414 protein-coding genes, 7 tRNA genes, 1 rRNA gene, 1 other RNA gene and 3 pseudogenes (2 of these 426 cut by a window edge) are annotated in these 461,373 nt (G+C 66.4%); 209 read left to right on the forward strand and 217 right to left on the reverse strand.

Annotated features, from left to right (window positions below; translation table 11 throughout):
* The 3 genes in view from HJG53_RS02775 to HJG53_RS02785 are tightly spaced (each overlapping or abutting the next) and all read left to right on the forward strand, a layout consistent with a single transcriptional unit that may run on beyond the window.
* Positions 1-683 carry the 3' portion of a phosphotransferase family protein gene (locus tag HJG53_RS02775; RefSeq protein WP_368039486.1) on the forward strand. It extends 577 nt beyond the left edge of the window, so the window shows 683 of its 1,260 coding nt (coding positions 578-1,260); the start codon falls outside the window, past its left edge; its stop codon occupies positions 681-683.
* Positions 683-1,372, forward strand: a complete 690-nt coding sequence (locus HJG53_RS02780) for a dienelactone hydrolase family protein (protein WP_217352568.1) — start codon at positions 683-685, stop codon at positions 1,370-1,372. Before HJG53_RS02775 ends, HJG53_RS02780 begins: the two co-directional genes overlap by 1 nt.
* Positions 1,372-2,640, forward strand: coding sequence for an acyl-CoA dehydrogenase family protein (locus tag HJG53_RS02785; RefSeq protein ID WP_171127642.1), 1,269 nt, complete (start codon positions 1,372-1,374; stop codon positions 2,638-2,640). Before HJG53_RS02780 ends, HJG53_RS02785 begins: the two co-directional genes overlap by 1 nt.
* Before the next feature lie 44 nt (positions 2,641-2,684).
* Here the strand turns inward: HJG53_RS02785 and HJG53_RS02790 are convergent, their stop codons facing one another.
* Entirely contained in the window at positions 2,685-2,927 is a 243-nt protein-coding gene (locus tag HJG53_RS02790) for a hypothetical protein (RefSeq protein ID WP_171127643.1), read from the reverse strand.
* Between the two features lie 129 nt (positions 2,928-3,056).
* Complete coding sequence (locus tag HJG53_RS02795) at positions 3,057-3,236, reverse strand: hypothetical protein (RefSeq protein ID WP_171127644.1); 180 nt, start codon at positions 3,234-3,236, stop codon at positions 3,057-3,059.
* A 154-nt stretch (positions 3,237-3,390) separates the two neighbouring features.
* On the opposite strand from HJG53_RS02795, the gene HJG53_RS02800 reads away from it, so the two are divergent.
* Entirely contained in the window at positions 3,391-4,269 is an 879-nt protein-coding gene (locus tag HJG53_RS02800) for a phosphatase PAP2 family protein (RefSeq protein WP_217352569.1), read from the forward strand.
* Here the strand turns inward: HJG53_RS02800 and HJG53_RS02805 are convergent.
* The 4 genes from HJG53_RS02805 to HJG53_RS02820 form a co-directional block, all read right to left on the reverse strand.
* Positions 4,237-4,698 carry a YaiI/YqxD family protein gene (locus tag HJG53_RS02805; protein WP_171127646.1) on the reverse strand — a complete coding sequence of 154 codons (462 nt, stop codon included), beginning with the start codon at positions 4,696-4,698 and terminating at the stop codon, positions 4,237-4,239. The genes HJG53_RS02800 and HJG53_RS02805 overlap by 33 nt on opposite strands.
* Complete coding sequence (locus HJG53_RS02810) at positions 4,695-6,380, reverse strand: DEAD/DEAH box helicase (RefSeq protein ID WP_171127647.1); 1,686 nt, start codon at positions 6,378-6,380, stop codon at positions 4,695-4,697. The genes HJG53_RS02805 and HJG53_RS02810 overlap by 4 nt, the downstream gene beginning before the upstream one ends.
* Positions 6,381-6,435: 55 nt before the next feature.
* Complete coding sequence (locus HJG53_RS02815; RefSeq protein ID WP_254447478.1) at positions 6,436-7,857, reverse strand: nitronate monooxygenase family protein; 1,422 nt, start codon at positions 7,855-7,857, stop codon at positions 6,436-6,438.
* 223 nt (positions 7,858-8,080) lie between these two features.
* Positions 8,081-8,947 (reverse strand): alpha/beta fold hydrolase, encoded by an 867-nt coding sequence (locus tag HJG53_RS02820; protein ID WP_171127648.1) that lies wholly within the window; start codon positions 8,945-8,947, stop codon positions 8,081-8,083.
* A 148-nt stretch (positions 8,948-9,095) separates the two neighbouring features.
* Here HJG53_RS02820 and HJG53_RS02825 point away from each other — a divergent pair, with 148 nt between their 5' ends.
* From HJG53_RS02825 to HJG53_RS02855, 7 genes are all read left to right on the forward strand, one after another.
* Positions 9,096-10,442: a protein adenylyltransferase SelO family protein gene (locus HJG53_RS02825; RefSeq protein WP_368039487.1), complete on the forward strand. Its 1,347-nt coding sequence runs from the start codon at positions 9,096-9,098 to the stop codon at positions 10,440-10,442.
* Positions 10,443-10,482: 40 nt separating this feature from the next.
* Positions 10,483-11,877: a succinylglutamate-semialdehyde dehydrogenase gene (astD, locus tag HJG53_RS02830; protein WP_171127649.1), complete on the forward strand. Its 1,395-nt coding sequence runs from the start codon at positions 10,483-10,485 to the stop codon at positions 11,875-11,877.
* A 148-nt stretch (positions 11,878-12,025) separates the two neighbouring features.
* On the forward strand, positions 12,026-12,787 hold the full coding sequence (cobA, locus tag HJG53_RS02835) for a uroporphyrinogen-III C-methyltransferase (protein ID WP_171127650.1): 762 nt from the start codon (positions 12,026-12,028) through the stop codon (positions 12,785-12,787).
* The gene (locus tag HJG53_RS02840; RefSeq protein WP_171127651.1) at positions 12,784-13,080 is read left to right on the forward strand and encodes a DUF2849 domain-containing protein; all 297 of its coding nucleotides are present in this window, start codon (positions 12,784-12,786) and stop codon (positions 13,078-13,080) included. The genes cobA and HJG53_RS02840 overlap by 4 nt, the downstream gene beginning before the upstream one ends.
* 1 nt (position 13,081) lies before the next feature.
* On the forward strand, positions 13,082-14,710 hold the full coding sequence (locus HJG53_RS02845; protein ID WP_171127652.1) for a nitrite/sulfite reductase: 1,629 nt from the start codon (positions 13,082-13,084) through the stop codon (positions 14,708-14,710).
* Positions 14,703-15,125, forward strand: a complete 423-nt coding sequence (locus HJG53_RS02850) for a DUF934 domain-containing protein (RefSeq protein ID WP_171127653.1) — start codon at positions 14,703-14,705, stop codon at positions 15,123-15,125. The genes HJG53_RS02845 and HJG53_RS02850 overlap by 8 nt, the downstream gene beginning before the upstream one ends.
* A complete protein-coding gene (locus HJG53_RS02855; RefSeq protein ID WP_171127654.1) occupies positions 15,118-15,867 on the forward strand; it encodes a phosphoadenylyl-sulfate reductase in 750 nt (249 codons plus the stop codon). The genes HJG53_RS02850 and HJG53_RS02855 overlap by 8 nt, the downstream gene beginning before the upstream one ends.
* Positions 15,868-15,922: 55 nt before the next feature.
* On the opposite strand, the gene HJG53_RS18510 is transcribed toward HJG53_RS02855, so the two are convergent.
* From HJG53_RS18510 to HJG53_RS02875, 4 genes are all read right to left on the reverse strand, one after another.
* Positions 15,923-16,819, reverse strand: coding sequence for a PEPxxWA-CTERM sorting domain-containing protein (locus HJG53_RS18510; RefSeq protein ID WP_254447479.1), 897 nt, complete (start codon positions 16,817-16,819; stop codon positions 15,923-15,925).
* A gap of 120 nt (positions 16,820-16,939) precedes the next feature.
* Positions 16,940-18,001, reverse strand: coding sequence for an MBL fold metallo-hydrolase (locus HJG53_RS02865; RefSeq protein WP_171127655.1), 1,062 nt, complete (start codon positions 17,999-18,001; stop codon positions 16,940-16,942).
* Between the two features lie 99 nt (positions 18,002-18,100).
* Positions 18,101-18,769 (reverse strand): DUF1013 domain-containing protein, encoded by a 669-nt coding sequence (locus HJG53_RS02870; protein WP_171128146.1) that lies wholly within the window; start codon positions 18,767-18,769, stop codon positions 18,101-18,103.
* Positions 18,770-18,934: 165 nt separating this feature from the next.
* Positions 18,935-19,516, reverse strand: coding sequence for a PadR family transcriptional regulator (locus tag HJG53_RS02875; RefSeq protein WP_171127656.1), 582 nt, complete (start codon positions 19,514-19,516; stop codon positions 18,935-18,937).
* A gap of 171 nt (positions 19,517-19,687) precedes the next feature.
* Between HJG53_RS02875 and HJG53_RS02880 the strand changes: the two genes are divergently transcribed.
* From HJG53_RS02880 to HJG53_RS02905, 6 genes are all read left to right on the forward strand, one after another.
* Positions 19,688-20,986, forward strand: a complete 1,299-nt coding sequence (locus HJG53_RS02880) for a replication-associated recombination protein A (protein WP_171127657.1) — start codon at positions 19,688-19,690, stop codon at positions 20,984-20,986.
* A gap of 67 nt (positions 20,987-21,053) precedes the next feature.
* The gene (locus HJG53_RS02885; RefSeq protein ID WP_254447480.1) at positions 21,054-22,391 is read left to right on the forward strand and encodes a serine hydrolase; all 1,338 of its coding nucleotides are present in this window, start codon (positions 21,054-21,056) and stop codon (positions 22,389-22,391) included.
* A complete protein-coding gene (locus tag HJG53_RS02890) occupies positions 22,384-23,250 on the forward strand; it encodes a hypothetical protein (RefSeq protein ID WP_171127658.1) in 867 nt (288 codons plus the stop codon). The genes HJG53_RS02885 and HJG53_RS02890 overlap by 8 nt, the downstream gene beginning before the upstream one ends.
* Positions 23,251-23,269: 19 nt before the next feature.
* Positions 23,270-23,345, forward strand: a tRNA-Thr gene (locus tag HJG53_RS02895).
* Between the two features lie 128 nt (positions 23,346-23,473).
* Positions 23,474-29,191 carry a HAMP domain-containing protein gene (locus HJG53_RS02900; protein WP_254447481.1) on the forward strand — a complete coding sequence of 1,906 codons (5,718 nt, stop codon included), beginning with the start codon at positions 23,474-23,476 and terminating at the stop codon, positions 29,189-29,191.
* A 25-nt stretch (positions 29,192-29,216) separates the two neighbouring features.
* Positions 29,217-31,262 carry a response regulator gene (locus HJG53_RS02905; protein WP_171128150.1) on the forward strand — a complete coding sequence of 682 codons (2,046 nt, stop codon included), beginning with the start codon at positions 29,217-29,219 and terminating at the stop codon, positions 31,260-31,262.
* Positions 31,263-31,269: 7 nt separating this feature from the next.
* Here HJG53_RS02905 and HJG53_RS02910 read toward each other — a convergent pair whose 3' ends face one another.
* The 9 genes from HJG53_RS02910 to HJG53_RS02950 all read right to left on the reverse strand — a co-directional run bounded on the left by HJG53_RS02910 (position 31,270) and on the right by HJG53_RS02950 (position 41,695).
* Entirely contained in the window at positions 31,270-34,590 is a 3,321-nt protein-coding gene (locus HJG53_RS02910) for a PAS domain-containing protein (protein WP_217352570.1), read from the reverse strand.
* A gap of 196 nt (positions 34,591-34,786) precedes the next feature.
* Complete coding sequence (locus HJG53_RS02915; RefSeq protein WP_171127661.1) at positions 34,787-35,194, reverse strand: hypothetical protein; 408 nt, start codon at positions 35,192-35,194, stop codon at positions 34,787-34,789.
* A 66-nt stretch (positions 35,195-35,260) separates the two neighbouring features.
* Positions 35,261-36,172, reverse strand: coding sequence for an Hsp33 family molecular chaperone HslO (locus HJG53_RS02920; protein WP_171127662.1), 912 nt, complete (start codon positions 36,170-36,172; stop codon positions 35,261-35,263).
* Positions 36,156-37,109: an ornithine carbamoyltransferase gene (argF, locus tag HJG53_RS02925; RefSeq protein WP_171127663.1), complete on the reverse strand. Its 954-nt coding sequence runs from the start codon at positions 37,107-37,109 to the stop codon at positions 36,156-36,158. Before argF ends, HJG53_RS02920 begins: the two co-directional genes overlap by 17 nt.
* A gap of 140 nt (positions 37,110-37,249) precedes the next feature.
* Positions 37,250-38,440, reverse strand: coding sequence for an aspartate aminotransferase family protein (locus HJG53_RS02930; RefSeq protein WP_171127664.1), 1,191 nt, complete (start codon positions 38,438-38,440; stop codon positions 37,250-37,252).
* A 95-nt stretch (positions 38,441-38,535) separates the two neighbouring features.
* Entirely contained in the window at positions 38,536-39,522 is a 987-nt protein-coding gene (locus tag HJG53_RS19040; RefSeq protein WP_171127665.1) for an AraC family transcriptional regulator, read from the reverse strand.
* 140 nt (positions 39,523-39,662) lie between these two features.
* Positions 39,663-40,091 (reverse strand): hypothetical protein, encoded by a 429-nt coding sequence (locus tag HJG53_RS02940; RefSeq protein WP_171127666.1) that lies wholly within the window; start codon positions 40,089-40,091, stop codon positions 39,663-39,665.
* An 81-nt stretch (positions 40,092-40,172) separates the two neighbouring features.
* Complete coding sequence (locus HJG53_RS02945) at positions 40,173-40,871, reverse strand: dienelactone hydrolase family protein (RefSeq protein ID WP_171127667.1); 699 nt, start codon at positions 40,869-40,871, stop codon at positions 40,173-40,175.
* On the reverse strand, positions 40,868-41,695 hold the full coding sequence (locus HJG53_RS02950) for an ABC transporter permease (RefSeq protein WP_171127668.1): 828 nt from the start codon (positions 41,693-41,695) through the stop codon (positions 40,868-40,870). Before HJG53_RS02950 ends, HJG53_RS02945 begins: the two co-directional genes overlap by 4 nt.
* Before the next feature lie 59 nt (positions 41,696-41,754).
* Between HJG53_RS02950 and HJG53_RS02955 the strand changes: the two genes are divergently transcribed.
* Positions 41,755-42,411: a GcrA family cell cycle regulator gene (locus HJG53_RS02955; RefSeq protein WP_171127669.1), complete on the forward strand. Its 657-nt coding sequence runs from the start codon at positions 41,755-41,757 to the stop codon at positions 42,409-42,411.
* A 68-nt stretch (positions 42,412-42,479) separates the two neighbouring features.
* Positions 42,480-44,009 carry a M20/M25/M40 family metallo-hydrolase gene (locus HJG53_RS02960; protein WP_171127670.1) on the forward strand — a complete coding sequence of 510 codons (1,530 nt, stop codon included), beginning with the start codon at positions 42,480-42,482 and terminating at the stop codon, positions 44,007-44,009.
* Here the strand turns inward: HJG53_RS02960 and HJG53_RS02965 are convergent.
* Positions 44,006-45,823: an alpha/beta fold hydrolase gene (locus tag HJG53_RS02965; protein WP_171127671.1), complete on the reverse strand. Its 1,818-nt coding sequence runs from the start codon at positions 45,821-45,823 to the stop codon at positions 44,006-44,008. The genes HJG53_RS02960 and HJG53_RS02965 overlap by 4 nt on opposite strands.
* A 299-nt stretch (positions 45,824-46,122) precedes the next feature.
* Between HJG53_RS02965 and HJG53_RS02970 the strand changes: the two genes are divergently transcribed.
* From HJG53_RS02970 to HJG53_RS02980, 3 genes are all read left to right on the forward strand, one after another.
* Positions 46,123-47,028 carry a diiron oxygenase gene (locus tag HJG53_RS02970; protein ID WP_171127672.1) on the forward strand — a complete coding sequence of 302 codons (906 nt, stop codon included), beginning with the start codon at positions 46,123-46,125 and terminating at the stop codon, positions 47,026-47,028.
* A 20-nt stretch (positions 47,029-47,048) separates the two neighbouring features.
* Positions 47,049-47,612, forward strand: a complete 564-nt coding sequence (locus HJG53_RS02975; protein ID WP_171127673.1) for an OsmC family protein — start codon at positions 47,049-47,051, stop codon at positions 47,610-47,612.
* 86 nt (positions 47,613-47,698) lie between these two features.
* Positions 47,699-48,172 (forward strand): SRPBCC domain-containing protein, encoded by a 474-nt coding sequence (locus HJG53_RS02980; RefSeq protein ID WP_171127674.1) that lies wholly within the window; start codon positions 47,699-47,701, stop codon positions 48,170-48,172.
* Here HJG53_RS02980 and HJG53_RS02985 read toward each other — a convergent pair whose 3' ends face one another.
* The gene (locus tag HJG53_RS02985; protein WP_171127675.1) at positions 48,173-50,206 is read right to left on the reverse strand and encodes an amidohydrolase family protein; all 2,034 of its coding nucleotides are present in this window, start codon (positions 50,204-50,206) and stop codon (positions 48,173-48,175) included.
* A gap of 157 nt (positions 50,207-50,363) precedes the next feature.
* Here HJG53_RS02985 and HJG53_RS02990 point away from each other — a divergent pair, with 157 nt between their 5' ends.
* Together HJG53_RS02990 and parE are read left to right on the forward strand one after the other, a co-directional pair.
* Positions 50,364-53,441, forward strand: coding sequence for a TonB-dependent siderophore receptor (locus tag HJG53_RS02990; RefSeq protein ID WP_171127676.1), 3,078 nt, complete (start codon positions 50,364-50,366; stop codon positions 53,439-53,441).
* Positions 53,442-53,642: 201 nt separating this feature from the next.
* Positions 53,643-55,619, forward strand: coding sequence for a DNA topoisomerase IV subunit B (gene parE, locus HJG53_RS02995; protein WP_171127677.1), 1,977 nt, complete (start codon positions 53,643-53,645; stop codon positions 55,617-55,619).
* A 118-nt stretch (positions 55,620-55,737) separates the two neighbouring features.
* Here the strand turns inward: parE and HJG53_RS03000 are convergent, their stop codons facing one another.
* From HJG53_RS03000 to HJG53_RS03010, 3 genes are read right to left on the reverse strand one after another with little or no spacing between them, the layout of a single operon-like run.
* Entirely contained in the window at positions 55,738-56,013 is a 276-nt protein-coding gene (locus tag HJG53_RS03000) for a hypothetical protein (protein WP_171127678.1), read from the reverse strand.
* A complete protein-coding gene (locus tag HJG53_RS03005; protein WP_171127679.1) occupies positions 56,010-57,209 on the reverse strand; it encodes a molybdopterin-dependent oxidoreductase in 1,200 nt (399 codons plus the stop codon). The genes HJG53_RS03000 and HJG53_RS03005 overlap by 4 nt, the downstream gene beginning before the upstream one ends.
* 9 nt (positions 57,210-57,218) lie before the next feature.
* A complete protein-coding gene (locus HJG53_RS03010; RefSeq protein ID WP_171127680.1) occupies positions 57,219-58,073 on the reverse strand; it encodes an aldose 1-epimerase in 855 nt (284 codons plus the stop codon).
* A 146-nt stretch (positions 58,074-58,219) separates the two neighbouring features.
* Here HJG53_RS03010 and HJG53_RS03015 point away from each other — a divergent pair, with 146 nt between their 5' ends.
* Entirely contained in the window at positions 58,220-58,456 is a 237-nt protein-coding gene (locus HJG53_RS03015) for a hypothetical protein (RefSeq protein WP_217352571.1), read from the forward strand.
* A gap of 45 nt (positions 58,457-58,501) precedes the next feature.
* On the opposite strand, the gene dgoD is transcribed toward HJG53_RS03015, so the two are convergent.
* From dgoD to HJG53_RS03030, 3 genes are read right to left on the reverse strand one after another with little or no spacing between them, the layout of a single operon-like run.
* Entirely contained in the window at positions 58,502-59,644 is a 1,143-nt protein-coding gene (gene dgoD, locus HJG53_RS03020) for a galactonate dehydratase (RefSeq protein WP_171127682.1), read from the reverse strand.
* Between the two features lie 2 nt (positions 59,645-59,646).
* Entirely contained in the window at positions 59,647-60,942 is a 1,296-nt protein-coding gene (locus HJG53_RS03025) for a family 1 glycosylhydrolase (RefSeq protein ID WP_171127683.1), read from the reverse strand.
* Between the two features lie 33 nt (positions 60,943-60,975).
* Complete coding sequence (locus HJG53_RS03030) at positions 60,976-61,854, reverse strand: SMP-30/gluconolactonase/LRE family protein (RefSeq protein ID WP_217352572.1); 879 nt, start codon at positions 61,852-61,854, stop codon at positions 60,976-60,978.
* 34 nt (positions 61,855-61,888) lie between these two features.
* Here HJG53_RS03030 and HJG53_RS03035 point away from each other — a divergent pair, with 34 nt between their 5' ends.
* The 6 genes from HJG53_RS03035 to HJG53_RS03060 are packed head-to-tail and all read left to right on the forward strand — an operon-like array spanning position 61,889 to position 66,975.
* Positions 61,889-62,776, forward strand: a complete 888-nt coding sequence (locus tag HJG53_RS03035; RefSeq protein ID WP_171127685.1) for a 2-dehydro-3-deoxygalactonokinase — start codon at positions 61,889-61,891, stop codon at positions 62,774-62,776.
* Positions 62,773-63,399, forward strand: a complete 627-nt coding sequence (locus tag HJG53_RS03040) for a 2-dehydro-3-deoxy-6-phosphogalactonate aldolase (RefSeq protein ID WP_171127686.1) — start codon at positions 62,773-62,775, stop codon at positions 63,397-63,399. Before HJG53_RS03035 ends, HJG53_RS03040 begins: the two co-directional genes overlap by 4 nt.
* A complete protein-coding gene (locus tag HJG53_RS03045) occupies positions 63,396-64,343 on the forward strand; it encodes a Gfo/Idh/MocA family protein (protein ID WP_171127687.1) in 948 nt (315 codons plus the stop codon). The genes HJG53_RS03040 and HJG53_RS03045 overlap by 4 nt, the downstream gene beginning before the upstream one ends.
* 57 nt (positions 64,344-64,400) lie before the next feature.
* Entirely contained in the window at positions 64,401-65,084 is a 684-nt protein-coding gene (locus tag HJG53_RS03050) for a DUF969 domain-containing protein (RefSeq protein ID WP_171127688.1), read from the forward strand.
* Complete coding sequence (locus HJG53_RS03055; RefSeq protein ID WP_171127689.1) at positions 65,081-65,992, forward strand: DUF979 domain-containing protein; 912 nt, start codon at positions 65,081-65,083, stop codon at positions 65,990-65,992. The genes HJG53_RS03050 and HJG53_RS03055 overlap by 4 nt, the downstream gene beginning before the upstream one ends.
* Entirely contained in the window at positions 65,989-66,975 is a 987-nt protein-coding gene (locus HJG53_RS03060) for a DUF2891 domain-containing protein (RefSeq protein WP_171127690.1), read from the forward strand. Before HJG53_RS03055 ends, HJG53_RS03060 begins: the two co-directional genes overlap by 4 nt.
* Here HJG53_RS03060 and HJG53_RS03065 read toward each other — a convergent pair.
* Positions 66,972-68,765, reverse strand: a complete 1,794-nt coding sequence (locus HJG53_RS03065) for a sensor domain-containing diguanylate cyclase (RefSeq protein WP_217352573.1) — start codon at positions 68,763-68,765, stop codon at positions 66,972-66,974. The two genes, HJG53_RS03060 and HJG53_RS03065, sit on opposite strands and share 4 nt — an antisense overlap.
* Positions 68,766-68,892: 127 nt before the next feature.
* Between HJG53_RS03065 and HJG53_RS03070 the strand changes: the two genes are divergently transcribed.
* The 10 genes from HJG53_RS03070 to metH all read left to right on the forward strand — a co-directional run bounded on the left by HJG53_RS03070 (position 68,893) and on the right by metH (position 92,401).
* Entirely contained in the window at positions 68,893-71,985 is a 3,093-nt protein-coding gene (locus HJG53_RS03070) for a CHAT domain-containing protein (protein ID WP_368039489.1), read from the forward strand.
* Between the two features lie 7 nt (positions 71,986-71,992).
* On the forward strand, positions 71,993-74,005 hold the full coding sequence (locus HJG53_RS03075) for an adenylate/guanylate cyclase domain-containing protein (protein ID WP_171127692.1): 2,013 nt from the start codon (positions 71,993-71,995) through the stop codon (positions 74,003-74,005).
* A complete protein-coding gene (locus HJG53_RS03080; RefSeq protein WP_171127693.1) occupies positions 73,992-74,723 on the forward strand; it encodes a hypothetical protein in 732 nt (243 codons plus the stop codon). The genes HJG53_RS03075 and HJG53_RS03080 overlap by 14 nt, the downstream gene beginning before the upstream one ends.
* Positions 74,724-74,820: 97 nt before the next feature.
* The gene (locus tag HJG53_RS03085; protein ID WP_254447482.1) at positions 74,821-76,653 is read left to right on the forward strand and encodes a ShlB/FhaC/HecB family hemolysin secretion/activation protein; all 1,833 of its coding nucleotides are present in this window, start codon (positions 74,821-74,823) and stop codon (positions 76,651-76,653) included.
* Between the two features lie 2 nt (positions 76,654-76,655).
* Complete coding sequence (locus HJG53_RS03090) at positions 76,656-85,325, forward strand: hypothetical protein (RefSeq protein ID WP_171127694.1); 8,670 nt, start codon at positions 76,656-76,658, stop codon at positions 85,323-85,325.
* A gap of 52 nt (positions 85,326-85,377) precedes the next feature.
* Complete coding sequence (cysS, locus tag HJG53_RS03095; RefSeq protein WP_171127695.1) at positions 85,378-86,805, forward strand: cysteine--tRNA ligase; 1,428 nt, start codon at positions 85,378-85,380, stop codon at positions 86,803-86,805.
* A 49-nt stretch (positions 86,806-86,854) separates the two neighbouring features.
* Complete coding sequence (locus HJG53_RS03100; protein ID WP_171127696.1) at positions 86,855-87,793, forward strand: metalloregulator ArsR/SmtB family transcription factor; 939 nt, start codon at positions 86,855-86,857, stop codon at positions 87,791-87,793.
* Complete coding sequence (metF, locus tag HJG53_RS03105; protein WP_171127697.1) at positions 87,790-88,731, forward strand: methylenetetrahydrofolate reductase; 942 nt, start codon at positions 87,790-87,792, stop codon at positions 88,729-88,731. Before HJG53_RS03100 ends, metF begins: the two co-directional genes overlap by 4 nt.
* Positions 88,728-89,783: a homocysteine S-methyltransferase family protein gene (locus HJG53_RS03110; RefSeq protein ID WP_171127698.1), complete on the forward strand. Its 1,056-nt coding sequence runs from the start codon at positions 88,728-88,730 to the stop codon at positions 89,781-89,783. Before metF ends, HJG53_RS03110 begins: the two co-directional genes overlap by 4 nt.
* A gap of 8 nt (positions 89,784-89,791) precedes the next feature.
* Complete coding sequence (gene metH, locus HJG53_RS03115; protein WP_171127699.1) at positions 89,792-92,401, forward strand: methionine synthase; 2,610 nt, start codon at positions 89,792-89,794, stop codon at positions 92,399-92,401.
* Between the two features lie 47 nt (positions 92,402-92,448).
* Here metH and HJG53_RS18305 read toward each other — a convergent pair whose 3' ends face one another.
* Entirely contained in the window at positions 92,449-93,183 is a 735-nt protein-coding gene (locus tag HJG53_RS18305) for a PEPxxWA-CTERM sorting domain-containing protein (RefSeq protein WP_217352574.1), read from the reverse strand.
* 189 nt (positions 93,184-93,372) lie between these two features.
* Here HJG53_RS18305 and HJG53_RS03125 point away from each other — a divergent pair, with 189 nt between their 5' ends.
* From HJG53_RS03125 to HJG53_RS03135, 3 genes are read left to right on the forward strand one after another with little or no spacing between them, the layout of a single operon-like run.
* Complete coding sequence (locus HJG53_RS03125) at positions 93,373-94,437, forward strand: UDP-glucose--hexose-1-phosphate uridylyltransferase (protein ID WP_171127700.1); 1,065 nt, start codon at positions 93,373-93,375, stop codon at positions 94,435-94,437.
* Positions 94,430-95,575, forward strand: a complete 1,146-nt coding sequence (gene galK / locus HJG53_RS03130) for a galactokinase (protein WP_171127701.1) — start codon at positions 94,430-94,432, stop codon at positions 95,573-95,575. The genes HJG53_RS03125 and galK overlap by 8 nt, the downstream gene beginning before the upstream one ends.
* A 59-nt stretch (positions 95,576-95,634) precedes the next feature.
* Positions 95,635-96,039, forward strand: coding sequence for a hypothetical protein (locus tag HJG53_RS03135; protein ID WP_171127702.1), 405 nt, complete (start codon positions 95,635-95,637; stop codon positions 96,037-96,039).
* Between the two features lie 30 nt (positions 96,040-96,069).
* Here the strand turns inward: HJG53_RS03135 and glmS are convergent, their stop codons facing one another.
* The 4 genes from glmS to glmU are packed head-to-tail and all read right to left on the reverse strand — an operon-like array spanning position 96,070 to position 99,913.
* Positions 96,070-97,893 (reverse strand): glutamine--fructose-6-phosphate transaminase (isomerizing), encoded by a 1,824-nt coding sequence (glmS, locus tag HJG53_RS03140; protein WP_171127703.1) that lies wholly within the window; start codon positions 97,891-97,893, stop codon positions 96,070-96,072.
* A 16-nt stretch (positions 97,894-97,909) separates the two neighbouring features.
* Positions 97,910-98,275 carry a type II toxin-antitoxin system VapC family toxin gene (locus tag HJG53_RS03145; protein WP_171127704.1) on the reverse strand — a complete coding sequence of 122 codons (366 nt, stop codon included), beginning with the start codon at positions 98,273-98,275 and terminating at the stop codon, positions 97,910-97,912.
* Positions 98,276-98,278: 3 nt separating this feature from the next.
* Positions 98,279-98,524, reverse strand: coding sequence for a ribbon-helix-helix protein, CopG family (locus HJG53_RS03150; protein WP_171127705.1), 246 nt, complete (start codon positions 98,522-98,524; stop codon positions 98,279-98,281).
* A 30-nt stretch (positions 98,525-98,554) separates the two neighbouring features.
* Positions 98,555-99,913 (reverse strand): bifunctional UDP-N-acetylglucosamine diphosphorylase/glucosamine-1-phosphate N-acetyltransferase GlmU, encoded by a 1,359-nt coding sequence (glmU, locus tag HJG53_RS18515; protein ID WP_368039490.1) that lies wholly within the window; start codon positions 99,911-99,913, stop codon positions 98,555-98,557.
* A 45-nt stretch (positions 99,914-99,958) separates the two neighbouring features.
* Here glmU and HJG53_RS18520 point away from each other — a divergent pair, with 45 nt between their 5' ends.
* From HJG53_RS18520 to phoB, 4 genes are read left to right on the forward strand one after another with little or no spacing between them, the layout of a single operon-like run.
* Complete coding sequence (locus HJG53_RS18520; protein ID WP_254447483.1) at positions 99,959-100,639, forward strand: HAD-IA family hydrolase; 681 nt, start codon at positions 99,959-99,961, stop codon at positions 100,637-100,639.
* 1 nt (position 100,640) lies between these two features.
* Positions 100,641-101,882, forward strand: coding sequence for an ATP-binding protein (locus HJG53_RS03160; protein WP_171128158.1), 1,242 nt, complete (start codon positions 100,641-100,643; stop codon positions 101,880-101,882).
* 9 nt (positions 101,883-101,891) lie between these two features.
* Positions 101,892-102,581, forward strand: coding sequence for a phosphate signaling complex protein PhoU (gene phoU, locus HJG53_RS03165; RefSeq protein ID WP_171127707.1), 690 nt, complete (start codon positions 101,892-101,894; stop codon positions 102,579-102,581).
* A 2-nt stretch (positions 102,582-102,583) separates the two neighbouring features.
* Complete coding sequence (phoB, locus tag HJG53_RS03170; protein WP_171127708.1) at positions 102,584-103,282, forward strand: phosphate regulon transcriptional regulator PhoB; 699 nt, start codon at positions 102,584-102,586, stop codon at positions 103,280-103,282.
* Here phoB and queC read toward each other — a convergent pair.
* The 7 genes from queC to HJG53_RS03205 all read right to left on the reverse strand — a co-directional run bounded on the left by queC (position 103,252) and on the right by HJG53_RS03205 (position 110,084).
* Positions 103,252-103,962 (reverse strand): 7-cyano-7-deazaguanine synthase QueC, encoded by a 711-nt coding sequence (queC, locus tag HJG53_RS03175; RefSeq protein WP_171127709.1) that lies wholly within the window; start codon positions 103,960-103,962, stop codon positions 103,252-103,254. The two genes, phoB and queC, sit on opposite strands and share 31 nt — an antisense overlap.
* A gap of 9 nt (positions 103,963-103,971) precedes the next feature.
* A complete protein-coding gene (locus HJG53_RS18965) occupies positions 103,972-104,556 on the reverse strand; it encodes a phosphatase PAP2 family protein (protein ID WP_171127710.1) in 585 nt (194 codons plus the stop codon).
* Positions 104,553-105,806: an amidohydrolase family protein gene (locus tag HJG53_RS03185; RefSeq protein WP_171127711.1), complete on the reverse strand. Its 1,254-nt coding sequence runs from the start codon at positions 105,804-105,806 to the stop codon at positions 104,553-104,555. Before HJG53_RS03185 ends, HJG53_RS18965 begins: the two co-directional genes overlap by 4 nt.
* A 120-nt stretch (positions 105,807-105,926) precedes the next feature.
* Positions 105,927-106,529: a DUF4142 domain-containing protein gene (locus HJG53_RS03190; RefSeq protein WP_171127712.1), complete on the reverse strand. Its 603-nt coding sequence runs from the start codon at positions 106,527-106,529 to the stop codon at positions 105,927-105,929.
* Between the two features lie 62 nt (positions 106,530-106,591).
* On the reverse strand, positions 106,592-106,999 hold the full coding sequence (locus HJG53_RS03195) for a cupin domain-containing protein (RefSeq protein ID WP_171127713.1): 408 nt from the start codon (positions 106,997-106,999) through the stop codon (positions 106,592-106,594).
* A gap of 70 nt (positions 107,000-107,069) precedes the next feature.
* A complete protein-coding gene (lpdA, locus tag HJG53_RS03200; RefSeq protein WP_171127714.1) occupies positions 107,070-108,467 on the reverse strand; it encodes a dihydrolipoyl dehydrogenase in 1,398 nt (465 codons plus the stop codon).
* Between the two features lie 288 nt (positions 108,468-108,755).
* Entirely contained in the window at positions 108,756-110,084 is a 1,329-nt protein-coding gene (locus tag HJG53_RS03205) for a pyruvate dehydrogenase complex dihydrolipoamide acetyltransferase (RefSeq protein ID WP_171127715.1), read from the reverse strand.
* 120 nt (positions 110,085-110,204) lie between these two features.
* Here HJG53_RS03205 and HJG53_RS03210 point away from each other — a divergent pair, with 120 nt between their 5' ends.
* Positions 110,205-110,660 (forward strand): universal stress protein, encoded by a 456-nt coding sequence (locus HJG53_RS03210; RefSeq protein WP_171127716.1) that lies wholly within the window; start codon positions 110,205-110,207, stop codon positions 110,658-110,660.
* Between the two features lie 85 nt (positions 110,661-110,745).
* Here the strand turns inward: HJG53_RS03210 and HJG53_RS03215 are convergent, their stop codons facing one another.
* From HJG53_RS03215 to HJG53_RS03235, 5 genes are all read right to left on the reverse strand, one after another.
* A complete protein-coding gene (locus HJG53_RS03215) occupies positions 110,746-111,231 on the reverse strand; it encodes a GAF domain-containing protein (protein WP_171127717.1) in 486 nt (161 codons plus the stop codon).
* A 77-nt stretch (positions 111,232-111,308) separates the two neighbouring features.
* The gene (gene arfB / locus HJG53_RS03220) at positions 111,309-111,722 is read right to left on the reverse strand and encodes an alternative ribosome rescue aminoacyl-tRNA hydrolase ArfB (RefSeq protein ID WP_171127207.1); all 414 of its coding nucleotides are present in this window, start codon (positions 111,720-111,722) and stop codon (positions 111,309-111,311) included.
* Positions 111,709-112,359 carry an RNA pseudouridine synthase gene (locus HJG53_RS03225; protein ID WP_171127718.1) on the reverse strand — a complete coding sequence of 217 codons (651 nt, stop codon included), beginning with the start codon at positions 112,357-112,359 and terminating at the stop codon, positions 111,709-111,711. Before HJG53_RS03225 ends, arfB begins: the two co-directional genes overlap by 14 nt.
* A gap of 88 nt (positions 112,360-112,447) precedes the next feature.
* Positions 112,448-113,050, reverse strand: a complete 603-nt coding sequence (gene wrbA / locus HJG53_RS03230; RefSeq protein ID WP_171127719.1) for an NAD(P)H:quinone oxidoreductase — start codon at positions 113,048-113,050, stop codon at positions 112,448-112,450.
* Positions 113,051-113,061: 11 nt separating this feature from the next.
* Positions 113,062-113,766: a pirin family protein gene (locus tag HJG53_RS03235; protein ID WP_171127720.1), complete on the reverse strand. Its 705-nt coding sequence runs from the start codon at positions 113,764-113,766 to the stop codon at positions 113,062-113,064.
* 88 nt (positions 113,767-113,854) lie between these two features.
* On the opposite strand from HJG53_RS03235, the gene HJG53_RS03240 reads away from it, so the two are divergent.
* Both HJG53_RS03240 and HJG53_RS03245 read left to right on the forward strand, forming a co-directional pair.
* Complete coding sequence (locus tag HJG53_RS03240; RefSeq protein ID WP_171127721.1) at positions 113,855-114,745, forward strand: LysR family transcriptional regulator; 891 nt, start codon at positions 113,855-113,857, stop codon at positions 114,743-114,745.
* 4 nt (positions 114,746-114,749) lie between these two features.
* Positions 114,750-115,403 (forward strand): NUDIX domain-containing protein, encoded by a 654-nt coding sequence (locus tag HJG53_RS03245; RefSeq protein ID WP_171127722.1) that lies wholly within the window; start codon positions 114,750-114,752, stop codon positions 115,401-115,403.
* Here the strand turns inward: HJG53_RS03245 and putA are convergent, their stop codons facing one another.
* On the reverse strand, positions 115,404-118,424 hold the full coding sequence (putA, locus tag HJG53_RS03250) for a bifunctional proline dehydrogenase/L-glutamate gamma-semialdehyde dehydrogenase PutA (protein ID WP_171127723.1): 3,021 nt from the start codon (positions 118,422-118,424) through the stop codon (positions 115,404-115,406).
* An 83-nt stretch (positions 118,425-118,507) separates the two neighbouring features.
* On the opposite strand from putA, the gene HJG53_RS03255 reads away from it, so the two are divergent.
* The 8 genes from HJG53_RS03255 (at position 118,508) to HJG53_RS03290 (ending at position 125,755) form a co-directional block, all read left to right on the forward strand.
* A complete protein-coding gene (locus HJG53_RS03255) occupies positions 118,508-118,966 on the forward strand; it encodes a MaoC family dehydratase (protein ID WP_171127724.1) in 459 nt (152 codons plus the stop codon).
* Between the two features lie 174 nt (positions 118,967-119,140).
* Positions 119,141-119,587, forward strand: coding sequence for a DUF4126 domain-containing protein (locus HJG53_RS03260; RefSeq protein WP_171127725.1), 447 nt, complete (start codon positions 119,141-119,143; stop codon positions 119,585-119,587).
* Positions 119,588-119,664: 77 nt separating this feature from the next.
* Positions 119,665-120,843 (forward strand): acetyl-CoA C-acyltransferase, encoded by a 1,179-nt coding sequence (locus HJG53_RS03265; protein ID WP_171127726.1) that lies wholly within the window; start codon positions 119,665-119,667, stop codon positions 120,841-120,843.
* A 77-nt stretch (positions 120,844-120,920) separates the two neighbouring features.
* Positions 120,921-121,532: a PEPxxWA-CTERM sorting domain-containing protein gene (locus HJG53_RS03270; protein WP_171127727.1), complete on the forward strand. Its 612-nt coding sequence runs from the start codon at positions 120,921-120,923 to the stop codon at positions 121,530-121,532.
* Between the two features lie 58 nt (positions 121,533-121,590).
* Positions 121,591-122,121, forward strand: a complete 531-nt coding sequence (locus HJG53_RS03275) for an ECF-type sigma factor (RefSeq protein ID WP_171127728.1) — start codon at positions 121,591-121,593, stop codon at positions 122,119-122,121.
* The gene (locus HJG53_RS03280; protein ID WP_171127729.1) at positions 122,099-124,444 is read left to right on the forward strand and encodes a serine/threonine-protein kinase; all 2,346 of its coding nucleotides are present in this window, start codon (positions 122,099-122,101) and stop codon (positions 124,442-124,444) included. The genes HJG53_RS03275 and HJG53_RS03280 overlap by 23 nt, the downstream gene beginning before the upstream one ends.
* Before the next feature lie 84 nt (positions 124,445-124,528).
* A complete protein-coding gene (locus tag HJG53_RS03285) occupies positions 124,529-125,212 on the forward strand; it encodes a PEPxxWA-CTERM sorting domain-containing protein (RefSeq protein WP_171127730.1) in 684 nt (227 codons plus the stop codon).
* Between the two features lie 60 nt (positions 125,213-125,272).
* The gene (locus HJG53_RS03290) at positions 125,273-125,755 is read left to right on the forward strand and encodes a pyridoxamine 5'-phosphate oxidase family protein (RefSeq protein ID WP_171127731.1); all 483 of its coding nucleotides are present in this window, start codon (positions 125,273-125,275) and stop codon (positions 125,753-125,755) included.
* Position 125,756: 1 nt separating this feature from the next.
* Here the strand turns inward: HJG53_RS03290 and HJG53_RS03295 are convergent, their stop codons facing one another.
* Positions 125,757-126,614, reverse strand: a complete 858-nt coding sequence (locus HJG53_RS03295; RefSeq protein WP_171127732.1) for a fatty acid desaturase — start codon at positions 126,612-126,614, stop codon at positions 125,757-125,759.
* Between the two features lie 139 nt (positions 126,615-126,753).
* Here HJG53_RS03295 and HJG53_RS03300 point away from each other — a divergent pair, with 139 nt between their 5' ends.
* Positions 126,754-127,566: an SDR family NAD(P)-dependent oxidoreductase gene (locus tag HJG53_RS03300; RefSeq protein ID WP_171127733.1), complete on the forward strand. Its 813-nt coding sequence runs from the start codon at positions 126,754-126,756 to the stop codon at positions 127,564-127,566.
* On the opposite strand, the gene HJG53_RS03305 is transcribed toward HJG53_RS03300, so the two are convergent.
* On the reverse strand, positions 127,476-128,393 hold the full coding sequence (locus HJG53_RS03305) for a DMT family transporter (RefSeq protein ID WP_171127734.1): 918 nt from the start codon (positions 128,391-128,393) through the stop codon (positions 127,476-127,478). The two genes, HJG53_RS03300 and HJG53_RS03305, sit on opposite strands and share 91 nt — an antisense overlap.
* The gene (locus tag HJG53_RS03310; protein WP_171127735.1) at positions 128,390-129,391 is read right to left on the reverse strand and encodes a low specificity L-threonine aldolase; all 1,002 of its coding nucleotides are present in this window, start codon (positions 129,389-129,391) and stop codon (positions 128,390-128,392) included. The genes HJG53_RS03305 and HJG53_RS03310 overlap by 4 nt, the downstream gene beginning before the upstream one ends.
* Positions 129,392-129,602: 211 nt before the next feature.
* Between HJG53_RS03310 and HJG53_RS03315 the strand changes: the two genes are divergently transcribed.
* Both HJG53_RS03315 and HJG53_RS03320 read left to right on the forward strand, forming a co-directional pair.
* Positions 129,603-130,211: a PEPxxWA-CTERM sorting domain-containing protein gene (locus tag HJG53_RS03315; RefSeq protein ID WP_254447484.1), complete on the forward strand. Its 609-nt coding sequence runs from the start codon at positions 129,603-129,605 to the stop codon at positions 130,209-130,211.
* 111 nt (positions 130,212-130,322) lie between these two features.
* Complete coding sequence (locus tag HJG53_RS03320) at positions 130,323-130,928, forward strand: PEPxxWA-CTERM sorting domain-containing protein (RefSeq protein ID WP_171127737.1); 606 nt, start codon at positions 130,323-130,325, stop codon at positions 130,926-130,928.
* 73 nt (positions 130,929-131,001) lie between these two features.
* Here HJG53_RS03320 and pstB read toward each other — a convergent pair whose 3' ends face one another.
* From pstB to HJG53_RS03355, 8 genes are all read right to left on the reverse strand, one after another.
* Entirely contained in the window at positions 131,002-131,814 is an 813-nt protein-coding gene (pstB, locus tag HJG53_RS03325) for a phosphate ABC transporter ATP-binding protein PstB (protein ID WP_171127738.1), read from the reverse strand.
* Positions 131,811-132,653 (reverse strand): phosphate ABC transporter permease PstA, encoded by an 843-nt coding sequence (gene pstA, locus HJG53_RS03330; RefSeq protein ID WP_171127739.1) that lies wholly within the window; start codon positions 132,651-132,653, stop codon positions 131,811-131,813. Before pstA ends, pstB begins: the two co-directional genes overlap by 4 nt.
* 1 nt (position 132,654) lies before the next feature.
* Positions 132,655-133,596 (reverse strand): phosphate ABC transporter permease subunit PstC, encoded by a 942-nt coding sequence (gene pstC, locus HJG53_RS03335; RefSeq protein ID WP_368039491.1) that lies wholly within the window; start codon positions 133,594-133,596, stop codon positions 132,655-132,657.
* A gap of 17 nt (positions 133,597-133,613) precedes the next feature.
* Positions 133,614-134,660: a phosphate ABC transporter substrate-binding protein PstS gene (gene pstS / locus HJG53_RS03340; protein WP_171127741.1), complete on the reverse strand. Its 1,047-nt coding sequence runs from the start codon at positions 134,658-134,660 to the stop codon at positions 133,614-133,616.
* A gap of 60 nt (positions 134,661-134,720) precedes the next feature.
* Complete coding sequence (locus tag HJG53_RS03345) at positions 134,721-135,224, reverse strand: PEPxxWA-CTERM sorting domain-containing protein (RefSeq protein ID WP_171127742.1); 504 nt, start codon at positions 135,222-135,224, stop codon at positions 134,721-134,723.
* A gap of 155 nt (positions 135,225-135,379) precedes the next feature.
* Positions 135,380-137,122, reverse strand: a complete 1,743-nt coding sequence (locus HJG53_RS03350; protein ID WP_368039492.1) for an ATP-binding protein — start codon at positions 137,120-137,122, stop codon at positions 135,380-135,382.
* Positions 137,119-137,643: a YfiR family protein gene (locus HJG53_RS18310; RefSeq protein ID WP_217352576.1), complete on the reverse strand. Its 525-nt coding sequence runs from the start codon at positions 137,641-137,643 to the stop codon at positions 137,119-137,121. Before HJG53_RS18310 ends, HJG53_RS03350 begins: the two co-directional genes overlap by 4 nt.
* Complete coding sequence (locus HJG53_RS03355) at positions 137,640-139,496, reverse strand: TonB-dependent siderophore receptor (protein WP_171127744.1); 1,857 nt, start codon at positions 139,494-139,496, stop codon at positions 137,640-137,642. The genes HJG53_RS18310 and HJG53_RS03355 overlap by 4 nt, the downstream gene beginning before the upstream one ends.
* A 212-nt stretch (positions 139,497-139,708) precedes the next feature.
* Here HJG53_RS03355 and HJG53_RS03360 point away from each other — a divergent pair, with 212 nt between their 5' ends.
* Entirely contained in the window at positions 139,709-140,959 is a 1,251-nt protein-coding gene (locus HJG53_RS03360) for an acetyl-CoA C-acetyltransferase (RefSeq protein WP_171127745.1), read from the forward strand.
* A 205-nt stretch (positions 140,960-141,164) separates the two neighbouring features.
* Positions 141,165-142,760, forward strand: coding sequence for an isocitrate lyase (locus HJG53_RS03365; protein WP_171127746.1), 1,596 nt, complete (start codon positions 141,165-141,167; stop codon positions 142,758-142,760).
* A 41-nt stretch (positions 142,761-142,801) separates the two neighbouring features.
* On the opposite strand, the gene HJG53_RS03370 is transcribed toward HJG53_RS03365, so the two are convergent.
* Together HJG53_RS03370 and HJG53_RS03375 are read right to left on the reverse strand one after the other, a co-directional pair.
* Positions 142,802-144,988 (reverse strand): right-handed parallel beta-helix repeat-containing protein, encoded by a 2,187-nt coding sequence (locus HJG53_RS03370; RefSeq protein WP_171127747.1) that lies wholly within the window; start codon positions 144,986-144,988, stop codon positions 142,802-142,804.
* Between the two features lie 314 nt (positions 144,989-145,302).
* Complete coding sequence (locus HJG53_RS03375; protein WP_171127748.1) at positions 145,303-146,592, reverse strand: right-handed parallel beta-helix repeat-containing protein; 1,290 nt, start codon at positions 146,590-146,592, stop codon at positions 145,303-145,305.
* Between the two features lie 158 nt (positions 146,593-146,750).
* Between HJG53_RS03375 and HJG53_RS03380 the strand changes: the two genes are divergently transcribed.
* Positions 146,751-147,989, forward strand: a complete 1,239-nt coding sequence (locus HJG53_RS03380) for a glycosyltransferase (RefSeq protein WP_171127749.1) — start codon at positions 146,751-146,753, stop codon at positions 147,987-147,989.
* On the opposite strand, the gene HJG53_RS03385 is transcribed toward HJG53_RS03380, so the two are convergent.
* From HJG53_RS03385 to HJG53_RS03400, 4 genes are read right to left on the reverse strand one after another with little or no spacing between them, the layout of a single operon-like run.
* Positions 147,962-149,575: an O-antigen ligase family protein gene (locus HJG53_RS03385; protein ID WP_171127750.1), complete on the reverse strand. Its 1,614-nt coding sequence runs from the start codon at positions 149,573-149,575 to the stop codon at positions 147,962-147,964. The genes HJG53_RS03380 and HJG53_RS03385 overlap by 28 nt on opposite strands.
* 1 nt (position 149,576) lies before the next feature.
* Positions 149,577-150,701 carry a right-handed parallel beta-helix repeat-containing protein gene (locus HJG53_RS03390; RefSeq protein WP_217352577.1) on the reverse strand — a complete coding sequence of 375 codons (1,125 nt, stop codon included), beginning with the start codon at positions 150,699-150,701 and terminating at the stop codon, positions 149,577-149,579.
* Between the two features lie 35 nt (positions 150,702-150,736).
* Positions 150,737-151,678, reverse strand: coding sequence for a glycosyltransferase family 2 protein (locus tag HJG53_RS03395; protein WP_171127752.1), 942 nt, complete (start codon positions 151,676-151,678; stop codon positions 150,737-150,739).
* A gap of 25 nt (positions 151,679-151,703) precedes the next feature.
* Positions 151,704-152,606, reverse strand: a complete 903-nt coding sequence (locus HJG53_RS03400) for a cyclopropane-fatty-acyl-phospholipid synthase family protein (RefSeq protein WP_171127753.1) — start codon at positions 152,604-152,606, stop codon at positions 151,704-151,706.
* A 254-nt stretch (positions 152,607-152,860) separates the two neighbouring features.
* Here HJG53_RS03400 and HJG53_RS03405 point away from each other — a divergent pair, with 254 nt between their 5' ends.
* Complete coding sequence (locus HJG53_RS03405; RefSeq protein WP_171127754.1) at positions 152,861-155,119, forward strand: S8 family peptidase; 2,259 nt, start codon at positions 152,861-152,863, stop codon at positions 155,117-155,119.
* Between the two features lie 163 nt (positions 155,120-155,282).
* The gene (locus HJG53_RS03410; protein WP_171127755.1) at positions 155,283-156,269 is read left to right on the forward strand and encodes a hypothetical protein; all 987 of its coding nucleotides are present in this window, start codon (positions 155,283-155,285) and stop codon (positions 156,267-156,269) included.
* A 51-nt stretch (positions 156,270-156,320) separates the two neighbouring features.
* On the opposite strand, the gene HJG53_RS03415 is transcribed toward HJG53_RS03410, so the two are convergent.
* Positions 156,321-156,683: a response regulator gene (locus tag HJG53_RS03415; RefSeq protein ID WP_171127756.1), complete on the reverse strand. Its 363-nt coding sequence runs from the start codon at positions 156,681-156,683 to the stop codon at positions 156,321-156,323.
* Positions 156,676-159,060, reverse strand: coding sequence for a PAS domain S-box protein (locus tag HJG53_RS19045; protein WP_171127757.1), 2,385 nt, complete (start codon positions 159,058-159,060; stop codon positions 156,676-156,678). The genes HJG53_RS03415 and HJG53_RS19045 overlap by 8 nt, the downstream gene beginning before the upstream one ends.
* Before the next feature lie 95 nt (positions 159,061-159,155).
* Between HJG53_RS19045 and panB the strand changes: the two genes are divergently transcribed.
* From panB to HJG53_RS03440, 4 genes are all read left to right on the forward strand, one after another.
* Positions 159,156-160,013 carry a 3-methyl-2-oxobutanoate hydroxymethyltransferase gene (panB, locus tag HJG53_RS03425; RefSeq protein WP_171127758.1) on the forward strand — a complete coding sequence of 286 codons (858 nt, stop codon included), beginning with the start codon at positions 159,156-159,158 and terminating at the stop codon, positions 160,011-160,013.
* A 63-nt stretch (positions 160,014-160,076) separates the two neighbouring features.
* Positions 160,077-160,778 carry a tetratricopeptide repeat protein gene (locus HJG53_RS03430; RefSeq protein ID WP_171127759.1) on the forward strand — a complete coding sequence of 234 codons (702 nt, stop codon included), beginning with the start codon at positions 160,077-160,079 and terminating at the stop codon, positions 160,776-160,778.
* A complete protein-coding gene (locus tag HJG53_RS03435; protein ID WP_171127760.1) occupies positions 160,775-162,124 on the forward strand; it encodes a PQQ-like beta-propeller repeat protein in 1,350 nt (449 codons plus the stop codon). Before HJG53_RS03430 ends, HJG53_RS03435 begins: the two co-directional genes overlap by 4 nt.
* Positions 162,124-162,516 carry a cupin domain-containing protein gene (locus HJG53_RS03440; RefSeq protein WP_171127761.1) on the forward strand — a complete coding sequence of 131 codons (393 nt, stop codon included), beginning with the start codon at positions 162,124-162,126 and terminating at the stop codon, positions 162,514-162,516. Before HJG53_RS03435 ends, HJG53_RS03440 begins: the two co-directional genes overlap by 1 nt.
* Before the next feature lie 58 nt (positions 162,517-162,574).
* Here HJG53_RS03440 and HJG53_RS03445 read toward each other — a convergent pair whose 3' ends face one another.
* Positions 162,575-162,859: a hypothetical protein gene (locus HJG53_RS03445; protein ID WP_171127762.1), complete on the reverse strand. Its 285-nt coding sequence runs from the start codon at positions 162,857-162,859 to the stop codon at positions 162,575-162,577.
* Between the two features lie 61 nt (positions 162,860-162,920).
* On the reverse strand, positions 162,921-164,537 hold the full coding sequence (locus HJG53_RS03450) for an alkaline phosphatase family protein (RefSeq protein WP_368039493.1): 1,617 nt from the start codon (positions 164,535-164,537) through the stop codon (positions 162,921-162,923).
* A 97-nt stretch (positions 164,538-164,634) separates the two neighbouring features.
* Here HJG53_RS03450 and HJG53_RS03455 point away from each other — a divergent pair, with 97 nt between their 5' ends.
* Positions 164,635-166,623, forward strand: coding sequence for a protein-disulfide reductase DsbD (locus HJG53_RS03455; protein ID WP_254447541.1), 1,989 nt, complete (start codon positions 164,635-164,637; stop codon positions 166,621-166,623).
* Here HJG53_RS03455 and HJG53_RS03460 read toward each other — a convergent pair.
* From HJG53_RS03460 to HJG53_RS03470, 3 genes are read right to left on the reverse strand one after another with little or no spacing between them, the layout of a single operon-like run.
* Positions 166,620-167,225, reverse strand: a complete 606-nt coding sequence (locus tag HJG53_RS03460; protein ID WP_171127765.1) for a hypothetical protein — start codon at positions 167,223-167,225, stop codon at positions 166,620-166,622. The genes HJG53_RS03455 and HJG53_RS03460 overlap by 4 nt on opposite strands.
* The gene (locus tag HJG53_RS03465; RefSeq protein ID WP_171127766.1) at positions 167,212-168,909 is read right to left on the reverse strand and encodes an amidohydrolase; all 1,698 of its coding nucleotides are present in this window, start codon (positions 168,907-168,909) and stop codon (positions 167,212-167,214) included. Before HJG53_RS03465 ends, HJG53_RS03460 begins: the two co-directional genes overlap by 14 nt.
* Positions 168,910-168,953: 44 nt before the next feature.
* Positions 168,954-169,487, reverse strand: coding sequence for a PilZ domain-containing protein (locus tag HJG53_RS03470; RefSeq protein WP_171127767.1), 534 nt, complete (start codon positions 169,485-169,487; stop codon positions 168,954-168,956).
* Between the two features lie 253 nt (positions 169,488-169,740).
* On the opposite strand from HJG53_RS03470, the gene HJG53_RS03475 reads away from it, so the two are divergent.
* Entirely contained in the window at positions 169,741-170,901 is a 1,161-nt protein-coding gene (locus tag HJG53_RS03475) for a PAS domain-containing protein (RefSeq protein WP_171127768.1), read from the forward strand.
* A gap of 6 nt (positions 170,902-170,907) precedes the next feature.
* Here HJG53_RS03475 and HJG53_RS03480 read toward each other — a convergent pair whose 3' ends face one another.
* From HJG53_RS03480 to hisI, 6 genes and pseudogenes are all read right to left on the reverse strand, one after another.
* Complete coding sequence (locus HJG53_RS03480; protein WP_171127769.1) at positions 170,908-171,942, reverse strand: DUF3667 domain-containing protein; 1,035 nt, start codon at positions 171,940-171,942, stop codon at positions 170,908-170,910.
* A 128-nt stretch (positions 171,943-172,070) separates the two neighbouring features.
* Positions 172,071-172,967, reverse strand: coding sequence for an MBL fold metallo-hydrolase (locus HJG53_RS03485; protein ID WP_368039494.1), 897 nt, complete (start codon positions 172,965-172,967; stop codon positions 172,071-172,073).
* Positions 172,968-173,093: 126 nt separating this feature from the next.
* The gene (locus HJG53_RS18535; RefSeq protein ID WP_254447485.1) at positions 173,094-173,750 is read right to left on the reverse strand and encodes a PEPxxWA-CTERM sorting domain-containing protein; all 657 of its coding nucleotides are present in this window, start codon (positions 173,748-173,750) and stop codon (positions 173,094-173,096) included.
* 85 nt (positions 173,751-173,835) lie between these two features.
* Positions 173,836-174,702, reverse strand: coding sequence for an NAD(P)-dependent oxidoreductase (locus HJG53_RS03495; protein ID WP_171127771.1), 867 nt, complete (start codon positions 174,700-174,702; stop codon positions 173,836-173,838).
* Positions 174,703-174,760: 58 nt separating this feature from the next.
* Positions 174,761-176,044, reverse strand: a pseudogene (locus HJG53_RS03500) (M28 family metallopeptidase).
* A gap of 27 nt (positions 176,045-176,071) precedes the next feature.
* The gene (gene hisI / locus HJG53_RS03505) at positions 176,072-176,437 is read right to left on the reverse strand and encodes a phosphoribosyl-AMP cyclohydrolase (RefSeq protein ID WP_171127772.1); all 366 of its coding nucleotides are present in this window, start codon (positions 176,435-176,437) and stop codon (positions 176,072-176,074) included.
* A gap of 152 nt (positions 176,438-176,589) precedes the next feature.
* Between hisI and HJG53_RS18540 the strand changes: the two genes are divergently transcribed.
* Positions 176,590-177,795, forward strand: coding sequence for an NF038122 family metalloprotease (locus HJG53_RS18540; protein ID WP_171127773.1), 1,206 nt, complete (start codon positions 176,590-176,592; stop codon positions 177,793-177,795).
* 132 nt (positions 177,796-177,927) lie between these two features.
* Positions 177,928-179,385, forward strand: coding sequence for an amidophosphoribosyltransferase (gene purF, locus HJG53_RS03515; protein ID WP_171127774.1), 1,458 nt, complete (start codon positions 177,928-177,930; stop codon positions 179,383-179,385).
* Here purF and HJG53_RS03520 read toward each other — a convergent pair.
* The gene (locus HJG53_RS03520; RefSeq protein ID WP_171127775.1) at positions 179,382-180,800 is read right to left on the reverse strand and encodes an AMP-binding protein; all 1,419 of its coding nucleotides are present in this window, start codon (positions 180,798-180,800) and stop codon (positions 179,382-179,384) included. The two genes, purF and HJG53_RS03520, sit on opposite strands and share 4 nt — an antisense overlap.
* An 85-nt stretch (positions 180,801-180,885) precedes the next feature.
* Here HJG53_RS03520 and HJG53_RS03525 point away from each other — a divergent pair, with 85 nt between their 5' ends.
* On the forward strand, positions 180,886-181,323 hold the full coding sequence (locus HJG53_RS03525) for a nuclear transport factor 2 family protein (protein ID WP_171127776.1): 438 nt from the start codon (positions 180,886-180,888) through the stop codon (positions 181,321-181,323).
* On the opposite strand, the gene HJG53_RS03530 is transcribed toward HJG53_RS03525, so the two are convergent.
* The 4 genes from HJG53_RS03530 to HJG53_RS03545 form a co-directional block, all read right to left on the reverse strand.
* Positions 181,320-182,843, reverse strand: a complete 1,524-nt coding sequence (locus HJG53_RS03530) for a murein L,D-transpeptidase (protein WP_254447486.1) — start codon at positions 182,841-182,843, stop codon at positions 181,320-181,322. The two genes, HJG53_RS03525 and HJG53_RS03530, sit on opposite strands and share 4 nt — an antisense overlap.
* A 63-nt stretch (positions 182,844-182,906) precedes the next feature.
* Positions 182,907-183,173, reverse strand: a complete 267-nt coding sequence (locus HJG53_RS03535) for a hypothetical protein (RefSeq protein ID WP_171127777.1) — start codon at positions 183,171-183,173, stop codon at positions 182,907-182,909.
* Between the two features lie 117 nt (positions 183,174-183,290).
* Positions 183,291-183,482 carry a hypothetical protein gene (locus tag HJG53_RS03540; protein WP_171127778.1) on the reverse strand — a complete coding sequence of 64 codons (192 nt, stop codon included), beginning with the start codon at positions 183,480-183,482 and terminating at the stop codon, positions 183,291-183,293.
* 13 nt (positions 183,483-183,495) lie between these two features.
* The gene (locus HJG53_RS03545) at positions 183,496-184,566 is read right to left on the reverse strand and encodes a YihY/virulence factor BrkB family protein (protein WP_254447487.1); all 1,071 of its coding nucleotides are present in this window, start codon (positions 184,564-184,566) and stop codon (positions 183,496-183,498) included.
* A 112-nt stretch (positions 184,567-184,678) separates the two neighbouring features.
* Here HJG53_RS03545 and HJG53_RS03550 point away from each other — a divergent pair, with 112 nt between their 5' ends.
* The gene (locus HJG53_RS03550; protein WP_171127780.1) at positions 184,679-186,151 is read left to right on the forward strand and encodes a phospholipase D-like domain-containing protein; all 1,473 of its coding nucleotides are present in this window, start codon (positions 184,679-184,681) and stop codon (positions 186,149-186,151) included.
* Here HJG53_RS03550 and arsC read toward each other — a convergent pair.
* From arsC to HJG53_RS03575, 5 genes are read right to left on the reverse strand one after another with little or no spacing between them, the layout of a single operon-like run.
* Positions 186,148-186,492 carry an arsenate reductase (glutaredoxin) gene (arsC, locus tag HJG53_RS03555; RefSeq protein ID WP_171127781.1) on the reverse strand — a complete coding sequence of 115 codons (345 nt, stop codon included), beginning with the start codon at positions 186,490-186,492 and terminating at the stop codon, positions 186,148-186,150. The two genes, HJG53_RS03550 and arsC, sit on opposite strands and share 4 nt — an antisense overlap.
* 1 nt (position 186,493) lies before the next feature.
* The gene (gene grxD / locus HJG53_RS03560; protein WP_171127782.1) at positions 186,494-186,826 is read right to left on the reverse strand and encodes a Grx4 family monothiol glutaredoxin; all 333 of its coding nucleotides are present in this window, start codon (positions 186,824-186,826) and stop codon (positions 186,494-186,496) included.
* 3 nt (positions 186,827-186,829) lie between these two features.
* Positions 186,830-187,069, reverse strand: a complete 240-nt coding sequence (locus tag HJG53_RS03565) for a BolA family protein (RefSeq protein ID WP_171127783.1) — start codon at positions 187,067-187,069, stop codon at positions 186,830-186,832.
* A gap of 1 nt (position 187,070) precedes the next feature.
* Positions 187,071-187,397: a DUF1476 domain-containing protein gene (locus HJG53_RS03570; protein ID WP_171127784.1), complete on the reverse strand. Its 327-nt coding sequence runs from the start codon at positions 187,395-187,397 to the stop codon at positions 187,071-187,073.
* A gap of 57 nt (positions 187,398-187,454) precedes the next feature.
* Positions 187,455-188,456: an NADPH:quinone oxidoreductase family protein gene (locus HJG53_RS03575; protein ID WP_171127785.1), complete on the reverse strand. Its 1,002-nt coding sequence runs from the start codon at positions 188,454-188,456 to the stop codon at positions 187,455-187,457.
* Positions 188,457-188,690: 234 nt separating this feature from the next.
* On the opposite strand from HJG53_RS03575, the gene HJG53_RS03580 reads away from it, so the two are divergent.
* Positions 188,691-188,975 (forward strand): hypothetical protein, encoded by a 285-nt coding sequence (locus HJG53_RS03580; RefSeq protein WP_217352578.1) that lies wholly within the window; start codon positions 188,691-188,693, stop codon positions 188,973-188,975.
* Between the two features lie 50 nt (positions 188,976-189,025).
* Positions 189,026-189,403 (forward strand): hypothetical protein, encoded by a 378-nt coding sequence (locus tag HJG53_RS03585; protein ID WP_171127787.1) that lies wholly within the window; start codon positions 189,026-189,028, stop codon positions 189,401-189,403.
* Here HJG53_RS03585 and leuD read toward each other — a convergent pair.
* From leuD to HJG53_RS03620, 7 genes are all read right to left on the reverse strand, one after another.
* Positions 189,400-189,978, reverse strand: a complete 579-nt coding sequence (gene leuD / locus HJG53_RS03590; RefSeq protein WP_171127788.1) for a 3-isopropylmalate dehydratase small subunit — start codon at positions 189,976-189,978, stop codon at positions 189,400-189,402. The two genes, HJG53_RS03585 and leuD, sit on opposite strands and share 4 nt — an antisense overlap.
* A gap of 124 nt (positions 189,979-190,102) precedes the next feature.
* The gene (locus HJG53_RS03595) at positions 190,103-190,912 is read right to left on the reverse strand and encodes an N-acyl homoserine lactonase family protein (RefSeq protein ID WP_217352579.1); all 810 of its coding nucleotides are present in this window, start codon (positions 190,910-190,912) and stop codon (positions 190,103-190,105) included.
* The gene (gene leuC, locus HJG53_RS03600; protein ID WP_171127789.1) at positions 190,909-192,351 is read right to left on the reverse strand and encodes a 3-isopropylmalate dehydratase large subunit; all 1,443 of its coding nucleotides are present in this window, start codon (positions 192,349-192,351) and stop codon (positions 190,909-190,911) included. Before leuC ends, HJG53_RS03595 begins: the two co-directional genes overlap by 4 nt.
* A 49-nt stretch (positions 192,352-192,400) precedes the next feature.
* The gene (locus HJG53_RS03605; RefSeq protein WP_171127790.1) at positions 192,401-193,699 is read right to left on the reverse strand and encodes a serine hydrolase domain-containing protein; all 1,299 of its coding nucleotides are present in this window, start codon (positions 193,697-193,699) and stop codon (positions 192,401-192,403) included.
* A gap of 232 nt (positions 193,700-193,931) precedes the next feature.
* Positions 193,932-194,567: a CoA transferase subunit B gene (locus tag HJG53_RS03610; protein ID WP_171127791.1), complete on the reverse strand. Its 636-nt coding sequence runs from the start codon at positions 194,565-194,567 to the stop codon at positions 193,932-193,934.
* A complete protein-coding gene (locus tag HJG53_RS03615; RefSeq protein ID WP_171127792.1) occupies positions 194,567-195,274 on the reverse strand; it encodes a CoA transferase subunit A in 708 nt (235 codons plus the stop codon). Before HJG53_RS03615 ends, HJG53_RS03610 begins: the two co-directional genes overlap by 1 nt.
* Positions 195,275-195,322: 48 nt before the next feature.
* The gene (locus tag HJG53_RS03620) at positions 195,323-195,982 is read right to left on the reverse strand and encodes an HAD family hydrolase (RefSeq protein ID WP_171127793.1); all 660 of its coding nucleotides are present in this window, start codon (positions 195,980-195,982) and stop codon (positions 195,323-195,325) included.
* Positions 195,983-196,022: 40 nt separating this feature from the next.
* On the opposite strand from HJG53_RS03620, the gene HJG53_RS03625 reads away from it, so the two are divergent.
* On the forward strand, positions 196,023-196,958 hold the full coding sequence (locus HJG53_RS03625) for a methyltransferase (protein WP_171127794.1): 936 nt from the start codon (positions 196,023-196,025) through the stop codon (positions 196,956-196,958).
* 90 nt (positions 196,959-197,048) lie between these two features.
* Here HJG53_RS03625 and HJG53_RS03630 read toward each other — a convergent pair whose 3' ends face one another.
* Both HJG53_RS03630 and HJG53_RS03635 read right to left on the reverse strand, forming a co-directional pair.
* Positions 197,049-199,742 carry a TonB-dependent receptor gene (locus tag HJG53_RS03630; protein WP_171127795.1) on the reverse strand — a complete coding sequence of 898 codons (2,694 nt, stop codon included), beginning with the start codon at positions 199,740-199,742 and terminating at the stop codon, positions 197,049-197,051.
* Between the two features lie 80 nt (positions 199,743-199,822).
* Positions 199,823-201,448, reverse strand: coding sequence for a hypothetical protein (locus tag HJG53_RS03635; protein WP_171127796.1), 1,626 nt, complete (start codon positions 201,446-201,448; stop codon positions 199,823-199,825).
* Positions 201,449-201,641: 193 nt separating this feature from the next.
* Between HJG53_RS03635 and HJG53_RS03640 the strand changes: the two genes are divergently transcribed.
* Positions 201,642-202,223, forward strand: a complete 582-nt coding sequence (locus HJG53_RS03640; RefSeq protein ID WP_217352580.1) for a DUF4142 domain-containing protein — start codon at positions 201,642-201,644, stop codon at positions 202,221-202,223.
* Here HJG53_RS03640 and mutM read toward each other — a convergent pair.
* Positions 202,220-203,032 (reverse strand): bifunctional DNA-formamidopyrimidine glycosylase/DNA-(apurinic or apyrimidinic site) lyase, encoded by an 813-nt coding sequence (gene mutM / locus HJG53_RS03645; RefSeq protein ID WP_171127798.1) that lies wholly within the window; start codon positions 203,030-203,032, stop codon positions 202,220-202,222. The two genes, HJG53_RS03640 and mutM, sit on opposite strands and share 4 nt — an antisense overlap.
* 176 nt (positions 203,033-203,208) lie before the next feature.
* On the opposite strand from mutM, the gene HJG53_RS03650 reads away from it, so the two are divergent.
* From HJG53_RS03650 to HJG53_RS03680, 7 genes are read left to right on the forward strand one after another with little or no spacing between them, the layout of a single operon-like run.
* On the forward strand, positions 203,209-203,940 hold the full coding sequence (locus HJG53_RS03650; protein WP_171127799.1) for a class I SAM-dependent methyltransferase: 732 nt from the start codon (positions 203,209-203,211) through the stop codon (positions 203,938-203,940).
* Positions 203,941-205,473 (forward strand): 2-polyprenylphenol 6-hydroxylase, encoded by a 1,533-nt coding sequence (ubiB, locus tag HJG53_RS03655; RefSeq protein WP_171127800.1) that lies wholly within the window; start codon positions 203,941-203,943, stop codon positions 205,471-205,473.
* A gap of 30 nt (positions 205,474-205,503) precedes the next feature.
* The gene (locus HJG53_RS03660; RefSeq protein ID WP_171127801.1) at positions 205,504-206,595 is read left to right on the forward strand and encodes a hypothetical protein; all 1,092 of its coding nucleotides are present in this window, start codon (positions 205,504-205,506) and stop codon (positions 206,593-206,595) included.
* Complete coding sequence (coaBC, locus tag HJG53_RS03665; RefSeq protein WP_171127802.1) at positions 206,592-207,827, forward strand: bifunctional phosphopantothenoylcysteine decarboxylase/phosphopantothenate--cysteine ligase CoaBC; 1,236 nt, start codon at positions 206,592-206,594, stop codon at positions 207,825-207,827. Before HJG53_RS03660 ends, coaBC begins: the two co-directional genes overlap by 4 nt.
* Positions 207,814-208,263, forward strand: coding sequence for a dUTP diphosphatase (gene dut / locus HJG53_RS03670; RefSeq protein ID WP_171127803.1), 450 nt, complete (start codon positions 207,814-207,816; stop codon positions 208,261-208,263). The genes coaBC and dut overlap by 14 nt, the downstream gene beginning before the upstream one ends.
* 30 nt (positions 208,264-208,293) lie before the next feature.
* On the forward strand, positions 208,294-208,767 hold the full coding sequence (locus HJG53_RS03675; protein ID WP_171127804.1) for a DUF29 domain-containing protein: 474 nt from the start codon (positions 208,294-208,296) through the stop codon (positions 208,765-208,767).
* Positions 208,764-209,528: a HesA/MoeB/ThiF family protein gene (locus HJG53_RS03680; RefSeq protein WP_171127805.1), complete on the forward strand. Its 765-nt coding sequence runs from the start codon at positions 208,764-208,766 to the stop codon at positions 209,526-209,528. The genes HJG53_RS03675 and HJG53_RS03680 overlap by 4 nt, the downstream gene beginning before the upstream one ends.
* On the opposite strand, the gene HJG53_RS03685 is transcribed toward HJG53_RS03680, so the two are convergent.
* On the reverse strand, positions 209,515-210,150 hold the full coding sequence (locus tag HJG53_RS03685; RefSeq protein ID WP_171127806.1) for a glutathione S-transferase family protein: 636 nt from the start codon (positions 210,148-210,150) through the stop codon (positions 209,515-209,517). The two genes, HJG53_RS03680 and HJG53_RS03685, sit on opposite strands and share 14 nt — an antisense overlap.
* A gap of 115 nt (positions 210,151-210,265) precedes the next feature.
* Between HJG53_RS03685 and HJG53_RS03690 the strand changes: the two genes are divergently transcribed.
* Complete coding sequence (locus HJG53_RS03690) at positions 210,266-211,036, forward strand: SDR family oxidoreductase (protein ID WP_171127807.1); 771 nt, start codon at positions 210,266-210,268, stop codon at positions 211,034-211,036.
* Positions 211,037-211,050: 14 nt separating this feature from the next.
* Here the strand turns inward: HJG53_RS03690 and HJG53_RS03695 are convergent, their stop codons facing one another.
* The 3 genes from HJG53_RS03695 to HJG53_RS03705 are packed head-to-tail and all read right to left on the reverse strand — an operon-like array spanning position 211,051 to position 213,126.
* Positions 211,051-211,449: a hypothetical protein gene (locus HJG53_RS03695; protein WP_171127808.1), complete on the reverse strand. Its 399-nt coding sequence runs from the start codon at positions 211,447-211,449 to the stop codon at positions 211,051-211,053.
* Positions 211,450-211,492: 43 nt separating this feature from the next.
* Positions 211,493-212,371 carry an NAD(P)H-hydrate dehydratase gene (locus HJG53_RS03700; RefSeq protein WP_171127809.1) on the reverse strand — a complete coding sequence of 293 codons (879 nt, stop codon included), beginning with the start codon at positions 212,369-212,371 and terminating at the stop codon, positions 211,493-211,495.
* Positions 212,368-213,126, reverse strand: a complete 759-nt coding sequence (locus HJG53_RS03705; protein ID WP_171127810.1) for a histidine phosphatase family protein — start codon at positions 213,124-213,126, stop codon at positions 212,368-212,370. The genes HJG53_RS03700 and HJG53_RS03705 overlap by 4 nt, the downstream gene beginning before the upstream one ends.
* A gap of 121 nt (positions 213,127-213,247) precedes the next feature.
* On the opposite strand from HJG53_RS03705, the gene HJG53_RS03710 reads away from it, so the two are divergent.
* Positions 213,248-213,649 (forward strand): response regulator, encoded by a 402-nt coding sequence (locus HJG53_RS03710; protein WP_171127811.1) that lies wholly within the window; start codon positions 213,248-213,250, stop codon positions 213,647-213,649.
* 6 nt (positions 213,650-213,655) lie between these two features.
* Here the strand turns inward: HJG53_RS03710 and HJG53_RS03715 are convergent.
* Together HJG53_RS03715 and topA are read right to left on the reverse strand one after the other, a co-directional pair.
* Positions 213,656-214,621, reverse strand: a pseudogene (locus HJG53_RS03715) (sensor histidine kinase); the annotation flags it as partial.
* A gap of 171 nt (positions 214,622-214,792) precedes the next feature.
* The gene (topA, locus tag HJG53_RS03720) at positions 214,793-217,327 is read right to left on the reverse strand and encodes a type I DNA topoisomerase (protein ID WP_171127812.1); all 2,535 of its coding nucleotides are present in this window, start codon (positions 217,325-217,327) and stop codon (positions 214,793-214,795) included.
* A 157-nt stretch (positions 217,328-217,484) separates the two neighbouring features.
* Here topA and HJG53_RS03725 point away from each other — a divergent pair, with 157 nt between their 5' ends.
* Complete coding sequence (locus tag HJG53_RS03725) at positions 217,485-217,946, forward strand: SgcJ/EcaC family oxidoreductase (RefSeq protein ID WP_171127813.1); 462 nt, start codon at positions 217,485-217,487, stop codon at positions 217,944-217,946.
* A gap of 10 nt (positions 217,947-217,956) precedes the next feature.
* Here HJG53_RS03725 and HJG53_RS03730 read toward each other — a convergent pair whose 3' ends face one another.
* Complete coding sequence (locus HJG53_RS03730; RefSeq protein WP_171127814.1) at positions 217,957-219,657, reverse strand: class I adenylate-forming enzyme family protein; 1,701 nt, start codon at positions 219,655-219,657, stop codon at positions 217,957-217,959.
* 62 nt (positions 219,658-219,719) lie between these two features.
* Between HJG53_RS03730 and lgt the strand changes: the two genes are divergently transcribed.
* The 10 genes from lgt to HJG53_RS03780 all read left to right on the forward strand — a co-directional run bounded on the left by lgt (position 219,720) and on the right by HJG53_RS03780 (position 229,446).
* On the forward strand, positions 219,720-220,580 hold the full coding sequence (gene lgt / locus HJG53_RS03735) for a prolipoprotein diacylglyceryl transferase (RefSeq protein ID WP_171127815.1): 861 nt from the start codon (positions 219,720-219,722) through the stop codon (positions 220,578-220,580).
* Between the two features lie 80 nt (positions 220,581-220,660).
* On the forward strand, positions 220,661-222,133 hold the full coding sequence (locus HJG53_RS18545) for an esterase-like activity of phytase family protein (protein ID WP_171127816.1): 1,473 nt from the start codon (positions 220,661-220,663) through the stop codon (positions 222,131-222,133).
* A 152-nt stretch (positions 222,134-222,285) separates the two neighbouring features.
* The gene (locus HJG53_RS03745) at positions 222,286-223,257 is read left to right on the forward strand and encodes a class I SAM-dependent methyltransferase (RefSeq protein ID WP_171128166.1); all 972 of its coding nucleotides are present in this window, start codon (positions 222,286-222,288) and stop codon (positions 223,255-223,257) included.
* Positions 223,254-223,778, forward strand: a complete 525-nt coding sequence (locus tag HJG53_RS03750) for a GNAT family N-acetyltransferase (protein ID WP_171127817.1) — start codon at positions 223,254-223,256, stop codon at positions 223,776-223,778. Before HJG53_RS03745 ends, HJG53_RS03750 begins: the two co-directional genes overlap by 4 nt.
* A gap of 8 nt (positions 223,779-223,786) precedes the next feature.
* Positions 223,787-224,536 (forward strand): peptidoglycan editing factor PgeF, encoded by a 750-nt coding sequence (pgeF, locus tag HJG53_RS03755; protein ID WP_368039495.1) that lies wholly within the window; start codon positions 223,787-223,789, stop codon positions 224,534-224,536.
* Positions 224,537-224,583: 47 nt separating this feature from the next.
* Positions 224,584-225,900 (forward strand): cystathionine gamma-synthase family protein, encoded by a 1,317-nt coding sequence (locus HJG53_RS03760; RefSeq protein WP_171127819.1) that lies wholly within the window; start codon positions 224,584-224,586, stop codon positions 225,898-225,900.
* Positions 225,901-225,945: 45 nt separating this feature from the next.
* A complete protein-coding gene (locus tag HJG53_RS03765; RefSeq protein WP_171127820.1) occupies positions 225,946-227,055 on the forward strand; it encodes an ABC transporter permease in 1,110 nt (369 codons plus the stop codon).
* Positions 227,052-227,849: an ABC transporter ATP-binding protein gene (locus HJG53_RS03770; protein WP_171127821.1), complete on the forward strand. Its 798-nt coding sequence runs from the start codon at positions 227,052-227,054 to the stop codon at positions 227,847-227,849. The genes HJG53_RS03765 and HJG53_RS03770 overlap by 4 nt, the downstream gene beginning before the upstream one ends.
* Positions 227,849-228,790 (forward strand): MlaD family protein, encoded by a 942-nt coding sequence (locus HJG53_RS03775; protein WP_171127822.1) that lies wholly within the window; start codon positions 227,849-227,851, stop codon positions 228,788-228,790. The genes HJG53_RS03770 and HJG53_RS03775 overlap by 1 nt, the downstream gene beginning before the upstream one ends.
* A 101-nt stretch (positions 228,791-228,891) precedes the next feature.
* Positions 228,892-229,446: an ABC-type transport auxiliary lipoprotein family protein gene (locus HJG53_RS03780; RefSeq protein ID WP_368039497.1), complete on the forward strand. Its 555-nt coding sequence runs from the start codon at positions 228,892-228,894 to the stop codon at positions 229,444-229,446.
* A gap of 69 nt (positions 229,447-229,515) precedes the next feature.
* Here HJG53_RS03780 and pepN read toward each other — a convergent pair whose 3' ends face one another.
* The 8 genes from pepN to hrcA all read right to left on the reverse strand — a co-directional run bounded on the left by pepN (position 229,516) and on the right by hrcA (position 238,595).
* The gene (pepN, locus tag HJG53_RS03785; protein WP_171127824.1) at positions 229,516-232,092 is read right to left on the reverse strand and encodes an aminopeptidase N; all 2,577 of its coding nucleotides are present in this window, start codon (positions 232,090-232,092) and stop codon (positions 229,516-229,518) included.
* Between the two features lie 42 nt (positions 232,093-232,134).
* Positions 232,135-232,209: transfer RNA gene (locus HJG53_RS03790), tRNA-Thr, on the reverse strand.
* Positions 232,210-232,467: 258 nt separating this feature from the next.
* Positions 232,468-234,249, reverse strand: coding sequence for an aminopeptidase P family protein (locus HJG53_RS03795; RefSeq protein ID WP_171127825.1), 1,782 nt, complete (start codon positions 234,247-234,249; stop codon positions 232,468-232,470).
* 174 nt (positions 234,250-234,423) lie between these two features.
* Positions 234,424-234,780: a hypothetical protein gene (locus tag HJG53_RS18250; protein WP_174842743.1), complete on the reverse strand. Its 357-nt coding sequence runs from the start codon at positions 234,778-234,780 to the stop codon at positions 234,424-234,426.
* Positions 234,781-234,876: 96 nt separating this feature from the next.
* Complete coding sequence (locus HJG53_RS03805; RefSeq protein WP_171127826.1) at positions 234,877-236,511, reverse strand: CTP synthase; 1,635 nt, start codon at positions 236,509-236,511, stop codon at positions 234,877-234,879.
* Positions 236,512-236,583: 72 nt separating this feature from the next.
* Positions 236,584-236,946 carry a preprotein translocase subunit SecG gene (gene secG, locus HJG53_RS03810; RefSeq protein WP_171127827.1) on the reverse strand — a complete coding sequence of 121 codons (363 nt, stop codon included), beginning with the start codon at positions 236,944-236,946 and terminating at the stop codon, positions 236,584-236,586.
* A gap of 60 nt (positions 236,947-237,006) precedes the next feature.
* Entirely contained in the window at positions 237,007-237,552 is a 546-nt protein-coding gene (grpE, locus tag HJG53_RS03815; RefSeq protein WP_171127828.1) for a nucleotide exchange factor GrpE, read from the reverse strand.
* A complete protein-coding gene (gene hrcA, locus HJG53_RS03820; protein WP_171127829.1) occupies positions 237,549-238,595 on the reverse strand; it encodes a heat-inducible transcriptional repressor HrcA in 1,047 nt (348 codons plus the stop codon). The genes grpE and hrcA overlap by 4 nt, the downstream gene beginning before the upstream one ends.
* A gap of 69 nt (positions 238,596-238,664) precedes the next feature.
* On the opposite strand from hrcA, the gene rph reads away from it, so the two are divergent.
* The 3 genes from rph (at position 238,665) to hemW (ending at position 241,233) form a co-directional block, all read left to right on the forward strand.
* Positions 238,665-239,369 (forward strand): ribonuclease PH, encoded by a 705-nt coding sequence (gene rph, locus HJG53_RS03825; RefSeq protein ID WP_171127830.1) that lies wholly within the window; start codon positions 238,665-238,667, stop codon positions 239,367-239,369.
* Positions 239,366-239,974 (forward strand): RdgB/HAM1 family non-canonical purine NTP pyrophosphatase, encoded by a 609-nt coding sequence (rdgB, locus tag HJG53_RS03830; protein WP_171127831.1) that lies wholly within the window; start codon positions 239,366-239,368, stop codon positions 239,972-239,974. Before rph ends, rdgB begins: the two co-directional genes overlap by 4 nt.
* A 119-nt stretch (positions 239,975-240,093) precedes the next feature.
* Positions 240,094-241,233, forward strand: coding sequence for a radical SAM family heme chaperone HemW (hemW, locus tag HJG53_RS03835; protein ID WP_171128168.1), 1,140 nt, complete (start codon positions 240,094-240,096; stop codon positions 241,231-241,233).
* On the opposite strand, the gene HJG53_RS03840 is transcribed toward hemW, so the two are convergent.
* Positions 241,226-241,693 (reverse strand): YbjN domain-containing protein, encoded by a 468-nt coding sequence (locus HJG53_RS03840; protein WP_171127832.1) that lies wholly within the window; start codon positions 241,691-241,693, stop codon positions 241,226-241,228. The two genes, hemW and HJG53_RS03840, sit on opposite strands and share 8 nt — an antisense overlap.
* 22 nt (positions 241,694-241,715) lie before the next feature.
* Entirely contained in the window at positions 241,716-242,909 is a 1,194-nt protein-coding gene (locus tag HJG53_RS03845) for a penicillin-binding protein activator (RefSeq protein ID WP_171127833.1), read from the reverse strand.
* Positions 242,910-242,923: 14 nt separating this feature from the next.
* Between HJG53_RS03845 and rsmI the strand changes: the two genes are divergently transcribed.
* The 4 genes from rsmI to HJG53_RS03865 all read left to right on the forward strand — a co-directional run bounded on the left by rsmI (position 242,924) and on the right by HJG53_RS03865 (position 245,809).
* Entirely contained in the window at positions 242,924-243,763 is an 840-nt protein-coding gene (gene rsmI, locus HJG53_RS03850; RefSeq protein WP_171127834.1) for a 16S rRNA (cytidine(1402)-2'-O)-methyltransferase, read from the forward strand.
* A 16-nt stretch (positions 243,764-243,779) separates the two neighbouring features.
* Entirely contained in the window at positions 243,780-244,136 is a 357-nt protein-coding gene (locus HJG53_RS03855; protein WP_368039498.1) for a YraN family protein, read from the forward strand.
* Positions 244,137-244,147: 11 nt separating this feature from the next.
* Complete coding sequence (gshB, locus tag HJG53_RS03860) at positions 244,148-245,104, forward strand: glutathione synthase (RefSeq protein WP_171127836.1); 957 nt, start codon at positions 244,148-244,150, stop codon at positions 245,102-245,104.
* Positions 245,105-245,209: 105 nt separating this feature from the next.
* Entirely contained in the window at positions 245,210-245,809 is a 600-nt protein-coding gene (locus tag HJG53_RS03865; protein ID WP_171127837.1) for a DedA family protein, read from the forward strand.
* Here the strand turns inward: HJG53_RS03865 and HJG53_RS03870 are convergent.
* Positions 245,806-246,663 (reverse strand): tyrosine recombinase XerC, encoded by an 858-nt coding sequence (locus HJG53_RS03870; RefSeq protein WP_171128170.1) that lies wholly within the window; start codon positions 246,661-246,663, stop codon positions 245,806-245,808. The genes HJG53_RS03865 and HJG53_RS03870 overlap by 4 nt on opposite strands.
* A gap of 128 nt (positions 246,664-246,791) precedes the next feature.
* Complete coding sequence (gene fsa, locus HJG53_RS03875) at positions 246,792-247,445, reverse strand: fructose-6-phosphate aldolase (protein ID WP_171127838.1); 654 nt, start codon at positions 247,443-247,445, stop codon at positions 246,792-246,794.
* 123 nt (positions 247,446-247,568) lie between these two features.
* Here fsa and HJG53_RS03880 point away from each other — a divergent pair, with 123 nt between their 5' ends.
* The 5 genes from HJG53_RS03880 to HJG53_RS03900 are packed head-to-tail and all read left to right on the forward strand — an operon-like array spanning position 247,569 to position 255,073.
* A complete protein-coding gene (locus HJG53_RS03880; protein WP_171127839.1) occupies positions 247,569-248,849 on the forward strand; it encodes an aspartyl/asparaginyl beta-hydroxylase domain-containing protein in 1,281 nt (426 codons plus the stop codon).
* Between the two features lie 44 nt (positions 248,850-248,893).
* Complete coding sequence (locus tag HJG53_RS03885; RefSeq protein ID WP_171127840.1) at positions 248,894-251,062, forward strand: primosomal protein N'; 2,169 nt, start codon at positions 248,894-248,896, stop codon at positions 251,060-251,062.
* A 49-nt stretch (positions 251,063-251,111) separates the two neighbouring features.
* Positions 251,112-251,978, forward strand: a complete 867-nt coding sequence (locus HJG53_RS03890; protein WP_171127841.1) for an alpha/beta fold hydrolase — start codon at positions 251,112-251,114, stop codon at positions 251,976-251,978.
* Positions 251,979-251,988: 10 nt separating this feature from the next.
* A complete protein-coding gene (locus tag HJG53_RS03895; protein ID WP_171127842.1) occupies positions 251,989-253,515 on the forward strand; it encodes a S1C family serine protease in 1,527 nt (508 codons plus the stop codon).
* 1 nt (position 253,516) lies between these two features.
* Complete coding sequence (locus HJG53_RS03900) at positions 253,517-255,073, forward strand: hypothetical protein (protein ID WP_171127843.1); 1,557 nt, start codon at positions 253,517-253,519, stop codon at positions 255,071-255,073.
* Between the two features lie 3 nt (positions 255,074-255,076).
* On the opposite strand, the gene ada is transcribed toward HJG53_RS03900, so the two are convergent.
* Together ada and HJG53_RS03910 are read right to left on the reverse strand one after the other, a co-directional pair.
* Complete coding sequence (ada, locus tag HJG53_RS03905) at positions 255,077-256,111, reverse strand: bifunctional DNA-binding transcriptional regulator/O6-methylguanine-DNA methyltransferase Ada (protein WP_171127844.1); 1,035 nt, start codon at positions 256,109-256,111, stop codon at positions 255,077-255,079.
* Positions 256,112-256,114: 3 nt separating this feature from the next.
* On the reverse strand, positions 256,115-256,549 hold the full coding sequence (locus tag HJG53_RS03910; protein ID WP_368039499.1) for a DUF1203 domain-containing protein: 435 nt from the start codon (positions 256,547-256,549) through the stop codon (positions 256,115-256,117).
* Positions 256,550-256,834: 285 nt separating this feature from the next.
* Here HJG53_RS03910 and HJG53_RS03915 point away from each other — a divergent pair, with 285 nt between their 5' ends.
* From HJG53_RS03915 to HJG53_RS03945, 7 genes are all read left to right on the forward strand, one after another.
* The gene (locus HJG53_RS03915) at positions 256,835-257,389 is read left to right on the forward strand and encodes a F0F1 ATP synthase subunit delta (RefSeq protein ID WP_171127845.1); all 555 of its coding nucleotides are present in this window, start codon (positions 256,835-256,837) and stop codon (positions 257,387-257,389) included.
* An 11-nt stretch (positions 257,390-257,400) separates the two neighbouring features.
* Positions 257,401-258,930, forward strand: a complete 1,530-nt coding sequence (gene atpA / locus HJG53_RS03920; protein WP_171127846.1) for a F0F1 ATP synthase subunit alpha — start codon at positions 257,401-257,403, stop codon at positions 258,928-258,930.
* 109 nt (positions 258,931-259,039) lie between these two features.
* The gene (locus HJG53_RS03925) at positions 259,040-259,924 is read left to right on the forward strand and encodes a F0F1 ATP synthase subunit gamma (RefSeq protein ID WP_171127847.1); all 885 of its coding nucleotides are present in this window, start codon (positions 259,040-259,042) and stop codon (positions 259,922-259,924) included.
* A gap of 98 nt (positions 259,925-260,022) precedes the next feature.
* Entirely contained in the window at positions 260,023-261,492 is a 1,470-nt protein-coding gene (gene atpD / locus HJG53_RS03930; RefSeq protein ID WP_171127848.1) for a F0F1 ATP synthase subunit beta, read from the forward strand.
* A 133-nt stretch (positions 261,493-261,625) separates the two neighbouring features.
* Positions 261,626-261,889, forward strand: coding sequence for an ATP synthase F1 subunit epsilon (locus HJG53_RS03935; RefSeq protein ID WP_171127849.1), 264 nt, complete (start codon positions 261,626-261,628; stop codon positions 261,887-261,889).
* Between the two features lie 130 nt (positions 261,890-262,019).
* A complete protein-coding gene (locus HJG53_RS18550; protein WP_171127850.1) occupies positions 262,020-263,003 on the forward strand; it encodes an SGNH/GDSL hydrolase family protein in 984 nt (327 codons plus the stop codon).
* A gap of 102 nt (positions 263,004-263,105) precedes the next feature.
* Positions 263,106-264,587 (forward strand): ATPase, T2SS/T4P/T4SS family, encoded by a 1,482-nt coding sequence (locus HJG53_RS03945; protein WP_171127851.1) that lies wholly within the window; start codon positions 263,106-263,108, stop codon positions 264,585-264,587.
* Positions 264,588-264,591: 4 nt separating this feature from the next.
* Here HJG53_RS03945 and HJG53_RS03950 read toward each other — a convergent pair whose 3' ends face one another.
* The 3 genes from HJG53_RS03950 to HJG53_RS03960 are packed head-to-tail and all read right to left on the reverse strand — an operon-like array spanning position 264,592 to position 265,935.
* Positions 264,592-265,194 (reverse strand): hypothetical protein, encoded by a 603-nt coding sequence (locus tag HJG53_RS03950; protein ID WP_171127852.1) that lies wholly within the window; start codon positions 265,192-265,194, stop codon positions 264,592-264,594.
* Positions 265,188-265,619 (reverse strand): hypothetical protein, encoded by a 432-nt coding sequence (locus HJG53_RS03955; RefSeq protein WP_217352582.1) that lies wholly within the window; start codon positions 265,617-265,619, stop codon positions 265,188-265,190. The genes HJG53_RS03950 and HJG53_RS03955 overlap by 7 nt, the downstream gene beginning before the upstream one ends.
* Before the next feature lie 55 nt (positions 265,620-265,674).
* Positions 265,675-265,935 (reverse strand): hypothetical protein, encoded by a 261-nt coding sequence (locus tag HJG53_RS03960; RefSeq protein ID WP_171127854.1) that lies wholly within the window; start codon positions 265,933-265,935, stop codon positions 265,675-265,677.
* 337 nt (positions 265,936-266,272) lie between these two features.
* On the opposite strand from HJG53_RS03960, the gene HJG53_RS03965 reads away from it, so the two are divergent.
* The 8 genes from HJG53_RS03965 to HJG53_RS04000 all read left to right on the forward strand — a co-directional run bounded on the left by HJG53_RS03965 (position 266,273) and on the right by HJG53_RS04000 (position 275,242).
* Entirely contained in the window at positions 266,273-267,919 is a 1,647-nt protein-coding gene (locus HJG53_RS03965) for an acetolactate synthase large subunit (RefSeq protein ID WP_171127855.1), read from the forward strand.
* A 53-nt stretch (positions 267,920-267,972) separates the two neighbouring features.
* Positions 267,973-268,386 carry an endonuclease domain-containing protein gene (locus HJG53_RS03970; protein ID WP_171127856.1) on the forward strand — a complete coding sequence of 138 codons (414 nt, stop codon included), beginning with the start codon at positions 267,973-267,975 and terminating at the stop codon, positions 268,384-268,386.
* The gene (locus tag HJG53_RS03975; protein ID WP_171127857.1) at positions 268,383-269,846 is read left to right on the forward strand and encodes an aldehyde dehydrogenase family protein; all 1,464 of its coding nucleotides are present in this window, start codon (positions 268,383-268,385) and stop codon (positions 269,844-269,846) included. Before HJG53_RS03970 ends, HJG53_RS03975 begins: the two co-directional genes overlap by 4 nt.
* A 77-nt stretch (positions 269,847-269,923) precedes the next feature.
* On the forward strand, positions 269,924-271,528 hold the full coding sequence (locus HJG53_RS03980) for a bifunctional diguanylate cyclase/phosphodiesterase (RefSeq protein ID WP_171127858.1): 1,605 nt from the start codon (positions 269,924-269,926) through the stop codon (positions 271,526-271,528).
* Positions 271,529-271,561: 33 nt separating this feature from the next.
* Positions 271,562-272,365 carry a diaminopimelate epimerase gene (dapF, locus tag HJG53_RS03985; RefSeq protein WP_171127859.1) on the forward strand — a complete coding sequence of 268 codons (804 nt, stop codon included), beginning with the start codon at positions 271,562-271,564 and terminating at the stop codon, positions 272,363-272,365.
* The gene (mtaB, locus tag HJG53_RS03990; protein WP_171128174.1) at positions 272,356-273,573 is read left to right on the forward strand and encodes a tRNA (N(6)-L-threonylcarbamoyladenosine(37)-C(2))-methylthiotransferase MtaB; all 1,218 of its coding nucleotides are present in this window, start codon (positions 272,356-272,358) and stop codon (positions 273,571-273,573) included. Before dapF ends, mtaB begins: the two co-directional genes overlap by 10 nt.
* Positions 273,570-274,496 carry a signal recognition particle-docking protein FtsY gene (gene ftsY / locus HJG53_RS03995; protein ID WP_171127860.1) on the forward strand — a complete coding sequence of 309 codons (927 nt, stop codon included), beginning with the start codon at positions 273,570-273,572 and terminating at the stop codon, positions 274,494-274,496. Before mtaB ends, ftsY begins: the two co-directional genes overlap by 4 nt.
* Positions 274,497-274,624: 128 nt before the next feature.
* Entirely contained in the window at positions 274,625-275,242 is a 618-nt protein-coding gene (locus tag HJG53_RS04000; RefSeq protein ID WP_171127861.1) for a septation protein A, read from the forward strand.
* A 68-nt stretch (positions 275,243-275,310) separates the two neighbouring features.
* Here HJG53_RS04000 and HJG53_RS04005 read toward each other — a convergent pair whose 3' ends face one another.
* From HJG53_RS04005 to pspF, 3 genes are all read right to left on the reverse strand, one after another.
* The gene (locus HJG53_RS04005) at positions 275,311-275,949 is read right to left on the reverse strand and encodes a superoxide dismutase (protein ID WP_171127862.1); all 639 of its coding nucleotides are present in this window, start codon (positions 275,947-275,949) and stop codon (positions 275,311-275,313) included.
* Positions 275,950-276,043: 94 nt separating this feature from the next.
* Positions 276,044-276,598 (reverse strand): tetratricopeptide repeat protein, encoded by a 555-nt coding sequence (locus HJG53_RS04010; RefSeq protein ID WP_171127863.1) that lies wholly within the window; start codon positions 276,596-276,598, stop codon positions 276,044-276,046.
* A gap of 32 nt (positions 276,599-276,630) precedes the next feature.
* On the reverse strand, positions 276,631-277,665 hold the full coding sequence (gene pspF, locus HJG53_RS04015) for a phage shock protein operon transcriptional activator (protein ID WP_171127864.1): 1,035 nt from the start codon (positions 277,663-277,665) through the stop codon (positions 276,631-276,633).
* Between the two features lie 179 nt (positions 277,666-277,844).
* Here pspF and HJG53_RS04020 point away from each other — a divergent pair, with 179 nt between their 5' ends.
* From HJG53_RS04020 to HJG53_RS04065, 10 genes are all read left to right on the forward strand, one after another.
* The gene (locus tag HJG53_RS04020) at positions 277,845-277,991 is read left to right on the forward strand and encodes a hypothetical protein (RefSeq protein ID WP_171127865.1); all 147 of its coding nucleotides are present in this window, start codon (positions 277,845-277,847) and stop codon (positions 277,989-277,991) included.
* 76 nt (positions 277,992-278,067) lie between these two features.
* Positions 278,068-278,736 carry a phage shock protein PspA gene (pspA, locus tag HJG53_RS04025; RefSeq protein WP_171127866.1) on the forward strand — a complete coding sequence of 223 codons (669 nt, stop codon included), beginning with the start codon at positions 278,068-278,070 and terminating at the stop codon, positions 278,734-278,736.
* Between the two features lie 4 nt (positions 278,737-278,740).
* Positions 278,741-279,019, forward strand: a complete 279-nt coding sequence (pspB, locus tag HJG53_RS04030) for an envelope stress response membrane protein PspB (protein WP_171127867.1) — start codon at positions 278,741-278,743, stop codon at positions 279,017-279,019.
* A gap of 1 nt (position 279,020) precedes the next feature.
* Complete coding sequence (gene pspC, locus HJG53_RS04035) at positions 279,021-279,401, forward strand: envelope stress response membrane protein PspC (protein WP_171127868.1); 381 nt, start codon at positions 279,021-279,023, stop codon at positions 279,399-279,401.
* A gap of 30 nt (positions 279,402-279,431) precedes the next feature.
* Positions 279,432-279,722 (forward strand): hypothetical protein, encoded by a 291-nt coding sequence (locus tag HJG53_RS04040; RefSeq protein ID WP_171127869.1) that lies wholly within the window; start codon positions 279,432-279,434, stop codon positions 279,720-279,722.
* An 11-nt stretch (positions 279,723-279,733) separates the two neighbouring features.
* Positions 279,734-280,051, forward strand: coding sequence for a hypothetical protein (locus tag HJG53_RS04045; protein ID WP_171127870.1), 318 nt, complete (start codon positions 279,734-279,736; stop codon positions 280,049-280,051).
* A gap of 74 nt (positions 280,052-280,125) precedes the next feature.
* A complete protein-coding gene (locus tag HJG53_RS04050; protein WP_171127871.1) occupies positions 280,126-280,383 on the forward strand; it encodes a hypothetical protein in 258 nt (85 codons plus the stop codon).
* A gap of 28 nt (positions 280,384-280,411) precedes the next feature.
* On the forward strand, positions 280,412-280,669 hold the full coding sequence (locus HJG53_RS04055) for a hypothetical protein (protein WP_171127872.1): 258 nt from the start codon (positions 280,412-280,414) through the stop codon (positions 280,667-280,669).
* 24 nt (positions 280,670-280,693) lie between these two features.
* A complete protein-coding gene (locus HJG53_RS04060) occupies positions 280,694-280,930 on the forward strand; it encodes a hypothetical protein (RefSeq protein WP_171127873.1) in 237 nt (78 codons plus the stop codon).
* Between the two features lie 118 nt (positions 280,931-281,048).
* The gene (locus tag HJG53_RS04065) at positions 281,049-281,456 is read left to right on the forward strand and encodes a SufE family protein (RefSeq protein ID WP_171127874.1); all 408 of its coding nucleotides are present in this window, start codon (positions 281,049-281,051) and stop codon (positions 281,454-281,456) included.
* An 88-nt stretch (positions 281,457-281,544) separates the two neighbouring features.
* On the opposite strand, the gene HJG53_RS04070 is transcribed toward HJG53_RS04065, so the two are convergent.
* Both HJG53_RS04070 and HJG53_RS04075 read right to left on the reverse strand, forming a co-directional pair.
* Positions 281,545-282,072: a J domain-containing protein gene (locus HJG53_RS04070; protein ID WP_171127875.1), complete on the reverse strand. Its 528-nt coding sequence runs from the start codon at positions 282,070-282,072 to the stop codon at positions 281,545-281,547.
* A gap of 16 nt (positions 282,073-282,088) precedes the next feature.
* Positions 282,089-282,907, reverse strand: coding sequence for an LD-carboxypeptidase (locus HJG53_RS04075; RefSeq protein WP_171127876.1), 819 nt, complete (start codon positions 282,905-282,907; stop codon positions 282,089-282,091).
* Positions 282,908-283,022: 115 nt separating this feature from the next.
* Here HJG53_RS04075 and HJG53_RS04080 point away from each other — a divergent pair, with 115 nt between their 5' ends.
* Genes HJG53_RS04080 through HJG53_RS04090 form a run of 3 tightly spaced genes read left to right on the forward strand, consistent with a single transcriptional unit; the run spans position 283,023 to position 286,962 of the window.
* Positions 283,023-284,420, forward strand: a complete 1,398-nt coding sequence (locus tag HJG53_RS04080; protein ID WP_171127877.1) for a Mur ligase family protein — start codon at positions 283,023-283,025, stop codon at positions 284,418-284,420.
* Between the two features lie 56 nt (positions 284,421-284,476).
* Positions 284,477-285,535 carry a DUF5694 domain-containing protein gene (locus HJG53_RS04085; RefSeq protein WP_171127878.1) on the forward strand — a complete coding sequence of 353 codons (1,059 nt, stop codon included), beginning with the start codon at positions 284,477-284,479 and terminating at the stop codon, positions 285,533-285,535.
* A gap of 44 nt (positions 285,536-285,579) precedes the next feature.
* Positions 285,580-286,962 carry an L-serine ammonia-lyase gene (locus HJG53_RS04090; protein WP_171127879.1) on the forward strand — a complete coding sequence of 461 codons (1,383 nt, stop codon included), beginning with the start codon at positions 285,580-285,582 and terminating at the stop codon, positions 286,960-286,962.
* Between the two features lie 61 nt (positions 286,963-287,023).
* Here HJG53_RS04090 and HJG53_RS04095 read toward each other — a convergent pair whose 3' ends face one another.
* Both HJG53_RS04095 and HJG53_RS04100 read right to left on the reverse strand, forming a co-directional pair.
* Positions 287,024-287,260, reverse strand: coding sequence for a hypothetical protein (locus tag HJG53_RS04095; RefSeq protein WP_171127880.1), 237 nt, complete (start codon positions 287,258-287,260; stop codon positions 287,024-287,026).
* A gap of 46 nt (positions 287,261-287,306) precedes the next feature.
* Complete coding sequence (locus HJG53_RS04100) at positions 287,307-287,759, reverse strand: DUF6456 domain-containing protein (RefSeq protein ID WP_171127881.1); 453 nt, start codon at positions 287,757-287,759, stop codon at positions 287,307-287,309.
* 89 nt (positions 287,760-287,848) lie between these two features.
* On the opposite strand from HJG53_RS04100, the gene HJG53_RS04105 reads away from it, so the two are divergent.
* The gene (locus HJG53_RS04105) at positions 287,849-288,412 is read left to right on the forward strand and encodes a helix-turn-helix domain-containing protein (protein ID WP_171127882.1); all 564 of its coding nucleotides are present in this window, start codon (positions 287,849-287,851) and stop codon (positions 288,410-288,412) included.
* 49 nt (positions 288,413-288,461) lie between these two features.
* Here HJG53_RS04105 and HJG53_RS04110 read toward each other — a convergent pair whose 3' ends face one another.
* The gene (locus HJG53_RS04110; protein ID WP_171127883.1) at positions 288,462-290,879 is read right to left on the reverse strand and encodes a zinc-dependent metalloprotease; all 2,418 of its coding nucleotides are present in this window, start codon (positions 290,877-290,879) and stop codon (positions 288,462-288,464) included.
* A 136-nt stretch (positions 290,880-291,015) separates the two neighbouring features.
* On the opposite strand from HJG53_RS04110, the gene HJG53_RS04115 reads away from it, so the two are divergent.
* Positions 291,016-292,767: a diguanylate cyclase gene (locus HJG53_RS04115; protein WP_171127884.1), complete on the forward strand. Its 1,752-nt coding sequence runs from the start codon at positions 291,016-291,018 to the stop codon at positions 292,765-292,767.
* Positions 292,768-292,844: 77 nt separating this feature from the next.
* On the forward strand, positions 292,845-294,278 hold the full coding sequence (locus HJG53_RS04120) for an ATP-binding protein (RefSeq protein WP_171128177.1): 1,434 nt from the start codon (positions 292,845-292,847) through the stop codon (positions 294,276-294,278).
* A 3-nt stretch (positions 294,279-294,281) separates the two neighbouring features.
* Here the strand turns inward: HJG53_RS04120 and HJG53_RS04125 are convergent, their stop codons facing one another.
* A complete protein-coding gene (locus tag HJG53_RS04125; protein ID WP_171127885.1) occupies positions 294,282-294,506 on the reverse strand; it encodes a hypothetical protein in 225 nt (74 codons plus the stop codon).
* Here HJG53_RS04125 and HJG53_RS04130 point away from each other — a divergent pair.
* Entirely contained in the window at positions 294,505-295,020 is a 516-nt protein-coding gene (locus HJG53_RS04130) for a cyclodeaminase/cyclohydrolase family protein (protein WP_171127886.1), read from the forward strand. The two genes, HJG53_RS04125 and HJG53_RS04130, sit on opposite strands and share 2 nt — an antisense overlap.
* On the opposite strand, the gene HJG53_RS04135 is transcribed toward HJG53_RS04130, so the two are convergent.
* Positions 295,017-295,259, reverse strand: a complete 243-nt coding sequence (locus tag HJG53_RS04135; RefSeq protein WP_171127887.1) for a hypothetical protein — start codon at positions 295,257-295,259, stop codon at positions 295,017-295,019. The two genes, HJG53_RS04130 and HJG53_RS04135, sit on opposite strands and share 4 nt — an antisense overlap.
* A gap of 155 nt (positions 295,260-295,414) precedes the next feature.
* On the opposite strand from HJG53_RS04135, the gene HJG53_RS04140 reads away from it, so the two are divergent.
* Positions 295,415-296,107: a PEPxxWA-CTERM sorting domain-containing protein gene (locus HJG53_RS04140; RefSeq protein ID WP_171127888.1), complete on the forward strand. Its 693-nt coding sequence runs from the start codon at positions 295,415-295,417 to the stop codon at positions 296,105-296,107.
* Positions 296,108-296,166: 59 nt separating this feature from the next.
* Here the strand turns inward: HJG53_RS04140 and HJG53_RS04145 are convergent, their stop codons facing one another.
* Positions 296,167-296,385, reverse strand: coding sequence for a hypothetical protein (locus HJG53_RS04145; RefSeq protein WP_171127208.1), 219 nt, complete (start codon positions 296,383-296,385; stop codon positions 296,167-296,169).
* A gap of 169 nt (positions 296,386-296,554) precedes the next feature.
* Here HJG53_RS04145 and HJG53_RS04150 point away from each other — a divergent pair, with 169 nt between their 5' ends.
* From HJG53_RS04150 to HJG53_RS04175, 5 genes and pseudogenes are all read left to right on the forward strand, one after another.
* On the forward strand, positions 296,555-298,078 hold the full coding sequence (locus HJG53_RS04150) for a peptide chain release factor 3 (RefSeq protein ID WP_171127889.1): 1,524 nt from the start codon (positions 296,555-296,557) through the stop codon (positions 298,076-298,078).
* Between the two features lie 38 nt (positions 298,079-298,116).
* Positions 298,117-299,193 carry a sensor histidine kinase gene (locus HJG53_RS04155; RefSeq protein ID WP_171127890.1) on the forward strand — a complete coding sequence of 359 codons (1,077 nt, stop codon included), beginning with the start codon at positions 298,117-298,119 and terminating at the stop codon, positions 299,191-299,193.
* Between the two features lie 243 nt (positions 299,194-299,436).
* Complete coding sequence (locus tag HJG53_RS04160) at positions 299,437-300,318, forward strand: helix-turn-helix domain-containing protein (protein WP_171127891.1); 882 nt, start codon at positions 299,437-299,439, stop codon at positions 300,316-300,318.
* Positions 300,319-300,397: 79 nt separating this feature from the next.
* Positions 300,398-301,392, forward strand: a pseudogene (locus HJG53_RS04170) (SDR family oxidoreductase).
* Between the two features lie 73 nt (positions 301,393-301,465).
* Positions 301,466-302,698 carry a glycosyltransferase gene (locus tag HJG53_RS04175; RefSeq protein WP_254447490.1) on the forward strand — a complete coding sequence of 411 codons (1,233 nt, stop codon included), beginning with the start codon at positions 301,466-301,468 and terminating at the stop codon, positions 302,696-302,698.
* Here the strand turns inward: HJG53_RS04175 and HJG53_RS04180 are convergent.
* Complete coding sequence (locus HJG53_RS04180; RefSeq protein WP_254447491.1) at positions 302,685-303,413, reverse strand: fatty acid desaturase; 729 nt, start codon at positions 303,411-303,413, stop codon at positions 302,685-302,687. The two genes, HJG53_RS04175 and HJG53_RS04180, sit on opposite strands and share 14 nt — an antisense overlap.
* Before the next feature lie 72 nt (positions 303,414-303,485).
* Here HJG53_RS04180 and HJG53_RS04185 point away from each other — a divergent pair, with 72 nt between their 5' ends.
* Positions 303,486-305,504 (forward strand): amidohydrolase family protein, encoded by a 2,019-nt coding sequence (locus tag HJG53_RS04185; RefSeq protein WP_171127894.1) that lies wholly within the window; start codon positions 303,486-303,488, stop codon positions 305,502-305,504.
* A 99-nt stretch (positions 305,505-305,603) separates the two neighbouring features.
* On the opposite strand, the gene HJG53_RS04190 is transcribed toward HJG53_RS04185, so the two are convergent.
* The 3 genes from HJG53_RS04190 to HJG53_RS04200 form a co-directional block, all read right to left on the reverse strand.
* Positions 305,604-306,374, reverse strand: coding sequence for an isocitrate lyase/phosphoenolpyruvate mutase family protein (locus HJG53_RS04190; RefSeq protein WP_171127895.1), 771 nt, complete (start codon positions 306,372-306,374; stop codon positions 305,604-305,606).
* Positions 306,375-306,476: 102 nt separating this feature from the next.
* Positions 306,477-307,277, reverse strand: coding sequence for a LytTR family DNA-binding domain-containing protein (locus HJG53_RS04195; RefSeq protein WP_171127896.1), 801 nt, complete (start codon positions 307,275-307,277; stop codon positions 306,477-306,479).
* On the reverse strand, positions 307,274-308,371 hold the full coding sequence (locus HJG53_RS04200; protein ID WP_171127897.1) for a sensor histidine kinase: 1,098 nt from the start codon (positions 308,369-308,371) through the stop codon (positions 307,274-307,276). The genes HJG53_RS04195 and HJG53_RS04200 overlap by 4 nt, the downstream gene beginning before the upstream one ends.
* 184 nt (positions 308,372-308,555) lie before the next feature.
* On the opposite strand from HJG53_RS04200, the gene HJG53_RS04205 reads away from it, so the two are divergent.
* The gene (locus HJG53_RS04205) at positions 308,556-309,134 is read left to right on the forward strand and encodes an HD domain-containing protein (protein ID WP_171127898.1); all 579 of its coding nucleotides are present in this window, start codon (positions 308,556-308,558) and stop codon (positions 309,132-309,134) included.
* A gap of 100 nt (positions 309,135-309,234) precedes the next feature.
* Here the strand turns inward: HJG53_RS04205 and HJG53_RS04210 are convergent, their stop codons facing one another.
* Positions 309,235-312,573, reverse strand: a complete 3,339-nt coding sequence (locus HJG53_RS04210; protein WP_171127899.1) for a TonB-dependent receptor — start codon at positions 312,571-312,573, stop codon at positions 309,235-309,237.
* 194 nt (positions 312,574-312,767) lie between these two features.
* Here HJG53_RS04210 and queG point away from each other — a divergent pair, with 194 nt between their 5' ends.
* A complete protein-coding gene (gene queG, locus HJG53_RS04215) occupies positions 312,768-313,919 on the forward strand; it encodes a tRNA epoxyqueuosine(34) reductase QueG (RefSeq protein ID WP_171127900.1) in 1,152 nt (383 codons plus the stop codon).
* Here the strand turns inward: queG and HJG53_RS04220 are convergent.
* Positions 313,883-314,356: a helix-turn-helix domain-containing protein gene (locus tag HJG53_RS04220; protein ID WP_171127901.1), complete on the reverse strand. Its 474-nt coding sequence runs from the start codon at positions 314,354-314,356 to the stop codon at positions 313,883-313,885. The genes queG and HJG53_RS04220 overlap by 37 nt on opposite strands.
* Positions 314,357-314,492: 136 nt before the next feature.
* Between HJG53_RS04220 and HJG53_RS04225 the strand changes: the two genes are divergently transcribed.
* A complete protein-coding gene (locus HJG53_RS04225; protein WP_171127902.1) occupies positions 314,493-314,828 on the forward strand; it encodes a hypothetical protein in 336 nt (111 codons plus the stop codon).
* 131 nt (positions 314,829-314,959) lie between these two features.
* Positions 314,960-317,050: a bifunctional (p)ppGpp synthetase/guanosine-3',5'-bis(diphosphate) 3'-pyrophosphohydrolase gene (locus HJG53_RS04230; RefSeq protein ID WP_171127903.1), complete on the forward strand. Its 2,091-nt coding sequence runs from the start codon at positions 314,960-314,962 to the stop codon at positions 317,048-317,050.
* 115 nt (positions 317,051-317,165) lie between these two features.
* Here the strand turns inward: HJG53_RS04230 and HJG53_RS04235 are convergent, their stop codons facing one another.
* Positions 317,166-317,792, reverse strand: a complete 627-nt coding sequence (locus tag HJG53_RS04235) for a TIGR02281 family clan AA aspartic protease (protein WP_368039500.1) — start codon at positions 317,790-317,792, stop codon at positions 317,166-317,168.
* Between the two features lie 29 nt (positions 317,793-317,821).
* Complete coding sequence (locus tag HJG53_RS04240) at positions 317,822-319,465, reverse strand: hypothetical protein (RefSeq protein ID WP_171127904.1); 1,644 nt, start codon at positions 319,463-319,465, stop codon at positions 317,822-317,824.
* Positions 319,466-319,545: 80 nt separating this feature from the next.
* Here HJG53_RS04240 and HJG53_RS04245 point away from each other — a divergent pair, with 80 nt between their 5' ends.
* Positions 319,546-321,180: an alkaline phosphatase gene (locus HJG53_RS04245; RefSeq protein ID WP_171127905.1), complete on the forward strand. Its 1,635-nt coding sequence runs from the start codon at positions 319,546-319,548 to the stop codon at positions 321,178-321,180.
* A 52-nt stretch (positions 321,181-321,232) separates the two neighbouring features.
* Positions 321,233-322,528, forward strand: a complete 1,296-nt coding sequence (locus HJG53_RS04250) for a hemolysin family protein (protein ID WP_171127906.1) — start codon at positions 321,233-321,235, stop codon at positions 322,526-322,528.
* A 94-nt stretch (positions 322,529-322,622) separates the two neighbouring features.
* On the opposite strand, the gene HJG53_RS04255 is transcribed toward HJG53_RS04250, so the two are convergent.
* The gene (locus tag HJG53_RS04255) at positions 322,623-323,174 is read right to left on the reverse strand and encodes a GGDEF domain-containing protein (RefSeq protein ID WP_171127907.1); all 552 of its coding nucleotides are present in this window, start codon (positions 323,172-323,174) and stop codon (positions 322,623-322,625) included.
* Positions 323,175-323,261: 87 nt separating this feature from the next.
* On the opposite strand from HJG53_RS04255, the gene purE reads away from it, so the two are divergent.
* Together purE and HJG53_RS04265 are read left to right on the forward strand one after the other, a co-directional pair.
* Entirely contained in the window at positions 323,262-323,750 is a 489-nt protein-coding gene (purE, locus tag HJG53_RS04260) for a 5-(carboxyamino)imidazole ribonucleotide mutase (protein ID WP_171127908.1), read from the forward strand.
* Complete coding sequence (locus tag HJG53_RS04265) at positions 323,747-324,811, forward strand: 5-(carboxyamino)imidazole ribonucleotide synthase (protein ID WP_171127909.1); 1,065 nt, start codon at positions 323,747-323,749, stop codon at positions 324,809-324,811. Before purE ends, HJG53_RS04265 begins: the two co-directional genes overlap by 4 nt.
* Before the next feature lie 26 nt (positions 324,812-324,837).
* On the opposite strand, the gene HJG53_RS04270 is transcribed toward HJG53_RS04265, so the two are convergent.
* Genes HJG53_RS04270 through HJG53_RS04280 form a run of 3 tightly spaced genes read right to left on the reverse strand, consistent with a single transcriptional unit; the run spans position 324,838 to position 328,258 of the window.
* Complete coding sequence (locus HJG53_RS04270; RefSeq protein ID WP_171127910.1) at positions 324,838-325,140, reverse strand: hypothetical protein; 303 nt, start codon at positions 325,138-325,140, stop codon at positions 324,838-324,840.
* Positions 325,140-327,998, reverse strand: a complete 2,859-nt coding sequence (locus HJG53_RS04275) for a pitrilysin family protein (RefSeq protein ID WP_171127911.1) — start codon at positions 327,996-327,998, stop codon at positions 325,140-325,142. The genes HJG53_RS04270 and HJG53_RS04275 overlap by 1 nt, the downstream gene beginning before the upstream one ends.
* A 53-nt stretch (positions 327,999-328,051) precedes the next feature.
* Positions 328,052-328,258, reverse strand: coding sequence for a hypothetical protein (locus HJG53_RS04280; RefSeq protein WP_171127912.1), 207 nt, complete (start codon positions 328,256-328,258; stop codon positions 328,052-328,054).
* A 154-nt stretch (positions 328,259-328,412) separates the two neighbouring features.
* Between HJG53_RS04280 and acnA the strand changes: the two genes are divergently transcribed.
* Genes acnA through HJG53_RS04295 form a run of 3 tightly spaced genes read left to right on the forward strand, consistent with a single transcriptional unit; the run spans position 328,413 to position 331,692 of the window.
* On the forward strand, positions 328,413-331,091 hold the full coding sequence (acnA, locus tag HJG53_RS04285; protein ID WP_171127913.1) for an aconitate hydratase AcnA: 2,679 nt from the start codon (positions 328,413-328,415) through the stop codon (positions 331,089-331,091).
* Positions 331,088-331,450, forward strand: a complete 363-nt coding sequence (locus HJG53_RS04290) for a GFA family protein (RefSeq protein WP_171127914.1) — start codon at positions 331,088-331,090, stop codon at positions 331,448-331,450. The genes acnA and HJG53_RS04290 overlap by 4 nt, the downstream gene beginning before the upstream one ends.
* Positions 331,447-331,692 (forward strand): hypothetical protein, encoded by a 246-nt coding sequence (locus HJG53_RS04295; protein WP_171127915.1) that lies wholly within the window; start codon positions 331,447-331,449, stop codon positions 331,690-331,692. Before HJG53_RS04290 ends, HJG53_RS04295 begins: the two co-directional genes overlap by 4 nt.
* Before the next feature lie 15 nt (positions 331,693-331,707).
* Here HJG53_RS04295 and HJG53_RS04300 read toward each other — a convergent pair whose 3' ends face one another.
* The 12 genes from HJG53_RS04300 to HJG53_RS04355 form a co-directional block, all read right to left on the reverse strand.
* Positions 331,708-332,931 (reverse strand): multidrug effflux MFS transporter, encoded by a 1,224-nt coding sequence (locus HJG53_RS04300; protein WP_171127916.1) that lies wholly within the window; start codon positions 332,929-332,931, stop codon positions 331,708-331,710.
* Positions 332,932-333,027: 96 nt separating this feature from the next.
* Positions 333,028-333,103 (reverse strand) — tRNA-Val (locus HJG53_RS04305).
* Positions 333,104-333,169: 66 nt separating this feature from the next.
* Entirely contained in the window at positions 333,170-334,030 is an 861-nt protein-coding gene (gene yghU, locus HJG53_RS04310) for a glutathione-dependent disulfide-bond oxidoreductase (protein ID WP_171127917.1), read from the reverse strand.
* A gap of 12 nt (positions 334,031-334,042) precedes the next feature.
* The gene (locus HJG53_RS04315; protein WP_171127918.1) at positions 334,043-335,461 is read right to left on the reverse strand and encodes an efflux transporter outer membrane subunit; all 1,419 of its coding nucleotides are present in this window, start codon (positions 335,459-335,461) and stop codon (positions 334,043-334,045) included.
* Between the two features lie 5 nt (positions 335,462-335,466).
* Positions 335,467-338,643 (reverse strand): efflux RND transporter permease subunit, encoded by a 3,177-nt coding sequence (locus tag HJG53_RS04320; RefSeq protein ID WP_171127919.1) that lies wholly within the window; start codon positions 338,641-338,643, stop codon positions 335,467-335,469.
* Positions 338,644-338,701: 58 nt separating this feature from the next.
* On the reverse strand, positions 338,702-339,943 hold the full coding sequence (locus HJG53_RS04325; RefSeq protein WP_254447551.1) for an efflux RND transporter periplasmic adaptor subunit: 1,242 nt from the start codon (positions 339,941-339,943) through the stop codon (positions 338,702-338,704).
* A 10-nt stretch (positions 339,944-339,953) separates the two neighbouring features.
* The gene (locus HJG53_RS04330; protein ID WP_254447492.1) at positions 339,954-340,337 is read right to left on the reverse strand and encodes a hypothetical protein; all 384 of its coding nucleotides are present in this window, start codon (positions 340,335-340,337) and stop codon (positions 339,954-339,956) included.
* Between the two features lie 267 nt (positions 340,338-340,604).
* Complete coding sequence (locus HJG53_RS04335) at positions 340,605-341,213, reverse strand: TetR/AcrR family transcriptional regulator (RefSeq protein WP_171127921.1); 609 nt, start codon at positions 341,211-341,213, stop codon at positions 340,605-340,607.
* A gap of 98 nt (positions 341,214-341,311) precedes the next feature.
* Complete coding sequence (phbB, locus tag HJG53_RS04340; RefSeq protein ID WP_171127922.1) at positions 341,312-342,034, reverse strand: acetoacetyl-CoA reductase; 723 nt, start codon at positions 342,032-342,034, stop codon at positions 341,312-341,314.
* Between the two features lie 35 nt (positions 342,035-342,069).
* Positions 342,070-343,077 (reverse strand): ferrochelatase, encoded by a 1,008-nt coding sequence (gene hemH, locus HJG53_RS04345; RefSeq protein WP_171128186.1) that lies wholly within the window; start codon positions 343,075-343,077, stop codon positions 342,070-342,072.
* A gap of 11 nt (positions 343,078-343,088) precedes the next feature.
* The gene (locus HJG53_RS04350) at positions 343,089-345,302 is read right to left on the reverse strand and encodes a xanthine dehydrogenase family protein molybdopterin-binding subunit (RefSeq protein WP_171127923.1); all 2,214 of its coding nucleotides are present in this window, start codon (positions 345,300-345,302) and stop codon (positions 343,089-343,091) included.
* A 13-nt stretch (positions 345,303-345,315) separates the two neighbouring features.
* Positions 345,316-346,254, reverse strand: coding sequence for a LysR substrate-binding domain-containing protein (locus HJG53_RS04355; RefSeq protein WP_171127924.1), 939 nt, complete (start codon positions 346,252-346,254; stop codon positions 345,316-345,318).
* 102 nt (positions 346,255-346,356) lie between these two features.
* Here HJG53_RS04355 and HJG53_RS04360 point away from each other — a divergent pair, with 102 nt between their 5' ends.
* The 4 genes from HJG53_RS04360 (at position 346,357) to purC (ending at position 348,618) form a co-directional block, all read left to right on the forward strand.
* Entirely contained in the window at positions 346,357-346,545 is a 189-nt protein-coding gene (locus HJG53_RS04360; RefSeq protein WP_171127925.1) for a hypothetical protein, read from the forward strand.
* 50 nt (positions 346,546-346,595) lie between these two features.
* A complete protein-coding gene (locus tag HJG53_RS04365) occupies positions 346,596-347,117 on the forward strand; it encodes a CAP domain-containing protein (RefSeq protein WP_171127926.1) in 522 nt (173 codons plus the stop codon).
* Positions 347,118-347,189: 72 nt separating this feature from the next.
* Entirely contained in the window at positions 347,190-347,720 is a 531-nt protein-coding gene (locus HJG53_RS04370; RefSeq protein ID WP_171127927.1) for a CAP family protein, read from the forward strand.
* 118 nt (positions 347,721-347,838) lie between these two features.
* Positions 347,839-348,618, forward strand: a complete 780-nt coding sequence (gene purC / locus HJG53_RS04375) for a phosphoribosylaminoimidazolesuccinocarboxamide synthase (protein WP_171127928.1) — start codon at positions 347,839-347,841, stop codon at positions 348,616-348,618.
* 60 nt (positions 348,619-348,678) lie between these two features.
* Here purC and HJG53_RS04380 read toward each other — a convergent pair whose 3' ends face one another.
* On the reverse strand, positions 348,679-349,716 hold the full coding sequence (locus HJG53_RS04380) for a PEPxxWA-CTERM sorting domain-containing protein (protein WP_171127929.1): 1,038 nt from the start codon (positions 349,714-349,716) through the stop codon (positions 348,679-348,681).
* 262 nt (positions 349,717-349,978) lie between these two features.
* Here HJG53_RS04380 and cphA point away from each other — a divergent pair, with 262 nt between their 5' ends.
* From cphA to purQ, 7 genes are all read left to right on the forward strand, one after another.
* Positions 349,979-352,765 carry a cyanophycin synthetase gene (cphA, locus tag HJG53_RS04385; protein ID WP_217352585.1) on the forward strand — a complete coding sequence of 929 codons (2,787 nt, stop codon included), beginning with the start codon at positions 349,979-349,981 and terminating at the stop codon, positions 352,763-352,765.
* Entirely contained in the window at positions 352,765-353,628 is an 864-nt protein-coding gene (locus HJG53_RS04390) for an isoaspartyl peptidase/L-asparaginase family protein (RefSeq protein WP_171127930.1), read from the forward strand. Before cphA ends, HJG53_RS04390 begins: the two co-directional genes overlap by 1 nt.
* Positions 353,625-354,431 carry a cyanophycinase gene (locus HJG53_RS04395; protein WP_368039501.1) on the forward strand — a complete coding sequence of 269 codons (807 nt, stop codon included), beginning with the start codon at positions 353,625-353,627 and terminating at the stop codon, positions 354,429-354,431. Before HJG53_RS04390 ends, HJG53_RS04395 begins: the two co-directional genes overlap by 4 nt.
* A 101-nt stretch (positions 354,432-354,532) precedes the next feature.
* Complete coding sequence (locus HJG53_RS04400) at positions 354,533-355,717, forward strand: transferrin-binding protein-like solute binding protein (RefSeq protein WP_171127932.1); 1,185 nt, start codon at positions 354,533-354,535, stop codon at positions 355,715-355,717.
* A complete protein-coding gene (locus HJG53_RS04405) occupies positions 355,717-357,051 on the forward strand; it encodes a surface lipoprotein assembly modifier (protein ID WP_171127933.1) in 1,335 nt (444 codons plus the stop codon). The genes HJG53_RS04400 and HJG53_RS04405 overlap by 1 nt, the downstream gene beginning before the upstream one ends.
* Positions 357,052-357,113: 62 nt before the next feature.
* Positions 357,114-357,344 (forward strand): phosphoribosylformylglycinamidine synthase subunit PurS, encoded by a 231-nt coding sequence (gene purS / locus HJG53_RS04410; RefSeq protein WP_171127934.1) that lies wholly within the window; start codon positions 357,114-357,116, stop codon positions 357,342-357,344.
* Entirely contained in the window at positions 357,341-358,009 is a 669-nt protein-coding gene (purQ, locus tag HJG53_RS04415) for a phosphoribosylformylglycinamidine synthase subunit PurQ (protein ID WP_171127935.1), read from the forward strand. The genes purS and purQ overlap by 4 nt, the downstream gene beginning before the upstream one ends.
* Here the strand turns inward: purQ and HJG53_RS04420 are convergent.
* A complete protein-coding gene (locus HJG53_RS04420; RefSeq protein WP_171127936.1) occupies positions 358,006-358,323 on the reverse strand; it encodes a hypothetical protein in 318 nt (105 codons plus the stop codon). The genes purQ and HJG53_RS04420 overlap by 4 nt on opposite strands.
* Positions 358,320-359,069: a queuosine precursor transporter gene (locus tag HJG53_RS04425; protein WP_171127937.1), complete on the reverse strand. Its 750-nt coding sequence runs from the start codon at positions 359,067-359,069 to the stop codon at positions 358,320-358,322. The genes HJG53_RS04420 and HJG53_RS04425 overlap by 4 nt, the downstream gene beginning before the upstream one ends.
* A 56-nt stretch (positions 359,070-359,125) precedes the next feature.
* Here HJG53_RS04425 and HJG53_RS04430 point away from each other — a divergent pair.
* A tRNA-Arg gene (locus HJG53_RS04430) sits at positions 359,126-359,202 on the forward strand.
* A 490-nt stretch (positions 359,203-359,692) separates the two neighbouring features.
* On the opposite strand, the gene HJG53_RS18255 is transcribed toward HJG53_RS04430, so the two are convergent.
* From HJG53_RS18255 to HJG53_RS04460, 7 genes are all read right to left on the reverse strand, one after another.
* Positions 359,693-359,950 carry a hypothetical protein gene (locus HJG53_RS18255; protein ID WP_174842744.1) on the reverse strand — a complete coding sequence of 86 codons (258 nt, stop codon included), beginning with the start codon at positions 359,948-359,950 and terminating at the stop codon, positions 359,693-359,695.
* Between the two features lie 80 nt (positions 359,951-360,030).
* Positions 360,031-360,300: a hypothetical protein gene (locus HJG53_RS18260; RefSeq protein WP_174842745.1), complete on the reverse strand. Its 270-nt coding sequence runs from the start codon at positions 360,298-360,300 to the stop codon at positions 360,031-360,033.
* Positions 360,301-360,664: 364 nt separating this feature from the next.
* Positions 360,665-360,988, reverse strand: coding sequence for a YbaB/EbfC family nucleoid-associated protein (locus HJG53_RS04440; RefSeq protein ID WP_171127938.1), 324 nt, complete (start codon positions 360,986-360,988; stop codon positions 360,665-360,667).
* On the reverse strand, positions 360,985-362,586 hold the full coding sequence (locus HJG53_RS04445) for a DNA polymerase III subunit gamma/tau (RefSeq protein WP_171127939.1): 1,602 nt from the start codon (positions 362,584-362,586) through the stop codon (positions 360,985-360,987). Before HJG53_RS04445 ends, HJG53_RS04440 begins: the two co-directional genes overlap by 4 nt.
* 141 nt (positions 362,587-362,727) lie before the next feature.
* Positions 362,728-362,825: signal recognition particle sRNA small type (gene ffs / locus HJG53_RS04450), an RNA gene on the reverse strand.
* Between the two features lie 44 nt (positions 362,826-362,869).
* A complete protein-coding gene (locus HJG53_RS04455) occupies positions 362,870-363,094 on the reverse strand; it encodes a hypothetical protein (RefSeq protein WP_171127940.1) in 225 nt (74 codons plus the stop codon).
* A gap of 32 nt (positions 363,095-363,126) precedes the next feature.
* Positions 363,127-363,780 carry a uracil-DNA glycosylase gene (locus HJG53_RS04460; protein WP_171127941.1) on the reverse strand — a complete coding sequence of 218 codons (654 nt, stop codon included), beginning with the start codon at positions 363,778-363,780 and terminating at the stop codon, positions 363,127-363,129.
* A 23-nt stretch (positions 363,781-363,803) separates the two neighbouring features.
* On the opposite strand from HJG53_RS04460, the gene folK reads away from it, so the two are divergent.
* The 8 genes from folK (at position 363,804) to HJG53_RS04500 (ending at position 379,508) form a co-directional block, all read left to right on the forward strand.
* Positions 363,804-364,292 carry a 2-amino-4-hydroxy-6-hydroxymethyldihydropteridine diphosphokinase gene (gene folK, locus HJG53_RS04465; RefSeq protein WP_171127942.1) on the forward strand — a complete coding sequence of 163 codons (489 nt, stop codon included), beginning with the start codon at positions 363,804-363,806 and terminating at the stop codon, positions 364,290-364,292.
* Between the two features lie 174 nt (positions 364,293-364,466).
* Positions 364,467-364,805 carry a preprotein translocase subunit YajC gene (gene yajC, locus HJG53_RS04470; RefSeq protein ID WP_171127943.1) on the forward strand — a complete coding sequence of 113 codons (339 nt, stop codon included), beginning with the start codon at positions 364,467-364,469 and terminating at the stop codon, positions 364,803-364,805.
* Between the two features lie 37 nt (positions 364,806-364,842).
* The gene (secD, locus tag HJG53_RS04475) at positions 364,843-366,435 is read left to right on the forward strand and encodes a protein translocase subunit SecD (RefSeq protein WP_171128190.1); all 1,593 of its coding nucleotides are present in this window, start codon (positions 364,843-364,845) and stop codon (positions 366,433-366,435) included.
* Positions 366,435-367,394: a protein translocase subunit SecF gene (secF, locus tag HJG53_RS04480; protein WP_171127944.1), complete on the forward strand. Its 960-nt coding sequence runs from the start codon at positions 366,435-366,437 to the stop codon at positions 367,392-367,394. Before secD ends, secF begins: the two co-directional genes overlap by 1 nt.
* A 2-nt stretch (positions 367,395-367,396) precedes the next feature.
* Positions 367,397-367,750 carry an Mth938-like domain-containing protein gene (locus tag HJG53_RS04485; protein ID WP_171127945.1) on the forward strand — a complete coding sequence of 118 codons (354 nt, stop codon included), beginning with the start codon at positions 367,397-367,399 and terminating at the stop codon, positions 367,748-367,750.
* Positions 367,751-367,960: 210 nt separating this feature from the next.
* The gene (locus tag HJG53_RS04490; RefSeq protein WP_217352587.1) at positions 367,961-369,625 is read left to right on the forward strand and encodes a ShlB/FhaC/HecB family hemolysin secretion/activation protein; all 1,665 of its coding nucleotides are present in this window, start codon (positions 367,961-367,963) and stop codon (positions 369,623-369,625) included.
* Positions 369,626-369,636: 11 nt separating this feature from the next.
* Positions 369,637-376,464, forward strand: a complete 6,828-nt coding sequence (locus tag HJG53_RS18970) for a hypothetical protein (protein ID WP_171127947.1) — start codon at positions 369,637-369,639, stop codon at positions 376,462-376,464.
* On the forward strand, positions 376,464-379,508 hold the full coding sequence (locus HJG53_RS04500) for a CHAT domain-containing tetratricopeptide repeat protein (RefSeq protein ID WP_171127948.1): 3,045 nt from the start codon (positions 376,464-376,466) through the stop codon (positions 379,506-379,508). The genes HJG53_RS18970 and HJG53_RS04500 overlap by 1 nt, the downstream gene beginning before the upstream one ends.
* Before the next feature lie 93 nt (positions 379,509-379,601).
* Here the strand turns inward: HJG53_RS04500 and HJG53_RS04505 are convergent, their stop codons facing one another.
* Positions 379,602-379,970: a WYL domain-containing protein gene (locus tag HJG53_RS04505; RefSeq protein ID WP_171127949.1), complete on the reverse strand. Its 369-nt coding sequence runs from the start codon at positions 379,968-379,970 to the stop codon at positions 379,602-379,604.
* A 132-nt stretch (positions 379,971-380,102) separates the two neighbouring features.
* Here HJG53_RS04505 and HJG53_RS04510 point away from each other — a divergent pair, with 132 nt between their 5' ends.
* Positions 380,103-381,245 carry a dipeptidase gene (locus HJG53_RS04510; protein WP_217352588.1) on the forward strand — a complete coding sequence of 381 codons (1,143 nt, stop codon included), beginning with the start codon at positions 380,103-380,105 and terminating at the stop codon, positions 381,243-381,245.
* A 497-nt stretch (positions 381,246-381,742) separates the two neighbouring features.
* Here HJG53_RS04510 and HJG53_RS04515 read toward each other — a convergent pair whose 3' ends face one another.
* The 6 genes from HJG53_RS04515 to argS all read right to left on the reverse strand — a co-directional run bounded on the left by HJG53_RS04515 (position 381,743) and on the right by argS (position 387,198).
* Positions 381,743-381,976, reverse strand: a complete 234-nt coding sequence (locus HJG53_RS04515; RefSeq protein WP_254447493.1) for a twin-arginine translocase TatA/TatE family subunit — start codon at positions 381,974-381,976, stop codon at positions 381,743-381,745.
* Positions 381,977-382,016: 40 nt separating this feature from the next.
* Positions 382,017-382,595 (reverse strand): SMC-Scp complex subunit ScpB, encoded by a 579-nt coding sequence (gene scpB / locus HJG53_RS04520; protein WP_171127951.1) that lies wholly within the window; start codon positions 382,593-382,595, stop codon positions 382,017-382,019.
* Positions 382,596-382,724: 129 nt separating this feature from the next.
* On the reverse strand, positions 382,725-383,456 hold the full coding sequence (locus tag HJG53_RS04525) for a ScpA family protein (RefSeq protein WP_368039502.1): 732 nt from the start codon (positions 383,454-383,456) through the stop codon (positions 382,725-382,727).
* A 129-nt stretch (positions 383,457-383,585) separates the two neighbouring features.
* A complete protein-coding gene (gene nagZ, locus HJG53_RS04530) occupies positions 383,586-384,590 on the reverse strand; it encodes a beta-N-acetylhexosaminidase (RefSeq protein WP_171127953.1) in 1,005 nt (334 codons plus the stop codon).
* Between the two features lie 150 nt (positions 384,591-384,740).
* A complete protein-coding gene (locus HJG53_RS19050) occupies positions 384,741-385,469 on the reverse strand; it encodes an SPOR domain-containing protein (protein ID WP_171127954.1) in 729 nt (242 codons plus the stop codon).
* A gap of 1 nt (position 385,470) precedes the next feature.
* Entirely contained in the window at positions 385,471-387,198 is a 1,728-nt protein-coding gene (gene argS / locus HJG53_RS04540; protein ID WP_171127955.1) for an arginine--tRNA ligase, read from the reverse strand.
* Between the two features lie 210 nt (positions 387,199-387,408).
* On the opposite strand from argS, the gene HJG53_RS04545 reads away from it, so the two are divergent.
* Positions 387,409-387,687 carry a hypothetical protein gene (locus HJG53_RS04545; protein ID WP_171127956.1) on the forward strand — a complete coding sequence of 93 codons (279 nt, stop codon included), beginning with the start codon at positions 387,409-387,411 and terminating at the stop codon, positions 387,685-387,687.
* A 29-nt stretch (positions 387,688-387,716) separates the two neighbouring features.
* Here HJG53_RS04545 and HJG53_RS04550 read toward each other — a convergent pair whose 3' ends face one another.
* The 20 genes from HJG53_RS04550 to HJG53_RS04645 form a co-directional block, all read right to left on the reverse strand.
* Entirely contained in the window at positions 387,717-388,883 is a 1,167-nt protein-coding gene (locus HJG53_RS04550; RefSeq protein ID WP_171127957.1) for a deoxyguanosinetriphosphate triphosphohydrolase, read from the reverse strand.
* Entirely contained in the window at positions 388,880-390,484 is a 1,605-nt protein-coding gene (locus HJG53_RS04555) for an SPOR domain-containing protein (protein ID WP_171127958.1), read from the reverse strand. Before HJG53_RS04555 ends, HJG53_RS04550 begins: the two co-directional genes overlap by 4 nt.
* A gap of 126 nt (positions 390,485-390,610) precedes the next feature.
* Complete coding sequence (gene ftsZ, locus HJG53_RS04560; protein WP_171127959.1) at positions 390,611-392,050, reverse strand: cell division protein FtsZ; 1,440 nt, start codon at positions 392,048-392,050, stop codon at positions 390,611-390,613.
* Positions 392,051-392,163: 113 nt separating this feature from the next.
* Complete coding sequence (gene ftsA / locus HJG53_RS04565; RefSeq protein ID WP_171127960.1) at positions 392,164-393,444, reverse strand: cell division protein FtsA; 1,281 nt, start codon at positions 393,442-393,444, stop codon at positions 392,164-392,166.
* Entirely contained in the window at positions 393,441-394,397 is a 957-nt protein-coding gene (locus tag HJG53_RS04570; protein WP_171127961.1) for a cell division protein FtsQ/DivIB, read from the reverse strand. Before HJG53_RS04570 ends, ftsA begins: the two co-directional genes overlap by 4 nt.
* Complete coding sequence (locus tag HJG53_RS04575; protein ID WP_171127962.1) at positions 394,397-395,320, reverse strand: D-alanine--D-alanine ligase; 924 nt, start codon at positions 395,318-395,320, stop codon at positions 394,397-394,399. The genes HJG53_RS04570 and HJG53_RS04575 overlap by 1 nt, the downstream gene beginning before the upstream one ends.
* Before the next feature lie 91 nt (positions 395,321-395,411).
* On the reverse strand, positions 395,412-396,284 hold the full coding sequence (gene murB / locus HJG53_RS04580; RefSeq protein ID WP_171128192.1) for a UDP-N-acetylmuramate dehydrogenase: 873 nt from the start codon (positions 396,282-396,284) through the stop codon (positions 395,412-395,414).
* A 95-nt stretch (positions 396,285-396,379) separates the two neighbouring features.
* The gene (gene murC / locus HJG53_RS04585) at positions 396,380-397,783 is read right to left on the reverse strand and encodes a UDP-N-acetylmuramate--L-alanine ligase (protein WP_171127963.1); all 1,404 of its coding nucleotides are present in this window, start codon (positions 397,781-397,783) and stop codon (positions 396,380-396,382) included.
* Positions 397,784-397,946: 163 nt separating this feature from the next.
* Positions 397,947-399,032: an undecaprenyldiphospho-muramoylpentapeptide beta-N-acetylglucosaminyltransferase gene (murG, locus tag HJG53_RS04590; RefSeq protein ID WP_254447495.1), complete on the reverse strand. Its 1,086-nt coding sequence runs from the start codon at positions 399,030-399,032 to the stop codon at positions 397,947-397,949.
* Positions 399,029-400,228: an FtsW/RodA/SpoVE family cell cycle protein gene (locus HJG53_RS04595; protein ID WP_171127965.1), complete on the reverse strand. Its 1,200-nt coding sequence runs from the start codon at positions 400,226-400,228 to the stop codon at positions 399,029-399,031. The genes murG and HJG53_RS04595 overlap by 4 nt, the downstream gene beginning before the upstream one ends.
* Positions 400,225-401,619, reverse strand: coding sequence for a UDP-N-acetylmuramoyl-L-alanine--D-glutamate ligase (gene murD / locus HJG53_RS04600; protein ID WP_368039503.1), 1,395 nt, complete (start codon positions 401,617-401,619; stop codon positions 400,225-400,227). The genes HJG53_RS04595 and murD overlap by 4 nt, the downstream gene beginning before the upstream one ends.
* Positions 401,616-402,686, reverse strand: coding sequence for a phospho-N-acetylmuramoyl-pentapeptide-transferase (mraY, locus tag HJG53_RS04605; RefSeq protein ID WP_171127966.1), 1,071 nt, complete (start codon positions 402,684-402,686; stop codon positions 401,616-401,618). The genes murD and mraY overlap by 4 nt, the downstream gene beginning before the upstream one ends.
* A 1-nt stretch (position 402,687) precedes the next feature.
* On the reverse strand, positions 402,688-404,076 hold the full coding sequence (gene murF, locus HJG53_RS04610; RefSeq protein WP_171127967.1) for a UDP-N-acetylmuramoyl-tripeptide--D-alanyl-D-alanine ligase: 1,389 nt from the start codon (positions 404,074-404,076) through the stop codon (positions 402,688-402,690).
* Positions 404,073-405,491: a UDP-N-acetylmuramoyl-L-alanyl-D-glutamate--2,6-diaminopimelate ligase gene (locus HJG53_RS04615; protein WP_171127968.1), complete on the reverse strand. Its 1,419-nt coding sequence runs from the start codon at positions 405,489-405,491 to the stop codon at positions 404,073-404,075. Before HJG53_RS04615 ends, murF begins: the two co-directional genes overlap by 4 nt.
* 3 nt (positions 405,492-405,494) lie before the next feature.
* A complete protein-coding gene (locus HJG53_RS04620; protein ID WP_171127969.1) occupies positions 405,495-407,183 on the reverse strand; it encodes a penicillin-binding protein 2 in 1,689 nt (562 codons plus the stop codon).
* Positions 407,180-407,806 carry a hypothetical protein gene (locus tag HJG53_RS04625; RefSeq protein ID WP_171127970.1) on the reverse strand — a complete coding sequence of 209 codons (627 nt, stop codon included), beginning with the start codon at positions 407,804-407,806 and terminating at the stop codon, positions 407,180-407,182. The genes HJG53_RS04620 and HJG53_RS04625 overlap by 4 nt, the downstream gene beginning before the upstream one ends.
* The gene (gene rsmH / locus HJG53_RS04630; RefSeq protein ID WP_171127971.1) at positions 407,803-408,726 is read right to left on the reverse strand and encodes a 16S rRNA (cytosine(1402)-N(4))-methyltransferase RsmH; all 924 of its coding nucleotides are present in this window, start codon (positions 408,724-408,726) and stop codon (positions 407,803-407,805) included. Before rsmH ends, HJG53_RS04625 begins: the two co-directional genes overlap by 4 nt.
* The gene (locus HJG53_RS04635; protein ID WP_171127972.1) at positions 408,723-409,193 is read right to left on the reverse strand and encodes a division/cell wall cluster transcriptional repressor MraZ; all 471 of its coding nucleotides are present in this window, start codon (positions 409,191-409,193) and stop codon (positions 408,723-408,725) included. The genes rsmH and HJG53_RS04635 overlap by 4 nt, the downstream gene beginning before the upstream one ends.
* Positions 409,194-409,482: 289 nt before the next feature.
* Positions 409,483-409,734, reverse strand: a complete 252-nt coding sequence (locus tag HJG53_RS04640) for a hypothetical protein (RefSeq protein ID WP_171127973.1) — start codon at positions 409,732-409,734, stop codon at positions 409,483-409,485.
* Positions 409,735-409,796: 62 nt separating this feature from the next.
* Positions 409,797-410,771, reverse strand: coding sequence for a cysteine synthase A (locus tag HJG53_RS04645; protein ID WP_171127974.1), 975 nt, complete (start codon positions 410,769-410,771; stop codon positions 409,797-409,799).
* 3 nt (positions 410,772-410,774) lie between these two features.
* Here HJG53_RS04645 and HJG53_RS04650 point away from each other — a divergent pair, with 3 nt between their 5' ends.
* Complete coding sequence (locus HJG53_RS04650; RefSeq protein WP_217352589.1) at positions 410,775-411,329, forward strand: DNA-deoxyinosine glycosylase; 555 nt, start codon at positions 410,775-410,777, stop codon at positions 411,327-411,329.
* 111 nt (positions 411,330-411,440) lie between these two features.
* Entirely contained in the window at positions 411,441-411,821 is a 381-nt protein-coding gene (locus HJG53_RS04655; protein WP_171127975.1) for a hypothetical protein, read from the forward strand.
* Positions 411,822-411,854: 33 nt separating this feature from the next.
* Here the strand turns inward: HJG53_RS04655 and HJG53_RS04660 are convergent, their stop codons facing one another.
* Positions 411,855-412,667, reverse strand: coding sequence for an acyl-homoserine-lactone synthase (locus HJG53_RS04660; protein WP_171127976.1), 813 nt, complete (start codon positions 412,665-412,667; stop codon positions 411,855-411,857).
* A gap of 37 nt (positions 412,668-412,704) precedes the next feature.
* The gene (locus HJG53_RS04665) at positions 412,705-413,355 is read right to left on the reverse strand and encodes a helix-turn-helix transcriptional regulator (RefSeq protein WP_171127977.1); all 651 of its coding nucleotides are present in this window, start codon (positions 413,353-413,355) and stop codon (positions 412,705-412,707) included.
* Positions 413,356-413,508: 153 nt separating this feature from the next.
* Between HJG53_RS04665 and HJG53_RS04670 the strand changes: the two genes are divergently transcribed.
* Positions 413,509-415,569 carry a bifunctional diguanylate cyclase/phosphodiesterase gene (locus HJG53_RS04670; RefSeq protein ID WP_171127979.1) on the forward strand — a complete coding sequence of 687 codons (2,061 nt, stop codon included), beginning with the start codon at positions 413,509-413,511 and terminating at the stop codon, positions 415,567-415,569.
* A gap of 41 nt (positions 415,570-415,610) precedes the next feature.
* The gene (purL, locus tag HJG53_RS04675) at positions 415,611-417,833 is read left to right on the forward strand and encodes a phosphoribosylformylglycinamidine synthase subunit PurL (protein WP_171127981.1); all 2,223 of its coding nucleotides are present in this window, start codon (positions 415,611-415,613) and stop codon (positions 417,831-417,833) included.
* A 57-nt stretch (positions 417,834-417,890) separates the two neighbouring features.
* Here the strand turns inward: purL and ctrA are convergent, their stop codons facing one another.
* Positions 417,891-418,598, reverse strand: a complete 708-nt coding sequence (gene ctrA, locus HJG53_RS04680; RefSeq protein WP_171127983.1) for a response regulator transcription factor CtrA — start codon at positions 418,596-418,598, stop codon at positions 417,891-417,893.
* A 220-nt stretch (positions 418,599-418,818) separates the two neighbouring features.
* Positions 418,819-418,894: transfer RNA gene (locus HJG53_RS04685), tRNA-Ala, on the reverse strand.
* Positions 418,895-419,089: 195 nt separating this feature from the next.
* Here HJG53_RS04685 and HJG53_RS04690 point away from each other — a divergent pair.
* A complete protein-coding gene (locus tag HJG53_RS04690) occupies positions 419,090-420,148 on the forward strand; it encodes a DUF2171 domain-containing protein (RefSeq protein ID WP_171127986.1) in 1,059 nt (352 codons plus the stop codon).
* A gap of 65 nt (positions 420,149-420,213) precedes the next feature.
* Here the strand turns inward: HJG53_RS04690 and HJG53_RS04695 are convergent, their stop codons facing one another.
* Positions 420,214-421,092 carry a neutral zinc metallopeptidase gene (locus HJG53_RS04695; RefSeq protein ID WP_171127987.1) on the reverse strand — a complete coding sequence of 293 codons (879 nt, stop codon included), beginning with the start codon at positions 421,090-421,092 and terminating at the stop codon, positions 420,214-420,216.
* 88 nt (positions 421,093-421,180) lie between these two features.
* Here HJG53_RS04695 and HJG53_RS04700 point away from each other — a divergent pair, with 88 nt between their 5' ends.
* Genes HJG53_RS04700 through HJG53_RS04715 form a run of 4 tightly spaced genes read left to right on the forward strand, consistent with a single transcriptional unit; the run spans position 421,181 to position 425,139 of the window.
* A complete protein-coding gene (locus HJG53_RS04700; protein WP_171128198.1) occupies positions 421,181-422,323 on the forward strand; it encodes a patatin-like phospholipase family protein in 1,143 nt (380 codons plus the stop codon).
* A gap of 8 nt (positions 422,324-422,331) precedes the next feature.
* Positions 422,332-423,117 carry a 3-hydroxybutyrate dehydrogenase gene (locus tag HJG53_RS04705; protein ID WP_171127989.1) on the forward strand — a complete coding sequence of 262 codons (786 nt, stop codon included), beginning with the start codon at positions 422,332-422,334 and terminating at the stop codon, positions 423,115-423,117.
* 58 nt (positions 423,118-423,175) lie between these two features.
* Positions 423,176-423,802 (forward strand): DUF4893 domain-containing protein, encoded by a 627-nt coding sequence (locus HJG53_RS04710; protein ID WP_171127991.1) that lies wholly within the window; start codon positions 423,176-423,178, stop codon positions 423,800-423,802.
* A gap of 26 nt (positions 423,803-423,828) precedes the next feature.
* Positions 423,829-425,139, forward strand: a complete 1,311-nt coding sequence (locus HJG53_RS04715; protein ID WP_171127992.1) for an amidohydrolase — start codon at positions 423,829-423,831, stop codon at positions 425,137-425,139.
* A gap of 51 nt (positions 425,140-425,190) precedes the next feature.
* On the opposite strand, the gene HJG53_RS04720 is transcribed toward HJG53_RS04715, so the two are convergent.
* Entirely contained in the window at positions 425,191-427,638 is a 2,448-nt protein-coding gene (locus HJG53_RS04720) for a TonB-dependent receptor (protein ID WP_171127993.1), read from the reverse strand.
* Positions 427,639-427,747: 109 nt separating this feature from the next.
* Between HJG53_RS04720 and HJG53_RS04725 the strand changes: the two genes are divergently transcribed.
* Complete coding sequence (locus tag HJG53_RS04725; RefSeq protein WP_171127994.1) at positions 427,748-428,653, forward strand: crotonase/enoyl-CoA hydratase family protein; 906 nt, start codon at positions 427,748-427,750, stop codon at positions 428,651-428,653.
* Between the two features lie 105 nt (positions 428,654-428,758).
* Positions 428,759-430,213 (forward strand): amino acid permease, encoded by a 1,455-nt coding sequence (locus HJG53_RS04730; RefSeq protein WP_171127996.1) that lies wholly within the window; start codon positions 428,759-428,761, stop codon positions 430,211-430,213.
* On the opposite strand, the gene HJG53_RS04735 is transcribed toward HJG53_RS04730, so the two are convergent.
* Positions 430,191-430,592: a DUF2147 domain-containing protein gene (locus HJG53_RS04735; RefSeq protein ID WP_171127998.1), complete on the reverse strand. Its 402-nt coding sequence runs from the start codon at positions 430,590-430,592 to the stop codon at positions 430,191-430,193. The genes HJG53_RS04730 and HJG53_RS04735 overlap by 23 nt on opposite strands.
* Positions 430,593-430,700: 108 nt before the next feature.
* Here HJG53_RS04735 and HJG53_RS04740 point away from each other — a divergent pair, with 108 nt between their 5' ends.
* The 4 genes from HJG53_RS04740 to maiA all read left to right on the forward strand — a co-directional run bounded on the left by HJG53_RS04740 (position 430,701) and on the right by maiA (position 434,513).
* Entirely contained in the window at positions 430,701-431,888 is a 1,188-nt protein-coding gene (locus tag HJG53_RS04740) for a parallel beta-helix domain-containing protein (protein ID WP_171128000.1), read from the forward strand.
* Positions 431,885-432,838 (forward strand): SO2930 family diheme c-type cytochrome, encoded by a 954-nt coding sequence (locus HJG53_RS04745; RefSeq protein ID WP_171128002.1) that lies wholly within the window; start codon positions 431,885-431,887, stop codon positions 432,836-432,838. Before HJG53_RS04740 ends, HJG53_RS04745 begins: the two co-directional genes overlap by 4 nt.
* Before the next feature lie 99 nt (positions 432,839-432,937).
* Positions 432,938-433,810: an S-methyl-5'-thioadenosine phosphorylase gene (locus HJG53_RS04750; RefSeq protein WP_171128004.1), complete on the forward strand. Its 873-nt coding sequence runs from the start codon at positions 432,938-432,940 to the stop codon at positions 433,808-433,810.
* 70 nt (positions 433,811-433,880) lie between these two features.
* Positions 433,881-434,513 carry a maleylacetoacetate isomerase gene (gene maiA / locus HJG53_RS04755; protein ID WP_171128005.1) on the forward strand — a complete coding sequence of 211 codons (633 nt, stop codon included), beginning with the start codon at positions 433,881-433,883 and terminating at the stop codon, positions 434,511-434,513.
* Between the two features lie 25 nt (positions 434,514-434,538).
* Here maiA and HJG53_RS04760 read toward each other — a convergent pair whose 3' ends face one another.
* From HJG53_RS04760 to HJG53_RS04780, 5 genes are all read right to left on the reverse strand, one after another.
* Positions 434,539-435,987 carry a flippase gene (locus HJG53_RS04760; RefSeq protein WP_171128007.1) on the reverse strand — a complete coding sequence of 483 codons (1,449 nt, stop codon included), beginning with the start codon at positions 435,985-435,987 and terminating at the stop codon, positions 434,539-434,541.
* Between the two features lie 155 nt (positions 435,988-436,142).
* The gene (locus tag HJG53_RS04765; protein ID WP_171128009.1) at positions 436,143-437,486 is read right to left on the reverse strand and encodes a UDP-glucose/GDP-mannose dehydrogenase family protein; all 1,344 of its coding nucleotides are present in this window, start codon (positions 437,484-437,486) and stop codon (positions 436,143-436,145) included.
* A 65-nt stretch (positions 437,487-437,551) separates the two neighbouring features.
* Complete coding sequence (locus HJG53_RS04770; RefSeq protein WP_171128011.1) at positions 437,552-439,471, reverse strand: S9 family peptidase; 1,920 nt, start codon at positions 439,469-439,471, stop codon at positions 437,552-437,554.
* A gap of 48 nt (positions 439,472-439,519) precedes the next feature.
* Positions 439,520-439,720, reverse strand: coding sequence for a hypothetical protein (locus HJG53_RS04775; protein ID WP_171128013.1), 201 nt, complete (start codon positions 439,718-439,720; stop codon positions 439,520-439,522).
* 128 nt (positions 439,721-439,848) lie between these two features.
* Positions 439,849-440,466, reverse strand: coding sequence for a DNA-3-methyladenine glycosylase 2 family protein (locus HJG53_RS04780; RefSeq protein WP_171128200.1), 618 nt, complete (start codon positions 440,464-440,466; stop codon positions 439,849-439,851).
* Between the two features lie 71 nt (positions 440,467-440,537).
* On the opposite strand from HJG53_RS04780, the gene HJG53_RS04785 reads away from it, so the two are divergent.
* Positions 440,538-440,855 carry a 2Fe-2S iron-sulfur cluster-binding protein gene (locus HJG53_RS04785; RefSeq protein WP_171128015.1) on the forward strand — a complete coding sequence of 106 codons (318 nt, stop codon included), beginning with the start codon at positions 440,538-440,540 and terminating at the stop codon, positions 440,853-440,855.
* Positions 440,856-440,881: 26 nt separating this feature from the next.
* On the opposite strand, the gene HJG53_RS04790 is transcribed toward HJG53_RS04785, so the two are convergent.
* Both HJG53_RS04790 and rlmB read right to left on the reverse strand, forming a co-directional pair.
* On the reverse strand, positions 440,882-441,526 hold the full coding sequence (locus HJG53_RS04790; RefSeq protein ID WP_171128017.1) for a hypothetical protein: 645 nt from the start codon (positions 441,524-441,526) through the stop codon (positions 440,882-440,884).
* Between the two features lie 11 nt (positions 441,527-441,537).
* Entirely contained in the window at positions 441,538-442,275 is a 738-nt protein-coding gene (rlmB, locus tag HJG53_RS04795) for a 23S rRNA (guanosine(2251)-2'-O)-methyltransferase RlmB (protein WP_171128019.1), read from the reverse strand.
* A 96-nt stretch (positions 442,276-442,371) separates the two neighbouring features.
* Between rlmB and HJG53_RS04800 the strand changes: the two genes are divergently transcribed.
* Positions 442,372-442,458, forward strand: a tRNA-Tyr gene (locus HJG53_RS04800).
* 19 nt (positions 442,459-442,477) lie between these two features.
* Here the strand turns inward: HJG53_RS04800 and HJG53_RS04805 are convergent.
* From HJG53_RS04805 to HJG53_RS04820, 4 genes are all read right to left on the reverse strand, one after another.
* Positions 442,478-442,621 carry a hypothetical protein gene (locus HJG53_RS04805; RefSeq protein ID WP_171128020.1) on the reverse strand — a complete coding sequence of 48 codons (144 nt, stop codon included), beginning with the start codon at positions 442,619-442,621 and terminating at the stop codon, positions 442,478-442,480.
* A gap of 350 nt (positions 442,622-442,971) precedes the next feature.
* Positions 442,972-443,739: a LytTR family DNA-binding domain-containing protein gene (locus tag HJG53_RS04810; protein ID WP_171128022.1), complete on the reverse strand. Its 768-nt coding sequence runs from the start codon at positions 443,737-443,739 to the stop codon at positions 442,972-442,974.
* A 63-nt stretch (positions 443,740-443,802) separates the two neighbouring features.
* Positions 443,803-444,942, reverse strand: coding sequence for a sensor histidine kinase (locus HJG53_RS04815; protein WP_171128024.1), 1,140 nt, complete (start codon positions 444,940-444,942; stop codon positions 443,803-443,805).
* 141 nt (positions 444,943-445,083) lie between these two features.
* Entirely contained in the window at positions 445,084-445,980 is an 897-nt protein-coding gene (locus HJG53_RS04820) for a haloalkane dehalogenase (RefSeq protein WP_171128026.1), read from the reverse strand.
* Positions 445,981-446,058: 78 nt separating this feature from the next.
* On the opposite strand from HJG53_RS04820, the gene HJG53_RS04825 reads away from it, so the two are divergent.
* Positions 446,059-446,132 (forward strand) — tRNA-Gly (locus HJG53_RS04825).
* 8 nt (positions 446,133-446,140) lie between these two features.
* Here HJG53_RS04825 and HJG53_RS04830 read toward each other — a convergent pair.
* Together HJG53_RS04830 and HJG53_RS04835 are read right to left on the reverse strand one after the other, a co-directional pair.
* Complete coding sequence (locus HJG53_RS04830; RefSeq protein ID WP_171128028.1) at positions 446,141-447,139, reverse strand: inorganic phosphate transporter; 999 nt, start codon at positions 447,137-447,139, stop codon at positions 446,141-446,143.
* Positions 447,139-448,260, reverse strand: a complete 1,122-nt coding sequence (locus HJG53_RS04835; RefSeq protein ID WP_171128202.1) for a DUF47 family protein — start codon at positions 448,258-448,260, stop codon at positions 447,139-447,141. The genes HJG53_RS04830 and HJG53_RS04835 overlap by 1 nt, the downstream gene beginning before the upstream one ends.
* 155 nt (positions 448,261-448,415) lie before the next feature.
* Between HJG53_RS04835 and HJG53_RS04840 the strand changes: the two genes are divergently transcribed.
* From HJG53_RS04840 to HJG53_RS04850, 3 genes are all read left to right on the forward strand, one after another.
* Positions 448,416-449,096 carry a hypothetical protein gene (locus tag HJG53_RS04840; RefSeq protein ID WP_171128030.1) on the forward strand — a complete coding sequence of 227 codons (681 nt, stop codon included), beginning with the start codon at positions 448,416-448,418 and terminating at the stop codon, positions 449,094-449,096.
* Between the two features lie 164 nt (positions 449,097-449,260).
* Complete coding sequence (locus tag HJG53_RS04845; protein WP_171128032.1) at positions 449,261-449,983, forward strand: response regulator; 723 nt, start codon at positions 449,261-449,263, stop codon at positions 449,981-449,983.
* Positions 449,980-451,320 carry a cell wall metabolism sensor histidine kinase WalK gene (locus tag HJG53_RS04850; protein ID WP_171128034.1) on the forward strand — a complete coding sequence of 447 codons (1,341 nt, stop codon included), beginning with the start codon at positions 449,980-449,982 and terminating at the stop codon, positions 451,318-451,320. The genes HJG53_RS04845 and HJG53_RS04850 overlap by 4 nt, the downstream gene beginning before the upstream one ends.
* Here HJG53_RS04850 and HJG53_RS04855 read toward each other — a convergent pair.
* From HJG53_RS04855 to HJG53_RS04870, 4 genes are all read right to left on the reverse strand, one after another.
* Positions 451,317-451,892, reverse strand: coding sequence for a response regulator transcription factor (locus HJG53_RS04855; RefSeq protein WP_171128037.1), 576 nt, complete (start codon positions 451,890-451,892; stop codon positions 451,317-451,319). The genes HJG53_RS04850 and HJG53_RS04855 overlap by 4 nt on opposite strands.
* Positions 451,880-453,214, reverse strand: a complete 1,335-nt coding sequence (locus HJG53_RS19055; RefSeq protein ID WP_171128039.1) for a HAMP domain-containing sensor histidine kinase — start codon at positions 453,212-453,214, stop codon at positions 451,880-451,882. Before HJG53_RS19055 ends, HJG53_RS04855 begins: the two co-directional genes overlap by 13 nt.
* Before the next feature lie 189 nt (positions 453,215-453,403).
* The gene (locus tag HJG53_RS04865; protein WP_171128040.1) at positions 453,404-454,189 is read right to left on the reverse strand and encodes a LytTR family DNA-binding domain-containing protein; all 786 of its coding nucleotides are present in this window, start codon (positions 454,187-454,189) and stop codon (positions 453,404-453,406) included.
* Complete coding sequence (locus tag HJG53_RS04870; protein WP_171128043.1) at positions 454,186-455,253, reverse strand: sensor histidine kinase; 1,068 nt, start codon at positions 455,251-455,253, stop codon at positions 454,186-454,188. The genes HJG53_RS04865 and HJG53_RS04870 overlap by 4 nt, the downstream gene beginning before the upstream one ends.
* A gap of 193 nt (positions 455,254-455,446) precedes the next feature.
* On the opposite strand from HJG53_RS04870, the gene HJG53_RS04875 reads away from it, so the two are divergent.
* From HJG53_RS04875 to HJG53_RS04885, 3 genes are all read left to right on the forward strand, one after another.
* Positions 455,447-456,877: a PLP-dependent aminotransferase family protein gene (locus HJG53_RS04875; RefSeq protein ID WP_217352592.1), complete on the forward strand. Its 1,431-nt coding sequence runs from the start codon at positions 455,447-455,449 to the stop codon at positions 456,875-456,877.
* On the forward strand, positions 456,877-457,728 hold the full coding sequence (locus HJG53_RS04880) for a MucR family transcriptional regulator (protein ID WP_171128047.1): 852 nt from the start codon (positions 456,877-456,879) through the stop codon (positions 457,726-457,728). The genes HJG53_RS04875 and HJG53_RS04880 overlap by 1 nt, the downstream gene beginning before the upstream one ends.
* 285 nt (positions 457,729-458,013) lie before the next feature.
* On the forward strand, positions 458,014-461,199 hold the full coding sequence (locus HJG53_RS04885) for a TonB-dependent receptor (protein WP_171128049.1): 3,186 nt from the start codon (positions 458,014-458,016) through the stop codon (positions 461,197-461,199).
* Between the two features lie 167 nt (positions 461,200-461,366).
* Here the strand turns inward: HJG53_RS04885 and rrf are convergent.
* Positions 461,367-461,373 (reverse strand): 5S ribosomal RNA (rrf, locus tag HJG53_RS04890) (it continues 108 nt past the right edge of the window).

The following is a 461,373-nucleotide window of genomic DNA, read 5'->3' on the forward strand; positions in this document are numbered from 1 at the left end:
CCCATGTCGGCGATCGACATCAGGACCTTGCCTATGGCTGCATCAACAGCTGGCGCTTCGGTCGCATCGATCAGCCCGCCTTCGGCATCGGCCAGTTGCCCGAGCTGTTCGCAGCATACGAACGGGAAAGTGGTGTCGCGGTCGATCCGGCGCGCTTCCGCTTCTGGCTCGTCTATTCGACGCTCTGGTGGGGCCTGACGTCCCTCGAAATGGCGGAGATCTGGCGCTCGGGCCGCGACCGCAGTCTGGAGCGCGCAGTAATCGGCCGCCGCGCATCTGAGACGGAAGTCGACCTGCTGATGCTGCTCGAGGAGGATGCACCCGAGGCGGAACGCAGTCCCGTCCATTTCCCGGATCCGGCGCCGGTCCGGCGCCAGGGCGAACCCTCCCCCACAGAATTGCTTGAAGCCTTGGCCGAATGGATCCATCGCGACGTGAAACCGCAGCTCGCCGGCCGCGATCGCTTCCAGGCCAATGTCGCGCTGAATGCCCTCGGCATGCTGACGCGCGAAGCCGCCCTGCCCTTCGATCGCGAACTCAGTGACGACCTGCTCGCCGGCCGCGCCAACCTCGCCACGCCCGGCCTGCTCGCCCGGCTGAAGCGCGAAACGCTTGCCAAGCTGGTCGCCGACCAACCCAAATACAGCGCGCTGAAGATTGCGCAGGAGCGATGGAGGGGATGATGGACTTGCAGCGCGTCCAATATGACTGCGATGGTCACCCGCTGACCGGCTGGCTGGCCGACGGGCCGCAGGACGGTCCCGGGGTGCTGATCCTCCATCAGGGCACAGGCGTCAGCCAGCACAGCAAGGACATGGCCACGCGCGCCGCAGGTCTCGGCTATGTCGCCTTCGCGCTCGACATGTACGGCAGCACGGCCGGCTCGGTCGAGGAGGCCGGCGCGTTGATGGGCGGGCTGATGGCGGATGCGTCATTGCTCCGCCGCCGGGCGCGTGCGGGGCTGGAGCAACTTGCCAGGCTATCCAGGGGGCCACACGCGGTGCTCGGCTTCTGCTTCGGCGGCATCGTGGCGCTGGAGATGCTGCGCGACGCGGCGCCGATCGCCTGCGCCATCGCCTTCCACCCCAGCTTCAAGAAACCGGCGGGGTCGACCGGGCTGCCCAAGGGCAAGGTGCTGATGATGATCGGCGATCAGGACCCGCTGATCCCCGACGAGGACCGCGCCGCCTTTCGCACGGAGATGGACGTGGCCGGCGCCGACTGGCAGCTCCACCAATTCGGTGGCGTCGGCCACAGCTTCACCGATCCCGCGGTTGAGCAACTCAATTATCCAGGGTTTCGCTACGACGCCAAAGCTGACGCGCGGTCCTGGTCCATGGCGGCAGCGATGCTGAAGGAGTGCTTCGCCTGATGCTGTTCGGCATCCCGCAGGAGATCACCGCCTACCTCGCCGAACTCGACGCGTTCATCGCGCGCGAGATCACGCCGCTCGAGCAGGCGGACGACAATATCCGCTTCTTCGATCACCGCCGCGAGCATGCGCGGACGGACTGGGATCGCGGTGGCCTGCCGCGACCTGAATGGGAGGCGCTGCTCGCCGTAATGCGGCAGCGTGCGGACGCTGCGGGTCACTACCGCTTCGCGATTCCGGCCGAATATGGCGGCAAGGACGGATCGAACCTGGCGATGGCAGTGATCCGTCATCACCTCGCCGCCAAGGGATTGGGCCTGCACAACGACCTACAGAATGAATCGAGCATCGTCGGCAATCTCGTCCAGGTGCTGATGCTGCGCGACTTCGGCACGCCCGAACAGCAGCGCGCCTTCATCCCCCCGATGCTCACGGGCGACATGCGCTGGTCATTCGGCCTGACCGAGGAGGCGCATGGCTCCGACGCGACGCATATGGATACGCGCGCGGTGCCGGAGGAGCGGGACGGCGTCGCCGGCTACCGCATAGACGGCGAGAAGGTGTGGATCACCGGCGTCCATGTCGCGACGCATGTGATGACCTTCGCGCGCACTTCGGGTGAGGACGGCAAGGCGCGGGGCATCACCTGCTTAATTGTGCCGACCGACGCACCTGGCTTCCAGGTCGGCGACTATCTCTGGACCTTCAACATGCCGACCGATCACCCGCGGCTGCGCTATGAGGGCGTTTGGGTCCCGGAAAGCGCCATCTTGGGCCAGCTGGATCAAGGCCTCGCGGTCGCCCAGCATTTCGTCCACGAAAACCGCATCCGCCAAGCGGCAAGCTCCGTCGGGGCGGCGCAATATTGCATCGACGAAGCGGTGAAATATGCGCGTGAACGCAAGCCGTTCGGCAAGCCGCTTGCCGTCAATCAGGCGATCCAGTTTCCGCTTGTCGAACTCGCCACCGAAGCCGAGATGCTGCGCCTGCTGATCTACAAGACGGCGGCCGAAATGGACACCATGTCCAAGCCCGAAGTGGCGATCCGCCTCTCCGACAAGGTCAGCATGTGCAATTATCGGGCGAACCGGTTGGTCTGCCAGGCCTCCGATTTCGCGATGCAAGTCCATGGCGGCATCGGCTATTCACGCCACAAGCCGTTCGAACATATCTACCGCCACCACCGCCGCTACCGCATCACCGAAGGCTCGGAAGAGATCCAGATGCGCAAGGTCGCGGGGCATCTGTTCGGCTTCGTGGACGGGTGACGACGGCGCTTCCTGTCGAACCTTCCCGGCGCAGGTATGTGCGCCTACTCTGGCTCCCGGTCATTGTTTTGAACGACCAAACGGCCGACTTCCAGCTCGTCGATGCGCAGCTTGCGAATGCGTGCCTCGCCCACCCTCAGGCGCCCGATTACCACCACGCCCGCGGCGAAAGCACCGATCGCCAGCGCTCCTAAGGCGGCTGCGGCGCCGGCAACGGCGCCAGTGGCCGCTGATCCGGTGGCCGACGCACCTGTCGCAGCCGCTCCGATGAGGACGCGCCGCTCCACCCGGCGACCACCTTTCCCGCGATCTGCCGAGGGAGGTGTCTCATCGTGATTCATGCGTGGCCGTCTCATCCCGGCAGCATGCGCGGCTTTAGCGTCGCTCGCAACCGAGCAAGGACGCCGGCGACATCCTCACCGCAGCTTGGCGATGCTGAGTCCGTCCTGCTTCGCGCGGTCCTTCACCGACTCCTCGCTGCGGGTGAGCGCCTTGGCGATCGCCTTCAGCGCCATGCCCTTCTTGGCGAGCGTGTGCAGTTTCTGCACTTCGTCCGGCCGCCAGGGCTGGCGATGACGTTCGAACTTCTCGGCCATGTTGCTCCTGACCTCATCGTTGGGGCGCAGCGACATCGAGCCGTTGGAGCAGGTGCCTTCCGCGAAGCCGTTGCCGGACTTAAGCGTTGCGGTAGCAATGAAAGCTGCCGACGTCACCAGAGCGGAACGCGTATCCTGGCTTCTGCTCGCACTGATGTTTGCGACCTTCCTGATGCTGCAGGTCACACGTCCCTTCGCCTTTGCAGCGCCGGGTTTGGCCGCAGCCGCGCTGATCCTCGGCGGACTGGCCATCGGCTTCCGCCGCGCGAAGCGGCTGGACCAGCCGCGCGCCCGCGCCGGAGCGGTCGCGCTCATCCAGATGACCCTGTTTACGCTGCTCGCGATCGCGCTGTCCTACGCCTTCACCGCTCGCGCCGGGCCGCTATGGGACGGCAGCCTGGCGCAGGCGGACCGGGCCATGGGTCTCGAGTGGCCGGTGCTCCGCGCGACGCTTGACCGCTGGCCACTCGCAGTCCCGCTGCTCGGTTTCAGCTATCACAGCCTGTCGCTGCAGATGGTAGTGCTGATCTGCGGGCTAAGCGCGGCGGGCGAGCTCAGCCGGCTGCGTCTGCTGGTGTGCGCCGCGATCCTGTCCGGCTTTGCGACCGTGTTCCTCTCCGCTGTCGTTCCGGCCAACGGCAACCTGTTCGATCCCGCGCAATATCGCTATCTCTGGCCCGCGGTGCCCTGGCAACAGGCGGAACTGCTGCACGGTCTGCGGAGCGGCGCCGTCCGCACGATCGACTTCATGAAGCCGGAAGGCATCGTCACCTTCCCTTCCTACCACGCCACACTGGGGCTGCTGTTCGCCCGGGGCTTTCGCTACGTGCCGGGGCTGCGGGTCGCCGGACCGGTGTGGGCCGGGCTGACGGTTCTCGCCACGCCGATCTTCGGCGGACACTATATGGTGGACGTGCTCGCAGGAGCGGTGCTGGCCGTTATAGCCGCCGCATGCGCCGTGCGGCTGGACACCGCGCCGACGCGGAGCTTGCTGCCCTCGTCAGCGCGCCGCGTTGCGCTTCAGCGCCACTAGCGCATCATCCAGTCGCGACAGAAAGCGCGACCGGTCGGCCTTGGCGAACGGCTTTGGTCCGCCCACCACGTCACCGCCGGCGCGCAGGTCGGCCATGATCGCCCGCATCGCGACGGCGGAGCCGATCGAAGCCGAGGTGAACGGCTCTCCGGTCGGCGAGATCACCCGTGCTCCGGCCTTCAGGCAGCGATCGGCGAGCAGGATATCGGCGGTGATCACGACCGTGTGGCCATCCGCCTCGGCCGCGATCCAGTCGTCGGCAGCGTCAAAGGCTTCGCTCACGATTTGACGAGTGACGAGCGGATGCTCCGGCACCCGCAGCCTGCTGTTGCTGACGATCGTCACCGGCACTTCGTGGCGGAAGGCGACGCGATACACCTCGTCCTTGACCGGGCAGGCATCGGCATCGACCAGGATGCGGACACTCACCGTGCTCGACCGGGCCTTCTGCCGCTGGCATTCGGCTTGCCATGGGGACGCGGCTTGTAGGTCTTGCGCGGCGCCTCTCGCACCGGCCCACCCTGCAGGGGTTCCAGGGCGATATTGCTTTCCGGATCGCCCTTGTCGGCACTGCGGTGCCAAGCCGAGGCAAAGCGCTGGGCGACACCCCCCGCGACTTCGAAATGCGTCTCATTCGGCTGAATGCGGATCGCCCCGACTTCGGCCTTGGTGATGTGCCCGCGGCGGCAGAGCAGGGGCAGGATCCAGCGCGGATCGGCATTGTGGCGGCGGCCGACATCGATGCGGAACCAGGCGCTGCCGTCGAAGCCGCCGCGCGGCTCGCGCGTCCGCTCCTGCGGCCCCGAGCTACCGACCAGCTCCTCCGGCTCGGGCAGCGCTGCGCGATGCGCGCGCACCAGGGCCGCGGCAATCTCTTCCGGGCTGCGCTGAGCGAGCAGCCGCGCCGCAATCGCCTGGTCCTCCTCGTCCACGTCGACGGGCTGCAGCAGCGTGTCGAGCAGCCGCTCGCGGTCCTGCGCCCTGATCTGCTCGGGCGTGGGCGGATCGATCCACTCGGCGCTGATGCGCGCGCCCCGAAGCATCATTTCGACCCGGCGACGGCGCTGGAAGGGCACGACCAGCACGGCGGTGCCCTTCTTGCCGGCGCGTCCCGTGCGGCCGGACCGGTGCTGCAGCGTCTCCGCGTCGCGCGGCAACTCGACATGGATTACGAGGCTGAGGCTCGGCAGGTCGATGCCGCGCGCCGCCACGTCGGTCGCGACGCAGACCCGCGCGCGGCGGTCACGGAGCGCCTGCAGCGCCGCGTTGCGCTCATTCTGGCTATGCTCACCGGACAGGGCCACCGCCCCGAAGCCGCGTTCGATCAGCGTGGCGTGCAGGTGCCGGACATTCTCGCGCGTGGCGCAGAATAGCATCGCCGTATCGGCCTCGTGCAGGCGCAGCAGGTTGATGACGGCATGTTCGATATCCGGTGGGGCGACGGCCAACGCCTGATAGGCGATGTCGCCATGCCCCCGTTCCTCGCCGACGGTAGAAATGCGCAGCGCATCGCGCTGGTAGCGCTTCGCCAGCGCGACAATCGGCTTGGGCATCGTCGCGGAGAAGAGCAGGGTCCGTCGTTCCTGCGGCGAGGCGTCGAGGATCTGCTCGAGGTCCTCGCGAAAGCCCATGTCGAGCATCTCATCGGCCTCATCGAGCACCGCCACCCGCAGCGCCGAGAGGTCGAGCGCACCGCGTTCGAGATGGTCCCGCAGCCGGCCAGGCGTGCCGACGACGATGTGCGCGCCGTGTGACAAAGCACGACGCTCCTTCGACGGGTCCATGCCACCGACGCAGGTGGCGATGCGCCCGCCCGCTTTGTCGTAGAGCCATACGAGCTCGCGGCTCACCTGCAGCGCCAGTTCACGCGTCGGCGCGATGACGAGCGCTAGCGGCGCGCCGGGGCGCGGCAGCGCGGCGCCGTCGAGCAGTTCGCCGGCCATTGCGAGGCCAAAGGCGACCGTCTTGCCGGACCCGGTCTGGGCGGAGACGATCAGGTCGCGGCCTTGCGCCTGCGGTTCGAGCACGGCCGCTTGCACCGCGGTGGGCGCCTCATAGCCGCGCGCGACGAGAGCCTCGGCGAGAGGCTGGGGGAGATCTGAAAAGGACATGATCGCCTTAAATGGTGTGGTGCGCCTGAATCCCAAGCGCCGTAAACTCCGGGGCTCAATCCCCGGTCAAAATCCGGTCGACCAGCTGCTTTACCGTCGGCACGAACCCATTCGAATAAAAGGGGTCCTTCTTGAAGTTGTAGGCATTGTGCCCCGCGAACATCAGGTTCTGGTCGACGGGTGCACCATGCGCGATGTCCTGCAGCGTCTTCTGGATGCAGAAGCTGCGCGGGTCAGCCAGGCGGCCAGTCGAGTTGGTCTCGTTGTCGGCCCAGGCCGAGAAGGCGCATTGGCTGAGGCAGCCCATGCAATCGGCCTGGTCCTTGCGGATCACCGCCTTCTCGGCCGGCGTGACGAAGATCAGCGTGTTGTCGGGGGTCTTGAGCGCCTCGGTAAAGCCCAGGCCGTACCATTCGCGCGCGCGCAGCAGGTCGCCGCGCGTCACCCAGAAGTTTTTGCCCTTAACTCCGACATCGAGCTGGTGGGTATGGTCACCCGCCATCTCGCCCGAAAAGGCGATCTGCCGCTCCGACCGCGCGACCAGCTCGCGCAGGAAGGGGTTGAGAACCGCCGACGAATAGAAACCCGTCGGCGAGAATTTGTGAAGTAGCACGTCGCCGGGTTCCAGCGTCATCAGCGCCTGCTTCCACCCGTCCGGGATCGGACTTTCGCGGGTCAGCAGCGGCCGGGTGCCGAACTGGAAGGCAATCGAGCCGAGTTCCGGATTGTCGATCCAGTGGTTCCAGTCCCGCAGATACCAGACGCCGCCGGCCATCACGATCGGCACCTCGTCCGAAATGCCGCCGCTGCGCATCGTTTCGCGCAATGCCTTGACGCGGGGATAGGGATCCTGCGGCTCGAGCGGATTCTCCGCGTTGGACAGGCCGTTATGCCCGCCGGCCAGCCACGGATCTTCGTAAACAACCGCCGCCAGCCATTCCGAGAATTTCGAATAGGCCCGCTTCCACAAGGCACTGAACGCGCGCGCCGAGCTGATGATCGGCAGATAATTAACACCGTAGGAGGCGGTGATCTCGGACAACTTGTAGGGCATGCCCGCCCCGCAGGTCACGCCAGCGACCAGGCCGCGCGTCCGCTCCAGCACGCCGTGCAGGATGCGCTGGGCTCCGCCCATCTCCCACAGCACGTTGATGTTGATCGCGCCCTTGCCGCCCGCCATTTCATAGGCGCGCTTCACCTGCTCGACGGCACCCGCGATCGCATATTCGATAAGCTCTTCGTGCCGCTCGCGCCGCGTGCGCGCCTGATAGACCTGGGGCACGATCTTGCCGGTCGGGTCATAGCTGTCGGCATTGACCGCGGAGACTGTGCCGATGCCGCCGGCGGCCGCCCAGGCGCCGGAGCTCTGGTGATTGGTGGCGGACACGCCCTTGCCGCCCTCGATCAGCGGCCAGACTTCGCGTCCGGCATAGAGGATCGGCTTCAGGCCCTTGAAACCCATGGTCGCAGCGTTCATCGGCGCGCCTATAGCAGCGGTTTCGGCGGTCGGGCAAAGAAACTTGGCTCCAATCCGCCTGCTCGCGCAACGCGCGGAAGGAGTGAACGCTCCTCTGAGAAATCGTCCCATTCCGAGACAAAGAGCGGAACTTCGGGCCTTATCACAAGTTAGTAGATCATCAGGCTAAAGCGATCTTCGCCCGCCGGGAGCCCCGAACCCCCTTGCTCCCGGCGGGTGCTTTTCAGCCGTTCGCCAGCACCTGCGCCAACAGTCGATCGACAGCCGCGGCCGCTTCTGGTTCGTCCAGGGTCGGCGCATGGCCGATGCGTGGCACAGTCACAGCTTCGGCTTGATTAAGGATCTGAGTCATGCGCTCCACTGTCGCGGGCGCCAGCACATCGGACAGTTCGCCGCGCACCACCAACGTCGGAACGTCGGCAATGGCGGCGATCGCTGGCCAGAGGTCAGCCGGCGGCTGATCGCCGGCGGTCTTCATCGGTTCGGCGATGCGCGTGTCATAGTCCAGCACAATCCGCCCGCCCGAAGACAGGCGATAGAGGCGCTTCGCCATGCGCAGCCAATCCTCGATTGCGTAATCGGGAAAAGCAGCTCGCTGCGTGTCGGCGAGCGCACGCGCTGCGTGGAGCCAGGTCGGCCAGCTCGCGCTGCGTCCCACATAAGCGCGAATACGGTCGATGCCCGCCGAGTTCAGCTCCGGCCCGACATCGTTCAACACCACGCCCCTGATCCGCTCCCGCTCGCCCTCCGCCATCAACAGCGTCACCAGGCCACCCAGCGATGTGCCGATCGCGACTAAGCCGGTCAGCTCCAGCTCCCGGATCAGCGCCTGCACGTCGAGTGCATAGATGAGCGGCGTGTAGGATGCCGGGTTCTTGCTATAGGCGCTCTCCCCACGCCCGCGAAACTCGATCGAAAGCACCCGCCAGTCGGGGGCAAGCCGTTCCGCCAGGCTCTCATAGTCGCGCGCGTTGCGCGTCAGTCCCGGCATGCACAGGATTACCGGCCGCCCGTCGGCACCGCCGGCATAGTCACGGTAGTGGAGGCGCAGTTCGTCATTCCACCAATAGCCGTCGGTGTAATGCGCCAAGGCCACGCTCCCTCAATCGGCCGCCATATTGCGGGCGTCAAAGGATCATGCAACCTCCGCCCCTCCCGTTCGCTTCGAGCGAAGTCGAGAAGCGGGGTCGAACGTCACGCATGTTTCTCGACTGCGCTCGAAACGAACGGAGTTGTTGGTGAGCCCTCCACCCATCCTCGAAGTCGCCGACTTTCTCGCCGATCCGGTCGTGGCCGCCGACTTCCCCAGGACCATCCTGCGCTTCCGCAATGATAGCGCGGCGAGCGAGATCGGGTTGCAGGACCTCTCCGACGAGGACTGGATTAGGCACTTCGGCCGCTTCAAACCCTTGCCCGACAACCTGCCGGAGCCGCTGGCACTCCGCTATCACGGCCACCAGTTCCGCGTGTACAATCCTGACATCGGCGATGGCCGCGGCTTTCTATTCGCGCAGCTAAAGGACCAGAGCGGCCGGTGGCTGGATCTCGGCACCAAGGGTTCGGGTCAAACTCCCTATAGCCGTTTCGGCGACGGGCGACTGACGCTCAAAGGGGGCGTGCGCGAGATTCTCGCGACCGAGATGCTGCAGGCGCTGGGCGTCAACACCTCACGCACCTTCTCGCTCATCGAGACCGGCGAAGAACTCCATCGCGGCGACGAGCCCTCCCCCACCCGCTCGGCGGTCATGGTCCGGATGAGCCACGGCCATATCCGCATCGGCTGCTTCCAGCGCCTCGCCTATCTGAAACTGGACGATGAGCTGAAGCGCCTGACGGACTATGCGCTGCGCACCTATTTCGGCTCGGCGAGCAGCGATCCGGTCGAGCTGGTGCGCCATGTGGTCGCGGGCACCGCGCGCCTCGCCGCCAGCTACATGGCGGCCGGCTTCGTTCATGGCGTGCTGAACTCCGACAATATCAACGTTACCGCCGAGAGCTTCGACTACGGCCCCTGGCGTTTCGCGCCGGTCTTCGACCCGAACTTCACCGCCGCCTATTTCGACCATGCCGGCCTTTATGCGTTCGGGCGGCAGGCGGAGGCGATCCAGTGGGACGTGGTGCAGCTTGCCGGCGCGCTCCGCACCCTCGCGGATGTCGACGCGCTGATCGCTGAACTGGACCGCTTTCCCGAACTCTACCGACAGGCACTGGTCGAACGCTTCCTCTGGCGCCTGGGCGTCCACCCGCGCGGGCTGGACGAAGACATCCGCCTTGTCGCCGCGATCGAGCAGGCGCTGATCGGCAGCCAGATCCCGATCGACCATTTCTTCTTCGACTGGGCCGGCGGCAACCTGCGGGGCGACGATACGCCGTACGCCCACGAGGCATTCAGCGACTTCCGCACTCGCATCGCCCACTATCGCCCGGCCCGCGCGCTCGATCATCCTTATTGGGCAGGCGACCCTTGTTCGATGCACATCGAGGAAGTGGAAGCCATCTGGTCGCCCATCGCGGAGCGGGACGATTGGTCCGCGCTCTACGCGAAGGTGGAGCGGATCAGGAACATGGGCGCGGCGCTCCAATAAGCTCCTCCCGGTTACAGGGAGGATTTGCTACCTGGCTCCCATGACTGACCTCATCTCCCACGAACCCGCGACTGGCTGCGAACTCTGGCGCGCGCCTATCGGCGACGTCGACGGGGAAGTCGCGGCCGCTCGCGCTGCCTTCCCCGCCTGGGCACGCACGCCGCTCGAAGAACGCGTCGCGATCCTTCGCCGCTTCGCCGATCTTGCCCGGGAGCGCCGCCCTGCCTTCGCTGACCTGATCGCACGGGAAACCGGCAAGCCGCTGTGGGAGGCGGGCACCGAAGTCGACACCGTCGTCAACAAGGTCGAGATTTCGATCCGTGCGCTGGAGGAACGCACCGGCACGCGCGAACTGGGCGCCGGCGCGGCGCTGCGCCACAAGCCGCACGGCGTGCTGGCGGTGCTCGGCCCCTACAATTTCCCCGCGCATCTGGCGAACGGCCACATGGTCCCGGCGCTGCTTGCCGGCAACGCTGTGGTGTTCAAGCCATCGGAAAAGACACCTGCCAGTGGTGAGATGTTGATCCGGCTCTACCATGAAGCCGGCGTGCCCGAAGGCGCCGCGCGGCTACTGATCGGCGGGCCTGACGAAGGCCGCGCATTGTCGTCGCACCCCGGCATCGACGGGCTGCTCTTCACCGGCTCGGCGCGCACCGGCCTCGCCCTCAACCGCCAATTCGCCGACACGCCAGAGAAGATCCTGGCGCTGGAAATGGGCGGCAACAACCCGCTGATCGTGTGGGACGCCGACGACCTCGACGCCGCCGCCACCATCATCGCCCAATCCGCCTATCTGAGCGCCGGCCAGCGCTGCACCGCGGCGCGGCGGCTGATCGTCCGCGATGGCGATCACATCGCCCTGATCAACAAGCTCAACAAGCTCACCGACCGGCTGATCGTCGGCGCACCCCACGACGAGCCGCAGCCCTTTCTCGGGCCAGTCATCGACAATGACGCCGCCGACGCCCTTACCGAAGCCTTTCTGTCGCTGGTTGAGCGCGGCGCGGAGGTGATCCGGCCCTTGGAACGGCTCGAACCCGATCTGCCGTTTGTCACGCCGGCCCTTATCGACGTGACCGAGGTGGGCGACCGGCCGGACGCAGAGCTGTTTGGCCCTGTCCTGCAACTGGTTCGCGTGTCCGATTTCGACGCTGCCATCGCCGAAGCCAATGCCACGCGCTACGGCCTCTCCGCGTCGCTGGTCGGCGGCGACCGGGCGCTGTTCGAGCGCTTCTGGACAAGCGCGCGCGCCGGCATCGTCAATTGGAACAAGCCGACCAATGGCGCTTCGTCGGCCGCGCCATTCGGTGGCGTCGGCCTGTCCGGCAACCACCGGCCGAGCGCCTATTACGCGGCCGACTATGTCGCCTATCCGGTCGTGAGCACAATGGCGGACAAGGTGGAGGGAACGATCACAACCGGGTTGCGCCCCTAAACTCCGTTCGCTTCGAGCGCAGTCGAGAAGCGCGCCAGACGTTGCACTCGTTTTTCGACTGCGCTCGAAACGAACGGGAAAGGTGGGCTAAAGGGCCTCAAAGCATCCCTGCTTTGTGACAACGCGGTCAGAGGCCCATCTGCCCCTCATGACCTTGGGACATGTCTATCTCGTTGGCGCCGGCCCCGGCGATCCGGAGCTGTTGACGCTGAAGGCTGCGCGGCTGCTGCGCGATGCCGACCTGATCGTCCATGACGGCCTGGTCGATCCGCGCATCCTCGACCTCAGCGATGCGCCGCGCATCTCGGTCGCGAAGCAGCGCAGCCGCCACACGCTCGCCCAGCACGCGATCAACCTGCTGCTCGTCGAAGAGGCGCTTGCCGGCAACAAGGTCGTGCGGCTGAAAGGCGGCGACCCGTTCATCTTCGGTCGCGGCGGGGAGGAAGCGGAAGCGTGCCGCGCCGCCGGCGTGCCGGTCGAAGTAGTGCCGGGCGTCAGCGCCGCGCTCGGCTGCGCGGCCGAGGCGATGCTCCCCCTCACCCATCGCGAAGTGTCGAGCGCGGTCAGCTTCGTCGCGGGCCAGTGCAAAGGATTGACCGACCAGGACTGGTCGGGGCTGGCGGGCAAGGGCCGCACGCTCGTCATCTATATGGGCGTGGCAACCGGCGCCGACATCGCGGAGAAGCTGATCGCCGACGGCGTCTCACCCGACATGCCGGTCGCGGTATTGCAGGACGGCACCCGTCCCGGCGCCCGCGCGCTCCGCTCTTTGCTGGCGGACGTCGGCGGGATGATCGAACGCGAGCGAGTGAAGAGCCCGGCGATCATCGTGGTCGGCGAAGTGGTGGACCGATCGGACGCGCATGACGTGCTGCGGCGCTTCGCCGCCCAGCCGGAGAAGCTCGCGTGAAGATCCTGACCGGCAACGATCTCGCCAGCGGCGCGGTAACCTGGTGGGCGGGCAGCTATTGGTCGCTGCATGTCGAAGATGCGATCGATGTCGGCGAGACCGGCGAAGCGATCCTCACCCGCGAGGAAGGCGCCCGGCGCGTCAACAATCCCTATATCATCGACGCGGTCGAGACGGCCGACGGCCCCCGCCCCGCCCACATCAAGGATCGTATCCGCGCGCTCGGACCGACGGTGCGCCCCGACCTGACCCTCAAACCCGCCGACCCGAATGCCGGCAGCTGGGTGATCTGACATGTACCGCTACGACCAATACGACCAGGCAATCGTCGATGCGCGCGTCGACGAGTTTCGGGATCAGGTCCGTCGCCGCATTGCCGGCGACATCACCGAGGACCAGTTCAAGCCGCTGCGATTGAAGAACGGCCTCTATCTCCAGCTCCACGCCTATATGCTGCGTGTCGCGATCCCCTATGGCACGCTCGACAGCCGGCAGATGCGGATGCTCGGCCATATCGCCCGCACCTATGACCGCGGCTATGGCCATTTCACCACTCGGCAGAACATCCAGTATAACTGGATCAAGCTCGAGCAGGCGCCTGATATTCTAGCCGATCTCGCCACCGTCGAGATGCACGCGATCCAGACGTCGGGCGAAAGCTTCCGCAACACTTCGTCCGACCAATATGCCGGCGCGACCGCCGACGAAGTCGCCGATCCGCGTCCCTGGGCCGAGCTGATCCGTCAGGCGACGACCTTCCACCCGGAGTTCAGCTACTTTCCGCGCAAGTTCAAGATCGCGGTCACGGCCTCAGACGAGGACCGCGCGGCGATCCGGCTGCACGATCTCGGCCTGAAGCTGGTGAAGAATGAGGCGGGGGAACTCGGCTTCGAAGTCTATATCGGCGGCGGCATGGGGCGCACGCCGTTCGTGGCGCCGCTGATCCGCCCATTCCTGCCCGCCGATCACCTGATGAGCTATATCGAGGCGGCGGTGCGGGTGTGGAACCGCTGGGCGCGCCGCGACAATATCCACAAGCAGCGCATCAAGATCCTGGTTCACGATCTCGGGCAGGAGGAATTCACGCGGCAGGTCGAGGCCGAGTGGCAGGAACTGGTGAAGCTCGGCATCGACGTCCCGCGCGTCGAGTTCGACCGGATCGCCAGCTATTTCGCGCCGCCGCCGTTCGAAACGGGCCTCAGCGAAGAAATCGACCGTTCGGACCCCGACTTCGCCGTCTGGTTGGATCAGAACGTCAAGCCGCACAAGGCGCCGGGCTATGCGATCGTCAACATTTCGCTGAAGCCCATCGGCGGCATTCCGGGTGACGCCTCGGCCGACCAGATCGAGTTGATGGCCGATCTGGGCGAACGCTATAGCTTCGACGAGCTGCGCGTCACGCATGCGCAGAACATCGTGCTGCCGCATGTTCGCAAGGCCGATCTCTATGCCGTTTGGCAGGCGCTCGACGCGGCGGGTCTCGCCAATGCCAATCTCGACCTGATCAGCGACATCATCGCGTGCCCTGGTCTCGACTATTGCAGCCTGGCCAATGCGCGCTCGATCCCGGTCGCGCAGAAGATCGCGCAGCGCTTCGCCGGACGCGAGCGCGATCTGGGGGAGCTGAAACTCAAGATCAGCGGCTGCATCAACGCCTGCGGCCATCACCATGCCGGGCATATCGGCATCCTCGGCGTCGACCGGAAAGGCACGGAGAACTACCAGCTGCTGCTCGGCGGATCGGGGGCCGAGGACGCGAGCCTGGGCAAGATCACCGGCCCCGGCTTCAACGAGGACGGCGTGGTCGACGCAATCGAGCGCGTCACCGACCGGTACGTGTCCCTGCGTGAACCCGGCGAACGCTTCCTCGACACCTATCGCCGCGTCGGCTTCGACCCGTTCAAGGAGGCCATTTATGGCTGAACTCCGTTTCCGCACCGACGACGCGTACGAAGAACCCGCCGTCACCCTCGACGCCTTTCTCACCCAGGAAGACGCCCATGCCGTGCGGGTCGAGGCGGGCGAGGATGTGCGCAAGCTGATCCCGCACTTCGATCGCCTCAGGCTGGTCGAGATCGCCTTTCCCCGCTTCCGCGACGGCCGCGGCTATTCGGCCGCGCGAATCCTGCGCGAGAATGGATATGCGGGCGAACTCCGCGCCGAAGGCGATGTGCTGGTCGACCAGATCCTGTTCATGCGTCGCTGCGGCTTCGACAGCTTCGCGCCGCATCAGCCCCTCGATCCCAAGCTGGTCGAAGAGGCGCTGAGCCGCTTCCCCTATTTCTATCAAACGGCGGCCGATCGCGCGGTGCCGGTGTGGAAGCTGCGCCATGGCTAATGCCGCACGCCGCCTCGATCTGATCGACACCGCGCCGGCTTTCGTGGAGGCGGACGCCGATGCGTTGAACGCGCGCTATGCGGGCGTCGGCACGACCGAGATGCTGCGCGAGTTGCTCACCACCCAGCTCAAGGGACGGGTCGCGGTGGTGTCGTCTTTTGGCGCGGAATCGGCGGTCCTGCTCCACCTGATCGCCGAGATCGACAAGGACATCCCGCTGATCTTTCTCAACACGCAGAAGATCTTCGGCGAGACCCTTGCCTATCGGGACGAGGTTTCGGAACGGCTGGGCTTTACCGATCTCCGCGTCTTCCGTCCCGACCCTTACGACCTCGCGGCGAAGGATAGTACGGGCCTACGCTGGTCCTATGATCCGGACGGCTGCTGCGATCTGCGCAAGGTGCGGCCGCTCCGCCGCGCGCTGGCGCCGTTCGACGCCTGGATTTCCGGCCGCAAAGGCTTTCAAGGCAAGACGCGCGGTGCCTTGCCGCGCTTCGAAATCGACGAGGGGCGATTGAAGGTGAACCCGCTCGCCGACTGGTCGAAGGACCGGCTCGACGCCTATTTCGAAGAGCACAGACTGCCTCGTCACCCGCTGGAGGCGCAGGGCTATCCGTCGATCGGCTGCTCCCCCTGCACGAGCAAGGTCAAGCCGGGCGAGGACCCGCGCGCCGGCCGCTGGCGCGGCTGGGACAAGACCGAGTGCGGCATCCACACCCCCGGTGACGACCCCGTGTTCTGATACGAAAAAGGGCCCCGGATCGCTCCGAGGCCCTTTCGTTTCAATCAAGCGATGTTCAGGCGAACACGACCTTGGTCGAGCGACGACGGGCCGCCGCGCCGACAAAGGCGAAACCGCCGATCATCATCGCCCAGGTGGCCGGTTCCGGCACCGCTTCGAAGTTGACGGTGAAGTTGTTGCCGTTGGGCGAACGCACGCCGACATTGTCGATGAAGCCGACGAAGCCGGCGCCGAAGCCCGAACCCGCACCGAAGCTCAGCCCGGTCACATAGGCGTTGGCCGAGAACAGCGACTGCCAGGTGCCGATGGTGCGGTTCTGCTGCGAGCCGTTGAGCAGCAGCACGCCGTTCGCGCCATTGTCGAGCGAATAGCCCGCACCGGCATTGGCAAGGAACTCGGCGCCGCCTTCACGGATGTTCATGTAGAACACCGAGCCGGCACCGGCGGTCTGCCAGCCGGCGGCCGGAGCCACGCCCGCGACGCCACCGTTGTAGACGCCTTCCCAGATCATCTCGGCACGAACATTGCCGTCGATGATGTGCGCGCGGACGGCGGGCGTGTTGTGCGCACCGGCGCCAGCGCTGGGCGCAGTCACCTGCCAGTCGAACGTCAGGCTGGTCAGATCGCTGAAGTTGAACAGCGACTGCGACAGGGCGGGAGCGCCGTAATAGGGATCGGTGGTGCGATAGATGTTGCCGATGACATAACGCGAGCGGTCGCCGTGGATTTCGAGCGAGCCGTTGCCGTTGCGCGGCGCCGCCTTAGACACGAAAGCCGAGCCGGTGCCGTTGCCGCGCTCCTGGAGATCGTCATAGGCGAGGATCGGGCCGGTCGGACCGGAAACCGGCAGCGTCTGCACGCCTTCCCGGATCACGAGGTCATAGTCGGCCGCCTGAACGGCGGACGCAGCAAAAACCGCCGCAGAAGCGGCGAGAACAGCACGAAAGGACATGTGGTAACCCCCTGAGAGTGGAACACGGTCAAAAATTTTTTTGTTTGATTCGCGACCTTTGGCGACTCTTAGGGCCGCTGAACGCATTTGCAAATTGGTTAATAGGTCGGAAACGTTTCGTTACGAAACACTGCTCCACCACCACACGCCATCGCGGTCTTCGACGCTCGCGCGGCCGCGCCGCTCCAGCCAACGCAGGTGAGCGAGCGTTTCTCCGGTTGCCATGCCGAGGATCCCGTCGTCGATCGCCCGGGCGAACATCATGCCGAAACAATCGACCGCCCGTCGCGGCGCTTCGCGCAGCCGCCCTTCCAGCCGCTCCAGCTGCTTCTCGTGACTCTCGATCAAGGCATCGAGCCGCGCATGAAGGCCGGTGAATGGAGCACCATGCGCCGGCAGCACCAGCAGGTCTGCCGGCAGCTCGGCCCGAAATCGCTGCAGACTGCCCAACCATTCGCCGAGCGGATCCCCCTCCGGTTCCAGCATCGTCAGCGATACATTGGAGCTGATGCGTGGCAGCACCTGATCGCCGGAGATCATCACGCGCTGCGTATCGTCGACTAGGCAGAGATGCTCCGGGCAATGGCCGCTGCCGATCACCGCCCGCCAGCGTCCGACCTGCTGGCCGCCCTGCACGCGCACATAGCCGTCCGGCAGCCTGTGCACTGCCTCGGCGAAATTGCCCCAGCCCCTGGCCGCGGCCGCCGCGACCTGTTCGTCCGACCAGCCTGCACCGCGCCACATCGCGATCACTTCCGTCGGCGGCTCGGCCCGGGCGTCGGCAACCAGCAGCCGCGCGGTCAGATATTCGGCGCGGGTCATCCACAGCCGCACCCTGAATTTGGTGGTTAGCCAGCCGGCCAGCCCGAGATGATCGGGATGCAGGTGGGTGACGATCACTCGCGTGACGCGGCGGCCGTCTAGCACCGACCGCCATGCATCCTTGCAGGCATCCAGGGGCAGGCCGGTATCGACGATCGCGACCCCACCATCTTCCTCGACCAGCCAGACGTTGATGTGCTTGAGCGGCCCCGGCACCGGCAGCCGCACCCAATGCACGCCAGCCGCGACTTCGATGGTCTCGCCGGCCTCGGGCGCGCGATCGCCGAACGGATAGTCGAGGCCCTTGTGGCGGGTTGGGGTCGTGTGATGGTCGGATCCTTCGAGACGGGCCTTCGCCAAGCTCAGTCCCTCCTCAGGATGAGCGGATCACGCTCAAACCGCTCATCCTGAGGAGCCGTTGAGCCCAGCCGAAATGGCGTCTCGAAGGACGCGATGGTATCACCCCCGCTTGAACGGGTCGGCAAAGGCCGGATGGTCCGGCGCCTGCAGCTCGCCCTCCGCGGCGGCATCCGCCTCGCGCGCGGCGCGTTCGCGCTGGGCGCGCAGTTCCTCGATCAGCGCCTCGCGGTCGCCTTCGAAGCGGGTGTCGGTCGGCGCCTCGAGGCCAGCGGCTTTGGCAGCCTTGGCGACCGCCGCGTCCAGCTCGCGCTGCGTGGTCAGGCCCAGGGTCACCGGGTCCTTGGGCTGGATGTTGGAGATGTTCCAGTGGCTACGGTCGCGGATCGCCGCGATAGTGGTGCGCGTGGTGCCGATCAGCTTGGAGATCGCGCCGTCCGACACTTCGGGATGGTTGCGGATGATCCAGGCGATGCCGTCCGGCTTGTCCTGGCGCTTGGAGACCGGCGTGTAGCGCGGGCCCTTCGTGCGGCGGATCTGCTCGGGACCCTTGGAGATCTGGAGGCGGTAGCTCGCGTCGCTCTGACCCTTTTCGATCTCCTCCATGGTCAGCTCGTGCGCGCGGACCGGGTCACGACCGGTCAGCTTGGTCGCTGCCGTATCGTCGGCGATCGCCTGCACTTCGAGCACGTGGAGCCCGCAGAAATCGGCGATCTGCTGGAACGAAAGCGAGGTGTTGTCGACCAGCCACGAAGCGGTCGCGTGCGGCATGAGCGGAAAGGCCTGGGCCAAGGGGAAACCTCCGGAAATAAATAGGGCCGCCCCTCACGGAGCGGCCGAGCCTTGGGCCGAGATGTAGTCCCTGCCGATTGCGGAGGCAAGGTCGTTGATCCACCCCGTGCAGGACGAGGATCACTCGCTATCGGTGAAAGAGCCTCACAACCTTTCGATCCTGCGCGCGGCTTCGTCGATCACTTCGGCGATCTCGTGCGCCAACGTGTCGGTGTCGCCGCGCGCCACCCGGTGCGCCAGCGCACTGAACAGATTCGCGGTGGCACGCCTGATCGGGGCACGATCGACGCGGTTGCGCTCTTCGCCCAGGGCGTCGAGCCGGGCGATCAGCTCGGCAACCTCTTCTTCCCTCTCGGCAAGGTGCGCGCGGCCCGCGTCGGTGGCGGCATATTGGCGGCGGGACCCTTCGGACACCGCTTCGATCTGCCCCATCTCGTCGAGCATCGTCAGTGTCGGATAGACGACACCGGCACTCGGCGCATAGGCGCCGCCGGTGCGCTCCTCGATGTCGCGGATGAGGTCATAGCCGTGGCGTGGCTGATCGGCGATCAGCTTCAGCAACACGAGCCGCAACTCGTCGCCGTCGAACATGCGCCGGCGCCGGCCACCCCGCCCGCGCCGGCCGAGTTCCTCGCCCATATCAAAGCTGAACTCGAACGGCCCGCGCTTCCAGCTGCTCATTTTAGGTCCACAGCCATGATTGCGTCCGCCATAATAGAAGAACATTTCGCTTGCTCCCAAACGACTCGAATGCGCTCAAGATATATCTTCATTGGCTCTGGTCAAGCTTCATCTTCATCGTCCACGACAGCGGTGAGCCCAGTGCTCTCTCCTGCCGCTTCGTCACCGCCGCGTCCGTGCTTTCGCCGGGATGACGAATGGGGCTAGGTGGCCATGATGGCTGACCTGTTCGCCCCCGACCCGGCCGAGTCCGCGCCGCTTGCCGACCGGCTCCGTCCGCAGCGGCTGGAGGACGTGATCGGCCAGGATCACCTGACCGGCCCGGAAGGCGCGATCGGCCGGATGGTCGCGGCCGGCCGGCTGTCGTCGATGATCCTGTGGGGTCCGCCGGGCACGGGCAAGACGACGATCGCGCGGCTGCTCGCCGATGCGGTGGGGCTGCGCTTCGAGGCGATCTCGGCCGTGTTCTCGGGCGTCGCCGACCTGCGCAAGGTGTTCGCCGCCGCGCGCGACCATGCTGCCGCCGGCCAGCGCACGCTGCTGTTCGTGGACGAGATCCACCGCTTCAACCGCGCCCAGCAGGACGGTTTCCTGCCCTATGTCGAGGATGGCACCGTCACTCTGGTCGGCGCGACGACGGAGAATCCCAGCTTCGAGCTCAATGCGGCGCTGCTGTCCCGCGCGCAGGTGCTGATCCTGCACCGGTTGGATGCCCGAGCGCTGAACATCCTGCTCGGCCGGGCGGAAGAGGCGGAGGGCCGCCCGCTGCCCGTCACGCCGGAAGCGCGCGAAGCACTCGTCGCCAGCGCGGACGGCGACGGCCGTTTTCTGCTCAACCAGGTCGAAACGCTGTTTTCGGTGCAGCTCGAAGCGCCACTCGACCCAGCGGGCCTGTCGGCGATGCTCCACCGGCGTGTGGCCGTGTACGACAAAGACCGCGACGGCCACTATAACCTGATCTCGGCGCTGCATAAGTCGATCCGCGGCTCCGATCCGCAGGCGGCGCTCTACTATCTCGCCCGAATGCTGACCGCGGGCGAGGAGCCGCTCTACCTGCTCCGCCGCCTCACCCGCGCCGCGGTCGAGGACATCGGCCTCGCCGATCCCAACGCGCTGACCCAATGCATCTCCGCCAAGGACACGTACGACTTCCTCGGCTCGCCCGAAGGCGAACTCGCCATCGCCCAGGCCTGCCTTTACCTCGCCACCGCGCCCAAATCGAACGCGGTCTATGCTGCGCAAAAGGCCGCCTGGAAGAGTGCCAGGGAGACCGGCTCACTGCAGCCCCCGATGAACATCCTCAACACGCCCACCAAGCTGATGAAGCAGCTCGGCTATGGCAACGGCTATACCTATGATCACGACACAGATGAGGGTTTCTCGGGCGACAATTATTGGCCCGAAGGCCTAGGGCCGCAGACGTTCTACAAGCCCACCGACCGCGGCTTCGAAAAGCGCGTGGCCGAGCGGCTGGCCTATTGGGAGGAACTGCGGCGTGCGAAGCGTGACGATTGAAACGGCTGTCGTGTGCTCCGGCGCAGGTCGGAGCCGTGCTCGCTGGGCTCCCGCCTTCGCCGGAGCATTGCTTTGTCTAGGCACCCCCACCCAGGCCGCCGAACCGACCACCTACCAGCGCGCTCTCGCCGCGGCCTACAAGGCTGCCTTTCTCTGCTCCGGCATGTTCAATGCCGGCCGCACTCAGGCGCAGATCGAGGCGCTGGAGCTGACCGGGATATATCCGGAATACCAGCCCCTGGTGGGTGAGCTAACTGCCGCGATCGAGCCGAGCACCCGCTCCGTCACCGTGGCGTTCGACGACAAGTTGCCGCCGCGGCGCGCCAGTTGGCGCAAGGGCCTGGGCTGTACCACCGACCCGATCGGCGCAGCGCCGGCGCCGATCGTGCCCGTTTATTCTGCAGACCCGGAAACAGCGCCGCTCGACCCTCGTCCCTGGCCGCAGGGCGATGCGGGCCTCTCCGGCAAGGTGGCTCCCAAGCTGAGCACGATGGCGGATCGGGCTTTCGCCGGCGGCTATGGCGAACAGGCGCGAACCACGGGCCTGGTCATCGTCCGCGACGGCCGAATCATCTCCGAACGCTATGCAGAAGGTTTTGGCCCGCTTGTCTCCAACCGCACCTGGTCGGTGGCGAAGAGCATCTCAGGGACGCTGATCGGCATCGCCGTTCGCCAGAAACTGCTCGACCCGACCCAGCCGGCGAACATCCCGGAATGGCGGCCCGCCTGGCGCGATCCGCGCTCTGCGATAACTTTCGACAATCTGCTGCGCATGGCGAGTGGGCTGCACAGCGACACTGCCGGCAACCGCACCGACGCGCTCTACACCGGTGCCACGAACGTCTCGCAAGAAGCGACGCACTGGCCGCTCGAGGCCGCTCCTGGTACCCGCTTCCGCTACGCCAACAACGACATCCTTCTCGCCATCCGTTCGCTCCGGGCCGCGCTCAAGAACGACGATCGCTACCTGGATTTCCCGCGCACCGAACTGTTCGACAAAATCGGTATGCGGCACACGGTGGCGGAGGCCGACTGGCAGGGAAACTTCATCCTCTCATCACAGGTCTGGTCCACCGCCCGCGACCTCGCCCGGCTCGGCCTGCTCTGGATGAACGATGGCGTTTGGCAGGGCGAGCGCATCCTGCCGGAAGGGTGGGTCAAGTACATGACCACTCCGTCCGGACCACAGCCCGCCGAAGGCCCCGGCTATGGCGCGACGCTCTGGCTGTTCGGGCCAAAGCAGGGACTGCCGGAAGGCAGCTACGCCGCCCAGGGCAATCGCGGGCAATATATCATGGTGATCCCGTCAAAACGTCTCGTCATCGTCCGCCGCGGCGAAGACCCGGCGGGCGGCGGCTTCGACATCGCCAAATTCTCGGCGGATGTGTTGAAGGCGCTTGAATAGGTTCACGCATTTTGCCGCGATCGACTGGTCCGGCGCGGCCGGGCCGCGGCAGAAGGGGATCGCCATCGCCGCCTGCAGGCTTGGCACCCCTGCGCCCGAGCTGGTGCGGCCGGGTCATGTCTGGTCACGGCTGGAAGTGCTGCACTGGTTGCTCGGCCTAGAGGGCGACTGGCTGATCGGGATGGACCTCTCCCCTTCCCTCGCCTTCGCTGATCATGGCGCGTTCTTCCCCGGCTGGAACCAGAGCCCGGCTGACGCGCCGGGCCTCTGGGCGCTGGTCGAGGCGATTGCCACGGACGAGCCCCATCTTGGCGCCAACAGCTTCGTCGATCACCCGGAAGCGAGCCGCCACTTTCGCCGACACGGCGGCCGCTGCGGCGACCTGTTCCCGGCCGGCGCCGGCCGCTTTCGCGTGGTCGAGGACGTCAGCCGCGATCAGGGGCTGTGCAACCCGTACAGCAACTTCAACCTCGTCGGCGCGGCGCAGGTCGGCAAGTCGAGTCTCACCGGCATGCGGCTCTTCCACCGCCTCGCCGGACGGCTGCCGATCTGGCCCTATGATCCGGTGCCGGTACAGGGCCCGGTGGTCGTCGAGATCTACACCAGCATTGCCGCGACCGCCGCGGGCCTACCGAAGAGCCGGACCAAGGTCCGCGATGCGGGGACGCTGGACCGTGTCCTGACAGCGTTCGACAGCGCACCGCACGCGCCGCTCACCCGCTATGACGATCATGCGACCGACGCGATCCTGGCAGCAGCCTGGCTCCGGACGGTCGCGCACGACGCGCAATATTGGCGACCGCAGCAGCTCACGGCCAAGCTGGCGCGAACCGAAGGCTGGACCTTCGGCGTGCGCTGACGCATTAGCGATGCGGCGCGCCGGGTTAGCTCAGCTGGTAGAGCAGCGGTTTTGTAAACCGAAGGTCGCGGGTTCGATCCCTGCACTCGGCACCATCCCTTTCCGGCACGGCCATTCACGAAAAATTTAGGCAGCGCGCGGCAAATTCTTTGCTATCACAATGCTCGGGCCGGGGGGCCTGTACAGTTTTAGATATTGGGCGGGGGGAAGCCAGGAGCCGTCCTTGAACATCCAGACCCCGCGCGAGTTCACCGATCGTCGCCAGCTTGTCAGCGCGCTTCGTGCCTTGAGGCGCGGAGACTTTTCCGTCCGCCTGCCCGAGGACGATCCGGATTTCGATCCGGAAGTCGCCGCCTTGTTCAACGAGGTCGTCTCCCTGAACCAGGAGATGACGCAGGAATTCTCGCGCCTGTCGATGGTGGTCGGCAAGGAAGGCAAGATCACCCAGCGCGGCCGGCTGAAGAATGCGACCGGCGACTGGGACTCCGCCATCCGCTCGGTCAACGAGCTGATCGACGACATGGTGCAGCCGACCGCCGAGGTCAGCCGCGTCATCGGTGCGGTGGCGAAGGGCGACCTGTCGCAGACTATGGCGGTCGAGATCGACGGCCGTCCGCTCCGCGGCGAGTTCCTGCGCATCGGCAAGGTCGTGAACACGATGGTGGAGCAGCTCGCCAGCTTCGCCTCCGAAGTGACGCGCGTGGCGCGCGAAGTGGGCACCGAAGGCAAGCTCGGCGGGCAGGCGCAGGTGCGCGGCGTCGCCGGGACCTGGAAGGACCTGACCGACAACGTCAACGCGATGGCGACCAACCTGACGGCCCAGGTCCGCAACATCGCCGAGGTGACGACCGCGGTGGCATCGGGCGACCTTTCCAAGAAGATCACCGTCGACGTGAAGGGCGAGATCCTCGAGCTGAAGAACACGATCAACGTGATGGTCGACCAGCTCAACTCCTTCGCATCCGAAGTGACGCGCGTCGCCCGCGAAGTCGGCACCGAAGGCAAGCTGGGCGGCCAGGCGCGGGTGGAAGGCGTCGGCGGTACCTGGAAGGATCTGACCGATAATGTGAACCTGATGGCCGACAACCTCACCGGCCAGGTCCGCAACATCGCCGAGGTGACGACGGCGGTGGCGTCCGGCGACTTGTCCAAGAAGATCACCGTCGACGTGAAGGGCGAGATCCTCGAGCTCAAGAACACCATCAACGTCATGGTGGACCAGCTGAACGCGTTCGCTTCGGAAGTGACGCGCGTGGCGCGCGAGGTCGGCACCGAGGGCAAGCTCGGCGGTCAGGCGCAGGTGCCGGGTGTCGGCGGCACGTGGAAGGACCTCACGGACAACGTCAACCTGATGGCGGACAACCTCACCGGCCAGGTCCGCAACATCGCTGAAGTCACCACGGCGGTGGCCTCGGGCGACTTGTCCAAGAAGATCACCGTCGACGTGAAGGGCGAGATCCTCGAACTCAAGAACACCATCAACGTCATGGTGGACCAGCTGAACGGTTTCGCCTCCGAAGTGACCCGCGTGGCGCGAGAGGTCGGTACCGAGGGCAAGCTCGGCGGCCAGGCGCAGGTGCCGGGTGTCGCGGGTACGTGGAAGGATCTGACCGACAACGTGAACCTGATGGCCGCGAACCTGACTGGCCAGGTCCGAAACATCGCCGAAGTGACGACCGCCGTGGCCCGCGGCGACCTGTCGAAGAAGATCACGGTTGAGGTGCGCGGCGAAATCCTCGCGCTGAAAGACACCATCAACGTCATGGTGGACCAGCTGAACGGCTTCGCATCCGAAGTGACGCGCGTGGCCCGCGAAGTGGGCTCGGAGGGCAAGCTCGGCGGTCAGGCGCAGGTGGAAGGCGTCGCGGGCACCTGGAAGGACTTGACCGACAACGTCAACCTGATGGCCGGCAATCTGACCGGCCAGGTGCGAAACATCGCCGAGGTGACGACCGCGGTGGCACGCGGCGACTTGTCGAAGAAGATCACCGTCGACGTGAAGGGCGAAATCCTCGAGCTGAAGAACACCATCAACGTCATGGTCGACCAGCTCAACTCCTTCGCGTCCGAAGTGACGCGCGTGGCGCGCGAAGTGGGTTCCGAGGGCAAGCTCGGCGGCCAGGCACAGGTGCCCGGTGTCGGCGGCACCTGGAAGGACCTGACCGACAATGTGAACGCGATGGCGTCGAACCTGACCGGCCAGGTCCGCAACATCGCCGAGGTGACGACCGCCGTGGCCTTGGGCGATCTGTCCAAGAAAATCACCGTCGACGTGAAGGGCGAGATCCTCGAGCTGAAGAACACCATCAATACGATGGTCGATCAGCTGAACGGCTTCGCCAGCGAAGTGACGCGCGTGGCCCGCGAAGTCGGCACCGAAGGCAAGCTGGGCGGACAGGCGCAGGTGCGCGGCGTCGCCGGCACATGGAAGGACTTGACCGACAACGTCAACCTGATGGCCGACAATCTGACCGGTCAGGTCCGCAACATCGCCGACGTGACCACCGCCGTGGCGCGCGGCGACTTGTCCAAAAAGATCACCGTCGACGTGAAGGGTGAAATTCTCGCGCTCAAGGACACCATCAACGTGATGGTGGATCAGTTGAACTCGTTCGCTTCGGAAGTGACCCGCGTGGCGCGTGAAGTCGGCACCGAGGGTAAGCTGGGCGGCCAGGCCAACGTGCCGGGCGTCGGCGGCACCTGGAAGGATCTGACCGACAACGTCAACCTGATGGCCAACAACCTGACCAATCAGGTGCGCGGCATCGCGGACGTCGTGACCGCCGTGGCGCAGGGTAACCTGAAGCGAAAACTGACGCTCGACGCGAAGGGCGAAATCGCCGCACTCGCTGAAACCATCAACTTCATGATCGAGACGCTGTCGACCTTCGGCGACCAGGTGACCAACATGGCCCGCGAGGTCGGCATCGAAGGACGCCTGGGCGGCCAGGCGCGCGTGCCGGGCGCCGCCGGTCTGTGGCGCGACCTGACCGACAACGTGAACCAGCTCGCCGCCAACCTGACCAACCAGGTGCGCTCGATCGCTGACGTGGCGACCGCCGTGACCAAGGGCGACTTGACCCGCTCCATCGCCGTCGAGGCGTCGGGCGAGATGGCCGCGCTCAAGGACACGATCAACGAGATGATCCGCAACTTAAAGGAGCAGACGCTCAAGAATGCGGAGCAGGATTGGCTCAAGACCAACCTCGCGCGGTTCAGCCGGATGCTGCAGGGCGAGCGCGATCTAACCACGGTTTCCAACCTGATCATGTCGGAGCTCGCACCGCTGGTGAACGCGCAATATGGCGTGTTCTACGTCACCGAGCGCGAGGAGAATGAGACCCGGCTGAAGCTCGCGGCCAGCTATGGGGCCGAGAACAAGGCGGCGCTGAAGGACGAGTTCGAGCTGCGAGAGGGGCTGGTCGGCCAGGCAGCCGCCGACCGCCGGCCCATCGTGCTGAAGGACGTGCCCGCCGACTTCATCCGCATCGGCTCGGGCCTCGGCCACGCCAAGCCGGCGAACGTCGCCGTGCTGCCGGCGCTGTTCGAGGATGACGTGAAGGCGGTGATCGAGCTTGCCTCGTTCGGCGAGTTCAACGAGACGCACCAGAGCTTTCTCGACCAGCTGATGGAATCGGTCGGCATCGTGCTCAACACGATCGCCGCGACCATGCGCACCGAGGGACTGCTCAAGCAGTCGCAGCTGCTGACCCAAGAGCTGCAGGCCCGCCAGACCGAGCTGACCACCAAGCAGGAAGAGTTGCACGCGACCAACGAGGAGCTGCAGGAAAAGGCGCAGCTGCTCGAGAACGAGAAGAAGCAGGTCGAAGCGAAGAATATCGAGATCGAGATGGCGCGCCGCGCCGTCGAAGAGAAGGCCGAGCAGCTCGCCCTCACCTCCAAATACAAATCCGAGTTCCTGGCGAACATGTCGCACGAACTGCGGACGCCGCTCAACTCGCTGCTCATCCTGTCGAAGCTGCTGGCGGACAATCCGCAGGGCAACCTCAACGAGAAGCAGACCGAGTTCGCGCGCACGATCCACTCGGCCGGCTCCGACTTGCTCAGCCTGATCAACGACATCCTCGACCTGTCGAAGATCGAGTCCGGCACCGTGTCGATCGAGGTGGGCGACATGCCAATGTCGACGCTCAAGCAGCACATGGACCGCACCTTCCGTCAGCTGGCGCAGGACAAGGGGCTGCGCTTCGACGTGGACTTCGACACGTCGCTGCCGCTCTCGATCCGCACCGACGAGAAGCGGCTGCAGCAGGTGGTGCTCAACCTGCTGTCCAACGCGTTCAAGTTCACCGCCCAGGGCGGCGTCACGCTGTCGGTGAAGACCGTGAAGCATGGCTGGAGCACCAATCATCCGGTGCTGCGCGGCGCTGATCGGGCGATCGCCATTGCGGTGACCGACACTGGCATCGGCATCCCCGAGGACAAGCAGAAGCTGATCTTCGAGGCGTTCCAGCAGGCCGACGGTACCACCAGCCGCAAATATGGCGGCACCGGCCTGGGCCTCTCGATCAGCCGCGAGATTGCACGGCTGCTCGGCGGCGAGCTGCAGGTCCGGTCCAGGCCCGGCGAAGGCTCGACCTTCACCCTGTTCATCCCGCTCGAAGCCGGCGCGGTCGCGAGCACCGGCGAAGGCACGCCGGCGCGCTATGAAAATAGCGGAGCGGCGGTGCCGACCGCGATCGGCGCGGCCGCCGAAGTGGTCGATGATCGCGAGAATCTCGGCCACGATCCGTTCGTGCTGATCGTCGAGGATGACGTAACCTTCGCGTCCATCCTGCTCGACCTGGCGCGGGAAGCCGGCTTGAAAGGCGTGGTTTCGACCGCGGGTGCGGGCACCCTCGCCCTCGCCCGCAAGCTCCAGCCTGACGCGATCACGCTCGATCTGGGCTTGAGCGACATCGACGGCTTCGTGCTGCTCGACCTGCTGCGCCACGATCCGCAGACGCGGCATTTGCCAATCCATGTCATTTCGGGCGCGTCGGACATCCAGGCTGTGTCGCGCATGGGTGCGTTCAGCATCACCGAGAAGCCGGCGGCCCGCGATGATCTGGTCGACGTCTTCCAGTCCATCCACCAGCACATCCAGCGCGCCGAGCGGCGGGTGCTGATCGTCGGCGGCAGCGCGTCCGACCGTAAGGCGATCGGCGCACTGATCGCCGATCCGCTGGTCGAAGTTGAGACCGCCTCCACCCTCGCGCGGGCGCAGGAGAAATTCGGACCGCAACTGCTCGACCTCGTCGTTGTCGCTGGTGGCGAGACCGCGGCGGCGGCCAAGGAGCTCGGGTCGGTGGTCCCGCTCGCCACGCCGGTGCTGGTGGTCAGCCGCGGGGAGGAAAGCGCGGCAGTGCGCGGAACGATCGCCAAGCTTGCCGACAAGGTCGACGTGCCGGTCGTGCACAGCCTCGAAGGCCTGCCTGCCGCCGTCGGCCCTGCCCTCCGGCGCGCGACGCGCGTCGTGAGACAGTCCGAGCCAGAGACGAGCCGCCAGGTACCGGAGCTTGGCGGCGCCAAGATCCTCATCGTCGATGACGATATCCGCAACATCTTCTCGTTGACGAGCGTGCTCGAAAGCTACGGCGTCGAGGTGCTCCACGCGGAGCGCGGGCGGGACGGGATCCGCATTCTGGAGGAGGTGCCGGGGATCGACATCGCGCTGATCGACATCATGATGCCCGAAATGGACGGTTACGAGACGATGCAGCAGATCCGGCAGCGCCCCGCGCTCGCCGACGTGCCGCTGGTCGCCGTCACGGCCAAGGCGATGAAGGGCGACCGTCAGAAATGCCTCGATGCCGGCGCATCCGACTATATCGCCAAGCCGGTCGACCTCGACCTGCTGCTCGCCCTGTTGCGGGTCTGGATCGATCGGTCGCGCAGCCGTGCTGGGCTGATCGTCGAATCATTCCCGGTCGCAGGCTGACGTGGAAGCGCAGAATACGATTGTGATGGACCTAGTGCCCGACCCCGTCGCGCGGCCGTTGCCCCTTGCTCCAAGCGAAGAGCGCGCCCGCGTGCTGGTCGTCGATGACGACCAGCGCAACCTGCTCGCGATTCGGACCGTACTCGAGGATCTGGCCGATATAGTCGAGGCGCGCTCGGGCGAGGAGGCGCTGCGGCACCTGCTGAAGGACGAGTTCGCGGTCATCCTGCTGGACGTCTATATGCCGGGCATGGACGGCTATGAGGTCGCCCAGATCGTTCGGCGGCGCGAGCAGTCGAAGCGCATCCCGATCGTGTTCCTGTCGGCCGTGAACAAGGAGACGGAACATCTGATCCGCGGCTATTCGATGGGCGCGGTCGATTATGTGTTCAAGCCGGTCGAGCCGGTTGTGCTCCGCTCCAAGGTCGCCGTGTTCGTCGACCTCTACCGCATGCGCCGCGAAATCCAGCGCAAGGCGCGCGAGCAGGAGGAACTGCTCGAAGCCAATCTCAAGACCACCGCCGAACTGATCCGCACCGAGCAGGAGCTTCGCGCCGCGGAACAGCGCCAGGCAGCAATCATCAACTCGCTGCCGATCGTTCTCTATCTGGAGCCCTTCGACCGCGAACCGCGCTGGCCGGCCTTCGTCAGCGGCGACCTGATGGCGATCACCGGCTACAGCTTTGACGACATCGCGGCGAGCCCGACCATCTGGCAGGACCGGCTGCATCCCGAAGATCGGGACCGGGTCCTCGCCGCGCTGACGGAGAGGAGCCGGACCGGCCGCCTGTCGATCGAATATCGCTGGCAGGCGGGCGACGGCAGCTATCGGCATTTCCTCGATCAGGCGGTGCTGCTGCCCGATTCGGACGGCGGCTCCGGCAAGTTCGCCGGCACCTTGCTGGACGTCACCGAGCGCAAGGCCATGGAGATTCAGCTGCTCCAGGCGCAGAAGATGGATGCGATCGGCAAGCTGACCGGCGGCATCGCGCATGACTTCAACAACCTGCTCGCCGCCGTTCTGGGCGGAATCGGCCTGATCGAGCGGCGGATCACGCTCGCCGACGAGCAGAAGAAGATCCTTGGCATGACCCGTCATGCGGCGGAGCAAGGTGCGGAGCTGGTCCGCCGCCTGCTTGCCTTTGCGCGCCGCCAGAAGCTGCAGCCGGCCTCGGTCCCGCTGCAGGAACTCTCGCACCGCTTGGACGATCTGCTCGCCCATACCCTTGGTGGCCTCGTCGAGATACGGTGGGAGGGAATGGACTGGGGCTGGCCGGTCTATGCCGACGATACTCAGCTCGAACTGGCGCTGATGAACCTCGTGATCAACGCCCGTGACGCGATGCCTGGCGGCGGCACGATCACCATCACCGCCGAGAACCGGACAGTTGGAGAAGGTGCATCGGCCGCGCTGCCGGTTGGCCAATATGTGACGCTGACCGTCGTAGATACCGGTGAAGGCATCGCGCCGGCCGTGCTCGAAAAGGTAATGGAGCCGTTCTTCACGACCAAGCCTGCCGGAAAGGGCACGGGCCTTGGCCTGTCGATGGTCTATGGCTTTGCCCGACAATCGGGGGGTGCCGTCGAGATCGAAAGCGAAGTGGGACGGGGCACGCGCGTCAGCCTGTGGCTGCCCCGCGCACCGGAGCAGGCGGCCGCCTTGGCCGGGACCGACATCGAGACCGTCGAACAGAGCACGCGATCGGCCCTCCGCATCCTGCTGGTCGACGATCATGAGGGCGTGCGCGCCATGACTGCCGCGATGCTCGAGGAACTTGGCCATCAGGTTACCTCGATCCGGGACGGCACGGCGGTCGTCAAACGGCTGGAAGACGGCGATGGGAGTTTCGACCTGCTGATCAGCGACTATGCCATGCCGACCATCTCCGGCTCCGAAGTGCTCGTACAGGCGAGGGAGCATGTACCGGACCTCCGAGCTTTGCTGATCACCGGCTATGCGGACCCGGACGAGATCGCCCACCGGCCCGACGACGTCGAAGTGCTCGCCAAGCCCTTCACCATCGACCAGCTCAACGCCGCAATCCGACGCTGCACGCTCGGCCAGAGCTGAGCCAGTCTTACAGACCCAGCGCCTGCAGTTCCTTGCGGAGCTGCTCGCCCCGGAACGGCTTCGCCAGCCGCGGCAGGTCCGGGGAAATGCTGTCCAGGTCGGCATAGCCCGACACGAGCAGGAACGGGGTCCCGGGCCAGCGCGTCCTAATCCGCGCCGCCAGCTCCGATCCCGTCATTCCCGGCATCAGCTGGTCCGACAGGATCGCATCGTACCTGTCGCCCCGATCGAGAAGGGAAAACGCCTCCTGTCCCGAGCTGGCCTCGTGCACGCGGTAGCCGAGATCGACGAGCAGCTCCCGCGTCGTAGCCCGCGCCGCCGCATCGTCATCGACCAGCAGGATCGTTCCGGCACCGTCGGCAAAGGCCTCGCTTGCCACTGGCGACGCGTCGGACTGCCGCGAGGCGCTGGAGACCGGCACGTAAATGTCCACACGCGTGCCGAGCCCCGGCCGGCTCTCGATGAGCATGGCGCCGCCGAGCTGCGACGCAAGGCCGTCGACCATCGACAGGCCGAGCCCAGTGCCCTTGCCAATGCCTTTGGTCGAGAAGAACGGCTCCACCGCCCGCGCCAGCGTATCGGCATCCATGCCGGTGCCGGTATCGGCGACCCCGATGCGGACGTAGCGGCCGGCCCGCAGCCTGCTTGGACGCGCCTCCTCCACTTGGGCTTCAGCCGCCGTGATCGACAGCGTGCCTCCCGCCGGCATCGCATCGCGTGCGTTCACCGCGAGATTGAGGATGGCGAGTTCGAGCTGGTTGGCGTCGCCCTGGGCGAGCGGCAGCTGCGGATCGACGCTGACTCGCAAGTCGATATGCGGTCCGGATGTGCTGCCGATCAGATCGGCCATGCCGTTGATCAGCGCAACCATGTCGACCGGACCGACTTTAAGCGGCTGGCGCCGGGCAAAGGCAAGCAGTCGTTGGACGAGGACCCTCGCCCGTTCCGCGGATTCTAGTCCGGCGGTGACGAGCTTTCGCTGTCGCTCGGTCAAGCCCTCGGCTCGCGACAGCAAATCGAGGCTGCCGACGATCGGCGTCAGCAGATTGTTGAAGTCATGCGCGACCCCGCCCGTGAGCTTCCCCAACGCCTCCAGCTTCTGGGACTCGCGCAGCGCATGCTGGGCAAGCTCCAGATCGCGCTTGCGCTCAACTTCGGCAGTGACGTCGCGCCCGATCACATAAGCTTCCCCTTCGGCAGGCGCTGCCGTCCAGGAAAAATCGCGCCACTCGCCTGCCGCGTTTCGCAGGCGGGCGCTGAAGTCTCCGACCGGCTGCGATGCCGCCGCTCGGATCGGTCCCGCGGCGGCGCGAAGGTCATCAGGATGGACGAAGGTTGCGAAGCTGGTGCCGACCAGCGCCGATGGCTTGTAGCCCAACAGCCGTTCGACGGCGGGGTTGATCGCGCGGATCTCGCCGCCTCTGCCGATCACGACGAACAAGTCGCGGCTGAGCCGCCACATCCGGTCACGCTCCGCGGTCTTTGCCGCCACTTCCTGTTCGAGCCGGTCGTTGAGCTGCTGCAGCTCATCCTGCGCACGACGCCGGCGCGTCACGTCGCGGACGGTTCCGGTCGTGCGAATCGCGCGACCTTCCGCGTTCATCTGGACGCGGCCGCGCGACGCGATCCACCGCACTTCGCCGTCCGGCCGCACGATCCGGTATTCGGTCGCGAAGTCACGGCCCGACTGGATCGACTCGGTCACCGCCCGGCCGACCCATTCGCGGTCGTCCGGATGGATGCTGTTGTAGCGCAGCTCCGGCGTGACCTCCTGGCCGGGCGCCACGCCCATGATCTCGGCGGTGCGATCGGACCAGGCGCCCCGGCCGATCGTCAGGTCCCAATCCCAGGTTCCCATCTCCGCCGCGTCCATGGCGATGTGCAGCCGTTCCTCGCGGTCACGGCGCAAGGCTTCGGAACGGACGCGCTCGACATGGGCCCAGGACCGCTCGGTCACTTCGCGGATCGCTGTCAGTTCATAGTCGCTCCAATAATGCGGCTCCCGATCGTGGATCGCCATCAAAGCCAGCAGCCGGCCGCCGCGCATCAGCGGCATGCAGATGGTCGCCGCAATCCCGATGTCCTGAAACGTCCTGGCCTCGTGCGGTGCGATCTCCTTGAGATTGTCGTTGATGATCAGCGGCCGCCCTGCTCGCAGCTCCTGCACGGCGAGCGTGCCGAAATCGGCCAACTGATAATGACCGACGATCGAGGGAGAGCCCGGCGCGTGCCAATTGCCGCGGATCGTAAAGCCATCCTGGTCCGCGTCCATATCGGCATAGGCGCAGTTCGACAGTCCGAGATGGGCGGCTGTCATCCGCGTGGTGATGGCCAGGATTTCGTCCGCGTCGGACGATGCCGCCGTTTCGCGCCCGAGTGCGTCCAGGAAGGCGAGCAGTCGTTCGCGCGTGCGTAGCTCGGCCTCGGCGCCAGCGCGTTCGACGGCGGACCAGGTGCGTTCCGCAACGTCGCGGATCAGGCCGATATCCTCGGCGTCCCAGCGGCGCGGATCCCGATGATGCAGGTACATGGCGGCAACGAAGCGTCCACCGCGGAGCAGCGACACCGTCGCCGCGGACTGCGTCTGCAGCGCCGCGAACGCGGCGCGCCCTTGCACATCCACGCGCGGATCGACGTTCGTGTCGTGCACTGCCAGCGCCTCGCCCCGGCGGAGGGCTCCGTAAATCTGCTCGCCAAAAGCCGCGAGATCATGGGTGCCGTTGAAATGCTCGACTGATCCGTCAGTCCAGTTGTCGGTTGTAGTGAAATGGCGTTCGTCGGGATCGAGGCGGCCATAGCCGACCCGGCTCACCTGCAGATAGTCGCCCAGTGCCGCTTGAGCGACACGGATGATCGCACTCGGACTCTCAAGGTCGCGGATCTGCTCTTCCAATGACAGCAGAAAGGCGAGGCGACGCCGCGCGCGGACGCCTTCGGTCGTTTCGGTGCAGACGCACAATGCGCCGCCGATCCGCCCGTGGTCGTCACGAACCGGACTATAGGCAAAGGTGAACCAGGCTGCCTCCGGCTCCGGCCGATGCAGGGTTACCGGCAAATTTTCGTAGAGACTTGGCTCGCCTTGGAGTGTCGCCGCGACGACCGGCTCGATCAGTTCGCGGATCTCGGGCCAGACCTCGAAGAACGGTCGGCCCATCGCGTCGGGATGGTGCGGCCCCAGGATCGGCACATAGGCGGCATTATAGAGCAGGACCCGAGTTTCGCCCCACAACACGAACATCGGAAAAGGGGAGGCGGCGATGACGTCGACGAGGTTGGCGAGTGCGCGTGGCCATGTATCCGCCGGCCCGAGGACGGCGCTGCCGATCATGTGACCGGACTCGCGGAGTGGTAGTTGCGCCCGGTCCATCCTCCCTGCCTTCAACGACTTAGCGGAGAATGCAAGCAGCGCCATAAAACAAATGGGCCGCCCCGAAGGGCGGCCCAGTCAAGCCTTGCGGCTCAAGGGAGGAAAGCGTGCCTACGTGACACCAGTTCTTCCTAGATCCCTTATGGTAAATGATGGCTTAACGCACCGCCTGTTGCGCACCGCAAGGCCCCAATCGGCGCGCTTCGAACGCCACTTGAAAAGGTGCCTGATTGGCCAGCCCTTGCGAGTCGATCCGCATCAGCTGCGGCGTTTCGACCTTGATCGTCGTACGGCCATAGCCCGCCCCCGTGCAGGTATAGTGCACGGTCGCGGTCTGGGCGTCGTTGGCAAGCACGAAGCGCGAGCAGGCGGCGCCTGGATGGCGCAGCTGGATCAGCTCATAGGGGTCCTGTACGCAGATACGCTGCGGCTGCGCGCCGCCGTCGAGCGCCCGCAGCTGCCACGCGCCATGTTCGATACGGTTGAAGGCAAGGATGCCGGCATGAGGGCTCGCCGCTGCCGTCAGCGCCGCTCCCCCCACCAGCACGGCACAGATCCACCGCATCCGAACCTCACCACCCATCAACCATCAGCGCCGCGCCGAATAGCCGAAATTGGTTACGACGGCGTTCTATTCAACCGTAGCCAGTTCCGAAAGCGCGATCGGATGACTAATCGAACAAAAGGCGCAATCGACGCGGATCAAACCATGCTCGTCCGCCATGTCGGCCTGCTCCGGTTGCGGAAGGCGCGACAGCACGCCGAGGATATGCTCGCGATTGCACCGGCAGCCACGGCTGAGAGACGCGCCACCCAGCACACGGACTTCCTTCTCGTCATGGAACAGCCGCCAGACCAACGTCTCCATCGGCAGGTCCGGGTCGGTCAGTTCATCGTCCTTGATGGTGCGGCCGAGCGCCTCGACATGCTGCCACTCGGGATGGTCGAGCCGCGTGTGCAGCCGGTCGCGCCCCTCCTCGCCCTCGGGCAGGTGCTGGAGCAGGATACCGCCGGCGATGCAGCGCCCATCGACGTCGTGGCGATGCGCGAGCTGCACCAGGCTGGGGATCTGCTCGGATTGGGAGAAATAGCTTTGCGCCGCTTCGGCGAGCGATGCGCCTTCCAGCGGCACGATGCCTTGGTACCGCTCGCCGCTCACCGCTTGGTCGAAGGTGATTGCCAGATAGCCCTTGCCGAACAGCGCGAACAGCGACGGATCGGACGGCACCATCGCGATCCGATCGGCATCGAACTGGACATAGCCGCGCACCTGGCCGTCCTTATAGTCACAGACGAGCAGGTCGATCGGCCCGCTTTCGGTCTGCGCCTGCAGCGTCATCTGCCCGCTCTCGTCCTTCAGCGTCGCGCCGAGCAAAGCGGTCAGCGCCAGCGCCTCCGCCAGCAGCTTTTCGACAACCGGCGGATAGGCATGGGCGGAAAGGATCTCGTCGAGCACCGGTCCCAGCCGCACCAGGCGGCCGCGCGCATGCTGCTCCAGGATCGCGAACCCGAGGGTCCGGTCCAGCTCAGTTCGTTCCGTCATTGTGGATCAGTCCAAAGCACCAAAGCAAAATCGCTTTTTGTGCATGTAGGCGGTTTTCCGCCTCTTCCCAGATGGCGGACTGATTTCCGTCCAGGATCTCGTCGGTCGCCTCCTCGCCGCGGTGCGCGGGCAGGCAGTGGAGAAAGGTCGCCGCTGGCTTGGCGTGCGTCATCAGCGCGGCGTTGACCTGATAGGGAGTCATCGCAGCGATCTTGTCGGCCGAATTCGGCTGCCCCATCGACACCCAGGTATCGGTGACGACGACGTCGGCATCGGCGGCCGCACGAACCGGATCACGCTCGATCGTCACTCGCGCATTGCTCCTGGCCAGCCGCGCATTGGCCTCGCGCACGAAACTGTCTTCGGGATCATAGCCTTCGGGGCAGCCGATCCCGACCGAGAATTGGAACATCCCTGCGGCTTCGACGATCGAGTGCAGCACATTGTTGCCGTCGCCCAGCCAGGCCCATTTAGAGCCGGGCAGCTGCACACCCTTTTCGATCGCGGTCAGCAGGTCGGCGGCGATCTGGCACGGGTGGGAGCGGTCGGTCAGCCCGTTGATCACCGGCACCGTCGCATGGCGCGCCAGCTCGTCTAGCTTGGCGGGATCGTCGGTGCGGATCATGATCGCATCGACATAGCGGCTGAGCACCCGCGCGGTGTCGGCGATCGTCTCGCCCCGGCCAAGCTGGGTCGTGCCGGAGTCCAAGATGATCGACGAGCCGCCGAGCTGCCGAATGGCCATGTCGAACGACACGCGGGTGCGGGTCGAGCTCTTCTCGAAGATCATCGCCAGCACGCGCCCGTCGAGCGGCCGGTCGGCGTCGACCTTGCCCTTGGGCCAGCCCGCCCGCGCCTGCTTGCGGTCGAGCGCCTCGGCCAGGATCGCGGCCATGCCCTCGGAACCGGCGGAGGAGAGATCGAGGAAGTGACGCATTCAGATCCTCCCCGGCACGGGGAGGGGGACCGCCGCGAAGCGGTGGTGGAGGGGGCCCGAGGACTGGAGCTGGCTACTGGGCCCCCTCCACCAGCCTGCGGCTGGTCCCCCTCCCCGTTCCGGGGAGGATTTATTCGTCATCAAGCCGCCTGCGCCGGCGCATAATCCCGTGCACCCGCGCTCAGCTTTTCGATGCACTCGGCGATGTGGCTCTCGTCGATGACGAGCGGCGGCAGGATGCGGACGACATTGTCCCCGGCGGCGACCGTCAGCAGACCATGCTGGTCACGGAGATGGGCGACAAAGGCGCGGCTGTCCGACTTGAGCTTGATGCCGAGCATCAGGCCGAGGCCGCGCACGCTGTCGAACAGGTGATCGTGATTGGGGATCATCTGTTCGAGCGCCTGGCGCAGGCGGTCGCCCATCTGCTGAACATGTTCCAGAAAGCCCGGCTCCAGCACCACGTCGAGCACAGCCTGGCCGGCGGCCATGGCGAGCGGATTGCCGCCATAGGTCGAGCCATGGGTGCCGATCACCATGCCACGCGCCGCCTTTTCGGTGGCAAGGCACGCGCCCATCGGGAAACCGCCGCCGATGCCCTTTGCCGAAGCGAGGATGTCGGGCTCGATCCCATAATGTTCATAAGCGTAGAGCGTGCCGGTGCGCGCAACGCCGCATTGCACTTCGTCCAACACCAGCATTAGATCGCGTTCGTCGCAAATGCGGCGCAGACCCTGCATAAAGGCCTGGCTTGCCGGACGGATGCCGCCCTCGCCTTGCACGGGCTCGACGAGGAAGCCGGCTGTAGAGTCATCGACCGCCGCTTTGGCCGCTTCCAGATTGTCGAACTCGACGACCTTGAAGCCCGGCAGCAGTGGCTCGAAGCCGGAGCGGAGCTTCTCCTGATCGGTCGCGCTGATCGTGCCGATGGTGCGGCCATGAAACGCATTCTTGAACGTGATCAGCGTCGTCTTGTGGGTGTCGCCGCCGGCGAAATGATAGCGGCGCGCAGTCTTGATCGCGCACTCGACGGCTTCCGCGCCCGAGTTGGTGAAAAACACCGTGTCGGCGAAACTGTTGTCGACCAGCCGCTGCGCGAGTGCCTCGCCTTGCGGGCTGCCGTAGAGGTTCGACACGTGCATCAGCGTCGCGGCCTGGTCGGCGATCGCCTTGGTCAGGTGCGGGTGACCGTGGCCGAGCAGGTTGACGGCGATGCCGCTGGCGAAATCGAGATAACGCTCGCCGCGCTCGCCGATCAGATACACGCCCTCGCCGCGCACCGGCCGTACCCCGCACCGGGGATAGACGGGCATCAGAGGGGTGATCGCCATTGTGCAGCTCCTGCAAGGTCAAAAGCAAAAAGGCGACCGTATCGGCCGCCTGACTGCGCCGGGTATAAGGGAGCGGCGGAGCCGAAACAACCCCGCTATGCCGCCAGCCGAACCACCCTTCCGTCGGCATTGGGGTCGGGCGGCTGCAAGGCGGGTTGAGTCAGGAAACCGATCTCCCCCCCTTCGCGGCGATAGGCGCCGGGCGTGATTCCGGTCACGCGCTTGAACGCCTTGGCAAAAGCGCTTTCATTCTCATAGCCGACCTTGATCGCGATCTCCGCGATCGAGCGCTCGCCTTTGCGGAGCAGCGCGCCGGCGCGGAACATGCGCCAGCGGGTCACATAATCGAGGGGGCTCAAGCCCACGCTATCGCGGAATCGCGCGGCGAAGGCCGAGCGTGACATGCCGGCCTCCCGCGCAAGGTCCTCGACCGTCCAGCCATGCTCGACCCTAGCGTGGATCGCCTTGAACGCGCGCGACAGGCGTGGATCGACCAGCGCGCCGATCCAGCCGGCGGCTTCGACGCCGCTGGAAGCGGCATGAGCCCGGATCGCCTGGATGAACAGGATATCGGCCAGACGGCTGACGACGATGCCGGTGCCAAGGCTCTGCCGCGCAGTCTCGACGGCGAGCAGTTGCAGGGTTGACTGCATCAACTCAGACCGCTCCTCGTCCATGCGGGTCAGGATCAGCTCCGGCATGAGGTCGATGAGCGGACGGGCGCCATGCCGGTCGAACAGGAACCAGCCCGTGACCACCGTCACCGGATCACCACCGCCGCCCAGCCGCACGACATGGTTGGAGTGCTCCCGCAGTGCCTTGTAGCAATATTCGGTCGGCGTCTGCAGCTCGTCCTGCAGTGAATATTGCGCACCGCCGACGATCATCCAGCAATCGCCTGAGGAAACCCGCACCGGCTCCCGCCCCTTGACGGTCAGCCAGCTCTGGCCGCGCACAACATAGCCAAAACGCGCCGCCGCACCCTGGACGAAGGTCACGCCCCACGGCGCCGTCCCCTCAATGCGGGCATAAAGGCTGTTGTGCACGCGCATCGAGCCGAACACGTCGTCGATAGGGTCCACTCCGCTCCTCCGTAGACGATGAGAATAGAGTGTCTTGTTTCTATCCTGCTATCGTCCAGCTGTCGACGGGATGTTTGGACAAATAGAAAGGGGCTCCGGATCGCTCCGGAGCCCCTGACACTTAGTGCTACAAGTGTCGCTTAGCGCCAGCGACGATCATCGTCCCGGCGCTCGAAGCGGACCCGGTCCTCCAGCATGCTGACGCGGCGCTGCAGGTCCTGCGCTTCCCAGCCGTTCAGCCCGTCAGTCGCATAATAGCGCTGGGCGACGCGCCAGAGCTGGCCCAGATCGTAGCGCAACCGGCTTGCCTCGCGCTGGTTTATCGTGCCGTTCTGCACGCCGCGGCTGATCTGAAAGTTGATGCGATCGAGCTGCCGGCCCAAGCGGCCGTTGCGTTCGAAGCGCTCGCCATAGCCGCGATCGCTACGACCATAGCGGTCGCCACGGTCGTAGCGATCGTCGTAACGGCCATTGTCGTAGCGGTCACGGCCATAATATTGCGCCGAAGCCGGAGCGGCCGCGACGAGCACGGACGAGGCAAGCGCAAGCGACACAATCAGCTTCTTCATGGCATTCACTCCCAACAATCGAGTGATGCACCTCTAGGCGATTCGCGCTGGAACAAGGCTGAACGCATTCGTTATCGTTGGTTAAGCCAGCACCTCGCTCAGAAAGCCTGCCATGCTGTCGTTCGCGCGGCGGTGGGCGTCTGCGTTGTAGAGGACGCGGCCCGGTACGGCGGCTTCCGGATTGGTGAAGCCGTGCACAGTATGGCCATAGGCGTGGAGCTGCCAGTCGGCGCCCGCATCCGTCAGTTCGCGCGTCAGCCCGAGCACGTCCTCAGGCGTCGCCAGCGGATCGTCCCAGCCGTGCAGCACCAGCACCTTCGCCTTGATCGGCGGCTGCTCCCCAAGATCGGGCCGCGAGAAGATGCCGTGCAGCGAGACGGCGCCCCGGATCGCGTCGATGCCGGTGCGGGCGAGGTCGAGCGCGCACAGCCCGCCGAAGCAATAGCCGATGATGGCGATCCGCGCTGCGTCGACGCCATCCAGCCCTTGCACGAAGGCGAAGCCGTCGAGGAGTTGACGGCGCAGCCGGGCGCGGTCGGCCAGCAGCGCGTTCATCTCCGCGAATGCAGCCTCGCCGAGGTCACGCTTGTCGCGGCCATAATGGTCGAGCACGACCGCCACATAGCCTTGGCTCGCGAGGCTGTCGGCCTTCGCCTCCTCGAACGCGGTCGGGCCGCGCACCGTCGGGGCGATCAGCACGGCCGGGTGCGGCCCCTGTCCCGTGGGCCGCGCGACATAGGCCTCGCAGGCGAGGGTGCCGGCCGCGTAGCCGATCTTCACGCCTTGATCTTCCAGCCCGAGCGCAACAACGCGTAGCAGGTCGCGCCCATCGCAATGTCGATCGCGAGCACCACGATCGCACCGATCAGCACCGGGGAGTCGGCATCGCCCAGGAACCCGTAGCGAAAGCCCGAGATGATGTAGAAGAACGGGTTCATATGGCTGATCGCGCGGAAGACCGGGGACAGCGCCTCGACCGAATAGAAGGTGCCGGACAGCAGCGACAGCGGCGCCACCACGAAGTTGGTGACCGCCGCTGCATGGTCGAATTTCTCCGCCCAGATCGAGGTCATCACGCCCATGAAGGCGAGGAAGAGCGCGCCGAGCACGCCGAACCAGGCGATCGCCCAGAAATGCCGCGGCACGACATGCACTCCGGGCCAGAGCAGCATTGCCAGCCACACGGCGCAGCCGACCAGAATGGCCCGCGTTACTGCCGCGCCCGTCAGTGCCGCCAGTAGCTCGCCATTCGACAAAGGCGGCATCAGATAGTCGACGATCGTGCCCTGGATCTTGCCGACGAGCAGCGAGAAGCTGGAGTTCGCGAACGCGTTCTGCAGCATGCCCATCACGATCAGGCCGGGCGCGATGAAGTCGGCGAATGGATGGCCGAGCACCGTTCGACCGCTGCGGCCCAGTGCGACCGTGAAAATAACCAGAAACAACATGGTCGTGATCGCCGGCGCCCAGATGGTCTGCAGCTGGACCTTGAAGAACCGCCGCACCTCCTTCACATAAAGGGCGCGCAACCCGGGCCAGTTGACATTGGTGATCGATGCCACGCCCGGCGCGAGGCGAACTCCGGATTGGGACTGGTCGGCCATTGGCGCTTCGCCTATCGGCTGGCGGCGGCGCCTGCAAGCGGACTGGACGAAGGATAGCAATGGCCTGGACTGACGAACGCATCGAACAGCTGAAATCGATGTGGGAAAAGGGAATGACCGCCAGCCAGATCGCGGATGAGCTGGGCGGCGTCAGCCGCAACGCCGTGATCGGCAAGGCGCATCGCCTGGGCCTGCAGGCGCGGCCGTCTCCCGTTCGCGACGCCAAGGAAGAAGGCGGATCGCCCATTCCCGCCGCACCCGTTCCTGCGCCGGAACCGCGTGCGGAAGCGCCGCGACCAGCGCCCGTCCGCGCGGCGCCGCCCGAGCGGCCCGCCGCGACCCCCGTAACCGCTGCAGCGGGCGATGCTCCGCCGCCTCAGCCCCAGATCCGCTCGATCGGTCCTGGCGGCTTCCTCCGCCAGGCACCCGGCGAGCAGTCCGCGCCGATTCCGCCCGCGCCGCCGCGCCGCCTCGTTCCGGCGAAGCCCAGCCCCGAGATCGCCGACAAGACATCGCTGCTCGATTTGAACGATCGCATCTGCAAATGGCCGCTCGGTCACCCCGGCGAGCCGGACTTTCATTTCTGCGGCGAGGCGGTGAACCCCGGCTTCCCCTATTGCGTGCAGCATTGCGGCCAGGCCTATCAGGCGCAGCTGCCGCGGCGTGACCGGCGGCCTCCGCCCCCGCTGCCCTTCGGCGGGCCGCGCGTTCGCTGAACTTCGGCGCTCTTCCCAATCCCCGTCCGCCTTGTCACAGTGGCGAAAAGGGATGGAGAAAGAGCGACATGACGGATGAAAATGGTGGCGTGAGCCGGCGCGCCCTGGTGCAGGGCGCGGCGATCGGATCGATGGCGCTGGCCGGCCGGCCTGCGCTTGCCGCCGCTGCGTCCGATCTCGCCGCGGTGCGCAAGGCAATCCGCGACGATCATGACGCGAGCCTTGCTCGTCTGCGCGAGTGGATCGCGCTGCCGACCATCGCCGCGGAAAGCCGCAACATCGAAGAGGGCTGCGCGCATATGATGCGGCTCGCGCGCGAAGCCGGCTTCCAGCAGGTCGAGCGCGTGCCGAGCGACGGCCTCCCCGGCGTCTTCGCGACGATGGACAATGGCGCGAGGAAGACGCTCGGCCTCTATTTCATGTACGACGTAAAGCAGTTCGACCCGGCCGAGTGGAGCTCGCCTCCGCTCGAAGGGCGGCTGGTCGACCGGCCGAAGCTCGGCAAGGTGCTGGTCGGCCGCGGCGCGGTCAACCAGAAGGGGCCGGAAGCGATGGTGCTGTCCGCCCTCGCCGGCTTCCGCAAGTCCGGGCGCAAGCTGCCCGTAAATCTCGTGCTGGTCTGCGAAGGTGAAGAGGAGATCGGCTCGCCGCACTTCACGCAGATCGTGCGCAGCCCGAAGGTGCTGGCGGCGCTCAAGAAATGCTCCGGCGTCGTGATCCCGTCCGCGTGGCAGGACCCGGTCGATGGCGGCGTCGACGTCAACCTCGGTGCCAAAGGCGTCATCGAGCTGGAACTGGTCTCGTCCGGCAAGGCCTGGGGCCGCGGGCCGGAAAAGGATCTGCATTCCAGCATGAAGGCGGTCGTCGACAGTCCGGCTTGGCGGTTGGTCGCGGCGCTCTCCACCCTCGTCTCGCCCGATGGCAACACCCCGGCGATCGACGGCTGGTTCGACAATGTCCGCCCGCTGACCCCGCGCGAAAAGGCGCTGATCGCCGACGCCGCCGCCAAGCGAAACCAGCAGAGCGAGATGGCGCAGATGGGCCTGAAGCATTTCGTCGGCGACCTGTCCTGGCGGGAGACGCTGGAGCGGCTCGCGGCGATGCCGACGGTCAACATCGAAGGGCTGGTGGCAGGCTATACCGGACCGGGCGGCAAGACGATCCTGCCGGCGCGTGCTACCGCCAAGATCGACATGCGCCTCGTCCCGAACCAGACGCGCGAGGAGTGCATCGCCAAGCTGAAGGCGCATCTGTTGAAGCGCGGCTATGGCGACATCGAAGTGAATGTCTCGGGCGGCTACGACCCGACCGAGACAGCCGAGGACTCGCCGCTGATCAAGGCGGAGCTCGCCACCTATCAACGCGCCGGCGTCACCACCTCCATTTCGCCCCGGCTGGCGGGATCATGGCCGGGCTATGTCTTCACCTCCGCGCCGGTCTCGCTGCCGGCAGGCCAATTCGGTTTCGGGCATGGCAATGGCGCGCACGCGCCCGACGAATATCTGCTGATCGAGAGCAGCAATCCGAAGGTCATGGGGTTCGACGATGCCGCCGGCGGCTTCGCCGACTTCCTCTACCAGGTGGCGGCGACAGCCTAGGCCGCTCGTACGTTCGGCAGGTCGGGGCTGGCCAGAAAGCGGCGCAAGCGCGGCTCGAAGGCAGTCCAGCCGGGCTCGTCCCCCAGCAGCACATGGTTCTCGCTGTCGATCGGCATCAGTTCCGCGCCACGGATGCCGGCAGCCACGTCTTCGGCGCAGGCAAAGGGGATGATGCGATCGCCGCGGCTATGCGCGACCAGGGTCGGCGCCTCGATCAACGCCAGGCGGTCGCGCAGATCGATGGCGCGGAACACGTCCTGCAGGGCCTCGTCCAAGCTCATGATCGCCCCCAGCCGATCGTTGCACCAGTCGATCATCTCGCCGCGTGCGCCCGGCCAATACAAGGCGCCGAGCATGCGGCCGAACACCGTGCGGTCGCCGTCGCGATAGATGCGCCCCATTTCCAGCAGCGACTCGCGCCGCCGGATCTCGTCCACACCGCCGCGAACCGCGAAGCCCGCAGCATAGCCGCCATAGATGACGAGCCGGCGCACGCGGTGCGGTTGCCTGGCCGCATAGGCGATCGCCACGAGCGCGGCGTGCGACACGCCGAGCAAATCGAAGCTCTCGTCGCCGCACGCATCCGCAACCGCCTCAAAATCTTCCAGCAAGGCGTCGAAAGTCCAGCGCGTCGGGTGGGGCTCCGACCCGCCGAGACCGCGCAGATCGGAGCGGATCAGCCTTCGGCCATCGGCGGCGGCATGCGTCCAGTGCGCCCATGCGGCCGATCCGCGATCCTTGGCGATATGGTGAAACCAGATTGCCGGCTGCAGCACGGGCGCGCCGGTTCCCAGCATCGCATAAGCGATGCGGGTACCGTCCGCCGAAAGGCAGTCGGCGAACCCCTCTTGCGGCGAGCTCCCTTGCTGCGCCGCCTTGGCCTGACGCCGGCGCCAGCTCGCCGGCGGCTCCCCGAACTCGCGGCGAAAGGCGCGAACAAACGCGGCTTCCGAGCTGAACCCGACCTCGAAAGCCACGACACCACTGGTTTGCCGGCCGTCGCGCAGCATGTTGGCGGCGATCTTCATCCGCCATTTGGCATGGTAGCGCGCCGGCGGGTCGCCCACGAGCGCGGTGAAGCGCTCCGCAAATGCCGAGCGGGACATGCCGACTTCCCGCGCCAGGCTGTTGACGTCGAGCGGCTCGGCGAAGCGCTCATGGATGAGGCGCAGCGCGCGGCCGATCGCGGGGTCACGCAGGCCCGCGATCCAGCTGCTGTCCTCGTCCGGAAGCTCCGCGACATAGCGCCGCACCGCTTCGGTGAAGAGCAGCTCGGTCATCCGCGCCACCGTCTCCGGCTCTCCAGCGAGAGCGCCGGAGGCCAGCTGCAACGAACTCGCCGTCCATTGCTGGCGCTCGCCCTCCTCTACATGCACTTTCATCAGCGGCGGCAGGTTCTGGATCAGTGCCGGCTCGGCGGCGGTGGAGCCGAGATAGCCGCAATACATCTTCAGCCGCGTGCCCTCGCCCTGCTGCCGCACGCGCACCCGCCCGCTCGCATCGTCGACTGTGACGTCCTCCATCGGCTGCGGCGTGAGGCCCGGCTCGCTGAACAGCAGATGCTTGTCGTTGCGCGGCAGCAGGACCAGGTCGCCGCCACGGGCAAGCACCGGTGCCTCCTCGCCAATCTGCACCCACACCTGGCCCTCGGCCACATAATGATAGGCGATCAGCTGCGCCGGCACGGGGAAGAAGCGCGCGCAGTCTTCAGGGCCGTAATGCGAATAAAGGCACCAGGGCGCGACCAGCTCGACGTCGAAAACGACGGCACCCGACAGGCGCATCGACGACAAAATGTCCTGAACCAGGTCCATGCGCACTCCCCCGAGCCGATGGCGGCGTTTGGATCAATTCTTCCGGCAGCCCGGTGATTCATATCACCCCGCGCCCGGTCTAGTCACGCCATCACAGAACAAGCCTCGGGCAGCCGGCCGCACGTGCGGCTGACAACGCTATCATAGGAGTCGATCACCGTGTCCCGTTCCTGGTTTACCGAGGCCGCCGGCCTCTTCCTCGCTGGTGCAGCGTGCTTCGTGATGAGCGCGACGACCCTTGCCTGGATCGCGACGGGCGCGACGCTGATCTGACCTCCGCTGCTTGAGGGAAATAGCAAATGTACAAGGACTTCAGTTACGAAGCCGTGCTCGGCTCGTCCGAACGCGCTGCCTGGCGGCTCGACGATGTGCTCGGGCCGGACCAGCCGCTCGACTTTTCCGCCAAGTTCATGCCCGAGGCGCTGGCCCGCACCGATGCGGCGCCGGGACTCTCGGCAGCAGAACGCAAGCTGCTCAACCAGATCAGCGGGCATCAATATCTGGTGCTGTTCGGGGTGATCGAGGAGTTCATCCTCCCGTTCGTCCTCGACCACGCCCGGCCGCATCTGAACCGGGACGATTTCCGGGTCCGCGCCTTGCTCAACTTCGCGACCGAAGAGGCCAAACATATCCAGCTGTTCCGCCGCTTCCACGCCGCGTTCGCAGCCGACTTCGGCACGGAATGCCCGATGATCGGCCCGGCCGAGGCGATCGGCGCCAAGATCCTGGCCCATGACCCGCTCGCGGTGGCGCTGGCCATCCTCCACATCGAATGGATGACGCAGCGCCATTATCTGGACAGCGTGCGCGACGACGGCGGCATCGACCCGCTGTTCAAGAGCCTGCTCCGCCACCATTGGATGGAGGAAGCGCAGCACGCCAGGCTCGACACCCTGATGGTCGAGGCGCTGGCCGAAAGCCGCAGCGAAGCGGGCGTCATGGCGGCGACGGAAGAATATCTGGAGATCGGCGCCTTTCTCGACGCAGGCCTCGCGCAGCAGGCGGAGTTCAACCTCGTCGCGCTCGAACGGGCCACCGGCCGCAGCATCGCCGACAAGGCCGAGCTGCTCTCACAACAGCATCAGGCGGCACGCTGGACCTATCTCGGTTCCGGCATGACGCACCCGAACTTCCTGGCCACGCTCAAGGGCATTTCGCCCAACGCGTGCGCCAAGGTTGAGGCGGTCGCACCCCTTTTCAGCTAATCGAATGGAGTAATCTCAACATGTTGGACACTGTTTCCGGGAAAACCGTCAACGATATCGACCTCGCCGCGCTCGGCGAGGTGGTCGAGGGCATTCAGGCGGACGCGAGCAAGGCCAAGGTCGGCTTCCACGTCACCACCCGCTGGCAGGGCCAGACCCGCAGCGAAACGACCGTCGAAGCCATCACGCTCGCCGGCGAACGCGTCGAGCGCGACTTCCGCATCACCGTGGACGAGCCGACCGAACTGCTCGGCACCAATGCGGCCGCCAATCCGCAGGAGCTGCTGATGACGGCGATCAACGCCTGCATGATGGTCGGCTATGTCGCCGGCGCGTCGATTCGGGGCATCGAGCTGGAGTCGGTCGAGATCGAAACCAAGGGTGAGCTGGACCTGCGCGGCTTCCTCGGCCTCGATGATCAGGTGCCGGCCGGCTATCGCGAGCTCGACTATGACGTGCGCATCAAGGGCAAGGGCACGCCGGAGCAGTTCGCCGAAATTCACCAGTCGGTGCTCGCGACCAGCCCGAATTACTTCAACATCAGCCGGCCGGTGAAGATGAACGGCAATCTGGTCCTCGGCTGACCGGTTCGTCGATCTCTCTCACCCCTTGATCGACGAGAGGGGCTCATCCGCTTGACGGCGGGTGAGCCCCTCAGCCCTTGGACCGAATGCCAAAACGCGTTCTCACCTCCATCTACCTGCCGCACGCGCCGGAACGGGTGTGGGACGTGCTCGCCGATTTCGCCCGCTATGCGGAATGGAACCCGCTGAACGTCGAGGCAGAAGGTGAGGCGCGGGCAGGCAGCCGCGTGCGGATGCGCTTCCTCAATCCGGCGCGGCACGGCGCGACGATTCGTCAAACGGTGACCGTCACCCGCGCCGAGCGCGGACGGGCGCTCGCCTGGCGCGGACACGTACCCCTGCTTTTCACCGGCGACCATCTGTTCGACCTGCGGCGCGAAGGGGCCGGCACCCGCCTGATCCACAGCGAGACGCTTTCCGGCCTGATCCCGTGGCGCTTCAGCGAGGACCAGATCGAACGCCTGTTCGTCCCCGCCTACGAGGCCTGCAACCGCGCCCTGGCCGAACGGCTCAACGCGCTGGAGAATGTCTTTCCGCTGCGGCTCGCCTCGGTGCGCTGATCACTTCGGCCGGCCGGCGAAGCCTGCGGCCTTGCGGAGCGCGTCGGCGTCCATGATGCGGCCGGCTTGCATGACGAGGCGGGTCTGGCGGAGGTCGCCGATCCGGGCTTCGGGGTCGCCTTCGACCAGCACCAGGTCGGCCGTCTTGCCGACCGCGATCGAGCCGACCGACTTGTCCACGCCGACCATGCGCGCCGGCACGATCGTGGCCGCCGCTAGCGCCTCGGCGGGCGTGAAGCCGGCCTCCCGATAGATTTCGAGTTCGTGGATGATCTCGAGGCCCGAGCCGTCGGTGCCGGCGATGACCGGCACGCCTGCCTTGTGCATGCGGCCGAGCAGCTCGACCATCTTTGCCCAGCTCTTGCGGTAATCGGCGCGGGTCAGCCCCTCCGGCACCTTGAAGCCGCCGCTCCTGAAGCCGCGCTCGGTCGCCGGCGGCAGCGTGCCGACGAAGGGCGCATAGGAGGGCGACAACTCGCCATTTTCGGGCACATAGAGGCTCTCGAACGCGATCATCGTGGGATCGGAGTAAATCTTCTTGTCGGCCAGCGTCTTGACCCAGGCCTTCATCTCGGGGCTGTCGAGATCGAGATCCTTGGCGTAGCGGCCCGGCCCTTCGAAACGCATGATGCCGTTCGACTGCTGGATCACGCTGTCGGGCATGCCCTGCATGACGATCCAGTTGATGTGCGTGATCTCGTCATAGCCGGCATTGACGGCATCGAGCGGCCGCAGACCCTGTGGAATATGGCCATGGACGTGAAGCCCCAGCCGGTGCGCCTCATCGATGGCGGGCTTCAGCCAGGCAGGATTGAGCGTGCCGTAGAATTTCACGCCGTTGAAGCCGTTAGTTTTGGCCTTGCGGACCCAGTCGATCGCCTCCGCCTCTGACGTCGCGACATTGGCGACCTGGGCGGTGTTGGGTCCTTTCCCGTCGATCAGCGAGGAAGGATAGACGGTCGGGCTGAGCAACTGCCCCGAAGCCGCCCGCCCGCGGCGATCGATCGTGAGCCTGTCATTGTTGCCCGGGTCGCGCACCGACGTGACGCCGAGCGAAAGCTCCTGCAGCAAGGCATAATCGTCGCCGACATGCATGTGCACGTCCCACAGGCCGGGAACGAGCGTCTTGCCGCGTCCATCGATGACGCGTGCGCCGGCCGGCGCCGTCGTCGAGGCCGCCGGGCCGACCGCCACGATCTTGCCCTTGTCGACAACCACCGTCTGGCCGTCCTTGAACGACAGGCCGTCGGCGTCGAAGAGCTTGACGTTGGTGAAGACGACCGGCGTCGTCGGCACCGTCACCAGCGACTTGGCGAGGGCAGGCATCCGCGCCGACATCGCCGCCGTTTGCGCCGCCTCCAGCTTCGGCATCTCGGCTTCATAGCCTTCCGGCAGCCAGCCGAGCACGAAAGTGACGCCGAAGAACCGGTTCTGCGCGTCCGTCCAGACCGGCAGCGGCGAGTTGCTGATCCCGCTCACCGCCCACAAAGTGACATCCTGCCGCTTGGCGCCCTCGCCGACGCTCACCGTGGTCAGCTTCTCGGCGGTCGCCGTTCCACCAGGCAGCAGCTTCATCGATTTGGTCGGGGTGGCCAGCAGCCGCTCGATAAACCAGGCGTTGGTCGCCATAGGCCCGCCGACCGAGGAGTAGAAGGCGGGTTCCGTGTAAGCGGTGGAGCCCTGATCGACCTGCGACTTCCAGCTGGCCCTGCCGCCCGTGACCTCGAAGGTCTCGCCGACATCGCCGCCAGGATTGACGCCGCGAATCTCCATCCGTGCCGGCATCTTGTCGCCGCCGACGCGGGCAGAGGCGTCGGTTTCGAACACCTGGCCGCGCAGCAACAGGCTTTCGCGGCCCATCAGCGTGCCGTCAGGGGCCGTCCAGATATAGGAGTCCCCGTGCTTGCCGCCGGTCGAGAGGATGACGAAGTGGCGGGCATCCGCCGGCGGCTTGGCGAGCTGCTCCTTCGGCACCTGAGCCAGCGCGCTGCCCGACAGCAGCATCAGAATCAGTCTGGCGTGCTTCAGCTTCATCTCACCCTCCCGCTCAGTTGTGAGGACTGTGTTGCTGATGCAGGGCACCGTCAAGCGCCAGTCTGCGGATTTTACGGTATCCAGACAAAGTTATTGATCTGATGGGAAAAACTGTGCAGCGGCGGTTGCTGGGTGGTTGGTAGAGTAAAGGCGTACCATGCGTTCCAGCCCCCGCGCTCGCCTGCTGGCGAGCTCAATCTTCATTGTTCCCGCCCTTTGGGCATCAGGCGCCGCCGCACAGACGGCCGCCGACACCAGCCCGACCAGAGTCAATCCGGCGACCTGCGCCAATGATGCATCCGCGCCCGGTTGCGCGGCGCAATCGGCCGACGGCGGCACCGCCACCGAAGAAGCCGCGATCGTCGTCACCGGATCGCGCATCGTCTCGCCGGTCGCGACCGCCGCGTCGCCGCTCCAGGTGGTCGATTCCCGCCAGATCGCCAGCACCGGCGCGGTCAACGTGCAGGACGTGCTGCTGCAGAACCCCGCCTTCGGCACGCCGTCCATCAGCCGCACCAACTCGTCCTTCGCCACGGCGAGCGCCGGCGTCGCGACCGTCGACCTGCGCAACCTGGGCGTCGACCGCACGCTGGTGCTGGTCAACGGCCGCCGCTTCGTTTCGGGCATTCCCGGCAGCAACGCCGTCGACCTGAACGTCATCCCGACCCAGTTCATCGAGCGGGTCGACGTGCTGACCGGTGGCGCCTCGGCGCTCTATGGTTCCGACGCCGTCGCCGGTGTCGTCAACTTCATCTACAAGCAGGATTTCGAAGGCATCCAGGCGGACGGCCAGACCGGCATCACGCAGCGCGGCGACGGCTTCGACTATCAGGCCAATCTGCTCGCGGGGAAGAACTTCGCCGATGGCCGCGGCAACATCATGGTGTTCGCCGGCTATTCCAAGCAGGGCACGATCTACAAGAAGCAGCACGGTACCGAAGCGGGTCCGTCCGATGTCGACCAGACCAGCCTGGGCGGCAGCATCACCGGCAAGGACGAAGACCTGTTCACGCCGGCCCGTCCGTTCCTGTCGGGCTACAGCCCGCGTGGTCGCTATTATGCCGGTGACACCACCTTCACCTATGACCCGGTGACGAACGCGCTGCGCCCGTGCAGCTCGACCAATGGCGGCATTGCACCGGACGATTGCGGCGCCTTTGCCGGCCAGCCGATCGGCCCGGACGGGTTCAACCGCTCCTCCTACCGGTACCTGGCCGTTCCGGTGGAGCGCTATGTCGGCGCGCTGCGCGGCAATTTCGAAGTCTCGGACGCGCTCAACCTGTTCGTCGAAGGCAATTATGCCCGCACCCAGGTGAGGACGGTCATCGAGCCCTTCCCGCTCGATTCCAGCTATATCGATCCGACCACCGGGGGACAGATCGCGATCGAGTCGGTCGTGAACGGCGTCACCTACCGCAATCCGTTCGTGCCCGACGCCATCTTCAACGCCGCGACCGACACGGACGGCGATGGCCTCCGCGACATCTTCTTCGACAAGCGCCTGTCCGATTTCGGCGGCCGCACCTCCTCGGCCAAGCGCGACACCTTCCGCATCGCGGGCGGCGTCAACGGCAAGTTCTGGGATGACTGGTCGTACGAAGTCTATGGCGTCTATGGCCAGACCAAGGAGCATCAGACCGGCTCCGGCCAGTTCAACAGCCTGAAGTTCCAGCAGGCGCTGAACGCGATCCGCGAGGTCAACGACATCGATGGTGACGGCGACCGGACCGAGATCATCTGCACCAATGCCGATGCGCGGGCGGCGGGCTGCGTACCGGCCAATATCTATGGTCCGGGCAGCCTCACGCCAGCGGTCGGCTATCTCGCCGCGCCATCAACCCTCGACACGAAGGTCACGCAGACCGTGGCCGGCGCGAACGTCTCGGGCGGCCTGTTCTCGCTGTTCGGCAACCGAGACAAGGTCAGCGTAGCGGTCGGCGGCGAGTATCGGAAGGAAACCTCGTCGAGCGTCTTCGACGAGCTCACCCAGCTCGGCCTCAACGGCGGCAATGCGCTGCCCTCGACCAAGGGCAAATTCGACCTGGTCGAAGGCTATGGCGAGGTGATCGCGCCGATCCTGCAGGATCGTCCCTTCTTCAATCGCCTGACGCTGCGCGGTGCGGTGCGCGTGTCCAAATACTCCACGGTGGGCACGACCTTCAGCTACAATTATGGTGGCGAATGGTCTCCGATCGAGGACGTCCGCTTCCGGGTGATGCAGGCGCGTTCGGTGCGTGCGCCGAATGTCGACGAGCTATTCTCGCCGCCGCAGCAGGACTTCCCGAGCGGTCTGCAGGATCCGTGCATCGGCGTCACCGCGACCGATACGGGCACGCTGGCGACCAACTGCCGCGCCGCGCCGGGCGTCGCCGCGAACATCGCCGCCAATGGCGCGTTCACGGTCACCCAGGCAGACGTGCAGGGCATCACCAGCTTCGGCGGCGGCAACCCGCAGCTGCAGGAGGAAAAGGGCGACAGCTTCACTGCAGGCGTGGTCATCAACCCGCGCTCGCTGGGCGGGGCGTTCCGCAACCTGGTCCTGACGGTCGATTACTTCGACATCAAGATCAAGGATGCAATCGTCGATACGCCGCTGCAGTTCATCCTGGACCAATGCTATAATGGCGGTAACCAGGCGCTCTGCCAGTTCATCACCCGTCGCCCCGCGCCTCAGGGTGCGAACAGCGCCGGCTCGATCGACCAGGTGAATAACGGCCCCTCGAACAGCGGCGGCGTCCGGACTTCGGGCATCGACACGACGATCAACTGGCGGTCCGACCTGTGGGGCGGCAGCTTCGGCGTGCGCGCGTCCTACACCCACCTGTTCAAGGGCTATTCGGTGCCGCTGCCCGGTTCCGACCGCGACTATTTCGCGGGCGAGATCGGTGCGGCCAAGGACCGGTTCACGACCAGCCTGTCCTTCGATCAGGAGAATGGCGTCGGCGCCACGCTGACCGGCACCTATATCGGCGCCTCCTATCTGGACGATCAGCTGACCGGTGCGAAGCCCGGAGCCAACAAGCTCTATCGGGTCGCGTCGGAGTTCTACCTGGACGGCCAGGTCCGCTTCAACGTGGGCGAGCGGTACCAATTCTATGTCGGCGCCAACAACCTGCTCGACAACAAGGCACCGTTCCTGGCCGACATCGGCGCTTCGGCCGGACAGGACACGGATGCCGGCACGTATGACGCGATCGGCCGCCGTTTCTACGCGGGCGCCCGGCTGCGCTTCTGACGCGCTCGAGCAAATCCAAGCTCGTCATTCCCGCGAAAGCGGGAGCCCAGAAGCGAAGTGAAGAAGACTGGGTCCCCGCTTCCGCGGGGATGACGAAGGAGGAAGAGGGAGGTGGCTCGCGCCGCCTCCCATTCTTCCATCCACAACTGATTTCCACCGTCGCTTTGAACACCGGCGCGGGCGCACTATAGCGTTCCCCTTATGTCCGACCTGTTCGCTTCCAACGCCGCGCTCGCCCAGGATTACGACGCTTCGTCGATCGAGGTGCTGGAGGGTCTGGAGCCAGTTCGGCGCCGCCCCGGCATGTATGTCGGCGGCACGGACGAACGGGCGATGCATCACCTGGCGGCCGAAGTGCTCGACAATGCGATGGACGAGGCCGTCGCCGGGCATGCGACCCGCATCGAGGTGACGCTGGAGCCAGGCAATCGCATCACCATCGCCGACAATGGCCGCGGCATGCCGGTCGATCCCCATCCCAAATATCCGGGCAAGTCGGCGCTCGAGGTCATCCTGTCGATGCTGCATTCGGGCGGCAAATTCTCCGGCAAGGCCTATGCGACCTCCGGTGGCCTGCACGGCGTCGGCGTCAGTGTCGTCAACGCCCTCTCGTCCGAAACCATCGTCGAAGTCGCCCGCAACAAGGAGCTGTTCCGCCAGCGCTTTGCAAAGGGCATCACGATGAGCCCGCTCGAAAAGCTCGGCGCCGTGCCGAACCGCCGTGGCACCACCGTCTCCTTCATCCCGGACGCCGAGATTTTCGGCGAGGAGATGAAGTTCAAGCCGAACCGGCTGTATCGCCTTGCCCGCTCCAAGGCCTATCTGTTCGCCGGCGTCGAAATCCGCTGGAAATGCGCACCGGAACTGATCGCTGACGACACGCCGCCCGAGGCGGTCTTCCAGTTCCCGGGCGGGCTGGCCGACCACCTGAAGGAACAAGTCGGCGAGCGGGAGTGCGCCACCAGCGACTTCTTCACCGGATCACAGGAGTTTCCGGACGGTCAGGGCCGCGTCGAATGGGCGATCGGGTGGCCGCTGTGGAGCGAGGGATCGTATAGCTGGTATTGCAACACCATCCCGACGCCCGACGGCGGCACGCATGAAGCCGGCCTCCGCGCGGCGATCACCAAAGGCATTCGCGCCTTCGGTGAACTGACGGGCAACAAGAAGGCGAAGGACATCACTGCCGAGGACGTGGTCACCGGCTCCGAGCTGATGCTGAGCGTCTTCATCCGCGACCCGCAGTTTCAGAGCCAGACCAAGGACCGGCTGACATCTCCCGAGGCGGCAAGGCTGGTCGAGAATGCCATGCGCGACCATTTCGACCATTTCCTCGCCGACCGGATGGAGCGCGGCCGCGCGCTGTTGCAGTTCGTGCTCGACCGGATGGACGACCGGCTGCGCCGGAAGGCCGAGCGCGAGGTCAAGCGCAAGACGGCGACCGGTGCCCGCAAGCTGCGCCTGCCGGGCAAGCTGACCGACTGCGCCGCTTCGGATTCAGCCGGCACCGAGCTGTTCATCGTCGAGGGCGACAGCGCTGGCGGCTCGGCCAAGCAGGCGCGCGACCGCAAGACGCAGGCGATCCTGCCGATCCGGGGCAAGATCCTGAACGTCGCCTCCGCGACCGCCGACAAGATCCGCGCCAACAACGAGATCGCCGACCTGATCCAGGCGCTGGGCTGCGGCACGCGCGACAAATGCGCGCCCGATGCGCTCCGCTACGAACGCATCGTTATCATGACCGACGCGGACGTGGACGGTGCCCATATCGCGACCTTGCTGATGACCTTCTTCTTCCAGGAGATGCCGGAGATCGTGCGGCGCGGACACCTCTATCTCGCCCAGCCGCCGCTCTATCGCCTGACGTCAGGCGGCAAGAGCCTCTACGCCCGCGACGATGCCCACCGCGCCGAACTCGAGGCCACCGAGTTCAAGGGCAAGAAGGTCGAGGTCGGCCGCTTCAAGGGACTGGGCGAGATGAACCCGGGGCAGCTGCGCGAGACCACCATGGACCCGAAGACGCGCAGCCTGATCCGCATCACCCTGCCCGACGACGCCGAGGACCGCTTGCTGGTGCGCGAACTGGTCGACCGGCTGATGGGGCGTAATCCTGAGCACCGCTTCCAGTTCATCCAGGAAAACGCCGCGCGACTCGATGAGGAAGTGATCGACGCCTGACTGATTGGCTAACCCCACAAGGTTTGGCCTGAGCTTGTCGAAGGCCTCCCTTTCTTTGCCGGACGTCCTTTGAAGAAGGGGGGCTTCGACAAGCTCAGCCCAAACCGGGTTGTGGGTTCTAGTCCCCCTGCACCCGCGCCAGTGCCGCCGGCAGCTGGGCCGCGTCGGCATCCTCGACCGGCGCCTTGTAGACGGTCCGCATCTTCTCGACCGTGTGCCCCCATTGTTCGGCACTCATCCTGGGCTGGAGCAGCACCATCGAGGCGCTGTGGCAGGACAGGCAGTTGGCGTTGAGCAGATCGGCGTCAGGACCGGCGAATTGCACATCATCGTCCGGGAGGGTGAACTCCGCCGGCGCCATCAGCAGGGCAAGCCAGAGGATCAGCGCCTTCATGCGGCCACCAGCTGCGTCGCCTCGACGACGTTACGGAGATAGCCCGAATGGTTCCAGTTCGGCGTCATCGGCTGAGCGACGCCGGCACTGTTCGTGCACCGAGTCAGGATCGTGATCGGGCCGGCGGCGGGGGACGGCAGCTGCAGATCGAACCGGCGGAAGCTGTAGCGACCTTCATCGGCGCCGAGGCGAGCGTCGCGCCAGCTTGCGCCGGCATCGGTCGACACCTCGACCTTGGCGACACCCTGATCCCCGCCCAAGGCGATGCCGCGCAGGTCCAAGGGCCGGCCGGCCGCAACTTTGGTGCCATCGGCATGGCTGGTGATCCAGGATCGCGGCGGCATGGCCGATATCGGCTTGGTCGCAAAGCCCTGCGCGCCGGGCGCCACATTGCCGTAAGGCGTGTCCGGCACGCGATAGGCCTTCGCCATCCAGTAATTGTCGTCCGTCTTGTCGAGCACTTCGATGTCGCTCAGCATTTTGACCCAATAGGTGGAGAACCAGCCGGGCACGATCAGCCGTAGCGGATAGCCGTTGAGCCAAGGCAAGGGCTCACCATTCTGGGCCCAGGCGATCATCACCTCGCCGTCCCGGGCGTGATCGACTGCCAGCGATTTCAGGTAATCGGGGGAGTCCGACACCAGCGGGCCATCGAGACCGCCGAACCGCACCGCCACGGCCCCCGACTGCACGCCGGCGAGATCAAGCACGTCCTTCAGCTTCACGCCCGTCCAGCGGGCGTTGCCCATCGCGCCATGCCGCCACTGCGCCCCGGCGATGCGCGGCTCGAACAGGCCGCGCGAATTGCCGGAGCATTGATTGACCGCCGCATATTCGATCCTGGGCAGCTTCATCAGTGCGTCGAGCGATAGCGACAGCGGCTTGGCGACAGCCCCGCGGACCGCCAGCCGGAAGCTCGCCGGGTCGATGCTCGTCGGAATGTCGGCCAGATGCCAACGGACGAAGAAGCGGTCATTGGGCGTAAACACGCCCTGATCGAACACCTCGAACGGCGTCTCGAGCAGCGGCGGGCGCACGCGCTGTACGATCATCTCGCCCTTGTGCGGAAAGGCGCTGCTGGTCGGCCGCTGTGACGGGCCCCCAGGAAGCGCCAGGTCCACCATGCGTTGCGCCCTGGCCGTCCCCGCGAGCGCGGCGGCGCCGAGGATCAGTTCGCGGCGGGCAAATCCGTGCATCCGCGCTGCTTAGGCGGGCATCAGGCTCAGGTCCATCCGCAGCCGCATCGTTTCGCCGGGCTCCAGTACGCGCAGGCCGAGTTCGGGCCAGCTCTGCTCCGGCTCGTTGAGTGCCGCATTGGCGTGGCTGACGGGCTCGGCGGCGAGCAGTCCTCCGCTCGGCGGCGAATAGATCTGGAAGAATTTTGCGTCCGGCGAGGCCATGCGGGTCACCCAACCGTTGCCCGCGGTCAGCAGCATTTCGCCACTCCAGCCGCCATAGCCATTGTCGAGACTTCGCCCGCACGCCGGCTCGCCAGTCAGCGCATAGCGGCCGCCCGGCTCGGCAATGCCCGTCGGCAGCACCTTGTCGTCGACTTCCCAGACCCGCTCCACCTTCGTGTCGATGCGCGTCTCGTCGTCGCAGGGGAAATAAGGGTGAAAACCGAGGCCGCAGGGCATCGGCTCGGCTGAGAGATTACGGCAGCTGATCTCCGCCTCCAGGCCCTTGTCGCTCAGGCGGAAGGTCTGGCGCGCCTCATATTCCCATGGCCATTCATCGGGCGCATGCGCGAAGAAAAGGCAGGCGCTCGCATCCCCCAGGCTCTCGATCAGCCAGGGCCCGAGCCAGCCATCGCCGTGCAGCGGGCTCGGATCGCCGACCATGTTGGGCGCGATCGAGACCCGCTTGCCGCGGAACAGGAAGGCACCGTCGCGGATGCGGTTGCAATAGGGCACGAGCGGGAAGCAGCCGCAGTCGAGCGGGCTCGCCGGTGCCTCGCTGCCGCGCAGGATCGGCCTGCCATCGTGCGTCAGCGACGCGATCGAGCCCCCCACCTCCGGGGCCAGGATGAGCTCGTGACCGGCGGCTGTGATCGAGATCATTGCTGACTCCGATGAAAATTATCCACAGAATCGCGCATGGAAAACAACGCATTCCACTTTTGCGGCGAGTCACGGTGCATTAAGCACATCCGGCGCATAAAGCGTGCTCGTTTGATTTTGTGCCCGGGGGGGCGCGTATGACTCGAATGGTTCGTGATTTCTTCGAGGTCGAAGACCGGGTGTCGCTCGACCGTATGATCGACATCCTCAGCACGGTGCGGGAGCGGCTGCCGGAAGGTGCCACCGACGCCAAGGTCCAGATGCGGGGCGACGATATCTTCGGCCGCCGCCTGAGCGTCTCCTATCTCCGCCCGCTGACCGCCGAAGAGGCAGCGCGCGACGCGCGCTATGCGGGCGAGAACCGGCTGAGCATCGCCGCCTGAGATTGCCGTTCTCCTGCGGATGCAGGAGCATGGTTGCAGACGCGCTCACCACTCCGCGAAGCTGCCGTCGCCGGTGCGCCAGATCGGGTTGCGCCAGCGGTGCCGGTCCTTGTCGGCCTCGCGCACGGCAGCTTCGTCGATCTCGACGCCCAGCCCGGCCGCCTGCGGGATTGGCAGGAAGCCGTCGACCGGCGTCAGCGCCTCCTTGTTGACGACGAAGTTCAACAGGTCGTGCCCGCCCGTATTGTAGTGAATGCCGAGCGACATCTCCTGGATCGCCACATTCGGTGCGGTCGCCGCCAGCTGCAGACATGCGGCGAGCGCCAGCGGGCCGAGGGGACAATGCGGCGCGACCGCCACGTCATAGGCCTCAGCCATCGCCGCGATCCGGCGACATTCCGACAGGCCGCCGGCATGGCTCAGATCCGGCTGGATGATGTCCACCGCGCCTGACTCGAAGAACGGCTTGAAGTCCCAACGCGAATAGAGCCGCTCGCCGAGTGCGATCGGGGTCGCGACCAGATGGGCGATCTGGCTCAGGCCCTCGTGATTTTCCGACAGCAAAGGCTCCTCGATGAACAGGAGTCCGAGCGGCTCCAGCGCCTTGGCGAGCTGCTTGGCCATCGGCCGGTGCACGCGGCCGTGGAAATCGAGGCCGACATCCATGCCTTCGGCCTGCGCGGCCTGGACGCGCGCGACCACCTCGTCGAACAGCTTGGGCGTGCCGAGCCAGTCGAGTTCGGGCGTCGCGTTCATCTTGACGGCCGTGAAACCCTGCGCCCGCCGCGCGCGTGCCGCCGCGCCGATCTCGTGCGGGCGGTCGCCGCCGATCCAGGCATAGGCGCGGACCTTGTCGCGCACGCGCCCACCAAGCAGTTCCCAGGCCGGCACGCCCAGCGCCCTGCCCTTCAGGTCCCAGAGCGCCTGGTCCAACCCCGACAGAGCCGACATCAACACCGGACCGCCGCGATAGAAGCCGCCGCGATAGGCGATCTGCCAGATATCCTCGATCCGCTGCGGGTTGGCACCGATGAAGCGATCTCGCAGGGCTTCGAAGGCGCCCTCCACCGCTTCGGCATGCCCTTCCAGGCTGCCCTCGCCCCAGCCGAACGCGCCGTCCGTCGCCTCCACCCGCACGAAAAGCCAGCGCGGCGGCACGACGAACGTCTCAATGCGGGCGATCTGCACCGTCAGCCGCCCTGCGGGCTCTGCTGCTGCGCGCTCGGGCGGAGGTTGACGACCCGCTGCGCTTCTTCAGCCTCGCGCTGATCCATGATGTCGTAGTGCGACGGCGGCACGATCGGCACCGACAGGCACACGCTCGACGCGGGCAGCACGTCCCGCCAATCCTGGATCAGCTGCTTATAGGCACGGCCCACCGCGCGGATGTTGCGGTCGAGGTCGTAGAGCCCGAGCGGGTTGACCGTGCCGCGCTTTTCCCGAAGCGCCACATCCCAATCGACCTGGTCGGTCAGCGAGTACCAGGTGAAGCCGACCGTCGGGATCCCGTCGTTGCGGAGCCGCAGCACGCTCGCCCACTCCTTCCACAACCAATGCACGGACTCGTCGCCATTCGGGCCTTCGATCAGGTTCGTCTCGGTGTGCATCACCGGCAAGCGGTAGCGGTCGTAATATTGGCGCGTGATCTCGGTATAGCCGAACACCTCACCGGAAGCGGTGGTGCTGCCGTCGGCGCGCACCCGATGCTCGTTGGTCCAGTAATAGTCATTACCCAGGATGCAGTGCTGTTTTAGCCGGTGGGTCAGGAACCAGTTATACTCGTCCCGGGTCATGCCGTTTTCGAGCAGATATTCGTACATGTCGCTATTGACCCGATTGCCGTAGTTCAGGTCGAGCGACAGGAAGCGGACGCGGTTCAGCACCTCGGCCGAGTGGATCGCCGCCGGGCTCTCGGCATGAAAATATTCCGAGCTTTCCGACTGGATGAAGATGGCATCGGCGCGGCGCTGCAGGATGCACTGCATGGCCAGCACATTCGCCTTCACGATGTGCTTGAGCGCGGTGACGAACGGCGTGTCGCCGGTCAGCTGCTCGTTCCACCAGCCATAGCGCGCGGAGAAGGTCGCGCAGATGAACATCTCGTTGACCGGCGTGTAAAGCTGCACCCAGGGAAAGCGCTCGGCGAAGGCCGCGGCATATTCGGCGAACAGATCGGGGAAGTCCGGGTTCTGGAAGTTGCCGATCCAGTCCGGCACGCCGAAATGGCAGAGATCGACGATCGGCGTGATGTCCTTCCGCCGCAGCTCGGCAAATGTCATGTCGGCAAATTCCCAGTCATATTTGCCGGGCGCCAGATAGGTCGTGTGGATTGGGGGGCCGTAGCGCAGATACTGGATGCCGATTTCGTCGAGCAGATCGAAATCGGTTTTCCAATGCTTGTAATGGCCGCACACCTCCATCTGGTCGACGCGCGTCTTGCCATTGTCGATCGTCGGGATGCTGTTCTCGATCCCGGTGGCGAACATGAAGTTGGCGATGGCTAAGGCCCTCCCCTGCGGTCAGCCGAACATGCGCTCGGGAATGCCCCGGGCGTTTACCTGGATCATAAAGAGCGCGCCGGCCAAAGGTTGCACGACGAGTGCCTTTTCGTTGAGCCCGACGCGGGCAGAGGTGACGAACAGGCGATCGAAAGCAGGCCCGCCGAACGCCACGCTGGTCGGCCGTTCGACCGGCAGCTGGACCGTGTCGAGCTGCTCTCCGTCGGGCGACAGGCGGCGGATGCACCAGCCGTCCCAGAAGGCGATCCACAGACAGCCTTCGGCATCAACCGTCATGCCGTCGGGATAGCCCTGCTCTTCGCGGAAATGCGCCAGCACGCGGCGGTTTGAGGCCTGCCCGTCTGCGTTCAGGTCGAAAGCGTAGAGCGTGCGGCGCGCGGAGTCGCTGTGGTACATGACGCGTCCGTCCGGGCTGAACGCCGGGCCGTTGGTCACGCGATAGCCCGAATCCACCGCGGTGCAGCCGAGATCCCCATCGAGACGGTAGAGCGTGCCGGTTGCTTCCAGCTCGCGATCGTCCATGGTCCCGGCCCAGAAGCGGCCCGCGCGATCAACCTTGCCGTCGTTGAAGCGATTGTCGGGCAGTTGCGCTTCGGGATCGACGATGAGCGCATAAACGTCCTGCTCGGGGTCGATCCACCTGATGCCCCGTTCCGTACCTCCGACGAACCCGCCGGCCCTTGCGGGTGCGAGGGAGCCGATGCGAAGCGGGGGCATCCAACGATCGACATGGCCGTCGCGCCAGCGAAAGATCGCCGGCCCCTTGATGTCCACCCACCAGAGCGCCTGATCGCGCTCCACCCAGACGGGCCCCTCGCCAAGCACCGCCTCGACAGGAGCGATCGGTTCGGGGGCGTTACGGTCGGACACGATGGCCACGAAACGAAGTCGCGGCCCGACCGTTCCCCCATGGATGGCGGGCAGAAAAGACTGGGCGCAAGGCTTCATCGCCGTCGATTGGGGCACGACCAACCGGCGTGCCTGGGCGGTTGCCGCCGACCAGCCGGTCCGCCCGTTGCTCGAAGACGGCATGGGCGTGCTCAAGGTTCCTCCTGGCGGATATACCGGCGAGATCGACCGGTTGCGCGCGCTCTGGCCCGGCAGGCCGCTGCTGCTTGCCGGCATGATCGGGTCCAATCGCGGCTGGGTCGAGGCGCCCTATGTGCCGGCGTCGGCCGGTCTCGATGCGCTCGTTGCCTCGCTCAGGCGACCCGCTGAAGACGTGGTGATCGTGCCTGGTGTCAGCTGGCTCGACGGCCGCGAGGCCGATGTCATGCGGGGCGAGGAGGTGCAGCTGCTCGGCGCCGTAGCGGCCGGGTTGGCACCAGCGGACGGCGTGATCTGCCATCCGGGCACCCACGCAAAGTGGGTGAGGATGCTAGGTGGGGCGATCGGACCATTTCGCAGCGTCATGACCGGCGAGCTGTTCAGCATGCTGAGCCGCCACGGCATTCTCCAGGACCGGCTCGCCGGCGAAGTGACAATCAACGACGATTTCCGCGCCGGAGCAGAGCACGGGTTGTCCCGCACCGACCTCACCGCCGAACTCTTCTCCGTTCGAGCACGCTTCCTGCTTCGCGTGCGGGAGGACAGCGCATCTTACGTCAGCGGCCTCTTGATCGGCAGCGACGTGCGGATCGGGCTCGAGCGATTCGAGAGCGAAGCGGTGACGCTGATCGGACGCAGCGACCTGACTGCGCTCTATGCCGAAGCCCTGCGGCTTGCCGGCCGCACCAGCAGCCAAGTGGATGGCGAGCCCGCCTTCCTCCTTGGCGCGCAGGCGATCGCGGAGAGACTATGACCGCCGTCCAGGACTTCACCCGCTATCTCGGCGAATGCCGACTGATCGCTATCATCCGAGGGATAAGGTCAGAGGAAGCGGAGGCGATCGGCGAGGCGATCCTATCCGCCGGCATCCGCATCGTGGAAGTGCCCCTGAACTCGCCCGACCCGCTCGCCAGCATCGAGCGGCTGGCGAAGCGGTTCGGCAGCGAAGCGCTGATCGGTGCCGGCACGGTGCTCGACCCAGCGGATGTGCGCCGGGTCGCCGATGCGGGCGGACGCATCATCGTCTCCCCCTCCACAGATACCCCGGTGATCAAGGCGACGGCAAAGGCGGGGCTCGTGTCGGCGCCCGGTTTCTTCACGCCCAGCGAGGCATTCACCGCGCTGGCGGCAGGCGCCCATGCACTGAAGCTTTTCCCCGCCGAGGGATCGTCACCTTCCGCGCTGAAGGCGATGACGGCGGTGCTGCCGCCCGAGGTTCCGCTAATCGTCGTCGGCGGGGTGAAACCGGACACAATGCGGCCGTGGCTCGACGCCGGCGCGCAGGGCTTCGGCCTAGGTGGCGGACTCTACAAGTCCGGCCAATCGCCGAAGGACACGGCGGCCAAGGCGCGCGCCTATGTGGAGGGGCTGAAATGATCCGACTCGGCATCATAGGCTTCGGCAAAATCGCCCGCGACGCGCATGTGCCGGCGCTGCAGGCGGTCGGCGGCTATGGCCTGAAGGCAGTGGTCACTCGCTCCGGCTGCGATCAGCAGGGTGCCCGCTGCTTCGACACGGCCGACGCGATGCTCCAGGCGATCGGCAAAGAGCTGGACGCGGTCACGATCAGCACGCCGCCGGGGCCGCGCTACGCGATCGCGCGACAATGCTTAGCGGCCGGCCTCGACTGCCTGCTGGAAAAGCCGCCGGCGACGACGCTGGGCGAGATCGAGAATTTGCGCGACGAGGCGGCGCGGCTCGGCCGAGTGCTGTTCACCACCTGGCATTCGCAGCACGCGGCTGCAGTCGATCAGGCGCGTGCCCTGCTCGTCGGCGAGCGCATCAAGCGGCTCGCGATCCGCTGGCACGAAGACGTGAACAAATATCATCCCGGCCAGGACTGGGTGTGGCAGGCGGAAGGCTTTGGCGTCTTCGATCCCGGGATCAACGCGCTGTCGATTGCGAGCCGGATCATGCCCGGCAAGCTGATCATTGACGATGCGACCCTGCGCATTCCCGCCAACCGCGAGCAGCCGATCAAGGTGCAACTGGCGCTCAGCAGCCCCGTCGCTGAGGCGCCGCTCTCCGCCGTCTTCGACTGGTGCCCGGCAGCAGAGGACGAGTGGACGATCACCGTCGAATCGGCCGAAGGTCGCATCCTTGAGCTGCGCCGCGGCGGCGCCGAACTCCTGGTCGATGGAGTGCCGCAGCCGGCGCAAGGGCCGGGTGAATATCCGTCCATCTACGCCGAGTTCGCACACCTGGTGGAGGAACGGCGGAGCCGGGTCGACATCGAGCCGCTACGTTTGGTCGCCGACGCTATGATGGTCGGCAAGCGAGAGACGGCACCGCCGTTCGAGTGGCGCAACGACGGCGGCTAGACGTTCTCGACCAAGTTCCGCACAAAGCTCTCGACGACCCTCCAGACGGCCACTCGCTTGACCCATTACCTGCCGCTCATCGGCATCCTGATCGTGATTGTCGGCTTTCTGCTGCGGCTGAACCCTCTCGCCGTCGTCGCCGCCGCGGCGCTGTCGACGGGGCTGGCAGCGGGCCGCAGCCTCGTCGACGTGATCTCCATCCTCGGCAAGGCGTTCAACGACAGCCGGTACGTGACAATCATCTGGATTGCGCTACCGGTGATCGGCCTGCTCGAACATTTCGGGCTGCGCCAACAGGCGAGACGCGTGATCGCCGGCTTCGGCAAGGCGACCACCGGCCGGCTGCTGCTCGCCTATCTGCTGTTCCGCCAACTGACTGCGGCTTTGGGGCTGAACTCGATCGCCGGTCACCCGCAGACCGTGCGTCCGCTGGTCGCGCCGATGGCTGAAGCGGCGGCCGAGCGCTCCGGACCGCTCGACGAACGCGAGCGGGAGCGGGTCAAGGCGATGGCGGCCGCCACCGACAATGTCGGCAATTTCTTCGGCGAGGATATCTTCATCGCGATCAGCTCGATCCTGCTGATCGTCGGCTTTCTCGACCAGAACGGCATCCGGATCGCGCCGCTGCAGCTGTCGGTTTGGGCGATCCCGACCGCCATCTTCGCCTTCCTGATCCATGGTGCCCGGCTGCTCTGGCTGGACCGCACCTTGGCCTCGCGCAAAGCGGATGCAGAGCCATGATCGGGCTGCCGGCGCTCTACACCTTCACCGGTCTGATCTTTGCCGCCTATGCCGTGCTGAGCGCGCGGCAGCGGCGGTTCGGCAACGCCGCCTTCTGGAGCCTGGTCGCGCTCAGCTTCCTCGCCGGCGACCGGCTCGGCGACCTGGGCAACGGGCTGCTGGTGCTGGCGCTGGTGGCGCTTGCGGCGCTGGGCGCCCTCCGCAAGCCCGAGGCACAGGACAGTGCCGGAGATGGCGCGCGTCTCGGCAACAGGCTGTTTCTGCCGGCGCTGATCATCCCCCTCACCGCACTGATCGGCACTTTCCTGCTCAAGGATTCCGGGCTGATCGATCCAAAGCAGATCACCTTGGTGTCGCTCGGCCTTGGCGTCGTGCTGGCGCTGATCGTGCTCTACCTCTGGCTGCGGCCGCCCCCGACGGCCGCGCTCGAAGAGGGGCGCCGGCTGATCGATGCAGTCGGCTGGGCGGCGGTGCTGCCGCAGATGCTGGCGAGCCTCGGCGCCGTCTTCGCCGTTGCAGGCGTCGGCGATCTCGTCGGCGGCGCTGCCGGCCAAGTCATCCCGAGCGGCAGTCTGTTCGCGGCAGTCGCCGCCTATGCGATTGGCATGGCATTGTTCACGATGATCATGGGCAATGCCTTTGCCGCCTTCCCGGTGATGACCGCCGCGATCGGGCTGCCGCTGCTGATCCGCGGCTTTGGCGGCGATCCCGCTATCGTCTGCGCCATCGGGATGCTGGCCGGCTTTTGCGGCACGCTGATGACGCCGATGGCGGCTAATTTCAACATCGTGCCCGCCGCCCTGCTGGAACTGCGCGACCGCAATGCGGTGGTGAAAGCGCAGGTCGGCACCGCGCTGCCACTGCTGGCGGTGAACATCGCCCTCATCTACTTGCTGGCCTTTCGATGACCCAGACCCTGTCGCCAGAGACTGCCGCGCACTTCGCCGAACTGGCGCTCGGCCATGTCCGCCGCGAATATCCGCACAAGCTGGACCATGTGATGGACGGGCCGGAGGACGTGCAATCCCCTGCCCGGCTTCACCCGATCTTCTACGGCAGTTTCGACTGGCACAGCTGCGTCCACGGCTATTGGCTGCTGTTGCGCGTGCGTCGGCTCTTTCCCGATCTCGAAGTGTCTCGCCGGGTCGAGGTGTTGGCGGACGAGATGCTGACCCGCGCCAAGGTCGCCGGGGAACTTGCCTATCTCGACCGCGCTTATTCCGGCGGTTTCGAGCGGCCTTACGGCTGGGCCTGGGCGATCGCACTGTGGGCGGAGGCCGCCCGCCACCCGGATCGGGGCTGGGCCGAGGCGCTGCAGCCGCTCGCCGCGGCCTTTGCCGAACGCTTCCTGCAGTTCCTGCCGCGCCTCACCTATCCGATTCGCGTCGGCACCCACTTCAACTCCGCCTTCGCGCTAACCCTCGCCCTGGAATGGCCCGACGAGAGTCTGCGTCTCCTGATCGAGGAAAAGGCTCGCGGCTGGTTCGGCCAGGACCGTGACTGTCAGGCATGGGAGCCGGGCGGCGACGAATTCCTGTCCTCGGCACTCTCAGAGGCGCTGCTCATGAAGCGCGTGTTAGGCGCGGACTTCGCACGCTGGTTCGCGACTTTCCTGCCAAGGCTCGCGGAGGGCGAGCCGCAGAGCCTGCTCCAACCGGTCTTCGTCTCGGATCGCAGCGACGGCAAGATCGCGCATCTCGATGGCTGCAACTTGAGCCGCGCCTGGAGCTGGCGCGAGATCGCGGATGCGCTGCCGGATGACAGAGCTGCGATCGCGCGCGCGACCGCCGATCGGCACCTGCAGGCAAGCCTGCCGCACGTGGCCGGCGACTATATGGGCGAACATTGGCTCGCCACTTTCGCGATGCTCGCGTTGGAAGCAGGGGGCTAGGCGGCCAGCCGCAGGCAGTTCCGCCCTTCGAACTTGGCGCGATACAGGGCCGCGTCGGCTTCGCGCAGCAACGATGCCGCATCGCTGCCCGCGTCGGCGGCCGCCACGCCGAGGCTGACGGTCACGCGCAGGCCCGGACGGTGCTCGGCCTCCTCGCACGCCCGCCGCAGCCGCTCGCCAACCGCGACCGCCTGTTCGAGCGACGCACGCGGCATCAGCACCGCGAACTCTTCGCCGCCCAGCCGCCCCACCAGGTCGCGGTCGCGGATGCAGCTCTCGGCAATTTCAGCGATCCGGCGCAGAACCTCGTCTCCCACCGCATGTCCATGCCGGTCGTTGACCTGCTTGAAATGGTCGATGTCGAACAGGGCGACCGCGAGTACGTCGCCGTCCGTCAGCTGATGATCGAGGACGGTCAAAAACGCGCGCCGCGACGCGACCCCCGTCAGTTCGTCGGTCGCGGCGAGCAGCAGGGCGGCTTCGGCATCCCGCTCGGCCCGCTGGCGGGCATCCTCGGCCAGCGCCGCGACCGCGAGCCGATCCGAAATGTCGACAATGATTCCGGCCGCGCCCGTCATGCGGCCATCGGTGTCGGTCAGGCGACGCGCCTGCACTTCGCCCCAGCGATGGTCGCCCGAATCGTGCAGAAAGCGGAATTGGTGGCGCAGCGTTTCGAACAGGCCGGAGGTGAGACCGCGCATGCGCTCGCGCAGTTCGTCACGATCCTCCTCCACCACCTGGTCCATCACCGGGTGCCCGATCGACTCTTCGACCGCATAGCCGGTCAGCTGCTCCCAAGCAGGATTGAGATAGGTCCAGCGCCCCTCCGCATCGGTGTGGAAGATGACGTCACTGACCGCATCGACGATCGACGCCAGCTGCGCCTCGTGCGCGGCCAGTGTCTCAGCGAAGCGGTCGCGCTGCGACAGCAGCGCGGCAACCGGGAGGGCAGTCAGAATGGCGACGGCAAGGAACAATTGCAGCAGGACCAGCCGTTCGCTGACGCTGCCAATCGCTTCCACTCCAAATCCGCCGACGACTGCGGCGGTGCCCATCACCGCCAGCAGCAGCACCGACGCCGCCGCGCCGATCGCCCGTAAGCGAAACGTTGCGATCAGCACGGGCGGCAGCATGACGAAGAACAGCGGCCAGCGCGTCTGGAAAAAGCCGATCGCCCCACAACCAGCGACGAGCGCAAGGACGGCCAGCGCTCCCTGCCAGTCGCGCCCCGTCAGACGCGGCGCCCGCCATTGCTTGGCACCGATAAGCAACAAGGGAGTGAAGATCGCCAGCCCCAGAAAGGAGGACGACAGCCAGCTGATCCAAAACTCGCGGAAATCGGCGGCATAGAAGAACGTCGAAATCGTCGAGGCGTAAACGGCCGAGCCCAGACAAGCGACTAAGAGCGCGGGCACGAAGCGGCTGAGATCACCGATTCGTTCGAGGTTGAGCGGGCGACGATCCGCCTGCAGCAGCCAAGCGATCAGAAGCGGCTCGATGCCGTTGCTCAGGCCAAAGGCGAAAGCGAGCGGCAGCGGGGCGCCGCCCAGGCTGTTGGCGAACGTGCCCGACAGGATCACGCCGACTACCGGCAAAGACCAGCGCCCGCGCGGGGTGAGGAGCAGATAGGCGAGCAACACCGCATTAGGCAGCCAGATTGCGGCCAGCCCATTCGACCAGCGCGCAAGCGTCAGCGAACCGCAGGCAATCACGAAATGGCCGAGCGCGACGAGCATCGGCGCGCCGAACGCCCTCACCGCCACGACGTTGATTGCCACGCTTTTCTGCATGGTCGGGCGCTACCTCCCCCTTGGTTTCCAGCGCGTTAACCAGCCGCATCAGCCCGGGCTGTGATCGCCCGCACTTCCCTTGCCGGCGCAAGGGGCTATGATGCGTGCGGGCGCTGAATCAATATTGGTGGCTGCGAACGCACGAGAGGCGGCGCTGGCTTCCACTTTGGGGGTGATTGGTGCTGTGCGCGCGTTGAACTTTCTTGCCGCTCTTCTTGCAATGTCCGGCAGCGTGCCGCTCGCGGCACAAACCCAGCCACCCAGCCTGCGCGACAGCTTTCCGCTCGGCGGCGAGAATGCCAGCCTGTGCCAGGTCGAGGCGAAGGGTCGCGATCCGGCGATTGCCTCGATCTTCGATCGCGCCTGGGCGATCGTCTGCCGCGACGCGGCCCGCGCCGTGGGCCGCATCTACAGCCTGCGCGGCGACCCGTCCGCCATTCGGGACCGATTGCATGCGATCCGCGCGACCGAGGCCGAATGCTCCGACGGGGTGATCGTGCAGCGCCGCGAGATCGGCGATGTCGAGACGGTGGAATGCCGGCTCGCCGGTGCTGATGTCGGTTATCAGATCCTGCGCTTCCGGCGGGGCCAGGTGACTTACGTCGCCGAGGGTTTGAGCGGCTATAAGGATGCGCTCGAGCTTGGACTGCGCACGATCGTCGAGGATCGGATCGTTCCGGGCAAGATCGAGGTTGCGACCACCAGCGTCAACGATCCCGTCGCTTTCGCGCGCGTCCAGGCCGGTACGCTGGACCCGGACCGTGCGCTGTCCGAAGGCTATCGCCGCAACAATGCCGGCGCTTATGCCGAGGCGGCCGAGTTTTTCGGCACCCTGCAGCAGCGCGCCGATGGCTCGCCGGACCGAACCGGCGAATATCTGATCAACGAGGCACTTCAGAAATCCAATTTAGGCCAGTTCGCCGAGGCCGACCGGCTGTTCGACGAAGCTGCGCGCATCCCGAGTACCGACCGGGTGCAAACGCGGCTGCGCCGAAACTTCCGCGCGCTGCACCTGATCAACCAGAAGCGGCTGGGCGAGGCGCTGGCCGAACTTGATCGGCCTGTCACCCCGCTGACCGAGCCGATGCGGGTGATCGGCGGAGCGGTCGAGATCGGCAACCAGGTCGCGGCCGAGATCAACGCCGGCACCATCGGCCGAGAGCAGCTTGGGACCACCGAGGCCGGGCAGCTGTCGCCTGAAGAGCGGGCCGTCATTCTGGACGCCCAAGCGCTGCAGCTGCGCGGAACCGTGTACCGCCTGCAGGGCCGCAACGCGGATGCTACACGAGTACTCGACGAAGCTGGCCGCCAAGCTTTGTCCGTGCGCAGCGGCCGCGTCGTTTCGATCGTCCGCCTGCGCGCCCAGATTTTGGCCGAGTCGGCGGCCGCCTATGAGGCGCAGGGCAATGCCGCGGCCGCGGAGGAGCGGTTCCGCCAGGCGATCCTGCTGCTCGAGCAGCGTTATCCCGACACCAATGTGGTCGCCGCCGCGCGCAGCCGCCTGGCATCCTTCCTGCTTCGCCAACAGCGCAGCGACGAAGCGCTCGCGCTTTACAAGGCGGTGGTCGACGATGTCGTTCGACGCGGCAACTCGGCGACCGGGCTTAGCAACCTGCTCGCGCCCTATTTCTCCGAACTTGCGCGTCGGGCACCGAGCAATCCCGCGCTGGTCGATCAATTCTTCCTCGCCACCCAGACGCTGGTGCGACCCGGTGTCGCGGATACGCAAAGCCAGCTTGCTCGGCAGCTGAGCCAGGGCGCGGGTGAGGCGGCGGCCTTGTTTCGCCAGGCTACCGTCCTGCAGCGCGAGGTTGAGCGAGCCCGCATCGGCCTCGCGACCCTGCGCGCCGCGGAGAAGCCGGATCAAGGAACTGTCGATAGATTGACCGCCGAACTCGACCGGCTAGAGCGCGAGCAGGCAGCGATGCAAGCCAAACTCTCTGAGTTCCCGCAGTATCGCGCGCTTGCAACCGACACACTGTCGCTTGCGGACCTGCGCGCGGTGCTCAAACCCGACGAGACCTACCTGAAGCTCGCAGTGGTCGGCCAGTCGGTTTACGGGGTGTTTGTGGCGCCGGCCACGGCAAGCGTGTACAAGCTGCCGATTACGGCCGACACGCTCGATCAGCGGGTGGACGCGTTGCGCGCGACCATCTCTCGCGTCGAAGACGGGCAGGTCTTCACCTACCCATTCGACCTGGAGCTCGCTCGCCAGCTCTATGTCGACCTGACGGGACCTGTCGCGACGCAGGTGGCACAGTCCAAGGCAGTCATCTTCGAGCCCGACGGTGCGATGCTGCGCCTGCCGCTCGCACTCCTGCCCGTCGATCAGGCGAGCGTCGAACGCTATCGCCAGCGCACCACCGCACGAGGCGCCGACCGGTTCGACTTCTCAGGCGTCCAGTGGCTCGGCCGCGACACGCGGATCAGCACGGCAGTGTCGGCGCGCGGCTTCCGCGATGCGCGGCGCGCGCCGCCGTCCGCGGCCCAGCGTCCCTATCTCGGCTTTGGCGAGAATGCGCCGGCCTTCACCCGCGTTGCGATGGCCAGTGCCGTCGATCCGAGCGACCCCTGCCAATGGCCGCTCAACGAATGGAACAAGCCGATTTCGGCACGCGAACTTCGTGCGGCCCAGGCGGTGCTCGGCGCCGGGTCAGACGTGATGACCGGCACTTCCTTCACCGATGAAGCGGTGATGGCGCGGAGCGACCTAGCCCAATATCGCATCCTGCACTTCGCGACCCACGGCTTCGTGACCGCGCCGCAGCCGCAATGCCCGGCGCGGCCGGCCCTGCTGACCAGCTTCGGGGACGCGCGCTCGGACGGGCTGCTCAGCTTCAAGGAGATTTACGATCTCCATATGGATGCCGATCTGGTCCTGCTCTCCGCCTGCGACACAGCCGGCCGCGCCACGGTCGCGGCAACGCGCGAGGCGGGCGTAACGACGGGCGGCGGCAGTGCGCTCGACGGCCTGGTCCGCGCCTTTATCGGTGCGGGCGCCCGTTCGGTTCTCGCCAGCCATTGGCCGGCGCCGGACGAGTATCAGGCCACTGAAAGGCTGATCTCCAGCCTGTTTCAGTCGGCGCCCGGCACGGCGATCGGCGAAGCGTTGCGGACCAGTCGGCTCAAGCTGATGGACGCGCCAGAGACGTCGCACCCCTTCTACTGGGCGGGCTTCGTGCTGGTCGGTGACGGCGCGCAGCCGATCGTGCGGATGTGACCTCGGCTTGACCGAGTTGGAAGAAGGGAGCCGGCCGCAGCTGCCGCTGCGCAAGCGCGCGGCGCGCGTGGTGGAGCAGGTCGGCACGCCGCGGCTGATCGTCTCGGCAATCGTGGTGCTGATCGGCATCTTCCTCGCCCGTTACAGCTGGCAGGTGCCGCTGATCTCCGATGCCGAGCGCGCGCTCTACGACATCCGGCTGATGCTGACGACGCCCCGCGCGGAGCAGGACCCGCGGGTGCTGCTCGTCACCTATACTGACGACACGCTGATCAACACGCAGGTGCGCTCCCCGCTCGACCGGAAGATCCTGGCCGATGCTCTGCGCAGCCTGGACCGCATGGGCGCGAAAGCAATCGCGATCGACGTGATCGTCGATCAGCCGACGCCCAATGACGAGTATCTGGTCGACGCATTCCGGTCGATGAAGACGCCCACCTATCTCGCCTTCACCACGGCGGCGACCAACAAGCGCTTCATCGACACGCGGCAGGAGGAGTTTCTCCGCGCCTTTCAGGCGAAAATCCGCACCACGTCCGTCAAGCCGACCAGCATCGAAATCGAGACAGACCCGGACGGGGTCGTCCGCAGCTGGCCGCACCAGCCGAAGGAGCTGCCGCCGCTGCTTGCCCGCGCGGTCACCGGCGCTCAAGATGGTTTCGACGATTATTTCCGCGGTGTCCGCTTTCGCCTGCCGGCGTTCGAGGACCGGCCCGTCTTTGCCAAGCTGCCGATTGACCTGTTCGCCACACCCGAGACCGCCGCGCTCATGGCCGAGCAGGTGCGCGGCCGCTATGTGCTGATCGGCGGCGACATTCTCGACCTAGACCAGTTCGAAACGCCGATGAAGCGGATCACCGGCCAGCGCACGATCGGGCTGGAAATCCACGCCCATATGCTGACCCAGTTGCTCGACAAGGTGCAGTTCGGCCGTATTCCCCGCGCGGGCATGTGGGTGGTCGCGCTGCTCGTCGTCGCTGCCGGAGCACTCACCGCCCTGTCCGATGCGAGAGCTTGGAAAGTCGGGCTGATGCTGGTTGGCCAAGCCGCGTTCTTCGTCGCCCTGCCCTTCTACCTGCAATGGCAGGGAACCGATACGCGCCACCTGCCCGCCTTCGGCTGGAGCATCGGCTGGCTACTCGCCTATGCCGCGATCGGCGCGGCGGTGCGCGCGGTCGGTTCGCAGCAGCGGCGCTTCGCCCAGTCAGCGCTCGGCAAATATCTGCCGCGCGACATTGCCAGCGAGATCATGCGCGATCCCGAGCGGCTGGCGCTGCACGGCGAGAAGCGTGAAATCTTCGTCGTCTTTACCGACCTCGAAGGCTTTACCAAGCTGAGCCACGCGATCCCGGCCGAGACGGTCGCCTTCCTGCTCAATCGCTATCTCGACATGCTGAGCGAAGTGGTGTTGCGCTACGGCGGCACGATCGACAAGTTCGTCGGCGATGCCGTGGTCGCCTTCTGGGGAGCCCCGATCTCGCGCGCCGACGATGGCGAACGCGCGGCTCGAGCAGCTTGGGCGATGTACGAAGCCGGCGAAGCCTTTCGCAAGGATGTGCCCGAAGGCGTGCCGGCGATCGGCCGCACGCGCGTTGGCCTGCACTGGGGCGAAGCGATCGTCGGCAATTTCGGCGGCGAAGGCCGCATTCAATATACTGCGCTCGGCGACAGCATGAACACCGCGGCGCGGCTCGAGTCGGCCAACAAGCCGCTCAACTCCACCGTGTTGGCGAGCAAGGCGGCGGTCGAGCGGTCTGGTCTCGACTGGTGGCGTCCGCTCGGCCGTATCACCCTGCGCGGCCGCTCGACGCCGGTCGAGATTTTCGAACCTGTGCCGGAGGCCACAGCGGAAGAGCGCGCGTATCTTCAGGAGGCGCTCAAACGCTTCGACGCAGGAGACCGCACCGTCGTCGAAGAACTGGAGACATTGGCGTCAACCAATGTTCGCGATGCGGCGCTCGCGAATTTGGTCTATCGTCTGCACCATATGGAATCGGGAGGAAGTTATGATCTTGGCTAGCAAATGGGCTCGCCTTCTGGCGGGCGGCACCCTGGCTGCGGCTTGTGCGGGGGCGGCGATCGCGGGTCCGGTCGTGGTTCGCTCGACGGGCCCGTCGGCCAAGGCCTATCCGGCCGGCCGGCAGCTGGCCGACAATGCCCAGGTGAATTTGAAGGCTGGCGATACTTTGATCCTGCTCGACGCGCGCGGCACCCGGACCCTCTCGGGCCCGGGCAACTTCCCGGCCATCGCGACCGGCACGCGCGCCGGCGTCGCCCAGACCGCGAGCCGCATCATCGCCAATCAGAGCACGGCGGAGCGCCGCGGCGGAGCGGTGCGCGGCGGGACGCCGACCGGCGACACCCGCAGCCCCAATTTGTGGCTTGTCGACCTGAGCAAGAGCGGCACGGTCTGCGTCGCCGACACGAACACCGTGCGGGTGTGGCGCGCGGCGACCACTGGCCCGGCGGAGGTCAAGGTCAGCGCGGCCGATGCTTCGGGTACGATCGCGATGGCACCCGGCGCGGCGATCGGCGACTGGCCCAAAGCGCTGCCAGTCGCGGACGGCAAGGAATACAGCGTGTCGGTAAACGGCAACACGCCGGCCAAGATCAGGTTCGTGACTGTGCCGGTGCCGGCAAGCCTTGAGGACACCGCTTCGACGCTGATCGCGAAGGGGTGCAAGACGCAACTGGACCTGCTGATCGCCACCACCGGAGGTGGCGGGAGCGCCGGCTGACCTCGAGCAACTGATTGAAGCTGCAAGCGATCGCTGATAGCGACAGCCTGCAGGTCGAGCGAACTTTCGGGCGTGGTTCGCGTAGGGAAACGGCCGAATGGCCGGCGAGCGTAAAAGGCGCCGCCGCCTGTGCCAGACGAAGATGGGGGAAGACGCGATGCGCGCCATGCGCACGGGCCTGTATGTTGCTTTTGCCGGCGCAGCGTCGCTGCTTCCATCGTTCGCCCAGGCGCAGACGGTGGGCGGCATCACGCGCGAGGAGGTCGAGCGTGCTCGCCCGGCCCAGCCGCCGCGCACCGGCGGGGCCGGCCTCACCGTGGACAGCGATTTCGAGCGGGCTCCCTGCCCCCTTGCCGCCCCGCAATATCAAGGCGTCACCTTCGAACTGCGCGAAGTCCAGATCGATGGCTTGCGTGGCATTGCGCCGGATCTGCTTCGTCCCGCCTACGCTGACCTGATCGGGAAGACGGTCTCGGTCGCCGGCATTTGCGACATTCGCGACCGTGCCGCGACAATCCTGCGGCGCGAAGGCTATCTCGCCGCCGTGCAGGTGCCGCCGCAGCGGATCGAGAACGGTATCGTCCGCCTCGACGCCCTCGTCGCCCGGCTGGCAGGCGTGCAGGTGCGCGGCCAGGCTGGTCGGTCCGAGCCGCTGATCGCCGCCTATCTGCGCAAGATCCAGCAGCAGGAGGTGTTCAACATCCGCGATGCCGAGCGCTACCTGCTGCTCGCCCGCGACATCCCGGGGTTCGACGTCCGCCTGGTGCTGCGTCCGGCGGGCAATCCGGGTGAAGTGATCGGCGAAGTCGCAGTGACGCGTGTGCCGATCGAAGCGGATGCGTTCGTGCAAAACCTTGGCTCACGCTCCGCCGGCCGCTGGGGCGGACTCGCGCGGGTGCAGCTGAACGGGCTGACGGGCCTAGGCGACCGCACCAGCCTGAGTTTCTTCAGCACCGCGGACTTCGAGGAACAGCAGGTCATCCAGGCCGGCCACAGCTTCAAGCTGGGCAGCGAAGGCCTGACCCTGAGCGGCGATTTCAGCTATGCCTGGACCCGTCCCGACGTGAACCTCGGTCCTGGCAACGAGCTAAGGGCACGCACGCTGTCCGCCTTTGCCGACATTTCCTACCCGTTCATACGCTCGCAGTCCGCGAACCTGTTCGGCAGCGTCGGCATTAACGTCATCAACCAGGATGTGGACTTCAAGCAAGGGACGGGCGCCAGCTTCGCCGCCTTCCAGCGGGACCGGCTACGCGTGCTGTTCGCGCGCGTCGATTATGATGCGATCGACCCGCGCTCGGTCGCGAGCACGTCCGGATTTTCGCTTGCCGAGCCGCGCTGGCGTACCGCCGGCAGCATCGAGTTGCGCCAAGGCGTCGATCTCAACGCCAGTGAACCGTGCAATGGTAGCCTGAACTGTCGCCTCAGCCGCCAGGCGGCGGACCCGACCGCCTTTGTCGCGCGCGCGGCGGCGCTGGTCGAATATCGGCCACGGCCTGGCCTCACCTTCAGCATCGCGCCGCGGGTGCAATATGCGCCCGATCCGGTCCTGTCCTACGAGCAATTCTCGGTCGGCAACTTCACGACCGGGCGCGGCTATGATCCGGGTGCGCTGTCCGGCGACAGTGGTCTCGGTTTCCAGAGCGAAGTGCGTTTCGGGTCGCTGCTGCCGCGCACGATCGACGGCTTCGCCTTTCAGCCCTTCGGTTTTGCCGATCTGGGCATCGTCTGGAACGACTTCCCGCAGATCGGGCAAGGCAGCCCCGAACGGCTCTGGTCGGTCGGCGGCGGCGTGCGTGCCGCCTGGGGGCAGCGCGCCCGGCTCGACGTGACGCTCGCGGCGCCGCTCAACCGCACGCCGATCCAGCCCGAACGCGATGTGCGCCTGCTGGTCACCCTGTCCACGCGACTCCTGCCCTGGAGACGTTGAGTATGCCTGCTTATCCCACCCCGCTTCGTCGCCGCGCCCGGCTTCTCGCCGGATGCGCCATCGCACTCGGCCTGTCCGTACAGGCGCAGGCACAGAACGCCTTCCAGGCGACCTTCGACGGCACCGGCTTTGGCAGCGCCAATGTGACGCGCGGACAGACGGTCGACGGCAAGCTGACCGACATCGTCACGATCAACTCCAAGCAGGCGGTGATCAACTGGACGGCGACTGGGTCGCCGATCCTCGACGGCTCGGTCAAGGTGCTCGACACCAACAACCAGCTGCTCTTCACCGCCGACGGCAACAGCGTCGGCAGCTACACCGTGCTGAACCGGATCGGCGTCAGCGCGCCGGGCACGCCGGCGATCCGCATCGACGGCATCGTCAAGAGCCAGCTCGACTTCGGCTATGGTGCGACCCAGCCGGGCGGCAGCATCCTGTTCTACAGCCCCGGCGGCATCATCGCCGGTGCGACCAGCCAGTTCGATGTCGGCAGCCTCGTGCTGTCCGCCGCCGATGTCGACTACGATTCCGGTTACGGCATCTTCCGCACCGATCCCAATGCCCAGACCGGCACGATCCAGTTCCGCGCCAATCCCGACAGCCGCGCCTTCGTTACCGTGGAGAATGGCGCGAGCCTGAAGGCGAACGACAACTATGTCGCGCTCGTCGCCCCGCGCGTTACCCAGGCGGGAACCGTCAGCGCAGCTGGCTCGATCGCCTATGTCGCAGCTGAGTCGGCCGACATCACCATCCCGGTCTCGGGCGGCCTGTTCGACATCAGCATCGGCACCGGTTCGGCGGTCGATGTGGGCGGCGAAACCACGCTGACCCACAGCGGCACGACCACCGGCCCGGTGGACAATGGCACCATCGCGGATCGCCGCATCTACATGGTCGCGGTGCCGAAGAACGACGCCGTCACCATGTTGGTCAGCGGCACGATCGGCTATACGCCGGCGGCAAGCGTCCAGCTCGCCGATGGCGGGATCGTCCTCGCCGCCGCGAACAACATCAACGGCGATGCCGTCTCCGGGCTGGCCACCGGCAGCAGCGTCCAGCTTGCCGGCGGCAGCCTCAGCTCCAACCTGAAGGGCTACGCCGACCGGATCGCGCTTTCCACGTCGGTCAGCAGTGTGACCTCGACGGGCAGTATCGAACTGCATTCCGACAATGGGGCGATCTCGCTCGCCGCCACCGGCGGCCGCAGCGTGACGGTGGCCGGCCTCACATCCTTGCTGCTGGATGACGGTCGCCAAGGCGCCACCATCAACGTCTCGGCGGACGCCGGGAGCACGATCGGCCTGGCGAACCTGGTCGTCTCGTCCCAGAATACGAGTTTCTCGGGTTCTACCGTCACGGGCGCCGATATCGGCCTGAACGCGGCGGGCGGCATCATCACCGCGTCGGACATCATCCTTTCGACGCAGGCACTGGGCTCGAGCGGCAACGCCGGGGTTGGTGGTGGAATCACCATCGCCGCGAGCGGCTCGGGCAAGATCCAGACGGGCAGCCTTACTGCCGTGACCATCGGGCAGGCCGCGGATTCGGGCTATGGGGCGGGAGCAGGCACCGGCGGGGCGATCACCACCTCCGCGACGGGCGGCGGTCTGATCGACGCCGGCAGCATTACCTTCCGGGCCAAGGGACTTGGCGGCAACGGCTCGCCCGGCGGCAACGCCACCGGCGGCACGATCGCGGTGAACGCCACCGGCGGCACGATCACATCCGGGGGCATGATCCTCGACGCATCGGCAGTCGGCGGCAACTCCTTCGGCAGCGGCAGGGCCGGGTCGGCGACCGGCGGCACGGTGACGGTCACCAGTGGTGCGGGCGGCCAGATCACTGGCGGCGGCACCTTGCTGGCGACCGGCACCGGCGGCAACGGCAGCTTCAGCGGCCGCGCGGGCGACGGAACGGGCGGTGCGGTGACGCTGCAATCGACGGGCGGGGCGATCGATCTTGCCGATGGCACCACCTTTCTCATCGCCCAAGGCATTGGCGGCAATAACCAGAGCTCCGGTACCCCCTCGACCGGGCGCGGCGGTACCGTGCAGGTCAGCATCGGCGGCGGCACGGGCTTGCTGAACTTCGGCGTCCTGAACCTGGTCGCGAATGGCGGCTTCGATGCCGTGAGGGACCGCTCGCCGGTTACTACGGAGGGCGGCACGGGCGTCGGCGGCACGGCGACCTTCGAGGTGAGCGGCGGGCTTGCCCAAGGCGACACCTTGTTCGTCACGGCAGACGGCCAGGGCGCCGGCCGGGAGAACGGCGGTACCGGCGGCAGCGGCTATCAGGGCCGCGCCGCGGTTTCGCTGACCGGCGGCGTGGCGGATTTTGGCCTCCTTCGCGTGCGCGCCGAAGCGCTGGGCGGCAACGGCAATAATCAGGATTCCGGTTATGGCGTAGCGGCGGGCTCGGGAGGCACCGCCGGCATCGGGACCTCTCCCTATCAAGGCACTCTGCCGGCCGGCGCCATCGTCACCGTCACGGGCGGCGCACTCCAGGCCGACAGCGTCCAGGTCAGTGCCGACAGTTCAGGTGGGATCGGTGGCGATGGCGACGATTTCGCATCGACGCCGCTGACGGGAACCGGTGGCGCGGCAACGGGGGGCGTGGCAAGCTTCGTCAGTTCCGGCGCCGCTTCGCTGAGCCTCGGCGGCCTGTACGTTCACGCCAACGCCAATGCACAGCCTCCTGCCGAAGAGGAACGGACGCGGGGCGGCCAGGGCGGATCGATCCGCACCTTCGGCGGCTTTGGCGCCGATGCTGTAGCAGGAGCAGGCGGAACCTCGATCGGCGGCAGTGCGACCATCAGCATCGGCGGCTCCGAAGGGCTGGACGTCGGCGCCATCTATGCCGAAGCGAACGGCTTTGGCGGGCTGGCCGGCGAGATCGTCGATGCGGACAATGAAGGCGTCATTGGCTTAGGCGCCGGCGGGCGTGGCGGCGATGGCAGCGGCGGCATTGCCGGCATCACGCTCAACACGGGCATAGGTCCGTCGAGCGTCGCCTTTGCGAGCGCCGATGGAACGGGCGCGGACGGCGGGACCGGCCCGGCCGGCGGCAGCGGCGGCAACGGCTTGGGCGGCAATGCCTCGGTCACCATCGTCACCGGCACGAGCAGCTTCGGCGGGCTCTATGTGTCCAGCAATGGAACGGGCGGCGCCGGCGCGGATGGCAAGGTCGGGACGGGTGGCGCCGGCGGCTTCGGCAAGGGCGCGAGCGCGGCGCTTACCATCGGCAACGGCGCGATCATCACTGCCCAGGGCTTAAGGCTCCAGGCCGATGGTGTGGGCCGGCGCGGCGGCGACGGTTCGGTGAGCGCGGTCGGCTTGGATGGCGGCGCGGGCGGCGCCGGCGAGGGCGGCACCGTTTCCTTGTCCCTCGCGAGCGGGTCGCTGACCTTGTTCGGTGGTGAAGGCATCTCCACCGCGTTCCTGTCGGCGAATGCCGATGGCGGCCAGGGCGGCCTAGGCGGCGATGCGCAGGAAGGCGGCGGCGGCGCCGGCGGCAACGGGGGAGACGCGACGGCGGGCACCATCTCGATCCTGTCGACCAATGGCTCGCTCGAGTTTCCTGCGTCCGAGATCAGCGCCGACGCCTCGGCAGGAACCGCAGGCTCTGGCGGCCTCGGTGCCGAAAACGGACTTAACGGCGTCGAAGGGACGGCGCTCGCCGGCACCATCTCGATCGACGCTCAGCACGATGGCAGCGGCACCGCACAGCTCGACTTCGGATTCTCATCGCTGAGTGCCGACGCATTCGCCAATGATGGCTTTGGCGGCCGCGCCGGACACGTGTTCGTCAACGCCGCGGGCGGCAGCAGCGATGGCGCGATCCGGTTTACTACGCTCGATGTTTCGGCGAATGGTGACGAAGGTGCCGTCGACGCACTGCCGGGGATACGCCTTTCTGGTTCTGGCCTGACCAGGTCCACGGGTCGCGTCAGCCTGGGCGCGGTGGGCGACGTCGTGCTCACCGGGCGCCTCGATGTCGGCGGATCGTTGGACATCGCCAGCAATGCCGATCTCAAGCTGCTGACGGGCGCTGATGTGGGCGTGCAGCAGAATATCTCGCTACAATCCGGCGACGACATCATCATCGGATCCGGCGCCCTGCTGCGGGGCACCTCGGGCGAGATCCCCGAAAGCGGCTATGGCGGGCCGCAGCTCGACATCTTCGCGGGCGGTGTGAGCCGTCGCGGCGGGATCATCGTGGAGGACATCTCGTCCTTCATCCTGGAAGGCAATATCGACGCATCCGACCGCACCGTCACCGTCCACGCCGATGCCGTCGTCGGCCGGATCGATACGCAGTTCAGCGCCGGCAACCTCTACGTGCTGCTCAACAACCTGCCGGAGGGGAACGAGTTCGTTCCGTCGGACGATCTCGGCCAATTGCGGCCGCTCCGTTCGCCCGCATGTCTGCAGGGCGACGTCTGTCTGGGCAACGTGGCCGTCTCCGGCGTGCTTGAGATCGGCAATGCCTTCTTCGGCATCCCGATCAACGTCCGGCTGAACGGCGGCGTCGACGCGGAGCGCGTGACCCTGCTCGGCCGCAATGTCCGTCTCGGCCAGGCCAACCAGACGAACTTCATCAAGGCGTCTGACAGCCTGACGATCGCATCACTGTCCAGCAGCCTTTTCCTCGACGGCGATCTGACAGTCACCGGCGGGACCGGCCAGAACTTCGTCGGCAGTGCGCTCAACATCAACGGAACCAACGCGACTCTGGGCGCCACCGGTCGGCTCGACATCTATGCGCTGAACAATGTCGGGCTGAAGTCGATCGACGCTGCTTCGGTGCGGACGGTCAATTTCGAAGGCACCGTTATCGAGTCAAACGGCATCAAGGTTGCCGGGCTGATCAGCATCGGCACCGCAACCGTCGACGGCGACCTGACGCTGGCCGCGGGCAAGGGCGTGACGCTTGCTCAGGCGAACTTGTCCGGCGGATCGCTGACGATGACCGCCGACATTGGCGCGGTGACGCTCGGCGGCGGTACGGTGGGATCCGCCGTGCTGCGCGGCGATACGGTGTCCGCGAGCCTGAACGCAACCGGTGCGGTCACGATCGAAGCACGGACCGGCGACGGCACGCTCGGGTCGATCAGCGCCGGGCAGTTGGACGCCAGCATTGCGGGCGACGCGGTCTTCACCAGCCTTCAGGCGGTCGGAGATATCACCATTGATGCCGGCGGCGCGCTCACCGGAGGCAGTGCAGCGGGCGGAAGCGTCTTCCTGACCGGTGCCAGCCTCAACGCCGACAGCCTTGTCGGTAGCTCCGGCAATGTCGAGGTGAACGTCGATGGCGACCTGGGCATCACCACGGCGAGCGCGGCAGGGTCGCTGTTCCTGACGGGCGGCGGCACAACGAGCTTCGGCACCCTGTCCGGCAGCACGATCGCCGTCTCGGGATCGCAGCTGGTGACCGGCGGCTCCGCAACCGGATCGTTCATCCAGCTCGTTTCGGACGGCGATGTCACGGTCAGCGGCACGCTCGATGCCGTTGCGCCGGAAAGCGGCTATGGCGGCGGCGCCATCGACATCTTTGCAAATGGCGATGTCGATCTCGGCGCAGGCGCGCAGCTGCTGGCCGATGAAGACATTACCGTCCGCGCCGGCGACGATGTGCGGATCGGCAACGGCGCGACCCTGCTTGCCGGGCGCAATGCACCCGGCGGGTCGGCGTCGCCCCTCTCCGGTCCGGGCCAGCTGCGCATAGAGGCCGGGGCGATCAACGTGTTCGCGAACGAGCCAGTGGGCGCCGGCAATGTTCATGCGATCGTGATCGGCGACGGCGCGACGCTGACCGGACGCACGGTAACGCTGACCGGCGAGGCGATTCAGGCGGCTACCGCCAGCGTCGTCACTGCGGCCAATTTGTTCGTGCGCATCAACGCCGCGTCGCCGCTTGCCGACGCCCCGCTCGACGATGGCGGCGCATTGCTGGCGGAGTGCGTGCGCGGCAATGTCTGCCTGGGGAGGCTTGCCGTAAGCGGGCAGCTACGCATCGGCGAAGACGATTACGTCGCGAACCGCGTGTCGCTCGCTGGGCAGATCACCGGCAACGACGTGCTGATCCGCAGCCGCGACACGCTGACCCTCGGCGACGACTTGGCTGCGGCCGCAATCGAGCTCGGCTCTCTGTCGGGCGACCTAGTCCTGAGCGACGGCGCAACGGTGCAGTCCACCGGTACGCTGCGCCTGGCGGCTGGCCGCGACATCGCCGGCGCGGGCGCGACGGTCAGCGGCTCGGCCGTCGACCTTGCCATCGGCCGCAACATGTCGCTCGGCGCGCTCAATGCAGCCACATTGCGCACCATCGATGCGGCAGGCGCGATCGTCGAGGCGAGTGGCCTGGTCGCGCCGGGCGCGATCACAATCGGCACGCTTGCCGTCAGCGCGAGCGGCGCTCCGTCGGGCGTGAAGCTCAGCGCCGGCACCGGTGCGGTCAGCATCGCCGATGTCCAGGTGTCGTCGGGCGTGACCGCCACCGGTACCGCCGTCAGCCTAGCCGGCAGCAACGGGCTGTTCGTCCAGCAGGCAGCCGCGACTGCCGGCGACGTCGCCCTGTCCACCGGCGCGGGGACGCTGCGCGTGAACGACGCGACGGCGACGGGAGCCATTACGGCGGACTCGGCGGCGGACCTGACCTTCGTGCGCATGAATGCTGGCGGAGCACTGACCCTTACCGCTGCCGGCGACATCGCCGGGGCGGGCCAGCTTCGCGGGAGCACGATCACCGTGCAGACTCCCGGCAAGCTCGACATGATCCTTGCGGGCACGTCCACATCCGGCGCGATCTCCATCGCGGCCGCCAAGGGCATTCATGCGCTCGGCTTCACGTCCGCGGGAACGATGACCCTCGCTGCCGCCGACGGGGCGATCGTCCTAAGCAGCCTGGCCGGCGGCACCGACATCGTTGCCACGGCCAAGTCGATCTTGCTGAACAACGACAGCGGGCTGGACGTGAAGCAGGCGATCGCCACTTCGGGCGACGTGACGCTCGGCGCCCTGGGCGGTGCGATCACTGCCGACGCCGTCTCGGCCACCGGCAATATCTTCCTCGCGGCGAGCACCGGAACCAGCTTCGGCAATCTGGCAGCCGGCAGTGCGGTCACGGTCGACAGCGGCGGCAATGTCGGCGGCGGCACGGCCAGCGGGGCCTCGCTTATCCTCGCGGCGGGCGGCACATTCGCGGCCGACACGCTGAAGGCCACAGGCGGGAACATCCAGGTGAGCGCGTCCAAAGGCCTCACGCTCGCGAGCCTGAACACCCCCGGCACGGCCACGCTCAAGGCGGGGACCGGCGCGCTTGCGGTTGCCGATGCGAATGCGGCGAGCTTCGCGGTCAGCGGGGGTTCGGTCGCTCTGGCATCGACCGGAAATCTGGTGGTCACGCAAGGCAGCGCCTCCGCCGGCGACCTGACGCTGGCGAGCGCCGGCGGCGATATCTCGCTCGCTCAGGCGAGTGCATCGGGTACGCTCAAGGCCTCATCAGCCGGCGCGATTACAGTTACAGGCGCGGCGGCGGGCAGCAAGATCGCCTTCGTGTCCAAGGATCTGACGATCGGCGAGACCGCCCAGCTCGGCAGCAAGACGCTGACCACCGACATCAGCCTGACCAGCACCGCCGATCGCCTGTTCCTCGGCGATGCGGCGGGCACTGGCTATCGCATCGACAGCGGCGAGCTGACCCGCATCGTCTCCGGCGGAGATATCTCCATTGCGTCGGCGCCACAGAATGTTGTCGGCGATGCTTTCGAGCTGCTCGATCCGGGCGGCACCAACATCGTGAGCGGCTCGCTGGTGTTCGACGGCTCGCAGCTGGGGCAGAACGGCACGCTGAAGATCAGCACCAGCCGCGCAATCGGCTTCACCGGCAACGTCCAGTACAAGAACTTCGTCAATACGCAGCAAGTGACCTACAGCGCCGGCTCTGACATCTCGCTGGCGGCGGAAACCGGCTTGGTGACGATCAAGAACAGCTCCGGCGGGCTCGCCGGCACGCTGGAGTTGAGCGCCCAGCAAGTCCACGCCATGTCGACCAAGGCGCGTTCCGAAATCCCTGGGCTGCAGCTGAACGAAGTGCGCCAGCGGCTCGGCACGAACGACCAGCTGGAAAATAACGGCGGCTACTTCCAGGCCAACAGGATCATCGTCAACATCGGCCGCCTCGCATTCATCCAGAACAGCGGCGCCAACGGCAATGATCCGAACCTGAAGCGCGGCATCAGCGCCAACGAGCTGATCTTCCGGTCCACCGGCACCCAGCCCGCCCAGCTGATCATCAACGGCCAGGAAGGCACCGTCACCGGCGAGGCGTTCGGTTCGGCCATCGCGCTGAACGGCACGTTCGATCCGCAATCCGCTTTCAATGGCTGCGTGAGCGGTGTCTCCTGCGCGCCCGTGATCGTGGATCCCGGTCCCAACCTGGAGCTGCCGGCGGAGATCCTGTTGTCATCCTCGCGCGACCAGGTGCAGGACGAAGAGGATGAGGACGAGAAGGAAGAGGCGCTGCAAGCGGCGCAGACCCGGCCCGATCCGGTGATCCAGATGGCGCCGGCCCCGACTTCGCGCTTCGACCCGCTGATCGACGAGCCGGTCACCGGCGCTGGCAACGAGGACCTGTGGGAGCCGACCACGCCGATCGGCCCGACGCCCTGAGTGGCCGGGGAGCGGTTGACGCTCCCCGGCCCGTGCCTCCAAGGGGGCGCGCATGAGCCTTCGCCTGTTCAACAGCCTGACGCGGCAGATCGAGCCGTTCGCGCCCGTCCATGAAGGCGAGGCGCGCGTCTACACCTGCGGGCCGACCGTCTATAACTATCAACATATCGGCAACATGCGGGCCTATGTGTTCGCCGACACGCTAGGCCGCGTGCTGAGCTTCAAGGGCTTTAGGCTCAGCCATGTCATCAACATCACGGATGTGGGCCACCTGACCTCCGACGCCGACGAAGGCGCGGACAAGATGGAGAAGGCTGCGGCCACCAGCGGCAAAACCGCCTGGGACATCGCCAAGTTCTACACCGACGCTTACTGGCGCGACATCGAGCGGCTCAACATCCGCCAGCCCATGCGCTGGTCGATCGCCACCGACTATGTTCCGGCGATGATCGCGTTCGCCGAATCGATCGCGGACGAGCACTGCTATCAGCTGGAAAGCGGCCTCTACTTCGACACCTCGACCGTGCCCGATTACGGCCGGCTGGCGCGTGCGGCGACCGACGCCGGGGAGAGCCGCATCGAGGCGGTCGAAGGCAAGCGGCACCCGACCGACTTCGCGATCTGGCGCACCACGCCGCCGGGCGAGACGCGGCAGATGGAGTGGGACTCGCCCTGGGGCCGCGGCGCGCCGGGCTGGCACCTGGAATGCTCGGTGATGTCCGAGGCGCTGCTGGGCTTTCCGTTCGACATTCACACCGGCGGCATCGATCACCGCGAGATCCACCACCCGAACGAAATCGCCCAGAACCAGGCGCGCTGCCATTCGGCCGACAGCGGCGCGCGCATCTGGATGCACAACAATTTCCTGATCGATCGCGGCGGCAAGATGTCGAAATCGGCCGGCGAGTTCCTGACGCTGCAGGCGTTGGTCGATCGCGGCTTTCATCCCCTCGCCTATCGGCTGATGTGCCTGCAGGCGCATTACCGCAGCGAATTGGAGTTCAGCTGGGAAAATCTGGCCGCCGCCTTCACGCGGCTGAAGCGGATCGTGATGGCGGCAGAGAGACTGCCAGCGGCCGAGGCTGCCGAACCGACAGACCGTCGCGTCACCGCCGAACTTGCGAGCTTCGACGAAGCCGTGAGCGACGACCTGAACACGGCCAAGGCGTTAACGCACTTCGAAACAGTCCTGACCATGAAGGGGCTGGACACGGGCCAAAGACGTCACGCACTCGCGACCATGGACCAGGTGCTCGGACTGCGCCTGCTCGAACTCGACCGGGTCACTCTGCGCATTGCTCCGGTGACCGCGACCATCAGCGCCGAGGAGATCGACGCGCGCCTGGCCGAACGCAAGCAAGCCCGCACGGCCAAGGATTTCGCCGCCTCCGACCGCATCCGCGACGAACTCGCCGCCATGGGTGTGGAGGTGATGGACGGCGACCCGCTCGGCTGGGAGTGGAAGCTTAAGGTCGATTAACAACGTTCTCACCTTGCAGGGATATAAAGATATCTTTATGTCCTGATTTGTGGATCGGCTGCTCGACATTTTCCGTGCGCTTGGTGACCCGACGCGGCTGCGCATCTTCGCGCTGCTGCGCCGGATGGAGCTGTCGGTCGGCGAGCTCGCCCAGGTGCTGGGGCAAAGCCAGCCGCGCGTGTCCCGCCATGTCCGCATCCTCGCCGATGCCGGGCTGACCACCCGGCGCCGCGAAGGCAGCTGGGTATTCCTCGCGCTTGCCGAGGACCCGCGCAACGAGCCGCTGCTCGCCGCAATCGAGCAGGTCTCCAGTGACTGGGGCGAGGAAGATGCGGCGCGGCTCGCCCAGGTCCGCGCGGAGCGCGCGCAAGCGGCCGAGCGCTATTTCGAGGCTCATGCCGACGATTGGGACGCGATCCGCTCGCTCTATGTGCCGGAGCAGCAGGTCGAGACGGCAATGGCCGAGTTGCTCGGCGGCGCTCCGGTCGGCCGGTTGGTCGACCTCGGCACCGGCACGGGTCGCATGCTGGAGGTTTTCGGTGGCGCCGCGACCCGCGCCCTGGGTGTCGACCGCAGCCCGGAAATGCTGCGTCTCGCTCGCGCCAAGCTGTCCGAGGCCGTGCCCGCAGCCGAACTGCGCCAGGGCGACCTGACCGCGCTGCCGCTCGCCGATGCTATCGCCGACACGGTGATCCTTCACCAGGTACTGCATTTCGTGCCGCAGCCCGGCGCCGCGCTGGCCGAGGCCGGACGGCTGGTCGCCGATGGCGGCCGCATGCTGATCGTCGATTTCGCGCCGCATGAGCGCGAGGAGCTGCGCACCCGCGACGCGCATCAACGCCTCGGCTTTTCAGACCAGCAGGTCGCCGGATGGCTGCAGGCCAGCGGCCTCGCACTGGCCGCGGTGAAAGAACTTGAAGGCGGCGAACTGACCGTCAAGCTTTGGCTCGCCGAACGGCCGAGCCTCGCCCGAAAGGAAGCAGCATGACCCTCTCCCTCGCCCAGATGGAGGAAGCCCGCCGCGCGCTCGACGCACCGCTGTTCGCAGACCTGTCGGGAGATGTCGGCGTCTCGTTCGAATTCTTCCCGCCCAAGTCGGAGAAGATGGAAGCGCAGCTCTGGGACGCGATCCAGACGCTGGCGCCGCTCGGGCCGCGCTTCGTTTCCGTCACCTATGGCGCCGGCGGGTCGACCCGCGAGCGCACGCACTCGACCGTTGCTCGCATCCAGCGCGAGACCAGCCTCAGCGCGGCGGCACACCTCACCTGTGTCGAGGCGACGCGCGAAGAAATCGACGCCGTCGCTGAGGAATATTGGGCGGCCGGCGTGCGCCACATCGTCGCCCTGCGGGGCGATCCGCCGGTCATGGGCGCCAAATTTGCCGCGCACCCTCAAGGCTATGCCAATGCGGCGGACCTGGTCGCGGGCCTGAAGCGGCTGCACCCATTCGAGATTTCCGTTGCTGCGTACCCCGAATTGCATCCGGATTCAGGCACGCAGGCGGTCGATCTCGACAATCTGAAGCGCAAGCTCGATGCCGGGGCGAGCCGGGCCATTACCCAGTTCTTCTTCTCGCCCGATTGCTTCTTCCGCTTCCGTGATGCGGCGGCAGCGGCGGGTATCGACGCGGAAATCGTGCCGGGCATCCTGCCGGTCTCCAACGTGGCCCAGACGCGCAAGTTCGCTGGGCTATGCGGAGCGGAAATCCCGGGCTGGATGGACCGGCTGTTCGAGGGGCTGGATGATCATCCGGGCGCGCGCCAGCTGGTCGCTGCCACCCTCGCCGCCGAAATGTGCCGCAAGCTTTATGCAGGCGGCGTCCGCAACTTCCACTTCTACACCCTCAACCGCGCCGAGCTGGCCTATGCCATCTGCCACCTGCTGGGCCTGCGGCCGGTCGCGACCATCCAGGAGCAAGCGGCATGATCCAGTCCGAAGCAGCGGCCCGCCTGCGCGCCGAAGCGGCCAAGCGCATCCTGCTGACCGATGGCGCCTTCGGCACCATGATCCAAGGCTATCGGCTGACCGAGGCGGACTATCGCGGCAGCCTCGACCTCGGCCATGACCAGAAGGGCAATAACGACCTGCTGGCGATCACCCAGCCGCATGTCGTCGCCGAGATCACCGAGGCCTATTTGGGCGCCGGGTCCGACATCGTTTCGACCAACACGTTCAACGCCAATGCGATCAGCCAGGCGGATTACGGCGCCGAGCATCTGGTGCGCGACATCAACCTCGCCTCGGCCCAGATCGCACGCAATGCAGCCCGTGCGGCAGAGGTAGCCGACGGCCGGCCGCGCTTCGTCGCCGGCGCGCTCGGCCCGACCAACAAGACGCTGTCGCTGTCGCCGGACGTGAACGATCCGGGCTTTCGCGCGATCGGCTTTGATGAGCTGAAGCATGTGTACCGCGAGCAGGTCGATGCGCTGCTCGATGGCGGCGTGGACTTTATCCTGATCGAGACGATCTTCGACACGCTGAACGCCAAGGCGGGGATCATGGCCGTGCTGGAGGCGGGGATCGCGCGGGGCCACGAGATACCGCTGATGATCAGCTTCACCGTCACCGACATGTCGGGCCGCAACCTGTCCGGCCATTCGATCGAGAGCTTCTGGGCCTCGGTGCGTCACGCGCGGCCGCTGACGATCGGGCTCAACTGCTCATTCGGTGCGCCGCAGCTGCGGCCAAGCGTCGCGTCCCTGTCGCCGCTCGCCGACACGCTGCTGATGGTCTATCCGAACGCCGGCCTGCCCAACGATCTCGGTCAATATGACGAGGCGCCGGAGACGACCGGCGGCTTTATCGGCGACTGGGCGCGCGAGGGGCTGATCAACATCGTCGGCGGCTGCTGCGGCACGACGCCGGCGCACATCAAGGCAATGGCGCATGCGGTGGCGGGCAAGTCGCCGCGCGCGATCCCGACCACCCAGCGCCAGACCTTCCTCGCGGGCCTCGACCCGATGCGCATCGCCGCCTGAAAGCAACCATGACCAGCGCTTACCAAGAGCCCGCCGCGGCTCCGCAATCCGCCGTGTTCGTCAACATCGGGGAACGCACCAACGTCACCGGATCGGCCGTGTTCAAGAAGCTGATCATGGCAGGCGACTATGCCAAGGCCGTCGAGGTCGCGCGCCAGCAGGTGGAGAACGGCGCGCAGATCATCGACGTCAACATGGACGAAGGCCTGCTCGATGCCGAGCATGCCATGACCACTTTCCTGAAACTGATCGCCGCCGAGCCCGACATCGCCCGCGTGCCGGTGATGGTCGACAGCTCCAAATGGGTGGTGATCGAGGCGGGCCTGAAATGCGTGTCCGGCAAGCCGATCGTCAACTCGATCAGCATGAAGGAAGGCGAGGACGCGTTCCTCGACCAGGCGCGCAAGGTCATGGCCTATGGCGCCGCGGTCGTCGTCATGGCGTTCGATGAGGTCGGCCAGGCCGACACCAAGGAGCGCAAGGTCGAGATTTGCGAGCGCGCCTATCAGCTGCTGACCGGCATCGGCTTCCCGCCCGAAGACATTATCTTCGATCCCAATATCTTCGCGGTCGCCACAGGGATCGAGGAGCATAACCGCTACGCCATCGATTTCATCGAGGCCTGTCGCGAGATCAAGGCGCGCTGCCCGCACGTCCATATCTCGGGCGGCCTGTCGAACCTGAGCTTCAGCTTTCGCGGCAACGAGCCCGTGCGCCGGGCGATGCACAGCGTCTTCCTCTACCACGCGATCCCCGCGGGCATGGACATGGGCATCGTCAATGCCGGCCAGCTCGACATCTATGACGCCATCGACCCGGAACTGCGCGACGCCTGCGAGGACGTGATCTTCGACCGCAGGGCCGATGCGACGGAGCGGCTGATTGCGCTCGCCGAGCGCTACCGCGGCACCGACGCCATTGCCGACAAGCAGGCTGAGGAATGGCGCGGCTGGCCGGTCGGCAAGCGGCTGGAGCACGCGCTGGTAAAGGGCATCGACGCGCACGTCGTCGAGGACACCGAGGAAGCCCGGCAGCAGTTTGCCCGCCCTATCCAGGTGATCGAGGGCCCGCTGATGGACGGCATGAACGTCGTCGGCGACCTGTTCGGATCGGGCAAGATGTTCCTGCCGCAGGTGGTCAAGTCCGCCCGCGTGATGAAGAAGGCGGTCGCCCACCTCCTCCCCTATATCGAGGCGGAGAAGGACGAGAATGCCCGCGGCAAGGGCAAGGTCGTGATGGCGACCGTAAAGGGCGACGTGCACGACATCGGCAAGAACATCGTCGGCGTCGTCCTGCAGTGCAACGGCTTCGAAGTGATCGACCTGGGGGTGATGGTGCCCTGGTCGAAAATACTCGAAGCGGCGAACGAGAATGACGCCGACATGATCGGCCTCAGCGGCCTCATCACGCCGTCACTCGATGAGATGGTGACGGTTGCCGAGGAAATGCAAAGGGCGGGGATGACCATGCCGCTGCTGATCGGCGGCGCGACCACGTCCAAGGTGCACACCGCGCTCCGCATCGACCCGGCCTATGACGGGCCGGTCATCCATGTGCTGGACGCCAGCCGCGCGGTCGGCGTCGCCTCGACGCTCGTCAGCGACACGCTGACGCCGGAGTTCGTCGAGAAGACTGCGGCGGACTACGAAGCGGTGCGCGTCGCGCGCGAAGGGAAGGGCCAGAACGAACTGCTGCCGATTGCCGAAGCGCGCGCGCGTGCTTTCGCTGCCGACTTCTCCCAGAAGCCCCCTGCCCCGCTGCAGCCCGGCCTTCATGCGATCGACGATTTCTCGGTCGAGCGTCTGCGCGCCTATATCGACTGGACACCCTTCTTCCGCGCTTGGGAACTGGCCGGCACCTATCCCGCGATCCTCGAAGACGAAGTCGTGGGCGAGAGCGCACAGAGCCTGTTCGCCGATGCGAATGCGATGCTCGACCGGATCATCGCCGAAGGCTGGCTGAGGCCGCGGGGCGTGGTGGGCCTATGGTCATGCAAGCGGGACGGTGATGACATTGTGCTCGACGCGGGCGCGCGCTTGCCCATGCTCCGCCAGCAGATGGCGAAGAGCACGGCGAAGGCGAATATGTGCCTCGCCGACTTCATCGACCCCGAAGGTGACTGGATCGGCGGCTTCACCGTCGCGATCCACGGCGCCGAGCCGCATCTGGAGCGCTTCAAGGCGGCGCATGATGACTACTCCGACATCCTGCTCAAGGCGCTGTCGGACCGTCTCGCCGAGGCCTTTGCCGAGGCGCTGCACCAGCATGTGCGCACCACGCTGTGGGGCTATGCCGCCGGCGAGCAACTGACCAACGAAGCGCTGATCAAGGAACAATATCGCGGCATTCGGCCCGCGCCCGGCTATCCCGCCTGCCCCGATCACAGCCTGAAGCCGATCCTGTTCGACCTGCTCGGCGGATCGCCCGCGGGCGCTTCGCTCACCGAGAGCTTCGCGATGCTGCCGACCTCGGCCGTGTCGGGCTTTTACTTCGGCCATCCCGACGCAGCCTATTTCGGGGTGGCACGGATCGGCCGCGACCAGCTCGAAGACTATGCCGCGCGCCGGGGCGTCGATGTCGCCCAGGCCGAACGCTGGCTCCGGCCGAACCTCGACTAGAGGGGCGCCGCCAGTTTCCCGGCGGCGCCCCTCCCCTTTGAACGAGATCAGGCGGTGGCGAGCACCCGCCGGCGCCGCGTTGCCGCGCCCGCCAGGCCAAATCCGGCAACCATCAGCGCCCAGCTGGCCGGTTCCGGAACGGCATTGATCGCGCCGAACCGGAACGTGTCGTAGCCGATGTTCGAATCCGGGTTGGCGTCGTTCTCGTCGAACTCCGTGATAACGATGCGAGCGATGTTCGCGCTGCCGGAGGTGAAGCCAAGGAAGAATGCGCCGCCGGCCCCACCGCCGACCGCATTCACGCTGCCACCGGCGATCGCGTTGTTGCTCCCATCGAACACCTGGAAGTTGGTGAAGGAACAGCAGTCGAGCGACTGGAACAGGATATCCATCCCGAATGCGCTGAGCGGCGCGGAGAAAACCAGGGTTAGACTGTCGCGCTGGCGGATGTCAGGTCCCTGTATCAGGTTCGTCCCGCCGGGAGACAGGACCTTTACGCCTGAAGTTGCCGGCAAGACGTTCGCCGGCCCGCCATAGCCCGGCGGCGAAAAGGTGTCGGCCGCGTTGACGACCTCAAGCGTGTTGCCGTCTGGATTGGAAAGGGTGACCCCGGCGATGGTCTGTCCGGCAATGTCGCCGCTGAGCGACTCGAAATCGATAGAGATTGCGGGGTTGCCGGCAGCGGCGTTGAACCCGGCAAGGTCGCCCTGATAAACCGTCACGACCGCCGAGGCAGGCGCGGCGGCGACGACCGCAAGAGCGGAAATCAATAGCGTCTTCATACGTTACTCCCCTGTGTTCGACACGGGAGCAAGCCGCGACCCAAAGCCTGCTCGGTTGTTGAAACGCGCAGCAGATGTCTTTTGGAGACCCGCCCATTTACCTTATTTCGCCGTGCGTCACAAATGCGGAGCTTCATGCCGGCACACTCGCTGGCGGCCCGCCTCCTTCGGCGCTAGGCGGAGCCGATCATGAGTGACGTCGAGTCGGCTGCAGCCTTTGATCCAACCGACCACCCGCATCGGCGCCGCAATCCCCTGAACGGCAGCGAGGTTCTCGTGTCGCCGCACCGGATGAAGCGGCCCTGGCAAGGACAGACCGACGAGGCCTGCGATGCACGCGGCCCCGCCCATGATGAGTCATGCTATCTCTGCCCTGGCAATGCGCGCGTCACCGGCGAAACGAACCCGGAGTATCGCGGGGTCCATGTCTTTGCGAACGACTTTGCGGCGCTGCTGCGCGATACGCCTGGACCGGACGCCGCCGATCCCCTGTTCGCGGCCGAACCGGCACGCGGCGAAGCGCGGGTGATCTGCTTTTCACCTGATCACGGCGCGAGCCTCCCGCTGCTGTCGCCGCAGCAGATCCGCGCCGTTGTGGATGCATGGGCGGAGCAGGCGACCGAACTGGGCAAGCGTTACGCCTGGGTGCAGCTGTTCGAGAATAAGGGCGCGATGATGGGCTGTTCCAACCCGCATCCCCATGGCCAGGTCTGGGCCACGAGCTGGCTTCCGGACGAGCCGGCGCGCGAGGATGAGCGCCAGCGCGCGTGGTTTGCGGCGCATGGCAGCACGATGCTCGCCGAGGCGGCCGAGCGCGAAGCAGCGGACGGTGCCCGCACGGTCGTGCAGAGCGACCGCTGGATCGCGGTGGTGCCTTATTGGGCAAGCTGGCCGTTCGAGACACTGTTGTTGCCGCGCTTCGAGGTGGCACGCATGGAAGACCTTTCCGCGCCCGACCGCGACGACCTGGCGCGCGTGCTGAAGCAACTCACCACCCGCTACGACAATCTGTTCCGCTGCTCCTTTCCTTATTCCATGGGCTGGCACGGCGCGCCCTATCTCGAGGCGGATACGCGCGGCTGGCAGTTGCACGCGCATTTCTATCCGCCGCTGCTCCGCTCGGCGACGGTGCGCAAATTCATGGTCGGGTTCGAAATGCTTGCCGAAGCGCAGCGTGACCTGACCCCCGAACAGGCGGCCGAACGGCTGCGCGCCGTCAGCCCCACACATTATCTGGAAGAGACGAATGGCTGAACAGGCGACGATCGAGCGGGTGAAGCGTGCCTTTGCGGAACGCTTTGGCGGGGAGCCGGACCTGATCGCCCAGGCGCCCGGCCGGGTAAACCTGATCGGCGAGCATACCGACTATAACGACGGCTTCGTGCTGCCGCTGGCGATCGATCGCGGCACCGTCGTCGCTGCGCGCCGCGCAGGCGCGGACGTGCGCGTCTATGCCGCGGACTTCGACCAGGAGGATCGCTTCACCTTCGCCGAACCGGTCGAGGGCAGCGACTGGCGCAATTATGTTCGCGGCATCATCGCCATGCTGGTGGAGGAGGAAATCGCGCCACAGGGCATGGAGCTGGTCATCGCGGGCGACGTGCCGCAGGGCGCCGGCCTATCCTCATCCGCCTCGCTCGAGGTCGCGGTGGGGCTGGCGGTGGCGAAGCTTGCCGGCGTCGAGATCGACATGACCAGGCTGGCCCAGCTCGCCCAACGCGCGGAGAATGAGTTCGCCGGCTGCGCCTGCGGGATCATGGACCAGTTGGTCTCGGCGCGGGCCGAGGCCGAGCAGGCGCTGCTGATCGACTGCCGGACGCTTGAATGTCGACCGGTGCCCATGCCGGACGATCTTGCGGTGCTGATCGTGCATTCGGGTGTGGAGCGCGGGCTGGTCGACAGCGCCTATAACGAGCGGCGGCAGCAATGCGAGGCGGCCGCCCGCCACTTCGGCCTGGCCGCGCTGCGCGATGCCGAAGCGGAGCATCTCGAAACGGCGGACGGACTGGACGCGCTGGCCCGCAGGCGCGCGCGACATGTGGTTACGGAGAATGCCCGGACGGTCCAGGCTGCGGAGGCGCTCTCGGGTGGGGATACGGCGAGGCTCAGCACGCTGATGGCTGACTCCCACCTGTCGATGCGTGACGATTTCGAGATCACCGTGCCGGCGATCGACGAGCTGGTGGCGCTGCTGCAGCGTGAAATCGGCGAGGAAGGCGGCGCGCGCATGACGGGGGGCGGCTTTGGCGGCTGCGTGATCGCGCTGCTGCCGCGCAGCCGGGTGGATCAGGTCGCGCAAGCCGTCCGCGACGGATATCGGCCGCCTAACGGCAAGCCCGTGCTGATCCATGTCTGCCGACCCGCTGCCGGCGCGGGGCTGCTGTCCGCCTGATTGCCAAGCGCCCGACGGAGGTGCATCCTCCTCCCAGGGGGAAATCGGGAGGGCTTATCATGGCAACGACTTATCAGGATCGCGCACCTGCCTGGTTTTGGTTGGCGGCGGGCATCGGCCTACTCTGGAATCTGATCGGAGCCACTTTCTATCTGGGGCATGTCGGCCTGCTTGGCGCGTCGTTTGCGCCCCCTCCAGGGCAGCCGGAGATGCCGATCTGGGCTACCGCGGCTTTTGCGATCGGCGTGTGGGGCAGCGTTCTCGCAGTAATCGGCCTACTGATGCGCAAGCGCTGGTCGCGTCCCTTGCTGTGGCTCGCGTTTGCCGCCGTGATCGTGAATTTCGGCTGGGTCTTTTTGTTGAGCGGATCAGGCGTCACCCCGCTGGGTGTGGCGGTCATCGTTATCGCGCTATTGCTGGCTTTGCTCGGTGACGTCGCCGCCAAGCGCGGCTGGCTGCGCTGAACGATCGGGGAGCGGCCCGGCCGCTCCTCCTCACTCCACCGTCACGCTCTTCGCAAGATTGCGGGGCTGGTCGACGTCGGTGCCCTTCACCACGGCAACATGGTAGGCGAGCAGCTGCACCGGGACGGCGTAGACGAGCGGTGCGATCAGCGGGTGCACCTTCGGCATCTCGATCGTCGCCAGCGCGCCTTCGCCTGCCTGCGCCAGGCCATCGGCGTCCGAAATCAGCACGACTTTGCCGCCGCGCGCCTGCACTTCCTGCATGTTCGACACCGTTTTGTCGAACAGCGGCCCTGACGGTGCGATCACGATCACCGGCACGCTTTCGTCGATCAGCGCGATCGGCCCGTGCTTCATTTCGCCGGCGGCATAGCCTTCGGCGTGGATATAGCTGATCTCCTTGAGCTTCAGCGCGCCTTCCATGGCCAAGGGGTAATCGGGTCCGCGACCGAGATAGAGCACGTCGCGTGCGCCGGCGATGGTGTGCGCCATCGCTTCGATCTCGCCGTCATGCGCTAGCGCGGCGTTCATCGCTGCCGGCACCTCGGACAGATGGCGCACCAGCTCGGCTTCGTCCGCGTCCGACAGCTTGCCCTTGGCGCGTGCCACATTCGCCGCCAGCGCAGCCATGACGGACAGCTGGCAGGTGAACGCCTTGGTCGAGGCGACGCCGATCTCCGGCCCCGCATGGGTCGGCAGCAGCAGGTCGACTTCGCGCGCCATCGACGATGTCGGCACGTTGATGATGCCGGCGGTGGTCACCCCTTGCGCCTTCATGTGGCGCAGCGCGGCGAGCGTGTCCGCCGTCTCGCCGGATTGCGAGATGACGAGGCCGAGCGTGTTGGCGCCCAGCACCGGCTCGCGGTAGCGAAACTCCGACGCGACATCGACCTCGACGGGCACGCGCGCCATCTGCTCGAGCCAATATTTGCCGATCTGTGCGACATAGGAGGAGGTGCCGCAGGCGACGATCACCGCGCGCTCGATACCGCCCAGGTCGAAGTCCATGTCGGGCAGCGCGACCCGCTCCTCGACCGAGCGGAGGTAGGAGTTGAGCGTTTGCGCGACGACCACCGGCTGCTCGAAAATCTCCTTCTGCATGAAATGCCGGTGATTGCCTTTGGAGATCATTGCGCCGGTGAGGCCCGACAGGGTGACGGGCCGCTCGACCGGCTGGTTGTCCTTGTCGAAGATCTGCACGCCCGCGCGCCGCACCACGGCCCAGTCGCCTTCATCGAGATAGGCGATGCGCTGCGTCAGCGGCGCCAGCGCCAAGGCGTCAGAGCCGAGATAGTTCTCTCCCTCGCCAAAGCCGACGACCAGCGGCGCGCCCAGCCGCGCGCCGATGATCAGGTCCGGCTCCGACTTGAACATAATGGCGAGCGCGAAGGCGCCGTGCAGGCGCGGCAGCACCGCCTTGACCGCCTCTTCCGGTCCCGCCCCGCGCTCGATTTCGCGAGCGACCAGATGGCCGACGACTTCGGTGTCGGTCTGGCTCCTGAACGTACGGCCTTCGGCAAGAAGCTCGTCGCGTAACGGCTTGAAGTTCTCGATGATGCCGTTGTGGACCAGCACCACGTCCCCCACGACATGCGGGTGCGCATTGTCCTCGGTCGGGGCGCCATGCGTCGCCCAGCGGGTATGGGCGATGCCGGATGCACCCGGCAGCGGCTCCTCGGCAAGCTTGCGGGCCAGGTTGTTGAGCTTGCCCTCTGCCCGCCGACGCTGGATTTCGCCACCGGTGACGGTCGCGACCCCCGCCGAGTCATAGCCGCGATATTCCAGCCGCCGCAGCCCGTCGACGAGCCGGTCGGCGACATCGCCCTCACCCAGGATACCGATAATGCCGCACATGGAAGTTGCTTTCTCTTCAGAGCAGATAAGGGACACGGATGCCCGGCAGATTGGCCGGGAAATCCTTGGTGTTGCGCGTGATCAGGATGGATCCGTTCACCTGCGCCGTCGCCAGAATATAGGCGTCCAGCAGTTTCATTTTGGAGCGGAAGCGAATGTCCGCGGCAGCAGTGGCAATGCGCTCGTCAAGTTCGACGATCTCGAAATGGGAGAGCGCCTGACGGACCGGCCCCCGCCGCTCCAGCGCTTCTCCCGCCATGACTTCCGTCCACACAATCCGGTTGATGCGATGCCCATTGTAACGCGACAGCTCAGCAACCGCCTCGGGACGCTGCTTCAGCCAGTCAATGACGATATTGGTGTCGAAAAAGGGAAGCGACACTGATCAGATGTCTTCGTAGGGGCGGCGATCTTCCCGCATCGCTCTTTGATATTCCACTCCATCGGGGATGTCGTCGCGGTCCTTCCACAGCCCCGCCCAACGCTCTATCCAGTCGTTGCCGCGGTCGTTCTGAACAAGATACAGCTTTACCGCCTCACGGATCGCCGCCGCGCGCGACTTCTTCGACTCGGATGCCAACGCATCGAGCTTTCGAAGATCATCGTCAGGAATGTCTGTCAGGATGCGCACGATATGCCGATATCATATCATGATATCGTGTCAAGACGACTTCTTGCGCGCCTGCATGGCCGAACGGAACTTTGCAGCCCAGCTGGCGCGGCTGTTTTGCTCCCCCCGGCCGAGCGCAAGCGCGTCCGCCTCGACGTCGCGGGTGATGACGGAGCCGGCTCCGACGATCGCTCCGTCGCCGATTTTCACCGGCGCCACCAGCGCCGAGTTGGACCCGATAAAGGCGCCGGCGCCGATCTCCGTCCTGTACTTGAAGAAGCCATCGTAATTGCAGGTGATCGTGCCGGCACCGATATTCGCGCCGGGGCCGATTTCCGCGTCGCCGATATAGGTGAGGTGATTGGCCTTGGCGCCCTCGCCCAGCCGGGCCTTCTTCACTTCGACGAAGTTGCCGACCTTGGACTTGCGGCCGAGCTCCGCTCCCGGCCGCAACCGCGCATAGGGGCCCACCTCGGCGCCCGCCGCGACATGCGCCCCTTCCAGGTGGCTGAAAGCGCGGATCACCACACCGTCCTCGATCGTCACGCCCGGGCCGAACCACACATTCGGCTCCACCGTCACGTCGCGCCCGAGCAGCGTGTCGTGCGAGAACCAGACCGTCTCCGGCGCGATCAGGGTCACTCCTTCGGCCATCGCCTGAGCGCGCCGCCGTTGCTGCCAGGCTAACTCCTGCTCAGCGAGCTCGCCCCGGCTGTTGATGCCGGCGACTTCCTCGGCCGACGTCTCGATGACGGCCGAGCTGCGGCCGTCCGCAGCCGCGAGCATGACAATATCGGGCAAATAATATTCGCCGGCCGCATTGTCGTTGGTCACCCGGGCGAGAAGCGGGAACAGGTCCTCGGCACGTACCGCCATCAGCCCGGAATTGCACAGGTCGATTGCGCGCTCTTCTTCCGTCGCGTCCTTATACTCGACCATCTTGGCGATGCGGCCGCTCTCATCGGCGATGATCCGGCCATAGGCCGCCGGGTCGGACGGCCGAAAGCCCAGCACCGCGACCGCCGGCCCATCCGCCCCGTGCAAGCGAGCAACTAGGCGCCGCATCGTGTCGCTGCTGACGAACGGCACGTCGCCATAAAGGATCAGCACGTCGCCGGAAAAGCCGCTCAGCGCCGCCTCGGCCTGCTGCACGGCGTGCCCCGTGCCGAGTTGCGGTTCCTGCACCGCCAGCGCTGTATCACGGCGGGCCAGCGCCTTTTCCAGCTGCTCCCGACCACTGCCGACAACGACCACCGTCCGCTGCGGCGCCAAGGCGTCCAGGCTTGCTAGCAGGTTCAGCAGCATCGCTCGGCCGGCGATCGGGTGCAGCACCTTATGCAGGTCGGATTTCATGCGCGTGCCCTTGCCCGCGGCAAGGACGATGGCGGCGAGTGGGCGCGGGTTCGTCACGGCGCGCGCTTGCCACGCCCGCCATGGCCGGGGCAAGGGCGGAACATGACGCGCGCTTTCGACATTGTCGGCTTCGATCTCGATGGAACCCTGCTCGATACGAGCGCGAGCTTGACCCGCGCCGTGAACTTCGCGCTCGCGCAGGCCGGCCGACCGCCGCTCCACATCGACGAAGTGCGGCCGATGATCGGCGGCGGCGCCAAGCGGATGCTCGAAAAGGGGCTGGAGGCGTCGGGTGGCTATGACCCGGCGGAAATGAAGCAGCTCTACCCGCAGCTGCTCGAGTTCTACGGCGAGAATATCTCGGAAGGGAGCGTGCCCTTCCCCGGCTTGCTCGATACCCTCGACCGGCTCGCAAGTCAGGGTGTGCGATTGGCCGTCGTCACCAACAAGTTCGAACGGTTCGCGGTCAAGCTGCTCGGCGAGCTGGGGCTGATAGGCCGCTTCGGGACGGTGATCGGCGGGGATACGATGGGGAAAGGCAATGCCAAGCCCAGCGCCGTGCCGATCCGCGAGATGATCGCGCGTTGCGGCGGCGGCTCGGCGGTGTTCTTGGGCGATTCCATCTACGACACGCTGGCGGCAAAAAATGCCGGCATCCCGAGCATCGCGGTCAGCTTCGGTTTCCTGCTTGGCCCGGTCGAGGAACTCGCCGCCAACGCGGTGATCGACCACTATGACCAGCTGCTTCCGACCTTGGAGCAACTGGTGAGCACCGTTGGCTGAGATGCGGCCGGCGCTGGCCTTGCTGTTACTGGCGCTCGGTGTCGGCGCCATGGCGGCGGCCGGTGCGGACCTGCCCGTGCTCGCGGTGGCGGGCTTGGGCGGCCTCGGTTTGATCGCGCTGCTTTGGCCGCGCAGCGAGGCGGAAATCACCGTCGCCGCGCCAGCTCCGGCGCCGCTGCCGGGACTTGGCGTCGACCTGCTCGATGGACTGGCCGATCCTGTGCTGATCGTGGCCGAGGGCCGCATCGCCGAAGCCAATGGCGCCGCGCGCAAGCTGCTCGGTCCGCACATCGTCGGCGAAGATGTCCGGGTCGCCTTTCGCCACCCTGCCGCTGCCGAGCGTCTCCTGACCCGCGAAGAGCCCGTGAACGCGCCGCCGGTCGAGCTGGTCGGATTGGGCGGGCGCGAAACGCGGTGGGAAATGAATCTGGCGCACCTCGATGGAGGCAAGACCCTCGTCCACCTAGTCGATCGCAGCGCCGGCCACGCCGCCGAGCGGATGCGAGTCGATTTCGTCGCCAATGCCAGCCACGAGCTGCGCACGCCCCTTGCCGCCATCATCGGCTTCGTCGAGACGCTAGACGATGAAAGCGCCGGCGGCGACCCCGCCACGCGCAAGCGCTTCCTGCGCGTGATCCATGACGAGGCGCGGCGCATGCAGCGCCTGGTCGAGGATCTTATGTCACTCTCGCGCATCGAAGCCGAGAAGTTCCGGGTGCCCGATGCCGCTGTCGACCTGGCGGACCTGGTCAAGGAAGTGCATGCGGTAATCCGCGACGGCGGCGACCCGCGCGGGCAGGACATCCTCATCGATCTGGACGAGAGCCTTCCCTTCGTCGCGGGAGACCGGGCGCAACTTTCGCAGCTGCTCCACAACCTGATCGGCAATGCGATGAAATATGGTCGTGCCGGTCGACCGATCACCGTGCGCCTAGAGCGCGGCCCCGGCTCGATGGTGCGGCTGTCGGTGGAAGACGAGGGCGACGGCATCGCGCTCGAGCATCTGCCGCGCCTGACCGAGCGCTTCTACCGGGTCGATCCCAGCCGCAGCCGCTCGCAAGGGGGGACCGGCCTCGGCTTGGCGATCGTCAAGCACATCGTCGAGCGGCATCGCGGACGCCTGGACATCCAGTCCGAACTGGGTCGCGGAACCAAGGTCAGCGCCCTGCTGCCGCCCGCACCGATCCCGCTGTCATCAAATGGCAATGCTGCTGTAACAAGAGGGGTCGCAGAGCAGCACTAAGGGGCCGCAGTGAACGAACATACTCTTCGTGCCTTCGACGACGACATCGTTGAGCTGCGCGGCCTCATTTCTGAAATGGGGGGGCGGGCCGAAGCCGCGATCGAGCAGGCGATGACCGCTCTGGTGCGCCACGACGTCACCGCCGCGGCGCAGATCGTCGCCGATGACCGCAAGATCGACGAGCTGGAGGCCGCAACGGAGCGGCTGGCAGTGCAGATCATGACGCTACGTGCGCCGATGGCGGACGACCTGCGCGAGACGGTCGCTGCCCTCAAGATCGCCGGCGTGATCGAGCGGATCGGCGACTATGCCAAGAACATCGCCAAGCGCGTGCCCCTGGTCAGCCGCACACACAAGATCGAGGCGCTGTCGGTGCTGCCTGCAATGGCGCAGGTAACCAGCGAAATGCTGCACGATGTGCTCGACGCCTTTGCCGCGCGCGACGCCGAGGTCGCCGTGCAGGTTTGCGAGCGGGACCGCGCGGTTGACGATTTCTACAACAGCATCTTCCGCACTCTGTTGACCTTCATGATGGAAAACCCCGCGACCATCGGCGAGGCCACGCACCTCCTGTTCATCGCCAAGAATTTGGAACGCATCGGCGACCATGCGACCAATGTCGCGGAGATGGTCTATTTCGCTGCCAAGGGAGAACATATGGGCGAGCGCGAACGCGGCCATCCGAGCATCCAGGCCTGACCATGGGACGCGCCAAAATGTTGCTGGTCGAGGACGACGCCGCGCTCGCCGAGCTGCTCGTCTGGCATTTTCAGCGTGAGAACTTCGAGGTCCGGCACACCGCCGACGGCGAGGAAGCGCTGCTGATCGCGCAGGAAAGCCCGCCCGACCTGGTCCTGCTCGACTGGATGATCCAGGGCCTGTCCGGGATCGAAGTCTGCCGCCGCCTGCGCCGCATGAGCGAGACCCAGAATGTGCCGATCATCATGCTCACTGCGCGCGGCGAGGAAGAGGATCGGGTCCGCGGGCTGGAGACCGGCGCCGACGATTATGTGACCAAGCCGTTCTCGCCGCGCGAATTGGTGGCGCGCGTCGGCGCGGTGCTGCGCCGCGTGCGGCCCGCGCTCGCCGGCGAGCAACTGACCTATGCCGATCTCGAGATGGATACGGTCGGCCACAAGGTGCGCCGGGGCGGCCAGCTGGTGCCGCTGGGGCCGACCGAGTTCCGCCTGCTCAAGCACTTCCTCGAGCATCCGGGCTGGGTCTTCTCCCGCGAACGACTGCTCGACAGCGTCTGGGGCCATGACGCCGATATCGAGCCGCGCACCGTCGACGTTCACATTCGGCGGCTGCGGCAGGCGATCAATGTTAGCGGCAAGCCCGACATCATCCGCACGGTGCGCAGCGCCGGCTACGCGCTCGACGCAGACGGCAAACTGTAAGCGTTCCACCCCTTCTCGCGCAGATCGCACGCCGGACAGTCGCCGCAGCCATAGCCCCAGGCGTGCAGCCGCGAACGATCGCCCCGATAGCAGCTATGGCTTTCGGTGCGGATCAGCTCGACCAAGGCCGCGCCGCCGAGCCGCTCCGCGAGCCGCCAGGTTGCCGCCTTGTCGCGCCACATCAGCGGGGTGTGAATGACCATATGGCGGTCGAGGCCAAGGCTCAGCGCAACCTGCAGCGCCTTCAGCGTGTCGTCCCGGCAGTCCGGATAGCCGGAATAGTCCGTCTCGCACATGCCCCCGATCAGATGGCGGATGCCGCGCCGATAGCCGAGCGCGGCCGCCAGGTTGAAGAAGAGCAGGTTGCGGCCGGGCACGAAAGTGGTCGGCAGTCCGTCGGCCCCAAAGGCGATCTCTGCTTCCCTCGTCAATGCGGTGTCGCTGATCTGCCCGAGCACGGACAGATCGAGCAGATGGTCGTCGCCGAGCTTCCCCGGCCATAGGTCGCGCATGCCTCCCAGCAGCGCCGCACGGCAATCGAGCTCGACCCGGTGCCGCTGGCCATAATCGAAGCCGATCGTCTCCACGCGTCCGAACCGGTCGAGCGCCCAGACGAGGCAGGTCGCACTGTCCTGCCCGCCGGAGAAGAGCACGAGCGCCGAGTCTTGCTGAAATGCCATATGATCCAATTAAGCGTTCCGGCGCCGCTCGGCAAAATACGAGCCGGCCAGTGCGAAAGCCGCCCCTTCCATCCAGCCGCCGAGCACGTCCGTCGGCCAGTGCACCCCCAGCACCACGCGCGACAGGCCGATCAGCACCGCAAGCGGTATGCCTATCCAGGCGACGTGCCGGTGCAGCACCAGTGCCAGCAACAGATAGAGGCACGCGTTCTGGGCCGAGTGGCCGCTCGGGTAGCTGAGGTCCATCACCTGATCGAGATGCGGGTAGAGATCGGGACGAACCCGGGAGAAGAGCAGCTTCAGCAGCGGATTCGTCGCCATCTGCGCCGCCACCGTTGCGATTACAATGATGGCGGCGCGACCACGCTGCTGCCTGCGCCAGAGGTACAGCGCCGCTACGATCGCGATCGCGCCAACGACCTGGCCTTTCCCGATCCGCGACAGGAACAGCCAGAAACCGCCGATCTCGCGCCCAGGCGCCGCCAGCCGCGACAGCGCCGGATCGAACACCGGATTGCCGCCGAGCTTGAGCGCGAAACCGAGCGCAAGCACCGCCGCCAACAGGAGCAGCGCGGCGGTAAGGCGGCGGCTCACTGGCCGCCCTTCACCACCTCGCCGCCCTTGATCACCGTCCCGACGCGTTCCAGCACCCGCACATCCTCGGTGGGGTCGCCCTCCACCGCGATGATGTCGCCATAGCGGCCGACCGCAATAGCGCCGACATCGGCGGTCTGGCCAAGCGCTTCGGCCGCGCTTTTGGTCGCCGACTGGATCGCCTGCATCGGCGTCATGCCCCATTCGACCGCCTTGGCGAACTGCCGGGCATTGTCGCCATGCGGATAGACGCCGGCGTCGGTGCCGAAGATCATCGGCACGCCGGCGCGGAAGGCCTTGCGGAACGTCTCTCGCTGCAGCCGGCCGATCAGCTTTTCCTTGTCGAGGCTTTCCTGCTCCGTGCCGTTCGCGGTGCCGGTCGCCAGGATATAATCGTCATTATAGATATCCATGGCGAACCAGGTCTTCTTCTGCGCGGCGAGCTTGATGCCCTCGTCATCGGCCAGGCTCGCATGTTCGATCGTGTCGATGCCCGCGCGTACCGCCTCGCGAATGCCTTCGGGCCCATGCGCATGGGCAGCGACCTTGATGCCGAGCATGTGCGCCTCGTCGGCGATCGCCTTCATCTCGTCATAGGTGAGCTGTTGCGCGCCGACAGCGTCGCCAAGCGAGAACACGCCGCCAGTCGCGCAGATCTTGATCACCCGTGCGCCATATTTGTGCAGCCACCGGACCTTCGCGCGCGCCTCGTCCGGCGAGTTGATGACCGATGCTTCCTTGCGATCATGGGAGGGCGGCAGTCCGTTCTCATCGCAATGGCCGCCGGTCGCGCCGATCGCATAGCCTGCCGGCACGATGCGAGGTCCCTGAATCCAGCCACCCTCGATCGCCTGCTTTAGGCCGACATCGTCAAAGTTCGCCGAGCCGACATTGCGGACGGTCGTGAAGCCGGCATCGAGCGTCTTCTTCGCGTTCGCCGTGCCGACGGCCTGCCAGAAACTGTCCGTATAGCGAAGCCCGCGATAGCCGCCGATCTCCGCCAGGCTGGTCAGATGGACGTGCATGTCGATGAGACCCGGGAGGATCGTCTTGCCGGCGAGCGCGATGACCTTGGCACCAGCAGGGGCGGCGCCGGTCGAGACACTGGTGATCCGCCCGTCGGTGATGGTGACGACCGGGTTCGCGACCATCTTACCGGCGAGCACGTCGACCATTCGGTCGGCGGTGACCACCACGGTCTCCGCCGACGCCGGAGCGGAGAGTGCAAGAGCGAGAACAAGAGAACGCATCCAAGGACCCCTAAATAGGTTCGGGCTGAGCCTGTCGAAGCCCTCCCTTCTTCCAGCCGCGTAGAAGAAAAAGAAGGGCTTCGACAAGCTCAGCCCGAACCGAATTTGGATGTCGCAGCGCTATTGCTTCGACAGCGCGCGCGCCTCGTCGAGATGCTTGGAGACGACCGTGCTGGTCTTCGATGCGAAGTCCTTGAGGACCGCGTTGTCGCCCGATTGCGCATAGCCCTGATGCAGCTTCAGCGCGGTTTCGTGCGCCGGGATCTGCTGCGTCAGGTAGAGCGTGTCGAAGGCCGCTCCCTTGGCCGACTTCAGCGCATCGATCTTCGACTGCATGTCGGGCGCGAGCGTCGGCGGCGACAGGGTGAGGTCTTCCTTCGCAGCGATCGCCTTCAGATCGGCGGTGGATTTCGTGTGGTCCTTGACCAGCATCGCCGCGAAGCTCTTCACCTCGGCGCGCTCGCCCTGGGACTGGGCGAGCTTCGAGCTTTCGATCTCGAACAGGTCGCTGGCGGCAGCGGCGGCGGCGAAATCGGTCGCAGCCTGCGGCGCCTGCGTCATCGTCGCGTCGCCGGCGTTCATCGCCGCGGCGTTGTTCGCATCGACTTCGCTCGTGGTAACGGCGTTGTCGCTGCTTGAACTTTCATTCGTGCTGGCCGACCCGCATGCCGCGAGCGCGAAGCTGATGGCGGCGACGGTTCCGAAATTGACGGTCTTGTGCATGGCACTCTCCTCCGAACGCGCCGAACGCGGGCGGAGGAGAGGTGTTCCGCACGTTGCGGGAGCTATTCCGTCGTCTTGCCGTCCCAATGATCATTGTCATGATCCGCCTCGGCCTGATCCTTGGTGCGGTGGACAATCTTGTCCTTGTGCTCGGGCGGACCATAAAGCGTGTAGAATTTCAGCGGCTCGTCGCCCGTGTTGACGACGTTGTGACGGGCGCCGGCGGGCACGATCACGCCGAAATCGTCTTCCACCGGATTGGCCTTGCCGTCGATCCGCACCTCTCCCTTGCCCTGTTCGAAGCGGAAGAACTGATCGCGATCCTCATGGACCTCCTCGCCAATCTCCTCACCGGGCTTCAGCGTCATCACGACGAGCTGCAGATGCTCGCCGGTGTAGAGCACGGTGCGGAACGTCTCATTGTCGAGCGTCGCCTTCTGGACATCGTCGACATAACCCTTCTTCGCCATCATGGCCTCCAATTTCGGTTCGGCTATGTAACAGTATTGGCGCGCGCGAGTTCCTCGAACAATTGCGATCTCAGATATGCAGCGGGCGTCCATAGGCGGCGAGGACGCTTTCGTGCATCATCTCGGAGAGCGTCGGGTGCGGGAACACCGTTTCCATCAGCTCGGCTTCCGTCGTCTCCAGCTGCCGCGCCACGACATAGCCCTGGATCAGCTCGGTCACTTCGGCTCCCACCATGTGCGCGCCGAGCAGCTCGCCGGTGTCGGCATCGAACACCGTCTTCACAAAGCCTTCCGCTTCACCCAGGGCGATCGCCTTGCCGTTGCCGATGAAGGGGAATTTCCCGACCTTGACCTTGCGGCCGAGCTCCTTGGCGCGCGCCTCGGTATAGCCGACCGACGCCACCTGCGGCCGCGAATAGGTGCAGCCCGGAATGTTCGACACGTCCATCGGGTGCGGCTTGCCACCGGCAATCGCCTCGACGGCGATCACGCCTTCATGGCTCGCCTTGTGCGCCAGCCAGGGCGCGCCGACCACGTCGCCGATCGCCCAGATGCCGGGCACATTGGTGCGGCCATAGGGGTCGACGGCGATATGGCCGTTCCTCGCCTTTTCGACCTTCAGTTCTTCGAGCCCGATATTCTCGGTGTTCGGCACGATGCCGATCGCGACGATGGCGTGCGAGAACTCCTCGGTCGTGACCTTGCCGTCCGCCGCCTTGATCTCGGCGGTGACTCCCTTGGGCGAGCTCTTCAGCGCCTGCACGCCCGTCGAGGTGCGGATGTCCATGCCCTGCTTCTTCAGCGCCTTGGTCATGAAGTCGCTGATCTCGGCATCCTCGACCGGCAGGATGCGGTCGAGCATCTCGACGATCGTCACCTTGGCGCCCATGTCCGAATAGAAGCTCGCGAATTCGATCCCGATCGCGCCCGACCCGATCACCAGCAATTTCTCCGGCATGGCGGGCGGCACCATTGCGTGGCGATAGGTCCAGATACGGTCGCCATCCGCCTTGGCAAAGGGCAGCTCCCGCGCCCGCGCGCCGGTCGCGACGATGATGTTCTTCGCTTCGAGCTGAACCTTGCCCTGCCCGCCTTCGACCTCCAGCTTGCCCGGCGCGGTGACGCGGCCATTGCCCTCCACCACCGTCACCTTGTTCTTCTTCATCAGCCCTTTGACGCCATTGTTGAGCTGCCCCGCGACCTTGCGCGACCGCTCCGTCACCTTGGCGAGATCGAACGAGGGCTTTTCGACGCTCAGGCCATAGGCGTCGGCATGGGTGATATAGTGGTAGATCTCCGACGAGCGCAGCAGCGCCTTGGTCGGGATGCACCCCCAATTGAGGCAGATGCCGCCGAGCCGCTCCCGCTCGACGATCGCGGTCTTGAGGCCAAGCTGCGCCGCCCGGATCGCCGCGACATAACCGCCAGGGCCGGAGCCAAGGATGACGAGGTCGTAAGTGTCAGTCATTATCGGGCTCCTGAAAGATTATCTCAGACCTACAGCGGCCCAAAAAGAATATGGAATGAAGTACAGCACTAAGAAGACCGAGACGGCCACTATTACAAAGCGCTTGATGAACTTGTCCGAGGCAAACATGGCCAAAAAAAGCACGCATGCGCCGAAAACCCAAAGTGACTTAGATACCAGAGGTTGGGTCGCATGGGGGAGGCTTCCGGTAACCCAAGCAAGGAGAAGGGAGACGATCGCGATTGCAAATGCATCAAGCCTCATGGCGTGATTTGTCGGCTTCTTAGCTCAAGCCACCATTCCCAACGGGCTTTCGACCAGCGCCTTGAATGCCTGCATCAGGCGCGCACCGTCGGCGCCGTCGATGGCGCGGTGATCGAAGCTGCCGGTGGCGCTCATCACTGTGGCGACACCGAGCGCGTCATCGACGATATAGGGCCGCTTCTCGCCCGCGCCGATCGCCATGATCATTCCCTGGGGCGGATTGATGACCGCTTCGAACTGCTTGATGCCGAACATGCCCATATTGGAAATCGACGCGGTGCCGCCCTGATATTCGTGCGGCTGCAACTTGCCCTCCTTCGCGCGGGAGGCGAGTTCGTGCATTTCGGTCGAGATGGCCGACATACCCTTCGTGTCCGCGCCGACGATGATCGGCGTGATCAGCCCGCCCGGGATCGACACCGCGACCGCGATGTCTGCGCGGCTGTATTTGATCAGCTGGTCGGGCGTGAAGGAGACATTGCACTCCGGCACTTGCTTGAGCGCAACCGCGAGAGCCTTGATCAGCAGGTCGTTGACCGACAGCTTCACTCCCCGCGCACTGAGCGCCGCGTTCAGCTCGCCCCGCAACTTCAGCAGTGCGTCGAGGCGGATGTCGACGGTCAGATAGATGTGCGGGATGGTCGATTTGGCCTCGGTCAGGCGGCGCGCGATGGTCTTGCGCATGTTCGACAGCTTGACCGCTTTGTGCGGGATGTCGGTGGTGAAGGCCGGTCCCGCTGCGGGCGCGGGGGCCGGGGCCGCTGTCTGCGCCGCCGGGGCAGGCACCGCGGCCGCCGGTTGCGCCGCGGGTGCAGCACCGGGTTGCGCCGCATCGATGTCGGCCTTGACGATTCGCCCGCCCGGACCGGAGCCCTGGATGGCGCTCAGATCCAGCCCCTTGGCCTCGGCCAGGCGCTTGGCGAGCGGCGATGCCTTCACCCGGTCGCCGGATGCTGGAGCCGGAGTCACCGGGCTCGCCTTCTCTTCGTCGCGCGTGGGCGTCACGCCATAGCCCTTGGCCGCCGGATCGGGTGTGGGTGCCGGAGCTGGTCCCGGAGCGGGCGCAGCCTCGGCCTTCGGTGCAGGAGCGGGAGCGGACGCAGCGTCCTCGCCTTCCCCTGAAATCAGGGCGATGACCGCGCCGACTTTCACTCCGTCCGTGCCTTCGGGCACCAGGATCTTGGCGATCGTGCCTTCGTCGACCGCTTCGAACTCCATCGTCGCCTTGTCGGTCTCGATCTCGGCCATGATGTCGCCGGAGCGGACCGTGTCCCCCTCCTTCACCAGCCATTTGGCGAGCGTGCCTTCCTCCATCGTCGGCGACAGGGCCGGCATCTTGAGCTCGATCGGCATGGGGGCTCCCTTGAGGCGTTCCGTAACGGCCCCTCCCTTCGGCCAAGGCAGGAAACCGGTCAAGATATTGCGCTCGGACCCCGCTTGCCGCACCACGTGGGCCTAGGAGAGGCCGGCCCAATGCGCACTTATCTGGCAGTGATCGACGAGACACCGGAAGCTGAGATCGCGCTGCGCTTCGCGGCCCGCCGCGCGGCCAAGACGGGTGGCACGGTGCTCGTGCTTGCGCTGATCGAGCCCGCCGAATTCGTCGCCTGGGGCGGCGTGCAGGCGACGATGGAAGAGGAGGCGCGGTTGCGTGCCGAGGGGCTGGTCGCAAGCGTCACCGGGACGCTTTTCGAGGAATCGGGCGTACGGCCGTCGATCCAGGTCCGTCAGGGCGAGCCGATCGAAGCGGTACGCGATGTGTTGTCGGAGAATGACGGCATCGCGGCGCTGGTGCTCGGTGCCGCCGCCAGCGGAGCGCCGGGGCCGCTCGTTTCCCACTTCGCCGGCTCTGACGCGGGCAAGCTCCCCTGCCCGGTCATGATCATTCCCGGCAGCCTGACACGCGAAGCAGTCGACCGTCTGTCCTAGTTGCCGTTTCGCTTGTCCCGAGCAAAGTCGAGGAGCGTGGCACAAGCGCCCTTCGACTGCGCTACGCTCCGCTCAGGACGAGCGATCAGGCTGCGATCCGCGGCGCCAGCAGTTTCACGAGCATTTCACAGCCGGCTGCGTCGCCCGCGTCGAAGCGGTTCGCCAAGGGCGAATCGAGATCGAGGACACCGATCAGTCGGCCCTGGCTGACGATCGGCACCACCAGCTCGGAAGCGGAGGCCGCATCGCACGCGATATGGCCGGGGAACGCATGCACATCGGCCACCAGCTGCGTCTCGCCAGTCGCCGCCGCTTTGCCGCACACGCCCTTGCCGATCGCGATGCGGATGCATGCGGTCTTTCCCTGAAAGGGACCCAGCACCAGCTCGTCGCCGATCAGCCGGTAAAAGCCCGCCCAATTCAGGTCGGGCAGATATTCGAACAGCAGGGCCGCGGCGTTGGCCATGTTGGCGATCGGGTCCGGCTCGTCCGCGGTGAGCGCGTCGAGAGCCGAGAGCAGGTCGCTGTAGAGCTCGGTCTTCGAGCTGGTGGAAACGTCGAAGGCGTACATCGCAAGGCAATGTACCCCTGCGGAAGCAGGGGTCCAAGCCCTTCCTTCTGGGCTCCTGCATTCGCAGGAGCACAAGCTTAGTCCAGCCTCACCTTGCCGCGCGCAGCCTTGACCGCACCTCGCCCCTTCTTCTCATCGACCCGCTTCGCCTTGGCGGCCTTGCTCGGCTTGGTCGCGCGGCGCTTGACCGGCCGGAGGTGCGCCTTGCCGACCAACTCGGCGAGCCGTTCGCGCGCTTCCTGCCGATTGGCTTCCTGCATGCGATGCGCGCGGGCGGTGACGACGATCTCGCCTTCCTTGGTCCAGCGGCTGCCCGCAAGCGCCTTCAGCCGGGCATAGACTTCCGGGTGCAGGCCGAGCGCGAACACGTCGAGCCGCAGCTGCACCGCGGTCGCCACCTTGTTGACGTTCTGCCCGCCGGGCCCGGTCGCGGCCAAGAACTTCTCCTCCAGCGCCTCCTCGGGCAGGGACGGCCATTCAACCTTGGCCAAGCTGCCAACTCCCGAACCTCGCCGGAAGCGGCGCTTCCACGTCGATCGCCGGCTTGTTGTGCCTGGGCATGACGATGCGGCTGGCGTGAAGAAGCATTGCCACCCTGCCGTCACCATAGGTCGGATCGCCGACGATCGGCAGGCCGAGCCCGCTCGCGGCGTGGACGCGCAGCTGGTGGGTGCGGCCCGTCTTCGGCTCGAAACGGACCAGCGCGCGCCCGTCACGGACCGCCAGTCTCGTCCAATGGGTGACCGCGGGCTTGCCTTTTTTCGCCGGGATGATGCGCCAGCCGCCCGCTGCGCTGCTGATCTTCGACAGGGCGAGTTCGATCACCCCCTCGTCTTCCGCCGGCACACCCTCCAGCACGGCCAGATAGGTCTTCTGCACCTCGTGATTGGCGAAGGCGGCGGAAAAGCGCCGATGCGCGCCGTGATTGCGCGCGAGCAGCAGGCACCCCGACGTGTCGCGGTCGAGGCGGTGGACGATCCCGGGCGGCCGCGCGAAGCCGAAGCGCAGATCGTCGACCATGTCGGCGAGCGCCGGCGTGCCGTCCTTCGGCCGGTCGACCGGAAGACCCGATGGCTTGTCGATGACGAGCGCTTCGGCGTCCGTGAAGAGAATTGGAAGGTCAGGCACCGAGACCCGGTAGAACAAAAATCCGTTCGCTTCGAGCGAAGTCGAGAAGCGTATCTCGACTTCGCTCGATACGAACGGAGCTATTCAATTACCCGAACAGCTTGGCAGCCGTCCGCGCCACCCGCGCACCCAGATAGTGCGCGCCGCCCAGGTCCGCTTCACTCGGCATCCGCTCCCCGGTGCCGCCTGCGACGGTCGTGGCGCCATAGGGCGCGCCGCCGACGACTTCCTCATGGCCCATCTGCTGCTGATAGCCATAATCGAGGCCGACGATCGTCATGCCGAAATGCAGCAGGTTGGTCAGGATCGAGAACAGGGTCGTCTCGTTGCCGCCATGCTGCGTCGCCGACGACGTGAAAGCGCCGCCCACCTTGTTGTGGAGCGCACCGGTCGCCCAGAGCTTGCCGGCGCCGTCCCAGAAGGCCGCCATCTGGCCGGCCATCCGGCCGAAGCGCGTCGGCGTGCCGACCACGATCGCGTCATAGGCGGTCAGTTCGTCGGGACTGCCGATCACCGGATGCGGGCTGTCCGTCTTGAAATGGTTGGCCCGGGCGATTTCCAGCGGCACCGTCTCGGGCACGCGCCGGATGTCGACCTCGGCGCCGGCTTCACGTGCGCCCTGGGCGACCGCCTCGGCCATGCGCTCGACATGGCCGTAGGTCGAATAATAGAGAACCAGAACCTTCGACATTTGCTTGCTCCTTATTCGCTGTCCACCATCACGATTTCGGCGTCTTCATGCGCGGTGATCCGCAACGCGCCGGTCCCGGTAAGCGCACCGCCGTCGCGGGCGTTGAGTTCAACGCCGTCGACTTCGACGCGGCCGGTCGCGGGGACCAGATAGGCGTGCCGACCTTCGGCTAGGTCATAGTCGAGGCTCTCGCCCGCCTTCAGCGTCGCGCCGAGCACACGCGCATCGGCGCGGATCGGCAGGGCGCCGGCCTCGATCTCCTCGCCAAAGCCGCTCGCCAGCGTGACGAAACGGCCGGAGCGGTCCCCCTTGGGAAACGGCTTGGCACCCCAGCTGGGCTGTCCACCCAGACGCTTGGGCTCGATCCAGATCTGGAAGATACGGGTCGTCTCCGGCTCCAGATTATATTCGGCATGGCGGACGCCGGTGCCGGCACTCATCACCTGGACGTCGCCCGCCGCGGTGCGGCCGGTGTTCCCCATCGAGTCCTGGTGCGTGATCGCGCCGGACCGGACATAGGTGATGATCTCCATGTCGCGGTGCGGATGCGGCGGAAAGCCGCTGTTCGCGGCGATCTCGTCGTCGTTCCACACGCGCAACGCGCCCCAGCCCATGCGTTTCGGATCATGATAGCTGGCGAAGGAAAAATGATGCCGCGCGTTCAGCCAACCGTGATCGGCGTGGCCCAGGCTTTCGAAAGGACGTTTTTCGACCATCTGAGGTCTCCTTGAGACTTGCTTGGGGCCTAGATAGCGCGCAGGATCGGCGCGAAAATAGAAACAGTGGAAACTCATCGTTTCAAATATGCGCCTGCCTGATTTCGAAGCCTGGGCGATCTTCGCCACTGTGGTCGAGCAGCGCTCTTTCAGCGGCGCGGCCCGTGCGCTGGGTCTGTCCAAGGCGACCGTGTCCAAGGCGATTACGCGGCTGGAAGCGCACCTGGGCGCGTCCCTGTTTCACCGCACGTCGCGTACACTGTCGCTGACGGAGACCGGGCGTGCGCTCGCCCCGCGCGCCCAGCGCATCCTGAACGAGGCGGTGTGCGCCGAGGAAGAAGCCAGCGACGCGGCCAGCGCGCCCAAGGGTCTCGTCAAGCTTGCCGCACCGATGACGTTCGGCCTCCAGCGGGTCGCGCCCGCCATCGCCGATTTCATGGCCGATCACCCCGACATCGTCATCGACCTGTGTCTCGACGACAAGCGCATCGACCTGGTCGAACAGGGCATCGACGTCGCGCTGCGGATCGCGCAGCTGCCCGACAGTTCGCTGCGGGCGCGCCGTCTCTGTCCCATTTCCATGCATGTGGTGGCGAGCAGCGCCTATCTGGAACGGCATGGCCGACCCGCTCACCCGGCCGAACTCGCCGAGCATCGGTGCATTCTCTATGCGAACAGCGAGACCTGGCGCTTCGTCGGCCGCGGCGGCGAGGAGGTGGTGGTCAAGCCGAGCGGTCCGCTCCGATCGAGCAGCGGCGAAGCCATGCTGCCGGCGCTGCGGGCGGGGCTTGGCATCTCGACCCTGCCGGACTTCATCGTCGATCCCGATCTCGAACAGGGCAGCCTTGAAGCCGTACTCGCCGACTGGCAGGCGCCGCCGATCGCCCTTCACTTGGTCACGCCGCCCAATCCGCTGCGTCCGGCGCGGGTGGAGGCATTGATCCGCTTCCTCGTCGCGCGTTTCTCGGTCAGAGGCTGATCGGATGACCGAGGCCATTCCCGCCGCCACCCTGATCCTGTTCCGCGAGCGGCCGGGAGCACCGCCGCAGTTGCTCATCACGGAGCGCGCGGCAGGGATGGCTTTTGCCGGTGGCGCCCTCGTCTTCCCCGGCGGCAGGATCGACCCGGAGGACCATGTTGCGGCTGCCGATCATCCTCATCTCGACAGCGAGGAAGCGGCCGCGCGGATCGCGGCGCTGCGTGAGACGATAGAGGAGACCGGCCGCGACTATAGCCTCGCCGTATCCGACCTGACGCCCTGGGCCCGCTGGCGCCCGAACTTCAAGGAAGCGCGCACCTTCGACACGCGCTTCTACATCGCGCGTGTCGCCAGCGACGCGCCGGACCCAATCTCAGATGGCGCCGAGAATGTCCGTGCCTTCTGGGCCGGTGCCGCCGAGGTGCTGGCGATGTGCGAACGCGGCGAGGGCCACATCATCTTTCCGACGCGGCGCAACCTGGAGCGTCTCGCCCTGTTCGACAGCTTCGACGCTGCGCTGGCGCACGCGCTCGCCCACGCTGTCGAGATGATTACGCCCTGGGTCGAGGAGCGCGAGGGCGGCATCCATCTCTGCATTCCGCAGCATCTCGGTTACCCGATTACGTCGGAGCCATTGGAGCGGGTGCGCCGCGGCTGATCAGAAGCCGATATCGTCCAGGCTCAGTAGGGTTGCGTTCCCGCCCGAACTCGTCGTGTCGGTGCTCGTCACCCGTTCGGCGCAGAAGCGCGGCAGGTAGTGGGGTCCGCCTGCCTTTGGCCCGGTGCCGCTGAAGCCTTCGCCACCAAAAGGCTGCGAACCGACGATCGCGCCGATCATCGACCGATTGACGTAGAGATTGCCAACCCGCGCCAGCGCTTCCACCGTCTCGGCGGACCGCGCGATGCGGCTGTGCAGGCCCATGGTGAGGCCGAAGCCCTTGGCGTTCACATGCTCGATCGTCCGCTCGAGCTCGCCCGCCTTCCAGGTGGCGACGTGCAGCAGCGGCCCGAACCATTCGCGGTCGAGATCGTCCATGCTGCGCAGGCGGACGGCGGTCGGGGGCACGAAATTGCCTTGCGCCGGCACGTCGATCGTCTTGATCCAGCTGTTCCGCATCCGCTCGCGATGCGCCATCAGATGTTCATAGGCGGTGCGGTCGATCACGGGGCCGACATCGGTGGCCGGATCGGCGGGGTCGCCGACGATCAGCGTGTTCATCGCGCCGGCCAGCATTTCCAGTGTGCTTTCCGCAATCTCCTCCTGCAACAGCAGCAGTCGCAGCGCGGAGCAGCGCTGGCCGGCCGAGCGGAAGGAGGAGGTCACCACATCGGCCACCACCTGCTCGGCAAGCGCAGTCGAATCGACGATCATCGCGTTGACGCCGCCGGTCTCCGCGATCAGCGGCACCAGCGGCCGCTTCTCGTCCTCCAGCAGCGCGCGGGCGATCTTGCGAGCGGTGTTGGTGGAGCCGGTGAAGGCGACGCCGGCGATGCGTGGATCGGCGACGATCGCCGCGCCGACTTCCGGCCCGCCGGGCGCCAGGATCAGCACGTCGCGAGGAACGCCCGCTTCATGCGCGAGCTCGACCGCGCGCGCGGCGATGCGCGGCGTCTGCGGGGCCGGCTTGGCAATCACCGCATTGCCGGCGACCAAAGCCGCGACCGTCTGTCCTAGGAAGATGGCGAGCGGGAAGTTCCACGGCGCGATCGTCGCCCACACGCCGCGGCCTTCATGGCGCAGTATGTTGCGCTCGCCCGTAGGTCCGGGAAGCTCGACCGGCAGCAGATGCTGGCGCGCCTGGGCGGCATAGTAGCGGCAAAAGTCCACTGCCTCCCGCACTTCCGCGAGCGCATCCGGAATGGTCTTGCGTGCCTCGTGAACGCAGATCGCCATAAGCTCGGTGCGGTGCGCTTCCAGCAGGTCGGCGAGCCGGTCGAGACAGGCGGCGCGCTCGTGCACCGGGCGGGACGACCATGCCGGGAAGGCGTTTGTCGCACGACCAACCATCTCGCTCGTCCCGAGCGAGGTCGAGGGGCGCGTCTCCGAACCTTGGTGCATACGCCCCTCGACTTCGCTCGGGACGAGCGGTGAGTTGGCGATTGAAGTAGCGACGGACCGAAGCACCTCCCGCTCCTGCAGGTCGACACCTTCGCTGTTCGGGCGCTCGGGCGCGAACAGGTCGCGGGGCAGCGGAATGCTCGGGTGGCGCACGCCGCCGACCTTGGCGATCTTTTCGACCGGATCGGCGAGCAGCTCGGCATCGGTCAGCCGCTCGTCGGCGAGCTGGTGAACGAAGCTGGAATTCGCCCCATTCTCAAGCAGGCGCCGGACCAGATAGGCGAGCAGGTCGCGATGCCCGCCGACTGGCGCATAGATGCGGCATTTATAGCCTTCTTCCCGTACCAGCCGCTCGTACAGCCCCTCGCCCATGCCGTGCAGGCGCTGGAACTCGAAGTCGCGGCTCTTCCCCGCCCATGCGACGATGGTCGCGACGGTCAGCGCATTGTGGCTGGCAAATGCGGGTGCGATGCCCTTGGCGGCGAGCATGTCGCGCGCGCAGGCGAGATAAGACACGTCGGTCGCCGCCTTCCGCGTGAACAGCGGATAGTCGGACAGCCCAGCTTCCTGGGTGCGCTTGATCTCCGAATCCCAATAGGCGCCCTTGACCAGCCGGACGTTCATGCGCCGGCCGGTCTCCTGCCCCAGCGCATCCGCCCAGCCGATCACCGCCCGACAACGCTTGCCATAGGCCTGGACCGCCATGCCATAACCATCCCAGCCCTTCAGCCGCGGTAGCCGGGCAACAGCGGAGATGATGTCGAGGCTCATCTCCAGCCGCTCGGACTCTTCCGCGTCCACCGTCAGCGCGATGCCCTTGTCGGCGGCGCGGACGCACAGCGCCTCCAGCATTTCGGTCAGCGCCGGCACACACCGATCCCATTGCGGCACTTCGTAGCGCGGGTGGAGCGCCGACAGCTTGACCGAGATCGAGTGCCCGGCGGCCGGGTCGGAGCCGACCGCGTCGATCGCACCCATATAGGCGTCGAAATAGCGCCGGCCGTCCGGGAAGGTCCGCGCCGCCTCGCCCAGCATGTCGAAGCTGGCGGTAAAGCCTCTATTTTCCGGCTTCTTCATGCGCCGCATCGCCTCGTCGATAGTGCGGCCCATCACGAAGACTTCGCCCATCATGCGCATCGCGGCGCCGACCGCCTGGCGAACGAACGGCTCGCCGGCGCGGCTGATCAGTCGCCGCAGCACGCCGCCCTGCCCGCCCTCGCTGACCAGCGCCTTGCCGACGATCAGTCCCCAGGTTGCCGTGTTCACGAGCCGCGACGAGGACTGTCCGGCATGCGCCTTCCAGTCTGCGTCGCCGAACTTGTCGGCGATCAGCTGGTCGGCCGTCTCAGGGTCCGGCACGCGCAGAAAGGCTTCGGCAAGCGACAACAGCGCGACGCCCTCGGACGAATTCAGCCGATATTGCTGCAGGAACTGATTGACCCAGCCGCTGGACTGCGCCGCGCGCAGATCGGCGAGCAGGCCGAGCGCCACCTGCACTGCCCCTTCCCGCTCGGCGGGCGTGAGGCGTGCGCGCTCCAGCAGCGGCTTCAGCACTTCGGGTTCGGGCGCGCGATGCAGCTGCTTCAGCTGCGATGCGAAGGAGGACGTTGCGGAATCCATGCGGTCTGGCCTTGCCCTTGCGGGGCTCTGAGTTTCGGAGGATGAGCGGCCTCTAACGTCCAAATGCGGGAGAGACAAAGTTCATGCCCACGGTCAGCGTCGAAGAGCTGAAGGCCAAGGTCGGCCACCCGATCGGCACGTCCGAATGGGTGACGGTCAGCCAGGAGATGATCGACAAATTCGCCGACGCAACCGGCGATCACCAGTTCATCCATGTCGATCCGGAGCGGGCGAAGCAGACGCCATTCGGCACCACCATCGCCCATGGGTTTCTGTCGCTGTCGCTGATGCCCCTGCTGACCTCCAAAGCCGATCTGCCGCGACTCGACGGCATCAAGATGGGCGTGAACTATGGCGGCAACAAAACTCGTTTCCTGGCGCCCGTCCGCTCGGGCAAGCGCGTGCGCGGCCATTTCAAGCTGCTCGAGCTCGAGGAAAAGCGGCCCGGCCAGTGGCAGCAGACGGTCGAGTATACGCTCGAAATCGAAGGCGAGGACAAGCCCGCCCTGATCGCCGAATGGGTCAGCCAGTTCTTCGTCTAAATCCTTGTCCCGCAACGGGACAATCGTGACAAATGTCGATTCTATCCAATCCCTGAGGACGCGCATGCGCTAAACGGGCGTCACGATTTCAACAGGGGGAAAGAGGGGGCGTTCGCGCTCCCTCTTTTTTGTTCGGGCCACGGCACGCAAGGCGATGTCGGCCGTTGTCGGGCGATGCTGAGATCCTTCTTCATCGGCCTGGTTGCCGGCCAGCGCGCGCTGACGCCGCTGGCGCTCGTCACCGGTGCGGCGCGTCGCGACCTGATCGAGGATGACTGGTGGGGCGGCCGACTCGCGCGCAACCCCTGGATCGCGGCCGGTTCGGTGGTGATGGCGGCGGCCGAAATGGCCGGCGACAAGATGAAGTCAGCGCCGGATCGCACCGTCATCGCGGGCCTGATCCCGCGTGCGGCGACAAGCGCCTTTGCCGGCGCGGCGCTGGCGCCAAGGGATCGGCGCACGGCGGGTGCGGCACTGGCGGCAGCGACTGCCCTCGCCTCATCGTTTCTTGGGCTGGCTCTGCGTAAGCCGGCGATGCGGCATTTCGGCCAAACTGGGACCGGCTTTGTCGAGGATGCGGCGGTGCTCGGCGCCGGCGCGCGCACGGTCGGGTTGATCTGACGCACCTTTCCGTAGCGTGCTTGGCGTCGGCCACGCTTCTGGCCTAGAGGCTCCTCCAAACTCAGGAGGCCAGACTCATGCGCGACGCCGTCATCGTTTCCACCGCCCGCACGCCGATCGGTCGTGCCTATCGTGGTGCCTTCAACAACCTGCCGAGTGCCACGCTTTCGGCGCATGCGATCCGCGCGGCCGTCGAGCGTTCAAAGGTCGATCCGGCCGAAGTGCAGGACGTGGTCTGGGGCGCGGCGCTGCAGCAGGGTCATCAGGCCGGCAATATCGCGCGCCAGTCGCTGCTCCGCGCCGGGCTGCCGGTCGGCGTTGCCGGCATGTCGCTCGATCGCCAATGCGCGTCCGGCCTGATGGCGATCGCGACGGCGGCCAAGGAAATCGTCGTCGACAATATGGACGTGGCGATCGGCGGTGGTGTTGAAAGCATCTCACTCGTCCAGACGCCGCAGATGCGCGTCGCGCCCGACCCCGAGCTGGTCGCGATGCACAAGGACATCTACATGCCGATGCTGCAGACCGCCGAGGTCGTGGCGAAGCGCTACAATGTCAGCCGCGACGTGCAGGACGAATATGCGCTCCAGTCGCAGCAGCGCACCGCGGCCGCCCAGGCAGCGGGCAAGTTCGACGACGAGATCATCCCCGTCACCGCCAGCATGGCCGTGGTGAACAAGGAGACCAAGGAAGTCTCCTACAAGGACGTTACGCTCACCAAGGACGAAGGCAACCGCCCGGAGACCACGCTCGAAGGTCTGAAGTCGCTGCAGCCGGTGCTCGGGCCGGACCTGAACATCACCGCGGGCAACGCCTCGCAGCTGTCCGACGGCGCCTCCGCATCCGTGCTGATGGAGGCCAAGCTTGCCGAACAGCGTGGGCTGCAGCCGCTCGGCCGCTATGTCGGCATGGCGGTGGCCGGAACCGAGCCCGACGAGATGGGCATCGGCCCTGTCTTCGCCATACCGAAGCTGCTCAGCCGCTTTGGCCTGAAGATGGACGATATCGGCCTGTGGGAACTGAACGAGGCGTTCGCCGTCCAGGTTCTCTATTGCCGCGACAAGCTCGGCATCCCCGATGAACTGCTGAACGTAAACGGCGGCGCGATCTCGATCGGCCACCCCTATGGCATGTCGGGCGCGCGCATGACCGGGCACGCGCTGATCGAAGGCAAGCGCCGCGGCGCCAAATATGTCGTCGTGACCATGTGCGTCGGCGGCGGCATGGGCGCGGCGGGCCTGTTCGAGGTGTTCTAGGTTTTCGACTGTCGTCTGGCCCCCTTTTCGGCGCTCCCCCGCATTGATGGGTGGAGTTGGTCCGAAAAGGGGGATTGATGATGACTTGGCGTTTCACCACCGCGGCTGCGGCCACCTTGATGGCGCCCACGCCGGCCATTTCTGCTTTTCCGAGTTACCCCACGCCTGGAACGGAAAACCCGCTCGTCTATGACCTGCGCGCCTCGGCGAATGGCGATCTGATCGCCTATTTCGCCGGCAGCACCGCCTCCTTCACCAACGTGCTCGGGCTCTTGGTCAACGGCGTCGACACCGGCATTACCGGGTTGAACAATCAAAGCACCGCGCCGGGCACCGCGCTCAACTTCGGACCGGTGTCGGCGGGCGACCGGCTGACCTTCTACATCGACGTGGCCGAGATCGGCGCGCGCTTCTATTCCGATCCAAGCCTCAACGAGGACGGCATCAACCACGTCTATTCGGCACCCTACGAAGGCGGCGATTTCGACATTCCAGCGGGGCTTTACGTTGCGTTCGAGGACCTGCCGGGAGGCGGGGACTTCAACTATGAGGACCTGCAGTTCGTGTTCAGCAATGCGTTCGTTGCTTCCGTGCCCGAGCCGGAGCAATGGGCGCTGCTGATTGCCGGCTTTGCATTAACCGGCGCGGCCGCGCGGCGTCGCGCGCGGGTGGCGGTGACCTTCGCCTGAGCGGCGCGGCGAAACCGCTGTTGCAAGTGCCGCCGGTTGGGGGAACACTGGCTCCATCATGGAGACCGGTGAACAGGGGGAACCGGCGGCGCTGCTTGCAGCCTGCTATGACGAGGCGCGGCGCATCGCGCGGGTGGTGATCGCGCGCGATGGCGCCGGCCGCGGACTGCAGGCGACCGAATTGCTCAACGAGGCCGCGCTGCGCCTCATCGGCGGCGACCTCAAGGTGAAGGATCAGGCGCATATGCTTGCGCTCACTGCCCGCACCATGCGCCGCGTGCTGATCGACGAAGCCCGCAAGAACGGCGCCGCCAAGCGCCAGGCACCGGCATTCGTCACGGCGTGGCCGGACGATCCTGCCGCGGCGCTGATCGATATCGGCGATCTCGATCGTGCCCTCGTCGCGCTGGAAGCTGTGTCGCCCGACCACGCCCGCATCATCGAGCTCCGCTTCATGCTCGGCCTGACGGTGGAGGAGGCGGCGGCCGCCAGCGGCATTCCCGAACGCACGATCAAGCGGCGCTGGCAGGCGGCGCGCGCCTGGCTACTCGATTTTCTGGACGGCAATGGCGAGCCTCACATCCACTGAGGTCGAGCGACGCGCCCTTGCGCTGTTCGAGCGGCTCGCTGACCGAACGGACGCCACGCGCCTGCGCGCGCGCCTGCTGCACAAAGAACCTGTCGAAGTGCAGCAACGAGTTGCCGCGCTGGAGGCGAGCGCCGCCAGGGCCGCAGGGGCGATTCCGACGCTGGTGCCGGGCAGCGGCGATTGCGACGGTGCTGCACTGCCGCCGCACAAGCTCGGAGCCTTTCGCCTCGCGGAACGGATCGGCCGCGGCGGCATGGGCGAAGTCTGGCTCGCCCACCGTGACGACGGCGTCTATGAGCAGAAAGTCGCGATCAAGCTGATCCAGCGGCGCATACTCGCCCGCGCGGGTGCTGCCTTCGACGACGAGCGGCGCTTCCTCGCTCGACTCGAACATCCCAACATCGCCCGATTGATCGACGGCGGGCAGACCGAGGACGGGCTCGGCTGGCTCGCCATGGAATATATCGATGGCCGCCCGATCGACGAGGCCTGTGCCGGACTGGCCGCTGCCGAGCGCGTCACCTTGTTCATCAAGGCCGCGGACGCCGTTCAATATGCGCATGGGAAGATGGTCGCGCATGCCGACCTGAAGCCCGCCAACATCCAGGTGGACGCGAATGGCCGGGTCAAACTGCTCGACTTCGGCATATCCGTGCTGATCGGAGCGGGTCCCCGGCATTTCGTCGGATCAAGCCCGTTTACCCGCGATTTCGCGAGCCCTCAGCGGCTCGCTGGCGGGGCGCCGGGTGTAGCCGACGACGTCTATGCGCTCGGCCGGACGCTACAACTGATCCTGGCCGGCGTCCCAGATGCGGAACTCCACGCCATTGCCGGCAAGGCGCTGCGCCACGACGAAACTGCCCGCTATCCCAGCGTCGGCGCGATGATCGCCGATCTTGACCGATGGCGCGCGCGCCTGCCGATCACTGCACTCGGCGACGCGTGGAACTATCGCGTTCGCAAGTTCGTGCACCGGCACCGTCGCGGCGTCGCAGCGACGGCGGCCGCGTTCGCGCTGCTCAGCGGCTCGACCGTGTTCGCCACCTCCAACTGGATGCGCGCCGAGCGCAATCGCGCGCGTGCCGAACAACGCTTCGGCCAGGTGCGCCACCTCTCCCATTATATGCTGTTCGACCTGTACGATCAGCTCGCCCGCGAGCCGGGCACGGTCGCCAAGCGCGCGGAGCTGGCGCAGACCGCGGCGACCTACCTGAACCAGCTCCAGCTGTCGGGCGATGCGCCGGCCGATCTGCGGCTCGACCTGGCGCGGAGTCATCGCCGGCTCGCCGCCATCCAGGGTCTGCCGGGCGTTTCAAATCTCGGCCGTCCGGACGAGGCTCGCGCCTCGCTTGCCCGCGCCGAGGCGGTGCTGCGGGCACTGCTCGCCGACCGCCCGCGCGATGCGGGAGCCTGGTCTGAACTCGGCTGGGTCATGAGCGACCGCTGGTCGCTGCATGGCGAAGGCGACGGGTCGGCGGAGCTCAACCGTCAGGCTCGGGCAGCGTTCGACCGGGCACTGGCGCTCGATCCATCCGCGTCGAGTGCTGCGCTCGGGCGGATCGTCACAGTCCGCAACGAAGGCTATGACCTGATCTGGACCGACGATCGGCCGGCGCAGGCCCTCCCGCTCCTCCGCTGTTCCTTGCAGCAGCTTCGCGCCCGATCCTGGGCAGAGCCGGAAGCGACTCTCGCTCGGCGCCTGGAGGTCCATCTGCTCAACCGGATTGGCGATGCGACCTATTATACCGGCAACGTGCCCGGATCGCTCGTGCCGTTTCAGAAGGCCGACGCATTGGTTGATGCTGGAATCGCTAGGGATGGTCGCCTGCCGCAATGGCTGATCCTGAAGGGTGAGAACGCGTTCAACATCAGCGGAACCCTCGAGGAACTGCCGGCGCGGATAGGCGAGGCATTGGCGCGCGCCGATGCCGGCGTCGCCGCGCTAAAGGAGGTCCTCTCCTACGGCCCCGACGCCGCGGCCGAGAAGAAGCTGCTCGTGCTCTATGGCCAGCAGGCCGCTCTCCTCGACGAACTGGGGCGAAGTGCGGACGCCCTTGCCCCCTCCAACCAGAGCGTGGCGTTGCGTCGGGCGCGGTTACGGGGCGCGCCTGGCGATCCGCAACGCATGCGCGATCTGGCGATCGGCTTAGCTCCGCACGCGGAACTGCTTGCCCGTGCCGGCAAAAGCGAACCCGCTTGTACGGCCGCAACGGAGGCGGTGGCCATCTGGCTCGACATCCGTAGCCGCGGCCGGCTGGGCGCACTCGACGCACGCAAGAACCTGTCCCACTCCGAGACGCTGAAAAAAAGTTACTGCGGCTGACGATAGGTTTGGCCCGGAATCGCGCAACGATCCGCATCCTGGAGTGAACGCAGACTTTCGACGTTCGCAACAGGGGGATCAATCATGCTTCGGACTGCCATCAAGACTGCCGCATTGGCGCTTGCTTCGGCCGCGCAAGCGCCGGCGGCCGTGATCGGGACGTTCACCTTCGACCAGCCGACTGGAACAGTGCTGTCGAACGTACCGATCGACATCAACGTGACCCTGACGCTCGACGCAAGCTCCGACGCGATCACGACCGACGGTGACGGCAATGTCACGTCCGGCCTGTCGGAAGCCGACATTATCGCGGCGGGAGCCGATCCGACGCAAGTCGCCCGCACGTTCCTGTCGGCGTCGTTCGAATGCAGCGGCACCTTCACGGCGGTGTGCAACCAGGGCCCGCCCTATGATTTCGACTTCGACCTGTCGCAGTTCTTCTTCGCGCAGAATTTCGACCTGCAGCCGGGCCAGTCCTTCTCGTTCCGCTTCGGCACGTTCACGCCGACCGGGGGCAACGCGCCGGCGGGCACCTACAGCTTCAATGCCAGCGCCTTGTTCGGCATCCAAGAGGATGACGGCGACGTCTTTTACAGCCACTTTGCCGATACCTGCGTCGGTCAGGACCCCGCCTGCGCATTCACCAGGACCGTGCAGGCAGCTGCGCCCGGCGTGCCCGAGCCGGCTAGCTGGGCGCTGATGCTCGCCGGCTTCGGCCTGGTCGGCTGCGGAATCCGCGGCCGCCAGCGGGCGATCGTGCTCGCCTGATCGCGGAACATCGTTGCGCCCTCGGCGGTTTGTCCGCGCGAACTGCCGAGGGAGTGACGCATGGCCACCGAAGCCGAAATCACGGAAAAATTCTGGAAGGCGCTCAAGTCCGACATGACCGTCATGCTGGGTGTTCAGGGCGTCGAGCATGACAAGACGCAGCCGATGACGGCGCAGACGCTGCCCGACACCAACTATATCTGGTTCTTCACCACCAAGGATAACGGCCTGGTCGCCCATATGCGGCAGAACGATCGTGCGATCATGACCTTCGCGTCCAAAGGGCACGACCTGTTCGCCACGGTGGACGGCCGGCTGGAACTGGACAATGACCGCAGCCGCATCGACCAGCTATGGAGCCCGTTCGCAGCAGCCTGGTATGAAGGCGGCAAGGACGACCCGAACCTGCAGCTGGTGCGCCTCGACCCCGTCTCAGCGCAAATCTGGCTGAACGAGAACAGCGCCTTTGCCGGCCTCAAGTCGCTGCTCGGCCGCGACCCGAAGAAGGACTATCAGGACAAGGTCGCCGAAGTGGCGCTTTGACCTACCGGATCCGGACGCCGCGCTCGTGCAGCACGGGTGCCAGCGCGCGGTACAGCGCGGCGTAGCGGTAAAAGGGCACGCGCGGCCACAGATGGTGCACCAGGTGCAGGCTGTGGCCGACGGAGGCCAATGACAACCAGCGAGCACGACGGAGGCTCGCCAAGGCGTAACGATCACCGGTAATGAAGGGGCGATGCGGCAGCCAACTAAGGAAGATGCCCATCAACAGGCGACCGATCGTCGCAGGAATGACGTAGAGCGCGAACGCGGCCGGGCCATAACCTGACAGAACGAGCGTCCACACGATGACGCACATGATGCCATGGACGATCTGGTGCTGCCGCCATTCGCGCGCGCTCATCACTTTCCACCCGTCGAGGTAACCCAGGTTCGGCGCATTCTGACCAAAAAGAAGCGTCCATACCGGTATCGGCACCAGGTTGGTCACGATCGAGAGGGCCGCCAGGGCGAACAGGCGCGGCAGCGACCCTTGCACGAATAGATCGGGGTCGTCCGGCGCATTGGTGTGCTGGTGGTGTGCCAAGTGCGTGCGCAGGAGCAACGGCCAGGTCATGCCCGTCATCAGCGCGCCCCACCAGCCGATCAGCCGATTCATGGGATCGAACCGGCGCGACCGGACGATGTTTCGGTGAATGGCCTCGTGCGCGGGCGTGTATCCCAGATAGCTGCAGATGCCGAGCGGGAGGGTCAGCCACCAAGGCGAAACGGCGCCTCCGATTCCGAGCGCCAGCAAGCCGACCTGTACGGTGAGGAGAACAAGGCTGAAGACGATCGTCGGCCATGCGATCTTCGGCGACAGCGCGCGCGCCGCTTCACTCTCGATGGCATGCGACAGCATTCGATCCCGGTCCCCGTTTGCGCCGGGTTAGTTGCCGCTGGTTAACGAAGTCTTGCGAAGCGCCGCTTCACTCGCTCCGAAAGGTCATTCTGCTAACACAGATTGCTCGATATCGGACCGAAGTGGCAAAGCGACCGGGATGAACCGGCTGGTGATCCTTGGTCCGGGCTATACCGCCTCCCGCATCGGCGATGCCGTGGAAGGCCGTGGCTGGCAGACGCTGCGTATCGGGCGTGCGGATTTCGACGCCGCAGACGCCGCTCTGCGCCAGGCAACCCTTATCCTGTCCAGCGTGCCACCAGACGGTGAGGGCGACCCGGTGCTGCGGCGCTACGCCCCTGCGCTCGCCGCCAGCCCGGCCTGGATCGGCTATCTGTCCTCGACGGGCGTCTATGGCGACGCGGGCGGTGCCTGGGTCGACGAGACGGCGCCGATCGGTACGGGTCGGCGGCGTGCCCGAGCCGCCGCTGACCGTGCATGGCTGGACCTCGGTGCGCGGGTCTTTCGCCTGCCGGGCATCTATGGACCCGGCCGCTCTTCGTTCGATCGGCTGCTGGACGGCAGCGCCTATCGCGTGGACGCCTCCGACCAGCTGTTCAGCCGCGTTCATGTCGACGACATCGTCAGCGGCGTGATCGCCGCGTTCGACGGCCCGCCCGGCGCTTATAATCTGGCGGACGATCTCCCCGCACGGCAGAGCGACGTGATGAGCTATGCGGCGGCCCTGCTCGGCATGGCCGCCCCTCCCCTGCTGCAGGTAGAGGACCTCCCCGCACCCGCACGCGCCTTTTACCGCGAGAATCGGCGGGTCGCGAACGGCAAGGCCAAACGACTGCTCGGCTGGCGTCCGGCCTTTGCCAGCTATCGCGAGGGGCTGCGTGACCTGAGCGCGAAGATGAGCCCTGCAAGCGTCAGCGCACCGCCCAGCAATGCCGTGGCGGACCAGCGATAGCCCTCGAACACCGTCGACAAGCCCATGGCGATGATCGGCACGAGCACGCTGGAATAGGCTGCCCGCGCCGCGCCGATCTCTCGGATGATCCGATAATAAAGCAGGAAGGCAAAGGCAGAGGCGGCCAGCCCCAGATACAGGATGCCGGCGACATAGCCTGCCCGAAGATCGAAGACCGGCGGACCCGTGGTGATCGCGGCCCAGGCTGCGTTGACCGTCGCGCCCACGGCCATGCTCCAGGCAAGCAGGGTCGGCATGGGCAGGCTGCGCACCCGCTCGAACGCCTGCGCCACGTTCGCAATCGAGGCGCTGAGAATGGCGAGCAGCGTCAGTCCGATGCCCGCGAACACCGCGCTATTGTCGCTGCCATCCGCCTTCAGCTCGTGCGCGAACAGCAGCCCGATGCCCAGCATCGCGATCACCGAACCGAACAGGAAGGGCCGCGACAGCTGTTGGCCCAGAAAAATTCGCGCGAGGAGCGCATTGGGAACCAGCAGCAGGGCAAAAATAACCGCGACGAGGCCGGAGGTGATGTAGGCCTCCGCGCGATAGACGAGATTGAAGTTGAGCACGAACTGCGGGAGCCCGATCAACAGCACCATGCCCCAGGCCGCGCGCGGCACCTTGAGCGACGTGCCGGTCACCAGCGAATATGCGAACATCGCCGCTGACGCGACGATGAAGCGGTAGGTGACGGACCAGCTGGCCGGCACAACGCCCAGCTGGTCGCGGATGACCAGCCAGGTCGATCCCCAGATCAGCGTCACGATGACGAACGGAATGAAGACGCGGGCGCGCACCTGCGGCGCGAGCGGCGGCTCGCTCACAGCGCCGCGATCGCCTCGGCAAGCGGGCGGATCGCGGCCTCGTCCTGGTCCCAGCTGACGACCAGCCGCGCCTCGCCGACGCCCCAGTCGTAAAAGTCGAACCCGAGACCACGCAGCTTCGCGGCCTCCTCGGCGGTCACCCGAAGGAAGACCTCATTTGCCTGGACCGGATAGACCAGCCGGTCACCGGCCGCCTCGGCCAGCAGCGCCGCACCGCGATTGGCGGCGCGTGCATTGTCGAGCCAGATATCGCCCTCGAGCATCGCCAGCAGTTGGGCGGCCAGGTAGCGGCCCTTCGAGAAGAGATGCCCTGCGCGCTTGCGCCGATAGAGGGTGTCCTCGGCGAGTTCGGGCTTGAAGAAGATCAGCGCTTCGGCCGAAAGCCCGCCATTCTTGACGAAGCCGAAGCTGAGCGCATCGACGCCCGCGCGCCAGGTCAACTCGGCCGGCCGACAGCCGAGATGGGCCACCGCATTGGCGAAACGCGCGCCATCCATGTGGAACCCGATCCCGCGACGCCGCGCCACTTCGCCCAGGGCCGCCACTTCGGCGGGGGTGTAGACCAGCCCATATTCGGTCGCGTTGGTGATCGAGAGTGCGCGGGGCTGCACCTGATGGACATCGTTGCGGATTCCCGCCGCCAGTTCTTCCACGGCAGCGGGGGTCAGCTTGGCGCCTGCACCGTCGGCGAGCAGCATCTTGGCGCCGTGCGTGAAAAACTCGGGCGCGCCGCATTCATCAACCTGGATATGCGCTTCGCGGTGACAGATCACGCCGCCGAACGGCGGGCATAATGCCGCGAGTGCGAGACTGTTGGCGGCCGTGCCCGTCGCGATCCACAGTGCCCGCACCTCGGTTTCGAACAGATCGGAAAAGGCGCCATCAAGCTGCTTGGAGAATGCGTCGCCATCATAGGCGGTGTCGACGCGATTGGCGGCAGCGAGCGCCTCGATCACCGCGGGGTGCGCGGCGGCGGCGTTGTCCGAGAAAAAACGCATGGCCGGGCATTGGCTGTCTTGGCTGCCAGGGTCAACGTGAACGGCACTGCGTCAAGCCATGCTGCACTGCGGCGAACTGCCCCAAAAAAAAGTTAACGCGAAATGAACCGGAATGGCCGGTCCGTGTTCTTGCGCCTGGAAGCGGGCCTCAGGTGCGAGGTCTGCCTCTCGGTTGAAGGGCGGGGGTCGCAACCGCACAGGGAGCCTGGTGATGAAAAAATGGGTATTGACCGCAGCAGCGGCAGCAACTTTGGCGGGGTCGGCCAATGCGGCCGTCATCACGCTGCAAGGCGTGAGCAACAACGGACCGAACGACAACACCTTCACTTACCAGGGCACGCTTGGGCCCGACGAAGGGCTTCGCGCCGGCGATCGGCTCGTAATCTACGACTTCGCCGGTTACATCGCCGGCTCGATCTTCTCGCCGTCGGCGACAGTCATCGGGACGACAGAGTTCACCTCTTCCGATCCGGTCACGCCGGGCTTCACCGACGACCCGACGCTCGTAAACCTGGTCTTCACCTATGTGGGCCCGGATTTCCGCAACCAGGGCGGTCCGTTCACACCGCTCGACTTCAACGGTCTGGGGGCACGTTCGGCCTTCGGCCAGGCGACCGCCGATGCGTTCTTCACGCTGACGACGAAGAACAACCCGGATGGCGTGCCGGGCGGCTCCAACAGCCCGGTCTTCACGCTCGGAAGCGTGTCGGTGCCGACGGCGGTTCCGGAGCCCACCACATGGGCGCTGATGCTCGGCGGCTTTGGCGTTGTCGGCATGGCAACCCGACGGCGGGCGCGCATCGCTCAGGTGACCGCCTGAACACTCCCGGCGCCCGAATGGGCGCCGGCTAACTCGGGACAGCAAAGTCGCCGCGACCAGCACGGAAATCCTTCCGTGCTGGGTATGCGGTGCAAGGGGAATATGGACATTATGAAGAAGCTCGCTTTCGCCGCCATCGCGGCTCTCGGCCTGGCTGGGACTGCGGACGCCGCGGTGCTGACGCTGCAAAGCATCACCACCAATGGCCCGAGCAACTTTACTTACAACTACCAGGCCACTCTCGGTCCGGACGAAGGCGTGCGGACGGGCGACCGGTTTGTGATCTTCGACTTCGGCGGCTACATCACTGGCTCCGCTTTTTCGGGCAGCCCGGACCTGGTCGCCAGCGTGCAGAACACCACTCCTGGTGTGCTGGTAACGCCGGGCTTCAACGACGATCCGAACATCACCAATCTGGTGTTCACCTATACCGGCCCGGACTTCCGCAACACGACCGGCCCGCTCGCACCGTTCAGCTTCCCGCTGATTGGCGCCAACTCAACGTTTGGACGTGTCGCGGTCGATGCCTTCTTCACGTTGACGACGAAGAACAATCCGGCGTCCGAGCGCAACCAGCCGATCTTCACGCTGGGGCAGGTTTCGGTGCCGGTTGGCGGCGTGCCGGAACCGGCCACCTGGGCGATGATGATCGGCGGCTTCAGCCTGGTCGGCGCATCGGCGCGGCGCCGGTCGCGCGTGATGCAAGTCACCGCCTGATCGAAGAATATAAAGGAAAAAGGGGATGCCGCGCCGCCGCTCGCAAGAGCGGCGGCGTTTGGCCGTTCAATGATCAGCCGAACCGGCCGGTTACGTAATTGCGCGTCCTAACCAAACGCGGCGTTGAGAAGAGCGACGCGGTCGGTGCGAATTCGAGCAGCCGACCCATGAACATGAAGCCGGTATAATCGGCGATGCGAGCCGCCTGCTGCAGATTATGGGTCACGATCACGATCGTGAAGTCCCTCTTCAGCTGCAGCAGCGTGTCTTCCAGCTTGGCGGTCGAGACCGGGTCCAGCGCCGACGCCGGCTCGTCGAGCAGCAGCACTTCGGGCTCGACGGCGATGCCCCGTGCCACGCACAGCCGCTGCTGCTGGCCGCCGGAAAGGCCCAGGCCTGAGCTCGAGAGCTTGTGTTCCACCTCTTCCCACAGCGCGGCGCGACGCAGCGACCGCTCGACGATCTCGTCCAGCTCAGCCTTTGATTTGCTGGAGTGCAGCCGCACTCCGAAGGCCACATTGTCGTAAATCGACATCGGAAACGGGGTCGGCTTTTGAAAGACCATGCCTACCCGCGCCCGCAACTCGGCAAGGTCCGTTCGCGGTCGCAGGATGTCCTTGCCGTCGAGCATGATTTCACCCTCGGCGCGCTGCCCCGGATAGAGATCGTACATCCGGTTCATGGCGCGTAGCAGCGTCGACTTGCCGCAACCCGATGGGCCGATCAGCGCCGTGATCCGATTTCGCGCCACGCCGAGATCGACGCCGTGAAGCGCCTGGTTCGCGCCATAGAAGAAGTCGAGCCCGCGCGCTTCGAGGACGAGAGAGTCGACCGGCGGCGCCTCGATATGCGGTGGCTGATCGAGTTCGGCGTCTACAAGCGTCATTTCGGGCGAGCCTCCCGGGCCAGGAAGCGCCCGATGATGTTGATGCCAAGCACGGCGACGGCGATCAGGAGCGCGCCGGTCCAGGCCAGCTGCCGCCAGTCGTCATAAGCGCTCAAGGCGAACTGAAAGATAGTCGTGGGCAACGCGGCCATGGGCTGTGACAGGTCGGTGTTGAGATATTGATTGCCGAGCGAGGTGAACAGCAACGGCGCCGTCTCCCCGCTGATGCGCGCGAAGCCGAGCAGGCCGCCGGTCATCAGCCCCGCGCGCGCACCGCGCCAGATGATCGAGCGGATCACTTTCGCCCGCGTCGCGCCCAAGGCCATGCCAGCTTCGCGCAGCGCGCCGGGCTGAAGCGTCAGAATATCCTCCGTCGTCCGCACGACAATCGGCGTGGCGAGGAAAGCAAGGGCGACAGCGCCCGCGTAAGCGGAAAAGCCGTGGAACGGGCGCACCAGTATCTCGTAGACGAACAGGCCGATCAGGATTGACGGGGCCGACAGCAGCACGTCGTTGAGGAACCGCACCGCGTGCGCGTAGCGGCTGCGCCCGCCATATTCGCTGAGCCAGGTACCTGCGAAAATGCCGACGACCAGCGCGATCGCCATGCCCAGTCCGCACATGATCAGGGAGCCGACCACGGCGTTGCGCAAGCCGCCCGGCGAGCCTGGCGCGGGCTGGTCCTCGGTGAAGATCGCTGGGCCAAGGCCTGCCGCGCCCTGGGTGATGAGCGACCAGAGGATCAGCAGCAAGGCGACGAGCGCCACCAATGTCGCGCCGACTGTCGCCGCCACGAAAAGGCCGTTCCAGAGACGGCGGCGCTGTGCCCGGCCGAACATGTCAGTGCCGCTGCCCGGACAGCAGCAGCCGCGCGGTCGCAAGCACAGCGAAAGTGATGAGGAACAGCACGAGCCCCAATGCGATCAGCGACGCTTCATGCAGTTCGCCGGTCGCTTCGGTGAATTCGTTGGCGATCGTGGAGGCAATGGTCGACCCGGACGAGAAAAGTGATTTGGGCAGGCCATGCGCGTTGCCGATGATGAAGGTGACGGCCATGGTTTCACCCAACGCGCGGCCCAGGCCGAGCATGATCACGCCGATCGCGCCGCGGCGGACATAAGGGACGATGACTCGGCTCACCACTTCGAAAGATGTCCCGCCCAAGCCGAAGCCCGCCTCGCGCACCTGTGGCGGCACCGAGAGGAACAGCTCGCGAAAAACCGCTGCCATATAGGGCAGGATCATGATCGCGAGGATGATCGACGCCGTGAAGATGTTGGCGCCGTTCGGGACGCCGGCGATCAATCCGCCGAACCAGCTGTTCGGCGCGACACCGGCCGCGAGCGGCGCCTGGACTTCGGCCGCGAACCAGGGTGCGAACACGAAGAGACCCCACATGCCATAGACGATCGACGGTATGCCGGCGAGGAGCTCGACTGCGACAGCGATCGGACTCGACAGCGACTTTGGGCAAAACTCGGTGAGGAAGATCGCCACGCCCATGGCCAGGGGCAACGCCATGGCAAGCGCCAGTACGGCAGTGACCAAGGTGCCGGCGATGGGCCCCGCGGCGCCGTAGATTTCCGTCACCGGGTTCCATTCGGCGCTGGTCAGAAAGCCAAGGCCGAAGGTGCGAAACGCGGGCCAGCCGCCGATCGCCAAGGAGACGACGACACCGGCGAGTGCGGCCATCAGCAGCGTCGCCGCCGCAAGACAGGCGGCGCGGAACAGGGACTCGTCCCACCGGCGCCGCCGACCGCCATTTTCTACAGTTGATGCCACGCGCAAGTCTCGTCGGCCTATTGCAGCGGGTAGAGCGGCTTGCCCTCGGCCTTGAGCGTAGCCGCCCATTGCTTGCGGATCATGTCCTTCACCGTGGCCGGCAGCGGCACATAGTCGAGCTGCGCGGCCGCCTGGTCGCCTTTCGCGAAGCCCCAGTCAAAGAAGCGCAGCACGCCGCGGCCGACCTGGGCATTGGTCTGCTCGCGATAGACGAGGATGAAACTGGCGCCCGTGATCGGCCAGCTGCCGCCGCCCGGCTGGTCGACGAGCACCAGATAATTGCCGGGCGCCTTTGCCCAATCGGCGCTCGCCGCCGCCGCGCCGAAGCTCTCCGCGCTGGGCACGACGAACTGCCCTGCCCGGTTCTGCAGCTGCGCGTAGGCGCCGTTGTTCTGCTTGGCATAGGCATATTCGACATAGCCGATCGATCCGGCAGTCTGCTTCACGAATGCGGCAACGCCATCATTGCCCTTGCCTGCCAGACCCGTCGGCCAGGAGACCGCATCGCTGGCGCCGACCCGCTGCTTCCAGGCCGGGCTGATGCCGCTCAGATAGGATGTGAACAGGAACGTCGTGCCGGACCCGTCCGAGCGATGAACGACGGTGATCGCCTGCGCCGGCAGCTTTGCGCCGGGATTGAGCGACGCAATGCGTGGATCGTTCCAGCTCTTCACATCGCCGAGAAAGATGGCAGCGAGCAACGGACCCGTGAGCTTCAGCTGACCCGGCGTGATCCCGTCGACGTTCAGGATGGGCACCACGCCGCCGATGACGGTCGGAAATTGATAGAGGCCGGCCCGGTCCAGCTGCTCGGCCGTCAGCGGCTTGTCGGTTGCGCCGAAATCGACCGTCCGCGCCTTGATCTGCTTGATGCCGCCGCCGGAGCCGATCGCCTGGTAATTGAGGCCGATCTTGGTCTCTCCGCGATAGCCTTCCGACCATTTGGCATAGAGCGAGGCCGGAAATGTCGCGCCCGCGCCCGAAATGTAACGGGCGCGGTCGCCGGACCCGCCGCAACCGCCAAGCACCGCCAGCACGGCAGCAAGGCACAAGGCCCTGAACATTCGCTCTTCCTCCAAAGATCGGCCGCCGGCAGCGCTCCCCGGCCTCACACGGAGCGGCGCTTATGACGGTGATGTGACTCCGTTGTGACATCGGCGACGCCGGCTGACGCGGGCGGCGGCACCGACAAGCGCAAAGCCGGCGATCATCTGCATCCAGGTGGCGGGCTCCGGCACGGCTCCGGCGCCGATGACCAGCCGGCCGGCGAACCCGACCGGGGCGCAGTTGGTCGCACCCGAGCCGGCACCGAAGTCGGCGCGCGTGCGCACCGGTTCCGGCAGTGAAACCGGCATGTCGAGCGAAGCGGGCTTCAGGCCCGCATCGTTGAGGATAATCGGTGCTGCGGCGCACATCGGCGGCGCGGTCGCCACACGCGGCCGGTTTGCGGCGGTCTCGTCGCGTGGCACCCGGATTCGCGGCTTGGCACGTGCCGTGCGCGGCGCCGTCGCCTTATGGATGGCGGAGCGCACCGGGGGGACTTGGATCGCGACGGCTCCCGCCACCACGGGACAGACGCAGGCTGCCACCAATTTGGCGGCGTTCGACGCCAGCACTTCCTTTAACATTGCGACCCACCCGCTCACGCTACACAGCGCGAACCGCTCGTCCTCTCTCCGTGATCGTTCGAGCGGTCCCCCAGGTCCGTCTATAGCTCATGTTACAGAATCACGCCAGACCGACACGGATGTGAAACAATGGTTAACCTGATCGAAAGAGTCGATCAGCCGCGATCCAGTACCGAGCGGAGCTTGTGGCCTAGCTGTTCCACCGTGAACGGCTTGGGGATGAAGAAGACGTCGCTGTCCACGATCCCGTTATGAACCACGGCGTTGCGCGTATAGCCGGTCGTGAACAGCACGGGGAGGTCCGGCCGTAGGAGGCGCGCCTGGTCAGCCAGTTCGCGGCCGTTGATGCCAGGCATGACGACGTCGGTGAAGAGCAGGCGAATGTCCGGACGCGCGCGGACCAGTTCCAACGCGTGCTCGCCATCGACAGCCTCGATCACCCGATAGCCGAGCTCCTCCAGCGCATCGAGCGACATGCGCCGCACCTGCTCTTCATCCTCGACGACCAGGATCAGCTCACCGGCCCTGGCGCGCGGCACTTCCATCGCCATCGGCTCGGCCCGGCCCGTGTCGGCCGGGCCGAGATGGCGGGGCAGGTAAATCTTGATCGACGTGCCCTGCCCCAGCTCCGAATAGATTTTCACATGGCCGCCTGACTGGCGGACGAAGCCGTACACCTGGGCGAGCCCGAGACCGGTGCCTTTGCCGACGCCTTTAGTAGTGAAGAACGGCTCGAAGGCGCGGTCGATCACCTCCTGCGGCATGCCGGGACCATTGTCGGTGATGACGACCGCAACATACTGCCCCGCCGCCACGCCGTCGTGCCGTGCCGCATAAGCGTCGTCCAGATGAGCGTTCATTGTTTCGATCGTCAGCCGGCCATGGCCGTCCATGGCATCGCGCGAGTTCACCGAGAGGTTGAGCACGGCATTTTCGAGCTGTCCCGGATCGGCATGGGTCCGCCACAGTCCGCCGGCCAGCACCGTCTCGATGCTGACCCCCTCGCCCAGCGTCCGGCGCAGCAACTCCGACATGCCGGACACCAGCTGATTGGCGTCGATCGCCTGCGGCTGCAGCGGGGACCGGCGGGCGAAGGCGAGCAGTCGCTTGGTAAGACTCGCGGCACGGTTGGCGCCTTCGAGCGCGTGGCCGATCGCCTGTCGGGCGCGGTCCGGATTGGTGGCGAAGCGACGCTCGGCAATGTCGAGGCTCCCTATGACGATCGCGAGCATGTTGTTGAAATCATGCGCGATGCCGCCGGTCAGCTGGCCGATCGACTCCATCTTCTGAACCTGCCGGAGCTCGCCCTCGACCTTTTCGCGCTGCGCCATCTGCTCGATCAATGCGCGGTTGCTGGCTTCCAACTCTCCATTCTTTCGCCGCAGCGCCGATTGGCTGAGCCCCAGGATCAGCACGATCGAGGCTGCCATGACCGAGAGCACCGTAATCAGTGTGTAGCGGCTCAGCCGGCGCGCGAAGGGCTCGATCTCGCTGAGGATCAGCACGCGCCCGATCCGGCGCCCACCGCTCACGATATCCGCGACGCCCAGTGCCAGCCCAGAGGGCGGCGAGCCCTCGACGAAGCGAGCGGGCGGCATGACGCCGGCGCGACCGAACCCAGTCAGCAAAGCGCCGCGTTCGTCATAGAGCGCGACGGCCCGCGCCTGCGGGTCGACCCCGAACGGGTTGACCGCCTCGCGTGCAGCTTCGAGGTCATGGAAATCGACCGCAGCCGTCGCGCTGCCGGCCAGAATGCGCGCGCGGATCTGGGCACGCTGCTCTTGCTGGAAGCGATAGTCTCGATCGGCTTGGGTGACCACAAGCACGCCGAGCAGCAGCAACAGCACGGCGAAGATGCCGGCTGCCGCTTGCGGCACACGCTGCCAGCGAGCGATCACCGACCCTGCCTCGGCCGTACCGATAGGGCGAGTCCCAGCAGCTTGGACGAAATGTTCAGTCCTCCGTCGGCCGCAGCCTGATCGTTGACGTGGAACCGGACTCGGTTGGCCGCGACCTGGAAGTGAATCATGCCCCGCGCCTTGCTCCACCGATCGTCCGTTATGGTCAAGACCGGCGAGGATGCGAGCGCTGCCAGCGCGGCGGGCACCGGCTGCCGGCCCGACCCGGCAAGATAAGCGATGTCACAGCCGCTGCCGCGCGCGATCGAGTCGAGCCGCCGAACCTGGATCGGTCGACCGTCCACCTGCTGTCCCGTCGCTGCCTGCTCCAAGGCTCCGCCGAGTACGTCCCGCCCAACCTGACAGATGGTGACCGGCCCCGAACGGATCGGCCAACCTACATACGCGGCGAACTTGACGAGATATGCCGCCTTGATCGCCGCTTCGCTCGCGGCCTGCGCGCATGCCGGGGCGGGCGCGAGCAGCGCCAGCGACAGGACAAAGGCACACCTAAGGCTCAAAGGCCGAACCGAACGCCCAATGCGACGATCCGGCGGACCAGCTGCCCGCGGTCCGGGTCAGCGCTCTCGTCACGCCGCGCGTGCAGGAGATTGGTGCCGGACAAAAAGAGCTCGGCACTGTCAAGGAAGCGCCAGCCCAGGCGCGCATCGGCATCGGTATAGGCGGGTACGCGAGGGTTCGGCCGACTGCCGTAGCGTCGCACCTGGAAGTCGAAGCCGAGCGTCGACGTGAAGTCGACGCGGCCGCCGAGCTGGGCGAAGTAATCGGGATCGTTGCCGAGGGAGATGAAATTCTCGAGGTCGGTCTCCCCCTTCCGCAAGCGGAAGCTGCCGTCGAGTACCGTCACGCCGGCGTTGAGGCGAACGGCATGCGCGACCTGCCACGCGCCCCAGGCCTCTACGCCCCAATTCTCTCCCTTGATGCCATTCGCAAGCTGCACGGGCAGGATCGTCACCGGGGTCACCTTGGTCGTGCGCAGCCGGTCGTAGAGATTGTAGAAGCCGGTCACCGAAATGGTGAGGTTCGAGGCGGGCTGTCCGCGATAGCCGAGTTCGAACGCCGTCAGCTCCTCGGCTCGGAATGTTCCTGCCCTGAGGATGATCGGATGGGTGAGGTCCCGATCGATGCGCGACGGCTCGCGGACCGCCCGCGAGGCGGCCGCCCAGAGCAGCAGATCCTGGCGCGGCTGCCAGGCGAGGCGAAGATTGGGGAGCAGCTCCAGCCCGGTGAACGTCGTTTTTTCCGCCTTCAGTCCAGCGGTCACCGCCAGCCCGCCGCCCATATCGACGCGATCCTGAGCAAAGCCGTTCAGAATCCACAGCGTCTTCGCTTCCGGATCGAGCACGAACGGATTGAGATTGTTGTTAAACCGATCGCGGACCATCCGCACGCCGCCGCCGAACACCAGCGCGTGGCGTCCCTCGCTCCGGTTGTGCTGGACCGCGATGTCGCTGGTCTCCAGGCGATCGTAGACCAGCGTAAACCGCCGGGCGAAGCGGCTGTAGTAGGCCTGCACCTGAGTCTGTGCCCCGCTCTCGGCCATATTGGTCCAGCGGGCGAGAATGTTCTGACCGTTGTCACCGTCACGCTTGCCGCTGTCGGCATTATGTTCGAACAAGTCGCCCTGGACGGTGAAGTGATTGGCGTCGCCGCCGAAGTCTGCGCGGAACCCCGTTTGCCACCCCTCGCTGCCATCGCGCAGGTTGCGGTTGCCGGACTTGGGGAACCCCCGTCGATTCCAGCCCTCCGCATAGATGCGGATGCCGCCATTGCTGCCGATCGGGGCGCCATAGCGGAGCAACGCGGTCTGTTCGAGCGAGGCGCCGGTCGCACGCGCGAGTAGCCCGTGCGTGTCACGGGCATCCTTGGTCATGATGTTGATTACGCCGTTGACGGCGTTGGTGCCGTAGAGCGTGCCGCCAGGTCCGCTGATCACCTCGATCCGGTCGATGTCCTCGAGCGGCGTGTCGAAGAGTTCGTAGAAGACGGTGGCCGCGAGCGTCGAGTAGATCGAGCGGCCGTCGATTTGCACCAGCGTTTTGTTCGCGGTCTCGGCGCCCTGAAAGCCACGCGCGGTTACCGCATATTGCCGCGCGTCGATCCGCTGCACGTCCAGTTGCGGCGCCATCCGCAGCACTTCCGGGAGCGAGCTGCCGCCCCAGCGCAGGATGTCCTCGTTGGTAATGACAAACAGCGACGCGGGCGTGCCGCTCAGCGGCTCCGCCCGGCGCGATGCCGACGTCACTTCGATTTGGGCCAGTTCCTCGATCGACAGGCTGCTCAGCTGATCCGCGCCCGGCGGCGCGACCGCAGCCGCAGCCAGCGCGACGCCGGCCAGAAGGCCATAAGCCAATGCGAACTCTCCCCTTTTCGCCGCTGTACTATGGTGCCGGTCGGCCGTCCCTCAAGCGCAAACACGCGGAGGATGCAAGCCGCGCCTCCCGACAATCCGTAACGTATCTGCAATGAACGCGTTCCGGTCAGGCTCCGCCGGGCCGCTGATCAACAGCCTTGCGCTGCCGACAGAGGACGGATTAGCGTTTCGAGAAATTCGAGGGACTTGCCATGGCCGACGCTTACATCATCGACGCCGTCCGCACGCCGCGTGGGATCGGCAAGCCGGGCAAGGGCGCGCTCTCCCACCTTCATCCGCAGCATCTCGGCGCGACCGTGCTGGGAGCGCTGAAGGAGCGGAACGGCCTCGACACGGCCACCGTCGAGGACATCATCTGGTCGACTTCGACCCAGGAAGGCAAGCAGGGCGGCGATATCGGCCGCATGTCCGCGCTGGCGGCGGGCTATGACTGCAAGGCCTCGGGCGTAACGCTCGATCGCTTTTGCGGGGGCGGCATCACCAGCCTCAATCTTGCCGCGGCGAGCATCATGTCCGGCATGGAAAATTGCGTGATCGCGGGCGGTACGGAGATGATGAGCTATCAGCAACAGCTCGCCGCCGAGCGTGCCGCCGCCAGCCAGCCGCCGCGCATGATCGGTGGCGGCAACCCGGCACTCGACAAGCTCCATCCGCAGTCGCACCAGGGCGTGTGCGGCGACGCGATCGCCGCGCGCGAAGGCATTGCGCGGGGCGATCTCGACGCTCTGGCGCTGGAAAGCCAGCGCCGCGCCGATCGCGCCATCAAGGAGCGGCGGTTCGACCGTTCGGTAGTGCCCGTGCTGAACGAAGACGGCACGGTCGCGCTGGACCGTGAGGAGTTCCCTCGCCCCGAGACGACGGCCGAAGGGCTCGCCTCGCTCAAGGCCGCCTTTCATGCCTTGGCCGATCATGACCTGGGCGGCGGCTTCACCTTCAAAAAGCAGATCCAGCGCGTCTATCCGGACCTGGACTGGGAGGGGGTGCACCATGCCGGCAACAGCTCCGGCGTGGTCGACGGTTCCGCCGCGATTCTACTCGCCTCCAAAGCCTATGCCGATGCGAACGGCCTTACGCCGCGTGCCCGCATCGTGGCTTTCGCCAATGTCGGCGATTGCCCCACGCTTATGTTGAACGCGCCCGTGCCAGCGGCCCGCAAGGTGCTGGCGAAGGCGGGGCTCAGCAAGGACGATATCGACGTCTGGGAGATCAACGAGGCATTCGCGGTCGTCGCCGAGAAGTTCATCCGCGACCTTGAGCTCGATCGCGCCAAGGTCAACATCAATGGCGGCGCAATGGCACTCGGTCATCCGATCGGCGCGACCGGATCGATGCTGATCGGCACCGCGCTCGACGAACTGGAGCGCTCGGGCGGTCGCTACGGCCTCGTTACCATGTGCGCTGCCGGAGGGATGGCGCCCGCGGTCATCATCGAACGAGTCTGACTTGCGGTCCCTTGCCAGAGTGTTCTCATGCGGCACCGGGAAGCACGTCGTGTAAATTATTTACATGACCACTGCATAGACCGGCGTGGACTGATCATCGACACTCGAAACCCGCACGGTGTGCTCTGCCACTTGCGGTGCTCCATCGGTACCTCCTTCGAAGATCACTTCGCCAGATCGAGCGACAAGGACAAGGGGACGTACCGTGACCTATCAAGAGCAGATTGCGAGCGCACAATCGCTGGTTTCAGCCCGCGGCAGCGCCTGGAGCGGTATCGGCGCCGAGAGCATCGCCCGCATGCGTCTGCAGAACCGCTTTCGGACGGGATTGGACATTGCGCGCTATACGGCTGCCATCATGCGTCGCGACATGGCCGCCTATGATGCCGACCCGGCGGCCTACACCCAGTCGCTCGGCTGCTGGCACGGCTTTATCGGCCAGCAGAAGCTGATCAGCATCAAGAAGCACTTCGGCACCACGAACCGTAAATATCTTTACCTGTCCGGCTGGATGGTTGCGGCGCTCCGTTCCGAGTTCGGCCCGCTGCCCGACCAGTCGATGCATGAGAAGACCAGCGTGCCGGCGCTGATCGAGGAACTCTATACCTTCCTGAAGCAGGCCGACGCCCGCGAACTAAGCCTCCTGTTCCGCGATCTCGACAAGGCGCGTGAATCCGGAAACGAGATCGAGGCGCAGCGGCTGATCGCCGCCATCGACGGCTTCCAGACGCATGTCGTGCCGATCATCGCCGATATCGATGCCGGCTTCGGCAATGCCGAGGCGACTTATCTGCTCGCCAAAAAGATGATCGAGGCGGGCGCCTGCGCCTTGCAGATCGAGAACCAAGTCTCGGATGAGAAGCAATGCGGCCACCAGGACGGCAAGGTGACCGTCCCTCATGAGGACTTCCTCGCCAAAATCCGCGCCTGCCGCTACGCGTTCCTCGAACTCGGCGTCGACGACGGCCTCATTGTCGCGCGCACCGATTCACTGGGCGCGGGCCTCACCAAGCAGATCGCGTTCAGCCGCGAAGCGGGCGACATCGGCGACCAGTATAACAGCTATCTCGACTGCGAAGAGGTGACCGATCTCGCCAGCCTGCGCGGCGACGTGGTCATCGAACGCGATGGGAAGCTGATGCGGCCGAAGCGCCTGCCTTCGAACCTGTTCCAGTTCCGCGAAGGTACCGGGGCGGACCGTTGTGTGCTCGACTGCATCACGTCGTTGCAGAACGGCGCCGACCTGCTCTGGATCGAGACCGAGAAGCCCCACATCGAGCAGATTGCCTCGATGGTCGACCGCATCCGCGAAGTCGTGCCCGACGCGAAGCTCGTCTACAACAACTCGCCGTCCTTCAACTGGACGCTGAACTTCCGCCAGCAGGCTTATGACCGGTGGGTTGAGGCGGGCCGGGACGTGTCGGCCTATGACCGCGCGCGGCTGATGAGCGCCGAATATGACGAGACCGAGCTGGCGCGGGAAGCGGACGAAAAGATCCGCACCTTCCAGAAGGATGCGTCGGCACGGGCGGGCATCTTCCACCACCTGATCACGCTGCCGACCTATCACACGGCGGCGCTCAGCACCGACAATCTGGCCAAGGAGTATTTCGGCGACGCAGGCATGCTCGGCTATGTCGCCGGCGTTCAGCGCAAGGAAATTCGCCAGGGCATCGCCTGCGTCAAGCACCAGAACATGTCCGGCAGCGATATCGGCGACGATCACAAGGAATACTTCGCCGGCGAGGCCGCGCTCAAGGCCGGCGGCGCCCACAACACGATGAACCAGTTCGCGGCGTAGGAGAGGAGACGATCAGCCTGGCGAAGCGCCAGGCTCGGTCGTCAACACAGCACGACGAATGAGTCGAAGGTCATCATGCCGCTCCTTGTGAGCCAGTGACTGTCGTCAACGAGCGGCAGAACTTCTGCGGAAGCCAGCACCTGATTGGCGGCAGTTCCCGAGATCGAGGACGCGAAGATAAAGTCCGCTGCCGTCAGGTTCAGCGCGGCGGCGGAGCCGGAGACATGGGCCACATATTCGTCGGTGGAGTCGAACTTCCCGTTGCGGTTGTCGTCGCGGATGATGCTGGTACCGAGCACGCCGTTGATCGTCTCAGGGTTCAGGATGTAGTCGGACAGCGCACCCACCAGCTGGATCCTGTCGTCCGCGCCGAAGTCCAGGATCAGCGCATGGTCGGCACGCCCCGCTGAGCCGGCGAGGTCGTCATCGTAGAAGAGGCCACGGGCATCGCCGAGCACGAACAGGTCCGCGCCGCCGCCACCATAGAGATAGTCGCGCGTGCCCTTGCCTGGATTGGACCCCGTCGCGGCAACGCCATGGATGATCTCGCTCGCCGCCGTGCCGCGGATCGTCTCCCAGGGCGCCGCCGTCCCGTACAGGGTCGGCGTCGTGGGCGGCGGTGCCGGGGAGGGCGTGGGCGTCGGGGCCGGCGCGGGACTGCTGCCGGCAAAGGTGAATGCCGCCGCCGTCAGGTTCAACGCAGCGCTCGAGCCGGAGACATGGGCGACATATTCGTCGGTGGAGTCGAACTTCCCGTTGCGATTGTCGTCGCGGATGATGCTGGTACCCAGCACACCGTTGATCGTCTCCGGATTGAGGATGTAGTCGGACAGCGCACCCACCAGCTGGATCTTGTCGTCCGCTCCGAAGTCCAGGATCAGCGCATGGTCGGCACGTCCCGCTGAGCCGGCGAGATCGTCGTCGTAGAAGAGCCCACGCGCGTCGCCGAGCACGAACACGTCCGCGGCGCCGCCTCCATAGAGATAGTCGCGGGTGCCCTTGCCGGGATTGGACCCCGTCGCAGCTACGCCATAGATGGTTTCGCTCGCAGCCGAGCCGCGGAGCGTCTCCCAGGGCGCAGCAGTCCCGTACAGGGTCTGAGGCGTCGATGCTGGGGACGGCGTCGGCGTGGGAGCGGGCGCCGGTGCGGGCGCAGGGGTCGGTGTCGGCGTCGGTGTGGCAAGTTGATAGCCGACACCCGGAATGATCAGGTCTGACGCCCTCAACGGAGAGTTCAGATTGGGCACCAGACTGCTCAGGGCGGGATTTGTCCAGAAATCCTGGTTGCCCGAATTTGCCAGCAGCCCGACTTTGCTTCCGACGATGATACGTTCCGCCAGATTGTTGGTGAGCGTCAGCCCGGTCGTGTCCTGGACCTGAATCCACATATATTCGACGTCGGACTGCTCCGAGAGCGTCGAGTTCCCGGAGATTTTCACGTTACTCCCGTCTTCGATGTAGATTCCATGGAAGGCGTCGTTGCCGTGAATGAGGTTGTTCTCGATCTGAACGTTCACATAGCCATAGCCATTGGCGGCGTTCATGAAGATGCCCTGCGGGCCGACGCCCGACCCGTTCAGCACGACATTGTTCTTGATGACGATGTCGCGCGATCCAAAGGGTTGCCCGACATTCCAGAACTGAATGGCGTCGGCATGATCGGAGCCGACCGGCCGAAAGTTGGTGAAGCTGTTGCCGTCAAGCTGAACGCCGCGCACGGCCGCGACGTCGATCCCGTCGGACCGCATTTCCCGGTAGTCGTTGCGCAGAACCGCGACCGAGGAGCTTTGCTGGAGCAAGGTCCCGCGGAACAGCTCCTCGAACCTGGAATCGTCGATGGAGAAGCCGTCGACCCGATTGACGTACAGTCCGATGCCGTCGTTCGACGGGTTGCCGTCGAGAGACCCGTGAATGAAGGAAGAGGAGAAGGATATCCGGGCGGAATCCTCCACGGTCACGATCTTGGTATATTCCGCCTCTCCAGCCTTCAGCCCGCGTCCGATGTCGACGGACGAAAAGGCGATCGAGGAGGAGCGCTCGACGAAGAGTGTGTCGAAATGCGCCGCGTTCGATGGGTCGGACTGGATCGTAACGACCGAGCTATAATTCCTGTCGGAGAGCCTGACCTCTCCATAATTTCCGCCAGCCAGCTGAATGGTGTCGCCGCCGCGCGCATTGTTTAGGGCGGCCTGCAACTGGGCGGCGTTTGAAACGTTAAACGTACTCACTGGTGTCCCCTCGCCCCGCGTCCGTCCGCTTTCACCGACCGGCAGCCGCCGATCGGTTCCTTGCAGTCGAAAGTGAGCAGACGCGTCGCATGACTTTCCGCCGGACAGCCCAGGACCACATTCCCCTCGAGAAGGAGCATGGCACGGGCCTCACGGCGAACCAGCGCCCCGCGCGCTGGCCGGCTCGGACTAGGCCAAGGGGTTTACAGGTTATACTAAGATAGACGTCGGATGCGGCCAGTCGGCACGATTTTGCGGCGGCGCGATCAGGCACCGCCGCCCTGCACGCTCAAAGCATCCGAAATCGTCCGGGCTCAGGGGTGCGCGATCCAGTGATCGGTCAGGCCGGCCCAATTCGGCGCCGGTTGATAGACGTCGTAGATGGGCTCGGGGAGCGGCGCGACACTCAGTTGTTGCGCGTACCGGCCACCCGTGTCGGCAAGGTCATCCAACGCGTTGGGGATCAGCGTGGACGCGTGCGATTGGGATGCGTTGCCGCCGAGCATGCCCGAGAGGAAGGACGACGCTGCCGACGACAGTGGCCCCTGCGTGGGTGCCTGGTAGCCGACACCCGGCGCGATCAGGTCCACCGGCGTGTGCGGGTTCACGAGGTTGGGCAGGAGATTGCGATAAGCACCGCTTTCGAGAGTGATATTCCCTTGCGAGACCAGGTTCGTCAGATTGGAGTTCAGGATCAGGCGATCAGTGACGTTGTTTACCACGGTCACGTTCGTGCTGGACTCGGCCAAGATCCAGAACAGCTTGTCGTCACCCGAGGCCGAGGTGATCGTGTTGTTCGCAATCCTGAGATTTTCGGCATTGTTGACCGAAATGCCGTGATAGTCGTCGTTGCTGAACATCAGGTTGTTTTCGATCGTGACGTCCCGGAATTTATACGTCTCGTTGTCGGACATGAAGATGCCCTGAGCGCCCTTGCCGGCGACGGTCTGGATGAAGACGTTGTCGCTGATTGTGATGTCGGACTGACCCTTGGTCTGTCCGGTGTTCCAGAACTGGATGGCATCGGCATGATCGGTGCCGTACCGATTGAAGTCGGTGAACGTGTTACCCCGGATCACGACATGGTCGTTGCCGGCAAAATTCGCGCCGTCGCTGCGAATGCCTTCGAACGAGCTGTTGTAGAGGCCGACGCCGTCCACGCGCTGAAACAGCGCACCCCGAAACAGTTCGGTGAACTTCGCATTGTGGACATAGACGTTCTTCGAGTCCGTCACATAGAAGCCGATCCCGTCATTGGTGGGGTCATTGTCCAGGGAGCCGTGGATCGAGACGTCCACGAACCGGATGTTGGCCGAGTTCTGGACCGTGTTGAGCTTCGTATACTCCGGCTCGGCCACCGACAGCCCGCGACCCAAATCAAGCCCCTTGAAGGTCAGATAGCTCGAGTTCGAGACAGTGATCCCATCAAAATGGACTTGGCCGGTCGCGCTCAGCGCCTTGACCGTCACGGGAGCGGTGAACTTCTTGTTATTCAGGTTCAACGAACCATAATCGCCCGCGGCGAGCAGGATGGTGTCTCCGCCCACTGCCCGACCGAGCGCCGACTGCAACTCGGTGGCATTGGTGACTTGGAACGTCGGCATTTTTGAACTTCCCTACTTCAGGCCTCGGCGAGGCGTCGCAGGGTCTTTAGGTTCGGGGCGGTGAGGCACCGGTTGCGCAAACTGGTTAACGCGGCGCCCACCCCTATTCCGTGGTGCGACGACCAGTTAGAGGCCGCTCAGGGAGCGCTGCCACCTCGATGATCGACGATAGTTTGAAGACCGATGCCCCCGATCGGCTCCGTCTGCTGATCGTCAGCGCGCTGGTCGATGGCACCGATGTCAGCGAGCCGTTTTTCGCCTTCAAATGGATCGAGGCGCTGGGACATCAACATCAGGTCACGCTGCTGACGTTGCAACGCCAAGGGCGGCAACCGACATGCGAGCAGCTGCCGCATGTCGAGGTGATCACCTGGCCGGAACCCAGGCTGCTCGGCAGGATGGAACGCGTGCGCGCGATCGCCAAGCCGGGGTGGACGATCCTCTCCCATCATAGCCGCAAGTGGATTCGGGAAGCACTCCGATCCGGCCGCACCTTCGACGTTGCGCATCAGCTCTATCCGGCGGCGATGCGGCACAGTTCGCCCCTGCGACACTTCACCATTCCCTATGCGATCGGGCCCGTCGCCGGCATGGTCACCACGCCGCCAGCCTTTGCGCCGGAAGTGCGATCCAACGCCTTCGACTATCTGCGCCAGCTCGATCGATGGCGGCTCCGCTACGATCCGATGCTGCGCCGCAGTTTCGAACATGCCGACGCGGTGATCGGCGCCGCTCCTTACGTCGCCGACGTCCTCTCCGGCTTGGCGATCAAGCGGTTCGCGGTAGAGCCCGAGGCGGCGGGGGGCGCCGCGCAATCTCGCCCACGGACCGAACGATCATCGGGCCTGCGTCTGCTCCATGTCGGGCGCGCGATCCGTACCAAGGGCTTGCGAGACGTGATCCGGGCAATGGGCCGATTGCGGGACCGGCCTGACATTACACTCACCAGTGCCGGCATCGGAGAGGATCTCGACCAATGCCGCGAGGAAGCCGAGAAGCTCGGCGTGGCCGATAGAGTACGCTTCTTGGGGAAGATCCCCAGGGCGGAGGTTGATGAACTCTACGCGTCTCATGACCTATTCGTGTTCCCCAGCTTCCGCGAGCCGGTGGGTAGCGTGTTCTTCGAAGCGATGAGTTGGGGGCTTCCGATCGTCACCGTGCGGCGCGGCGGGCCCGAGGCGATCTTCGGGAAAGGCGGCGCCATCCTCCTCGACGTCGAAACTCCGGATCAGCTCGCCGACGATCTTGCGCGCGCGATCCGACGCTTGGCCGACGACAGCGCGGCACTCGTCAATCTCACGCGCGAGTCGATCGATTGTTACGCGCGCCTTGGCAGCTGGTCGGACAAGGCGCGCCGGATCAGCGCGATCTACGGTGCGATTGCGCGAACGTCCTGAGTGCGCGCGCGGATTAGGCCGCGCTCCTTCGCAGCCAGATAGGCGATGGCGGCGCTCATACCGAGAAACATGTGAAGCAGCGGCAAATTGTCCGTTTGGCTCAGCACCCAGCGCACCTGAATGGCGACGACGATGGTGCAGGCGAGCGGCAGGGCGAGTGCCGACAGCCGGTCGTTCGAGAACCAATAAACCTGCAGCATCTTGTAGGCTGCGTAGAAGAACATGCCGAAGAAGAGCAGGCCACCGAGCACGCCATAGTCGAGCAGCACGGTGATCAGATAGCTGTCGACGGTCAGCTGCCCCCCCGGCGTGTAGAAGCCCAGCACGTCGCCGCTCCGGCCCGAGCCGTAGCCGAAGGGGTTGCGGAACAACTTCGGCCACATCAGCGCGAATTGCTCCTTGCGTCCCTGGTCGCTGAAGCCGCTCGAGCCGCCGCCGATCGTCCGGTTGCGGATCGCGGGAATGGTGAACATGCCCACCATGAAGACGATGGCGCCGGCAGTATACAGCAGCGACACGGCAGGAGAGATCAGGTCCGACTTGGTCCGGCTCCAACGGCGAAAGCCCCACACACAGCCATAGACGGCGTGAGCGACGATCCAGCCGAGGATGCCCAACCGCGACTGCGTCAGGTTGATGGCGAGCAACAAGAGCAGGTCGGCCGCGATCCATAGACCGATCGCCAACAGCCGGGTGCTGTTCATCAGGCGGTGAATGATGAACGGCGTCACCAGCGCGAGGAACTCGGCCATCGAAAGCGACACCGAGAAGATTGTGGTCACCCGATAGCGCCCGTCGCGCAGCTTGCCCGCGAGCGTGCGCAACACCGCCTCATCCTCCACCTTCAGGAAGGAAGGGATGTAGTTGGCCCATAGCACGCCCTGATTCCAATATTCGGCAACGCCGATCAGGCTCAGGATGATCGCCCCGGCTATCAGCAATCGCCCGAACCGCTCCGCTTGCCCCGGCAGCGACATCACCCAGGCGGCGACGAAGAACACGGCCGTGGTGCCGAAGAGATAATCGACGAGGATGTTCAAGGATTTGAACGGGATCGAGCTCGCCGCAAGCGTGAGGATCTGAATGAGCGTAAAGCCGATCATCATGTAGGTCAGCGGCTTGGCGGCAGACAGGCCACGCCGCATCTCCGCGACGAACGCACCCGACACCGACAGGCAGATGAGGAGGATCAGCCCCATCGGGAAGATCACCAGCCTGCGGAACGAAATCCAGGGCAGGCCAGGCAGCTGAAGGGCAAGGTAATTGGGCCACAGGATCAGGATGCCGACATAGAGGAAGAAGAGCCTTGCCAGCAGCTTGGTCGGAGCGCGCCCGGTATCTGGAAGGGCCCAGATGATCAGCAGCGCCAGGATGAGAAGGGGGCCTGCCAGGTAGATCGCGAGGAAGGGTGGCAGCAGGGTATAGAGAAACCCGTAGAAGAGGCCGCTGAAGATGCAGAACAGGAAGAAGACGCCCTTCTTCAGCACGATCTCGAGGCGGCTGCGATAGCGCCTATAATTGGGAAGCACGTCCGGCTTGTTCAGCCAGTATCCCGAGGACAGAGCCGCACGAATTCCCGAGTTCATGTCAGTTACCTGCTTGCCCAGCCGGCACCGCCGTCGGCTGATAGCCCCTGCGCGGCAGAACGAGCTCGCCTTCGATCGCTTTTGGACCGCGATTGATACCCTTTATCTTTCCGGTCATGCCGGGGTCGTCCGACAGGATGAGGTTGTTCCGGAACTCGCCCTGCTCGACGTCGACCCGGATCAGCCGCTCGGCGACATTATCCTCGACGACGGCGTTCTTGATAGCGCTCAGGCTGATCCAGAACACCATCTCGTCATTCTGCCGGGACAGCGTGGAGTTGCCGCGCACCTCGACATCCTCGGCATTGTCGATCGCAATGCCGTGCCACGCGCCGCTCGAGTAGAGCAGGTTGTTGATGACCTTCACGCGCAGATAGGGGCCCGTCCGCGCGCCGTTCATCAAAATGCCCTGGGGCCCCGTGCCTTCACCCTCGAGCAGGACGTTGTTGGAGATGACGATGTCGGTCGATTGCGGCCCGCTGAGCGTCCAAAACTGAATGGCATCGCCGTGATCGGTGCCGACCGGATGAAAGCCGCTAAACCGGTTCATGTCGACCACGACATTCTGCACGGATGCGAAGTTCGCGCCGTCACTGCGCATCTCGGCGAAGCTGTTCTGCTTCACCGCGATGTTCGATGACCGTTCGAACACGGCCGCCCGCATGACCTGCTGGATCCTGCTGTTCGTCAGGGCGATGTTCTTGCAGTCTCCGAAATAGATTCCCCAGCCGTCATTCTCGGCGTTGGAGTCGAGCGAGCCGTGAATGAAGACCCTGTCGAAGCGCAGGTCCTGGCTGTCCCGCACTTCAGCGTACTTGCTATATTCCTTCTCATTCGACCGAAGCGCGCCGCCGAACTCCAGCTCCGAGAAAGTCACGTTCGAGACTTCGTTGAGCTGCAGCCGCTCGACCAGGGCCGGCTTTTGCGGATCCTGGCTTGTGATCGTGACCGGCTGCGCGAAATGGCGGCGATAGAGCGACAGCGTGCCGTAATTTCCCGGAGCAAGCTGCAGCACCTCGCCGCCCCTCGCGCGCTCCAGAGCGGCCGCGAGACCAGCAGCGTCGCGCACCACCTTCGGCTCGCCGCCCCCGCTTGCGAGCTGGGCTGCCACCGCCAGGAGAGCCATTGCTGCGAGGATCGGCACAATCAGTCTCACTTAGCTCAGTAGCCGTTCAACCATTCGGATCGCTTGTTCCAGATCATAGCCCATTTCTCTTGCGAATTGCCTTCGCCATCGAAACGGCCGGACTTGAACCGGGACAGGTGCTTCCGCGACCAGGCCCAATAGGCGATCAGCGCGCGACCAAGCGCAAAGCGCAGCGGCGACCAATGTTTGCGCATCAGGGTCAATCGCGCACGCTGCACATTCATCAGCGCGTTCGTCCGTGAGGAGGTTGAGGCTCCGCCGAGATGCACGAGCGCCGCGTCCGGCGTAATGCCAGGCCGGGCGCCCAGCCGCTTCGCCCGCATGCACAGATCCGATTCCTCGGCATACATGAAAAAGCGGGAGTCGAAGCCGCCAAGCTGCTCCCATAGGGGCGTGTCGATCAGCAGGAAGCAGCCCGCGACGATGTCGACTTCCCGCTCCCGGTCCCGCTGCCAGCCCCCATAATCTTCCCAGCTGACCAGCGGGTTACTGGGAAAGAGGTGCTGGAGCCCCGAGGAGGTCGTAAACAGGCCCCAGAGCGAGATTTCCCGCCAGCAGGATGGCGGATTGAGCGATCCGTCCTTGTGCAGCGTGCGTCCCCCCCAGATGCCGCGAAACGGCTCGCGCTCGGCATAGTCCCAGACCGCATCGAAGGTTCGCTCGAAAACGATCGTATCGGGATTCAGCAGGAGCAGCCGCCGTCCCTTCGCAGAACGCGCGGCGAGGTTGTTGCCGCCGCCGAATCCCAGATTCTCTGCCGACGCCACCAAAGTCGCCTGCGGAAAAGCCGCGGCGATCGCTTCGGCGGAGCCGTCCTTCGACGCATTGTCCACCACGATTACCTCGTAAGGAACCGAGGGCGGATGGCGGTAGAGACTGTCGAGGCATTCGAGTGTGATCTGGCGCGTGTTGTAACTCACGACCAGAATCGACAGCTCGGGCTTGGCTAAGCTCACGTCGGGCACCTCGAAGAAATCGACATCACTTGCGCGCCAGCAGGTGGAACACCGTCACCGGCAGGTCGGTGTCGGGCAGCTGCCTGAACTTGGAGGCGATATTCAGGTCCGAGATGTCGACCCGCGCCACTACCGTGGAGTCCACCGAAAAGCCGGCGGCGGCGTACATCCCGGTCCACTCGCTCATCTGCAGGCGATTGATGTACTGCACGTCGTTGGCGAAAAACAGGTTCCAGGACTTGTCGCCATAACGCAGATAGTTCTTGTTGTTCACCGCCTTGTCGTAGATGCAAAGATGATCCGACGGGACGACCTGGTGCGAGCACACACCACCAGTCTTCAACATCCGGTAGTGCTGGGTTAGCATGTCGGGGACTGCGGATGCGGGCACATGCTCCAGCACGTCGCTGCTAAAGATCACGTCCAGCGTGCCGTCCGGAACCGATGAATAGGCTTCGTCGACGCCGATCACATAGTCGAAGCCAAGCAGGTCATAGACTTCCGGAAAGCTCTGGCATTGGATGACCCTGGAGAGGGTCTCGCGCGCCCGCTCCTTCTGCTGCTCCGTGCGCTTCGTCTCGTCCAACTTGGCGAGGAGCTCGGTTGCGAACCGGTGAAAGCCGCCGAACTGGCGATTGTCCCAGACGTCCATCAGCTTGGCTTCCACCTCGTAGAAGCTACGGACGAACAGGGCCTCCCAATGTGCCCAGCCAGTACCGATCTCCATGACCTTCATCCCGTCCCGGATGCCGCCAGCGGCCTCCAGCCGGCTGAGATTGTCATCGGCGCGGCTGAGATAATGGGACGGAAGACCCTGGGTCCGCGCGCGTCCGCCGACCCGATTGCCGATGGCTCTATAGAGGCGCTTGGTCGTACCGTTGATCGAAAACGCCCGCAGCGCTTGCGCGGCCATGATGTAACGAAGCATTGAAATCACCCGAGGTTCGTCGCGTCACCTACACTAGGCAAATGTTACGTCAAAGTCGTTAACCCTGACCGTAGCGCAGCGCCAAGCACCGCCCAAGCCTGGATGTTTTCTGGCCGCTTGCAACCCGTTCCGTCGTTTCATCGCATGATGTCCGCCATCGGTCGCTAAGTCGTTACGGACCTGTTTACCATTAGGGTTTCGGTTACTCGCTGGGGCGCTATGCGGACCCCGCTTTCACGAGCGGGGACATTTGCATGCCACGATTTTTCGCGGGCCGCGTCGAGCGGTTCGACGTCTCAATGCCGCACGTCTGGCGCGAAGCGACCGAAGAGGTCGTCGTCACGCCGACCTCTGCGCAGCGCGCCGTCTTCACCATTGATGCGGTCAGCAATGACACCGATTATCTCGCCGGCAAAACCTGGGGCCTGTACGGCGACAAGACGACGCCGGTGAATGTCTATGGCAGCCAGGCGGGCGAAGCCTGGGCGGCCGGTTACGTCGGCTCGATGAAGGTCGCGGTCGGCGTGATCGACAGCGGCGTCGATTACACCCATGCCGATCTTTATTCGAACATCTGGCTGAACCAGGGCGAGATCCCGTTCGCGATGCGCAGCTTGCTGGTGGACACCGACAAGGACGCCATCATCACCTTCCGCGATTTGAACTCGCCGCTGAACGGCGGCTTCGTGACCGACCTCAATGGAAACGGTCGGATCGACGGCGGCGACTTGCTGAAGGATACGCGCTGGGCGAACGGCATCGACGAAGCCGGCAATGGCTATGTCGACGATCTGATCGGCTGGGACTTCGCTAATGATGACAATGACCCGCTCGACGATCAGGGCCATGGCACGCATGTCGCCGGCACGATCGCGGCCCGTGGAGGCGACGGGATCGGCATAGCGGGCGTCGCCTGGAACACCCAGATCGTCGCGCTGAAGTTCATGGACGCGACGGGCAACGGCTATTCGGACGATGCCGCCCGCGCGATCGACTATTTCACCGCGGCCAAGAGCAGCAATTACGGCATCGACTTCGCTGCCACCAACAACAGCTGGGGCGGCGGTGGCTACACTCAACAGCTGCAGGACGCGATCACCCGCGCCGCCAAGGCAGACATCCTTTACGTGGCGGCAGCCGGCAACAGCGCGTCGAACAACGATGCTGCGGCCTATTACCCCGCCAACTACTCGACGAAAGCGAGCGCCGGCTATGACAACGTCATCTCGGTCGCTGCAATCGCCTCGAACGGCGCCCTTGCGAGCTTTTCCAGTTATGGCGCGGCAACCGTCGATCTCGGCGCGCCCGGCGCGGGAATCTATTCGACGCTGAAGGGCGGCGGCTGGGGCTATATGAGCGGCACGTCGATGGCGACGCCGCACGTGGCGGGCGCGATTGCGCTCTTCTCGGCTGCGCACCCGACCTACACGGCGGCGCAGATCCGGGCCGAGCTGCTCTCGTCGACCATCGCCACGCCGTCTTTGACGGGCAAGACGGTGACGGGCGGGCGGCTGGATGTCGCCGCGTTCGTCGACACGGGTGCTCCGGCGCCTGCACCGACGCCGACGCCGACGCCCTCCCCGACTCCGACGCCGCAGGTTCTGTACGGGACTGCGGCGCCCTGGGAGACGATCCGCGGCACGGCGGCCAACGAAATCATCCATGGCGTCGCCCAGACCGGGTCGAATCCCGGCAAGGGAACGCGCGACTATCTGTACGGCGGCGGCGGCGCGGACCTGTTCGTGCTCGGCGACGCCCGCGGTCTCTTCTACGACGACGACCTCGCCGGCTCAGCGGGACGTGCCGACCATGCGCTGATCCGGGACTTCGGTGCGGACGACAAGATCCAGCTCGTCGGTGCGCTCTCCGACTACATTCTCAACCCGGAGACGATCAACGGCGTACTCGGCACCAGCATCATCCGCGACGACAACCGTAACGGGAAATATGACTCGACCGACGAATATGTCGCCCATGTCTCCGGCTCGAGCGCTGCGTTGAACCTGACGGCGGCGGCATTCACCTTTGTCGGCAGCAGTCCCGCGCCGGCCCCGACGCCCACGCCGGCGCCCTCTCCAACGCTGTACGGGTCTGCAGCTGCCTGGGAGACGATCCGCGGTACCGCGTCCAACGAGGTCATCTCTGGTGTCGCCCAGAACGGCGCCGATCCCGGCAAGGCGACACGCGATTATCTTTATGGCGGCGGCGGCGCGGACGTGTTCGTGCTCGGCGATGCTCGTGGTCTCTTCTACGATGACGACCTCGCCGGCTCGGCGGGACGTGCCGACCACGCGCTCATCCTGGACTTCGGCGCGGGCGACAGGATCCAGCTGGTGGGTGCGCTCTCCGACTACATCCTGAACCCTGAGACGATCAACGGCGTGCTCGGTACCAGCATCATCCGTGACGACAACCGCAACGGGAAATTCGACTCCACCGACGAATATGTGGCTCATGTCTCGGGCTCCGCCGCCGCGCTGAACTTGACGCCTGACTTCTTCCTATTCGTCTGAAACTGGGGCAGGAAATGGACCGAAATCGCTCAGTCTTAACGACGTAATCACCTTTTCAATTCGCCCCGGCTGAGGCATTGGCGAACCCGATGAGCCTCCGATCGGAGTTGCGAATCGGCAGCTGGCGCAACGGGGGGCGCGGTCGTTGGACGAAGAGTATCTGGTGCGCCGACGATCGCTGTTTTCGCTCGATCGCGAGACATGGGATACGTTCGCGATTAGGTCCGGTGCGGCCTACACCGCCTCGTACCGATGGCTGGTCAGCCGCTGGCTGAAGGGGATCGGGCGCAAGCGGGTGCGCCTCTTGGAGATCTCGCTGCGGCGCCCGCAGGGCGACGAGAAGATCGCCCAGTGCGCCCTCGAGTCGGGGGCCGGTGAGCACAGCTTCGTCGACGGACTTCAAATCCTGCCCGAATATCAGCAACTCTGGCCGGAGATCATGGCTGCAGTGCTGGCGGACGTCGGGGCCGGCCGTTTCCGCTATGGCGGCACCTGGAACATCGAGCCCCCTCGACATGAAGAGGCGGCGAAGATCCGGGGCGTGACCGTCGGCGACGCTCGCGACTTCTTCATCCAGCTCGTCGAGCTCAGCCGCTGGCCGTCCTGGGACCGGTATTGGGCGAAGGTGAGCGACAGCGTCCGCTACGAGTCCAAATATGCGCCGGAGCGCGTGCCGGGATTGCGTCTCGTCAAATATGCAGGCATGAAGATGCTGGCGGCGCTGCCGAGCTTCGCATCGCTGCAGGGAAGCAGTTACAGCCGCAAGGGCATCAACTTCAGCCAGGGTCGCGAGTTGGCGCGCTACGCCTATTACGGCCTGATCTGCGCCGACATGAAGGAACTGATCCTGGCGCACGCCGATGCAGGGGTCCTCGCTGGCTTTTTTGGCGCTCAATTCGGGCGCGACTTGTTCTACATCCATGGCGGCCAGCGGGCCGGCAATGGCGGTGCCAACTGGTTCCTCCTAAAGGAGATGACCCGTCTCGCGTACGACCGCGACCCGAATAGCCGCTTCGTAATGGGCAATTTCGATCCCAAAGTCCACGACGAGAGCGCAGGCGGCGGCCTGCTGCGCGCGCGCAAGGCGCTCAGAACGAGCGATGTGCCGACCTCGATGTTTACCTTCACCTATGCACCGGCAGCGCGCTGACCCGGTTCACTTCGTTCCTCGCATTTCGGACGGTGCGCACGGTCGCGAGGCTTAGCGAGCGTTGAACAGCGCTCGCGCCAGCGCAACCCGGATGTCCTCGACGCCATAGGGCTTCGTTACGGTCGGCGCGTGCGCGAAGCGCGACGGATGCTCGCTGTCGCCATAGCCTGTCGCAAAGATGAAGGGGATGTTGCGCGCGGCCAGTGCATCGGCGACCGGATAGCTACGCTCTCCGGCGATGTTCACGTCGAGAATCGCCGCATCGCACTGATGCTGCCTGAGCATGTCGAGCGCCTCCGCGACCCGGAAGGCGGTGCCGCAGACGCGGCCGCCGATCGTCTCGACAATATCTTCGAGGGCGAAGCCGATCACGGGCTCGTCCTCGAGGATCAGCACCGCCCGGCCCTCAAGCATTCGCTTGGCCCTCGCCGAGCGGTGCCGAAAGCTCGAACCGCAGGCCGGACGGAGCGAAGACCAGCCGCGCCACGCCGCCCAGCTCGGCCGCTAGCCCCCGTTCGATCATCCGGCTGCCGAAGCCGCGGCTGACCGGCTCCTGCACCGGCGGCCCGCCCTGCTCGATCCAGCTGAGATGAAGCTGCGGCGGCTCCCCCGCGACACTCCAGCGGATGCGTACGTGTCCGACCTCGTTCGACAGGGCACCATATTTGACAGCGTTGGTGCACAGCTCGTGAATCGCCATGGCGACCGAGACGGCGGTCTGCGGCCTAAGGCTGACGGCCGGACCTTCCATCACGACGCGTGCTGCCCGGCTTCCAAGCGCCGCCTGCACTGAGGTCTCGACGATCCGATTCAGGTCGGTCTGTTCCCAGCTTTGCCGTGTGAGCAGGCTGTGCGCGGCTGCAAGCGCCGCCAGCCGCGCCTCGAACGCTGCACGGCACGCGTCGACGGGCCGCCCGTCGCGAAAGCTTTGCTGGGCCAGCGCCTGGACGATCGCGAGCGTATTCTTCACGCGATGGTTGAGTTCGCCGACGAGCAGCTTCTGATGCTGTTCAGCACGCTTGCGCTCGGTGATGTCGATGAAGGCGCCGACGGCGCCCTGCACACTGCCGTCGTGCCGCCGCAAGGGGACGGCGTTGCCAAGCAGAAAGATCGAACGGCCGTCGGCAAGCTCCACCCGTTCCTCGTGCATCCACGATTCCTCGCCGCGGGCGGCGCGCTGCACGGGAAGTTCGTGTGGCGCGAGCTCGCGATCCTCGGCATCGAACACGCGGAAGGTCGGCGCGAGTGTGCTGCTCTTCGATAGGTTGGTGCCGCGCTCCACCCGCATCATGCGATAGGCGGCGGCGTTTCCTTCGATCGTCTCGCAGCTCGGGTCGGTGGCAATCAGGATGGCGGCCGGCGCAGCGTCGAGCACCGCCGCGAAGCGGTCGCGGCTGGCGCGCAGCTCCGCCTCCACCCGCTTGAGCGGCGTGATGTCCTGGACGAGCGCATACATGCCCAGCACCGTGCCGTCGGCGCCGATATGGGGCAGGTGCAAGATCGTCGTGTCGCGCGGACCGTCCCGGTGCGGGAAAACCGACTCATAGTGCACGGTTTCCCCCGCCAGCGCCCGCTCTACCCAGGGCTGGCGTTCGCGGTACATGTCGGGCGGCATGACTTCGGAGAGAGGACGGTCGAGCAGTTCTTCGAGCGTGCGGCCGAACCATTCCTCATAGGTTCGGTTGAGAAAGCGGAAGCGCTGCTCTCGATCCACATATGAGATCAGAACCGGCAGCGCGTTGGTGATGTCGCGCAACCGCTCTTCGTTGGCGTCGCGCTCGCCGGCTGCCCGCTCGAGCGCTGTACCGACTGCGTCGACTTCTGGAATCCCGGTCGGCCGGAACGCCGCGCCACCACGCGCGGCGAACCGGTTCGCCGCCATCGAGAGGCTGGTGATTGCATTGGACAGCCGACTGCCGAGGAACAGCGCCAGGGCCAGAGCCAGCAGGACGAGCAGGCCGGCAACCGCCAGCCCGGAACGAAGCAGCGAGCCGCGATAGGTCACCAGCTGCTCGCGCGGCACGGCGACGACAAAGCTGTAGCCCGATGCCGAGCGGCTGAACGACGCAACCGTCGGAATGCCTTCCAGCGAAACGCTCTCCTTCACCCCCTCGCCGCTGCGGGCGAGCGCCTCGCGCAGGTCCGCCGTCGCCGGTCCGCCGACGAAACGCTCCGGCGCGGCGCTGCGCCACACGACGATGCCGCTGCTGTCGATGATCGTCGCGAACCTTGAGCGGGGGATGCGCTGCCGGTCGATGATCGCCTGCAGGAAGGACGGCTTGAAGATGACCGACAAATGGTACTTCGCGCGCCCGTTCCCCATCACGGGAACGTCCACGCACAGAATCTGCGGAGTGACGATACCGCGCGTCAGATCGCAGATATGCGTGCGGCCCCGATCGAGCGCACGAAATGCTTTGGTCGGTGGGTAGCCGGTGCGCAGCTGTCCACCGGCGGGCAAGCGCGTGTTGACGAACTGCCGTCCCCGGCGGTCGCCGACCACGATCCACGCGTCGGGTCCCGACAGCAACGCGCGCGCGCGCCGATCGAACGCGGCAAAATCTTCGCGCTGCAGTGCTTCGTCGCCCTCGAGCGCCTTCAGCATGGATTCAAACTGGCGCAACTGGCCTTCGACAACCTGCGACAGAGCCCGCGTGGTGTCGAGCAGCTGTAGCTCGGCCCGTTGTCGCGCGAGCAGGTTGATCTCCCGCACCACGTAACCGGCGGCCGCCAGGGTCAAGAGCAGCAGCAGCCCGGTTGCGAGCACAAAGCGTTGCCGTAACCAACCCACTGAGAAACCCCCTCAAGCCTGCTCCTAAACATGTTTTCGCGGGCGGCAATCGCCCCCGTTTTGATCCCGTGCTGCGAATGGCCTAGAGCGGTGGCATGTCCACGACCTACACTATCGACACGGCGACCAGTCGCGCCAACCCGACGCCGGCGCCGATGAAGCGACTGACGGTGCCGGCGGTGCGCGCACGCAAGGGCGGCGAGCCGCTCGTCATGCTCACCGCCTATACGGTGCGGATGGCTCAGCTGCTCGACCCGCATTGCGACATATTGCTGGTCGGCGACAGCCTGGGCCAGGTGATCTACGGCCTGCCCTCCACTCTGCCGGTCAGCCTGGACATGATGTGCGCGCACGGCGCGGCGGTGGTGCGCGGCAGCTACCATGCGCTGGTGGTGATCGATATGCCTTTCGGGAGCTATGAGGCCGCGCCCGAACTTGCCTTCGAGAGCGCCGCGCGCGTGATGAAGGAAACCGGCGCCGCCGGCGTGAAGATGGAAGGCGGCGAGGCGATGGCGGAAACGGTCGCCTTCCTATCCGCGCGGGGCATTCCGGTGATGGGGCATGTCGGCCTGACGCCCCAATCGGTCAACGCGCTCGGCGGCTATGGCGCGCGAGGCCGCACCAATGCCGAACATGTCCGCATCCTCGATGACGCCCGTGCGATCGCCGAAGCCGGCGCCTTTGCCATCGTCGCCGAAGGAGTGGTCGAGCCGCTCGCGCGGGAAATCTCCGCCGCCGTGTCCTGCCCGGTGATCGGCATCGGCGCATCGGCGGATTGCGACGGCCAGGTGCTGGTCGCGGAGGACATGCTCGGCCTGTTCGAGCGCACGCCGCGGTTCGTGAAGCGCTATGCCGACATGGCGACGGTCGTGAGCGAGGCGGCGGCGGCCTATGCGTCCGATGTGCGATCGCGCGCTTTCCCCGGGCCGGAGCAGGTCTACGCGCCCAAGTAGCCGCTTCCGTTCTGTTGAGGCCGCCGCTAAGGTCCGCCGCCATCACCCCCAGGAGATCGAAGTTTGGCACGTACGCCGCAGACCAATGAAGCGTTCCTGCGCGAAGTCGATGAGGAACTGCGGCGCGACCAACTGGCAAGGCTCTGGAAAAGCTGGGGCCGGCTGCTGATCGTCGTCATCGCGGTGGGCCTAGTCCTGTTCGGCGGCTGGCTGTGGTGGCGCGACCATCAGGCCAAGCAAGCCGGTGCGGAAGGCGAGCGACTGAACGCTGCGATCGAGCAGCTGTCGCGCAATCAGGTCGATCCCGCCCTGCCCGCGCTCAAGGGGCTCGCTGCTTCCGACCGCCCCGGCTATCGCGCCGCCGCCCAGCTCGCTTCGGCGTCGATCGCCGCGCAAAAAGGCGACATCCAGACGGCGGTCGACACCTATGCCGGCGTGGCCAAGGACGAGAAAGTCGGCCAGCCCTTTCGCGACCTGGCGCTGATCCGCCAGACCACGACGCAGTTCGACACGCTGCCGCCCGATCAGGTGATCCAGCGCATGCGTCCGCTCGCGCAAAAGGGGCAGCCTTGGTTCGGCAGTGCCGGCGAGTTGCTCGCGGTCGCTCAGCTCAAGGCCGGGCGCTCGGCCGAAGCGGGCGCGACCTTTGCCGCCCTCGCAGCCGATCCGGCGGTGCCCTCCTCCATTCGTTCACGCAGCGCTCAGATGGCCAGCGTACTCGGCCTCGACATGTCCGCCGCTCCTGCCCCGAGTCTTGCCCGATGATCCGTAATGTTCGCGCTTCCCTGCTCCTCGCGGCGCTGCTCGCCGCCTCCGGCTGTGGGGTGTTCAAGGCGTCCAAGCCCAAGACTCCGGTGCTCGGCCAGCGCGTGCCGATCCTGGTCAGCGAAACCGGCGCCGAAGTCGATCCCGCGCTCGCCGCAATTGACGTGCTGCTGCCGCCCGTCGTCGTCAACGATGCCTGGGCGCAGACCGGCGGAAATGCCGCCCATGCGATGGGCCATCTCGGGCTCGGCGCTTCCCCGACCCGGGCCTGGGAAGCGAAGATCGCCGGCTCGAGCACACGCGCACGGCTCGCTGCAGGCCCGGTGGTAGCCGGCGGCCGCGTCTATGCTGTGGACACGGATGCGCAGCTCCATGCCTTCGACGCAGCGACGGGACGGGAAGTCTGGGCGGCGTTCGTCGGCGATTCGGCGGATAACGATCGCGGCAGCGGCGCCAAGCGCAACGCCCGCTCGCTGTTCGGTGGCGGCGTCAGCGTCGAAGGCGACCGGCTGTTCGCGACCAACGGCTTGGGCGATGTGGTCGCTTTCAACGCCGCCGACGGCGCCGTCGTGTGGCGCAAGCGTCCGGGGGGGCCATTGCGGGGGGCGCCGACGCTGTCCAACGGCAATCTCTACGTGGTGAGCCAGGACAATCAGCTGTACGCGCTCCGTCAGAGCGACGGCAATGTGGAGTGGACCGAAGCCGGCACGCTGGAAGTCTCCGGCGTGTTTGGCGTCGCGGCCCCCGCGGCCGCCCAAGGCACGGTCGTCGCCGGCTTCTCGTCGGGCGAGCTGACGGCCTATCGCTATGAAAATGGCCGACCGGTCTGGCAGGACGCCTTGTCGCGGACGAGCATCTCGACCTCGGTCGGCACCATCTCCGACATCGATGCCGATCCGGTGGTGGATCAGGGCCGCGTGTTTGCGATCGGATCGGGCGGGCGCATGGTCGCGCTCGAACTCGTCACCGGCCAGCGCGTCTGGGAAATCAACGCCGGCGGCATCTCGACGCCTTGGATTGCCGGCGAGTGGCTGTTCGCCGTCACCGACGATGCGCGGCTGCTCGCGGTCGCGCGCTCCAACGGCCGCGTCCGCTGGGCGACGCAGCTCAAGCGCTGGCGCAATGCCAAGAGCAAGAAGGGGCCGGTCAGCTGGGTCGGTCCGGTGCTCGCCGGAAATCGCCTGATCACGGTCAGCAGCGAAGGCGACATCGTCTATGTCACGCCCGGCACCGGCGCGGTCGAAGCGACGGTCGATTATGGCCGCCCCGTCAGCCTCGCTCCCGCCGTCGCCAGCAACACGTTGTTCCTGCTCGACGACCAGGGGCGGCTGACCGCCTGGCGCTGATGCCGAGCCTTACCGAATCCTTCGTCCATCTCGGTCTCGGCGCCACCGCCGAATCCGAGCCGCCCTTCACGGGAATCGAATGGTATGAGGATTATGTCGCGCGCCACGCGTCTGACGGGGCGGAAGGACGGCTGGTTTCCCAATACAGTTTTTCGGAAAGCTGGGACTCATGGGAAATGCACCCGCACGGCGCCGAGCTGGTGATCTGCACTGCGGGCTCGATCACGCTGATCCAGGAACTTGAGGGCAGGCCCGCGCACGTCACGCTCAAACCCGGTGATTATGCGATCAATCCGCCGGGCGTGTGGCACACGGCCGACATTGCGCCCGGCGAGACCGCGACTGCGATCTTCATCACGCCCGGTCTCGGCACCGAACACCGGTCGCGCTGACACGAAAAAGGGCCGCCGCTCCGATGAGGAGCGACGGCCCTTTCCCTTGCCGAATGGCTTACTTGGTTTCGGCGTTCGCCGCGGCGGCGGTGTTGTCCGCCGCATTGTCGACCGCATTCGCGCCGTTCGCGGCGGCATTGCCGGTCGCGTCGGCCGCGTTGTCCATCGAGTTGCCGGCGGCGTCGAGGGCGTTATCGACGCTGTTCACGCCCGCTTCCGCGGTGTTCGAGACGTCGGTCGCAACGGCATTGGCCGCTTCACCGGTCTCGTTCTGCGCCTTTTCGGAGCAGGCGGCGAGGCCGAACGCGGCGACGGCAACGAGCGACAGAGCAATCTTCTTCATTCAGGTCTCTCCTGTTTAGGCCGCGGCTCTCTAGCGACGCGGCGATGACGGAGCAAGCGGCTCAACGGCAGTTCGACTCCTCCCCGGCGAGCAGGTCGAGGCACTTGCCGTCGATTTCTGCCGGGGGGACGGCGAGCCCGATCAGCGATGCCAGCGTCGGCAAGATGTCGACCGTCTCCACGCCAAGCGGCTGTTCGAACCCCTGCACGCCCTTCCACCAGAACAGCATCGGCACGCGCCGATCATAGTCCCAGAAGCTGCCATGGGTGGTCACATAGCCGCGGGTCGGGTCGGTGACCGGATTGACCCGCTCCTTGGTGACGATGATCAAGTCGCCCGATCGCCCTGGCAGATAGGAAGCGCGTGCGCGCTCCGCCAGCGACCAGATTTCGGGCGGGCGGGTCGGCTGCGGCATAGCCGCAATGTCAGCGCCGACCAGCACATCCTCGACCTGCGGCGACTGGCGGAGCAGCGCCACCGCGCGTTGCAGCACCTTGGCGCGGCGCTTCTTCGGCACCGTGCGCTCGACGAACACATCCGCTCCCTGCCCGAGCAGCACCGGACCCTTGACCTTCACCTCGCGCCCGATCTGTTCACCGACCGCCTTGACATCGAGCCGCCCGTCGAGCCGCTGCGCGTCTGGCGCGGCCTGGATGCGGCTGCGTTCCGGCAGGTCCAGCCCGCCATGATCCGCGGTCAAGGCGACGACATAATCGACGCCGCTGCGATCGAGCTTGTCGAACAGCGCACCGAGTTCCCGGTCCAGCGCGAGCAGCTGGATGCACATCTCCACGCCCTGCGGACCATAAGTGTGGCCGACATAGTCGGTGGCCGATTCGCCGATCGCGATGATATCCGTCGCCTGGGCGCGGCCGAGTTGCATCGAGTCGATCAGACCCCAGGCGAGTGCGAGGTTGGCGGCATCCGCCTCCGGAGAAGCGCGGAAGCGGGTCGCATCGCCGGCCTCGCGTGCGAAGTGGCCCGTTCCGACGGACTTGCCTCCACCGATAGGTATTGCCCGGTCGCGCGACTGGCACATGGCGGGGACCGGCATCGCCTCGCGTGGCTTGGCCAGCTGCGCGGCGAGGCTGGCGCGGAACGGCGCCACCGCAGGGTCCGCGGGCGGCTGCCCGGCCATGGTCACATAGTCGTTGCCGTTCCACCACCAGAGCTGATCGACCTTGTGACCGCCCATCATCACCGCGGCCCGGTCCTTGGTCGAGACGGAGACGACGCGCGTCGCGGGATCCGCAGCCTTCATCCGTTCGCCGAGTGTCGGCACCAGCAGATGCTTGGCCGAGACGGTGTAGTTGCGCGAGCTGGAGCCCGGCAGCGTCTCGTCCTCGGCGCAGTAGATGATCTTGTCTTCCCGCGCGGCGTTCTGGTCCAGCCAGTCATTGGCGACGATGCCGGTACGATAGGGCCGGCTGCCGGTCAGGATAGTCGAATGGCCGGGGCAGGTCTCGGTCGCGGCATGGCTCTGATAGCCCGATGGGAAGACCACGCCTTCGGAAAGGCGGCGAAATCCACCGGTGAAATGCTGGCGATACTCGGCGAACAGGTCGGCCGAGAATTGGTCGATGGACAGCACCACGATCAGCTTGGGACGCGGCGGCTGGGCGGGCGCGGCCGCAGCCAGCAGGCCAAGGCTCAGAAGGGCGGCAAGGCGGCGGATCACAGAAACTCCTTGGGGCAAAGCGCCTCGCCCGGATAGGAGAAGCGCGATGCAGGCGAAACAGAAATTGCTGGTGTTGCTCTGTGCGCTCGCGGCGTTGATGCTCCCCGCGCAGGCAGGGGCGCAGCCGGCGACGCAGCACATCCGCCCGCGGCTGGTCGCGGAGAGCATGACACCGGCGCCGGGCCAGACGGTTACGCTCGCGCTAGTGATGACGCCCGAGGCGGGCTGGCACGGCTATTGGCAGAATCCGGGCGACGCCGGGGTTCCGGCAAGCATCAAGTGGCAATTGCCGGCGGGGATTTCGGTCGGTGCGTTCCAGCACCCGGTGCCGACCACGCTGTTGATCGCCGGTCTGATGAACTATGTCTATGAGCGCGAATATGCGCTGTTGGCGCCGCTCACGGTACCGAGGGACGCGGCACCGGGGACCAGGCTCCGAATCTCGGGCGATGCCGAATGGCTGGCCTGCACCGACTCGATCTGCGTGCCGGAGCGTGGGCCGGTTGCGCTGGAACTGACCGTCCGCAGCGGCTCGGTCGAACCCGCCACTCGTACCCGCTTCGACACATGGCGCGCGGCGCTGCCTCGCCCGCTCGGCAGCCAGGCGCACTTCGAAATTGTCGGCGACAGGCTGCGGATCGCCATTCCCCTCCCCGCCTCCGTACCGGTCGTTCGGCCCTATTTCTTTCCCGCCACGCAGGGGGCCCTCGATTATGCCGCGCCCCAGTCGGTGAGCCGATCGGGCGATACGCTGATCGTCGAGACGGCCGCCAAAGCGAAGCTAGGCCGCCTGGAGGGCGTGTTGCGGCTGGACGAGAAGACGGGCTTGGCGCTGGCCGCGGTTCCGGGTGCGGTTCCGCCACCCGGTGAGCCGATCGGCGATGAGGCTCGTTCGTTCGACTGGACGACCGCGCTCACCGCCCTCGCCGGTGCCATCCTGGGCGGACTGCTGCTGAACGTGATGCCCTGCGTCTTCCCGATCCTGAGCCTCAAGGCTCTCGGGCTGGCGCGCGCCGGTATCGACGAGCGGGAGGCGCGACGGGAGGCATTGGCCTATACCGCAGGCGTGATCCTGACCTGTCTGGCGCTGGGGGTCGCGCTGCTGGCGCTGCGGGCGTCCGGCGCGGCGGTGGGCTGGGCATTCCAGCTGCAGGACCCGCGCGTGATCGGGCTGTTGCTGCTGCTGGTCGTCGGCGTTGCCTTGAACCTTGCCGGCGTGTTCGAGCTGCGCGGCACGGGAGCCGGCGGTGCGATGGCAGCGCGGGGCGGCGTGAGCGGTGCGTTCTGGACGGGAGCACTCGCGGCCTTCGTCGCGACGCCGTGCACCGGGCCGTTCATGGCGGCCGCCTTGGGCGCGGCGCTGGTCCTTCCTGCAGCCGCAGCTCTCACGGTGTTCGCAGGGCTGGGCCTCGGCCTCGCCCTGCCCTTCCTCGCCGTCGGTTTCGTCCCGGAACTCAGGCGCCGGCTGCCCAAGCCGGGCAGCTGGATGGAGACGCTGCGCCGGCTGCTGTCGGTGCCGATGTTCCTCACCGCACTGGGCCTTGCGTGGATCCTGGGGCGGCAGGCGGGCGTGAATGGGATGAGCGTCGGGCTCGGTGCGGCGCTGCTGCTCGCGCTTGCCTTGTGGTGGGCGGGCGTTCGGCAGGCGGGGGGCAAGGCGATTCTGCCAGCGCTGCCCGCCGCCGCCATCGCCGGCGCGCTGGTACTGACTCTCGCGCCCGTCGCGACCCCGGCCGAAGCCGGCGGCCTGCTCAAGGCGCAACCGTTCAGCGAAGCGGCGCTGCAGAAGGCGCGCACTGACGGCCGTCCGGTCTTCGCCTATTTCACCGCCGACTGGTGCCTGACCTGCAAGGCGAACGAAAAGACCGCGATCGAGCGGGACGAGACGGCCAAGGCCTTTGCCGCCCGCAATGTCGCGGTACTGGTCGGCGACTGGACCAACGGCGACCCTGCGATCGGTCGGTTCCTCGAGCAGCAAGGCCGGTCGGGCGTACCGCTCTACCTCTATTATCCGGCCGGCGCGCCGGAACCGCGGGCGCTCCCCCAGTTGCTGACGACCTCAATGCTGGTGGAGCTCGTCTCTTAGCTCTTCGGCATGGGGGTAGGCGCCGGCGTGGGGGCAGGCTCGTCGATCGTTTGCGGAATGACAAGCGGCGATGGCCCGGTCTCCGGCGTCGGCGAAGCTTCGAGAGGCTGCGCGCAAAAATCGACGACGCGCCGGATGGCGACGCCCCCCGTCAGGGTGAGCGGCGCCGCGCCCGCACCGGTCACGACGATCTCGCTTTGCCCATGCGCCATTGCCGTGATGACTGCGTCCGCAATGCCAATTCGTGCCTGCACGCGATCATTGTCGACGGTGCGGGTGCCGAGGCTGGTGGTCACGCCCGCGGCAGACAGGGTGATGGTGCCGCCCGATCCCGGTCGCTCCACGACGATCTGCTGCGCGCCGCGATCGCAGCGCAGCGCGAAGGCGGCGGGCTGGTCGGCGGAGCCGTAGAAGGCGGCGCCATTCACGACCCGCCAGGCCATCGGCGCGCCGACGCCCTGCAGCGCGGCCGAGCTGTTGTTGCCGATCTCGGTCACGCCGGTCACCTTCACGTCGCCGCTGCGCTCGCTGCGGTTGGTCACGGTGCCAGCGTCGCATGCCGGTAGCGCGAGCAGCAGCAGGATCGCGCTATTTCGCGACATAGACGCGCTCTCCCCCGACCCAGGTCTCCAGCACCTTGGTGGTGCGCAGCTGCGCAGGCGTGCTCTCCAGCGGATCGGCATCGACCAGCAGGAAGTCAGCGCGATAGCCCGGCTGGAGCATACCGATCCGGTCATCGGCGAAGCCGGCATAGGCCGCCCCGGTGGTAAAGCCGGCAAGCGCGACTTCACGGCTCACTCGCTCCTGCGGCTGCCAGCCGCCAAAAGGCTGGCCGCTCGGATCCTCGCGCGTGATTGCCGCCGCCATGCCAGAGAACGGATTCGGCGATTCGACCGGCACGTCCGATCCGAAGGCGAGCTTGCCGCCGGCACGAAGGATCGACTGCCAGGCATAGGCGCCGGCAAGGCGGTTCGGCCCCAGCCGCGCCTCGGCCATGCGCCAGTCCGATGTCTCATGAACCGGTTGCATCGACGCGATGATACCGTTGCGCCCCAGCCGCGGGATATCGGCCGGATCGACGATCTGCACATGCTCGATCCGCCACCTGCGATCATCCTTATAGGAAGGCGCGATCTCTTCGATGGCGGAAAGTGCCTGGGCATTGGCGCGGTCGCCGATCGCGTGAACGGCAACCTGGAACTTGTCCATCGCGGCCCGGACCATCAGGTTGCGAATCTTGGCATCGTCCATGAAGCCCAGGCCGGTTTCCTTGGGCGCGTCGGCATAAGGCTGCTTCAGCCAGGCGCCGCGCGAGCCGAGCGCGCCATCGGCGTAGAGCTTGATGCCGACCATCCGCAGCCGGTCATCGTACAGCCACGGCGTCGGCCCCGCCCCCGCCACCTGCAGCACCGGCTCGATCCCGGCGGCATAGGAAATGATGCGCACCTTGAGCACGCCAGCATCGCCCGCGCGGCGAAACACGTTCCAATCGTCGACCGAGGTGCCCATGTCGGCAATGGCGGTGATGCCATCCTGCAGCAGGATCGCCTGCGCCTTGGACAGGGCGATGTCGCGCTCGCGCGGCTGGACCGGGGGCACCACCCGTTGCACCAGCTCCGATGCCGCATCGACGAACACGCCGGCCGGCGCTCCGCTGGGCAGCTTCTCGATTCGCCCACCGGCGGGTGACGGCGTCTGCGGGGTCACCTTGGCGGCACGGATGGCGGCGGAGTTGGCCCAGCCGGCATGCCCGTCGACACGCTCCAGCCAGACCGGCCGATCCGCAACCACGGCGTCGATGTCGGCCGCCGTCGGAAAGCGGCCGAGCCCCCAGACTTCCTGGTTCCAGCCGGCGCCGATGATCCAGCTGCGGTCGGGATTGGCCTTGGCATAGGCGGCGATCATCGCCTGCGCTTCGGCAAGGGAGCGGGCCGCGGTCAGGTCCAGGGACATGGCTTTCAACCCCAGCGCCATGACATGGCCGTGCCCATCGATCATTCCGGGCAGCATGACGCGCCCCTTGCCGTCGTGACGGAAGTCGAGGCCGCGATCGGGCCGCTTGTCGCCGCGGCCAAGCAGCCTCTTCACCTTCCCGTCGCTGCCGATCAGCAGCCCGGTAAACCGTTCGACCTGGCCGGCCTTGTTCAGCGTCAGCCCGTTCACATTGTCGATCAGCGCATCCGCATGCGCCGGTGCGGCCGCGAGCAGCAGCAGCGATCCGATGGATGGAAGATAATGGCGTGCGAGGGGGAAACGTAAGGGGCGTGGCTTCGCGGCAGCAATCATCCCCGCAGCATAGCTGCAAGTCCGCCGAAGTGGACAGTGTTTTGCTAAGCGCCCGGCGCCGCCCTGATCCGATGCAGCGCGTGCGCGAGCGCGACCATGTCCGCCTGCAGCAAAGGGTCGATCCCTGGCACTTGGCCGATAGCCGCCGCCAGCCGGTCGGCACGCGAACACAGTTCCCCGATAGCCACTGTCGCGGCGCCAACATCTCCATCTGGAGCGCCGGTGGGAGCAGGCTGGGCGGCGCCCTTGCCGCTGATCACATCGGCCACGACGACGGGGTGCTCAAAGCGCAGGCCACAGCGTTTGGCCTCGCTCCAGACGATGCCGGCAGCGACGCGATGCGGGCCGCGAATCAGTAGCGCGCGCGTACCCATGGGGGGTGGTGATTCGATCGCGAGCAACGCACCGCCCTCCGACAGGTCCCGAACCTGGCACCGGCGCGAAAGGCCCGCCCATTGCAAATCGGCGCCGAGGAAAGTGTTCGCACGCGGCAATCGGGCAGGCAGAGCGTTACGCGCAAATGGTGCTCCGGACCCGGGTTCACCATTGTCGAACTGCCCATGATTGACGAACGTCATGCCCTCGCCTCACCAACTCGCTAATAAACAAAGATATTCTGCACTCGCTTGGTGCAGGTCGTCATGCTCTTCCGATGCGGGATAATGTCGCGAGTCTACTATCCGGTTAAAGAAAATATGCTGATATCGGCTCGTTTTCGGCCAATGAAGGTCTGGTCCGCCGCAACTGAAGCCATGCAAGCGTCACGGGCGATACAAGACGTTAACCAACTTGTGCCATGCCACCCCGGAAGACTTTGGGGGTCAAGGCACGATGGACGCCACCTATGGCAGCGACTTTCGCGACGCACATGACGAGTTACTAACGGCCGAAGACCTGGGTGCCGACAGTGGTGGCCGGGAACGGCGCATGCATGTCCGCGCCTATGATTATTGGATGTCGCTGCGCAGAGGGCGGCCCTGTCCCTCTATCCACGAACTGGAGCCGGATCGGATTGCCGACTTCGGCCCGAACAGCGTGTTGCTCGACTTTAGTCGCTCGGTCACCAACCCGAGCGTAACCTTTATTGGCCGTGCGCTGCGCGAGGAATGCGGCATCCTGTACGGCATCCGCAGCGTCGCCGACGTTCCCGAAGGGTCCTTGCTGTCGCGATTGACTCAAGAATGCGGACGGGTGCTCGAGCGCAAGACGCCGATCAGTTTCGAAAACGACGTGCTCAATCGCCAGGGTGAGCCGGTAAGTTTCCGCGGGGTGCTGATGCCGCTGTCGTCCGACGGTCAGGCGATCGACTTCGTCTACGGTGTGATCAACTGGAAGGCTGGAGCTTCGGCCGTCATTCAAGCACCGCCTGAAGCTGTCGTCGAGCAACAGCCGGAGCCGGCGCCGGCAGAGGGCGAGCTGATCGATTGGCTGGCGCGCGCACGGGCGCGTGTCGAGCGGGCGCTCAAGGCCGCCAACGACGCACGAAGCGCTCTTCATGCCGCGCTCGGCCTCGCTTATGCCTTTGCGCTGCTGGCTGAAACCCGGGCCGGAGAGTTCATCGATCTGCTCGCCAAGGCAGGGCTGAAGCATCAGCCGCGCACGCCAATGACGTCGGTGGTGAAGCTCGTCTTCGGCGCCAGCATCGAGCGGGCGCGCCTCAGCCAATATGCGGCGGTGCTCAGCCATGCGCGCCACCTCGACCTTGGGTGCGACGATCTGCCGGCGTGGCTGGACGGGGTCGAGGGCGGCATCAACGGTGTCGTCAAGGCCGAACGTGCCCGACGCGCGCCAGCGGTCAAACCTGATCCTGCCGCTCGCGCCCGCGCCCTGCTGCGCGACGCTTCGCCCGAAGCGTCGATCGACTATGACGGCTGCGAGGACGAGTTCGTCCTGCTCGTCGCACGACGTCTGGCCCAGGGCCGCTTCGGCATCCTCAGGGCATTGACGGAACAGGCCTTGGTGAACCGGGCACTGCGCGCGTCGGCGCGCTGACCGGGGCTAGCTGTTGGTCGCGGTCAGCAGCCCGTAGAAAATGCCGCCCGAAGTTGCCGCAATCCCGTAGAGGAGCGGCAGCCGCAGCAGCGCTCCGGCGCGGCCGAGCCGATAGGCATCGCGCATTTGCGCATACATGTGCCACAATGCGTAGAGCATCAGTACCAGGATCAGCACGCCCGAGACGAGGCCCAGCCCCGAGCCGACCGTGTAGACCGAGAAGAGCAGCGACATGAACGAGATCGAATAAGTCACGAAAGTCGCGTGATCGTAAAGGCCATAGTCGCGGCGCCAGGCAAAGAGCAGCCACACCAGCGGCGTGGAGATCAGGATCAGCGCCCAGCTGAACTTATAGGCATTGGCCTTCAGCCGATAGGCGACGAACTCCTTGTCGGTCTCGATCTTCTCCATGATCGAGCGGCCGCCCGCCGCCTCCTCAGGAGCCTTGCCGACATCCTTGGCAATGGCGCTCGCCGCCGCAAGCTCATGCCGGTCGTCACGGGCATTCTTCAGCCGATCCTGCAGCCTGGCGCGCCGATTGGGCGTCAGGTCCGCAGAGCGTAGCTCTGCTTCGATCTCGGATATCCGCGAGTCCAGCTTGGCGACCTGCTTCTGCATGGCGCGGGCGCTCTCTTGCGCACTGGCGGCGGTGTCCTTGTGGGCGCCAAAGATCGAATAGGTCGCGTACATCAGAAGGGCGCTGAACAGGAACAGCGCGAAGGGCGAGACGAACTTCGCCCGTTCGCCCGCGATGTAGCGTCGGGTGAGGATGCCGGGGCGAAAGGCGAGCTCGGGCAGGGTCCGCCAGATCTTGCCGTCGAAGTGCAGCACGCCGTGCATCAGCTCGTGCCACACCGCGCCGAAGCTGCGGTGGATGTGCGCGGATTGCCCGCAGGCGGCGCAATAAGGGCCAGTCAGCGCCTCCCCGCAGTTGAGGCAGGCGCCGTGATGCGCGTGCGACCCACGGCCATGCCCCGGCTCGACCGCCGCCGCCAGCATCGCGCCGGTGACGATATCCCCGGCATCACCAATCCCGTCCATGGCGCACAGCTAGCACCGGCTCGAAAGCTCGGCCAGTCGCCGCTAGCGTTGCAGCGGTAAGCCGCGCTTATTGCTCAACGTCCCCCGAAGAGCTCGGACTGGCTCATCGGGCCCGATCACGAAATCCTTCATTGCTTCGGCGTCGAACCACGTCGCATCGCTACCAGCTCTCGTTCGTCGTGGGAGCAGAAGATGGTGACGTTCGCGTGTGGATCATTCTTCAGATCGCGAAGCCGTTCCTGGTTTTCGAAACGACGCTTCCGGTCGGTATCCATCAGCGTTTGGTAGAAGCGCAGTCCGGGCGTACACCGCCGCCGGTCTGCATCCAGTTCGCGCCGATAGAAATAGGCGTCGCCAGCGTTTAGCACCCATCCGTCGCCGGTCTGAACGGCCACACCGGCATGACCCAATGTATGCCCCGGCAGTGGGACCATCAGGATCTCGGGCGGCAACCCATCAAGCGATCGCACGCTGTCGAACCCGAACCAAGGCTCCCCGCTTCCGCTATAGGTTCGCCAGTCCCGAACATCGTCCCACTGCACCGGCCGGTAGCGCCGCCTGGCGATGAACCCGCGTCGCTTCTTCTCGGCGGCGTTCCGTTCCGCCTCCATCACGTGCACACGGGCGTGCGGGAAGTCCTCGATCCCACCGGCATGATCGAAATCCAGGTGGGTGAGCACGATATGGCGCACGTCGCGAGCGGAATATCCCATGGCCTTGATCTGGCTGAGCGCTGTGTCCTGCATGCGGAAGCGGATGTTGAGCAGGAGGTGAAAGAAGCGGCTTAAACGCGGATGCGGATGCTGGACGTCCTCCGTCCCATATCCCGTGTCGATCAGCACCAACCCGTCATTGGTCTCCACGAGCTGCGCCGCGCACGGGATGAGACCGAACAGTCCCTTGCTGAAGCCATCAAAAAGGGCTCCCCCGAGCGGACAGTCAGTGCCGCACCTCAGATAGTGTATGCGCATGGGCGGCCAACCAGCCGTCCCATGCCAACGTTCCGGCCGGCGCCGGAAAACCATGTTAACCCCGATCAGTCAGGGTCCTACGCAGCGGCGCGCCCGTGAGCGGCCGATCAAGGACGATGGCATCCAAAGAGCGCGAACGCCGCCCGTCACAAAGAAGGGGCACTCCGGCGGGATGATAGGTCAGGCGGCAGCGAAGATCGGATTGGCCACGCGCCGGCTACGGCGCAGTGCCGCCCCTGCTACTCCAAAGCCACCGATCATCAGCGCCCAGGTCGCCGGTTCCGGGACCGGAGCAACGGCGGCGCTCGCCGACTCGCGGAACAGCGGGCGACCGTTCGCCCACATCTTAAGCGATTTGAGGTCGAAGCTGCCGGCATAGCCCATGCCTTGATAGAGGCTGTAGCCGAACTCGCCGATCTGGAAGTCATAGCCCTTTACGCGCAGATCGCCGGCACCGGGCGCATCGTCGGTGGTCAGGGCAAAGTCCTTGAGCGGGTCTTCGGGCGAACCGAAGGCGAGCGGCACGAGGCCGTCGAGAAAGTCGCCGCGCGACGTCCAGCGATGACCCGCCAGGTCAAAGCTGATCTGGTCGGTCATCATCGTGGCAAGAAGGCTGCCGGCCGCGAACGCCGCCGGGCCGCCACTTTCATCGGACTTGGCGAAGCTGAACCGCGCGGTGATCGTGTCGCCGATCTTGATGTCCGCCGGCACATTCGGGTCGGTGAATGCGGTCAGATAGCTGGATGTCACCGTGCCGCTGATTTCGCCGACATAGGTGACCGCGCCCGCGGATACGCTGGTTCCCAACAGCGCCAGCGCCAAAATCATCTTACGCATAAACAACCCCCAAAGACTGGTGAGTCGCTGATACGGACGAGCCGGCGCCGAAAGAAGGCTAATAGAGGGTTAACTCGGCAAAACGCTATTTGGGCAGGCGCCGGACGAGCGCGCTGGTGTCCTGCCGGCCCGCACCCATCGCCTGCACGTCGGCATAGAATTGGTCGATCAGGCTTGCGACCGGAAGGGTTGCGCCGTTTGTCCGCGCCTCGTCGATCGCCAGCCCCAGGTCCTTGCGCATCCAGTCGATGGCAAAGCCGAAATCGAACTCGCCGCGCGCCATGCTGTGCCATCGATTGAGCATCTGCCAGCTCGCCGCCGCGCCGCCGGAGATCGCCTCGAACACCTTGTCGGTGTCGAGATCGGCGTGCTGGGCAAAGCGCAGCGCTTCGCTCACCCCCTGCAGGGCGCCAGCGATGGCGATCTGATTGCACATCTTGGTGGTCTGGCCGGCGCCGGCCGGGCCGATATGGGTGATGCGGCCGGCATAGGCCTCCATCAACGGCCAGGCGACCTGCAGTGCCTTGTCCCGGCCGCCGCACATGATCGACAGCGTGCCGTTCTCGGCACCCACTTGGCCACCCGACACGGGCGCGTCCACGCAATGGATGTCGCGCTCCTTGCCTTCGACAGCGAGCTGGCGCGCGATCTTCGCGGACACCGTGGTGTGGTCGATGAACACGCTGCCCGGCCGCATCGAGCGGAACGCGCCTTCGCGGCCCAGCGTCACTTCCGCCAGATCGTCGTCATTGCCGACGCAGGTGATCACGGCATCCTGATCGCGCGCGGCCTCGACCGGGCTCTCCGCCACACGTCCACCATGGGCCGCCACCCAAGCCCGGGCCTTGGCCCCAGTGCGGTTGTAGATAGTCAGCTCGTGACCTTTGGCGGCGAGGTGGCGCGCCATCGGGCCGCCCATTACGCCGATACCGATGAATGCGATACGGGACATGCCAGCGTGCTTAGAGACCATGCCCGCGCCTGTCAGCCCCGCCACCGTTCGGCCGCGATCATTTGCGCGGTGCCGGCCCGGCGAAGGTCACCACGCTTTCCTGGCCACCTGACGACAGCGCGGACACACCGAAGAAATGGTGGTCGATGTTGACGTCCCTGAGCAGCAGCGAGCTCTGGTGGCCGGTAACGTCGCGGCTGTCGGTCCAGTCCGCCTTGTCGGCCCGCCGCCAGCGGATCCGGTAGCCGCTCGCCCCAGCCACCGGCGACCAGCCGACCGTGGTGTCGGCGCTGAGCGCCCCTGAAATGGTCACGCTGTCCGGCGCAGCGGGCGCGGTCGCCAATTCCCGGATCACGGCCATGTTCAACGCCGTGACGCGGGCGAGATAGGGAAAGTCGACGAACTGGATCGTGTCGCCGTAGAATTTCCCGTTCTCGGTCCTGAGCGTCTGATGCTGGTGATCGTAGTTCTCGGTCACCTCGCTAAAGCGCACCGCGGCGGAAATGCCTTCGTTCAGGAATGCAGTGTGGTCTCCGCCACGCTGATAACGGTCGGGCCGGCCTACGGCGATGACCTGTACTCCGCCCTCCTGTTCGGCAACCCGGCGGATCGCCCTGGCCAGCGCCCTGGACGGCGAGTCCTGCTCGCCACCATTGGCGCGTTGCGCCTTGACCGCATCCAGATCGGCGGCAGCCTGAATGCCTTCGCTGAACACCCGCACATTGCGGTCGTCGCGCGCGCCGCCCACGCCGGTCGTGTTGCCGACAATATCGTTGTTGAGCACGGCGGCGACCCGCTAGCCGCGCTGCTTCGCCGTCCGGGCGAGCAGCTGCCCGCCCCACAGACCCTGCTCCTCGCCCGACAAGGCAGCGTAGATGATTGTGGCCGGGAACCTCTCCTTTGACAGGATGCGTGCCGCTTCCATCACCAGCGCGACACCGGACGCATCGTCGTTCGCGCCGGGAGCATCGGAGGTGGCGTCCATCACGTCGGAGACGCGGCTATCGATATGCCCCTGAACAATGATCACCCGCTCCGGATCGGACGTGCCGCGCTGGATGGCGAGCACGTCCTCGACTCGCACGCCGTTAGGCGCGCGCGGCCCGGTGAACAGGTCGCCGACCGTTTCGACCTGCAAGCAGCCCCCGCATGCCTTGCCGAACTGCGCGAAGCGGCCGGCGGTCCAGCGTCGTGCGGCGCCGATGCCGCGCTTGGGATCGGTCGCCGAAGAGAGCGTATGCCGCGTGCCGAATCCAACCAGCTTCTCGATGGTCGCGCGCAGCTGTGCGGGGTCGGGCTGGGCAGCGGCGGCAGCGGCCAAGGCAATGAAATCGAACACGATCGAACTCCGTTTGAGCGAGGAGGCGGATCAGGCGTCTTTGATGAGGCTGAAGTCGCCCTTCAAGCGTCGATAAAAGCAGCTTTGCGCGCCCGTATGGCACGCCGGCCCCGCAGGCTCGACGCGCATCCAGAGCGCGTCCTGATCGCAGTCGATGCGCAGTTCGACGATCCGCAGGACATTTCCGGACGTCTCGCCCTTTTTCCAGAGCGAGCCGCGGCTGCGCGACCAGAAATGCGCCTCCCCGGTGGCGAGGCTCAAGCGCAGCGCCTCTTCGTTCAGATGCGCGACCATGAGCAGTTCGCCCGATGCGGCGTCGGTGACCACGCCGGTGATCAGGCCCTTGCCATCCCAGCGCGGTGCGAGGCGGTCACCCTGCTCCAGTTCGTCGCTCATGCCGCCTCATGCGCGTGCGACCCCTGATCTGTCCACAATTGAAACAGCTACCCCGATTCTTTCGTGTCGACAGGTGTTTAACCATAACATAGCTTTCAGCTTCTCAGCTGTTCGCGGGGTGTATCGAGCGGCTCGATTCGAAGGGGGTTTTCATGAAGAAACTGCTCGTCGCAGCCCTGTGCTGCGCGTCCTGGACCGCTGCCGCCAATGCCAGCGTGATCTGGGAAGACGATGTCGACTTCCAGGGTTCTCTGAGCGGTAGCGGCGCCATCGTTCAGGCTCCGCCGCTCGCTGCGAATGGCGGCCTGACGATCATTCTCAACAACACCGGCGGCGTGGAAGCCGGGACCCAGGCGCGCGCGGGCTTCGAAGCCGCGGCCGCAATCTGGTCCAGCATCCTGCGCGATCCCGTGACCATCCGTCTCGACGTCGGCTTCAGCCAGCTCGGCCCGAACATTCTCGGCCAGACCAACTCGACGACCAACAACATCACCTATGCAGGCCTGCGCACGCTGATGGCCGCCGACGCCAAGTCGGGCTACGACCTGCAGGCGGTGAACAGCCTGCCGCTCGGCGCCACCGTCTCGTTCCTGTCGAATGAGGCCGGTAATTGCGTTACCAACGTGCCGACCTGCCAGGCGATCAGCACCAACAGCCGCACGCTCGACAACGACAACACGGTCGACAACCTGCAGATTCAGATCAACACCGCGCAGGTGAAGGCCCTCGGCCTAAATCCCATCTATGCGGCGTCGAACGTAACGCAGCGCGATGGCCTGGTCGCATTCAGCAATCAGTTCAACTGGGACTTCGACCGTTCCGACGGCATCGATCCGGCGCTGATAGACTTTGTCGGCGTCGCCGCTCACGAAATCGGCCACGCGCTGGGTTTCCGCTCGGGCGTCGATCTGGCGGACGTGAACGCCAACCTGAACCGCGCCGGCCTGGACGCAATCGCCTGGGGAACGGTCCTCGACCTGTTCCGCTACCAGACGTTCAACGGCGCAGCGACCCGCGACTGGACGATTGGCGGCACGCCCTGCTTCTCACTTAATGGCGGCACGTGCATCGGCAACTTCTCGACGGGTTCGGTCAATGGCGACCTGCGCCAGGCCAGCCATTGGAAGGACGATGCGCTGACGGGCACGACGCTCGGCATCATGGATCCAACGCGGAGCGGCTTCAACGGCGCCATCACCTTCCTGAACCCGACCCAGCTCGACCTGATCGCGTTCGACGCGATCGGCTATGACGTGGCGGTGCCGGAGCCGGCGACCTGGGCCATGATGATCGCGGGCTTTGCCTTTGTCGGCGCTGCCGCGCGCCGCCGCCGCAACGTCGCGGTGTCGTTCGCCTAAGTTGTTCAGCTGAAAGACTGCGGCCCCGCCCGGCACCACGCCGGGCGGGGCCTTATTTTGTGACAGAGGGGAGACAAGTCGCCCTCTCCCTCCTATATGCCGGGCCAACTTGAGACGAGGGCACCGGTCTCGATGCTGACCACCAATCCGTTCGACGACGACAAGCTGCGTGAAGAATGCGGCGTCTTCGGTATCTACAATGCCGAGACCGCGTCCGCGGTCGTGGCGCTTGGCCTGCACGCGCTGCAGCATCGCGGCCAGGAAGCGGCTGGCATCACCAGCTGGGATGGCCACCACTTCCACACCCACCGGGCAATGGGTCACGTCGCCGGCAATTTCGATCGTGACGAGGTGATCCGCGGCCTGCCCGGACGAGTCGCCTGTGGCCATGTCCGCTATTCGACCACCGGCGAGACCGCGCTGCGCAACGTCCAGCCGCTGTTCGCCGAACTCAGCTCGGGAGGCTTCGCGGTCGCGCACAACGGCAATATCTCGAATGCCATGAAGCTGCGTCGCGAACTCGTTCGCCGCGGGTCGATCTTCCAGTCCACCTCCGATACCGAAGTCATCATTCACCTGGTGGCGACCTCCACCTACCGGACGTTGCTCGACAAGTTCATCGACGCGCTGAAGCATGTCGAAGGCGCCTATTCGCTGATTTGCCTGACGCCGGAAGGCATGCTCGCCTGCCGCGATCCGCTCGGTATCCGGCCGCTGGTCATGGGCAAGCTCGGTGATGCGACCATCTTCGCGTCCGAGACGGTCGCCCTCGACGTGATCGGCGCCGAATATATCCGCGATGTCGAGCCCGGCGAAATCGTCATCGTCACCGATGCCGGCGTGCGCTCGATCCAGCCCTTCGGTTCTATCAACCCCCGGCCGTGCATCTTCGAGCATGTCTATTTCTCGCGCCCCGATTCGATTGTGGACGGCACGTCCGTCTATGACGTGCGCAAGGCGATTGGCGCACAGCTCGCGATCGAGGCGCCGGTGGAGGCCGATCTCGTCATCCCGGTGCCGGACTCCGGCGTGCCAGCCGCGATCGGCTATGCGCAGCAATCGGGCATTCCGTTCGAGCTCGGCATCATCCGCAGCCACTATGTCGGCCGCACCTTCATTCAGCCGGGCGACCAGGTCCGCCATTTGGGCGTCAAGCTGAAGCACAACGCCAATCGCGCGCTGATCGGCGGCAAGCGCGTCGTGCTGATCGACGACTCGATCGTGCGCGGCACCACCAGCCTGAAGATCGTGCAGATGATGCGCGATGCGGGTGCCGCCGAAGTGCATATGCGCATCGCCAGTCCGCCGACGCGGCACAGCTGCTTCTACGGCGTCGACACGCCGGAGCGGACCAAGCTGCTAGCAGCCAAGCTCGATGTGCCCGGCATGTCGGATTACATCCATGCCGACAGCCTCGCCTTTGTGTCGATCAGCGGGCTCTACAAGGCGCTCGGCCATGACCGCCGCGCCGACGTTCGCCCGCAGCATTGCGACGCCTGCTTCACCGGCGACTATCCGACGACGCTGACCGATCAGGACGAACTCGCCCCTGCGGACCAGCTGAGCCTGCTCGCCGAGCGCATCGTCTAGGCGAAGACGCCGACCAGCTCCTGACGGAGCACGGCCTTTTCGACCTTGCCCATCGCGTTGCGGGGCAGCGCCTCGCGGATCAGCACACGCTTCGGACGCTTATAAGCCGCAAGACTGTCCCGAAGCGCCGCAACGATCGCCTCTTCGTTGGCAGTTGCACCCGCGCGCGGGACCACGACCGCCACCACGCCTTCGCCGAAATCGGGATGCGGGGCGCCGACCACGGCTACCTCCGCTACCCCCTCCAGTGCTTCGATCGTCGCCTCGACTTCGGCCGGATAGACGTTGAAGCCGCCTGAGATGATCAGATCTTTCGCGCGGCCGACGATCCACAGATAGCCCTCCTCATCGAACCGGCCGAGGTCGCCGGTCTGGAAGAAGTCGTCGGCGGTGAAGGACTCGCCCGTCTTTTGCGGATTGCGCCAATAGCCTCCGGTTACATTCGGCCCGCGCACCTCGATGCTTCCGACACCGCCGCCATCCGGCTCGGCGATGCGGATGTCCACGCCGGGCAAGGCAGGGCCGACGCTGCCCGCGCGACGATCGCCCTGATAGGGGTTTGACGAGAGCATGCCGGTCTCCGTCATGCCATAGCGTTCGAGGATGCGGTGCCCCGTCCGCTCTTCCCATTCGCGATGCGTCTCGGCCGACAAAGGTGCCGATCCGGAAACGAACAGCCGCATGTTCGCGGCGCGCTCGGCGGTCAGGTCCGACCGCGCGAGCAGGCGAGTATAGAAGGTCGGCACGCCCATCAGCACGCTGGAGCCGGGCAGCGCCGCAAGGATAGCGTCGGCATCGAAGCTGGGCAGCCACAGCATCGACGCGCCCGATCCGAGCACGCAGTGCGTGGCGACGAACAGTCCGTGCACATGGAAGATCGGCAGCGCGTGGATGAGGCGATCCGTCGCGGTGAACCGCCACTCGCCGATCAGCGTCTCCGCATTGGCGGCCAGGTTGCGCTGGCTGAGCATCGCGCCCTTGGACCGCCCGGTTGTACCGGAGGTGTAGAGGATCGCAGCAAGGCTGTCGGCACCCAACGCGGGATCATCGAACGCAGCCTGTGGCCCCGCCGCAAGCCGTGCCAGTTCGGCCTCGCCCACGAACAGGGCGGGCTCCGCATCGGCCACGAAATAGTCGATCTCGCTTCGAGTGTAGCCGGGATTGAGCGGCACATAGACGATGCCGCTGCGAATAGCGGCCAGATAGAGGATAAGGGCTTCCACGGACTTGCCGGTCTGGACCAGCATCCGGTCGCCTGATTTCAGCCCGCGTGCCGCCAGTGCGCCGGCCATCCCCGCCGACCGGGCAAGCAGTTCGCCATAGCTGGTGGTGGTCCCGTTCGGATCGACCAGCGCCGGAGCGCTCAGGTCCGCCGGAAAGCCTTGGGCGAGAGTGGCAAAGAGACTGCGCTGCATGGCGTGTCGCTTGCCTCGCCCGCAGATGGCGTCAAGTGCGATGACATATTGCGCAGGTGCCAGCCAGCCGCCAATGGGAGGCGCGATGAAGCGGCGGCTATTCCTCTTCGCCAGTCTCGCCTCGGCTTCGCCGGTCGCGGCACAGCAGCCGCGCGCGGAGGCCGAGCTGATCCGGCTGGAACAGGATTATGCCCGGGCTCTGGTCAACAAGGACCTGGCCTTCCTGCGCAGCTTCTACGCGCCGGACTGGCGCGGCGGGAATTGGCTCGGCTTCTTCACCAAATCGACCTTGCTGAAAAGGCTGCAAGGGAGCCGTTACGTGATCAAGTCGATGGTCGTTCGCGATCTCCGCGTGCGCGTCCTCGGCAACGTCGCGATCGTTCAGGGAGTGGACGAGGAAGTGACCGCCATGGGCGATCGCAACACCAGCGGCACCTGGGGCTTTACCGACATTTTCGCCCGGCGGGGCGGCCGCTGGGTCGCCATCGCCAGCCAGACCACGCGGATCGGCGGCGACCGCTAGCGGCTGGCGAATTCCCCCGGGTCCAGCTGGTCACGCGCATAGACGTCGTCCAGGAACCGCACCCCTTCAGGCGTGGCCTGGACCGTCAGATAAGTCAGGTACACCGGGACCGGCTGCGGCAGCGCGACATGCTGCTCCGGTGCGTCGCTCGCCGGGTTCAGCGGCTGGCCGAACAGCCACTGCCCAAGCCGCTGCGCATCCTCCAGCCGCACGCAGCCGGAGCTGAAGTAGCGCGCCGGTCGCTTCATCAGCTCGGGCTCGTTGGTGTCGTGCAAATAGATGCCGAGATCATTGGGGAACATGAACTTGACCCGCCCCATCGCATTGCCGGGTCCGGGCAGCTGGCGAACGCGGACGTGCTGGCGTCCATCGGCCACCGCGCGCCAATCGACCTGGTCTTGCTGCAGCAGCTGGGCGTTGGCATCCCAGCCGGAGAGCGCCTCGAAACCGAGCGTCTGCAACGAGGCGCCGTTCAGCACCCGGCTGACGACACGTTTATAGGCGAGGTCGTCCGGCACGTTCCAATAGGGGTTGAGGATCGCGAAGCGGAGCATGCCGGCCAGCATCGGCGTCTGCTGATCGGGCTTGCCGACCACCACCCGCATGCGGCCCGCCTCGGTACCCTCCTGGAAGTAGACCAGCTGCTGGGCGGCGATGTCGACGACGATGTGCCGCGTACCCGGTCCGGGTAGCAGTCGCGCGCGATCGAGATTGACGGCCAGCTTGCGGTCATACCAATCCGGCGGGCGGTTGAGCGCGGCGATCGTGCCGGCACCCGCCACACCGTCCGGCTTCAACCCGTGCGCGGCCTGAAAGGCGCGCAGTTCATCGGCGACTCGCTTGTCGAACTTGCCGCGGGGATCGAGGCCGAGCCGTTCGCGGAGCGCAGCGACCCGGTCTCCACCCATGCCGGGCTTGAGCGCGGCGCCCTCGGCCACATAGCTGCCCGGCAGGTTGGACCAATGCTCGCGGCGTTCCGCCATCGCACGGCGAAGGCTTGCATAGGCCGGGTCCATCCAGCCCATTTCCGCAAGATAGCGGTCGAAATCGGGCGCGACCGCGGCGGCGCGCACCACATCGGCCTCGCTCAGCTTCTTCGGGCGCAACTCCTCGTCGAGGAAGCGAATCTGGGCGTTAGGCGCGCGTCGGACATCCCGGACATAGCGCGCAAAGGCCTGCGACAGCCGCAGCTCTGTTCGTGCCAGCGCCTCGGCATCACCGCTGCGGCTGCGCTCGACCAACTCACGCAGCGCGCGCGCGTCGTAGTCGGAGGGCTCGAGACCATCGAGATCGGCGGTTTCGAGATAGGAGACCAGGGTGGCGGCGGCTGGCGTCAGCGCACCATTCTTGACCCAAAGCGGCCAAAAGCCGCGCGCGGCGTAAACCGCCTTCAGCTTGCCGTCCGCCTGATCCTTAACGGCGAGCGCCACCGCATCGGGCGCGGTCTGCGCGAACGCACCGGCGACCGGGGTCGAGATCAGCAAAGCGGCGAGAAACGCGCCGCTCATCGGGTTACGCAACTTTACTTTCCTTCCACTCGGCAGGTGCGGGCGCCATCGCGAAGAGACGGCGCCCGTCAACGATCAGATGCCGCGTTCACCCGAAGGCGCCGGCTGCATCATCGGCTGCGGCGCCGGGCAGGGCGGCGCCTGGAATGCGACATAGGTGCCGTCGGCCGTGTAATAGCCATCGACCACGCCATCGCCGTTGCGATCGGCAGCAACCGAGCCGACAATCACGCCCGGCCACGCCGGCGGGGCGGGCGCAACCGCCACATCGTCGCGCATGTCGGCGCAGGCGGCCAGGCCGATCGGCGCGGCCAGGATCAGGCAAATCCGTGAGACCCTCATCATTTCTCTCCCAGAACATGCAGGACGCGCCACAAGGGGGAGCAGCGGTCCGCATTCCCCGAACGCCACCGCGCCGGTCTCGTTCCAACCGGGGAACGACGTCCGAAGCCGGACAGGTCAGCTGGAGCGTTCGGCTGCTTCGTTCGCCCCCAGCTTCTCGGCGATCCGCTCGACCTCTTCGTCGGATGGGGGCTCGGGCAGCGCGTCCTCGCCGGGAGCGACGGCGTCGTCCGGAATGCCAGGGCCGGTGCCGGCGATCGTATCGTCCAACGGCCGGGCATTGGTGCCGGTGCCTTCTCGCTCGTCCATCATCGTTCCTTTCTCATTCGGCAGGCTGTGCGCTGCGGCGGCTGGGGATCAGTGCCAGAAGCAGGATCAGCAAGGCCTCGGAGACTTTGAGACCATAAGGCAAGGTTGAGGTCGTCTCCTCTCGCCGCGCAGCAGGCGCGGGCGTTCCAATCGGACTCTCGTCATGGGCGTGACCATCCTCGTCGGGCGCAACGCGATCGGCCATCTGGGCACCGCGCTGGCCGAGCGGGCGTTCGGCGCCACGAGTCGTGTCACGCGCAGTCTGATGCTCGAGTTCCGAGTTGAGTTCGGCGCCGAGCAGCAGCACGAGCGCCGACAGGTAGAGCCAGGTAAGCAGTACGACGACTGCACCGAGCGAGCCGTAGGTGGCGTTATAGTTGCCGAAGTTCGCCACATAGAGGCCGAAGCCCGCTGTCAGCACGCCCCAGCCGATCGCGGCAAAGGCGGAACCCGGCGTCAACCACCGCCACTTGGCGGCATCGCGATCGGGCGCATAGCGGTAGAGCGTCGCAACGGCAGCTGCGCCGATCGCCGCCAACATCAGCCAGGAAATCAGCTTGCCCAGGAGCAGCAGGCCCGCGGGCGCACCGGGGAAGAAGCGGCCGAGATACGAGAACACCGAAATGGCGATCATCGCCACGCCCAGGACCAGCACGGCCCCCAACACCATCGCCAGGTTGATCAGCGTCTGCTTGACGAAGCCGCGCGTCTCTTCCTCCTCATAGGCGATGTTGAGCGCGGTGACGATCGCGCCGGTTGCCTTGGTCGCGCCCCAGAATGCGAGCGCGAGTGCGAGGATGAGGCCGAGACCCTTTTTGCTCCCCGCGGTGTTGACGACGTTCATCAGCTGCTCGCCGATCAGCCTGGCCGCCTCGCCCGGCAGCAGCTGCGACAGTTCCTGAAAGTGGCGCATCACGGCGGCAGGGTCGGCGATCAGGCCATAGGTCAGCACGACTGCGCCGAGCAGCGGCACCATCGCGGTGAAGGCGTAGAAGGCGACGCCGGCGGCGATCAGCGACAGATTGTCCTGCCCCATCTCGCGCCAGCTGCGCTTCAGCACATCGAGCCAGCCTCTGGCGGGCATCTCCGTCGGGCTCGCGGCGTCCCTACCCCTTTGATCCGTCATGGCTTTCAGAACGAGCGGCGAGGCTTTCCGCTCCGATGCAACGGGACACAAAGCAGATCGTTACGCCTGCATGCCTGACCCGACGCCGGTCCTGGAGCCCGGCCGCAATTGCTGGCGCATCGAAACCGCCGACCGAGCAGCGCTCGTCGTCGATGCCGCCGACTATTATCGCCATGCCAAGCGCGCAATGCTGAAGGCCAGGCAGCAGATCATCCTGATCGGCTGGGACTTCGACACTCGTATCTTCCTGGATCGGGAGGAAGGTCCGGGCGAACCGACCGAAGGCGTGCCCAATGAACTCGGTCCGTTCATTCAGTGGCTGGCGGAGCACCGGCCGGAGCTCAACATCTACATACTGAAGTGGGATGTCGGCGCGCTGAAGCTGCTGGGCCGCGGCACGACTCTGCTCCGGCTGGCACGCTGGATGTGGCACGACCGGATCACCTTCAAACTCGACGGCGCCCACCCGACCGGGGCGAGCCACCACCAGAAGATCCTGGTGGTGGACGACCGCCTGGCCTTTTGCGGCGGCATCGACATGACGGCGGACCGCTGGGACACGCGGGCCCATGCGCCGGAGCAGCCCGGCCGGAGGCGGCCGACCACGCGGCGGCACTACGACCCGTGGCACGATGCGACCATGGCCGTCGACGGCGACGCGGCGCGGGCGCTGGGGGAACTCGCCCGCGAGCGGTGGCGTGTGGCGGGCGGTGAGTCGCTGCGCACGCCCAACGTAACGGAGGATGTCTGGCCGCCCGAACTGAAGCCGCACTTTCGTGACGTGGAACTCGGGATCGCCCGCACGCGCGGCGGCTTCCAGGACCGGCCCGAGGTGCGCGAAAACGAGCGGCTGTTCGTCGACCTGATCCGCTCGGCCAGGCGCTTCGTCTATGCGGAGAACCAGTATTTCGCCTCACGCGCGGTCGCCGAGGCGATCGCGGAGCGGCTGCAGGAGCCGGATGGGCCCGAGTTCGTGCTGGTCAATCCGATGTCGGCGGACGGCTGGCTTGAGGAAGCCGTAATGGGTCCTGCCCGCGCCGAACTAATGGGGGCGCTCGAAAAGGTAGATCGCGACCGTCGCTTCCGCATCTATACGCCGGTCAATGAAGCGGGCGACGACATCTATGTCCATGCCAAGATCATGATCGTCGACGACCGCGTGCTGCGCGTCGGCTCGTCGAACATGAACAACCGCTCGATGGGCCTGGACAGCGAATGCGACGTGGTGATCGACGTCGGGGTTCCGGGCAACGAGAATGTCGGCGAGACGATCGAGGCGATCCGCGCCGACCTGCTCGCCGAACATCTCGGCGCCGAGATCGGCGAAGTACGACGGCGGCTGACCGACACCGGCTCACTGATCGCGACGGTGGAGAGCCTCCGCGGCACCGGCCGCAGCTTGAAGACATTCGAGCCGCCGGAGTTCAGTCGAGCCTCCGAAAAGCTCGCTGAAAGCGAAAGCCTGGACCCTGAGCGGCCCGAAGACCTCTTCGAGCCACTGACCACCCGCAAGCTGCTGCGCCACCTGCCGCGACCGGCCTAGAGAAGCTCCCGCACCGTCTCCGCAGGACGGCAGAGCCGGGCGCCCTTCTCCGTCTCGACGATCGGCCGCTCGACAAGGATCGGGTGCTGGACCATCGCATCGAGGATCGCGTCGTCCGAAGCGCCGTCGAGCAGCCCCAGCTCGCCGGCCAGCGCGCCTTTGGTCCGCAGCGCCTGGCGCGGCGTCACGCCGATGCGCCCGAACAGCGACGCCAGCTGTTCGCGGGTCCAGCCGGTCTTGCGATAGTCGACGACCTGCGGCGCGTGTCCCGCATCCTGCAGCGCCGCGAGCACCTTGCGCGACGTGCCGCATTCCGGATTGTGGTAGATGGTAACGTCCACGTCAGCCGACCTTGGCGACACCCTTTTCAGCCATCAGTTCGCCAAGTTCGCCGCTCTCATACATCTCCATCATGATGTCGGAGCCGCCGACGAATTCGCCCTTCACATAAAGCTGGGGGATGGTCGGCCAGTCGCTGAACGCCTTGATGCCTTGGCGAATGCCCTGATCCTGCAGCACGTCGACGCTCTCGTAATCCACGCCGAGCCGGTCGAGGATCGCGATCGCACGGCTCGAAAAGCCGCATTGCGGGAAGAGCGGCGTACCCTTCATGAACAGCAGCACATCGTTGGTCGAGACCAGCTCCTGAATGCGGGCCTGAGATTCGTCGGTCATACTCTACTCTCCTGCCGGAACGGCGGTGGTCAGTTGCAAGGCGTGAAGCTCGCCGCCCATGCGGCCCTGCAGCGCGGCATAGACCTTCTGGTGCTGGCGCACCCGCGGCAGCCCCTTGAAGCTCGCCGAGACCACGCGCGCGGCGTAGTGATCGCCGTCGCCGGCAAGATCGGTGATCTCGACCTGCGCATCGGGGATCGCTTCGCGGATCATCGCCTCGATATGGTCGGCCGCCATCGGCATGTCAGGATTGCGCCTCGATCAGCTGCCGGCGCGCCTCGACCGTCTGGTCGGCCACGGCCTTGCGCACTGTCGCGTCGTCCATTTCCACACCCGCCCCGGTCAAGTCACCGAGCAGCTTGCGAATAACGTCTTCGTCATGCGCTTCCTCGAACTCGGCCTGGACGACCGCTTTCGAATAAGCGTCGGTTTCCTCAGGCGTCAGCTTCATCAGCCTGGCGGCCCATTGGCCGAGCAGCTTGTTGCGTCGCGCCACGACCCGGAACAGCATTTCTTCGTCGCGGGCGAACTTCGCCTCGAACGCGCGCTCGCGATCGTCGAACGTGGTCATCGTTACCCCTCTTGTTTCACATGTGAGATAGGTGCCCCGGACGGCGGGCGCAACGCGTCAGCCGATCTCGACCACCAGCTTGCCGATCGCGCCGCGCGACGCGAGCTTGGCGATCGCTTCGCCGCCGCGCTCCAGCGGATAGGTTTCGGTCACCCGCGGCGCGATCTTGCCCTCCTGCCAGAGTCGGAACAACGTCGCGACATGCTCCTGGTGGCGCTTGGGATCCCGCATCGTGAAGGCACCCCAGAAGACGCCGCACACGTCGCAGCTCTTGAGCAAAGTCAGGTTGAGCGGCAGCTTGGGAATACCCGCAGGGAAGCCCACGACGAGGTACCGTCCCTCCCAGGCGATCGAGCGCAGGGCGGGCTCGGCATAGTCGCCGCCGACCGGATCGTAGATGACGTGCGCGCCTTCAGGCCCGCACTTCGCCTTGAACTGGTCGGCGAGGGCCTTGGACGCATCCTTGTCGAACGGTGCGCGGCCATAGACGAGCGTGTCGTCCGCGCCCGCGTCGCGCGCGACCTGCGCCTTTTCCTCGGACGACACGGCCGCAATCACCCGGGCGCCGAACGCCTTGCCAAGTTCGACCGCCGAGAGGCCGACGCCACCGGCAGCCCCCAGCACCAGCAGCGTCTGGCCTTCCTTCAGGTGCCCGCGATCGAGCAAACCGTGGATGGTCGTCGCATAGGTCATAAGCAGGGCGGAGGCTTCCTTGAGCGGCAGCCCGTCCGGCACCTTGAACGCCCGGTTGGCGGCGACCGCCACCTTTTCGGCCAGTCCGCCTGAAGAAGCCGTCAGCGCCAGCAGCCGGTCGCCGACCTGCCATCCTTCGACACCCTCGCCGACCGCTTCGACCGTGCCCGACACTTCCGAACCCGGCGCAAAGGGCCGCGGCGGCTTGAACTGATATTTGTCCTCGATCACCAGCACGTCGGGATAATTGATCGCGCAATATTGAATGCGGACGAGCAATTCGCCCTTGCCGGGCTGCGGGTCGGCCACGTCGGCCAGCTCCAGCGTCTCGGGTCCATCGGCCGCGCGCGACAATAACGCCTTCATCGAGTTCTCCTCTCGTGATCCGTTGCCGCGCCTTGTGGCGGCGGTTCAGGATGCTGTCGAGGGCCGGCGGCCGTTGAACGCTCGGCTGCGCCAGAGCGGGAGCAGAAAACCGACGAGCAGCAGCGTGTTGGATGCAGCATTGAGCGGGAATCCGGTCGCGATCGAAAGCTCGCGACGCGGCTGTCGAAGCTGCTGGACTCGGGCAGCGGACCGGAGCGTCTCCCCTTCCCCGCCTTGCTGGCCCAGCTGCGCGCGGCGATGCGGGGCGACCAGCTGCGGCCTTATATGCGCCTGTGGCTGGAGATTTGCGCGCAGGCGGCGGGAGGCGAGGAGCTCTATCGGCAGATCGGGTCGGCCATTGCGGACGGCTTCATCGCCTGGGCGAAGCAGCGCCTCCTGGTCGACCAGGGATCCAATGCGTGCGCGCAGGCTGCGTTGCTCGTCGCCACCATCGATGGCTTGGCCTTGCTGGACACGGTCAGCCGAGGCGAGATCGCCGATCCGGCGATTTTCCGCTGATCCTTGCCGACGGAAGATCTTCGGCTAGGCTGGTCGCGAGGAGGGGGAGCATGAACATGTTGGCGAGAATAGGCGCACTGCTCGTGGCGCTGTTTGGGCTGGCGCTCGGCCTGTGGTTCTTCTTCGCGACGGACCATGCAGCGGCGGCCTTCTTCGTTACGCCCCAGGGAGCGGCGGGTCTGGCGACGCTGCGCGCCGACATGTCCGCCTTCTTTCTCGTCAGCGGCCTCTGCGCGCTCTATGCCGCGATAGCCGAGCGGGGCGAATGGCTGATCGTTTCGGCCGGGCTCTACGGCATCGCGCTGACCGGCCGTGCGGCGAACCTGATCGTCGCGGGCAGCTATGATGGTGCCGCCATCCCGATGATCGTCGAAGCCCTGCTGGTCGCGCTGAGCCTGTTCGGCTGGCGCCAGCTGCGCCGCTCCTAAAGCCAGGGCAGCTCCGCCGCGCGCTTCTCCTCATAAGCGGCGATGCGATCGTCCATCGCGAGTGTCAGCCCCACTTCGTCCAGTCCGTTCAGCAGGCAGTGCTTGCGGAACGGATCGATCTCGAAGCTGAAGCGGTCCTGAAAGCGCGTGGTGACAGTCTGGTGCTCCAAATCGATGCTGATCGGATCGGTCCTGGCGACTGTCATCAGCCGGTCGATGGCCGCACGCGGCAGCTCGACCGTCAGGATGCCGTTCTTGAAGGCATTGCCTGAGAAGATGTCCGAAAAGCTGGGCGCGATCACGGCCTGTATGCCGAGATCGGCGAGCGCCCAGGCGGCATGCTCCCGGCTCGATCCGCAGCCGAAATTCTCGCCAGCAATGAGGATCGCCGCCCCCGCATAGTCCGGATCGTCGAACACGTTGCCGGGCTCCGCGCGCACCGTCTCGAATGCACCTTGCCCGAGCCCCTGCCGGCTGATCGTCTTCAGCCATTTGGCAGGGATGATCACATCTGTATCGACATTCGCGCGCCCGAATGGGATCGCACGCCCTTCGACGGTCGCGACCGGTTTCAACGCTGCTCCGCCGTTGCCGTCTCCGGCTTGGCGCTGACCGAAAACGCGGCGATGCCGCTCAACAGGCTTCCCGCAATCAGCAGTGTAATCGCTCGCTTCATTGTCCCCGCTCCCGTCTGCTCTTCTACTTCAACGCTGCCGGAAAGGCGGGCAGCTCGCCCAGATCGCGTGCGTCGTGCTGGATCACCACGCGCGCCTTCAAATTGGCCGCAATCTCCTCAAACCTTTTGTGCGAGGCGAGCGTATCGGCGCGATTCCAATTGAACGTCGGCACGCCATTCGCCGCACGGTTCTCCCGAAAATGATATTCGTCGCCGCTTAACAGGACGTAGCCGCTGGCCAGCTTCACCAGCAGCGCTGAATGGCCCGGCGTGTGGCCGGGCATCGCCAACATGATGACGCTGCCGTCGCCGAACACATCCTTGTCTCCAGTGACGGGCGTGACCTTGCCCTGCCCGGTCAGCCAATGAGTCAGCTGGGCCGGTGCGCGATCGTCAGGCTTCATCGCCTTCAGCGCGTCGAGATCGCCCTTTCCGATCAGCAGCTCTGCGTCCGAGAAGTCTTTCGCGCCGCCGGTATGGTCGGCGTGATGATGGCTGATGCCGACATAAGTGATCTGAGCGGGCGTGAGGCCGAGCGCCTTCAGCCGATCCGGGATGCTCTGCTTGAGCGACATGCCCGCCGGGCCATTGGTCGCCCCGATCAGGTCGGGCGTGAGGCCGGTGTCCCACAGCAGCATGCCCTTGGGATGCCGAATGAGGAAACAGCCGGCGACCAGCTCGCGCCTCTCGCCCTGAAAACGGAAGGTGTCGGAGAAGCGTCCCAGATCGTTCTGCACGAGGCGCCCGCACTCGAACGCATGCAGCGACACGCCCTGCGCCACAGCAGGCGCCGCGCCCGCGAGGGCCAGCATCGCCAGGAACGGCTTCATCATTCCCCTGCTCCCATCAATTCCCGCACATCAGCCAACCGTCCCGTCACCGCCGCCGCGGCCGCCATTGCCGGCGACACCAGATGCGTCCGCGCGCCGGGACCCTGACGACCGACGAAGTTGCGGTTGGAGGTGGAGGCGCAGCGTTCGCCCGGCGGCACCTTGTCGGGGTTCATGCCGAGGCAGGCGGAGCAGCCCGGCTCGCGCCATTCGAAACCGGCTTCGACGAAGATGCGATCGAGCCCTTCCTGCTCGGCCTGACGCTTGACGAGTCCCGAGCCGGGCACGACCAGCGCCTGCTTTACATTCTCTGCGCGCCGACGGCCCCTCAGCACCGCGGCGGCCGCGCGCAAATCCTCGATCCGGCCATTGGTGCAGCTGCCGATGAAAATATTCTCGACCGCGACGTCTTGCAGCCGCTCGCCGGGTGTCAGGCCCATATAGGCGAGCGACTTGGCCGCAGCCTCGCGCTTCGCCGCCTCTTCAAAGCTGTCGGGAGAAGGCACGTTGCCGGTTATCGGCGCGACATCCTCCGGACTGGTGCCCCAGCTGACTGTCGGCGCAACCGCGGCGGCGTCGATGTCGACGATCCGGTCGAAGGCCGCGCCCTCGTCGCTGGGCAGGGTTCGCCACCAGGCGACCGCCCGCTCCCACGCTTCACCCGAAGGCGCCATCGGCCGGCCCTTCAGATAGGCGAAGGTCTTGTCGTCCGGCGCGATCAGTCCCGCCCGCGCGCCCGCCTCGATCGACATGTTGGACACGGTCAAGCGCCCCTCGATCGACATTTCGCGGATCGTGGAGCCCGAATATTCGACGACAAAGCCGTTGCCGCCGGCCGCGCCGATCCGGCCGATGATGTGCAGGATCAGGTCCTTGGGACTGACACCGAAGCCGAGCGCGCCATCGATGCGGATGTTCATCGACCGGGACTGTTTCAGCAGCAGCGTCTGGGTGGCGAGCGCATGCTCGACCTCTGACGTGCCGATGCCGAAGGCGAGCGCGCCGAGCGCGCCATGCGCTGCCGTGTGGCTGTCGCCGCACACCACGGTCGCGCCCGGCAGGGTGAAACCCTGCTCCGGTCCGACAACATGGACGATGCCCTGTTCCGGCGCGGTCGCGTCGATGTAGCGAATGCCGAACTCCGGCGCGTTCCGCTCGAGCGCGGCGAGTTGGGCCGCGCTTTCCGGATCGTCGATCGGCAGCCGCCGACCGCGGGCATCGACACGCGGCGTGGTCGGCAGGTTGTGATCGGGTACTGCCAGCGTCAGGTCGGGCCGGCGTACCTTGCGGCCGCCCAGGCGGAGCGCCTCGAAAGCCTGCGGGCTGGTCACTTCGTGCACCAGGTGACGATCGATATAGATGAGGCAGGTGCCGTCCGGCCGCCGCTCCACCAGGTGAGCGTCCCAGATCTTCTCGTACAAGGTGCGCGGCCGGTCGGTCATTGGCACGCTCTAGCAGATAATTGCGTGGAGGCGAGCAGAAGCCGCGCCTTTATTGCGCAGCGACGTCCTGAAGCGGCATACCGCCGCCCGCGCCCGGCGCGTCGATCTTCAACCAGTCGTTGCGCGGCTGGCCATAGAGCATCTCCAGCACTTCCAGCTGCACGCCGGACGGCCTGCCGCTCTGCGAGTTCCACAGCACCGCCACGCCCGATTTCGACTGCGGATCGAACAGGATGGTCGAGCGATAGCCCTTCACGGCGCCCTGGTGACCAACCAGCCAGCGCCCGGCATAGTTATAATCGCGCCAGCCGAGCGCATATTGCGACGGGCCCATCGCCCGCGCGAACATCGTTCCGCGCCGATCTGTATTCACCCGCGCCTGGTGGATGGTGTCCAGCACGGAGTCCGGCAGCACCTGCGGCGCCAGACCCATCTGCGCGCGCATCCAGATCGCCAGGTCCATGATCGACGAGTTGACGCCACCGGCGGCCGGCACACGATAGTAATTGTCGTTCACTTCGACGGTGGTACGGCCGACATGCGGACGCGCCCAGCTGCGCGAGGACATCAGCCCGGCGCGCGTCAGGCTCGCCGTCTGCATGCCGAGCGGCGCGAACAGGCGCCGGCGGACTTCGTTCTGATAGGTCTGGCCGGTCACCTTCTCGACGATCTCGCTGACCGTGTCGAAGGCGATGTTCTGATAGGAATGGCAGGTGCCCGGCGCGCAGGCCGGCGACAATGCGCCGAGCGAAGCGCGCAGCATCTTCGGGTCCTGGCCCGCCTCGAGCTTGCCGTCATTGGCGTTGTGCGACAGGCCGACGCGGTGCGACAGCAGGTCGGCCACGGTCGCCCGCGCCTCGCCGCCCATCGGCAGCCTGAGGCTGGTGTTGAACCGCGCGACCGGCTCGTTCAGCGACAATTTGCCCTCGGCATCGAGCAGCGCCGTCATGGTCGCAGCGACGCCTTTCGACAGCGAGGCCCAGCGGAAGACGGTGTTCGGCGTGACCGGCTCGGAGCCCGTGGCCGTGGTGGTGCCATAGCCCTGAACGAAGGTGATCTCGCCATTCTCGATGACCGCCACCGCCATGCCGACCATGTCCGGCTTGGAAGCGGCGAGGCGGAGCCGGGAGTCGAGCCGCTCGTAATCGACCTTATAGGGAGCGCGGAACTCGGCATTGATCAGGCCGGAGCGCGTGCTTTGATAGACGCCGGGCTGCGACGCCTGCGCGGGCGAGCGCGCCGCGATCAGGCTCGGCGCGATCGCCGCGAGCGCCATCATGCCGGCGACCCCACCGCCGATCGCTGCCGCCTTGGGCCGCTGACGAATGCCCTGTTTGATGTTCTTCACCACCTTCGCTGCGACCCTCTGACCCGATGCCCCTGTATTTAGGGTTAAAGAGTCAGAGTTTCAGCGCGAAGCCAAGCGCTTGCGCCCTGTTTTCACGACGAAACGAAAGAAACCCGCGGCTGACTCCGGGAACTCAGCTTTCGAAGAGGAGCATCGCTCGTCCCGAGCGCAGTCGAGGGGCGCGGGCAAAACACCGGAGACACGCCCCTCGACTGCGCTCGGGACGAGCGGGTCAGGAGACGTATTGGGCCGTCGTCTTCGCCTTGACCTCGTCTGCGGACACGCCCGGAGCAAGCTCAACAAGCTTGAACGGACTCTGGTGATCGGGGCGCTGGAACACGGCCAGGTCGGTCACGATCATGTCGACGACGTTCTTGCCGGTCAGCGGCAGCGTGCAGGCCGGGATGAACTTCGGCGAGCCGTCCTTCGCATTATGCTCCATGACGACGATGATCTTCTTGACGCCGGCGACCAGGTCCATGGCGCCGCCCATGCCCTTGATCATCTTGCCCGGGATCATCCAGTTGGCGATGTCGCCATCCTGGCTGACCTCCATCGCGCCGAGCACGGTCAGGTCGATATGCCCGCCGCGGATCATCGCAAAGCTCTGCTCCGAGCCGAAATAGCTCGAGGACGGTAGTTGCGAGATGGTCTGCTTGCCCGCGTTGATCAGATCGGGGTCGATCTCGTCCTCATAGGGGAACGGCCCGATGCCAAGCATGCCGTTCTCGCTCTGCAGCGTCACCTCGACACCGTCCGGCACATGATTGGCAACGAGCGTCGGGATGCCGATGCCCAAATTCACGTAGAACCCGTCCTGCAACTCGCGAGCCGCCCGCGCGGCCATTTCGTCACGCGTCCAAGCCATTATGCAGCCTCCCGCTGGCGGGTCATGCGGAACTCGATCTTCTTGTCATAGGGCGCGCCGAGGATCAGGCGCTTCACGAAGATGCTGGGGACGTGGATGCAGTCGGGATCGAGGCTGCCGACGGGCACGATCTCCTCCACCTCGGCGATCGTCACATGGCTCGCGGTCGCCATCGGCTGGTTGAAGTTGCGGGCGGTCTTGCGGAAGACCAGGTTGCCGGCTTCGTCCGCCTTCCAGCCCTTGATGATCGACAGGTCGGCGCGAATGCCGCGCTCGAGGATGTAGGTCTCGCCGTCGAACTCCTTATGCTCCTTGCCCTCGGCGACGAGCGTGCCGACACCGGTCTTGGTATAGAAGCCAGGAATGCCCGCGCCCCCTGCCCGGCAGCGCTCCGCGAGCGTGCCCTGGGGGCAGAATTCGACCTCCAATTCGCCCGCCAGATATTGCCGCTCGAACTCCTTGTTCTCGCCGACATAGGACGAGATCATCTTCCTGATCTGGCGCGACCGCAGCAGCTTGCCGAGACCCTCATTGTCGATGCCGGCGTTGTTGGAGACGACGGTCAGGTCCTTGACCCCGCTCGCCTGAATGGCGTCGATCAGCCGCTCCGGAATGCCGCACAGGCCGAAGCCGCCCGAGCAGATGGTCATGCCGTCGAACAACAGGCCTTCAAGTGCCGCCGCGGCGTCGGGATAGATCTTCTTCATGCAAGCGCCTCCGCTGCCGGGCGCTCTAGAGGCGAGAGGCGCTGCCGGTCAATCGAGCCACGCGTCCAGCCGGTGAGGCAAGGCCCAGGGACCGTCGAACAGCGCCGCCGCCCCGCTTTCGGCGAGCCATTCGGCCGCGAAGCCGCCGCAGCGCAAGGCGACGCTTGCCATGCCGGCCTTGCGGGCGCCTTCCATGTCGTACGGCGTGTCGCCGACCACCACTGCCTGCGCTGCCTCGATGCCGGGCAGCTTGCCCAGGGCCGCTTGGAATATGTCGGGATAGGGTTTGCTGTGCTGGGCGTCGTCTGCAGACGTGGCGGCATCGAGCAGGTCGCCGATGCCGAGCAGTTGTTTGTGATGCTCCAGCTCGTCTTCCGCGCCGGAGGTGGCAAGGGCGATCAGTGCACCGGACGCCTTCAGCCCTTCGAACAACCCGCGCACGCCGGGAAAGGGTTTCACGCGCGACAGATAGTCCCGCTTGAACACCGCTTTGCTCTCCTGCTCGAGCTCCTTGCCGTGCGTTTCGAGTATGTCGGGCGACAGCAGTGCGGGCAGCAGATTGTCCGCGCCTTTGCCGATCTGATCGCGGATGCGGTCATAGGGGAGTTCGATGCCGTAGCGGCGGAACGCGTCGTCCCAGGCCTGCGCGTGCAGGTCGTTGCTGTCGATCAGGGTTCCATCGATGTCGAAGAGCGCGGCCTTGAGCATGCTCCGGGGAACGCAGCTGTCGGCGGGCCGTTGCGCCCTGATGAGCAAAGATGCCGATAGCGCACTGCGTGACCTGCTGAAGCTGCTGAAATCACGCGGCTATCACTTCGTCACGCCGACACCCGCGAGCCATCAGCGCGTGGTCGCGCGCGCCGATATGCGGGAAGCACGTGACCTGCGCGGGCTGCTCGGCTGGAGCCTCCCTGCCCCGGCAGGCACGGATGATGCCGTGGAGGACCTGCTGCGCCAGGCCGGCATGCTCGATGAGCCGGATGGCCGCGTCAAAAGCCGGCTCCGCGTGTCGAGCCTGGGCGGACAGCTCTGGCTCCATTCGGCTTATCCGACGGAAGCGAAGGACGCCGTGTTCTTCGGCCCCGATACCTACCGGTTCGCGACCCTGATCGGGGACGAGCTGTCGCGCCGGCCGCTCGCGCGCGGGGCGCACATCGTCGATATGGGCGCCGGCGCGGGCGTCGGCGGCATCGTCGCCGGGTTGTGCAGCGACGCGCCGCAGGTGAGCCTGACCGACCTCAACCCAAAGGCGCTGCGGCTCGCGCGGGTCAACGCCGTGGGCGCAGGGGTGGCGGCGGAGACGATCGAGTCCGAAACACTCGATAAGGTCGCCGATCCGATCGACCTGGCCGTCATCAACCCGCCCTACATCATCGATGATGGCGACCGCGCCTATCGCGACGGCGGCGGCATGCATGGCGGCGAAGTGCCGTTCAACATGACAGCAATGGCCGCGCGGCGGTTGGCGCCCGGCGGCCGGCTGATCCTCTACACCGGCGCGGCGATCGTCGGCGGGCGCAACCCGCTGTGCGAGGCGATTGGCGCCCTCGCAGAGCAACTCGGCCTCGCGCACCGCTGCCGGGAGCTGGACCCCGACGTGTTCGGCGAAGAGCTGGAGAAACCTGCCTATGCCGAGGTCGAGCGGATCGCCTTGGTGGCGGTGACGCTGGAGCGACCCTCCTGATCGTCCTTCCCGCGAAAGCGGGAACCCAGAGTTCGTGAAAAGAAGAGCTGGGTCCCCGCTTTCGCGGGGATGACGATGTTAGATGGAGATCTAGAAGGTCATGCTCCAGCCGAGGCTGAGGACGCGGCCCTGATCGTAGCGGTTATAATAGACGATGTTCTGGCCGTTGGTCTGGAACTCGCGATATTTGGTGCCCGTCAAGTTGCGCGCCTCGATCTTCAGCTCGGATTCGATGCCCGCGATCGTCACGCCCTGTCGGGCGACGAAGTCGAGGCGAAGACCCGGCCGTTCGATGATGTCGGGCTGGCCGCTCGCGCCGCGATTGGTGACGCGGTCGCTGGCATAGGTGATCAGGAACGTCTGCTGCGACAGCCCGTCGCGGTCTTCCAGGCCGAACTCCACATTGACGATATGATCGGACTGGCCGGTCAGCGGCACGCCGTCGTTGAACAGCTCGCTCGCCAGCACGGTGCGGTTGAGCGAAGTCGGGAACAGCGCGGCGGTGTCGCCCGCGCCCACCCGGATCTTCGACTTGGTATAGGTATAGTTGCCGATCAGCACGATGCGCCGGCGCTGGAAAAAGGGGCTGCTCGATGCGTCGAGGTTGAAGTGCTTGGTCAGCTCGAACTCGCCGCCATAGAGAATTGCGCTCGGCGCATTGGCGAAGCTCGACACCACGCCATTTTCGTTGACGCTGGCGAAGGTCTCGATCGGGTTGTTGATCTTCTTGAAAAAGCCCGAGGCTGAGAGCCTCTGCTCGCGCGCGAAATACCATTCGGCGCGACCTTCATAATTGGTCAGCTGGCTGTCGATCAACAGCGGGTTGCCGCGGAACAGCCGGTTCGAGTCCGGATCGAAATAGGGCTGGAAGATCAGTTCGCGGAACTGTGGCCGCGCGATCGTCTTCGATCCGCTGAGGCGCACCTGCAGCTTGTCGTTGATCTGGTAGGTGAGCGTCGCCGCCGGCAGGAAATAGTCGCGGTCGAGATTGGTCGCCGCGAGCGAGGCGACCGGCGTGTTGTAGACCTGCACCGGGCTGACCGTCTGCTTCGCCTGTTCGTAGCGGACGCCGGCATTGATGTTGACCTCGGGCGTGACCTGCACATTGGCCTGCAGATAGCCGGCATGGTTGCGCAGCGTCGCGTCGAACACAGGGTTGGACTCGTCCTCGATCACCTTGATGCCGTAGAAATCGATCGGCCCGCGCGAGATCAGCAGATCCGGGCGCAACAGACCCGCTGCCTGGGGAACGCCGCCCGACGCGAAGATCAGGAAATCGCGGCGTTCGGTGCGGCGCTGCGTGTCCGAGAAATAATAGCCGCCGGTCAGGCGCAGCCAGTCGTTGAAGCGGTAGCCGACGTCGACGCCCGCCGACCACAGATCCTCGTTGAGGTTCGAAAAGGCGACTTCCGCATTGCCCGGATTGCCGTTGTTGAGATTGTTGACGAAGAACTGGCCATATGGATCGTTGGCGCGGTTGCTGCGGAAATATTCGAAGGTGGATTCGAACGGTGATTCCCGCTGCGAATTGGCGAAGCCGCCGCGCAGATCCACCGTCAGATTGTCGAGCGGCTTCAGTTCGCCGACCAGCTGCGTCGAAACCAGCTGCCGTTCGAACCAGGCGGTGTCCTGCGTCAGAAAGTCGGCGCCGGGAAAGGTGACTTCACGCTTGCCGAGGCCGAGCCGGGCCTGTTTCAGCGTGTCGCGGATATAGACGTTGGTCCAGCGGACCTTGTTCTCGCCCCATTCGACGCCATAGCCGACCAGCGCATTCACCATGATGCGGTTGTCGGTGATGGTCCGCAGAAAGTCGGTGTTCAGCGCCGACAGGTCGAACGTCGCGGGCGTCTGCTGCGTGGTCTGGCGGGTGCGCCACTTGTTCGAATAGGCGAAGTTGGCGATCACGCCGACGGTCGCATCGCCGACGTCGAAGCTGTGCCCGCCCGAGATCGAGGCCGACCAATTGACCGGAATCTCGTTGTTGCGAAACACCACGTCCTGGCGCGAGTTGACCAGCTGCTGGGCCAGCGTCGCGGTGTCGACGCCGCCCTGGGAAATGCGCTGGCCGCTCGCGATGTAGTTCCTGAGCGCCGGCGGGCGGTCGCGTTGGCCATTGTCGAACCCGGTCCAGTCGGTGTCGCTACCGAAATAAGTATAACCGAGCTGGCCGGTCGTGTAGGTGTCGTAGCCGACGCCCGCACCGACCGTGATGAAGCTTTCGGTCGGGATCGACTTAGTGGTGAGGTTGATGACGCCGCCGCCGAACTCGCCGGGGAAGTTCACCGAATAGCTTTTCTGGACCAGCGACGAGGCGACGACGCTGGTCGGAAAGATATCGAGTGGAACGACGCGCTTCAGCGGCTCGGGGCTGGGCAAGGGCGAGCCGTTCAGCAGCGCCAGCGAGTAGCGGTCACCGAGACCGCGGACGTAGACGAAGCCGTTTCCCACCACACTCAGGCCGGTCACGCGCCCGAGCGCACCGGCAATATCGCCGGCGCCTGTACGCGCGATGTCCGCGGTGCTGAGCACCGAGAGGACCTGAAGCGATTGCTGGGCCGGTTCGACATAGGCGCGGCCGCGCACGACGATGTCTTCCTCGCCGCCTGGAACCGAGACTTCGGGCGCCTCCTGCGCTTCCTCGGGCTGTGCCGCTTCGGGCACCGCCTGCGGCGTCTCGGACGGGCCGGCGGGCGCTGCCTGCCCGCCGCTCTGCGCGAAGGCGGGTGGCGCAACCAGCGCGGTCGTGATCAGCAAAAGGCTCGCATATGCCAGCGGCTTCGCCATGGAATTCAACCCCTCAAGATATTCGAAGAGGCGGGGCGCCGCCGTCCAGGCCGCGCCCCGCCCCACATCATGCTTCAGCTTCAGGTCGTCGGGATCGACGTGCAGAGGCCGTTGGTGTTGGCGAGGCCGAAATCGGCGATCGCGCTGTTGCACACCCAGCCCTTGAACCACTGGTCGTTCGTGTCCTTGAACGCTCCGATATAGGTCACGTTGTCGAAGAAGGCGGTGCCCTGCGCTTCCGGATCGGCGTTGAGGCTGGTCAGGTTGGTGCCGTTGAACGGCGTCACCGCCGTTTCGTTGGCGCCGTTCACGAACAGGTTAGTGAGCGTCGGCGTGAAGGCGTCGTTGTTGCCGTTCGAGCCCGTGCCGAAGATCGCCGCCACCTGCGCGTCCGTGACCGTGTTGCGGCCGTTATATTTGGTCGCACCGCACTGGAGCACCACCGAACGGAAGATGGGCGCCCCCTGTTCGTCGATCGCGGCATCCGCCGTCGTGGAGGCGGTCTGCGCACGACTGATCGCCAGGCAGGAGCCGGCGTTCGGCGCGACGATGACGCTGTTCAGGATGCGATAGTCGGTGCCGCCGCGCAGCAGGATCGCGGTGTTGTTCGACTGCGAAATGCGGTGGATTGCCGTCATGTTGGACACGATCGTATTCTGCCGCGGCAGGTTGCCGTCGAGCGTGTTGTCGCTGTCCGCTTCGATGATCGAGTCGCCGACATTCTGGCGCTGCACGACCAGCACATACTGAAAGTTCGCCTTCAGGCCGGTGTCGGTGTCGAGATTGTCGTCCTCGGCGCCGACCGACACGAAATACTTCATGTTGACGCGACCGCCGAAGAACTCGGCGCCGTCGTCCGAACTGTTGAACGACTGGATGCGGCTGAGCTGGGTGCCGCGGCCGACACCCTGGGTGGTCAGCGACTGCAGCTCCGCGTTGCCGGACAGGACGAAGCCCGAGAAGCGGATCTGCACGAAGCTCATCGTGCCGCTATTGTCGGTGTTGGTGGCGCCGCCATAGAGCGCCGGGTCCTGCGCGCCTTCGGTCTGGCGTTCGCAGGCAACGGTGCCGGGCGCGGCGTTCGGATTGGCGCAGTCGGTGATCTGCGCGCGACCCGACAGCACGACACCGCCCCACTGACCCGAGCTGCTTTCGGTGTTCAGGCCGGCGACATTGTCGCGGCTGGTGAAGATGATCGGCTGGGTGGCCGTGCCGACCGCGGAGATGCGGTGGCCGCGATTGACGTTCAGCCAGGACACGCCCGTGCCGCCGAACACGACCACGCCCGGATCGATGGTCAGCGTGACACGCGTCTCGTTGGCGCCCGGGGTCGGCCCGAGATCGGTGCCGACATCGACGCGGCCGCCCAGGCGATAGACCAGGCCGGCGATCTTCGGCAGCGTGATGGAGTTGTTGATCCGCGCCGGCAGCGTGCAGACGCGGAACGTGCCGACGCTGTTGTTGGTGATCGTACCCGAATCGGTCAGGCCCTGCGGGTCGGCGATGGTCGGGCAAGCCGAGGCTGGGGTGATCAGCGGCGGCGGGGTCGGCGTCGGCGTGGGGCTCGGAGTCGGGGTCGGCGACGGAGCCGGGTTGTTGATGATGATGTTGCCGCCGGTGCCCGGCGATGCGATTTCATCGGCGCCACAGGCCGCCAGCGGAATGGCGGCGCCGAGCATCAGAAACAGGCGAGTGCGCGACATCATGATCCCCTTTTGAATAAGACGAGCAGCAGGCGGCGTGGACCGCCCCGTCGGAGGACCGGCTAGGCGCTCAAAGCGTCGGTTTCGCGACGGCAGCGTTACGCCTCCGCGACGGATTGATGACGGTTCAGTGACTCGGTTGCCGAGCGATGCCGGTGCCGCTAGCGGCGCGCCGGTTCTTATCGATGAAGGCGAAATGATGATCAGGATTTGGGTGCCGGCGGCACTATCGCTCCTCGCGCTAGCGGGCTGCGGTGAACGGGGCGAACAGGCGGACGATGCCATTCAGGTTCAGGGACAGGCGTCGACTTCGGCGCCCGCGCGGCCGGCGCCGGAGGAAGTCAGCGGGCAGCCTTTCGTCGCGACGGTGCTTGGCGCGCTCGATTTCTCGATCGCCGGCGCAAACGCGGTGGCCGAGCGTGGCGAGCACGCCAACGCCAAGGCCCTGGCGCAGAAAGTTTCGAGCGAGTTCGCAGGGGCCCGAGCAGAACTAGCGCAGGTCGCCCAGGCCGGCGGGCTGAAGGCTGAGGGCGTGTCCGCGCCGACTCACGCATCCGATCTCGCCATCCTGTCGTCCACAGGCGGCGCGCCGCTCGACATCGCCTTCGCCAAGCAGCAGGTCGATGCGCTGACCCTGCTCGTCGGCACAGTGCGCGCCTACAAGAATGGCGGCGACAATCCGGCGTTGAAAGCCTGGGCAGAGAAATATCAGGGCGTCATTGGCGAGCGGCTGCTCGACATTCAGACGCTCAACGCAGAGCTGGAGGGCAATGGCTAGCGCTGGCAGGTGGCGCAGAAGAAGGTGGAGCGGCCGCTGTCGACGCGGCGCCTGACGGGGGCGCCGCAGCCGCACGCCTCCCCTTCCCGGCCATAGACGCGCCATTGCCGGGCGAAATAGCCGAGTTCGCCATCGGGCCGCGCATAGTCGCGCAAGGTGGAGCCGCCCGCCTCAATTGCTGCTTCGAGCACCGACTTGATCGCCGGCACCAGCAGTTCGAGCCGCTTGCGCGAGATGCGGCCGCCCGCGCGCGTCGGCGCGATACCCGCCATGTGCAGCGCCTCGCAGACATAGATGTTGCCGAGGCCCGCGACGATGCGTTGGTCGAGCAGCAGCGCCTTGATCGGCGCGCTGCGACCCTTCAGCGCAGCGTTGAGATAATCGGCATTGAGTTCAGGCCCGAGTGGCTCCGGTCCCATCTTCGCGAAGGCCGGATAGCTGTCGAGCGCGCTGGTCGCGAACAGGTCGACAAAGCCGAAGCGGCGCGGATCGTTGAGTGACAGCAGGCGGCCCTCGCCCGTCTCCAGCACCAGATGATCATGCGTGCCGATCTCCTCCGGGTCCAGCCGCCACCGGCCCGACATGCCGAGGTGAAAGATCATCGTGTCGCCGCGATCGGTGTCGATCAGGCCATATTTAGCGCGGCGGCCGAGACCAGTCACTCGCGCGCCGATCAGCCGCTGGCGCAGGTCTGGCGGAAAGGCGAAGCGCAGGTCCGCGCGGCGCGGCTCGACGGATGCCAGCAGTTGACCCTGCAGCACAGGCTGCAAACCGCGAACGGTGGTCTCGACCTCGGGAAGTTCGGGCATGTCTGACCTAATCCATTCGCTCATCCTGAGGAGCCGTTGAGCGAAGCCGAAGCGGCGTCTCGGAGGATCCTTCGAGACGGGTCTTCGCCAAGCTTAGCCCCTCCTCAGGATGAGCGGGAGAAAGTGGCGCTTAGCGGTGTTTGCTAGCACGACAACCCTTCGCTAGGGCTCCCGCGATGCCTGAAACAGTCTCGTTCGGTTACCAAGACGTCTCGCCGGAGGAAAAGACCCGGCGCGTCGGCGCGGTCTTCTCCAATGTCGCGCGCCGCTACGACATCATGAACGACGCCATGTCGGCGGGCATGCATCGGCTGTGGAAGGACCGGTTCGTGCGGCGGGTGAAACCGCGCGCGGGCGAGGACATTCTCGACATGGCGGGCGGCACCGGCGACATCGCTTTTCGTCTCGCCGCTGCCGGCGCGAACGTGACCGTCGCGGACATCAACCCGCAGATGCTCGAAGTGGGCATGGACCGGGCGCAGGCGCGCGGCCTCGACGGGCTGGTGTGGAGCGAGGCGAACGCGGAAAGGCTGCAATGGCCGGACCGCTTCTTCGATGCCTACACGATCGCCTTCGGCATCAGGAACGTGACCGACATCCCCGCGGCCTTGCGCGAGGCGCATCGCGTGCTGCGGCGGGGCGGCCGCTTGTTCTGCCTCGAATTCTCCACGACGGTCTGGCCCGGCTTTGCCGAAGTCTATGACTTCTACTCCCATCGCCTGGTGCCGAGGATCGGCAAGATCGTGGCGGACGATGAGGACAGTTATCGATATTTGGTCGAGTCGATCCGTCGCTTTCCCGACATGCCGACCTTCGAGCGGATGATCGGCGAGGCCGGCTTTGTCCGCACCAAGGTCGAGCCCATGCTCGGCGGCCTGGTCGCCATTCATTCGGGCTGGAAGATCTAGTTGGCCTCTACCGCCACTCACCTGTTCCGGCTGTTTCGATGGGCGCGGACGCTGGCGCGGCACGGCGCCCTGCGCGGCATCGAGCGAGACGCGATGACGCCGCCGGCCGTGCGGCGGCTGGTGCGGATCGCCCGGTTCGGCGCGCGGGTGCCGGAATCGCCCGCTTATGCGACGGCCTTCCAGTCGCTGGGGCCAGCCGCGATCAAGTTCGGACAGGCGCTCGCAACCCGTCCCGACCTGGTCGGCCCCGAGGCTGCCGCAGACCTCAGCCGGTTGCAGGACAATCTACCGCCCGCCCCCTTCGATGAGGTGCGCAAGTCGATCGAGCTGGCGCTCGGCAAGCCGATCGAAGCGCTGTTTCAGTCGATCGATCCCGAGCCGGTCGGCGCCGCCTCCATCGCGCAGGTTCATCGCGCGATCACGAGCGACGGCCGGCAGGTCGCGGTCAAGGTGCTGCGGCCCGGCGTCGAGGAAGAGTTCGCCAAAGCGCTCGAGACCTATGAATGGGCGGCGGCGCAGGCCGAGGCGTTCGGCGGCGAGTTCGAGCGGCTGCGGCCCCGCCTCGTCATCGCGAATTTCCGCCAATGGACGATGCGCGAGCTCGACCTGCGGCGTGAGGCGGCCTCCGCATCGGAGCTGGCCGAGGGCATGGCCGCTGAACCCGGCTATTGCGTGCCGTCGATCGACTGGGCGCGCACCGCCCGCCGCGTGATGACGCTCGAATGGGTCGACGGCATCAAGATAGCGCGGCGCGACGAGTTGCTGGCGGCCGGGCACGACGTGAAGGAAATCGCCGCGCGGCTGGTGCGCGCCTTTCTGCGTCAGGCGATCTCCGAAGGCTTTTTTCATGCCGACATGCACCAGGGCAACCTGTTCGTGCGGGATGACGGCACCATCGTCGCCATCGATTTCGGCATCATGGGCCGTATCGACCGGCGCGCGCGCATGTGGCTGGCGGAGATTCTCTACGGCCTGATCACCGGCACCTATGAGCGGGTCGCAGAGATCCATTTCGAAGCCGGCTATGTGCCGCCGCACCACAATATCGCCGAGTTCACGACCGCGCTCAGGGCGGTGGGCGAGCCGATGCGGGGGCTGCCGGCCAAGGACATCTCGATCGGCAACATGCTCGATGGGCTGTTCGCGATCACCCGCGACTTCGACATGCAGACCCAGCCGCATCTGCTGCTGCTGCAGAAGACGATGGTGATGGTCGAAGGCGTGGCGCAGGCGCTCGATCCCGAAATCAACATGTGGGAGACGGCGGCCCCGTTCGTGCGGGAGTGGGTGCGCTCTGAGATTGGTCCCGAGGCGAAAGCAGCGGATGCGATTGTCGAACTCGGCCGCACGCTCGCGCTCGTTCCGGACCTGATCCGGCGCCTCGATCATCAACTCCCCAAGCCCGGTGCTGCGCCTCCCCCGCCCCCGCTGGTCGACATCAACGTGGTGCGGATCGCCAGCGGCTGGCGCTATGGCACTGTCGCGCTGATCGCGGCGGCGATCGGATCGGGCCTCACCCTGCTCCTTGCCTGACGCTTAAGAATTTGGCGCTAGCTGGGGAGCATGGCGAACCCGATCTGGCTGAAGCAACCGACCGCCATGGCGGCACTCCCGCCCGCGCCGGCGCGCCTCGTGCTGGGGCTGGTGGCGCTGCTGCTTGCCTTTTGCCTGACCGCGGTGACCGCCCCCGAACCGCCCAAAGCCTATGGCGATGCGGCGCATCATGCGGAGGATCGCGCCGACATCCTGCTCTACCAGCGGATCGTGCAGGGGCTCGGCGAGGGCGAGGATTACTACCCTCTGGTCGCAGAGTCGCTGCGCACGGGCAACTACCCGCTCAAGCCCTTCGTCACGTTCCGGCTGCCGAGCCTGGCGACAGTGCAAGCGGCGTTTCCGCCCGCTGGATCGTTCCTGCTGATGATCGGGCTCGCCGGGGCGGTGCTGCGCGTCTGGTGGTTATGGCTAGGGTCGGCGACCAACGGGCGGAGATCGCAACTGATCGGCGCCGCGCTTCTTGTCTGCGGCGTCGCGGTGCTCGCCAAGCCGGAGATGGTGCCGTTCCATGAGCCCTGGGCTGCGCTGCTGGTGGCGCTGTCGCTCGGTTGCCGCACCGAGGAACGTTGGGGCGTCGCGGTCGTGACCGGACTGGCGGCGATGCTGATCCGCGAGACGGCCGCGCTGTACGTCGCCGTCATGGCGGGAATGGCGCTGATCGAGCGGCGGCCGCGCGAGATACTGGGCTGGGGCGCAGCCCTCACCGTCTTTGCGCTGGCCGTGGCCGCGCACGCGGCTGCCGTGTCGGATGTCGTTCGCACCGACGATCCTGCCTCACCCGGCTGGGCGGGGATGCTGGGCTTCGGCTTCACGGTCAATGTGTTGCGGGGGACCACGTCGCTCGCTCATCTACCGACCGGGCCTGCATTGCTGTTGACCGGATTGGCGCTGTTCGGCTGGGCGGCCGCGCCCGGCGCGCTCGCCAGGAGAGTGCTGGCGACGATCCTGGCATATGGCACGCTGCTGGCTCTGTTCTGCCGCGCCGATACATTCTACTGGGGCTTGATGATCGCGCCCGCATTCCTGGTCGGCCTCGTCTTCGTGCCCGATGGCCTGAAGGATTTGATCGCCGCTGCCCGGCTTCGTCCACGCACCGCATGACGGCCGCAGCGGGCAAGCGCATCCTGCTGATCGTCGGCGGCGGCATCGCGGCCTATAAGGCGTGCGAGCTGATCCGGCTGATCCGCAAGGCGGGAATGAGCGTGCGCTGCGTGCTGACCGATGGCGGCGCGCAGTTCGTCACGCCGATGACGCTCGCCGCCCTGTCCGAACAGCCGGTCCACACCAGCCTGTGGGACCTGAAGGACGAAGCCGAGATGGGCCATATCCAGCTCAGCCGCGAGGCCGATCTGGTGGTCGTCGTACCGGCGACGGCCGATCTGCTGGCCCGCATGGCGGCGGGGATTGCCGACGATCTCGCCACCACCCTGTTGCTCGCGACCGACAAGCCGGTGCTGGCCGCGCCCGCGATGAACGTCCGCATGTGGCAGCACGCCGCGACCCGGCGCAACGTGGAGCGGCTGCGCGCCGACAGCGTCACCGTGCTGGACCCCGACGAAGGGCCGATGGCCTGCGGGGAGTTCGGGCCTGGGCGGCTGCCGGAGCCGGAGGCAATACTTGCCGCTCTGCAGTCTGCCCTGAAGCCTGCGTTCCCTTCGAGCGCAGTCGAGAAGCATATCTCGACTTCGCTCGATACGAACGGAGCAATAGGCAAGCACGTGATCGTCACCGCCGGCCCTACGCACGAGCCGATTGACCCGGTGCGCTACATCGCCAATCGCTCGTCGGGTAAACAGGGCTTTGCCATTGCAGAGGCACTGGTACGACGCGGCGCGCGCGTGACGCTGGTGAGCGGTCCGGTCGCACTGCCGACGCCGTCAGGAGTCACCCGCATCGATGTCGAAACCGCGGGCGAAATGGCGGCGGCGGTCGAGTCGGCCCTTCCCGCCGACGCTGCCGTGATGGTCGCGGCAGTGGCCGATTGGCGGGTCGAGCCCTCCGCGTCCAAGATCAAGAAGCGTGGGTCGACGCCCGAGCTCTCGCTGACCGAGAATCCGGACATTCTCGCTGGCCTGTGCGGCCATGCGCAGCGGCCGAAGCTGGTGATCGGCTTTGCCGCAGAAACCGACGACGTGGTGGAGAACGCCCGCTTGAAGCGCACGCGCAAGGGGGCGGACTGGATCATCGCCAATGACGTGTCGGGCGATGTGATGGGCGGGACGCGCAACCGCGTGCACCTCGTCACCGCCGACGGCGTCGAGGACTGGGACGACATGCCGAAGGAACAGGTGGCCGCGCTGCTGGCCGACAGGATTGCCGATGCCCTTGCCTGAGATCGAGATTCGCCTGAAGCGCCTGCCGCATGGCGAAGGACTGCCGCTCCCCGCCTATGCCACCGCCCATGCCGCCGGCCTGGACGTGGTCGCGGCGGAGGAGTTGACGCTCGCGCCGGGCGCGCGCCACGCGGTCGCCACCGGCTTCGCCATCGCCATCCCCGCAGGTTATGAAGTGCAGGTGCGCCCCCGCTCAGGCCTTGCCCTCAAGCACGGTATCACCTGCCTCAATACGCCCGGCACGATCGACGCGGACTATCGCGGCGAAGTGAAGGTGATCCTCGCCAACCTCGGCAGCGAGCCGTTCGAGATCCGCCGCGGCGACCGCATTGCGCAACTGGTTCCGGCGATCGTCCAGCAGGCGCGCTTCACCGAAGCGCAGGAGCTGGACGAAACCGAGCGCGGCGCGGGCGGTTTCGGATCGACGGGCGTTTAGCGCAGCACAATTTGTGCTAGGATCGCTCTCGTGAACAAGCCCGCCCACCCTCGAGCCCCCTACGCTCCGGCCTCACCGCCTTACGAGCTGGATGCCTATGGCTGGGCCATGGCGCAAGCTCGGCTGCTTCGCGAAGGCAGGCTCCGCGAGATCGATATCGAGAATATTGCGGAGGAAATGGAAAGCGTGGGGCGGAGCGAGAAAAGCAGCGCAGAGTCTCCCCTGCGTGTGCTGATGATGCACATCCTTAAGTGGCAGTTTCAACCGGAGCGACGCAGTCGCTCATGGGCCGCCAGCATCGCTTCTCAGCGTGCCGAGTTCGAGCGGGTGATGAGAGACAATCCCAGTCTCAGACCAAAGTTGGACGAAATCCGGGACTATGCCTTCCGGCGCGCACGCTTGGAGGCAGTGCGCGACACAGATTTGCCGTTGAAGACCTTTCCCGAAGTTCCACTCGACTGGGCTGTGGTCCTCAACGAGCCGTTCGATTTCGATCCCGCTTGACTCTGTCCGACGAACAGCTTGATCGATACGCTCGCCACATCGTCCTGAAGGAGATTGGCGGTGCGGGGCAGGTCAGGCTTGCGCGTGCCACGGTCGCCGTGATCGGCGCCGGAGGGATCGGCTGTCCGGCAATCCAGTATCTGGCGGCGGCCGGCGTGGGCCGCCTGCGCGTGATCGACGACGATACGGTGAGCCTTTCGAACCTGCAGCGGCAGATCCTGTTCGGCACCGACGATCTCGGCCGCCCGAAAGTGGAAGTTGCCGGTGAGGTCGTGGCGCGGCTCAACCCCGACGCGGCATTCGAACCGGTGGGCGAGCGCCTGACTTCCGCCAACGCCGAAGAACTGATCGGGGCGTGCGATCTGGTGCTCGACGGCTGCGACAACTTTGCCACGCGACTGGCGGTGGCGGACCACTGCACGCGTGCGCGTATTCCGCTGGTCTCGGCGGCTCTGGGGCAGTTCCAGGGGCAGATCGGCACGTTCCGCGGCTGGGAAACGGATCAGCCCTGTTACCGCTGCTTCGTCGGCGATGCGTTCGACGGGGACGATTGCGACACCTGCGCGGAACAGGGCGTGCTGGGCGCGATGGCGGGGCTGATCGGCAGTTGGGGCGCGATGGAAGCCGTGCGCGCGATCGTCGGGTTCGGACCCGATCAGGCGGGCATGGTGCATGTGATGGACGGCATCACGCCCATGCTGCGCACCATCCGCATCCCCAAGGATCCGGGCTGCCGCACCTGCGGGTCTACAGGCTCCTGAGGCCAAACTGCCGCTGCAGCATGTGGAACGGCTCCATACTGGGGCGGGCCGAAACTTCGGAAGACCAGCGCCGGAGGTTCGACGAGGCGATCGCCTCGATCGCACCCCAGGCAACCAGCCCCGCATAACCGAGAAAGGCGGTGATATCCGCCATCGTAAAGTCGTCGCCAGCGAGGAAGCGGTTGTCGGCCAGCTGCTGCTCCATCACCGGCAGCAGCTTGTGCGCGTGGCGTAGATTGTCGCGCGCCCACTCGGGAAACTGGGTCAGTGCGCCGATGAACATCGGCTGGCAGTGATGGCCATATTCGATCGCCGGATCCATCAGCATCCGCTCGGCCCGCCGCTCCCACATCGAGACGGTCGCCCGCTCCTGCGGCGTGGCGCCGAACAAGCTCGTACCCGGCGTCACCTCGTCCAGATAACGGCAGATGGTCAGCGACTCGGCAATGAGCAGCCCGTCGTCCGTCTCCAGCACGGGAATCTGCAACAGTGGGTTGATGCGCCGGTATTCGGCTTCGGAAAGCGTGCCGACATCAACCGTGTCGAGCGTGACGCCCCGTTCGGCTGCGAACACGAAGACCTTAACCGCGTTCGGCGCGATCGGCCGCATGTAGAGTTTCATGCCACCCTCCCCACTCCGCCTATCAGGGCGTCGCCACCGTCGCAACGCGGGTGAAACGACTGCATCCCCTTGCCGGATGCCGCGTTCGAATAGGCTGATCCTCGAGGAGCGTGTCATGGCTGGATTTGCAATCGTCACCGGAGCGTCGAGCGGCATCGGGCTGGAACTGGCCCGGCTCGCAGCGCAGGACGGCTATGACCTGCTGCTCGTCGCCGACACGCCGCTCGTCGACGCTTCGTCGCAGCTGAAGGGCCTGGGCGTACAGGTCGAGAATGTCGAGGCTGACCTCTCCACCTTCGAAGGCGTGGACCGGCTGCTGGCGGCGGCTCGCGGTCGGCCGGTCGACCTGCTCTTCGCCAATGCGGGGCATGGCCTTGGTCACGGGTTCTTGGAGCAGGATCCGGCCGAGTGGCGGCATGTGATCGACACCAACATCACCGGAACCGTCTATCTGCTGCAGAAGGTGCTGCGCGAGATGGTCGCGCGGAACGAAGGCCGGGTGCTGATCACCGGATCGATCGCGGGTCACATGGCCGGCGCGTTCCAGGCGGTCTATAACGGCACCAAGGCGTTCATCGACAGCTTCGCCGACGCGATCGTCAACGAACTGAAAGACACGAACGTCACCGTGACCTGCCTGAAGCCGGGCGCCACGGACACCGAGTTCTTCGAGCGCGCCGGCATGGAAGACACCAAGGTCGGCACCGCCAAGAAGGACGATCCTGACGATGTGGCCAAGACAGGTTACGACGCGCTGATGAAGGGCGAGCGGAGCGTCATCTACGGCTTCAAGAACAAGCTGCAGGTCGCCGCCGCTAGTGTGCTCGGCGGCGGCTTCTCGGCTGAGGCGCACCGCCACCAGGCCGAGCCCGGTTCAGGCAGCTAAACCGGGCCGACCGCTCAGTTCTTCGGGCGGGTATAGGGAACGAAATCGCCCAGCGAGACAAAGCCGGCCGGGATCATCGACGTGCGATCAAGCAGGCGCACCGTGTCGATGCTGCAGAGCTGCGAGCCGATCGTGCGGGTGACGAGGATATCGTCCCGGTGGAGCCAATCTGCCCCGGAGCGCGGACGGTTCACGTAGAGCTTGCTACCGACGCGATAAACGATTGCCGTGTCGTCGATGATCTCGGTCGAGCTGATGCTGCGCTGGTTAAGGCAGCTGACCGGCTTGCCGGCCACGCGGCCGTCGAGCATCCGGGCAAGCCGAGCTTCAGGCGGAAGCGGCGCGGCAGAGGCAGCCGACACGGCGCCGAGGGCCGCGGCAGCCAGGGTGAAGGTCTTCAGAATGTTTCGCATGGCGGCGTGCGTATCACGCGTCGGCTGAACGTCCGCTGACCGATCAATGCTGCCGGTTAAGAAAGCGGGGGATCAGCGGCAGCAGCTCCCGGCTGAGCAGGCCCGTGCCGCCATATCCGCGTGCCAAGGCGCTGCCGGCACTGCCATGCGTCCAAACGGCCCAGGCCGCGGCAACGAAGGGCGGTGCGCCGCGCGCGACCAGTCCGCCGACGATACCCGCCAGCACGTCGCCGGATCCGCCGGTCGCCAAGGCGGGCGTACCGCCGTCAAACTCCACTTCCTTGCCGCCGGGCGCGGCGATGATCGTGCGCGCGTCCTTCAGGCAGACAATGGCCTGCAACTCGTCAGCTGTCCGTCGGGCAATGGCCCAAGCATCCTGCTGCACCTGATCCACATCCAGACCGCTGAGCGAGGCCATCTCGCCTGGATGAGGCGTGAGGATGACTGCGCCGGCATGATCGCGCAGCAGCTCCTTGCAGGTGGCGGCGGCCGCGATTGCGCCGGCATCGAGGATGACGGCCACTTCGCCCGGCAGCCGCTCGATCACCGCACGCACCAGCCGCTCGCACTCTTTCGAGCCATGCATGCCGGGACCGAGGACAAGCGCGTCACAGGCACTTGCATGCTCCAGCAGCACATCGACTCCGTCTGCGCTCAATTCGCCGCCGGCAGTGGACGGGAGTGCGACCGCCGCGGCCTCCGGCACGAACATGCCGAGCAGCGTCCCGGATTCCGCGACCGTGCCGAGTTGCAGCTTGCCGGCACCCGCGCGCAGCGCTGCTTCGCCGGTCAGCCGCAGTGCACCGGGCACCAGCGCGCTGCCGCCGACCACGAACACCCGGCCGCGCTCGTTTTTGTTGGTGCGATGCTCCGTTTCCGGCAGCGGATTGCGGTCGAGCCAGTGGTCGTCGAGCCTGATCATCCGCGCACCGCCTGGATCGGCTCGGGCGCGCTCGTCACTGCCGCACCGGCCTCCTCCATGGGCGCCGTCACATTGTACCGGCTGAGCACCAGCTTGCCGAACGCCCCTTCCCGCGGGTCAAGCCGATATTCGGTGACCGAGCAATTCGCGACATCTGCCTCAGCGTCGATCGCGAGAATCTCGGCCTCGCTTAGGCTTTCGATCACATAGCGAAGGCACAGCACCACGACCTGATGCGCGACGATCATCACCCGCTGTTCGGCATGGTGCAGCGACACCGTGTCGAGCAGCGACCGAAGCCGCAAGATCACGTCGGCCCAGCTCTCGCCGCCGGGCGGACGATGATAGAATTTGCCCAGGATGCGGCGGAACTCGGCCTGATCCGGGTAGGTCGCGGCGACGCCAGGCGTGGTCAGCCCGTCGAGGATGCCGAACTCCTTCTCCCGCAGCCGCTCATCGACGCAGATGGGAATATCCGCCGCGCAGCCGCCCGCGTCGCGGAACAGGGCAGCGGTCTGCTGGGCGCGGACATAGGAAGAGCTCAGCAACACGTCCGGCTGGTCGCCGCCGGCCGCAAACCAGGCGCCCAGCGCGCGCGCCTGATCTTCTCCCAGGGGTGACAGCGGCACATCGACGTCGCGGCCGGTCAATGTAATCCGAACCAGCCCCTGCTCGTGTGCCGCATCGCGAGCGACATTGCCTGCACTTTGCCCGTGTCGGACCAGCCACAAAATGCTCGGCCAGCGACTCGCCATTCACACCTCACTCCGTCCAATCGGGCGTGTAACGATCAGGCGTCGCTTCGGGTCCGACACCGAAATGCGGTTAAGACAGCGCTGTCAGGGAACTTTTCCGTGGAGCGCCGATTGTCCGGGCATGACTGCTTCCATTCTGATCGTTGAAGACGAGATGCTGGTCGCGCTTGAAATGGAGAGCATTCTTCAGGAGCGTGGCTACCACATTGTCGGCATCGCCGCCGACCTGCAGGGCGCCATGGCCTATGCAGATGGCAGCATCGATCTTGCCTTGGTGGACCTCAACCTTCGCGACGGACTGACCGGGCCCGAGATCGGCAAGCGACTGGCCAGCGAACACAAGGCGGGCGTGCTCTTCGTCACCGCCAACCCTCGCATCTTGGGCAAGGGCATCGCCGGCACCATTGGTGTCCTCACCAAGCCGACCGATGAGGCCTCGCTCTCTTCGGCCGTCGCGTTCGCGCTGCAGCGGCGTCAAGGCCGCGAAGCCGAAGCGCCTCCATCGCTGAAGTGCTTCGGTTGAATCGGGTCAGGCGCGGCTGAGCGCGCGCGCCGGAAGCTCGATCCGTACCCGCAACCCGTCCGGCCTCCAGTCGCGCTCCAGCGTACCGCCCAGTTGCTGAACCACGCTCATGTCGGTCAGCCGGCTCCCGAAGCCGGAGAGCTGCGGAACGCCGTTGATCCTGGGCCCGCCGAACTCCTCCCAACTCAGGTGCACGGCGCCGCCAGCCACGGCGATGGTGATGGCGACCCGCCCCTCCGGCAACGACAGGGCGCCATATTTCATCGCATTGGTGGCAAGCTCGTGAAAGACAAGGCCGATCGGGGTGGCGCCCCGGTCGTCGACCGCAAGATCGTCGCCCTCGATCGTCAATCGCCCGTCATCCAGCGCCGGATAGGGGCTGAGCAGGTCGGCCAGCAGCGCCTTCAGCGTGGACTGGCCCGGATGCGGCGCGCTTTCCTCGCTGTGCGGACGGACATAGTCATGCGCGCGGCCCAGCGCCGCGATGCGGCCCTGCAGCTCGCGCGCAAGCGCCTTCATGTCCGGAAACTGGCGTGCGGATAGGCCGATTAGGCCGTTCACCACCGCGAAGATGTTCTTGATCCGGTGGCTGAGCTCGCGACTGAGGATGCTGTTGTGTTCGGCAATCCGCTTCTGCTCGTCGATTTCGGTGCAGGTGCCGACCCAGCGGATGATCTGCCCGTCCTCGCCCCGGACCGGGAGAGCGCGGCCCAGCGTCCAGCGATACTCTCCGCTATGATGCCGCAGGCGATATTCGATCTCGTACGGCTCACCCGTTGCCAGGCTGTGGCGCCAGCGCGCCCAAGCCCGCTCCTGATCTTCGGGATGGAACATTCCGTTCCACCCCTCGCCGTCGGTCGAGCCCTCCGGCACGCCTGTGAAGGCATACCATTGCGCGTTGTAGTAATCGTGCAAGCCGTCAGGCAGCGTGGACCAGACCATCTGCGGCATCGCGTCGGCGAGCTGCTTGAAGGAAATCTGGCCCGCCGCCATGTCCGTCAGATCCGCAATCGCTGAATTCAAGCTCGTCCTTCCCAGCCGGCGCGAAGAACGTGACGAACCCTCGGCACTCGATCTGCGTTGCCCTGATCTATATCAATGGGCAGACGAACGCCACACGTCCGCGTCCGGTTCAACGCTCCACTACTTTTTCGCTGCGCGTTTCGGCGCCGCCTTCTTGGCGGGCGCCTTCCGCGCGCTCCCACGACCCTTCTTCTTGGCTGGACCCGCCGTCGCCCGAGCATCGAGCAGTTGCGCCGCTTCTTCGAGCGTCAGGGCCTCGGGCGCCACCGTCTTGGGCAATGTCGCGTTGGTGGTGCCGTCGGTGACATAGGGCCCGAAGCGGCCCTCCATGAGCTTGATCTCGGCCTCGGTGCGCGGGTGCGCGCCGAGCACGCGCAGCGGCTCGCGCGAGGCGCCGCGCTGCGGACGCCCGCCGCCGGCCGCCGCCTCGGCGAGCTTCACCACCGCGGCGTTCATTCCGGTTTCGAACACCTCGGCCGTCGAGCCGAGCCGCGCATATTTGCCCTGGTGCGCCAGATAAGGGCCATAGCGGCCGATGGAGGCGGTGATCGGCTCGCCCGTCTCGGGATGCGCGCCGATCGTGCGCGGCAGGCTCAGCAGCTTCAGCGCGAGCGCCAGGTCGAGCTCGCCGGCATCCTTGGGGATCGACGCGCGCTTGGCGTCCTTGCCGTCACCCAGCTGGACATAGGGGCCGAAACGCCCCGACTTGCGAGTGACATCCTGCTCGGTATCCGGATCCTGGCCGAGCAGCTCATCGCCATTGTCGTTGCCCGCCTCCTCGCCTCCGCCTTGGGCGAAGCGGCGGGTGTATTTGCATTCCGGGTAGTTTGAGCATGCGACGAACGCACCGAACCGCCCACCCCGCAGCGCCAGCTTGCCGGACTTGCAGTTCGGGCAGAGACGCGGATCGGTGCCGTCCTCGCGTTCCGGGAAGAGGAAGGGCGCGAGGAATTCGTCGAGCGCGGCGGTAATGTCGGAGGGCTTCTGCTCCATCACCTCGGCGGTCTTGGGCTTGAAGTCGCGCCAAAAGGCTTCGAGCACCTTCTGCCATTCGGCCCGCCCGCCGGAGATCTCGTCCAGTTCTTCCTCGAGGCCGGCCGTGAAGTCGTAGCTGACATAACGCTCGAAGAACCGCTCGAGGAAAGCGGTCAGCAGGCGGCCGCTTTCCTGGGGCATGAAGCGGTTCTTCTCCAGCACGACATATTCGCGGTCCTTCAGCACCTGGAGAATGGACGCATAGGTGGAGGGGCGGCCAATGCCGAGCTCCTCCAGCCGCTTGACGAGGCTCGCTTCCGAAAAGCGGGGCGGCGGCTGGGTGAAATGCTGCTCGGCGTGCACCGCCTTCTTGAGCGGCGCGTCGCCCTGGCCGAGGCGCGGCAGGCGGCGGCTTTCCTCGTCATCCGCGTCGTCGCGGCCTTCCTCGTACAGCGCGAGATAGCCGGGGAAGAGCACGACCTGGCCGGTCGCCCGCAGCGCCGTCTGGCCGGTGCCGTCCTCCAGCTCCACCGTCGTGCGTTCCAGGCGCGCGGACGCCATCTGGCTCGCCAGCGCGCGCTTCCAGATCAGGTCGTAGAGCCGGGCATGATCGCCTGAGCCGACATGGTCGCGCCCGAAGTCGGTGGGGCGGATCGCCTCGTGCGCTTCCTGGGCGTTCTTCGCCTTGGTCTGATATTGCCGCGGCTTGTCGGGGACATAGCTGCCGTCATAGCGGTTCGCGATGGCGGCGCGGGCAGCGGAAATGGCGCTGCCGTCCATCTGCACGCCGTCGGTCCGCATATAGGTGATCGCGCCGTCTTCGTAGAGGTTCTGCGCGACCCGCATCGTGTGGCTGGCCGAAAAGCCGAGCTTGCGCGCCGCTTCCTGCTGCAGGGTCGAGGTTGTGAAGGGCGGCGGCGGGTTGCGGGTGAGCGGCTTGGTCTCGACACTGGCGACGGTGAAGCGCCCGGCCTCGACCGCGGCCTTGGCAGCTTCGGCGTCGCCCGCCTTGCCGATCGTCAGCCGATCGACCTTCTGCCCCTTGAAGCGCACCAGCCGCGCCTGAAAGGCGGTGCCGTCCTGCTCCATGTCGGCAAAGACGGACCAATATTCCTGCGGGCGGAAGGTCTCGATCTCGCGTTCGCGGTCGACGATCAGGCGCAGCGCCACCGACTGGACGCGGCCGGCCGACTTGGCGCCGGGCAACTTGCGCCACAGCACTGGCGAGAGGGTGAAGCCAACCAGATAATCGAGCGCGCGACGGGCCCGATAGGCGTCGATCAGGTCTTCATCGAGCTGCCGGGGCCTTGCCATCGCTTCGGTGACCGCCGACTTCGTGATCGCGTTGAACGTGACGCGCTCCACCGCCTTGGGCAGCGCCTTCCGCTTCTTCAGCACTTCCTGGACGTGCCAACTGATCGCCTCGCCTTCGCGATCAGGGTCGGTGGCGAGGATCAGTCGATCGGCCTTTTTCGCTTCGTCGGCGATGGCCTTGAGCTGCTTGGCCTTGTCGCCATAGGTCTCCCACTCCATCGCAAAGCCATTGTCCGGATCGACCGAGCCGTCCTTGGGCGGCAAGTCGCGGATATGGCCATAGGAGGCGAGCACACGATAATCGCGACCGAGATATTTCTCGATCGTCTTCGCCTTGGCGGGAGATTCGACAATCACAAGCTGCATGGACGTCACAGACCCTTACGTACGTACGCGCGAGGGTGGAGACGCTCGTCGGCTGCCGTCAAGCCTTGGCCGAAAGGTAACGTCGCCGGTCGAAGCTGCTTTGCGCACGTCAGGCCGCTCCGCTTGAGCGCGGCCCATTCATCAAGGAGACCGGACGATGAAGCCTCTTGCCCTGCTGCTCGCCCTGTGCGCAGCCCCCGCCTCTGCCCAGCCGCCCAGTGCGGCCGATCAAGCCGCACTGAATGCCCTCGCCGATACCGCCGACGCCGCATGGAACGACAAGGACGCGGCCCGGATGGCTGAAGCCTATGTGGCGGACGGCAGCCTGCGCATGGCCGGCGGCACCGTCGTCGAGGGCAAGGACGCGATCCGCGCCACCTTCGTGCGCAATTTCGCGGCGCGCCAGGGTACGATGCGGCACATCACCCAGGTCGATCGCGCCGAGATGATCGCCGCGGACCTCGCCTTCACCGAGGCCGGCGTGCGCGTCGAGCAGCAGCAGCCGGACGGCGGCTGGAAGCTGATGCGCACTTTCCGCAACATCAGCGTAGCCAGGCGCGATGGCGGTGCGTGGAAGCTCCGAAGCGTCCGCGCCTTCCTCGTGCCGAACCCGAACTGACCTGCAGACGCTAACCGTCCTGCTGCGCCAGAGCGCGGTAGTGGGCACGCAGGCTGACCTTGTCGATCTTTTCGGTGCCGAGGCGGGGAAGCGGGTCGGGCGCGATCCAGATGCGCGCAGGAATCTTGAACGCGGCGAGGCGGGGCTGGAGAAAGGCCTGGAGCCCCTCGGCGGTCAGCGTCGCGCCGTCGGCCGGGTGCACCACCGCGCCGGGGACTTCGCCGAAGCGTTCGTCGGGCAGCCCGAACACGGCGGCCTCCGCCACATCCACGCTCTCGTAAAGCGCCGCTTCGACTTCCTGACAGCTGATATTCTCGCCGCCGCGGATGATGATGTCCTTCTTGCGGTCGACGATAAAGAGATAGCCGTCCTCGTCGAGATAGCCGATGTCGCCGGTGCGGAAATAGCGATCGTGCGTGAACGCCACCTTGGTCGCTTCGGGATTCTTGTAATATTTGAGAAAGTTGCAGACCGAACGGATGCACACTTCGCCCCGCTGGCCCTGCGGCACCGGCTTGCCGGCGTCGTCGAGGATGGCGAGGTCCACTAGCGGGCGCGAGGCGCGGCCGGTCGAGTTGGGCTTGGCTAGGTAATTGTCGCGGAAATTGCCGCAGCCGACGCCGTTGGTCTCGGTCAGGCCATAGCCGATCAGCGGCTTGGCGCCGCCCATTTCCTCGTCGATGCGCTTCACATGCTCGACCGGGCGCGGCGCGCCGCCGGCCGCGAAGTCCATGACCGAGGAGAGGTTGTAATTCTTGCGGTTCGGGTGCGTCAGGATCTCGAAGCTCATCAGCGGCACGCCGACGAAATAGGTGACCTTCTCCCGCTCCATCAGCCGCATCGCCTCTTCGGCATCCCATTTCTGCATGATGACGAGCTTGCGGCCCATGGCGAAGCTTTGCAGCATAACCGGCACTTCGGCGGTAACGTGGAACAGCGGCACGTTGAGCAGCGTGCAGGGCTGCAGCGTCGGCGCCTGCCCCAGCTCGGTCGCCAGCTGCAGCGTCATCAGCGTCTGGGCGAGGTAGTTGAACACGCCTTGGGTGACGGCGCGGTGGGTGGAGATCGCTCCCTTCGACTGGCCGGTCGACCCGGAGGTGAAGAGTATGGTCGCGATGTCGTCGGGCCCGAGCGCCGGCAGTTCCGTCTCGGCGCCACCGCCGCGAGCGAGCACCGGCGCCAGCGCCTGCGCGATCGGCAGCCCGACATCGACCACCACCAGCTCGGCGCGATGCGTCGTCTCGGCCAGGCGCTTGGCGCGGGGCGGGTCGGCGAAGACGAGCCTGGTGTCGCTCTCGTCGATGCCTTCTGCCAGCTCCGAGCCGGTCCACCAGCCGTTGAGCAGGGTCGCGACGCCCCCGGCCATCAATATGCCCATGTAGAGCACGATCCAGGCGGGCGCGTTGCGCGCGGCGATGCCGACATGATCGCCGCGCTTGACGCCATAGCCCTGGACGAGCGCGCCGGCGACCGCGCGCGCCTGCGCATGCACCTGGGCAAAGGACAGCCGCTCGTCACCACAGACAAGGAAATCCTTGTCGCCATGCTGCGCACAGAAATGGTCGAAATAATAGGATAGCGCGGGCGGGGCGGCCGCGATCATCGGCAGCGTAACGCCACCATCCTCCCAGCTGGTCAGCGTCATCATGCTGCCGGGCGCGGTCAGGCCGTCCATGATCGTGTCGAGTTTCAGGTCCAATTCGGACGGCATGCTATCCTCTCGCCTTCTCTTATGCCCGGCACTATGGAGGCCGAAATCGCTTGGGGAAAGCCTTGATCCTGCCCTTTCTCGCCGACGCCGCCGGCTATCTCCACTTCGAGCAGTTGGGGCTGAGCCCGGTCGCGCTCGACCTCGGCTTCTTCCAGATCAAATGGTATTCGCTTGGCTATATCGCGGGCATCTTCATCGGCTGGTGGTACCTGCTGAAGCTGCTCGCCCAGCCCGGCGCACCGATGGCCAGGCGGCATGCCGACGACCTCGTCTTCTACGTGACGCTCGGCATCATCCTGGGCGGGCGGATCGGCTATGTGCTCTTCTACAAGCCCGACATGCTGGGCCGCCCATTGGAGATCCTGCAGCTATGGGAGGGCGGCATGTCCTTCCACGGCGGCTTGATCGGCGTGGTGCTGGCGCTCATCTATGCGGCGCGCAAGCATGGCCTCAATCTCCTCAGGGTAATGGACTATGTCGCCTGTGCGGTGCCGCCGGGCATCTTTCTCGTTCGCCTCGCCAACTTCGTGAATGGCGAGCTGTGGGGCCGGCCGACGACGGTCCCATGGGCGATCATCTTTCCGCGCGCAGGGCCGCAGCCGCGCCACCCCAGCCAGCTGTACGAGGCGGCCGGTGAAGGGCTGTTGCTGTTCCTGATCCTCTGGTTCCTGTTCTGGAAGACCGATGCCCGCTACCAGCCCGGCAAGCTCGTCGGCACCTTTGCGCTCGGCTATGGCCTGGTGCGCGTGGCGCTCGAACGCGTGCGCAACCCGGACGCCGGACTGGAACATCTCGCCTGGGGCCTCACCATGGGGCAGACGCTGAGCGTCCCGCTGCTGCTCGGCGGTGCCTGGCTCGTCGCCACGGCCAAAAGCCGACGGCAGCGAGTCGAGCCGATCGCAGGTAGCGAAAGCGTGTCCTGACACACAGGCGTAACGAATAGTTAACCACAGCGTCACGCTCGCCTGCTGTGGCGCACCCCTCACGAAAACAGGGGTGAACAATGCGACTCGGCCGTCTTCTCCTTGCTTCCGCCTGTGCGCTCGCGCCGGCGGCCGCGAACGCCGCCATCACGTTCGTCAACAAGTTCGAGATCGCCGGGGGCGCGACCGACCTGTCCGCCCTGGGCAATGCCTTCGCCAGCAATCGGCTGAGCATCGGCTCCGACCTCTATTATGACCGCGGGACGAACACCTTCTACGGCATCACCGATCGCGGTCCCGGCGGCGGGGTGATCGACTTCACGCCGCGCGTGCATAGCTTCAAGCTCGACATAAGCCTTTCCACCGGTGCGGTGAACGGCTTCAATTTGCAGAGCACGACACTGTTTCGCGACACCGACGGCATGGCGCTTACCGGCCTCAACCCGCTGCTCGCCGGCGGCAGCGTCAGCAATCTCGGGCGCTCGTTCGACTCGGAAGGCTTCGTCAAGCTGCCGAACGGAAACTTCCTAGTGTCCGACGAATATGGCCCGGCGGTCTACGAGTTTGCGCCGAACGGCACCAAGCTGCGCGCCTTCACCACACCGGACAATCTGATCCCGAAGCAGTCGAACGGCACGGTCAACTATGTCGACGGCCGTCCGACCATCACCAAGGGCCGCCAGGACAATCGCGGCTTCGAAGGGCTGACCGTCTCCCGCGACGGCACCAAGGCCTATGCGATCCTGCAGGATCCTTTGGTCAACGAAGGCACGGACAATGGCGCGATCGACGGCCGCCGCAGCCGGAACCTGCGCATCGTCGAGTTCGACATCGCAACCGGCCAATCGATCAAGCAGTATATCTATCAGCTCGAGAGCCGGAGCGACATCAACGATCGCATTCCCGGCACCAACGACGACTTCAACAGCTCGTCCCAAGGCCGCAACATCGGCGTGTCGAGCATTACCCCGTTGGAGGACGGCAGCTTCGTCGTGATCGAACGCGACAATCGCGGGCTCGGCGTCGATCCGGCGAGTTCGCTGCCGATCGGCAGCAAGCGCGTCTACCGCATCCGCCTCGAGGGCGCGACCGACGTGTCGAACGTCGATCTGACCAATACCAACACGCTGCCCAACGGCGTCAAGCCGGTGCAGAAATCGCTGTACCTCGACATCCAGGCGGCGCTGAAACAGGCGGGCTTCGACGCGGTCGAGAAGCTCGAAGGGCTGAGCTTCGGCCCCGTGCTCAGCGACGGCAGCCTCGGCCTCTACATCGTCTCCGACAATGATTTCTCGGTGACGCAGGATGCCGGCAATGTGCAGTTCGACGTGTGCGTCGGTGCCGGCGGTCGCATCACCGTACCGCTCGGTTCCGGCTGCCCGGATGTCGGCGGACAGCCGACTTCGCTGCTGCCGACGGTCGTCTATGCCTTCCGGGTGAGCGGCGCCGATGCGGTCGGCGTGGTGCCGGAGCCCGCCAGCTGGGCGATGATGATCGCAGGCTTCGGCCTTGCCGGCGCGTCGATGCGGCGGCGTAAGGTCGCCTTCGCATAACTCCGTTCGTATCGAGCGAAGTCGAGATACGCTTCTCGACTTCGCTCGAAGCGAACGGATATGGGGCTCGGGTGAGCCCTCCTTCCCTCACCTGCGCCGATGCGATTGCCGCGGCCATTGCGATCCAGGGGCCAATCCCGGTTGCGCACTTCATGGCGGCGGCGAACCGCCATTATTACGCGACGCGAGATCCGCTTGGCGCGGCGGGCGACTTCACCACCGCGCCCGAGATCAGCCAGATGTTTGGGGAACTGGTGGGCCTCTGGCTCGCCGACCTCTGGCTGCGCGCCGGCAAGCCGGGCGTGCGCTACGTCGAGCTCGGCCCCGGCCGCGGGACCTTGGCGGCGGATGCGCTGCGCGCGATGCGCAGCGCCGGGCTCGTCCCGCCGGTGCATTTGGTCGAGACGAGCCCGACACTGCGCGAGCAGCAGCGGCAGCGCGTGCCGGACGCAGTGTTCCACGATGACCTGGACGACGTGCCCTCCGATCGGCCGCTGCTGATCGTCGCCAATGAGTTCTTTGACGCCCTCCCCATCCGCCAGCTCGTCCGTGCGCCGAACGGCTGGCGGGAGCGGCATGTCGCCTGGGCCGATCCGCTGTTCGTGCCGGTGGCGAGCGGGCCGGCGCTGGACCAGATACTCCCGGACCAGCTACGCGGCTCGCCGATTGGCAGCATCATCGAGACCTCGCCTGCGTCGGCCGCCGTCGCGCGCCGAATCGGGCATCGGCTGGCGGGCCAGGGCGGTGCAGCCTTGATCGTGGACTATGGCTATGAGGGGCCGGCGATCGGCGACACGCTGCAGGCGGTGCGCGCGCATGCCTATGTCAATCCGTTCGAGGAGCCGGGCGAACGCGACCTGACCGCCCATGTGGACTTCGCAACATTGGCGGAGGCCGCGCGGGCGGAAGGCGCACGGAGTTTCGGACCCGTCGGCCAGGGCGCGTGGCTGGAGCGCATGGGTATCGCCGCGCGCGCCGAGCGCCTCGCCGCGGCGTCACCGGCGCGGGCCGACGAGATCGGGGCCGCGGTTGCGCGGCTGACCGGGCCGGACCAGATGGGCACCCTGTTCAAGGCCCTGGCGCTGACCGCGCCCGACTGGCCGCAGCCAGTGGGGTTCGAATGACGCAAGCAATCGAATATCGCGACGCCGTGCCGGAGGACGGTCGCGAGCTGGACGCCATGGCACAGGCCGTTTGGCTGGAGACGTTCGGCCATAGCGGATCGGCCGAGGACATCGGGCTGTATCTCGCCAAGGCCTACGGCCCGAACGGCGACCTGATCCGGCACCTGAACGATCCAGACCATCGCTTTCGCCTGGCTCTGCAGAATGAAGCGATAGTCGGTTATGCGAAGCTTTCCAAGCCTTGGCTCCCGCGGGAGCATGTCGGCCCGAGGGCGCGGCAGCTGAGCCAAATCTACATCGTGGGAAGCGCGCGCGGCTCGGGCGTCGCGAATACCCTCATGGATTGGGCGATCGAAACGGCAAGGGCCGAGAGCGCGGACGAGCTGCTGCTGACCGTCTGGGAGCATAATCCGCGCGCGATGCGCTTCTACGAGAAGCTCGGCTTCATGCACATCGGGGATTTTGAGTTCCCGATGGGCAATCAGATCGACCGCGACCTGATCATGCGGCTGCCGCTGTGAGCGTCGAGGTGATCCGCTCCCCGCTGCTCGACGGCACCGCGCATGGCTTTCTAGGGCGGCGCGGAGGCGTGTCGCATGGCGTTTGCGCGGGGCTGAATGTGGGGACCGGCTCCGGCGACGAGCCGGGCGCGGTGGAGGAAAACCGCCGGCGCGCCGTTGACGCGGTGCTGCCCGGCTCGACGCTGGTCACCATCTATCAGGTGCATTCGCCGACCTGTGTCGTAGCGGAGCCCTGGGCCTTTGCCGAGCGGCCGCAGGCGGATGCGCTGGTGACGGATCGTCCGGGGTTGCTGCTCGGCATCCTCACGGCCGATTGCGCCCCGGTGTTGTTCGCCGATCACGAGGCAGGCGTGTTGGGCGCGGCGCATGCCGGCTGGAAGGGCGCGCTCGGTGGGGTCACCGACGCGACCGTCGAGATGATGGAAAGGCTCGGCGCACGGCGCGAGCACATTGCCGCCGCGATCGGTCCCTGCATCGCGCGCGCCTCCTATGAAGTGGACGATAGTTTCGCGCGCCGCTTCGAGGAGGCCGATTCAGCGAACGAGCGTTTCTTCACCGCCGGCCGACCGGGCCATCATCTGTTCGACCTGGAGGGCTATGTCGCCGCCCGCCTCGCCGCGGCCGGCATCGGGCGAGTGGACGCACTCGGACTCGACACCTATGCGGAGGAGAGTCGCTTCTTCAGCTTTCGCCGCGCGACGCACAGGGGAGAACCGGATTATGGCCGGCAGATCAGCCTGATCGGCCTCGCGCCGTAGCGTGACCGGCGCTAGAGGGGCGCAATCAAGAAATCGGAGCCCCTCGCATGACCAAGGAAACCGAAGCCGAACTGTCCGGCGCGACTGCCCGGCGCAAGCCCAAGGCCGCGACCGACATGATCGGCAATCACCGGCTGAAGCCTTCAACGCTGATGATGGGCCATGGCTATGATCCGACGCTTTCGGAAGGCTCGCTCAAATCGCCGATCTTTCTGACTTCCACATTCGTCTTCCCCAATGCCGCTGCAGGCAAACGACATTTCGAGGGCGTTACTGGCAAGCGGCCGGGCGGGTCGGAAGGCCTGGTCTATTCACGCTTCAATGGCCCGAACCAGGAAATCCTCGAAGACCGACTAGCGGTGTGGGAAGATGCCGAGGACGCCCTCGCTTTTTCGTCAGGCATGTCGGCCATTGCGACCCTCTTCCTGTCGATGGTGAAACCCGGGGACACGATCGTCCATTCCGGCCCGCTTTACGCGGCCACGGAGACGCTGATTGCGCGCATCCTCGGCAAGTTCGGGGTCGAGTGGCTCGATTTTCCAGCCGGCGCGACGCGCGACGAGATCGATGCCGTGATGCAGCGCGCGGCCAAGGGCAATGTCGCGCTCATCTACCTGGAGAGCCCGGCGAACCCGACCAATGCGCTGGTCGATGTCGAGGCGGTCCGGGCAAGCCGCGACGCCATCTTTACCGGTGAGAGCAAGCCGCCAATCGCCATCGACAATACGTTCCTGGGCCCAATCTGGGCGCAACCGCTGAAGCAGGGTGCCGAGCTGGTCGTCTACAGTCTCACCAAATATGCTGGCGGCCACTCGGATCTGGTGGCGGGCGGGGTGGTCGGCGGCAAGGCGCACATCAACACGCTTCGGATGATGCGCAACACGATCGGCACGATCTGCGATCCGAACACTGCCTGGATGCTGCTGCGCTCGCTTGAAACCCTGGAGCTGCGCATGAACCGGGCGGGCGAGAATGCCGTGAAGGTGTGCAACTTCCTGAAGGGGCATCCGAAGGTCGAGAAGGTCGGCTACCTCGGCTTCCTCGAGCAGGGCGACGACGCGCGGCAAGCCGACATCTATCGCCGCCATTGCACCGGCGCCGGTTCGACCTTCTCCCTCTATCTGAAGGGCGGCGAGACAGAAGCGTTCGCTTTCCTCGACGCGCTCAAGATTGCGAAGCTAGCGGTGTCGCTGGGGGGTACCGAGACGCTTGCTTCAGCGCCCGCTGCGATGACCCATCTTTCGGTTCCGGACGAGCGTAAGCGCGCCCTCGGCATTACCGACAATCTGGTGCGCATCTCGATCGGCGTCGAAGACCCGGACGACCTCATCGCCGATTTCGAGCAGGCGCTGGCGGCGGTGTAGCGGAACACCTTGCTCCCCTGCGGATTATCTCGCACTGGTAACGAGATGGCCGCACCCGCCGATTTCCTCGAAGAGACCGACGCCGGCGGGCGGGTGGTGCGGTTCAGCGGATCGCTGACGCTGGCGCGCGTGCGCGACCTGCCGGAGCGACTGCAGGCGATCGAAGGCCCCGTCGCCACCGTCGACCTGAGCGGCGCCGAACGCATCGATACGATCGGCGCGTTTCTGGTCACCCGCTTCGCCGAAGAGCATGGCGCCACGCTGACCGGCGCCAGCCCCGAGGCCAGGCGACTGATCGACGAGGTCGAGCGCGCGCACGAACCGGTGCAGATGCGGCCGGAGCCCCAGCCCTCGTTCCAGCGCGTGCTGGAAGAGATCGGCGCAGCCACAGCCACCGCGGGCCGGACCCTGCTCGGCCTGCTCGCCTTTTTTGGCGGGATGATCGTGGCGGCCGGTTCGGTGATCCGCCACCCCCGGCGCTTCCGCTGGAATGCGGTCATCCAGCGTTTCGAGGTGGTCGGCGTCTCGGCGCTTGGCATCATCGGGCTGATGAGCTTCCTGATCGGCATCGTCATCGCGCAGCAGGGCGCCGTCCAGCTTGCCGCTTATGGCGCCGAGTTCCTGACCATCAACCTGATCGGCCGCATTACGCTCCGCGAGCTGGGCGTATTGATGACCGCGATCATGGTCGCAGGGCGCTCCGGCTCGGCCTTTGCCGCCCAGCTCGGCACGATGAAACTGACCGAAGAGATCGACGCGATGCGCACGATCGGCGTGTCGCCGATGGAGGCGCTGGTGCTGCCGCGCGTGCTGGCGGCCGTGTTCATGATGCCGTTGCTCGGCATGTATTCGTCGCTGATCGCGATCGTCGGCGGCGGCATCTTCTGCTGGATTTCGCTGGACATCCCGCCCGTCACCTTCGTCCAGCGGTTGCGCGAAGTGGTGCCGATCACCGACCTGTATGTCGGCCTGGTCAAGGCGCCGGTGTTCGGGGCGATTATCGCCCTGACCGGCTGCTACCAGGGCATGAACGTCGAGAATGACGCGGAGCAGGTCGGCCTGCGCACCACCGCGGCGGTCGTGCAGGGCATCTTCCTCGTGATCGTCATCGACGCCTTCTTTGCCGTCTTCTTCGAGCGGATCGGCTGGATATGAGCGGCGATCCGATCATCCGCGTGCGCGGGCTGAAGAACAGCTTCGGCGAACAGGTCGTGCATGACGGCCTGGAGCTCGAAGTGCGGCGCGGCGAGATCCTCGGCGTGGTCGGCGGCTCCGGCACCGGCAAGTCGGTGCTGATGCGGTCGATCATCGGCCTGCAGACGCCCGTCGAAGGCGAAGTCGAGGTGTTCGGCGAGCCGATGATCGGGCGTGACGACGAAGACACCGTCGAAGTGCGGAAGCGTTGGGGCGTGCTGTTCCAGGGCGGCGCTCTCTTCTCGACCCTCACCGTGGCCGAGAATGTTCAGGTCCCGCTGAAGGAATTTTACCCCGACCTCAGCCCCGAGCTGCTGAACGAGATCGCCGCCTATAAGGTGGTGATGACTGGCCTGCCTGCCGAGGCCGGTCCCAAATACCCGGCCGAACTCTCGGGGGGCATGAAGAAACGCGCCGGCCTCGCGCGTGCGCTGGCCCTCGACCCGGAGCTGCTGTTCCTCGACGAGCCGACTGCCGGTCTTGACCCCATCGGTGCGGCGCGGTTCGACGAACTGACGCGCAGCCTGCGCGACACGCTCGGCCTGACCGTGTTCCTGATCACCCACGATCTCGACACGCTCTATGCGATCTGCGACCGGGTCGCGGTGCTTGCCGACCGGAAAGTGATCGCGGTTGGAACGATCCCGGAACTATTGGCATTGGACCACCCGTGGATACAGGAATATTTCAAGGGACCGCGCGGGCGACTGGCGGCGCAGGCCGAAGGACGGCGAGAGGCTGAGGTGACGCGCTGATGGAAACCCGCTCGAATCATGTGCTGGTCGGATCGGTGGTGCTGATCCTGCTGCTCGCCACGGCAGTGTTCACCATCTGGCTCGCACGGGTCGCCGACACGGAGCAGAAGGTCTACGACATCTTCTTCAAACAGTCCGTCGAAGGCCTCGCGCGCGGATCGGCGGTCAGTTTCCGCGGTGTGCCGGCCGGCCAGGTGCAGGAAATCAAGATCTGGAAGGACAATCCGGAGTTCGTTCGCGTGCGGATCGCGATCGACGAGGATGTCCCTGTGCTGATCGGCACAACGGCCAGCATCCAGGGCAGCTTCACCGGCGTCTCTACCCTGCTGCTGCAAGGCGCACAAAAGGGCGCGCCGCCGATCACCGAGATCGGCCCGGCCGGCGCGCCGGTCATCCCCACCCAGGCGGGCGGCCTCGGCGCCTTGCTCAACAGCGCGCCGCAATTGCTCGAGCGATTGTCGACGCTGACCGAGCGGCTGACGCAGTTGCTCAACGACCGGAACCAGCAGTCATTCGGCAACATCCTCAAGAATATCGATCGGTTGAGCGGCGACCTCGCCAATCGTGGGCCGGAAATCGCCGCCACGATCGCGGAGACCCGCATCGCTATCCAGCAGGCGGGCAATGCCGCCGAACAGATCGGCAAGCTGGCTGGCACCACCAATCAGCTGCTCGACGAACAGGGCCGGCCGCTGGTGGCGGACCTCCGCGCAACGGTGGCCCGCGCCCGCACCAGCATGGACACTCTCGATGCCGTGCTGAACGATGCCCGGCCGGGCGTTCAGGCCTTTTCGAAGCAGACCCTGCCCGAGGTGGGCCTGCTGATCCGCGACCTGCGCGAAATGTCCGAAGCGCTGAGCGGCGTCGCCGAACGTCTTAACCGCGGCGGCGCGAGCGGCCTGATCGGCAGCTCCAAGCTTCCAGACTATGAGCCGAAATGAGGGTCGCCATGCTCCAACACAAAGATCCGTTCGGTTCGAGCGAAGTCGAGAACCCCTCGCGCCGAGCTTCTCGACTTCGCTCGGAGCGAACGGGATTAGGTGTGCTCCTTGTCTTCGCGTTGTCCGGCTGCATCAGCTTCGGCGAGAAGCCGCCTGAGCGGCTGCTGCGGCTGACCGCGACACAGTCGGTCGCGCCAGGCACCGGGCAGAGCGTTTCGCCGGGTGAAGCCATCACGGTCATTCCGCCGACGGTGCCTGCCGAACTCGCCAGCAATCGCGTGCCGGTCCGCAGCGGCTCTACGGAAGTCGCCTATGTGAAGAAGGCGCAATGGGTGGAGCCGCCGTCGCGCCTCTTCGCTCGGCTGTTGTCCGAGGTGATCGCGGCGCGCACTGGGCGGCCGGTCCTGTCGGGCCGGCAGTTCGTCATGGACCCGGGCGTCCGCGTCACCGGCCAGCTCCAGGCGTTCGGCATCGATGAAGCGAGTCAGAGCGCAGTCGTCACCTTCGACGCCGCCGTCGCGCGCGGCACGGCCATCCAGACGCGCCGCTTCGAAGCGCGCGTACCGGTCAGCGCCATCGAGGCAGCGCCAGTGGGCGCGGCGCTGAACCAAGCCGCAAATCAGGTGGCGGCGGAAGTCGCGGACTGGCTGAAATAGCCATGTTCTCCGGCGAAGGCCGGAGCCTTGCGGCCTAGAGCTCCGGCCTTCGCCGGAGCACTGGCGGGTTTACGCGAGCGACTTACTCGCCTGTTCGAACACATCCTTTGAGAGCTGGGGCGAGGCGACGATGCGTTCGAGTTCCGCACGCATCTGCGCACCGCGCTCCGGAGCGAAGCGACGCCAGCGGCCGAGCGGCACGACGAAGCGGGCGGCGGTCTGCGGATTGAGCTTGTCGAGCTCCAGCACCGTGTCGGCGAGGAACTGGTAGGACCGCACTCCGCCGCTGTGGAAGCCGTGTTGATTGGCCGAGAAGGCGCCGACCAGCGCCCGCGCGCGATTCGGGTTGGTAAGCGTGAAGTCCGGATGCCGGGAGAGCCGCAAGACGTCGTCGAGCACTCCTGCCCTACTGGCCAGCGCCTGGGTGGTGAACCATTTGTCGAGCACCAGCGGGTCGCCGCGATAAAGATCGTAAAAGGCGGCCAGCGCCTTTTCGCGCTCGGCCGTTTCGCTGCTTGCCAGCGCGTTGAGGGCGCCCTGCCGATCGGTCATGTTCGATGCGCCCTGGAACTGCTCCCAAGCCAGCATGGGCGCGTCCTGCGCGCCGCCTGCCATCAGGAAGCCGAGCGCGACCGAGCGCAGGCGCCGCGCGCCCTTGGCCGCCGGCGTGAGCTCGAAGCGGTTGGCGGCGCTCCCGAGATAGGCCTCGCGCCAATCCGTCTCCAGCGCGCGCCCGAGCCGCTGCCGCAGTGACTCGCGAGCCGCATGAATGGCTTCGGGATCGACCATGACCATCTGATCGCCGATAAAGGCCTCGGACGGCGGCAGCACCGCTTCGCCGATAAAGGCCTTGTCCAGCGCGGGATTGGTGAGCGTCCGCCGCACCGCCTCGATTACCGCATCATCGTCGAACGGCGCGCCTTCGATCGCTGCGATCAGCCCGCCGAGCATCAGCTGCTGGAGCGCCTCGTAACGCGCGAACGGATCATCATCATGGGCGGAAAGCAGCGCGAGGTTGGCCGCCGTGCGATCGCTTTCGACCACCACCGGAGCGGAGAAGCCCCGGTTGATCGACAGCACCGGCGGCTCGGCCAGGCCGGCGAAGCGCAGCTCGGTACTCGCGTCGTCGAGCACGACCAGCTGCTCCTCCACCAGCCGGGTACCGCTTTCGGCGCCGAACAGCGCGAGCCGCAGCGGGAGTGGCATCGGCTGCTTGTGCGGCTGGCCGGGCGTGGGGGGGACCTGCTGCTCCAGGGCGACAACCGTCTCGCCGCCGCTAATGCGGACGCTTGCCTTCACCTTGGGCGTGCCGGCCTGTTCGTACCAGCGGCGGAAGCGCGAGAGGTCGAGCCCGGCGCCCTCCTCCATTGCGGCCACGAAATCGTCGCACGTGACCGCCTGGCCGTCGAAGCGATCGAAATAGAGGTCGGTGCCGCGGCGGAACCGCTCGGGACCCGCCAGCGTGTGCATCATGCGGATCAGCTCGGCGCCCTTGTTGTAGATCGTCGCCGTGTAGAAGTTGCTGATCTCGATGAAGCTGTCCGGCCTGACCGGATGGGCGAGCGGTCCGGCGTCTTCGGGGAACTGCGCCGCGCGCAGCACGCGCACATCCTCGATCCGCTTGACCGCCGCCGAGCCGTGATCGGCCGAGAATTGCTGGTCCCGGAAGACGGTGAAGCCTTCCTTCAGCGACAGCTGGAACCAGTCACGGCAGGTGATCCGGTTGCCCGACCAGTTATGGAAATATTCGTGGGCGACGACGGCCGCGACCGCATCGAAATCCGCATCGGTCGCGGTTTCCGGATCGGCGAGGATGTAGCGCGAGTTGAAGATGTTGAGGCCCTTATTCTCCATCGCGCCGAAGTTGAAATCCGCGACCGCGACGATGTTGAACACGTCGAGATCATATTCGCGACCATAGACGCGCTCGTCCCAGGCCATCGCGTCTTTCAGCGCCTGCATCGCATGCGCGGTCTTGGGCAGGTCGGCCTGCCGCACCCAGATGCCGAGATCGACCTTGCGGCTCGACATGGTCGTGAAGCTGTCGCGGTTCGCCTGCAGATCGCCCGCGACCAGCGCGAACAGGTATGATGGCTTCAGGAACGGGTCGTGCCACTCGGCCCAATGCCGCCCATCGGGAAGATCGCCGCTACCGGCGAGATCGCCGTTCGACAGCAGCACCGGGAAGCGCGCCTTGTCCGCGACCATTCGCACCCGATAACGGGCAAGCACGTCCGGTCGGTCGGGAAACGGCGTGATGCGCCGAAACCCCTCCGCCTCGCACTGGGTGCAAAGCAGCCCGCCCGACGCGTAAAGCCCCATCAACTCGGTATTCTTGTCCGGCGCGAGCACGCATTCCGTTTCGATAAGGTGCGCTTCACCCGGCAAATCGACGACATATTGGCCGCCCTCTTCACGATAAGCAGCCGCCGCGCCATCTGTGCGGAACGAGAGCAACTCCTGCCCGCCATGGTCCAGCCGCAGCGGCCCCTCGCCCGCGCGCTCCACCTGCAAGCGGCTGCGCACGATCGTCTGCGCGGGATCGAGCTCGAACTCGAGCGCGATCTCCGCCACGCGCCAGTCGGGCGGACGATAATCCTCGCGGCGGATGACCTGCGGTGCGGCGCTGTTCTGAACGTCTGCCATACCGCCGGGCCTAGCTATCTGAGGCGGTGGGCGGAAGGAAAATGGTGCTGCCGGTGAGGATTGAACTCACGACCTCAGCCTTACCAAGGATGCGCTCTACCACTGAGCTACGGCAGCACTGCCCGCGGGCGAGGCGGGCACTTGGGCGAGGGCCGCGCGCTTGTCAACCCGTTGAGGGCGGGAGTAGCGGGTCGGCATGAGCAAGGACGATCGGGCGGAACGACTAGCGGCGGCGCTGCGGGAAAATCTGCGCAAGCGGAAGGCACAGGGGCGCGACACGGAAGGAAGCGGGACCCCGGCTCAAGGCCGGGGTGACGATGACTCCGAAAACTCTCACCCGTCATCCGGGACTTGATCCGGGATCCCGCTTTTCCTTCAAAGAGCAGCGCACTCCGCTTCGAGCCAGGCGCGAATTTCGCCTCCAACCTGAGGGCCGATCTTGGCCAGCACCTGCGCGTGATAGGCGTTGAGCCAGGCGCGCTCGGCCGCGGTCAGCATCGCGGCGTCAATGAGGCGCCGGTCGATCGGTGCGAAGGTGAGCGTCTCGAAGCCGAGCATCTCGCGCTCGGCGCCGGGCACCTCCTTCGCCACCACCAGCACGAGGTTCTCGATGCGGATGCCGTATTCCCCGCCTTTGTAATAGCCGGGCTCGTTGGAGAGGATCATGCCTTCGGCCAGCGGTTCGTCGCCGCCGCCGAAGGTCGCGATTCGCGCCGGCCCTTCATGCACCGACAGATAGCTGCCGACGCCGTGGCCGGTGCCATGGGCGTAATCGAGGCCGGCCTCCCACAGCGGGCGGCGGGCGAAGGCGTCGATCTGCTGGCCGCGCGTGCCCTTGGGAAACAACGCAGTGGCGATGGCGATATGACCCTTCAGCACCCGCGTGAACCGGTCTCGCATCTCGGGCGTGGGCTGGCCGACGATCACGGTGCGGGTGATGTCCGTCGTGCCGTCCCGATACTGGCCGCCTGAATCGACCAGATAAATACCGTTCATCGTGATCGGCAGGCTGGACTCATCGGTGACGCGATAGTGCGGGATGGCTGCGTTCGGACCGGCCGCGGAGATGGTGTCGAACGACAGGTCTTCGAGCAGTCCGGTCTCGTCACGGAACGCGCGCAGCTTCGCGGCCGCGCTCATTTCGGTCAGCTGGCCCTTGGGCGCCTCGATCGACAGCCAGTGCAGGAAGCGGACGATGGCGGCCCCGTCGCGCGCCTGCGCCGCCTGGTGGCCGGCAATCTCAACCGGGTTCTTTTTCGCCTTGGCGAGCACGGCGGGATCACGCAGCTGCAGCGGCTGCGCACCGCCCTGCTCCAACTTCTCGAAAATGGCGGCGACCGCCCGCTCGGGATCGACCGCCACCCGCTTGCCGGCAAAGCCCGCCAGCGCCTTCGGGAACTCCGCCCGGTCGTGCAACCGCACCGCGTTGCCGAGGTGCTGGGCAACATCCTCGCCGACCTTTTCGGGCCGGACGAATAGGTCGGCAGTGCCGTCGGCGTTGACGAGCGCATAGGCGAGCGCGACCGGCGTGCGTTCCACGTCCTTGCCGCGCACGTTGAACGTCCAGGCGATCGAGTCGAGCGCGGAGAGGACTACGGCATCGGCGCGCTTGGCGGCGAGCCAATCGGCGATCTCCGCCCGCTTTTCCGCCGAGTTCTTGCCGGCGAACTGATCCGGGTGGACGACCAGCTTGGCACGGCTGGGCTCCGGCTTGTCCGGCCAGACCGCGTCGACGGGGTTGGTGTCGACCGCAAGCAGCGTTGCGCCCTTCTCCGCCAAGGCCTTGGTGGCCGCTTCGACCCAGGCGCGGGTGTGAAGCCAGGGATCATAGCCGATCCGCGCACCGTTCGCGGCGTGCTCGCCCAGCCAGTCGGAAACTGATGTCTCCGGCACCGAGACATAGGCCCAGTGCTTCGGATCGACCTGCTCGCGCACCTGCAGCGTATAGCGGCCGTCGATGAAGATCGCCGCCTCTTCGGGCAGCACCACCGCCGTGCCGGCCGAGCCCTGGAAACCCGTCAGCCAAGCAAGCCGCTGGGCGTAAGCGCCGACATATTCGGACATATGCTCGTCGGTCAGCGGTACGACGAATCCGTCCAGCCGGTCGCGCTTCAGCTGCTCGCGCAGGGCCGCTAGGCGCGCTTCATAGGTGGACATGGGGCACTCCTCTCGACTGTGTGGGAGTGCGTCTAACAGCTCCTCCCCGGAACGGGGAGGGGGACCATGCGAAGCATGGTGGAGGGGGCCCACCGCCGGAACACGGACCGGGCCCCCTCCGTCAGGCCTTTGGCCTGCCACCTCCCCGTTCCGGGGAGGATAGACTCAGTAACTCTAGTTCTGTCCGCCCGAGGCACCGCCGGCCATTTCACTCTGCTGGCCGATCTGCCGCGAGCCTTGCTGGCCGAAGCCGAAGGCGGAGCCCTGGCCGGAGCCTTGCTGCCCGCCCTGCCCGCCTTGCGTTTCCTTCATCAGGCAATCGTGAAGCAACGTCTTTGCCTGTTCGGCGAGCTGGCGCTGCGTCTGCGCAGCCTGCTGGAAGAACTGCGCGAGCTGCTGGTCACCGCTCTGGGCGTCCTGCTGATAGGTCTCGCAATTCTCGACACCCTGGAGCGCGTGGTAAAGCACGGCCGTCAGGTCGTACGTCGTGTCGCGCGTGCCGGTCTGGCCGCTACCGCCTTGATTCTGCATCTGTCTCTCCGTCGCGAAAAGGCGCGAGGCGAAGCTGCGCTCGCGTCGCGGTTTCAACGGAGGCAGTGACGCAGCGTTCCTCTCGTTACGCCCGCGTCAGACCAATCGGCTCTGCTTCACGGCCGCTTCGACGAAGCTGGCGAAGAGCGGGTGCGGCTCGAAGGGCTTGGACTTGAGCTCCGGGTGAAATTGCACGCCGACGAACCAGGGATGATCGGGACGCTCGACGATTTCCGGCAACGCGCCGTCCGGGCTCATGCCGGTGAAGAGCAGGCCGCCCTTCTCCAGCGCCTCGCGATAATGAATGTTCACTTCATAGCGGTGGCGGTGGCGTTCGCTGATCTCGCGCGCGCCGTAGATCGACTCGACGACGCTGTTGCCCTTGAGCGTCGCGGGAAAGGCCCCCAGGCGCATCGTGCCGCCCAGATCGCCATTCGCCTCCCGCTTCTGCAGCCCTTCCTTCGACATCCACTCGGTGATCAGGCCGACGACGGGCTCATCGGTCGGGCCGAACTCGGTCGTCGAGGCGCCCTTGATGCCGGCAACGTTCCGCGCGCCGTCGATGCAGGCCATCTGCATGCCCAGGCAGATGCCGAAGAACGGAACGTTCCGTTCGCGCGCGAACTTGACGCTGGAGATTTTGCCCTCGGAGCCGCGCTCGCCGAAGCCGCCGGGCACGAGGATGGCGTGCATCGGCTCCAGTTCGGTCGTGACCTGATCCTCATGCTCGAACAGTTCGGCATCGATCCACTTGATGTTGACCTTCACCCGATTGGCGATGCCGCCATGGACGAGCGCTTCGTGCAGCGACTTATAGGCGTCCGGCAGACCGACATATTTGCCAACGACGCCGATCGTCACCTCACCTTCGGGATTCTCCAGCCGGTCCATGATCTCGGACCAGCGGGAGAGGTTCGGGCTGGCCGGCGGCGTCTCGATGCCGAAGGCGCGCAGCACTTCGCGGTCGAGCCCTTCCGCATGATATTGGAGCGGCACGCCATAGATGCTCTTGGCGTCGAGCGCGGGCACGACCGCTTCCTTCCGCACGTTGCAGAACAGCGCAATCTTGGCGCGTTCGCTGTCCGGCAGCGGCTTTTCGCAGCGGCAGACGAGCACGTCCGGCTGGATGCCGAGCGCGGTCAGCTCGCGCACGCTGTGCTGCGTCGGCTTGGTCTTCAGCTCGCCGGCGGCGGCGATGTAGGGCACGAGCGTCACGTGCACGAAGACACTGTTCTCGCGGCCGAGATCGTTGCGCAGCTGCCGGACGGCTTCGATGAAGGGCAGCGACTCGATGTCCCCGACCGTCCCACCGATCTCGCACAGCACGAAGTCGAGATCCTCGACATCGGTCTGCGCGAAGGCCTTGATGGCGTCGGTGACGTGCGGGATCACCTGCACGGTCGCGCCGAGATAGTCGCCCCGCCGCTCGCGCTGGATCACGGTCTGGTAGATGCGGCCGGACGTGACATTGTCCGACTGGCGGCTCGGCACGCCGGTGAACCGCTCATAATGGCCGAGATCGAGATCGGTCTCGGCGCCGTCGTCGGTCACATAGACTTCGCCGTGCTGATACGGGCTCATCGTGCCCGGATCGACGTTGAGATAAGGATCAAATTTCCGGATGCGCACGCGGTAACCACGCGCCTGGAGGAGGGCAGCCAGAGAGGCCGCCATCAAGCCTTTGCCAAGCGAGGAAACCACGCCGCCGGTGATGAAAATATACCGCGCCATGGGAGGAATGGCTTAGCCGGGGGAATCGGGCAGGGGCAAGCTCTTTAGCTCCTCCCCCACACGGGGAGGAACTTACTTGGTCGCGGGCGCCGTCGAGTTGCCCGCTGCCTGACCCGCTGCCGCAGCAAGCGGATCGACGGGCGCGGTGGTCGGCGCAGCCAGCGGTGCCGTCTGGGCAGGAGTGGCGGCGGTCGCGTCGACCCGGCCAGTGCGGTTGTTCAGCGACGCGATCGTGGCCAGCGCGATGCAGAGCAGCACGAAGACGGTCGCCAGGATCGCGGTCGCGCGGGTCAGGAAGTCGGCCGCGCCGCGCGCCGACATCAGCCCGGTCGGGCTGCCGCCGGTCAGGCCGCCGCCTTCGGACCGCTGCATCAGGATCACGGTGACGAGCGCCGCGGCGATAATGGCCTGCACGACGAGGAGGAAGGTGAACATCTCTGGCTTTCTATTCGAAGTGGCGGGGCCTTTAGCGTCAGAACCCCGAACCGTCCATCCTCAGGCCTGAACCGCTTCCGCAGCTTTCGCAACCGCCACCAGCGCCGGGCGCAGCAGGCGATCCTTGATCATGAAGCCGGCCTGCATTTCCTGCACAACGGTGCCGGGTTCGGCATCGGCGCTGGGCAGCTCGATCATCGCCTGATGCCGATTGGGGTCGAGCTTCTCGCCCAGTGCGGCGATGCGGCTGATGCCGTTGCGTTCGAACACCGCAGCCAGTTCGCGGCCGGTCGCTTCGAGGCCGACGACCAACCCCTTGAACTTCTCGTCCTCGCGAAGCTCGGCCGGAATCGCCTGCAGCGCGCGTTCCAGGTTATCCGACACCGACAGCATGTCGCGCGCGAAGGAGGTGGCGGCGTAGGCGCGCGCGTCCTGCGCGTCCTTTTCCAACCGCCGGCGAACATTCTGCGTCTCGGCCTGGGCATAGAGCACCGCGGCCTTGGCCTCGGCCAACTCAGCCTCCAATGCCGTCACGCGATCATGCTCCGCCACTTCCGGAGCATCCGCAGCCGCTTCTTCGCGAACCGTATCGTTCTCGTCCATCATCCCATCAGTCTTGATAATGTTTGTGCCGTAAAGTCCACCATGGGGACCACGCGCGCATAGTTCAACCGCGTCGGCCCGATCACCCCCACCACGCCGACCACCCGGCCGTCCGCCCCGCGATAAGGCGAAGCGATCACCGACGAGCCCGACAAGGCGAACAGTTTGTTTTCGGAACCGATGAAGATCTTGGTCGCCGCACCCTCGGCCGCGGAGTCGAGGACGCGCGCGATTTCCTGCGCCTCCTCCAGCTCGCCGAGCAGCTGGCGGACACGCTCCAGATCGGCGGCCGCAGCGGCGTCGATCAGGTGCGACTGGCCGCGGACGATCAGCACCGGCCGCCGGTCGCCATCTTCGGACCAGATGGCAAGGCCGCGCTCGACCAGCTCGCGCGAGGCGGCATCGAGCGCCCGGCGTCCCGCGCCGATCTCCGCCTGCAGCCGCGCCCGCGCCTCGCCCAGCGTCATGCCGGCAAGCTGGTCGGACACGAAGTTCGCCGCTTCGATCAGCGAGCTCGGCGACACGCCCGGCGGCAAGTCGATGACGCGATTTTCGACGCTGCCGTCCTGCCCCACCAGCACCGCCAGCGCCTGTTCGCGCGATAGCGGCACGAAGCCGATCTGCCGCAGCCGCGGCTCGCGCCGGGGCACCATCACCACGCCTGCACAGGCCGAGAGGTCGGACAAGGCCGCGCTGGCAGCCGAAAGCGCATTCTCGATCGGTCCACCGTCGCGGCCGAGCTGGCGCTCGATCATGCGCCGTTCCTCGGCCGAGGGCTCGGCCGCCTGCATGATCGCGTCGACGAACAGGCGCAGGCCCTGCTCGGTCGGCATGCGCCCGGCGGAGATATGCGGTGCGGACAGCAGCCCCGCTTCTTCCAGGTCCTGCATCACGTTGCGGATCGAGGCGGGCGACAGGTTGAACCCGCCAACTTTCGAGATGGTGCGCGATCCCACCGGCACGCCCGTGCCGAGATAGGATTCGACCACCACGCGAAACACTTCGCGCGCCCGGTCGGACAATTCGGTGATCGGCTGGCTGGCCATGGCGGGTTATGTATGGACTCTCATCTTCGCCGTCACCTAGGGCGCTGCCACACTTTCAGAGGAACACCTATGCGACCCTCAGGCCGCGCGCCCGACCAGATGCGCGCCATCACCATCGAGCCGAACTTCACCCGCCACGCCGAAGGGTCGGTGCTGATCGGCTTTGGCGACACCAAGGTCCTGGTCACCGCCAGCGTGGAGGAAAAGGTCCCGCCGTTCCTGCGGGGCAAGGGCGAAGGCTGGGTCACGGCGGAATATGGCATGCTGCCCCGCGCCACCCACACCCGCGGCAGCCGCGAAGCGGCCAAGGGTAAGCAGTCCGGCCGCACGCAGGAAATCCAGCGGCTGATCGGCCGCTCGCTGCGCGCCGTCGTCGACCTGAAGGCGCTCGGCGAGCGCCAGATCGTGCTCGACTGCGACGTGATCCAGGCGGATGGCGGCACGCGGACGGCCTCCATCTCCGGCGCATGGGTGGCGCTGCGCATGGCCGTCGACACGCTCAACCTGCCCGTCGACCCGATCCGCGACCAGGTGGCGGCGATCAGCTGCGGCATCTGGGAGGGCACGCCGGTGCTCGACCTCGACTATCCCGAAGACTCGACCGCGCATGCCGACGCCAACTTCGTGCTGACCGGCCAGGGCAATATCGTCGAGGTGCAGGCGACCGCCGAGGGCGCGACCTATGACGAGGAAGGGCTGCTTCGCCTGCTCCGCCTCGCCCGGATCGGCTGCAACGACATCTTCGCGGCCCAGCGCAAGGCGGTCGGCCGGTGACCCGGAGGCTTGAGGCGGGCCGGCTCGTCGTCGCCAGCCATAATGAAGGCAAGGTGCACGAGCTGCGCGTCCTGCTCGAGCCCTACGGCCTGGAGCTGGTCTCCGCCAAGGAACTCGACCTGCCCGAGCCGGAAGAGACCGGCACCACCTTCTTCTTCAACGCCGAACTGAAGGCGCGGAGCGCGGCGGACCTGTCGGGCCTGCCCGCCATCTCGGACGATAGCGGCATCTGCGTCGAAGCTCTGGGCGGAGAACCGGGCGTATACACGGCGAACTGGGCCGAAACCGACGGCGGCCGCGACTGGATGCTCGCCATGTCGCGCGTGCAGGAGCGGCTGGAGGCACTCGGTCCGGGCGTGAGCCGCGCCGCCTATTTCGCTTGCGTGCTGTGCGTCGTGTGGCCGGACGGACATGTCGAAAGTTTCGAAGGCCGGGCCGAAGGTTCGCTGGTCTGGCCGCCGCGGGGCGAGCGGGGCTTCGGCTATGATCCGGTGTTCGTGCCGCAGGGTTATGACCAGACTTTCGGCGAGATGGACCCGGAGGAAAAGCACCGGATCAGCCACCGGGCCGCGGCTTTCGCGAAGCTGAAGGCGGCGCTCCTCTGAGCATCGAGATACAAAAATCGGTTCGACCTGAGCTTGTCGAAGGCCTCCCTTCTTTCACCTCTTCGGCGCCTAAGAAAGGGAGGGCTTCGACAAGCTCAGCCCAAACCGGAGAGGAGGACCTGCCGACGGGCACCCCCCTCGCCCTCTACATTCATTGGCCGTTCTGCGTTTCGAAATGCCCCTATTGCGACTTCAACAGCCATGTGCGGAGCGACGTCGATCAGCAGCAATGGCGTGCGGCCCTGTTGGCCGACCTTGCGCATGAAGCGTCGCTCACGCCGGGTCGTCCGCTCTCCTCGATCTTTTTTGGTGGCGGTACGCCGTCGCTGATGCCGCCGCAGACCGTCGCGGCACTGATCGAAGCGGCCGAGCGGCATTGGGGCTTTGCCCGAGGGATCGAGATCACGTTGGAGGCGAACCCCTCTTCCGTCGAAGCCGCGCGCTTCGCGGACCTGGCGGCGGCGGGCGTGAACCGCGTCTCGCTGGGCCTGCAGGCGCTCGACGATCAGGCGCTGGCCTTTCTGGGTCGTGCCCATGACGTGCGGGAAGGCCTGGCTGCCCTCGAGACGGCCCAAAGCGTGTTCGACCGGGTCAGTTTCGACCTGATCTATGCCCGGCCTGGACAATCACCGGAAGACTGGCGCGCGGAGCTGTCGCGCGCCCTGTCGTTTGGGACCGGCCACCTCTCTCTCTATCAACTGACGATCGAACCCGGCACGCGGTTCGCGGCACTGGCCGCCAAGGGAGCCCTGGCTGAGACCGATCCCGACCTCGCCGCCGACCTGTTCGAGCTGACGCGGGCATTTACTGCCGAGGCTGGACTGCCCGCCTATGAGGTGTCGAACCACGCGCGGCCGGGCGAAGAGAGCCGGCACAACCTGACCTATTGGCGTTACGGCGACTATCTGGGCGTCGGTCCCGGTGCGCACGGCCGCCGCTGCGCCGCCGCGAGCTTCCGCCGCAAGAAGCCGGAGAATTTCCTCGCCGCGGTCGCGCGCAACCGACATGGCATCGAGAGCGAAGACGCGCTCGATCCTCGCACCCAGGCTTCAGAAGCGCTGCTGATGGGCCTGAGGCTCGACGAAGGCGTGGACCTCGCCGCGATCAGCGACCGCACGGGCATTCGCCAGCTGGTCGACCACGCCGCCGTTGCGCGACTCAGCGCCTTGGGATTGATCGAGGCCGGTCAGCGGCTGCGGGTCACTCCCGCGGGCATGCTGCTGCTCGACCGCGTGCTGGCCGAGATCGTGCTTACTTGACCAGCTTCGCGTCGATTGCGTCCTGCCCCAGCTGCGCGGACGAGTTGTTGAGCCCATCGATCAGGGCGCGCAGCTGCGGGCGGGTGATGCCCGATGTCGGCACCTGCACCGAATAGGCGAGCTGTTTCTTGTCGTTCAGCCATACCTTCAGCAGGTCGAAGGATTCGTTCTGCTTGTTGACCCATTCCATCGGCGGCATCACGTCGGTGAAGCTGCTGCCGATCATCAGCGTCTTGCACGCCTTTTTGTCGCTGCAGCCGCCGAGCACGACCCAATAGCGCGAGTCATTGGACGTGATCACCGTCGACGGCGCGCCCGACAGGTCGAGGGCCTCGGGCGCATAGCCCATGTCCTTGAGCGCGGCGTGCAGGGCCGATGGCGTCTCGACGCCGATCGGCCGCTCGGCCTGGGCGTGGAGCGGCGCCGCAACCAGCGCCGCGACCGCGAAAAATCTCTTCATGCTACCCCCCTGTTCAATCGTGTCAGTCGTCGAACCGCGCCGGTGGCGGGCTGACGACCGTCTGCCCGTTCGGTCCGACCTGGCTCACCTCCAGCGCGCGCTCCACCACGCCGTCGCGGCGGAAGCGGAACGGGCCGTCGATACCGGTGAAGCCGTCATTGTCGACCAGCCGCACCATCGGAAAATCGCTCCCCAGCCGCCAATCCTGCGCGATGCGCGAGACGAGCAGCACGGCATCATAGCCCATGCTCGAAATACGGTAAGGCGCAGAGGAGAAGCGGGCGCGATACTTGGCGGAGAGCTGGCGATAGAGCCCGTCGGGCACGCTGGCGAACCAGGCACCGTGCAGGGGCGTCATGGTCGAGATCGCGCCTTCGGTGTTCCACAGCTCGGTGCCCAGCACCTTTGCGCTGGGCGCGCCCTTGCGCAGCAGCGTCACGGCCTGGGAAGCCGTGCGCGCGCCGTCTGCGATCAGCACGGCTTCATACGGCGAGTTGGCACCCATCTTGGTGATTGCAGCGGAAATGCCGCCCTTGCTGCGGTCGAAGCTCTGCAGGGTCACGACCTGGCCGCCGGCGCTTTCGACCGAGCGGAGGAAGGCATTGGCCGCGCGCTGGCCGTACACACCGGTCGGCGTCAGGCCGGCGAACTTGGTCATTCCCTTCGCGCGGGCGAACCGGACCACGCGGTCGATCGATTCGGCGGGCGTATAGCCCATCACGAACACGCCGTTGCCGGCCACGCTCGTGTCGTTCGAAAAGCTGATCACCGGCACGCGCGACCGCTGGGCGACCGGGGCGACCAGCCGTACCTCTTCGGCCAGCAGGGGCCCGAGGATGATCTTGTTGCCTTCATTGATCGCGCGCGTCGCGGCGCCGCTTGCCCCCGCGCCCGTGTCGTAGGTGGTGATGCGGATGCGCTTGCCGCCGGTGTCGAGCACGGCAAGATTGGCGGCATTGGCGATCGACTGGCCGACCGCCGCGTTGGGACCGGACAGCGGCACCAGCAGGGCAATGCGGTTGCGCTCGGCATCGTCCGGCAGTTCGGGACCGATGGGGCGCGGAGTCTCGACCGGCGTCGGCGTCGGCGTGGGCGCCTGCGGCCCGCGGCGCGGCACCATCGTCTGACAGGCGGCCAGCGCCAACAGGCCGGTGGCGAGCCCGAGCTTCTTTGCCGCGCCTGCCCAAATTTGCGGTGCGGTGGCTGCCTCTGCCATGACGATCCTCTCACATGCCCGATACGCTTGAACCCGGCCTCTATATTGTCGCGACGCCCATCGGCAACCTCGGCGATCTGGCGCCGCGTGCCGCCGACATCCTCGCGCGCGCCGACGTGCTGGCGGTGGAGGACAGCCGCGTCACGGCGAAGCTCCTCCAGCATATCGGCGTGCGCCGGCCGATGCTGCCCTACCACGACCATAATGCCGACCGCGTGCGGCCCGAGCTGATCGCGCGCATGACCGCGGAAGCGGTCGCGCTGGTCTCCGATGCCGGCACGCCGCTGATTTCCGATCCGGGTTACAAGCTGGTGCGGGATGCGCGCGCGGCAGGGATTGCGGTAACGACCCTGCCGGGTCCCTGCGCCGCCATCGCTGCCTTGACGCTCGCCGGGCTGCCGACCGACCGTTTTCTTTTCGCCGGTTTCCTCCCCAGCAAGGCCAAGGCGCGCAGCGACGCGATTGCCGAGCTTGCCGCCCTGCGTGCGACTTTGGTCTTCTACGAATCGGGTCCGCGTCTGGGTGCTGCCCTCGCCGCTCTTGCCGAGGGGCTGGGCGATCGGGAGGCGGCGGTCGCGCGCGAGATCAGCAAGACGTTCGAGCAGACCGTCACCGGCACGCTCAGCGATTTGTCCGCGCGCTATGCCGATTCGCCGCCCAAGGGCGAGATCGTCATCGTCGTCGCCCCTCCCGGCGAAGCGGAGGCTGCCAGCGAAGACGATGTCGATGCGGCTCTACGGGAAGCGTTGACGCGGTTGCCGCCGGCAAAGGCGGCGGGCGAGGTCGCCAAGGCGACCGGCGCGGACCGGCGAGAGCTCTATGCGCGCGCCATGGCGATCAAGGACTGTCGGTGATCACGGCGGTGGCTGGGTGAATCAGAAGCGTAAAGCCGCCGAGCGCCGCGGGCGCCTCGGCGAAACGGCCGCCGCCTTGTGGCTCAACCTTCAGGGCTGGAGCATCGTCGCGCGGCGGGTGCGGACGCATGCCGGCGAAGTCGACCTGATCGCACGGCGTGGCCGCACCACCCTGTTCGTCGAAGTGAAGACCCGCGCCACCCGTGCAGAGCTCGACCTCGCCATCGACCAGCATCGGCTGTCGCGCGTCGCCGCCGCCGCGACGATGCTTGCACCCCGCTTCGCTCGGCCGGGCGACGACCTCCGCGTTGACGTGATCCTGCTTGCGCCCTGGTCCCTGCCCCGCCACATCCGCAACGCCTGGATAGGCTGAAGGAGAGTGGGATGAGCTTGCGTGTGGCGTTCCAGATGGACCCGATGGAAGGGCTGAACATCGCGGGCGACTCCACCTTCGCGCTAATGCTGAAGGCGCAGGAGCGCGGCCATCTTTGCTACCACTATCAGGCGGAAGATCTGACCTGGGAGAATGGCCGGCTCTACACTTTCGGCACGCCGATGACGGTGCGGCCGGAGCCGGGCAACCACTTCACGCCGAGGGAGCCGGTGCTGCTCGATCTCGGCTGCGATGTCGACGTGGTGTGGATGCGGCAGGATCCGCCGTTCGATCTCGGCTATATCACCGCCACCCATTTGCTGGAGCGGATTCGGGGCGAGACGCTGGTCGTCAACGATCCCGAGAGCGTTCGCAATGCGCCGGAAAAGGTCTGGGTGCTCGACTTTGCGCGCTTCATGCCGCCGACCATGGTCACGCGGTCGCTCGGCGCCGCGCGGAAATTCCTGGAGGAGCATGGGGAGATCGTCGTCAAGCCGCTCCACGGCAATGGCGGCAAGGCAATCTTCAAAATCGGCGCGGACGGCGCCAACCTGTCCTCGCTCATCGAGGTGTTCAACACCGCCTATCGCGAGCCGCACATGGTGCAGGCATTCCTGCCGAGCGTCGCCGCCGGCGACAAACGGATCGTGCTGGTGGACGGCGAAGTCGCCGGCGCCGTCAACCGCATCCCGGGCGAAGGCGAAATCCGCTCCAACCTGGCGGTCGGCGGCAAGGCGGCCAAGACCGAGCTGACTGCGCGCGAGCAGGAAATCTGCGCCGCACTCGCGCCGGAGCTGAAACGACGCGGCCTCCTGTTCGTCGGCATCGACGTGATCGGCGGCGAATGGCTGACCGAGATCAACGTTACCTCGCCCACCGGCATCGTCGCCATCGACCGCTTCAACGGCACCGACACCGCCGGCCTGATCTGGGACGCGATCGAACGGAAGGTCGGGAGACCAACCTGATCCGTTCGTTTCGAGCGAAGTCGAGAAACGCGCATCCGCCTGCACCCGAAGCCGCTTCTCGACTGCGCTCGAAGCGAACGGCGAGTTGAGACGTTCGCATCACCCATGACCGATTTCATCCTCAAACTGATCACCGGCGGCGGTTATTTCGGCATCTTCGCGCTGATGGTGCTCGAGAATGTGTTTCCGCCCATCCCTTCGGAAGTGATCATGGGCCTCGGCGGAATCGCCGTAGCACGCGGGCAGATGGACTTTCTCACGCTCGTGCTGGTCGGCACGGCCGGAACCCTGCTCGGCAATTATTTCTGGTACTGGATCGGCTGGCGCATCGGCTATCAGCGCTTTCGCCCCTTCGTGGAACGACACGGCCGCTGGCTCACGCTCGACTGGCACGAAGTCGAGCGGCTGCATCGCTTTTTCGTCAGCCATGGCCATTGGGTGATTTTCGTCTTCCGCTTTATGCCGACAGGCCGGACGCTGATCTCGCTGCCCGCCGGCCTCACCTGCATGCCTCATTGGAAGTTTGTCATCTGGACGTTTGCGGGGAGCGCAGTGTGGAATGCCGTGCTCACCGGTGCCGGCGTGTATCTCGGCTCGAATTTCGAGCGACTGCAGGACTATGTCGGGCCGGTTGCGCTTGCCGTCATGGCCTTGATGATCGGCTGGTATCTGTATCGCGTGGCGACATGGCGGCCCCGCGGCTAGGCACGCGGATGGGCGTTCCGATAGACGTCCATCAGATGCGCGGCATCCACGGCCGTATAGATCTGGGTCGAACTCAGACTCGCATGGCCGAGCAGTTCCTGAAGCGAGCGAAGATCGACGCCGCGTCCCAGCAAATGGGTGGCAAAGCTGTGGCGAAGCGCGTGCGGGGTCGTCCGCTCGGATAACCCGAGCCGACCCCGCGCCCGCCGCACCGCCCGACGAACTTGCGACGGCTCGAGCGGACCGCCCCGCGCTCCCCGGAACAGCGGCTGTTCAGTGGCAGGCGGATAGGGGCAAGCGGCCACATAGGCTTCGATCGCCTGCCGAACCTGCGGCAGCAGCGGGACGACCCGGGTCTTGTTGCGCTTGCCGGTGACGGTCAGCGTCCCGCCGAGCGGCAGTGCCGCGCCGGTCAAACCCATTGCCTCGCCGATCCGCAACCCGCTGCCATAGAGGAGCAGCAGCACCGCCAGGTCGCGGGCGCCGGTCCAGCCTTCCCGTTGCTCCGCCACGTCCTCAGCCAACGCGATCGCCTCGGCCGGCGAGACCGGGCGCGGCACGCCCTTCTTGACCTTGGGACCCCGCAGCCGCGGTGCTTCGATGCCGGCGAAGCCCAGAAAGGTACGGACCGCCGACAGCTCTCGCGCCGTCGACGCATTGCCGATGCCGTCCCCCCGCCGTGCCGCAAGAAACGCGCGGAGATCGGCAAGACCAAGCGCCTTCAGGTTCGGCTCGCCCCCCTGATGATCGCGCAGGAAATCGAGGAGGCGCTCGGCCGTCGCGACATAGGCGCGGACGGTGTGGATCGAGCGCCGGCGATCGCGCCGCAGGTGATCGGCGAAGGCCCCAACCAGATCCTCCCCGGCACGGGGAGGGGGACCATGCGCAGCATGGTGGAGGGGGCCCTCAGCGCCGGAACGGGCCCCCTCCACCACGACGCTCAGCGTCGCGGTCCCCCTCCCCGTACCGGGGAGGATCTGCTTCACCCGATCTTCTGCCCGGACTTGGCCCAGTCGGCCATGAAGCCTTCGATGCCCTTGTCGGTGAGCGGGTGCTTGACCAGCGCGCGGATCACGGCCGGCGGCATGGTCGCGACATCGGCGCCGAGCTTGGCGCTTTCGAGCACGTGGATGGGGTGGCGGACGCTGGCGACCAGTATTTCCGTCTCGAAATCATAATTGTCGTAGATCAGCCGGATGTCGCTGATCAGCTGCATGCCGTCGAAGCCGACATCGTCGTGCCGCCCGACGAAGGGCGAGATGAAAGTCGCGCCGGCCTTGGCCGCGAGCAGCGCCTGGTTGGCGGAGAAGCAGAGCGTGACGTTCACCATCGTGCCGTCGTCGGTCAGCCTGCGGCAGGTCTTGAGACCGTCGAGCGTCAGCGGCACCTTGATGGTCACATTGTCGGCGATCTTCCGGAGCACTTCGGCTTCCTTCATCATCGTCTCGTGATCGAGCGCCACGACCTCGGCCGAGACCGGCCCCGGCACGATCGCGCAAATTTCCTTCACCACCTCCAAAAAGTCGCGTCCAGCCTTGTGGATCAGCGACGGGTTGGTGGTGACGCCGTCGAGCAGGCCGGTTTCGGCAAGTTCGCGAATGTCGTTGGTGTCGGCGGTATCGACGAAGAATTTCATGCTTCGGCCAAGCTCCCAAAGCCCGTTTGTTTCGAGCGAAGTCGAGAAACGTGTCTCGACTTCGCTCGACACGAACGGACATATAAGGTCAAGCGGGAGCAGTCAGATGGTGGGGACAAGCGGGTGAACGAAGCGCGCGTGGCGCAACTCTTGTCGGCGGCGGCGGCCGAGCAGCGGGCGCAGCGGCCGCACGTGGCCGTGCAGTATCTGGAACAGATCGTGGCGATCGCGCCCGACCATCCCCAGGCGCTGAACTCGCTTGGCACCCATGCGCTATCGACCGGCGACTTCGCCCGCGCCCGCGACTTGTTCACCAAGGCGGCGGCAGCCGATCCGAAAGAGCCGGTGCTGTGGCTCAACGTCGCCCGCGCCGCCCGCGAGCTTGGCGACGATGCCGGCGAACTCGCGGCCTTGGACCAGATATTGGCGATCGATGCGCGCTTCTTCATGGCGCTGCTGCGCAAGGCGCATCTGTTCCAGCGCCAGGGTCAGGCTGCTGCGGCTGCGACCTTGTGGTCGCAGGCGTCGATCGTGGCTCCGGCGGCCGAGCAACTGACACCCGAGCTGCGCGAACTGCTGGCACAAGGTCAGACCTTTGCCGCGGACTATCACCAGCGCACCGGCAGGCTGATCGACGAGGCGCTGGCGCCCGCGCGGGCGGGGCTCGACCGGCGACACGCACGGCGCTTCGACGCCGCAGTGGATGCGATGCTCGGCCGGCGCCGCATCTACGCGAACGAATGCGCCGCGCTCCACTTCCCCTTCCTGCCCGCCGACGAATATTTCGATCGTGAGCATTTTCCGTGGCTGGGCGAACTCGAAGCGGCAGCGCCCGCGATCCGCGCCGAGCTGCAGGACCTGCTCGAAAAGGGCGACGAGGGCTTCCGCCCCTATGTTCAATATCCGTCCGGCTATCCGGAAAGCAAATGGAGCCACCTCGATCATAGCGAGCGGTGGAGCGCCTATTTTCTGTGGCGCCACGGCAAGCGGGTCGACGCGCATTGCGAGCGCTGCCCGGATACGGCGGCGACGCTAGCGAAGCTGCCCCTCGCCGATCATGCCGGGCGCGCGCCGACTGCTTTCTTCTCGCTGCTGCATCCGAAGACGCGGATACCGCCACACACCGGCGTCACCAACGCGCGCACGATCATCCACCTGGCGCTGGTCGTGCCGGACGGCTGCGGCTTCCGCGTGGGCGGCGAGACGCGGCAATGGGTCGAGGGCGAGGCGTTCGCCTTCGACGACACGATCGAGCACGAAGCCTGGAACGATAGCGACCAGCTCCGCGCGGTGCTGATCCTCGACGTGTGGAATCCCTATATCACTGTTCAGGAGCGGGAGCTCGTCAATCGCCTCTACGCCGTCGCGGACGAGCATGGGCTCAATCCGTTCCCCGACGACTGACCCGCTCGGCTTGCAGCGCTGATCCGAGCAGCTAGTGAGCGCGGATGTCCCGCGCCCGCGTTCTTCTCCTCAATGCCGCGCTCGGGCCGCTCGACTATCGGGTTCCCCAAGGCATGATCGTGGAGCCGGGCTCGATCGTCGTCGCGCCTTTGGGTCCGCGCCAGTTGACCGGCGTGGTGTGGGAGCCGGAGCGGATGCCGTCGGACGCCGAGGTCGGCGACAACCGGCTGCGCAACCTGATTGCCGTGCACGACGCGCCACCGCTCAAGGCCGAGCTGCGCCGGCTGGTCGAGTGGACGGCGGACTATTATCTCGCGCCGCCCGCTGCGGTCCTGCGCATGGCCTTGCCCTCGTCCTCGGCGCTGGAGGGCGGACGCACCGTCCTCGAATATCGCGCCACCGGGCAAGTGCCCGATCGCCTTACCCCGCAGCGCGCTCAGGCGCTGGAGAGGATCGGCGATCGGCAGGGGCTGATTCGCGAACTGGCGCTGATCGCGGGCGTCTCGGACGCGGTGATCCGCGGCCTGTGCAAGGCCGGGGCGATCGAGCCGATCGAAGTGGCGCTCGACACGCCTTTCGAGGAGCCGAATCCTGATCATGCGCCGCCCGAGCTGACCCCCGAACAAGGGGCCGCCGCCACCCGTTTCGTTCAAGCGGTGCGGGCGCGGAGTTTCCAGCCCTTCCTGCTCGACGGCGTCACCGGGTCGGGCAAGACGGAAGTCTATTTCGAGGCCATTGCCACGGCCCTGCGCGAAGACCGGCAGAGCCTCGTGCTGCTGCCCGAAATCGCGCTGACCGAGCCGTTCCTGCGCCGCTTCGCCGCACGCTTCGGCGTGCTGCCGGTCGCCTGGCATTCGGGCCTGCGCCAGTCGCATCGGCGGCGCAGCTGGCGAGCGATCGCGAGCGGCCAGGCCAAGGTGGTGGTCGGCGCGCGCTCGGCGCTGTTCCTGCCTTATGCCGATCTCGGGCTCATTGTTGTCGATGAAGCGCACGAGGCGAGCTTCAAGCAGGAAGAAGGCGTCAATTATCACGCCCGCGACACGGCAGTGATGCGCGGCCGGTTTGAGGAGATACCGGTGATCCTCGCCTCGGCCACCCCGGCGATCGAGACCCGGCACCAGGTGCAGCTCGGCCGTTACGAAGAGGTCAAGCTGCCCGCGCGCTTTGGCGGCGCCACTCTGCCGGAGATCGCGCCGATCGACCTGCTCTCCGACCCGCCGCCGCGCGGCCATTGGCTCGCTCCGACGCTGGTCCGCGCGATCGAGGACACGCTGGCGCGCGGCGAACAGGCTTTGCTGTTCCTGAACCGCCGTGGCTATGCGCCGCTGACCTTGTGCCGGCATTGCGGCCACCGCTTTCAATGCCCCAACTGCACCGCGTGGCTCGTCGAGCATCGGCTTATTCACCGGCTGCAATGCCATCATTGCGGGCTGATCGCGAAGCCGCCCGAGCTCTGCCCCGAGTGCAAGGCGGAGGACTCGCTGGTCGCATGTGGGCCGGGCGTGGAGCGGATCGCTGATGAAGTCGCAGCCCTGTTCCCCGACGCCCCGCGCGCGATCGTCACCTCAGACACCATCTGGTCGCCCGCCAAGGCCGCCGAGTTCGTCGCGCGCATGGAGGCGAACGAGATCTCGATCGTGATCGGCACGCAGCTGGTGACCAAGGGCTATCACTTCCCGAACCTCACGCTGGTCGGCGTCGTCGATGCCGATCTCGGGCTCTCGGGCGGCGACCTGCGGGCGGCCGAGCGGACCTTCCAGCAGATCGCGCAGGTCGCCGGCCGCGCCGGGCGCGCCGCGAAACCCGGCCGCGTGTTCATCCAGACGCATGACGTCAGCGCGCCGGTTATCCAGGCGCTGGTCAGCGGCGATGCCGACAGTTTCTACGCCGCCGAAACCGATGCCCGGCACGAAGCGGGCGCCCCGCCGTTCGGGCGCATGGCCGCGATCATCGTCTCGTCCGAGAACGCGCAAGCCGCCACCGAGACGGCGCGGCTGATCGGCCGGACCGCGCCGCATGTCGAGGACATGCACGTTTTCGGCCCCGCCCCTGCCCCGCTCGCCATGCTGCGCGGCCGCCATCGCCACAGGCTGCTCGTCCACGCCACCCGTGCCCTCGACGTGCAGGACGTAATCCGCGACTGGCTCGGCAGCCTCGACTGGCCGAACAGCGTCCGCGTGAGCGTGGATGTCGATCCGTACAGCTTTCTTTGACGCGATCGCCGTCGTAAGACGAAGCGGCAAAAGGTTCAGGAGAGACAGCGTGTTCCGTGCATTGTTCGCGGCAGCGGCCATGATCGCCGCCGCCCCTTCGTTCGCCGCCTTCAACTCGGATCGGATCACGGTCTCGACGGAAGGCTCCGGCCCCGATGTCGTGCTGGTCCATGGCCTCGCCTCGTCGCCCCGCGTGTGGAAGGGTACGATTGAGCGAGTGCCGGGCTATCGCTATCATCTGGTGCAGATCGCCGGCATGGGCGGAGCGGCTCCGGGCGGCAACGCACAGGGTGCGGTGATCGCGCCCGTCGCCGACGAGGTCGCGCGCTACATCAGCGAAGAGAAGCTGAAATCGCCGGCGCTGATCGGCCATTCGATGGGCGGCACCATCTCGATGATGGTGGCAGCGCGATACCCGACGAGCATCTCGAAACTGATGGTTGTCGACATGCACCCGTTCATCGGGCAGATGTTCGCCGGCCCGACGGCCACAGCCGACAGCGTTCGCCCGATCGCCGACGCGATGCGCGCTCGCTCCGCCAAGGCGACGCCCGAAGAGCGCGCGGCGGAGCGCGAGAAGACCATCAACACCATGATCAACACGGTCGCGGAACGCCCCGGCCCGTTGGAGGACAGCCGCGCCAGCAATGCCGACACGGTGGCCAATGCTTTTTCCGAACTGCTGGTCACCGACCTGCGCAGTGAGCTGCCGGCGATCAAGGTGCCGACTACAATCCTCTACGTGACACCAAACGGCGCGCCGTTCACCGACGCGCAAATGGATGCGGCCTATCAAGCTGCCTACGCACCGCTCTCGGACGCGACGGTCAAGCGCGTCCCGAACTCCGCGCATTTCATCATGCTCGACGCGCCAGATGCTTTCGCGGAAGAGGTGAAGGCGTTCATGGCCAAGTAAGGCTCAGCCATTGCGTGTTCTCCAGTGGATTGCAGCTCTAGCTATAGGCTTTGGGGCCCCCGCGTTCGCCCAGGACAATCTGGACGTGGCCGCCGCGGGGCGCAGCGTGGTGCGCGTCGTGGTCGTCGCGATGGAGGATGGCGAAGCGGCGGGGATCGGCACCGGCAGCGGCGTTGCCGTCGCGCCCGACAAAATCCTGACCAACGCCCATGTCGTCACCGATGCGGCGGAGGGCGAGGCGATCATCGGGGTGGTGCCATCGGAAGGCCGGAAGCGCTTCACCGGCCGGCTGATCGCTTATGAGCCTCAGCGCGACCTGGCACTGATCCAGCTGCTCGACGGCCGCGTGGAGCCTGGCACGATCGCAACCGGGCCGGTGCCGGATGGCGCGGCGGTGGCGGCGCTCGGCTACCCCTTCTCCGTCGATCGGGCGCGCGAGCTCAGCGCCGAGGGCTTCGTGACGCCCCAAGCGCCCGTCAAGAGCTGGGGCCGCGTCTCCGGTGGCGCCTCGTCGCAGCGCTTCGACACCGTCCTGCATGACGCGGCGATCGGCCGGGGCAATTCCGGCGGGCCGCTGGTCGATGCGTGCGGCCGAGTCGTGGGCATCAACAGCTTCGTTTCCAACTCCGAAGGCGTGGACGCCGTGTTCGGCTTTGCCGTCTCCGTCCGCGAAATCCTGCCGTTCCTGCGCGAGGCCAATGTGAAGCCGCATGTCACCGGCCTGCCCTGCCGCACAAGTGCCGAGCAGGCCGCGATCGACGAGCGGCTGGCGCGCAGTGAGGCGCAGCAGGCGGAAGCGGCGCGCAACCGCGCCGAATTGTCGCAGGAGCGGCTCGGCGCCCGCCGCCAACAGCTGCGCGACGTGGTGCTTGCCGAGCGCGACACCGGCATGGCGGTGGCCGGGCTGCTGCTCGTGTTCGGCGGACTGTTCCTGAACGGGGCGATGGTGCTCGCCCTCCATCACGACCGCAAGCTCGCGACCGCCGCAGGCGCCGCCGGCCTGCTGCTGATGGCGGGGGCGCCGATCGCCTGGGCGAATCGTCCTGACCTGGACCAGGCGGACCTGCGCCTTGCCGCCGAACAGCCTCGAACCAAGTCGGCCGATGCTGTGCAGGGCGCCCTGCTGTGCCGACCCGACTTGGAGCGCAGTCACCTGACCGTGTCGGAACCGAGCGATCTCACTCTCGAATGGACGGCAGGCGGCTGCGAGGGCGGCAAGTCCGCCTTTGCCGAAACGGACAGCGGTTATGAGCGCGCCGAGGTGAGCCCACGCGAAGCTATCGCCCAGCTGCGCCGGTTCGACTCGACGGCCGGGCGGCTGATGGTCGAGCGCTATTTCCTTTCGGCCGAGACCGCATCGGCGGCGCGCACGCTGCAGCGGCGGCATGCGGCGCCCGGCTGCACGGCAGAGGCCGACCGTGCCGCCGCCGAACTCAACGCCGCACTGCGCGACCTGCTGCCGCCGTCACCCAATGAAAGGCTGGTCTATTCCTGCGCCGCGGGGCAGACTGGGGAGCGTTCGCGCTCGGGGAACTAAGGTGCGCAAGCTTTTCTGTTCGCTCGTCCTGTTGGCAACGACAACACCCGCCCATGCCACCTGGCGGGTCGCGGAGAGCGCGCACTTCATCATCTATTCCGAGGACAAGGCCGACAATCTGCGCGAATTCGCCGAAGAGCTTGAGCGCTACGATGCTGGTATGCGCGTGCTGCGCAATATTCCGCCGACCAGCGACAGTCCCGGCAACAAGCTGACCATCTTCGCCGTGTCGAGCGTAGGCGCGGTGCAGAAGCTCGCCGGCGGCAACGGCCTCATCGCGGGCTTCTACAATCCGCGCGCTGGCGGCTCGGTCGCCTTCGTGCCGCGGCGGATGAGCGGCGGCCGCGGCGAACTGAATGCGGAGGAAGTGCTGCGCCACGAATATGCGCACCATTTCATGTTCCGGAACATGCCCGCCGCCTTTCCGATCTGGTTCAGCGAAGGCTTTGCCGAGTTCAACTCGACCGCGCGGGTGCAGCCCGACGGCTCGATCGACTTCGGGCTGCCCGCCCAGCACCGCTCGATGGAGCTGTTCTGGCTCGGCTCGCTGCCGATCGAGACCTTGCTGCAGCCGGACGTGACCAAGCTGAGCGGCACCCAGACGCTGCTGCTCTACGGGCGTGGCTGGCTGCTCACCCATTTCCTCAGCATGTCGGTCGAGCGCAAGGGACAGCTCGGCAAATATCTGCAGGCGGTGAATGCGGGCAAATCGAGCCTCGATGCCGCCAAGGAGGCGTTCGGCGACCTGAAGAGGCTGGATGCGCAACTCGACAGCTACAAGCGGGCGAAGATGACCTATCTGCGCCTGCCCGCCTCCAAGATCGCGATCGGTCCGGTTACGGTGCGGGAGCTTTCCGAAGGCGCGGAGGCGATGGTCCCGGTCTTCTTCCGCCCGCGAAAGGGCGTCACGCCGGAAGAAGCCAAGTCGCTGGTCGGCACGGCGCGGAAGGTCGCGGCGCGTTATCCCGACGACCTGTTTGTGCTGCTGCGCCTCGCGGAAGCGGAGTTCGATGCCGCCAATCTTGTCGAAGCCGAGGCGGCTGCCGACCGGGCGCTCGCCAAGGACCCGAATTCGCTCGACGCCCTGCTGTACAAAGGTCGGGTGGCAGTCGCGCGTCTCGCCAGGGACAAGTCGACGGACGCGAAAGCCTGGACCGAGGCGCGGCGCTGGTTCACGCGCGCCAATCGCGCGGACTCCAGCGCCCCCGAACCGCCGGTGGAGTTCTACCAGAGCTTCGTTGCGCAGGGGATCGAACCCACCGCCAATGCCGCCGCGGGGCTGAAGGCGGCGCTGTCGCTCGCGCCCGAGGACTGGCGGCTGCGCTTCGTCGTCGCCCGCCAGATGCTGCGCGAGGGCAAGGCGGCCGAGGCGCGCACCACGCTCGCGGTTGCCGCCTATGGCGGTCACTCGGAAGGTGCGAGCGCGTTCGCCACCACGCTGATCGGGGCCATCGACAAGGGCGGCGCCGCCGGCGCGCTCAAGACCTGGACCACCGCGGAGGAAGAGATCGAGAAGGCGGCTGCCAAGAAGACCAAGGGGGGCAAGGACGACGGCTGACGCTCACCCCCGCTCCCGACGCAGCAGCTCGGCCTTCCGCTCCAGCCCATAGGCATAGCCGCCCAAAGTCCCGTCGCTGCGAATGACCCGATGGCAGGGGATCAGCACCGCGACATTATTGTCGCCATTGGCGGTGCCCGCTGCCCGCACCGCGGCCGGACGCCCGACCGCAGCGGCAATCTGCGCATAGGTGCGCGTCTCGCCCGCCGGGATTCGCTGCAGCTCCCGCCAGACCGCCTGCTGAAAGGCGGTGCCATGAACGTCGAGCGGCAAGTCGTGGGGCGTGCCGGGCGCGTTCACCGCCGCCACGGCGCGCTGCACCAGCGCCGCCATCTCCGCCCCGCCATAGGCGATCTCCGCATTCGGGAAACGCCGGCTAAGCGCGGTCTCGTCCTCATCGAACGACAGGCGGCAAATGCCCTTCTCGGTCGCGGCCACCAGCATGGTGCCGAGGTCGGTCTCGGCGGTCGCCCAGCGGATCGTCACGCCCGCGCCGCCGCTGCGCCAAGCGCTCGGCGTCATGCCGAGCCGGCGCCTGGCGTCCTCATAGAAGCGGCTGGGCCCCGAATAGCCGGCATCATAGATGGCGTCGGTCACCCGCGCTTCCTGCGACAGGCCCCGCTCCATCTGGCCCGCCCGCCGCGCGCGTGCGTAGTCTGCCGGCGTGACGCCCGTCGCCCGCTTGAACAGCCGGTGGAAATGGAAGGGCGAATAGCCGACCGCCTCCGCCAGACGCTCGAGCGAAGGCGGTGCCTCGGCGGCGTCGATGAGCGCGATCGCCCGTTCGATGGCTTCGGCATCCCGCGCCACTTCATCCGGCTTGCAGCGCAGGCACGGCCGCAGCCCCGCCGCCGCGGCCTGGGCTCCGTCTGCGAAGAAGCGGACATTGTCGCGCTTTGGGTGCCGCGCGGCGCAACTCGGCCGGCAATAAATGCCGGTGGTCAGCACGCCGGTGACGAACTGCCCGTCAAGGCTCCGGTCGCGGCGCAGCACGGCTGCCCAGGCCTGATCGTCGTCCAGCTTGAATGCGGTGGCCATGGCTCAGTCTCTCACGATTCGCGCGGCAAAGCAGCCGGCCGCGGCATTATGGGCGTTGATGAACGCGATCTCCGGCCTGTCGAGCATGGCCCTGATCGCAGGATCTATTGCCTCTCCGCTCGCCAATTCGGCAGCGCGAAGGTCGCCCGCCTCGTCGAAGCCGCGCAGGCTGATCGTGCGCGTCGCGAACACCGGCGGGAGGGCGTCTCGGTAGACGGCGACGCGCTCCGCCTGCTCGCGAACATAGACTGCGAAGCTGGCGCGGAACGGGCCGTCGCTGTCGTTCGACACATGGTTGAACAGCAGCACCGACTCGCCGATCTCGGCATCCTCGAGTGTGGCGCGGCATGGAAAGCCGGGCTTGTCGGTCGCCGTGACCCGCCGAGCCCCGCCGGTGCGGGCGAGCTGGGGGTCGAGTCCCTGGATCAGATAAGTCACTGCACGTCTCCTGTCGGGAGTGGACTTAGCCGCGGCCGATTCGCACCGCGTCCCGCACCTTGCGGTCAAAGTGCGGGCCAATTTGTTCCCCGGCGAAGGCCGGGGTCCAAGGATCGAGTACCGAGCAGATGGATCCCGACCTTCGCCGAGGACCCAGCTCGGATGTCCGCGCACACCGCTTGCATCGCCCGCACCCCTTTGCTAACCGCGCCGCGACCTCGCCGGGTGCGTTTGCGCGCCCCTTTTGGCGTAGGGCCATTTCTCGTCTTGGAGGACATTTCACGCGTGGAGAATTCCGGCGGCATTGGGGCTAGCCTTTCGGGGCGCTACGCGACCGCGCTGTTCGAGCTCGCGCGCGAAGACAAGAAGATCGAAGCGGTGGAGCAGAGCCTGGCCAAGCTCCGCGCGACGCTCGACCAGTCCGAAGACTTTCGCACCCTGATCACGAGCCCGGTGCTGAGCCGCGAAGACGCGGCCAAGGGCGTGGCCGGGACCGCCAACGCGCTCGCGCTCGATCCCGTCACCACCAACTTCCTCGGCGTGCTCGCGCAAAACCGTCGGCTGGGCCAGCTGCCGATGGTGATTCGCAACTTCCGCACCCTCGCCGCCCGGCATCGCGGCGAGACGACGGCCGAAGTCACCTCCGCCCACCCGCTCGACGACGATCAGGTCGCCCAGCTGAAAAGCCAGCTGCGCCAACGGCTTGGCCGCGACGTCGCCGTTGAACTCAATGTCGATCCCACCATCTTGGGCGGGCTGGTCGTCCGCATCGGCTCCCAGATGATCGACAGTTCCATCCGCACCCGTCTGAACTCCCTCGCGCACGCGATGAAAGGCTGAAGGCTTACACAATGGATATCCGCGCCGCAGAAATCTCGAAGGTCATCAAGGACCAGATCGCCAGCTTCGGCACCGAAGCCGAAGTCTCGGAAACCGGCCAGGTGCTGTCGGTCGGCGACGGCATCGCGCGCATCTACGGCCTCGACAACGTTCAGGCCGGCGAGATGGTCGAGTTCGCCAACGGCATCCAGGGCATGGCGCTCAACCTCGAGGCCGACAATGTCGGCGTCGTGATCTTCGGCTCCGACGCCGAGATCAAGGAAGGCGACACGGTCAAGCGCACCGGCACCATCGTCGACGTTCCGGTCGGCAAGGGTCTGCTCGGCCGCGTCGTCGATGGCCTCGGCAATCCGATCGACGGCAAGGGTCCGCTCGTGAACGTCGAGCGCCGCCGTGCCGAAGTGAAGGCGCCGGGCATCATCCCGCGCAAGTCGGTTCACGAGCCGGTGCAGACGGGCCTCAAGGCGCTCGACGCGCTGGTCCCGGTCGGCCGCGGCCAGCGCGAGCTGATCATCGGCGACCGCCAGACCGGCAAGACCGCCGTCGCGCTCGATACCTTCATCAACCAGAAGACGGCGAACGCCGGCGACGACGAGTCGAAGAAGCTGTACTGCATCTACGTCGCCGTCGGTCAGAAGCGCTCCACCGTCGCGCAGATCGTCCGCACGCTCGAAGAGAATGGCGCGATGGACTATTCCATCGTTGTCGCGGCGACCGCGTCGGACCCGGCACCGCTGCAGTTCCTTGCGCCCTATACCGGCTGCGCGATGGGCGAGTATTTCCGCGACAACGGCATGCACGCCGTCATCGTCTATGACGATCTGTCGAAGCAGGCCGTCGCCTACCGCCAGATGTCGCTGCTCCTGCGCCGTCCGCCGGGCCGCGAAGCCTATCCGGGCGACGTGTTCTACCTGCACAGCCGCCTGCTGGAGCGCGCCGCGAAGCTGAACGATGCCAACGGCAATGGCTCGCTGACTGCGCTGCCGATCATCGAAACTCAGGCGGGCGACGTGTCGGCCTATATTCCGACCAACGTGATCTCGATCACCGACGGCCAGATCTTCCTTGAAACCGACCTGTTCTTCGCCGGCATCCGCCCGGCCATCAACGTCGGCCTGTCGGTGAGCCGCGTGGGTTCCGCCGCGCAGACCAAGGCGATGAAGAAGGTGTCCGGCTCGATCAAGCTGGAGCTGGCGCAGTACCGCGAGATGGCGGCGTTCGCGCAGTTCGGTTCGGACCTCGACGCCTCGACGCAGAAGCTGCTCGCCCGCGGCGCCCGGTTGACGGAACTGCTGAAGCAGCCGCAGTTCAACCCGATGCCGTTCGAAGAGCAGACCGCGTCGATCTTCGCCGGCACCAACGGCTATCTCGACAACGTGCCGGTCGAGGCGGTCACTCGCTACGAGCGCGAGATGCTGGCATTCCTGCGTTCGCAGCACCCGGAAGTGCTCCACACGATCCGCAACAGCCGCGATCTGGGGGACGACGCCAAGGGCAAGCTCAAGGACGCGCTCGACGCGTTCGCGAAGTCGTTTGCGTAAACACGAAGCCGTCATCCCGAACTTGTTTCGGGACAAGGCATCCGGTGATCCGTCGCTGGAAAGCTTGTCCTGAAACAAGTTCAGGATGACGATCAGAGGGTAAGACAAGTTGGCCAGCCTCAAGGCTCTGAAGATCCGCATCGGCTCGGTGAAGTCGACGCAGAAGATCACCCGGGCGATGAAGACCGTCGCCGCGGCGAAGCTGCGCCGTGCGCAGGACGCGGCGGTGGCGGGGCGCCCCTATGCCGAGCGGCTGGCGGCGGTGATGGCGTCGCTCGCCTCCAAGGTGACGATCAGCGCCTCTTCACCCAAGCTGCTGGCCGGCACCGGGAAGCAGGACACGCACCTGATCGTGCTCGCCACGTCGGAGCGCGGCTTGGCCGGCGGCTTCAACACCAATATCATCCGCGCAGCGCGCCGGACGGCGGACGATCTGATCGCACAGGGCAAGACGGTCCGCTTCTACATCGCCGGCCGCAAAGGCCGCGCCGCCGTCAACCGCTTCTATCCCAAACTTACCCTCGCCGACCGGGACATGAGCCAGGCCAAAACCGCCCGGTTCGAGGACGCCCAGGCGATCGCGCAGGACCTGATCGCCCGCTACGAAGCTGGCGAGTTCGACGTCGCGTACCTGTTCTTTTCCAAGTTCCAGTCGGCGCTGGTGCAGGAGCCGACCGGCAAGCAGATCATCCCGGTCCCGCTCGACGCGTCGGCGTCGACGTCTGCAACTTCGGCTGGCGCTGCCGTCAGCTATGAGCCGGACGAGGAGGCGATCCTCGCCGACCTGCTGCCCAAGAACATCGCGATCCAGATCTACAGCGCGCTGCTGGAAAATCAGGCCGGCTTCTACGGCTCGCAGATGACCGCGATGGACAATGCGACGCGCAACGCCGGCGACATGATCAACCGGCTGACCATCCAGTATAACCGCACCCGCCAGGCGGCGATCACGACGGAGCTGGTGGAGATTATTTCGGGCGCAGAGGCGCTCTAGTTTGAACAGCACCCTGTTCCCCGGCGAAGGCCGGGGCCCAGCGGGCATGGACCCCGGCCTTCGCCGGGGAACAAAGGATAAGGCAAGGAAGACGCGAAATGCTTGAGCCCCAGACCCTCGAACGCTCCGCCGCGACCGGCCAGACCGGCCGCATCGCCCAGGTCATCGGCGCCGTCGTCGACGTGTCGTTCGACAGCCACCTGCCCGCCATTCTCTCGGCGCTCGAGACCGAGAATAATGGCCAGCGGCTGGTGCTCGAAGTGGCGCAGCATCTGGGCGAGAACACGGTCCGCACGATCGCGATGGATTCGACCGAAGGCCTGACCCGCGGCCAGCCCGTGCGCGACACGGGCTCGCAGATCCGCGTGCCGGTCGGCCCCAAGACGCTCGGCCGCATCATGAACGTCGTCGGGGAGCCGATCGACGAGCGTGGCCCGATCGGCCACACCGACACCGCGCCCATCCACGCCGAAGCGCCGGTGTTCGTCGACCAGTCGACCGAGAACGCCATTCTGGTCACCGGCATCAAGGTCATCGACCTGCTCGCGCCCTACGCCAAGGGCGGCAAGATCGGCCTGTTCGGCGGCGCCGGCGTCGGTAAGACCGTGCTCATCCAGGAACTGATCAACAACATCGCCAAGGGTCATGGCGGCACGTCCGTGTTCGCCGGCGTCGGCGAGCGGACCCGCGAGGGCAACGACCTTTATCACGAGTTCCTCGACGCGGGCGTCATCGCGAAGGACGCTGAGGGCAATGCGACCTCTGAAGGGTCGAAGGTCGCGCTGGTCTATGGCCAGATGAACGAGCCGCCGGGCGCCCGCGCCCGCGTCGCGCTGTCGGGTCTGACGATCGCCGAATATTTCCGCGACGTCGAAGGGCAGGACGTGCTGTTCTTCGTCGATAACATCTTCCGCTTCACCCAGGCGGGTTCGGAAGTGTCCGCGCTCCTGGGCCGCATTCCTTCGGCCGTGGGCTATCAGCCGACGCTCGCGACCGACATGGGCGCGCTGCAGGAGCGGATCACCTCGACCAACAAAGGTTCGATCACTTCGGTACAGGCCATCTACGTGCCCGCCGACGACTTGACCGACCCGGCGCCGGCGACCTCCTTCGCCCACTTGGACGCCACGACCGTGCTCAGCCGCGCCATTTCGGAGCTGGGCATCTACCCGGCCGTCGATCCGCTCGACTCGACCAGCCGCGTGCTTGAGCCGCGCACGGTGGGCCAGGAGCATTACGAGACCGCCCGCGCCGTCCAGTCGATCCTGCAGCGCTACAAGAGTCTGCAGGACATCATCGCCATCCTGGGCATGGACGAGCTGTCGGAAGAAGATAAGCTGGTCGTCGCCCGCGCGCGCAAGATCCAGCGCTTCCTGTCGCAGCCCTTCCACGTCGCCGAAGTCTTCACCAACATCCCGGGCAAGTTCGTCGCGCTCGAGGACACGGTAAAGTCGTTCAAGGCGGTGGTCGACGGCGAATATGACCACCTGCCCGAGGCTGCCTTCTATATGGTCGGCGGCATCGACGAGGCGGTCGAAAAGGCCAAGAAGCTCGCCGAGAACGCGTAACCGCCAAAGCCCCTCCCCTTCAGGGGAGGGGTTGGGGTGGGGCAAAGTCGGCGGGTAGTCTCCGACCGTGTCGCCACTCCGGACACCCCCACCCCAACCCCTCCCCTGAAGGGGAGGGGCTAGGAAAAAGCCGATGCCCCTGCACTTCGAACTCGTGACTCCCGAAAAGCTCGTCCGCTCCGAGGACGTGTATATGGTGACCGTGCCCGGCACCGAGGGCGACTTCGGCGTGCTGCAGGGCCATGCGCCGCTGGTTTCGACGCTGCGTGACGGCGAGCTGCTGGTGGTGCCCTCCCAGGGTGCCGCCCCGACCGCGATTCGGGTGACCGGCGGCTTTGCCGAGGTAAGCGAGAGCGGCCTGACGATCCTCGCCGAGCAGGTCGGGACCGCGGCCTGAACGCCTGCCGCTACGGCGCCGTAGCGTCATCGCGGAGGCGATTAAGTCTATGAAATGACTCGTTTTCTGCCGTTGGCAGCAGCCGCGGCGGGCGTTAACCATCGCCTCCCAAAAAAGGAGAGGATGGGTCATGCACAAGACAATCGGGCTCGTATTTGCTGCGGCTACCCTGGCGGCTGCCGCACCGGCGCACACGGCGACTGGCAACCCCAACAACTACAGCGCGCTCTACGTCTTCGGCGACAGCCTGGTCGATGCGGGTAACATCTCCGCCCTGACACGCGGTGCCACGCCGAACGCTTCGCTCGGCTATTTCAACGGGCGCTTCACCAACGGCTATAACTATGTCGATTACATCAACTATCAGCTGTTCGGCAGCGGGACCAAGGCGTCGCTGACGGGCGGCAACAACTTCGCATTCGGCGGTGCGCGGATCGTCACTGACGCGAAGGATGCGATCCCGGACATCAATCCGCAGATCGGCGCCTATGTCGCGGCGAAGGGCCCGGTGGCCGATCCGAACGCGCTCTATATCCTGAACGCCGGCGGCAACGACATTTTCGCGCTCGGCCGCTTTGCCGGCGGCGATCCGACCCAGTTGCTGCCCTTCACCAACCCAGCCGACTATATCAACGCGATCGTGAACCAGTATGTCGGCGCGGTGCAGACGCTGAACAGCCTCGGCGCGCGCAACATCCTGATCACCGGCATCCCGAACGCGACAGTGCCGCTGGCCGTGCAGATCGACGCCCAGCTACAGGCCGCACTGAACGGGCTCACGCTCGCGCCGGGCACCGAGCTTTACCGGTTCAGCTATATCGACTTCTTCAACCGCGTTGCGACCGATCCCGGCTCGCTCGGGCTGCCGGCGCTGCGCACCGACAAGAGCTGCATCGAGCTGCGCGCCCAGGCGACCGGCTGCGCCGGCATCTTCTCGTTCGACGGCACCCACCCGACGGCGGCGGTGCAGAGCGCGCTGTTCCGGGATATCGTCCGCCAGTTCGGCGTGTCCGGCGTGCCGGAACCGGCCAACTGGGGGCTGATGATCGCGGGCTTCGCCCTGGCCGGCGTAGCGGTCAGGCGTCGGAGCGCAGGGCCGGCGCTAGCCGCCTGAAGCGAGCATGGAGTGGCGGGCCATCTGCGCCCGCCGCTCCGCCGATTAGCACTCTGTCAAAGTTTCGCGCCTATTCACCTCGCCCGAGGAGTAGGCGTAGCAATGAGCGCATTCGGCAAGCGTGGCGGTATCGGCAGCAATGGTGCGCGCCCGACCTTCGGTGTCGCGCGCCCGATGCAGGCGAGCCCGATCCCCGTCCGCGAGCCAGCGCCCGAACCTTTCGCCGAAGCGGAACCGGTCGCGCCGCCGCTCGATGCGATGGCACGCCTGGCCGAGCGCCAGGCGGCGTCGGGCGAGGCCGGCAGCTCCAAGCTCGAAGGCTTTGAGTCTTCCGTTCACAAGATCAAGGAGCAGGTGCTCCCCCGCCTGCTCGAACGCGTCGATCCCGAGGCCGCCGCGTCGCTCAGCAAGGACGAGCTGGCCGAGGAATTCTCGCCGATCATCGGCGAGGTGCTCGCCGAGCTGAAGATCACGCTCAACCGGCGCGAGCAGTTCGCGCTCGAAAAGGTGCTGATCGACGAGCTGCTCGGCCTCGGGCCGCTCGAGGAATTGCTGGCCGACCCGGACGTGTCCGACATCATGGTCAATGGCCCGCAGCAGACCTATATCGAGCGAAAGGGCAAGCTCGAGATCGCCGGCATCCAGTTTCGCGACGAAGAGCATCTGTTCCAGATCGCGCAGCGCATCGTGAACCAGGTCGGCCGCCGCGTCGACCAGACCACGCCGCTTGCCGACGCGCGCCTGAAAGACGGCAGCCGCGTCAACGTGATCGTGCCACCACTGTCGCTGCGCGGCACCGCCATCTCGATCCGCAAATTCTCCGCCAAGCCGATCACGCTCGACATGATGGCGAAGTTCGGGTCGATGTCCGAAAAGATGGCGACGGCGCTGAAGATCGCAGGCGCGAGCCGCTTCAACATCGTCATCTCCGGCGGTACCGGCTCGGGCAAGACCACGATGCTCAATGCCTTGTCGAAGATGATCGACCCGGGCGAGCGCGTCATCACGATCGAAGACGCGGCCGAGCTTCGTCTGCAGCAGCCGCACTGGCTGCCGCTCGAAACCCGCCCGGCCAACCTTGAAGGACAGGGCGCGATCACGATCCGCGACCTGGTCATCAACGCGCTGCGTATGCGCCCGGACCGCATCATCCTCGGCGAAATCCGCGGCGCCGAGTGCTTCGACATGCTCGCGGCCATGAACACCGGCCACGACGGCTCGATGTGTACGCTTCACTCCAACTCTCCACGCGAATGCCTGGCGCGTATGGAGAACATGGTGATGATGTCGGACATCAAGGTGCCGAAGGAAGCCATCAGCCGTCAGATCGCCGACTCCGTCGACCTGATCGTGCAGGTGAAGCGCCTGCGCGACGGTTCCCGCCGCGTTACCAACGTCACCGAAGTGATCGGCATGGAAGGCCCGGTGATCGTCACCCAGGAGCTGTTCAAGTTCGAGTATCTGGACGAATCCGCCGACGGCAAGATCATCGGCGAATATCGCTCCTCGGGTCTCCGCCCCTACACGCTCGACAAGGCCAAGCAGTTCGGCTTCGACCAGGCTTTCCTGGAAGCCTGCCTCTAAGGCTTCAATCGAAGATCCATTCGAGGATTGCGGACGTCACGCAGAAGCCGGTGCCGAACACGGCACCTGCCGCAGCGCCGACCCCTGCGCCCGCGCCTGCGCCAGCCGGAGTCATCGTGCCGAAGCCGCCGATGACCGCGCCGGCACCGCCGGCGGCGCCGGCGAAATCGGAAATACAGCCGATCACTTCCGGCGCCCCCATCGCGACGGCGCCTCCGGCCGGACCCGGAGCGGCAAAGCCGTCCAGGTCGAGCTGATGCATCGGTCCAAGGTCCTGCAGCGCGCGCGCCAGCGACGGCACCTCGCTGGCGCCTTGGCCTTCACTCCCCTTTTGCTGCCTGGGATCGGGCAAGGCGATCCGCTCGGGCGCCTTGCCATTGACGCTCAGCCGGTAGCTGTCCGGATCGGCGCTGCACCGGTCTTTGCCGCTCAAGCTCCAACTCAGACGAACCGATTCGCCTGCATCGGGCAGAGCGAGCGCGAAGAAGCGGTGCTTGCCGTCTCCCTTGGTGTCTTCGCCGAGCGACACATGCAGCTGGCGGCCGTCGCGCAATTCGATCACGGCGGCGCTGGTCTGGCGGACGGCGCGTGCCCTTGGCTTCAACATGCGAAGGCTCCCTGGCTCGGAGGGGTCATGGCTGCCTGATAGGCGCGCGTTTCGTTCATGCTTTGAGTGACGATTTGCGGGCAGCGCAGGCACGCGGCCTTGCCTTCCTGCGCCCACCAGCGGCATTGCCCCCTGATGCTGCAGGCGGGCGGCCGGGCGACCGCGGGATCGAGCAGGCTGACGATCCGCCTCACCAACGTGCAGTCCGCGCCGTCATAGTGACGGCAGGCATTGCCGCCGCACGGGGCGGAAGTCCGCGCGACTTCTTCGAGCGTGACGGGCGCGGCGGCGCGCTTCAGGTCTTCGGTAACCGGAACCGGTTCGGCCAGATAGGCGACCCTCGGGCGGTCGGCGTCACCGCCGACCAGGCCAAAGGCCCGCGCGCCGGCAGCATCGGCCGACGCGCTGGGACACAGCGCATCCATTGGATTTCTCCTGTTGGAGGAAAAAGGGCCGGCCATGCCGGCCCCTCCCCGTCAGCTAGAAGGGCTGCTGATCCTTGATCGTGCCGGGATCGAAGGGTCCCCCGCCCGGACCGAATGGCCCGTCGCCGATGATCCAGCCCGCCCAGATCCACGGCCGCCAGTCGATCACGCCGCCGGCGCCGGGGCGCTTGCGCGCTTCGATCGCCCGCAGGATGCCGCCGGACAGCGCCGTGCTGAAGTCGGCCACGGTAATGGCCTCGGCCCGGCTCAAGTCCTCACGCTGTACTTTCGCTGCTTCGATGCTCTCGTTCATCATACTAGGCTCCTGATTCGAGCAAGCGAGCACACTTCCGCGAGTTGCGAAGCAATAGCCCGCAAGCTTGTTTACGCCGATGTCAGTTGCCAGTGTCCGATCGTTTGCTTCTCAAGTGAACTAAACCACTTGGCCGGACATCTACCCGAAGCGACTCGACTATACGTGACTTCACCTATGTTGGCAATCATCGCCGATCCGAGACGGCCCTTCTGGAAGCCGTAAACGCCCTAGCCTCCCCCTTCGCGACACGATAAGCCTGCGCCGCGACACGGGAATCGGCAAAGCCGGAGCCGTGCGCACGGGGCGCGCGCACCAGTTTTCCGCGACGGGGGGAATAATGACCAAGGCTTCCGACCTCTTCATCCAGTGTCTCGAAGAGGAGGGTGTCGAGTATATCTTCGGCGTGCCCGGCGAAGAGAATCTCGACATGCTCGACAGCCTGTCGCGCTCGACTAAAATCAAGTTGATCCTCACCCGCCACGAACAGGGCGCCGGCTTCATGGCCGCGACCTATGGCCGCCACACGGGCAAGACCGGCGTGTGCATGGCGACGCTCGGGCCCGGCGCGACCAATTTTGTCACGGCCGCCGCCTATGCGCAGCTGGGCGGCATGCCGATCCTGATGGTCACGGGCCAGAAGCCGATCAAGAAGTCCAAGCAGGGCCGCTTCCAAATCCTCGACGTGGTCGACATGATGCGACCGATCACCAAATTCACCCACCAGCTTGCCAGCGCCGACAACATCCCGAGCCGCATTCGCGAGGCGATCCGCCTGGCCGAGGAGGAAAAGCCAGGCGCGACCCACCTCGAATTCCCGGAGGACGTGGCCGACGAGCATACGGAGATGACGCCGATTACGCCCAGCTATGTGCGGCGTCCGCTGGCCGAGGCGAAGGCGGTGCGCGAGGCGGTCAGGAAGCTTGAGGCGGCCAAGGCTCCGATCCTGGTGATCGGCGCCGGCGCCAACCGCAAGGTGACCGGCCGCATGCTGCTGCAGCTGGTCGACAAGACCGGCATTCCCTTCGTCACCACCCAGCTCGGCAAGGGCGTGATCGACGAGACGCATTCGAGGTTCGTCGGCTGCGCGGCGCTATCGGCCGGCGACTATGTCCACCGCGCGATCGAAGCAGCGGACGTGATCGTCAATATCGGCCACGACGTAATCGAAAAGCCGCCCTTCTTCATGCAGCGTGGCGGAGCCGAGGTGATCCACATCTCGACCCGTTCGGCGGAGGTCGATCCGGTCTATTTCCCGCAAGTCGAAGTGATCGGCGACATCGGCAACGCGATCTGGCAGATCAAGGAAGACATCGTACCTTCGGGCAAGTGGAGTTTCGACGACATGCTCCGCTTCCGGAAAGCGGAGGTCGAGCACACCGCCAGCCTCGATGGCGACGCGCGCTTCCCGATCTTCCCGCCCTACCTGGTCCGAAAGATCCGCGAGGCCATGCCCGCCGATGGCATCATCTGTCTCGACAATGGCGTCTACAAAATCTGGTTCGCCCGCAACTATCCGGCGCGCCAGCAGAACACCGTGCTTCTCGACAATGCTCTGGCGACGATGGGTGCGGGCCTGCCCTCCGCTATGGCCTCGGCCATGGTCTATCCCGACCGCAAGGTAATGGCGATCTGCGGCGACGGCGGCTTCATGATGAACAGCCAGGAGATGGAGACTGCGGTCCGCCTCGGGCTCAACATCACGGTGCTGATCTTGAACGACAACAGCTACGGCATGATCCGCTGGAAGCAGGCCAATATGGGCTTCAAGGATTGGGGCCTGACCTATGGCAACCCGGATTTCGTCAAATATGCCGAGAGCTATGGCGCCAGGGGCCACCGAGTCGAAAGCGCCGAGCATCTGCCGGCGCTGCTGAAGGAGTGCCTGGATACGCCGGGCGTCCACCTGATCGATTGCCCGGTCGACTATAGCCAAAACGATCAAATTCTGAACGTTGACATCAAGCAGCTGAGCAAGGCGCTGTAGGGAACTAAGCCCCTCCCCTTCAGGGGAGGGGTTGGGGTGGGGCAGGATCAAACATGCTGACACTTCAGGAACTTCACCGTCGCGCAGCCGAGATGCGCCGCAATCCGACAGAGCCGGAGAAGCGGTTCTGGCGGCACGTGTCGAACTCGCAACTTGGCGGCTTCAAGTTCAGGCGTCAGCAGGTGATCGGGTCGTTCATCGTGGACTTTTTCTGCCCCTCTCGAGGGCTCATCGTGGAGATCGACGGTGACACTCATGATCAACCATATGACGCGCGGCGAGACGCCTTCATGCTCAAACAAGAGTTCCGCACAGCGCGCTTCACCAACCTTGATGTGATGCAGAACATTGCCGGCGTACTCCAGTTGACATCCGACACGCTGCAAGAGCTTCCACTACGTACCAGGTGGGCACTGCCCCACCCCAACCCCTCCCCTGAAGGGGAGGGGCTTAGGACTATGCCATGACCAAACTCAAAGACACCTACCCTCTCTATCTCGCGAATGAGGCCTGGTCCGGCAATGCCGACTTGGAGGTCACCGACAAGTTCACCGGCGAAGTGGCGTTTCGCGTCGCGATGGCGCGGCCTGAGCAGATCGAGGCCGGCATTGCCGCTGCCGTCGAAGCGGCCGAGCCGATGGCGCGCATGGCCTCCTATGAGCGGCAGGACGTGCTCAATCACTGCGTCACCCGCTTCCGGGAGCGGTTCGACGAACTCGCCTATGCGCTCTGCGTCGAGGCCGGCAAACCGATCAAGGATGCCGAGGGCGAAGTCACCCGCCTGATCGATACCTTCCGCATTGCCGCCGAGGAGGCAGTGCGGATGACGGGCGAGGTCCAGCCGCTCGACATCAGCCCGCGCGCGAAAGGCTATCAGGGCATCTGGAAGCGCGTGCCGATCGGCCCCTGCTCCTTCATCTCGCCCTTCAACTTCCCGCTGAACCTCGCCGCGCACAAGATCGCCCCGGCGATCGCGGTCGGTTGCCCGTTCGTGATGAAGCCGGCGAGCCGCACGCCGCTCGGCGCGATCATCATGGGCGAAGTGCTCGCCGAGACGAACCTGCCGAAGGGCGCCTTCTCGATCCTCCCCGCCCATCGCGACGGCGCGGACATGTTCACCGAGGACGACCGGCTGAAGCTCCTCAGCTTCACCGGCTCGCCGGGCGTGGGCTGGGACCTGAAGGCCAAGGCCGGCAAGAAGAAGGTGGTGCTGGAACTGGGCGGCAATGCCGCGGTGGTCATCGACCGCGACGCGGATCTGGATGATGCGGTCGAGCGCACCGTGTTCGGCGCCTTCTATCAATCCGGGCAGAGCTGCATCGGCGTGCAGCGCATCGTCGTGCATGACGAGGTGTATGAGGGATTCAGGGACAAGCTGGTCGCCAAGACCGAGACGCTGATCGCCGGCAATCCGCACGACCGCGATACCTTTGTCGGCCCGATGATCGACGTGAAGGAAGCCGAGCGGCTCGATCGCTGGATTCAGGAAGCTGTGAGCAGGGGCGCGAAACTGCTGTGCGGCGGCAAGCGCGACGGCGCGATGCTCGAAGCGACCCTGCTCGAAGAGGTCGCCTCCGACACCAAGCTCAACCGCGAGGAAGCGTTTGGACCGGTCGCCTTTTTCGAGCGCTTCTCCACCTGGGACGAGGCGCTCTCGATCGTCAACGACTCGAAGTTCGGTCTCCAGGCCGGCATCTTCACCCGCGACATCTTCAAGGTGCTCGACGCCTGGGATCATCTCGATGTTGGCGGCGTGGTGGTGAACGACGTGCCCAGCTACCGGGTCGACAACATGCCGTATGGCGGCGTGAAGGACTCCGGGCTTGGCCGCGAAGGCGTGCGCTTTGCGATGGAGGATATGACCGAGATCCGGAACCTCGTCATCCGGCGCGGGCCGGCCACGCCGCCGAAGCAGATGGGCGAGTAACCGCACCATCCGCTCAACCTTTCAGTAAGGTCGCCGTTTAACCCTTCTTCCATTCCGCGCTGGCACAAGCCTGAGCCATGCGGAACGTGACGGACGGACAAGCGCAGCGCGACCTCATCCTGGTGGGCGTCACCATCGCGGCTGCGATCCTGCTTATCGGGTCGGCCGGATCCGCTTTGTCGGTCGGCTTTCGGGCGCTGGGCGGCCAGGCCGTGCTCAACCAGGCGCTGAGCGTCTCCGCCATCCTCAACATCGCGCTGCTGCTGTTCAGCTGGCGCCGCTATGCCGAGTTCCGGTCCGAATCCGGCCGCCGCGAAGAAGCGGAGCGGCGGCTGGCCAAGCTGTCGCGGCAGGACAGCCTGACGGGTCTGCTCAACCGCTCGGCCTTTTTCGAGATCGGTGGAGCGCGGCTGCGCAAGGCCCGGAACCGCGGCAAGGGCGCAGCCCTGCTGCTGCTCGACCTTGATCACTTCAAGGCGGTCAACGACGTCAACGGCCATCCGATCGGCGATACCACGCTGCAGATGGTGGCGGCGCTGATCGAGGCCAATCTGCCCGATGGTGCGGTCGCAGGGCGGCTCGGTGCCGACGAGTTCGGGGTGCTGATGCTGTCGGCGCATGCCGCCGGCGAAGCGGACCTGCTGGCGGAAAAGCTGGTGACGGAGCTTGGCCGGCGGCTGGTCGTCGGCGGCGCCGCCGTTCACACCGGCGCCTCCATCGGTCTCGCCAGCATCGAGAGCGAGAGCGATACGCTCGACCAGCTCATGCGCCGCGCCGATATTGCCATGTTCGCGGCGAAGCATGCCGGGCGCAATCGGCAATGCTGGTTCGATCAGTCGATGGAGCGCGAGCTCCACATGCGCAACGCGATCGAGAACGGCATCCGCGACGGCATACCGCTCGGCCAGTTCGTGCCCTTTTACGAACAGCAGATCGATCTTGCGACCGGCAAACTGCAGGGCTTCGAGATGCTGGCGCGCTGGGAGCACCCGACCCGGGGCATCATCGCGCCCGACGTGTTCATCCCGATCGCCGAGGAGTGCGGCCTGATCGCCGACCTGTCGATGTCGGTCATGCGCCAGGCGCTGGAAGAAGCGAAGAACTGGGACCCGTCGCTGACGCTGTCGGTCAACATCGCGCCGGCACAGCTCCGCGACCCCTGGTTCGCGCACAAGATCGTCAAGCTGCTGGTGGAGACGGGCTTCCCCGCCAATCGCCTGGAAATCGAGATCACCGAACGGTCGCTCGCCGAGAATATGGGCGTGGCGCAGTCGGTGGTCGGCAGTCTCAAGAACCAGGGCGTCCGCCTTGCGCTGGACGATTTCGGCACCGGCTATTCGTCGCTGTCGAACCTGCGCGCCTTGCCCTTCGACCGAGTGAAGATCGACCGCAGCTTCGTGACGACACTCAGCAGCAACGCGGAAAGCGCGGCGATCGTCAACGCGATCACTCGGCTGAGCGACAGCCTCGGCCTGCCGGTCACCGCCGAGGGCGTCGAGACGCCGGAGATCGAAGCGCAGCTGAAGTCGCTCGGCTGCTTTCACGGCCAGGGGTGGCATTTCGGCAAGCCGATGGACGTCGGCCAGGTCCGTGCCATGCTCGCCCAGCGCAACTTGCTGCCGGTGCGCCGTCTGGCAGCTCCGGCGGGTGAGCGGGTCCGGGAGCTCCGCCGCCAGGCATAGACTTGGGGCTATCGCGACCCTAAGTCGCGCGCGATGCGTTTCGCGTTCCACAAGATGCACGGGCTCGGCAACGACTTCGTCGTGATCGATGCGCGCGGCGAGCGCATCGCGATCACACGCGACCGCGCCCGCGCCATTGCCGATCGTCACACCGGCATTGGCTGTGACCAGCTGATCCTGCTCGAGCCGAGCGAAACGGCCGACCTCCGCATGCGCATCTTCAACGCCGATGGCGGCGAGGTCGAACAATGCGGAAATGCGCTCCGCTGCGTTGCCGAGCTGACACGCGCCGAGCGGATCGAGACGGCCGGCGGCGTCGTGGCAGCCATGACCGAAGGTGCGTCGATCACCATCGACATGGGCGCGCCGCGCTTCGAATGGGACCGCATTCCCCTCGCCTACCCGCTCGACACGGCCGATGTGCCGGCCGCCTGGGACGCGCTCGAACATGGCAGCGCCGTCAATGTCGGCAATCCGCACATCATTTTCTTCGTCGCCGATCTGGATGCGGTGTCGCTCGACGAACTCGGCCCCCGGATCGAGCATGATCCGCTCTTTCCCGATCGCGTGAACGTCAATGTCGCGCAGGTCACCGGCTCCTCGGCACTGCGGCTGCGCGTGTGGGAGCGCGGCGCCGGGCTCACCCGCGCCTGCGGCACGGGTGCTTGCGCCAGCGCCGTGGCGGCGATCCGGCGCGGGCTCGTCCGCTCCCCGGTGGCCGTCAGCCTGCCGGGCGGCGAGCTCGACATTGCCTGGTCGCCCGGCGGGACAATCCGCATGAGCGGCTCCGCCACGCACGTCTTCGTGGGCGAAGCGGAGCTGGAGGCATTCGGGTGAGCAAAGTCATCACGCTCGGCTGCCGCCTCAACATCGCCGAAAGCGACGCAATCCGCGCGATGTTGCCGGACGACGACCTGGTCGTGGTCAACAGCTGCGCGGTCACCGAGGAAGCCGTCCGCCAGACGCGCCGCGCGATCCGCCGCGCCAAGCGGGAGCGGCCCGACGCCCGGGTGGTCGTTACCGGCTGCGCAGTCGAGGTGGAGCCGGCTATGTTCGCGGCCATGCCGGAGGTGGCGGGCGTTGTTGCAAACACCGCCAAGCTCGATCCCAGCTCCTTTTCTCCGTTCGCTTCGAGCGAAGTCGAGAAGCGCATCTCGACTTCGCTTGACACGGACGGACGGAACTCGAGCCACGCCCGCGGCTTTGTCGAAGTGCAGAATGGCTGCGACCATAGCTGCACCTTCTGCATCATCCCGCAAGGCCGCGGCCCCAGCCGGTCGCTCCCCGCGGGCGCGGTGATCGATCGCGTGAAGGCGGTTGTCGATGGCGGTGCCGGAGAAGTGGTGCTCACCGGCGTCGACGTGACCAGCTATGGCGACCTGGCCGGTGACAGTCTGGGCCTGCTTGTCGAGCGTATCCTGAAGGCCGTGCCCCACCTGCCGCGGCTGCGCCTCTCCTCGCTAGACCCTGTCGAGATCGACGAACGACTATTCGCCCTGATCGTCGGCGAGCCCCGGGTGATGCCGCATCTGCACTTCTCGTTGCAGGCGGGCGACGACATGATCCTGAAGCGGATGAAGCGCCGGCACCTGCGCACGGACGCCATCGACCTGGTGCAGCGCATCAAGGCGGCGCGGCCGGAGATTGCGATCGGTGCCGACCTGATCGCCGGCTTCCCGACCGAGACCGAAGCCATGTTCGCCAACAGCCTCGCGATCGTCGAGGCATGCGACATCGTCTTCGGCCATATCTTTCCTTACTCACCGCGCCGCGGAACCCCGGCGGCGCGCATGCCCCAGGTCGAGCCGGAAGTCGTGCGCGCGCGGGCGCGACGCTTACGCGAGGCATGTGCCGAGCGGCAGGCCGCCTGGCTCGACAGGCTGAACGGCAGCGAACAGCGATTGCTGGTCGAGCTGGATGGCCGCACCGGTCACGCCGAGAATTTCGCCAAGATTGCAGTGGAGAGCCGTTTGCCGCCTCGTTCGATCCAGTCCGTCCGGATCACAGCCCGTCGCGGCGACACGCTGATCGGAGTGCCGGCATGAGCGACGCGCGCTGGCATGACAAGTTGTTGGGTGGCTTTCGCCGCACATCCGATCGGCTGACGGAAAATCTGACCGGCCTGTTCACCAAATCGGCGCTCGACCGCGAGACGCTGGACGAGGTCGAGGATGCGCTGATCGCGTCCGACCTGGGGCCTGCCACCGCCGCACGCATTCGCGAGCGGCTGTCGGAGGGCCGCTACGAGCGCGGGCTTTCCGATCATGAGCTGCGCGAAATCGTGGCCGAGGAGATCGAGAAGGTCCTGACCCCGGTCGCCGAACCGCTCGAGGTCGACGCCTTTCCGCGCCCGCAGGTGATCCTCGTCATCGGCGTCAACGGCTCGGGCAAGACCACGACGATCGCCAAGCTCGCCCGACTGTTCCTGGAACAGGATTATGGCGTGATGCTCGCCGCCGGCGATACCTTCCGCGCGGCGGCGATCGAGCAGCTACGGATTTGGGCGGATCGGATCGGCGTGCCGATCATGGCCGGACCCGAGGGCGGCGATGCGGCGGGCATCGTGTGGGACGCGGTCAAGCAGGCGACGGCGACCGGCATCGACGTGCTGATCGTCGACACGGCCGGCCGCCTGCAAAACAAGCGCGAACTGATGGACGAACTCGCCAAGATCCGGCGCGTGCTCGGGCGGCTCAATCCCGAAGCGCCGCACGACGTCGTGCTCGTGCTCGATGCGACGACCGGCCAGAACGCGCTCAGCCAGATCGAAGTGTTCAAGGAAGTGGCGGGCGTCACCGGTCTGGTTATGACCAAGCTGGATGGCACCGCGCGCGGCGGCGTGCTGGTGGCGGCGGCGGAGAAGTTCCGCATGCCGATCCACGCGATCGGCGTCGGTGAAGGCATGGACGATTTGCGGCCGTTCGACGCGCGCGAAGTGGCACGGATGATTGCGGGTATTGGGGAGTGATCCTTCGAGACGCCGTTTCGCCAAGCTCAACGGCTCCTCAGGATGAGCGGCGTGTTATATTCACGCTCATCCTGAGGAGGGGCTGAGCTTGGCGAAGACCCGTCTCGAAGGACAGTTTAGGATGTTCTGTGAATAGCTCTCTGAAACCCCGCGAACTCTCGCCCGGCCTGCGCATGGCGATCGATTTCGGGCCGCTCGCCGTCTTCTTCCTGGTCAACACGCTCGCGCATGGCCCGAAGCTGATGAAGGTGATGATGGCGACCACGGCCTTCATGGTCGCGACCGCCATCGCCATGATCACCAGCCGGGTGAAGGCCGGGCGCATCTCGCCAATGCTATGGATTTCGGGCGCGCTGGTGCTGTTCTTCGGCGGGCTCACGCTCTGGTTTCGCGACGACACCTTCATCAAGATGAAGCCGACCATCGTCTACGCGATGTTCGCCGTCATCCTCGGCTATGGCCTCGCCTCGGGCAAGCCGCTGCTCAAGATGCTGCTGGAAACCGCCTATCCGGGCCTGAACGACACCGGCTGGCGCAAGCTGACGATCAACTGGGTCGGCTTCTTCCTCTTCATGGCGGTGCTGAACGAAGCCGTCTGGCGCAATGCGAGCTGGGATTTTTGGGTGGGCTTCAAGCTGTGGGGTGCGGTACCGCTGACCCTTCTGTTCGCAATCCTGAACATTCCGATGCTCATGAAGCACGGCCTGAGCGACGGGAAAGAGGCGCCGCTGCCGCCTGAGGGTTAGCTTACACCGCTTGTTTCGAGCGAAGTCGAGAAACCTGCTTCTCGACTTCGCTCGAAGCGAACGGATCATCAAGCCATTGCGTGACTCGGCTCCTGGTCCGCACGCTCGACGCCGCGCCCGTCTAGGTTCTGCCCGACGAACTCCCAATTGATCGCCCGTTTGAGCAGCGCGTCGACATAGTCGGCGCGGGCATTGCGATAGTCGATGTAATAGGCGTGCTCCCACACATCGATGGTGAGCAACGGCGTCATGCCTTCATAGGCAACCGGCGTGTCGCCGTCATGCAGGGAGGTGATCTTGAGATCACCGCGGTCCAGCACCAGCCAGCCCCAGCCGCTGGCGAAATGACCGACCGACTCGGCCTTTAGCCTGTCCAGCATCGCATCGACCGAGCCGAACGCGTCTCCGATCTTCTGCTTGAGCATACCGGTCGGCTGCTGCTGCTCGGGGCTGAGGCATTGCCAGTAGAAGCTGTGATTCCACAGCTGGCCGGAGTTGTTGAACAGCCCCTGATTGCCGCGCTCGCGCGCCGCCTTGATGACGTCCGACAGGCGACGATCCTCCAGTCCCGCCTCGGCCGCCTGCTTGTTGGTGTTAGTCACATAGGTGCGGTGATGCTTGCCCCAGTGATAGTCGAAGGTTTCGGCGGAAATGATGTCGCCGAAGGCGTTGGCGTCATAAGGCAGCGGCGGCAGTTCGAAGGCCATGTCTTATCTCCAGGGTTGGGGTTCGGGTCCCCAACGCACCGGAGCGGCAGACGGTGCACCGCAATCTCTCGATCAGTCGTGCGAACCCGGTCGATCAACCCGGTTTGCGCACCGAAAAGCGGGCCAACTCCTTTTTCGGTACGTCCCAGGCCGGCGCCAGCACGCTCGCTTTCTGATAGTCGGCAAAGGCGCGCGCATAGTCGCCGGCCAGTTCGTTCGCGACGGCGCGGCCATAATAGGCGAATTCCGGCCGGCGGGTCTGGCGCTCCAGCGCGGCATCGAACAGCGCCCGCGCCTGGCTCCAGTCATGCTGCGACTTGAGCACCAGCGCTGCCTTGTTGAGATAGGCTTCGGGCTCGCTCGGCTTCAGTCGGATGGCCCGGTCGTAATCCGCCATGGCGCCCGTCCAGTCGTTCAGCCGGGCGCGGATGATGCCGCGATTGACGTAGGTCGCGACCTGATCGTCGAATGGCAGCGCTTCCTCGATGAGCGCGCGGTTGCAGATATCGAGCGTGCCGGGCGTGGTCCGCTCGTCATCCGCCGCTTCGAAGCAGGAGCGCGCAAGACCCGATCCCAACACCAGGCTGGACGCGTTCGCGACGCCGGGAATCAGCAGGGCGGCAGCCGCAAGCCAGGGGAAAGAGCGCATTCGACCCTCCATCGCTGGACCGAGCCAGACTATCACGAATGCCCCGCCTGCAGCAAATCATGGCGCCTGAGCGCGTGGCGAAGCTGATCATAGGTCAGCGCCAGCGCCTTGGCCGTCAGCCGCTGATTGTACCTGCAGCGGCGCAGCGCCGCTTCGAGCAGCTTGCGCTCATGCGCCTCGCAGGCCGCCTTGAAATCGTCGCAGTCGAGATCGTCATTGACCGGCGTCGGCACCAGCGCCTGGCCCTGCTGCGGCGCCGGAGTCATCGACCGGGCCGCCTCCCCCTTCGGCGTCCAGGGCGAGGCGAACGGATCGAACTCGATCGCATCGATCGGGCTGGAGGGATCCTCCCAGCGATAGACGGCGCGCTCGACCACGTTGCGCAGTTCGCGCACATTGCCCGGCCAGTCGTGGCCGACCAGCGTCTCCATGGCCTGATGCGAAAAGCCCGGCCAATGGTCCCAGGCCAATTCGGCGGCCATCCGGCGACCGAAATGATCGGCCAGCACCGGCACATCACCTTCGCGCGCGCGCAATGGCGGCAGGGTGATGACTTCGAAGCTCAGCCGATCGAGCAGGTCGGCCCGGAAGCGATTCTGCTCGACCAGCGACGGCAGGTTTTCGTTCGTCGCCGCGACGATGCGCACATCCACCCGCACCGGCCGCGAGGCACCGATCCGGGTCACTTCGCCATATTCGACCGCGCGCAGAAGCCGCTCCTGCGCCGCCGCCGACAGCGTGCCGAGTTCGTCGAGGAACAGCGTGCCGCCATCCGCTTCCTCGAACCGCCCCGCGCGCGCCTTGGTCGCGCCGGTGAAGGCGCCCGCTTCGTGGCCGAACAGCTCGGCCTCGATCAGCGTCTCGGGAAGCGCGGCGCAGTTCATCACGATCAGCGGACCGTCCCATCTGAGGCTCAGGCGGTGGAGACGCTCGGCGACCAGCTCCTTGCCGGTCCCGCGCTCGCCGATCACCAGCACCGGGCGGTTGAGCGCGGCCGCGCGGCTCGCCCGTTCAACCGAGTCCAGAAAGGCCAGAGACTGGCCGATGAACGCCGCTTCCCGTTCCATTGCCGAAACATGGCGAAAAATCCCAACGCTTGGCAAGAGGCAAGTTCTAACACCGGTCGTGTTCTGAGAGAAATGGCGATTTTCTGCCGTTTTTCGAACTTGGCACGGGGTCTGCAAAGTATTTGACGAGGCCGCTCACGAGGCGGCCACGACACAAACCAGGTTCAAGGAGCACGCCAATGTTCACCTCGTTCGAAGCCAAGAAGACCTTCTCCGCCATCCTCTGCACCGTCCTGTTCAGCGCCACCTGCGTGCTGAGCGCGGTCGGCCCGGCGGGCGCGGTCGAGGTTCGCACCCCCTCCGTCGTCAGCACCCCTCTCGCTTGACGACACAAACTGCCGGGGCGCTGGCCCCCTTGTAGCGCCCCGGCACCCTTATTCGCGCGTATCCAGGAGTTTACCGATGGGCATCTTCAGCCGAACCCGAGACATCATCGCCGCCAACATGACCGACCTGCTGGATCGCGCCGAAGACCCGGCCAAGATGATCCGCATGATCATCCTGGAGATGGAAGAAACCCTGGTCGAGGTTCGTGCCTCGGCCGCGCGCACCATCGCCGACCAGAAGGAAATGCGCCGCCACATCGCCAAGCTCGACAAGCTGCAGGAAAGCTGGACCGAGAAGGCGGAGCTGGCGCTGTCCAAGGGCCGCGAGGATCTCGCCAAGGCGGCGTTGCTCGAAAAGCGCAAGGCGGCCGACATGGCCGACCAGCTCAAGGCCGAGATCGAAGTGCTCGACGATGCGTTGCAGGCTTCCGAAGCCGACATCGCCAAGCTGCAGGGCAAGCTGCGCGAGGCGCGCGCCCGCCAGAACACGATCATGACCCGGCTGGAAAGCGCACATAACCGCATGAAGCTGCGCGAGGCCTATTCGGGCGCGCGGGTCGAGGACGCGTTCAGCCGCTTCGAAGTGCTGGAGCGCCGCGTCGACCTGGCCGAGGGCCGCGCCGATGCCGCGGGCATGGGCGAGCCGAAGACGCTGGAAGACCAGTTTGCCGAGCTGCGCTCGAGCGACCAGGTCGATGAAGAGCTGGAAGCGCTGAAGGCGCGGCTGGCCACCCGGGAGGGCTGATCAGATGGAAGATATTTTCCTGCCGATCGTGATCTGCGGAATGCTGTTCGTCGGCATGCCCTGGATCATCCTCCACTATATCACGAAGTGGAAGCAGCAGTCCGGCACGATGACGCATGCGGATGAGAGCCTGCTCGAAGAGCTGTACGAGACCGCACGTCGCCTGGACGATCGCCTGCATTCGATCGAGCGCATCGTCGCCGCCGAAACGCCGGAGCTGGAGGTGCGCCGCCCCGCGCCCGAACTGCCCCGCGCCGAAGTTCGCCAGATCAGGGAGAAGTAAGATGGCCGAGAGCCGCACCCGTTTCTACGTCGACAAGCAGAACAAGAAGTGGCTGGGCGTCTGCGCCGGGATCGCCGATTACATGGGGTGGGACGTCACCTTGGTCCGCATCGGCATGGTGGTGATCACCCTGGCTGGTGCCTTCCCCTGGTCGCTGATCGCCTATCTGGCGACCAACTGGGTGGCCAAGCCAAAGCCCTACGGCCTCTATAGCGACAAGGAAGAAGAGCAGTTCTGGCAGGGCGTCCGCCGCTCGCCGGCGCGGACCACCCGCGAAGTCCGCGGCCGGCTGCGCGACATCGATCGCCGCCTGGCCGATGTGGAGCTCTACTACACCAGCCGCAACCGTCGCCTCGCCGACGAGATCGACAGCCTGCGCTGAGCGCGGCGCCGACGAATAAGGGGAAGAACAATGAGTTGGGCAGGTCCCGGGTTCGTGATCGCCATCATCGCGATCAGCACATTCGGATGGGTCGCCACCAGCTGGATCCGCGCCAGACACGGCTACCCGTTGGAAGGCGAATGGGGCGGCACCGTCGCCAAGACCGACCTGGAGCAATCCCGCAAGGTACAGCTCCTCGAAAGTGAAAACGGCAAGCTGCAGGGTCAGATCAGCCGGCTCGAGGAACGCATCGCCATCCTGGAGCGGATCGCCACCGACCCGGCCGAACGGACGGCGCGCGAAATCGACGCGCTGCGCTGAGGAGGAAGAAAATGGAAAAAGTCGCAATCATCGAGACCATGGCACCCGTGTTCGGTGTACTCGGATTCCTCGCCATTGCCGGTTGGATCTTCACCACCTGGCTGCGCGTCCGGAACGGCTATCCGCTGGAGGGCAGCTGGGGAAACCCGATCTACCCGAAGCACGACAATGAAGCGGTCGAACGGATCAAGCTGCTGAGCCAGGAAAATGCTCAGCTTCGCGCCGAGCTGGGCTCGATCAAGGACCGGCTTGCCAATGTCGAGCGGATCGTCACCGACGAGGGTCATCGCGTCGCTGCCGAAATCGAGAAGCTCCGTCTGCCGAACTGATAGCGGCGATCGTCGAACAGCGCTGGTCCGCTGAAAGCAAGTGGCCAGAAAACCGAGGAGTTCAAATGATGGGCATGGCTCCGTTCTCAATGTTCTTCGTGCTGGGCGTGTTGACCATCGTCATGTTCGGCCGCGCCTTCAAACGCTTCTTCGACTTCCGCGAAAAGCAGCTCGACGCCCAGGTCGGCAGGACCGCAGAAAAAGCGGCGCAATATGCGGCCCAGACCGAGCGGCTCGAACAGCGCGTGCGGGTGCTCGAACGGATCATCACCGATCGCGGCGGCGACCTCGCAGCGCAGATCGAAGATCTCCGCGACCGGCCGCTGAACTGAACAAGAAAAATTAAGGGAGCAAAAGGGCATGAACCCCTTCGAGATGGTGATCGGCATCGTGCTGATCGTGACAGTCGGCCGCATCATTCAGGCCAAGCTTGGCGCCAACCGCCGCTTCGGACCTCCGGGCAGCGTCGCCGCGGGCTCGGGCGAGAGCCGCCGGCTGCGAGAGGAAATCCTCACGCTGAAGGAGCGCGTCGCGGTGCTCGAGCGGCTGATCACCGACGAACGCGGCTCGCGCGAACTGGAGCGCGAAATCGAGGCTTTGCGGTCCCGCGACGCCTGAGCGCCGGACCGGAGGAGAGAGACGATGGAACCGACCGTCTATCTGGAAATGGGAATGGTGGGCCTGGCTGGCATCGGCATCCTCACCGCCGGCGCGCTGCGGGGCTGGAAAGGTTGGCTGGAGCTGAAGCGGCTGGAACTCCAGTCGACCAGCCATAGCGACGCCCTCCCCGCCCCCAACATGACGTCGCGCATCGAAATCGCCGACCTGAAGGAGCGTATCCGCAAGCTGGAAGCGATCGCGGCAGGCGTGGATTTGTGAGCCATTCCGTCATGCTGAACTTGTTTCAGCACAAGCCTTCCGGTGATCCGTCGCTTGCAGGCTTGTCCCGAACCAAGTTCGGGATGACGGAAGTGGTTGCGGGCTCTATCCGCCCCCCATGCCCACCCTCACTGACATCCTCGCCGACTATGAACTGCTCGACGCCGACGATCGCTACCGCCTGCTGATCGATCTCGGCCGCGCGCTCGAGCCGATGCCGGAGCCGCTCAAGACCGACGCCACGCTCGTCCGCGGCTGCTCCGCATCGGTCTGGGTCTATCCGACCAAGGTTGGCGAGCGGCTCCATTTCCTGGCCGACTCCAATGCGGCGATCACCAAAGGCATTATCGCGCTGGTGCTGCTGACCGTGCAGGATCGCCCACCGGCCGACATCCTCGCGACCGACATCGAAGGCGCGCTTGCACCGTTCGACCTGCGCAACCAGCTCAGCTCGAACCGGACGCAAGGCATTCCGAACATGATCGCTCTGATCAGGGAAACGGCCGCGCGCTACGCCAACTCCTGATCGTCATTCCCGCGAAAAGCGGGAACCCAGGGGTGAATAGAAGAAGCGGGGTCCCCGCTTTCGCGGGGATGACGAAAGAAGGAAAGGATCAGGCCGCGTTCCGCTCCTCGGCGCGCTTCAACAGGTCATAGGCCGCCTGGATCTGGCGGAAGCGCTCGGCGGCGGCTTCGTCACCCGGCTTCACATCCGGATGGTTGGCCTTGGCAAGGCGGCGATAGGCGGCCTTCACGTCGTCGAAGCTCGCATCCGCTTCCAGATCGAGCGCGCCGAGCGCCCGCATCTCGTCCCGCGATCGGCTGCCGTCGCCGGGCCCGCCCCAGGCATAATGGCTCGACTGCCGATAGCCGGAGGCACCGCGCAGGTCGTCGGCCTCCCGCGCGGCTGCTTCCTCGGCGGACAGGCCTTCGAAATAATTCCAGTTGCGGTTGTATTCGGCGGCGTGCGCCTCGCAGAAATACCAGCGCTCCGGGCTGTTCGGCGATTTGGGCGCGGGCCGGTCGCCCGGCTCGCTGCAGCCCTCGCGGTCGCACAGCCGGACCTGCGTCGCGCCGCGTTCGCCCCCATAGGCGCGCCAGCGGGGAAATCCCCAGTCGTTGGAACGGGTTTGACGCGCCATATGAGCCAGATAGTCGTTAGGATGGCTGAGGCAACCGCCCGAACGGCACGACCTTGTTGTCGGCGTCATGGCCGATATCCGCATGCCCCAGGAACTTAATGCCGGCACGATCGCACCAATAGCGTACGACGGCCTCCGGCTCCGCCCCAAAATCCGGATCGTTGGCCGGCACCTTGCTGATGCGGCCGAGCCTGATCCCGGCAACGCCCCTGATCGCCGAATGCTGGACGATCTGCGCCATGTCGCGATCGGTGCGATACAGATACTCGTCCACTTCCTCGACCAGCAGCTCGTGCCCGGTCAGATCGGGCAGATGCCGCGTACCCACCAGATGGGCGAGAATGACGATGTTGAAGGCGGCGGTCGGCGAACCGGCCACGGAAGGATCGAGCGATCCCGGCGCCCGATCGCACAGCCAGTCGAGCGAACGGCGGACGGCCGCCTCTCCGCCTTCACGCCGGATGTCCGCGGGCATTGGCCCGTGCGCGACCTGGCCGATGCCCCGCGCGTAGAGCGCGCCCAGCAAGGTGCCCGCGTCGGAATAGCCGAGATAGGTCTTGGCGGTGGCCGGGCCCCACAGGCCGTCCATGACCCGATCGACGATCCGCGCGGCGCCATAGCCCCCGCGTGCAAACCAGACGGCGTCGAGCGACGGATCATTGGCATAGTCGATCACTGCCGCGGCGCGCGCCGTGTCCGGCCCCGCGAAATGTCCGTCGCTCAGAAAGCATTGGGGATGCCAGACCAGTTCGCCCTGGCCCTCGGCCAGGGCGGAAACGCGCCGCACCACATCTTCGTCGATCCGACAACTCGGCGCGACGATGCCGATCCTCATTCCACTCTCTCCGCCTGCTCGCATCGAGCGCAGTCGAGATGCGCTTCTCGACTGCGCTCGAAGCGAACGGAGAAAAACTGTTTCATCTGCACCGGCTGAAGCTACTACCCGCCGCATGCCTTCTCACAAATCCTATTTCTTCTGCGGGATCGGCGGCAGCGGGATGTTGCCGCTCGCCTGCATCGTCCGCGCACAGGGCGCCCAGGTCGCGGGTTCGGACCGGGCGCTCGACCAGGGCCGCACCGCGCCGAAGTTCGAATTCCTGCGCGCGCAGGGCATCGGCCTGTTCCCGCAGGACGGGAGCGGCCTCAGCTCGAGCGAGCAATTGCTCGTCGCCTCTGCCGCCGTCGAGGACACAGTGCCCGACGTGCAGGCGGCGACGAGGCTGGGCTGTGAGCGCATGAGCCGCGCGGGCCTGCTCGCGGAGCTGTTCAACGCCGCGCCGGAGCGGATCGCGATCGGCGGCACCAGCGGGAAGTCGACGGTCACCGGCATGATCGGCTGGATCCTGCACGCGACCGGCCGCGCGCCGACGGTGATGAACGGTGCCGTGATGAAGAACTTCGTCAGCGAGGACACGCCTTTTGCCAGCGCGCTGATCGGCGGCGGCGACCTGTTCGTCAGCGAAGTCGATGAAAGCGACGGCTCGATCGCCTTGTTCGAGCCCACTATCGCGGTACTGGGCAACATCAGTCTCGACCATAAGGAAATGGACGAACTGCGCGCGCTGTTCGAGGATTTCGTGAGCAAGGCGCGCACCGCCGTCGTCAACATCGACCATCCGGAAGTCGCCGCGATCGCCGACGAACTGCACCAGGATCGACTGCTCACCTTCGCCTTCGATCGCGAGGCGCAGCTGATCGGCCATGCGCTGGAAGAGGCGCCGGAAGGCGTGTCCTTTCACGTCACCGAGCGGTCGAGCGGAGATCACGCCGAGGTGCGGTTGCAGGTGCCGGGCAGGCACAATGCGGTCAATGCGCTGTCCGCGATCGGCGCGGCGGTCGCCGCGGGCGTGTCGTTGCACGAAGCGGCGGAGGCGCTCGCCGGCTTTACCGGCCTCAAACGGCGGCTTGAGCGAGTCGGCGAAGGCGGCGGCGTGACCATCTATGACGATTTCGGCCACAACCCGGACAAGATCGCAGCGACGCTCGACGCGCTGCACGCCTTTCCCGGGCGGCTGATCATCTTCTTCCAGCCCCATGGCTATGGGCCGCTCCGCGTCATGGGCGACGAGCTGGTGCGAATGCTGGGCGAAAAGCTGACGCCGGAAGACCTGCTGATCCTGAGCGACCCCGTCTATTTCGGCGGCACGGTCGATCGGTCGGTCGGCAGCGACACGATCGTTCAAGGGGTTCGCGCCGCCGGTCGCCAGGCCGAACACATCCCGCTGCGCCCCGACATTGCCCGGCATTTGGTCGAGATCGCCCGACCCGGCGACCGCATCATCGTCATGGGCGCGCGCGACGATACGCTCAGCCAGTTCGCCGAGGAGCTGTTGCCGCTCTTCGCCTGATCGGCCGTTGCAGAGGTGAGTTATTGATGCAATACACCTTCCCAGGGAGAAGGTGGATGAAGCATTTGATCGTGGCCGCGACCTTGTTGTTCGGTACGCAGGCGCATGCGGCGCCGCTGATCGGTCCATGGCCCGTGCAGAACCCGACCGAGGTGGCGGTGCTCGCTTCGCCGCATCTGTCCGGCATCGAGCATCTGCAGCAGGGCTGGATGGAGCCGCTGCTCGACAAGCTTGCGGCGTTTGGGCCGCAGCTGATCGCGATCGAGGGACTGTCCGGACCCGAATGCTTTCTGCTCCGTCACTATGAGAAGAGCTGGCCCGGCACCGCCGACGATTACTGCCGGCGCATCGAGGCCATCGCAGCGTTGGGCAAGGCCGCAAACGGCCTCGACATGCCGGCCGCAGAGGCCGCTGCCGAACAGGCCTTGGCGCAGCTCGGCACCAACCCCGCTCCGTCGGCACGACGCCGGCTCGCCGGCCTGTTCGCCTCTGCCGGCAATATCGGCTCGGCGGCGACGCAGTGGCTGCGCCTGCCACCGCCGGAACGGCGCGCTGGCGACGGCATCACCGGCGAACTCGCCAAGGCGCTCGACGAGCTGTCGATACGCAGGAACGAGAATTTCTGGATCGCCGCGGCCCTGGCGGCCCGGCTCGGGCTCGACCGGCTCTACCCGACAGACGACCATCTCGCCGACCGCGTCCAGGCCGAGGTGCCAGCCGGCCAGGAGGAAGCGATGAAGGCGGTGTGGAGCGGAGAACGGCCGCCGCTGCAGCGCCAGGCGCAGGCGATGGAGAAGGCGCTCGCCGACGGCCAGGGCGTGCTTGCGCTCTATCGGTTTCACAACCGCGCCGATGTCGGCGAAGCGGCAGTCCGCGGCGACATGGGCAAGGCGTTTCAGGAGCCATCCCCGGGCGAGCATGGCCGCCGTTATGTTGCGTGGTGGGAGACCCGGAACCTGCATCAGGTCGCCAACATCCGGGCGGCTTTGGGCCGGCAGCCCGGCGCCCGTGCGCTGGTGATCGTGGGTGCGACCCACAAGCCCTATTTCGACGCCTATCTGCGCATGATGCACGAGGTGCGGCTGGTGCCGAGCCCTCAGCTGCTTGGCCGTTAGCGGCGCAGTGGCGCTTTCGCTCCGCCGCGCCTAGATGCGCGTCCATGCCGCACAGTGTGTTCGATTTGTTCAAGATTGGCGTCGGTCCGTCCTCGTCGCACACGATGGGGCCGATGTCCGCCGCCTGCGCCTTCACCGATCGCTTGCGTGCGCAAGACGGTCTGGCGCGGACCACACGCGTGGTAGCGGAACTGTTCGGCTCGCTGGCGCTGACCGGCAAAGGCCATGCGAGCGACCGCGCAGTGCTGCTCGGCCTGTCCGGCAAGCGGCCCGACGCCATCTGTCCGGACGATGCCGAGCGGATCGTCGGCGAGGTGCGGGCGAGCCGGCGCATGCTCCTCGGCGGCGAGCAGGAGATCCGCTTCGACGAAGCCAGCGACCTGCTCTTCCATCAGCGCGAACGGCTGGCGTTCCATTCGAACGGCATGCGCTTCACCGCCTATGGTGCCGCGGGCGAGGAACTTGCGAGCGGCATCTGGTACTCGGTCGGTGGCGGCGCAATCGTCGCCGAGGCTGAAGTGGCCAGCAACGCACCGCCCGCCGGCCTCTACGCGGACGTGCCCTACCCATTCCGCTCGGGCGATCAGCTGCTGGAACGTGCCGACGCAGCGGGCCTGGCGATCGCGGACCTGGCGCTGGCCAACGAGATGGCGCGGCTGCCCGAGGCGGAGATCCGCGTGCGGCTCAAGGCCATTCGAGCGGCCATGTCGGCCTGTATCGACCGCGGCATGGGCCAGCACGGCATCCTGCCGGGCGGGCTCAACGTTCGCCGCCGGGCTCCGGACGTGCACGCCAAGCTGGTCGCGCGGCAGGAGCGTGCCCTCTCCGACCCGCTCACCGTCATCGATTGGGTCAACCTCTGGGCGCTGGCGGTCAACGAGGAGAATGCCGCCGGCGGCCGCGTAGTCACAGCGCCGACCAACGGGGCGGCAGGCATCGTGCCCGCGGTGCTTCGCTATTATGAACGTTTCGTCGCCAATGCGACGGAGGAAGGCGCCGATCGCTTCCTGCTGACTGCGGCGGCGATCGGGTCGCTGTTCAAGGAAAATGCCTCCATCTCGGGCGCAGAGGTCGGCTGCCAGGGCGAGGTCGGCGTTGCCTGCTCGATGGCAGCGGCGGGCCTCACGGCGGCACTCGGCGGCTCGAACGGCCAGGTCGAGAATGCGGCGGAAATCGGCATGGAGCATAATCTCGGCCTCACCTGCGATCCGGTCGGCGGACTGGTGCAGGTGCCGTGCATCGAGCGCAATGCGGTCGGCGCGATCAAGGCGATCGAGGCCTCCCGCCTGGCCTTGCTCGGCGACGGCACCCACCGCGTCAGCCTGGATCAGGTGATCGAGACCATGCGGAAAACCGGCGTCGACATGAGCGCGAAATATAAGGAAACCGCACTGGGCGGCCTCGCCGTCAACGTCGTGGCGTGCTGACGAAGAGGCCGCGAATGGTCACCAAAGGTCGCACTGGCCATGGCGCCCGTTTGAACTGGTGTTAGCCGTCGAAGTCGGCCCTTGTCGGCACGAACGTATCAGCCTTCATCGACTTCTTCAGCCGGGTGTTGGTCGGATCGTCTCCGGTGGCCGTCTTGAGTTCATCAAGCGATCCCAGCGCCTCGGCGGGGCCAGCGCCATAGACGCCGCTTTGCGAGGGCGTCGGTTCGATATTCTCGATCAGGTCCTTGTCGTCATGGGCGCGGGCGGCGGCGATGCGGGGATGTTCTTCGGCCATCTCATTCTCCTTGCACACGAAACAACGCGGCGGCGGGAGCCAGAGTTCAGCGAATGCGGTAAAAATCGGCGAGCCGGTCCAGGGCGAAGCCGAGCACCAACTTGCCCGCGCGCGCGGGCCAGCCAAGGGCACGCTCCGTGTCGGCCAGTCCCTCGCCGGCGCAGGCGACGCGCCACAGCACATCGGCGAGGCCAGTGCCGACATGCGCCACCGCGGCGTCGAAGCGGCGCTTGGCGTCGATCTGGCTGGTCGTCGGATCGGGCGCCGGCGACAGGCCGCCGCCCTTGACGCCGCCGGGCGTCGCCTCCCACCGCATGGTCACGCTCGGCGCGAGGCCGGCGCGCTCCCAATCGGCGCGCAGCGTCTCTCCGGCAAGGAGCTGACGGTCGCTGATCCGACCGCGCGTAGCGAGCCAGGCGAGAGGAGATTCCGCCAGGTTGACCGTGACGCTGCGGTTCCCCGCCCCTTTCAGCCGCCGCTCCGCCAACACCCGTACCATCCACTTCTCCATTTTCGAGTCGGACTGCCCTTGCCATAGCGGCGTGGATGTAGGACAGAGTTGAACCGATTTGGTTGTCAGGAGCCTTTATGATCACCGCGATACGGGAGGTGCGCCGCGCCAAGGGATTGACCCTGGAAGAGGTCGGTCGCCGCTGCACCCCGCCGACAACGGCTCAGACGATCGGGCGACTGGAAACCGGCACCCGCACCGTCTCGGTCGGCTGGCTGAACCGCATCGCTGCAGCCTTGGGCGTCGAGGCCGCCGATCTGGTGAAGCTGCCCGAGCGGCCGGACCTGCCCGTTGCGGCGCTGATCGGCCCGGACGGCGCCCGGGCGCCACGCAAGTCAGCGGTGGTGATTGCGCCGCAGCCCGCGCCGGAATTGGTAGCCGTTATCGCCGAAGCATCGGTCGGCGATTATCGCGCTGGCGACGAGATTTGGTGCGAGCGGCTCGCGACGGACAGGTTCGCGTCGGCGCTCAATCGCGACGTGCTGGTTCCGCGACCCTCTGGGCGCTTCGCCTTTGGCCGGCTGCTCGGTCGCGAGGAGGGCAAGATCCATCTGCTGCCGCTCGGCGTCGGCGCGCGGCAGCAAGTCTATACCGACCCGCCCTGGCTCGCCCGCGCCGTGCGGCTGGTGCGCAGCCTCTGAACGACAGTGGTCGTTTTGCCGCTCTGGCTCTGACGCGGACCGATCGAGATTAGCCGATCGGCATGCCCGGGGGCACGCGCGGCAGGCGGCGCTGATCGCTAAGCGCGGCATTGAGCGCTTCCCGATCCTGCAACAGCCGGCCGAGGCCACGGCTCCAATCGGCCTGCAGCCCCTGTCCACCCGTCTTGACCAGGCTGGCGGCGAGCCGGTTCAGCCGCTCGGACAAGGCGAGCGCCACCGTCGGCGACAGGGCTGGGTCGCGCTGCACACGGGCGATGGCGAGCGCCGCCGTGGTGGCGATCCGACGCTGCACGCCCGCGGCAGCGGAGTCGCCGCGCGGAAAGGCAAAGCTGCGCTCGATCAGCCGATCGACGACGTCGTGCGCGGACGGGATGCTCGGATCGGCCTGGTTCTGGATCTCGAGCCGGTTGAGCCGGTTGGCGGCGAGCAGGTCGATCAGCGTTACCGCCGCTGCCGTCTCGGTCGCGGCGAGCGGGTCGAAAATGGGCCCGCCGGCCGTGCGGACGGTTTCGATGTCGGTCTGGCGATCATTCTCGCCCGACCAGCCCGCTGACAGCACCGGTTGAAGCTGCGCCGGCACGGTCAGCGCCCCCGGCGACAGGGTGTCGAGCAAGGCATCGAGCGCCGCGCGCTGGCGAGCGCCGTCGACCGGCCTGGCAGCAGCGGTCTGGTCGCCGACCAGCGCATAGCCGAAATCAACTCCGCCCAAGAGCTTGGATGCCGCCTCCACCTGATAGCGGTGCAGCAGCCACACCGGCACGAAGGAACGGCGGAGCTGGGCCTGCGGATCGCCCGAGCGCAGCGCTGCGGGTCCGAAGCCGGCGACCGCCGCCTGCCGGACCTCCATCACGCGCCGCAGTTCGGCGATCGGATCGGCGGCATCGTCCCACAGGCTGCCGAGCGGATGCGCCGAGTCCGGCGCGCGCGCATCCTGGTCCGGCACATAGCGCAGGCCTTGCGCCTGGCCGGCCGCCATGACCGGCTGCGCGTCGGCATCGGTGCGCGCCCCGTAGAGCCAGGCGACCGCAAATCGGTCCCAGTCGCCGATCCCCACGCCATAGGCGTCCGTCAGGTCCGGCCTGCCGTTGACGAGGCGCACGCGAGGCGCGGGATAGTCCATGACCGACTGACGGCCGCCGATGCTCGCGGCGAAATTATGCGCGAAGCCGAGCGCGTGGCCGACCTCGTGCGCGCCGAGCTGGCGAATGCGGGCAAGCGCGGCGGTGAGCGGGTCGTTGGGATCGCCGGTGCCGGTCAGCCCAGCCCCGACGAGCGCCTGGTAGATGATGAGGTCCTGACGGACACGGAGCGAGCCGAGCAACACCTGCCCCTTGATGATCTCGCCGGTCCGGGGGTCGGTGATCGGCTGGCCATAGGACCAGCCGCGGGTCGCGCGATTGACCCAGTTGACGACATTGTAGCGGATGTCGAGCGGGTCGGCGCCGGGCGGCAGTATCTCTGCCCGAAAGGCGTCGACCAGTCCGGCGGCGTCGAACGCGTCGCGCCACCAGGCGACGCCCTCGCGCAGCGCGGAGCGGATCGGCTCCGGCGCCGCGGGATCGATATAGAAGATGATCGGCTTCTTGACCGGCGACCGCGCGGCGCTCGGGTCCGTCTTCTCCAGCCGGAAGCGGTTCGCCAGCTCGTACACGACCTGACTGCCAAGCGGCGCATTGAAGTCGATGACTTGGGAACCGAAGCTCCCCGCCCGCGGATCGAAGCGGCGCGACACATAGCCGGGATCAGGCAGCGCGATCAGCGAATGGCGGATCGTCAGGCTGACATTGCCGGACGCGGGCGCGACATTCTCGACCTCCGGCCCGGCGCGATTGGTGGTGAAGGTGAGCCGGGCCTCCAGTTCCACATTCTTCGGGAAGACGCGGGCGGCGTTGGGATCGGCGACGCTCAGTTCCGGCACGAGGCGCCAATCGCCGCTCTCCTGTTCCTTTAGCGCACGAGCGATGCCGAGATCGTCGCGCGCCACGAAGGAGGCCAGGTCGACCAGCAAACTGCCATCGGCGTTTTCCGCGGCGACATCACCCATCCAGATGGTCGAGGTGGCGAAAGACCGGCGCACGCCCGCCTGCTCCGCCTCCGACGCCCCTTCCGCGCGGAAGCGGGGGTTTTCGAGCTCGGCGACGACCTTCTTGCCGAGGCGCCGGAAGACCAGCATCCGCGACCCCGAGTTGAGCGCATAGTCGAGGCCGAGCGCCGGGGAGCCCAGGCCCGTCTCCAGCGCGCTCGTATAGATGAAACGGCCCGAAACACCCTGCGCGTCCGGCGCCGGCAAGGTGGCCAGAATGCGCCCGGTCTTTCGATCGACGTTTAGCGCGATCAAGCCCGTCTGGGGAGCCGTACCCTCGAGCACCTTCGCAGGCGGTTCAGCGGCCTGAACGATCCCCGGCGCAGTGATAAGGATCAGCAGGCACGTTACAGTTCGGATCATGGCATCAACCCCGCACGCTTCCGGCAGCGTCCCTTAGGGCGAGTTCCGGATCTTTCGCAAATGGATGCTGCCGGCCGTTGCACTCGGCGGCAGGGTCGTGAGGAATGATTAACTGATCCAGTTTAGTCCGATTTGGATGGTTAACCCCCGCCTTGATCCCCGAACGCTCGCACTCGCCCTTCTCTACCTTGTCGGCGGCGTGCTTGCAGTGCTGGAAACGCGGTTCGACGGCGGTTTCGCCTTCATCTGGGTGTCGAGCGCCGTACTACTCGCCTATCTGGCGAACACGTCGCGTCGCGACTGGCCCAAGGCGCTGGCGCTTTGCAGTGTCGCATCCGTGCTCGTCACCGGTTTCTTCGGGCTCGGTTGGGCGGCCGCCGGGCCGTTGCTGTTCGCCAACATGGTGGAAACGATCCTCGCGGCACTGCTGCTGCGTCGGGTGAGCGGGCGGGGAGTGCCCGACGATTCGATCACGGTGCTCGCACGCTTCGTGGTCGCGACGGCCGGCCTGCCGACCGTCCTCGGGGCGGCGCTGGCCGGATGCACACTGAAGGCTGTGGCGGGAGCACCGATTCTCGCGGCCGCGCTGAACTGGTACCTCGGCCATGCGCTTGGCTTCCTGACCTTCACTCCCCTGTTCGGGCTGATCTTTTCCGGAGAGCTGAACCGCCGCCGCAAGTCCGCGACGTTCAGGCAGACGGCGGAGTTCGCGACCCTCATCTGCCTGGTCGCGCTGGTTGCAATGGCTGTCTTTTCGCAGAACGTGCTGCCGCTGCTGTTTCTGCCGGTGCTGCCGATCATGCTGACGACGTTTCGGGCGGGACGGCTCGGCGCCGGGCTCGCGATCATCGTGCTGGCCGTGGTCGCCGCCTATTACACGGCCGCAGGCCAAGGGCCGGTCAACCTTATCGACGCGGACACCGGCACCCGCGCGCGCTTTCTGCAATTCTACCTGGCCTCGATCGTGCTGACCGTGTTGCCGATCGCCGTCGAACTGGCGCGGCGCCAACGACTTGCAGCGGAGTTGCGGCAAAGCGAGGCACGCTATCGCGTGCTCGCCGAGCATTCGACCGACATCATCATGAACCTGGACGTGGACGGGACGATCCGGTTCGTCTCCCCGGCCATCCGGCAACTCGCGGGCTATGATCCCGACGCGTTGATCGGACGGCAATGTCTCGAACTGATCGACCCGGACTATCATGAGTCGGTCAGGGCGGCGCATTCGCGCGCGCTGGATCGCACGGGGGCCGGGCAGAAGGTCGAATATCTGGGTGTGCTGAAGCATGGCGGCCGCGGCTGGTTCGAAACGCACACGCGCGCGGTGCTCGACGACAATCACCGTGTGACGGGAGCGGTCAGCGTCATCCGCGACATCGGCGAGCGCAAGGCGCTGGAGGCGCGACTTTCGGACGCGGCGTTGCGCGATCCGCTCACCGGTCTGCTCAACCGGCGCGGGTTCATGCGAGAGTGCGAGCGCGCCGCTGCGGAAGACGGCCCCTCTGCCATCGCGCTCTTCGACCTCGACTATTTCAAGCGGGTCAACGACCGGTACGGTCATGACGGCGGCGATGAAGTGCTGAAGCTGTTCGCCCGGCTCGCGACGGAAGCCGTGCGTCACCGCGATGCAGTCGGCCGCTTGGGGGGAGAGGAGTTCGCCATCCTGTTGCGCGGCACCGGTCCGGTCCAGGCGCAGGCGATTTGCGAGCGGCTGCGAAAAGCAGTGGCCGAGACGCCCTGCCGCTATGGCGAACAACGAATCGCCGCGACCGTGAGCGGAGGGGTCGCCGCGCTGGGGCAGGATGTCGCCTGGGCGCTGCGCAGCGCCGATGCCGCCCTCTACCAGGCCAAGGAAGCCGGCCGCGACCGCCTCGCGCTTGCAGCCTGATCGGCTGCCAGAACAGTCCCCAGCTTTTTAAGTCGCTGGTCTTGCCTGGAATCGGCCGGGTGGTGGAAGCACGCGCGATGAGCGCGCAAGTCGATCTGGGCACGGACGAACGGGGCGGGAGCGTCGGGCTGGATTTGGCCGAGCTCCTTTCCACGCGGCTGCTTGTCCAGGGCAATTCGGGCTCCGGCAAGTCGCATCTGCTGCGCCGGCTGCTCGAAGGCAGCGCCGGCACCGTGCAGCAGGTGGTGATCGATCCCGAAGGCGATTTCGTCACATTGTCCGACGCCTTCGGCCATACGGTGATCGACGCCGCCGCCTATTCGCTGGCGGAGGTGGCGACGATCGGGGGGCGCATTCGTGCTCACCGCGCCTCGGCCGTGCTCAGCCTCGAGGGGCTGGAGATAGACGACCAGATGCGCTGTGCGGCGGCGTTCCTGAACGCCTTGTTCGATGCGCCGCGCGATCATTGGTTTTCGGCGCTGGTGGTGGTCGACGAAGCGCAGCTGTTTGCACCCGCCGCTGCCGGCGAAGTCGCGGACGATGCGCGCAAGGCGTCGCTGTCCGCGATGACGAACCTGATGTGCCGGGGTCGCAAGCGTGGGCTGGCGGGCGTGATCGCGACCCAGCGCCTCGCCAAGCTCGCCAAGAATGTCGCGGCGGAAGCGTCCAACTTCCTAATGGGCCGCACCTTCCTCGATATCGACATGCTGCGCGCCGCCGACCTGCTCGGCATGGAACGGCGGCAGGCGGAGGCGATCCGGGACCTGGAGCGGGGGCAGTTCCTGGGCCTGGGCCCGGCGATCGCGCGCCGCCCGGTGCTGGTGCGCGTAGGTGCGGTGAGGACCGGCACCAATCATGCCGCGCCCTCTCTCCTCCCGCTGCCGGAGCCGGCGCGCGACCTGCTGGCGAATCTCGAGCCCGCGCCGCTACCGCTGCCACCGGTTCAACCGATTGAACCGGCGAGGTTCCAGCCGGATGTGGATGGGCTCCTGAAGGCGATCGAAGCGCCGGCGCCGCTGCCCGAACTACCGCTGCTGGCGGACGACGAGCGGGAGGCGCGGCTGCACGGCGTGTTGCGGAACCTTGCCCTGGTCTTCACCGGCCAGCCTGCGCCGGCGCTCTATCAGGATTTCACCATCGGCTGCCGCATGGGCGGAATCGCGCCGGTGCCGCCGCTGGCCGAGTTCCGCCGCCGCTTCGCCCTGGCGCTCGCCGGTATCGACGGCGCGCAAGGCTGGGACGAGGCACTAGCAATCGGGGCGGCCCTGCCCGAAGAGATGCTCGCGCCGTTCATGGCGGTCGCCCGTGCCGCGCGGGACGAGTTGCCCAGCCCCGACGATGCCGAACTCGCGCGCATCTATGGCACGGCATCGCTGGGACGGGTGAAGCGCCTGCTCGGCTATATGGAGGAGCGCGGCGTGATCGTGATCCGCACCGATCTGGGCGGCGGCCGGTCGATCGCCCTTCCCCATCTCGGCTGGACGACGGCGAGCACCAGTCGGGCGGCCTAACGCCTAGCCGATGATCGGATGGGCGGCGCGCAGATCGTCGGCCACCGCTTCGATCGCGCTGTTTTCGGCCGCGCTGCCGGACGGGCTGACCGCCCAGTTGCAGTGCGGATGGGTGACGCGAGAATGGAGCTTCACTTCCCCCATCGCCATGCGCCAGCGCCGCCGATTGCCCCCGAAGCGGCGGGTAAGCGTTGTCAGGAACAGGTCGCGGAGATCAGCTGCCGTCATGACGGCGCCCCTTAACGAGGACGGACGCATGGAGTCGATTGCCGATCAGACACTTGGCCGGCTCGCCTCTGCCATCGCCTCGCGCGCGCCGGCGCCGGGCGCAGGAGTCGCGGCGGCAGCCGCGCTGGCGCTCGGCATCGCCTGCGGACGCAAGGCCGCGGCGATCACGCTGAAGCACAATCCGGATCGGCCCGGCATCGACGCCAATGACGCCCGCTTGGGCGAGCTTCAGGACGCGGCGTTGCGGCTCGCAGACCAGGACGCGCAATGCTTCCGCGCCGCGATCGCGCAGGCGAGCGGGGCCGAGGAGCAGCTGGTTCGTGGAGATCGCGCGCTGCTGGCCTGTGCGGATGAAGCCGACGCGGTGATCGCTCGTCTGGCTGTGCAGGTGGACGAAATCATGCGGAACGACATCCTCGCCGGGCGGGCGCTGATCGAGGCGGCATCGCTGATCGTTCGCGCGAACCTGGCCGAGAACGAAGCGGCTCAGTCGTCGGGGAGCAGCCGCTCCTAAGCGGACAGATAGTCTTCGGCGGCGCGCTTGAGCTCAGGATGCTTGGGAAAGGCTTCCGCCGGCAGTGGCGCGGCGCCGATCGCCTCCAGCAACGCCCAGAGCGCAAATTTGCGTCCAGGCTCGCGCTCCAGTCGGAAGTCGAGCGCCAGCGCCTCCCGACCTGCCGTGAGCCGGTCGGCGGTTAGCGATGGAAGGTCGTTAGTGCCGAAATAGTGGTCGAGCAGCGCATCGAGGTCCATGCCTTCTCCGAGCCGAGCACGTTCACCCCGTCAAGCCTCCTGTCCCGCATTGGGGCAGGTTCCACCCATAGGCCATGTGGCTGATCCACGATGGCTAACGCCGCGGCTATCGTCCCCGCACCGAGTCGTTCTGCTTGGATCAACAGGGGTTTGATATGAAACAGCTTCTTTTCGCTGGGGCGGCACTGCTGCTCTCGTCCGGCGCACAAGCGGTCACTTACGATGCGTTCGAGACCTTCAACGGCGTCCAACGCGCCGGCAACTTTGCGTGGACCTCGGCCGAGAACCAGGTGCTGACGCCGTTGGCCTCCGTCGATTGCGTCATCAACAATACGATCTGCCTGGGCCTTCCCGGCGGCGCCTTCAACCTGCCCGGCGTGTTCAAGTCGACCGGCATCCCGTCGACCAGCCATCCCTATCAACCGCTTGACCGGCTGCTCGTCCATCCCGGCGCGAGCAGTTCGCTGATCGGCTTCTTCTTCGCGCCGACAGCGGGCGAGTATAGCTTCGAGGCCACGCTCGACGCGCTGACGTCGGGCACTTCGGTCGGCATTTTCGCGCTCACCGACGCCGGAGGCGTCACGAATGTGTTCGCAAACGGCTTTCTCGGCACGCTGGGCGCCAGCCGCACATTCACCGGCACGTTCGACCTTGCTGCCGGTGAAGTCATCGGCATCGGCGTCAACAATGCCGGCGGTTTCGGCGGTGACTCCACTGGACTACGCTTCGTCGTGACGCAGAACATCGCGGCAGTCCCCGAGCCGGCCGCCTGGGCGATGATGATTGGTGGCTTCGCGCTCGCCGGCACGGCAGCGCGCCGCCGCACCACCCGCATCGTCTTCGCCTGAGCTGACGACCCTCTCAGGCACTCTGGGCGTCGTCGGGTGGTTCCGACGGCGCCTTTTTCTCAGCCGAGTCTTAGGCTCAGCCGCTGCGTCTGCAGCACGTTGCGGGGAGCCGACTTGACCGGCACATGGAGGATATTGGCGCGAGTCCGGATCGCTTCCTGGCTGCGCCCGAGCTCTCTCGCGACTTCATGAATATAGGCGCCGCCGCGGAACAGGCGGCGGAGCATCTCATCTTCCTCTGCGGTCCACAGCCCGCGGTGATGTACTTTGTTCAGCATGCCATCGACCTTAACGATCGGTTTCAATCCGGTGCCGAAACGTCATCCGATCATTCCGGTTCCGCACCGACATGGTTAACGTCGGTCTCGTCGCCGCTCTCGCCAACCCCGCCGATTGCCGCTATGGGGCGCCGCTTCCTTTCGTCGGCCCACTCTGCCAGGCACCCTCATGTCATCACGCCCTACCGACCGCCCCGACCGGCGGACCTTTGCGATCATCAGCCACCCGGACGCCGGCAAGACCACCTTGACGGAGAAGCTGCTGCTGTTCGGCGGCGCGATCCATGCGGCCGGCGAAGTGAAGGCGCGCGGTGCAGCCCGGCGCGCGCGTTCCGACTGGATGAAGATCGAGCAGCAGCGCGGGATTTCGGTCACCTCGTCAGTGATGACGTTCGAACGCGACGGCCTGACCTTCAACCTGCTCGACACGCCCGGCCACGAGGATTTCTCGGAAGACACCTACCGCACCCTGACCGCCGTCGACTCCGCGGTGATGGTGATCGACGCGGCGCGCGGCATCGAGGCGCAGACGCGCAAGCTGTTCGAGGTATGCCGGCTACGCTCCGTCCCCATCATCACCTTCGTCAACAAGGTGGACCGAGAGGGACGGCATCCGTTCGAACTGCTCGACCAGGTCGCGTCAGACCTGGCGCTCGACGTCAGCCCGATGAACTGGCCGGTCGGCATGGGCGGCACCTATCAGGGGCTGTACGAGCTCGGCGCCAGGACGCTACTCCGGCCGGACGGCTCGACCGATCCATCGCCGACGCTGCCTGACGAGGTGCTGGAGGAAGTCTCGCTGATCGAAGCCGGCTATGCGCCGTTCGACGATGTCGCCTATCGGAGTGGCGACCTCACGCCGGTCTTCTTCGGGTCCGCGCTGCGCGAGTTCGGCGTCGCCGACCTGATCGACGCGCTCGCCCGCTTCGCCCCCTCGCCCCGCCCGCAGCCGGCCGAGCCGGCGCCCATTTCACCGGACGATCCGGCCGTCACCGGCTTCATCTTCAAGGTGCAGGCGAACATGAACCCGATGCACCGCGACCGGGTCGCGTTCATGCGGCTCTGTTCGGGCAAGTTCCGCCGCGGCATGAAGCTGAACCAGGTCGGCACGGGCAAGGCGATCGCCGTCCATTCGCCGATCCTGTTCTTCGCGCAGAACCGCGAGACGGCTGAGGAAGCCTGGCCGGGCGACATCATCGGCATTCCCAACCATGGGACACTGCGTGTCGGCGACACGCTGACGGACGGCCCGCCGCGCACGATCACCGGACTGCCCAATTTCGCGCCCGAGCTGCTGCGCCGCGTCGCGCTCAGGGACCCCACCAAGACCAAGCAGCTCAGAAAGGCGCTCGACGACCTCGCCGAGGAAGGCATCATCCAGGTCTTCTATCCGCAGGTCGGCAGCAATTGGGTGGTTGGCGTGGTCGGCCAGCTGCAGCTCGAAGTGCTGATCTCGCGGCTGGAAGCCGAGTATAAGGTCGATGCGAAGCTGGAGCCTTCCCCGTGGGACACGGCGCGCTGGATCGCCGGCGACGCCAAGGACCTCGACGCCTTCGCCTCGCTCCATCGCGGGGCCCTGGCGGAAGACCGCGACGGTGCGCTGGTCTTCATGGCCAAGGACGCGTGGGAGCTGAACTATGTCAAGGAACGCAACCCCGCGCTTCGCTTTTCGGCCACCAAGGAACGCAGCTAAGCCCTTGTTCGGCAGTGCCCGGCTGCTAGGCTGAAGCCATGGAACGGGGGCAGAGACGGGAGCAGCTGCGGGCGGCGATCGCGCTGACGATCGCGTTCAACCTGTTCACCCTGCTCGTCTTCACCCTGTCCGGCTATTTTCGTGGTCCCGAAAGCTTCCGCGAGTCGCTGACCATCGGCCTGCCGATGATGATCGTGGACGGGTTCATCAGCTTCCAGCTCTATTTCGTGCTGAGAGGCACTGCCGAGTTGCAGGCCGTGCTGCGCTGGTCGCTCGTTACCGTAGCGGTGGTGATCGTCGCCTTGCTGCAGGCGGTGTGGGACACGGAGTTGCGGGTCTGGGCCGACACGCTGACCAGCGATTATCGCCAGGCCTTCATCCGCTCGACCACGATCAACACCTATAACAGCGGCATGCTCGCCGCCCTGCTCGCCTTCCAGGCAGCCTATGCGGCGCTCAAGGCTAACCAGCAGCAGCTCGACCTGGCGCGGCAGCGCGAACGCGAGGCGCAGATGCTGGCGTTGCGATTCCAGCTCAACCCGCATTTCCTGTTCAACACGCTTAATGCCATTTCCAGCCTGGTCGTGTCCGGCCGCCCGCGCGACGCCGATACGATGATTGACCGGCTCTCTTCCTTTCTCCGCGGCAGCCTGGCCGCGGACCCAGACCGGCTGGTCACGGTCGAGGAAGAGTTCGAGATGCTGGAAAATTATCTGGAGATCGAAAGCGTGCGCTTCGGCGACCGGCTCGCGCCATCGATCACCCTGCCGGACGATCTGGGCGATGCGCAGGTGCCGCCGTTCCTGCTCCAGCCCTTGGTGGAGAACGCCGTCAAATATGCGGTGGCACCGTCGCGCACGCCGGTCAGGGTCGGCATCGCCGCGCGAGAGAGAGGCGGGCGGCTGGAACTGGAAGTGAGCGACACTGGCCAGGGCGGCACGGACGCTTCGTCGGGCACCGGCGTCGGACTCGCCAATGTCCGCGAGCGTTTGCGGCTCAGCTTCGGCAGTCACAGCGAGATGGCGGTGCATGACGGTCAGGGGTTCCGCGTCGTGCTGACCATGCCGCTGGTGCGCCGTCCGGCCTCCTCGCAGCAGCACTCGCTCGCCGCGTAAAAGAAAGCCCGGCATGGCGTGGGGCCAGCCGGGCTTTAGGGTCAGCATTCTTTCGAATGCCTCGGGTCGCAAGGACGGATTGGCCGCAATCACGCCGCCAAGGAACTCGGCGTCGACGAAACTGCAGAAGCGCGAGACGGAGCTGTACCGTCGCGGCACGGGGAAGCAGGAAGCTGCGCCAATAAATTGTTGCAACGCCAAGATTTAGCCGCTTCAAGAGCCGCACAGGGGGCAGCTTACGAGATGAGCGGGCAGATCGCGGTATCGATGCGTTTTCGCGTGCCCGCCGAATCGCTGCGCGACCTGATCACATCCTATTACATGATCGAAGTGCAGGGTCCGCCCGCCGCTACTGTCGAGGACCTGCTGCAGCCCGAATGGGGCAATTTGCGCATCCGGCTGCGCAGCGAGTGGCAGGCGCTCGACGATGAGGGCCGTCCGGTCGAAGGGCTGAACGCCGCCTTGTTCGGTCCGACCAGCCATGCGCGACCGGTGATCGCGCGCCCGGGCAAGCTGCTCGGCATTGGCTTCACGCCGCTCGGCTGGACCATTTTGATCCGCACGCCCGCGGATGCGCTCGCCGACGCGATTGCCGAGCCGCAGGGAGAATTGGGCGAAAGCATCGCTGCGCTTCGTGAGGATCTGTTGCAGGAGACGGCAGAGGAAGCGATGTTCGCGCGCCTCGACGCCTTCTTCGAGGAACGCGCCCACGGTGGCAACCGCAAGGAAGCGCAGATCAGGGCGGTTCATGCCGCCCTGCTCGACCCCGAACTGGCGACCGTCGAAGGGCTGGTTGGTCGAACGGGCCTTTCGCAGAGCGTGCTCGGCCGCGTCTGCATGCGGAGCTTCGGCTTCACGCCCAAGCTGTTGCTGCAGCGGCAGCGCTTTCTCCGCACGCTTGCGGTGCTGGCGAATGGCGATCCGCGGCCGATCGGCCAGCTGCTCGACGGCGCCTATGTCGACCACTCCCATTTCAATCGCGATTTCAAGCGCTTCATGGGGCTGAGCCCGAGCGAATATCTGGCCATGCCGCGCCTGATCCTGAAGGCCGCGATGGGCAGTCGCGACCGCGCCCTGGGCGCCGCCCTGCAGGGGCTGCACGAGCTGGCGACAGGAACAAGCTGAGCAGGGCGGCGGTTCAGCTGCGCGAGAGGAACAGCGCATGGCCGTCAGACTGAAGCCGATCGAACAACAGACCATCGTGGTGACCGGCGCGACCAGCGGCAATGGTTTGGCCACGGTCGAAGCGGCCGTTGAGCGCGGCGCAGCCGTAGTGCTTGCCGCCCGCAACCTCGATGCGCTGGAAGAAGTGGCGGTGCGGCTGCGCTCCCGAGGCGCACGGGTCGCGGTATGCGCGGCCGATGTCTCTAAGCCCGAAGACGTGCAGCGGATCGCCGACACGGCGCTGACGCAGTTGGTGGTTTCGATTCCTGGGTGAACAACGCCGCCGCCGCGACCTATGGCCGGATGGACGAAGTGACGCTGGAGGATCACCGCCGCATCTTCGACGTCAATTATTTCGGCGTACTGCAGGGATCATTGGCGGCCGCGCGGCACCTGCGCACGAAGGGCGGCGCCATCGTCAATCTTGGCTCTGTGCTGTCGGACCGCGCGATGATCCTGCAGGGACCTTATTCGGCGACCAAGGCGGCGGTGCAGGCGGCGACCGATGCGCTGCGAATGGAGCTGGAACAGGAAGGCGCGCCGATCTCCGTCACCCTGATCAAGCCGGCCGCCATCCACACGCCCTACCCCGAACATGCGCGCAACTATATGGATGCGCCGCCCAAGCTGCCCCCGCCCCTCTACGATCCGCGGCTGGTGGCGGATGCCGTGCTGTTTGCCTGCGCGCACCCGCGGCGACAGCTTTACGTAGGCGGGGGCGGTTATGCGATCTCGCTTGCCGGCAAGATCGCGCCCCGTCTCACCGACCTTGCCATGGAGGCGTTCGGCGTCGGCTCGCAGCGAAGCTCGGAGGATGCGGGCGTGCTCAACCGGCGCGACAACCTTCATGAGCCTCGGCCAGAGGGCGTCGTCGATGGCGCGCAGGACGCGCAGGTGCGGAAGACGAGCTTCCTGCTTCAGGCACAGAAACTGGCGCTGCCGAGCCCCGGCGACGTGGTGCGGGCGGGGTTGAACGCCGTTGCGGACCTGGCCGAGGCGGTGGACGCGGCGCGGTTCAGGCATCGTCGACCCTAGATTCCCCGTTCGTTTCGAGCGAAGTCGAGAAGCGTGTCTCGACTTCGCTCGACACGAACGGATAGGGACTTCCATGGCCCGCCACATCGCCATCGTCGCGCCGCCGGTGCCGGGGCATTATGATCCGCTGAAGGTGCTTGCGCGGGCGGTGGAGCGGCGCGGAGATCGCGTTAGCTTTGTGCACATGGCCGACGCCGCCTCGCTGGTCCCGGACTTCGACTTTGCGGCCGTTGGGGATCGGACGCACGGGCCGGGTGCGCTGGCCCGCTATGCGGACGTGCTGGCGCGCGCATCGCGGCCGGTCGGCTTCTTGCGGATGATCCGCGAGACGGCGGCGATCACGCAGATGCTGCTGGACGAGTTGCCGCGGGCTTTGGAGCGGATCGGCGCCGACGCGGTGATCGCGGATTCGACCGAGCCGGCCGGTGGCCTGGTCGCGCGGCACCTGCGGCTGCCTTGGGCGACGAGCGTCACCGGCCTGCCGCTGCTGCGCGAACCGGCCGTGCCGCCGCCCTTCATGGGCTGGCCGTACCGGAGCGACGCGGGCGGACTGAAGCGAAACGCGACCGGCTATCGCATCGCCGACATCTTCTCGCGGCCGATCACGCGGGTGGTGGAGAGCATGGCGGCCGAGTGGGGACTGGATGCGCACGCGGATCAGGGCTTCTCCCCCGACCTGCAGGTGGCGCAATGCCCGATGCCGCTCGACTTTCCGCGGCAGGCGCTGCCGGCGAACTTCCACTATTGCGGGCCTTGGCGCGAGGAGCGGAGCCCTGACGAGGCGCTGCCGCAGGATGGGCGACCATTGATCTACTGCTCCCTCGGCAGCCTCCAAGGCGGGAGATCGGGCTTATTCGCGGCCATGACCGAGGCCTGTGCAAGGGTCGGGGCGCGCGCGGTGGTAGCGCATGGCGGCAAGCTGTCCGACGAAGCGGTTCGAGCGTTGCCCGGCGATCCGATCGTGCGCGCTCACTGGCACCAGCCGTCCGTGCTGCCGCAATGTTCGGCGGCGATCCTGCACGCCGGCTTCAACACGGTGCTGGACGCGCTCGGCGCGGGCGTGCCGATGCTGGTCGCACCGATCGCCTTCGAGCAGCCGGGGACGGCGGCGCGGGTGGTTCATGCCGGGGTCGGCCGGCTGTTGCCCCGGCGGCGCACGGCGACCGTGATCGCGCACGAGCTCGAGACGCTGCTGAACGCCACCTCCTATCGGGACAACGCTCTCGACATGGCCGGTTCCATGCGGTGCCTTCGGAACGTGGAGGACGCGGCCGACCGGCTGGACGCGTTGTTCAGCGCCGCGTGAGCCGGGGCAGCGCCCACCAGGGCGTGGCCGGCGACAGGTGATGCTCGTGATGATAGCCGCCGAAATGGAAGCAGGTGATCAGCGACATCATTGGCGACAGCTGCGTGCTGCGCGCGCGGTGGTGGTCGGCGAACCCGGCCGCCTCATGCCGGTGCGGCAGGTAGGTGCCGAAGAAGAACAGCTGCCACAGCGCCAGCAGCGCCGGCATCGCCCAGAACATCACGATGTTCGACAGGCTCGCGCGCAGCAGCATGTACACGATTGCGACCAGCGTGATGCGCAGGATCTGGCCGTGAGTGTAATAGCTGCGGAAGAAGGCGAGGAACCAGGGTCCGGCGCGGGTCGGCTCGGCGGCATGGAAGTCGGGGTCATCCGCCGTGCCGGCGTGCCGGTGGTGCCGGGCATGACTGGGCGCGAGCTGCCGGTACGAGAGCGCCGCATAAAGCGCGAGGCACAGCGTTCCCATCCAGCGGTTCACACGCGGCCGGCCTGGCGCCAGTGCACCGTGCATCGCATCATGGGCGATGATGAACAGGCCGGTGCTGAGCCACGCCTGCAGCAGGATGATCGCGAGCACGGCCGGCGCGGTGCGGGGTTCCAGATTCCAGAAGAAGATGCAGATGATGTGCACCGTCAGCCACGCAGCGACGATCGCGCCGGCCAACAATAGGCCGACCCACCTTTGCTCTGCGCTGGCGACTACGGATTTCATCATGGGCAGCAACCACCTAGCGACCCTTTCCGATCCCGTTGCAAGCGGCGATTCGGCGGCTTAGGCGTCGTGGCCATGAAGCTTTTCAGCACCGCGGCATTGGCCGCTTTCGCCGCGGCCATGGCCGTGCCCGCCGCCGCCGAAGTGCAGAACTATACCGTAATCGTCGGGACGACCCGCGTCGGCCATCTCAACGCCGATGTGCAGGGAGATCGCGTGTCGATCGACTATGACTACAAGAATAATGGCCGCGGGCCGACGATGAAGGAGGCGATCACCCTCGGCGCGGATGGGCTGCCTGTCGCCTGGGACATCACCGGCGCGACCACGTTCGGCTCCAAGGTCGACGAGCATTTCGCGCGCCAGGGTTCGAAGGCCAGCTGGACCGACTCCACCGGCAAGAGCAGTGCGGCCGCCAAGGGCATCTATGTGGCGCAGAGCGGCAGCCCCTGGGCGACCGGCCTCTACGCCCGCGCGATCATGAAGGCCGGCGGGAGGACCATAACCGCACTGCCCGGCGGCACGCTGCGGCTGACGAAGGGTGAGACGCTGAGTGTCGCCGGACCAGGCGGACCGCTCCAGGTCACGCGCTACGATGTCAGCGGCATCGAGACGTCGCCCGACAGCATCCTGCTCGACCCGAACGGCGAGATGTTCGCCGTGGTCAGCCCCAATTTCGCGATCATCCGCGCCGGCTATGAAGCGGAAGCCGACCGGCTGAAGGAGCTCGCGGCGAAATGGTCGACCGACCGTTTCGTCGACATCCAGAAGAAGGTCGCGCACCGCTATGCCGGCCCCGTCCGCATCCGCAACGTGCGCTTGTTCGATCCCAAGGCGCAGGCGCTGACCGGTCCGGTGTCGGTGGTGATCGACGGCCGCCGCATCGCTGCCGTCGAGCCGCTCGACAGCCCGCCAACCAAGGGCGAGACGATCGTCGACGGCGCCGGCGGCACCCTCGTCCCCGGACTCTACGAGATGCACGCCCATACCGGCCAGGAAGGCGCGCTGCTCAACCTGATCGCCGGCGTCACCACCATGCGCGACATGGGCAACGACAATGACGTGCTCGAAGCCTTGATCCAACGGATCGAGAGCGGCACGATCGCCGGACCGCGCATTGTCCGCGCCGGCTTCGTCGAGGGGAAGAGCCCCTACAGTTCGAACAACGGCATCCTGGTCAACAGCCAGCAGGAAGCGATCGATGCGGCGCGCTGGTACGCCGCGCGCGATTTCTGGGCGGTCAAGTCGTACAACAGCATGAACCCGGCCTGGGTCCCCGCGATGGTGCAGGAGGCGCATCGCCTGGGGTTGAAGGTGATCGGCCATATCCCCGCCTTCACCAATGCCGATGCGATGATCGAAGCGGGCTTCGACGAGCTGACGCATATTAATCAGCTGATGCTCGGCTGGGTGATCCAGCCGACCGAGGACACGCGCACGCTGTTCCGGCTGACGGCGCTGAAGCGCCTGCCGGGCCTCGATCTCAACAGCGAGCGGGTGCAGCACACGATCAAGCTGATGGTCGACCGCAAGGTGCCGATCGACGTGACGCTCGGCATCCACGAGAATCTGCTGACCAACCGCGACGGCGCGATCCCGCGCGGCGCAGTCGATTATTTCGACCATATGCCGATCGGCAGCCAGCGCGGGTTGAAACAGGCGTGGATCGACACGTCCGCGCCCGGCGACGATGCGGCCTATCGCGGCGCCTATGACAAGATCGTGCAGACGATCCGCATGCTCAATGATCGCGGGATCATGATCGTGCCGGGCACCGACACAGGCGGCGCGTTCACCTATCATCGCGAGCTGGAGCTGTATCAGGATGTCGGCATGACCCCAGCGCAGATCCTCAAGCGCGCGACTTGGGACATGGCCGCCTATCTCGGCCAGGATCAGCAGCTCGGCTCGATCGAGAAGGGCAAGCTCGCCGACTTCTTCCTGGTGCCGGGCGACCCGACCAAGCAGCTCAAAGCGATCAAGACCATCGCCATGGTCGTGAAGGACGGCACCATCTACTTTCCGTCCGAGGTGTATCCGGAATTCGGGATCAAGCCGTTCGCGCCAGCGCCGAAGGTGACCGAAGCCAAGTAACTTTTCCGCTCGTCCCGAGCGAAGTCGAGGGGCGCGGGTTCCGAGCCACGCCCCTCGACTACAGCCTTCGGCCTCCGCTCAGGACGAGCGCATTCCCTTCTAACCTTGGAACGCCGCCCGAGCCGCCTCGGTGAGCACGGCCATGGCCTGACGATACGGTCCCGGTCCGTGGCTGATCCGCGCGACGCCGAGTTCGGCGAGACGGCGCCGGCTCGGCATGCCGGCGAACATCATCGCATTGACCGGCAGCGGCGAGGCCTCGCAGATGCGTGCGAGCAGGCCTTCATCGGCCAGGCCGGGCACGAAGAAGCCGCTCGCACCGGCATCGGCATAAGCGCGCGCGCGTTCGAGCGCGTGATCGGCGGCAGCGCGGTCGTGGGTCTCCGGTTTGGAGCCGAGGAAGATGTCGGTCCGCGCGTTGATGAAGGCGGGCACGCCGGCACGCTCGGCCGCACGGCGCAGCGCCTCGACACGCGCAGCCTGGGCGGCGATCGGATGCAGGCCCTCCCCTCCGACCACCCGATCCTCGAAGTTGCAGCCGATTACGCCGGCCGCCAGCGCCAGGCCGAAATTCTCGCATACGCGACGCGGGTCAACAGCATAGCCGCCCTCGAAATCGAGCGTCACCGGCAGGTCGACGGCGGCGACGATGCGGGCGGCGATGGCTATTGCCAGGTCCAGCGGCAGTCCCTCGCCATCGCCGAAGCCGTTGGCGGCGGCCACCGACCAGCTGCCGGTCGCGATCGCCGTGGCGCCTGCCTCCGCGACGGCCTTGGCGGAGCCGGCATCCCAGGCATTGAACAGGATCACCGGATCGCCGGGCCTGTGTAGCGCGGCGAAGGCTTGAGCTTTTTGGGTCTGGGTCATCATGTCTCGTCATCCCCGCGAAAGCGGGGACCCAGCTTCCCGGAACTTGCGATCAAGACTGCTGGGTTCCCGCGTTCGCGGGAATGACGAAGGTTGGAACGAGGATCAATGCACGAACCGTGCGACCACGTCGCGATAGCTGCGGCTGACCTTCACCTGCGCGCCGGAATCGAGCACGAGGAAACATTCGCCGTTGGTGTGCGGCTTGACCTGCTTGACGAGGTCCAGATTGACGATGGTCGAGCGGTGGACGCGCTGGAAGCGGCGCGGGTCGAGCCGCTTTTCCAGATCCTTCATCGTCTCGCGCAGGATCAGCGTGTTGTCGGCGGTGTAGATGCACATATAGTCGCCGGCCGCGTCGATCCGCTCGATCGTGTCGACATCGACGCGGAAGATCTGGCCCCGATCCTTGATGTTGATCATCTTCTCGAAGCGGGTCGCCGACGGGGCCTCGACGGTATCGCCGATTTCGGCGGCGGCCTCGGGCGCGACTTCGGCCAGCACCTCGCGCAGCCGGTCGACTTCCTCGGCGCCCCGCTTTTCCGCCAGCCGCTGCCGCACGCGGTCGAGCGTTGCGGCGAGCCGGTCTTCCTCGACCGGCTTCATCAGATAATCGACCGCCTGCGCCTCGAAGGCGCGGATCGCATGGTCGGAATAGGCAGTCACGAAGACGAACAGCGGCGGCTCGACCTCCATCAGTCCCTGGACGACCGAGAAGCCGTCGAAGCCCGGCATCTGAATGTCGAGGAAGACGAGGTCGGGCTTGTTGGTCTTGATCGAGCGGATCGCTTCCCGCCCGTTCGAGCAGGTGTCCACGATCTCGACATCCTCGTGCGGTTCGAGCCGAAGCTGCAGGCCCTGAATGGCCAGAGGCTCGTCGTCGACGAGAATGGTTCTGATGGTCATGCGGCTTCCCTTGGTTGTTCCTCGGTCTGGTACGGAATCTCGATGATCACTTCGAATCCGCCCCCCGCACGCGCTCTCGCGTCGAACTCATGATCCTGGCCATAGGCCTGCGCCAGCCTGTCGCGAATATTCGCCAGTCCGACGCTGGTCGAGGTCGCCGGCCCCGGCTTCTTGTCCGATGGTCCGGGCCCGGTGTCGGCGACGACCAGCCGCAGCCGGTCGACGACCAGCCGCGCGCTGATGATGATATCGGCCCCCTCTTCCAGCGGAGTGACCGCATATTTGATGCTGTTTTCAACGAGCGGCTGCAGCAGCAGCGACGGCAGCCGCGCGCGCAGCACCACCGGATCGACTTCGAAGATCGGCCGCAGCCGGTCCTCGAACCGCATCTTCTCGATGTCGAGATAGAGCTTCAGCGTCTCGATCTCCTGCTCGATCGTCACTTGCCCGAGCGGCTCGTTGACCAGGGTATAGCGCAAGAAGGACGACAGGCGCGAGAGCATCGCATTGGCCCGCTCCGTCTGTTTCAGCAGCACGAGCGTGGAGATGGAATTCAGCGTGTTGAACAGAAAGTGCGGGTTCAGCTGATAGCGCAGCATGGCGAGCTGGGCGGTCGACGCCTGGCTTTCCAGCGCGCGGAGCTGGTCGGCCTGTTCCTCCACGACGAGAAAGAAGTTGATCGCGTAATAGAGCGCGGACCAGGCGGCGATCACGACGAAATCGAGGAAGATCGTGCCGAGAAACAGGCTGATCTGAAAGGACTCGCCTGGCCGCTGGATGGTGTTGAAGATCCACGCATCGATCAGCGAATAGATGCCCGCCGCGATCACGATGCCGCCGATCGAGCCGGCCCAGGTAACGAACGGCTTGCGCCGCAACAGCTCGCGGTAGAGCGCGCCGAGCACCAGGGTCAGCGAATAGCCGGTGGCGGTCGATACGGCGACGGGCACCAGAAAGGCGAGCGTCAGGCCGTTGGCGAAGCCCGACAGGATGCGCAGCAGAAAATAGCCCGCCCAGCCCGCCGTCTGCAGGTTCCAGAAGGCCCGGTTCTTGTCGTCGAAGAACGGCTTTGCAGGCAGCGCGACGGTCGCCATCGCGGTGGCTCTAGCCAATATGCGACCAATCGAAAACCCGTCGCTCGTCCTGAGCGGAGGCGAAGGCCGTAGTCGAAGGGCGCTTGCACCATCGCCCCTCGACTTCGCTCGGGACGAGCGGAAAGGGTTTTGCTCGGCTTTCAATGCCGATAAGCTTCCCTCAAAGACGAGAGGAGCCCGAACCATGTCCGACGGCCACGCCGATCGCGCCAGCTTCACCGCCATGGAAAATGGCACCGCCGAAGACTGGCAGATCATCTCCAGCCATTTCTTCCCCTTTGCCGGCCAGGTGGGCAAGCGCGTGCTCGACCATCTGCGCCTGCTCGACGGCGATTATGGCGGCTTCCCGGTCGACCGGCTGGAGCACTCGCTGCAGACCGCGACGCGCGCGCATCGCGACGGCCGCGACGAGGAATATGTCGTCATGGCCCTGCTCCACGACATCGGCGACACGCTCGGCAGCTTCAATCATCCGGACGTCGCGGCCGCGATCCTGAAGCCCTTCGTGTCCGAGGAGAACCTGTTCATCGTCGGTCAGCACGGCGCCTTCCAGGGCTATTATTATTTCCACCATCTCGGCATGGACCGGAACATCCGCGACAAGTTCGACGGCCATCCGCATTACGCCGCCTGCGCGGAATTCTGCGAGAAATACGACCAGTCCGCCTTCGACCCCAATTATGACAGCGCGCCGCTCGACTTCTTCGAACCGATGGTCATGCGCGTGATGGCTCGGCCCAAACAGAGCATGTACGTGAAATAGCTAGAGCTTCTCCGCCACAGCAAGCATCACAAAAAAGAAGCCGCCGCCCGGCATTCCGGACGGCGGCTCTTTATTTGTTCGGCCCGATCAGGCCCGCACCTTAGAAGGTGATGCGGGCACCAACCCGGATCGAGTAGAGCGACTGACGCGAGTAGATCGAGTCCGTCGGCACCGAGTTCGGCGACAGATAGCGATACTGGGCGCAAGCCTGGCTGGTGTTCGTAGCCACCGCCGTGCCCGGAGCCGTGCCCGTGGCAACCGGCGCCTGCAGGCACTGCACGCGCACCGCAGCGATCGTGTACGGGAACTGGTACTCGCGGATCTGGCCCCAGTTCTTGTTGATCAGGTTCGTCACATTCTCGATGTCGGCGAACAGCGTGATACGCGAGTCGCCGAGACCGGTCGGGATCTCCTGATGGAGGTGCAGGTCGAACTTGGTGAACCACTTGGAGTTGAACGCGTTACGCGGCGCCACCTTGCCACGATACTTACCCAGGCCCGTCGTGTTGATCAGGTTGTCCAGATAGGTCTGGGTCGCGGCGCTATCGTACGACACCAGCGGATCGCTCGTGCCGGTCGGCACGTAGAGCAGGTAGCGGGCACCGTTGCCGATCGTGCCGAACACCGTGCTGCGGGTCGCGGTATCCTGCATCGTGTAGCTGTAGGGCCGTCCGATGCGGGTTTCGCCGAACAGGGTGATGTTCGTCTTGTAATCGCCGAAGAAGGCGTGGTCGAAGCTCAGGTTATACTTGATGTTGTGCTTCACCTGATCGTTCGAGATGCCGTAGGCCGCGCCGTTGGCATCGAAGAACGCACCGTTGCCGTAGTTGGACGAGGCGGTCGACGAGGTCGCCGGTGCCTGATCCTTCACGTCCTGATAGACATAGCTGACGAACGCCGAGAGACCGAAGTCCCAGCTCTTCTGGATGCGAGCGACACCGATATAGCTCCGTCCCAGCTTCGTGTTCGTCAGGAACAGGTCCGACTGGGTGTCGGTGAAGCTCGTGATCGGCGCGTAGCGCACCCGGCCGTCGGGCGTGCGCAGAGCCGTCGGACGCACGCGCAGATCGGTGAAGAACACCTGATTGCGCACGGCCGAGTAGAGGAAGTCGGCGCCGAAGGTCCAGTTATCGCCCAGGAAGGTCTCGGAAAGGTCCGGCGTCCAGTCAACCGACAGCGTACCGCGCCACTGCGACGGCAGCTTGAAGTTCGGATCGAGCGCATTGGTCGGCGCGTTCGCCGACGACGTGACGTTAGTTACCACCGCATTGGCCGCCCCCGGGATGGTGTCACCATCGACGTTGGTCAGGATGGCAGTCGCCTGATCGGCAGTCGCTCCGGTGTAGGTCCCGTTGTTGCGCTGGATGACGTCGATCGAACTCGACAGGAAGCCCGTGTTCGAGAAGCTGTTCGAGATATAAACGTCCGGCGAGCCGCCGGCGAAAATGCCGATGCCGCCGCGGATGGCGATGTCGCTGGTCGGCTTGTAATCGAAGCCGATGCGCGGCTGGAACACGCCCCGGCCCGAGATATAGGCCTGGTTGGTGAAGCCATAACGGTTGGTGAAGTTCTGGTTCAGCGCGGGCCGGCTGGAGCCGCCATACATGTCGTAGCGAGCGCCATAGGCCAGCGTGAACTCCGGCGTGACCTGCCAGGTGTCCTGGATGCCGAACACATAAGTCTTGTAGGTGAAGCGTGCGGCAGCGTCGGCCGGATCGAGCGACGGCACCGCATTCTGGTAACGGAAGCGCTGCGCGTTGCCCGCGGCGAAGTCCGCGAGCGAGTCGAAATAATAGTCGCCGGCCGTGCGCTGCAGGAAGAGGTTGAAAATCTTCGTGTTCTGATACTCGGCGAATATGCGCAGGTCGTGATCGCCCTGCGTCAGGCGCGCCTGAACGAGACCGCCATAGGTGCGCGAGGTCAGCGAGTTCGACTGGCGCGAAATGTCGGGACCGAAGCTGACCACGCCATTGCCGGCCTGGCAGGCGGTGGACAGATCGTTGGCGGTCCCCGTGCCGGTCGCGCGATCGGAAGTCGGCGCGGTGCAGACCTGGAACTGCGCGAAACCGCGGCCGAGGATCGGATCCTGGCCCCGCTTATAGTCCTTGTAGAAGGCGCGGACTTCCGTCGAGAACGCGTCAGACCAATCGCTGTTCAGCTGGAACACGCCGGTATGCAGCCGGTTCGACGACACATAGCCGTTGGATTCGAGCCCGAGACCGGTGATGCCGGTCAGCTGCGTGTTCTGGTTAAACCGGATCGAGTCCTTGGTGTAGAGATAGGTCAAGGATGCACGCTGCGAATCCGACAGGTTCGCATCGATCTTGGCGACGAGACGATCGTCCTTGTCGCCCGAGTCGTTGAGCACGCCGCCGGTGTCGTAGCCATAACGGTTCTGAGCGATCGACTGGATCTGCGCGACCACGGCATCCGAAATGTTCGGAACCACCGTGCCAGCATTGTTGCCGGGCGTGCCCTCGGGGATGGGGGTGCCGGCGCGGATACGCTCGCCCGCGACCATGAAGAACAGGCGATCGGGGATGATGGGGCCGGAGATCTGGCCGCCGTAGTTCTCGAACTTGAAGTTCGGCAGGTTGACGCGGCCAGTTGGGACACCCGGACCGGCCTTGGTTTTCTTGCCGGTCAGTTCGTCGGCCGAATAGGCGTAGAAGCCGGTGCCATGAAACTCGTTGGTGCCCGACTTCAGAATGGCGTTGATCGCGCCGCCCTGGAAGTTGCCTTCGCGCACGTCGAACGGCGCGACCTTGGTCTGGAACTGACCGATGGCGTCGAACGGCACCGGCGAGCGGCGGGTCGGCAGACCATCCGGGTTGAGGCCGAAGTTGTCGGTGACCGGCACGCCGTCGATGGAGAAGCGGTTGAAGCGGGCGTTCTGGCCCGCGAAGCTGACCGCACGGCCGCCCGAGGGCGTGTCGTCGAGGCGGGCGAACGGATCGCGACGCATCAGGTCGCGGACGTCGCGGTTGAGCGAAGCTACCGAGTCGATCTGCTCGGAAGTGAGCACGGTCGCCGGACCCTGGCTGATCGTGCCCGCATTAACGATGGACGAGGCGGTAACGACGATGTCTTCGCCCGTGCTTGCCGTTTCGGCGGTAAGCTCGATCGGCAGGTCATAGGCCTGGGCGATGACCGTGAAGATGTCGGTGACCGTGAAGTCAGGATAGCCCGGCGCGGTGACCTTGACGCTGAACGGGCCGCCGACGCGCAAACCGCCGGCGTTGAAAGAGCCGCTCGCATCGGTGGTGACCGTCGAGCGCGAGCCCGAAGGCACGTGCGTGATCTCAACGGCCGCCCCAGCCACCGCGGCGCCGCCGCTCGTCACACTGCCCCGGATCGTCGACGTGGTTTCCTGGGCCTGGACGGCGGCAGGAGCGATGAGCGCGGCGACGGCCGCGCCGATAAAGAGATGATTTCGCATTGCTTTCCCCAAAACCGGGCGGTGCCCGCTCGCGACTCTACCCAGTCGTTGCCCGCGCCTGTGGCCCCGATATGTTGCGGTTCGGTGACTCGCAACGGGAGTCCGCGCGAGCGGATTAACATTCCGTTGTGCGTTGCAAAAAAGACACGCTGACCGGAGTGTCAGCGGCGCCTGCACGCCTATATGAGCGGAGCATGGCGCCGGACCTCATCCCTGCCCTTAAAGCCGAGGCGGCCCGACTGGGCTTTGCCGCCTGCGGCGTGGCACGGGCCGATGCCGCACCGCTGGCGGGCGAGCGGCTCCGCGCCTGGCTCGCCGAGGGCTGCCATGGCGACATGATCTGGATGGAGGCGCGGGCGGACGAGCGCGCCTCGCCCACGAGATTATGGCCGGAAGTGCGGTCCGTGATCGCACTGGGCATGAGCTATGCGCCGGCCGAAGACCCGCTCCGGCTGGCGGGCATGCCCGCGGCCGGGCGGATCTCGGTCTATGCGCAGGGCGCCGACTATCACGACCTGATCAAGCGCCGGCTGAAGGAGCTGGCCCGCTGGTTGGTCGGAGCCGCGGGCGGCGATTTGAAGGTGTTCGTCGATACCGCGCCGGTGATGGAAAAGCCGCTCGCCGAAGCCGCGGGTCTCGGCTGGCAGGGCAAGCACACTAATCTCGTCAGCCGGGAGCATGGCAGCTGGCTGTTCCTCGGCGCCATCTACACGACCCTCGACCTCGCACCCGACGCATCCGGCGCCGCCCGTTGCGGCAGCTGCAATGCCTGCCAGGCCGCCTGCCCGACCGGCGCCTTCCCCTCACCCTATCGGCTCGATGCCCGGCGCTGCATTTCCTATCTGACGATCGAGCATAAGGGGCCGATCCCGCGCGAATTCCGCGCGCGCTTGGGCAATCGCATCTATGGCTGCGACGATTGTTTGGCCGCCTGCCCCTGGAACAAGTTCGCGAGCAGCGCGGCCGCGAACCTCGCCTTCGCGCCGCGTGCGGAGCTCACCGCACCGATGTTGGCGGACCTGCTGGCGCTCGACGATACTGCCTTTCGCCAGGTCTTTGCCGGTTCGCCGATAAAGCGGATCGGGCGCGACCGGATGTTGCGCAACTGCCTGATCGCGGTGGGGAATAGCGGCAGCGGCGACCTGGTCGCGGCGGCGCTGCCGCATCTGGACGATCCGAGCCCGGTGGTCCGCGGTGCGGCGATCTGGGCCTTGAACAGGTTGGACGCGGCGCGCTTTGACGAGGAAAGAACGCGGCGCCTCAGCAGCGAGGCGGACGAGACGGTGCGGTCGGAATGGGAAGCGCGGCCTTATTCCGCCGCCTTGGCGTCCATCTCTTCGCGGTAGACGAAGCAGAGATCGCCCCATTTGAGCGGCCGCAGGTCGTGCGAATAGACGCGGATGGGGCCGATCGGCATCTGGTCGCGCTGGTCGACGAGCACGGGGTTCGAGGGCGTGCCGGTCTCCCACTTCTCACCCCATTGGCGCAGCGCGATCATGGTGGGGAGGAGGTCGGCGCCCTTGTCGGTCAGGCGATATTCGATCTTGCGCCGGTCTTCGGGGCAAGGCTCGCGCGAGAGGATGCCGACATCTACCAGTCGGCCAAGGCGGTTCGCAAGGATGTTGCGCGCAATTCCGAGGTTGGACTGAATCTCTTCGAAATGCTTCAGCCCGTTGAACGCCGCGCGCAGGATCAGGAACGCCCAACGCTCGCCCATCGCCTCCAGCGCCTTGGGCAGGCTGCACTCCGCAGCGATCTGCGCAAGCGGTTCTCTTATACCCATCTGACCCTCTTACCCCGCAGAACGTATCTGAACCCGGTCCGTTCACAAACGGCAAAATGCCATTCAGTTTCTAGTTGCAACTCGAAACCTAAATGGGTAGGTAGCGATTCGCAACCTAAATCGAAAGGGACGGAACATGGTTCGGATTGCTGCTCTCCTCTTCTCGCTCGTCGGCTCCTTCGCGCTGCTCGGTTCGGCCGCGATCGCCCAGCCGAACGGCAACTATTACAATGTCACGCTCGCCAGCGAAGCCGCTGCGCCCAAGACGGTCGTGAAGGACACGCTGTTCAGCTGCAACGGCGCGACCTGCGTCGCCGGCGAAGCGACCAGCCGCCCGGCGATCATCTGCGCCAGCATCGCCCGCGAACTGGGCCCCGTCACCTCCTTCCGCGCCGGTGAGCAGTCGCTCGACGGCGAGGCGCTGGCCAAGTGCAACGCCAAGGCCGACACCACCAAGATGGCGCGCCGCTGAGAGTTCACGCGGACGAACTCCCCTCTCAACAATCCGTCCGCACTCCTCCGCCGGAGCTCCCCTGAGCTCCGGCGGTTGTTTTTTGGGCGTTTGTTGTTGCCTTGCGGCAAGCCTTTCCCGATCTTGGGGCAGTGCTGAGGCAGTATGAATTGGTGGAACGGGTCAAGAGTTATGACCCGGAGGCGGACGAGGCGCTGATCAACCGCGCCTATGTGTTCTCGATGCAGGCGCATGGGACGCAGAAGCGGGCGTCGGGCGATCCCTATTACAGCCACCCGATCGAGGTCGCCGGCATCCTGACCGACCTGCATCTCGACGACGAAACGATCGCCACCGCGATCCTGCACGACACGATCGAAGACACGGTCGCAACCCACGAGGAGATCGAGGCGAAGTTCGGATCGAATGTCGCGCGGCTGGTCGACGGCGTCACCAAGCTCAGCAAGATCGAGGCGCAGACGGAAAACCAGCGCGCCGCCGAGAACCTGCGCAAGTTCCTGCTGGCGATGTCCGACGACATCCGCGTGCTGCTGGTGAAACTCGCCGACCGGCTGCACAACATGCGCACGCTCCATTTCATCAAGGATGAGGCCAAGCGCCGGCGCATCGCCAAGGAGACGATGGACATCTATGCCCCGCTCGCGGAGCGGATCGGCATGTACGAGTTCATGAACGAGATGCAGACGCTCGCGTTCAGGCAGCTCGAACCCGAAGCCTATGAATCGATCACCAAGCGGCTGCAGCAACTCCACGAGGGCGGCGGCGACCGGATCGCGCGGATCGCCTCGGGGCTGAAGCTGCTGCTTTCCCGCAACGGCATCGAAGCCGAAGTGCAGGGCCGCGAAAAGCACGTCTATTCGATCTGGCGGAAAATGGCCGAGCGCCACATCAGCTTCGAGCAATTGTCCGACGTGATGGCATTCCGCGCGATCGTGCCGAGCACGCAGGACTGCTACAAGGCGCTGGGCGTAATCCATGGCCGCTGGCCGATGGTTCCGGGCCGCTTCAAGGACTATATCTCGACGCCCAAGCGCAACGGCTATCGCTCGCTGCACACCTCGGTGATCCATGCCGAGAATATGCGCGTTGAGATCCAGCTGCGATCCCGCGACATGCATGCGCAGGCCGAGTTCGGCCTCGCCGCCCACTGGGCGTACAAGCAGGCGCACGACAAGCCGGATACCCAGGTGCGCTGGATCAGGGACCTGATCGAAATCCTCGACACGGCCGACAGCCCGGAAGAGCTGCTCGAGCATACGCGGATGGCCATGTACCAGGATCGCATCTTCGCCTTCACGCCCAAGGGCGAGCTGATCCAGCTGCCCAAGGGGTCGACGCCGGTCGATTTCGCCTATGCGGTGCACACCGATCTCGGCGACCAGACCGTCGGCGCCAAGGTCAACGGCCGCGTGGTGCCGCTGCGCACGCCGATCGAGAATGGCGACCAGGTCCAGATCCTGAAGTCCAAGGCGCAGGAGCCGCAGCCGCAATGGCTGAACTTCGCCGTGACCGGCAAGGCGCGGGCGGCGATCCGGCGCTATGTGCGGCACAAGGAACGCGACGAGATGATCGCGCTCGGCCGCAAGCTCTATGATGAAATCGTGGCGCGGCTCCCCGCCCAGCTCGGCACCGACGCGATGAAGAGCGCGCTGCAGCGACTGAAGATTGCCGACGAGGCGAGCCTGATGGTGGCGGTCGCGCGCGGCACGGTCAGCGATGCGGCGCTGATGGAAGCACTGATGCCGGGTTCCGCCGGCGGCGATGTCGACGCCAAGGCGCCGGCGCAACGCCAGGCGATCTCGATCAAGGGCCTGACGCCGGGCGTCGCCTTCGATCTCGCCGCCTGTTGCCATCCGGTGCCCGGCGACCGGATCGTCGGCCTACGCCGCCCCGACGAAGCGATCCAGGTCCACACGATCGACTGTCCGCGCCTGGCGGACGGCGTCGATGCCGATTGGGTCGATCTCGCCTGGGGCGACAAGTCGGACGGCGGCACCGCGCGGCTCCACGTCATCGTCAAGAACGAGCCGGGTTCGCTCGCTGTAATGAGCGGCATCTTCGGCACGCACAAGGCCAACATCCTGAACCTGAAGCTCGAGAATCGCGACGGCGCCTTCCACACCTTCCAGGTCGATCTGGAGGTGCATGATCTGCACCACCTGATGCGTATCCTGGCCGCGCTTCGGGCGGCGGACGCAGTGGCGAGCGCGGAGCGGGTGTAAGCCTCCCGACCGTCACCCGAACTTGTTTCGGGACAAGACATCCGCCTGAGCGATCCCGACCAGATCACGCCTGGCTCGAACCTTGCCCGAAACAAGTTCGGGATGACGTATGGAGCTAGTCTGCCGCCACCGCCTGCGGATGGTTCGGGGTCAGGATCAGCGTGCGCCCCTCGACTCGCCACGACTTGAGCTTCGACAACAGGTTCATCCCGATCACATCGACGGAGCCGAAGGCCGGCGAGACTACTACCTTCAGGTCGCGCGCGACGATGTTGCCCAGGCGAAGTTCGGCGATCGTCCCCGTCTCGGCCCGCACCGCGCCGTTCGCGGTCTGGATGATGACGGGAATGATGCTGCGATCGGTCTTCAAGCCCGCTTCGGCGGCCGTGCGCTGCGAAATGGCGGTGACCGTCGCGCCGCTGTCGATCAGCATCCGCCGCTTGACGCCGTTCAGCGTCACATCGGCGAAGAAATGGCCGTTGCTGCTCATCCGCAACCGGGTCTCGTCGCCGGCGACTTCCTGGCCGCCAAGCTTGAAGCGCTCAGCGATGCCGGACAGCACCGGGTCGAACGGCATGCGCTCGGTCAGCAGCATCGCCACCACGGCAACCATCACCAGGGATAGGCCGAGCCGGACGATGCCACCGATGACGGGGATGCGCTGCAACAGCGTGACGATCAGGAAAGCCCCGATCGCCAGCGCGATGGTCGTGGTCGGCAGGTTGGCAAGAAAGTCAGGCACGGTGCATCAACGTGCGGAGCGCCACGCGGTTACAGCTTCTCCGGATAGATGGGCTGGATATCGACGGGAATGTTGCTCATGGTCGCGATCACCGCCTGCGCTTCGGGATCGAGCACGGCATATTTCGCGTAGAAGGCCTTCACGCCCTCATAGTCCCCATCGCCCTGCAGCTTCACGATCGCGGCGACCAGAGCGGCTATGCCATCCTTGATCTTCGTCTCATCGACGCGGAAGCGCCGGGCGCCAGCGTCCCAGGTGATGGCGCCATGTTCGCGCAGGAAGCGATATTGCGCGGCGGCGCCCTTGCCGTGCGCCTCCCCGATGCCGAAGCGCATCGCCCGGAACAGGCCGGCGACATAGGTCGCCTTCAGTTGCGACCGCTCGTTGGCGGGCAGTTCGCCCTTGTCCATCATGAACAGGATGTTCCAGGCCCCCATCACATCGGCCTTGGCTTCTTCAAGGCCCGAGGCGAGTTCCTTCAGCTCCTTATCGACGCTGGTCTTGCGCCCGTCCTTCACGATCGTGCCCGGCCCCAGGCTGTGCGACAGCTCGTGGAACAGCGTCTCGTTCTCCATATATTTGTCGGTCACGAGCCGCGCCTGGTCCGGCACCAGCACCAGCGCCGCCATCGGTTTCAGGATGCGCTCATATTTGGCGCCGAGGACGTTCGCCAGGATGACCTTCTTCGCGCCCTTCGCCTCGCGCACTCGCTCGTCGTTCGGGAGGTTGAAGGCGACCGTCTGCACGCCCGGCACATTGTCGCCGCCGCCATGCACCTGATCGACGACCGCGATCGGCGATTCAAAGCCGCGCTGGAAGTTCTTGTACTTCTCCTCGACCGGCAGATTGGCTTCCATGTCGCGGAGGTAGCGCTTGTACTTGTCGAGCGCGGCGGAGGCCTTGGGGTTGCGCAGGGTCACGAACGCCTCGAATGCCGTCTTCGCGCCGTAAAGCTCGTCGGTGTAGGTCTCGTACGGCCCGATCGCGACTTCGATCGGCGTGTCTTTCAGGTCCATCCAGGCGAGTTCGGACTCGTAATAATCGTCGGTGCGGAACGCCTTCGCGCGAAGAGTGAGGAAGCGCTTCAGGCTCGGATTGGTCGTGATCGCCGCCGCCTTTTCGAGGTCTTGGGCCGCGGGCTCCAGCCATTCGGCATAGGCCTTGGAGTATGGCACGGCGACCAGCTTCGCGCCTTCGCGCCGCACGACGGTGTACGGGCCGATCAGCGCCGGCTTCTCGTCCGGATGGGCCGCGAGATAGGCTTCGAACTGCTCCTTCGTCAGGTCTTCCGGATAGAAGCCTGCACCGGAGGGCTTCATCTTGCTGCCCCAGAAGGGGTGCCCGTCGGCCAATTCGTCCCAGGGGCCGAAATAGAGATCGAACATGTCGAGCAACTGCGCCTGGTCGGCACGGCGGCTGACCGAGATCGCGCGCCGCACCTCCGGATTGGCCGCGTAGTTCTGGCGGAGATAGATGGCGGACATCTTGTTGGCCGCATCGATCAGCAAGTTGACGACCTGCCGCTCCTCGGCGGTCAGGTACGACGTGTCCGGCTTCATCTCGATCTTTGCGATCTTCGCGCGGGACGCGGCCAGATCATAAGCAGGCTCGGCGGCGGCGGTAGGTGCGGCGACGGTGGCGAGCAGCACGCTCGCGAGCAGGATGTTTCGCATGGGCCCGAACCTAGCGTAGGCAAGCTGTATGTCCACTGAAGTCACCGCTGACGCAGGTGGCTGGGGCCGGGAGGATGCGAATGACGCTGACGATCGACCGCCGTTCACTGGTGCGGGGCGCCGCGCTTGGGCTCGGCGCCCTGCTGCTGCCGGGTGGAGGCGCAGCGCTGGCCCAGATTGCGGCCGCCCGAGGCTTCACCCACGACGTTGCGAGCGGAGAGCCGTCGCAGGACTCGGTGCTGCTATGGACGCGTTATGTGCCGACATCGGGCGATAGCGCCCGCGTCTCGGTCGAGCTGTCGGAAACCGAGGATTTCGCGCGCATTGTCGGCGGCGGCACTGCTGTCACGGGCGCCTTTCGCGACTGGACCGTCAAACACACTGTCGCCGGACTGCAGCCGGACCGCACCTATTTCTACCGCTTCACCGCCAACGGGGAGGTGTCGCCGGTCGGTCGCACCCGTACCCTGCCCGACGGCCGTGTCGACGCGTTCCGCATGGCCGTCTTCTCCTGCGCCAACCTGCCCTTCGGATACTTCAGCGCCTATGCCCATGCCGCGGCGCGCGACGACCTGCAGCTGGGCGTCCACCTCGGCGACTATCTCTACGAATATCGGCGCGGCGTTTACCCGGCCTTGAAGGAAGCGATTGAGGCGCGGGTGCTGGAACCTGCCAACGAACTGATCCAGCTCGCCGACTATCGCGCGCGCTATGCCTGTTACCGCGCCGATCCCGATCTGCAGCGCCTGCATAACCGACTGCCGATCCTTGCCTCGCCCGACGATCACGAGACGGCGAACGATACCTGGGAAGGAGGCGCCGAGAACCACAATGAAGGCGAAGGCGACTGGACGCTGCGCAAGCTCGCCGCGATGCAGGCATGGCGCGAGTGGATGCCGGTCAGCGACGCGCCGTTCGCTGCTTACGAGATCGGCGATCTCGCTACCTATTTCCGCACCGACACGCGGCTGCTCGGGCGCTCGCAGCCGCTGTCGATCGAGGCGGCGTTCCGAAGCGGCGATCCGGCGAAAGCGCTGGCTGCCTTCCGCGACGGCCCGTGGCGCGATCCGGCGCGTTCCATGTTCGGTTCGGAGCAGGAGCATTGGCTTGCCTCAGAGCTGCACCGCTCCACCGGCCGCCGCAAGAAATGGCAGGTGATCGGCAACGGCACGATCATGGGCCGCACCGTCGCGCCCGCCGCTGTCGCCGACTGGATCGGGCCGGAGCAGCCCGAGTTCGTGCGCAAGCGGGTCCAGGCCGGCCTGCTCGCCGCCCGCGCCGGCCTGCCCAGCAGCATGGACGATTGGAACGGCTATCCGGCCGCGCGCTCCCGCTTGCTTGGCGCGGCGCAGGACGCCGGCGCGGACCTGATCATGCTTGCCGGCGACAGCCACAACGCCTGGGCGTTCGAGCTGAGCGAAGGCGGCCGGCGCTCGGGCGTCGAGTTCGACGGGCAGAGCGTCACTTCGCCGGGCTATGAAGCCTATTTCCGCGGCGTGGCACCGGCCGACATGGCGCGCACGATGGTCGAGACGAACCCGGAGCTGAAATGGGCGGATACGAGCGGGCGCGGCTATATGACCGTGACCCTCACCCCGGCGGCCGCCACTGCCGAATGGCTGTTCGTCGAGAGCACCATCGGCCGCACGGATCGGATCGCCCGCACCCACCGGATGAAAACTCGCGCGGGACGGAAGACTTTGGAGGTCGCATAGAGCTGCATTGCGGTCTGCACCGATTGACCGCTAAGGACGTTTCACGCCCGGCATGCAGCCTCTTTCCCCCTTTCCCTGGATCAGCGTCGCGGTCATCTTCGCGCTGATCGTGCTGAATGGCCTGTTCGCGCTGTCCGAACTCGCCATCGTCTCGGCGCGCAAGCCGCGGCTGCAGGCGCTGGTGAAGAGCGGCTGGCGCGGCGCAGCGACGGCACTCAAGCTTCAGGAAAATCCCGGCCGGCTGCTCTCGGCGGGCCAGATCGGGATCACCCTGATCAGCCTGCTGGCCGGCGCCTTTTCGGGCACGGTGCTGGAAAAGCCGGTGGCCGAACGGCTCGCCCTGATCGGCATCTCGCCCAAGGCTGCCTTCACGCTTGTCATCGTCGTCACGACCTATGTCTCGCTGATCATCGGCGAGCTCGTTCCCAAGCAATTCGCGTTGCGCAACCCCGAGCCGATCGCGGCGGTGGCGGCGGTGCCGATGGACTGGTTCGCGCGCATCACCCAGCCGATCGTCTGGTTGCTCGACCAATCGAGCGCGCTGATCTTCCGCCTGCTGCGCATGAAGCGGGAAACCGAACAGCATGTGACGGCCGAGGAGCTGCACATGGTGGTCGCCGAAGCGAGCCGTTCGGGTGTGATTGAGGAAAGCGAGCGCGCGATCATCTCGGGCGTGGTCCGCCTCGCCGACCGGCCGGTGCGCGAGGTCATGACGCCGCGCACCGACATCGACTGGATCGACGCCGATGCCGATGAGGAGACGCTGCGCCGCCGCTTCGTCGAAACGCCCCACACGCGCGTGCCGATCGCGGAAGGGTCGGTCGACAACATCGTCGGCGTGGTCCAGAGCCGCGACATCGTCGCCGCGATGATCGAAGGGCGCCCGCTCAACCTGCGGGAACTGATGCGCCCGCTGCTGATCGTTCCCGACCAGGTCGACGCGATGGACGCGCTCGATACGCTGCGCCGCGCCGAAGTGCCGATGGTGCTGGTCCACGACGAATATGGTCATCTCGAGGGGCTGGTGACGCCCGCCGACCTGTTCATCGCCATTGCCGGTCATTTCGCGTCGGACCAGGATGAAGGCACAGACCCGGACCTGGTCGAGCGCGACGATGGCAGCCTGCTCGTCTCCGGCTCGCTGGCCGCCGATACATTGGCCGAGCGGCTCGACCTCGATCTGCCCGAAGACCGCGACTATGCGACCACAGCCGGCTTCGTGCTTGCGGTGATGCGCAAGCTGCCGACCGTCGGCGAGCATTTCGAGGAACAGGGCTGGCGCTTCGAGATCGTCGACATGGACGGCCGCAAGATCGACAAATTGCTGGTGCAGCCGGCGGGGGACTAACAACCCTCCGTTCGTTTCGAGCGCAGTCGAGAAACGCGACGGTCGTTAGGCTCCGCTTCTCGACTTCGCTCGAAGCGAACGGGGATTTCTTCGATCAGGCTGAACGCTTCGCCCGGTACATCGCCTCGTCGGCGCGCGCGAGCGCCGCCTCGGGCGTGTCGGCAGGGCGTAGCGCGGTGACGCCGATCGACACGCCGATCGGAATGCGCCCATGCAGCGGCCGTGCGGCGACGGCCTGGCGCAGCGCCGCCGCCTTTTCTTCGCCGGCCTCCGCATCGGCATATTCGAGCAGCACGCCGAACTCGTCCCCGCCCAGGCGCGCGACAACATCGCTTGCCCGCACCTTCTCGCGCAGTACCCAAGCCGTGTGGATCAGCGCCTCGTCGCCGGCGCCATGGCCGTGCGCGTCATTGATCTCCTTCAGTCGGTCCAGGTCGATGAACAGCAACGCCGAAGCGGTGCCATGCCGGGCGAGCTGGGCGACGGCACGTTCGACCGCGCGCAGGAAGAAGCGACGATTGGCGAGCGGCGTCAGCGTATCGCTGTCGGCAAGCCGTTCGAGCCGTTCGATACGGCCTTCCAGCTCGGCGACGAGCGCGCGCAACCGGTCATTTTCCCGCGCCAGATCGGCATCGTTCACGGTCATCATCCCAGCATTAGAGCGCCGTCGCCGCTCCATTGCTATAGCGCAGATCACAGCTTAAGACGCGCGGCTTCCTGAACGGGGGCGAAGATGAGCGAGCCTGCGCCGCTGGTCGGCATCATCATGGGCAGCCAGTCGGACTGGCCGACCATGCGCCATGCCGCGGAGATTCTGGGTTCGCTCGGCATCAGCCATGAAGCGCGGATCGTCTCCGCTCACCGCACGCCTGACCGGCTCTATGCCTATGCGAAGGAGGCCTCCGGACGCGGGCTGAGGGCGATCATCGCGGGCGCCGGCGGGGCGGCGCACCTGCCGGGCATGACGGCATCGATGACCACCGTGCCGGTGCTGGGCGTGCCGATCGAATCCAAGGCATTGAACGGCATCGATAGCCTGCTCTCGATCGTGCAGATGCCGGGCGGCATTCCCGTCGCGACCTTTGCCATCGGCAAACCTGGCGCGGTCAACGCCGCGCTGTTCGCCGCCTCGATCCTGGCGCACGAGGACGAAGGCGTCGGCGAGCGGCTCCAGGCCTGGCGGACGCGGCAGAGCGAAGCGGTGGCGGCGGAGCCCGAATGATCCTCGCACCCGGCGCGACGATCGGCATTTTGGGCGGCGGTCAGCTCGGCCGCATGCTCGCCATCGCCGCCGCCCAGCTCGGCTACCGCACGCACATCTACGCGCCCGAAGCGAGCGGCCCCGCGACCGAAGTCAGCGCCGAATGGACCCGCGCGGGCTATGACAATCAGACAGCACTCACGCGGTTCGCGGCCAGCGTCGGCGTCGTCACTTACGAGTTTGAGAATGTGCCCGCGGAGGCCCTGGAACTGCTCGAAGGGCTTGTGCCGGTGCGGCCCGGCCGGCGTTCCCTCGAAGTCTCCCGGTTCCGGCCGAGCGAGAAGACGCTGGTCCGCGAGCTTGGCGGACGCACTGCTCCCTTTCGCGCGGTCGAGAGCCTGGCAGAACTGCGCGACGCCGTCGCCGATATCGGAGTGCCGGCGATCCTCAAGACATCGAGCCTCGGCTATGACGGCAAGGGCCAGGTACGGCTCGGCGAGGGCGCGGATCTCTACGCTGCCTGGCAGGAGATTGGTGGCGTCGCCGCGACCCTCGAAGGCTTTGTTCGTTTCGAGACCGAGTTCTCGGTGATCCTCTGCCGTGGTGCGGACGGGGCGGTCGTGCATTGGGACACGCCGGAGAACCGGCACAGGAACGGCATTCTCGACCGTTCGATGGTGCCCGCGCCGTCGATCGTGCTGGATCAGGCCGAGCGCGCCATTGCTCTCGCAACAAAGGCGGCCGAAGCCCTCGGCCATATCGGCGTCCTCACCTGCGAGTTCTTCGCGACGGCGGACGGGCCGGTGTTCAACGAAATGGCGCCGCGCGTGCATAATAGCGGGCATTGGACGATCGAAGGTGCGGTCACCTCGCAGTTCGAAAACCATATCCGCGCGATCTGCGGCCTGCCGCTCGGCTCGACGGCGCGGACCGGCGCGCGCGTCGAGATGCGCAACCTGATCGGCGAGGACGCGAACGACTGGCCAGGAATCCTGGCGGACCCGGCGGCAAAGCTCCACCTTTACGGCAAGACGGTGCGCGCCGGCCGCAAGATGGGGCACGTGACGAAAATCCTCCCCTGAGCCTGCTCAGGGGAGGAACTAGGAGATCAAGCCTTGCGCGTGCCCGTCAGCGGGAAGCTGCCGAACGCACCGGCGCCCACGGTGCCGGTGAGGGTATCGCCGTCGACCGTCGCCTGGCAATCCAGCGTCATGGGCATCGGGACCTTCATTTCCATCTTCCAGGTCAGCTTGTTGCCGTCGACCTTGCCGTCGATCACGTCGAGCGAGCCCATCGGGCCTGCCTGCTGGCCAGTGAAAGTGTCGCCGCTGGAGCGGATGGTGAAGACCGACTTCTGCTCGCCCAGCGGCGACTTGGTCACGCAATCCCAATCGCCATCGACATTCGCCATCATTTCTCTCCCTTGACTGTTTGCGTCGCCGTCCTGACCTCCACGGGCAGGCCGAGCCTGTCAAGCTGCGGCTTCACGAGCTTGGCGTCGCCGACGACCACCCAGGTAAAGCGGGCCGGGTCGACCACCGCGCGGATGGCCTTATCCATCGTCGCGGCATCAAGAGCGCGATAGCGGCTGGCGAGCGTGTCGTAATAGTCGTCCGGGCGGCCATAGAGGACGTTGTTCTGCATGCCGCCCAGCACGTCCGACGCGGTCTCGAAGCTGCCGGGCAGTTCGCGTACGAAGCCGTTGATCGTACGCTCTTCCTCGGCCTTGGTGATGCCGCTCGTGGTCAGGAACGCCTGCATGTCATCGCGCAGCGCCTTGAGCGCGTCGCCGGTGCGATCGGCCTGGACCGGCGCGGAGACGAGATAGGGCACAGCCTCCAGCAAGCGACTGAATCGGCCGCCGACGCCATAGGACCAGCCCTTGGTTTCGCGCAGGTCCATGTTGAGGCGCGACAGGAAGTTACCGCCGAGAACGTCGTTGGCAGCCAAATAGGGCAGCAGTTCCTCCCTGCCCTTCAGGCCGGTCACCACACCGCCATAGATGATCGACTGGGGCGAGTCCGGCCGATCGACCAGCACGATGCGCGGCGTGGGCGACGGCACGGCGGCGGCCGTCGCCTTCTGTCCGGGCGTGCCCGTGCCGCGCCAGTCGCCCAGTTCCTGATCGAGCGCCGCGCGTACCTCCTCGATCGGCCGGTCGCTGACGGCGAAGATCACTGCCTTGTCGGGCCGGATCCAGGCGCGATGGAAGCCGATCAGGTCGTCGCGGCCAAGCGTGCGCACCACCTCGGCGGTGCCCAATCCGCTCGGGGCGCGGCCATAAGGGTGGGCCGGGCCGAACAGCAGCGGCGGCAAGGTGCGCCGGGCGAGGCCGCTCGGGTCGGTCAGCTCCGCCGAAATCTGCACCAGCTGTTGAGCCCGCAGCCGCTCGACCTCGGGCAGCGCGAAGGCCGGGTTCTTCAGCACGTCGGCAAGCAGCGCGACCGAGGGACGCAGATTGGTGGACAGCGCAAAGAGGCTGACGCTAGTCCGGTCGGTCGAGGTGCCGGTGCCGATATTGGCGCCGAGACGTTCCTGCGCCTCGGCCAGCGCGCGAGAGTCGAGGTGCGTCGTGCCCTCGGTCATCAGATTGAGCGTCAGCGCCTGCAGTCCGAGCTTCTCGACGGGATCGGCGGCGTTGCCGACATCGAAGCTGACGACGATCCGAGTCGTCGGCGTGGCGGTGCGCTGGGCATAGACCAATTCGACGCCGTTCGAGAGCCGGGCCCGCTTCACCTCGGGAAACTTCAGATCCTTGATCTGCCCGACATCGGGCAGCTTCGACCGGTCGACCGCCTGCAGCGCCTGCAGCGCCTGTTTCGAGGCTTCCGGGCTGCGGTAGAAGGACGGGGTGAAGGTCGGTGCGCTTCCTGCGACCGACTTCGACTCCTCATAGGCGCCGCGCGGCCCCGGCTCTACCACCAGCGCATGCATCGGCCTAGTCAGCCATTTGCGCATCGCCTCCCGCACGCGCGCAGGCGTAGCTGCCGCATATTGCGCCAGCTGCTTCTTGTAGAAGCCCGGATCGGCCGAATAGAGCGCACCCTGCGCCAGCGTCGGCGCCTTGCCGCCGTCGCCGCCGACGGACTCCAGCGAGGCGGTGCGGCCGGCGACGTCGCGCGTGGCAGCACGCAGCACTTCGTCGGCGCTCGGCCCTTCGGCGATGAAGGAGGCGATCAGCCGGTCGAGCTTGCGGCCTTCCTCCGCCACATCGACGCCCGGCGCGACATCGACCTGCACCTCGAAGAAGCTCAGCTGCGCGAACTGCTGCAGGTCGGCGCTAACCCGGACCGCGCTCTTGTCGCCGCGCACCAGGGCGTTGTCGAGGCGCGAACTGGACAGGCCACCGAGCACCGTCGCCGCGATGTCGAGCGGCACGGTATCGGGATCGTTGAGGCCGGGCATCGTCCAGGTGCGGTAGATGCGGGTGGTCGCCACCCGATCCTTCATCACCTCGTCCACGCGCTTGGCCGGCGTCGGCACAGGTACGGCGATCGGCCCTTGTTGCGGCCCGCGCGGGATGTCGCCGAAATATTTCTCGACCAGCGGCCGCGCCTCGGCGACGTCGATGTCGCCGGCCAGCACCAGCACGGCATTGTTAGGTCCGTAATGCTGGCGGAACCAGCCGCGCACATCGTCCAGGCTCGCCGCATCGAGATCGGCCATCGATCCGATCGTCGAGTGACCATAGGGGTGGGTGCCGGGGATCAGCGCCTTCAGCTGGGCGTATTCGACCAGCCCGAACGGCTGGTTGTCGCCCTGCCGCTTTTCGTTCTGCACGACGCCGATCTGGTTCTTCAGGCTCGTCTCGGTGATCGCACCGAGGAAGTGGCCCATGCGGTCGCTCTCGAGGAACAGGGTTCGCTCGAGCGCCGGCTTGGGCACCGTCTCGAAATAGTTGGTGCGGTCGAACCAGGTGGAGCCGTTCACGTCGGTGGCGCCGATCTGCTGCAACGGCTCGAACGTGTCGCCCGGCAGGTTTTCCGACCCGTTGAACATCAGATGCTCGAACAGATGCGCGAAGCCCGTCTTGCCGGCGGGCTCATGCTTGGATCCGACATCGTACCAGACGGACACGGCAACGATCGGCGCCTTGCGGTCGGTCGAGACGATGACCCGCAGGCCGTTCGCCAGCGTGAACTGTTCGTATGGGATGTTGACCGCCTGGGCGAGCTGGCTCAGCGGGGCGGGTTTGATCGGCTGGGCAAGGGAGGGAACGGCGAAGGCGGCAAGCGCGAGCGCCGAGGCGGCGCGGAGGTTCGACAGCATGGCGCCCTGTTAGCAGCGCCATGCGGCCGAACCAATGCCGGATCGCCTGAGCCCTATTCTTCCTCGTCCTCGTCTTCGTCGTCGAGCAGGTCCGGATCGTCGGCGTCGAAGGCGAGATGTTCTTCCAGCGCTTCGCTGATCAGGTCGAGCTGTTCGAAGCTGGCGGTCAGTTCCAGCGTGTCGCCGTCTTCGTCCTCGATGTGCAGCACATATTCGTCGCCGGCGCGCTCGATCGTGAAACGTGAAAGTCCCTTGGCCATGGCCCTTCTTCCTCCTGGTGCGGCCTCCACAACGCACATATCGGTTTCAGGGTGCATCGGCCTTTTCGCGCGGCGAAGCGCTTGCTAGAGCCGCCTCAAACATCGCCGGCGCTCCGCGAAGCGAGCGACCGAACTCACAACCAAGGGGACCCCTATGACCGCCGTCGGACAGGACACGCTCGCCACTCGCTCCACGCTTCAGGTCGGCGGCAAGAGCTACGCCTATTACTCGATCGAGAAGGCGACGGCGAAGATCGGCGACGTGTCGAAGCTGCCCTTCTCGATGAAGGTGCTGCTGGAAAACCTGATTCGTTTCGAAGACGGCGTGACCGTCACCGTCGAGGACATTCAGGCGATCGCCGACTGGCAGAAGGAACAGCGGATCAACCGCGAGATCCAATATCGTCCGGCGCGCGTGCTGATGCAGGACTTCACCGGCGTGCCCTGCGTGGTCGACCTGGCGGCGATGCGCGACGCGATGAACAAGCTGGGCGGCGACGCGCAGAAGATCAACCCGCTGGTGCCCGTCGATCTCGTGATCGACCACTCGGTCATGGTCGACGAGTTCGGCAATCCCAAGGCGTTCGAGGCGAATGTCGACCTCGAATATCAGCGTAACATGGAGCGCTACGAATTCCTGAAATGGGGTTCGAAGGCGCTGAACAACTTCCGCGTCGTTCCTCCGGGCACCGGCATCTGCCACCAGGTCAACCTCGAATATCTCGCCCGCGCCGTGTGGTCGTCAGAGGATGAGAAGGGCGAAACCGTCGCCTATCCCGACACGCTTGTCGGCACCGACAGCCATACGACGATGGTCAACGGTCTGGGCGTGCTCGGCTGGGGTGTGGGCGGCATCGAGGCGGAAGCGGCGATGCTCGGCCAGCCGGTCTCCATGCTGATCCCGGAAGTGGTCGGTTTCAAGCTGACCGGCGAACTCGCCGAAGGCATCACCGCCACCGATCTGGTGCTGACCGTCACCCAGATGCTGCGCGCCAAGGGTGTGGTCGGTCGCTTCGTGGAGTTTTATGGCCCGGGCCTCGACGCCCTGTCGCTCGCCGACCGCGCGACGATCGCCAACATGGCGCCAGAATATGGCGCCACCTGCGGCTTCTTCCCGATCGACACCCAGGCGCTGGACTATATGCGCCTGACCGGCCGTCCCGACGAGACGATCGCGCTGGTCGAGGCCTATTGCAAGGCGCAGGGTATGTGGCGCACTGCCGAGACGCCGGACCCGGTGTTCACCGACACGCTGTCGCTCGACATGTCCACCGTGCAGCCGTCGCTGGCCGGACCCAAGCGCCCGCAGGACCGGGTGCCGCTCAACCAGGTCGACGAAGTGTTCAACGCCTCGCTCGCCGGCGCCTACTCCGATGTCACCAGCCACCCGCGCCACGCCGTCGAGGGCGAGGACCACGGCATTGCCAATGGCGATGTGGTGATCGCCGCCATCACCAGCTGCACCAACACCTCGAACCCGTCGGTGCTGGTCGCCGCCGGCCTGGTCGCCCGCAAGGCGCGCGAAAAGGGTCTTACCCGCAAGCCTTGGGTCAAGACCAGCCTCGCGCCCGGTTCGCAGGTGGTCACCGACTATCTCAACTCCGCGGGCCTGACCGAAGATCTGGACGCGATCGGCTTCAACCTGGTCGGCTATGGCTGCACCACCTGCATCGGCAACTCGGGCCCCCTGCCCGCCCCGATTAGCAAGGCGATCAACGACAATGACCTGGTCGCCGCCTCGGTCCTCTCTGGGAACCGCAACTTCGAAGGCCGCGTGTCGCCCGACGTGCGGGCGAACTTCCTCGCTTCGCCGCCGCTGGTCGTTGCCTATGCGCTGAAGGGCACGGTCACGCAGGACATGATCAACACGCCGATCGGCAAGGGATCGGACGGCACCGACGTGTTCCTGAAGGACATCTGGCCGACCAACGCCGAAGTCCGTGCGCTGATGGACGCGAACGTCACCCGCGACATGTTCCAGTCCCGCTATGCCGACGTGTTCCAGGGCGACGTGAAATGGCGCGGCATCAATGTCGAAGGCTCCGACACCTACACCTGGCGCGCCGGCTCCACCTATGTCGCCAACCCGCCCTATTTCGAAGGCATGTCGATGACGCCCGCCCCGGTGCAGGACATTGTCGACGCCAAGCCGCTCGCGATCCTGGGCGACTCGATCACCACCGACCACATCTCGCCAGCGGGCTCGATCAAGGCGGACTCGCCCGCCGGCAAATATCTGATGGAGCATCAGGTCAGCCGCGCTGACTTCAACAGCTATGGCGCGCGCCGCGGCAACGATCAGGTGATGACGCGCGGCACCTTCGCCAACATCCGCATCAGGAACGAGATGGTGCCGGGCGTCGAGGGCGGCATGTCGCACTATAACGGCGAAGTGATGCCGATCTACGACGCGGCCATGCGCCACAAGGCGGACGGCACGGCGCTCGTCGTTATCGCCGGCAAGGAATATGGCACCGGATCGTCACGCGACTGGGCTGCGAAGGGCACCAACCTGCTCGGCGTCCGCGCCGTCATCGCCGAAAGCTTCGAACGCATCCACCGCTCCAACCTGATCGGCATGGGCGTGCTCGCGCTGCAGTTTGCGGAAGGCGTCGACCGTTCGACGCTGAGGCTCGATGGCTCCGAGACCTTCACCATCCACAATGTCGCAGGGCTCCGCCCGCGCCAGGATGTCGAAGTGACCCTCACGCGCAAGGACGGCAGCAGCGAGACCTTCATGACCCGCTGCCGGATCGATACCGTCAACGAGCTCGATTACTTCCTGAACGGCGGCATCCTGCCTTATGTGCTGAGGAAGCTCGCGGCGGCGTGACCGAATTCAAAGGGTTCTGCCATTGCGGGGCGGTGCAAGTCACCGCCTCGCGCATCCCAAGTGAGGTGCTGCTCTGCAACTGCTCGCTGTGCGCGAAGACCGGCTGGGAGGGCGTCTATTTCTCGTCCGACGAGCTAACGATCAGCGGCGAGGTCCATGGCTATACTAGGTCCGATCTGGCGACGCCGTATCTGACAGTGTTCCGTTGCGCGACCTGCGGCATCGGGACGCATTGGGAGCCGATCACCCCGCCGCCGCACGCGCGCATGGGCGTGAACGCCCGCCTGTTCGATCCGGCGCTGCTCGCGGGTGCGACCCGCACTCAGGTCGATGGCCGTAGCTGGCCGACCGACGCGTGATCGTCGCCATCGAAATCATCGGCTGGATCGGCGCCGGGCTGATCCTGCTCGCCTATCTGCTGCTCAGCGCCGGGCGGATCCCCGCGCGCTCGGTCATCTATCAGGCGCTCAACCTGTTGGGCGCGATCGCCTTCGTCATCAACAGCGGTTGGAACGGGGCGATCCCTTCAGCGGCGCTCAACGTGGTGTGGGCCGGAATCGCGATCTTCGCGCTGGTGCGGATGGCGCAGGTCAAGGCCTGAACCAAGCTACTGATCCTATGCCATTCTGGCGTGGAAGAGCTTGCCTCCTTCCACCACGAGTACGATCGCGAAGGCGGCCACACCGATGCCGAGATAACCAAGCGCCAATGGCAGCGTGGTGCCATCAAAGGCCTGACCGATCAGCGACGCAACCAGCACCGCGCCGACCGCGGTGATCACGCCCTGGATTGAGGATGCGGTGGCGGCGATGTGGCCGACCGGCTGCATGGCCATGGCACCGAAGTTCGCCCCACATAGGCCGATGCATGTCTGGCTCAGCGCCTGAAAGGCGACATAGGTCCAAAGCGTCTCTACCCCCGCCAGGTCGATGGCGACATGCAGCGCGGACAGGATGATCAGCGCAATCAGACCGACCTGCGAGATGGCCCTTGTGCCCAGCCGCTCCACCAGCCGGCTGTTCAGGAACGAGGCGCAGCCCATGAAGAAGGCGCATATTCCGAATAGGAGGCCGAATTCCCCAGCCGCATCGAATGTCTTGGCGAACACCTGCTGCGACGTGGAAACGAAGGCGATGATCCCACCGAAGGTAAGCGACGCCGCCAGCGCATAGCCGAGCGAGTAGCGGTTGGTCAGCGTCAGCCGGTAAGCTTCCGCCAGCGATCGGATCGAGATCGGCCTGCGATCGGCCGGTGCAAGCGTCTCGGGGAGGCGGATCGCCGCCCAGGCGAGCACGAACGCCGCGAAGCCGGCGAGCACGTAGAAGATAAAGCGCCACGGCCCGATGGCGAGGAGCGCCTGGCCGATGGTGGGCGCAAGGATCGGGACCAGAAAGAAGATCATCTGCGCGAGCGAAGTGATCCGCGCCATGCGCCGGCCGGAATAGCTGTCGCGCACGATCGCCACCGCCAGCACGCGGGACGAGGCGGACATCAAGCCTTGCAGCACGCGCGCCGCGACGAGCGCGGTGAAGGTCGCGGCCGCTGCGGCAAATATGCTCGCGCCGACGAACCCGATCAGGCTCAACACGATCACCGGCCTGCGACCGTATCGGTCTGCAAGCGGACCGTAGACGAGCTGACCGAGCCCGAAGCCGAAGACATAGGCGGTGACGACCCACTGACGCGCATTGTCACTGGGCGCGCCGAGCTGGGCGCCGATGTCGGGCAGCGCCGGCAGCATCAGGTCGACGCCCAGCGCATTCACGCCCATCAGCGCGGCGACGAAGGCCACGAACTCGCCTCGGCCAATCCCTTGATGTGGCAGTCGTTCATCGGTCATGCAGGCGCCGTCTGAGGACCTGCCGAACAGGTCAAGCACCTATACAAAGAAACTTGGGAGTCCGAGAGCATCACCGGGAGGCACCGACGGGCAAAATGGTGGGCGGTGACGGGCTCGAACCGCCGACCCTCTCGGTGTAAACGAGATGCTCTACCAACTGAGCTAACCGCCCCGTCCGGGATTCCCGCGCATGTGCGTGGGTTTCCCGGCGACGTCAATCGGCGAACGGGCCGTCCGCTCAGCCTGAACTGGACGAACTGGCAAGTGCCTGGTCGATATCAGCGGCTTGGTGACGCTCGGCCAACTGCGGCTCACCGAAAGTGCGGTTCACGATCCGGCCTCTCCGGACTGCGGGGCGGGCAGCGATAGCCTCAGCCCAGCGGATGACATGCACATAGTCGGAAGCCGACAGGAACTCGGCCGCACCGTAGACATCCCCGAGCGCGACTTGCCCGTACCAGGACCAAATGGCGATATCCGCGATGCTGTATTCGTCACCGGCAATGTAGGGGCGGGTCGCGAGCTGGCGGTCGAGGACGTCGAGCTGCCGCTTCGCCTCCATGGCGAAGCGATCGATGGCATACTCGATCTTGATCGGCGCATAGACGTAGAAATGGCCGAAGCCGCCGCCGAGGAAGGGCGCGCTGCCCATCTGCCAGAACAGCCAGGAGAGGACTTCCGTCCGCTCCTTGATCCCAGCCGGCAGGAAGGCGCCGAACTTCTCCGCGAGGTACAGCAGGATCGAGCCAGATTCGAACGCGCGGATGGGCTCCGGCCCACTGCGATCGACGAGCGCGGGGATCTTCGAGTTGGGATTGATCTCGACAAAGCCCGAGCCGAACTGATCGCCCTCCCCGATGCGGATCAGCCAGGCATCATATTCGGCGCCCTTGTGGCCGAGCGCGAGCAGCTCTTCGAGCAGGATCGTCACCTTGATCCCGTTGGGCGTGCCCAGCGAATAGAGCTGCAGCGGGTGCGCGCCGATGGGGAGTTCGCGGTCATGCGTCGGGCCAGCGATCGGCCGGTTGATCGATGCGAACTGGCCCCCGCTCGCCTTGTCCCAGGTCCAAACCTTTGGGGGCGTATAGCTGTCGGTCATTGGTCTTCCTCCTCAAGAGCGCGCCTGATCCTGCGCCGTTTGCCACCCGCCGCCTAGAGCGCGGAACAGATCGACCTGCGCGCGCGAAATCATCGCGTCGGCGGTGGCGAGCTGCGCCTCGGCATCGGCAAGGGTACGCTCCGCGTCGAGCAGTTCGAGCGAGTCGATCTGGCCTTCCCGCTGGCGTGCGCGATTGATCCGGGCGGCGGTTTGCGCCGCATCCCGCGCTGCCGCGAGAGCGCTGCGCCGTTCCAGCATGCGCTGATAGTTGGTCAGCGCCGTCTCGGTCTCCTCAAGGGCGGTCAGCACGGTGCCGTCGAACTGCGCCAGCGCCACGCGGCTGTCGGCTTCCGCGCCGGCGACGCGTGCGCGGGCGGGTGCCTGATTGACCGACCAGTTGATCAGCGGCCCGAGCAGCCAGGTGAGCGGATTGGCGCCGAACAGATTGCCGAAGCCCGCGCCCGTCGAGCCGACGCTGCCGCCCAAGGTGACGCGCGGATATAGGTCGGCGGTGGCAACGCCGATCCGGGCAGTCGCCGCCGCCAGGCGCCGTTCGGCCGCGCGCACATCAGGGCGGCGGGCGAGCAAGGCGGCGCCATCGCCGACAGGAATCGGCTGGTTCAGCACCAGGCTCGTCTGCCGGGCGCCCGCCGCCGGCGGCAGCTCGGCGGGAGCGCGGCCGGTGAGCGTTGCCAGCCGGAACAATGCGGACTGCCGCTCCGCCTGCAGGCTCGGGATGTCTGCCTGGCGCTGGTTGCGCAGCGCCTCGATCCGGGCGCTGTCGAGCGGCGTCGCAAGGCCGGCGCCTTCGCGCTTGCGCATCAGCGTGAGCGACTGGTCGAGCAAGGCGACGATGCGTTCGGCGACCGTGATCCGCTCGGCCGACGAGACCGCGTCGGCATAGGCACGCGTAGTCTCCGCCGCGACGGCCACCCGCACCGCCTCCATATCGGCGGTGGCGGCCTGCACGTCGCCCCGCGCCGCCTCGATGTTGCGGGTGACGCGGCCGAACAGATCGACTTCATAAGCGACGTCGAGCCCCGCATCGACATACCAATTCTCGCGATCGCCCCCGAGCCTTTGGCCGGCGGGCAGTCGCCCATATTGCGCGGAACCGCCGACGCCGATCTGCGGTGTGCGATCGGCGCGGACTTCGCGCAGGCTGGCGCGCGCGCGGTCGAGTCGGGCGACCGCCACGCGCACATCGGTGTTGGCGCGCAGCGCGTCGGCAACGAGCGTATGGAGCGTCTGGTCCCGGTAGAGCCGCCACCAATCGCCTTCGACCGCCGCAGCGGCGCTGATCGCCTGGCCGGCAGGGGTAACGAAGGCGCCGGCGGCAGGCGCGCTCGGGATCGGCGCGACATAGTCCGGGCCGACCGCGCAGGCGCTCAGTGCGAGCGCGGAGACTGCAGCGAGTATGCGCATGTTCATGCTCCTCATTCAGCCGGCAGCAGGGCGGATGCGCCCGGCGCCGGACGGCCGCGGCGGCGGGCGAAGCGTTCGCCCAGACCGCGGCTGACGACGTAGAAGGTGGGGGTGAAGACCAGGCCGAAGACGGTGACGCCGAGCATCCCGAAGAAGACGGCCGTGCCGAGCGCCTGACGCAGTTCCCAGCCGGGCCCGCCGGCCAGCATCAGCGGCACAACGCCGAGGACGAAAGCGAGGCTGGTCATCAGAATCGGCCGGAGCCGGCTGGCGGCTGCTTCGACGGCCGCCTCGATCAGCGATGCGCCGCGTTCTTCCGCCTGCTTGGCGAACTCGACGATCAGGATCGCGTTCTTGGCGGCGAGGCCGATCAGCACGACCAGGCCGATCTGCGTCAGGATGTTGTTGTCCATTCCGCGCAGATTGACGCCCGCCATCGCCGCGAGCAGCGTCATCGGCACGATCAGGATGATCGCGAACGGCAGCACCAGGCTTTCGAACTGGGCGGCGAGCACGAGGAAGACGAACACCACCGCCATGCCGAAGGCGATGCCGGCGACGTTGCCGGCCGCTTTCTGCTGGAAGGCAAGGTCGGTCCATTCACCGGTGAAGCCCGACGGCAGTTTGGCCGCCAGCCCTTCCATCGCCGCCATCGACTGGCTGGTCGCATAGCCCTTCGCCGTCTCACCATTGACCTCGACCGCGGGGAAGAGGTTGAAGCGAGTGACGCGATAGGGGCCGGTGCGATCCTCGAAGGTCGCAATCGAGCCGATCGGCACCATGCCGCCGAGATCGGAGCGGGTCTTGAGATTGGCGATGTCCGACGGATCGTCGCGGAACGGCGCTTCGGCCTGGGCGGTGACGCGGAAGGTGCGGCCGAGCAGGTTGAAGTCGTTCACATAGGCCGAGCCGAGATAGACGGAGAGCGTCTCGAACACGCGCGACGGGGGCACGCCCAGCATGTCGGCCTTGGCACGATCGATATCGGCATAGATGCGCGGGGTTGCGGCGTTGAACAAGGTGTAGACCTGGGTCAGGCCGGCGGTCTGGTTGGCCTGGCCGATGAGACCGAAGGCCGCGTCGTTCAGCGCTTGGAAGCCCGCACCGTTGCGGTCCTGGATCATCATCCGATAGCCGCCGCCATTGCCGATGCCCTGGATGACCGGCGGCGGGATGACGAACACCATGCCTTCGTTCATGTCGGCGACCGCCGCGCGCATGCCGGCGACGATTTCGGCTTCCGAGCGGCCGCCCTTGGGCCGGTCGGCAAACGGCTTGAAGGTGATATAGGCGGCGCCCGCATTGGACGCCTGGGTGCCCGACGCGCCGTCGAAGCCGGCGAACATCACCGCTGCTTCGGTGCCGGGCACCTTGAGCAGCCGATCGACCATCTGCTTCAGCACGCGGTCGGTCTGTTCGAGCGAGCTGCCCGGCGGCAACTGCACGGCCGCCAGCGCATAGCTCTGGTCCTGCGCCGGGATGAAGCCGGTCGGCGTCGCCCAGAAGAGGGCGATGGTCGCTGCGATCAGCCCGCCATAGCTGAGGAGGACGCGCTTCGGCCGGGTGACCAGCGCCCGCGTCGCCTCCGCATACCAGCGCGACAGCCGGTCGAACGCATGGTTGAAGCGCTCACCCGCCGCGGCCAGCCGGCGACGCCAACCGGTCGCATGCGCACCATCCTGCTTGGGACGAAGCAGCATCGCCGCGAGCGCAGGCGAAAGGGTCAGCGACAGCACCAGCGAGATGACGGTCGCAGTCGCGATGGTCACCGCGAACTGGCGGTAGAACTCGCCCGAAATGCCGGTCAGGAAGGTGGTCGGCACGAACACGGCGCAGAGCACCAGCACGATCGCGACCAGCGCCGTCGACACTTCGTCCATCGAACGTCGGGCGGCCTCGAGCGGCGATAGGCCATGCTCGAGGTTCCGCTCGACATTCTCGACGACCACGATCGCGTCGTCGACGACGATGCCGATCGCCAGCACCAGGCCGAACATCGACAGGGTGTTGAGCGAGTAGCCAAGCGCTGCCAGCATCGCGAAGGTGCCGATCAGCGACACCGGGATAGCGACGATCGGGATGATCGCGGCGCGCCAGCTCTGCAGGAACAAGAGGATCACGAGGACGACGAGCACCATCGCCTCGAGCAGCGTCTTCTGCACCTCGTGCATCGACTCGCTGATGAACTGCGTCGGGTTCCAGATGACGCGATATTCGAGCCCTTTGGGGAAGCTGGCGGAAGCCGCCTTGAGCTCGCGCAGGATGCCCTGTTCGGCGGCGAGCGCGTTGGTGCCCGGGCGCTGGGTGACGCCCATGATCACCGATTCCTTGCCCGAGAGATAGGCGTTTACGCCGTAATCCTCGGCGCCGAGCTCCACTCGCGCGACGTCGGAGACGCGCACGATCGCGCCGCTCGGATCGGTGCGGACGATGATGCTGGCGAACTGCTCGGGGGTGGTGAAGCGGCCCTGCGTCTCCACGTTCAGCTGGTGCGCGGCGCCGTTGCCATAGGGCGGCTGGCCGATCGTGCCGGCGGCAACCTGCACATTCTGCGCGCGCAGCGCCTGCACGATCTCGCCCGCGGTAAGGCCGAGCGCGGCGGCGCGGTTGGGATCGATCCAGACCCGCATCGAATAGTCGCGCGTGCCGAACACCTGCACGTCGCCGATGCCGTCGACGCGGGTCAGCCGGTCGCGAATCTGGGTGCGGACATAGTTGGAGACATAGGCGCGATCGAGCGAGCCATCGGGCGACAGCACGTTCACCGCCATCAGCCACGACGGCGACGTCTTGCGCACCACCACGCCCTGGCGCCGTACCTCCTCGGGCAGGCGCGGTTCGGCCAGCGCGACCCGGTTCTGCACCAGCACCTGCGCGGTATCGAGATCGGTGCCGAGCTTGAAGGTGACGGTGATCGTCACGCGGCCGTCGCCGGTCGACTGCGAGGTCTGGTAGAGCATGTCGTCGACGCCGTTGATCTCCTGCTCGATTGGGGCGGCGACGGTGTCGGCGACCGTCTCGGCGGAGGCGCCGGGGTAAGTGGCGGACACGGTCACCGTCGGCGGCACGATGTCCGGATATTGCGAGATCGGCAGGCCCAGATAGGCGACCGCGCCGATGATCGTGATCACGATCGCCAGGACGGCGGCAAAGATCGGGCGCGTGATGAAGAAGCGTGAGAGGCGCATCAGCCTTCTCCCCGTTCGAGAGTCTGAAGAGTGGAGGCGGGGCCAAAGCCCCGGCGGGTTAAGGCGCGAGCGTCGCCTGGGCGGCGGCGGGCGTCGTCGGCATGGACGGAGACTGGCTACGGACCGGCTCGACCCGGCCGAAGCGCACCTGCACCTTGGCGCCCGGTTGAGCCAGCTGTGTGCCGGCAATGACGACCCGGTCCTGCGGAGACAGGCCGCCGCGGATCACCCGCAGCCCGTCCACCAGCGGACCGGCGGTGACCGGCTTGCTGGCCACGGTGCCGTCGCGCCCGACGACCAGCACGACCTTGCGCGCCTGATCGGTGCGAACCGCCGCGTCGGGCACAAGCAGTGCCGAGACCGTGCCGCCCGATCCCAGCCGCATGTTGCCGAACATGCCCGGCGTCAGGAACAGGTTGGGATTGGCGAGCACCGCCCGGCCACGGATCGAGCCGGAGCGCGGATCGATGCCGTTGTCGGTAAAGTCGAGCCGGCCCTTCCAGCGATAATCGCTTTCGTCCTGCAGACGGATCTCGGCGACCTGACCGCTACCCTGCTCACGCTTCGCCTTGAGGAACAGCGCCTCGGACGCATCGAAGCTGAAATGGATCGGGTCGAGCGCGTTGATCGTGGTCAGCAACGACCCCGCGTCGCCAGCGGCAACCAGATTGCCGGCATCGACGCGACGGTCCGACGCCCGGCCGCCGATCGGCGCGCGAATGCGAGTGAACTCCATGTCGAGCGCCCGTGAGCGCACCCGCGCCTGGGCCGCGGCAACCGCGGCCGACGCCGCCTGAACCCGGGCGCGCAGCCGGTCCACCTCGCTCTTCGACACGGCCTGATCGGCGATCAGGCTTTCGGCGCGGGACAGGTCGGCGCGGGCGAGGCTCAAATCGCTCTGTGCGCTCGCCAGCCCGGCGCGCGCTTCGGCGAGCGCGGCGGCGAAGGGGCGCGGGTCGATGGTGAAGAGCAGCTGCCCCTTCCGCACCACCTGCCCGTCAGCGAAGTGAATGCCGGTGATCTGACCAGAGACGCGCGGACGCACCTCCACCGTCTGGCTGGCTTCGAACCGGCCGACATAATCGTCCCATTCGGTCACCTGCCGCACCAAGGGCGCGGCGACGGTGACGGTGGGCGCGGCGGGCGGCGGCACGGCCGGCTCGTCCTTGTTGGCGACCACGAGGCCGCCGAGCAGCACTGCGGCGGGGATGCCGATCCACGCCGCCTTGCGCCATCGCGTGGAGTTGGGCTGAGCGGCATCGCTGGTACCGACGTCGTCAGCCTTGATTTCAGTGATCATGTTCATGGGTTCAGGCCTTCCGGCGACCGGCGGCGCGGTCGCGGCTGATGCTGGTGAGAAGAAGCTGGAGTTGGTCGGGCGAGAAGCCCGCCGCGTAGAATCGTTCGATCTCCGTTTCGGGGATCGCGAAGCTGTGGTGCCACGCGTGAACGGCAGTGCGCCGCAGCGCCTCCAGCCGGGGATCGGCGACGGGGTTCTCGGATCGGGTGCCGAAGACCGCGGCCATAGCGCGGGCGATCCGGCCGGGCGTCCGCAGGGAGCCGAGCGAGTCCCGCCGGGCCAGCGCCACCACCGACCATTCGAGCGCGCTGAAGCCGCGGGCGCGGACCTGCTCGCGCGCAGGGGCGTGAAAGAGGAGCGCCGGTGCCGTCTCGGCGAAATTTACATAGGCCATCTTGTTCCTCCCTGTGGCGGCCGGTCGCGGGCAAAGCCTGCCCGTTCCCGAAAGCGCATGCTTTCGCGGCGATCGGCCATCGATCTTCGACGTGCGGAGAGGAGCCGGCGCGTGCCGCTCCCTTCCGCATCTCTCCCAAAGCAGCGGCGCCTTCGCGCCACTCTATACCGACTGGTATATAAACAGTTCAGCTGCTGTTCAAGTGCTTTTTATACCGGCCGGTTTACTTTTCTGAAGATTTTTGCGCGGCTGCCACAAAGCTCAGCTTTAGGCGCTTGGCCACATCGACATGCTGGTCGCGATCAGGCGATCCAGATCCTCGCGCGATGCACCCGCGCCTGCCTGCACGGCCATGCCTTGCAGGACGGCATACAGATAGCTGGTGAGCCCCTCGACATCGACATGGGCAGGCAGGTCACCCTGCGCCTTCGCCTGTTCGAAACGCTCGACCAAAGCCTTGCGCGCGGAGGCACCCCGGGCGAGCACGAACTGACGGATCGATTCGGCTTCCGCGCCGCACGCGACCGAACTGATCACGCCCAGGCAGCCATGCGGCTCGCTCTTGCTGGTCTGGTTCTCAAGCGCGCCGCGCAGCAAATGCTCCGCAACCTTGCGCGCCGTTGGCTCGGCCAGTGCCTCGCCGACATAGTCGAGCTTCTCGCGCTCATAGAGGTCGAGCGCCTTGACGAAGAGCTGCTCCTTGTTGCCGAAGGCGGCGTAGAGGCTGGGCTTGGTAATGCCCATCGCCTCGGTGAGGTCCGCCATCGAGGCGCCCTCATAGCCCTTGCTCCAGAACACGCGCAGCGCCGCCGCCAGCGCCTGATCGACGCAGAACTCGCGGGGACGGCCCCGCCCGACGGCTCGTAGAGATTCCATAACGACCGGTATATATGAGCTTCGCAGCGGTTTGACCAGTCCTCGGCTTTACCCTGAAGCGGGAAGAGATTCGACGCAGGCGCAGGCCGCCTGAAGCGTCAGTACATATGCTGCCCGCCGTTGATGCTGAGCGTCGAGCCGGTGATGAAGCCGCCGTCTTCGGCGCACAGGAACGCCACGCCGCGGGCGATTTCTTCCGCCTTGCCGAGGCGGCCGACGGGAATCTTGGCGACAATCTTCTCGAGCACATCGGCGGGGACGGCGGCGACCATGTCGGTGTCGATATAGCCGGGTGCGATCGCATTGACGGTGATGCCGGCGCGCGCGCCTTCCTGAGCGAGCGCCTTGGTGAAGCCGTGAATGCCCGACTTGGCGGCGGCATAGTTCACCTGGCCGTACTGACCCGCCTGCCCGTTGATCGAGCCGATATTGACGATGCGGCCATATTTCCGCGCGCTCATGCCTTCCCACACCGCCTTCGCCATGTTGAAGCAGCCGCCCAGATTGGTGTCGATCACATCATCCCAAGCCTGGCGATTCATCCGCTTCATCGTGCCGTCACGGGTGATGCCGGCATTGTTGACCAGCACGTCGACGGGGCCAAGCTCCGCCTCGATCTGCTGGACGCCGGCGAGGCAAGCGTCGAAATCTGCGACATCGAACTTATAGGCCCTGATGCCGGTGCGGTCGGTAAACTCCCGCGCGCGCTCGTCATTGCCCGCATAATTGGCCGCTACCGTCATTCCGGCGTCGCGCAGCGCCAAGCTGATCGCTTCGCCGATGCCGCGCGTGCCGCCGGTCACTACCGCCACTCTCGCCATTCGCTTCCTCTCCCTATCCTGGGTTTGAAGCTCTCCTACGAAGGCGCCACCCAGCCCGCAAGTTCACGCGCAAGTAAGGCGCGCAGCATCGCCATGCCCTCTTCGCTATCGTTCAGGCATTCGAGATACGCGAAGTCCTTGCCCCCCGCACCGAGGAAGCTCTCCCGTCCGCGGATCGCCAGCTCTTCGAGTGTCTCGAGACAATCAACGCTGAAGCCGGGCGCAACCACGGCCACGCGCTCAACGCCCCGGCGCGGCAGTTCCTCCAGCACGGCATCGGTCGCCGGTTCGAGCCATTTGGCGCGTCCGAAGCGGGACTGGAAGCTTACCTCGATCGGACGGCCGAGCGCCTCCTGCAACAGGCGGGCCGTCTTGCGGCAATGGCAATGATAGGGATCGCCGAGTTCGAGCGTCCGCTGCGGCATGCCGTGGAAGCTCGCCAGGATCAGCTGCGGCTCGAATGGCAATGCGGCGAGCTGCCGCTCGATCGATCGCTTGAGCGCGTCGATATAGGCCGGATCGTCATGGTAGGGCGGCAAAGTCCGGATGGCGGGCTGCCACCGCATCGCCGCAAGCAGCTCGAACGCCTTGTCGTTGGCCGTTGCCGTCGTCGCCGCGCAATATTGCGGATACATGGGGGCGAGCAGGATGCGCTCGCAGCCCGCCGCCTTGAGCGCGTTCAGTCGGCCGCCGATCGAAGGCTGACCGTAGCGCATTGCCCATTCGACGATTACGTCCGCGCCGAACGCCCCCGCCAGCTTCTCCGCCTTGGCGCGCGTGTAGCGGGCGAGCGGGGAGCCGTGCTCGGTCCACACGAGGCCATAAGCGTGGGCCGACTTGGCCGGCCGCGTGTTGAGGATGATGCCGCGCAGGATCGGCTGCCAGGCGATCGGCGGAATCTCGACAACTCGGCGGTCCGACAGAAACTCGGCGAGATAGCGGCGGACGGCAGGCACCGTCGGCGCTTCCGGTGTGCCGAGATTGATCAGCAGCACGCCCACCTGGGGTGCTGCAATGTCGGGGTGTTGCTGAGGCTTCAAAATTAGCACCAGGTCTAAGAGGCATTACCGAGCGGCAGTTGCCGATATCGCCGCCCGGTCGCCGCGAACAGCGCATTCGCCAGCGCGGGAGCGACGGGCGGCACCGCGAGCTCGCTCGCGCCGCCGGGCTCATCATTGCTCTGCAACAGTTCGACGCTGATCTCCGGCGCGTCGGCGAGCCGCGGCAGGTTCAGGTCGGCCATGCGGCGCGCACGGGTGAGGCCGTGGTCGAAGCCGGGTGCGCAGCCGGTCGCCGCCGCGAGGCCGAAGATCAGCCCCCCCTCGATCTGCTGGCGCACGATGTCCGGGTTGATCGCCCGGCCCACATCGGCGACCGCGACCAGCCGGTCGCATCTGACGCGCCCGCCCTCTTCCCGCGCATCGGCCAGCACGGCGATGAAGCTGCCATGTGCAGCGTGGGCGGCGAGACCCTGACCCGTTCCCGCCTGGCCCCCCTGCCAGCCGCCGAGCGCTGCCACGGTGGACAGACAGCGCGCCAGCCGCGGCTGCTTGCCCAACATCGCCATGCGGAACGAGAAGGGATCGGTGCCGCCGAACCCCGCCAGCTCGTCGATGAAGCTTTCAGTGAAGAAGCAGGTATAGCTGCGCGCGCCGGAGCGCCAATAGCCGAGCGGCAGCTTCGGGTCCGCGGCATGGTGATCGACCGCCAGATCGTCGATGCCATAGGGCGTCTCCGCGCCGGCGACGGCGAACCCGTCCCCGCCGCCGATCAGGGATCGCGCGGCCGCTTCGTTCGGCAGCAAGGTGCGGGCGATGGCGGCGCCGTAAGCGGGTGCCGCGATCTTGACGAGCAGCCCGGCCACGCGTCCGCCGGCGAGCCGGCCCGTCATCCGCGCGTGGGCCGGCGGGCGAAACCGGCCCTGCACGATTGCTTCGGCGCGGCTCCAGAACAGCTGCACCGGCCGCTTCAGCTGACGGCTCAAATGACCCGCCTGTATCGCCGCCTCGGCGCTCATCCCCCGCCCGAACCCGCCGCCGATCTGCATCGGATGGATGACGATGTTGCCGGCGTCGAATTGCAGAGAGCGGGCGACCGCCTGCCGCGCGGCTTCCGGCGCGATGGTGGGCAGCCACAGCGACAGGAGGCCATCGCTCCAGGAGGCGGTCGCCGTCATGGGCTCAAGCGCTGCGTGCAGCACCGGCGCGACGCGATAGTCGGCGGTGAACACCGTCGCATCCTTGAAGCTGGCGGAAAGGTCGCCGCGCGCGACCACGCGGGTGCCATCACCGTCCAGCGCTTCATCCAACGCGGTCGCAATCAGCCTGTCGTCGGCTAGCGCGCCCTTCGTCTCGAACCGCGGGCGCAGCAGCTCCAAAGCCCGCTCGGCCGCCCAGCTGTTGTTGGCGACCGCCGCGACCCATTCGCGCGTGCTGACCAGTTGCATCAGCCCGCGCACCTGCCGCGCCGCCGCGACGTCGCCGCCGGCGTAGCGATGGACGCCGACCGGTCCCTGCCGCATCGCCGCATAGACCATGTTCGGCAGCCGCACATCGGCGGCGAAATCGACCGAGCCGTCCAGCTTTGACGGCGTGTCCAGACGTGGCAGCGATTGGCCGGCCAGCTTGCCCATCCGCAGCGGTAGCTGGTCGGGCGCGTCCTCGTCGGCCGCGGCGGCAGCGAGATCGGCGAAGCGCAACCTTTTGCCTTCATGTTCGACAAAGCCGTCCTGGGTGCCGCACTCCTCCCACTCGACGTCCCACCGTCGCGACGCCACCTTGCACAGGCGCACGCGCGCCGCCGCCGCCGCCTCGCGCAACGGCTCCTCGTACATGCGCACTGAAGTCGATCCGCCAGTGACCATAGCGGCGGTGCGGGTCGCAAAGGTGTCGGCGACGCCAGCCAGCTTCGGCGCGACGCCTTCCGCCAACTCGGTCATGAACAGCCGATTGGCATATAGCGGGTTGATCGGCGCCGCTTCGACTGCGACCGTCCGCCAGTCGGCGCCCAGCTCGTCGGCGACGATCTGCGGCAGCGTGGTGTAGACGCCCTGCCCCGTTTCGACCTGCGGCACGGCGACGATCACCCGCCCATCTTCGGCAATCTTGAGATAGGGGCCATAGATATGCTCGCCCGGCCCGGCGGTCAGATTGACGGAATAGGTGCGCGGCCACACCGTCCAGGCGACGACCAGCCCGACGCCCAGCCCGCCGGTGACGAGCAGCCGCCGGCGCGTAATCGAAACATCGGTGGCATCGCTGGCGCGCATGCGTCTGTGATAATCAGGGTTGCACGTCCGCGCCAACCGGCTGGCGGTAATATTCCGGCGGGCCCTGCCTTGCTTCGGCTGCGACCGTCTCCAGCAGCCAGTCGCGGACCATGCGCACCTTGCGCACCTGTCGGCGATGTTCGGGGTAAACGAGATAAAAGTCGCTCGGATCGAACGCGACATCGTCGAGCACCGGCACCAGCCGGCTGGCCGCGATCTCCACCCGCCACAGCATCGGGTTGAGGAGAGCGATGCCCAAGCCGGCCATCGCCGCCTGACCCTCGGCGATCTGGGTGTCGAGACGGATGCCGCGCGGGGCATCGGGCGAAGGCACGCCGCCCACCTGGTCGCGCCACACTTGCCACCAGCTATCGTCCGGGCTGATCCGCGCGTGGCGCATCACGCCGTCCAGGGTGCGGATCGACGGATGCTCCTTCAGGAATTCTGGGCTGGCAAACACCATCAGCGGCATGCGCATCAGGAAATGTGCGCACAGGCCCGGCCAATCGCCGCGCCCGCCCCGGATCGCAACATCGACATCGTCGCGCGCGAAATCGACCAGGCTGTTGGACGTGTGCAGCCGCACCGCCACGTCCGGCACACGGATCTGGAACGCACCGATCCTGGGCGCGAGCCAGTTGGGGCCGAAAGTGGTCGAGCAGCTGACCGTCAGCACCGATTCATTGTTCGTGCGCGCCAGATCGAAGGCGCTATCGAGCTCGTCGAACGCTTTGGCGACCAGCGGCCCGACGCGCCGCCCGGCCTCGCTGAGGGCCACCCGGCCGCGCTCGCGCACGAACAGGCTGATGCCCAGCCGCTCCTCCAGCAGCTTGATCTGGTAGCTGACCGCGGCCTGGGTCATGCCAAGTTCCTGCGCGGCGCTGGTGAAATTCTGATGCCGTGCAGCGGCTTCGAACACACGGACGGCAGCAAGGGGAGGCAGGCGACGCATCAACTCACATGATAAGCTAGGCTTATGTCTCGCGTCCAACGCTTTGTTGGCGTTCCGTGAGCGCAACGGTCATTTGCAAGCTGCAGCTACAGGAGCAGCGAAATGCGCGACGAACATGATGATCGCATCTATCAGGCCTTTCGTGGACAGCTGGGCGATGACATCGCCCGACTGGTCAAATCGGTCGCTTACGCCTTCGATCGCCTCACCGCCCGCCTCTACGACGCGCCCTGGTCCGACAGGAACAGGACGATCGAAGGGCAATGCGGCAAAGGGTATACGACGCTTTAACCAAAGTTCTCAGGCGGCCTTTCACCGGCCGTCGTGCAGGATCCAAGCGCATGAAAGCGCTCAGGATTCTTTGCGCGGCGGCGGTCGCCTCATCAGCTCCGCTAATGATCGGCGGTACTGATCGCACGAGCAGCCTCGAAGAGCGCCTGCTCGCCGCACACAATCGCGAGCGTGCCCTGGTCGGCGTTCCGGCGCTGACCTGGGACAAGCGCCTGGCCGCCGACGCCGCCATCTGGGCAGATGCGCTCGCCCGCACCGGCAGCTTCGAACACTCCCCCGCCGATCCGTCCGACCCGGATGTCCAGGGTGAAAATCTCTGGGCCGGCACACCCGGTGCGTGGGCGCCCGAAGAAATGGTCGGCTATTGGATCGCCGAGAAGCGCGACTATCGTCCGGGCGTCTTTCCCAGCGTCTCGCGCAGCGGCGATCTCGAGAAGGTCGGCCATTACACCCAGTTGATCTGGCGCAGCACCCGCAAGGTCGGCTGCGCGCTGGCCCGCTCCACCAAGGAGGACATCCTCGTCTGCCGCTATGCCGAAGGCGGCAATGTGCTCGGCGAAGCGGTGACCTGAGGCACCGACGGGCACGAGCTGAACCGTTACGCAGCCGTTCTGTAAGGTTTCAGCAAGGAAATCGGCTGCAAAATGAACGACGTGCGGGGATGGAAGGGATTGCTGGCCGCGGCGCTCGCCGTGGCGATGCCGCTGCTCACGGGTGGCGTCGACCGCGATTCTGCCTTTGCCGAGCGCATCCTCGCCAGCCACAATCGCGAGCGTAGCGCGCTCGGCGTCCAGCCGCTCAAGTGGGACGAGCGCCTGGCCGCGCAGGCCCAGGCCTGGGCCGACCATCTCGCCCGCACGGGCCGGTTCGACCATTCTCCAGCCGGCCCTTTCGATCGGACCATGGCCGGCGAGAACCTCTGGGCCGGCACGGCCGGTGCCTATGCGCCTGAGGAAATGGTCGGTTACTGGATCAATGAGAAGGCCGACTTCAAACCCGGCGTCTTCCCCGCTGTTTCCCACACCGGAGACCTGCAGGCCGTGGGCCATTACACCCAGCTGATCTGGCGCGAGACGACGCGGGTCGGCTGCGGCGTCGCGCGGAGCGGCGATGACGATATTCTCGTCTGCCGCTATCTTACCTCAGGCAATGTCATCGGCGAGCGCGTCATCTGACCGGCTCGATTGCACCGCTGCAAGGGTTAAGCTAAGAGGGCGCCCCGCCTCGGCCGCGCCAGACCGCGCTTCCGGGGCGCAACTTTTTCATGTCGGGCGCACGCCCAAGGAGCTGCCGATGGCCCGCCGCCGCCAGATTTACGAAGGCAAGGCCAAGATCCTCTACGAAGGCCCGGAACCGGGCACTTTGATCCAGTATTTCAAGGATGACGCGACCGCCTTCAACGCCCAGAAAAAGGGCACGATCAGCGGCAAGGGCGTGCTCAACAATCGCATCTCGGAGCATATCTTCACGCTGCTCGGCACGATCGGCGTGCCCACCCACTTTATCCGCCGCCTCAACATGCGCGAGCAGCTGATCCGCCAGGTCGAGATCATCCCGATCGAAGTGGTGGTGCGCAACGTCGCGGCCGGCACGCTGTCGAAGCGGCTCGGCATCGAGGAGGGCACGCAGCTGCCCCGAACGATTGTCGAATATTATTACAAGGACGACGCGCTTGGCGATCCGCTGATCAGTGAAGAGCATATCGCCTGTTTCGGCTGGGCCAGCCAGGACGAGATGCACGACATCACCGACATGGCGATCCGCGTGAACGACTTCATGTGCGGACTCTTTGCCGGCATCGGCATCCGCCTGGTCGACTTCAAGCTGGAGTTCGGGCGCATCTGGGACAATGACTATGCGCGCGTAATCCTGGCGGACGAGATCAGCCCGGATGGCTGCCGGCTGTGGGACATGGAGTCGGGCGAGAAGCTCGACAAGGATCGTTTCCGTCGCGACCTGGGCGGCGAAGTCGAAGCCTATCAGGAAGTCGCCCGCCGCCTCGGCCTGCTGCCGGAAGACGGCGAGAATGCGGTGCTGGACCTCGAGAGCCACCGCAAACGGCGCGGACGCTAGGCAAAGGCTCGGGTAAAGGGCTGCGGCCGGGAGCGCCGCAGCCCTTCCCCCCGAAAAGGATCAGGCGAAATAAGGCTGGCGGCGCCGCCGCCGCAGCGACATGCCGGCGCCGGCGAATCCCGCGATCATCAGTGCCCAACTCGCCGGCTCCGGCACGCCGGGAGCAGCAAGCCCGGACAGGAACAACCCTGAAGCCGACGAGAAGCTCAGCCCGCTCGGCAGGTCGCCGAACCGGAAAGTACCGGTATGGCCGAAATCGCAGCTGCTGCCGCCGCGGCAATCGAGCCCGAGCACGCCGCGTATGCCGAGCGAAGTCTGGCCGGTCGGCACCAGCAGGGTCGCCCGGATCCAGCCATCGACCCGGCCATCGATCCCGTTCGCGGCGCCCAACCCGGTCTCAAAGGCATCATCCGGTCCGCCATAGATGTTGGCGCCGAAATAGCCCCCCGTGTCCTCACTGAAGTAATAATTCATGTTGCCGCCCGCGGCGCGGCTCGGCGCCAGCGCGAAGCGCACCGCCTGGTTCTGGTCGTTGAAGCACAGATAATAGTCGCAGCCGAGTTGCAGAATCGTGTAGCCGCCCGGATTGGCGTTGCTGTCGGTGCCGTCGAATGGATCCACCAGCCGGCCGGTAAAGGCATAGGTGATGGAGACCGTGAGGTCGCCCGCCGTCGCATTGTTGAAGTAGATGGTGTCGTCGATCCGCGCTTCCGCAAAGCCGAGCGGCGAGCCGAAAGTGTTCGGCCCGGTAGAGGCGGTCGATGCCTTCAGCGTGCCGGCGGCCAGGCTGGCGGCGGCATAGGCCTCGTTATGTAGCGCGACATCGCCAAAGCCGCCGTCCTGCGTAGTCGCCGCCCAGCTCTGCGCCAGCAAACCGCCGCCCGTGCTGGTGCCCCCTTCGTTGACGTAGGAGCTACCGGCATCCTGCACGCCGTTTACGTAACGTGCGCTGGACCCGTACACATATGGGCCGCGATGGGCCGCCGAGTTGGCGAAGGCGTCGGAACGCGGTCCATAGATGACGGCATGAGTGGCGAAGGCCGGGCCTGAGGCCGATGCCAACGCAAGCAGGAAAATCGATTTCAGATGAACTCGCATGATAAACCCCTGTTGTCCGACTGACAGACGAAAAGGCGCAGGCGGCCGCAGAAGCGGGCCAAATCTCGGAGGCTCGCGCGGTCTTTTTTCCGAACCTCATCAGCGGCAAAGCTGTGACAACCGCGAGGGGTGCGGGCCCCAGCAGTCAGCGCGCTAACCCAGATTAGCTTTCGTTTCAGGAACTTAACGAAATCTGGTCGGTTCAGGTCGGGCGGGATCATTCCGATCCCATTTCCATCTGCCGGGAGCCGATCGGCCCGTTATGAACACGGTATTTTTCGGTTCGAAGTCCGACGCTTCGACCAGGATGCTGACCCAACCGCTCACCGTCCTCGAAACGGGCGTTTATCGCGGGCCCCATTTCTACAGCCACACGCCGATGATCCGGATCATGGCCGATCTCGGGCGGCTGGAGGACTGGCCCAGCAACCGCATTCCAGGATTCACCGAGCAACTGCTGGCGCTGCTGCCGGGCCTGAAGCGCCATGGCTGCTCCTATCGGCGCCGGGGCGGTCTGGTGCAGCGACTCGAACAAGGCACCTGGCTCGGCCATGTCGCCGAACATGTTGCGCTGGAGCTGCAGACGCTCGCCGGCACCCGCGTGACCCGCGGCAAGACCCGCGGCGTGAAGGGGCGGCCCGGCGTCTACAACATCATGTTCGCCTATCAATATGAGGATGTCGGTCTGCTCGCCGGCCGCATCGCTCTGGAGCTGGTCGACTCGCTCCTCCCCGATGAGCTTGCCGGCGCCGAAGGGCTCGACCGGATCGTCGAAATGCGCAGCGCCTTCGACTTCCAGCGACGGCTGGACGAGCTGAAGCACCTGGTCCGCCGCTCTGGCTACGGTCCCACCACCCAGGCCCTGGTCGACGAGGCGGAGCGGCGCGGGATCCCCGTCATGCGGCTCAACAATGGCAGCCTGATTCAGCTCGGCCATGGCCGCTTCCAGCAGCGCATCCGGGCGAGCATCAGCGGCCGCACGTCGCTGATCGCCGTCGAGGCAGCGGGCGACAAGGACTTCACCAAGCAATTGCTTGCCGACAGCGGCATTCCGGTGCCGCGCGGTGTCGTGGTGCGCGATGTGGAGGACGCAATCTGGGCCGCGCGGAGATTGCGCTATCCGCTGGTCACCAAGCCGCTCGACGGCAATCACGGCCGCGGCGTCACTATCGGCATCCGCGACGAGGACCAGCTTCGCTTCGGCTTTGCGCAGGCACTGGCCGAGGCCAAGGGCCGACGCGACATCATCGTCGAACAATATTTCGACGGACGCGACCACCGTATCCTCGTCGTCAATGGCGAGCTGGTCGCGGTCGCGGAGCGGGTGCCTGCCCATGTGATCGGCGACGGGGTCTGCACCATTGCCGCACTCATCGAGCGCGTGAACCAGGACCCACGCCGCGGCGACGGCCATGAAAAGGTGATGACGCGCATCAAGGTCGACGCGCTGGTGCTCGAATATCTGGAGCGCTCCGGCCTGACGCCGAACAGCGTCCCGGCGGCCGGCCAATGGGTGCAGCTACGCGCGACGGCCAACCTGTCGACCGGCGGCACGGCGATCGACCGGACCAACGAAATCCATCCCGACAATGCCGAGATCGCACGGCGCGCCGCGCTGGTCATCGGGCTGGACATTGCCGGAATCGACTTCATGGCGCCGGACATCTCGCGGTCGGTGCGGGACACGGGCGGCGGCGTGATCGAGGTGAATGCGGCCCCTGGCTTCCGCATGCATATCGAGCCGAGCGAAGGCAGCCCGCGAGATGTCGCCAAGCCGGTCATCGAGATGCTGTTTCCGCGCGGCCGCCGTTCGCGCGTGCCGATCCTTGCCGTTACCGGCACCAACGGCAAATCGACGACGGCGCGGATGCTGAAGCACATCCTGCGCTACACGGGCTGCACCGTCGGCCTCACCTCCACCAGCGGCGTCTATATCAACGACCAGCTCGTCAGCCCGGGCGATGCAACCGGTCCGCGCAGCGCCCGCATGGTACTGCGCGACCCCACCGTCGAGGTCGCCGTGCTGGAAACGGCGCGGGGCGGCATGCTGCGCGAAGGCCTGGCCTTCCGGCATGCCGATGTCGGCGCCTTCCTCAATGTGGCCGAGGATCATCTCGGCCTCAAGGGCATCCACACGGTCGAGGATCTGGCCGACCTGAAGGCGCTGGTGGTGGAAACGGTGCGTCGCGACGGCACTTCGGTGCTGAACGCCGACGATCCGATCGTCCGTTCGAAGGCACGACGCGCGGGCGGCAGCATCGCTTGGTTCTCGCTGAAGGGCGCCGCCGACATGCCCCAATGGCTCTGCGACCATATCGAAAATGGCGGCATGGCGGTGGTTCGCGAGCCCGGTGACGAAGGCGGCTGCATCGTCCTGCACAAGGATGGTCGCCGCGAACTGGTGATGGCCGCCGGGGCGATCCCCGCCACGCTCCACGGCCAGGCGGAGTTCAACATCGCCAACAGCTGCGCGGCGATCGCGATGGCAGTCGCGCATGGCGTGCCGCTGATCACCATCCGCTCCGCGCTCAGCAGCTTCCAGTCGACCTTCGAGCAGAATCCGGGCCGGCTGAACGTGCACGACGCGCACGGCTTCCGCGTGATCCTCGACTACGCTCATAATGCGGCCGGCCTGACCGCGCTGGGCAAGGTCGTGACGGGCTTGCGGCGCCGCTATCCGCGCACCGTCGGTGTCATCTCCATTCCCGGCGACCGGCGGGACGAAGACATCGTCGAAATGGGCCGCATCGCGGCGGACCTGTTCGACGAACTCGTCTTCCGCGAGGACCCGGCGACCAGGGGCCGGCCGCGCGGCGAGATCATGCGGTTGCTGCGCCAGGGCGCGCTCGAGGCCGGCACGCAGCCGAGCAACATTCACCTGATCGCCGGCGAGGCCGAAGCGACCGAGACCGGCCTCATCCTGGCCATGCCCGGTGATCTGGTGGTGATCACGCCGACAGAGGTGGAAGCGGCGTGGCGGCAGGTGCTGCATTTCTGCCCGCGCAAGGCCGCCCCTGCCCCCACTCAACGCCTGACGACGGTAGCGTAATGACGGAGTGGAAGCTGATCATCCATGGCGGCGCCAAGGAAATCGCGCCCGAGGAAGAGGCCGACAACCGCGACGGACTGGCGGAAGCAATCGAGGCCGGGCGCGCCATACTTGCCGATGGCGGCCGCGCGATCGACGCGGTGGAAGCGTCGGTGCGCGTCCTGGAGCGGTTGCCGGTCTTCAATGCCGGTCGCGGATCGGACCCGACCATCTACGGCAACATCGAAATGTGCTCCGCCATCATGGACGGCGCCTCGCTCGATATCGGCGGCGTAATCGCCATCGAGCGGGTCTGCCACCCGGTCAGCGTGGCAAAGGCGCTGTTGCGCGAACAGCCGATTCTGCTCGCCGGCCAAGGGGCGACGCGCTTCGCTGAGCAGATGGGTGCGGAGCTCTGCACCCTTGAAGAACTACGCACCGCCGATCCGCCGAGCGAAGAGGCCGAGATGCACGACACGGTCGGAGCCGTCGCGCTCGATCGGAATGGCGACTATGCGGCAGCGACCTCGACCGGCGGTCTTGCGGGGCAACTGCCGGGGCGAGCCGGTGACAGCGCGATGCCCGGCTGCGGCTATTATGCCGAGAACGGCGTCGGCGCTGTCGCCCTGTCCGGGCATGGCGAGGGGATCGCCCGGCTGCGCTTGGCTTCGAAGATCATGCACAGCATGAACGGGCTTGGCCCCGAACGCGCGATTTACGCGGCGGTCAGCGAAATGGAGCGCGTGGGCGGCGATGCCGGCGGAGTGGCCATCGACGCGCAAGGCCGGATCGGCTGGGCGCACAACAGCCCGCATTTTGCGGTGGCGAGTATCGCCGAAGGCGATAACAGCCCGGGCTTATGGTTGAGGAAACAGGGCCAGTGAGCGACCGCGGGACGCTGATCATCATCGGCGGGCATGAGGAGCGGGATCCGGACGGCAAGCGCACCATCCTGCGCGAAGTCGCGCGGCGCGTGCGCGGCGGCAAGCTGGTGCTCGCCACGGTCGCTAGCCACAAGCCGGAAGGCTATTTCGACGATTATCACCGCGCCTTCGAAGATCTCGGCTTAGGCGAGCTGGTCGAACTCTATTTAAACGATCGATGCGAGGCCGAGGCCGACGAGAAGCTCGCCGTGCTGGACGACGCCGCCGGCGTGTTCTTTTCGGGCGGCGACCAGCTGCGCATCACCAGCCAGGTCGGCGACACGCCGATCGAAGCGAAGGTGCGGGCGCTATTCGAACGCGGCGGGCTGATCGCCGGCACGTCGGCGGGCGCGACAGCGATGAGCGAGACGATGCTGGTCAAGGGCACCAGCGCCGAGACCCACCGGATCGGCGACCTCCATATGGCGCCGGGCCTGGGCCTGATCCGCAACGTCATCATCGACCAGCATTTCGCCGAACGCGGACGCTTCGGCCGGCTGCTGGGCGCCGTCGCGCACAATCCGCGCGTGCTCGGCATGGGCGTGGACGAGGACACGGCCGCGATTGTCGAGGGCAACAGCTTCCGGGTGATCGGATCAGGCGCCGTCTATGTGTTCGACGGACAACACGTCACCCACTCCAACGTCGCCGAGGCGCGGCCGGAGCGCGTCCTGTCGATGCACAATGTAAAGGTGCATGTGCTCGGCACCGACGACGGGTTCGATCTGAAGGAACGCAAGCCGATCCCGGCGCGCGAGGACTGACGCCCCCAACCCAAGGTGCGCGAAAAATCGCGGCAACTTTAGCCGCTCTTAACCAAGTCCTGCTTAGGACGGTGCCGAACTTCATGCCCGAAGGACGGCTCATGCGTAAACTCGTGCTCCTTGCTCCGATCTTTACTCTCGCCGCGTGCGGGGGCGCGGGGCCGCAGTCGGTCGGCAGCAGCGCCGCTCCGGCTGGCGCGCCGCAGAGTCCGGCGAACAACCACAGCTTCGTCAATCCGACCGTGCAGAAGACCTATTCGGCGATCGGCGGCGTCCACAGCTACAGCTATTCGACGCAGACCGGCGGCAATGCGCAAAGCGCGCAGCTTTATGCCGGCGACAGCTCGACTGCCCGCAACAGCGGCATCACCGTCGACTACAACCCGCGCGACGCGATCTTCGAAGTCAAGATTTCCGCGCCGAACGCCAACGTGTCGCAAACCCTGCGCTTTCAGGACCCTCTGCACCGCACCGATTTCGGCGGCCTGCGCGAGCCGCAGACCGGCGTTCCGCGCCTGTCCGCCGGCGGCATCCAGTATCTGCAGGCCGGATCGCGCAAGGAACCGGTCACGTTCGATCCGGCCCAGTCGGACATGGTGCCGGTCGGCGATCCCACCGGCATCTACAACAACGTGTCCTTCTTCTACCAAAAGCCGGGCACCGAGACGAAATATGTGACCTTCGCCGGTTATGTCCGCAACAATACCAGCGTCGTCCAGGAGCTGCTGCCCGGCGGCGGCTTCCGCATCCTCCAGAACAACACGCTGGAACGGGCCGCCTTCACCTTTGGCGAGCGCACCGATCTCGACGCCGTCCCGAAGACCGGCAGCGCCACCTATAACGGCGCGATGGTCGCGACCATGGTCTACAATCCGCTACGCGACAGCGTGAACAATGCGCCGACCTACTTCCAGTGGATCGAAGGTCGCAGCAAGACGACGGTCGATTTCGGCGCAAGCAGCTTCACGCTCGACCTGACCGGCACCGTCTTCGCGCCGCAATATGACGCCTACACCACCAAGCAGGCGGTGCTCGGCGCGGGCGCGACCTTCACCGCGACCGGCAATGGCCGCATCGACCTGGTCAATGCAGGCGGCTTCCTCGGTCAATTCACCGCGGCATCGTTCAACCAAGGCGGCGCAATGCCGGTGAACATCGCGGGTTCGAGCATCGACGGCGCCTTCTTCGGCCCGGCCGCGGCCGAAGTCGGCGGCGGCTTCCGCATCGTCGGCGGCACGCCCGACCAGCGGATCGATATTCTCGGCGCCTTCACCGGTACCAAATAGTGTTCGCCGCATTGCTCCTGGCGGCGCAAGCCGCCACGAGCCCGGCGCCTGCCTGCGACGCGACCGGTACCTGCTCGGCCCGGCTGACCGGTGACGAGTTGCTCGCGACCGCCGAGAAGCTGGTGCTGGCCCGCGAGTTCGACGCTGCCCGTCCGCTGATCGCTGCGCTGGAGCAGGTGCCCGGCAAGCAGATGGAGCGCCACTTCCTCGCCGGCTATGTCGCGATCGAAACCGGCGCGGTGAAGGAAGCGATCACCGAGTTCCGCGCGGCGCTCGCCATCGACCCGTCACAGACCCGCGTCCGGCTCGAACTCGCCCGTGCCCTGCTGATGGACGGCGACAAGAGCGCGGCCGATCATCATTTCCGCCTCGCCTCGCAGGACAAGAACCTGCCGCCCGAGATTGCCGCGACCGTGCGCTCTACGCGTGGCATCATCCGTGACCAGCGCATCTGGAACTTCCGCTTCGACTTCGGCCTGGCGCCCGATACCAACATCAACAACGCCACGTCCGCCGAACAGGTCGACTTGCTGGTCAGCCCCAACAACCGCGTGCCCTTTGCGCTCAACGACGACGCCAAGCCGCGTTCGGGCCTCGGCTTAACCGGCAGCTTCTCCGGCGGGCTGCGCCTCAAGCAGGATGCGAAGCTCGCCTGGCTGATCGACGGCGACGGCCAGTTCACCCATTATGAGGAAGATGATTTCGACGATTACATGCTGCAGCTGGCGGCAGGACCCGAATGGAAGCTCAGCGCCAAGACGGCCGTCACCGCACAGCTGGTCGGCCTACAGCGCTGGTTCGGCGGCAAGACCGCTCAGCAGCAGATCGGCGTCAAGACGGGCCTCACGACTTTCCTCGACCAGGGCCAGCGGCTCGGCTTCCAACTCGACGCGCGCCGCACCGAATCGGGCTTCGGCACCAGCTATGATGGCTGGCAATATGGCGCCTATGGCACCTACGAGCGCGTCGTCGCCAAGACGATGATCGCTTCGGCGAGCGGCTTCGTCCGGCGCGAGTCGCTGCGCTCCGAAAGCCTGTCGAACAGCGAGTTCGGCGTGAACCTGGGCATCGGCGGCGAGCTGCCGCACGGGATCAACGCCGGCCTATCGGGCGGGATTTCCCTCGCCCGCTACGACGCGCCGATCACGCTGTTCTCGGACTCCGATCGGCGCGACACGCGGATCAGCGCACGCGCCTATCTGGGCAGCCGGGCGATCCGGGTGCTCGGCTTCTCCCCCTCGGTCACCTACAGCTACACGCATATCGGTTCGAACTACGCCTTCTACGATTCCGACCGGCACCGCTTCCGCTTCGCGCTCGCCCGCTATTTCTGACGGGTTGCGGGTTGAGGCCTGGCGGACCATAGAGCCGCCAACTCCACTCCAGAGGTGCCCAGATGAAAGCGCGCGTGTTCGTCACCTTGAAGAACGGCGTTCTCGACCCGCAAGGCAAGGCGATCCATCATGCGCTTGAAGGCCTTGGCTTCAGCGGCGTCAACGATGTGCGCCAGGGCAAGATGATCGAGCTGGACCTGGCGGACGGCACGTCGGACGCCGATATCGAGGCGATGTGCACTAGGCTGCTCGCCAACACCGTCATCGAGAATTTCCGGGTGGAGCGCCAATGAAGAGCGCCGTCATCGTCTTTCCGGGCTCCAACTGCGACCGCGACTTGGCCGCCGCGATCGAGCAGGTGACGGGCCGCGCTCCGGCGATGGTCTGGCACCGCGACACCGAGCTGCCGGACGGCACCGGTCTGGTCGCCCTGCCCGGTGGCTTCTCTTATGGCGACTATCTCCGCACCGGCGCCATCTCCGCGCGCAGCCCGATCATGGATGCGGTCGCCAAAGCGGCCGACAAGGGCGTGCCGGTGCTCGGCATCTGCAACGGCTTTCAGATCCTCACCGAAGCCGGGTTGCTGCCCGGCGCACTGATGCGGAACGCCAATCTCGACTTCATCTGCCGCGATGTCTCGCTGACCGTCGAGAACGCCCAGTCCGCCTTCACCAGCCGCTATGAGGCCGGCGAGGCCATCACCATTCCGGTCGCGCATCATGACGGCAACTACTTCGCCGACGACGAGACGCTCGACCGACTGGAAGGCGAAGGCCGCGTCGCCTTCCGCTACGCCGAAGCGTGCAATGGCTCGGCCCGCAACATCGCCGGCATCCTGAACGCTCAAGGCAATGTGCTCGGCATGATGCCGCACCCGGAACGCAAGGTCGAAGCCGCCCATGGCGGCATCGACGGCCGCCGCCTGTTCGAAGGGCTGCTGGAGACCGTCGGGGCCTAGCCTCGCTTCAGCACGCGCGTCCGGCGCGCGAGCAGCATCAGCACGGTCGGCCAGAAGAGCGTGTTCGCCACATCCTTGGCGTTGGCGAACAGGTCGATCGGCGTGCCGTAGACGACGCTGTCGCGCAGGTCCCACGCCTCTCCCGCGACCGCCGCGGCAAGCACCAGCAGCCATGGCCGCCAGCTCTTCAGGGGCCAGCGCAGCAGGAGGGCACTGCCGAGGAACAGGGTCAGCGCCACATAGATGTGCAGCGCATCCTTCGAGAGATGGAGATTATCGACCAGCAGCCATTTGACCTGCTGCAACGGGCTCATACGCGGGCGGCGAAGGGTGTAAAGTTCGTGCCCTCATCATAGACATCGACGCCTTCGCGGCGCTTCAGGAAGGCAACGACAGCGTATGTGACCGGCGTCAGCAACGCTTCCCAGCTGACCTTCAGCACCCATTGCGTGACCATGACCTTGAGGACGAGGTCGCCCGTCCAGCCCGCCGCCCCCCAAAAGGCAAGCGGGTAGAAGATGAGGCTGTCGATCCCCTGGCCGGCTATCGTCGAGCCGATGGTGCGCATCCACAGATGCTTGCCGCCCGAGCGCAGCTTCATCCGCGCGAGCACGAAGGCGTTGACGAACTCCCCCGCCCAAAAGGCGATGATGGAGGCTAAGACGATCCGCGGCACCTGGCCGAAGATCGCGTCATAGGCGGGCTGATTGGTCCAGTCGGGGGCGGGCGGCAGCGCGACCACCACCCACGACATGAACGCCATGAACAAGAGGGCGACCGTGCCCGCCCAGATCACGCGCCGCGCCCGGGCATAGCCATAGACTTCGGTCAACACGTCGCCGATCACGTAGGAGACGGGGAAGAACAGGATGCCGGCGCCGAACGGCCAATAACGATCGGCGATCGGCAGCCAAATCTGCGCGACCTTGCCGGCGCCGAGCACGTTCGACAGCAGGATGATCGCGACGAATGCCGCCATCACGAAATCGAAATAGCGGAAATGCGTCCCCGCCAGTGCCCGTGCATCGACCGCGCGCGGCCGTTCTGCCCCTTCGCTCATGCCAGCACAGTATCGCCGTTTCGCACCTGCACAAGCTTCGCTATGGAAGCGCGCACGCGCCCGTAGCTCAGATGGATAGAGCACGAGCCTTCTAAGCTTGGGGCCGCAGGTTCGAATCCTGCCGGGCGCGCCACCCAGTCTGCGGTACCGGCATGGTCAGTGGCAATTTCGTTTGCCAGATCGAGCGCGGACGCTGCGGGGCGCTCGATCGGCAGGCTCTCCTCCACAATCCATTTGCAACGGCGGATCTGAAGCAGGTCCCCGGGTTTCGACTTCTTCCCTCCGGTACGCCAAGGCGGGCGCGACGCGGCGGCGAGCGGCTCCCAGCGCCGCCGTTGATCGGCATAGCCGGCAGCGTCCGGCCGCACCTCGATACCGGCGCGGCGCAACGTGTCGACGTGAGCGGCGTAGCTCTCGTTCAGGCGCTGAGTGTCGGCCGTGTCGTCCCCGCTTCCGCGTGCGGTCGGGAATTTGCGATCGAGCGTCTCCAGCAGCAGATATGCGCCCCGCCATACCGCTGCGACCGGTGCCGAGCGCACCAGGCCGGCATTCCGTTGCGGGTCGAGCGAGGTCTGGATCAGCGTCGCCGGATCGAGCAGGACGAACGTCAGCCGTAAGACCGATTAGAGCGGGTCCTTGAAGCGGAAGTAGAAGAGCAGAGAGTAGAAATGGTGCGCCTCCTTCGTGACGGCGAGCGGGCGCACCAAATTGCCGATCTCGCTCGTCGGGTCGCCTAAGTCGCCGTCCGCGCCCAGCCGCGCCAGCATCTCGGCCGCGTCGCCGGTGCCGCCGGTCATCAGGTCTATTGCAAGCGCCAACGCGTTGCGCTGACGCAGCCCGGAATAGACCTGGACCAGGTAGCTCAGGACCAGCGACAGCACCGACGCGCCGACGAGCGAGTTGAATAGGTAAAGGAGGCGCGAGAGGCTTGGCCGCTGCTCTGCCGGATTGTCGTCCCCAGCTAGAGCTGGATGACGAGCGCTGCGCCCACCGCAAGGCCCAGCGCCCAGAATGCGATCAGCAGGATGACGATCAGCGGACCCGCGAATGACAATGCCGCACCGCGCCGGAGGTCGAACAGTTCGGACAGCGCTTTCAGCGCCAACCAGACGAGACGATTCCATTGCGGTGCCAGCAGGCCGGTGCCGGCGCGAGCGTAAAGAATAGTGAGGAAGATGTCGGCGAGGAACAGCGCCATCAGCACTGCCCCGCCGACTTGCTGAAGGGTCATGGCCGGCGGACCAGGCGACTTCGACGATCAGGTCGGCCGAAGCGGGCGAGGTCTCGCCCGTCGGCTTGGACGCGCCGGCCGCTGCGGGGGTCGCACGATAGTCTTGCGGGACCTGCTCGGCAGCCTTGCCGCGCGAATAGCCGACACCCTTGGGAAAACCGGATCGATCGGCATAGTCGCGCACCGGACTATGGCGTTTGTGCAGCGCGCGGATGCCCTTGTTCATCGCGATGCCGATCGGGAACTTGTCCACCATGCCGCTATAGACGCCGATGATCGAGTTCACGCTCGAGCTCCGAGAGAGCCCTCATACCCTACGCTGCCCAAAGCTTGTCCCGAAACAAGTTCGGGATGACGACTGACTCTAGAAAGGCAACTTGAAGCCTGGCGGCAGCGGCAGGCCGCTGGTCATCTTGCCCATCTCCTGGCTCGACGCCGCGTCGGCCTTCGCGCGGGCGTCGTTGAAGGCGGCGGCGATCAGGTCTTCGAGCATCTGCTTTTCGCTCGGCTGGATGAGCGAGGGGTCGATGTCGACCGCGATAATCCGGCCCTTGGCGGTCGCGCGCACCTTGACCATGCCGCCGCCCGAGACGCCCTCCACCTCGATCTTGTCCAGGTTCGCCTGCGCCTTGGTCAGTTCGTCCTGGACGTTCTTGGCCATGTTCAGGATGTCGTCGAGATTCTTCATGGGGCACTCCGTCGGTCGGCGGGGCTATAGTCGATCAGCTCCGCGTCTGGAAACGCTTCGAACGCCGCCTTGACCAACGGCGTGTCGAGAATCGCCTGCCGCGCCGCCGCCTCGACCGCCCGCTCCTGCTCCAGCAGCGACGGCTCGGCATCTCCGTCCGCGAGAGTCACAGACCAGACGACTCCAGTCATCCCACGGAGCACGGCGATCAGATCACGCACGAACTCGCCCTGCATGGGCTTCAGCGGCTTCATCGTCAGGTTTGGCGGCGCGTAGGAGATGAGCCCGAGATCATCGTGCAAATGCAGCGCTAGCCTTGGCCGCTGTTCGTACACGAGATCGTAAAGCGCGCGGAAATCGCTTGGATAGCTCGGCGGTGGCGGCGCGGCCGGCGCCGGCGGTGGCACCGGGGCCGCGCGCGCAACAGGCACGGCCTCGCCATTGCCGATCCGCTTCAGCAGCTCGGCCGGGTCCGGCAGTTCAGCTGCATGGACGATGCGGAGCAGCGCCATTTCGGCGGCCTCCAGCGGCATCACCGCGCGCGCCGTCTCGTCATGGCCCTTCAGCAGCAGCTGCCAGAAGCGGTGCAGCTGCGCGAACGATAGCCGCGCCGCCCACTCGCCCAGCGCCTCACGCTCCTCGGCGGCCTGGGACGGATCGGGCGCGCCGCCCATCTTCGCCATCGTCACGCCGTGCACCGCCTCCAGCAGCCCGCGCAGCACGCCGACCGGGTCGACGCCGAGATCATATTGGTCGCGCAGCGCTGCCAGCGCCGGCTGCGCTTCACCGGCAAGCAAATGCCCCAGCAGCCGCCGGATCGCACCGCGATCGGACAGGCCGAGCATCTCGCGCACCTGCGCCGCGGAGACTTCGCCGCCCTCCATATCGGCGTGGGCGATCGCCTGGTCGAGGATCGAGAGACCGTCGCGCGCCGAGCCTTCCGCCGCCCGCGCGATCAGCGCCAGCGCCTCTTCCTCGGCCCGCGCGCCCTCCGCCTCGACAACGCGTGCGAAATGGGCGGCGAGCTTGTCGGCGGGGATGCGGCGCAGATCGAAACGCTGGCAGCGCGACAGCACCGTGACCGGCACCTTGTTGACTTCGGTAGTCGCGAACAGGAATTTCACATGCGGCGGCGGCTCCTCGAGCGTCTTCAGAAGCGCGTTGAACGCGTTCTTCGACAGCATGTGCACTTCGTCGATGATGTAGACCTTGTAGCGCGCCGACACGGCCGAATAGCGCACTGCCTCGATGATCTCGCGCACATCGTCGACGCCGGTGTGAGAGGCGGCGTCCATCTCGACCACGTCGATATGCCGCCCTTCGGCAATCGCCCGGCACGGCTCGCAGACCCCGCACGGATCGATGGTCGGCCCGCCCTGCCCGTCCGGCCCGACGCAGTTCAGCGCCTTGGCGATCAGCCGCGCGGTCGAGGTCTTGCCGACCCCGCGCACCCCGGTCAGCAGGAACGCGTGCGCCAGCCGGTCGCGCCTGATCGCGTTGCCGAGCGTGGTGACCATCGCATCCTGGCCGATCAGCTCGGAGAAACGCTGCGGCCGGTATTTGCGGGCAAGGACGCGATAGGCGGAGGATTCGGGCATGTGTCCGTTCTCTACCCGTTCGTATCGAGCGAAGTCGAGATACGTGGATGGGAAGGAGAGAAGCGCCGCGGCAAAGCCGCGTCGTCGAACGGCTCGTAGAGCCGCCGGCCGCTCCTTCGACAAGCTCAGGACTGAAGGCTGCGCGGTGGGAGCCGGAACGACCCGGGGCGAAATCGTTGTGGCTGCTTCCTTCCGGACCTGACCAGATTGGCGACGGCACCGTCCGCCCGACTCCCGCGCGCCATATGGGCGAGCGCTGCCGGAAGGGCAAGCCACCCGCCGATCAGGGGCGGCGGTTGCGCTCCTCGCGCACCAGCACCGGCTTGATGCAGCCATTTTCGGTTCGCATCACCGTCAGATAGGCCTCGGCCGGCGGCAGTTCGCCGAGCTTGCGGGCGCGGCCTTCGGCCTGCTCGCGAACCGGCATCGGACGCGCCTGCCGGCAAAGCGGCAGCGGCGCCTGCGCGGCTGCGGGCGTGGCGGCGAGGGCAAGAGCAAGGATCAACATCGCGTCATTCCTCCTGCCGCGCTCCTAGCCGATCAGGGCCGGAACGCCAAAGCCCGCTCGAACACCGCTTCGAACATAGCGCGCGTCAGCCGGCCGGTATTCTGGTTGTAGCGCGAGCAGTGATAGCTATCGATCAGCACCTCCCCGCCCGGCATGCGATGCTCCGCCAAATGCCCGAATTTGTGCGCCGCCAGCTTCCCGCCCAGCGTCCGCACCGCCGACTGATGGGCAATCTGCCCGAGCGCGACATAGACGCGCGCATTTGCCAAGGAATCGATCTGCGCAGCGAGGAAGGGCCGGCAATTGGCGATCTCCTCCGGCACCGGCTTGTTCTCGGGGGGCAGGCATTTGACCGAGTTGCAGATGGCGACGCCCTGCAGCCGATAGCCGTCATTCGGATCGGCCTGGTAGGTGCCCTTCGCGAGCCCGAATTTGCTCAACGTCTCGAACAGCAGCTCGCCGGCATAATCGCCGGTGAACGGCCGTCCGGTGCGGTTGGCGCCATGCTTGCCGGGCGCGAGGCCCACGATCACCAGCCAGGCATCGGGGTCGCCGAACGCCGGCACCGGCGCGTTCCACCAATCGGGATATTCGACGCGCAGCGCCTCGCGAAAGGCGACGAGGCGCGGGCAGCGCGGGCAGTCGCCTGGCGGCTCGGTTTCGGGAACGGGGCTGGCAAAGGACACGTCCGCCCGATAGGCGCGAGCGGGTGACGGGGACAAGCTATGCGATCGCGATCGGCTCCAATCGCCGCCACCACCGGCATGGTTTGCCCGATTGCGTGATCGCGGCGGCGGTGCAGGCGCTCGCGAAGCTCGGCGAGGTGCAGGCCGTGTCCCGCACACACGCCACAGCGGCGATGGGACCTGCCGGCCGCCGCTTTGCCAATGCCGCTGTACTGTTGCGTACGGACCGCGCACCCCCTGCCCTGCTCCAGGCGCTCAAGGCCCTGGAGCGACAGTTCGGACGTCGGCCCGGCCGGCGCTGGGGGCCGCGCGTGCTCGACCTCGACATCATTCTCTGGTCGGGCGGCAGCTGGAGCAGCGGCGAGCTCACCGTCCCGCACCCGGCGTTTCGAGAGCGGAGCTTCGTGCTTGGTCCGCTGACCGAGATCGCGCCGGGGTGGCGAGACCCTCTGACGGGACGCACCGTGCGCCAGCTCGCCCACGCCAGCGAACGCCGCCCCGTCCGCGCCTAGGGCGCCGACATCTAATCCGGGCAGCGTACAGTCAGTGTCGGACGGGCCTCGATCCGTCGAAGCCTTGTGGCTGCGCCTCTTCGCCAACTTGCACCCACGGTGCGCGCCGTGATAGGCGCGCCGCTTTGACAGCCGGACGCTTCCGCCGGCGCTGACCAGGCACATATCCGAACGATGTTCGAATCTCCCGCTTACGCTCAGGCAGCCACCGGCGCATCCGCCGGCTCGGGTGCCGCATTCTTCCTGCAGATGGTGCCGCTGCTCGCCATCTTCGTCATCTTCTGGTTCCTGCTGATCCGGCCGCAGCAGCGGCGGATGAAGGAGCACCAGGCCAAGATCGGCGCGGTCAAGAAGGGCGACACCGTCGTCACCGGCGGCGGCCTGGTCGGCAAGGTCACCAAGGTCGAGGACCAGCATGTCGAGATCGAGCTCGCGCCGCAGGTGCGGGTGCGCGCGGTCAAGGCGACCTTGTCCGACGTGCAGACGCTGACGCTCGCCAAAGCGAACGACTGAGCCCATGGCCACTGCTGCTGCACGCACCACGACGGGCCTGCTCGAATTCCCGCGCTGGAAGGTGATCGGCATCGTCCTGCTGATCCTGACCGGCATCATGCTCGCGGTGCCGAGCTTCGTGCCCGAACGGCTGACACCGGGCATGAAGCTGCCGCGGATCAATCTCGGCCTCGACCTGTCCGGCGGTTCGCACCTGCTGCTCGAAGCGGATGCGTCCAGCCTGCTCAAGCAGCGGCTGGAGCAGATGGAAGAGACGATCCGCACCGAAATGCGCCGCGGCGATCCGCGCATCGCGATCGGCGACATCTCCACCTCCGGCAACCAGCTGAGCTTCTTCGTCCGCGACGTGACCCAGGTGGATCAGGCGGTCGAACGCGTCCGCCAGCAGACCAACGGCGTTGGCGTGACCGGCCAGCGCGACTGGGATGTGCGGGTGGTCGACAGCAACCGCATCATCATGACGCCGACTCAGGCGGGTCAGAACGACGCGGTCGACAAGGCGATGGAAGTCGCCACCGAAGTGGTCCGCAAGCGCATCGACGAACTCGGCACGCGCGAGCCGACCATCGTGCGCCAGGGCGGCACCCGCATCGTCGTGCAGGTGCCGGGCCTGCAGAATCCCGAAGCGCTCAAGAACCTGCTCGGCAAAACCGCGAAGCTCGAGTTCAAGCTGGTCGACGTGACCGCCTCGCCCGCCGATCTCGCCGCGGGCCGGGCGCCGGTCGGCGGCCAGGTGCTGCGCTATCCCGACAACCCCGCCGGCGGTCCGGTGATCGCGGTCAAGCGCGCGGTGCTGATTTCCGGCGACCAGCTGATCGACGCGCAACAAGGCTTCGACCAGCGCAACAACGCGCCGGTCGTCAACATCCGCTTCGATGGCCAGGGCGGCCGCCGCTTCGCCAAGGTCACGCAGGAAAATGTCAACAAGCCTTTCGCAATCATCCTCGACAATCAGGTGATTTCGGCGCCGAACATCAACGAGCCGATCCTGGGCGGCCAGGCGCAAATTTCCGGCAATTTCACCGTCGAGAGCGCCAACGAGCTCGCCATCGCGCTGCGCTCGGGCAAGCTGCCGGTCGACCTGAAGGTCATCGAGGAACGCACGGTCGGCCCGCAGCTCGGCGCGGACTCGATCCGCGCCGGCGTGCTCGCGTCGGTGATCGCGGTCGCGCTCGTCGTCGCCTTCATGCTGGTGACCTATGGCCGGTTCGGCGTCTATGCGAACCTCGCCGTCATCATCAACGTGTTCGTGATCCTGGGCGTGATGTCGCTGCTGAACGCGACGCTGACGCTGCCGGGCATCGCCGGCTTCGTGCTGACCATCGGCACGGCGGTCGACGCCAACGTGCTGATCAACGAGCGCATCCGTGAGGAACGGCGCCGCGGCCGCTCGGTCGTCCAGGCCGTGGAGCTCGGCTATAAGGAAGCGAGCCGCACCATCTTCGAAGCGAATACGGTGCACGCCATTTCCGGCCTGATCATGCTCGCGCTCGGCTCGGGTCCGGTGAAGGGCTTCGCGGTCGTGCTGCTGATCGGCATCGTCACCTCGGTGTTCACCGCCGTCACCTTTACCCGCATGTTGACCGCAGGCTGGATCCGCCGCCACCGGCCGACGGAGATGACCATCTGATGCGTCTGCTGAAACTCGTCCCCGACAATACGAACCTGCCGTTCGTCTCGCTGCGCTATTGGGCGTTCGGCATCACTGCGGTGCTGACGCTGGTCGCCTGCGCACTGGTCGGCACGCGCGGCCTGAACCTGGGCGTCGATTTCGTCGGCGGCCTGATGATCGAAGCCAAGTTCGACCAGCCGCCGTCGCTCGACCGCGTCCGTTCGACCGTGGACGGCCTCGGCGTCGGCGAAGGTTCGCTGCAGAGCTTCGGCGATCCCAAGACCATCTCGATTCGCCTGCCGCTGCCGCAGGATGCGGACGAAGGCGCCACCAACCGCGTGGTGCAGCGGGTGCAAAAGGCGCTGCGCGGCGTCTACCCCGACGTGCAGTTCACCCGCTACGATACCGTGTCCGGCAAGGTCTCGGGCGAGCTGATCCGCAACGGCCTGCTCGCCGTGCTGCTGGCCGTGCTCGGCATCGCCGTCTTTTCCTGGCTGCGCTACGAATGGCAGTTCGGCGTCTCAACCTTCGTCGCGATCATGCACGACGTGCTGATGACGATGGGCTTTTTCGCGCTCACTCGGCTGGAATTCGACCTGAACATCGTCGCCGCGGTGCTGACCATCATCGGCTATTCGATCAACGACAAGATCGTCATCGACGACCGTATCCGCGAGAATATGCGCAAATATCGGCAGATGGACATGCGCGCGCTGATCGACCTTTCGGTCAACGAAACGCTGCCGCGCACGGTGATGACGTCGCTGACCATCCTGCTCGCATTGGGCGCGCTGCTGATCTTTGGCGGCCATGTGCTGCGGGGCTTCACCGCGGCGATGATCCTCGGCATCGTGATCGGCACCTATTCGTCGATCTATGTGTCTTCGTCGCTGCTGATCACGCTCGGGCTGCGGCCCGGCGTGCCGCTCGGCGGGCAGGGCGAGGGCAAGCCGGGCGTCAACGTCGCCAAGCCGTGAAGATGGACAAGGGCCCAAGGGCGAGCGGACCGCTCGTCACGGGCTTTGCCGGCAGCGGCTTCAAGGTGGACGGGCAAGCCACCGCCGGCGGCGTGCTGCTCACTCCCGAATGGTGGCGGGCCTGGGACGGAGCCCTGGACGAAGCCGCGCTGGAGCCGCTGGTCGCGCTTTCCCCTGAGTTCATCCTGATCGGCACCGGCGCCACGCTGGCCCGGCCGGCACGGGCGTTGGTCCGCGCAATCGAAGAGCGCGGTGTCGGCTTGGAGATCATGGACAGCCGCGCCGCCGCGCGGGCGTGGGGCGTGCTCCGCGCGGAGGAGCGCTGGATCGCCGCGGCACTGCAACCGCTGGCCTGACCGGTCCCGCCTAGCCAAACGCGCCCCGGCGAACCACCACACTTCCCCAAGCGGTTCAGCGGTTTAGGCTTGCAGACGGCGTCAGAACGGTCTTTATGAGCCGCAGACGCCAAAAGGCGCACCCTGGTTCGTTCGGGACGCGCGAACCACCAAGAAAAACAGGGGGAAAGTGTGGGCGTTCCGCTCAGGCTTGCGCGTGCCATCATCTTTTTGGGGTCAAGCATCGCCGCCATCGCGGCCACGGCGCAGGTCGTGCCGCCGACGCGCGAGGAGGTGGCGCCGCCGCCCGCGCCCGCGCCGACAGGTCCGCGTGTGCGGGTGGAGGGCGGCATCGAGCGCGCGCCCTGCCCACTTGACGACCCCGCTTACGCCAATTTGAAAGTCACCGTTACCTCGGCGGTGTTCAACAATCTGAAGGGCATCTCGCCCGAGGAACTGGCGCCGGCCTATCGCGCCTATCTGGGGCAGGAACGGCCGATCAGCGTTGTCTGCGAAATCCGCGATGCGGCGGCCACCGTGCTGCGCAACCGCGGCTATCTCGCCGCCGTTCAGGTGCCGACGCAGAAGATCGACAATGGCGAGGTCCGCTTCGAGGTGCTTTACGCGCGCCTTGCGGCAGTCCGGGTGCGCGGCGATGCCGCCGGCGCCGAACGGCTGATCGCGTCTTATCTGGAGCCGCTGACCAAGCAGGACGTGTTCAATCGCATTGAGGCGGAACGCTATCTGCTGCTCGTCCGCGACCTGCCTGGCTATGATGTGCGGCTGACGCTGCGGCCGGCGGGCACCGGTCCGGGCGAAGTGGTGGGTGACGTGACGGTCACCCGCACGCCCTATGTCATCGATCTGAACGTGCAGAACCTCGCCGGGCGCGACACGGGGCCATGGGGCGCGCAGCTCCGCGCGCAATTCTTCGGCCTGACCGGCCTCGGCGACCGCACCAGCATCGCCTTCTACTCGACCGCGGATTTCGAAGAGCAGCAGATCCTCCAGCTCGCCCATGATTTCCGCGTCGGCAGCGAAGGCCTGACGCTCAGCGGACGATTCAATTACGCCTGGACCGAACCCGATCTGGTTGACGGCCAGGGCCGGCGGCTGACCGTCAAGGCACGCACTTTGTTCGCCAATGCCGAGGCGAGCTATCCGTTCCTGCGCAGTCAGGCGGCGAATGTGCGCGGCGCGCTGGGCTTCGATTTCGCCAACCAGCGCGTCGTCACCCGCAACCCGGACGCGATCCTCAATCGCGACCGGCTGCGCGTCGCTTATCTGCGCGTCGAGGGCGACGCGACGGATGCGCGCGTTGGCGCGGTGCCGGGCTGGCGCGTCGGCGGCAGCGCGGAGCTGCGACGCGGGCTCGACATTTTCGATGCGAACGGCCGCTCGCCCGATCCACGTGTTGGCCGGCTCGGCGATCCGACCGCGACGTTGGTCCGAGGAGCCGCTTATGGCGAGACTCAGCTGGTGCCGAACCTCGCCTTTGCCGTCGCGATGCGCGGGCAATACGCCTTCGACCGGCTGCTCAGCTTCGAGCGCTTCTCGGGCGGCAATTACACGATCGGCCGCGGCTATGATCCGGGCACGATCATCGGCGATCATGGACTGGGCGTCTTGGCGGAACTGAAGGTCAACCAATGGGCGCCGTTCCGCGGCCGTGAGGTAGCGCTGCAGCCCTTCGCCTTTGTCGACACCGCCCGAGCCTGGACCAAAGGCGGCGGCTCGGACCGGCTGACGTCGCTCGGCGCTGGCATGCGCGCCGGGCTGTTCAACCGCGCCCGCCTCGACGCCACGCTGGCCGTGCCGGTCGAGCGCGCCGGCCCGCTGGGCCGCCGCGGCGATGTCCGCTTCCTGGTTTCGCTCACGACCCAATTGCTGCCCTGAGGAGCGCGTTCATGCTCACCACCCGCACCGCTCGCCCGATCCGCCGCATCGCCGCGGGCAGCTCCGTCATTGCGCTCGCGACCATGCTCGCGGGGCCCGCGCACGGTCAGAGCGCGCCGCTCGCCTATAACGCGCCCGATCCGACGGTCGTCTCTGGCACGGTCAACATCAATCGTGGCGTCACGCCCAATGTCGAGACCTACACCGTCACCTCCCCCACCGCGGTGATCGACTTCACGCCCAGCGACACAGGGGTCGGCGGCGGCGCGATCAACTTCCAGAATGCCGGCTCGACGGTCACCTACCAGGGCACGAGCGACTTCACGATCTTGAACCGGATCGTGCCGTCAGACCCATCCCGCGCGGTGCAGTTCAACGGCACGGTGATGAGCCGCATCGTCGGCAACGCGTCTCCGACTCCGGGCGGCAGCGTGTGGTTCTACAGCCCTGGCGGCATCATCGCCGGCAACGGCGCGGTGTTCGACGTGCAGGGGCTGCTGCTCGCGACCGGCGACCCGACCGGCGGCAGCGGCACGATCGGTTCGACGACCAGCTTCTCGATCGCGAGCGCCGCCGGCAGCAATGCGTCTGTCAACATTCAGCCCGGCGCCCAGATCATCGCCAATCCGGAAGGCAGCTATGTCGCGCTGGTCGCGCCGGTCGTGCAGCAGAACGGATCGGTCCGCGTCAACGGCTCGGCCGCCTATGTCGCGGCCGAACAGGCGACGCTGTCGATCAACCAGGGTCTGTTCGACATTTCGGTCGCGGTGGGGTCGGACGGGCCGAACGGCTTTCCGCTGATCCACCAGGGCATGACCGGAGGACCGTCGAGCAGCGGCAGCGGCGACCGCCAGGGCATCTTCATGGTCGCGGTGCCCAAGAACAGCGCGATCACCATGCTGATCGCGCCGAGCGGGGACCTCGGCTTCGACGTGGCGGGCGCCGCGGGCATCGAGAATGGCGCCATCTATCTGCAGGCGGGCGGCGACCTGTCCGTCAACCCGTTCAACAGCACCGAGGCGCGCATCGCGTCGCTGCCGGATTCGCCGCTCGCCGCGACGATCAGCCTGGCCGGCGGGAATGCCACCGGCACCCGAGTCACCTCCACACTGGTCGCGCAGGCGAGCGGCAACACCACCGTCCAGTCGCTCGCCAACAACCGGCTGATCGGCTTCGACCAGGAAGCCTATCTCTATGCCGGCAAGACGGCGAGCCTGACCAATAGTTCGGGCCAGGCCTTCACCGCGGCCAAGCGGGTTGTCGTCAACGCGTTCGGCACCGCCGCGGGCCAGGCGGATGTGCTCGCCAATGGCGGCAGCACGATGACGTTCCAGGGCGCGCTCGACATCTATGCGAGCAGCTATCCAAACCGCGGCTTCCCAGGCGCGTTCGACGCGAGGACCGGCGGCCTGGCCTTCCTGCAGGCGAACGGCGCCGGCTCGTCGATCAGCGCGCAGACGGTGCGCGTGAACGCAATGGGCATCGGGGCGGCCTCCGGCGCGACGACGGCGGGCGGCAAGGCGCAGATCCTCGCCACCAATGGCGGCGCAATCACGCTGGCCGGCAGCGTCACGATGGACGCCAGCGCGACCGGCTTCGCTTTCGGCAACAGCGGGACCGGCGGAACGGCGGAGCTGGTCGTCGACAAGGGCGCGATCGCGATCTCAGGCGCGGCCAATATGACGGCGAACGGCGCCGGATCGGGCGGCGCGAGCGGCATCGGCGGCCTGGCTCGCCTTTTCTCCGGATCGCAGGGCGGCTCGATCAGTGCCGGCGATACGTTCGCGCTGGCGAACGGCACCGCGTTTGCGACCGGCACCGGCCCGGCCGGCAGCGGCAAGGCGGGGACGGCCGCGATCGATCTGTCCACGACGGCGGCGGGCGCGACGACCACCGTGACGGTCAACAGCATCGACCTTCGCGCCGAAGGGCGCGGCGGCAATGGCGGCGGCAGCGGCAGTTTCGCCGGCGGGGCGGCCACGGGCGGCCTGGTTCGGCTGAATGCCAATGCCGGGGTGAGCTTCGCTTCGGCTGCCGCCGCCTCCATGTTAGTCGGCGCCAGCGGCGGCAATGGTGGGCCGGGCGGAAGCGGCGGCGCGGCGACCGGCGGCGGCATTCAGGTCAATGCGACGGGTGGCACGATCAACTTTGGAAATGCGAACCCGACGCTGAGCGCGACCGTTTCCGGTGGTCAGGGTGGCGCTGGACCGAGCCAAACCACGCCCGGCGGAGCAGGCGGCGCCGCCACAGCAGGCACGGGCGTGTCCGTGTTTGCCAATGGCGGATCGATCACCGGCAAGAATGTCTTCGTCAACGCCACCGCGACAGGCGGGACGGGGGGCAACGGCTTTGGCGGGACCGGCCTGGCCGGCAGTGGCGGCGCCGCGACTGCCGCGGACACATTCATCGGCACCAACGGCAATGGCCAGATCGTATTCGGCGACGTGACCATGCTTTCGAATGCCAATGGCGGTTCGACCGGCACCGGCCTGGCCCAGCCGGGGGGCGCGAGCGGCGTCACCACGGCGGGCAACACGACAGTCAGCGCGAACTCCGGCCTCGTTCAGCTATCGAACCTGTCGCTCCGCTCCGACGCGTTCGGCGGCACCGGGAATGCGCAGGGATCGAATGCCGCGGCGGTGACGGCCAAGAGTGCCAATGCCAACGCGCAGAATGGCGGCACGCTGAAGGTGACCGCGGGTATCTTCCAGCTCTCGGCGGAAGCCTTTGGCGGCGACGCCATGGGCGTGCCTGGAGGCGCGCTGGTCAGTGCCGGCGAGGCTTTCGGTGGTAACACCAACATCTTCGCCGGCACCGGCGGCACGGTCGATTCCTTTGCTACTTTCGTCGGCCTCGACGCGAGCGGTGATGGAGGTGCCGAGGTCGGAAGCGGCAATGTGCTGGGCGGCACGGGCCGGGCGGGCACCGCGCAGATCAACGCCAGCGGCGGCACGGTGACGCTGCGCAGCGACGTCGAGCTGATCGCCGATGCATCGGGCGGCGATGGTGGCGGCACGGGCGATGGCGGCATGGGCATAGGCGGTCACGCCCGGCTCGGCACCTTCGGCGCGCTGGCGAACAGCAAGGTCACGGTCACCGGCGACGTGATCATGGATGCGAGCGGCTTCGGGGGCGGAGCGGATGACGGACTGGGCGGCGACGGCCTCGGCGGCACGCCTCCCGATCCAAATGCCGGTCCCTTCGACAAAGGCGCCTATCTGGTCGTCATCGGTGGCGAGCTGGGCATCGGCGGCACCGTAAGTATCGATGCCGCGGGCCGGGGCGGCATTGGCGTGGCGGGCGGCGGCAGTGGCGTCGGCGGCCTTGCCAATCTGGTGGCGTTCGGCGGCACGATCGCTGCGCCGGGGACGCTCGACATCGACGTCTCCGGGTCGGGGGGCGATGCCGATTCGGGCAAGAGCGCGACCGGCGGTTCCGCCCAAGGCGGACTGGCGCTGATCTCGGCCACCTCCGGCGGCGACTCGCAAGGGGGTGGGACGATTCCGGTCGGCACGCCGAGCAGTGTCAGTTTCGGTCAGGCCTTTGTCGACGTCTCGGCGAGCGGCGGCCGTGGTGGCGACGGCGCCGCCGGAGCTGCCGGAGGAACCGGTGGCGAGGGCCTCGGTGGCGTCTTTGCAGCCAATGCGCAGGCGGGCAGCGGCACGCTCGCCATGGGGAATATTCTGGCGTTCGCCCAAGGCGAAGGCGGTGCCGGCGGGACCGGCGGCGCGAACGGCGCCGGTGGCGCGGGCGGTCGCGGTGTAGGTGGCGGGGCCATCAATATCGGCACGGTCAGCGGCCCTGCCACGGCCGGCAATGCGGGCAGCGCCCAGTTCGGTGACGTGAATCTGCTGGCAGTCGGCCTTGGCGGTGAAGGCGGTGCCGGCACCGGCGCCGCCGGGGGTACGGGCGGTGAGGGCGTCGGTGGTGCGGCGGGCCTGTTGTCGCGCGGCAGCCCGGTCACAGCCGGCAATGTGACGCTGAATGCCGGTGCGTTCGGCGGAACCGGCGGTGATGGTTCCGCGCAGGGAGCCGGCGGCGCCGCGAGCGGCGGACGGATTTCGCTCCTCGCCACCAACCGGTTCAACCGAACGGAACGCGGCTCGCTGACTGCCGTCTCCTATTTCGGCAGCGCGATCGCGTTTGCCGGTGCCGGGAGCACGCCCGGCGGGACGACAGCCGGCATTGTCCAGGTCCAGGTCAGCAAGGCCGATGCCACGCTCGGCAGCCTCGACCTGTTCACGACCGGCGACAATCCGCCTCCCGCAGGCTCCGATTCGTTCCTGAAGGTCGATAATGGCGTGCTCGCGGCGACCAACGGCATCAGCCTGTCGGTGATCGGCGACCTCAATCTCGCGGTGATCGACAATGGCGTGGTGCGGACGAACAATCTCTCGCTGACCGCAACGGGATCGCTGACCCCGCCGCCGGTCGGCTCGACTCCAGGTCTGTTCGACATTTCGGACAGCTTCTTCGCCAGTATCGGCGGCGATTTCGTGACGCCCACCGATTACAATCTCGCCGGCTCGCTGCGCATCGACGCGCAGGGCCGCATCCAGGTCGGCAACGTCACCGCCGGCGGCGATGTCGATCTGAACAGCACGGGCACGCTTCAGGCCGGCAATATCAGTGCCGGCGACAGCATCCTACTGACCTCGCAGGACACGGTGACGGCCGGGAATCTGACCGCGGCGACAGGCGACCCGAACCTGATCCTGGGGCAAGTGTCGGTGGAAGGTCAGCGTGGCGTCGCCATCGGCGATGTCGCGGGTGCATTCGTCGACATCAGCGACACGCCGGACGGCAATTTCGCCGGCAACGTCGCGACCGGCAACATCAAGGGCGAGACGATCAGCGTCTCCAGTCGCGGCACGGTTAGCCTTGGCACCGTTACCCAGCGGGACTTCTATCCCGGCATCGACGCCGATCAGTTCGGCGGGGTGTTCCTGCAGGCGAGCGGTACGCTGGCCAGCGGGGCGATCGCCGCGGCGGGATCGGTGCTGATCAGCGGCGGCAATGCGGTCAACCTCGGCAGCATCGACGCCGGCGACAATATCTTCATCCAGAGCCTCGGTGGCTTGACCACAGGCAATCTGACGGCTGCCTCGGGTGACCAAAACCTGATCGACGGCGACATCGAATTGCTGTCCGGCGCCCAGATCCAGCTCGGCAACGTGACCGGCGCGACGATCGACATCAGCAATGCCGGGCCAGGGCAGATCGTCACCGGCGCGCTGAAGGCGGAAACGGTCGGCGTGCAGGGCCTCGGCACCGTCTCGACCGGCGATATCACGACCGGCGATTTCTACGCCGGCATCGACACCAGCGCCGACAACTATCTGATCGGCGTTGGCGCGAGCGGCAATGTGACGGTCGGCAATCTGGTCGGCTTCACCTCGATCGGTCTCGGCTCCGAGCAGGGCAGCGTGACGGCCGGCACCGTGCAGGCGCAGGACAGCGTGCTGATCCTCGCCAAGACGAATGTCAGCGCCGGTGCCGTGACCGCCGGCAGCGGCGCGGGCGATTACCTCTTCGTCTCCAACATCAGCGGGCTCGGTTCGGACCCGGTGTTTGCCGGTTTCGACTTCGACAATTTCGCCGATTTCGATCCCACCAAGCTCGGCCAGGCGACCGTCATTGCCTTGGACGATGTGCGGCTCGGCGGAGTGACGACCGTCAACCCGTTCACGCTCGCGGCCAATGCGGCGATCGACTTCAGTGGCGACGTGAGCGCCCCGACGATCAAGCTGACGTCGAACGACCTGAATCTGACCGGCGGTGCCCGTCTGGGCGACACCCAGTCCTCGCTGACCCTCATCGCCAATCAAAGCGTGACCTTCGGCGGGTCAGGCAACGGCACGGGCTATACGATCAGCGGCGCCGAGGCTCAGGGGCTGAGGGGCTCCAATATCCTGCTGCAGGGGCCGACGGTGACGGTCGGCGCGGCGACCTTGCAAGGCTCGTCCGTGCCGAACCTGACGCTGGAGTCGAGGAGCGGAGACCTGCGCGTGATCGGCGCTCTCGCCGTTCAGAATGCGGCGGGCAGCATGCTAAGCCTGAAGGCATCGGGACGGCTGCTTGTCGTCAACGACGGCAGCGCCGGCGTCGAGATGACCGGCGGCAATGGCCTGGCCGGGACGCTCAACCTGTCCGGCAGCAGCGTGATCGTTGCGGATGCGGGACTGGTCCAGCAGTTCGGCAATGGCTTCGACTTTGCCGGCCGCGACCAGGCGCTGGCGACGCCCTCCGGTTTCGCGCGGCCGAATGGCGTGGTGCGTGCGGGCACGCTCAACATCGACGCGGTCAATCTGGTGGCGGTCCAGAACAGCGGCAGTGCCACGCAGTTCGCCGGCTTCGATGCCGGCCAGCTGCGGGTCGGCCGCGCGTCGGGGACCGAGCCGTTGCAGCTGATCATGTTCGGACGGCTGCAGGGCAATGCCGGCAGCGGCATTCGCAGCCTCATCTCCTACAAGGACGCGCAAGGCGTCGCGACGCCCCTGGCGAGCAGCGCCAGCGTCAATGGCTGCCTCGTGGCCTCCGAGAATTGCGGACAGGTCGAGCCGGAGCAGGACCCGATCGTCGAAGTGGTGCAGGAAGTGCTACCGCCGACGCTGTCGCAGGTGCGTCAGCTGATCGAGCAGCCGCTGCAGTCGCTCGCCGGCCCCGTCCCGACCGACCCGGCCGAGGTGACTGCCCTGCCGACGATCAACCTGGTGACGGCGGTCGATGCGGAGCCGCTCGCGCCCGATCCGATCGTCAACGATGCGGTGAGCGGTGGCGGCAATCCCAGCTTGTGGGAAACGCCGGCCGAGGATGAGCCGTCCGGGGGAGACGAATGATGATCCGGTCCAACCTCCTTGCGCTGGGCGCCTTGGCCGCGCTCGTCGCACCCCTGAGCGCCGCGCCGCCGGAGCCGCTCAGCACGCGCGAGTCCTTTCGCATCGGCAGTTCCGGCGTCAGCTGCACGGCACAGCTGCGGCCGATGGACGCCCGCCTGAAAGACATGTTCGATCGCGGCTATGCGATCGTGTGTCGCGACGCCGCCGCGCCGGTCGGCAGCCTTTATGCGCTGAAAGGCGACGGGTCGGCCCGCCTTGCGGCGGCGGGACACCAATGCGGACCCGATCAGGCGGCGGAGGTGCCCGGCCTTGCCGGCGCCCGCGTCATCGATTGCGAAAGCGAGGACAAGCTCCGCTACCGCACCTACACGTTCGCTCGCCGCGGCACGTTGTTCGCAGCGGAGGGACTCGCCGGCTATGATTCGGCGCTGAAGCTCGGCCTTGCCAGCATCGTCAGTGATCGGCCGGTCACCGGCGAAGTGCAGGTCGCGGTCACCGCCGCCGGCGATCCGGCCGCCTTCGCGCGGGTGCAGGCCGGCGCGCTCGACGCGGACGGCGCGCTCCAGCAGGGCTATGCCCGCAGCAATGAAGGCAGCTACGCTGAGGCGGCGGAGTTCTTCCAGACGCTCTCCGAGCGCACCGCCGGCATGGCCGACGCGCCGCGGCTGACCGAATATCTGGTCAACCAGGGCCTGCAACAGTCCAATCTCGGCCAGTTTCCCGCCGCGACGGCGGCGTTCGAGCAGGCCGAGGCGCGCGGGGCGGCAGCCGATCCGATCGCCGGTCGGCTGCTGCGCAATTATCGTGCGCTGCACCAGATCAACCAGAAGCGGCCGGCCAAGGCGCTCGAAGAGCTGCAGCGGCCGGTGGCCGAAGTCGATCGCTATGCCACCGATGCGCTCAGCGCCGCCGAAATCACGCCGCGGCTGGCGCAGGAGATCAACCGCGCCAATGCCGCGCTGAACCGGACCGGCGGGCTCGACAGCCGGCTCCAGCCCTATGAGCGGGCGCAGATCCTCGACGCGCAGAAGCAGCAGATCCAGGGCATCGCGCTCCGTCTGCAGGGCCGTTACGCCGAGGCGCTGCGCGCGTTCGACCAGGCGGAACGCGCGCTGGCCGGCGTGCGCCAGGGCCGCGTCGCCTCGACCGCGTTCATGCGCTCGGAGATCCTCGGCGAGACCGGCATTGCGCGCGAGATGAGCGGCGACACGGCCGCTGCGGGTGCCGCCCTCACCCGCGCCGTGGCGCTCCTCGAGGCCAGCTACCCGCAATCCGCGGCCCTGCTGCAGGCAAAAAGCCGGCTGGCGTCCTTCTACGCCCGCACCGGCCGCGCCGACGAGGCGGTGACGCTCTACGCGGCGATCGTGGCCGACAGCGAGCATGTGCCGGGCGCCTCCGCGGCGATGCGTGACACGCTCGCGCCCTATTTCCGGCTGCTCGCCGCTCGCTCGGCGTCCGACCCGAATGCGGCGGCGGCAATGTTCTCGGCCAACCAGATCTTCGTCCGACCGGGCGTGGCCCAGACCCAGGCGGTGCTGGCGCGCGAATTGTCGGAAGGCGATGACGAAGCGGCGATGCTGTTCCGCGAGGCCGTCAACCAGTCGCGCGAAGTGGTGAGGCAGACGGCGGAGGTGGCGAACCTCGCTGCCGCCAACCCGCCCGAGGGCGGCGAGGCGGCAGCCGCACTGGCGGCTGCCCGCGACCGGCTGAAGACCCTGGAGGGCGAGCAGACCGCGCTGCAGTCGCGGCTCAGCAAATATCCTCGCTACCGCGTGCTCTCCCCGCAGACGCTGACCCTTGCCGACCTGCAGAAGACGCTGCGGCCGGGCGAGGCCTATTACCAGCTGCGTCTGGTCGGGCAGGACGCCTATGCGGTCTTCGCGACGCCGGAGCGCAGTCGCGCGGTGCGGATCGCCGCCAATGCCACCACTTTGGGCGACAGCGTCGCCAGGCTGCGGGACAGCATCGTCAAGCTCGATAGCGGCCAGCTTGTCACGACGCCGTTCGACCTGGTGCGGGCACGCCAGCTCTACGCAACCCTGTTCGATCCGATCGGCGGGGATGCGCTGGCCGGGGTCAAGCATCTGATCTTCGAGCCCGACGGACCGCTGCTGCAGCTTCCGGTGTCGCTGCTCGTCGCCGATCAGGCGAGCGTGGATACCTATCAGAAGCGGATCGCTGGACCGGCCGCAGACAAATTCGACATGCGCGGCGTCGCCTGGCTCGGCAAGGACCGGGAGGTGACGACCGCCGTCTCCGCCCGCTCCTTCGCCGACGTGCGCCAGGTTGCGCCTTCGGCCGGCAAGCGGGCCTATCTGGGCCTGGGCGAGAATGCGCCGCCGTTCAGCGCTGCCTCGTTCCTGTCGACGAGCGCGCCCGCCAATGTCGATCCCTGCGACTGGCCGCTCGAGACGTGGAACCGCCCGATCTCGGCCGCCGAACTGCAATTCGCCCGTTCGGCGCTCGGCGCCCAGCAGGCGGCGGTGCTGACCGGCGCCGAATTCGCCGACACCAACATCGTCAATCGCTCGGACCTGCGCGATTATCGGGTGCTCCACTTCGCGACGCACGGCCTCGTCACCGCCCCGCGCCCGCAATGCCCGGCGCGGCCGGCGCTGCTCACCTCGTTCGGCGGGGCGGGTTCGGACGGTCTGCTGAGCTTCAAGGAGGTCTATGACCTGAAAATCGACGCGGATTGGGTGATCCTTTCCGCCTGCGACACGGCTGGCATGGCAACGGTTAGTGCGACCCGCGAGGCGGGCATCGCCACCGGTGGCAATTACGCGTTGGACGGCCTGGTGCGCGCCTTTGTCGGCGCCGGCGCCCGGGCGGTGATTGCCAGCCACTGGCCGGTGCCGGACGATTACGACGCCACCAAGCGGCTGATTACCGGCTTGTTCAGCGCGCCCGCCGGAACGCCGGCTGGTCAGGCGCTGCGTGCGGCGCAGGTCCAGCTGATGGATGACGCGAACACGTCGCACCCCTATTACTGGGCGGCGTTCGCGATCGTTGGCGACGCCGAACGGCCGCTGCTCCAGCGCTGATCGGGGTTGGCGCTCGAGCCGATCAGCCGAGGTTAAACAGCAACAGGCCGCAAATCCCCGCGAGCAGGCAAATCAGAACCAGCTCGCGGCCCCTCACGGCCTGAGTGGCCGTGCGGGAGAACGAACGCGGGCGACGAGTTCGCGGGAAGGCTTGCTCCAGATGTCGTCTTCGAACGCGGGCGGAACGAAGCGCTGTTCGCTGGCAGCCAGCTCGCTCAGCCCCGCCAGGCGGAAGATGCCGATCTTCGGCTCACGCGGCGGCTGGCCGTCGCGCAAGGCCGTACCCGCCACCAGGAACAGCGCGTCATGCTCGCGGAACATCAGCAGCGGCTCCAGCACGACGTGGCCCTTATTGTAGCGTGCCTCGATCCGGGAGCGCTCGCGCAGCGCGCGCCGCAGCAGAGCTTCCGACGGCTCGCCACCCGTCTCTGGGCCGGGCGCGGCGGCAGTGCGAAGGGACAAGGTTCCCATTACTAGTCAATCCCACTCATCCGGCGACAATGCTGCACTGCAGCAATGGTTGCAATGGGGAAGATGAAGCCGACAACCTTGCGTGCGGGACAAGTGAAATCGCGATTGCTAGACCCTGATTCGATGGATCAGGTGGAGGGGCGAATGCGGGTCGATCGACGCACGATGATGATGGGGGCCGTCGCTGCGGCGGCCTTTGCCGGTCCGGCCAGGGCGAAGCGCGGCGCCGATGGATGGTATGACCGGGCGATCGTCATCGATGCGCTCGGTGGGGTCGGCGATCCTTATGGACCGGATGGCGTGTCCCGGCTCAGCGACCGCGCCTGGTCGGAGACCCAGGGGACCGGCGTGACCATGGTGCGAGACACCGTGTTTCCCGTGGGAAATGTGCCGGACCCGTGGGGCGATTATTTGAAGAGCATCGAGAGCAGCAAGAACCTGCTCGCCGCCAATCCCGATCGCCTGCTGCTCGTGCGCAGCGCCGGCGACATTCTGAAGGCCAAGCGCGAAGGCAAATTCGCGGTGCTGATCGGCACCCAGGACACCTGCATGGTGGGTCCCGCTCTCGACCGCCTCGCCCAGCTGAAGAAGGACGGGGTGATGACCGTCCAGCTGACCTACAACAACCGCAATCTTTGCGGCGACGGCTCGCTGGAGCCCGACAATGCCGGACTGTCGAAGCTGGGCCGCGCCACGATCGAGCGGATCGAGGCGGAGAAGCTGCTGCTCGACCTCAGCCATGGCGGCGCACGGACCATGGCCGAGGCGGCGCGCCACGCAAAGCGACCGCTGGTGATCAGCCACACCGGTGCGCGCGCGCTGTCCGACCATCCACGCAACACCGCCGACGAGACGATCCGCGCCGTCGCGGAGAAGGGCGGCGTGGTCGGCGTCTACTTCATGCCGTTCCTCACCCTCGACAGCCAGCCCAAGGGCAGCGACCTGATCGCCCATATCGAGCATATCGCCAACGTGGCGGGTGAGGACCATGTCGGCATCGGCACCGACAATGGCGTGCTACCCCAGGCAACCGACGAGGCGGCGCGCCGCCGCAACCGCGAATGGGCGCTGCAGCGCATCAAGGCCGGCATCGCCGCTCCCGGCGAGGGGCCGGAGGTCTTCCCGATCGTCGCCGACTATAACAGCGTCGACCGGTACCGCCGCCTGGCGACGGCACTGGCGGGGCGCGGCTGGTCGGTCGCGCGCCTCGAAAAGCTGTTCGGCGGCAACTTCCTGCGCGTCTATCGCGAGGCCTGGGGCGGGTAAGCCATTACTTGCTAGCCGGTGAGCGTGCAGCTATGGGCGCGTCCGTGGGCCGTTAGCTCAGTCGGTAGAGCAACTGACTTTCGGTGGAAGCCCGCGTCGGAAACGGCGCGGTGAACAGGTGTCAAACTCGGGGAACCCTTCCGCGTCGCGGCGATGGCAATCCCGAGCCAAGCCGGACTTCGGTCCGGAAGGTGTAGAGACTTGACGGCACCCGCCTAAGCCGAGCCTGCTCGGTATGGTGATGAGAAAGTCCAGACTCCAAACGCCCTCAGGGGCGGCGGCGAAAGCCGTGGCGGGTATGTAATCAGTAGGTCGCTGGTTCGAATCCAGCACGGCTCACCATCCAGTCTCGCGACGTATCCGGTTCTGCCGGTCTCACGGTGCGCGAGACATGTGTACGGCTTGTCGCGGTCCTGCAGCAGCGATGCCAGAGTTCTTCGTGACTCGCTTTGCAAAACCTTGGCCGACCGCTCTTCCCTGAGAAGAAGCGGCGGACGTTAAAGGGGGCGCTCTTCCTTCACAGGCTCGTGATCGGTGACGGCGGCGCGCGGCTTGTCGAGCGCCTCGACGCGGCGTTCGCGCACCGGCTCGTCGTCCTCAGCCATGCCCTTCTTGAAGCTTTTGATGCCCTTGGCGACGTCGCCCATCATGTCGGAAAAGCGGCCCTTCCCGAACAACAGCATCACCAGGATGCCGACGACCAGCCAATGCCAGATGCTGAAACTGCCCATGATAATCTCCTGGCAGGCGCGGCCTGCGTGAGCGCCCTATCTAGTCGCTCTCGTCGGCGCTTTCCAGTTCAAGCTCGCCGGGCGTCGTATCGAGCGGATCGAGCAGCCCGGCCGCCTTCAAATCGTCGATCCCGGGCAGGTCGCGCCGGCTCTGCAACCCGAAATGCGTCAGGAAGCCCTGCGTGGTCGCGTAGAGCAAAGGCCGCCCCGGCGCTTCGCGGCGGCCGGCCGGGCGCACCCAGCCCGCCTCCATCAGCACGTCGAGCGTGCCCTTGGAAATCTGCACCCCGCGGATCGCCTCGATCTCGGCGCGACTGACCGGCTCCTGATAGGCGATGATAGCGAGCGTCTCGACCGCCGCGCGCGACAGCCGCTTCGGCTCCTCTCGTTCACGCCGCAGGAAGTGCGCCAGGTCGGGCGCGGTTTGAAAGTGCCAGCGCCCGCCCCGCTCGACCAGCTCGACCCCGCGCCCGGCATAATCCTCGGCCAGCAGCCGCAGCGTCTGCTTGAGATCGACGTCAGGCCCGACATAGGCCGCGATCTCATCCGCGGTCAGCGGCGCCTCGGCCGCGAACAGCACCGCCTCGACCGCACGGATGGCGGGGTCGATGTCAGACATCGCACGCCTCCGTCCGCTCATCCTGAGGAGCCGTTGAGCGAAGGCGAAACGGCGTCTCGAAGGATCCTTCGATACGGGTCTTCGCCAGGCTCAGCCCCTCCTCAGGATGAGCGGCTAAATGCTGCAATGTCACGCGGCCCTCACGAACAGGTCGCCGAAGGCCTCTTCCTGCCGCAGCTCGGCCTTGCCCTGCTTGGCGAGTTCGAGTGCCGCGACGAAGCTGGAGGCGAGCGCAGAGCGGCGCAGTTGCGGGTCGGAGACGATGGGCAGGAAGGCCTCGATCCGCGTCCATTCGATCTTCTGCCCGAGCAGCGCCTCGACCCGCGCGAGCGCGTCCTCGAGCGACATGACCGGCCGCCGCGCGATCTGGTGCACGACCGGCTGGGTCCGCGCCATCACCGCACCATAAGCGGCGATCACTTCATAGAGATCGGCATCCCACAAGCTCTTGCGCACCACGCGCAGCCCCTCGGGACGGCCGCGCACGAACACGTCGCGCCCGATCCGGTCACGCGCCATCAGCCGGGCCCCGGCCTCGCGCATCGCCTGTAGCCGCTGCAGCCGGATCTGCAGCCGCAGCGCCAGCTCCTCGGGGCTCGGATCGACGGTCGGGTCCTTGGGCAGCAGCAGCGCCGACTTGAGGTAAGCAAGCCAGGCCGCCATCACGAGATAATCGGCGGCGATCTCCAGCTTCAGCGCCTTCGCGCCGGCGATGAAGGCGAGATATTGCTCGACCAACGCGAGGATCGAGATTTCCCGCAGGTCCACCTTCTGCGCCCGCGCGAGCGACAGCAGCAGGTCGAGCGGCCCTTCCCAGCCGTCGATGTCGATGGTGAGCGCGTCCGAGTCGGGCTGAGTCACGGTCTGAGTATGCACGGAAACACCGACCCGTCATCCCGAACTTGTTTCGGGACAAGGCGTCGGGTGACGGATCGTCGAAGGTCCCGTGGTGCGACAACGCTTGTGCCGAAACAAGTTCGGGATGACGGTTTAGGCGAGCGCCAGCAGTTCGTCGCGCGTCCGCACCACCTCCGCGAACCGGGCCGGTTCCGGCGCCTTGCGGAAGGCCAAGGCCGCCGCCAGTCGCTCCTTCGTCCGGTCGCTCGCCTCAGGCAGCGCGTCGGCGATGGCTATCATCTCGTCCATCCGCGCCCAGCAGTCGAGCACCAGGTCCACACCCGTATCGACCGCGCCGCACGCCTTTTCCGCGGGCGTGCCGGAGAGTGCCTTCATGTCGATATCGTCGGTCATCAGCAGGCCGTCGAAGCCGATCCGCTCGCGGATGATCTGCTGCACCACATAATGCGAAAGCGTGCCGGGCCGGGCATCGTCCCACGCCGTATAGACGATGTGCGCGGTCATCCCGATCGGCGCCCAATTGAGCTGCCGGAAGGGTGTCAGGTCGCTCTCCAGCGCCTCTTCGCCGGCATCGACCACGGGCAGCGCCTTGTGGCTGTCGACCAGCACGCGGCCATGGCCCGGCATGTGCTTGACGATGCCGGTGACCCCGCCCGTCTGCAGCCCTTCGAGCACGGCGCGGCCGATGGCCGCCACGCGCATCGGCTCATAGCCATAGGCACGGTCGCCGATGACGTCGTTAGCGCCGGGCTGGCGGACGTCGAGCAACGGCAGTGCGTCGACGGTTATCCCAACCTCACTCAGCGCAAGGCCGATTGCTTCGGCGTTCGCGCGCGCCGCCTCGATCGCCGAGATCGGTGCCGTCTCGTAGAGTTCGCCGAACACCGCGCCATTGGGAAACGCTGGCCATTCGGGCGGCTGCATCCGCGCGACGCGACCGCCTTCCTGATCGATCATGATCAGCAGATCGTCGCGGCCGTGCAGCTCCCGCAGGCTGTCGGTCAGCGCCCGCATCTGCGCGCGGTCGCCGCAATTGCGCTTGAACAGGATATAGCCGGCAGGCTCGGCCTCTCGGAAAAAGGCGCGCTCCTCGGGGCTGAGTTCCAGCCCCGCCATGCCGAAAATGACGGGCTTCATAAATCCTCCCCCAGCTTGCTGGGGGAGGGGGACCGCCGCAGGCGGTGGAGGGGCCTGCAGCGAAGCGGAAGGTCAGCCCGTCCGCTTGCGCGGCCGGCCCCTCCACCATGCTGTGCATGGTCCCCCTCCCCTGCTGCGCAGGGGAGGATTCTAGTTGACCACAAGGCAATTCTCTCCGGCGACGCGCAGGCGGGCGCAGATGTCCTTGGCTTCCGCCGGCGACGCGGTGCCGACGCGCAGGCGGTAGAAGGTGCGGCCATTCACATCGGCCTTGACGATCGATTGGCCCTTTTCGGCCAGATAGCCGAACCGCTTCGACATCGACTCCCAGGTCTTGCGGGCGCTGTCCTGACTCGGGAAGGCGCCGAGTTGCACGGTCGCGCCGGGTGCGCTTTCGGTGACGGTCTGCGCGGGCGCCGGGCGCGCGACGAGCGTGCCGCCCTTATCCTCGATGATGATCGCGCTGGCGCTCGGCTTGGGCGTCGCAGTGGGCGAAGCCTTGGGCGCGGCCGGCGCGCGCTCCACCGGCGTTTCCGGTACCGCGTTCAGGTCGAGCGAGCCCTGCACCTGCGCGCCCTCGCTGGTGGCAAAGGCCATGTCGCCTTGCCCCTCGATCTTCATGCCGCCCTCTTCCGGCGGCTTGACCTTGTACGGACCTTCAGGCGCCGCGATCAGCTCGCCCGACCCGGTCGGCTCAATCTCGCGATTCTGCCACCACCAGACCCCACCGACCACGATTGCCGCCAGCACCAGCAGCGCGAGCAGCGGCCCGACCCAACGGACCGGCGCCGCGCGTTCCTCCTCGACATCGTCGACCGGCTCCAGCCAGGGCAGTCGGTCTTCATCGGACAGCGCGTAGGGATCGTGCGCCTGGGCCACGTCAGTTCATCTCCTCGACCGCCGCCACCCCCATGATGGCGAGGCCGTTGCGGATGATCTGCCCGATTGCCTCGACCAGATAAAGCCGTGCGCAAGTCGTTTGGGCATCATCCGCCACCAGCACGCGCCGGTCCGGCCGGTCATTGCCCATGTTGAAGAAGGCATGGAAGGCCGCGGCCAGGTCATAGAGGTAGAAGGCGATCCGGTGCGGCTCGCGTGCCGTCGCCGCGCCCTCGACCACGCGTGGGAACTGCGCCGCGAGCTTTACCAGCGAGAGCTCCTCCCCGTCGAGCCTTTCCAGGTCGGGCGCACCGCAGCTGATCCCGGCCTCCGCGATCCGGCGCCGGATCGAACAGATGCGGGCATGGGCATATTGCACATAGAAGACGGGATTGTCCTTCGACGCCTCGACCACCTTGGCGAAGTCGAAGTCCATCTGCGCGTCGGCCTTGCGGGTCAGCATGGTGAAGCGCACCACGTCCTTGCCGACCTCGCGCACCACATCGGCGAGCGTGACGAAATTGCCCGCCCGCTTGGACATCTTGACCGGCTCGCCCGCGCGCAGCAGCCGCACCATCTGGATCAGCTTGACGTCGAACTGCACCTTGTTCTCGGTCAGCGCCGCCACTGCCGCCTTGATCCGCTTGACGGTGCCGGCATGGTCGGCGCCCCAGATGTCGATCAGCGCGTCGACTTGCTGCGCCTTCTGGAAGTGATAGGCCATGTCGGCGCCGAAATAGGTCCATTGCCCGTTCGACTTTTTGATCGGCCGGTCCTGATCGTCGCCGAACTTGGTCGAGCGGAACAGCGGCAGCTCGACCGGCTCCCAATCTTCCGGCGTCTCGCCCTTCGGGGCTTCGAGCACGCCGTCATAGACGAGGTCGCGCGCGCGCAGCCACGCCTCCGCCTCTTCCGGCTTGCCCGCCGCCTGCAGCTCCGCCTCGGACGAGAACAGGTCGTGATGAATGCCGAGCAGCGCCAGGTCGGCCTTGATCAGCGCGATCATCGCGGCAACCGTGCGGGCGCGGAACAGCGCCAGCCATTCGCCTTCCGGCGCGTTCCGATAGCGGTCGCCGAACTCGGCCGCGAGCTGCTCGCCGATCGGCTTCAGATATTCGCCGGGATAAAGCCCCTCGGAAATCTCGCCAATGTCCTCGCCCAGCGCCTCGCGGTAGCGCAGGTGCGCCGAGCGGGCGAGCACGTCGACCTGGCCGCCGGCATCGTTGACATAATATTCGCGGACCACCTGGTGCCCGGCATATTCGAGCAGCGCCGCGAGCGCGTCGCCGACCACGGCACCCCGGCAATGGCCCATATGCATCGGGCCGGTCGGGTTGGCGGACACATATTCGACATTGACCCGCTTGCCCTTGCCGATGGTCGAGCGGCCATAGTCCGCCGCCTCCGCGTGGATGGCGCGCAGTTCGTCCCGCCAGCTGTCATCCGACAAGCGCAGATTGATGAATCCGGGCCCGGCAATCTCTGCCTCGATCACGCCGGGAACCGCGCGGAGCTTCGCGACGATCAGTTCGGCGAGCGTCCGGGGATTTGTGCCGGCCGGCTTGCCGAGCACCATCGCCGCGTTGGTCGCGAGATCGCCATGGGCGGGGTCCCGGGGCGGCTCGACCGTCAGGCCCGAACGCGCCAGCCCGGCAGGCAAAGCGCCTTCCGCGGTCAGTTGGTCCAGCACGGCGCCGATCGCGGCAGTGAAATGGGCGTGAAGCGTCAAGTTACTCGGTCCATCCTGTGGGAAGCGGCGCCTTAAACCAGAACGGGCGCCGACCGCCAGCAAAGCCGCAGGGCAATGTGCCGGTTTCCCCGCAGTTGCGTTTTCTGCAATCGTAATGGCAGTTTTTGCGGTTGCGAAATTATTGTGCAGCGCAGCATAAGACCTGCGAGGGGATGCCCGACTGAGCTTTCCGATTGCAGGAGAAGTGTCATGTCGAGACGCGTTGCAGGCTTTGTCGCCGCCCTCTTTATTCCCGCCCTCGCCCACGCTGCCGATCGGCAGAAGCAGTTCACACAGGACGGCGTCAGCTATCGCTATACCGTGTCTGAGCAGCGTGGCGGGCAGGTTATCGAGGGCCGTTCGAATGGAGAGCCGTTCCGCCTGTTCGTGAAGAACGGACGCGTAAATGGTACGGTAAACGGCCGCTCGGTGTCCTTCTACGTCCGCGAAGCGGCCTCGAACGCCACAGTGCAGGTCGCTGCTCGGTAAGGCCGGGGCCCCTGCCGAAGGGCGGGGGCCTAGAAGCCCTCGGGCAAGTCGATCGGCCCGACCCGCTCGCGATAGCGGGCGATGGCATAGCGGTCGGTCATGCCGGCGATGAAGTCGGCAATGTGCCGGCTCCGCTCCGGCTCTTCCGGCGGCAGCGTCTCGCGCCACCCGTCCGGCAGCGCCCCGGGATCGGCGGAATAGGCGGCGAACAGGCCCGACACCATCACTGCCGCAGCCTCGGATGCCGCCAGCTGGCGCGGGTGGTGATAGAGTTCGCGGTACATGAAAGCCTTGAGCTCCCGCTCCTCGGCCTGCATCGCGTGGCTGAAACCGACCAGCGCGTGGCCCGCGGCGCGCACATCCTCGACCGATCTTACGCCGGCCTCGCGGATGCGGCGGCGGGTCTCGGCGATCAGGTCGTTGACCATCAGCCCGATTTGCGAACGGACCAGTTCGGATAGCAGCCGGCGTTCGCTGATATCGGGGTAACGCTCGGCCGCGGTGCGCCAGCCGCGCGCGACCAGCGGCACCTCCATGATCTGTTCGCGGCTCAGCAAACCGGCGCGCAGGCCATCGTCGATGTCGTGATTGTCATAGGCGATGTCGTCGGCGACGGCGGCGACCTGCGCCTCCAGCGACGGCCAACTGCCGAGCTCGAGCGGAAAGGCGGCATTCGCCTCGGTCATGGCCCAGCTCGGGTTCGCGACCGGGCCGTTATGTTTCGCGAGGCCTTCCAGCGTCTCCCAGGTCAGGTTCAGCCCGTCGAAGCGCGGATAAGGCTTCTCGACCTTCATCAGCACGCGCAGCGTGTGGGCGTTGTGATCGAAGCCCCCGGCCGCTACCGTCGCGGCCTGCAGCGCCTCCTCGCCGGAATGGCCGAACGGCGGGTGGCCGATGTCGTGCGCCAGGCACAGGGCCTCGGTCAGATCCTCGTTCAGCCCGAGCGCGCGGGCGATGGTGCGGCCGATCTGCGCGACTTCCAGGCTGTGGGTCAGGCGGACGCGGAAATGATCGCCGTCCGGCGCCACGAATACCTGCGTCTTGTGCCGCAAGCGCCGGAACGGGATCGAGTGGATGATCCGGTCGCGATCGCGCTGATACTCGTCGCGGGGACCGCGCAGCGCGGCGCGTTCTTCGGGATGGAGACGGCCACGACTGTGCGCCGGATCGCAGGCCCAGGAGCTGAGCGCCCTCATTTGCCCCCAATCTTCTCGACCGCTTCTCCCTCGTCGCTGCTCCACTGGAACGCACCGACGCCCGCCTTGCGCAGCTTGGAGACCGCCGCCTGTGCCTCCGACTGGCTCTTGAACGGGCCGGCGAGCAGGCGGTTGGTCGCGCGGTTCTTCGCGGTCCACGGCCCCTTGCCCTTCAGCTCCGGTGCCTTGCCGGACAGGCTCGCCCATTCCTTGGGCAGCGCGCCGACATTCGCTCCGCCCGCGACCTGCACCCAGATGCGCGCGGGATGCTTTGGCGGCTCGGGCTTCTTCTTGGCCGCTTCCTTGGCCTTGGCCGCCTCCGCTTTCTTGGCGTCGGCCTTCGCCTTGATCGGATCTTTCTTCGGGTCGGCTTTGGCGAGCTCCGGCGCCTTGGTAACAGCCTTGGTCGGTGTCGGCGCGGGGGTCGGGCGCGGCGTCGGCGAAGGCCGCGGAGTCGGCGTAACCCGCGGAGCCGGAGCAGTCTGCGTCACGCGCACGGTGGGCCGTGCCCCGCCCTGCTCCTCCGCGGCGGCGCGGACTTCGCGCATGATCGCATCGAGATCGCCGCGCTGGTCCACCGGCAAGCTCGCCAGCGGCGGCGCGGCCACTGTCGTGGGCGGAGGCGTCACGAGAGCCACCTGCACCGGCGGCGGGGGTGGAGTAGGCGTAGGCACCGGGATGGGTGTCGGCGTGGGCCGGACGGCGACTCGCGTCGTGCGGTTGGGCGGAGGCGAAGCCACCGGCAGCACCGTACCCGGGCGACGCCGTGGCTCGCGCGATTCCGGCGTGCGCGATGCCGTTGGCGTGGGGGACGGGACCACTTGGGGGAGCGGGGGCTGAACGGTCGTGTTCGCCGCGTAGCGGACGTTGGAGGGCATTTCGCCCAGATGCACGGCGGCGGCCTTCTGCGCCGGCGTGAGCGCGGCCAGCTTGGCCATGAACGGGTCCATGGTCTGCGCCATCCGCTCCGGCATCACCTGGTGGACGATGGCGCTGGCGCCGCGCAGGTCGCCGGTCATCGCCAGCACGAAGGCGCGCGCGCGCCACGCCGCCTGGTCGCGCTTGTAGAGCAGCGGGTCGAGCAGTTTCAGCGCCTGATCGCGCTCGCCGGTGATGCCGAGCGACAGGGCATAGCGCTTGGTCACTTCGTCGTTCGGCGCGCGGCTCAGCGCCAGCGCATAATCCTGCTGCGCACGCCGGTTCTCGCCGCGCAGGTCATAGGCCAGACCGCGATCGCCGGCGATCTGGGCGTCGGGAATGCCCAGCTGCCGCGCCGCGTCGAACATTCGCAGCGCGTCGCGCGGCTGGTCGGTCATCAGGAAGGCGCGGGCAAGCCCAGCCTTTACCTGACCATTGCGGGGCGAGCGTTCATCGGCGCGGGCGAAAAAGCCGAGGGCTGCATTGGCATCGCCCACTTCGAGCGCCGCCTGGCCGGCGCCGATCAGCGCGGACAGGCTCTCCGGATTGGACGCCAACTCACGCAGATAGCGCGACAGGCGGTCGGCTGGCCGCTCCGCGAACTGGGCGGAGACAATCGAGGCGGAGGCGAGCAGCAGCGCGCCGAGGCCGAAGCTGGCGGTACGGGAAAGTGAGCGGATCACGATATCATCATAGATGCGCCCGCTCGGCTTAGGACAATCTGAACGGCGCGGCGGCGCGGCAGGATGTGCAGCGCGGGCGACCAGCGCCTGCCTCGCCATGTGGTCGCATGGCGAGGCAGGGCCAGCTTACTGGTTATTCTGCCGGTTCAGGAAGCGAGGTATGTCGAGGGGGTCGCCACGCTCCTCTTCGTCCATGCCCGGCGCCTTGGCATTGCCGCGCGCGATCGACGACATGCGCTCGAACAAGGTGCCGCCACCCTGCTTTGCGGCCGGTGCAGGAGCGGGCTCCGGCTTGTCTTCCGCCTTGGGCGCGCCGAACCAGCGGCGGTTGCCGGTCAGTTCCTCGTCGATCAGCGGCTCGGGCGCGTCGAGCACCAGCTCGTCCGCCGCCGTTTCCTCGATTGGCGCGTCGAGCGTGAGCGGCTCTTCCTCGGCGACCGGCTCGGGCGCCGGCTCCGGCTGAACCGGCGCGGCCGCGACCGGCTCCGGAGCCGGCTCGGCAGCACGGGCAACCGATGGCATCACGAACGGACGCGGCTCGTCGGCCTTCTTGGTGCCGGGGAAGGAGAAGACGCGCGCCGGTTCGGGCTGCACGCTCTGTTCCGCCTCGATGCCGGTCGCGACGACCGAGACGCGGATCCTGCCTTCCAGTTCGTTGTTGAACGCCGAACCCCAGATGATGTTGGCGTCCGGATCGACCAGTTCCTTGATGTGATTGGCGGCCTCGTCGACCTCCATCAGGCGCATGTCCTCGCCGCCGACGATCGACACGATCACGCCCTTGGCGCCCTTCATGCTGACGCCGTCGAGCAGCGGATTGGCGATCGCCTGCTCGGCCGCCTCGATGGCGCGGTTGTCGCCGGACGCCTCGCCGGTGCCCATCATCGCCTTGCCCATCTCGCCCATCACCGAGCGCACGTCGGCGAAGTCGAGGTTGATGAGGCCCGGCATGACCATCAGGTCGGTGATGCCGCGCACGCCCTGCTGCAGCACCTGGTCGGCCATCTGGAACGCTTCCTTGAAGGTCGTGTTCGGGTTGGCGATCAGGAACAGGTTCTGGTTCGGGATGACGATCAGCGTGTCGACATGCTTCTGCAGCTCGGCAATGCCGGCCTCGGCCGACTTCATCCGGCGCGAGCCTTCGAAGCTGAACGGCTTGGTGACGACGCCGACGGTCAGGATGCCCTTTTCACGCGCCGCCTTGGCGATGACGGGGGCCGCACCGGTGCCGGTGCCGCCGCCCATGCCGGCCGCGATGAAGCACATATGCGCGCCGTCGAGCGCCCGCTCGACCTGCTCGATCGTCTCTTCCGCCGCCGCGCGGCCGATTTCGGGACGCGAGCCGGCGCCAAGGCCCTGCGTGATCTTCAGGCCGAGCTGGATGCGGCTGTCGGCCGGCGAGGCGTTCAGCGCCTGCGCGTCCGTATTGGCGACGAGGAAGTCCACGCCCTGCACGTTCGAAGCGATCATGTTCGCGATCGCGTTGCCGCCGGCGCCCCCGACGCCGATCACGCTGATGCGCGGCTTCAGCTCGTCCACTTCGGGCGGAATGAATTCGATGCTCATCTCACTGACTCCTATCGCTTTTCGCCGGCGAAGCGATCGCCCCCATTGCAACGTTCCATATGAATCAGCCGACTCGCCAAATCGACCGAAAAGTTAACTCGTCCACACATTATTCACAGGTTTGTCCGGAAAGCCGTCACCAGCCGTTGGATCAAGGCCGATCCGCTCGGCCGGATGACCTGCTGTCCGCGATCGAACGACACGCTGCGCAGGTCGATCGGATCGGACGCCGCATAGCGGGTCAGCCCCGCCAAAGTCGCGAACGCCGGGCCGCTATGCGCGTCCGGCAGGCCGGTCAGACCGCGCGGACGACCGACGCGGACCGAGCGTCCGAGCAGTCCCTGCGCATAATCGGCAATGCCCTTCAGCTCCGCGCCGCCGCCGGTCAGCACGACCTGACGGCCGCGGGTGAAGCCGAGCTGCTCCAGCGCCTTGCCGACTTCGCCGAACAATTGCTCCAGCCGCGGCCGGACGATGCTGATCAGCTGCGCGCGGGTGATCCGCGCCGCTTCGCCCTGCCCTTCCTCGGCCGAGATCGGCGCGACCTCGATCATGTCGTGATTGTCGCGCGGCGTGGCGGTCGCCGAGCCGTAGAAGCATTTCATCCGCTCGGCCTGCGCCCGGCGCGTGCCGAAGGCGGAGGCGATATCGTCGGTGATATCGGCGGCGCCCATCGGGATCGAGGCGAGCCCGACCAGCAGGCCGCCGGCGAACAGCGAGACGTTGGTCACCCCCGCCCCCAGTTCGACCAGCGCCACGCCGAGCTCGCGCTCTTCCTCCGACAGGCACGCCATGCCGGTCGCGACCGGCGACGCGACGATCGCCTTCACCTCCAGATGCGCGCTGCGGACGCACAGATCGAGGTTGCGCACCGGCGACGGATCGGCGGCGACGACATGGATCTGCACGCCCAGCTTGTCGGCATGCAGCCCCTTGGGATTGCGCACGCCGTTAAGGCCGTCGAGTTCGTACAGCGTGGGCTGGGCATGAAGCACCATCCGCCCGGCCGGATCGATCGACTCCCGTCCCGCGGCAAGCAGCTGGTCGATATCGTCCTGCTCGATCCGGTGACCACCTAGCTCCACCTCGACCGAGGCGATGTTGGAGACGAGCCCGCCCGCCGAAAAGCTGACCCACACATCCTCGATATTGACGCCGGCGATCCGCTCCGCCTGCTCCACCGCCTCGCGCACGGCGAGCTCGGTCGCGCCCATATCGGCGACATAGCCGCGGCGCACGCCCCGGCTCTCGCGCTGGCCGGTGCCGAGCACGTTGAGCGTCCCGCCCTCGCCCCGTTCGGCGATCAGCGCGGAGACCTTCCACGATCCGATGTCGAGAGCGGTGATCAGCTTTTCGGCGCGCGCGGCGGCGGCGCGGGTTTCTCGCCTGCTCATATCGTGTCGTTCACCTTCTGAAGTTCGGGGCTGGTCCGGGCCGGCGCAGCGGCCGGAGGTTCGGGTTGCGGCTGGGCGGCGGTGCCGTCGATCGCGTGCATCTGCCGGTCGACACGAGCGACGAAACGCGTCGGGTCGCGCATGTCGAAGCGGAGGAAGCCGCGCCCGAGCAGCCGCTGTGCGCCGTCCATCCGCGCGAACTTGACGAGCGCGCGTTCGGCATCCTCCTGCCCCTCGGGCAGCGCGAGCGTCTCGCCCGACTGGAAGCGCAGATCCCAGCGCCGCTCGCCGATCCAGCTCGCGCCGGCGATCACGGGCTTGAGCGACGGCGCCTTGCCGACCAGCTGCGCCAGTTCGCCGGCATGGCGGTTGGCGTTGGGGCCGATCAGCAGCGGCAGGTCAGGCGTCGCGTCGCCGGAGACATCCTCCAGTACCACGCCGCTCGCATCGATCAGCCGCAACCGCCCCTGATATTGCCAGACGGCAGCCGGCGTGCGCTCGACGATGTCGACGACCAAAGTGTCGGGCAGCCGGCGCGACACCCGCGCGTCCTGCACCCAGCCATAGCGCAGCAGCTTCGCACGCACCGTCTCGAGATCGACCAGCGGCATCGCCATTGAATGCTGGTCGAACGCGATCGCATAGACGGTCAGCCGGTCCATATTGCGAATGCCGCGCAAGTCGACGCGCTTCACTTCGAAGCCGGCCTGGCCGAACGCCCGGGCGACTTCGTTCCCCGCGAGCGCGAATACGCCGAACGCCTGCAGCAGCAGCAGCGCGAGCGCTGCGCCGAGGCCAAGCAGCGACCAGGTCACGCCCTTTTGCACCGTTTCCGGGCTGACCGGCGCGGCGGCGAGCAGGCGCGCACCGATTCCCTGCTTCTTCACCGGCTTGCGCCCCCGCGCCGGGGCCGCACGCGAATTGCCGCGCTTGATGGTCGCGCGCGACGCCATCAGTCGAGCGCTTCCTTGACGATCGCGTCGACCAGTTCGGCATAGGACATACCGATCGCCTTGGCCTGTTCGGGGACAAGGCTAAGCGGCGTCATGCCCGGCTGGGTGTTGGTCTCGAGCAGGAAGAGCCCTTCGACGCCCTTCTCGTCATCCCAGCGAAAATCGGAGCGCGACGCGCCCCGGCAGCCGAGCAGCTTGTGCGCCTTCAGCGCCATGTCCATGCACGCTTCGGCGATGGCGGGCGGTACGTTGGCGGGGCAGACATGCTCGGTCAGCCCCTCGGTATATTTGGCGTCATAGTCGTAGAAGCCGGACTTGGGCTTCAGCTCGGTGACGCCCAGCGCGCGGCCGCCGAGCACCGCCGTCGTCAGCTCGCGGCCGCGGATGAACGGCTCGGCGAGCAGCTCCTCGAACTCCTGCCACGGGCCGGCGACATCGCGCCCGATCGGCTCGCCATAATTACCCTCCGCGGTGACGATGGCGACCCCGACCGACGAGCCTTCATTGACCGGCTTCAGCACATAGGGCCGCGCCAGTGGATCGCCGAAATAGAGGCTCTCCGACTTGATCACATGGCCGCCCGGCATGCGGATGCCATGCGGCACCAGCGCCTGCTTGGTCAGCTGCTTGTCGACCGCGATTACCGAGGTGACCATGCCCGAATGGGTGTAGCGGATGCCCATCAGGTCGAGCATGCCCTGCACCGAGCCGTCCTCGCCCGGCGTCCCATGCAGCGCGTTGAAGACGAGGTCGGGCTTCGCATCGGCAATGCGCGCGGCGACGTCGCGGCCCATATCGAGCCGCGTTACGCAATAGCCGAGGCTCTCCAGCGCATCGGCCACGCCCGCGCCCGACATCAGCGACACTTCGCGCTCCGCCGACCAGCCGCCCATCAGGACGAGAATGTGGAAGGAAGCGGTCATGCCCTCTCCGCTCCCCCGCGAAAGCAGGGGTCCAGCAATAGGCACGAGAATGGACCCCTGCTTTCGCAGGGGAACAGGCGAGCAGCACTCATTACTTCATCACCCCCACGCGCTGGATCTCCCATTCCAGCTCCACTCCCGAATGCGCCTTGACGCGAGCGCGGACTTCCTCGCCCAGCGCCTCGATGTCGGCGCTCGTGGCATTACCCAGGTTGAGCAGGAAGTTACAGTGTTTTTCAGAGACTTGAGCGTCACCAATCTGCAGGCCCCGACAGCCGGCCGCGTCGATTTCGACCCATGCCTTGGTACCCGGCGGGTTCTTGAAGGTCGAGCCACCGGTCTTCGACCGCAGCGGCTGCGACGCCTCGCGCGACGCGGCGATCCGGTCCATCTCCGCCTGGATCGCAGCCGGTTCCGCCGGGTGGCCTCGAAACGTGGCGCTGACGACGACTGCCTGCTCCGGCAGCTCGGAGTGACGATAGGTGTAGCCGAGTTCGTCGAGGCCGAGGGTGCGCCGTTCGCCGGAGCGCAGCACCACCTCGCACGCGACGAGAATGTCCTTCACCTCACGGCCATAGGCGCCGCCATTCATCCGCACGAAGCCGCCGACCGTGCCCGGGATCGAGCGCAGGAACTCGATCCCGCCGATCCCCGCGTCGCGCGCGGTCGAGGAGACGAGAATGCCGGAGGCGCCGCCGCCACAGCGCAGAGTGGTCACATCCACCGCCTCCACCTTCGCGAATGCCTTGCCGAGCCGGACGACGACGCCGGGCACGCCGCCGTCGCGCACGATCAGGTTGGAGCCGAGGCCGAGCGCCATCACCGGAACGGCAGGGTCAAGGCTGGCGAGGAAGCCGGCGAGATCGTCCGCGTCCTTGGGCTCGAACAGCCACTCGGCCGAGCCCCCGGCCTTGAACCAGACTAGCGGGGCGAGCGGGGCGTTGGGCGTGAGCTTCCCCTTCACTCCGTTCGTTTCGAGCGCAGTCGAGAAACGCGCGTCCACGCGGCTCAAACTCGGCTTCTCGACTTCGCTCGAAGCGAACGGATGGGAATTGGCGCTCACGCGATTGCCCGCATCCCGTCGGCCAGCCCGGCCGCCCACTTGGTAATATCCCCCGCCCCCAGGCACACGACCAGATCGCCCGGCTCCGCCACGCCGACGAGTTCGCGAGCCAAGGCCTCGGCATCCGTCACTTCGGCCGCCGACCGGTGCGCGCGCTCCTTCAGCCCCTCCACCAGCACCGCTGAACTGACGCCGTCGATCGGCGCCTCGCCTGCGGCATAGACGGGCGTCACATAGACGCGGTCCGCATCGTTGAACGCGGTTTCGAATTCGGTGAGCAGGTCGCGCAGCCGGGTATAGCGGTGCGGCTGGCAGACCGCGATCACGCGGCCGTGCGTCGCCTCCCGCGCGGCCGCCAGCACCGCGCGGATTTCGACCGGGTGGTGGCCGTAATCGTCGATGATGGTGACGCCGTTCACCTCGCCGACCTTGGTGAAGCGCCGCTTGACGCCGGTGAAGCGGGCGAAGCCGTTCTGGATCGACGCATCCGGCACGCCTAGTTCCACCGCCACCGCAATCGCCGCGAGCGCGTTCTGGACATTGTGCTTGCCGGGCATTGGCAGCCGCACATTCTCGATCGGGCGCACTTCGCCGTCCCGCCCGCGCACCGCGACGTGGAAGCAGTTGCCGCCGCTTTCGGGCGCCACATAGGTCGCCCGCACATCGGCTTGGGCGGAAAAACCGTAGGTCACCACGCGCCGATCGCGGATCAGCGGCAGGATGTTCTGCACCTCCGGATGGTCGAGGCACATCACCGCCGCGCCGTAAAAGGGCACATTGTGCACAAACTCGAGATAGGCGGCCTTGGCCTTATCGAACGAGCCGTAATGATCCAGATGCTCGGGATCGATGTTGGTGACGACGGCAACGGTGCCGTCCAGCCGCAGGAAACTGCCGTCGCTCTCGTCGGCCTCCACGACCATCCAGTCGGAGGCGCCCAGGCGGGCGTTCGAGCCGTAGGAGTTGATGATGCCGCCATTGATCACGGTCGCGTCGATGCCGCCGGCGTCGAGCAGGGCCGCGATCATAGATGTCGTCGTCGTCTTGCCATGGGTGCCGGCAACCGCGACCGTCGACTTCAGGCGCATCAGCTCGGCGAGCATCTCCGCCCGCCGCACGACCGGGATGCGATGCTCATAGGCATAGGCGACCTCGGGGTTTTCGCGCTTGATCGCGGTAGAAACGACGACCACCGCCGCACCTTCAACATTGGCCGCGTCGTGCCCGATCATCACCTTGATGCCGCGTCCGCGCAGGCCCTCGACCGCATAGCCCTCGGCTACGTCCGATCCCTGCACCGAATAGCCGAGATTGTGCATCACCTCGGCAATCCCGGACATGCCGATGCCGCCGATGCCCACGAAGTGAATGGTGCCGATATCGGTGCCGACGCCGCGCATCAGTTCCTCCCCTCGCCTGCGAGGGGAGGGGGACCGGCGCAGCCGGTGGAGGGGCCCGAAGCGGAGCGGAGGGTGTGATCGTCCGCTCGCGCGGACGCCCCTCCACCATGCTGCGCATGGTCCCCCTCCCCTGCAATGCAGGGGAGGATCATGATGCTTCGCCTCACCGCCCGATCTCCTCGATCAGGTCGGCGAGATCGCGCACCGCCTCGGGGCGGCCGCAGCCCTTTGCCCGGCGCGCGGCGTTGACGAGCGCTTCCGGCTCCAGTCCCAATTTCTGCATCTGCTTGGCAAGCTCGACCGGCGTGAACTGCGCTTGCGGGATCGAGCGGGCACCGCCGGCCGCAACCAGCTCGCGGGCGTTGTAGGTCTGGTGGTCGTCGGTCGCCGCGGCGAACGGAACCAGGATCGCCGGGCGACCCGCTGCCGCCAGTTCCGCCACCGTCGACGCGCCGGAGCGCGCGATCACCAGATGGGCCATGCCGAGCCGTTCCGGCAGGTCGGGCAAATAGGTGGCGAGTTCCGCCGGAATGCCCTGGTCCGCGTAGCGCGCCCGCACCCGCTCGATATCCTCGGCGCGCGCCTGATGCGTCACCTGCAGCCGCGCGCGGAACACCGGCGGCAGCATGCCCAGGCCCTCCGGCACCACGTCGGACAGCACCGTCGCGCCCTGGCTGCCGCCGGTGACCAGCACCCGGAACACGCCATCGGCGTCGAGCGGCGGATAGGGCTTATCGCGGAGCGCGAGCACTTCCTCGCGCACCGGATTGCCGACCAGCCGCACCTTGGCTTCGGCCTTGCGCGGCAGCCGCTGGATGTCGGGATAGGCGGTGGCGACCGCATCGACGCGGCCCGCGACCAGCCGGTTCACGCGGCCGAGCACGGCATTCTGCTCATGCACCGCGGTCGAGATCTTCGCCTTGAAGGCCGCCAGCAGCGAAGGCAGCGCCGGATAGCCGCCAAAGCCCATCACCGCCGCCGGCCGATCCTCCCGGAACAGCCGCAGCGCCTCGGCGCGACCGGCCCAGATCGACTGTGCTGCACGGACATAACCCAGCGGGCCGCCACCCAGCCGCCCGGCCGGCAGCACATGCGTCTCGACGCCTTCGAACAGGCCCGGAAAGCGCATGCCGCGCTCGTCCGAGACGAGGGCGACGTTGTGGCCGCGCCTCACCAATTCCTCGGCAAGCGCATGGGCGGGAATCATGTGCCCGCCGGTGCCGCCGGCCGCGAGGACGTATCGGCTCATCTCTGCCCGCCCCATTTGACCACATAGGGCGAGCGGTTGAGGTACGGATTGCGCCGCGTGAAGGCGAGCAGCAGGCCGAGCCCGATCGCCAGCGCAATCATCGACGAGCCGCCATAGCTGATCAGCGGCAGGGTCATGCCCTTGGACGGCGCGAGCTGCAGGTTGACCGCCATGTTGATCAGCGCCTGGATGCCGATTTGCGTGGTCAGCCCGGCCGCTGCGAGCATGGTGAACGGGTCTTCCTCGTCGAGCAGCTTCAGGAACACGCGAACCACGATCGCGAGGAAAATCAGCGCAATGGCAAGGCAGGCGATCAGCCCGAATTCCTCGCCGATCACCGAATAGATATAGTCGGTGTGCGCCTCGGGCAGCTGGAACTTGGCCGTGCCGCCGCCTGGGCCGGTGCCGAAGATGCCGCCATTAGTGATCGTCGCATGCGCCTTGTCGACCTGATAGGTGTCGCCCTCGCCATAAATGAAGTTGTTGATGCGCGTCGTGGCGACCGGATAAAAGAGATAGGCGGCGACGATCCCCGCAAAGCCCGCGCCGACCAGCCCGCCGATGATCCGGCCTGACACGCCGGACAGCAGCAACAGCGCCATCCACATCGTACCGAAAACGATCGTCTGGCCGAAATCGGGCTGCTTCATCAGCAGGATCGCGATCAGCCCGACCAGCGCGCCGGTGAGCGGCACGACCGGCAAAGTCTTGTCCTGCTGGCGCAAGCTCAGCAGCCAGGCGAGGGCGACGACCAACAGCGGCTTCAGGAATTCGGAGGGCTGGAACTGGCCGATGCCGACGCCGATCCAGCGCGTCGCGCCGTTCTTTTCGAAGCCGATGATCGGCACCAAGGCCAGCATCACCGTGAAGAAGGCCGCACCCGCCAGCGCGAACCGCCGCGCCTTCGCTTTCGAGAAGGTCGAGATATAGAGCATCACCGGCACGCTCAGCGCGATCCAGAAGAGCTGGCGCCAGAAATAATAGAGCGGGGCGAAGGTCACGTCGCCGCCGGAATAGCGATGCGCGGCCGAGGGGCTGGCGGCCGCGACGGCGACCAGGCCGATCGAGATCAGCACCGTGATCAGCATCAGCAGCACGCGGTCGATCTCCCAGAACCACAGGCCCAGCGGGCTGCGGTCGGAGCGGCCGAATTTCTGCACCTGTTTCTTGCGGCGGATCGCAGCGGTGTCGGTCATTGCAGTGCCCCCACGGCGGCGCGAAATGCTTCCCCCCGCGCCTCATAGTCCTTGAACTGATCGAACGAAGCGCAGGCCGGCGACAGCAGCACCGTGTCCCCCGGCTCCGCGTCATTGGCGGCGCGCTTCACGGCTTCCTCGAGCACGCCGCATTCCGCGACCGGCATGTGCGGCGCAAGGATGCGCGCGAACAGCGCCCCGGCCTCGCCGATCGTGTAGGCCGAGCGAACATGCGAGAAATGCGGCGCGCAGGCGTCGAGCTCATCGGTCTTGGCGAGGCCGCCCAAGATCCACCGCACCTTCGGGAACGCGGCGAGCGCCGGCGCGGTCGACGTCGGGTTGGTCGCCTTGCTATCGTTCACGAACAGCACGCCGGAGCGCTCCGCAACACGCTCCATGCGATGCGGGAGGCCGGGATAGGTGCTAAGGCCGTGTTCGATCTGTTCGTTGGTAAGGCCAAGCGCCCGGCAAACCGCCGTTGCCGCCGCCGCATTCTGCCAATTATGCGGGCCCTGCAATGAAGGCCAAGCTGCCTGGTCGCCTACTTCCACTTGGTCAATGATGTAGATGAACGGATCGACTGCGTTGTCGAGAACATCCTCATCTGCTTCCGCAACAGCATCGACTACAGCGACCCGCTCAGGAGATTGCATCTCAAACAAGCGCGCCTTCGACGCGGCATACGCCTCGAAGCTCTCATACCGATCCAGATGATCCGGCGTGATGTTGAGCAGCACGGCCACATCGCAGTCCAGGCTGAGGGTCAGGTCGATCTGGTAGCTGGACAGTTCCAGCACATACACGCCGCCTTCGGGCAGCGGCTCCTGGGCGAGGATCGGAAGGCCGATATTGCCGCCCATCAGCGTCGGCACGCCGGCGGTCTTGAGGATATGGTGGACGAGCGCAGTGGTGGTCGACTTGCCGTTGGTGCCGGTGATGCCGACCACCTTGTGCGGCGGCAGCTCGGCGCGCGCCTGGGCGAAGAGTTCAATGTCGCCGATCAGGGGGACATCGTGCCTGGCGGCATGCGTGGCGATCGGGTGCCGGTTGATGGGGACACCAGGGGAGACGACGACGGCTTCAAAGCCGGTGAGGTCGAGAGTCAGGGGGTCGGCAACAGCCAAATCCTCCCCGGAACGGGGAGGGGGACCAAGCGCAGCTTGGTGGAGGGGACCCTCCACGCGCGCGGGCCCGGGGCCCCCTCCACCACCGGCTTCGCCGGCGGTCCCCCTCCCCATTCCGGGGAGGATCTTGGATCGAGCCGCCTCATTCCCATCCCACGCCCACACCTGCGCACCCGCCGCCAGCAACGCGTCCACGGTCGCCAGCCCGCTCCGCGCCAGGCCCAGCACGGCGTATTTCTTCCCGGCCCAGGCGCGTGACGTAATCACCGGACCTTCAGCGTCGACAGGCCGGCCAGCGCCAGCACCAGGGCGATGATCCAGAAGCGGATGACGACGGTCGGCTCCGACCAGCCGAGCTGTTCGAAATGGTGATGGATCGGCGCCATCTTGAACACCCGCTTGCCGGTCCGCTTGTAGAAGAAGACCTGGATGATGACGCTGAGCGCCTCCACCACGAACAGGCCGCCGATGATCCCCAGCACGATCTCATGGTGCGCGACGACCGCGATGGTGCCCAGCGCGCCGCCGAGCGCCAGGCTGCCGGTGTCGCCCATGAAGACGGCGGCGGGGGGCGCGTTGAACCAGAGAAACGCCAGTCCGGCGCCCGCGATCGCGCCGCAGAAGATGGCGAGATCGCCTGCCCCCGGCACGTGCGGGATGCCGAGATAGGTCGCGAACTTCACGTTGCCGACCAGATAGGCGATGATCATGAACGCGACCGAGGCGATGATCACCGGCATCGTCGCGAGGCCGTCCAGGCCATCGGTCAGGTTTACCGAATTGCCGAACGCCACGATCGTGAAGGCGGCAAAGGCGATGTAGAACCAGCCGAGGTTCGCCACGGGCTCAGCGACGAACGGAATCCAGAGATTGGCGCCGTTATTCTGGATGATGATCCACGACGCGATGCCGGCGATGATGAACTCCAGCAGCAGCCGCACCTTGCCCGGCACGCCGGCATGGCTCGCCTTCCTGACCTTGTCCCAATCGTCGAGGAAGCCGATCGCACCGAAGCCCAGAGTCACCGCCAGACACGCCCAGACATAGGGGCTGCGCAGGTCCATCCACAGCAGCACCGAGACGGTGAGCGAGGTCAGGATCATCAGCCCGCCCATCGTCGGCGTGCCGCGCTTGGCGAGGTGGGTCTGCGGGCCGTCGGTGCGGATCGGCTGGCCCTTGCCCTGGCGCACCCGCAGCCAGCCGATGAACTTCGGCCCGATGATCAGCCCGAGCAGCAGCGCCGTCGCCACCGCCCCGCCGGCGCGGAAGCTCAGATAGCGGATCAGGTTCAGGATGCCGGGAAAGCCAAGCTGCTCGGCCAGCAGATAGAGCATGTCAGTCCTTCCCCGCGAGCGCGCCGCCCGTCAGCTGCGCGACCAGCCGACCCAATCCGACCGAATTGGAAGCTTTGATGAGAACCGCGTCGCCAGCGCCGATCCGCCCATCCAGAGCGGCCAGCGCGTCCGCGGCGGCGGGCACATGCGCGAAGTCGACCCGCCCCTCAAGCGCCTGGCCAAGCGGCGCCATCTCTTCGCCGACGAGCAGTGCAAAATCGACGCCCGCCGACAGGATCGGCTCGGCAAGCTCGGCGTGGAAGCGGGGGCCATGGTCGCCCAGCTCGCGCATCGTGCCCAGCACCGCGACCCGCCGCGCCGCCATCTGCTCGCCCAGCACCTTGAGCGTCGCGCGCATCGAGGCCGGATTGGCGTTGTAGCTTTCGTCGATCAGCAGCGCCTCGCCGCCCGGCACGGCGATGTTCGAGCGCGCCCCACGACCGGGCATGCCCGGCAGCTCGGCCATGGCCAGACCGGCGATGGCAAGATCTCCGCCCGCCGCCTCCACAGTGGCGATCACCGCCAAGGCATTGGTGACCCAATGCTCGCCCGGCTGCCCGACCGTCATCGTCAGGCTCGCGCCCGGCAGCTGCACGGTGATCAGGGTGCCGCCGCTCTTGGACGGCACCATGTCCATCGCCCGCACATCGGCGCCTTGCCCCAAGCCGAAAGTGAGCACGCGACCGGCATGGCGCTGCGCGGCCTCGATCAGGATGTCACGCTGCGGCGAGTCATGAGGAATGATTGCCGTCCCGCCCGGCTCCAGGCCCTCGAAGATCTCGGCCTTGGCGCGGGCGATATTCTCGATCGAGCCGAGATTCTCGATATGGGCCGGGGCGATGGTGGTGATCACCGCAACATGGGGCCGCACGAGCCTCGTGTGCGCGGCGATCTCGCCCGCATGGTTCATGCCCATTTCAAAGACGCCAAACCGCGTGTCGGCCGGCATGCGCGACAGGCTCAATGGCACGCCGGTATGGTTGTTGTAGCTCTTGAGCGACCGGTGCGCCCGGCCCGGCGCCATGCGATCGAACGCCGCCCAGAGCGCTTCCTTGGTGCCCGTCTTGCCCACCGATCCCGTGATGCCGACCACGGTGGCGGACGTTCTTGCCCTGGCTGCGACCCCAAGGGAATCGAGCGCCGCGCGCGTGTCGGCGACGAGAATGTGCGGGTGATCGACCGGCTGGCTGACGATCGCGCCGGCGGCACCCTGCGCAAAGGCCTGATCGACGAACCGGTGCCCGTCCGTGGTCTCGCCGGACAGCGCGATGAACAGGTCGCCGGCGGTGACTTCGCGAGAATCGAACGCGACGCCGTTTGCCTCGAATGCGGCGGACGCAGTGCCGGAGACGGCGCTAGCGATATCGGCTGAGGTCCAGAGCGGTGTCACGCCGCGCACTCCCGTGCGACGGTCACATCGTCGAACGGCAGCACGCGGTCGCCGACGATCTGGCCCTGTTCGTGGCCCTTGCCGGCGAGCAGGATGACGTCGTCCGCACCCGCAATGGCAACCGCTTCGGCGATGGCTTCGCGCCGGCCGGCGATTTCCCGTGCGTCGGGCGCGCCGGCAAGGATCTCGCGGCGGATCAGGGCAGCATCCTCGGTGCGGGGATTGTCGTCGGTGACGATGACGAGGTCGCCGACCCGCGATGCCACGCGGCCCATCTCCGGCCGTTTCCCCTGGTCCCGGTCGCCGCCGGCACCGAAGACGATGATCAGCCGCCCCTTAGTGTGCGGGCGCAAGGCCGCCGCCGCCGCCTCGATCGCGTCCGGCGTGTGGGCATAGTCGACATAGATGGGGGCGCCGGCCCGCGTGATCGCCGCCCGCTCCAGCCGGCCACGCACCGGGGTGACGCGGGCGAGATGTTCGAGCGCGCGCGCGGTGTCGCCGCCGGTCGCGATCACCAGCCCCGCCGCCACGCACGCATTGGCCGCCTGATAGGCGCCGATCAGCGGCAGCGTGACCTTGTAGCTCTTGCCCTCGGCTTCGATCACCAGCTGCTGACCCAGGCGCGACGGCGTGCGGCTCACCAATCTGAGCGCTTCGCCTCGTTCGCCGACCGTCAGCACACGCAATCCCCTGGCTCGGGACACCTCCACGACCCGATCCGAATGCGCGCCGTCATCCGCCCAGACAACGGCCGCGCCGTCCTCATCCACAACTTCTTCGAACAGGCGCAGCTTGGCGGCGAAATAGCTGTGCATATCGCCGTGATAGTCGAGATGGTCGCGGCTCAAGTTGGTGAAGCCGGCGGCACGGACGGGCAGCCCTTCGGTGCGCTTCTGATCGAGACCGTGACTCGACGCTTCGAAGGACAGATGCGTCACGCCTTCGCGCTTCAGGCCGGCGACGTTGGACAGGAAGGTCACGATGTCTGGCGTGGTGAGGCCGGTCAGCACCTGGTCGTGCGCGGTGGTGACGCCGAGCGTGCCGATCGACGCCGCATTGTGCCCGGCGAGCCGCCAAAGCTGCCGCGTCAGCTCGACGCTCGACGTCTTGCCGTTGGTGCCGGTGACCGCGACGGTAGTCGCCGGATAGGGCGCGAAGAAGCGGGCGGCCAGTTGGGCAAAGACGCGGCGGGGATCGTCGGACGCGATATGCGGAACGCCTGCGACCTGTGCATTCGGCGCCGCCACGACTGCCGCAGCACCGAAGGCGATAGCCTGGGCGATGAAGTCCTCGCCATTGAAGCGGCTGCCCCGGAACGCGCCGAACACAGTGCCGGGCGCGACCTTGCGGTGATCGATGGCGAAGCCGGTGATCTCTACGTCAGAATCGATTCCCGCCAGATCGCGCAGCCGCACGCGTCACTCCTTCGCATGAACGAAGGGGAGCACCTCGCCCAGATTGGCTTCGCGGTTCGGGTCTGGCATCACGCCCAGCATCGGGCCGATGCGACTGACCGTGCCGGAAATCACCGGCGCCACGTTCCAGCCGGCGGTGTGGAAGCCGTAAGTGTCCTTGGTCGCCTTGGGGTCGTCGAGCATGGCGACGATCACATAGCGCGGCGCCTCCATCGGAAACACACCGGCAAAGGTGGTGACCACCGCCGCGCCCGAATAGCGGCCGCCGACGATCTTTTCCGCGGTGCCGGTCTTGCCGCCGACGCGGAAGCCCGGCGCGTCCGCCTTCTTGCCGGTGCCGTGCGTCACGACGAGGCGAAGCAGCGAGCGCATCTTGTACGATGTATCGGCCGAGAAAACGCGGTCGCCTTCCGGCAGCGGATTGCGCGCATCGCGCTTCAGCAAGGTCGCGGGCCGCCAGACGCCGCCGTTGAACAGGGTCGCATAGCCGGTCGCCAGGTGCAGCGGCGACACCGCGATGCCATGGCCATAGCCGACCGTCATCGTCGAGATATCGCCCCAGTTCGCGCCCGGATTGAGCGGGCGGCCGCGTTCGGGGATCTCGATCTTGACTCGCTCCAGAAAGTGCATGCGCTTCAGGAAAGCGCGCTGCCGCTCCGTGCCGAGCTGCGCCGCGATCTGCGCCGTGCCGATGTTCGACGATTCCTGCATTATCTCGGCGACCGAGCAGGCGCGGCCGAACGGGTGGGTGTCGGTGATCGAAAAGCGGCCGGCGCGCAGCACCTTGGGGCAGTTGTACATCTGGCCGAGGCTGCGGACCACGCCCGCGTCCATCGCCATGGCGACGGTGAACGGCTTGAAGGTCGAGCCGAGCTCGTAGACGCCCAGCGTCGCGCGGTTGAATGCCGCGTCGGCGCCCTGCTGCGCCGGCTTGTTCGGATTGAGTTCGGGCAAGGAGGTCAGCGCGACCACTTCGCCGGTCTTGATGTCCATGACCACGCCGGCGGCGCCGATGGCGCTGAACTTGGTCATTGCGCGGCCGAGTTCCGCTTCCAGCGCCTGCTGCACGCGGCTGTCGATGGACAGCTGGACGCCACCCGCGCGCCCCGCGCCGGTCAGCTCGCGCTCCAGCACCTTTTCCATGCCGGACACGCCGTTGCCGTTGAAGTCGGTGAAGCCGAGCACATGGGCGGCGAGCATGCCCTGCGGGTAGATGCGCTCCGGCTCGCGCCCGAGATCGATGCCCGGCTCGCCCAGCCGGTTGACCGCGGCGACCAGCTCCGGCGTCGCGCGGCGGCGGAGATAGGTGAAGGTCAGCTTCGAATTGAGAATGCGCAGATACTCGTCCGCGCTCTTCTCCGGCATCAACGTGGCGAGCTGCCGCGCCAGTTCCGCCCTGTCGCCGATGATCTTGGCCGGATGAATGCCGATCGACCAGGCGTCGATCGTCTGCGCAAGCGGAATGCCGTTGCGATCGAGAATGTCGCCGCGCCCGATCCGCGCCGCATGCGCGCGGTTGGTGCTCGCATCGGTGAAGACCGACAGATAGGCAATGCGCAGGCCGATCGCCGCCGTCGCGCCGATGAACAGCAGCATCAACAGCATCAGCCGAACGTGCGAAAGCGCCACCTCGGGGCGGCGCTCTGGCAAGGGGCGGAACTGCGCGTGCGGAGCGGCGGCGACAGCGGTCATCGTTTCGCCTTTGCTTCCTTCGCGGCGGTGCGGGCGATGTCGCGGATCGAGCCATCGTCGAGCAGCGCCACCTTTTCAGCCTTGGGCTTCGTGACCTTCACCTGCGCCGGGATCGTGCGCGGTTGCGGCAGCTCTTCGATCATGGCAACGGCCTGCATCATCGGCGAACGCTTGATCGCGGGGATGACCGGCGCACCGTCGGACCGGGCATCGGGCACCACCGCCGGGCGCAGCACCGGCCGGGCGGGCGGTGCGCTGGCCACCGCCGCAGGTGGGGAAACCGTTTCGGCGCTGGCGAGCGCGGTGCGCGGCGCCTGCGCGGGCAGGCCCTCGCCCGGCACATAGGCGGCGAGCTGCACTTCGCTGGTCAGATACTGATCGACCTTCGGCGCCGCGAGCGCGAGCACTTCATTGTTGTAGGATTCGAGCTGCCTGAGGCTCGCGCGGGCGCTGAACTCGGTCTCGAGCGTGCGGATCTGGCTCTGGGTCAGCACGATCTTGCGCTCGACGCTCTCCAGCGCGGTGCGCTCGGCAGCCACCTGGAGCGAGACGAGGTAGAAAGAGAGCGCCGCGCCCGCGACGCCCGCCACCCATCCGATCGGACGCAAACGCCGTGCGATCATGCCGATACTCCCCAAGCTTCCGCCGTTGTTCTTTTCGCCACGCGCAGCGTCGCCGACCGTGCGCGCGGATTTGCCGCCGTCTCCGCGGCGCTCGGCCGCACGGCCTTGCCGACCGCCTCGAAGCTCGGCCGGCGCGACTTGGTTGACGGCAGGTGCCGCGAACCTGCGGGTGCCGCGCCGCTGCGATCGCGCAGGAACTGCTTCACGATGCGATCCTCGAGACTGTGGAAGGTGACGACTGCCAGCCGCCCGCCGGGCGCCAGCACGCGCTCCGCCGCTTCGAGGCCGTCCTGCAGCTCTTCCAGTTCGCGGTTCAGGTGGATGCGGATCGCCTGGAAGACCTGCACCGCCGGGTCCTTGTCCTTGCCCGGGATATAGCCGACCGACTTGCGCACGACGGTCGCGAGTTCGAGCGTGCGGGCGAGCGGCCGGGCGGCGACGATCGCGCGGGCGATGCGGCGCGAGCGGCGCTCCTCGCCCAGGCGGAAGATCACGTCGGCGATCTCGGCCTCGTCAGCCGTGTTCAGCCATTCGGCGGCGCTCAGCCCGGCCTGCTCCATCCGCATGTCGAGCGGCCCGTCATTCTGCACGGAAAAGCCGCGTTCGGCCTGGTCGAACTGCATCGACGACACGCCGATATCGAGCGTCACGCCATCGACCGGGAGCGCGTCGAGCGCCCCCAACGCCTCCTCCATTTCAGAGAAGCGCCGCTCGATCAGCGTCAGTCCGGGCAGCACCGGGGCAGCCAAGACCGCGTTCGGATCGCGATCGAAGGCAAAGACCGCGGCACCCTTGTCGAGCATCGCGCGCGTATAGCCGCCGGCGCCGAAGGTGCCGTCGACATGCCGCTCGCCGGGGGTGATGGCGAGCGCGTCGATCACTTCGGCGAGCATGACTGGAATGTGCGGAGCGGCGTTCACTTGGCGGCCCGCTTGGCGCGCGTGAACTCGACGAGTTCCTTGAGCGTCGCATCGACGCCTTCGGCCGCCAGCAGCACGTCGGGATTCCAAATCTCGAAGAAATTTCCGGCACCGGAGAAGACGGCATCGGTACCCGGCAGCAGCTTCGCCTTCATCGCGTAGAAGTCCGGCAGGACGAAGCGGCCGCTGGAATCAAAGCCGGCGCTCTCCGTCAGCGCAAGCGCGCGGCGCTTCGCGTTGAAATCGATCGCATCGCCCTGCGCTTCGAGCATCTCTTCGCGGCGCTCCAGGCGATCATGGCTGCGCTTCAACCAGGCAGGGTCATAGGCGATCAGGCACGGATCCTGGGGGTGGAGCGCGATCACGACGGTGCGGGGGTCGCCGCCGCCGGCTTCTACATTGCGCTCGATCACGGCGCGCATGGATGCGGGGATGGCGACGCGGCCTTTGCCGTCGACCGCGGTCATCGCAAATCCGTTAAAGGCTTCTCTTTCGCCCACGCGCACCCTCTTGGGCGGGGCGCAAAACCCTCTCGTTCCGAAAAGCGCGCCTTCACGCGCCCTCCGGGGACGAATCGTTCAAAGGGATGAGCCCCGCCTGTCCCGAAATACATATCTCGGGTCAGCGCGGGAAACAACGGGATTTTGCGGGAAAAAGCGGCTCTAGATCGGCAGAATGTCCGGTGCCGGCGGCACTTCGACGCGCCGCTGCCACCTTGTTCGTGGGATGTTCCGGGAAGTCACGGGGGTGGGCGGCCTATTTGGACGAGTCGGCGCTGTTCGATGCGGCGGGAGCGCCAGGCGTCACCCCGATTTCCGCGAGCGGTTCGCTCGGCGCTTCGGTGGCGTTCGCCGCCACCATATTGGCGACGACCTGCTCGGTCCGGTTCAGGCCCGGATCGGTGCTGTTGACCGGCTGGTGGCTGGCGCTCTCGAAGATCGCGGCGGAGATGGCGACGATCAGTAGGACCGCGCCCAGCCCGGTCAGCCCGACGCGAATTCTCTGCATGCCAGCGCGTTTGTCATCCGACATTGCGTGCCTGTGTAACCCCAAACGGCGCGAACGCAAAATCACGCTGTCGTGGCGAGGCCCTTTGCCGCCAGCCATTCGGGATTATAAAGCGTCGATAGATAGCGAAAGCCGGTGTCGCACAGGATCGTGACGATCCGTTTGCCGGGTCCGAGCTGCCGCGCCAGCGCCATCGCGCCGGCAACGTTGATCCCCGACGAGAGGCCGAGGCACAGCCCTTCCTCCTTCAGCAAGGCCTGAACCTGGGCGAGCCCCTCGGCATCCGAAATGCGGAACTGGGTATCGACCGGCGCGCCTTCCAGATTGGCGGTGATCCGGCCCTGGCCGATGCCCTCGGCGACGGAACTCCCTTCAGAGCGCAGCTCGCCACAGGCATAATAGCTGTAAAGCGCGGCGCCATGCGGATCGGTCAGCGCGATCGTGACCTCCGGATCCTTGGCTTTCAGCCCAAGGCCCACGCCAGCCAATGTGCCACCGGTTCCCACCGCGCAGGTGAAGCCGTCGATACGACCGTCCATCTGCGTCCAAATCTCTTCGGCGGTCCAGCGGATGTGCGCGCGCCGGTTGGCGATGTTGTCGAATTGATTGGCCCAGAGCGCATTCGGCGTCTCCTCCGCGATCCGGCGCGAGGTATGCACGAAGTGGCAGGGGCTCGAATAAGGCGCGGCGGCGACCAGCACGAGCTCGGCGCCGAGCGCGCGAAGGGTATCCATCTTCTCCCGGCTCTGCGTTTCCGGCATCACGATAATCGTCTTGTAGCCCTTGGCATTGGCGACGAGCGCCAGGCCGATGCCGGTATTGCCCGCAGTCCCCTCGACAAACGTGCCGCCGGCCGCGATCAAGCCCTTTTCCTCGGCATCCTCGACGATGCCGAGCGCCGCGCGGTCCTTGACGGAAGCGCCGGGGTTCAGGAACTCGCATTTGCCGTAGATGTCGCAGCCGGTCGCTTCGCTCGGCCCCTTCAGGCGCACGAGCGGCGTGTTGCCGATCAGCGCCAGCGTATCGGGTGTCGTCATGGCATGGAGGTAGGCGGCGCGACGGCTGCGAACAAGCAGCCTTGTCTTTGCACCGGCGAAGCGATCATTGAGCCGATGCGCCATGCTTCGTTCCCGCCGGTCGTCGACGAGCAGACGCGGATCCTCGTGCTCGGCAGCCTGCCGGGCGCCCGGTCACTGGCCGCGGCTCGCTATTACGCCCATCCGCGCAACCAATTCTGGCGCCTGCTGGGCGATGTGCTCGGCCTGCCTCTGCCGGCCCTGGACTATGAGCAGCGCCTGCAATCGCTGCTTTCCAGGGGCGTGGGGCTGTGGGACGTCGTCGCCGACGCCGAACGCCAAGGCAGCCTCGATACCGCCATCAAGGATGCCCGACCGAATGATCTTCAGCAGCTCGTCGGATCGCTTCCGCAACTGCGAACGATCGGGTTCAACGGCGGCACGGCGGCCCGGATCGGCACGGCAGCGTTGGGTCAGTGGGCGAATCGCATCCGCCTCATGCCGCTTCCGTCCAGTAGCCCGGCGCATGCAATCCCTTACGAGCGCAAGCTTGAACGCTGGAAAGCGCTGGCGGACTGAACCTCAAGCCCCCGTTTTTCCACGAATGACAGCGCTGGACAGTCGAACGTCATGTTACAGAATCACGTTCCGCTTGACCGATCTTGCTGCACCCGCGAAAGCTTGGGCCCTATGACCAAGCTCATTCCCCTTTCCGCCGTTGCGGCGCTGCTGGTCCTCGGCGGCTGCAACAAGTCCGAACCCGAGGTGATCGACACCAATCCCGATCCGATGGCGAACCAGATCGCCAATGCCGCGCCGGTCGAGCTGCCGCCGGCCGTGACGGACAGCGCCATCTATCGCTGCAAGGACAACTCGATCGTCTATGTCGACTTCCTGGGCGACAAGACCAGCGCCAATGTCCGCACGTCGAAGGAAGGCACGCCGACCCAGGTCAAGGCGCCGGCCGAAGGCGGCACGATGGCTGGCGGCAACGGCTTCTCGGTGTCGGGCAGCGGCAAGACCGTGCAGATCGCGGTCAATGGCGGCGCCGCGCAGAGCTGCTCACGCTAAACTGATCAGGGCCGGCGACCGCGCCGGCCCGCTTCACGCCGCGCCGGGAACCGCGGCAAGGTCGCTTTGGTTGCGGCGCACATAGTCGAACGCGCGCTTGTTGAGCTTCGGGTTGGACACCGTCCGCATGATGCTCTGCGCCACTTCACGAGCGTCGCTGTCTTGCGGCATCAACGACGCGGTGAGCGCCGACGACAGCGCCAGGTCGGCCGCGCGCTCATGGATCGTCCGCTTGTCAGACGGGTCAGGCAGCAGCTTGATATAGCCCTGTTCCGGCAAGTCGAAATCACGGCGGATCTTGGCGATGGCCACGTCGCTGGCATCGATCTCGAATGCGATCCCGGTGCCTTCTCCGAAATCGATCGGATCGCCGAGCAATTTCACGCGCCAGCCCATCTGGATGAATAGCGGCAGCAGCCGCACCTCGGCAAAGGCGACGCAGCGCGTGCCGCCGGTCGCACGGGTCAGCTCGAGCGGCGTGATCATCTGGCAGGCGCGCCGACGCTGATTGTGCCGCGCTCCGCCCGTCTCCAGGCAGATACCGCGCGTAATCTCCCACACGCCGGGGCCCGTCGGATCGGGCGTGCCGGGGGCGAGCGCATGGCTGAACACGTCCATCAGCAACGACCGGTCGTCGGTAGGCCGATAACGACAGGCCATGGTCAGCTGATTGTTGACGTCGAACGAGAAGCCGTAAACCGCGCGCTCGTCGTCATATTGATCCATCTCGAGACCGTCGCGCACGGGGATGCGCCAGCCGAGTTCGTCGACGAACACGGCTTTTCTCAATCTATGAAACTCTTCGATTTCACGCTCGTACAGCGCGCGATTATCGTTCGCGACCACGTGCAACATGTTGTAAGCGACCCCCGCTCGACGGCTGTCAGCCGTTCTGGGTCAGCTTATACGTGAAATTCTGTGAACTTGAAGAGCAGTTCTCAAGATTCGTCACAGCCAGCCAGCCGCGGCGTGCCGCGAGCGCAATGGCTTCGCCCACATTGTCCGCGCCGAGCTTGGCCGCAGCCTTGTCCATCGCTTCGGAGACGGCGTTCACCGTCAGCTTCGCTTCCTCCGCGATGTCGATCGGCGCAAGACCGGCCAGGCGCCGGCCGAGAACGTAGCGCTCGCGCAGCGTCAGCCCACATTCGGTATCGACATCGTCGGCGAGTTCCTGCAGCGCCAGCACGCGCGCGGCGAACAGCTCGGCATAGCCCCGCACTCGCGCCCACGCCTCGCGGGACAGCGGCCGGTTCGGTCGGGCGAGTAAAACGAGCGCACCGGGCAAGGCGCTCGCTTCCACTTCCACCGTCAGCACGTCCGTCGCATTGATCAGCGATGCCATGTCGCCCGCAGCCGGGACCAATTGCTCGCCCGATCGGGCGAGGCAGAAATGGCCGTCGATGCCATGTTCCTCGAGTGCTCCCGCAAACAGCTCGACGAGTGACTCAATATCGGGCGCGATCATCAAACCGCCCCGCAGCCGGGCGGTGGCGGGCAGGTCATCGACAGGGGCACGGCGGGTGGAGATGCTCACGGTGAACGTGATGCCCGAACAAGGTTAACAGACCGTTTCGAAAACGGCACGGAGCAGGTAAGAACGCGTTAACCCTTCGCCGGTATCCCGCCTGCTGTGAGGGACGCGCAGCCGCAAAAGAGAGTCGTAAAGGACCGCCACGGCACGAAGCCGATGCGTGATCCCGCCGCGGCAGCCAAGGCTCTCGATCTCGCCGGCCTCGGCACACTGACGATCGCTTCGCTCGGGAGTGTCATCGACGCCGACAAGCGCGCGGCGGAACTCCTATCCGCCAAGGCCCGCACCACCGGACTGGCCCTGCTGCGCCTCGTCGATCGAACCATCGGCCCCGTGGTCGTCCGCGCCATCCGGCAGGCGCTGAGCGGATCGCCGGTCACTATCGCCATTTCCGGCCGCACGCTGAATGGCGCCGTGCTGCACGTCGATGCCGGGCTCAGCCGCGGCGAGGCAGGCGATGGCGGCCCCGCCCTGTTCGTCACGCTGATGGACCGGACCGAAGAGCGCGAGGAGATCGCCGACCTGAACCGCACGGTCGAACATCTCTGGTACACGGTCGAGCTCAATCCGCAGCTGCCCTGGGTCGCCGACAACGACAAGGGCGTCACCCGGGTCACCGAACGCTATCTGAAGATGGTCGGCCTGGCCGAAGAACAGGCGCTTGGCTTTCTCGGCTGGATGCATGTGCTCCACCCCGAGGACTTGCCGCGGATGCAGGCGACGGTCGGCAACGCATTGATGAACGGCACGCCGCACGACGTGCGTTGTCGCTTCAAGATGGCCGATGGCAGCTATCGCTGGATGCGCTCCCGCGCCTTCCCGCGCCGCGACGAAGAGGGCAATATCGTCCGCTGGTACGGCTATACCGAAGACATTCACGAAATCGTCCTGGCCGAGATCGAGACGCGCTGGGCGGCCGAGCACGACCCGCTGACCGGCCTGCCCAACCGCAACCTGTTCAACCAACGCCTGGACGAGCTGACCAGCCGCGCCGCCGACGGCCTCGGCCGGCTCGGGCTCGTCATGTTGGACCTCGATCACTTCAAGGACGTGAACGACATCCTGGGCCATCACGCCGGCGACCGGTTGCTCGCCCAGTTTGCCAAGGTGCTGCAGGAAAACATCACCCTGCAGGCGACAGTGGCGCGGCTGGGCGGCGACGAGTTCGCGATCCTGCTGCCCGGCGTCGAGGGACCCGAAGCGATCGAAAGCCTGGTCGACGATCTGTTCACCGCGCTCAAGACACCGCTGCGCCTCGGCGGCCGCGAGTTCGACTGCAGGGCCAGCGCCGGCGCCGCCATCTTCCCGCTGCACGCGTCCAACGCGTCCGAGCTGTTCAAGCATGCGGACATCGCGCTCTACGAGGCGAAGAATGCCGGGCGCGGCCGCTTCATGAGCTTCGAGCCGGCCATGCGCAGCAAGATGCAGCGGCGCGTGGCGATGATCAACATTGGCCGCGAAGCGGTCGAAAACAAGCGGCTGATTCCCTTCTACCAGCCCCAGGTCTCGATGGAGACCGGGCAGATCGTCGGCTTCGAAGCGCTCTTGCGACGCCGCGACCGCTCGGGCCAGATCTGCCTGCCGGGCACCATCGCCGAAGCCTTCAATGATTTCGAAGTGGCCGAGGCGATCGGCATTGCGATGCTCGACATGGTCATCGCCGACATGATCGACTGGCGCAACCAGGGGCTCGAGTTCGGCAAGATGTCGATCAACGCCTCGGCGGCCGAGTTCCGCAACCGCGACTTCATCACGCGCCTGACCGATCACATGGACGGCGCCGGCATCCCACGCGAGCGCCTCGTCATCGAAGTGACCGAAGGCGTGTTCGTCGGCCGCTCGGCACCGATGGCGAACGACCTGATCACGGAACTGAAGCAGGCCGGCTTCGGTATTTCGCTCGACGATTTCGGCACCGGCTATGCGTCGCTGACGCACCTGCGCGAAATTCCGGTCGACGCGCTCAAGATCGACCGCAGCTTCATTCAAGACCTGTTCGGCGACACCGGCGTCGACAGCGCCGCCATCGTTTCCGCCATAATCAAGCTCGGTCAGGGCCTCGGCAAGACGGTGGTCGCGGAGGGCATCGAGACTGATCGCCAGGCCGAGTTCCTGCGCCAGCATGGCTGCTCGACCGGCCAGGGCTATCTGTTCGGCCGCCCCGCCCCCAAGTCCGTGGTCGCGGACCTGCTCTCCCAAACCCGCAGATCCGCCTGATCCCCTAGGAATGGCTGGCGCACCCGGCTAAGGGCGCGGCCATGCCCGAGATCACGCCCGCGATCGTCGCCGAACACGGCCTGTCCCCGGAAGAATATGAGCGCGTCCTCGCCGCCTTGGGCCGGGAGCCGAACCTGACCGAACTCGGCATCTTCTCGGTGATGTGGTCGGAGCATTGCTCGTACAAATCCTCCCGCATCCACCTGAAGAAGCTGCCGACCAAGGCGCCCTGGGTGATCCAGGGCCCGGGCGAGAATGCCGGCGTGATCGACATCGGCGACGGACTTGCCGCCATCTTCAAGATGGAGAGCCACAACCACCCGTCCTATATTGAGCCCTACCAGGGTGCGGCGACGGGCGTGGGCGGCATCCTGCGGGACGTGTTCACCATGGGTGCGCGGCCGATCGCCAATATGAACGCGCTCCGCTTTGGCCGGCCCGATCATCCGAAGATGCGCCACCTGATCGCCGGCGTTGTCCACGGCATCGGCGGCTATGGCAATTGCGTCGGCGTGCCGACGGTCGGCGGCGAGGTGAACTTCCACCCGGCCTATGACGGGAACATCCTGGTCAACGCGATGACGGTGGGCATCGCCCAGACCGACAAGATCTTCTATTCGGCGGCCGCCGGCATCGGCAATCCGGTCGTCTATGTCGGCTCGAAGACCGGCCGCGACGGCATCCACGGGGCCACGATGGCGTCGGCCGATTTCGGCGAGGATGCCGACGAGAAGCGCCCGACCGTGCAGGTCGGCGACCCGTTCACCGAAAAGCTGCTGATCGAAGCCTGTCTGGAGCTGATGGCATCGGATGCGATCGTCGCCATCCAGGACATGGGCGCTGCCGGCCTCACCTCCTCGTCGGTGGAGATGGCGTCGAAGGGCGGCGTCGGCATCGAACTCGACATGGATGCGGTGCCGTGCCGTGAGACCGGCATGACGCCCTATGAGATGATGCTCTCAGAAAGCCAGGAGCGCATGCTGATGGTGCTAAAGCCCGGCCGCGAGCTGGAGGCCGAGGCGATCTTCCGCAAATGGGAGTTGGACTTCGCGGTCATTGGCCGCATCACTGACACCGGCCGGCTGGTGCTGAAATGGCAGGGCGAGACCGCGGCCGACATTCCGCTCGGTCCGCTCGGCGACGATGCTCCGGCCTATGACCGCCCTTGGGTGCCGACGCCCAAGCCCGCGCCGCACGCGCCGGTGACCGAAGCCAATATCGACATCGCCGCCGACCTGCTGAAGCTGATCGGCTCGCCCGATCTCGCTTCACGGCGCTGGGTGTGGGAGCAATATGATCACATGGTCGGCGCCGATACGGTGCAGCGGCCGGGCGGCGACGCGGCTGTCGTGCGCGTACACGGCACCGACAAGGGGCTCGCCATCACCACCGACTCCACGCCGCGCTATTGCTACGCGGATCCCGTCGAGGGCGGCAAACAGGCGATCGCCGAAGCCTGGCGCAACCTGACCGCGGCAGGTGCCCGCCCGCTCGCCGCGACCGACTGCATGAACTTCGCCAACCCGCAGAGGCCAGAAATCATGGGCCAGTTCGTCGGCTGCATCGAAGGCATGGCCGAAGCCTGCACCAGGCTCGACATGCCGATCGTCTCAGGGAACGTGTCGCTCTACAATGAGAGCAAGGCGACGGGCGGCGGCTCGGCCATCCTGCCGACGCCGGCGATCGGCGCGGTGGGGCTGCTCGAAGATTGGCGCAAGTCGATGACGATCGGCTTCAAGGGCGTCGGCGACGTGATCCTGTGCGTCGGCGAGCGCACCGGCCATCTGGGCCAAACGCTCTGGCTGCGCGAAGTCCACGGCCGCGAAGAAGGGCCGCCGCCGCCGGTCGATCTCGCCGCCGAGCGCAGGACCGGCGACTTCGTGCGTGCCGCGATCGAACATGGCCATGTGTCGGCCTGTCACGACGTGTCCGACGGCGGCATCGCCGTCGCGCTGGCGGAGATGGCGCTGGCGAGCGGCATCGGCGCGATGATCGACAAGCCGCAGCCCTTCGCCTGCGCGCCCGCGTTCTTCGGCGAGGACCAAGGGCTCTATATCGTCACCGTTCCCGACAACGCGCTGATCGAGTTCCTGAACACCGCCCATCTGGCCGGCGTCACCGTCGAGCCGCTCGGCCGCACGATCAAGGGTCGGCTGATCTTCGAACGTCCCGAGCGCGACTGCGTGGTCGCCCTCGACGCGCTACGCGCGGCGCATGAAGGCTTTTTCCCGAAGCTGATGGGCGCCGACGCGGCGCTCGCCTGACAAGCAAAAGGGCGCGGGGACCAGCCCCGCGCCCTTGTTGCAAATCCCGTGGAAAGATCAGGCGGCGGCGGTGACCGGAACCTGTTCTTCCTGCGGATCGCGGAGCACATAGCCGCGGCCCCACACCGTCTCGATATAATTGTCGCCGCCGCATGCCAGGCTGAGCTTCTTGCGCAGCTTGCAGATGAAGACGTCGATGATCTTGAGTTCGGGCTCGTCCATCCCGCCATAGAGATGGTTGAGGAACATTTCCTTGGTGAGCGTCGTGCCCTTGCGGAGCGAGAGCAGCTCCAGCATCGCATATTCCTTGCCCGTCAGGTGGACGCGGGCGCCGTCGACCTCGACCGTCTTCGCGTCCAGGTTCACGGCCAGCTTGCCGGTGCGGATGACCGACTGGCTGTGCCCCTTGGAGCGGCGCACGACGGCGTGGATGCGAGCGACCAATTCGTCGCGGTGGAACGGCTTGGTGACGTAATCGTCGGCGCCGAAGCCGAAGGAGCGGACCTTCGAGTCCATCTCCGAAACGCCCGAGAGGATCAGTACCGGCGTCGAGACCTTGGACGTGCGCAGCTTCTTCAGCACGTCATAGCCGTGCATGTCCGGCAGGTTCAGGTCGAGCAGAATGATATCGTAATCATAGAGCTTGCCAAGATCGAGACCCTCTTCGCCCAGGTCCGTCGTGTAGACGTTCAGCCCCTCGGCATTCAGCATCATCTCGATCGCCTTGGCGGTCGTCGGCTCGTCTTCAATCAGCAGAACGCGCATATTTGCTGCCCCTCAGCTATCCGGGCGCGGCGACCCCGCTAACGCCCGTCTGCTTCATTAACCAGTTAACCTTTGGGCCGAAACCGTTAATATACGGTAAATCGAACACTTAGCGGCTACGGGGAAGAATGGTTCTGAACTGTTGCGCGCAAGGCACAGAGCGCGTGTGCGGTTTCGCGCCCACGCGCTGCCCCTAAGTGACTCTGGCGACTCGAGAAAATGGTGGAGCCGAGGGGGATCGAACCCCTGACCTCGTCATTGCGAACGACGCGCTCTCCCAGCTGAGCTACGGCCCCGCACCATCATCGAACACGCGGGCTGGCCGCGCGAAGCAGCGCCCTTAGCCGCGCCTCCTGCCCGATGCAACACGCTTCGTCGCAGCCGAAGGCGAGCACCGGAACCAACCTATGTCAGCAAGCGCTCTGCCTCCAGGAGGTGCGCGGGCGGCGCATGCCCGCTTTGTGCTTCCCTGAACGTATAGGAGAGCAGACATGGCAGACAGAGACGAACATTATCGCGGCTATGGCAGCCCCAGCGGGCGCTACTACGAGAACCGCGAATATGATCAGGGCTATGACCGCAGCCGCGATCGCGGCGAGCGCGGCGAGCGCGGCGGCAGCTGGTTCGGCGGCGACGACCGCAACCGCGAACGCGGGCGGGACGACAGCTGGTTCGGCGGCAGCCGCGACCGCAGTCGGGAGGACTGGCGCGGCTCCGACCGCAGCCGCGGCGGTGACGATGGACGCGGTTTTTTTGAGCGTGCCGGCGAAGAAATCCGCTCCTGGTTTTCCGACGACGACGACCGTGGCGGCCGCTACGGGCGCGACGAGTATCGCGGCCAGTCCCGCGATCGTGGCTCCAGCTGGGGCGGCATGAACATCGGCGGCAATCGCGGCAGCTACGACCGGGACGACCGCCCGCCCCAGACGTTCCGCGGCGAGCCGACCAGCGGCGGCTATGATTATGGCCGCAGCGAATGGCGCGGTCGCAGCGGCGGCTATGAAGCCGGCGGGTCGCGCTATGGCGCCACCTCCGGCTATGGCGCGGGATCGTCGCGCAACCAGTATAGCGGCGGCGGTGCGCACCCGCATGACGATCATTACCGCGAGTGGCGCAACCAGCAGATCGGCGAGCTGGACCGCGACTATGAGGAATATCGCCGCGAGAACCGCGACAAGTTCCACAATGAATTCTCCAGCTGGCGCGGTCAGCGGCAGCAGCAGCGGTCCAGCCTGCGGCAGGCCAAGGAGCATATGGAAGTGGTCGGCTCCGATGGGCAGCCGGTCGGCACCGTCGACAAGGTCGTGGGCGACAAGATCATCCTGACCAAGAACGGCGCCAATGCCGGCGGTCATCACCACTCGATTCCGTGTTCGTGGATCCAATCGGTCGATGAGCGGGTGACGATCAACAAGACGGCCGAACAGGCGCGGCAGCAATGGACCGACGAGGAAAATCGCCGGGCGCTGTTCGAAAGCGACGAACAGCGCAACGAGGACGGACCGCACATCCTCGATCGCAGCTTCTCGGGGACTTACGAGAACCGCTAAAGACGCTTGAATGAAGAGCGGGCCCGGAGAGCAGTCTCCGGGCCCGCTTTCTTTTGTGGGTCTGCTCAGATTGCGCCGCTGAAGGTGTCGCACTGGGCGGGGTCGCCGGTCTGCAGACCCCGGCGCAGCCAGGTCATGCGCTGTTCGGCGCTGCCATGGGTGAAGCTTTCTGGCACCACGCGGCCCTGGCCCGCCTGCTGGAGCACGTCGTCACCGATCTGATGGGCGGCGCGCATGCCTTCCTCGACGTCGCCCTGCTCCAGCCGGTCGCGATTCTGCGCTGCCCAGACACCGGCATAGCAATCCGCCTGCAGCTCGACGCGGACCTGCATCGCATTGCCCTGCGCCTCGCTCGCCCGCGCCTGGAAGTCGTGCGACTTTTGCAGCGTGCCCTGCAGCTCCTGGACATGGTGGCCGACTTCGTGCGCGATCACATAGGCCTGGGCGAAATCGCCCGCCGCGCCGAACCGCTGCGCCAGCTCCCGGTAGAAATCGGTGTCGAGATACACGCGTTGGTCGTTCGGGCAGTAGAAGGGGCCCATCGCCGATTGCGCGGCGCCGCAGCCCGACTGGCCGCTCTGCGAGTAGAAGTGCAGCGTCGTCGGCGTGTAGCGCGCACCCGACTGCTGAAAGAGCCGCCCCCAAGTGTCTTCAGTCGAGGCCAACACCTGGCAGGAAAAGCGCCGTTCCGGGCTGCCCGAACAGACCTGGGCGGCCGTCTTCGGATCCTGCTGCGCCGGCGAGACGGCGCGCTGACCGCCGCCGCCGAACATGCCGAGCAGCCAGGCACCGATCAACACCACCGCAATGCCGCCGATACCGAAGCGCGACCCGACCAGGCTCAGCAGCAGGCCGAGCCCGCCACCGCCGCCGAAGCCGCCAAAGCCACCGCCGCCGCGTCCCTCCTCGACATTGCTGCTGGTGCGATAGTCGTCGAGGCGCATGGCGTGGGGCTCCTGTGATCCGAGCGCAACAATGCTCGGCTATATGATCCAGTTGCAAGAGCGGAACGAATGCTGGCAGGACATCGGCATGGCAGAGGCGGACAGCGGAATCCCCAGACGGCGCAAGGCGGCGATGCCGCTGCCGCAATGCGTCGCTCTGGTGCTGCAGGGCGGCGGTGCGCTCGGCTCCTATCAGGCGGGCGTGTACGAAGCACTCGACACGCAGGGCATTGCCATCGACCGCGTCGCGGGCGTTTCGATCGGCGCGATCAATGCCGCGCTGATCGCCGGCAACCCGCCCGAGCTGCGCGTCGCGCGGCTGCGGGAGTTCTGGGAGCTTGTCTCCAGCTGGCTGCCGAGCCTGCCCATTCCCGGCGGCGACCTGTGGCGTGAATGGGTCCATGAATGGTCGGCCGGGTTCGTGGCTACGGCCGGCGTGCCCGGCTTTTTCGGTCCGCGCACGGTTCCGCCGGTGTTCGCTCCGCCGGGCACGCTGGATGCCCTGAGCTTCTATGACAATCGCCAGCTCAAGGAGACGCTCGACCGGCTCGTCGACTGGGATTTGCTGAACGACGGCCCTCTCCACTTCTCGGTCGGGGCCGTCGATATCGAAACCGGCAACCTGCGCTATTTCGACAGCCGAACGGAGCGGATCGATGCCCGCCATGTGATGGCATCCGGCGCGTTGCCGCCGGGCCTGCCTCCGGTCGAGATCGACGGCAAGCTCTGGTGGGACGGCGGCATCGTCTCGAATACGCCGCTCGCCGACGTGCTCGCCACCCAGGACAAGCCGATGCTGGTGTTCCAGGTCGATCTGTTCCCCGCCGCCGGCGCGATCCCGCGGACGATCATGGACGTGTTCGCCCGCGAAAAGGAAATCCGCTACTCCAGTCGCACCCGCCGGGTCAGCGATCAGCTGCTGCGGCTCCGCAAGGCGCGGCGCGCGGTCGCCCGGCTGTTGAAGAAGCTGCCCGAGGAACTGCGCGACGATCCCGACGTCGCCTTTCTGCGCGGCGAAGCGGAGGAACTGCCGGTCAACGTCGTCCAGCTGATCTACCGCGCCAATGATTGGGAAAGCGGTTCGCGCGACTTTGAATTTTCCACCCGATCGATGTGCGAACACTGGGCAGCGGGCGGCGCGGCGGTCATGGAGACGATCGACAAGGCGGAATTGCTCGCCCGCAACATCGTCGACGGCAAGACGGCGGCTTTCGACCTCACCCGCAAATAGGAGTGTCCATGTTTCTGAAAGGCAAGACCGCGCTCGTCACGGGCTCCACCTCCGGCATCGGCCTCGCCTATGCCAAGGCGCTGGCGGCCGAAGGCGCGGCGGTGATGATCAACGGCTTCGGCGATGCGGAGGCGATCGAGGCGGAGCGCAAGAATCTGGCCTCCGTGAGTGGCGCAGGCGCGCTTTATTCGGACGCGGACATGTCGAAACCCGACGCGATCGCGGCGATGGTCAAGCGCTGCGCCGACGAGCTCGGCGGCCCCGATATCGTCATCAGCAATGCCGGCATCCAGCATGTCGCCCCCGTCGACGAGTTTCCGATCGAGAAGTGGGACGCGATCATCGCGATCAACCTGAACTCGACCTTCCACCTGATGCGCGCCGCCGTGCCGCTGATGAAGGCGAAGGGCTGGGGACGCATCATCACCACCGCCTCGGCGCACTCATTGGTCGCGAGCCCGAACAAGTCCGCCTATGTGGCCGCAAAGCACGGCGTGGTCGGCCTCACCAAGGCGGTCGCGCTCGAAACCGCGCGTACCGGCATCACTGCGAACTGCATCAGCCCCGGCTATGTCTGGACGCCCTTGGTCGAAAACCAGATCCCCGACACGATGCGCACGCGCGGGTTGACCCGCGATCAGGTGATCAACGATGTGCTGCTCGCCGCCCAGCCGACCAAGCAGTTCGTGCAGCCCGATCAGGTCGCCGCGCTTGCCGTGTTCCTGTGCCGCGACGAAGCCGCCCAGATCACCGGCGCCAACCTTTCCGTCGACGGCGGCTGGACCGCTGCCTGACGCAAAGGGCTGGCACTCTCTTTGCGCCGCACTAGAGTGGGGGCAAAAGAGAGGTCGCATGAACAAGGCTGTGCTGATCGCCGCCTGCGCGCTGCTGGGCGGTTGCGCGCGCGCCGCCGCTGTGGAGACCGCGGCGCCGGCGGCGCCCGACTGGCGGCGGGTGGCGACGCCCGCGGATCGTGCGCGCTTGCGGGAATGGCGGACCGCCTTCGTCGCGGGACTGAGCCAAGCCCGTGCGGCCGGGCACGGCGCCGAGATCGCGCGCGAAGGTGTGCTGCTGGACCCGGACGCCGGCCGGTCCGCGAAACCCGCGGCCGGCGACTATCGCTGCCGCGTGATCAAGCTGGGCGTGAAGGGCAGCGGCGGCGTGCCCTATGTCGCCTACCCGCCCTTCATGTGCCGGATCGACGAGGAAGCCGGCGTCGCCAGTTTCAGCAAGCTCACCGGCTCGCAGCGCCCCGTGGGGGTGATCTTCGGTGACGCGCAACGCACCGTCTTTCTCGGCACGCTGATGCTGGGCGACGAGAAGCGCGCGCTCGATTACGGGCGGGACCGCGAACGCGATATGGTCGGCGCGGTCGAGGCGCTCCCCGGCGGGCGCTGGCGCCTGATCCTTCCCTATCCGCATTATGAAAGCCTGATCGACGTGATCGAACTGGTGCCCGCGGGCCCGGCGCGATCCTGACCCGTTCCTGCCACCTGGAGACAAACTTGCGCGCCCTGACCCTGCTTCCCCTGCTCTTCGCCGCTCCCGCCTTTGCCCAGGCCGATGTCCGCGCCGACGTGGCCAAGGACCTGCCGTCGCTGATGACCATCTATCGTGACCTGCATGCCAATCCCGAGCTGTCGGGGCAGGAGAAGCGCTCCGCCGCCATCCTCGCGGCCGAAGCGAAGAAAGCCGGTTATGAGGTCACCACCGGCGTGGGCGGCACCGGTGTCGTCGCGGTGCTGAAGAACGGTCCGGGGCCAGTCGTCATGCTGCGCGCCGACATGGACGCGCTCCCGGTGGCCGAGCAGACCGGCCTTGCCTTTGCCAGCAAGGTCAAGGCGACCGGCATGGACGGCCAGCCGACGCCGGTGATGCACGCCTGCGGCCACGACACCCACATGTCCGCCTGGATCGGCACCGCGCGGCGCATGGCGGCGCTCAAGGGAAGCTGGTCGGGCACGCTGGTGATGATCGGCCAGCCCGCCGAGGAAGTGAATGGCGGCGCCTCCGCCATGCTGAAGGACGGTCTGTTCACCCGCTTCCCGAAGCCGCAATTCGTGATCGGCTTCCACGATTCCGCCTCGCTGCCGGCCGGCACAGTCGGCTTCACGCCAGGCTATGCAATGGCTTCGGTCGATTCGGTCGACATTCTGGTCAAAGGCGTCGGCGGCCACGGTGCCGCACCGGCGACGACGAAGGACCCTATCGTGCTCGCCGCGCGCATCGTCACTTCGCTGCAGACGCTCGCCGCGCGCGAGATCGACCCCCAGGACGCAGTGGTCGTCACCGTCGGCTCGATCCATGGCGGCACCAAACACAACATCATTCCGTCCGAAGTGAAGCTGCAGCTGACGGTGCGCAGCTATTCGAAGGAGACTCGCCAGCACCTGCTCGACGGCATCCGCCGCATCGCGCGTGGCGAGGCGATCGCGGCCGGCCTGCCGGACGAGCTGATGCCCGTGGTCTCGCCCTTCGGCACGCCCGGCATCGCCACCTTCAACGACGAGCAGCTGACCAACCGCCTCGCCGGTGCCTGGAAGGCAAGGTTTGGTGCCGAGCGCGTCGAGCAGACCAAGCCGGTAATGGTCAGCGAAGACTTTCCCGAATATCGCGAGGCCGATCCCAAGACGATCCAGTCGACGCTCTTCTGGGTCGGCGGCGTGCCCAGGGAGAAGTGGGACGCCGTCGGCGGCGACCCCGCCAAGCTCCCGTCGCTGCACAGCGGCTTCTGGGCGCCGGACGCGGAGGCGGTGATCGCCACCGGCACCGAAGCCATGGTCACCGCCGCCCTCGAGGTGCTGGGCAAGAAGTAACCCGCTCGTCCCGAGCGCAGTCGAGGGGCTCGGCTCGGGACGAGCGTTAAGTTAAAACCGCGTGCTTGCCGTCACGCCATAGGTGCGCGGATCGCCCGGCTGGCCGGCGATCAGGCCGGTGCTGCCGGGGGTGATCGCCAGCAACTCGTAATAGCGGGTGTTGGTGGCGTTCCGCACCCAGCCGAACACGTTCAGGCCCTCATCGGTACGGAAGCCGAGCCGCAGATTGGCGAGCCCATAGCCGTTCACGTCCATATAGATCGAACGCGAGGGGTTGGACGAGAATTTCGAGCGGTAGCTGCCGTCCACGCCGAAATAGACCTCGCCTTCGCGGCCGAGCACGCGCGTCGGCACATTATACTCCGCGCCGTAGGAGAAGGACCATTTGGAGATGCCGGGCAGCCACTGGCCCGAAATGTCGCAGCTGGCCGGGCTGAGGCCGCCGGGCGTGCCGGGAGCGCTCGGCGTCTGGCCGGCGGCAACGGTCCCTCCGCCCGACAGTTCGGGCGGGCATGGCGCGCCGGTGAACTTCACATATTTGTGATCGGTAAAGGCACCGTTTGCATAGAGGCTGAGGCGATCGTCGGGGCGGTAGGCGAGGTCCGCCTCGATCCCGCGCACCCGCACCTTCTGGGCATTGGCGAGATAGCCGCGCACGGTGCTGATCGCGCCGCTGTTGACCAGCGCCTGATAGTTTTTGATCTCCGTCCAGAAGCCGGCAAGGTTGAAGGTCATGCGCCGGTCGAAGAACTGTGTCTTCAAACCCAGCTCGAAATGGTCGACATCCTCGGGCTTGACCGTGGTGACGCTGAGCACCGGCAGGTTGTTCGCATCGAGCGGCAGGCCGGCAAGGTTGATGCCACCGGACTTATAGCTTTTCGCATAGGTGCCGTAGGCGAGCACGTCTTCGGCCAGCTTGTACGAGATGGTGAAGTCGCCCGACACGTTCCAGTCGCTGAACCGGGGCGCATAGCTTTGCGGGGCAAGCGTCGCGCATTGGTCGCGCACCACGCTGCTGGCCGGGACCGGGTTGCAGACGATCGGCACGCCCGCGCCGTTGAACACGGTCGCGACATAGCTGCCTGATTTCTTGTCATAATTCACGCGCAGGCCCGGCTGTAGCGTCAGCCGGTCGGTGACGTGCCAGGCCAGCTGGCCGAAAGCGGCGAGGCTGGTCGTCTTGAGCAGAATGTCGTTTTCCGAGCGCAGGCCGTTCAGCACCGCCGGGTTGCAGGCGTTGGCCGTGGGGGTGGCGCAGCCCGCCGAACCCACCGGCACATTGCCGGGGTTGAGCGTCCAGCGGCTCGCGGCAGAGCCCTGCTGCTGCGCACCGGTAGTGTGCTGCTTCTGGTGATAGGCGAAGACACCGAGCGTATAGTCGAACCGCTCCCCGTCGACCGAATAGCGGAACTCCTGCGAATATTGATCCTGCTTCGACGGGTTGGCGGACACCGGCGTGATCGGCAGGCCCGTGAAGTCGCGGTCGTTGGACGGCCCCCAGTTCCAGAAGCGCCACGCCGAGACCGAGGTCAGCGTGCCGGGGCCAACGTCCCATTCGGCCCGCAGCGAGACGCCCCCGATTTCCTGGAAAGCGTCCAGCGGCGAGTCCAGGTCCGCCAGGCGATCGAACGCATTGCGGCTGGGCGGCGCGTAGCCGAATGCCGCGGCCAGCGCGTCATATTGACGGTTGAGCGGGCGCTGCGTCCGACCGACGCGCACATAGATTTGCGCGCAGCATTCCGGGTTCTGACGGTTATAGTCGCCCGTCACGGTGAGGCTGAGAGCATCCGTCGCTTTCCACAACAGACTGCCGCGCAGGCCCAGATTGTCCTGCTCGTTGACCCAGCGGTCGGACTTCACATTGAAGATCGTGCCGCGCCGCTGCGTCGCCCCCGCGGCCAGCCGGATCGCGAGCCTGTCGTCGATCAGCGGCCCGGACACGGACCCCTTGGCCTGGAGATATTCGAGATTGCCGAAGCTGATCTCGACCCGTCCCTCGGGCGAGAAGCTTGGCGCGCGCGTAGTGATGTTGATCGCGCCCGCGGTCGTGTTCTTGCCGTAGAGCGTGCCTTGCGGCCCGCGCAGCACCTCGACCCGCTCGACATCGACGAAGTCGAAGGTCGCGGCGGCGATGCGGCTATTATAGACCTGGTCGACATAGATGCCGACGCCCTGTTCGATGCCGTCGTTGGTCAGGCCGAACGGCGCGCCCAGGCCGCGGATGTTGGCGGCGGAGTTGCGCGGGTTGGTCGAATAGAATTGCAGCGAGGGCTGCAGCTGCGTCAGCCGCCCGACATTGCTGGAGCCGGTCGCCGCCAGGCTGTCGCCGGTGAAGGCCGCGACGGCGATCGGCACGTTCTGCACGCTTTCCTCGCGCCGCCGGGCGGTGACGACGAGGTCGCCGTCCTTGAACACCTCGAAGTCGCGCGCAGGCGTCTCCTGTGCAATGGCAGGCGTGCAGCCCAACATGGCCGCGCCGAGCAACAGAGTCCTCTTCATCCCCTTGGTCCTCCTGCCGGTGAGCTTCTCAACTGCAACGGTAGAGAACCAGAAAGAATTCGTTTCAGCCGCTTCACCCCGCCCTTAATCTGGCGCCAAGGAGGCACGGATGACCGCACAAGAAACCATCGAAGCCACCGTGGATGACGGCATCATGACGATCACCCTCAATCGCCCGGACCGGCTGAATGCCTTTACTCCGACGATGATGCGGGAGCTGATCGCCGCCTTCGACGAAGCCGATGCCGATGATTCGGTGCGCGCCGTTATCATGACCGGGGCGGGCCGGGCCTATTGCGCCGGGGCCGATCTGGGCGGAGGCGGCGAGACCTTCGACTATGCCAAGCGCCCCGACCAGCTGGAGCAGGGCTCGCCGATCCGCGAGGACGGCAGCGTCGATTATTCGCACCCCGGCGTTCGTGATGGCGGCGGACGCCTGACCTTGCGGATCTTCAACTGCCGGAAGCCGGTGATCGGCGCGATCAACGGGCCGGCCGTCGGCATCGGCGTGACGATGACGCTGCCGATGGACTTCCGGCTGGCCAGCGACGGGGCGAAGTTCGGTTTCGTGTTCGCCCGGCGCGGTATCGTGCCCGAAGCGGCGTCGAGCTGGTTCCTGCCGCGCCTGGTCGGCATAGGCCAGGCCCTCGACTGGTGCTATTCCGGCCGGGTGTTCGGCGCGGAGGAAGCGCTGAAGGGCGCCCTGGTGCGCTCGATCCACGCACCCGATCAGCTGCTCGACGCGGCCCGCAGGCTTGCCTGGGAACTGACCGCCCAGAGCGCGCCGGTCTCGATCGCGCTCACTCGCCAGATGATGTGGCGGATGATGGGTGCCGAGCATCCGATGATCGCCCATCGCCTTGACAGCCGCGCCATCTGGTCGCGCGGCCAGAGCGGCGACGCAAAGGAGGGGGTCACCTCCTTCCTCGAGAAGCGCGAAGCCAGCTATCCGGATCGCGTGTCGGCGGACTTTCCCGACCTCGGCGAGCTGCTGGCCGATCCGGAATACCAATGATCGTCATCCCCGCGAAAGCGGGGACCCAGCTTCTTCCTTCTTTGCTGCGTTTCGATAAGAAGGCTGGGTTCCCGCTTGCGCGGGAATGACGAAGGGGTGTGTGCAGTGAACAAATTACTCCGCCGCAAGGCGATCACCGCGGCAGAGGACCAGCCGCACGAGCACCGCCTTGCCCGCACCCTGTCCTGGCCGCACCTCGTCGCGCTCGGCGTCGGGGCGATCGTCGGCACCGGCATCCTGACCCTGATCGGCGTCGGCGCCGACCGGGCCGGGCCGGCCGTGCTGTTGAGCTTTGTAGTCGCCGGCGCGATCTGCGCCTGCGCGGCGCTCTGCTATGCCGAAATGGCCACGATGATCCCCGCGTCGGGGAGCGCCTATACCTATAGCTATTCGGTGTTGGGCGAAGTCTTTGCCTGGGTGGTCGGGTGGAGCCTGATCCTCGAATATTCGCTGGTGGTGGCCACGGTGGCGGTCGGCTGGTCCGGCTATGCCGTCGGCTTCCTCAAGGGGCTCGGTATCGTGCTGCCGGAGGTGCTGACCCATGGGCCGGCGGTCGCCGGAAGCCTGTTCGACGGCACGCTCCATTTCACCCAGGCCGGCACCAACCTGCCGGCCATCTTCATCATCGCGGTGGTCGCAGGCCTGCTGATGCTCGGCACCAAGGAAAGTGCGAACATCAACACCGCGCTGGTGGTGCTCAAGATCGTGACGCTCGCCCTCTTCGTCGGCGTCGCCCTGCCCCATTTCGACCCGGCCAACCTCGAACCGTTCGCGCCCAATGGCTATGGCAGCGTGCCGGGCGAGGGCGGGGTCAAGTTCGGCATGATGGGGGCCGCGGCCATCATCTTCTTCGCCTTCTATGGTTTCGACGCGATCTCGACCGCTGCCGAAGAGGCGAAGAACCCGGACCGGGACCTCGCCATCGGCATCGTCGGGTCGATGGTCGCTTGCACGATCATCTACATGATCGTCGCCGCGGCGGCCGTCGGCGCGATCGGCTATACCCAGTTCGCCAAGAGCCCCGAGCCGCTGGCGCTGATCTTGCGGGAGATCGGCAGCCCCGGCGTCGCGACGATCGTCGCTGCCGCCGCGGCCATTGCGTTGCCGACCGTGCTGCTCGCCTTCCTCTATGGCCAGACCCGCATCTTCATGGTTATGGCCCGCGACGGCTTCCTGCCGACCGGCCTCGCCCGAGTGTCGAAGCGCGGCACGCCGGCGACGATCACGGCCGTGACCGCAATCTTCGTCGCCTTCATCGCCGCCGTGACGCCGCTCGACCTGATCGCGTCGCTCGCGAATGCGGGGACGCTCTGCGCGTTCATCGCCGTCGCGGTCTGCGTGCTGGTGATGCGCAAGCGGGCGCCGGATATCCGCCGCGGCTTCACAACACCGCTCGCCTGGCTGGTCGCGCCGGCCGCCATCCTCGGCTGCCTTTACCTGTTCACCAGCCTGCAGTCGGTCACGCAGATCAGCTTCTTCGTGTGGAACGGGATCGGGCTGCTGATCTATCTGACCTATGGCGTGGCGCGCAGCCGCGCTACTTCGCCCGCGTCCAGGTAACCGAGCGGCAGAAGATCGCGACGCAACCGGTCAGCTTCAGCGTGTTGGGGCCGGTACGCTGGAGCGTGCTCCGATAGCTCTTGCCGTTCTTCGGATCATAGGCGGTGCCACGCCACAGCGCGCCATCGTCGACGAAGCCGGTCAGGATCGGCAGCCCCACGATCGGGCGGCTGCGCAACCGCGCGTCCGGGTTGTTGATGTCGGTCCCGGGACCTTTCACCGGCACCAGCGTCTTGGCCAGCCGGCCGCACAGCCGAGAGCCACATTGGCCGATCTCGATCAACCCGTCCTTAGTGTCGGTGAGCCAGGTTCCCGTCACCGGCTGGGCGGCTTGGGCGGGGAAAGCTGCCGCCGTCAACAGCAGAATCGTCCAGCGCATCTCTTCTCCGTTCGTATCGAGCGAAGTCGAGATACGTTTCTCGACTGCGCTCGAAACGAACGGGAGAGGGGTAGTTGTCAAGAGCCGCCGTTGCGGTAGCTTACACACATGAAAGCGCTCCTCCTCGCCCTTCTCGCCACGGCGGCGCCGCTCGCCGCCAAGACCGTCACCGTCGCGCCGGGCGCCGATGTCCAGGAACGGCTCCAGACCGCGCTGATCGAAGCAGCGCCGGGCGACACGATCCAGCTCGGCGCCGGCCGGTTCGAGCTGAGCGACGGCCTTTCCCTCGATGTCGATAAGGTAACGGTGCACGGCGCCGGCCGCGACGCCACGGTGCTGAGCTTCAAGGGGCAGAAGGGCGCCGGCGAGGGCCTGCTGGTCACGTCCGACGACGTCGTGCTCCGCGACTTCTCCGTGGAGGACAGCAAGGGCGACGGCATCAAGTCGAAGGGCGCCGACCGCATCGTCTATCACGATATCCGCGTCGAATGGACCGGAGGACCGAAGGAGACCAACGGCGCCTATGGCGTCTATCCGGTCAGCTCGACGGACGTGCTGATCGACAAGGTGCTGGTGCGCGGCGCATCCGACGCCGGCATCTATGTCGGTCAGTCCAAGAACATCGTCGTGCGCAACTCGATCGCGGAACGGAACGTCGCCGGGATCGAGATCGAAAACAGCTACAATGCGGACGTCCACGACAATGTCGCGCGGCACAATACCGGCGGGATCCTCGTCTTCGACCTGCCAAACCTGCCGCAGATGGGCGGCCACTCGATCCGCGTCTTCGCCAATCAGGTGACCGACAATGACACGCCGAACTTCGCGCCCAAGGGCAATATCGTCGCGTCCGTGCCGATGGGCACCGGCGTGATGGTGATGGCCAATCGCGACGTGCACGTCTTTCGCAACACGCTGGCCAACAATGCGAGCTCGAACGTGATGCTGATCGGCTATCGCCGGCCGTTCGAGGACAAGACCTATAATCCGCTGATCCGGCAGGTGGTGGTGCGCGACAACCAGCATGGCCGGGCCGGGTTCGCGCCCGCCTTCCCCGGCGGTGCGGAGCTGGCCGGTGCGCTGGGTGGCGCCTTGCCGCCGGTCATGTGGGACGGCACCGGCGAAGGCGTGCTGGTCGCGGAAAAGAATGTGCCGACGCTCACCTTGGGCCTCCCCTCGCCGTCCACTCCGGTCGAGCAGGCCAAGCCGTCGCTGGCCAAATTCGATGGCGTGCAGGCATCGGTCGAACCCAAGGCGGTCGTGCTGCCAGCCTCCATGGAGGCGGCGATCAAGTGAGATGGGCGCTCGCCGTGGCCGCGCTGGGGCTGCTGACCAGCGCCGCGCGGCCGGGCGTCGATGATGCGCTGATCACCGGCGACACGCTGCCGCAGAAACTGTCGGAGTTCCGCTTCTTCCTCGGCGACCAGCCAAATGCCCGCGTCACACCCTACACGCTCGCGACGCCGCTCTTCTCCGATTACGCCGACAAGCAGCGCTTCATCTATGTGCCCGCGGGACAAAAGGCGCGGCACCAAGGCGACGGGCTGATCGAGCTGCCGATTGGCTCCGCGCTGATCAAGACCTTCGGCTATCCGGGCCAGAAGCTCGAAACCCGCGTGCTGCTGCGCCGGGCGGGCGGCTGGGTGGCTCTCCCCTATGTCTGGGAGGAAGGGGATGCCGTGCTGAAGCGCGGCGGGAAGAGGCTTGAGGTGACGGCGCACGGCCAGACGATCAGCTATGCCGTGCCGAACCAGAACCAGTGCAAGGAATGCCACCAGTCCTCCGGCACGATCCAGCCGATCGGACCGAAGGCGCGCAACTTGGGCGCGGCGCAGCTCAAGGGGCTGGTACAGGCCGGCCTGCTCGACCGCGCGGCCGTCGGCTACGTGCTGCCACGCTGGGACGACGCCAAGGCGCCGGTCGCCGAGCGCGCCCGCGCCTATCTCGACATCAATTGCGGCCATTGCCATTCGCGCACCGGCATCGCGAACAATAGCGGCCTTTACCTGACCTGGGAGGAAGCGGACCCGGTCGCGCGCGGCATCGGCAAGACGCCGGTCGCCGCCGGTCGGGGCAGCGGCGGGCTGGAGGTGGCGATCGCGCCGGGCGAGCCGGACAAATCGATCCTGCTCTATCGGATGAACAGCACGGAGCCCGGCGTCGCCATGCCGGAACTCGGCCGGTCGCTGGTGCACAAGGAAGGCGTCGCGCTGGTGCGGGATTATATCGCGGGGCTGCCACATTAAATCGGTTTGGCCTGAGCTTGTCGAAGGCCTCCCTTTCTGTACACGAAGCCATGAGGAAGAGAGGGCTTCGACAGGCTCAGCCCAAACCGGAGTTGATCGATGGCTGAGTGGATGATCGGCGTGCTCGGCGGGTCCGGACTTTACGCGATCGACGATCTCGAAGACGCCGAATGGCGCGGCATCGACACCCCCTGGGGGGCGCCATCCGACCAGATCCTGACCGGCAGCATCGCGGGCAAGCGCTTCGCCTTTCTGCCCCGTCATGGCCGCGGCCACCCAATCTCGCCCACCGACCTCAACTATCGTGCCAACATCGACGCACTGAAGCGGATCGGCTGCACCGACCTGCTCGCCCTCTCCGCCGTCGGATCGCTGCGGGAGGAGCTGGCGCCGGGCAGGTTCGTCGTGGCCGACCAGTTCATCGACCATACGCGTCACCGCGCCGGCAGCTTCTTCGGCGCCGGGCTGGTCGCGCACGTCTCACTGGCCGACCCGGTCTGCCCGCGCCTGTCGAGCCTTGCCGCCGCGGCTGCCACGCGCGCCGGTGCCGAAGTGAGCGAGGGCGGCACCTATATCGCGATCGAAGGGCCGCAGTTCAGCAGCCGCGCCGAAAGCCACATGTACCGCGCCTGGGGTGCCGATATCATCGGCATGACGGCGATGCCGGAAGCCAAGCTCGCGCGCGAGGCGGAGCTGCCCTACGCGCTGATCGGCATGGTCACCGACTATGATTGCTGGCGCGAAGGCGAAGCGCATGTCGAGGTAAGCGAAGTGCTGCGCGTCATGCACGACAATGCCGGCAAGGCGCGGCGCACCATTGTCGAGCTCGCGCAACTCCTGCCTGCGACGCGGGACCCGAGCCCGATCGACACCTGCCTGGATCATGCGATCGTAACGGCGCCCGAGCGGCGGGACCCGGCGCTGGTGGCGAAGCTGGATGCCATTGCCGGAAGAGTGTTGCGCAAACCATAAACCGTTCGCTTCGAGCGAAGTCGAGAAGCCCGTGTCTCGACTGCGCTCGACACGAACGGAGGAGAGAGAGATGACCATCCGCCTGTTCGACTATTTCCGCTCCTCGGCCAGCTATCGCGTGCGGATCGGCCTCAACCTGAAGGGCGTCGCCTACGAGCGCGTCGACCTGGCGTTGCTCGAGGGGAAGCAGCGCGAGCCCGACAATCTGGCGCGCAACCCGCAGGGCTTCGTGCCGACGCTGGAGATTGACGGGCATATGCTCACCCAGTCGCTCGCCATTCTCGACTATCTCGACGCGACGTTCCCCGAGCCGCCATTTGTCTCCAAGGACCCGGCGCGCCGTTCAAAGACGCTCGCGCAGGCACTGGCCGTCGCCTGCGACATCCACCCGTTGAACAATCTCCGCGTGCTCAAATATCTGAAGTCCGAACTCGGCGCGCCCGAGCGGGCGCGCGACGATTGGTATCGTCACTGGGTCCGGGAAGGGTTCGTCGGGCTAGAGAAAATGGCCGAGGGCAGCGGCCGCTACCTCGGCGGCGACACGCCCGATCTCGCCGACATCTGCCTCGTCCCGCAAATGTTCAACGCCCGCCGCTTGAACCTCGATCTGACGCCATTCCCGACGCTCGTGCGCGTCGATGCGGCGCTGCAGGAACTGGAGCCCTTCGCAGCGGCGAGTCCGGAGCGGGTGCAGAACGGCTGAGGTGATACTGGGTTCGCTTCGGCCGCTAGCGCGCGAAGCGGCGCAGGAGGGCGCGGCCGCGGTCGATCAGTTCGGGCGGCGCGATGCGCCAGCAGAGCAGTGCGGTGACCAACCCGAGAACGACCCCGCTCGCCCACCAGCGCCAATCGCGATAGTCGAGCGTCGCCGAGGCGATCGCACCGGCGAGCAACGGTACGGCGACCAGGCCGATCAGGTCGGCTGGCGCAAGTTTCCGCCTGGCCGCCCACCAGAGCAGCAGGAAATCGACCGAGCAGCGAAAGGCGAACACCGCCGCGCAGCCGATCAGTCCATACCATTTCATGCCGACATAGAGCAGCGCCAGATAGGGCGGGATCTGCGCCAACAGGCACTTCGTCACCAGGTCCGGCCGGCCGGCGCCCTGCAGCCAGCTATAGGGCACGACCGCAAAGGCGTTCGCCCAATAACCGAAGACGATCAGCACGCCGACATCGGCGGCCGGCCCGCCGATCGCCTTGCCGACCCAAAGGTCGAGAAAGGGGTGGAGCAGGTAGATCATGCCGAGGATCGGCAGGCTGATGCCGGCGAGCAGCACGCGCAGCGACTTGTCGTTGAGCGACGCCTGCTCCTCCGCCGATGCGGTCGGCATGCGGGGGAACACCGCCCCGACCAAGGCTTGCGGGAAGATGGTGATCCTCTGGGCGAGCTGGAACGGCACGGTATAGATCGTCACCGCCTTGGCGCCGAGCACCGCGCCGATGGCGAAGCGGTCGAGAATGACGAGGATCGGGCCGAACAGCCCGGTGATCGTCACCCAGCCGCCATAGCCGAGCAAATCCTTGATCTGCGACCGGTCGAACCGCCTCTGCTGCCCGCGCGTGATGTGGAGGTGGCAATGCCACCACAGCACCACGATGGCGACCCCGCGCGCCGCGACGGACGCCAGCAGCAACAGGCTGAGGTTGGGGCCGAACGCCCAGGCCACGAACAGCGGAAACAGCTGGAACAGGCTGGTCGACAGCACCGAGATCATGTTCGTCTCGACGAACCGGTCGCGGGCCTGCAGCGCACCGGTGAGCACGCCGGTCGTCGTGGCGATCGGCACGGCCAGCGCGAGGAACGGCACCGCGGCGGAGATCTCGGGCCGGAGCCGCGGATCGACCTTGAAGATCTGATCGAAGAAGAAGGCCGCCGCGGCCCACAGCACCAGCGCACCCACCGCGCCCATGATCACATTGGTCAGGATCGCGGTCCAGAATACGTCCGCGCGGTCCTGCGCCGGCGCGTCCTTGAGCGCCGCGATGCTGTAAGTGGTGGCGCGGCCGAGTCCCAGGTCGAACAGGCCGAAATAGCCGAGCAGCAGCCAGGCGATCGCCAGCACGCCGTAGCGATCGGTGCCGACCAGCTTCAGGTAGATGGGGACGGTGACGAGCGCGAGCAGGATCGGGAGCACCGCCCCGATCAGGTTATAAGTCGCGTTGCGGCTGACGCTCATGCGATGTCCGGAAACTTACACCAGCCGTTCGTCCCGAGTAGCCGTCGAGCTTGCCGAGACGGCGTATCGAGGGATCCCTCGATACGAGCTCTCGCGACGCGCCTCCGGCGCTCCTCGATCTCTACTCGGGACGAACGGGTCTTGGTGACGGGAAATCAAGCGACCTTCTGTTCCAGCGGCGCTTCGGCGCCGGCGACGCCGCGGCCAATGCCGAAATAGGTCATGCCCGCCTTCTCGGCCTCCGCCGGATTGTAGACGTTGCGCAGGTCGACCAGCACGGGCGAGCGCATCGCTCCGGCCAGGCGCTTGAGATCGAGCGCCCGGAACGCGTCCCATTCGGTGACCAGCACCAGCACGTCGGCGTCCTTGGCGACCTCATGCGCGTTCGCCTTGTAATCGAGCTCGCCCAGCATCGCCCGCGCCTGCTCGACCCCTTCGGGGTCATAGGCAGCGATCTCGGCGCCCGCCTCGCGAAGTACGCGGACAATCTCCAGCGACGGCGCATCGCGCATGTCGTCCGTATTGGGCTTGAAGGTCAGGCCGAGCAGGCCGACCCTTTTGCCCTTGGCCGATCCACCAAGCGCCTCGACCACCTTATGCCCCATCGCCGTCTTGCGCAGGTCGTTGGCCTCGACGGTCGAATGCACGATGCGCAGCGGCACGCCATAATCCTCCGCCGTCTTCAGCAGCGCGAGCGTGTCCTTGGGGAAGCACGATCCGCCATAGCCGGGCCCGGCGTGCAGGAATTTTGAGCCGATGCGATTGTCGAGGCCGATGCCGCGCGAGACGTCCTTCACGTCGGCTCCGACCTGTTCGGCCAGGTCCGCCAGCTCGTTGATGAAGCTGATCTTGGTCGCGAGGAAGGCGTTCGCCGCATATTTGATCAGCTCGGCGGTGCGACGGCCGGTGAACAGAATGGGCGCCGCGTTCAGATAAAGCGGTCGATAGACCTCCCGCATCACTTCCTGCGCATGATCGTCTTCGGTGCCGACCACGATCCGGTCGGGGCGCTTGAAGTCCCCGATCGCGGCACCTTCGCGGAGGAACTCGGGGTTGGAGACGACCGCCCATTGGAAGTTCGGCCGCGTCTCCTTCAGGATCGCCTCGACCTTGTCGCCAGTGCCGACCGGCACGGTCGACTTGGTGACGACGACACAGGGCTTGTCCGCGGCTTGGGCGATCTCCTTGGCGGCGGCGAAGACATAGGACAAATCGGCATGGCCATCCCCGCGACGCGAGGGCGTGCCCACCGCGATGAACACCGCATCCGCGCCGGCAATGCCCGCCTTCAGGTCCGTGGTGAAGGAGAGGCGACCCGCCTTGACGTTCGAAGCGACGAGCTGGTCCAGGCCCGGCTCGAAGATCGGCATGCGTCCGGCCTCCAGTGCCTTGATCTTGCCCGCATCCTTGTCGACGCAGACCACGTCATGGCCGAAATCGGACAGGCAGGCGCCGGATACGAGGCCGACATAACCCGACCCGATCATCGTAATCTTCATCGCATCACCTTTTCTGCGCGCCGCCCCTTAGCCGGGCGGCGTCATCCTTACCACTCGATTCAGGGTTAAGCCCGCGCCAGGAATTGCGCCGTCGAAGCTGCCAACGTCTCCCCCGCCGGCTCGCACCGGCCGCCGAGATTGGCGCTTAGGAACTCCTCGGTGATCGCGTTGAACGCGATGTTGTTTTCCGGCCGCGCAACACCATGCCCCTCATCCGGGAAAAGCACGTAAGTGAGCGGAATGTTCCCGGCCTTCATTGCGGACGCGATCTGATCCGATTCCGCTTGCTTGACGCGCGGATCGTTGGCGCCCTGGCCGATCAACAAGGGCCGCACGATCCGATCGGCCTTGTGCAGCGGCGAGCGGTCTTTCAGCAGTTGCAGGCCCTCTGGCGTCTCCGGATTGCCCATGCGGCGGTGAAATTGCTGCACGACCGGTTTCCAATAAGGCGGGATCGTCTGCAGCAGGGTCTCGAGGTTGGAGGGACCGACGATGTCGACCCCGCAGGCGAACAATTCGGGCGTGAAGGTCAGGCCGACCAAAGTCGCATAGCCGCCATAGGAGCCGCCCATAATGGCGATCCGCTCGCGGTCGGCGATTCCCCCGGCAACGGCCCACTCGACCGCGTCGACCAAATCGTCGTGCATCCTGGCGCCCCATTCTAGGTCGCCGGCAGAGATGAAGCCTTTCCCGAAGCCGGTCGAGCCGCGGAAATTGACCGACAGCACCGCATAGCCGCGGTTCGCCAGCCACTGGTGATAGGGATTATAGCCGTGATGGTCGCGCGCCCAAGGACCGCCATGAACCAGCAGCACCATCGGCAAAGGCTGGTCCGGCACCGCCTCCCGCGCGGTCGCCGAGCCATGAGGCAGCGACAGATAGGCAGTGAGCGTCAACCCGTCGCGGGCGCGCAGTTCCAGCGCGTGCATCGGCACCAGCGGCGCATGCTCCAGTTCCGGCCGGGACACATAGAACAGGTCCAGCCGGTCGGCCTGGCGGTCGTAGAGATAGACGGCCGGAGGGCCCGTCACCGGATCGACCGCCACCGTCCAGCGCCGATCATCGTCGGTGCGCGATGTGATCTCGATATCGCCTTCGAGCAGTTCCCGCAGCCGCTTGAGCGTCGCGCCGATCGGCAAGTCCAGGCCGATCCATTCCTTGGTGAGATAGTCGACCGAATAGGCCTCGACCTCGCCGGTCAGCGGGTGCGTCAGCGTGTCGCCGATATCGGCGCGCGCATCCTCGGCGATCACGCGCCGCTGCCCGTCCGTCTCGGCGATCAGCGCCGCCGTGTTGCGGCCGCGGCTGTCCAGCCAGTAGAGCGTCCTGCCATTGGTGGTGAAGCCAACCGGCTGGGTCGTCAGCGCGTCTTCGAGCGTGGTTGCGGCGAACGGCGCGTCGGCCACGGCGCCCGCCTCGATACGATGAAAGTCCATGCCACCTTCCGCGTTCGGCCGGACCGCGACCCTAAGTGTGAGTGCGTCGTCGGCCAGGAAGCCGGCAAAGCCGTCGCCGCGCATGAGCTCGGTGAGCTCGCCTGTCGCCAGGTCCAGCGTGTGGACATCGTGCCATTGCGGGTCGCGATTATTAAGGCCGACCAGGATACGCCCGCGCTGCGTCACCGACGTGCCGACGATCAGCACGCGCGTATTCTCGAACGGCGTTAGGCACGTCTCCGCGCCGCTCTCGATGTCCACCCGGTAGAGCAGGAAATTCTCGTCGCCGCCCTTGTCCTGCACATAGAGGAGAGAGCGGCTGTCCGGTGCCCAGAGATACTGCCCGATCGGCCGCGCCGTCTCGGCGGTCATCGGCCGCGCGTCCGCCGGATCGCCTGCGGGCGCGAGCCACAGGTTCATCACGCCATCGCGCGGCGCCAGCCAGGACAGCCAGCGGCCGTCCGGGCTGATGCGCCCCTGCGCACGAGTGGGATTGCCGAACAGCTTGGCCCGCTCGATCAGCGGCACCTGAAGAGGAGAATGCGTCATGGCCGCTGCTTTACGGCCTTGGCGGCGAGCCTCAAGCTTCGGAAACGATCAGTGCGCCAGATCGCCCAACAGGCGGCAGGTTTCCTTGATCTCGTCGAGCAGCCGGTGCTGCTCCTCGCGAGTCAGCATCACCGCGCGTTCCCGCCATGCCGTGATGATCCGCGCGCGGAGGTCGGTGATCTCGACCAGCATGTCGTCGGCGCTGAACGCCCCCAGTTGATAGATATTCTTGCGATCCTGGTCAGGCATATCAGCCTCCCGTCAGAAGCGGGAGCGTGCCAAGACTCTCATGACGCGCGCTTCAAAGCAGATTTGCGCCAATGGCTAATCTATATACCCCTTTTGTCAGCAAAGCGACTCGTATCGTCTGACACAGGTTAGATCGCGACCATCTTGTAATGGTGCCACGCGAAGATCGCTGCCGCGCCACGGTGCGGGCGCCAGGCCTCTGCCAGCTCGCGGGTCCGCTTTTCGTCCGGTCGCTCCGGCAAGCCGAGCAGCACGCCCACTTCGCGCATCACCGCCAGGTCGCCCGCTGGCCAGATGTCGGGCCGCCCCTCGGCAAATAGCAGGTAGATTTCCGCCGACCAGCGGCCAATCCCCTTGATCCTGGTCAAGGCGGCGATCGCCTCTTCGTCGTCCTCGGGCAAATGGCTCAGATCCAGTTCGCCGCTGACGACCAGTTGCGCGAGGCTGCGCGCATAGCCGCTCTTCTGGCGCGACAGGCCGGCCGAGCGCAGCTCCTCGTCAGATGCCGCCAACAGGCGCTGCGGATCGCTTGGGTCCTCCAGCAGAGCCGCCAGCTTATTCCACATCGACGCCGCGGCGGCGACGCTCACCTGCTGGCCGACGATGGTGCGCAGCAGCGTCTCGTATCCCGGTTCGCGAAGGCGCGGCTCAGGATAGCCGGCACGGGCCAGCGCCTCGGCAAAGACCGGCTCGCGCGCCGCCAGCGCATCGAGCGACTCCTTCAACTGCTCCGCCGACAGCCCTATGCTTGACCCTCGCGCCCCGCCGCGACATGGCGGCTGTGAAGCCTTGCTAGGCTGAACGTAAGGGGAACACAATGCCGAAGCTGGTGGTGGTGACGCGGGACGGACAGGAGCGGGCGGTCGATGGCGATGTAGGCCTGTCTGTCATGGAAGTGATCCGCGACAATGGCTTCGACGAGCTGCTGGCGCTGTGCGGCGGCTGCTGCAGCTGCGCGACCTGCCACGTCCATATCGATGGCGACTGGGCTGACCGCCTGCCGCCGATGAGTGAGGACGAAAACGACCTGCTCGAGTCGAGCGATCACCGCAATGAGAGCTCGCGCCTGTCGTGTCAGATCCCGTTCACCCAGGATCTGGACGGCATGCGGGTCACGATCGCGCCTGAGGATTAAGGCCCTCTTCGCTCGACCCCGGCGCTCTATTTAAGCCGCAGCACCGCGGTCGGGGCGTCGCGGGTGAGCGGGCTCACCTTCCAGCTCAGCGTCTTGCGCCCGCCCGCGGCTGTCGCGCCCTCCTCATTGTTCGTGCTGACCAGCTCCGCATCGGTGTCCAGCACGAAAATGCCGTCGAGCTTGTCGCTCGAGTCGGCGGTACCGCTCATCGGCCCCAGCTCGTCCTTACTTTCATTGGCGAAGCCCGGCGCCTTGACGCGCACGGTTCCGTTCGCGCGCAGTTCGACGGCCACGAACGGAACGATCGCCTGCCCGTCCAGATTGAACGGATAGATGAAATTGTGGGTCAGGGTGCCCGACACCTGATAGTCGATCGCGAAGGTGCCGTTGCCCAGATAGCGGACGGAACGATAGCCCGCCTCCTTGGACAGCGCGTCGGCGATGGCGCGGTTCTTCACCTCGGCCTTCTGCTTCTCGCCGGGCTCCGCCTCCGTTTTGCCCGACTTCATCTGCTCGGGGTCGAGCGCATGCACTTCGCCGACATAGGAATAGGTAAAGCTGCGATCGGCATTCACCACCAGCCGCGACGTGAACTTGCCCGGCGTCAGCAGGCAGCCGGCGAGCAGCAGCGGCAAGGCCAGCGCCGCCGCGATACGAACATAGACCCCCATGTCACCCCCCTTCAGCCGCGTGTGGCCGCCGCATAGAGTGCGATGGCCGCGGCGTTCGACACGTTCAGGCTTTCTACCCGGTCGCTGATCGGAAGTCGCGCCAGTTCGTCGCAATGCGCCGCCGTATTCTGACGCATCCCCTCGCCTTCGGCCCCCAGCACCAGCGCGACCTTGGCGCTGCCGAGCGTATCGGCGAGGTGCCGCTCCGCCTCTCCGGCCAGCCCGATGCGCCAGAACCCTGCCTCGCCGATCTCGTCGAGGGCACGCGCGAGGTTCACGACCCGCGCCCAGGGCACCAGCTCGAGCGCGCCGGACGCCGCCCGCGCCAGCGCTCCGGATTCCGGCGGGCTGTGACGATCCTGGGTAATGATCCCGGCCGCGTCGAAGGCTGCCGCCGAGCGCAGGATCGCACCGACATTGTGCGGATCGGTCACCTGATCGAGCACCAGCAAGGGGCGGTTGTCCTCCCCGGCCAGCAGTTCGTCCAGATACACGTCCTCCAGCGGCTCGACTTCCAGCACCAGCCCCTGGTGCGGGGCGTCTGCTGGCACGAGCCGGCCCAGGTCCGCCACATCGGCAAAAGTGACGGTCAGTTCCTTCGGCAGCTCCATGCGGGCGGCCGCATCGCGCGTCGCCCACAGCCGGACAGAACGCCGCGCAGGATTGGCGAGCGCGGCGGCAACGGCGTGGCGCCCCCAGAAGCGTGGACGGCCGGAGGTGGAGGCGGAAGGACGGGAACGCTTCTTCATGGCCGCGCGCTCTACAGCAAAGTGAAGGCGTTGACAGGCCGCGCCGCGTTCGTCATGGCGTCGCCTCCGCTCACGACCGGCCCTGCCGGACCCTGTGGACAGGTGGCCGAGTGGTTAAAGGCAGCAGACTGTAAATCTGCCCGGGTTTCCCGTACGCTGGTTCGAATCCAGCCCTGTCCACCACTCCCTTGGCGATGCGCGCTCAGCGCATTTTGCTGCGGAAATGTTCGCGCTCCAACTGGCGGCGCCGGCGCGGCTTCCAAACGGTCTGATGAAAGACCAGCGCCCCGACGACTCCCAGGCCGGCGAGCAGCAATGCGAGCGCCAGCGATAAAATCTCTTCCACTCTGTACCTTTGTCGTTACCCGAAGTGTGCGGCCGAAATATCCAGCGAGCGGCAGGGAATCAACTCGCCCGCCGACCGCCGCCACCCTCCGTCGTCCGCCACGGCCGGTTCGTCGATGGGTGCGCAAGTTGATCGACGCGGCTCCGCCTGTGGTCGACGGCACAGCGCCTTTTTCTACTGCGTAGCTAGAGAGCCACCATCGCGGTCATGGGGATCGCGAATCGATGAAAGGAAAGGCTCATGACTGCAGAAGCTCTGCGCAGCACCGCGACCTGGCTCGCGGCGATGTTCGTCGGCACGATGTTCGTTGCCGCCACGACCTCGTTCGCCGGCCTCGCCTAAGTGCGCGGTTACGGGAGGCCCAGCTTGTCGGTCAGTGCATCGATATAGCTGGGCCCCACCTGCACATGCGCGCCGTCGTCGAGCACCAGAGTGAGGCTCCGATTGGCGCGGCGGACTTCCGCCACTTTCTCCGGCCGCACAAAGGCCGAGCGATGCACCCGCATCAGCCCCGTCCCGTCCAATTTCTCTTCCAGCGCCGCCATCGTCGCGCGCAGCATGTGGCTGCGCGTCTCGGTATGCAGCAGGACATAGTCGCGCGCGGCCTCGATCCAGCCGATCGATTCGATGGGGACCCAGCGATGGCCGTGTCGCTCCGGCACCCAGAAGCCGGCATCGTCGCTGCGGCTCGATCCGGTCTTTGAGCGCAGCGCCTCCACTTCCTCCAGCAGCTTGCCGCTCTGCTCAGCCTGTTCGCGCAATTCGCGGCGGCGGCGGGCGCGATTGACCGCCTGGCGCAGCCGGTCGAAGCGGACCGGCTTCAGCAGATAATCGGCGGCGTCCACCTCGAATGCGTCGGGCGCATAGTGTTCGTGGGCGGTGACGAAGATGATTTCCGGTCGCTTCTCCGGCTCCAGCGCGGCGGCGGTCCGCAGGCCGTTGCGGCCCGGCATCTGGATGTCGAGAATCACGAGATCGGGGGCGAGCGCCTCGATCTGCTCCAGCGCCATGTCGCCGTCGGTTGCCTGCCCCGCGACTTCGACGTCTTCGATATCGGCGAATAGTGTGCGCAAGCGGTCGAGCGCCAGCGCTTCATCATCGACCAGCAACACGCGCATCTTGGCAATCCCCCGAGGCTTTTCCGGCTCTTATCGGACAGGCGGGGCGATCGCTCAAGGGCCTCAGCGCGTCTGGGGCGGGTCGACCGGCATGCGGATCACCGAGGCATAGCCCGGATCTCGCGGTCCGGCGGCCACGGAGGCAAGCTCTCCGTAAAGCGCCGACAGCCGGCGGCGGACATTCTGCAGGCCTACGCCCGTCCCTCCCGCAGGCACCGCATTTGCCGCCCCACGTCCGTCATCCTCTACGGTCACGACCAGATCTTCGCCTTCGCGGCGCCCGGTGACGCGGATCACCACCGGGTCGCGCGACGGAGCGACGCCATATTTGATGGCATTCTCGACCAGCGGCTGGAGCAGGAAGCTGGGCACCGGCACGCTGCACGCATCGCTCGCGCAATCGATCTCGACGTGCAGCCGCTCCCCGAAGCGAATCGACTCGATCTCGAGATAATCCTCGATCAGCGTCAGTTCCTGATCGAGCGGCACCAGCTCGGTCGGGTCGGACGCGAGCGAGGCGCGCAGGAAGCTCGACAATTTGTCCGTCATCAGCTCGGCTTCGTCATTCCGCCGGGTCACGATCATCGCCGAGATCGCGTTCAAGGTGTTGAACAGGAAGTGCGGGTTGAGCTGGTAGCGCAAAGCCGCGAGCTGGGCATGCTGCGCGGCCGACAGTGCCTGCGCCAGCTCCTTCGCCTGAGAAAGCTCGTGCCGGCGCGAGTTGACGAGGTGAAACAGCGCCACGTTGACGCCGAACACGCAGACATAATTGAAAGTGGCGCGATAGGCGCGGCTGAGGTCGGTCGGCAGGTTTTCCCATGCCGTGTCGACGCGATTGGCGATCAGACCGGTGTAAAGCAGGTCGAAACAGACCTGCACCATGGCGGCCGCCAGCACCGCACCGCCGAGCGCGAGGATGCGCCGCGGCACCTCCCACTCCTCGGTCACCCGGAACAGGGCGAACAGCGGCATGGCGAGCGCCATCGACAGCAGCAGAGTCACTTCATCGAGCGCGACGCTAATCCAGCGCTCGCCCGGATGCCGGTCGAGCAGGATCGGCAGATAGATGATCGCGACGAAGGTCCAGAGCGCGATCGTCAGCAGGATCGCTTCGCGCCAGCCGGCGCCGCGACCCAGCCCGGCGTCGTGCGGCGCGGCCGTGATCGGCACGGGCGACGTACGCGGTGATGCAAGCAACGACATTCGGTCAGCCATCAACACCGTCGCCAAAACCGAATTGCCCCACTCGAGTCGCCCAGCGGATCAGGCTGAGGGGATCGCCGCTGCCCGACCATGGCCGCGGGACGAAACTGCCATGCAGCGCGACGAGGACGCGCCCGGTCATCATGCCGCGGCGAAGGCGGCAAGCGCCGCGCGCGCGATCGGCGCGCCCCATTCCTGCACGAAATGCCCCGCTTCGGGGACGATCATCGGCTCGGGGCAGCCACGGATGTAGCGGCGGACGCCCTGCATGGCGTCGACCGAGATGACCGGATCGGCGCCACCGACGGCCATGAAGCTCTGGCCCTGCCAGTCTCTGCTCCACCAGTCGCGTGCCTGGCGCGAGATTTCGGCACCCGAAGCATCCAGCCGATCCGGCACGAGCTCGGGGAAGCGGCGCACCCCGGCCTTGTACCGCATGTCGGGATAAGGTGCGGCATAGGCTGCGGCTTCGGCGTCGCTCAGGATCGGCGTCGCCCGCTGCATCAGCGCCTGGATATCGAGATCGGGCTGCGAGCGGTTATAAGCCTTCCACGCCTCGAAGCCGGGACCGAGCGGACGGTCGCCGGTCGCAAAGCCCGTATTCATCACGATCAGCCGCTCGTAACGCTCCGGCGCCGCCATCGGCAGGGTCAGTCCCAGCAGCCCGCCCCAATCCTGGCACACCAGAGTGACGCGCCTCAGATCGAGCGCCTCGACCAGCGCCAGCAGTGCACCGCGGTGGAAATCGAACGTATAGACCTGATCGTCGACCGGCTTGTCCGACCGGCCAAAGCCAAACAGGTCTGGCGCGATGACGCGGCCGACTTCGGCGAATACCGGCAGCATCTTGCGGTAGAGATAGGACCAACTGGGCTGACCGTGCAGGCAAAGGAAGACAGGGCCATCGCTCCGGCCCTCGTCGAGATAGTGAATGCGGAGCCCTTCATAGCCAGGCAGGTCCTCGCGATAATGAGGCGCAAAGGGATAGCCGGGCAGCCCTTCGAACCGTTCGTCCGGCGTGCGCAATGCTTCGATCATCGGCCGCTCCCGTGTCGCATCGCGCCGATATGCCGGTTGACGAGCGCGCCGTCCACGTGGCAGTCGCGCGGGGCTGGTGCGGGTATAGCACAATGGTAGTGCAGCAGCCTTCCAAGCTGAATACACGGGTTCGATTCCCGTTACCCGCTCCAGCCCTTCGTCAGAACAGGCGCGTGAGGGCGTAGAAGAGCGCGCCGACGGCGGCCGATGCCGGGATGGTGATCAGCCACGCGATCACGATCCGACCCGCCACGCCCCAGCGCACCGCCGAAGCGCGCCGCGCTGCGCCGACGCCTACCACGCACCCGGTGATGGTGTGGGTGGTCGAAACGGGAATGCCGAAGGCGGTGGCCGCGAACAGCATGATCGACCCGCCCGCCGAGGCGCTGAAGCCCTGGTGGTGGGACAGCTTGGTGATCCGCGTGCCCATCGTCTCGATGATCTTCCATCCGCCCGACAAGGTACCGAGCGCGATCGCGGTATAGCAGCTCAGCACCACCCAGCCGGGCACGTGGAACTCGCCGCCCAGCATGCCTTGCGAATAAAGCAGCACCGTGATGATACCCATCGTCTTCTGGGCGTCGTTGGCGCCATGGCCGAGCGAATAGGCGGCCGAGGACAGCAGATGCAGCTTCTTGAACACGCCTTCGGCACGCTGGGCCGCGGCGCGAAAGAACAGCCAGGAAGTGATCAGCATGATCAGCATCGACACGAGCAGGCCGATGGTCGGCGACAGCACGATCGCCGACGCCGTCTTCACCACGCCTGACCAGACGATGCCGTCGAAGCCGGCCTTGGTCAGCCCTGCGCCGATCAATCCACCGATCAGCGCATGGCTGGACGATGACGGAATGCCCTTCACCCAAGTGAGCACGTTCCAGAACATGGCGCCAACCAGCGCGCCGAAGATCACCTGCGGATCGACGATGTCCTTGTCGATGATCCCCTTGCCGATCGTCTCCGCGACCTTCAGCCCGAAGATAAAATAGGCCGCGAAGTTGAAGAAGGCGGCGAACAGCACCGCGTGCACAGGCGACAGCAGCCGCGTCGACACGACGGTCGCGATCGAGTTCGCCGCGTCATGCAGGCCATTGAGGAAATCGAAGGCGAGCGCCAGCGCGATCAGTCCGATCAGCAGCGGCAGAGCGATGGTCGTCATCAGGCGTGGTCGATCACCAGCCCGTCAATCTCGTTCGCGACGTCCTCGAACCGGTCGACCACGCGTTCGAGATGGCTGTAGATCTCGCGATTGACGACGAAGCAGAGCGGGTCGTCGGCGCCCTTTTCCTTGTAGAGCCGCTTAAGGCCTGCCGCGTGGATGTCGTCCGCCTGGCCCTCGAGCCGGACCAGCCGCTCGGTCAGTTGATGCAGCCGAGCCGCGTTCGGCTTGATGTCGCGCAGCAGCGGCAAAGCTTCGGCGGTGACACGCGCGCAATCGACGATGATCGCCGCCATGTCGCGCATTTCGTTGTCGAACTCCTTGACCTCATACAGGCTGACCGCGCCGGCGGTCTGCTGCATCTGGTCGATGGCGTCGTCCATCGATCCGATCAGGCTGATGATCGCCGAGCGATCGAACGGCGTCAGGAAGGTGCGGCGGACGGTCTGGAGCACCTCGCGGATGATCTCGTCCGCCTCATGCTCCCGCTCTTCGATCTCGCGGATGTGATCGGGCATGCCGGCGCCGCCCTGGAGCAGGCGCACCAGCGCATCGCTGCCCGCGAGCAGGGTCGCGCCATGCGCTTCGAACAGGGCGAAGAAATTCCCCTGTTTCGGCATCAGCGTCTGGAACCAGTGAAACATGCCCTGCCTCGTCTTCTGACCGATCGCCGCCGGCGCCAGCCCGAACGATCGCGGCGCCGCTACGTCCAACGCGCGAAAGGATCGAATGATCTCCTTGAGCGCTGGCTCCTGCACCGCGTCCGCCGCCTCGCGCAACGGGAACCAGCGCCGTTCGCGCTCGTCGTCCTCGTCCCACTCGTCCAGCTCTTCGGTGACAGCAATCGGGAAGACCTCTACATCGACCATTACGGATGCGCCAGTCCGCTTGCGCTTGCGGTAGCGGTAGCTGCCGATCGAGGCGGGGCAAGCGCCGCCGCGCACGCCCGCTTCTTCCAGCGCCTCGTGCGCGGCGGAGTCATGCGCGCTCAATCCTTCGACGAGGTTGCCCTTGGGCAGGACCCAGCGACGGGTCTGGCGGGACGTCACCAGCAGGACGGACACGGCCGCGTCGACGGCTGAGGTCCCGGTGCGGTATGGCAGGGCAGCGATCTGGCGAATGTCGGCGGTCCAATATGTTAGCCGTTGAGTTCAGTCGCTGTAACAAACTGGAAACATTCGTCGCAAGCGCCGTGAGCGGTTCATCCCCAGCGGCAATCAAATCTTAGCCACTGCGCCGTTATCCATCTGCAACACGCGTTAAGGAGTGCGGTTGCATGAGCATGATGGAGGTCGGCGCGGGGCGGGGGCGGTTCATTGTTCCCGGGAACGCTCGCGAGACGACCGAGTTCTTCGACACGCTCTACTGCCTTGAGCCGCAGGACCTGGGCAAGCTGCCGCACGGCAGCGACGCCGCACAGACCGCGGCTGCCATCATGCTCGCCGCTGCGCAGGAGTTTGCGGTGGTAGCGCTCGCCGACCTGTTCCCCTTCTGGCGCCGGCCGGTTTCGGACCGCGTGGCACTCGCGAGCCTCGCGTTCGTGGCGACAGGCATCGAGCGGGCCTGCGCCTCGGAACGCCCGGGCCGCGAACGCTTCGCTGCAATCAACGGGGGCCTCGAACTTATCTGCGGCTTTGCGGCCGGTCTCGATGGCGCCGACCGCCGCCTCGACCTCGCCTTCTTCGCCCAGAGCTTCGACGCCGCCCGCCGCAGCGCTATGCCCGACGAATCTGCTCAGCTGATGTGCGACGCGCTGATGGAGCTTCTCATCGACGCGGCCCATCTGCCGGATCATGGGATGCGCATCGCCCTTCTGATCCGCACCGCAGTCGAGCGCCTGCAGGATCTCGTCTCGATCGCCGCAGGGCAGCTGGTCGCGTGCTGGCCGAACGATGCGACAGATCGCGACAATATCTTTGCCCGGCTGACAAAAACGGGCGACGGGTCGGATAGATAAGGACCGGGCACAGGATCGTCCCGGCTACGCAGCTTGCCCGGATGCTCCTCCGGCCGCCCGCGCCCTCCCCCTGTGGCGCGGCCGTCGGGAAGAGCACGGGCGGGGCCTTTACGGGCCTCGCCCGTTTTCGCATGGGCGGATGAGATTGGGCGCGGAGTTTGGGTTTGGACGATAAGCCGCACATCCTGCTGGTCGATGACGAGCGCTCGATCCGCGAGCCGCTCGCGACCTATCTCACCCGCAACGGCTTTCGGGTGACCCAGGCGGGGGACGCAGGCCAGGCCCGCGAGCGGCTGCACGGCTATGCCATAGACCTCGTCATCCTCGACGTCATGATGCCGGGCGAAGACGGGCTCAGCCTCTGCCGCCATATTCGCGAAACCTCCGACCTGCCCGTCATCCTGCTCACCGCCATGGCGGAGGAGACGGATCGGATCGTCGGCCTCGAAATGGGCGCGGACGATTATGTCGTGAAACCGTTCAGCCCGCGCGAGCTCATTGCTCGCATCAAGGTCGTCTTGCGCCGGATGGGCCGCGGCGGCGGCGTGAAGCAACGCGCGCCGGAGACCGGCAGCTATGCCTTTTCCGGCTGGGTGCTGAAGGCCGGGGAGCGCGGCCTGGTCGACCCGGACGGGGTGTCGGTCCCGCTGTCCACCGGCGAATTCAACCTGATGCTCGCCTTTGCGACACACCCGCACCAGGTGCTCAGCCGCGACCAGTTGCTCGATCTTGCCTATGGCCGTGAAGCACATGCCTTCGATCGCGCGATCGACAATCACATCAGCCGGCTGCGGCGCAAGATCGAAGCCGACCCTAAGAATCCGGCGCTGATCAAGACGGTGTGGGGGGGCGGCTATACGCTGGCCGCCGACGTGACGCGCCTTTGAAGCGGTTCTGGCCCAAGAGCCTCGGCGCGCAGCTTGCCCTGCTGGTGGCGCTGGCGCTCGGGGTCGCCCAGGCCGTTAACTTCGCGCTGCTGCTGCAGGCGACAGAGCGGCAAAATTACGGACAGACGGCCACGCTGGCGGTCGCCCGGCTCGCCGAAGCGGTGCAACGGACGCGGACCGGCCAGACCACGCCGGAGATGATGCGTGGCTCGCTCGCCACCAATACCAGCCCAATCACCACCGGCATGAAGCTGAAGCCGGAACTCGTCGGCTATGCGCGCGAGATGCTGGCGCAGGTCGGCATCCATGTCGGCGCGATCAAGGCCGCGGAAGTGCCCGCCCGCGAGTTCCAGGTCCAGGTCGACGGACAGGGGCGGCTGCTGCGCAAGGCGGCCGTGCTGCAGCGGCGGGTGATCGTCGTTTCGGCGGAGATACAGTCGGGGCGCTGGATCACCACCGCCGCCCCGCTGCCGCCGCTCAACCCGGGCGTGTTCGGCTGGCTGATCTTCCAGACCTTTGTGCTCTACGGCTTCGTGCTGCTGACGGTCTTGTGGGTCGGCGGTCGCCTCGCCCGCCCGCTCGCCGAACTGCGCCACGCCGCCGAGCGCTTCGACCGTCGCAGCGCGCCGCAACCGATCGAGGAACAAGGCCCGGCCGATATTCGCCGGCTGATCGCCGCCTTCAACACGATGCGGACGCGGATCACCGCCATGCTGGACGAGAAGGACCGGATGCTGGGCGCGATCGGCCACGACCTTCGCACCCCGCTCGCTTCGCTCCGCGTGCGGACCGAGCTGGTCGAAGACGATGCCGAGCGCGCGCGGATGGCGACGACCATCGACGACATGAACCGCACGCTCGACGACATCCTGTCGCTCGCCCGGCTCGGCCGCCCGAGCGAGCCTGAGCAGCGGGTCGATCTCCCCGCCCTGATCGACAGCGTCGTCGAAGAGTTCGAGGATCTGGGCGCGGACGTCACGGTCGAGGAGGCGGATCGGCTGACCGTCCCGATGCGGCCCAATCTGATCAAGCGCGCGCTTCGGAACCTCATCGAGAACGCCCTGAAATATGGCTCGTGCGCGCGGGTGCGCGTGCGCCCGGATGGCGGCGATGCGCTCGTCGAGGTGGACGACGATGGACCGGGCATCCCACCCGAAGAGATCGAGCGCATGTTCGAAGCGTTCACCCGCCTCGAAGCATCGCGCAGCCGCGACACCGGCGGAACGGGCCTCGGCCTCGCTCTCGCTCGCGCGATCGTGGACGCGCATGGCGGCACGCTGATCCTCGCCAATCGCGGGGAGGGCGGCCTGCGCGCGACAATGCGCCTGCCACTTTAGCGCCGGTCGACCAGGCCGCGCTTTTCGGCCCGGAAAACCGCGTCGGTGCGGTTCACCGCGCCCATCAGGGTGATGATGCGAGAGACGTGGATCTTCACGGTCGCCGGCGCGATCCCGAGGCGCAGGCCGATCTCCTTGTTGGTCAGGCCGGCGCCCATCAGGCGGAGCACGTCGCGTTGCCGCTCGGTGAGGCTCGGCGTCTCCTCGCCCCCCGGCAGGCCGAGCGCCGCCTGGATTGGCGCCAGCAGTTCCTCGGCCTCGAAGGTCTTGGACAGGATTGCGGTGACGCCACATTCTCGCACCTTGGCGAGCAGCGCAGGGTCGGTCAGTCCGGTCACGACCAGAATGACCGTCTCGGGCGCGATCTCGCGCACCCGGGCGACACCTTCAACGGGTTCCGCGCCCGGCATGGCGAGATCGACCAGGCAGACTTCCGGCGCCTTCGCCGCGGCCGCCCAGACTTCGGGAAAGCTTGCTGCCTGCTCGACAATCATGGCCGGCCATCGGCCGGTGACCGTTGCCGCCAGGGCCTGCCGCATCAACGGGTGATCGTCGCCGATCAGGCAGCGCAACGCAGTTCCTCTTCGGCGACCACGCCCACCGGGAGGGTGATGTAGAAGGCCGCTCCGCGCGTCCGCGGCCCGACGCCACACTGACCATCCATCAGCGCCACCAGGCCGCGCGTGGAGGCAAGACCAAGGCCGAAGCCCCCCGAGCTTCCGACATGAGCGCCCTGTTCGAACGGGCTGAAGATCCGAGTCTCGTCGCCCGCACCCAGCCCCTTGCCGTCGTCGATCACCCAGAAGCGAACACCCTGCGCCTCGCGCCGGCAGCCGAGCAACACCCGCTCCCCGCCCGAGTGGCGGAGCGCGTTGGCCAACAGATTTTCCAGCGCGCGGGCGAGCAGCGCGGGATCGGCGGTCACGCTGAGGCTCTGCCCGACCTGCCGAATCCGCACGCCAGCCGCTGCCGCAGCCGGCCCCTGCGTCAGCAGAACGCGATCGAAGACGGCGCCGGCGCTCACCTGCTCGAGCCGAGGGCGAATGACTCCCCCTTCGAGTTTCAGATGCTCGAGCATCGCCGTGACGAGCGCGCGGGCGGCGGTGAGCGCCTGACGCAGGCCGCCCACCGGCGGCGCCTGCTCCGCCGCCTTGGCACCCGGCTTGATCCGGTCGAGAAACAGAGCAGCGGCCTGCAGCGGCTGCTGGAGATCGTGGCTGGCGGCGCGGATGAAGTGGGTCTTTGCGTCCCGCTCCCGCGCCACGGCGGCAAGCGCGAGCGCCAGTTCGGCGCGGGCTTCTTCCGTCTCCAGCCGGGCCGCCGTCGCCGCGACGACCGCCTGTCGTACGAAGCGTCGAACGCCGATCAGCGTGGCGCCGAACATCGGCAGAAAACAGGCGAGCGGCAGATAGTAAGGCGGTCGCGCCACCAGCAGCCAGGCGACGAGCGAGCCCAGCACCAGCAAGGTGGCGCTGACCAGCACCTGCGTGGCCTCGGTCGCGGCGGCGAACTGGATGATCAGGAACCAGGCATAGAGCGAAATCATCAGCGACCGGAGTTCCGGTTCCGCGACCGGCAGGAACACCCAGACGCTTGCGGCCGTCGCCAGATTGCAGAGCAGCATCCCGCCTTTGGCGGCTGGAATCCAATGGGTCAGGATCGCCGCGTCGGTCGGCGGCCGCAGCACGAAGCGCAGCCACGCGATTAGCCAGCCGGTCAGGAACAGTGTCAGGCTGCCAAGCCACAGGCGGAAGCCCCATTCGCCCGACAACATCCAGAATTCATGGGCGAGCCAACCGGTCACCGACGCCAGCACCAGGCAGGCGACGAAGCTTCCCTTCAGTTCCGTGCGAACCTCGTTGACGAGGATCTGTTCGCGATGCGCCGCCTTCACGCCGGTCTCCCCGCGCCTGCTATCCCGGAGGGCGGATGCACCTGTCAAGCAGAGCCTAGGCCATTCGGCCTAATGGGCTTTTTCGCGTCGGCCGGGTAGGTCTGGGGGCACTCCGCGCCGGGGCCCGTTGCCCCATACCACCGCGGATCGAGGGGCCTTCGCGGAAGACAGGGGGCGGAGGCCCCTCTTTCAGCCGGCCGCTTGCTGCTCCTTCAGCTCGTGGCGGATTTGCCGCTCATAGGTGCGCCCGACGCGCACCTCCGCGCCATTGTCGAGGAGCGCCGTCAGCGAGGCAAAGGCGCCGCGCTGATAGGCGGTGATGCGGTCGCGCCGGATGATCGCGCTGCGATGCACCCGGACGAAGCTGCGCGGGTCCAGCCGCTCGGCGAGCGACGACAGGCTTTCGTGGTAAAGCCAGGAGCGGCTTTCGGTATGGATGCGGGCATAGTCCCGCTCCGCCTCGATCCAGACGATATCGCTCGCCGAAATTCGGTGCGACTGACCCCGCGAGTTGACCCAGAAGGTCAGCGCCTTCTCGTCGCGCCGCACCAGCTCGGCGCGCAGGGTGGCGACGATTTCCTGCAGTTCGGCGAGCCGCTGGTCCTGTTCGTGGGCACGGAGCGCTCGCCGCGCCCGCTCCACTGCCTCGGCGATCCGCTCGAACGCGACGGGCTTCAACACATAGTCGATCGCCCGCGCTTCGAAGGCCGCGACGGCATATTCGTCGAATGCCGTCACGAAGATGATCGCCGGCAGCGGCTCGCCTAACCGGTCGATCAGGTCGAAGCCGGTGCCGTTCGGCATCTGGATGTCGAGGAGCAGCAGGTTCGGACGACTGGCTGCGATGGCCGCCGCCGCCTCGCGGATGTTGCCCGCCTCCCCCACGAGCTCGACGCCATCGATCTGCGCGAGCGCACGCTGCAGACGCCGGCGGGCAAGCGGCTCGTCATCAATGACCAGCGCGCGGATCGTCATTGTGCGCACCGCAACGGCATCGTGACGGTCGAGCGGAAGATGCCGTCGCTCTTGACGCTGACGAGCCGTCCCGTCTCGCCGAAGCGCGCGCGCAGTCGCTCCGCGACGTTGCGCAGTCCGACGCCCGTGCCTTCGGTGCGCCGCTCCTCCGGTGGCGCATCATTCTCGACATGCACCGAAAGGGTCCCGTCGGTCGCTTCGGCGGCGATCCTGACCTGGACGCAGCGATCCAGCGAACTGACTCCGTGCTTGACCGCATTTTCGACGAGCGGCTGGAGAATGAGGCTCGGCACCATCGCGCAGCGCAGATCGTCCGGCACGTCGAAGCGGGTGGAGAGCCGATCGGAAAAGCGCTCCCGCTCGATCTCCAGATAGCGCGCCTGGATGTCCAGCTCATCCGCCAGGGTGATGTCCTGCAGCGGATCGAGCGCGAGCGTCGAGCGCAGAAAGGCGGAGAGCGACAAGACCATCCGCTCCGCATTGGGGAGCTCCCGCTCCTCGATCAGGCCGGCGAGCGCATTGAGCGTGTTGAACAGGAAGTGCGGATTAATCTGATATCGCAGCGCCCGCATCTGCGCGCCATAGGCCTGCTCGCGCAGGCTCGACAGCTGCCGCTCCCGATCCTGCACCTCGTGATGATAGAGCAGTGCCAGCAGCAGCGCCGACCAACCGAGAAACTGCGCGAACCAATAGGAGATCAGGCGCAGCGCATCGTTGAGCATGAGCGGCGTCTGGTTGCCGCCGAACAGGCGGAAAATCTCGAACGTGGCGAAGAAGTAGATCGTCGAGCCGATCAGCGTCAGCACCAGCACCAGCACGCATTTGGCCGCGAAGCTGCTCTTGCGGCTGCCGACCACCAGCTTCGCGATGACCGCGGAGATCAGCACCGCGACGACGGTGTTGATGGCGCGGGCGGCGAACGTGCCCCACATTTCCCAGCCGTCGAGTACGGCCAGGGCACTCAACACGCACAGCAGCGCGGTCCAATAGCCGATGCTGATCAGCAGGCCCGCGCGCATGACCCGGCGCGCGGTGGCGCGCTCGCTCGCAAGTCCCTGTTCCATCATCCCCATTGCCCCTGCACTCTGGCGCCCGCGCCCGCCTTGTCGAGAGTCGTTCGACCGCCGCAATTCGCCACTCGCAGAATTACATCTGTTTTCGTCCGCCGCGGAACGACGTTCGTCGAAGCCCCGCTACAGTTTGCCCGATTGTCGCATCACCGTCGCGCCCAAGCTCGATCGAGGGGTCGCCTGGGCAGTGAGTAGCGGATTGGCAATCGGGATGCATGAAGCGGGGCGCGGCCGCGCTCCGGCCTTTTTGCCCGCCGATTTGCGCCCGGACCCCCAGGGCGGACTTTACCAGGGGCTTTATAAGCGCTTGCGCGGCTTCATCCTCGACGGCGTGTGGCCGGCGGGGACGCGCCTGCCCTCGTCACGTGCGCTTGCGGCCGACCTGAAGGTCTCGCGCAACACGGCCATCCTCGCCGTCGAACAGCTGATCGCCGACGGCTGGGCGGAAAGCCGGAGCCGCTCCGGCGTCTATGTGTCGGCCGCGCTCGCCGCCAAGCCGGACAATGCCGCCGTCCGCAGCCGCCCCGCGCCTGCCGAACTGCCGCCGCTGGCGCTGCAGCGCCCAGCGACCGACCTGTTCCCCGCGCAGATCTGGAAACAGCTGCAGGCCGCGGCTTGGGCGCAGATCGAGCCGCAGCGGCTGCTCACCGCCGATCCGGCCGGCGACCTCACGCTACGCGAAACCGTCGCCCGCCTCGTCTGCGCGCCGCGCGGAATTCGCTGTCAGCCGGATCAGATCCTGATCGTCTCCAGCGCCGCGATGGCGATGGACCTGGTCGCGGCGACGCTGCTGCGCCCGGGCGATCGGGTCGTCCTGGAAGATCCCTGCCGGCCGGCGCTGCGCCAGCTGCTGCGTTCCCGAGGCGCTCGAATCTGCAACCTACCAGTCGATGGTGATGGGCTCGACACCGACCTGCTGACCGACGCCGCCGACGCCCGGCTGGCCTGCGTGACCCCGCTGGTGCAGTTCCCCACGGGCGCCGCGATGAGTGCCGGTCGACGCGCTGCCCTGCGGCAATGGGCGCAGCAGAGCCGGGGCTGGATCGTCGAGGACGATCGCGATGCCGAACTCTGGTTCGGCAGCGACGGCCCACCCCTGCCGCTCGCCGCCGAAGAGCCCGAGCGAACCATCCTGATCGGCAGCTTCAACCGCCTGCTGTTCCCCGGCCTGTGTGTCGCCTATCTTGTCGCCCCGATGCCGATCGCGGAGCGGCTCCGCTCGGCTCATGCGACGATCGGCGCGCGGGCGAGCCTCGCCTCCCAGCTCGCGCTGCAGGGCTTTATCGCCGAGGGGCATTTCACCCGCCTGCTGCGCCAGCGCCGCGCCGCCTATGCCGAGCGTCGCCTGCTGCTCAGCGAAGCGATTGGCCTGCCGGGACATTCGGGGAACGGCTTGCAGCTTGTCGTGCCCGTGCGGCCGGGCAGCGCACCCATCCTCGCGGCCACTCTGGCGGCGGAACGGCTGGGCGGTGCCGATCTCGACCAATTCTCGGAATCCCGGCGGCACGGCGACCGTGTCTTGCTGGGGCTGGGAGCGCCGCCGGACCAGCTGCGCGCCTGCGCCTCGCGCCTGAACCGGATCCTCTCACCCGCACTTGCATGCGAAAGCGACGGCTGATGTACGCTTCGAAACAGGTTTTTCCGTCCGAAGAGCTCAAGGGCCGCCGCCTTACCACGGCTGCACGCATCGAGAGCGAGTTTCGCCGATTGCTGGCCGAACGCGGCTTCCACCAGATCTCCGTCGCCGACATTGCCGATGCATGCGGTATTGCCCGCTCCACCTTCTACCGCCTGTTCGCCGACCCGATCGAAGTGCTTTGGGCGATCGCCCGCCCGCATTTCGATGCGGCACTGGACAGTGCCCTGAAAGGCGACGCCCAAGCCTTCGCGCAAGGCTTCGGTGCACTGTGGACCGTGCCAGGATTGGCAGCCGGACTCGCCCATGCAAAGGCCGCGCCGGACATTCGCGCCAAGCTCGAGACGCTCGTGACCGCGCGGCTGCGCCAGCGCATCGGTGGCCGCAACACCGACACGTGCGCGCTGGTGATGGTCGCGGCCATGCTCGCCGTCATCGGACGCGGAGTCGCTGCGCCGACCGATGCCGAGCTGAGCGAAGTCATGTCGCTCATCTATATCGCCGCCTATCTGACTCCGGCCGCGCTCCAGTCGATGGCGCGCGAGCAGGCGCGGCACGCGATCAGCGGCCGCTTCCCGCCCGCCGTATCGGTCGAGGAGTCGCTCGCGTCCGACGACTATATCGTGTCGATGATCGACGGTCGCCGCTACCGCTCGCTGACGCGGCACATCGCGCGTTACGGCATGACACCGGCGGATTACCGCAGCTGCTTCGGCCTCGACGACGATTACCCGATGGTCGCGGCCGCCTATTCCGAGCGACGCCGGGCGCTGGCGATCAGTGCCGGCTTCGGCACCCGTCGCGGCCAGAACGGACACGCCGCGGCGGCCTAGACCTCGTCTCCCGCCCCACTGTGGCGGACCTGCAACATCGCGCCGCAAAAGCGACATTCACGGCACTTTGTCGCGCGCAGCATGGCGACGGCAGTCCCGATCAGATGACGGTCGTCGGTCCATAACTACTTCTTCTAGAGAGTTTTTTTGTCGAGCGACCACAGTAACCTTCATGGCTCCGGCAACTGGACCCATGCGCGCCGCGACTCTGGTCCTTTTGCCCGCAGGGCCGCCGCTTAGGCCGAAAATCCTCCGCCTACAGATGAGGAAAGAAAAGGGGAAAATATGACGAGTTCATTCAAGCCGCGGCTGCGCACGCTGCTCTCGCTCGGCGGGGCCGGCATCGCGCTTTGCGCCGCGCCCGCCTTCGCGCAAGATACGCCGCAGACGGCCGACGCCGCGCCTGCCGATGACGGTACGATCGTCGTCACCGGCTCGCTCATCACCAACCCGAACCTTGAGCGCTCGACGCCGGTCAACGTGACGACTTCGGAAGAGGTCGAGCTGCGCCAGACCAACGTCGCCGAACAGCTGCTCCGCGAAGTTCCGGGCGTGGTGCCGTCGACCGGCGCCGCGGTGAACAACGGCAATGGCGGCGCTTCCTTCGTCAACCTGCGAGGTCTCGGTTCGAACCGTAACCTGGTGCTGCTCGACGGCGTACGCATCGCTCCGTCGAACCAGGTCGGCCGCGTCGACTTGAACAACATCCCGCTCGCGCTGATCGAGCGGACCGAAGTGCTGACCGGCGGCGCCTCCACCACCTACGGCGCGGACGCTGTGTCGGGCGTCGTCAACTTCATCACCAAGCAGAACTTCTCTGGCCTCGAAGTCTCGGCCTCCGAGCAGATCACCGAGCGGGGCGACGGCAACATCTTCCGTGTCGACGCGACCATCGGCGCCAATTTCGACGACAGCCGCGGCAATGCGGTCTTCTCGATCGGCTATCAGGAAGCTGACCCCGTCTATCAGGGCGCCCGTGCCTTCAGCCGCTACAACATCAACTTCGCCAGCGGCAACGTCGCCGGTTCGGGCACGACCGTTCCCACCCGCTTCACCGTGCCGGGCCTGACGCCGCGCTCAGTCAACCCGACCACCGGCGGCCTCGTCGCCGGCACCACTTTCCCCAACTTCAACTTCAATCCTTACAACATCTTCCAGACGCCGTTTCAGCGCTTCAACATCTTCGGTCAGGCCAACTATGAACTGGCCGATGGCATCGAAGTCTATACGCGTGGCCTGTTCTCGAAGAACAAGGTCAGCACGATCGTTGCCCCGTCGGGCGCGTTCGGCATCGCGGCCAACATCAACGTCAGCAACCCCCTGCTGCCGACCCCGGCTGCCTTGGCATTCTGCCAGTCGAACATCGACCTCGACCCGCGCGCGCCGCTGACGGACGCGGACGGCAATGTCATCGACCTGCGGGTGCTACGCCCGACTCTGGCACAGTGCCAGGCGGCACGCACCGCGAACGATCCGAGCACACCGCTGACCTTCAACCCGGCAACGGGCACGTTCAGCAACGGCACCTATCTTGAATTCCCGACCCAGGTGTCGCGGCGCACGACCGAGCTCGGGCCGCGCCTCAACAGCTTCACGACGACCATTTTCGATTATCGTCTGGGCGTGCGCGGCAGCATCACCGACTCGATCAACTTCGACCTGTTCGGCTCCTATGGCGAATCCGAGAACCGGCAGCTGATCCGCAATTACTCGCTGAACTCCCGCTTCACCCAGGGTCTGCGGGCGATCCGCGACGCCAGCGGCGCCAATGTCTGTCTCGACCCGTCCAACGGGTGCGTGCCCGTCGATGCGTTCGGGCCCGAGGGGGCGATCACGGCGGCTCAGGCGGCTTTCCTGTCGGCCGACAGCTCGACCACAAGCAAGACTTCGCTGGCGCAGGCGCGCGCCACGATCTCGGGCGATTTTGGTGCCTCCCTGCCTTGGGCGGAGGATGCGGTCAGCTTCGCGATCGGCGGCGAATACCGCCGCTATACGGCCGAGCAGCGCGGCGACCTGCTCTCGGGCAATGGCGATCTGGGCGGCTCGGGCGGTCCGACCGCGACCGTGGTGGGCGGGTTCGACGTCTACGAGGCGTTCGGCGAGTTGATCGCCCCCATCGTGCAGGACAAGCCGTTCTTCCAGAGCCTGACCTTCGAAGGCGGCATCCGCTATTCACACTATACCGTGGATGCCCCGACCAGCCCCGGCTACAACACCACCACCTGGAAGGCGGGCGGCAGCTGGGAACCGGTCTCCAGCCTGAAGATCCGCGGCAATTATGCCCGCTCGGTCCGCGCGCCGAACATCAACGAATTGTTCCTGCCGGCGACGACGGGCCTGACCGCGCTGGCCGACGATCCGTGCGCTTCAATCGACGATGAAGGCAACACGATCCGCGGCGCTCCGACCGGAACGCTCCGCGCCATCTGCCTTGGTCAAGGCGCTCCGATCGCGCAGCTCGGCTTCATTCCCGTGCCCACGGCGGGACAGGGCAATGCGACCGGCGGCGGCAACGTCAATCTGCGGCCCGAAAAGGCGAACAGCTACACCATCGGTGCGGTGTTCCAGCCGGAGTTCCTGCCCGGGTTCTCCATCTCCGTCGACTACTACAACATCAAGGTGAAGGACGCCATTTCCGCACCGACGCCCGGTGACGGCATAACCGCCTGCTTTGGTACGCCGACCGGCACCACTCCGCAGGGTGCGCCGATCTACACACCGGCGGCCGGCGCAGAAAATTCGGAAGCATGCCGGGTCATCCGCCGGAACACGATCACCGGCGGTCTCGCCGGCGACCCGAATGCGGTGCCGGGCCTGTTCCTGAATCTGTCGAACCTCGGCCAGATCACCACCGACGGCATCGATCTGACGATGAACTACAACACCGATCTGGGCTTTGCGAAGCTGGCGCTCAGCTTCGCCGGCAACTGGACCCACTCGCAGAAGTTCCGGGCCACGCCGTTCAGCCTCAACCGCGAATGCGTCGGCTATTTCTCCGGCAACTGCGCCGGCGGGGCCGGCACGGCCGCGGATATCGGTTCGATCCAGCCGGAGTTCAGCTGGACGCAGCGGACGACGCTCTCGTTCGAGAATGTCGACCTGTCGCTCCTGTGGCGGCATATCAGTGCCGTGCAGCACGAGCCGGACGACGTCGCCAACGGCGCCGGCCCGTCCTATTCGGGCCCGATTCCGGGAACCCAGTCGGCCCTGCCCGGCGCGCCGGCGCCGGGATCCCTGGGGAACCGCGACTTCAACTTCATCCAGGCCTATGACTATTTCGATCTGTCGACGCGGATCGGGGTCGGCGACAATCTGACGCTGACGCTCACCGTGGCGAACCTGTTCGACAAGAAGCCGCCGATCACCGGTCAGGACGTCGGCTCGGCCTCGTTCAACAGCGGCAACACCTATCCCTCGACCTACGACGCGCTCGGCCGCACCTTCCGCGTGGGTGCGCGCCTCCGCTTCTGATCGCAGAGGCAAGCTGAACTGGGGCGGGCAGCGCAAGCTGTCCGCCCCTTTTTTTTGCCTCGGTCGCCGGCGGGTTGAGCGCATGGAAAAGCGGCCCCGGAACTGATGCTCCGGGGCCGCTTTGCTGTCGTCGTGAATGGGTTTGTTGATATTGCGGCGGCTTTAAAGCCTGGC

The organism is Sphingomonas sp. ID1715 (assembly GCF_013044515.1).
Lineage (GTDB): Bacteria > Pseudomonadota > Alphaproteobacteria > Sphingomonadales > Sphingomonadaceae > Sphingomonas_B.

Coding starts and splice junctions, on each gene's coding strand:
- HJG53_RS02780 (WP_217352568.1), top strand. CDS start 683: ATGGACTTGCAGCGCGTCCAATATGACTGCGATGGTCACCCGCTGACC.
- HJG53_RS02785 (WP_171127642.1), top strand. CDS start 1,372: ATGCTGTTCGGCATCCCGCAGGAGATCACCGCCTACCTCGCCGAACTC.
- HJG53_RS02795 (WP_171127644.1), bottom strand. CDS start 3,236: ATGGCCGAGAAGTTCGAACGTCATCGCCAGCCCTGGCGGCCGGACGAA.
- HJG53_RS02800 (WP_217352569.1), top strand. CDS start 3,391: ATGTTTGCGACCTTCCTGATGCTGCAGGTCACACGTCCCTTCGCCTTT.
- HJG53_RS02810 (WP_171127647.1), bottom strand. CDS start 6,380: ATGTCCTTTTCAGATCTCCCCCAGCCTCTCGCCGAGGCTCTCGTCGCG.
- HJG53_RS02815 (WP_254447478.1), bottom strand. CDS start 7,857: ATGAACGCTGCGACCATGGGTTTCAAGGGCCTGAAGCCGATCCTCTAT.
- astD (WP_171127649.1), top strand. CDS start 10,483: ATGACTGACCTCATCTCCCACGAACCCGCGACTGGCTGCGAACTCTGG.
- cobA (WP_171127650.1), top strand. CDS start 12,026: ATGACCTTGGGACATGTCTATCTCGTTGGCGCCGGCCCCGGCGATCCG.
- HJG53_RS02845 (WP_171127652.1), top strand. CDS start 13,082: ATGTACCGCTACGACCAATACGACCAGGCAATCGTCGATGCGCGCGTC.
- HJG53_RS02850 (WP_171127653.1), top strand. CDS start 14,703: ATGGCTGAACTCCGTTTCCGCACCGACGACGCGTACGAAGAACCCGCC.
- HJG53_RS02855 (WP_171127654.1), top strand. CDS start 15,118: ATGGCTAATGCCGCACGCCGCCTCGATCTGATCGACACCGCGCCGGCT.
- HJG53_RS18510 (WP_254447479.1), bottom strand. CDS start 16,819: ATGTCCTTTCGTGCTGTTCTCGCCGCTTCTGCGGCGGTTTTTGCTGCG.
- HJG53_RS02870 (WP_171128146.1), bottom strand. CDS start 18,769: ATGCCGCACGCGACCGCTTCGTGGCTGGTCGACAACACCTCGCTTTCG.
- HJG53_RS02875 (WP_171127656.1), bottom strand. CDS start 19,516: ATGTTCTTCTATTATGGCGGACGCAATCATGGCTGTGGACCTAAAATG.
- HJG53_RS02880 (WP_171127657.1), top strand. CDS start 19,688: ATGGCTGACCTGTTCGCCCCCGACCCGGCCGAGTCCGCGCCGCTTGCC.
- HJG53_RS02905 (WP_171128150.1), top strand. CDS start 29,217: ATGGACCTAGTGCCCGACCCCGTCGCGCGGCCGTTGCCCCTTGCTCCA.
- HJG53_RS02910 (WP_217352570.1), bottom strand. CDS start 34,590: ATGATCGGCAGCGCCGTCCTCGGGCCGGCGGATACATGGCCACGCGCA.
- HJG53_RS02915 (WP_171127661.1), bottom strand. CDS start 35,194: ATGCGGTGGATCTGTGCCGTGCTGGTGGGGGGAGCGGCGCTGACGGCA.
- HJG53_RS02920 (WP_171127662.1), bottom strand. CDS start 36,172: ATGACGGAACGAACTGAGCTGGACCGGACCCTCGGGTTCGCGATCCTG.
- argF (WP_171127663.1), bottom strand. CDS start 37,109: ATGCGTCACTTCCTCGATCTCTCCTCCGCCGGTTCCGAGGGCATGGCC.
- HJG53_RS02930 (WP_171127664.1), bottom strand. CDS start 38,440: ATGGCGATCACCCCTCTGATGCCCGTCTATCCCCGGTGCGGGGTACGG.
- HJG53_RS02940 (WP_171127666.1), bottom strand. CDS start 40,091: ATGAAGAAGCTGATTGTGTCGCTTGCGCTTGCCTCGTCCGTGCTCGTC.
- HJG53_RS02950 (WP_171127668.1), bottom strand. CDS start 41,695: ATGGCCGACCAGTCCCAATCCGGAGTTCGCCTCGCGCCGGGCGTGGCA.
- HJG53_RS02955 (WP_171127669.1), top strand. CDS start 41,755: ATGGCCTGGACTGACGAACGCATCGAACAGCTGAAATCGATGTGGGAA.
- HJG53_RS02960 (WP_171127670.1), top strand. CDS start 42,480: ATGACGGATGAAAATGGTGGCGTGAGCCGGCGCGCCCTGGTGCAGGGC.
- HJG53_RS02965 (WP_171127671.1), bottom strand. CDS start 45,823: ATGGACCTGGTTCAGGACATTTTGTCGTCGATGCGCCTGTCGGGTGCC.
- HJG53_RS02970 (WP_171127672.1), top strand. CDS start 46,123: ATGTACAAGGACTTCAGTTACGAAGCCGTGCTCGGCTCGTCCGAACGC.
- HJG53_RS02975 (WP_171127673.1), top strand. CDS start 47,049: ATGTTGGACACTGTTTCCGGGAAAACCGTCAACGATATCGACCTCGCC.
- HJG53_RS02980 (WP_171127674.1), top strand. CDS start 47,699: ATGCCAAAACGCGTTCTCACCTCCATCTACCTGCCGCACGCGCCGGAA.
- HJG53_RS02985 (WP_171127675.1), bottom strand. CDS start 50,206: ATGAAGCTGAAGCACGCCAGACTGATTCTGATGCTGCTGTCGGGCAGC.
- HJG53_RS02990 (WP_171127676.1), top strand. CDS start 50,364: ATGCGTTCCAGCCCCCGCGCTCGCCTGCTGGCGAGCTCAATCTTCATT.
- parE (WP_171127677.1), top strand. CDS start 53,643: ATGTCCGACCTGTTCGCTTCCAACGCCGCGCTCGCCCAGGATTACGAC.
- HJG53_RS03000 (WP_171127678.1), bottom strand. CDS start 56,013: ATGAAGGCGCTGATCCTCTGGCTTGCCCTGCTGATGGCGCCGGCGGAG.
- HJG53_RS03005 (WP_171127679.1), bottom strand. CDS start 57,209: ATGCACGGATTTGCCCGCCGCGAACTGATCCTCGGCGCCGCCGCGCTC.
- HJG53_RS03010 (WP_171127680.1), bottom strand. CDS start 58,073: ATGATCTCGATCACAGCCGCCGGTCACGAGCTCATCCTGGCCCCGGAG.
- HJG53_RS03015 (WP_217352571.1), top strand. CDS start 58,220: ATGGTTCGTGATTTCTTCGAGGTCGAAGACCGGGTGTCGCTCGACCGT.
- HJG53_RS03025 (WP_171127683.1), bottom strand. CDS start 60,942: ATGTTCGCCACCGGGATCGAGAACAGCATCCCGACGATCGACAATGGC.
- HJG53_RS03035 (WP_171127685.1), top strand. CDS start 61,889: ATGGCGGGCAGAAAAGACTGGGCGCAAGGCTTCATCGCCGTCGATTGG.
- HJG53_RS03040 (WP_171127686.1), top strand. CDS start 62,773: ATGACCGCCGTCCAGGACTTCACCCGCTATCTCGGCGAATGCCGACTG.
- HJG53_RS03045 (WP_171127687.1), top strand. CDS start 63,396: ATGATCCGACTCGGCATCATAGGCTTCGGCAAAATCGCCCGCGACGCG.
- HJG53_RS03055 (WP_171127689.1), top strand. CDS start 65,081: ATGATCGGGCTGCCGGCGCTCTACACCTTCACCGGTCTGATCTTTGCC.
- HJG53_RS03060 (WP_171127690.1), top strand. CDS start 65,989: ATGACCCAGACCCTGTCGCCAGAGACTGCCGCGCACTTCGCCGAACTG.
- HJG53_RS03065 (WP_217352573.1), bottom strand. CDS start 68,765: ATGCAGAAAAGCGTGGCAATCAACGTCGTGGCGGTGAGGGCGTTCGGC.
- HJG53_RS03080 (WP_171127693.1), top strand. CDS start 73,992: ATGATCTTGGCTAGCAAATGGGCTCGCCTTCTGGCGGGCGGCACCCTG.
- HJG53_RS03085 (WP_254447482.1), top strand. CDS start 74,821: ATGGCCGGCGAGCGTAAAAGGCGCCGCCGCCTGTGCCAGACGAAGATG.
- HJG53_RS03090 (WP_171127694.1), top strand. CDS start 76,656: ATGCCTGCTTATCCCACCCCGCTTCGTCGCCGCGCCCGGCTTCTCGCC.
- cysS (WP_171127695.1), top strand. CDS start 85,378: ATGAGCCTTCGCCTGTTCAACAGCCTGACGCGGCAGATCGAGCCGTTC.
- metF (WP_171127697.1), top strand. CDS start 87,790: ATGACCCTCTCCCTCGCCCAGATGGAGGAAGCCCGCCGCGCGCTCGAC.
- HJG53_RS03110 (WP_171127698.1), top strand. CDS start 88,728: ATGATCCAGTCCGAAGCAGCGGCCCGCCTGCGCGCCGAAGCGGCCAAG.
- metH (WP_171127699.1), top strand. CDS start 89,792: ATGACCAGCGCTTACCAAGAGCCCGCCGCGGCTCCGCAATCCGCCGTG.
- HJG53_RS18305 (WP_217352574.1), bottom strand. CDS start 93,183: ATGAAGACGCTATTGATTTCCGCTCTTGCGGTCGTCGCCGCCGCGCCT.
- HJG53_RS03125 (WP_171127700.1), top strand. CDS start 93,373: ATGAGTGACGTCGAGTCGGCTGCAGCCTTTGATCCAACCGACCACCCG.
- galK (WP_171127701.1), top strand. CDS start 94,430: ATGGCTGAACAGGCGACGATCGAGCGGGTGAAGCGTGCCTTTGCGGAA.
- HJG53_RS03135 (WP_171127702.1), top strand. CDS start 95,635: ATGGCAACGACTTATCAGGATCGCGCACCTGCCTGGTTTTGGTTGGCG.
- glmS (WP_171127703.1), bottom strand. CDS start 97,893: ATGTGCGGCATTATCGGTATCCTGGGTGAGGGCGATGTCGCCGACCGG.
- HJG53_RS18520 (WP_254447483.1), top strand. CDS start 99,959: ATGACGCGCGCTTTCGACATTGTCGGCTTCGATCTCGATGGAACCCTG.
- HJG53_RS03160 (WP_171128158.1), top strand. CDS start 100,641: ATGCGGCCGGCGCTGGCCTTGCTGTTACTGGCGCTCGGTGTCGGCGCC.
- phoB (WP_171127708.1), top strand. CDS start 102,584: ATGGGACGCGCCAAAATGTTGCTGGTCGAGGACGACGCCGCGCTCGCC.
- queC (WP_171127709.1), bottom strand. CDS start 103,962: ATGGCATTTCAGCAAGACTCGGCGCTCGTGCTCTTCTCCGGCGGGCAG.
- HJG53_RS03185 (WP_171127711.1), bottom strand. CDS start 105,806: ATGCGTTCTCTTGTTCTCGCTCTTGCACTCTCCGCTCCGGCGTCGGCG.
- HJG53_RS03190 (WP_171127712.1), bottom strand. CDS start 106,529: ATGCACAAGACCGTCAATTTCGGAACCGTCGCCGCCATCAGCTTCGCG.
- HJG53_RS03195 (WP_171127713.1), bottom strand. CDS start 106,999: ATGGCGAAGAAGGGTTATGTCGACGATGTCCAGAAGGCGACGCTCGAC.
- lpdA (WP_171127714.1), bottom strand. CDS start 108,467: ATGACTGACACTTACGACCTCGTCATCCTTGGCTCCGGCCCTGGCGGT.
- HJG53_RS03205 (WP_171127715.1), bottom strand. CDS start 110,084: ATGCCGATCGAGCTCAAGATGCCGGCCCTGTCGCCGACGATGGAGGAA.
- HJG53_RS03210 (WP_171127716.1), top strand. CDS start 110,205: ATGCGCACTTATCTGGCAGTGATCGACGAGACACCGGAAGCTGAGATC.
- HJG53_RS03215 (WP_171127717.1), bottom strand. CDS start 111,231: ATGTACGCCTTCGACGTTTCCACCAGCTCGAAGACCGAGCTCTACAGC.
- wrbA (WP_171127719.1), bottom strand. CDS start 113,050: ATGTCGAAGGTTCTGGTTCTCTATTATTCGACCTACGGCCATGTCGAG.
- HJG53_RS03235 (WP_171127720.1), bottom strand. CDS start 113,766: ATGGTCGAAAAACGTCCTTTCGAAAGCCTGGGCCACGCCGATCACGGT.
- HJG53_RS03240 (WP_171127721.1), top strand. CDS start 113,855: ATGCGCCTGCCTGATTTCGAAGCCTGGGCGATCTTCGCCACTGTGGTC.
- HJG53_RS03245 (WP_171127722.1), top strand. CDS start 114,750: ATGACCGAGGCCATTCCCGCCGCCACCCTGATCCTGTTCCGCGAGCGG.
- putA (WP_171127723.1), bottom strand. CDS start 118,424: ATGGATTCCGCAACGTCCTCCTTCGCATCGCAGCTGAAGCAGCTGCAT.
- HJG53_RS03255 (WP_171127724.1), top strand. CDS start 118,508: ATGCCCACGGTCAGCGTCGAAGAGCTGAAGGCCAAGGTCGGCCACCCG.
- HJG53_RS03260 (WP_171127725.1), top strand. CDS start 119,141: ATGCTGAGATCCTTCTTCATCGGCCTGGTTGCCGGCCAGCGCGCGCTG.
- HJG53_RS03265 (WP_171127726.1), top strand. CDS start 119,665: ATGCGCGACGCCGTCATCGTTTCCACCGCCCGCACGCCGATCGGTCGT.
- HJG53_RS03270 (WP_171127727.1), top strand. CDS start 120,921: ATGATGACTTGGCGTTTCACCACCGCGGCTGCGGCCACCTTGATGGCG.
- HJG53_RS03275 (WP_171127728.1), top strand. CDS start 121,591: ATGGAGACCGGTGAACAGGGGGAACCGGCGGCGCTGCTTGCAGCCTGC.
- HJG53_RS03280 (WP_171127729.1), top strand. CDS start 122,099: ATGGCGAGCCTCACATCCACTGAGGTCGAGCGACGCGCCCTTGCGCTG.
- HJG53_RS03285 (WP_171127730.1), top strand. CDS start 124,529: ATGCTTCGGACTGCCATCAAGACTGCCGCATTGGCGCTTGCTTCGGCC.
- HJG53_RS03290 (WP_171127731.1), top strand. CDS start 125,273: ATGGCCACCGAAGCCGAAATCACGGAAAAATTCTGGAAGGCGCTCAAG.
- HJG53_RS03295 (WP_171127732.1), bottom strand. CDS start 126,614: ATGCTGTCGCATGCCATCGAGAGTGAAGCGGCGCGCGCGCTGTCGCCG.
- HJG53_RS03300 (WP_171127733.1), top strand. CDS start 126,754: ATGAACCGGCTGGTGATCCTTGGTCCGGGCTATACCGCCTCCCGCATC.
- HJG53_RS03310 (WP_171127735.1), bottom strand. CDS start 129,391: ATGCGTTTTTTCTCGGACAACGCCGCCGCCGCGCACCCCGCGGTGATC.
- HJG53_RS03315 (WP_254447484.1), top strand. CDS start 129,603: ATGAAAAAATGGGTATTGACCGCAGCAGCGGCAGCAACTTTGGCGGGG.
- HJG53_RS03320 (WP_171127737.1), top strand. CDS start 130,323: ATGAAGAAGCTCGCTTTCGCCGCCATCGCGGCTCTCGGCCTGGCTGGG.
- pstB (WP_171127738.1), bottom strand. CDS start 131,814: ATGACGCTTGTAGACGCCGAACTCGATCAGCCACCGCATATCGAGGCG.
- pstA (WP_171127739.1), bottom strand. CDS start 132,653: ATGTTCGGCCGGGCACAGCGCCGCCGTCTCTGGAACGGCCTTTTCGTG.
- pstS (WP_171127741.1), bottom strand. CDS start 134,660: ATGTTCAGGGCCTTGTGCCTTGCTGCCGTGCTGGCGGTGCTTGGCGGT.
- HJG53_RS03345 (WP_171127742.1), bottom strand. CDS start 135,224: ATGTTAAAGGAAGTGCTGGCGTCGAACGCCGCCAAATTGGTGGCAGCC.
- HJG53_RS03360 (WP_171127745.1), top strand. CDS start 139,709: ATGGCCGACGCTTACATCATCGACGCCGTCCGCACGCCGCGTGGGATC.
- HJG53_RS03375 (WP_171127748.1), bottom strand. CDS start 146,592: ATGCCGACGTTCCAAGTCACCAATGCCACCGAGTTGCAGTCGGCGCTC.
- HJG53_RS03380 (WP_171127749.1), top strand. CDS start 146,751: ATGATCGACGATAGTTTGAAGACCGATGCCCCCGATCGGCTCCGTCTG.
- HJG53_RS03385 (WP_171127750.1), bottom strand. CDS start 149,575: ATGAACTCGGGAATTCGTGCGGCTCTGTCCTCGGGATACTGGCTGAAC.
- HJG53_RS03390 (WP_217352577.1), bottom strand. CDS start 150,701: ATGGCTCTCCTGGCGGTGGCAGCCCAGCTCGCAAGCGGGGGCGGCGAG.
- HJG53_RS03400 (WP_171127753.1), bottom strand. CDS start 152,606: ATGCTTCGTTACATCATGGCCGCGCAAGCGCTGCGGGCGTTTTCGATC.
- HJG53_RS03405 (WP_171127754.1), top strand. CDS start 152,861: ATGCCACGATTTTTCGCGGGCCGCGTCGAGCGGTTCGACGTCTCAATG.
- HJG53_RS03415 (WP_171127756.1), bottom strand. CDS start 156,683: ATGCTTGAGGGCCGGGCGGTGCTGATCCTCGAGGACGAGCCCGTGATC.
- panB (WP_171127758.1), top strand. CDS start 159,156: ATGTCCACGACCTACACTATCGACACGGCGACCAGTCGCGCCAACCCG.
- HJG53_RS03435 (WP_171127760.1), top strand. CDS start 160,775: ATGATCCGTAATGTTCGCGCTTCCCTGCTCCTCGCGGCGCTGCTCGCC.
- HJG53_RS03440 (WP_171127761.1), top strand. CDS start 162,124: ATGCCGAGCCTTACCGAATCCTTCGTCCATCTCGGTCTCGGCGCCACC.
- HJG53_RS03445 (WP_171127762.1), bottom strand. CDS start 162,859: ATGAAGAAGATTGCTCTGTCGCTCGTTGCCGTCGCCGCGTTCGGCCTC.
- HJG53_RS03455 (WP_254447541.1), top strand. CDS start 164,635: ATGCTCCCCGCGCAGGCAGGGGCGCAGCCGGCGACGCAGCACATCCGC.
- HJG53_RS03460 (WP_171127765.1), bottom strand. CDS start 167,225: ATGTCGCGAAATAGCGCGATCCTGCTGCTGCTCGCGCTACCGGCATGC.
- HJG53_RS03465 (WP_171127766.1), bottom strand. CDS start 168,909: ATGATTGCTGCCGCGAAGCCACGCCCCTTACGTTTCCCCCTCGCACGC.
- HJG53_RS03470 (WP_171127767.1), bottom strand. CDS start 169,487: ATGACGTTCGTCAATCATGGGCAGTTCGACAATGGTGAACCCGGGTCC.
- HJG53_RS03475 (WP_171127768.1), top strand. CDS start 169,741: ATGGACGCCACCTATGGCAGCGACTTTCGCGACGCACATGACGAGTTA.
- HJG53_RS03480 (WP_171127769.1), bottom strand. CDS start 171,942: ATGGACGGGATTGGTGATGCCGGGGATATCGTCACCGGCGCGATGCTG.
- HJG53_RS03485 (WP_368039494.1), bottom strand. CDS start 172,967: ATGGTTTTCCGGCGCCGGCCGGAACGTTGGCATGGGACGGCTGGTTGG.
- HJG53_RS18535 (WP_254447485.1), bottom strand. CDS start 173,750: ATGCGTAAGATGATTTTGGCGCTGGCGCTGTTGGGAACCAGCGTATCC.
- HJG53_RS03495 (WP_171127771.1), bottom strand. CDS start 174,702: ATGTCCCGTATCGCATTCATCGGTATCGGCGTAATGGGCGGCCCGATG.
- hisI (WP_171127772.1), bottom strand. CDS start 176,437: ATGAGCGACGAACTGGAGCAGGGTGACCGCCTCGCACCGCGCTGGGAT.
- HJG53_RS18540 (WP_171127773.1), top strand. CDS start 176,590: ATGAAGAAACTGCTCGTCGCAGCCCTGTGCTGCGCGTCCTGGACCGCT.
- purF (WP_171127774.1), top strand. CDS start 177,928: ATGCTGACCACCAATCCGTTCGACGACGACAAGCTGCGTGAAGAATGC.
- HJG53_RS03520 (WP_171127775.1), bottom strand. CDS start 180,800: ATGCAGCGCAGTCTCTTTGCCACTCTCGCCCAAGGCTTTCCGGCGGAC.
- HJG53_RS03525 (WP_171127776.1), top strand. CDS start 180,886: ATGAAGCGGCGGCTATTCCTCTTCGCCAGTCTCGCCTCGGCTTCGCCG.
- HJG53_RS03535 (WP_171127777.1), bottom strand. CDS start 183,173: ATGAGGGTCTCACGGATTTGCCTGATCCTGGCCGCGCCGATCGGCCTG.
- HJG53_RS03540 (WP_171127778.1), bottom strand. CDS start 183,482: ATGGACGAGCGAGAAGGCACCGGCACCAATGCCCGGCCGTTGGACGAT.
- HJG53_RS03545 (WP_254447487.1), bottom strand. CDS start 184,566: ATGCCCGCCAGAGGCTGGCTCGATGTGCTGAAGCGCAGCTGGCGCGAG.
- HJG53_RS03550 (WP_171127780.1), top strand. CDS start 184,679: ATGCCTGACCCGACGCCGGTCCTGGAGCCCGGCCGCAATTGCTGGCGC.
- grxD (WP_171127782.1), bottom strand. CDS start 186,826: ATGACCGACGAATCTCAGGCCCGCATTCAGGAGCTGGTCTCGACCAAC.
- HJG53_RS03565 (WP_171127783.1), bottom strand. CDS start 187,069: ATGCCGATGGCGGCCGACCATATCGAGGCGATGATCCGCGAAGCGATC.
- HJG53_RS03570 (WP_171127784.1), bottom strand. CDS start 187,397: ATGACCACGTTCGACGATCGCGAGCGCGCGTTCGAGGCGAAGTTCGCC.
- HJG53_RS03575 (WP_171127785.1), bottom strand. CDS start 188,456: ATGAAGGCGTTATTGTCGCGCGCGGCCGATGGACCCGAGACGCTGGAG.
- HJG53_RS03585 (WP_171127787.1), top strand. CDS start 189,026: ATGAACATGTTGGCGAGAATAGGCGCACTGCTCGTGGCGCTGTTTGGG.
- HJG53_RS03595 (WP_217352579.1), bottom strand. CDS start 190,912: ATGATGAAGCCGTTCCTGGCGATGCTGGCCCTCGCGGGCGCGGCGCCT.
- leuC (WP_171127789.1), bottom strand. CDS start 192,351: ATGACCGACCGGCCGCGCACCTTGTACGAGAAGATCTGGGACGCTCAC.
- HJG53_RS03610 (WP_171127791.1), bottom strand. CDS start 194,567: ATGGCTTGGACGCGTGACGAAATGGCCGCGCGGGCGGCTCGCGAGTTG.
- HJG53_RS03615 (WP_171127792.1), bottom strand. CDS start 195,274: ATGAAGAAGATCTATCCCGACGCCGCGGCGGCACTTGAAGGCCTGTTG.
- HJG53_RS03620 (WP_171127793.1), bottom strand. CDS start 195,982: ATGCTCAAGGCCGCGCTCTTCGACATCGATGGAACCCTGATCGACAGC.
- HJG53_RS03625 (WP_171127794.1), top strand. CDS start 196,023: ATGAGCAAAGATGCCGATAGCGCACTGCGTGACCTGCTGAAGCTGCTG.
- HJG53_RS03630 (WP_171127795.1), bottom strand. CDS start 199,742: ATGGCGAAGCCGCTGGCATATGCGAGCCTTTTGCTGATCACGACCGCG.
- HJG53_RS03635 (WP_171127796.1), bottom strand. CDS start 201,448: ATGATGTCGCGCACTCGCCTGTTTCTGATGCTCGGCGCCGCCATTCCG.
- HJG53_RS03640 (WP_217352580.1), top strand. CDS start 201,642: ATGATGATCAGGATTTGGGTGCCGGCGGCACTATCGCTCCTCGCGCTA.
- mutM (WP_171127798.1), bottom strand. CDS start 203,032: ATGCCCGAACTTCCCGAGGTCGAGACCACCGTTCGCGGTTTGCAGCCT.
- HJG53_RS03650 (WP_171127799.1), top strand. CDS start 203,209: ATGCCTGAAACAGTCTCGTTCGGTTACCAAGACGTCTCGCCGGAGGAA.
- HJG53_RS03660 (WP_171127801.1), top strand. CDS start 205,504: ATGGCGAACCCGATCTGGCTGAAGCAACCGACCGCCATGGCGGCACTC.
- coaBC (WP_171127802.1), top strand. CDS start 206,592: ATGACGGCCGCAGCGGGCAAGCGCATCCTGCTGATCGTCGGCGGCGGC.
- dut (WP_171127803.1), top strand. CDS start 207,814: ATGCCCTTGCCTGAGATCGAGATTCGCCTGAAGCGCCTGCCGCATGGC.
- HJG53_RS03685 (WP_171127806.1), bottom strand. CDS start 210,150: ATGAAACTCTACATGCGGCCGATCGCGCCGAACGCGGTTAAGGTCTTC.
- HJG53_RS03690 (WP_171127807.1), top strand. CDS start 210,266: ATGGCTGGATTTGCAATCGTCACCGGAGCGTCGAGCGGCATCGGGCTG.
- HJG53_RS03695 (WP_171127808.1), bottom strand. CDS start 211,449: ATGCGAAACATTCTGAAGACCTTCACCCTGGCTGCCGCGGCCCTCGGC.
- HJG53_RS03700 (WP_171127809.1), bottom strand. CDS start 212,371: ATGATCAGGCTCGACGACCACTGGCTCGACCGCAATCCGCTGCCGGAA.
- HJG53_RS03705 (WP_171127810.1), bottom strand. CDS start 213,126: ATGGCGAGTCGCTGGCCGAGCATTTTGTGGCTGGTCCGACACGGGCAA.
- HJG53_RS03710 (WP_171127811.1), top strand. CDS start 213,248: ATGACTGCTTCCATTCTGATCGTTGAAGACGAGATGCTGGTCGCGCTT.
- topA (WP_171127812.1), bottom strand. CDS start 217,327: ATGCAGCTTGTGATTGTCGAATCTCCCGCCAAGGCGAAGACGATCGAG.
- HJG53_RS03725 (WP_171127813.1), top strand. CDS start 217,485: ATGAAGCCTCTTGCCCTGCTGCTCGCCCTGTGCGCAGCCCCCGCCTCT.
- HJG53_RS03730 (WP_171127814.1), bottom strand. CDS start 219,657: ATGCCGTCCGAATTGGACCTGAAACTCGACACGATCATGGACGGCCTG.
- HJG53_RS18545 (WP_171127816.1), top strand. CDS start 220,661: ATGCGACTCGGCCGTCTTCTCCTTGCTTCCGCCTGTGCGCTCGCGCCG.
- HJG53_RS03745 (WP_171128166.1), top strand. CDS start 222,286: ATGGCGGCGGCGAACCGCCATTATTACGCGACGCGAGATCCGCTTGGC.
- HJG53_RS03750 (WP_171127817.1), top strand. CDS start 223,254: ATGACGCAAGCAATCGAATATCGCGACGCCGTGCCGGAGGACGGTCGC.
- HJG53_RS03760 (WP_171127819.1), top strand. CDS start 224,584: ATGACCAAGGAAACCGAAGCCGAACTGTCCGGCGCGACTGCCCGGCGC.
- HJG53_RS03765 (WP_171127820.1), top strand. CDS start 225,946: ATGGCCGCACCCGCCGATTTCCTCGAAGAGACCGACGCCGGCGGGCGG.
- HJG53_RS03770 (WP_171127821.1), top strand. CDS start 227,052: ATGAGCGGCGATCCGATCATCCGCGTGCGCGGGCTGAAGAACAGCTTC.
- HJG53_RS03775 (WP_171127822.1), top strand. CDS start 227,849: ATGGAAACCCGCTCGAATCATGTGCTGGTCGGATCGGTGGTGCTGATC.
- pepN (WP_171127824.1), bottom strand. CDS start 232,092: ATGGCAGACGTTCAGAACAGCGCCGCACCGCAGGTCATCCGCCGCGAG.
- HJG53_RS03795 (WP_171127825.1), bottom strand. CDS start 234,249: ATGTCCACCTATGAAGCGCGCCTAGCGGCCCTGCGCGAGCAGCTGAAG.
- HJG53_RS18250 (WP_174842743.1), bottom strand. CDS start 234,780: ATGCAGAATCAAGGCGGTAGCGGCCAGACCGGCACGCGCGACACGACG.
- HJG53_RS03805 (WP_171127826.1), bottom strand. CDS start 236,511: ATGGCGCGGTATATTTTCATCACCGGCGGCGTGGTTTCCTCGCTTGGC.
- secG (WP_171127827.1), bottom strand. CDS start 236,946: ATGTTCACCTTCCTCCTCGTCGTGCAGGCCATTATCGCCGCGGCGCTC.
- grpE (WP_171127828.1), bottom strand. CDS start 237,552: ATGATGGACGAGAACGATACGGTTCGCGAAGAAGCGGCTGCGGATGCT.
- hrcA (WP_171127829.1), bottom strand. CDS start 238,595: ATGGCCAGCCAGCCGATCACCGAATTGTCCGACCGGGCGCGCGAAGTG.
- rph (WP_171127830.1), top strand. CDS start 238,665: ATGCGACCCTCAGGCCGCGCGCCCGACCAGATGCGCGCCATCACCATC.
- HJG53_RS03840 (WP_171127832.1), bottom strand. CDS start 241,693: ATGAAGAGATTTTTCGCGGTCGCGGCGCTGGTTGCGGCGCCGCTCCAC.
- HJG53_RS03845 (WP_171127833.1), bottom strand. CDS start 242,909: ATGGCAGAGGCAGCCACCGCACCGCAAATTTGGGCAGGCGCGGCAAAG.
- rsmI (WP_171127834.1), top strand. CDS start 242,924: ATGCCCGATACGCTTGAACCCGGCCTCTATATTGTCGCGACGCCCATC.
- gshB (WP_171127836.1), top strand. CDS start 244,148: ATGAGCTTGCGTGTGGCGTTCCAGATGGACCCGATGGAAGGGCTGAAC.
- HJG53_RS03865 (WP_171127837.1), top strand. CDS start 245,210: ATGACCGATTTCATCCTCAAACTGATCACCGGCGGCGGTTATTTCGGC.
- fsa (WP_171127838.1), bottom strand. CDS start 247,445: ATGAAATTCTTCGTCGATACCGCCGACACCAACGACATTCGCGAACTT.
- HJG53_RS03885 (WP_171127840.1), top strand. CDS start 248,894: ATGTCCCGCGCCCGCGTTCTTCTCCTCAATGCCGCGCTCGGGCCGCTC.
- ada (WP_171127844.1), bottom strand. CDS start 256,111: ATGGCCACCGCATTCAAGCTGGACGACGATCAGGCCTGGGCAGCCGTG.
- atpA (WP_171127846.1), top strand. CDS start 257,401: ATGGATATCCGCGCCGCAGAAATCTCGAAGGTCATCAAGGACCAGATC.
- atpD (WP_171127848.1), top strand. CDS start 260,023: ATGCTTGAGCCCCAGACCCTCGAACGCTCCGCCGCGACCGGCCAGACC.
- HJG53_RS03935 (WP_171127849.1), top strand. CDS start 261,626: ATGCCCCTGCACTTCGAACTCGTGACTCCCGAAAAGCTCGTCCGCTCC.
- HJG53_RS18550 (WP_171127850.1), top strand. CDS start 262,020: ATGCACAAGACAATCGGGCTCGTATTTGCTGCGGCTACCCTGGCGGCT.
- HJG53_RS03945 (WP_171127851.1), top strand. CDS start 263,106: ATGAGCGCATTCGGCAAGCGTGGCGGTATCGGCAGCAATGGTGCGCGC.
- HJG53_RS03950 (WP_171127852.1), bottom strand. CDS start 265,194: ATGTTGAAGCCAAGGGCACGCGCCGTCCGCCAGACCAGCGCCGCCGTG.
- HJG53_RS03955 (WP_217352582.1), bottom strand. CDS start 265,619: ATGGATGCGCTGTGTCCCAGCGCGTCGGCCGATGCTGCCGGCGCGCGG.
- HJG53_RS03960 (WP_171127854.1), bottom strand. CDS start 265,935: ATGATGAACGAGAGCATCGAAGCAGCGAAAGTACAGCGTGAGGACTTG.
- HJG53_RS03965 (WP_171127855.1), top strand. CDS start 266,273: ATGACCAAGGCTTCCGACCTCTTCATCCAGTGTCTCGAAGAGGAGGGT.
- HJG53_RS03970 (WP_171127856.1), top strand. CDS start 267,973: ATGCTGACACTTCAGGAACTTCACCGTCGCGCAGCCGAGATGCGCCGC.
- HJG53_RS03975 (WP_171127857.1), top strand. CDS start 268,383: ATGACCAAACTCAAAGACACCTACCCTCTCTATCTCGCGAATGAGGCC.
- HJG53_RS03980 (WP_171127858.1), top strand. CDS start 269,924: ATGCGGAACGTGACGGACGGACAAGCGCAGCGCGACCTCATCCTGGTG.
- dapF (WP_171127859.1), top strand. CDS start 271,562: ATGCGTTTCGCGTTCCACAAGATGCACGGGCTCGGCAACGACTTCGTC.
- ftsY (WP_171127860.1), top strand. CDS start 273,570: ATGAGCGACGCGCGCTGGCATGACAAGTTGTTGGGTGGCTTTCGCCGC.
- HJG53_RS04005 (WP_171127862.1), bottom strand. CDS start 275,949: ATGGCCTTCGAACTGCCGCCGCTGCCTTATGACGCCAACGCCTTCGGC.
- HJG53_RS04010 (WP_171127863.1), bottom strand. CDS start 276,598: ATGCGCTCTTTCCCCTGGCTTGCGGCTGCCGCCCTGCTGATTCCCGGC.
- pspF (WP_171127864.1), bottom strand. CDS start 277,665: ATGGAACGGGAAGCGGCGTTCATCGGCCAGTCTCTGGCCTTTCTGGAC.
- HJG53_RS04020 (WP_171127865.1), top strand. CDS start 277,845: ATGTTCACCTCGTTCGAAGCCAAGAAGACCTTCTCCGCCATCCTCTGC.
- pspA (WP_171127866.1), top strand. CDS start 278,068: ATGGGCATCTTCAGCCGAACCCGAGACATCATCGCCGCCAACATGACC.
- pspB (WP_171127867.1), top strand. CDS start 278,741: ATGGAAGATATTTTCCTGCCGATCGTGATCTGCGGAATGCTGTTCGTC.
- pspC (WP_171127868.1), top strand. CDS start 279,021: ATGGCCGAGAGCCGCACCCGTTTCTACGTCGACAAGCAGAACAAGAAG.
- HJG53_RS04040 (WP_171127869.1), top strand. CDS start 279,432: ATGAGTTGGGCAGGTCCCGGGTTCGTGATCGCCATCATCGCGATCAGC.
- HJG53_RS04045 (WP_171127870.1), top strand. CDS start 279,734: ATGGAAAAAGTCGCAATCATCGAGACCATGGCACCCGTGTTCGGTGTA.
- HJG53_RS04050 (WP_171127871.1), top strand. CDS start 280,126: ATGGCTCCGTTCTCAATGTTCTTCGTGCTGGGCGTGTTGACCATCGTC.
- HJG53_RS04055 (WP_171127872.1), top strand. CDS start 280,412: ATGAACCCCTTCGAGATGGTGATCGGCATCGTGCTGATCGTGACAGTC.
- HJG53_RS04060 (WP_171127873.1), top strand. CDS start 280,694: ATGGAACCGACCGTCTATCTGGAAATGGGAATGGTGGGCCTGGCTGGC.
- HJG53_RS04065 (WP_171127874.1), top strand. CDS start 281,049: ATGCCCACCCTCACTGACATCCTCGCCGACTATGAACTGCTCGACGCC.
- HJG53_RS04070 (WP_171127875.1), bottom strand. CDS start 282,072: ATGGCGCGTCAAACCCGTTCCAACGACTGGGGATTTCCCCGCTGGCGC.
- HJG53_RS04075 (WP_171127876.1), bottom strand. CDS start 282,907: ATGAGGATCGGCATCGTCGCGCCGAGTTGTCGGATCGACGAAGATGTG.
- HJG53_RS04080 (WP_171127877.1), top strand. CDS start 283,023: ATGCCTTCTCACAAATCCTATTTCTTCTGCGGGATCGGCGGCAGCGGG.
- HJG53_RS04085 (WP_171127878.1), top strand. CDS start 284,477: ATGAAGCATTTGATCGTGGCCGCGACCTTGTTGTTCGGTACGCAGGCG.
- HJG53_RS04090 (WP_171127879.1), top strand. CDS start 285,580: ATGCCGCACAGTGTGTTCGATTTGTTCAAGATTGGCGTCGGTCCGTCC.
- HJG53_RS04095 (WP_171127880.1), bottom strand. CDS start 287,260: ATGGCCGAAGAACATCCCCGCATCGCCGCCGCCCGCGCCCATGACGAC.
- HJG53_RS04100 (WP_171127881.1), bottom strand. CDS start 287,759: ATGGTACGGGTGTTGGCGGAGCGGCGGCTGAAAGGGGCGGGGAACCGC.
- HJG53_RS04105 (WP_171127882.1), top strand. CDS start 287,849: ATGATCACCGCGATACGGGAGGTGCGCCGCGCCAAGGGATTGACCCTG.
- HJG53_RS04110 (WP_171127883.1), bottom strand. CDS start 290,879: ATGATCCGAACTGTAACGTGCCTGCTGATCCTTATCACTGCGCCGGGG.
- HJG53_RS04115 (WP_171127884.1), top strand. CDS start 291,016: ATGGTTAACCCCCGCCTTGATCCCCGAACGCTCGCACTCGCCCTTCTC.
- HJG53_RS04120 (WP_171128177.1), top strand. CDS start 292,845: ATGAGCGCGCAAGTCGATCTGGGCACGGACGAACGGGGCGGGAGCGTC.
- HJG53_RS04130 (WP_171127886.1), top strand. CDS start 294,505: ATGACGGCGCCCCTTAACGAGGACGGACGCATGGAGTCGATTGCCGAT.
- HJG53_RS04125 (WP_171127885.1), bottom strand. CDS start 294,506: ATGACGGCAGCTGATCTCCGCGACCTGTTCCTGACAACGCTTACCCGC.
- HJG53_RS04135 (WP_171127887.1), bottom strand. CDS start 295,259: ATGGACCTCGATGCGCTGCTCGACCACTATTTCGGCACTAACGACCTT.
- HJG53_RS04140 (WP_171127888.1), top strand. CDS start 295,415: ATGAAACAGCTTCTTTTCGCTGGGGCGGCACTGCTGCTCTCGTCCGGC.
- HJG53_RS04145 (WP_171127208.1), bottom strand. CDS start 296,385: ATGCTGAACAAAGTACATCACCGCGGGCTGTGGACCGCAGAGGAAGAT.
- HJG53_RS04150 (WP_171127889.1), top strand. CDS start 296,555: ATGTCATCACGCCCTACCGACCGCCCCGACCGGCGGACCTTTGCGATC.
- HJG53_RS04155 (WP_171127890.1), top strand. CDS start 298,117: ATGGAACGGGGGCAGAGACGGGAGCAGCTGCGGGCGGCGATCGCGCTG.
- HJG53_RS04160 (WP_171127891.1), top strand. CDS start 299,437: ATGAGCGGGCAGATCGCGGTATCGATGCGTTTTCGCGTGCCCGCCGAA.
- HJG53_RS04175 (WP_254447490.1), top strand. CDS start 301,466: ATGGCCCGCCACATCGCCATCGTCGCGCCGCCGGTGCCGGGGCATTAT.
- HJG53_RS04180 (WP_254447491.1), bottom strand. CDS start 303,413: ATGATGAAATCCGTAGTCGCCAGCGCAGAGCAAAGGTGGGTCGGCCTA.
- HJG53_RS04185 (WP_171127894.1), top strand. CDS start 303,486: ATGAAGCTTTTCAGCACCGCGGCATTGGCCGCTTTCGCCGCGGCCATG.
- HJG53_RS04190 (WP_171127895.1), bottom strand. CDS start 306,374: ATGATGACCCAGACCCAAAAAGCTCAAGCCTTCGCCGCGCTACACAGG.
- HJG53_RS04195 (WP_171127896.1), bottom strand. CDS start 307,277: ATGACCATCAGAACCATTCTCGTCGACGACGAGCCTCTGGCCATTCAG.
- HJG53_RS04200 (WP_171127897.1), bottom strand. CDS start 308,371: ATGGCGACCGTCGCGCTGCCTGCAAAGCCGTTCTTCGACGACAAGAAC.
- HJG53_RS04205 (WP_171127898.1), top strand. CDS start 308,556: ATGTCCGACGGCCACGCCGATCGCGCCAGCTTCACCGCCATGGAAAAT.
- HJG53_RS04210 (WP_171127899.1), bottom strand. CDS start 312,573: ATGCGAAATCATCTCTTTATCGGCGCGGCCGTCGCCGCGCTCATCGCT.
- queG (WP_171127900.1), top strand. CDS start 312,768: ATGGCGCCGGACCTCATCCCTGCCCTTAAAGCCGAGGCGGCCCGACTG.
- HJG53_RS04220 (WP_171127901.1), bottom strand. CDS start 314,356: ATGGGTATAAGAGAACCGCTTGCGCAGATCGCTGCGGAGTGCAGCCTG.
- HJG53_RS04225 (WP_171127902.1), top strand. CDS start 314,493: ATGGTTCGGATTGCTGCTCTCCTCTTCTCGCTCGTCGGCTCCTTCGCG.
- HJG53_RS04240 (WP_171127904.1), bottom strand. CDS start 319,465: ATGCGAAACATCCTGCTCGCGAGCGTGCTGCTCGCCACCGTCGCCGCA.
- HJG53_RS04245 (WP_171127905.1), top strand. CDS start 319,546: ATGACGCTGACGATCGACCGCCGTTCACTGGTGCGGGGCGCCGCGCTT.
- HJG53_RS04250 (WP_171127906.1), top strand. CDS start 321,233: ATGCAGCCTCTTTCCCCCTTTCCCTGGATCAGCGTCGCGGTCATCTTC.
- HJG53_RS04255 (WP_171127907.1), bottom strand. CDS start 323,174: ATGACCGTGAACGATGCCGATCTGGCGCGGGAAAATGACCGGTTGCGC.
- purE (WP_171127908.1), top strand. CDS start 323,262: ATGAGCGAGCCTGCGCCGCTGGTCGGCATCATCATGGGCAGCCAGTCG.
- HJG53_RS04265 (WP_171127909.1), top strand. CDS start 323,747: ATGATCCTCGCACCCGGCGCGACGATCGGCATTTTGGGCGGCGGTCAG.
- HJG53_RS04270 (WP_171127910.1), bottom strand. CDS start 325,140: ATGGCGAATGTCGATGGCGATTGGGATTGCGTGACCAAGTCGCCGCTG.
- HJG53_RS04275 (WP_171127911.1), bottom strand. CDS start 327,998: ATGCTGTCGAACCTCCGCGCCGCCTCGGCGCTCGCGCTTGCCGCCTTC.
- HJG53_RS04280 (WP_171127912.1), bottom strand. CDS start 328,258: ATGGCCAAGGGACTTTCACGTTTCACGATCGAGCGCGCCGGCGACGAA.
- acnA (WP_171127913.1), top strand. CDS start 328,413: ATGACCGCCGTCGGACAGGACACGCTCGCCACTCGCTCCACGCTTCAG.
- HJG53_RS04300 (WP_171127916.1), bottom strand. CDS start 332,931: ATGACCGATGAACGACTGCCACATCAAGGGATTGGCCGAGGCGAGTTC.
- yghU (WP_171127917.1), bottom strand. CDS start 334,030: ATGACCGACAGCTATACGCCCCCAAAGGTTTGGACCTGGGACAAGGCG.
- HJG53_RS04315 (WP_171127918.1), bottom strand. CDS start 335,461: ATGAACATGCGCATACTCGCTGCAGTCTCCGCGCTCGCACTGAGCGCC.
- HJG53_RS04320 (WP_171127919.1), bottom strand. CDS start 338,643: ATGCGCCTCTCACGCTTCTTCATCACGCGCCCGATCTTTGCCGCCGTC.
- HJG53_RS04325 (WP_254447551.1), bottom strand. CDS start 339,943: ATGATCACTGAAATCAAGGCTGACGACGTCGGTACCAGCGATGCCGCT.
- HJG53_RS04330 (WP_254447492.1), bottom strand. CDS start 340,337: ATGGCCTATGTAAATTTCGCCGAGACGGCACCGGCGCTCCTCTTTCAC.
- HJG53_RS04335 (WP_171127921.1), bottom strand. CDS start 341,213: ATGGAATCTCTACGAGCCGTCGGGCGGGGCCGTCCCCGCGAGTTCTGC.
- phbB (WP_171127922.1), bottom strand. CDS start 342,034: ATGGCGAGAGTGGCGGTAGTGACCGGCGGCACGCGCGGCATCGGCGAA.
- HJG53_RS04350 (WP_171127923.1), bottom strand. CDS start 345,302: ATGCGCGCCAGCGATGCCACCGATGTTTCGATTACGCGCCGGCGGCTG.
- HJG53_RS04355 (WP_171127924.1), bottom strand. CDS start 346,254: ATGCGTCGCCTGCCTCCCCTTGCTGCCGTCCGTGTGTTCGAAGCCGCT.
- HJG53_RS04360 (WP_171127925.1), top strand. CDS start 346,357: ATGCGCGACGAACATGATGATCGCATCTATCAGGCCTTTCGTGGACAG.
- HJG53_RS04365 (WP_171127926.1), top strand. CDS start 346,596: ATGAAAGCGCTCAGGATTCTTTGCGCGGCGGCGGTCGCCTCATCAGCT.
- HJG53_RS04370 (WP_171127927.1), top strand. CDS start 347,190: ATGAACGACGTGCGGGGATGGAAGGGATTGCTGGCCGCGGCGCTCGCC.
- purC (WP_171127928.1), top strand. CDS start 347,839: ATGGCCCGCCGCCGCCAGATTTACGAAGGCAAGGCCAAGATCCTCTAC.
- HJG53_RS04380 (WP_171127929.1), bottom strand. CDS start 349,716: ATGCGAGTTCATCTGAAATCGATTTTCCTGCTTGCGTTGGCATCGGCC.
- cphA (WP_217352585.1), top strand. CDS start 349,979: ATGAACACGGTATTTTTCGGTTCGAAGTCCGACGCTTCGACCAGGATG.
- HJG53_RS04390 (WP_171127930.1), top strand. CDS start 352,765: ATGACGGAGTGGAAGCTGATCATCCATGGCGGCGCCAAGGAAATCGCG.
- HJG53_RS04400 (WP_171127932.1), top strand. CDS start 354,533: ATGCGTAAACTCGTGCTCCTTGCTCCGATCTTTACTCTCGCCGCGTGC.
- purS (WP_171127934.1), top strand. CDS start 357,114: ATGAAAGCGCGCGTGTTCGTCACCTTGAAGAACGGCGTTCTCGACCCG.
- purQ (WP_171127935.1), top strand. CDS start 357,341: ATGAAGAGCGCCGTCATCGTCTTTCCGGGCTCCAACTGCGACCGCGAC.
- HJG53_RS04420 (WP_171127936.1), bottom strand. CDS start 358,323: ATGAGCCCGTTGCAGCAGGTCAAATGGCTGCTGGTCGATAATCTCCAT.
- HJG53_RS04425 (WP_171127937.1), bottom strand. CDS start 359,069: ATGAGCGAAGGGGCAGAACGGCCGCGCGCGGTCGATGCACGGGCACTG.
- HJG53_RS18260 (WP_174842745.1), bottom strand. CDS start 360,300: ATGACCCTTCAGCAAGTCGGCGGGGCAGTGCTGATGGCGCTGTTCCTC.
- HJG53_RS04440 (WP_171127938.1), bottom strand. CDS start 360,988: ATGAAGAATCTCGACGACATCCTGAACATGGCCAAGAACGTCCAGGAC.
- HJG53_RS04445 (WP_171127939.1), bottom strand. CDS start 362,586: ATGCCCGAATCCTCCGCCTATCGCGTCCTTGCCCGCAAATACCGGCCG.
- HJG53_RS04455 (WP_171127940.1), bottom strand. CDS start 363,094: ATGTTGATCCTTGCTCTTGCCCTCGCCGCCACGCCCGCAGCCGCGCAG.
- yajC (WP_171127943.1), top strand. CDS start 364,467: ATGTTCGAATCTCCCGCTTACGCTCAGGCAGCCACCGGCGCATCCGCC.
- secF (WP_171127944.1), top strand. CDS start 366,435: ATGCGTCTGCTGAAACTCGTCCCCGACAATACGAACCTGCCGTTCGTC.
- HJG53_RS04485 (WP_171127945.1), top strand. CDS start 367,397: ATGGACAAGGGCCCAAGGGCGAGCGGACCGCTCGTCACGGGCTTTGCC.
- HJG53_RS18970 (WP_171127947.1), top strand. CDS start 369,637: ATGCTCACCACCCGCACCGCTCGCCCGATCCGCCGCATCGCCGCGGGC.
- HJG53_RS04500 (WP_171127948.1), top strand. CDS start 376,464: ATGATCCGGTCCAACCTCCTTGCGCTGGGCGCCTTGGCCGCGCTCGTC.
- HJG53_RS04510 (WP_217352588.1), top strand. CDS start 380,103: ATGGATCAGGTGGAGGGGCGAATGCGGGTCGATCGACGCACGATGATG.
- HJG53_RS04515 (WP_254447493.1), bottom strand. CDS start 381,976: ATGGGCAGTTTCAGCATCTGGCATTGGCTGGTCGTCGGCATCCTGGTG.
- scpB (WP_171127951.1), bottom strand. CDS start 382,595: ATGTCTGACATCGACCCCGCCATCCGTGCGGTCGAGGCGGTGCTGTTC.
- nagZ (WP_171127953.1), bottom strand. CDS start 384,590: ATGAAGCCCGTCATTTTCGGCATGGCGGGGCTGGAACTCAGCCCCGAG.
- HJG53_RS04545 (WP_171127956.1), top strand. CDS start 387,409: ATGTCGAGACGCGTTGCAGGCTTTGTCGCCGCCCTCTTTATTCCCGCC.
- HJG53_RS04550 (WP_171127957.1), bottom strand. CDS start 388,883: ATGAGGGCGCTCAGCTCCTGGGCCTGCGATCCGGCGCACAGTCGTGGC.
- ftsZ (WP_171127959.1), bottom strand. CDS start 392,050: ATGAGCATCGAATTCATTCCGCCCGAAGTGGACGAGCTGAAGCCGCGC.
- ftsA (WP_171127960.1), bottom strand. CDS start 393,444: ATGAGCAGGCGAGAAACCCGCGCCGCCGCCGCGCGCGCCGAAAAGCTG.
- HJG53_RS04570 (WP_171127961.1), bottom strand. CDS start 394,397: ATGGCGTCGCGCGCGACCATCAAGCGCGGCAATTCGCGTGCGGCCCCG.
- HJG53_RS04575 (WP_171127962.1), bottom strand. CDS start 395,320: ATGACCGCTTCCTTCCACATTCTCGTCCTGATGGGCGGCTGGTCGGCG.
- murC (WP_171127963.1), bottom strand. CDS start 397,783: ATGCGCGGCGTCGGCACCGATATCGGCACCATTCACTTCGTGGGCATC.
- murG (WP_254447495.1), bottom strand. CDS start 399,032: ATGAGCCGATACGTCCTCGCGGCCGGCGGCACCGGCGGGCACATGATT.
- HJG53_RS04595 (WP_171127965.1), bottom strand. CDS start 400,228: ATGACCGACACCGCTGCGATCCGCCGCAAGAAACAGGTGCAGAAATTC.
- mraY (WP_171127966.1), bottom strand. CDS start 402,686: ATGCTCTATCTGCTGGCCGAGCAGCTTGGCTTTCCCGGCATCCTGAAC.
- HJG53_RS04620 (WP_171127969.1), bottom strand. CDS start 407,183: ATGACCGCTGTCGCCGCCGCTCCGCACGCGCAGTTCCGCCCCTTGCCA.
- HJG53_RS04625 (WP_171127970.1), bottom strand. CDS start 407,806: ATGATCGCACGGCGTTTGCGTCCGATCGGATGGGTGGCGGGCGTCGCG.
- HJG53_RS04635 (WP_171127972.1), bottom strand. CDS start 409,193: ATGACCGCGGTCGACGGCAAAGGCCGCGTCGCCATCCCCGCATCCATG.
- HJG53_RS04640 (WP_171127973.1), bottom strand. CDS start 409,734: ATGCAGAGAATTCGCGTCGGGCTGACCGGGCTGGGCGCGGTCCTACTG.
- HJG53_RS04645 (WP_171127974.1), bottom strand. CDS start 410,771: ATGACGACACCCGATACGCTGGCGCTGATCGGCAACACGCCGCTCGTG.
- HJG53_RS04650 (WP_217352589.1), top strand. CDS start 410,775: ATGGAGGTAGGCGGCGCGACGGCTGCGAACAAGCAGCCTTGTCTTTGC.
- HJG53_RS04655 (WP_171127975.1), top strand. CDS start 411,441: ATGACCAAGCTCATTCCCCTTTCCGCCGTTGCGGCGCTGCTGGTCCTC.
- HJG53_RS04670 (WP_171127979.1), top strand. CDS start 413,509: ATGCGTGATCCCGCCGCGGCAGCCAAGGCTCTCGATCTCGCCGGCCTC.
- purL (WP_171127981.1), top strand. CDS start 415,611: ATGCCCGAGATCACGCCCGCGATCGTCGCCGAACACGGCCTGTCCCCG.
- ctrA (WP_171127983.1), bottom strand. CDS start 418,598: ATGCGCGTTCTGCTGATTGAAGACGAGCCGACGACCGCCAAGGCGATC.
- HJG53_RS04690 (WP_171127986.1), top strand. CDS start 419,090: ATGGCAGACAGAGACGAACATTATCGCGGCTATGGCAGCCCCAGCGGG.
- HJG53_RS04695 (WP_171127987.1), bottom strand. CDS start 421,092: ATGCGCCTCGACGACTATCGCACCAGCAGCAATGTCGAGGAGGGACGC.
- HJG53_RS04700 (WP_171128198.1), top strand. CDS start 421,181: ATGGCAGAGGCGGACAGCGGAATCCCCAGACGGCGCAAGGCGGCGATG.
- HJG53_RS04705 (WP_171127989.1), top strand. CDS start 422,332: ATGTTTCTGAAAGGCAAGACCGCGCTCGTCACGGGCTCCACCTCCGGC.
- HJG53_RS04710 (WP_171127991.1), top strand. CDS start 423,176: ATGAACAAGGCTGTGCTGATCGCCGCCTGCGCGCTGCTGGGCGGTTGC.
- HJG53_RS04720 (WP_171127993.1), bottom strand. CDS start 427,638: ATGAAGAGGACTCTGTTGCTCGGCGCGGCCATGTTGGGCTGCACGCCT.
- HJG53_RS04725 (WP_171127994.1), top strand. CDS start 427,748: ATGACCGCACAAGAAACCATCGAAGCCACCGTGGATGACGGCATCATG.
- HJG53_RS04735 (WP_171127998.1), bottom strand. CDS start 430,592: ATGCGCTGGACGATTCTGCTGTTGACGGCGGCAGCTTTCCCCGCCCAA.
- HJG53_RS04740 (WP_171128000.1), top strand. CDS start 430,701: ATGAAAGCGCTCCTCCTCGCCCTTCTCGCCACGGCGGCGCCGCTCGCC.
- HJG53_RS04750 (WP_171128004.1), top strand. CDS start 432,938: ATGGCTGAGTGGATGATCGGCGTGCTCGGCGGGTCCGGACTTTACGCG.
- maiA (WP_171128005.1), top strand. CDS start 433,881: ATGACCATCCGCCTGTTCGACTATTTCCGCTCCTCGGCCAGCTATCGC.
- HJG53_RS04760 (WP_171128007.1), bottom strand. CDS start 435,987: ATGAGCGTCAGCCGCAACGCGACTTATAACCTGATCGGGGCGGTGCTC.
- HJG53_RS04765 (WP_171128009.1), bottom strand. CDS start 437,486: ATGAAGATTACGATGATCGGGTCGGGTTATGTCGGCCTCGTATCCGGC.
- HJG53_RS04770 (WP_171128011.1), bottom strand. CDS start 439,471: ATGACGCATTCTCCTCTTCAGGTGCCGCTGATCGAGCGGGCCAAGCTG.
- HJG53_RS04775 (WP_171128013.1), bottom strand. CDS start 439,720: ATGCCTGACCAGGATCGCAAGAATATCTATCAACTGGGGGCGTTCAGC.
- HJG53_RS04785 (WP_171128015.1), top strand. CDS start 440,538: ATGCCGAAGCTGGTGGTGGTGACGCGGGACGGACAGGAGCGGGCGGTC.
- HJG53_RS04790 (WP_171128017.1), bottom strand. CDS start 441,526: ATGGGGGTCTATGTTCGTATCGCGGCGGCGCTGGCCTTGCCGCTGCTG.
- rlmB (WP_171128019.1), bottom strand. CDS start 442,275: ATGAAGAAGCGTTCCCGTCCTTCCGCCTCCACCTCCGGCCGTCCACGC.
- HJG53_RS04810 (WP_171128022.1), bottom strand. CDS start 443,739: ATGCGCGTGTTGCTGGTCGATGATGAAGCGCTGGCGCTCGACCGCTTG.
- HJG53_RS04815 (WP_171128024.1), bottom strand. CDS start 444,942: ATGTCGTTGCTTGCATCACCGCGTACGTCGCCCGTGCCGATCACGGCC.
- HJG53_RS04820 (WP_171128026.1), bottom strand. CDS start 445,980: ATGATCGAAGCATTGCGCACGCCGGACGAACGGTTCGAAGGGCTGCCC.
- HJG53_RS04830 (WP_171128028.1), bottom strand. CDS start 447,139: ATGACGACCATCGCTCTGCCGCTGCTGATCGGACTGATCGCGCTGGCG.
- HJG53_RS04840 (WP_171128030.1), top strand. CDS start 448,416: ATGAGCATGATGGAGGTCGGCGCGGGGCGGGGGCGGTTCATTGTTCCC.
- HJG53_RS04865 (WP_171128040.1), bottom strand. CDS start 454,189: ATGACGATCCGCGCGCTGGTCATTGATGACGAGCCGCTTGCCCGCCGG.
- HJG53_RS04870 (WP_171128043.1), bottom strand. CDS start 455,253: ATGGAACAGGGACTTGCGAGCGAGCGCGCCACCGCGCGCCGGGTCATG.
- HJG53_RS04880 (WP_171128047.1), top strand. CDS start 456,877: ATGTACGCTTCGAAACAGGTTTTTCCGTCCGAAGAGCTCAAGGGCCGC.
- HJG53_RS04885 (WP_171128049.1), top strand. CDS start 458,014: ATGACGAGTTCATTCAAGCCGCGGCTGCGCACGCTGCTCTCGCTCGGC.